Annotated in this window: 373 protein-coding genes, 5 tRNA genes, 4 pseudogenes and 1 riboswitch; of the genes and pseudogenes, 223 read left to right on the top strand and 159 right to left on the bottom strand. The window is 75.0% G+C overall.

Annotated features, from left to right (window positions below; translation table 11 throughout):
- Positions 1 to 128: 128 nt before the first annotated feature.
- Positions 129 to 722, bottom strand: a complete 594-nt coding sequence (mftR, locus tag ACI79D_RS01910; protein WP_456916596.1) for a mycofactocin system transcriptional regulator — start codon at positions 720 to 722, stop codon at positions 129 to 131.
- A gap of 171 nt (positions 723 to 893) precedes the next feature.
- On the opposite strand from mftR, the gene mftA reads away from it, so the two are divergent.
- The 6 genes and pseudogenes from mftA to ACI79D_RS01880 all read left to right on the top strand — a co-directional run bounded on the left by mftA (position 894) and on the right by ACI79D_RS01880 (position 5,091).
- Positions 894 to 1,007: a mycofactocin precursor MftA gene (mftA, locus tag ACI79D_RS01905; RefSeq protein ID WP_456916595.1), complete on the top strand. Its 114-nt coding sequence runs from the start codon at positions 894 to 896 to the stop codon at positions 1,005 to 1,007.
- A 77-nt stretch (positions 1,008 to 1,084) separates the two neighbouring features.
- Positions 1,085 to 1,372, top strand: a complete 288-nt coding sequence (gene mftB / locus ACI79D_RS01900) for a mycofactocin biosynthesis chaperone MftB (protein WP_456916594.1) — start codon at positions 1,085 to 1,087, stop codon at positions 1,370 to 1,372.
- Positions 1,369 to 2,601, top strand: a complete 1,233-nt coding sequence (gene mftC, locus ACI79D_RS01895; protein ID WP_456916593.1) for a mycofactocin radical SAM maturase — start codon at positions 1,369 to 1,371, stop codon at positions 2,599 to 2,601. The genes mftB and mftC overlap by 4 nt, the downstream gene beginning before the upstream one ends.
- Positions 2,562 to 4,475, top strand: a complete 1,914-nt coding sequence (locus tag ACI79D_RS01890; RefSeq protein ID WP_456916601.1) for a mycofactocin system FadH/OYE family oxidoreductase 1 — start codon at positions 2,562 to 2,564, stop codon at positions 4,473 to 4,475. Before mftC ends, ACI79D_RS01890 begins: the two co-directional genes overlap by 40 nt.
- Before the next feature lie 198 nt (positions 4,476 to 4,673).
- Positions 4,674 to 4,901: pseudogene (locus tag ACI79D_RS01885) on the top strand (SDR family NAD(P)-dependent oxidoreductase); the annotation flags it as partial.
- A gap of 67 nt (positions 4,902 to 4,968) precedes the next feature.
- Positions 4,969 to 5,091 (top strand): SDR family oxidoreductase, encoded by a 123-nt coding sequence (locus tag ACI79D_RS01880; protein WP_456916592.1) that lies wholly within the window; start codon positions 4,969 to 4,971, stop codon positions 5,089 to 5,091.
- Positions 5,092 to 5,315: 224 nt separating this feature from the next.
- On the opposite strand, the gene ACI79D_RS01875 is transcribed toward ACI79D_RS01880, so the two are convergent.
- The gene (locus ACI79D_RS01875) at positions 5,316 to 5,798 is read right to left on the bottom strand and encodes a pyridoxamine 5'-phosphate oxidase family protein (protein WP_456916591.1); all 483 of its coding nucleotides are present in this window, start codon (positions 5,796 to 5,798) and stop codon (positions 5,316 to 5,318) included.
- Positions 5,799 to 5,903: 105 nt separating this feature from the next.
- Here ACI79D_RS01875 and ACI79D_RS01870 point away from each other — a divergent pair, with 105 nt between their 5' ends.
- Positions 5,904 to 6,725 carry a mycofactocin-coupled SDR family oxidoreductase gene (locus tag ACI79D_RS01870; RefSeq protein WP_456916590.1) on the top strand — a complete coding sequence of 274 codons (822 nt, stop codon included), beginning with the start codon at positions 5,904 to 5,906 and terminating at the stop codon, positions 6,723 to 6,725.
- 1 nt (position 6,726) lies between these two features.
- On the opposite strand, the gene ACI79D_RS01865 is transcribed toward ACI79D_RS01870, so the two are convergent.
- Entirely contained in the window at positions 6,727 to 7,104 is a 378-nt protein-coding gene (locus tag ACI79D_RS01865) for a YchJ family protein (RefSeq protein WP_456916589.1), read from the bottom strand.
- A 41-nt stretch (positions 7,105 to 7,145) separates the two neighbouring features.
- Here ACI79D_RS01865 and ACI79D_RS01860 point away from each other — a divergent pair, with 41 nt between their 5' ends.
- Positions 7,146 to 9,089: a mycofactocin system FadH/OYE family oxidoreductase 2 gene (locus ACI79D_RS01860; RefSeq protein ID WP_456916588.1), complete on the top strand. Its 1,944-nt coding sequence runs from the start codon at positions 7,146 to 7,148 to the stop codon at positions 9,087 to 9,089.
- A 42-nt stretch (positions 9,090 to 9,131) separates the two neighbouring features.
- Here the strand turns inward: ACI79D_RS01860 and ACI79D_RS01855 are convergent, their stop codons facing one another.
- Complete coding sequence (locus ACI79D_RS01855) at positions 9,132 to 9,839, bottom strand: TetR/AcrR family transcriptional regulator C-terminal domain-containing protein (RefSeq protein WP_456916587.1); 708 nt, start codon at positions 9,837 to 9,839, stop codon at positions 9,132 to 9,134.
- A 56-nt stretch (positions 9,840 to 9,895) separates the two neighbouring features.
- Here ACI79D_RS01855 and ACI79D_RS01850 point away from each other — a divergent pair, with 56 nt between their 5' ends.
- The 6 genes from ACI79D_RS01850 (at position 9,896) to ACI79D_RS01825 (ending at position 16,040) form a co-directional block, all read left to right on the top strand.
- The gene (locus tag ACI79D_RS01850; protein ID WP_456916586.1) at positions 9,896 to 10,870 is read left to right on the top strand and encodes an ATP-binding cassette domain-containing protein; all 975 of its coding nucleotides are present in this window, start codon (positions 9,896 to 9,898) and stop codon (positions 10,868 to 10,870) included.
- 2 nt (positions 10,871 to 10,872) lie between these two features.
- Positions 10,873 to 11,745, top strand: a complete 873-nt coding sequence (locus ACI79D_RS01845; protein WP_456916585.1) for an ABC transporter permease — start codon at positions 10,873 to 10,875, stop codon at positions 11,743 to 11,745.
- 144 nt (positions 11,746 to 11,889) lie between these two features.
- Positions 11,890 to 12,585, top strand: coding sequence for a mycofactocin biosynthesis peptidyl-dipeptidase MftE (mftE, locus tag ACI79D_RS01840; RefSeq protein WP_456916584.1), 696 nt, complete (start codon positions 11,890 to 11,892; stop codon positions 12,583 to 12,585).
- 40 nt (positions 12,586 to 12,625) lie between these two features.
- The gene (locus ACI79D_RS01835) at positions 12,626 to 13,168 is read left to right on the top strand and encodes a cysteine hydrolase family protein (protein ID WP_456916583.1); all 543 of its coding nucleotides are present in this window, start codon (positions 12,626 to 12,628) and stop codon (positions 13,166 to 13,168) included.
- The gene (gene mftF, locus ACI79D_RS01830) at positions 13,165 to 14,730 is read left to right on the top strand and encodes a mycofactocin biosynthesis glycosyltransferase MftF (RefSeq protein ID WP_456916582.1); all 1,566 of its coding nucleotides are present in this window, start codon (positions 13,165 to 13,167) and stop codon (positions 14,728 to 14,730) included. Before ACI79D_RS01835 ends, mftF begins: the two co-directional genes overlap by 4 nt.
- Positions 14,727 to 16,040 carry a GAF domain-containing protein gene (locus tag ACI79D_RS01825; RefSeq protein ID WP_456916581.1) on the top strand — a complete coding sequence of 438 codons (1,314 nt, stop codon included), beginning with the start codon at positions 14,727 to 14,729 and terminating at the stop codon, positions 16,038 to 16,040. Before mftF ends, ACI79D_RS01825 begins: the two co-directional genes overlap by 4 nt.
- Before the next feature lie 86 nt (positions 16,041 to 16,126).
- Here ACI79D_RS01825 and ACI79D_RS01820 read toward each other — a convergent pair whose 3' ends face one another.
- Complete coding sequence (locus ACI79D_RS01820; protein ID WP_456916580.1) at positions 16,127 to 17,143, bottom strand: iron-siderophore ABC transporter substrate-binding protein; 1,017 nt, start codon at positions 17,141 to 17,143, stop codon at positions 16,127 to 16,129.
- 296 nt (positions 17,144 to 17,439) lie between these two features.
- Between ACI79D_RS01820 and ACI79D_RS01815 the strand changes: the two genes are divergently transcribed.
- The 4 genes from ACI79D_RS01815 (at position 17,440) to ACI79D_RS01800 (ending at position 22,378) form a co-directional block, all read left to right on the top strand.
- The gene (locus ACI79D_RS01815; protein WP_456916579.1) at positions 17,440 to 17,982 is read left to right on the top strand and encodes a (2Fe-2S)-binding protein; all 543 of its coding nucleotides are present in this window, start codon (positions 17,440 to 17,442) and stop codon (positions 17,980 to 17,982) included.
- Complete coding sequence (locus ACI79D_RS01810) at positions 17,979 to 20,471, top strand: xanthine dehydrogenase family protein molybdopterin-binding subunit (RefSeq protein WP_456916578.1); 2,493 nt, start codon at positions 17,979 to 17,981, stop codon at positions 20,469 to 20,471. Before ACI79D_RS01815 ends, ACI79D_RS01810 begins: the two co-directional genes overlap by 4 nt.
- Positions 20,468 to 21,325, top strand: coding sequence for an FAD binding domain-containing protein (locus ACI79D_RS01805; protein ID WP_456916577.1), 858 nt, complete (start codon positions 20,468 to 20,470; stop codon positions 21,323 to 21,325). Before ACI79D_RS01810 ends, ACI79D_RS01805 begins: the two co-directional genes overlap by 4 nt.
- 96 nt (positions 21,326 to 21,421) lie before the next feature.
- Positions 21,422 to 22,378 (top strand): SRPBCC family protein, encoded by a 957-nt coding sequence (locus ACI79D_RS01800; protein ID WP_456916576.1) that lies wholly within the window; start codon positions 21,422 to 21,424, stop codon positions 22,376 to 22,378.
- Here ACI79D_RS01800 and ACI79D_RS01795 read toward each other — a convergent pair.
- The 3 genes from ACI79D_RS01795 to ACI79D_RS01785 form a co-directional block, all read right to left on the bottom strand.
- On the bottom strand, positions 22,344 to 23,054 hold the full coding sequence (locus tag ACI79D_RS01795) for an alpha/beta hydrolase family protein (RefSeq protein WP_456916575.1): 711 nt from the start codon (positions 23,052 to 23,054) through the stop codon (positions 22,344 to 22,346). The two genes, ACI79D_RS01800 and ACI79D_RS01795, sit on opposite strands and share 35 nt — an antisense overlap.
- Positions 23,051 to 23,725 (bottom strand): HAD-IA family hydrolase, encoded by a 675-nt coding sequence (locus tag ACI79D_RS01790; protein WP_456916574.1) that lies wholly within the window; start codon positions 23,723 to 23,725, stop codon positions 23,051 to 23,053. Before ACI79D_RS01790 ends, ACI79D_RS01795 begins: the two co-directional genes overlap by 4 nt.
- A 227-nt stretch (positions 23,726 to 23,952) precedes the next feature.
- Entirely contained in the window at positions 23,953 to 24,642 is a 690-nt protein-coding gene (locus tag ACI79D_RS01785; RefSeq protein WP_456916573.1) for a DedA family protein, read from the bottom strand.
- Positions 24,643 to 24,706: 64 nt separating this feature from the next.
- Between ACI79D_RS01785 and ACI79D_RS01780 the strand changes: the two genes are divergently transcribed.
- Complete coding sequence (locus ACI79D_RS01780) at positions 24,707 to 26,005, top strand: amidohydrolase family protein (protein ID WP_456916572.1); 1,299 nt, start codon at positions 24,707 to 24,709, stop codon at positions 26,003 to 26,005.
- 42 nt (positions 26,006 to 26,047) lie between these two features.
- Here ACI79D_RS01780 and ACI79D_RS01775 read toward each other — a convergent pair whose 3' ends face one another.
- Positions 26,048 to 26,860, bottom strand: coding sequence for an MBL fold metallo-hydrolase (locus ACI79D_RS01775; RefSeq protein ID WP_456916571.1), 813 nt, complete (start codon positions 26,858 to 26,860; stop codon positions 26,048 to 26,050).
- 152 nt (positions 26,861 to 27,012) lie between these two features.
- Between ACI79D_RS01775 and ACI79D_RS01770 the strand changes: the two genes are divergently transcribed.
- From ACI79D_RS01770 to ACI79D_RS01750, 5 genes are all read left to right on the top strand, one after another.
- Positions 27,013 to 28,524 (top strand): TldD/PmbA family protein, encoded by a 1,512-nt coding sequence (locus ACI79D_RS01770; RefSeq protein WP_456916570.1) that lies wholly within the window; start codon positions 27,013 to 27,015, stop codon positions 28,522 to 28,524.
- Positions 28,521 to 29,912, top strand: a complete 1,392-nt coding sequence (locus ACI79D_RS01765; RefSeq protein WP_456916569.1) for a metallopeptidase TldD-related protein — start codon at positions 28,521 to 28,523, stop codon at positions 29,910 to 29,912. The genes ACI79D_RS01770 and ACI79D_RS01765 overlap by 4 nt, the downstream gene beginning before the upstream one ends.
- Positions 29,913 to 30,310: 398 nt before the next feature.
- Positions 30,311 to 30,613: a hypothetical protein gene (locus ACI79D_RS01760; protein WP_456916568.1), complete on the top strand. Its 303-nt coding sequence runs from the start codon at positions 30,311 to 30,313 to the stop codon at positions 30,611 to 30,613.
- A gap of 74 nt (positions 30,614 to 30,687) precedes the next feature.
- Entirely contained in the window at positions 30,688 to 31,176 is a 489-nt protein-coding gene (locus ACI79D_RS01755; RefSeq protein ID WP_456916567.1) for a hypothetical protein, read from the top strand.
- A 249-nt stretch (positions 31,177 to 31,425) separates the two neighbouring features.
- Positions 31,426 to 32,442, top strand: coding sequence for a C40 family peptidase (locus ACI79D_RS01750; RefSeq protein ID WP_456916566.1), 1,017 nt, complete (start codon positions 31,426 to 31,428; stop codon positions 32,440 to 32,442).
- Here the strand turns inward: ACI79D_RS01750 and ACI79D_RS01745 are convergent.
- On the bottom strand, positions 32,436 to 33,014 hold the full coding sequence (locus ACI79D_RS01745; RefSeq protein ID WP_456916565.1) for a YdeI/OmpD-associated family protein: 579 nt from the start codon (positions 33,012 to 33,014) through the stop codon (positions 32,436 to 32,438). The genes ACI79D_RS01750 and ACI79D_RS01745 overlap by 7 nt on opposite strands.
- A 133-nt stretch (positions 33,015 to 33,147) precedes the next feature.
- Between ACI79D_RS01745 and ACI79D_RS01740 the strand changes: the two genes are divergently transcribed.
- Genes ACI79D_RS01740 through ACI79D_RS01730 form a run of 3 tightly spaced genes read left to right on the top strand, consistent with a single transcriptional unit; the run spans position 33,148 to position 35,202 of the window.
- Positions 33,148 to 33,888: a histidine phosphatase family protein gene (locus ACI79D_RS01740; RefSeq protein ID WP_456916564.1), complete on the top strand. Its 741-nt coding sequence runs from the start codon at positions 33,148 to 33,150 to the stop codon at positions 33,886 to 33,888.
- A complete protein-coding gene (locus tag ACI79D_RS01735) occupies positions 33,869 to 34,759 on the top strand; it encodes an NAD(P)H-hydrate dehydratase (protein WP_456916563.1) in 891 nt (296 codons plus the stop codon). The genes ACI79D_RS01740 and ACI79D_RS01735 overlap by 20 nt, the downstream gene beginning before the upstream one ends.
- Positions 34,756 to 35,202, top strand: coding sequence for a hypothetical protein (locus ACI79D_RS01730; RefSeq protein WP_456916600.1), 447 nt, complete (start codon positions 34,756 to 34,758; stop codon positions 35,200 to 35,202). The genes ACI79D_RS01735 and ACI79D_RS01730 overlap by 4 nt, the downstream gene beginning before the upstream one ends.
- Positions 35,203 to 35,241: 39 nt before the next feature.
- On the opposite strand, the gene ACI79D_RS01725 is transcribed toward ACI79D_RS01730, so the two are convergent.
- Complete coding sequence (locus ACI79D_RS01725; protein WP_456916562.1) at positions 35,242 to 36,276, bottom strand: uroporphyrinogen decarboxylase family protein; 1,035 nt, start codon at positions 36,274 to 36,276, stop codon at positions 35,242 to 35,244.
- A 63-nt stretch (positions 36,277 to 36,339) separates the two neighbouring features.
- On the opposite strand from ACI79D_RS01725, the gene ACI79D_RS01720 reads away from it, so the two are divergent.
- A complete protein-coding gene (locus ACI79D_RS01720) occupies positions 36,340 to 36,921 on the top strand; it encodes a gamma carbonic anhydrase family protein (RefSeq protein WP_456916561.1) in 582 nt (193 codons plus the stop codon).
- A gap of 137 nt (positions 36,922 to 37,058) precedes the next feature.
- Here the strand turns inward: ACI79D_RS01720 and ACI79D_RS01715 are convergent, their stop codons facing one another.
- Positions 37,059 to 38,051 (bottom strand): iron-siderophore ABC transporter substrate-binding protein, encoded by a 993-nt coding sequence (locus ACI79D_RS01715; RefSeq protein ID WP_456916560.1) that lies wholly within the window; start codon positions 38,049 to 38,051, stop codon positions 37,059 to 37,061.
- Positions 38,052 to 38,120: 69 nt separating this feature from the next.
- Between ACI79D_RS01715 and ACI79D_RS01710 the strand changes: the two genes are divergently transcribed.
- Complete coding sequence (locus ACI79D_RS01710) at positions 38,121 to 39,149, top strand: zinc-dependent alcohol dehydrogenase family protein (protein ID WP_456916559.1); 1,029 nt, start codon at positions 38,121 to 38,123, stop codon at positions 39,147 to 39,149.
- A 51-nt stretch (positions 39,150 to 39,200) separates the two neighbouring features.
- On the opposite strand, the gene ACI79D_RS01705 is transcribed toward ACI79D_RS01710, so the two are convergent.
- The 7 genes from ACI79D_RS01705 to ACI79D_RS01675 form a co-directional block, all read right to left on the bottom strand.
- On the bottom strand, positions 39,201 to 39,974 hold the full coding sequence (locus ACI79D_RS01705) for an amino acid ABC transporter ATP-binding protein (protein WP_456916558.1): 774 nt from the start codon (positions 39,972 to 39,974) through the stop codon (positions 39,201 to 39,203).
- On the bottom strand, positions 39,971 to 40,936 hold the full coding sequence (locus ACI79D_RS01700; RefSeq protein ID WP_456916557.1) for an amino acid ABC transporter permease: 966 nt from the start codon (positions 40,934 to 40,936) through the stop codon (positions 39,971 to 39,973). The genes ACI79D_RS01705 and ACI79D_RS01700 overlap by 4 nt, the downstream gene beginning before the upstream one ends.
- A 16-nt stretch (positions 40,937 to 40,952) precedes the next feature.
- Positions 40,953 to 41,900 (bottom strand): ABC transporter substrate-binding protein, encoded by a 948-nt coding sequence (locus ACI79D_RS01695; protein ID WP_456916556.1) that lies wholly within the window; start codon positions 41,898 to 41,900, stop codon positions 40,953 to 40,955.
- Positions 41,901 to 42,015: 115 nt separating this feature from the next.
- Entirely contained in the window at positions 42,016 to 42,567 is a 552-nt protein-coding gene (locus ACI79D_RS01690; RefSeq protein ID WP_456916555.1) for a hypothetical protein, read from the bottom strand.
- Positions 42,564 to 43,460: a mechanosensitive ion channel family protein gene (locus tag ACI79D_RS01685; RefSeq protein WP_456916554.1), complete on the bottom strand. Its 897-nt coding sequence runs from the start codon at positions 43,458 to 43,460 to the stop codon at positions 42,564 to 42,566. Before ACI79D_RS01685 ends, ACI79D_RS01690 begins: the two co-directional genes overlap by 4 nt.
- Positions 43,461 to 43,509: 49 nt before the next feature.
- Positions 43,510 to 44,295, bottom strand: a complete 786-nt coding sequence (locus ACI79D_RS01680; protein WP_456916553.1) for a thioesterase family protein — start codon at positions 44,293 to 44,295, stop codon at positions 43,510 to 43,512.
- 42 nt (positions 44,296 to 44,337) lie between these two features.
- Positions 44,338 to 44,712: a hypothetical protein gene (locus ACI79D_RS01675; protein WP_456916552.1), complete on the bottom strand. Its 375-nt coding sequence runs from the start codon at positions 44,710 to 44,712 to the stop codon at positions 44,338 to 44,340.
- A 290-nt stretch (positions 44,713 to 45,002) separates the two neighbouring features.
- On the opposite strand from ACI79D_RS01675, the gene ACI79D_RS01670 reads away from it, so the two are divergent.
- The 4 genes from ACI79D_RS01670 to ACI79D_RS01655 all read left to right on the top strand — a co-directional run bounded on the left by ACI79D_RS01670 (position 45,003) and on the right by ACI79D_RS01655 (position 48,750).
- Positions 45,003 to 46,769 (top strand): BCCT family transporter, encoded by a 1,767-nt coding sequence (locus ACI79D_RS01670; protein WP_456916551.1) that lies wholly within the window; start codon positions 45,003 to 45,005, stop codon positions 46,767 to 46,769.
- Positions 46,770 to 46,846: 77 nt separating this feature from the next.
- A complete protein-coding gene (locus ACI79D_RS01665; RefSeq protein WP_456916599.1) occupies positions 46,847 to 47,239 on the top strand; it encodes a VOC family protein in 393 nt (130 codons plus the stop codon).
- Between the two features lie 10 nt (positions 47,240 to 47,249).
- Positions 47,250 to 47,762 (top strand): hypothetical protein, encoded by a 513-nt coding sequence (locus tag ACI79D_RS01660; protein WP_456916550.1) that lies wholly within the window; start codon positions 47,250 to 47,252, stop codon positions 47,760 to 47,762.
- A 37-nt stretch (positions 47,763 to 47,799) separates the two neighbouring features.
- The gene (locus ACI79D_RS01655; RefSeq protein WP_456916549.1) at positions 47,800 to 48,750 is read left to right on the top strand and encodes an EamA family transporter; all 951 of its coding nucleotides are present in this window, start codon (positions 47,800 to 47,802) and stop codon (positions 48,748 to 48,750) included.
- A 46-nt stretch (positions 48,751 to 48,796) separates the two neighbouring features.
- On the opposite strand, the gene ACI79D_RS01650 is transcribed toward ACI79D_RS01655, so the two are convergent.
- A complete protein-coding gene (locus tag ACI79D_RS01650) occupies positions 48,797 to 49,795 on the bottom strand; it encodes an ABC transporter substrate-binding protein (RefSeq protein ID WP_456916548.1) in 999 nt (332 codons plus the stop codon).
- A 115-nt stretch (positions 49,796 to 49,910) separates the two neighbouring features.
- On the opposite strand from ACI79D_RS01650, the gene ACI79D_RS01645 reads away from it, so the two are divergent.
- Positions 49,911 to 50,846, top strand: a complete 936-nt coding sequence (locus ACI79D_RS01645) for a siderophore-interacting protein (RefSeq protein WP_456916547.1) — start codon at positions 49,911 to 49,913, stop codon at positions 50,844 to 50,846.
- A gap of 90 nt (positions 50,847 to 50,936) precedes the next feature.
- Here the strand turns inward: ACI79D_RS01645 and ACI79D_RS01640 are convergent, their stop codons facing one another.
- The 6 genes from ACI79D_RS01640 to ACI79D_RS01615 all read right to left on the bottom strand — a co-directional run bounded on the left by ACI79D_RS01640 (position 50,937) and on the right by ACI79D_RS01615 (position 55,709).
- Complete coding sequence (locus ACI79D_RS01640) at positions 50,937 to 51,764, bottom strand: ABC transporter ATP-binding protein (protein ID WP_456916546.1); 828 nt, start codon at positions 51,762 to 51,764, stop codon at positions 50,937 to 50,939.
- Entirely contained in the window at positions 51,761 to 52,852 is a 1,092-nt protein-coding gene (locus tag ACI79D_RS01635; RefSeq protein WP_456916545.1) for a FecCD family ABC transporter permease, read from the bottom strand. The genes ACI79D_RS01640 and ACI79D_RS01635 overlap by 4 nt, the downstream gene beginning before the upstream one ends.
- A 73-nt stretch (positions 52,853 to 52,925) precedes the next feature.
- Complete coding sequence (locus ACI79D_RS01630; RefSeq protein ID WP_456916544.1) at positions 52,926 to 53,999, bottom strand: FecCD family ABC transporter permease; 1,074 nt, start codon at positions 53,997 to 53,999, stop codon at positions 52,926 to 52,928.
- A 68-nt stretch (positions 54,000 to 54,067) separates the two neighbouring features.
- Entirely contained in the window at positions 54,068 to 54,787 is a 720-nt protein-coding gene (locus ACI79D_RS01625; protein ID WP_456916543.1) for a mycothiol-dependent nitroreductase Rv2466c family protein, read from the bottom strand.
- Positions 54,784 to 55,278: a glutathione peroxidase gene (locus ACI79D_RS01620; RefSeq protein WP_456916542.1), complete on the bottom strand. Its 495-nt coding sequence runs from the start codon at positions 55,276 to 55,278 to the stop codon at positions 54,784 to 54,786. Before ACI79D_RS01620 ends, ACI79D_RS01625 begins: the two co-directional genes overlap by 4 nt.
- Positions 55,279 to 55,304: 26 nt before the next feature.
- Entirely contained in the window at positions 55,305 to 55,709 is a 405-nt protein-coding gene (locus ACI79D_RS01615) for a DUF2237 family protein (protein ID WP_456916541.1), read from the bottom strand.
- A gap of 109 nt (positions 55,710 to 55,818) precedes the next feature.
- Between ACI79D_RS01615 and ACI79D_RS01610 the strand changes: the two genes are divergently transcribed.
- Positions 55,819 to 57,819, top strand: coding sequence for an acetoacetate--CoA ligase (locus tag ACI79D_RS01610; RefSeq protein ID WP_456916540.1), 2,001 nt, complete (start codon positions 55,819 to 55,821; stop codon positions 57,817 to 57,819).
- 13 nt (positions 57,820 to 57,832) lie between these two features.
- Here ACI79D_RS01610 and ACI79D_RS01605 read toward each other — a convergent pair whose 3' ends face one another.
- Together ACI79D_RS01605 and ACI79D_RS01600 are read right to left on the bottom strand one after the other, a co-directional pair.
- Positions 57,833 to 58,588, bottom strand: coding sequence for an alpha/beta fold hydrolase (locus ACI79D_RS01605; RefSeq protein ID WP_456916539.1), 756 nt, complete (start codon positions 58,586 to 58,588; stop codon positions 57,833 to 57,835).
- A 97-nt stretch (positions 58,589 to 58,685) separates the two neighbouring features.
- Entirely contained in the window at positions 58,686 to 59,138 is a 453-nt protein-coding gene (locus ACI79D_RS01600) for a hypothetical protein (protein ID WP_456916538.1), read from the bottom strand.
- Between the two features lie 194 nt (positions 59,139 to 59,332).
- Between ACI79D_RS01600 and ACI79D_RS01595 the strand changes: the two genes are divergently transcribed.
- The gene (locus ACI79D_RS01595; RefSeq protein WP_456916537.1) at positions 59,333 to 60,688 is read left to right on the top strand and encodes an MFS transporter; all 1,356 of its coding nucleotides are present in this window, start codon (positions 59,333 to 59,335) and stop codon (positions 60,686 to 60,688) included.
- Here ACI79D_RS01595 and ACI79D_RS01590 read toward each other — a convergent pair.
- From ACI79D_RS01590 to ACI79D_RS01570, 5 genes are all read right to left on the bottom strand, one after another.
- Positions 60,651 to 61,598 carry a carbohydrate ABC transporter permease gene (locus ACI79D_RS01590; protein ID WP_456916536.1) on the bottom strand — a complete coding sequence of 316 codons (948 nt, stop codon included), beginning with the start codon at positions 61,596 to 61,598 and terminating at the stop codon, positions 60,651 to 60,653. The two genes, ACI79D_RS01595 and ACI79D_RS01590, sit on opposite strands and share 38 nt — an antisense overlap.
- The gene (locus ACI79D_RS01585; RefSeq protein ID WP_456916535.1) at positions 61,598 to 62,542 is read right to left on the bottom strand and encodes a carbohydrate ABC transporter permease; all 945 of its coding nucleotides are present in this window, start codon (positions 62,540 to 62,542) and stop codon (positions 61,598 to 61,600) included. Before ACI79D_RS01585 ends, ACI79D_RS01590 begins: the two co-directional genes overlap by 1 nt.
- A gap of 1 nt (position 62,543) precedes the next feature.
- Complete coding sequence (locus tag ACI79D_RS01580; protein ID WP_456916534.1) at positions 62,544 to 63,938, bottom strand: ABC transporter substrate-binding protein; 1,395 nt, start codon at positions 63,936 to 63,938, stop codon at positions 62,544 to 62,546.
- A gap of 130 nt (positions 63,939 to 64,068) precedes the next feature.
- Positions 64,069 to 65,772: a glycoside hydrolase family 13 protein gene (locus ACI79D_RS01575; protein ID WP_456916533.1), complete on the bottom strand. Its 1,704-nt coding sequence runs from the start codon at positions 65,770 to 65,772 to the stop codon at positions 64,069 to 64,071.
- A gap of 125 nt (positions 65,773 to 65,897) precedes the next feature.
- Positions 65,898 to 66,287, bottom strand: coding sequence for a VOC family protein (locus tag ACI79D_RS01570; RefSeq protein WP_456916532.1), 390 nt, complete (start codon positions 66,285 to 66,287; stop codon positions 65,898 to 65,900).
- A gap of 131 nt (positions 66,288 to 66,418) precedes the next feature.
- On the opposite strand from ACI79D_RS01570, the gene ACI79D_RS01565 reads away from it, so the two are divergent.
- The 4 genes from ACI79D_RS01565 (at position 66,419) to ACI79D_RS01550 (ending at position 70,008) form a co-directional block, all read left to right on the top strand.
- A complete protein-coding gene (locus tag ACI79D_RS01565; RefSeq protein WP_456916531.1) occupies positions 66,419 to 67,705 on the top strand; it encodes an MFS transporter in 1,287 nt (428 codons plus the stop codon).
- A 91-nt stretch (positions 67,706 to 67,796) separates the two neighbouring features.
- A complete protein-coding gene (locus ACI79D_RS01560) occupies positions 67,797 to 68,174 on the top strand; it encodes an FKBP-type peptidyl-prolyl cis-trans isomerase (protein WP_456916530.1) in 378 nt (125 codons plus the stop codon).
- An 82-nt stretch (positions 68,175 to 68,256) separates the two neighbouring features.
- Positions 68,257 to 69,285: a cation diffusion facilitator family transporter gene (locus ACI79D_RS01555; RefSeq protein WP_456916529.1), complete on the top strand. Its 1,029-nt coding sequence runs from the start codon at positions 68,257 to 68,259 to the stop codon at positions 69,283 to 69,285.
- A gap of 30 nt (positions 69,286 to 69,315) precedes the next feature.
- Positions 69,316 to 70,008 (top strand): DsbA family oxidoreductase, encoded by a 693-nt coding sequence (locus ACI79D_RS01550; protein ID WP_456916528.1) that lies wholly within the window; start codon positions 69,316 to 69,318, stop codon positions 70,006 to 70,008.
- Positions 70,009 to 70,142: 134 nt separating this feature from the next.
- Here ACI79D_RS01550 and ACI79D_RS01545 read toward each other — a convergent pair whose 3' ends face one another.
- A complete protein-coding gene (locus ACI79D_RS01545) occupies positions 70,143 to 70,385 on the bottom strand; it encodes an acyl carrier protein (RefSeq protein ID WP_456916527.1) in 243 nt (80 codons plus the stop codon).
- A 92-nt stretch (positions 70,386 to 70,477) separates the two neighbouring features.
- Positions 70,478 to 70,693 carry a hypothetical protein gene (locus ACI79D_RS01540; RefSeq protein ID WP_456916526.1) on the bottom strand — a complete coding sequence of 72 codons (216 nt, stop codon included), beginning with the start codon at positions 70,691 to 70,693 and terminating at the stop codon, positions 70,478 to 70,480.
- A 73-nt stretch (positions 70,694 to 70,766) separates the two neighbouring features.
- Between ACI79D_RS01540 and ACI79D_RS01535 the strand changes: the two genes are divergently transcribed.
- The 5 genes from ACI79D_RS01535 to ACI79D_RS01515 all read left to right on the top strand — a co-directional run bounded on the left by ACI79D_RS01535 (position 70,767) and on the right by ACI79D_RS01515 (position 75,546).
- Positions 70,767 to 71,123, top strand: coding sequence for an ArsR/SmtB family transcription factor (locus ACI79D_RS01535; protein ID WP_456916525.1), 357 nt, complete (start codon positions 70,767 to 70,769; stop codon positions 71,121 to 71,123).
- Positions 71,120 to 71,638 carry an SRPBCC family protein gene (locus tag ACI79D_RS01530; protein ID WP_456916524.1) on the top strand — a complete coding sequence of 173 codons (519 nt, stop codon included), beginning with the start codon at positions 71,120 to 71,122 and terminating at the stop codon, positions 71,636 to 71,638. The genes ACI79D_RS01535 and ACI79D_RS01530 overlap by 4 nt, the downstream gene beginning before the upstream one ends.
- Before the next feature lie 242 nt (positions 71,639 to 71,880).
- A complete protein-coding gene (locus ACI79D_RS01525) occupies positions 71,881 to 73,695 on the top strand; it encodes a phosphoenolpyruvate carboxykinase (GTP) (RefSeq protein ID WP_456916523.1) in 1,815 nt (604 codons plus the stop codon).
- A gap of 235 nt (positions 73,696 to 73,930) precedes the next feature.
- Positions 73,931 to 75,145, top strand: a complete 1,215-nt coding sequence (locus tag ACI79D_RS01520) for an MFS transporter (RefSeq protein WP_456916522.1) — start codon at positions 73,931 to 73,933, stop codon at positions 75,143 to 75,145.
- The gene (locus ACI79D_RS01515) at positions 75,142 to 75,546 is read left to right on the top strand and encodes a rhodanese-like domain-containing protein (RefSeq protein WP_456916521.1); all 405 of its coding nucleotides are present in this window, start codon (positions 75,142 to 75,144) and stop codon (positions 75,544 to 75,546) included. Before ACI79D_RS01520 ends, ACI79D_RS01515 begins: the two co-directional genes overlap by 4 nt.
- 7 nt (positions 75,547 to 75,553) lie before the next feature.
- Here ACI79D_RS01515 and ACI79D_RS01510 read toward each other — a convergent pair whose 3' ends face one another.
- A complete protein-coding gene (locus tag ACI79D_RS01510) occupies positions 75,554 to 76,603 on the bottom strand; it encodes a nitronate monooxygenase (RefSeq protein WP_456916520.1) in 1,050 nt (349 codons plus the stop codon).
- Between the two features lie 114 nt (positions 76,604 to 76,717).
- On the opposite strand from ACI79D_RS01510, the gene ACI79D_RS01505 reads away from it, so the two are divergent.
- Both ACI79D_RS01505 and ACI79D_RS01500 read left to right on the top strand, forming a co-directional pair.
- On the top strand, positions 76,718 to 77,383 hold the full coding sequence (locus ACI79D_RS01505) for an acVLRF1 family peptidyl-tRNA hydrolase (RefSeq protein ID WP_456916519.1): 666 nt from the start codon (positions 76,718 to 76,720) through the stop codon (positions 77,381 to 77,383).
- A 158-nt stretch (positions 77,384 to 77,541) separates the two neighbouring features.
- Positions 77,542 to 80,001 (top strand): transglycosylase domain-containing protein, encoded by a 2,460-nt coding sequence (locus tag ACI79D_RS01500; RefSeq protein WP_456916518.1) that lies wholly within the window; start codon positions 77,542 to 77,544, stop codon positions 79,999 to 80,001.
- Between the two features lie 23 nt (positions 80,002 to 80,024).
- Here ACI79D_RS01500 and ACI79D_RS01495 read toward each other — a convergent pair.
- A pseudogene (locus ACI79D_RS01495) lies at positions 80,025 to 80,807 on the bottom strand (YhjD/YihY/BrkB family envelope integrity protein); the annotation flags it as partial.
- A gap of 134 nt (positions 80,808 to 80,941) precedes the next feature.
- Here ACI79D_RS01495 and ACI79D_RS01490 point away from each other — a divergent pair.
- The 5 genes from ACI79D_RS01490 to ACI79D_RS01470 all read left to right on the top strand — a co-directional run bounded on the left by ACI79D_RS01490 (position 80,942) and on the right by ACI79D_RS01470 (position 86,671).
- Positions 80,942 to 81,772 carry a sugar phosphate isomerase/epimerase family protein gene (locus ACI79D_RS01490; protein WP_456916517.1) on the top strand — a complete coding sequence of 277 codons (831 nt, stop codon included), beginning with the start codon at positions 80,942 to 80,944 and terminating at the stop codon, positions 81,770 to 81,772.
- Positions 81,773 to 81,864: 92 nt separating this feature from the next.
- Positions 81,865 to 83,046: a substrate-binding domain-containing protein gene (locus ACI79D_RS01485; RefSeq protein WP_456916515.1), complete on the top strand. Its 1,182-nt coding sequence runs from the start codon at positions 81,865 to 81,867 to the stop codon at positions 83,044 to 83,046.
- A gap of 8 nt (positions 83,047 to 83,054) precedes the next feature.
- Positions 83,055 to 84,596, top strand: a complete 1,542-nt coding sequence (locus tag ACI79D_RS01480) for a sugar ABC transporter ATP-binding protein (protein ID WP_456916514.1) — start codon at positions 83,055 to 83,057, stop codon at positions 84,594 to 84,596.
- Between the two features lie 3 nt (positions 84,597 to 84,599).
- Positions 84,600 to 85,586, top strand: a complete 987-nt coding sequence (locus ACI79D_RS01475; RefSeq protein ID WP_456916513.1) for an ABC transporter permease — start codon at positions 84,600 to 84,602, stop codon at positions 85,584 to 85,586.
- Positions 85,583 to 86,671, top strand: a complete 1,089-nt coding sequence (locus ACI79D_RS01470) for a Gfo/Idh/MocA family protein (RefSeq protein WP_456916512.1) — start codon at positions 85,583 to 85,585, stop codon at positions 86,669 to 86,671. Before ACI79D_RS01475 ends, ACI79D_RS01470 begins: the two co-directional genes overlap by 4 nt.
- Positions 86,672 to 86,709: 38 nt before the next feature.
- Here the strand turns inward: ACI79D_RS01470 and ACI79D_RS01465 are convergent, their stop codons facing one another.
- On the bottom strand, positions 86,710 to 87,969 hold the full coding sequence (locus ACI79D_RS01465) for an ROK family protein (RefSeq protein WP_456916511.1): 1,260 nt from the start codon (positions 87,967 to 87,969) through the stop codon (positions 86,710 to 86,712).
- A 432-nt stretch (positions 87,970 to 88,401) separates the two neighbouring features.
- On the opposite strand from ACI79D_RS01465, the gene ACI79D_RS01460 reads away from it, so the two are divergent.
- Complete coding sequence (locus ACI79D_RS01460) at positions 88,402 to 89,214, top strand: mycofactocin-coupled SDR family oxidoreductase (RefSeq protein WP_456916510.1); 813 nt, start codon at positions 88,402 to 88,404, stop codon at positions 89,212 to 89,214.
- 53 nt (positions 89,215 to 89,267) lie between these two features.
- Here ACI79D_RS01460 and ACI79D_RS01455 read toward each other — a convergent pair whose 3' ends face one another.
- Both ACI79D_RS01455 and ACI79D_RS01450 read right to left on the bottom strand, forming a co-directional pair.
- Positions 89,268 to 90,824 carry a phytoene desaturase family protein gene (locus ACI79D_RS01455; RefSeq protein WP_456916509.1) on the bottom strand — a complete coding sequence of 519 codons (1,557 nt, stop codon included), beginning with the start codon at positions 90,822 to 90,824 and terminating at the stop codon, positions 89,268 to 89,270.
- Positions 90,825 to 90,854: 30 nt separating this feature from the next.
- Positions 90,855 to 91,034 carry a hypothetical protein gene (locus ACI79D_RS01450; RefSeq protein ID WP_456916508.1) on the bottom strand — a complete coding sequence of 60 codons (180 nt, stop codon included), beginning with the start codon at positions 91,032 to 91,034 and terminating at the stop codon, positions 90,855 to 90,857.
- A gap of 200 nt (positions 91,035 to 91,234) precedes the next feature.
- Positions 91,235 to 91,378, top strand: a riboswitch (cyclic di-AMP (ydaO/yuaA leader).
- A gap of 15 nt (positions 91,379 to 91,393) precedes the next feature.
- On the opposite strand from ACI79D_RS01450, the gene ACI79D_RS01445 reads away from it, so the two are divergent.
- Positions 91,394 to 92,437: a C40 family peptidase gene (locus ACI79D_RS01445; RefSeq protein WP_456916507.1), complete on the top strand. Its 1,044-nt coding sequence runs from the start codon at positions 91,394 to 91,396 to the stop codon at positions 92,435 to 92,437.
- A gap of 140 nt (positions 92,438 to 92,577) precedes the next feature.
- Entirely contained in the window at positions 92,578 to 92,958 is a 381-nt protein-coding gene (locus tag ACI79D_RS01440; RefSeq protein WP_456916506.1) for a YrdB family protein, read from the top strand.
- Here the strand turns inward: ACI79D_RS01440 and ACI79D_RS01435 are convergent.
- The gene (locus ACI79D_RS01435; protein ID WP_456916505.1) at positions 92,936 to 93,481 is read right to left on the bottom strand and encodes a hypothetical protein; all 546 of its coding nucleotides are present in this window, start codon (positions 93,479 to 93,481) and stop codon (positions 92,936 to 92,938) included. The two genes, ACI79D_RS01440 and ACI79D_RS01435, sit on opposite strands and share 23 nt — an antisense overlap.
- A 182-nt stretch (positions 93,482 to 93,663) precedes the next feature.
- Here ACI79D_RS01435 and ACI79D_RS01430 point away from each other — a divergent pair, with 182 nt between their 5' ends.
- Together ACI79D_RS01430 and ACI79D_RS01425 are read left to right on the top strand one after the other, a co-directional pair.
- Entirely contained in the window at positions 93,664 to 93,990 is a 327-nt protein-coding gene (locus ACI79D_RS01430; RefSeq protein WP_456916504.1) for a DUF3817 domain-containing protein, read from the top strand.
- Positions 93,991 to 94,001: 11 nt separating this feature from the next.
- On the top strand, positions 94,002 to 95,327 hold the full coding sequence (locus ACI79D_RS01425) for a serine hydrolase domain-containing protein (RefSeq protein WP_456916503.1): 1,326 nt from the start codon (positions 94,002 to 94,004) through the stop codon (positions 95,325 to 95,327).
- Positions 95,328 to 95,370: 43 nt separating this feature from the next.
- Here ACI79D_RS01425 and ACI79D_RS01420 read toward each other — a convergent pair whose 3' ends face one another.
- Genes ACI79D_RS01420 through ACI79D_RS01410 form a run of 3 tightly spaced genes read right to left on the bottom strand, consistent with a single transcriptional unit; the run spans position 95,371 to position 97,543 of the window.
- On the bottom strand, positions 95,371 to 95,889 hold the full coding sequence (locus ACI79D_RS01420) for a hypothetical protein (RefSeq protein ID WP_456916502.1): 519 nt from the start codon (positions 95,887 to 95,889) through the stop codon (positions 95,371 to 95,373).
- Between the two features lie 27 nt (positions 95,890 to 95,916).
- Positions 95,917 to 96,990 (bottom strand): hypothetical protein, encoded by a 1,074-nt coding sequence (locus tag ACI79D_RS01415; RefSeq protein WP_456916501.1) that lies wholly within the window; start codon positions 96,988 to 96,990, stop codon positions 95,917 to 95,919.
- A 37-nt stretch (positions 96,991 to 97,027) separates the two neighbouring features.
- Positions 97,028 to 97,543 carry a hypothetical protein gene (locus ACI79D_RS01410; RefSeq protein ID WP_456916500.1) on the bottom strand — a complete coding sequence of 172 codons (516 nt, stop codon included), beginning with the start codon at positions 97,541 to 97,543 and terminating at the stop codon, positions 97,028 to 97,030.
- 167 nt (positions 97,544 to 97,710) lie between these two features.
- On the opposite strand from ACI79D_RS01410, the gene ACI79D_RS01405 reads away from it, so the two are divergent.
- On the top strand, positions 97,711 to 97,962 hold the full coding sequence (locus ACI79D_RS01405; RefSeq protein ID WP_456916499.1) for a DUF3253 domain-containing protein: 252 nt from the start codon (positions 97,711 to 97,713) through the stop codon (positions 97,960 to 97,962).
- A gap of 219 nt (positions 97,963 to 98,181) precedes the next feature.
- On the opposite strand, the gene ACI79D_RS01400 is transcribed toward ACI79D_RS01405, so the two are convergent.
- From ACI79D_RS01400 to ACI79D_RS01390, 3 genes are all read right to left on the bottom strand, one after another.
- The gene (locus ACI79D_RS01400; RefSeq protein WP_456916498.1) at positions 98,182 to 99,414 is read right to left on the bottom strand and encodes a DUF222 domain-containing protein; all 1,233 of its coding nucleotides are present in this window, start codon (positions 99,412 to 99,414) and stop codon (positions 98,182 to 98,184) included.
- 174 nt (positions 99,415 to 99,588) lie between these two features.
- A complete protein-coding gene (locus ACI79D_RS01395; RefSeq protein ID WP_456916497.1) occupies positions 99,589 to 100,044 on the bottom strand; it encodes a hypothetical protein in 456 nt (151 codons plus the stop codon).
- Between the two features lie 149 nt (positions 100,045 to 100,193).
- Positions 100,194 to 100,667: an Lrp/AsnC family transcriptional regulator gene (locus ACI79D_RS01390; protein WP_456916496.1), complete on the bottom strand. Its 474-nt coding sequence runs from the start codon at positions 100,665 to 100,667 to the stop codon at positions 100,194 to 100,196.
- 215 nt (positions 100,668 to 100,882) lie between these two features.
- Here ACI79D_RS01390 and pdhA point away from each other — a divergent pair, with 215 nt between their 5' ends.
- From pdhA to ACI79D_RS01360, 6 genes are all read left to right on the top strand, one after another.
- Positions 100,883 to 102,022 (top strand): pyruvate dehydrogenase (acetyl-transferring) E1 component subunit alpha, encoded by a 1,140-nt coding sequence (pdhA, locus tag ACI79D_RS01385; protein WP_456916495.1) that lies wholly within the window; start codon positions 100,883 to 100,885, stop codon positions 102,020 to 102,022.
- The gene (locus ACI79D_RS01380; RefSeq protein ID WP_456916494.1) at positions 102,022 to 103,002 is read left to right on the top strand and encodes an alpha-ketoacid dehydrogenase subunit beta; all 981 of its coding nucleotides are present in this window, start codon (positions 102,022 to 102,024) and stop codon (positions 103,000 to 103,002) included. Before pdhA ends, ACI79D_RS01380 begins: the two co-directional genes overlap by 1 nt.
- 4 nt (positions 103,003 to 103,006) lie before the next feature.
- The gene (locus ACI79D_RS01375; protein ID WP_456916493.1) at positions 103,007 to 104,497 is read left to right on the top strand and encodes a dihydrolipoamide acetyltransferase family protein; all 1,491 of its coding nucleotides are present in this window, start codon (positions 103,007 to 103,009) and stop codon (positions 104,495 to 104,497) included.
- Positions 104,498 to 104,522: 25 nt separating this feature from the next.
- Complete coding sequence (locus tag ACI79D_RS01370; protein WP_456916492.1) at positions 104,523 to 104,897, top strand: hypothetical protein; 375 nt, start codon at positions 104,523 to 104,525, stop codon at positions 104,895 to 104,897.
- A 24-nt stretch (positions 104,898 to 104,921) separates the two neighbouring features.
- Positions 104,922 to 106,088 carry an AGE family epimerase/isomerase gene (locus tag ACI79D_RS01365; protein WP_456916491.1) on the top strand — a complete coding sequence of 389 codons (1,167 nt, stop codon included), beginning with the start codon at positions 104,922 to 104,924 and terminating at the stop codon, positions 106,086 to 106,088.
- Positions 106,089 to 106,167: 79 nt separating this feature from the next.
- Positions 106,168 to 106,635, top strand: coding sequence for an SRPBCC family protein (locus tag ACI79D_RS01360; RefSeq protein ID WP_456916490.1), 468 nt, complete (start codon positions 106,168 to 106,170; stop codon positions 106,633 to 106,635).
- An 86-nt stretch (positions 106,636 to 106,721) separates the two neighbouring features.
- Here ACI79D_RS01360 and ACI79D_RS01355 read toward each other — a convergent pair whose 3' ends face one another.
- The 4 genes from ACI79D_RS01355 to ACI79D_RS01340 are packed head-to-tail and all read right to left on the bottom strand — an operon-like array spanning position 106,722 to position 111,038.
- Positions 106,722 to 106,982 (bottom strand): HPr family phosphocarrier protein, encoded by a 261-nt coding sequence (locus tag ACI79D_RS01355; protein ID WP_456916489.1) that lies wholly within the window; start codon positions 106,980 to 106,982, stop codon positions 106,722 to 106,724.
- Positions 106,983 to 107,035: 53 nt separating this feature from the next.
- Complete coding sequence (locus ACI79D_RS01350; protein WP_456916488.1) at positions 107,036 to 109,180, bottom strand: PTS fructose transporter subunit IIABC; 2,145 nt, start codon at positions 109,178 to 109,180, stop codon at positions 107,036 to 107,038.
- Positions 109,181 to 109,200: 20 nt separating this feature from the next.
- Complete coding sequence (locus ACI79D_RS01345; RefSeq protein ID WP_456916487.1) at positions 109,201 to 110,274, bottom strand: 1-phosphofructokinase family hexose kinase; 1,074 nt, start codon at positions 110,272 to 110,274, stop codon at positions 109,201 to 109,203.
- The gene (locus tag ACI79D_RS01340) at positions 110,271 to 111,038 is read right to left on the bottom strand and encodes a DeoR/GlpR family DNA-binding transcription regulator (protein ID WP_456916486.1); all 768 of its coding nucleotides are present in this window, start codon (positions 111,036 to 111,038) and stop codon (positions 110,271 to 110,273) included. The genes ACI79D_RS01345 and ACI79D_RS01340 overlap by 4 nt, the downstream gene beginning before the upstream one ends.
- Before the next feature lie 145 nt (positions 111,039 to 111,183).
- Here ACI79D_RS01340 and ACI79D_RS01335 point away from each other — a divergent pair, with 145 nt between their 5' ends.
- Complete coding sequence (locus tag ACI79D_RS01335) at positions 111,184 to 112,896, top strand: phosphoenolpyruvate--protein phosphotransferase (RefSeq protein WP_456916485.1); 1,713 nt, start codon at positions 111,184 to 111,186, stop codon at positions 112,894 to 112,896.
- Between the two features lie 135 nt (positions 112,897 to 113,031).
- Positions 113,032 to 113,181 (top strand): hypothetical protein, encoded by a 150-nt coding sequence (locus tag ACI79D_RS01330; RefSeq protein WP_456916484.1) that lies wholly within the window; start codon positions 113,032 to 113,034, stop codon positions 113,179 to 113,181.
- Positions 113,182 to 113,287: 106 nt separating this feature from the next.
- Here the strand turns inward: ACI79D_RS01330 and ACI79D_RS01325 are convergent, their stop codons facing one another.
- A complete protein-coding gene (locus ACI79D_RS01325; protein ID WP_456916483.1) occupies positions 113,288 to 113,785 on the bottom strand; it encodes a DUF4396 domain-containing protein in 498 nt (165 codons plus the stop codon).
- A 215-nt stretch (positions 113,786 to 114,000) separates the two neighbouring features.
- Between ACI79D_RS01325 and ACI79D_RS01320 the strand changes: the two genes are divergently transcribed.
- The gene (locus tag ACI79D_RS01320) at positions 114,001 to 116,067 is read left to right on the top strand and encodes a diguanylate cyclase domain-containing protein (protein ID WP_456916482.1); all 2,067 of its coding nucleotides are present in this window, start codon (positions 114,001 to 114,003) and stop codon (positions 116,065 to 116,067) included.
- Here the strand turns inward: ACI79D_RS01320 and ACI79D_RS01315 are convergent.
- The 3 genes from ACI79D_RS01315 to ACI79D_RS01305 all read right to left on the bottom strand — a co-directional run bounded on the left by ACI79D_RS01315 (position 116,064) and on the right by ACI79D_RS01305 (position 118,694).
- Positions 116,064 to 116,894, bottom strand: coding sequence for a tyrosine-protein phosphatase (locus ACI79D_RS01315; protein WP_456916481.1), 831 nt, complete (start codon positions 116,892 to 116,894; stop codon positions 116,064 to 116,066). The two genes, ACI79D_RS01320 and ACI79D_RS01315, sit on opposite strands and share 4 nt — an antisense overlap.
- Positions 116,891 to 117,796 (bottom strand): 3-methyladenine DNA glycosylase, encoded by a 906-nt coding sequence (locus tag ACI79D_RS01310; protein WP_456916480.1) that lies wholly within the window; start codon positions 117,794 to 117,796, stop codon positions 116,891 to 116,893. The genes ACI79D_RS01315 and ACI79D_RS01310 overlap by 4 nt, the downstream gene beginning before the upstream one ends.
- A 142-nt stretch (positions 117,797 to 117,938) precedes the next feature.
- On the bottom strand, positions 117,939 to 118,694 hold the full coding sequence (locus tag ACI79D_RS01305) for a 3-hydroxybutyrate dehydrogenase (protein WP_456916479.1): 756 nt from the start codon (positions 118,692 to 118,694) through the stop codon (positions 117,939 to 117,941).
- Positions 118,695 to 119,493: 799 nt separating this feature from the next.
- Here ACI79D_RS01305 and ACI79D_RS01300 point away from each other — a divergent pair.
- Entirely contained in the window at positions 119,494 to 120,858 is a 1,365-nt protein-coding gene (locus ACI79D_RS01300) for an MFS transporter (RefSeq protein WP_456916478.1), read from the top strand.
- Positions 120,859 to 121,304: 446 nt separating this feature from the next.
- Here ACI79D_RS01300 and ACI79D_RS01295 read toward each other — a convergent pair whose 3' ends face one another.
- From ACI79D_RS01295 to ACI79D_RS01285, 3 genes are all read right to left on the bottom strand, one after another.
- Entirely contained in the window at positions 121,305 to 121,496 is a 192-nt protein-coding gene (locus ACI79D_RS01295) for a hypothetical protein (protein ID WP_456916477.1), read from the bottom strand.
- Between the two features lie 8 nt (positions 121,497 to 121,504).
- Positions 121,505 to 121,747 (bottom strand): hypothetical protein, encoded by a 243-nt coding sequence (locus ACI79D_RS01290; protein ID WP_456916476.1) that lies wholly within the window; start codon positions 121,745 to 121,747, stop codon positions 121,505 to 121,507.
- 122 nt (positions 121,748 to 121,869) lie between these two features.
- The gene (locus ACI79D_RS01285) at positions 121,870 to 123,708 is read right to left on the bottom strand and encodes an acyl-CoA dehydrogenase (RefSeq protein WP_456916475.1); all 1,839 of its coding nucleotides are present in this window, start codon (positions 123,706 to 123,708) and stop codon (positions 121,870 to 121,872) included.
- A 181-nt stretch (positions 123,709 to 123,889) separates the two neighbouring features.
- Here ACI79D_RS01285 and ACI79D_RS01280 point away from each other — a divergent pair, with 181 nt between their 5' ends.
- Entirely contained in the window at positions 123,890 to 124,492 is a 603-nt protein-coding gene (locus tag ACI79D_RS01280; protein ID WP_456916474.1) for a DUF1326 domain-containing protein, read from the top strand.
- A gap of 3 nt (positions 124,493 to 124,495) precedes the next feature.
- Complete coding sequence (locus ACI79D_RS01275; RefSeq protein WP_456916473.1) at positions 124,496 to 125,323, top strand: DUF2182 domain-containing protein; 828 nt, start codon at positions 124,496 to 124,498, stop codon at positions 125,321 to 125,323.
- A gap of 9 nt (positions 125,324 to 125,332) precedes the next feature.
- Here ACI79D_RS01275 and ACI79D_RS01270 read toward each other — a convergent pair whose 3' ends face one another.
- The 3 genes from ACI79D_RS01270 to ACI79D_RS01260 are packed head-to-tail and all read right to left on the bottom strand — an operon-like array spanning position 125,333 to position 126,521.
- Entirely contained in the window at positions 125,333 to 125,689 is a 357-nt protein-coding gene (locus tag ACI79D_RS01270; RefSeq protein ID WP_456916472.1) for a lipopolysaccharide assembly protein LapA domain-containing protein, read from the bottom strand.
- Positions 125,690 to 125,726: 37 nt separating this feature from the next.
- A complete protein-coding gene (locus ACI79D_RS01265; RefSeq protein WP_456916603.1) occupies positions 125,727 to 125,891 on the bottom strand; it encodes a hypothetical protein in 165 nt (54 codons plus the stop codon).
- Positions 125,892 to 125,930: 39 nt separating this feature from the next.
- On the bottom strand, positions 125,931 to 126,521 hold the full coding sequence (locus ACI79D_RS01260) for a TetR/AcrR family transcriptional regulator (protein ID WP_456916471.1): 591 nt from the start codon (positions 126,519 to 126,521) through the stop codon (positions 125,931 to 125,933).
- Between the two features lie 264 nt (positions 126,522 to 126,785).
- On the opposite strand from ACI79D_RS01260, the gene ACI79D_RS01255 reads away from it, so the two are divergent.
- From ACI79D_RS01255 to ACI79D_RS01230, 6 genes are read left to right on the top strand one after another with little or no spacing between them, the layout of a single operon-like run.
- Complete coding sequence (locus ACI79D_RS01255; RefSeq protein WP_456916470.1) at positions 126,786 to 127,685, top strand: branched-chain amino acid ABC transporter permease; 900 nt, start codon at positions 126,786 to 126,788, stop codon at positions 127,683 to 127,685.
- Positions 127,637 to 128,872, top strand: a complete 1,236-nt coding sequence (locus ACI79D_RS01250; protein ID WP_456916469.1) for a substrate-binding protein — start codon at positions 127,637 to 127,639, stop codon at positions 128,870 to 128,872. The genes ACI79D_RS01255 and ACI79D_RS01250 overlap by 49 nt, the downstream gene beginning before the upstream one ends.
- Positions 128,869 to 130,581: a branched-chain amino acid ABC transporter ATP-binding protein/permease gene (locus ACI79D_RS01245; protein WP_456916468.1), complete on the top strand. Its 1,713-nt coding sequence runs from the start codon at positions 128,869 to 128,871 to the stop codon at positions 130,579 to 130,581. Before ACI79D_RS01250 ends, ACI79D_RS01245 begins: the two co-directional genes overlap by 4 nt.
- Positions 130,581 to 131,270, top strand: coding sequence for an ATP-binding cassette domain-containing protein (locus tag ACI79D_RS01240; protein WP_456916467.1), 690 nt, complete (start codon positions 130,581 to 130,583; stop codon positions 131,268 to 131,270). Before ACI79D_RS01245 ends, ACI79D_RS01240 begins: the two co-directional genes overlap by 1 nt.
- A 39-nt stretch (positions 131,271 to 131,309) precedes the next feature.
- Entirely contained in the window at positions 131,310 to 131,510 is a 201-nt protein-coding gene (locus ACI79D_RS01235; RefSeq protein ID WP_456916466.1) for a hypothetical protein, read from the top strand.
- Positions 131,511 to 131,512: 2 nt separating this feature from the next.
- Complete coding sequence (locus tag ACI79D_RS01230; protein ID WP_456916465.1) at positions 131,513 to 132,907, top strand: amidase; 1,395 nt, start codon at positions 131,513 to 131,515, stop codon at positions 132,905 to 132,907.
- Positions 132,908 to 133,042: 135 nt separating this feature from the next.
- On the opposite strand, the gene ACI79D_RS01225 is transcribed toward ACI79D_RS01230, so the two are convergent.
- From ACI79D_RS01225 to ACI79D_RS01195, 7 genes are all read right to left on the bottom strand, one after another.
- Positions 133,043 to 133,468: a hypothetical protein gene (locus ACI79D_RS01225; RefSeq protein ID WP_456916464.1), complete on the bottom strand. Its 426-nt coding sequence runs from the start codon at positions 133,466 to 133,468 to the stop codon at positions 133,043 to 133,045.
- Positions 133,469 to 133,541: 73 nt separating this feature from the next.
- Positions 133,542 to 134,168: a TetR/AcrR family transcriptional regulator gene (locus tag ACI79D_RS01220; RefSeq protein WP_456916463.1), complete on the bottom strand. Its 627-nt coding sequence runs from the start codon at positions 134,166 to 134,168 to the stop codon at positions 133,542 to 133,544.
- A gap of 204 nt (positions 134,169 to 134,372) precedes the next feature.
- Complete coding sequence (locus ACI79D_RS01215) at positions 134,373 to 134,513, bottom strand: hypothetical protein (RefSeq protein ID WP_456916462.1); 141 nt, start codon at positions 134,511 to 134,513, stop codon at positions 134,373 to 134,375.
- 102 nt (positions 134,514 to 134,615) lie between these two features.
- Entirely contained in the window at positions 134,616 to 135,626 is a 1,011-nt protein-coding gene (locus ACI79D_RS01210; protein ID WP_456916461.1) for a TIGR03617 family F420-dependent LLM class oxidoreductase, read from the bottom strand.
- Between the two features lie 46 nt (positions 135,627 to 135,672).
- The gene (locus ACI79D_RS01205) at positions 135,673 to 135,825 is read right to left on the bottom strand and encodes a hypothetical protein (protein WP_456916460.1); all 153 of its coding nucleotides are present in this window, start codon (positions 135,823 to 135,825) and stop codon (positions 135,673 to 135,675) included.
- A gap of 61 nt (positions 135,826 to 135,886) precedes the next feature.
- Positions 135,887 to 136,816, bottom strand: coding sequence for a ribokinase (locus tag ACI79D_RS01200; RefSeq protein WP_456916459.1), 930 nt, complete (start codon positions 136,814 to 136,816; stop codon positions 135,887 to 135,889).
- Between the two features lie 25 nt (positions 136,817 to 136,841).
- On the bottom strand, positions 136,842 to 137,345 hold the full coding sequence (locus tag ACI79D_RS01195) for a DUF6328 family protein (protein WP_456916458.1): 504 nt from the start codon (positions 137,343 to 137,345) through the stop codon (positions 136,842 to 136,844).
- Between the two features lie 56 nt (positions 137,346 to 137,401).
- Between ACI79D_RS01195 and ACI79D_RS01190 the strand changes: the two genes are divergently transcribed.
- The 4 genes from ACI79D_RS01190 to ACI79D_RS01175 all read left to right on the top strand — a co-directional run bounded on the left by ACI79D_RS01190 (position 137,402) and on the right by ACI79D_RS01175 (position 140,294).
- The gene (locus tag ACI79D_RS01190; RefSeq protein ID WP_456916457.1) at positions 137,402 to 137,740 is read left to right on the top strand and encodes a DUF3140 domain-containing protein; all 339 of its coding nucleotides are present in this window, start codon (positions 137,402 to 137,404) and stop codon (positions 137,738 to 137,740) included.
- Between the two features lie 3 nt (positions 137,741 to 137,743).
- On the top strand, positions 137,744 to 138,445 hold the full coding sequence (locus ACI79D_RS01185; protein ID WP_456916456.1) for a methyltransferase domain-containing protein: 702 nt from the start codon (positions 137,744 to 137,746) through the stop codon (positions 138,443 to 138,445).
- A gap of 72 nt (positions 138,446 to 138,517) precedes the next feature.
- Positions 138,518 to 139,561 carry a type III polyketide synthase gene (locus tag ACI79D_RS01180; protein ID WP_456916455.1) on the top strand — a complete coding sequence of 348 codons (1,044 nt, stop codon included), beginning with the start codon at positions 138,518 to 138,520 and terminating at the stop codon, positions 139,559 to 139,561.
- A 64-nt stretch (positions 139,562 to 139,625) separates the two neighbouring features.
- The gene (locus ACI79D_RS01175; protein WP_456916454.1) at positions 139,626 to 140,294 is read left to right on the top strand and encodes a response regulator; all 669 of its coding nucleotides are present in this window, start codon (positions 139,626 to 139,628) and stop codon (positions 140,292 to 140,294) included.
- A 6-nt stretch (positions 140,295 to 140,300) separates the two neighbouring features.
- On the opposite strand, the gene ACI79D_RS01170 is transcribed toward ACI79D_RS01175, so the two are convergent.
- The 7 genes and pseudogenes from ACI79D_RS01170 to ACI79D_RS01140 form a co-directional block, all read right to left on the bottom strand.
- A complete protein-coding gene (locus tag ACI79D_RS01170; protein WP_456916453.1) occupies positions 140,301 to 141,965 on the bottom strand; it encodes a GAF domain-containing protein in 1,665 nt (554 codons plus the stop codon).
- Between the two features lie 50 nt (positions 141,966 to 142,015).
- Entirely contained in the window at positions 142,016 to 142,552 is a 537-nt protein-coding gene (locus ACI79D_RS01165; RefSeq protein ID WP_456916452.1) for a universal stress protein, read from the bottom strand.
- A 134-nt stretch (positions 142,553 to 142,686) separates the two neighbouring features.
- Positions 142,687 to 143,487: a putative protein N(5)-glutamine methyltransferase gene (locus ACI79D_RS01160; protein WP_456916451.1), complete on the bottom strand. Its 801-nt coding sequence runs from the start codon at positions 143,485 to 143,487 to the stop codon at positions 142,687 to 142,689.
- Between the two features lie 80 nt (positions 143,488 to 143,567).
- Positions 143,568 to 143,638, bottom strand: a tRNA-Gly gene (locus tag ACI79D_RS01155).
- A gap of 63 nt (positions 143,639 to 143,701) precedes the next feature.
- Positions 143,702 to 146,362 (bottom strand): ATP-binding protein, encoded by a 2,661-nt coding sequence (locus tag ACI79D_RS01150; RefSeq protein WP_456916450.1) that lies wholly within the window; start codon positions 146,360 to 146,362, stop codon positions 143,702 to 143,704.
- A 108-nt stretch (positions 146,363 to 146,470) separates the two neighbouring features.
- Positions 146,471 to 146,890, bottom strand: a pseudogene (locus tag ACI79D_RS01145) (methyl-accepting chemotaxis protein); the annotation flags it as partial.
- Positions 146,891 to 147,435: 545 nt separating this feature from the next.
- A complete protein-coding gene (locus tag ACI79D_RS01140; RefSeq protein ID WP_456916449.1) occupies positions 147,436 to 148,011 on the bottom strand; it encodes a PAS domain-containing protein in 576 nt (191 codons plus the stop codon).
- A 161-nt stretch (positions 148,012 to 148,172) separates the two neighbouring features.
- Here ACI79D_RS01140 and dcd point away from each other — a divergent pair, with 161 nt between their 5' ends.
- Positions 148,173 to 148,763, top strand: a complete 591-nt coding sequence (dcd, locus tag ACI79D_RS01135) for a dCTP deaminase (RefSeq protein ID WP_456916448.1) — start codon at positions 148,173 to 148,175, stop codon at positions 148,761 to 148,763.
- Here dcd and ACI79D_RS01130 read toward each other — a convergent pair.
- Positions 148,729 to 150,060, bottom strand: a complete 1,332-nt coding sequence (locus ACI79D_RS01130; protein WP_456916447.1) for an MFS transporter — start codon at positions 150,058 to 150,060, stop codon at positions 148,729 to 148,731. The genes dcd and ACI79D_RS01130 overlap by 35 nt on opposite strands.
- Positions 150,061 to 150,274: 214 nt before the next feature.
- Positions 150,275 to 152,563 carry a heterodisulfide reductase-related iron-sulfur binding cluster gene (locus tag ACI79D_RS01125; RefSeq protein WP_456916446.1) on the bottom strand — a complete coding sequence of 763 codons (2,289 nt, stop codon included), beginning with the start codon at positions 152,561 to 152,563 and terminating at the stop codon, positions 150,275 to 150,277.
- Positions 152,564 to 152,969: 406 nt separating this feature from the next.
- Between ACI79D_RS01125 and dnaK the strand changes: the two genes are divergently transcribed.
- The 5 genes from dnaK to ACI79D_RS01100 are packed head-to-tail and all read left to right on the top strand — an operon-like array spanning position 152,970 to position 157,731.
- A complete protein-coding gene (dnaK, locus tag ACI79D_RS01120) occupies positions 152,970 to 154,847 on the top strand; it encodes a molecular chaperone DnaK (RefSeq protein ID WP_456916445.1) in 1,878 nt (625 codons plus the stop codon).
- Positions 154,844 to 155,557, top strand: coding sequence for a nucleotide exchange factor GrpE (gene grpE, locus ACI79D_RS01115; protein WP_456916444.1), 714 nt, complete (start codon positions 154,844 to 154,846; stop codon positions 155,555 to 155,557). Before dnaK ends, grpE begins: the two co-directional genes overlap by 4 nt.
- Before the next feature lie 19 nt (positions 155,558 to 155,576).
- On the top strand, positions 155,577 to 156,788 hold the full coding sequence (gene dnaJ, locus ACI79D_RS01110; protein ID WP_456916443.1) for a molecular chaperone DnaJ: 1,212 nt from the start codon (positions 155,577 to 155,579) through the stop codon (positions 156,786 to 156,788).
- Complete coding sequence (locus tag ACI79D_RS01105; protein ID WP_456916442.1) at positions 156,785 to 157,243, top strand: heat shock protein transcriptional repressor HspR; 459 nt, start codon at positions 156,785 to 156,787, stop codon at positions 157,241 to 157,243. The genes dnaJ and ACI79D_RS01105 overlap by 4 nt, the downstream gene beginning before the upstream one ends.
- Positions 157,240 to 157,731 (top strand): MarR family winged helix-turn-helix transcriptional regulator, encoded by a 492-nt coding sequence (locus ACI79D_RS01100; RefSeq protein ID WP_456916441.1) that lies wholly within the window; start codon positions 157,240 to 157,242, stop codon positions 157,729 to 157,731. The genes ACI79D_RS01105 and ACI79D_RS01100 overlap by 4 nt, the downstream gene beginning before the upstream one ends.
- Before the next feature lie 78 nt (positions 157,732 to 157,809).
- On the opposite strand, the gene glcF is transcribed toward ACI79D_RS01100, so the two are convergent.
- From glcF to aceB, 4 genes are read right to left on the bottom strand one after another with little or no spacing between them, the layout of a single operon-like run.
- Positions 157,810 to 159,168, bottom strand: coding sequence for a glycolate oxidase subunit GlcF (gene glcF / locus ACI79D_RS01095; RefSeq protein ID WP_456916440.1), 1,359 nt, complete (start codon positions 159,166 to 159,168; stop codon positions 157,810 to 157,812).
- Positions 159,168 to 160,439, bottom strand: a complete 1,272-nt coding sequence (locus tag ACI79D_RS01090) for an FAD-binding oxidoreductase (RefSeq protein WP_456916439.1) — start codon at positions 160,437 to 160,439, stop codon at positions 159,168 to 159,170. Before ACI79D_RS01090 ends, glcF begins: the two co-directional genes overlap by 1 nt.
- On the bottom strand, positions 160,439 to 161,998 hold the full coding sequence (locus ACI79D_RS01085) for an FAD-linked oxidase C-terminal domain-containing protein (RefSeq protein ID WP_456916438.1): 1,560 nt from the start codon (positions 161,996 to 161,998) through the stop codon (positions 160,439 to 160,441). Before ACI79D_RS01085 ends, ACI79D_RS01090 begins: the two co-directional genes overlap by 1 nt.
- 30 nt (positions 161,999 to 162,028) lie before the next feature.
- The gene (gene aceB / locus ACI79D_RS01080; RefSeq protein ID WP_456916437.1) at positions 162,029 to 163,639 is read right to left on the bottom strand and encodes a malate synthase A; all 1,611 of its coding nucleotides are present in this window, start codon (positions 163,637 to 163,639) and stop codon (positions 162,029 to 162,031) included.
- A 230-nt stretch (positions 163,640 to 163,869) separates the two neighbouring features.
- On the opposite strand from aceB, the gene ACI79D_RS01075 reads away from it, so the two are divergent.
- Positions 163,870 to 164,340: a MarR family winged helix-turn-helix transcriptional regulator gene (locus tag ACI79D_RS01075; RefSeq protein ID WP_456916436.1), complete on the top strand. Its 471-nt coding sequence runs from the start codon at positions 163,870 to 163,872 to the stop codon at positions 164,338 to 164,340.
- A gap of 41 nt (positions 164,341 to 164,381) precedes the next feature.
- The gene (locus tag ACI79D_RS01070; protein ID WP_456916435.1) at positions 164,382 to 165,980 is read left to right on the top strand and encodes an MDR family MFS transporter; all 1,599 of its coding nucleotides are present in this window, start codon (positions 164,382 to 164,384) and stop codon (positions 165,978 to 165,980) included.
- Positions 165,981 to 166,064: 84 nt separating this feature from the next.
- Here ACI79D_RS01070 and ACI79D_RS01065 read toward each other — a convergent pair whose 3' ends face one another.
- Positions 166,065 to 166,505, bottom strand: coding sequence for an OsmC family protein (locus tag ACI79D_RS01065; RefSeq protein WP_456916434.1), 441 nt, complete (start codon positions 166,503 to 166,505; stop codon positions 166,065 to 166,067).
- A gap of 77 nt (positions 166,506 to 166,582) precedes the next feature.
- Positions 166,583 to 167,026 carry a MarR family winged helix-turn-helix transcriptional regulator gene (locus ACI79D_RS01060; protein WP_456916433.1) on the bottom strand — a complete coding sequence of 148 codons (444 nt, stop codon included), beginning with the start codon at positions 167,024 to 167,026 and terminating at the stop codon, positions 166,583 to 166,585.
- A gap of 200 nt (positions 167,027 to 167,226) precedes the next feature.
- Between ACI79D_RS01060 and clpB the strand changes: the two genes are divergently transcribed.
- From clpB to ACI79D_RS01045, 3 genes are all read left to right on the top strand, one after another.
- Entirely contained in the window at positions 167,227 to 169,812 is a 2,586-nt protein-coding gene (gene clpB / locus ACI79D_RS01055) for an ATP-dependent chaperone ClpB (RefSeq protein WP_456916432.1), read from the top strand.
- A 211-nt stretch (positions 169,813 to 170,023) separates the two neighbouring features.
- On the top strand, positions 170,024 to 170,653 hold the full coding sequence (locus ACI79D_RS01050) for a hypothetical protein (RefSeq protein ID WP_456916431.1): 630 nt from the start codon (positions 170,024 to 170,026) through the stop codon (positions 170,651 to 170,653).
- Positions 170,654 to 170,871: 218 nt separating this feature from the next.
- A complete protein-coding gene (locus ACI79D_RS01045) occupies positions 170,872 to 171,528 on the top strand; it encodes a fasciclin domain-containing protein (RefSeq protein WP_456916430.1) in 657 nt (218 codons plus the stop codon).
- On the opposite strand, the gene ACI79D_RS01040 is transcribed toward ACI79D_RS01045, so the two are convergent.
- Positions 171,529 to 171,993 carry a TspO/MBR family protein gene (locus ACI79D_RS01040; RefSeq protein WP_456916429.1) on the bottom strand — a complete coding sequence of 155 codons (465 nt, stop codon included), beginning with the start codon at positions 171,991 to 171,993 and terminating at the stop codon, positions 171,529 to 171,531.
- A 33-nt stretch (positions 171,994 to 172,026) separates the two neighbouring features.
- Here ACI79D_RS01040 and pyrE point away from each other — a divergent pair, with 33 nt between their 5' ends.
- From pyrE to ACI79D_RS01010, 6 genes are all read left to right on the top strand, one after another.
- The gene (gene pyrE, locus ACI79D_RS01035) at positions 172,027 to 172,629 is read left to right on the top strand and encodes an orotate phosphoribosyltransferase (RefSeq protein ID WP_456916428.1); all 603 of its coding nucleotides are present in this window, start codon (positions 172,027 to 172,029) and stop codon (positions 172,627 to 172,629) included.
- Between the two features lie 47 nt (positions 172,630 to 172,676).
- Complete coding sequence (locus ACI79D_RS01030; protein ID WP_456916427.1) at positions 172,677 to 174,068, top strand: FAD-binding oxidoreductase; 1,392 nt, start codon at positions 172,677 to 172,679, stop codon at positions 174,066 to 174,068.
- 33 nt (positions 174,069 to 174,101) lie between these two features.
- The gene (locus tag ACI79D_RS01025; RefSeq protein WP_456916426.1) at positions 174,102 to 175,454 is read left to right on the top strand and encodes an FAD-dependent oxidoreductase; all 1,353 of its coding nucleotides are present in this window, start codon (positions 174,102 to 174,104) and stop codon (positions 175,452 to 175,454) included.
- Positions 175,451 to 176,050, top strand: coding sequence for a pentapeptide repeat-containing protein (locus tag ACI79D_RS01020; RefSeq protein WP_456916425.1), 600 nt, complete (start codon positions 175,451 to 175,453; stop codon positions 176,048 to 176,050). Before ACI79D_RS01025 ends, ACI79D_RS01020 begins: the two co-directional genes overlap by 4 nt.
- Before the next feature lie 78 nt (positions 176,051 to 176,128).
- Positions 176,129 to 177,163 (top strand): class II fructose-bisphosphate aldolase, encoded by a 1,035-nt coding sequence (gene fbaA, locus ACI79D_RS01015; protein ID WP_456916424.1) that lies wholly within the window; start codon positions 176,129 to 176,131, stop codon positions 177,161 to 177,163.
- Complete coding sequence (locus tag ACI79D_RS01010; protein WP_456916423.1) at positions 177,163 to 177,585, top strand: DUF3151 domain-containing protein; 423 nt, start codon at positions 177,163 to 177,165, stop codon at positions 177,583 to 177,585. Before fbaA ends, ACI79D_RS01010 begins: the two co-directional genes overlap by 1 nt.
- 65 nt (positions 177,586 to 177,650) lie before the next feature.
- On the opposite strand, the gene ACI79D_RS01005 is transcribed toward ACI79D_RS01010, so the two are convergent.
- Positions 177,651 to 178,433, bottom strand: coding sequence for a TSUP family transporter (locus tag ACI79D_RS01005; protein ID WP_456916422.1), 783 nt, complete (start codon positions 178,431 to 178,433; stop codon positions 177,651 to 177,653).
- Positions 178,434 to 178,498: 65 nt separating this feature from the next.
- On the opposite strand from ACI79D_RS01005, the gene ACI79D_RS01000 reads away from it, so the two are divergent.
- Positions 178,499 to 179,104, top strand: coding sequence for a hypothetical protein (locus ACI79D_RS01000; protein WP_456916421.1), 606 nt, complete (start codon positions 178,499 to 178,501; stop codon positions 179,102 to 179,104).
- A gap of 111 nt (positions 179,105 to 179,215) precedes the next feature.
- Here the strand turns inward: ACI79D_RS01000 and ACI79D_RS00995 are convergent, their stop codons facing one another.
- Positions 179,216 to 179,965: a YcnI family copper-binding membrane protein gene (locus ACI79D_RS00995; protein WP_456916420.1), complete on the bottom strand. Its 750-nt coding sequence runs from the start codon at positions 179,963 to 179,965 to the stop codon at positions 179,216 to 179,218.
- A 225-nt stretch (positions 179,966 to 180,190) separates the two neighbouring features.
- Between ACI79D_RS00995 and ACI79D_RS00990 the strand changes: the two genes are divergently transcribed.
- Positions 180,191 to 180,334: a GPGG-motif small membrane protein gene (locus tag ACI79D_RS00990; RefSeq protein WP_456916419.1), complete on the top strand. Its 144-nt coding sequence runs from the start codon at positions 180,191 to 180,193 to the stop codon at positions 180,332 to 180,334.
- Positions 180,335 to 180,347: 13 nt separating this feature from the next.
- On the opposite strand, the gene ACI79D_RS00985 is transcribed toward ACI79D_RS00990, so the two are convergent.
- The 3 genes from ACI79D_RS00985 to ACI79D_RS00975 all read right to left on the bottom strand — a co-directional run bounded on the left by ACI79D_RS00985 (position 180,348) and on the right by ACI79D_RS00975 (position 182,967).
- Positions 180,348 to 181,157: an ATP-binding cassette domain-containing protein gene (locus tag ACI79D_RS00985; RefSeq protein ID WP_456916418.1), complete on the bottom strand. Its 810-nt coding sequence runs from the start codon at positions 181,155 to 181,157 to the stop codon at positions 180,348 to 180,350.
- Positions 181,154 to 182,218, bottom strand: coding sequence for an ABC transporter permease (locus tag ACI79D_RS00980; RefSeq protein WP_456916417.1), 1,065 nt, complete (start codon positions 182,216 to 182,218; stop codon positions 181,154 to 181,156). Before ACI79D_RS00980 ends, ACI79D_RS00985 begins: the two co-directional genes overlap by 4 nt.
- Before the next feature lie 131 nt (positions 182,219 to 182,349).
- Positions 182,350 to 182,967 carry a hypothetical protein gene (locus tag ACI79D_RS00975; protein WP_456916416.1) on the bottom strand — a complete coding sequence of 206 codons (618 nt, stop codon included), beginning with the start codon at positions 182,965 to 182,967 and terminating at the stop codon, positions 182,350 to 182,352.
- A 67-nt stretch (positions 182,968 to 183,034) separates the two neighbouring features.
- Here ACI79D_RS00975 and ACI79D_RS00970 point away from each other — a divergent pair, with 67 nt between their 5' ends.
- A complete protein-coding gene (locus tag ACI79D_RS00970) occupies positions 183,035 to 184,324 on the top strand; it encodes an adenylosuccinate synthase (protein ID WP_456916415.1) in 1,290 nt (429 codons plus the stop codon).
- A gap of 67 nt (positions 184,325 to 184,391) precedes the next feature.
- Here ACI79D_RS00970 and ACI79D_RS00965 read toward each other — a convergent pair whose 3' ends face one another.
- Complete coding sequence (locus ACI79D_RS00965) at positions 184,392 to 185,375, bottom strand: glycerophosphodiester phosphodiesterase family protein (protein ID WP_456916414.1); 984 nt, start codon at positions 185,373 to 185,375, stop codon at positions 184,392 to 184,394.
- A 164-nt stretch (positions 185,376 to 185,539) separates the two neighbouring features.
- Here ACI79D_RS00965 and rsgA point away from each other — a divergent pair, with 164 nt between their 5' ends.
- Together rsgA and purD are read left to right on the top strand one after the other, a co-directional pair.
- Positions 185,540 to 186,562, top strand: a complete 1,023-nt coding sequence (gene rsgA / locus ACI79D_RS00960) for a ribosome small subunit-dependent GTPase A (protein WP_456916413.1) — start codon at positions 185,540 to 185,542, stop codon at positions 186,560 to 186,562.
- Positions 186,563 to 186,706: 144 nt separating this feature from the next.
- Positions 186,707 to 187,963, top strand: coding sequence for a phosphoribosylamine--glycine ligase (gene purD, locus ACI79D_RS00955; protein ID WP_456916412.1), 1,257 nt, complete (start codon positions 186,707 to 186,709; stop codon positions 187,961 to 187,963).
- A 1-nt stretch (position 187,964) separates the two neighbouring features.
- Here the strand turns inward: purD and ACI79D_RS00950 are convergent, their stop codons facing one another.
- Complete coding sequence (locus ACI79D_RS00950) at positions 187,965 to 189,374, bottom strand: AI-2E family transporter (protein ID WP_456916411.1); 1,410 nt, start codon at positions 189,372 to 189,374, stop codon at positions 187,965 to 187,967.
- 104 nt (positions 189,375 to 189,478) lie between these two features.
- Between ACI79D_RS00950 and purB the strand changes: the two genes are divergently transcribed.
- The 7 genes from purB (at position 189,479) to ACI79D_RS00915 (ending at position 196,200) form a co-directional block, all read left to right on the top strand.
- The gene (gene purB, locus ACI79D_RS00945; RefSeq protein ID WP_456916410.1) at positions 189,479 to 190,786 is read left to right on the top strand and encodes an adenylosuccinate lyase; all 1,308 of its coding nucleotides are present in this window, start codon (positions 189,479 to 189,481) and stop codon (positions 190,784 to 190,786) included.
- A gap of 2 nt (positions 190,787 to 190,788) precedes the next feature.
- On the top strand, positions 190,789 to 191,646 hold the full coding sequence (locus ACI79D_RS00940; RefSeq protein WP_456916409.1) for a phosphoribosylaminoimidazolesuccinocarboxamide synthase: 858 nt from the start codon (positions 190,789 to 190,791) through the stop codon (positions 191,644 to 191,646).
- Positions 191,646 to 192,404 carry an alpha/beta fold hydrolase gene (locus ACI79D_RS00935; protein ID WP_456916408.1) on the top strand — a complete coding sequence of 253 codons (759 nt, stop codon included), beginning with the start codon at positions 191,646 to 191,648 and terminating at the stop codon, positions 192,402 to 192,404. Before ACI79D_RS00940 ends, ACI79D_RS00935 begins: the two co-directional genes overlap by 1 nt.
- A gap of 142 nt (positions 192,405 to 192,546) precedes the next feature.
- Positions 192,547 to 192,786, top strand: a complete 240-nt coding sequence (gene purS, locus ACI79D_RS00930; RefSeq protein ID WP_456912457.1) for a phosphoribosylformylglycinamidine synthase subunit PurS — start codon at positions 192,547 to 192,549, stop codon at positions 192,784 to 192,786.
- Positions 192,787 to 192,800: 14 nt separating this feature from the next.
- Positions 192,801 to 193,472, top strand: a complete 672-nt coding sequence (gene purQ, locus ACI79D_RS00925) for a phosphoribosylformylglycinamidine synthase subunit PurQ (protein ID WP_456916407.1) — start codon at positions 192,801 to 192,803, stop codon at positions 193,470 to 193,472.
- A complete protein-coding gene (gene purL / locus ACI79D_RS00920; RefSeq protein ID WP_456916406.1) occupies positions 193,469 to 195,817 on the top strand; it encodes a phosphoribosylformylglycinamidine synthase subunit PurL in 2,349 nt (782 codons plus the stop codon). The genes purQ and purL overlap by 4 nt, the downstream gene beginning before the upstream one ends.
- A complete protein-coding gene (locus ACI79D_RS00915; RefSeq protein ID WP_456916405.1) occupies positions 195,817 to 196,200 on the top strand; it encodes a sterol carrier family protein in 384 nt (127 codons plus the stop codon). The genes purL and ACI79D_RS00915 overlap by 1 nt, the downstream gene beginning before the upstream one ends.
- A gap of 67 nt (positions 196,201 to 196,267) precedes the next feature.
- Here ACI79D_RS00915 and ACI79D_RS00910 read toward each other — a convergent pair whose 3' ends face one another.
- Both ACI79D_RS00910 and ACI79D_RS00905 read right to left on the bottom strand, forming a co-directional pair.
- Positions 196,268 to 196,405, bottom strand: coding sequence for an MFS transporter small subunit (locus ACI79D_RS00910; RefSeq protein WP_456916404.1), 138 nt, complete (start codon positions 196,403 to 196,405; stop codon positions 196,268 to 196,270).
- Positions 196,405 to 197,820, bottom strand: a complete 1,416-nt coding sequence (locus ACI79D_RS00905; protein WP_456916403.1) for an OFA family MFS transporter — start codon at positions 197,818 to 197,820, stop codon at positions 196,405 to 196,407. The genes ACI79D_RS00910 and ACI79D_RS00905 overlap by 1 nt, the downstream gene beginning before the upstream one ends.
- A 207-nt stretch (positions 197,821 to 198,027) precedes the next feature.
- Here ACI79D_RS00905 and ACI79D_RS00900 point away from each other — a divergent pair, with 207 nt between their 5' ends.
- Together ACI79D_RS00900 and ACI79D_RS00895 are read left to right on the top strand one after the other, a co-directional pair.
- Positions 198,028 to 199,116, top strand: a complete 1,089-nt coding sequence (locus ACI79D_RS00900) for an S-(hydroxymethyl)mycothiol dehydrogenase (protein ID WP_456916402.1) — start codon at positions 198,028 to 198,030, stop codon at positions 199,114 to 199,116.
- Positions 199,113 to 199,721, top strand: coding sequence for an MBL fold metallo-hydrolase (locus tag ACI79D_RS00895; RefSeq protein WP_456916401.1), 609 nt, complete (start codon positions 199,113 to 199,115; stop codon positions 199,719 to 199,721). Before ACI79D_RS00900 ends, ACI79D_RS00895 begins: the two co-directional genes overlap by 4 nt.
- Here ACI79D_RS00895 and ACI79D_RS00890 read toward each other — a convergent pair.
- A complete protein-coding gene (locus ACI79D_RS00890) occupies positions 199,714 to 200,370 on the bottom strand; it encodes a DUF5701 family protein (protein WP_456916400.1) in 657 nt (218 codons plus the stop codon). The two genes, ACI79D_RS00895 and ACI79D_RS00890, sit on opposite strands and share 8 nt — an antisense overlap.
- 152 nt (positions 200,371 to 200,522) lie before the next feature.
- Here ACI79D_RS00890 and purF point away from each other — a divergent pair, with 152 nt between their 5' ends.
- Together purF and purM are read left to right on the top strand one after the other, a co-directional pair.
- The gene (gene purF, locus ACI79D_RS00885; RefSeq protein WP_456916399.1) at positions 200,523 to 202,076 is read left to right on the top strand and encodes an amidophosphoribosyltransferase; all 1,554 of its coding nucleotides are present in this window, start codon (positions 200,523 to 200,525) and stop codon (positions 202,074 to 202,076) included.
- Entirely contained in the window at positions 202,073 to 203,146 is a 1,074-nt protein-coding gene (gene purM, locus ACI79D_RS00880; protein ID WP_456916398.1) for a phosphoribosylformylglycinamidine cyclo-ligase, read from the top strand. The genes purF and purM overlap by 4 nt, the downstream gene beginning before the upstream one ends.
- 104 nt (positions 203,147 to 203,250) lie before the next feature.
- On the opposite strand, the gene ACI79D_RS00875 is transcribed toward purM, so the two are convergent.
- The 3 genes from ACI79D_RS00875 to ACI79D_RS00865 form a co-directional block, all read right to left on the bottom strand.
- Positions 203,251 to 203,478 carry a DUF3073 domain-containing protein gene (locus ACI79D_RS00875; RefSeq protein ID WP_456916397.1) on the bottom strand — a complete coding sequence of 76 codons (228 nt, stop codon included), beginning with the start codon at positions 203,476 to 203,478 and terminating at the stop codon, positions 203,251 to 203,253.
- A 188-nt stretch (positions 203,479 to 203,666) separates the two neighbouring features.
- Positions 203,667 to 204,134: an ester cyclase gene (locus ACI79D_RS00870; RefSeq protein ID WP_456916396.1), complete on the bottom strand. Its 468-nt coding sequence runs from the start codon at positions 204,132 to 204,134 to the stop codon at positions 203,667 to 203,669.
- Positions 204,135 to 204,300: 166 nt separating this feature from the next.
- A complete protein-coding gene (locus ACI79D_RS00865; RefSeq protein ID WP_456916395.1) occupies positions 204,301 to 205,365 on the bottom strand; it encodes a Glu/Leu/Phe/Val family dehydrogenase in 1,065 nt (354 codons plus the stop codon).
- A 111-nt stretch (positions 205,366 to 205,476) separates the two neighbouring features.
- Between ACI79D_RS00865 and ACI79D_RS00860 the strand changes: the two genes are divergently transcribed.
- A complete protein-coding gene (locus tag ACI79D_RS00860) occupies positions 205,477 to 206,439 on the top strand; it encodes a substrate-binding domain-containing protein (protein ID WP_456916394.1) in 963 nt (320 codons plus the stop codon).
- A gap of 292 nt (positions 206,440 to 206,731) precedes the next feature.
- A complete protein-coding gene (locus tag ACI79D_RS00855) occupies positions 206,732 to 208,003 on the top strand; it encodes a M23 family metallopeptidase (RefSeq protein WP_456916393.1) in 1,272 nt (423 codons plus the stop codon).
- A gap of 113 nt (positions 208,004 to 208,116) precedes the next feature.
- Here the strand turns inward: ACI79D_RS00855 and ACI79D_RS00850 are convergent, their stop codons facing one another.
- Positions 208,117 to 208,650 (bottom strand): hypothetical protein, encoded by a 534-nt coding sequence (locus ACI79D_RS00850; RefSeq protein ID WP_456916392.1) that lies wholly within the window; start codon positions 208,648 to 208,650, stop codon positions 208,117 to 208,119.
- 52 nt (positions 208,651 to 208,702) lie between these two features.
- Here ACI79D_RS00850 and ACI79D_RS00845 point away from each other — a divergent pair, with 52 nt between their 5' ends.
- The 3 genes from ACI79D_RS00845 to mftG are packed head-to-tail and all read left to right on the top strand — an operon-like array spanning position 208,703 to position 212,486.
- Positions 208,703 to 209,569: an MBL fold metallo-hydrolase gene (locus ACI79D_RS00845; RefSeq protein WP_456916391.1), complete on the top strand. Its 867-nt coding sequence runs from the start codon at positions 208,703 to 208,705 to the stop codon at positions 209,567 to 209,569.
- A complete protein-coding gene (locus ACI79D_RS00840; protein ID WP_456916390.1) occupies positions 209,566 to 210,873 on the top strand; it encodes a class I adenylate-forming enzyme family protein in 1,308 nt (435 codons plus the stop codon). Before ACI79D_RS00845 ends, ACI79D_RS00840 begins: the two co-directional genes overlap by 4 nt.
- Entirely contained in the window at positions 210,870 to 212,486 is a 1,617-nt protein-coding gene (mftG, locus tag ACI79D_RS00835) for a mycofactocin dehydrogenase MftG (protein WP_456916389.1), read from the top strand. Before ACI79D_RS00840 ends, mftG begins: the two co-directional genes overlap by 4 nt.
- 61 nt (positions 212,487 to 212,547) lie before the next feature.
- Here mftG and ACI79D_RS00830 read toward each other — a convergent pair whose 3' ends face one another.
- Positions 212,548 to 214,584: a transglycosylase domain-containing protein gene (locus ACI79D_RS00830; protein WP_456916388.1), complete on the bottom strand. Its 2,037-nt coding sequence runs from the start codon at positions 214,582 to 214,584 to the stop codon at positions 212,548 to 212,550.
- A 158-nt stretch (positions 214,585 to 214,742) separates the two neighbouring features.
- Positions 214,743 to 214,946 (bottom strand): hypothetical protein, encoded by a 204-nt coding sequence (locus tag ACI79D_RS00825; RefSeq protein WP_456916387.1) that lies wholly within the window; start codon positions 214,944 to 214,946, stop codon positions 214,743 to 214,745.
- A gap of 189 nt (positions 214,947 to 215,135) precedes the next feature.
- On the opposite strand from ACI79D_RS00825, the gene ACI79D_RS00820 reads away from it, so the two are divergent.
- From ACI79D_RS00820 to ACI79D_RS00800, 5 genes are all read left to right on the top strand, one after another.
- Entirely contained in the window at positions 215,136 to 215,825 is a 690-nt protein-coding gene (locus ACI79D_RS00820) for a phosphodiesterase (protein WP_456916386.1), read from the top strand.
- A gap of 128 nt (positions 215,826 to 215,953) precedes the next feature.
- Positions 215,954 to 216,379, top strand: coding sequence for a VOC family protein (locus ACI79D_RS00815; RefSeq protein ID WP_456916385.1), 426 nt, complete (start codon positions 215,954 to 215,956; stop codon positions 216,377 to 216,379).
- Positions 216,380 to 216,506: 127 nt separating this feature from the next.
- Positions 216,507 to 217,388, top strand: a complete 882-nt coding sequence (locus ACI79D_RS00810) for a hypothetical protein (protein WP_456916384.1) — start codon at positions 216,507 to 216,509, stop codon at positions 217,386 to 217,388.
- A complete protein-coding gene (locus tag ACI79D_RS00805; protein ID WP_456916383.1) occupies positions 217,385 to 219,088 on the top strand; it encodes an FAD-dependent oxidoreductase in 1,704 nt (567 codons plus the stop codon). Before ACI79D_RS00810 ends, ACI79D_RS00805 begins: the two co-directional genes overlap by 4 nt.
- Before the next feature lie 132 nt (positions 219,089 to 219,220).
- A complete protein-coding gene (locus ACI79D_RS00800; protein ID WP_456916382.1) occupies positions 219,221 to 220,210 on the top strand; it encodes a hypothetical protein in 990 nt (329 codons plus the stop codon).
- Between the two features lie 97 nt (positions 220,211 to 220,307).
- On the opposite strand, the gene ACI79D_RS00795 is transcribed toward ACI79D_RS00800, so the two are convergent.
- From ACI79D_RS00795 to ACI79D_RS00785, 3 genes are all read right to left on the bottom strand, one after another.
- Positions 220,308 to 220,381 (bottom strand) — tRNA-Phe (locus tag ACI79D_RS00795).
- A gap of 23 nt (positions 220,382 to 220,404) precedes the next feature.
- Positions 220,405 to 220,478: transfer RNA gene (locus tag ACI79D_RS00790), tRNA-Asp, on the bottom strand.
- Positions 220,479 to 220,502: 24 nt separating this feature from the next.
- Positions 220,503 to 220,575, bottom strand: a tRNA-Glu gene (locus ACI79D_RS00785).
- A 431-nt stretch (positions 220,576 to 221,006) separates the two neighbouring features.
- Here ACI79D_RS00785 and ACI79D_RS00780 point away from each other — a divergent pair.
- Positions 221,007 to 221,228: a hypothetical protein gene (locus tag ACI79D_RS00780; protein WP_456916381.1), complete on the top strand. Its 222-nt coding sequence runs from the start codon at positions 221,007 to 221,009 to the stop codon at positions 221,226 to 221,228.
- Positions 221,225 to 222,523, top strand: coding sequence for a DUF222 domain-containing protein (locus tag ACI79D_RS00775; RefSeq protein WP_456916598.1), 1,299 nt, complete (start codon positions 221,225 to 221,227; stop codon positions 222,521 to 222,523). Before ACI79D_RS00780 ends, ACI79D_RS00775 begins: the two co-directional genes overlap by 4 nt.
- A 118-nt stretch (positions 222,524 to 222,641) precedes the next feature.
- On the opposite strand, the gene ACI79D_RS00770 is transcribed toward ACI79D_RS00775, so the two are convergent.
- On the bottom strand, positions 222,642 to 222,962 hold the full coding sequence (locus tag ACI79D_RS00770; RefSeq protein ID WP_456916380.1) for a hypothetical protein: 321 nt from the start codon (positions 222,960 to 222,962) through the stop codon (positions 222,642 to 222,644).
- A 308-nt stretch (positions 222,963 to 223,270) separates the two neighbouring features.
- Here ACI79D_RS00770 and ACI79D_RS00765 point away from each other — a divergent pair, with 308 nt between their 5' ends.
- The gene (locus tag ACI79D_RS00765; protein ID WP_456916379.1) at positions 223,271 to 223,939 is read left to right on the top strand and encodes an AMIN-like domain-containing (lipo)protein; all 669 of its coding nucleotides are present in this window, start codon (positions 223,271 to 223,273) and stop codon (positions 223,937 to 223,939) included.
- A 34-nt stretch (positions 223,940 to 223,973) separates the two neighbouring features.
- Here the strand turns inward: ACI79D_RS00765 and ACI79D_RS00760 are convergent, their stop codons facing one another.
- From ACI79D_RS00760 to ACI79D_RS00750, 3 genes are read right to left on the bottom strand one after another with little or no spacing between them, the layout of a single operon-like run.
- Positions 223,974 to 224,312: a hypothetical protein gene (locus ACI79D_RS00760; protein WP_456916378.1), complete on the bottom strand. Its 339-nt coding sequence runs from the start codon at positions 224,310 to 224,312 to the stop codon at positions 223,974 to 223,976.
- Between the two features lie 23 nt (positions 224,313 to 224,335).
- Complete coding sequence (locus tag ACI79D_RS00755; protein WP_456916377.1) at positions 224,336 to 225,817, bottom strand: metallophosphoesterase; 1,482 nt, start codon at positions 225,815 to 225,817, stop codon at positions 224,336 to 224,338.
- Between the two features lie 40 nt (positions 225,818 to 225,857).
- A complete protein-coding gene (locus ACI79D_RS00750) occupies positions 225,858 to 226,358 on the bottom strand; it encodes a GtrA family protein (protein ID WP_456916376.1) in 501 nt (166 codons plus the stop codon).
- Between the two features lie 226 nt (positions 226,359 to 226,584).
- Between ACI79D_RS00750 and ACI79D_RS00745 the strand changes: the two genes are divergently transcribed.
- From ACI79D_RS00745 to ACI79D_RS00685, 13 genes are all read left to right on the top strand, one after another.
- On the top strand, positions 226,585 to 227,466 hold the full coding sequence (locus ACI79D_RS00745) for a Rieske 2Fe-2S domain-containing protein (protein ID WP_456916375.1): 882 nt from the start codon (positions 226,585 to 226,587) through the stop codon (positions 227,464 to 227,466).
- Positions 227,467 to 227,491: 25 nt separating this feature from the next.
- A complete protein-coding gene (locus ACI79D_RS00740) occupies positions 227,492 to 228,334 on the top strand; it encodes a hypothetical protein (protein ID WP_456916374.1) in 843 nt (280 codons plus the stop codon).
- Between the two features lie 352 nt (positions 228,335 to 228,686).
- Complete coding sequence (locus ACI79D_RS00735) at positions 228,687 to 228,821, top strand: hypothetical protein (RefSeq protein ID WP_456916373.1); 135 nt, start codon at positions 228,687 to 228,689, stop codon at positions 228,819 to 228,821.
- Positions 228,818 to 229,033 (top strand): EAL domain-containing protein, encoded by a 216-nt coding sequence (locus ACI79D_RS00730; protein WP_456916372.1) that lies wholly within the window; start codon positions 228,818 to 228,820, stop codon positions 229,031 to 229,033. Before ACI79D_RS00735 ends, ACI79D_RS00730 begins: the two co-directional genes overlap by 4 nt.
- Positions 229,003 to 229,185 carry a hypothetical protein gene (locus tag ACI79D_RS00725; protein WP_456916602.1) on the top strand — a complete coding sequence of 61 codons (183 nt, stop codon included), beginning with the start codon at positions 229,003 to 229,005 and terminating at the stop codon, positions 229,183 to 229,185. The genes ACI79D_RS00730 and ACI79D_RS00725 overlap by 31 nt, the downstream gene beginning before the upstream one ends.
- A 517-nt stretch (positions 229,186 to 229,702) precedes the next feature.
- A tRNA-Lys gene (locus ACI79D_RS00720) sits at positions 229,703 to 229,775 on the top strand.
- Positions 229,776 to 229,864: 89 nt separating this feature from the next.
- Positions 229,865 to 230,020 (top strand): hypothetical protein, encoded by a 156-nt coding sequence (locus ACI79D_RS00715; protein WP_456916371.1) that lies wholly within the window; start codon positions 229,865 to 229,867, stop codon positions 230,018 to 230,020.
- A gap of 120 nt (positions 230,021 to 230,140) precedes the next feature.
- Positions 230,141 to 230,554 carry a hypothetical protein gene (locus ACI79D_RS00710; protein WP_456916370.1) on the top strand — a complete coding sequence of 138 codons (414 nt, stop codon included), beginning with the start codon at positions 230,141 to 230,143 and terminating at the stop codon, positions 230,552 to 230,554.
- Between the two features lie 103 nt (positions 230,555 to 230,657).
- Positions 230,658 to 231,152 carry a DUF2975 domain-containing protein gene (locus ACI79D_RS00705; protein ID WP_456916369.1) on the top strand — a complete coding sequence of 165 codons (495 nt, stop codon included), beginning with the start codon at positions 230,658 to 230,660 and terminating at the stop codon, positions 231,150 to 231,152.
- Complete coding sequence (locus ACI79D_RS00700) at positions 231,152 to 231,388, top strand: helix-turn-helix domain-containing protein (protein WP_456916368.1); 237 nt, start codon at positions 231,152 to 231,154, stop codon at positions 231,386 to 231,388. Before ACI79D_RS00705 ends, ACI79D_RS00700 begins: the two co-directional genes overlap by 1 nt.
- Entirely contained in the window at positions 231,385 to 232,326 is a 942-nt protein-coding gene (locus ACI79D_RS00695) for an ABC transporter ATP-binding protein (RefSeq protein WP_456916367.1), read from the top strand. The genes ACI79D_RS00700 and ACI79D_RS00695 overlap by 4 nt, the downstream gene beginning before the upstream one ends.
- Complete coding sequence (locus ACI79D_RS00690) at positions 232,323 to 233,105, top strand: hypothetical protein (protein WP_456916366.1); 783 nt, start codon at positions 232,323 to 232,325, stop codon at positions 233,103 to 233,105. The genes ACI79D_RS00695 and ACI79D_RS00690 overlap by 4 nt, the downstream gene beginning before the upstream one ends.
- Positions 233,102 to 234,250 carry an NAD(P)/FAD-dependent oxidoreductase gene (locus ACI79D_RS00685; protein WP_456916365.1) on the top strand — a complete coding sequence of 383 codons (1,149 nt, stop codon included), beginning with the start codon at positions 233,102 to 233,104 and terminating at the stop codon, positions 234,248 to 234,250. The genes ACI79D_RS00690 and ACI79D_RS00685 overlap by 4 nt, the downstream gene beginning before the upstream one ends.
- A gap of 13 nt (positions 234,251 to 234,263) precedes the next feature.
- On the opposite strand, the gene ACI79D_RS00680 is transcribed toward ACI79D_RS00685, so the two are convergent.
- The gene (locus ACI79D_RS00680) at positions 234,264 to 234,578 is read right to left on the bottom strand and encodes a hypothetical protein (RefSeq protein WP_456916364.1); all 315 of its coding nucleotides are present in this window, start codon (positions 234,576 to 234,578) and stop codon (positions 234,264 to 234,266) included.
- 439 nt (positions 234,579 to 235,017) lie between these two features.
- On the opposite strand from ACI79D_RS00680, the gene ACI79D_RS00675 reads away from it, so the two are divergent.
- Both ACI79D_RS00675 and ACI79D_RS00670 read left to right on the top strand, forming a co-directional pair.
- A complete protein-coding gene (locus ACI79D_RS00675; RefSeq protein WP_456916363.1) occupies positions 235,018 to 235,266 on the top strand; it encodes a hypothetical protein in 249 nt (82 codons plus the stop codon).
- Complete coding sequence (locus ACI79D_RS00670; protein ID WP_456916362.1) at positions 235,256 to 236,161, top strand: hypothetical protein; 906 nt, start codon at positions 235,256 to 235,258, stop codon at positions 236,159 to 236,161. Before ACI79D_RS00675 ends, ACI79D_RS00670 begins: the two co-directional genes overlap by 11 nt.
- Positions 236,162 to 236,189: 28 nt before the next feature.
- Here ACI79D_RS00670 and phaZ read toward each other — a convergent pair whose 3' ends face one another.
- The 5 genes from phaZ to ACI79D_RS00645 form a co-directional block, all read right to left on the bottom strand.
- Positions 236,190 to 237,050: a poly(3-hydroxyalkanoate) depolymerase gene (gene phaZ, locus ACI79D_RS00665; protein ID WP_456916361.1), complete on the bottom strand. Its 861-nt coding sequence runs from the start codon at positions 237,048 to 237,050 to the stop codon at positions 236,190 to 236,192.
- Positions 237,034 to 238,758 (bottom strand): PHA/PHB synthase family protein, encoded by a 1,725-nt coding sequence (locus ACI79D_RS00660; protein WP_456916360.1) that lies wholly within the window; start codon positions 238,756 to 238,758, stop codon positions 237,034 to 237,036. The genes phaZ and ACI79D_RS00660 overlap by 17 nt, the downstream gene beginning before the upstream one ends.
- 125 nt (positions 238,759 to 238,883) lie before the next feature.
- Positions 238,884 to 239,951 (bottom strand): flippase-like domain-containing protein, encoded by a 1,068-nt coding sequence (locus tag ACI79D_RS00655; RefSeq protein ID WP_456916359.1) that lies wholly within the window; start codon positions 239,949 to 239,951, stop codon positions 238,884 to 238,886.
- A complete protein-coding gene (locus ACI79D_RS00650) occupies positions 239,948 to 240,532 on the bottom strand; it encodes a hypothetical protein (protein WP_456916358.1) in 585 nt (194 codons plus the stop codon). Before ACI79D_RS00650 ends, ACI79D_RS00655 begins: the two co-directional genes overlap by 4 nt.
- Positions 240,529 to 242,226: a phosphatase PAP2 family protein gene (locus ACI79D_RS00645; protein ID WP_456916357.1), complete on the bottom strand. Its 1,698-nt coding sequence runs from the start codon at positions 242,224 to 242,226 to the stop codon at positions 240,529 to 240,531. Before ACI79D_RS00645 ends, ACI79D_RS00650 begins: the two co-directional genes overlap by 4 nt.
- Positions 242,227 to 242,329: 103 nt before the next feature.
- Between ACI79D_RS00645 and ACI79D_RS00640 the strand changes: the two genes are divergently transcribed.
- On the top strand, positions 242,330 to 243,235 hold the full coding sequence (locus tag ACI79D_RS00640; protein ID WP_456916356.1) for an ABC transporter substrate-binding protein: 906 nt from the start codon (positions 242,330 to 242,332) through the stop codon (positions 243,233 to 243,235).
- Positions 243,236 to 243,303: 68 nt separating this feature from the next.
- Complete coding sequence (locus ACI79D_RS00635; protein WP_456916355.1) at positions 243,304 to 244,011, top strand: hemerythrin domain-containing protein; 708 nt, start codon at positions 243,304 to 243,306, stop codon at positions 244,009 to 244,011.
- A 75-nt stretch (positions 244,012 to 244,086) separates the two neighbouring features.
- Here the strand turns inward: ACI79D_RS00635 and ACI79D_RS00630 are convergent, their stop codons facing one another.
- On the bottom strand, positions 244,087 to 245,130 hold the full coding sequence (locus tag ACI79D_RS00630) for a YihY/virulence factor BrkB family protein (protein ID WP_456916354.1): 1,044 nt from the start codon (positions 245,128 to 245,130) through the stop codon (positions 244,087 to 244,089).
- Between the two features lie 311 nt (positions 245,131 to 245,441).
- Here ACI79D_RS00630 and ACI79D_RS00625 point away from each other — a divergent pair, with 311 nt between their 5' ends.
- The gene (locus tag ACI79D_RS00625) at positions 245,442 to 245,618 is read left to right on the top strand and encodes a hypothetical protein (protein ID WP_456907893.1); all 177 of its coding nucleotides are present in this window, start codon (positions 245,442 to 245,444) and stop codon (positions 245,616 to 245,618) included.
- A gap of 42 nt (positions 245,619 to 245,660) precedes the next feature.
- On the opposite strand, the gene ACI79D_RS00620 is transcribed toward ACI79D_RS00625, so the two are convergent.
- The 3 genes from ACI79D_RS00620 to ACI79D_RS00610 form a co-directional block, all read right to left on the bottom strand.
- Entirely contained in the window at positions 245,661 to 247,454 is a 1,794-nt protein-coding gene (locus ACI79D_RS00620; RefSeq protein ID WP_456916353.1) for an acyl-CoA dehydrogenase, read from the bottom strand.
- 100 nt (positions 247,455 to 247,554) lie between these two features.
- Positions 247,555 to 249,342, bottom strand: a complete 1,788-nt coding sequence (locus ACI79D_RS00615) for an MDR family MFS transporter (protein ID WP_456916352.1) — start codon at positions 249,340 to 249,342, stop codon at positions 247,555 to 247,557.
- A complete protein-coding gene (locus tag ACI79D_RS00610; protein WP_456916351.1) occupies positions 249,339 to 249,857 on the bottom strand; it encodes a MarR family winged helix-turn-helix transcriptional regulator in 519 nt (172 codons plus the stop codon). The genes ACI79D_RS00615 and ACI79D_RS00610 overlap by 4 nt, the downstream gene beginning before the upstream one ends.
- 214 nt (positions 249,858 to 250,071) lie before the next feature.
- Between ACI79D_RS00610 and hrpA the strand changes: the two genes are divergently transcribed.
- Positions 250,072 to 254,031: an ATP-dependent RNA helicase HrpA gene (gene hrpA / locus ACI79D_RS00605; RefSeq protein WP_456916350.1), complete on the top strand. Its 3,960-nt coding sequence runs from the start codon at positions 250,072 to 250,074 to the stop codon at positions 254,029 to 254,031.
- A gap of 85 nt (positions 254,032 to 254,116) precedes the next feature.
- Here the strand turns inward: hrpA and ACI79D_RS00600 are convergent, their stop codons facing one another.
- Positions 254,117 to 254,485: a hypothetical protein gene (locus ACI79D_RS00600; protein WP_456916349.1), complete on the bottom strand. Its 369-nt coding sequence runs from the start codon at positions 254,483 to 254,485 to the stop codon at positions 254,117 to 254,119.
- 193 nt (positions 254,486 to 254,678) lie between these two features.
- Between ACI79D_RS00600 and ACI79D_RS00595 the strand changes: the two genes are divergently transcribed.
- Both ACI79D_RS00595 and ACI79D_RS00590 read left to right on the top strand, forming a co-directional pair.
- Complete coding sequence (locus ACI79D_RS00595; RefSeq protein ID WP_456907905.1) at positions 254,679 to 254,843, top strand: hypothetical protein; 165 nt, start codon at positions 254,679 to 254,681, stop codon at positions 254,841 to 254,843.
- An 81-nt stretch (positions 254,844 to 254,924) separates the two neighbouring features.
- Positions 254,925 to 256,298, top strand: coding sequence for a cytochrome P450 (locus ACI79D_RS00590; RefSeq protein WP_456916348.1), 1,374 nt, complete (start codon positions 254,925 to 254,927; stop codon positions 256,296 to 256,298).
- 2 nt (positions 256,299 to 256,300) lie between these two features.
- On the opposite strand, the gene ACI79D_RS00585 is transcribed toward ACI79D_RS00590, so the two are convergent.
- A complete protein-coding gene (locus tag ACI79D_RS00585) occupies positions 256,301 to 257,527 on the bottom strand; it encodes an MFS transporter (protein WP_456916347.1) in 1,227 nt (408 codons plus the stop codon).
- 134 nt (positions 257,528 to 257,661) lie between these two features.
- Between ACI79D_RS00585 and ACI79D_RS00580 the strand changes: the two genes are divergently transcribed.
- From ACI79D_RS00580 to ACI79D_RS00570, 3 genes are read left to right on the top strand one after another with little or no spacing between them, the layout of a single operon-like run.
- Complete coding sequence (locus ACI79D_RS00580; RefSeq protein ID WP_456916346.1) at positions 257,662 to 259,947, top strand: xanthine dehydrogenase family protein molybdopterin-binding subunit; 2,286 nt, start codon at positions 257,662 to 257,664, stop codon at positions 259,945 to 259,947.
- Positions 259,944 to 260,447, top strand: a complete 504-nt coding sequence (locus tag ACI79D_RS00575) for a (2Fe-2S)-binding protein (RefSeq protein ID WP_456916345.1) — start codon at positions 259,944 to 259,946, stop codon at positions 260,445 to 260,447. The genes ACI79D_RS00580 and ACI79D_RS00575 overlap by 4 nt, the downstream gene beginning before the upstream one ends.
- Positions 260,444 to 261,274 carry an FAD binding domain-containing protein gene (locus ACI79D_RS00570; protein ID WP_456916344.1) on the top strand — a complete coding sequence of 277 codons (831 nt, stop codon included), beginning with the start codon at positions 260,444 to 260,446 and terminating at the stop codon, positions 261,272 to 261,274. The genes ACI79D_RS00575 and ACI79D_RS00570 overlap by 4 nt, the downstream gene beginning before the upstream one ends.
- A gap of 240 nt (positions 261,275 to 261,514) precedes the next feature.
- Here the strand turns inward: ACI79D_RS00570 and ACI79D_RS00565 are convergent, their stop codons facing one another.
- The 7 genes from ACI79D_RS00565 to ACI79D_RS00535 all read right to left on the bottom strand — a co-directional run bounded on the left by ACI79D_RS00565 (position 261,515) and on the right by ACI79D_RS00535 (position 268,525).
- The gene (locus ACI79D_RS00565) at positions 261,515 to 262,858 is read right to left on the bottom strand and encodes a sulfate adenylyltransferase subunit 1 (protein WP_456916343.1); all 1,344 of its coding nucleotides are present in this window, start codon (positions 262,856 to 262,858) and stop codon (positions 261,515 to 261,517) included.
- Positions 262,858 to 263,766, bottom strand: a complete 909-nt coding sequence (gene cysD / locus ACI79D_RS00560; protein ID WP_456916342.1) for a sulfate adenylyltransferase subunit CysD — start codon at positions 263,764 to 263,766, stop codon at positions 262,858 to 262,860. The genes ACI79D_RS00565 and cysD overlap by 1 nt, the downstream gene beginning before the upstream one ends.
- A gap of 96 nt (positions 263,767 to 263,862) precedes the next feature.
- Complete coding sequence (locus ACI79D_RS00555) at positions 263,863 to 264,609, bottom strand: inositol monophosphatase family protein (RefSeq protein WP_456916341.1); 747 nt, start codon at positions 264,607 to 264,609, stop codon at positions 263,863 to 263,865.
- A complete protein-coding gene (locus ACI79D_RS00550; RefSeq protein ID WP_456916340.1) occupies positions 264,606 to 265,319 on the bottom strand; it encodes a PaaI family thioesterase in 714 nt (237 codons plus the stop codon). The genes ACI79D_RS00555 and ACI79D_RS00550 overlap by 4 nt, the downstream gene beginning before the upstream one ends.
- Positions 265,320 to 265,339: 20 nt before the next feature.
- Positions 265,340 to 266,908: a sensor histidine kinase gene (locus ACI79D_RS00545; RefSeq protein WP_456916338.1), complete on the bottom strand. Its 1,569-nt coding sequence runs from the start codon at positions 266,906 to 266,908 to the stop codon at positions 265,340 to 265,342.
- Positions 266,905 to 267,627 carry a response regulator transcription factor gene (locus ACI79D_RS00540; RefSeq protein ID WP_456916337.1) on the bottom strand — a complete coding sequence of 241 codons (723 nt, stop codon included), beginning with the start codon at positions 267,625 to 267,627 and terminating at the stop codon, positions 266,905 to 266,907. Before ACI79D_RS00540 ends, ACI79D_RS00545 begins: the two co-directional genes overlap by 4 nt.
- Positions 267,628 to 267,727: 100 nt before the next feature.
- The gene (locus ACI79D_RS00535) at positions 267,728 to 268,525 is read right to left on the bottom strand and encodes a siderophore-interacting protein (protein ID WP_456916336.1); all 798 of its coding nucleotides are present in this window, start codon (positions 268,523 to 268,525) and stop codon (positions 267,728 to 267,730) included.
- Positions 268,526 to 268,803: 278 nt separating this feature from the next.
- On the opposite strand from ACI79D_RS00535, the gene ACI79D_RS00530 reads away from it, so the two are divergent.
- Both ACI79D_RS00530 and ACI79D_RS00525 read left to right on the top strand, forming a co-directional pair.
- Positions 268,804 to 269,013 carry a DUF2945 domain-containing protein gene (locus tag ACI79D_RS00530; protein ID WP_456916335.1) on the top strand — a complete coding sequence of 70 codons (210 nt, stop codon included), beginning with the start codon at positions 268,804 to 268,806 and terminating at the stop codon, positions 269,011 to 269,013.
- A gap of 25 nt (positions 269,014 to 269,038) precedes the next feature.
- Positions 269,039 to 269,470, top strand: a complete 432-nt coding sequence (locus ACI79D_RS00525) for a DUF2795 domain-containing protein (RefSeq protein ID WP_456916334.1) — start codon at positions 269,039 to 269,041, stop codon at positions 269,468 to 269,470.
- Between the two features lie 11 nt (positions 269,471 to 269,481).
- Here ACI79D_RS00525 and ACI79D_RS00520 read toward each other — a convergent pair whose 3' ends face one another.
- Positions 269,482 to 270,615 carry a hypothetical protein gene (locus ACI79D_RS00520; protein WP_456916332.1) on the bottom strand — a complete coding sequence of 378 codons (1,134 nt, stop codon included), beginning with the start codon at positions 270,613 to 270,615 and terminating at the stop codon, positions 269,482 to 269,484.
- Between the two features lie 184 nt (positions 270,616 to 270,799).
- On the opposite strand from ACI79D_RS00520, the gene ACI79D_RS00515 reads away from it, so the two are divergent.
- Positions 270,800 to 272,977, top strand: a complete 2,178-nt coding sequence (locus ACI79D_RS00515; protein WP_456916331.1) for a LytR C-terminal domain-containing protein — start codon at positions 270,800 to 270,802, stop codon at positions 272,975 to 272,977.
- Positions 272,978 to 273,036: 59 nt separating this feature from the next.
- On the opposite strand, the gene pstB is transcribed toward ACI79D_RS00515, so the two are convergent.
- The 6 genes from pstB to ACI79D_RS00485 all read right to left on the bottom strand — a co-directional run bounded on the left by pstB (position 273,037) and on the right by ACI79D_RS00485 (position 278,997).
- Positions 273,037 to 273,816 (bottom strand): phosphate ABC transporter ATP-binding protein PstB, encoded by a 780-nt coding sequence (pstB, locus tag ACI79D_RS00510; RefSeq protein ID WP_456916330.1) that lies wholly within the window; start codon positions 273,814 to 273,816, stop codon positions 273,037 to 273,039.
- A gap of 26 nt (positions 273,817 to 273,842) precedes the next feature.
- Positions 273,843 to 274,922, bottom strand: a complete 1,080-nt coding sequence (gene pstA, locus ACI79D_RS00505; RefSeq protein ID WP_456916329.1) for a phosphate ABC transporter permease PstA — start codon at positions 274,920 to 274,922, stop codon at positions 273,843 to 273,845.
- A complete protein-coding gene (gene pstC / locus ACI79D_RS00500; RefSeq protein WP_456916328.1) occupies positions 274,922 to 275,872 on the bottom strand; it encodes a phosphate ABC transporter permease subunit PstC in 951 nt (316 codons plus the stop codon). The genes pstA and pstC overlap by 1 nt, the downstream gene beginning before the upstream one ends.
- Positions 275,873 to 275,980: 108 nt before the next feature.
- Positions 275,981 to 277,099: a phosphate ABC transporter substrate-binding protein PstS gene (gene pstS, locus ACI79D_RS00495; protein ID WP_456916327.1), complete on the bottom strand. Its 1,119-nt coding sequence runs from the start codon at positions 277,097 to 277,099 to the stop codon at positions 275,981 to 275,983.
- A gap of 211 nt (positions 277,100 to 277,310) precedes the next feature.
- A complete protein-coding gene (mshD, locus tag ACI79D_RS00490) occupies positions 277,311 to 278,246 on the bottom strand; it encodes a mycothiol synthase (protein WP_456916597.1) in 936 nt (311 codons plus the stop codon).
- 7 nt (positions 278,247 to 278,253) lie between these two features.
- Complete coding sequence (locus ACI79D_RS00485; RefSeq protein ID WP_456916326.1) at positions 278,254 to 278,997, bottom strand: winged helix-turn-helix transcriptional regulator; 744 nt, start codon at positions 278,995 to 278,997, stop codon at positions 278,254 to 278,256.
- A 121-nt stretch (positions 278,998 to 279,118) separates the two neighbouring features.
- Here ACI79D_RS00485 and ACI79D_RS00480 point away from each other — a divergent pair, with 121 nt between their 5' ends.
- The 7 genes from ACI79D_RS00480 to ACI79D_RS00450 all read left to right on the top strand — a co-directional run bounded on the left by ACI79D_RS00480 (position 279,119) and on the right by ACI79D_RS00450 (position 283,047).
- Positions 279,119 to 279,277: a hypothetical protein gene (locus ACI79D_RS00480; RefSeq protein WP_456916325.1), complete on the top strand. Its 159-nt coding sequence runs from the start codon at positions 279,119 to 279,121 to the stop codon at positions 279,275 to 279,277.
- Complete coding sequence (locus ACI79D_RS00475; RefSeq protein WP_456916324.1) at positions 279,274 to 280,095, top strand: hypothetical protein; 822 nt, start codon at positions 279,274 to 279,276, stop codon at positions 280,093 to 280,095. Before ACI79D_RS00480 ends, ACI79D_RS00475 begins: the two co-directional genes overlap by 4 nt.
- Complete coding sequence (locus ACI79D_RS00470; protein ID WP_456916323.1) at positions 280,095 to 280,784, top strand: LmeA family phospholipid-binding protein; 690 nt, start codon at positions 280,095 to 280,097, stop codon at positions 280,782 to 280,784. Before ACI79D_RS00475 ends, ACI79D_RS00470 begins: the two co-directional genes overlap by 1 nt.
- Positions 280,785 to 280,824: 40 nt before the next feature.
- Positions 280,825 to 281,289: a thioredoxin family protein gene (locus ACI79D_RS00465; protein ID WP_456916322.1), complete on the top strand. Its 465-nt coding sequence runs from the start codon at positions 280,825 to 280,827 to the stop codon at positions 281,287 to 281,289.
- Positions 281,290 to 281,437: 148 nt separating this feature from the next.
- Positions 281,438 to 281,884, top strand: a complete 447-nt coding sequence (locus ACI79D_RS00460; protein WP_456916321.1) for a DUF4395 domain-containing protein — start codon at positions 281,438 to 281,440, stop codon at positions 281,882 to 281,884.
- A gap of 33 nt (positions 281,885 to 281,917) precedes the next feature.
- Positions 281,918 to 282,751, top strand: coding sequence for a sulfurtransferase (locus ACI79D_RS00455; RefSeq protein ID WP_456916320.1), 834 nt, complete (start codon positions 281,918 to 281,920; stop codon positions 282,749 to 282,751).
- A gap of 2 nt (positions 282,752 to 282,753) precedes the next feature.
- Entirely contained in the window at positions 282,754 to 283,047 is a 294-nt protein-coding gene (locus tag ACI79D_RS00450) for a DUF1416 domain-containing protein (RefSeq protein WP_456916319.1), read from the top strand.
- Between the two features lie 62 nt (positions 283,048 to 283,109).
- Here ACI79D_RS00450 and ACI79D_RS00445 read toward each other — a convergent pair whose 3' ends face one another.
- From ACI79D_RS00445 to ACI79D_RS00430, 4 genes are read right to left on the bottom strand one after another with little or no spacing between them, the layout of a single operon-like run.
- Positions 283,110 to 284,444, bottom strand: coding sequence for a PP2C family protein-serine/threonine phosphatase (locus ACI79D_RS00445; protein ID WP_456916318.1), 1,335 nt, complete (start codon positions 284,442 to 284,444; stop codon positions 283,110 to 283,112).
- Between the two features lie 11 nt (positions 284,445 to 284,455).
- Entirely contained in the window at positions 284,456 to 285,181 is a 726-nt protein-coding gene (locus tag ACI79D_RS00440) for a DUF4184 family protein (protein WP_456916317.1), read from the bottom strand.
- Between the two features lie 15 nt (positions 285,182 to 285,196).
- Positions 285,197 to 285,643, bottom strand: coding sequence for a hypothetical protein (locus ACI79D_RS00435; protein WP_456916316.1), 447 nt, complete (start codon positions 285,641 to 285,643; stop codon positions 285,197 to 285,199).
- A complete protein-coding gene (locus ACI79D_RS00430; RefSeq protein WP_456916315.1) occupies positions 285,640 to 286,332 on the bottom strand; it encodes a TetR/AcrR family transcriptional regulator in 693 nt (230 codons plus the stop codon). Before ACI79D_RS00430 ends, ACI79D_RS00435 begins: the two co-directional genes overlap by 4 nt.
- A gap of 129 nt (positions 286,333 to 286,461) precedes the next feature.
- Between ACI79D_RS00430 and ACI79D_RS00425 the strand changes: the two genes are divergently transcribed.
- The 3 genes from ACI79D_RS00425 (at position 286,462) to ACI79D_RS00415 (ending at position 289,822) form a co-directional block, all read left to right on the top strand.
- Positions 286,462 to 287,391: an NAD-dependent epimerase/dehydratase family protein gene (locus ACI79D_RS00425; protein ID WP_456916314.1), complete on the top strand. Its 930-nt coding sequence runs from the start codon at positions 286,462 to 286,464 to the stop codon at positions 287,389 to 287,391.
- A gap of 197 nt (positions 287,392 to 287,588) precedes the next feature.
- Positions 287,589 to 288,122 (top strand): FABP family protein, encoded by a 534-nt coding sequence (locus ACI79D_RS00420; protein WP_456916313.1) that lies wholly within the window; start codon positions 287,589 to 287,591, stop codon positions 288,120 to 288,122.
- On the top strand, positions 288,119 to 289,822 hold the full coding sequence (locus tag ACI79D_RS00415; RefSeq protein ID WP_456916312.1) for a DUF885 domain-containing protein: 1,704 nt from the start codon (positions 288,119 to 288,121) through the stop codon (positions 289,820 to 289,822). Before ACI79D_RS00420 ends, ACI79D_RS00415 begins: the two co-directional genes overlap by 4 nt.
- Positions 289,823 to 289,824: 2 nt before the next feature.
- Here the strand turns inward: ACI79D_RS00415 and ACI79D_RS00410 are convergent, their stop codons facing one another.
- Together ACI79D_RS00410 and nhaA are read right to left on the bottom strand one after the other, a co-directional pair.
- The gene (locus ACI79D_RS00410) at positions 289,825 to 290,553 is read right to left on the bottom strand and encodes a hypothetical protein (protein WP_456916311.1); all 729 of its coding nucleotides are present in this window, start codon (positions 290,551 to 290,553) and stop codon (positions 289,825 to 289,827) included.
- 322 nt (positions 290,554 to 290,875) lie between these two features.
- Positions 290,876 to 292,201: a Na+/H+ antiporter NhaA gene (nhaA, locus tag ACI79D_RS00405; RefSeq protein ID WP_456916310.1), complete on the bottom strand. Its 1,326-nt coding sequence runs from the start codon at positions 292,199 to 292,201 to the stop codon at positions 290,876 to 290,878.
- A 168-nt stretch (positions 292,202 to 292,369) separates the two neighbouring features.
- On the opposite strand from nhaA, the gene murD reads away from it, so the two are divergent.
- The 11 genes from murD to ACI79D_RS00350 all read left to right on the top strand — a co-directional run bounded on the left by murD (position 292,370) and on the right by ACI79D_RS00350 (position 301,688).
- Positions 292,370 to 293,704: a UDP-N-acetylmuramoyl-L-alanine--D-glutamate ligase gene (murD, locus tag ACI79D_RS00400; RefSeq protein ID WP_456916309.1), complete on the top strand. Its 1,335-nt coding sequence runs from the start codon at positions 292,370 to 292,372 to the stop codon at positions 293,702 to 293,704.
- On the top strand, positions 293,697 to 295,028 hold the full coding sequence (locus ACI79D_RS00395; RefSeq protein ID WP_456916308.1) for a hypothetical protein: 1,332 nt from the start codon (positions 293,697 to 293,699) through the stop codon (positions 295,026 to 295,028). Before murD ends, ACI79D_RS00395 begins: the two co-directional genes overlap by 8 nt.
- Entirely contained in the window at positions 295,025 to 295,933 is a 909-nt protein-coding gene (locus ACI79D_RS00390; RefSeq protein WP_456916307.1) for a glutamate cyclase domain-containing protein, read from the top strand. The genes ACI79D_RS00395 and ACI79D_RS00390 overlap by 4 nt, the downstream gene beginning before the upstream one ends.
- A gap of 10 nt (positions 295,934 to 295,943) precedes the next feature.
- Positions 295,944 to 296,411, top strand: coding sequence for a Fur family transcriptional regulator (locus ACI79D_RS00385; protein ID WP_456916306.1), 468 nt, complete (start codon positions 295,944 to 295,946; stop codon positions 296,409 to 296,411).
- Positions 296,408 to 297,517, top strand: coding sequence for a CAF17-like 4Fe-4S cluster assembly/insertion protein YgfZ (ygfZ, locus tag ACI79D_RS00380; RefSeq protein ID WP_456916305.1), 1,110 nt, complete (start codon positions 296,408 to 296,410; stop codon positions 297,515 to 297,517). Before ACI79D_RS00385 ends, ygfZ begins: the two co-directional genes overlap by 4 nt.
- The gene (locus ACI79D_RS00375) at positions 297,514 to 298,359 is read left to right on the top strand and encodes a 3-keto-5-aminohexanoate cleavage protein (protein WP_456916304.1); all 846 of its coding nucleotides are present in this window, start codon (positions 297,514 to 297,516) and stop codon (positions 298,357 to 298,359) included. Before ygfZ ends, ACI79D_RS00375 begins: the two co-directional genes overlap by 4 nt.
- A complete protein-coding gene (locus ACI79D_RS00370) occupies positions 298,356 to 298,913 on the top strand; it encodes an RsiG family protein (RefSeq protein ID WP_456916303.1) in 558 nt (185 codons plus the stop codon). Before ACI79D_RS00375 ends, ACI79D_RS00370 begins: the two co-directional genes overlap by 4 nt.
- Positions 298,910 to 299,896: an asparaginase gene (locus tag ACI79D_RS00365; protein ID WP_456916302.1), complete on the top strand. Its 987-nt coding sequence runs from the start codon at positions 298,910 to 298,912 to the stop codon at positions 299,894 to 299,896. The genes ACI79D_RS00370 and ACI79D_RS00365 overlap by 4 nt, the downstream gene beginning before the upstream one ends.
- Positions 299,897 to 299,984: 88 nt before the next feature.
- Positions 299,985 to 300,494: a helix-turn-helix domain-containing protein gene (locus ACI79D_RS00360; protein ID WP_456916301.1), complete on the top strand. Its 510-nt coding sequence runs from the start codon at positions 299,985 to 299,987 to the stop codon at positions 300,492 to 300,494.
- Complete coding sequence (locus ACI79D_RS00355; protein WP_456916300.1) at positions 300,491 to 301,267, top strand: hypothetical protein; 777 nt, start codon at positions 300,491 to 300,493, stop codon at positions 301,265 to 301,267. Before ACI79D_RS00360 ends, ACI79D_RS00355 begins: the two co-directional genes overlap by 4 nt.
- Before the next feature lie 133 nt (positions 301,268 to 301,400).
- On the top strand, positions 301,401 to 301,688 hold the full coding sequence (locus ACI79D_RS00350) for a DUF2516 family protein (RefSeq protein ID WP_456916299.1): 288 nt from the start codon (positions 301,401 to 301,403) through the stop codon (positions 301,686 to 301,688).
- A gap of 4 nt (positions 301,689 to 301,692) precedes the next feature.
- Here the strand turns inward: ACI79D_RS00350 and ACI79D_RS00345 are convergent, their stop codons facing one another.
- The gene (locus tag ACI79D_RS00345; protein WP_456916298.1) at positions 301,693 to 301,893 is read right to left on the bottom strand and encodes a PspC domain-containing protein; all 201 of its coding nucleotides are present in this window, start codon (positions 301,891 to 301,893) and stop codon (positions 301,693 to 301,695) included.
- A gap of 23 nt (positions 301,894 to 301,916) precedes the next feature.
- Here ACI79D_RS00345 and ACI79D_RS00340 point away from each other — a divergent pair, with 23 nt between their 5' ends.
- Positions 301,917 to 302,438, top strand: coding sequence for an O-acetyl-ADP-ribose deacetylase (locus ACI79D_RS00340; protein ID WP_456916297.1), 522 nt, complete (start codon positions 301,917 to 301,919; stop codon positions 302,436 to 302,438).
- Here ACI79D_RS00340 and ACI79D_RS00335 read toward each other — a convergent pair.
- Genes ACI79D_RS00335 through ACI79D_RS00325 form a run of 3 tightly spaced genes read right to left on the bottom strand, consistent with a single transcriptional unit; the run spans position 302,428 to position 304,929 of the window.
- On the bottom strand, positions 302,428 to 303,288 hold the full coding sequence (locus tag ACI79D_RS00335) for a spermidine synthase (protein WP_456916296.1): 861 nt from the start codon (positions 303,286 to 303,288) through the stop codon (positions 302,428 to 302,430). The genes ACI79D_RS00340 and ACI79D_RS00335 overlap by 11 nt on opposite strands.
- The gene (locus ACI79D_RS00330) at positions 303,285 to 304,043 is read right to left on the bottom strand and encodes a maleylpyruvate isomerase family mycothiol-dependent enzyme (protein ID WP_456916295.1); all 759 of its coding nucleotides are present in this window, start codon (positions 304,041 to 304,043) and stop codon (positions 303,285 to 303,287) included. Before ACI79D_RS00330 ends, ACI79D_RS00335 begins: the two co-directional genes overlap by 4 nt.
- Positions 304,044 to 304,071: 28 nt before the next feature.
- Positions 304,072 to 304,929 (bottom strand): class I SAM-dependent methyltransferase, encoded by an 858-nt coding sequence (locus ACI79D_RS00325; protein ID WP_456916294.1) that lies wholly within the window; start codon positions 304,927 to 304,929, stop codon positions 304,072 to 304,074.
- 34 nt (positions 304,930 to 304,963) lie between these two features.
- On the opposite strand from ACI79D_RS00325, the gene ACI79D_RS00320 reads away from it, so the two are divergent.
- Entirely contained in the window at positions 304,964 to 305,971 is a 1,008-nt protein-coding gene (locus ACI79D_RS00320) for a UDP-N-acetylmuramate dehydrogenase (RefSeq protein ID WP_456916293.1), read from the top strand.
- Positions 305,972 to 306,040: 69 nt separating this feature from the next.
- On the opposite strand, the gene ACI79D_RS00315 is transcribed toward ACI79D_RS00320, so the two are convergent.
- Entirely contained in the window at positions 306,041 to 306,823 is a 783-nt protein-coding gene (locus ACI79D_RS00315; RefSeq protein ID WP_456916292.1) for an SDR family oxidoreductase, read from the bottom strand.
- A gap of 81 nt (positions 306,824 to 306,904) precedes the next feature.
- On the opposite strand from ACI79D_RS00315, the gene mshA reads away from it, so the two are divergent.
- The 3 genes from mshA to ACI79D_RS00300 are packed head-to-tail and all read left to right on the top strand — an operon-like array spanning position 306,905 to position 310,376.
- A complete protein-coding gene (mshA, locus tag ACI79D_RS00310; protein WP_456916291.1) occupies positions 306,905 to 308,254 on the top strand; it encodes a D-inositol-3-phosphate glycosyltransferase in 1,350 nt (449 codons plus the stop codon).
- Positions 308,251 to 308,784 (top strand): YbjN domain-containing protein, encoded by a 534-nt coding sequence (locus ACI79D_RS00305; RefSeq protein ID WP_456916290.1) that lies wholly within the window; start codon positions 308,251 to 308,253, stop codon positions 308,782 to 308,784. The genes mshA and ACI79D_RS00305 overlap by 4 nt, the downstream gene beginning before the upstream one ends.
- Positions 308,781 to 310,376 carry an MFS transporter gene (locus tag ACI79D_RS00300; RefSeq protein ID WP_456916289.1) on the top strand — a complete coding sequence of 532 codons (1,596 nt, stop codon included), beginning with the start codon at positions 308,781 to 308,783 and terminating at the stop codon, positions 310,374 to 310,376. The genes ACI79D_RS00305 and ACI79D_RS00300 overlap by 4 nt, the downstream gene beginning before the upstream one ends.
- Here the strand turns inward: ACI79D_RS00300 and ACI79D_RS00295 are convergent.
- Positions 310,349 to 311,107 (bottom strand): class I SAM-dependent methyltransferase, encoded by a 759-nt coding sequence (locus ACI79D_RS00295; protein ID WP_456916288.1) that lies wholly within the window; start codon positions 311,105 to 311,107, stop codon positions 310,349 to 310,351. The two genes, ACI79D_RS00300 and ACI79D_RS00295, sit on opposite strands and share 28 nt — an antisense overlap.
- A gap of 142 nt (positions 311,108 to 311,249) precedes the next feature.
- Between ACI79D_RS00295 and ACI79D_RS00290 the strand changes: the two genes are divergently transcribed.
- Positions 311,250 to 311,549: a hypothetical protein gene (locus ACI79D_RS00290; protein ID WP_456916287.1), complete on the top strand. Its 300-nt coding sequence runs from the start codon at positions 311,250 to 311,252 to the stop codon at positions 311,547 to 311,549.
- A gap of 25 nt (positions 311,550 to 311,574) precedes the next feature.
- Positions 311,575 to 312,336 (top strand): phosphoglyceromutase, encoded by a 762-nt coding sequence (locus ACI79D_RS00285; RefSeq protein ID WP_456916286.1) that lies wholly within the window; start codon positions 311,575 to 311,577, stop codon positions 312,334 to 312,336.
- A gap of 57 nt (positions 312,337 to 312,393) precedes the next feature.
- On the opposite strand, the gene phoU is transcribed toward ACI79D_RS00285, so the two are convergent.
- Positions 312,394 to 313,053: a phosphate signaling complex protein PhoU gene (phoU, locus tag ACI79D_RS00280; RefSeq protein ID WP_456916285.1), complete on the bottom strand. Its 660-nt coding sequence runs from the start codon at positions 313,051 to 313,053 to the stop codon at positions 312,394 to 312,396.
- Between the two features lie 226 nt (positions 313,054 to 313,279).
- On the opposite strand from phoU, the gene ACI79D_RS00275 reads away from it, so the two are divergent.
- Together ACI79D_RS00275 and ACI79D_RS00270 are read left to right on the top strand one after the other, a co-directional pair.
- A complete protein-coding gene (locus tag ACI79D_RS00275; RefSeq protein ID WP_456916284.1) occupies positions 313,280 to 314,533 on the top strand; it encodes a sensor histidine kinase in 1,254 nt (417 codons plus the stop codon).
- Entirely contained in the window at positions 314,533 to 315,213 is a 681-nt protein-coding gene (locus ACI79D_RS00270; protein ID WP_456916283.1) for a winged helix-turn-helix domain-containing protein, read from the top strand. The genes ACI79D_RS00275 and ACI79D_RS00270 overlap by 1 nt, the downstream gene beginning before the upstream one ends.
- A gap of 113 nt (positions 315,214 to 315,326) precedes the next feature.
- On the opposite strand, the gene ACI79D_RS00265 is transcribed toward ACI79D_RS00270, so the two are convergent.
- Together ACI79D_RS00265 and ACI79D_RS00260 are read right to left on the bottom strand one after the other, a co-directional pair.
- Positions 315,327 to 315,536 (bottom strand): DUF3072 domain-containing protein, encoded by a 210-nt coding sequence (locus tag ACI79D_RS00265; protein WP_456916282.1) that lies wholly within the window; start codon positions 315,534 to 315,536, stop codon positions 315,327 to 315,329.
- A 43-nt stretch (positions 315,537 to 315,579) separates the two neighbouring features.
- The gene (locus ACI79D_RS00260) at positions 315,580 to 315,807 is read right to left on the bottom strand and encodes a hypothetical protein (protein WP_456916281.1); all 228 of its coding nucleotides are present in this window, start codon (positions 315,805 to 315,807) and stop codon (positions 315,580 to 315,582) included.
- 82 nt (positions 315,808 to 315,889) lie between these two features.
- Here ACI79D_RS00260 and ACI79D_RS00255 point away from each other — a divergent pair, with 82 nt between their 5' ends.
- A complete protein-coding gene (locus tag ACI79D_RS00255) occupies positions 315,890 to 316,891 on the top strand; it encodes a helix-turn-helix domain-containing protein (RefSeq protein ID WP_456916280.1) in 1,002 nt (333 codons plus the stop codon).
- On the opposite strand, the gene ACI79D_RS00250 is transcribed toward ACI79D_RS00255, so the two are convergent.
- The 3 genes from ACI79D_RS00250 to ACI79D_RS00240 all read right to left on the bottom strand — a co-directional run bounded on the left by ACI79D_RS00250 (position 316,892) and on the right by ACI79D_RS00240 (position 320,836).
- Positions 316,892 to 317,737: a class I SAM-dependent methyltransferase gene (locus tag ACI79D_RS00250; RefSeq protein WP_456916279.1), complete on the bottom strand. Its 846-nt coding sequence runs from the start codon at positions 317,735 to 317,737 to the stop codon at positions 316,892 to 316,894.
- A 5-nt stretch (positions 317,738 to 317,742) separates the two neighbouring features.
- Positions 317,743 to 319,938: a bifunctional MFS transporter/dTMP kinase gene (locus ACI79D_RS00245; RefSeq protein ID WP_456916278.1), complete on the bottom strand. Its 2,196-nt coding sequence runs from the start codon at positions 319,936 to 319,938 to the stop codon at positions 317,743 to 317,745.
- Positions 319,939 to 319,999: 61 nt separating this feature from the next.
- Positions 320,000 to 320,836 (bottom strand): hypothetical protein, encoded by an 837-nt coding sequence (locus ACI79D_RS00240; protein WP_456916276.1) that lies wholly within the window; start codon positions 320,834 to 320,836, stop codon positions 320,000 to 320,002.
- 112 nt (positions 320,837 to 320,948) lie between these two features.
- Here ACI79D_RS00240 and ACI79D_RS00235 point away from each other — a divergent pair, with 112 nt between their 5' ends.
- Both ACI79D_RS00235 and ACI79D_RS00230 read left to right on the top strand, forming a co-directional pair.
- Positions 320,949 to 321,896 carry a Ppx/GppA phosphatase family protein gene (locus ACI79D_RS00235; protein ID WP_456916275.1) on the top strand — a complete coding sequence of 316 codons (948 nt, stop codon included), beginning with the start codon at positions 320,949 to 320,951 and terminating at the stop codon, positions 321,894 to 321,896.
- Positions 321,897 to 321,919: 23 nt separating this feature from the next.
- Positions 321,920 to 322,708, top strand: coding sequence for a hypothetical protein (locus tag ACI79D_RS00230; RefSeq protein ID WP_456916274.1), 789 nt, complete (start codon positions 321,920 to 321,922; stop codon positions 322,706 to 322,708).
- Between the two features lie 84 nt (positions 322,709 to 322,792).
- Here ACI79D_RS00230 and ACI79D_RS00225 read toward each other — a convergent pair whose 3' ends face one another.
- Entirely contained in the window at positions 322,793 to 323,362 is a 570-nt protein-coding gene (locus tag ACI79D_RS00225) for a type 1 glutamine amidotransferase domain-containing protein (RefSeq protein WP_456916273.1), read from the bottom strand.
- Between the two features lie 60 nt (positions 323,363 to 323,422).
- Here ACI79D_RS00225 and ACI79D_RS00220 point away from each other — a divergent pair, with 60 nt between their 5' ends.
- The 6 genes from ACI79D_RS00220 to ACI79D_RS00195 all read left to right on the top strand — a co-directional run bounded on the left by ACI79D_RS00220 (position 323,423) and on the right by ACI79D_RS00195 (position 328,040).
- Entirely contained in the window at positions 323,423 to 324,163 is a 741-nt protein-coding gene (locus ACI79D_RS00220; RefSeq protein WP_456916272.1) for a hypothetical protein, read from the top strand.
- A complete protein-coding gene (proC, locus tag ACI79D_RS00215) occupies positions 324,160 to 324,993 on the top strand; it encodes a pyrroline-5-carboxylate reductase (protein WP_456916271.1) in 834 nt (277 codons plus the stop codon). The genes ACI79D_RS00220 and proC overlap by 4 nt, the downstream gene beginning before the upstream one ends.
- Before the next feature lie 251 nt (positions 324,994 to 325,244).
- Entirely contained in the window at positions 325,245 to 325,592 is a 348-nt protein-coding gene (locus ACI79D_RS00210; RefSeq protein WP_456916270.1) for a helix-turn-helix domain-containing protein, read from the top strand.
- A 334-nt stretch (positions 325,593 to 325,926) separates the two neighbouring features.
- Complete coding sequence (locus tag ACI79D_RS00205) at positions 325,927 to 326,025, top strand: 30S ribosomal protein bS22 (protein ID WP_012854759.1); 99 nt, start codon at positions 325,927 to 325,929, stop codon at positions 326,023 to 326,025.
- Positions 326,026 to 326,035: 10 nt separating this feature from the next.
- Positions 326,036 to 327,142 carry an NAD-dependent epimerase/dehydratase family protein gene (locus ACI79D_RS00200; RefSeq protein WP_456916269.1) on the top strand — a complete coding sequence of 369 codons (1,107 nt, stop codon included), beginning with the start codon at positions 326,036 to 326,038 and terminating at the stop codon, positions 327,140 to 327,142.
- Entirely contained in the window at positions 327,135 to 328,040 is a 906-nt protein-coding gene (locus tag ACI79D_RS00195; protein WP_456916268.1) for a lysophospholipid acyltransferase family protein, read from the top strand. The genes ACI79D_RS00200 and ACI79D_RS00195 overlap by 8 nt, the downstream gene beginning before the upstream one ends.
- Positions 328,041 to 328,151: 111 nt before the next feature.
- Here ACI79D_RS00195 and ACI79D_RS00190 read toward each other — a convergent pair whose 3' ends face one another.
- The 3 genes from ACI79D_RS00190 to ACI79D_RS00180 all read right to left on the bottom strand — a co-directional run bounded on the left by ACI79D_RS00190 (position 328,152) and on the right by ACI79D_RS00180 (position 331,202).
- A complete protein-coding gene (locus tag ACI79D_RS00190; protein WP_456916267.1) occupies positions 328,152 to 329,066 on the bottom strand; it encodes an HAD family hydrolase in 915 nt (304 codons plus the stop codon).
- A gap of 98 nt (positions 329,067 to 329,164) precedes the next feature.
- The gene (locus tag ACI79D_RS00185; RefSeq protein WP_456916266.1) at positions 329,165 to 330,340 is read right to left on the bottom strand and encodes a DUF5667 domain-containing protein; all 1,176 of its coding nucleotides are present in this window, start codon (positions 330,338 to 330,340) and stop codon (positions 329,165 to 329,167) included.
- A 121-nt stretch (positions 330,341 to 330,461) separates the two neighbouring features.
- Complete coding sequence (locus ACI79D_RS00180; RefSeq protein ID WP_456916265.1) at positions 330,462 to 331,202, bottom strand: sigma-70 family RNA polymerase sigma factor; 741 nt, start codon at positions 331,200 to 331,202, stop codon at positions 330,462 to 330,464.
- A gap of 201 nt (positions 331,203 to 331,403) precedes the next feature.
- On the opposite strand from ACI79D_RS00180, the gene ACI79D_RS00175 reads away from it, so the two are divergent.
- The 15 genes from ACI79D_RS00175 (at position 331,404) to ACI79D_RS00105 (ending at position 346,145) form a co-directional block, all read left to right on the top strand.
- Complete coding sequence (locus tag ACI79D_RS00175; protein ID WP_456916264.1) at positions 331,404 to 332,951, top strand: AMP-binding protein; 1,548 nt, start codon at positions 331,404 to 331,406, stop codon at positions 332,949 to 332,951.
- A complete protein-coding gene (locus tag ACI79D_RS00170; protein ID WP_456916263.1) occupies positions 332,948 to 333,193 on the top strand; it encodes a glutaredoxin family protein in 246 nt (81 codons plus the stop codon). Before ACI79D_RS00175 ends, ACI79D_RS00170 begins: the two co-directional genes overlap by 4 nt.
- Positions 333,194 to 333,507: 314 nt before the next feature.
- Positions 333,508 to 334,170: a redox-sensing transcriptional repressor Rex gene (locus ACI79D_RS00165; RefSeq protein ID WP_456916262.1), complete on the top strand. Its 663-nt coding sequence runs from the start codon at positions 333,508 to 333,510 to the stop codon at positions 334,168 to 334,170.
- A complete protein-coding gene (locus ACI79D_RS00160) occupies positions 334,167 to 335,543 on the top strand; it encodes a glutamyl-tRNA reductase (protein ID WP_456916261.1) in 1,377 nt (458 codons plus the stop codon). Before ACI79D_RS00165 ends, ACI79D_RS00160 begins: the two co-directional genes overlap by 4 nt.
- On the top strand, positions 335,540 to 336,478 hold the full coding sequence (gene hemC / locus ACI79D_RS00155) for a hydroxymethylbilane synthase (RefSeq protein WP_456916260.1): 939 nt from the start codon (positions 335,540 to 335,542) through the stop codon (positions 336,476 to 336,478). The genes ACI79D_RS00160 and hemC overlap by 4 nt, the downstream gene beginning before the upstream one ends.
- Positions 336,479 to 336,563: 85 nt before the next feature.
- Positions 336,564 to 338,114, top strand: a complete 1,551-nt coding sequence (locus ACI79D_RS00150) for a uroporphyrinogen-III synthase (protein ID WP_456916259.1) — start codon at positions 336,564 to 336,566, stop codon at positions 338,112 to 338,114.
- A gap of 14 nt (positions 338,115 to 338,128) precedes the next feature.
- A complete protein-coding gene (gene hemB / locus ACI79D_RS00145; protein ID WP_456916258.1) occupies positions 338,129 to 339,115 on the top strand; it encodes a porphobilinogen synthase in 987 nt (328 codons plus the stop codon).
- Positions 339,115 to 339,600, top strand: a complete 486-nt coding sequence (locus ACI79D_RS00140) for a hypothetical protein (protein WP_456916257.1) — start codon at positions 339,115 to 339,117, stop codon at positions 339,598 to 339,600. The genes hemB and ACI79D_RS00140 overlap by 1 nt, the downstream gene beginning before the upstream one ends.
- Positions 339,597 to 340,970 (top strand): glutamate-1-semialdehyde 2,1-aminomutase, encoded by a 1,374-nt coding sequence (hemL, locus tag ACI79D_RS00135; RefSeq protein WP_456916256.1) that lies wholly within the window; start codon positions 339,597 to 339,599, stop codon positions 340,968 to 340,970. Before ACI79D_RS00140 ends, hemL begins: the two co-directional genes overlap by 4 nt.
- Positions 340,970 to 341,632, top strand: a complete 663-nt coding sequence (locus tag ACI79D_RS00130) for a histidine phosphatase family protein (RefSeq protein WP_456916255.1) — start codon at positions 340,970 to 340,972, stop codon at positions 341,630 to 341,632. Before hemL ends, ACI79D_RS00130 begins: the two co-directional genes overlap by 1 nt.
- Positions 341,629 to 342,264, top strand: a complete 636-nt coding sequence (locus ACI79D_RS00125; RefSeq protein ID WP_456916254.1) for a TlpA family protein disulfide reductase — start codon at positions 341,629 to 341,631, stop codon at positions 342,262 to 342,264. The genes ACI79D_RS00130 and ACI79D_RS00125 overlap by 4 nt, the downstream gene beginning before the upstream one ends.
- Complete coding sequence (locus ACI79D_RS00120; protein ID WP_456916253.1) at positions 342,264 to 343,088, top strand: cytochrome c biogenesis CcdA family protein; 825 nt, start codon at positions 342,264 to 342,266, stop codon at positions 343,086 to 343,088. Before ACI79D_RS00125 ends, ACI79D_RS00120 begins: the two co-directional genes overlap by 1 nt.
- 79 nt (positions 343,089 to 343,167) lie before the next feature.
- Positions 343,168 to 344,817 carry a cytochrome c biogenesis protein ResB gene (gene resB, locus ACI79D_RS00115; RefSeq protein WP_456916252.1) on the top strand — a complete coding sequence of 550 codons (1,650 nt, stop codon included), beginning with the start codon at positions 343,168 to 343,170 and terminating at the stop codon, positions 344,815 to 344,817.
- Entirely contained in the window at positions 344,807 to 345,757 is a 951-nt protein-coding gene (gene ccsB / locus ACI79D_RS00110) for a c-type cytochrome biogenesis protein CcsB (protein WP_456916251.1), read from the top strand. The genes resB and ccsB overlap by 11 nt, the downstream gene beginning before the upstream one ends.
- 106 nt (positions 345,758 to 345,863) lie before the next feature.
- Positions 345,864 to 346,145 (top strand): hypothetical protein, encoded by a 282-nt coding sequence (locus ACI79D_RS00105; RefSeq protein ID WP_456916250.1) that lies wholly within the window; start codon positions 345,864 to 345,866, stop codon positions 346,143 to 346,145.
- 68 nt (positions 346,146 to 346,213) lie between these two features.
- On the opposite strand, the gene ACI79D_RS00100 is transcribed toward ACI79D_RS00105, so the two are convergent.
- A complete protein-coding gene (locus ACI79D_RS00100; RefSeq protein ID WP_456916249.1) occupies positions 346,214 to 346,438 on the bottom strand; it encodes a hypothetical protein in 225 nt (74 codons plus the stop codon).
- Between the two features lie 102 nt (positions 346,439 to 346,540).
- Between ACI79D_RS00100 and ACI79D_RS00095 the strand changes: the two are divergent.
- The 3 genes and pseudogenes from ACI79D_RS00095 to ACI79D_RS00085 all read left to right on the top strand — a co-directional run.
- Positions 346,541 to 346,621: pseudogene (locus tag ACI79D_RS00095) on the top strand (AsnC family transcriptional regulator); the annotation flags it as partial.
- Between the two features lie 18 nt (positions 346,622 to 346,639).
- Positions 346,640 to 346,987 (top strand): Lrp/AsnC family transcriptional regulator, encoded by a 348-nt coding sequence (locus tag ACI79D_RS00090; RefSeq protein ID WP_456916248.1) that lies wholly within the window; start codon positions 346,640 to 346,642, stop codon positions 346,985 to 346,987.
- Positions 346,971 to 347,288, top strand: a complete 318-nt coding sequence (locus ACI79D_RS00085) for a DUF4229 domain-containing protein (RefSeq protein ID WP_456916247.1) — start codon at positions 346,971 to 346,973, stop codon at positions 347,286 to 347,288. Before ACI79D_RS00090 ends, ACI79D_RS00085 begins: the two co-directional genes overlap by 17 nt.
- Here the strand turns inward: ACI79D_RS00085 and ACI79D_RS00080 are convergent.
- Complete coding sequence (locus ACI79D_RS00080) at positions 347,285 to 348,154, bottom strand: 1,4-dihydroxy-2-naphthoate polyprenyltransferase (RefSeq protein WP_456916246.1); 870 nt, start codon at positions 348,152 to 348,154, stop codon at positions 347,285 to 347,287. The genes ACI79D_RS00085 and ACI79D_RS00080 overlap by 4 nt on opposite strands.
- Before the next feature lie 2 nt (positions 348,155 to 348,156).
- Positions 348,157 to 349,290, bottom strand: coding sequence for an o-succinylbenzoate--CoA ligase (menE, locus tag ACI79D_RS00075; protein ID WP_456916245.1), 1,134 nt, complete (start codon positions 349,288 to 349,290; stop codon positions 348,157 to 348,159).
- A 108-nt stretch (positions 349,291 to 349,398) separates the two neighbouring features.
- Between menE and ACI79D_RS00070 the strand changes: the two genes are divergently transcribed.
- From ACI79D_RS00070 to ACI79D_RS00055, 4 genes are all read left to right on the top strand, one after another.
- Positions 349,399 to 350,343, top strand: coding sequence for an o-succinylbenzoate synthase (locus tag ACI79D_RS00070; protein ID WP_456916244.1), 945 nt, complete (start codon positions 349,399 to 349,401; stop codon positions 350,341 to 350,343).
- Positions 350,340 to 352,034, top strand: a complete 1,695-nt coding sequence (gene menD / locus ACI79D_RS00065) for a 2-succinyl-5-enolpyruvyl-6-hydroxy-3-cyclohexene-1-carboxylic-acid synthase (RefSeq protein ID WP_456916243.1) — start codon at positions 350,340 to 350,342, stop codon at positions 352,032 to 352,034. The genes ACI79D_RS00070 and menD overlap by 4 nt, the downstream gene beginning before the upstream one ends.
- A 60-nt stretch (positions 352,035 to 352,094) precedes the next feature.
- Entirely contained in the window at positions 352,095 to 352,886 is a 792-nt protein-coding gene (locus ACI79D_RS00060; RefSeq protein WP_456916242.1) for a GAF and ANTAR domain-containing protein, read from the top strand.
- Between the two features lie 174 nt (positions 352,887 to 353,060).
- Positions 353,061 to 353,603: a 2,4'-dihydroxyacetophenone dioxygenase family protein gene (locus ACI79D_RS00055; protein WP_456916241.1), complete on the top strand. Its 543-nt coding sequence runs from the start codon at positions 353,061 to 353,063 to the stop codon at positions 353,601 to 353,603.
- Here the strand turns inward: ACI79D_RS00055 and ACI79D_RS00050 are convergent.
- Entirely contained in the window at positions 353,600 to 354,865 is a 1,266-nt protein-coding gene (locus tag ACI79D_RS00050) for an isochorismate synthase (protein WP_456916240.1), read from the bottom strand. The two genes, ACI79D_RS00055 and ACI79D_RS00050, sit on opposite strands and share 4 nt — an antisense overlap.
- A 35-nt stretch (positions 354,866 to 354,900) precedes the next feature.
- Between ACI79D_RS00050 and ACI79D_RS00045 the strand changes: the two genes are divergently transcribed.
- The 9 genes from ACI79D_RS00045 to ACI79D_RS00005 all read left to right on the top strand — a co-directional run bounded on the left by ACI79D_RS00045 (position 354,901) and on the right by ACI79D_RS00005 (position 364,536).
- Positions 354,901 to 355,626 carry a demethylmenaquinone methyltransferase gene (locus tag ACI79D_RS00045; RefSeq protein ID WP_456916239.1) on the top strand — a complete coding sequence of 242 codons (726 nt, stop codon included), beginning with the start codon at positions 354,901 to 354,903 and terminating at the stop codon, positions 355,624 to 355,626.
- 255 nt (positions 355,627 to 355,881) lie between these two features.
- Positions 355,882 to 357,141 carry a geranylgeranyl reductase family protein gene (locus ACI79D_RS00040; protein ID WP_456916238.1) on the top strand — a complete coding sequence of 420 codons (1,260 nt, stop codon included), beginning with the start codon at positions 355,882 to 355,884 and terminating at the stop codon, positions 357,139 to 357,141.
- Between the two features lie 49 nt (positions 357,142 to 357,190).
- Positions 357,191 to 357,553: an NADH-quinone oxidoreductase subunit A gene (locus tag ACI79D_RS00035; RefSeq protein WP_456916237.1), complete on the top strand. Its 363-nt coding sequence runs from the start codon at positions 357,191 to 357,193 to the stop codon at positions 357,551 to 357,553.
- A 13-nt stretch (positions 357,554 to 357,566) separates the two neighbouring features.
- Positions 357,567 to 358,247, top strand: coding sequence for a NuoB/complex I 20 kDa subunit family protein (locus tag ACI79D_RS00030; protein WP_456916236.1), 681 nt, complete (start codon positions 357,567 to 357,569; stop codon positions 358,245 to 358,247).
- Positions 358,244 to 358,981: an NADH-quinone oxidoreductase subunit C gene (locus ACI79D_RS00025; protein ID WP_456916235.1), complete on the top strand. Its 738-nt coding sequence runs from the start codon at positions 358,244 to 358,246 to the stop codon at positions 358,979 to 358,981. The genes ACI79D_RS00030 and ACI79D_RS00025 overlap by 4 nt, the downstream gene beginning before the upstream one ends.
- Positions 358,978 to 360,297 (top strand): NADH-quinone oxidoreductase subunit D, encoded by a 1,320-nt coding sequence (locus ACI79D_RS00020; protein ID WP_456916234.1) that lies wholly within the window; start codon positions 358,978 to 358,980, stop codon positions 360,295 to 360,297. The genes ACI79D_RS00025 and ACI79D_RS00020 overlap by 4 nt, the downstream gene beginning before the upstream one ends.
- Positions 360,294 to 361,310 carry an NADH-quinone oxidoreductase subunit NuoE gene (nuoE, locus tag ACI79D_RS00015; RefSeq protein WP_456916233.1) on the top strand — a complete coding sequence of 339 codons (1,017 nt, stop codon included), beginning with the start codon at positions 360,294 to 360,296 and terminating at the stop codon, positions 361,308 to 361,310. Before ACI79D_RS00020 ends, nuoE begins: the two co-directional genes overlap by 4 nt.
- A 3-nt stretch (positions 361,311 to 361,313) precedes the next feature.
- Positions 361,314 to 362,642, top strand: coding sequence for an NADH-quinone oxidoreductase subunit NuoF (gene nuoF / locus ACI79D_RS00010; RefSeq protein WP_456916232.1), 1,329 nt, complete (start codon positions 361,314 to 361,316; stop codon positions 362,640 to 362,642).
- A gap of 73 nt (positions 362,643 to 362,715) precedes the next feature.
- Complete coding sequence (locus ACI79D_RS00005) at positions 362,716 to 364,536, top strand: NADH-quinone oxidoreductase subunit G (protein ID WP_456916231.1); 1,821 nt, start codon at positions 362,716 to 362,718, stop codon at positions 364,534 to 364,536.
- Positions 364,537 to 364,549: the final 13 nt, after the last annotated feature.

Below are 364,549 nucleotides of genomic sequence, written 5' to 3'. Positions count from 1 at the left end.
CCCCCCCCCCCCCCCCCCCCCCCCCCCCCCCGCCCCCCCCCGCCCCCCCCCCCCCCCCCCCCCCCCCCCCCCCCCCCCCCCCCCCCCCCCCCCCCCCCCCCCCCCCCCCGCCCGGGACGGGGTCTGCCTCAGGTGGTGCGCAGGGTGGGGAAGCCGGCGGCGAGCTGGTGGAACGCGGCGTGCAGGTCGTCGGCGAGCGTGGTCGTGCCGTCGGCGAGCCACACCTCGAACGCCGTCGTCGCAGCTGCCCGGGTGGTGGTCGCGACCAGCCGCGGGAGGAGTGCGTCCGGACCGTCCCCGGTGCGCCGCGCCACGTGCTGGGCCACCACCCGGTCCACGTCGGCGTAGCGGACCTGGGAGTGCGCCTGCAGGGCCGGCTCGCGCAGGATCAGCGCCATCCGCTGGCGCAGCATCGGCAGGTCGGCCGTGGAGTAGTCGTTGACCTCGACGTAGGCGGCGCAGATCGAGGACAGCACCGGCAGGCCCGGGTCCGCGGCGGCGAGCAGCGCGTCCAGCCGCTCGACGTGCGAGGTGAAGTCGCCCCAGACGGCGTCGGCCTTGGTCGCGAAGCAGCGGAAGAAGGTGCGCCGGCTGGTCCCGGCCGCGTCGGCGATCTCGTCGGCGGTGACCTGCTCGAAGCCCTTCCGGCTGAACAGGTCGAGGGCGGCCTGCTCGATGCGGGCACGGGTCTCCGCCCGGACGTCCCCCACCACCGCGGTCACGGGTACATCTTGCGGCACGCGACCCGCCGTCCGGCCCCGTCGGCGCTGCACAGGGGGCAGGTGGTGCCCCGTCCGGGTCGGGCGGGCAGCACCCGACCCCCGGTGTTGCCCGTGGCACTGGGTGTCACTAACGTCCTCCCCACTTCGTAACCCGGATCACAGGGAGGCCCCATGCCCGAGACCACCGACACCCAGGTCGCCGAGGCGCCCGCCGCCGAGGAGACGCTGGTCGAGGAGTCGCTCGTCGAGGAGGTCTCCATCGACGGCATGTGCGGGGTGTACTGATCGACGCCCCCGTCGCGGCGCCGGTGCCACGCTCTGGTGACGCCGGCGCCGCACTCCTGCCGGGTCCCGGACTCCCCGTGTCCACCCCTGACTTCGACCCGTCGCTGCCCTGGCGGCGGGCCCGCTCGGTGGCGCTGCGCCCCGAGCCGTTCGGCGCGCTGGTCTACCACTTCGGCAACCGGAAGCTGTCCTTCCTCAAGTCGAAGACGCTGGTCACCGTCGTGGAGACGCTCGCCGACCACCCCACCGCCGAGGCCACGCTCGTCGCGTGCGGGGTCCCCGAGGCCCAGCGCGCCGCCTATGTGAAGGCGCTGGCCGACCTGGCACGTTCGCAGATGATCGAAGTACGGGAGAGCGCCGAATGACCGCCGTCCTGCCGCCCCGCACGCCCGCCCCGGAACGCCCGACCGGCGGCCGCCTGATCGACCAGTTCGAGTACGGGCTGGACGCGCCGATCTGCCTGACCTGGGAGCTCACCTACGCCTGCAACCTGGCGTGCGCGCACTGCCTGTCCTCGTCGGGACGGCGGGACCCGCGGGAGCTGACCACCGCCGAGGCCGAGGCGGTCATCGACGAGCTGCAGCGGATGCAGGTGTTCTACGTCAACGTCGGCGGCGGCGAGCCCACCGTGCGGCCGGACTTCTGGCACCTGCTCGACTACGCCATCGGCCACGACGTCGGCGTCAAGTTCTCCACCAACGGCGTCAAGCTGGACAAGACGCGGGCCGCGCAACTGGCCCGCACCGACTACGTCGACGTCCAGATCTCCCTCGACGGTGCGACCGCCGAGGTCAACGACCGCGTCCGCGGCACCGGCTCGTACGCCACCGCCGTCCGGGCGCTGGAGAACCTGGCCGAGGCCGGGATGAAGGACTTCAAGGTCTCCGTCGTCGTCACCCGGGAGAACGTCTCCCAGCTCGACGAGTTCAAGGCGCTCACCGACCGCTACGGCGCCCAGCTGCGGATCACCCGGCTGCGCCCGTCGGGCCGCGGCGCCGACGTCTGGGACCAGCTGCACCCCACCCAGGAGCAGCAGCGCGAGCTGTACTCGTGGCTGCTGGCCAACGGCGACAACGTGCTGACCGGTGACTCGTTCTTCCACCTGAGCGCCTACGGCCAGGCCCTGCCCGGGCTGAACCTGTGCGGCGCCGGCCGGGTGGTCTGCCTGATCGACCCGGTGGGCGACGTCTACGCCTGCCCGTTCGCCATCCACGAGAACTTCCTCGCCGGCAACGTCCGCGACGAGGGCGGCTTCCAGCGCGTGTGGCAGCAGAGCGACCTGTTCGCCGAGCTGCGCAGCCCGCAGACCGGCGGCGCGTGCACCAAGTGCGCCCACTTCGACGCCTGCCGGGGCGGCTGCATGGCGGCCAAGTTCTTCACCGGCCTGCCGCTGGACGGCCCCGACCCCGAGTGCGTGCAGGGCTACGGCGAGAGCGCGCTGGCGTCCCGCGACGCGGGCACGGTCATGCCGAAGTCGCACATCGACCACTCGCACACCGGCCCGGTGCGCGGGCAGCCCACGCTGCTGGGCATCCCGTCGATCCCCGCGAAGATCTGCGACGAGTCGCCGCTGGCCGGGCTCGACCTGCGCTGAGGCTCCTCGAGCCGCTGGTCCTGGCGGGCCGGACGGCGCCCTCGCGGGTGCTGTTCGGCCCGCACGTGACCAACCTCGGTCGCGGGCGGGCGCTGTCGGAGCGGCACGTCGCCTACTACGCGCGCCGCGCCGAGGGCGGCTGCGGGATCGTCGTCACCGAGACCGCGTCGGTGCACGACAGCGACTGGCCCTACGAGCGCGCGCCGCTGGCCGCCAAGTGCGGTGCGGGGTGGGCCGCCGTCGCCGCCGCCTGCCGGCCGTCGGGCGCGCTCGTGCTGGCCGGGCTCGGGCACACCGGCGGTCAGGGCACCTCCGCGTACTCGGGGACGGCGCTGTGGGCGCCGTCGCCGGTGCCCGACGTCGTCGGCCGCGAGGTCCCGGCGGAGATGCAGCCCGACGAGATCGCCGCCCTCGTCTCCGGCTTCGCCGCGGCGGCCCGCACCGCCGTCGCGGCCGACGTCGACGGCGTGGAGGTCGACGCCGGGCCGCGGTCGCTGCTGCGCCAGTTCGCCTCGGGGCTGACCAACACCCGCGCCGACGCCCACGGCACCGACCGGCTGCGGCTGCTGCGCGAGGTGCTGGCCGCCGTCCGCGGCGAGCTGGGGACCGGCCGGGTGCTCGCGCTGCGGCTGTCCTGCGACGAGGAGGCCCCGTGGGCGGGTATCACGCCGGAGACCGCCGCCGGGCACGTCGCCGACCTCGCGCCGCTGGTCGACCTGCTCGTCGTCGTCCGGGGCAGCGGGCTGGCGCTGTCGGCCTACCGCCCCGACGGGCACGTGCGGCCCGGGTTCAACGCCGGGCTCACCCGCGGGCTGCGGGCGGCCGCCGGCGGGACGCCGGTCGTGCTGCAGGGCTCGGTCGTCGACGTCGAGGACGCCGAGGCCGCGCTCGCCGACGGCACCGCCGACGCCGTCGAGATGACCCGCGCGCAGATCGCCGACGCCGCCCTGGTCGCCAAGGCCCGCGCGGGCACCCCGGTGCGCCCCTGCACCCTGTGCAACCAGGCCTGCCGGGTGCGCAACGTCCGCAACCCGCTGGTCAGCTGCGTGGCCGACCCCCGCAGCGGGCACGAGACGGAGGACCTCGACCCCGAGGGCAGAAATGGCCATTTCTGCCCTCCGGGGCGGGAGGTCGTGGTCGCCGGCGGGGGGCCGGCGGGCCTGGAGGCGGCGCGGGTGCTGGCCGCGGCAGGGGCCGCGGTGCGGCTGGTCGAGCGCGGCGACCGGCTCGGCGGCGCGTTGCCGCTGGTGGCGGCACTGCCCGGCCGGCAGCGCTTCGCCGACCTCGCCGCCTGGCTCGCCGGCGAGGTCGAGCGGCTGGGCGTGCGCGTGGAGCTGGGCGTGGAGGCGGCGGCGGCCGACGTCGTCGCCACGGGCGCCCGGGCCCTGGTCACGGCCCCCGGCGCGGTGACCGCCGCGGACGTCCTCGCCGGCGCCGGCCTGCCCCCCGGCCCGGTCGTGGTGCACGACCCCGCCGGCGGCCCGGTGGGCGCGGGCGTGGCCGAGCTGCTCGCCGGCGCCGGGCGGGAGGTCACCGTGGTGACGCCCGACGAGGTGGTCGGCGTGCGGCTGGCCGAGGACCTCGCCCCGGCCAACACCCGGCTGCTGCGGGCCGGCGTCCACCGGCGCACCGGGGTGGTGCTCCGCGGCGTGCACGAGGGGGAGGCGGTGCTCGCCGACCGCTGGACCGGCGCGGAGAGCCGCATCCCGTGCGCGGTCCTCGTCGAGGCCGGCCCGGGCGACGCTCCCGCCCAGCACGCCGGAGGCGAGGGCATCGTCGCCGGAGACGCCGTCGCGCCGCGCACCGTGCTCGAGGCCGTCCTCGAGGGCCGGCGCGCGGCGCTGGCGTGGTTGGGCCGGTGTCCCGGGCCCTGAGCTCTGCCCAGGTCGTGGCGCACGTCGCCACGCTGCGGACCACGAGGGAGCGCACATGGGCATGCTCGACGGGAAGGTCGCCTTCATCACCGGAGCGGCGCGCGGGCAGGGCCGCTCGCACGCCGTCCGGCTGGCCCAGGAGGGCGCCGACGTCATCGCCGTCGACCTGTGTGCGCAGCTGGACACGATCGCTACCCCATGGCCACCCCCGAGGACCTGGCCGAGACGGTGCGGGCGGTGGAGGCCCTGGACCGGCGCATCGTCGCCCGCGAGGCCGACGTCCGGGACGTGGCGGCGCTCCGGTCGGCGGTCGAGGACGGCGTCGCCGAGCTCGGCCGGGTCGACATCGTGCTGGCCAACGCCGGCATCTCCGCCGCGGGCAGTCCCCAGAGCGACCCCTCCCGCACGTGGGACGACGTCATCGGGGTCAACCTGACCGGCGTCTGGAACACCGTGCACGTGGCCGCGCCCCGGATGATCGCTGGCCGACCTCATGCCCGTCGAGCTCATCGAGGCCGTCGACGTCAGCAACGCGATCGCCTGGCTGGTCAGCGACGAGGGCCGCTACGTGACCGGCGTGACGCTGCCCGTCGACGCGGGCTTCACCGTCCGGTAGCGGCCGCGCCCGGCCGGCCGGCGCTCAGCCGGCCGGCCTGAGGCCCTCCTCCGGCAGGAGGTCGGGCAGCAGGTCGGCCAGCGTGAGCGCGGCGAGGAACACGACCAGGACGGCGACGGCGAACACGGGGACCTCCAGCGGGGACGGTGCTCCACCGTCCCGCCGCGCTCTGGGGACCGGCCCGGCGCCGCCTGGGAGTCGCCTGTGGGCGGGAGGCCGACGGGCTACTGCAGGTCGACCTTCTCGCTCTCGCCGGCGTCGATGCGCTGCCCGGTCGCCTTGGCCTTGACGAAGCTGAACGCGGTGGCGAGCCGGCCGCCCGGGGTGTCCCAGTACTCGGCCGAGTCGGCGTCGACCCGCACCAGCACGGTCGAGGGGTCCTCGGGGCCCTGCGGCAGCCACGCCTCGACCCCGCTGTTCCACAGCTCCTTCTTCGTGGCGACGTCGTCGACGACCGACGCGTGCCCGGTCAGCGACACCCACGTGCCGCCGGAGCCGACGCCGACGTTCACCTGCGGCGAGGCGGCGATGTGGGCGAGCCAGTCGGTGCCCCGCTCGGCGAAGAACCACAGGTCGCCGTCGAACTCCACCTCCTGCAGGGTCATCGGGCGGCTGGTGAGCTTGCCGCCGGGCTCGGTGGTGGTGAGGAAGCCGAAGCGCTCCCCCTTGAGCAGGCCCGCGACCTTGCGGGTGTCGTCGGTGGTCATGACCGGGCAGTGCCCAACTCGATCGCCCGCAAAGCATCGCCGCCGTTGTCCCGGGCACCGGGCGCCCCTAGGTTGTGGCCCCATCCCGAGCCGGAGGGGGCGGGCATGGGCAAGCTCGACGGCAAGGTCGCGTTCATCACAGGAGCGGCGCGCGGGCAGGGTCGCTCGCACGCCGTCCGGCTGGCCCAGGAGGGCGCCGACGTCATCGCCGTCGACCTGTGCCGGCAGATCGACACCGTGCCCTACCCCATGGCCACGCCGGAGGACCTCGACCGGACGGTCGCCGAGGTGGAGGCCCTCGACCGCCGCATCGTGGCCCGTCAGGCCGACGTCCGCAGCCTCGCGGCCATGGAGGACGCCGTCCGCGCCGGGGTCGCCGAGCTCGGCCGGCTGGACATCGTGCTGGCCAACGCCGGGATCGCGCCCATGGGCGACGAGGACGAGGCCGCCCGCGCCTGGCAGGACGTGATCGACGTGAACCTCACCGGGGTCTGGAACACCCTCCGGGCCACCGCCCCGGTCCTCGTGGAGCAGGGGCAGGGCGGCGCCATCGTGCTGACCAGCTCCACGGCCGGCCTCAAGGGGATCGGCGGCGACGCCGGCGGCGCGCAGGGCTACGCCGCCGCCAAGCACGGCGTCGTCGGCCTGATGCGCGTCTTCGCGAACACGCTCGGCCCGCACGGGATCCGGGTGAACTCGGTGCACCCGACCGGCGTGAAGACCCCCATGATCATCAACGACTTCATGCAGCGGTGGCTCTCGGAGCGGCCGACGCCGGCGCAGGCCGCGGGGCTGAGCAACCTGCTCCCGGTCGACGCCATCGAGCCGGTCGACGTCAGCAACGCGATCGTCTGGCTGGTCAGTGACGACGCCCGGTACGTCACCGGCGTGACGCTGCCGGTCGACGCCGGCTTCACCGTCCGATGAGTCAGACGGCGTCCAGGTAGCGCCAGGCGCCGCCGTCCCGGACGAACCGGCTGACCTCGTGCTGGCTGCCGGTCTCGCCGGCGTGCCGGTACCAGGCCCGGAACTCCACGGTGCCCTCGTCGGCCAACATCCCGCCGCCGGTGGTGGCGAGCACGTCGAGCCCGGTCCAGCGGACCGCCGGGTCGAGCTCCAGCGACCGCGGCCGGGTCGTCGGGTGCCAGGTCGCGAGCAGGTAGGCGGGGTCGCCGACGGCGAAGGCGCTGTACCGCGAGCGCATGAGCTGCTCGGCGGTGGCCGCCGTCGCGGTGCCGGCGTGCAGCCGCCCGCAGCACTCGTCGTAGGGGAGCCCCGTTCCGCAGGGGCAGCGTCGGGGTGCCATGGGCGCAGTCTCTAGGGTCGCCCCGGCGGAGGAGGTGGGCAGTGCGGTACGAGCGGCTGGCCTCGCCCTTGCGCGTCGGCCCGGTCACCCTGCCCAACCGGGTCGTCTTCCCGGCCCACCTGACGAACTTCGCCGTCGACGGGCTGCCGACCGCCCGGCACGCGGCCTACTACGCGGCCCGCGCCGCCGGCGGTGCCGGGCTGGTCGTCACCGAGGAGTCCACGGTCGACCCGGCCGACCGGCCCTACGAGAAGCTGGTCCGGGGGCACGACGACGCGGTCGCGCCCGGCTGGCGGCTGGTCACCGACGCCGTCCACGCGCACGGCGTCCCGGTGTTCGCCCAGCTCAACCACAACGGCGGCCAGTCGGACGCCACGCACACCCGGGCGCCGGTCCTCGCGCCCTCGCCGGTGCCCGACCCGCTGTTCCGGGAGGTGCCGCGGGAGGCGTCGGCCGCCGACCTCGCCCGGCTGGTCGGCGGCTACGCCGACGTCGCGGCCCGCTGCGCCGCCGCCGGCTTCGACGGCGTGGAGGTGCAGGCGTCGCAGTCCTCGCTGGTCCGCCAGTTCCTGTCCCCGGCGACCAACCGGCGTACCGACGGCTACGGCGGCCCCCTGGAGAACCGCGTCCGCTTCCTCGTCGAGGTGCTGACCGCCGTGCGGGAGGCGGTCGGGCCGGGCCGGGCCGTGGGCGTCCGGCTGGCCGGCGGGGAGGGCGTGGACGGCGGGACGACGCTCGCCGACGCCGCGGCCACCGCGCGCCTGCTCGCCGCCGCGGGGCTGGTCGACTCCGTGAGCACCACCGTGGGCGTCGCGACGGCGACCCTCGAGCAGGTCGTCCCGCCGATGACCACCGAGCCGGGCTACGCGCGGTCCGTCTCCGCGGCGATCCGGGCGGCCGTCCGGGCGGTGTCCGACGTCCCGGTCATCGGTGTCGGCCGGTTCCTCACCCCCGCGCAGGCCGAGCAGGCCCTCGCCGACGGCGACTGCGACCTGGTCGGGGTCGCCCGCGGGCAGATCGCCGACCCCGGGTGGGCCGGCAAGGCGTGCACCGGGCGGGCGGCGGAGATCCGCCGGTGCCTGGGCTGCAACCAGGAGTGCATCGGGCGGGTCGGCACCAACCGGCCCCTGGGCTGCGTCACCAACCCCCGGGCCGGCCGAGAGGCACCGCTGCCGGCCCCGGTCCGCCGGCGTCGGGTGCTCGTCGTCGGCGGCGGTCCGGCCGGGCTGCGGGCGGCCGCCACCGCCGCGCAGCGCGGGCACGCGGTCACCCTGCTGGAGCAGGCGCCGGCGACCGGCGGAGCGGTCCTCGTCGCGGCGTCCGCCCCCGGCCGCGACGGGCTGCGACCGCTCGTCGACGACCTGGCCGCCGAGTGCGCCCGGGCCGGGGTCGACGTCCGGACCGGGTCGCGGGCCACCCCCGACGACGTCCGCGCGCACGCTCCCGACGTCGTCGTCCTCGCCACCGGGGCGCGGCCGGCCCGGCCCGCGTGGGCGGGCGACAGCGCGCGGGTGGTCGACGTCCGCGACGTGCTGACCGGCGCGGCGTCGCCGACCGGCCACGTCCTGGTCGTCGACGACCTGGGCGCCGCCGCGGGGCCGTCGGTCGCCGAACTGCTCGCCGGCCGGGGCTGCGCGGTCGAGGTCGTGACCGCGGCGATGGTGGTCGGGCAGGACCTCGGGCTCACCCTCGACCGGCCGCGGTGGCAGCGGCGGGCCGCGGAGCTGGGCATCCGGCAGAGCACCGACCTGCTGGTGCAGGCCGTCGAGGGGCGGGCCGTGCGGGCGCTGCACCACCCGACCGGCGCGGTGCAGGAGCGCGCGGTCGACTGGGTGGTGGTCGCGACGCACGCCCGGGCCGACGACGAGCTGTGGCGGGCGCTGCGCGGCAGCGGCCTGGAGGTGCACCGGGCCGGCGACTGCCTGGCCCCGCGGCGGGCGTCGGCGGCGACCCTGGACGGCGACCGGGTCGGCGCGTCGATCTGAGCGGAGTCGCAGGGGCGCGGGAACAGCGCCGGCGTACTCCGCTCAGGGCGCGTAGCGGGCCCGCAGCCCGTCGAGGATCAGGTCCAGACCGAACTCGAACGCGGCCGAGTGCGGGCGGTCGAGCAGCTCGGAGATGGCGGCGAGCAGGAGGGGCTGGTCGCTCAGCAGGTCCGCCCGCAGCGCGTCGAGGTCCTCGTCGTCCGCGTCCGGCAGCGGCTGGCTGCGCTCGCGCTCGGCCTCGGCCTGCCACTCGATGGCGCTGCCGATCACGTACGCGCCGATGGCGAACAGCGTCTGCTGGGCCTGGCCGGGCGTCATCCCGGCGTCCACCAGCGCGCCGAGCACCCGCTCGATCCCGGGGAGGCTGTCCGGGCTGGGCCGGTTGCCGGCCAGCACCCGGGGCGCGTCCCGGGTCGAGGTGAGCGCCGCGAACACGCGGCGGGCGTCCTCGCGCAGCCACTCCCACCACGGCTGGCCCTCCGCCGGCCCCGCGTAGGCCCGGCCGCTGCGCCGGACCAGCTCCTCGGCCATGAGGTCCATGAGCTGGCGCTTGTTGTCGACGTGCCAGTACAGCGTCGGGCCGGACACCCCCAGCCGGGCGGCGATCCGCCGGAAGGAGACCGCCTCCAGCCCGCCCTCGGCCAGCAGGGCCAGCGCCGCGTCGACCACCGCCTCGCGGGTCACCGGCGCCCGCTCGGTCCCCGCCTCGGCACTCCCGGCGGCCCGCTCGGTCACCGCGTCAGGATTCACGCTTGACAGCCTAACGGTGTTAGAGGACGGTGTCCGCCGTGTCTAACGCCGTTAGAGTGCCGGCCATCGAAGTGGCCGGGTTGACGAAGACCTACAAGGCCGGCGACACGGTGGTCGAGGCGGTCAAGGGCATCGACCTGCGGGTCGAGGCCGGGCAGACCTACGGCTTCCTGGGGCCCAACGGGGCGGGGAAGTCGACGACCATCGAGATGCTCTGCACCATCCGCAACCCGACGTACGGCTACGCGCGGGTGGCCGGGTTCGACGTCGTGCGCGAGCGCGACCAGGTGCGCCGCCGGATCGGGCTGGTCTTCCAGCAGCAGACCCTGGACCTGCAGCTCACCGCCGAGCAGAACCTGCGCTTCCACGCCGAGCTGTACGGGCTGTCCCGCCCCGAGGCCGACCGCCGGATCGCCGAGGTGCTGGAGATGGTGGCGCTGGCCGACCGCCGCTCGGACACCGTCGCGCGCTTCTCCGGCGGCATGAAGCGCCGGCTGGAGATCGCCCGCGGCCTGGTGCACGCCCCGCAGGTGCTCTTCCTCGACGAGCCGACGATCGGGCTGGACCCGCAGACCCGCGCCGCGATCTGGGACCACCTGCGGTGGCTGCGCGAGAACAGCGACATCACCGTCTTCGTCACCACGCACTACATGGACGAGGCCGAGCACTGCGACCGGATCGCGATCATGGACCACGGCGAGATCGTCGTGGAGGACACCCCCGAAGCGCTGAAGTCCAGCGTCGGCACCGACCGGATCGCCCTGCGCACCGACGACGACGAGCTGGCGATCGCCCGCGTCCGGGAGCGGCTGGGCATCGAGGCCGGCGTCCACGAGGGGCAGGTGACCCTGGCCGTGGCCGAGGGGGCGCAGGTGGTCCCGCGTCTGTTCACCGAGCTCGGCGTCGGCATCCGCTCGGTCACCGTCACCCGGCCCAGCCTCGACGACGTCTTCCTGACCTACACCGGCCGCACCATCCGTGACTCCGAGGGGCCCGGGCACCCGGCGTTCCCGTTCGCCGGGAGGCGATGAGCATGACCACCCGCGAGACCGCCCCCGACCTGTCCCCCGCGCCCCTGACCGAGGTCCGCAGCGACGCCGCGCACGAGCTGCGCGCCACCTGGGTGGTCATGCGCCGCGAGCTGCTGCGGCTCAAGCAGGACAAGGCCCGCATCCTCACCATGCTGCTGCAGCCGCTGCTGTTCATCTTCGTGATGGGCACCGGGCTGGCCAGCATCGTCGACACCGGCGGCAGCACGGACTTCCGCACCTTCCTCTTCCCCGGCGTCCTGGCGACGTCGGTGCTGTTCACCGCGGCGTTCGCCGGGATCAGCCTGGTGTGGGACCGGGAGTTCGGCTTCCTGCGCGAGATGATGGTCGCGCCGATCTCCCGCGGCTCGATCATCTGGGGCAAGTGCCTCGGCGGCGCCGTCGTCGCCACCGTGCAGAGCCTGGTCCTGCTGGCGTTGATGGGCACCGTCGGCATCCCCTACGCGCCGTCGCTGATCCTCGAGCTGATCGCCTGCCTGTTCCTCGGCTCGCTGCTGCTGACCGCGCTGGGCGTGCTGCTCTCCACCCGGATCAAGACCATCCAGACCGCGATGCCGGTCAGCCAGCTGCTGATCATGCCGATGATGTTCCTGTCGGGGGCGCTGTTCCCGATCTCGGGCCTGCCCGACTGGCTGGCGGTGCTCACCCGGCTCAACCCGCTGACCTACGTGGTGCAGCCGATGCGGTACTTCGTGCTCGAGCACCTGTCGCTGTCGGAGGCCGAGCAGGCACGGCTGGTGCCGGTGCTGACCTGGTTCGGCTGGCACGTGCCGGTGGCGGTGCAGCTGATCACCGTCGCGGTGATCACCCTGGGCCTGGTCACCGTGGCCGCGCGGGTCTTCAAGACCACTGAGTAGGAGGACCCCCAGGAGGACCTCGTCTCCCCCACCACTCGCAGGCTCGCGGCGGGACCCTGCGACGGGGCCGCCTGACCGCTCGCACGCTCGCGACGGGACCCTGCGACGGGGCCGCTGGGCAGGGGGTCCTTCTAGGCTGCCCCGGTGACGTCCCTCGCCGGGGCAGCCTGGCCCGACCTGCCGGAACGCCCGCTCCTCCTCGTCCCCCTCGGCGCGGTCGAGCAGCACGGCCACCACCTGCCGGTGGCCACCGACACCACCGTGGCCTGCGCGGTCGCCGAGTCCGCGGTCGACGGCCTGGACGGCGTGCTGCTGGCCCCGGCGCTGGCCTACGGCGCCAGCGGCGAGCACGAGGACTTCCCGGGCACCATCTCCATCGGCACCGAGGCGCTGACCGGGCTGCTCGTCGAGTACGGCCGCTCGGCCGGCCGGTGGGTGGGGCGGCTGGTCGTCGTCAACGGCCACGGCGGCAACCTCGACGCCCTGCGGACGGCGGTCCCGCGACTGCGGTCGGAGGGGCGGGACGTCGCCTGGTTCCCGTGCGGCGTCCCCGGCGCCGACGCGCACGCCGGCCGCACCGAGACCTCCCTGGTGTTGCACGTGGAACCAGCGCGGGTGCGCGACGACCGCGCGGTGGCGGGGGAGACGACGCCGATCGCGCAGCTGCTGCCCCGGCTGCGGGCCGAGGGCGTGCGGGCGGTCAGTCCCACCGGCGTGCTCGGCGACCCGGCCGGTGCCTCCGCGGAGGAGGGCGCGCAGCTCCTGGCGGCGATGGCGGCCCGGCTGGCCGACGCCGTCCGGACGTGGGACGTCGACGCCACCGGCCGGCTGCTCGGGTAGCCCCCGGCCGGGGTCCGGGGGCCGGGTTATGGTCCGGAGCATGGGGTCCCCGTCCGGCTGGCTCGTCGTCGTCGACTACCAGGAGGTCTTCCGCGACCCCACGTCGCCGTGGACGACGCCCCGCTTCGACGAGATCCGCCCGCGCATCCGGTCGCTGGCCGAGGCCTTCGGCGACCGGGCGGTCTTCACCCGCTTCGTCGTGCCCGAGGAGCCGGCCGGGGCGTGGGCCGACTACTACGCGAAGTACGACTACTTCCGCGCGGAGCACGCGATCCCGCTGCTCCAGCTGTCCGAGGACCCGGGCGAGCGCCGGGTCATCGAGGCACCGACGTTCGGCAAGTGGGTCCCCGAGCTCGCCGACCTCGTCGGGGACGGGCCGCTGACCGTCGCCGGCGTGGCCACCGACTGCTGCGTCCTGTCCACCGTGCTGCCCGCGGCCGACGCCGGCGTGCGGGTGCGGGTGGTCGCCGACGCCTGCGCCGGCGCCAGCGACCAGGCGCACGAGGACACTCTCGAGATCCTCGGCTGCTACGCCCCGCTGGTGGAGGTGACGACGACCGCCGAGGTGCTGGGCGCGGGATGACCACCCGGGTGGGTGCGGAAGCGCTGGTCCCGCCGGCTCCGGCGGAGCGGCTGCCCGACGGGTTCGCCGTCCGGCTGGACCCGCGCACCCGGCGCCGGGACGGCGGGACGGCGCTGCTCGGCGGCTCCCCGCTGCGGCTGCTCCGGCTGCGGCCGCGGGCCCGTGACCTGCTGGACGGCGACCGGCTCGTCGTCCGGGACGCCGCCACCGCAGCGCTGGCCGCGCGCCTGCTCGACGCGGGCCTCGCCCACCCGGACCTGGCCCACCCGGACCTGGCCCACCCGGACCTCGCCGGGCCGGTGCCGGTCGACCTCACCGTCGTCGTCCCGGTCAAGGACCGCCCGGTGGAGCTGGACCGGCTGCTGGCCGCGCTGCGCGCCGACCCCGACACCGCCGCGGTCCCGGTGCTCGTCGTGGACGACGGCTCGGCCGACCCCGCCGCGGTGACGGCCACCGCCGCCCGGCGCGGCGCCACGGTGCTCCGGCACCCCACCCCGCGCGGGCCGGCCGCCGCGCGCAACGCCGGGCTGCGGGCGGCGGCCACCGACCTGGTCGCCTTCCTCGACTCCGACTGCGTGCCGCTGCCGGGCTGGGCGGCGGGACTGGTCGGCCACGCGGCCGACCCGCGGCTGGCCCTCGTCGCCCCCCGGATCACCGCTCTGCCCTCCCCGGCCGCCGGCTGGGTGGCCCCGTACGAGGCGGCGGTCAGCGCGCTCGACATGGGGTCGCACCCCGCGCCGGTCGCGGCCGGGACGGCGGTGTCGTACGTGCCCAGCGCCGCGCTCCTGGCCCGCCGCTGCGCGCTGGGCGACGGTTTCGACGAGTCGATGCGGGTGGCCGAGGACGTCGACCTGGTCTGGCGGCTGACCGCGGCCGGCTGGCGGGTGCGGTACGAGCCGGCGGCCACGGTCGCTCACGAGCACCCGGCGCGGACCGCCGAGTGGCTGCGCCGGCGCGCCTTCTACGGCACCGGCGCCGCGCTGCTGGCCACCCGGCACGGCGCCGCGGTCGCGCCCGTGGTGGTCTCGCCGTGGTCGGCGCTGGCCTGGGGGCTGGTGCTGACCGGACGCCGCGGCGCCGCGGTCGCCGCCGCCGGTGTGCTGGCCGCCGCGACCGGGCGGCTGGCGCGGCGGCTGGCCCGTCCCGGGGAGCGCCCGCCGATCGGGCTCGCCGCGGTCCTCGTGCTCCGCGGCAGCGCCGCGGGCGGCCGCACCCTCTCCCGCAGCGCCACCCGGCACCACTGGCCGCTGGCGCTGCTCGCCGCGTCCGCGTCCCGGCGGGCCCGCCACCGGATCGCCGGGGCCGCCCTCGTCGACGCCGTCCTCGCCTGGTGGCCGCACCGCCGGCAGGTCGGCCCGCTGCGCTTCGCCGCCGCCCGCCGGCTGGAGGACCTCGCCTACGGCACCGGGCTGTGGTGGGGCGCGCTGCGGGCCCGTGACGCGCGGGCGCTGCTCCCGGCCGCTCCACCCGACGCCGGCCGGCCCCGGGGTTCCCTGGTGGAAACGCGGGTCAGGGGCCACGATGGGCGCGAGATGAGCCCGAGCCCGCGGACGACGTCGTGACCACGGTCAACCCGTGGCTCGCCCTGCCCGAGGGGCGGCCCGACCCCGCGCTCGCCCGCCGGCTGCGCGCCGCCCACGAGGCGCTGGTCACCCGCGGCGGCCCCCCGGTGCGCGACGCCGTGCGGAGCGTCGTCTGGGACTCCTGGCGGCGCTGCCTGGGCAGCGGCGTCGACCCGGACGGCAGCGCGCCCCCCGTCGACCTGCTCGACGACGACCTGGTGGCCTACCGCGCCGCGCACCCCCTGGCCCCGGTCCTCCCGGTGATCCGCCGGCTGCTGGTCGAGGACGCCGAGGCCGACCAGATGATCGTCGCGGTCACCGACGCCGCGGGGCGGATGCTCTGGGTCGAGGGCGACCGAAGGCTGCGCTCCCGCGCCGAGGGGATGAACTTCGTCGAGGGCGCCCGCTGGTCGGAGGAGGTGGCGGGCACCAACGCCCCGGGCACCGCGCTGGCCCTCGACCACGCCGTCCAGATCTACGGCAGCGAGCACTACCGGCGGCCGGTGCAGAACTGGAGCTGCTCGGCCGCGCCGGTGCACCACCCGGTCACCGGCGTCCTGCTCGGCGCGATCGACGTGACCGGCGGCGACCACGTGGCCAGCCCCCAGGTGCTCACGCTGGTCCGCGCGACGGTCGCCGCGGTGGAGGCCGAGCTGCGCTGGCTGCACCGCGACGCCGACGTCCCCCGCCGGCCCGCGCCGCCGGCCCCGCGGCTGGACGTCCTGGGCCGGGAGCGGGCGCGGCTGCGGCTGCCCGGCGGTCCCGTCGAGCTCTCGCTGCGCCACTCGGAGCTGCTGCTGCTCCTCGCCGAGGCCGGCGCCTCCGGGGGCGGCCGCACCGCCGAGCAGCTGGCCGCCGAGTGCCACGCCGGGGACGCCGCCGCGGTGACCGTCCGCGCGGAGCTGTCCCGGCTGCGCCGGCTGGTCGGCACCGACCTCGTCGGCTCCCGCCCCTACCGGCTGCTGGCCCCGCTGGAGACCGACGCCGGCCAGGTGCGCCGGCTGCTGGGCAGCGGTGCGGTCGGGGCCGCCCTGGAGCGCTACGCCGGTCCGGTGCTGCCGCGCTCGACGGCGCCCGGGGTCGTGGCCACCCGGGAGCGGCTGACCGCCCGCCTGCGCCAGGCGGTGCTGGTCAGCCGCCGCCCGGAGCTGGTGCTGCGGTACAGCCGGCTGCCCGAGGCGCACGACGACGTCGCCGTCTGGCAGAGCTGCCTGGAGTGGCTGCCCCCGGGGTCGCCGAGCCGGCCCGCGGTCGCCGCCCACCTGCACCGGCTGCGCCGCGCGCCCCGGGGACCGCTGCGCGTCCACTGAGGACGACGATCATGGGGTTCGGGAGACGACACGCCCCACGGCGTCGGCGTGTCGCTCCCCGGGCGCCATGATCGCCGGGAGGGGCCTCAGCGCCCGAGCGCGTCCGCGAACAGCGGGACGGCGTTGTCCAGCGCGTAGCCGGTGCCCAGCGCCGAGCCACTGGAGAAGGCGCTGACCAGCGTCTGGTCCTCGAGGACGACGGCGTGCCCCTGCTGCACCGACGGCAGGGTCTGCCACACCGGGTTGCCGGTGATCTCCGCGGCGTCGACGAAGATCGGGAAGACGACGGTCAGCGGGGCGTCCAGCACCTGGAGCTGCTCGTCGCTGACGGAGACGAAGAAGTTCTCGCCCGCCAGGTCCTGGATCGCCGGCTTGTTGGTGAAGCCGAGGGCCTCCATGAAGTCGACGCGGGAGTCGCCGCGGACGTAAGCCCCGAAGCCCTCCGAGGTGTACGCGCCGACCGCGACCTCGGTGCCCTGGAACTCCGGGTTGGCCTCCCGGGCGTCGGCGAACTGCTGCTCGACGTCGTCGGCCAGCGTGGCGGCCTCCTCGCTGCGGCCGAGGGCCTGGCCGACCAGCTCCAGCTGCTGCTGCCACGTCGTCTGGTAGGGGCCCACCCCGTCGGGCTGGCCGATGGTGGGCGCGATCGCGTCGAGCGAGTCGTAGCGCTCCTGCGTGCCGTCCGATCGCGTGTCGAGGATGAGGTCGGGCTCCAGCGCGGCGATCGCCTCCAGGCTGGGCTCGAGGGTGTCGATGATCTCCGGGGCCTCGTCGTAGCGGCCCTCCGCCCACGGGCCCACACCCTCGCCGCCGAAGCCGAGCCAGTCGCTGGCGCCGACCGGCTGCACGCCGAGCGCCAGCGCCGTCTCGGCGTCCGACCAGCCGAGCGCGACGACGCGCGTGGGCTCCTCCTCGACGGTGACGTCGCCGAAGGCGGTGGCCACGGTCACCGGGAACGCCCCGGACGCCTCGCCGGAGGGGGCGCCGGACGCGGTCGCGGCGCCCGAGTCGGGCTCCTCCTCCGACGAGCCGGAGGTGCACCCGGCGACGAGGACGGCGGCGGCCAGCAGGACGGTGCCGCGCAGGGCGGTGCGGACGATCATGGGCACTCCTTCGAGAGCAGGTGAGGCTCACCTAACTACCCCGAGGTCACGGCCTGGTCACGGGGGTCTGCCCACCGCCGCTGCAACCCCGCTGCAACGTTGCGGCCCCGCGCTGTTCCGGTCCACGCCAGCGGTGGGACCTCCGCAGCTGCGGACGTGAGGGGCGTACCGTCCCCGCTCGTGCGGATCCGCTACGAAGAGCCGCGCAGATAAGCGTGGCCTAAGTCACTCCCCGGTTGCCAGACTCCCGGCCCAGGTGGCGATGCCACAGACCCCTGCAACGAAGCGGAGGATCCGTGACCCAGATCAACGTACGGGTCGACGGGGTGACCTACACCGACGAGGTCGAACCCCGGACCCTGCTCGTCCACTACCTGCGCGAACACCTGGGCAAGGTGGGCACCGTCGTCGGCTGCGACACCAGCAACTGCGGCGCGTGCACCGTGCACCTCGACGGTGCGGCGGTGAAGTCCTGCACCGTGTTCGCCGTCCAGGCCGACGGCAGCGAGGTCACCACCATCGAGGGCCTCTCCGAGGGCGGCGACCTGCACCCCGTGCAGAAGGCGTTCCGCGAGATGCACGGCCTGCAGTGCGGCTTCTGCACCCCGGGGATGATCATGGCCTCGGTCGACCTGCTCAAGGAGAACCCCGACCCCAGCGACACCGAGGTCCGCGAGGGCATCGAGGGCAACCTCTGCCGCTGCACCGGCTACCAGAACATCGTCCGCGCCGTGCAGGCGGCCGCCGCGGAGATGAGCGGCCGCGCCGCCGAGGTGCCGCCCGCCCGCTCGGCCGCCGTCGACACGGCCGCCGCCGACCACGTGGTGGTGCAGGCATGACCCTCACCGAGGACGCCGCGACCCAGGCCCCGGCCAAGGAGGTCGGGAAGGCCCGCCGCCGCAAGGAGGACGCCCGGCTGATCACCGGCCGGACCACGTGGACCGACAACACGGTGCTGCCCGGGATGCTGCACATCTCTGTGGTCCGCAGCCCCGTCGCCCACGCCAAGATCGGCAACGTCGACGTCACCGCGGCCCAGCAGGCGCCGGGCGTCGTCGCCGTGTTCACCGGCCGCGACTTCGCCGAGGAACAGGGGTCCATCCCCTGCGCCTGGCCGGTGACGCCGGACATGGTCAACCCCGGCCACCCCTCGGTCGCGGTCGAGGAGGTCAACCACGTCGGCGAGGCCGTCGCGGTGATCGTCGCCCGGAGCAAGGCCGCCGCGCAGGACGCCGTCGAGCTGGTCGACGTCGACTACGACCCCCTGCCGGTGGTGCTCGACATGGAGGAGGCGATCGGGCAGCAGCCGGCCCTCTGCCACGACCACCTCGAGTCCAACCAGAGCTTCCACTTCGTGTTCGACGCCGGGGAGGCCGGCACGGGCAGCGACACCGAGCAGGCGTTCGCCGACGCCGAGGTGGTCGTGAGCCGCCGGTTCGTCCAGCAGCGGCTGATCCCGGCGTTCATGGAACCCCGGTCGGTCGTCGTCCAGCCCCAGGGCGACAACTACACGATGTGGTCGGCCACCCAGGTCCCGCACATCCTGCGGGTGATGCTGGCGATGGTCACCGGTGTGCCCGAGCACAAGCTGCGGGTCATCGCCCCCGACGTCGGCGGCGGGTTCGGCGGGAAGCTGCAGGTGACGCCGGAGGAGGTCATCAGCCTGCTGGTGGCCCGCCGGCTCGGCAAGCCGGTCAAGTGGACCGAGACCCGCAGCGAGTCGCTGATGACCGCCCACCACGGCCGCGACCAGATCCAGTACGTCGACATCGCCGCCGACCGCGAGGGCAACGTCAAGGGCCTCCGGGTCCGGCTGCTCGCCGACATGGGGGCCTACCTGCGGCTGGTCAGCCCCGGCGTGCCGGTCCTCGGCGCCTTCATGTTCAACGGCATCTACAAGTTCCCGGCCTACCGCTTCGAGTGCCAGGGGATCTTCACCAACAAGGTGCCCACCGACGCCTACCGCGGCGCCGGCCGGCCCGAGGCCACGTTCGCCGTCGAGCGGATCATGGACGAGCTCGCCGTCGAGCTCGGCATGGACCCGCTGGAGCTGCGCCGGAAGAACTGGATCCAGGCGGAGGAGTTCCCGTTCACGACCGTCGCGGGGATGACCTACGACAGCGGCGACTACGAGAGCGCGACCCGGCAGGCGCTCGACCTCATCGGCTACGACGAGCTGCGCGAGGAGCAGCGACGGCGCCGCGAGTCGAACGACCCGGTGCAGCTGGGCATCGGCTTCTCGACGTTCACCGAGATGTGCGGCCTGGCGCCCTCCCGGGTGCTCGGCTCCCTCTCCTACGGCGCCGGGGGCTGGGAGCACGCCGCGATCCGGATGCTGCCCACCGGCAAGGTCGAGGTGGTCACCGGGTCCTCCGCGCACGGCCAGGGCCACGAGACGGCGTGGAGCCAGCTGGTGGCCGACCAGCTGGGGGTGCCGTTCGAGGACGTCGAGGTGCTGCACGGCGACACCTCGGTCGCGCCGCGCGGCCTCGACACCTACGGGTCCCGGTCCCTGGTCGTCGGCGGGGCGGCGGTGGTCAAGGCCGCGGACAAGGTGGTCGCCAAGGCCCGCACGGTCGCCGCGCACCTGCTCGAGGCCAGCGAGGACGACCTGGAGTTCTCCGGCGGGAAGTTCTCCGTCCGCGGTACGCCCGGGTCGGAGATCGGCATCCAGGAGATCGCCCTGGCCACGTTCGCCGCGCACAACTTCCCCGAGGGGGTGGAGCCCTCCATCGACGCGGACGCGACGTTCGACCCCGAGAACTTCTCCTTCCCGCACGGCACGCACATCTGCGCCATGGAGGTCGACACCGAGACCGGCATGGTGAAGATCCGCAAGTACGCCTGCGTGGACGACGTCGGCACGATCGTGAACCCGCTGATCGTCGAGGGGCAGGTCCACGGCGGGCTGGCGCAGGGCATCGCCCAGGCGCTGTTCGAGGAGGCCGTCTACGACGCCGACGGCAACCTCACCACCGGCACCTTCGTCGACTACCTGGTCCCGTCGGCGGCCGACCTCCCGCACTTCGACACGGGCAACACGGTGCACGTCGCCCCGGGCAACCCGATCGGGGCCAAGGGCGTCGGCGAGGCCGGCTGCATCGCCAGCACGCCGGCGGTCGTCAACGCCGCCCTCGACGCCGTCCGGCACCTGGGGGTCGACGACATCCGCATGCCGCTGACGCCCGAACGCGTGTGGCGGGCCCTCCACCAGGGCGGGGACGGCGGCGACCGCGCCACCGCCGGCACCAACGCCTACGGCGGGGCGCAGACCGAGACCACCGCCGGCGTCTCCACCCCGCAGTCGTCCCTCGGAGGTGACCGGTGATCCCCGCCCCGTTTGCGTACGCCCGGCCGACGACGGTCGACGAGGCCGTGCAGGCCGTCGCCGAGGGCGGCGAGGACGTCAAGATCCTCGCCGGTGGGCAGTCGCTCATCCCGGTCATGCGGCTGCGGCTGGCTGCTCCGGAGACGGTCGTGGACCTGGGCCGGGTCAGCGAGATGCGCGGCGTCCGGGACGACGGCGACGCCATCGTCATCGGCGCGATGACGACCCACCACGACGTCATGACCGACCCGCTGGTGCAGCAGTACGCACCGCTCATCGCCGAGGCGACCGAGACGGTGGCCGACCGGCAGGTGCGGGCCCGCGGCACCTTCGGCGGGGCGCTGGCCCACGCCGACCCGGCCGGTGACCTGCCGGCGGTGGCGCTGGCCCTGGACGCCGAGTTCGTCATCGCCGGCCCGACCGGGCGACGCACGGTGCCCGCGACGGACTTCTTCGTCGACTACCTCACCACCGCGCTGGAGGAGGGGGAGTTGCTCGTCGAGATCCGCGTCCCCAAGCTCTCCGGCCAGTGGGGGATGCACTACGAGAAGTTCAACCGGGTGGCCCAGGCCTGGTCGATCGTCGCCGTCGCGGCGGTGGTGCGCCGGGAGGACGGGCGCATCGCGGAGGCCCGGATCGGGCTGACCAACATGGGGCCGACGCCGCTGCGTGCCCGGGCGGCGGAGGCCGCCCTGGCCGGGGCGGAGGCCAGTGCGGACGCCGTCGCGGCCGCCGCCCGGTCCGCCGCCGAGGGCACCAGCCCGAGCAGCGACCTCAACGCGCAGGCCGACTACCGGCAGCACCTGGCGCAGGTGCTGACACGGCGAGCGGTCAGCGTCGCCGCGGGGTTGTAGCGTCCATCACCAACCCCCGGAACCCGCCAGTCCCCTCGGCCGGCCCGCCCCCACGGGGGTGGACCGGCCGAGCTCCGTAGCCCAGGAGGTCGCACCGTGCAGTTGGAGAACTCGTTCACCGTCCCCGTGCCCATCGACGAGGCCTGGCGGGTGCTGCTGGACATCGAGCGCATCGCGCCGTGCATGCCCGGCGCCGCCCTCGACTCGGTGGAGGGCGACGACTTCACCGGACGGGTGAAGGTCAAGCTCGGCCCGATCAACCTCACCTACCAGGGCAAGGCGTCGTTCGTGGAGAAGGACGAGGCCGCGCACAAGGCGGTCATCGACGGCCGCGGCAAGGACCAGCGCGGCAACGGCACCGCGGCCGCGCTCATCACCGCCCAGCTGAAGGCCGAGGGCGACACCACGCGGGTGGACGTCCTCACCGACCTGAACATCACCGGCCGTCCGGCGCAGTTCGGCCGCGGCGTGATGACCGACGTCGGCAACAAGCTGCTCGGCCAGTTCGCCGACAAGCTGGCCGCGCAGCTCGGCGCGGGCGACGCGGGGGCGGCCCCGGCGCCCACCGAGGCGGCCGCGCCGCCGGCCCCGGGTGCGGCGGCCACGGTCGCCGGCGCGGCCGAGGAGGTCGCCGCGGCGGCCGAGGCCTCGACCAGCGCGGAGCCGGCGAAGAAGGCCGCGGCCGCGGCCCGCAAGACCGCTGCTGCAGCGGCGGACCGGGCGGCCGGGACGACGGCCTCGGTCGGGGACACCGTGCCGGTGAGCACCCCGGCCGGCCCCGCCGCGACGCCGGCCTCCACGCCGGCCGAGCCGGCCACCGCGGCTCCGGGCGCGGCGGCCCCGGTCACCGCCCCCACCACCACCCCGGCCGGCCCCGCGGCGACCTCCGCGAGCACGTCGGCCCGGCCGGCCGCGGCGGCCGAGCCCGAGCCGATCGACCTGCTCGAGGTGGCCGGTGGCGCGGCGCTGACCCGCTACGCCAAGCCGCTGGGCGTGGCCGCGGCGGTGCTGCTGCTGGTCAGCCTCGTCGTCCGGCGCCGCCGCCGGCGCTGACCCCGGCGCCGCCGGACCCGTGCCCGCGGGGCGCGGGTCCGGCGGCACCCAGGGGGAGGCCGGCGACGCCCTCGAGCCCGTCCATCGCCGCGGCTGCGACGACGTCCGGGTTCGCCCGGAGCGCGTGGTCGCCGGGGACGCCGTAGAGCGAGACGCCGGGCTGCCCGGTCAGGACGGCGGCGAGCTCCTCGGGGCGGCCCATGGCGTCGGTCTCGCCCTGCACCACGACCAGCGGCACCGGGACCGCGGTGAGCTCGGCGGCGCGGCTGCGCTCGGGCCGGCTCGGCGGGTGCAGCGGGAAGGCCAGGCAGAGGACCGCCGCCGCCCCCTGCTCCGCCGCGGTGCGGCAGGCCACCCGCGCGCCCGCGCTGCGCCCGCCCAGGACCAGCGGCCCCGCCAGCCGGTCGTCGTCCCGCAGGCCGTCGAGCACCGCCGCCCAGCCGACGTCCAGACGCGCCGGTGCCGGGGCGATCCGCTTGCCGGCGACCCGCCACGGCTGCTCCACGCGCAGCACCCGCCACCCGGCCGCCGAAGCGGCGGCGGTCACCGCCACCAGGTCGGCCGACTCGATCCCCCCGCCGGCGCCGTGCCCCAGGACCAGCGTGCCGCGGAGCTCGCCGGCCGGGTCCGTCGCGGTGACCCGGGCCGGGCCGAGCGGGGTCGCGTAGCGCGTCACGGCCGCGGCAGGGCCAGCAGCGCGTCGACGGCGCCGGCCAGGTTCTCGGCGACGAGCGCGGCCGGGTCGTACACGTCGGGGTAGCTGCGCTCGGTGCGCGGGAACCAGGCGCCGGTCAGGCCGGCCCGCAGGGCGCCGTGCACGTCCCAGCCGTGGGCCGCGATGAGCGCCAGGCGCCCGGGCTCGACGTCGCAGACCCCGGCCGCCCAGAGGTAGACCTCGCGGGCCGGCTTCCAGGCCCGGATCGCCTCGCTGGACAGCGACCGTTCCACCAGCGGCGCGACACCGCCGCGCTCCAGCCCGGCCTCGGCGACCCCCGGCGCGCCGTGGGTCAGCGTCACCACCCGCACCCCGGCCTCGGTGAGACGGCGCAGCGTCGGCTCGACGTCGGGGTGCGGCGCCAGCTCGAGGAAGGCGTCGGCGACCCGGGACCGGTCGGCGGCCGACAGCGGGGTCGCCTGGGCGAGGGCGGCGTCGAAGGCCTGCCGGAAGCGGATCCAGGTGCCGGCCGCGGCGGTCGCGAAGCCGGTGAGCAGGGTCCGGGCGAAGACGGTGGACAGCAGGTCGGCGGGCTGGTCGAGCTCGACGAGCGCGGCCCGCACGGGAGCGAGGTCGAGCAGCGTCTCGTTGACGTCGAACGCGACGACCTCGGGGCGGACGGGCGCGCTCACGGGGCCTCCTCGCTGGCGCTCGTCGGCCGCGTGCGCGGCGCTGCTGTGCCCATGCGTGAGCTCGCGAGCGCGCTCACGGGGCCTCCTCGCTGGCGCTCGTCGGCCGCGTGCGCGGCGCTGCTGTGCCCATGCGTGAGCTCGCGAGCGCGCTCACGGGGCCTCCTCGCTGGCGCTCGTCGGCCGCGTGCGCGGCGCTGCTGTGCCCATGCGTGAGCTCGCGAGCTCGCTCACGCCGCGGGACGGTCCACGCCGCCGGTCTCGGGGCCCCGGGCCGCACCCTCGCGCCGGTGACGGCGGACGTCCCGGTAGCGCTTCACCACCAGGTAGCCGATGCCGAGCACCACGGCGGCGACGACGGCGTAGTCGAGGTAGTGCAGGTTGGCCTGCACGAAGTCGCCCGCCGCCACGCCCAGGCCGATGAGCACGCTGTTCCAGATCAGGCTGCCGCCGGCGGAGAACAGGAGGAACTGGCCCAGCGGCATCCGCACGACGCCGGCGGGCACGGAGATGAAGCTGCGCACGATCGGCACCATGCGGCCGAAGAACACCGCCGGCCGGCCGTGCCGCTCGAACCAGGCGAAGGTCTTGTCGACGTCCTCGGTCTCCACCAGGGGCAGCCGGTCGAGGAAGGCGTGCGAGCGGCGCGGGCCCAGCGCCCGGCCGACGTAGTAGAAGAAGATCGCGCCGAGGACCGACCCCAGGGTGGCGAACAGGACCACCGGGACGACGTTCATCCGGCCGTCGTTGATCAGCACGCCGGCCAGGCCGAGCACCGCCTCGCTGGGGATCGGCGGGACGACCGTCTCCAGCAGGATGGCGCAGCCGACGCCCACGGCGCCGAGCTTCTCCACCAGGTCGAGCAGGAAGCCGGTGATGCCGCCCTGGTCGGAGGATGCAGCGGCGGCGAGGAACGACATGGCCTCCACGGTAACGGCGCGCTCCGGGAGGGACCTGGCAGCGACGGGGGTAGGTTCGCCGTCCATGCGGCAGCGCTTCACCGCCCGGGCCGTCGTCGTGGGGGACCGTGCGGGCACGGTGGTCCTCGACGGCGTGGTCGACGTCGAGGACGGCCGGATCGGCTGGGTGGGACCGGCCGCCGACGCCCCGCCGGCGGCCGACGCCGAGGTCGTCGCCGTTCCGGGGGTGCTCGTGCCGGGGCTGGTCAACGCCCACTCGCACGCGCCGATGGTGCTCTTCCGCGGGCAGGCCGAGGGGCTGCCGCTGGCGCGCTGGCTGCGCGAGGTGATCTGGCCGCGGGAGGCGCGGCTGACCCCCGACGACGTCGAGGTCGCCATGGAGGCGGCGTCGGCGGAGATGCTGCGCGGCGGGGTCACCACCAGCGTCGAGATGTACTTCGAGCCCGAGCGGATCGCCGCCGCCGTCGAGCGCACCGGGGCGCGCGCCGTCGTCGCCACCCCGCTGATCCCGCTGCCCGGGATGCCGCCGCTGGCCGACCAGCTGGAGGACGCCGTCGCCCTGGCCGGCCGCGCGCCCGGCGACGGCACCGTGGAGTTCGGCATCGGCCCGCACGCGGCGTACACGATCCCGTTGCCGGTGCTGCGGGACGCCGCGGCGGCCGCTCGCGAGCACGGCCTGCTGCTGCACCTGCACGTGGCCGAGACGATCGCCGAGGACGCCGACCTGCTGGCCACCCACGGGTTGTCGGTCCCCGCGCTGCTGGCCGCGCACGACGTGCTCGGCGGGCGGGTGCTCGCCGCGCACTGCGTCCACCTCGGCGAGGGCGACCTGGAGCTGTGGCGGGAGTACGACGTCGCGGTCGCCCACTGCCCGGCGTCCAACGCCAAGCTGGCCAGCGGCATCGCGCCGGTGCGGGCGATGCTCGACCGCGGCGTCCGGGTGGGGCTGGGCACCGACGGGCCGGCGTCCAACGACGGGCTGGACCTGCTGGGCGACGTCCGGCTGGCCGCGCAGCTGGCCCGGCTGCGGGAGCACTCCGCGACCGCGCTGACCGCCGCCGAGGCGTTCTGGCTGGCCACCGGCGGCGCCGCCGACGCGATCGGCCGGCCCGACCTCGGGCAGCTGGCGCCCGGCCGGCGCGCCGACCTGGTGCACGTCGACAGCCGGGACCTGCTGTTCGAGCCGGTGCTCAGCCCGCCCGACGTGCTCACCCACCTGGTGTGGTCCGGCGCCTCCCGGCTGGTGCGCGACACCTGGGTGGGCGGCCGGCAGGTGGTGCGCGACGGCGTCTGCACGACGGTGGACGCCGAGGCGCTGCGTGCGGACGTCGCCGCCCGCGCCGCCCGCCTCGCCGCCCGCTGAGTGGAGTGTGGGAGTGCAGGAGCCTGCGCTCCCACACTCCACTCAGGGCCGCAGGCTGATCGTCTCGCCGCGCACCACGGGGCGGAGCTCGCCGGGCACGCGGCGCGCGGCGACCTCGCGGACGAAGTCCCCCAGCGGCGAGGCGAACCGGTCGTAGTCGTCGTAGTGGACCGGCACGGTCACCGGCGGCTTGAGCAGCTCGACGAGGTCGGCGCCCTGCCGGCCGTCCATGGTGACGGTGACGCCGAGCGCCTTGGTGCCGCCGAGGTGGGGGATGAGGACGTCGAGCGGGCCGCAGCGCTGCAGCACCTCGCCCAGCCACGGGCGGTAGATCGTGTCGCCGCTGATGTAGCCGCGCCACGACACCTCGCCGTCCCGCACCAGCTCGAGCACGCTGCCCATCACCGGCGGGAGCAGCTTCCCGACCGGGCCGGGGCCGTGGACGCCGGGGACGGAGGTGATCCGCAGCGTCTCGCCGTCCCGCGTGTGCTCGTGCCGCTGCCAGGGCTGCAGGTCGACGGTCTCGCGGAAGCCGCGGCGGTCCAGGGCCTTGGCCGCCGCCTGCGTGGTCACCACCGGTGTGCCCTTGTCCAGGGTGCGGGTGGCGATGCGGTCCCAGTGGTCGGCGTGGAAGTGCGACAGGAGGATCGCGTCGAGCCGGGGGAGCAGCGTCGGCTGCAGCGCCGGCTCGGTGAGCCGCTTGGTCCACAGCCCCTTGCCGAGGTAGGCCCGCTGCCCGCGGTGCAGGAAGTTCGGGTCGGTGAGCAGGGTGAACCCGCCGATCCGCAGCAGGGTGGTGGCGTTCCCGCCGAAGGTGAGCGTGACGTCGGATGCCGGGGTCGCGGACGAGGCCATGCCCGCGACTACCCCTGCCCGGCTCGCTCGACGCCGCCGTCCCGGCGTCGAGTTCCCGTGATCTCGCACCGCGGCGGGCCCGTTCCGCGTGCGGGATCGCGCGATCTCGACGGGGACGGAGGACGGCGGCGGGTGGCTGGTAGACAGGGCGGGTGGCTGCCTCCCGCGACGTGGACGCGTCCTTCCTCGCCCTCCCGCTCTCCGCGCTGACCGACGCGGCGCTCACCCGCGCCCTCGACCTCGGCTGTGAGCACGCCGACCTGCGGGTGGAGCGCATCCGCACCCAGACGATCAGCCTGCGCGACGCCCGCCTGGAGTCCCTGGCCGACGGCGAGGACCTCGGCCTGGCCGTGCGCGTGGTCCACGAGGGCACCTGGGGTTTCGCCGCGGGCGTCGTCCTGACCGCCGCGGAGGCCGTGCGGCTGGCGGAGGAGGCCGTCGCCGTGGCGAAGGTGTCCGCCGCCGTCGCCAGCGACCGCGTCGAGCTCGCCCCCGAGCCGGTGTACACCGACGCGGTCTACGTCTCCGACTACGACGTCGACCCGTTCACCGTGCCGGACGCCGAGAAGACCGGGCTGCTCACCGAGCTGTCCGAGCTGCTGCTGGCCGCCGACGGCGTCGAGCACGTGCAGACCGGCTGCACGGCGGTCAAGGAGCAGAAGTACTACGCCGACACCGCCGGCACCCGCACCCGCCAGCAGCGGGTCCGCATCCAGGCCGACCTCACCGCGCTCACCGTCGACCGGAGCACCGGCGCCTTCGAGAGCATGCGCACCCTCGCGCCGCCGGTCGGGCGGGGCTGGGAGCACCTGACCGGCGGCCGGGACTGGCGAGGCGAGCTGGCCGAGATCCCCGAGCTGCTGCGGGAGAAGACCAAGGCGCCCTCGGTGCAGGCCGGCCGCTACGACCTCGTCGTCGACCCCTCGAACCTGTGGCTGACCATCCACGAGTCGATCGGCCACGCCACCGAGCTCGACCGCGCCCTGGGCTACGAGGCCGCCTACGCCGGGACGTCGTTCGCCACCGTCGACGGGCTGGGGAGCCTGCAGTACGGCTCGCCGCTGATGAACGTCACCGGCGACCGCACCGTCGCTCACGGGCTGTCCACGATCGGCTGGGACGACGAGGGCGTCGCCGGCCAGCAGTGGGACATCGTGCGGGACGGCGTGCTGGTCGGCTACCAGGTCGACCGCAACACGGCCCGCCTCGGCAGCATGCCCCGGTCCAACGGCTGCGCCTTCGCCGACTCGCCCCAGCACGTGCCGATCCAGCGGATGGCCAACGTCTCGCTGCAGCCGGCACCCGACGGCCCCTCCACCGAGGAGGTCATCGCCGGGGTCGAGCGCGGCATCTACGTCGTCGGCGACAAGAGCTGGTCGATCGACATGCAGCGGTACAACTTCCAGTTCACCGGCCAGCGCTTCTACCGGATCGAGAACGGGCGGCTGGCCGGGCAGCTCCGGGACGTGGCCTACCAGGCGACGACGACGGACTTCTGGGGCTCGATGGCCGTCGTCGGCGGCCCGCAGACGTTCGTGCTCGGCGGTGCGCTCAACTGCGGCAAGGGCCAGCCCGGGCAGGTCGCGCCGGTCAGCCACGGCTGCCCCGTCGCCCTGTTCGAGGACGTGAACATCCTGAACACCGTGCAGGAGGCCGGGCGATGACGAGCTGGACGCGTCCGCAGGACGTGGTCGAGAAGGCGCTGGCCGCCTCGACCGCCGACGGGCAGGTCACCTTCGTGGTGGAGAGCTCGCAGGCCAACCTGCGCTGGGCGGGCAACAGCCTGACCACCAACGGGTCGATGCGCTCCCGCCAGGTCGTCGTCGTCTCCTTCGTCGACGGCGGCACCGGCATGGCGGCCGGCACCGTGGCGCGCACCGGCAACCCGGACGTCGAGGAGCTCGTCGCGGCCAGCGAACAGGCCGCCCGCGACGCCGGCCCCGCCGAGGACGCGGTGCCGTTGGTGTCGGAGACCCCGCCCGGCGCGGGGGACTGGGACGCCGACGCCGCCGAGACCTCGATCGGGGTCTTCGCCGACTTCGCCCCCGCGCTCGGGCAGGCCTTCGGCGAGGCCCGCGGGCGGGAGGAGCTGCTGTACGGCTACGCCGAGCACGCGATGGCGACCACCTACCTGGGCACCTCGACCGGCCTGCGGCTGCGCCACGACCAGCCCACCGGCCGGGTGGAGCTCAACGGCAAGAGCGCGGACATGAGCCGCTCGGTCTGGGCCGGCGCAGGCACCCGCGACTTCGCCGACGTGTCGGTGGAGGCGCTGGCGGCGGAGGTGGAGCGCAAGCTCGGCTGGTCGCGGCGCCGCGTGGAGCTGCCCGCCGGGCGGTACGAGACGCTGCTCCCGCCGTCCGCCGTCAGCGACCTGATGATCTACGCGTACTGGACGATGGAGGCGCGCGACGCCGACGAGGGCCGCAACGTCTACGCCCGGGCCGGCGGGGGCAACCGGATCGGCGAGCGCCTCGCCGCGCTGCCGCTGACGCTGCGCAGCGACCCGTTCGAGCCGGGCCTGGAGGCCTGCCCGTTCCAGGTGGTCAGCGGCTCCTCCGGCATGGCCTCGGTGTTCGACAACGGCATGGCCACGCCCGCGGTGGACTGGATCCGGGACGGCGTCCTGACCGAGCTGATCCGTCCCCGGGCGTGGGCGCTGAGGACGACGGCGCCGGCGACCGCCGCGGTGGACAACCTGGTCCTGGAGGCACCGGAGGCCACCGCGAGCCAGGAGGAGATGGTGGCCGCCACCGACCGCGGGCTGCTGCTCACCACGCTCTGGTACATCCGCGAGGTCGACCCGCAGACGCTGCTGCTGACCGGGCTGACCCGCGACGGCGTCTTCCTGGTCGAGGGCGGCGAGGTGACCGGCGCGGTGAACAACTTCCGGTTCAACGAGTCCCCCGTCGACCTGCTGGCGCGGGTCAACGAGGTCGGCCGCACCGAGCGCACGCTGCCGCGCGAGTGGAACGACTGGTTCACCCGCGCGGCGATGCCGACGCTGCGGGTGCCGGACTTCAACATGAGCAGCGTGTCGCCCGCCAGCTGACGCCGCCGGATCGCGCCGCGGTGAGCATCGCCGGCCGGCTAGACGTCGGTGGTGTGCGTTCGTGGCGGCTCCTGCGGCCGGGACGCGCCACCGTCGCACACTGCTCCGGTCCACCGCCGCTGACGCTGTGGGCCGACGCCGACGGCCCCGTGGCCGCCCCTGCAGCCGCGACGCGCCGTCGACACACCCCCGTCGGTCGCGGTGTGCCAACCGGTTCGTCACATCGTTGTCATTTGATTCCCGTGACGCTCCGCTCTTGCCCCCCTACCGTGGGTGCAGCGAGAGGGAACGTTCACAAGTACCCCCTCGCCGTACGACCGAAACGTGGCTCGAGCGGAACTCCTCGCCCGGCCGCATCCGGAACCCGCGGACGAGCGGGGCAGGTGAGGGGGAGTTCGATGACCACGGGTCAGAAGCCGTCGGTGTTCCAGGTGGGTCAGGTCTGGGACGACGGGAGCACGGTCGTCGTCTCCGGCTGGGGTCTGGGTCTGTGCGCCGCCGCGTGCACCTGCCACCGCCACCCGACGGCCGGCCACCTCACCATCGACGAGGACCACGCCCAGGGCCTGCTCGGCCTGGTGAGCCACCGCGAGGGCGGCTGCGAGTGCTGCGAGCCGTGGACCGCCGACGAGCTCGGCGCCATCCTCCGCGACCTGGAGATGGTCTCCGGCCTCGACGCCCAGGAGCCCCTCGCCTGGTGAGGACCCGTCGCGAGCTCCCGCACCGCGGGCCTCGCCACGGTTCCCCGGGGACGCCACCCGGGTAGGGGCGTCCCATGCTGGGACGAGCTGCCCTCCGCGGCGCCCTGGCCGGGCTGGCCGGCACCGCGGCCATGACGCTCGGCGAGAAGGTCGAGCAGTCGTTCACGCGCCGGCCGGACTCCTACGTGCCCGCGCGCACCCTCACTGCGCTGACCACCCGACGCCGGCTGCCCGGGTCGGCCCGCCCGCCGGTGCGCAACCACCTCATGCACTGGGGGACCGGTGCGCTCGTCGGCGCGCTGCGCGGCGTCTGGGCGGCCAGCGGCCTGCGCGGCTGGCGCGCCTCGGCCTGGCACACCTCGGTCCGGCTGGCCACCGACCAGACCCTGGAGAACGCCACCGGCGTCGGGTCGCCGCCCTGGACCTGGTCCCGCCGGGACCAGGTCGTCGACGTCGGCGCCAAGGCCCTCTACTCGCTGGTCACCGGCGCGGTCGCCGACCGGCTCGTCCCCCTGGCGCCGGACCGCACGCCGTCCGGCTCCGCTCCGCCGCGGCGGCGCTAGCCCGCAGGTCCGAGAGCAGGAGGACCCCGTCCTCCTCACCCCTCGCACGCTCCGGGTGAGCCTCGGGACGGGGCCGGTGCCGGGACGGCGGAGCCCGCTGTGGCCGGTGTGACGACTGAGGTGTGCCGGCGTCCCTGACCTCCGCGCGCCGCCCCCTACGACCTGCGAACGCCTCCTTACGGTGCGTGCTGACGCGCATGGAACACCGCCCACTTCCCGGGCGGGGCGCGCGGCGAGAGGGGGCCGGCCATGCGGCGCGACCGGACGACGAGGCGACGCTGGCTCGGCGCCACGCTCTCCCTGCCCGCCGTGGGGCTGGTGCTCCTCGCCCCGGCCCCCGCGAGCGCCGCGCCGTCGACCGCCGCCGAGGCCGCGAAGCTGGTGGCCGAGGCCGGTCAGCAGCTGAGCGTGCTCGACGAGCAGGTGCACCAGGCCGAGGTGACGGTGGCCGAGCAGCAGCAGGCCGCGGAGGAGGCCGCGGCGCGCGCCGCGCAGGCCCAGGAGGACCTGGCCGCCTACGAGCCCCAGTTGCGGGCGATCGCGCAGAGCGCCGGGACCACCCAGTCCCGGATGGCGGCCTTCCTCACCGGCGACTCGGCCGACGACGTCGTCCAGCAGATGACCACGCTGGACGTCATCGCCACCCACACCGAGGGGCTGATCTCCGAGGTCGCTGCGGCCCAGGACGCCGCCGAGGAGGCCCAGGCCGCCGCGGACGCCGCGGCCGCCCAGGCCACCTCCGCGCTCGAGGAGCTCCAGCGCCAGCAGGGTGAGGTGCAGGCCCGGGTGGACGACTACGAGGCCGACTTCGACCGGCTCACCGCCGCCGAGCAGGCCGCCGTCACCACGCAGCTGGCCGGGCCGTCGCTGGACGCGCCGTCCACCGCGTCGGTGGTCGCCGCGGCGCCGAGCGACCAGGTCGCCGCCGTGCTCGAGAAGGCGCTGGCGCAGGTGGGCGACCCCTACGTCTGGGGCGGCACCGGCCCCGACGGGTTCGACTGCTCCGGGCTGACCAGCTACGCCTACGCCGCCGCCGGCGTCTCCCTGCCGCACTCCAGCCGCGCCCAGTCCGGCATGGGCGTCGCCGTCTCCCGCAGCCAGCTCCAGCCCGGCGACCTGGTCTTCTTCGGCTCACCCGTCTACCACGTGGGCATCTACGTCGGCGGCGGGAAGATGGTCCACGCCCGCACCTTCGGCCAGCCGGTCGCGGTCACCAGCGTGGACATGGGCGGCTACTCCGGCGCCCGCCGCATCCTGGGTCAGTAGGGCCGGCGGCCCTCGGCGAGCATCGCGACCAGGGCCGCGATCCGCCGGGCCCGCGTCGCCGGCGTCGCGGCCGTGGCGACCCGGTGCAGGACGGCGTACCGGTTGGCGCCGTCCAGCCCCGCGAACGCCTCCCGGGCGGCGGGCTCGGCGTCCAGCGCCGCGGTGAGGTCGTCGGGCACCGTGATGGTGGCCGCGCCGGCGTAGGCGCGCTCCCAGCGCCCGTCGGCCTGCGCCGCCGCCACCGCCGCCAGGCCCGCAGGGCGCATCCGGCCGGCCGCGGTGAGCGCCTCGACCGCCGCCACGTTCTTCTGCGACCAGATGCTGCGCGGCCGGCGCGGGGTGATCCGCTGCAGGTAGGAGGCCTCGTCGAGCCGCAGCGACTTCCCGTCGATCCAGCCGAAGCACAGGCAGCTCTCCACGAGCTCCGCGTAGGTCACCGACGGGACCCCGGCGCCCTTCTTGGCCAGCTGCACGTACAGGCCCGGCGCCGTGGCGTGCTCGGCCTCCAGCCACTCCTCCAGCGCCGCCTGGTCGGGGAAGCGGAGCACCGGCAGGTCGGTCGGCGGCGTCACGGCGGTGATCATCGGACCGGACGCGGCCGCCCGTCCAGCCCACCGGCGGTTTGACGGCTCCGCCGTCCGGCTACGGGCCGCGGGACGCCGGGCGGGAGCGGGACCCGCAGCACGACACGGAGGAGACGCGGGGATGGGCGATCGGGGACCGGGCCCGGCCGTGCTGTGGCTGGTGCGGCACGGCGAGAGCATGGGCAACGTCGCCGACGCGCGCGCCCACGAGGCCGGGGCGGCGCGCCTCGAGCTCGACATCCGCGACCCCGACGTCCCGCTGTCGGACGCCGGCCGGGCCCAGGCCGAGGCCCTGGGTCGCCACCTCGCCGCCCTGCCCGAGGACCAGCGACCGACCGCCGTCCTCAGCTCCCCGTTCGCCCGGGCACTCACCACGGCCCGGCTGGCGACCGCTGACCTCGGCGTCCGCGTCCGGACCGACGAACGACTCCGGGAGCGGGACTTCGGCGCCTTCGACGGCATGACCGGTGCCGGCATCCGGGAGCACTATCCCGACGAGGCCGGCCGACGCGACCTGCTGGGCAAGTTCTACTACCGGCCGCCCGGCGGCGAGAGCTGGGCCGACGTCGCGCTGCGGCTGCGCAGCCTGCTGGCCACCGAGGCGCTGCGGCACGACTGCGACCGGTTGCTCGTCGTCGCCCACCAGGCCGTGATCATGGTCTTCCGCTACGTGCTCGAGGAGCTCACCGAGCAGGAGCTGCTGGCCGTCGACCGGGACCAGCGGGTCGCCAACGCCTCGCTGACCCGGTACGAGGCCGACCCCGACGGGAACCTGCGGCTGGCGGCGTTCAACGAGGTCGGCCACCTGACCGCCGAGGACGAACCGGTCACCGAGGAGCCCGATGCCGCACCGCGACCCTGAGCCCACGCTCGTCACCCCCCAGGTGCTCCGGGGGTGGCCGCTGCCCGAGCCGACCGGCGGCAAGAACGCCCGCGGCTCCGTCCTCGTCGTCGGGGGCAGCGCCGAGACGCTGGGGGCGGTGCTGCTCGCCGCGCACGCCGCCATGCGCGCCGGGGCCGGCAAGCTGCAGGTGGCCACCGTGGCCTCGATGGCGCCCCACGCCGCGGCCGCGCTGCCCGAGGCGCTCGTCCGGGCGCTCCCGGAGACCGGTGGCGGCGCCATCCGCGCCGACGCCGCCGACGCCGTCCGCGACCTCGCCGAGGCCGCCGACGCGGTGCTCATCGGTCCCGGCATGGCCGACCAGGAGGAGGCCCGCGGCCTCGGCGAGCGGCTGCTGCCCTCCCTCCACGGGTGCCTGGCCCTCGACGCCCTCGGGCTGGCCTGCGTGACCGCCGACGACGGGTGCCTGCGCCACCTCGACGGCCGGGTGGTGCTCACCCCCAACCCGACGGAGATCGCCTACGCGTTGCACGTCGAGGAGGACCGGGTGGACGACGACCCGGGCGCGGCGGCGACGGAGCTCGCCGACCGGACGGGGGCCGTCGTCGGACTGGGCGGGGCGACCGCCTGGATCGCCGCACCCGACGGCGGGCTCTGGCAGGACGACAGCGGCCTGGCCGGGCTCGGCGTGTCCGGGGCCGGTGACGTCCGCGCCGGGATCACCGCCGGCCTGCTCGCCCGCGGAGCGCCACCCGAGCAGGCGGCCGTGTGGGCCTCCTTCGTGCACGGCCGGGCCGGCGAGCGGCTGGCCGCCTCCGTCGGCCGGCTGGGCTTCCTCGCCCGGGAGCTGCCGCCGGAGGTCCCGCGGGTGCTCGGCGAGCTCGAGCCCTGACGCCGCTGGCGCCGCGCGGGGTCCGGCCGCCCCCGGCGTCCCGTGGGTCCACACCGGTTCCGTGGCGTTCCCCGGTCGGACCTGAACCGGAGGAGGACCAGGGTGAGCGGCGAGGTGCCTGCGACGGTGCAGGGCATCTACGACGAGGTGCTGCGGCGCGGCGTCGTTCGTCGAGGGCGGCCGCGTCTGGGACGTCCCCCTGCGACATCGCCCTCCCCAGCGCGACGCAGAACGAGCTGGACGGCGACGCGGCGAAGGTCCTCGCCCGCAACGGGTGCCGCTACGTCGTCGAGGGGGCCAACATGCCCTCGACGCCCGACGCCGTGCGGATCTCCCGCGACGCCGACATCGCCTTCGCCCTGGGCAAGGCGGCCGACGCCGGTGGCGTGGCCACGGGCTTCCTGCAGGTGGCCGAGGCGGTGCACGCCCACGGCCTGGTCTGAACCGCGCCGGCCCGGGGGCGCCCCGGGCCGGCGCGGGCCTCACACCTCCGCGCGCAGCGCCTCGGCGGCCAGGGCCAGGGAGCGCATCTTGCCCGCGGCCGAGGCCCGCGGCAGGTACTTCAGCCCGCAGTCGCTGGTGAGGACCAGCCGCGAGACGTCGACGTCGTCCAGGGCGCGGCGGACCCGGTCGGCCACCACCTCCGGGGTCTCCACCTCCGGCGTGGACAGGTCCAGGACCCCGAGGGCGATGCCCTTGCCGCGCAGCGGGCGCAGCGTGGCGGGGTCCAGGTGCGACTGGGCGGTCTCCACGGAGATCGTGTCGACGGGGGTGTCGGCGAGCTCGGGGAGGAACGAGTAGCCCTCCGGCCGCTCCGAGACCATCGCGGCGTAGCCGAAGCACAGGTGCAGGTGCACCGGCCCCGGAGCGCCCTCCACGGCCCGCGTGACCGCCTCCGCGCCGTACTGGCGGGCGACGTCGGGCCGCGCCTGCAGCCACGGCTCGTCGATCTGCACGATGTCGGCGCCGGCGGCGAACAGGTCGGCGATCTCGGCCCGGACGACGTCGGCGTAGGCCAGCGCGAGGGCGCGGTCGTCGGGGTAGTGGTCGTTCTGCGCCTGCTGGGCCATGGTGAACGGCCCCGGGACGGTGATCTTGACCGTCCGGTCGGTGTGCTTCCGCAGGAAGCGGACGTCGGCGACCTGGACCGGCTCGCGGCGGGTGATGTCCCCGACCACCCGCGGCACCGGGATCTGCTTGCCCGAGCGGTTGGTCACGTGCCCCGGGGTGTCGAGGTCGAGGCCGTCGAGCGCGGTGGCGAAGTGGTTCGAGTAGGACTCCCGGCGGATCTCGCCGTCGGTGAGGATGTCCAGCCCGGCCTCCTCCTGCGAGCGGATCGCCAGCAGCGTGGCGTCGTCCTGCGCCTCCGCGAGGAGCTCGGGGGCCACCCGCCACAGCTCCTTCGCGCGCACCCGGGGCGGGAACTGGTGGGCCAGCCGGTCGCGGTCGATGAGCCAGTCGGGCTGCGGGAGGCTCCCGACGATCGAGGTGGGCAGCAGCGGAAGGGACGCGAGCATGCCGCCGAGTCTGCCGTGCGCTCGACCGGTGCGCCCGGGCCCCTCCTGTGCTGTGCTGGCGTCGTGGCCGAGAACTACATCGCGCAACTGGAGTTCGGCTCCCCGAAGATCGACGACGACGCGTTCGTCGCCCCGACGGCGGTGGTGGTCGGGGCGGTCACCATGGGGCCGCGGTCGAGCATCTGGTACGGCTCGGTCGCCCGTGCCGACCACGAGGTCATCGAGATCGGCGAGGGGTCCAACGTGCAGGACGGCAGCATCCTGCACTGCGATCCCGGCTTCCCCCTGGTCATCGGGCGCGGGGTGACCGTCGGCCACCGGGTGGTGCTGCACGGCGCCCGCGTGGACGACGACGTCCTGGTCGGGATGGGCAGCGTCGTCATGAACGGCGCGCACATCGGCGCCGGGTCGATCGTCGCCGCGGGAGCGGTCGTCACCCAGGGCACCGAGGTGCCGCCGGGCTCGCTGGTCGCGGGCATCCCGGCGAAGGTCATCCGGCAGACCGGCGACGACGACCTCGCCCACATCCGCGGCAACGCGGCCAGCTACACCGATCGGCTGCCGGCCGCGCGGAGGGTCCGGCCGGTGGTCCGCCGTCCGCTGCCGCCCGCCGGAGCCGTGCCGGGCGACGACTTCGCCGACTAGAAGGACCCCCCTGCCCCCCGCCACTCACAGGCTCGCGACGGGACCCTGCAGGGGGGCCAAGAGCCAAGGGCGACCCCCCTGCCCCCCGCCCCTCCCAGGCTCGAGGTGAGCCTGCGAGCGGGGCCGTCGGGTGTGCGTCAGGTGGCGGGGTGCTGCACGGCCGTGGCCGGGTCGCCGTCGGCGGCCTGGGCCAGGGCCGGCACGACCTCGTCCAGCAGAAAGGGCAGCGAGAGCGGGCTGCCGAAGCCGAGCGCGGCGGACACGTCGCCGGAGTAGCCGCCGAGCAGCACCGTGCGGTCCTGGGTCACCACGTCGAGCGCCGAGAACAGCGGATCGGCGTCGGCGTCCGCCTGGTCGTACCCGTTCACCGCCAGCACGTCGGCCTCCAGCAGGTCCAGCCGCTCCTGGCTGACGTCGGTGCTGGTGTCGGGCACGGTGAAGCCCAGGTCGGAGAAGAACTGGGTGCGCAGGTCGTCCGTGCCGAGCAGGTAGTGGCCCGAGCCGACGCCGGTGAGGTCCACGGCGAGCGAGCTGCCGGCGAAGGCGGGGTTCTCGTCGATCGCCTGCTCGAACCGGCCCTCGACCTCGTCGACGAGCTGCTGCGCCTCGTCCTCGCGGCCGAGCGCCCGGCCGGTGAGGAGGGTCTGCTCCTGCCACGGGGTGGCGCCGTCGGCGTAGTCGTCGGTCTGGGCCAGCGTCGGCGCGATGCCGGACAGCTGGTCGTACACCGCCTGGTCCATGAAGGAGTACACGCCCACGATGAGGTCGGGCTCCAGGGCCGCGACCGCCTCGAGGTCGATCTCCTCGCCACCGACGGTCGGGATGGCCTCCGCCGGCAGCTGGTCCTGCGCCCAGGGGCGCGTCGTGGCGTCGTAGTCGCCCAGGAGCTCGCGTTCGCCGACGGGGGTCACGCCCAGGGCCAGCACGAAGTCCTGGTCGTTGAAGCCCACGGTCACGACCCGCTGCGGCTCGGCCGGGATCTCCGTGGTGCCGAACCGGTTCTCGATCGTGACCGGGAAGGCGCTGTCCGCCGCGGTGGCCGCCTCCTGGCCGGTGTCCGGGTCGGCGCCGCAGGCGGCCAGGGCCAGGGCGGGGACGAGGGCGAGGGGCAGGAGCCGGCGTGTGAGCACGAGGCAGGTTAGCCTTGCCTAATCTTGATGCGACAGAGGGGTCGCCTGTCCGTGCGGCAGGCTGGCCCGGTGCGCGCCCTGGTGTTCGACGAGTTCGGCGGCCCGCTGACCGTGCGGGAGGTGCCTGTCCCCGACCCCGCCCCCGACGGCGTCGTCGTCCGGGTCGGCGCCAGCGGGATCTGCCGCAGCGACTGGCACGCGTGGCAGGGCCACGACCCGGACGTCGTCCTGCCGCACGTCCCCGGGCACGAGCTGGCCGGCACGGTCGCCGCGGTCGGCGCCGGCGTCCGCCGGTGGCGGGTGGGGGACCGGGTGACCGTGCCGTTCGTCAACGCCTGCGGCCGCTGCCCGCAGTGCGCGGCGGGGGACCACCAGGTCTGCCCGCACCAGACCCAGCCCGGCTTCACCCACCCCGGCTCGCTCGCGGAGTACGTCGCCCTGGAGGCCGCCGACGTCAACCTGGTCGAACTGCCCGCGGACCTGGACGACACGACCGCGGCGAGCCTCGGGTGCCGGTACGCCACCGCGTTCCGCGCGCTGGTGCAGGTCGCCGCGGTCCGGGCGGGGGAGTGGGTCGCCGTGCACGGCTGCGGCGGCGTGGGCCTGTCCGCCGTCCAGATCGCCGCCGCCGCGGGAGCCCGCGTGGTCGCCGTCGACGTCTCCCCGCCGGCGCTGGAGCTCGCCGGCCGGCTGGGCGCGGAGCACGTGGTGGACGGCACCGGGGACGTCGCGGGTGCGGTCGCGGACCTGACCGGCGGCGGGGCGCACGTCTCCGTCGACGCGCTCGGCGCCGCGGTCACCTGCGAGAACTCCGTGCGGTGCCTGCGCCCGCGCGGCCGCCACGTGCAGGTCGGGCTGCTGCCGCCGGCCCAGGGACGGCCGGCGGTGCCGATGGACCGGGTGATCGCCCTGGAGCTGCAGGTGCTGGGCAGTCACGGCATGGCCGCGCACGCCTATCCCGAGCTGCTGGGCCTCATCGCGGCCGGTCGGCTCGACCCGCGTCGGCTGGTGACCCGCGAGCTGGCCCTCGACGACGCCGGCGCGGCGCTGGCCGACGTCGGCCGCAGCCCCGGCATCGCGGTGGTCACGTCGTTCTGATCGAGGACCCTCACCGAGGGGCAGAAGTGGCCATTTCTGCCCCTGGGCGAGTCAGAGGACCTTGGAGAGGAACGCCCGGCAGCGCGGGTGCTGCGGGTCGCTGAGCACCTGCCGGGGCGGGCCGGCCTCGAGCACCACGCCCTCGTCGATGAAGACCAGGGTGTCGCCGACCTCGCGGGCGAAGCCCATCTCGTGGGTCACCACGACCATCGTCATCCCCGACTCGGCCAGGCCCCGCATGACGTCGAGGACCTCGCCGACCAGCTCCGGGTCCAGCGCGGACGTCGGCTCGTCGAAGAGCATCAGCTTGGGCTCCATCGCCAGCGCCCGCGCGATCGCCACCCGCTGCTGCTGCCCGCCGGAGAGCTGGTTCGGGTAGTTGTGCACCCGCTCGCCCAGCCCCACCCGCTCGAGCAGCTCGACCCCCCGCCGCCGCGCCTCCTCCTTGCGCACGCCCTTCACCTGGGTGGGCGCCTCGACGACGTTCTCCAGCGCCGTCATGTGCGGGAAGAGGTTGAACCGCTGGAACACCATGCCGATGTCCCGGCGCTGCGCGGCAACCTCCTTGTCGCGCAGCTCGTGCAGCTTGCCGCCCCGCTCGCGGTAGCCCACGAGGTGCCCGTCGACCCACAGCCGCCCGGCGTCGATCTTCTCCAGGTGGTTGATGCAGCGCAGGAAGGTCGACTTGCCCGAGCCGGACGGGCCGACGACGCAGACCACCTCGCCGGGGGCGACCTCGAGGTCGATGCCCCGGAGCACCTCGACGGAGCCGTAGGACTTGTGCACGCCCTCGGCCTTGACCATCGCCTGCCCGTTGCCGGTCACTTCGAGCTCCCCACGTCAGCGGCCCGGCGGGCGGCGCGCTGGGTGCGGGTCTCGCGCGCGCCGAACCCGCGGCTGAACCGCTTCTCGAGGAAGTACTGGCCGATCATCAGCAGGCTGGTCAGCGCCAGGTACCAGAGGATCGAGGCCACGGCCATCGGGATGATCTGGAAGGTCCGGCTGCCGATCGACCGCAGCTGGAAGTTCAGCTCGCTGGTCACCGGGACGGCGATCAGCAGCGAGGTGTCCTTGAGCATCGCGATCGTCTCGTTCCCGGTCGGCGGGATGATCACCCGCATCGCCTGGGGGAGCACGACCCGGCGCATCGTCTGACCGCGGGACAGGCCCAGCGCACTGGCCGCCTCCGCCTGACCGGGGTCGACCGACTGGATGCCGGCCCGCACGATCTCGGCCATGTACGCGCCCTCGGACAACGCCAGGCCCAGCAGCCCGGCGGTGAACCCGGCGAAGATCTGGTTGCCGTTCAGCCCGAGGAAGCGCCAGTCGCCCTCGAAGCCGAACAGGCCCATCAGCTGCTGGTCGAACGGGAAGCCCAGCTCGTAGGTCGCGTACAGCGCGCCCAGGTTGGCGATGAAGAACAGCAGCACGATGCGGGGGATCGCCCGGAAGAACCAGATGTAGGCCCAGGCCGCCCCAGACACGATCGGGTTGGGCGAGAGCCGCATGACCGCCAGCACGATGCCGAGCAGGACGCCCAGCACCATGGCGAGGATCGTCATGATCAGCGTCGTCCGCGCCCCGCGGAGGACCGGGGGCGCGAACACGTTGTCGAACATGAAGTCCCACTGGAACACCGGGTTGGTGGCCAGCATGTGGACGAACATCGCCACCAGCACCGCGATGACGGCGGTGGCGATCCAGCGGCCCGGGTGCCGGACCGGCACCGCCCGGATCTGCTCGGGCGGTGCCGGCCGGGCCGTGGTGTCAGGGGCCTCGGCGGCCATGACTGGGGAGCCCCGGTCAGCCGACGGTGGGGTTCACCGTCGGGTCGTCGATGGCGCCGTCCTCCACGCCCCACCGCGAGAGCACCTCGGTGTAGGTGCCGTCGTCGATGAGCGACTGGACGGCGTCGGCGACGGCCTGGGCGAAGTCGGCCTGGTCCTTCGCGACGACGTAGCCGTACGGGGCGGCGTCGTAGATGTCGCCGAGCAGCTCGAGCTGGCCGCCGGTCTGCTGCACCGCGTAGGCCATGATCGGGGAGTCGGCGAGGCCCGCGACCGCGGCGCCGGAGACGATCGCCGCGGTGGCGTCACTCTGCAGGTCGTACTGGTTGATCGTGATCGGGTCCTGGCCGGCGGCCTCGCAGGCCTCCGACCGGGCGGTGACGTCGTCGACCTGCACGGTGGCCTTCTGCACGGCGATGGTCAGCCCGCAGGCGTTGTCGGGGTCGACCCCCTCGGGGTTGCCGGCCTTCGTGGCCCACTGGGTGCCGGCCTCGTAGTAGCTGATCATGTTGGCCTGCTGCAGCCGCTCGGGGTTGATCGTGAACGACGAGACGCCCACCTCGTACCGCCCCGAGCCCACGCCGGCGATGATCGAGTCGAAAGCGGCGGTCTCGAACTGCGCCTCCAGACCCAGCTTCTGCGCCACGAGCGTGAACAGGTCGACGTCGAAGCCGACGATGGTCTCGCCGTCCTCCGCGATGAACTCGCTCGGCGCGTAGCTGGTGTCGCTGCCGACGGCGATGACGCCGTCCTCGGCGATCGCCGCGGGCACGCGGGCGGCGAGCTCCTGGTCGGCCTCGACGCTGGGCAGCGGCTCGCTGCTCGCCGCCGCGCCGCCTCCGCCTCCGCCTCCGCTCCCGGCGTCCCCGCCGGAGTCGTCCCCGCACCCGGCGAGGACGAGGGTGAGGCCGGCGGCGGCAGCGACTGCTGCCCGTCCGCGCCGGGTCAGGGGTCGGATGGCCACGGGTGTCTCCCTCCTCGGGCACCTGCGGGTTCGAGGTGCGAAGCCCTGATCCTGCCCTGCCCGGCGGAGGCGTGGCGCGCTGCGTCCCCTTGCGGGTGACCGCGCGTGGCGGCCGTCACGGCGCGGTGGTCTCCGGCGTCGCGGGGGCGGGGCTGAGCGGCGACTCCGTGGGCGCGGGCTCGTCGGAGGTCGTCGGCTCCTCCTCGGTGGTCGCCGGGGGCTCCTCCTCGTCCTCCTCCGGTGCCGCCTCCGACGTCGTGGCCGGTGCCGACGAGGTCCGCGACGGGGTCGTGGTGGGCGCGTCCGGCTCCGTGGTGGGCGCGCTGGTCTCCGTCGGCTCCGTGGCCTCCGTCGGCGCGGTGGTCTCGGCGGGCGCCGAGGGCTCCGCCGTCTGCGGTGCCGGCACGCTGCTGCCGCCGGCCGGGTCGACCGAGGTGGACGCCGTCGACTCGGGCCGGACGTACAGGTACAGCGTGCCGATCGCCAGGAAGAGGATGGCGAGGACGACGGTCGAGGTCCGCGCGCGGCCGAGGTGGTGGGGCACCGCCGACCACCAGCGCCGCCGCAGGCCGGCGGGCGGTGCGGTGCTGACCGCCGGGGCCTCCCCGGTGCGGATCGGGGGCATCGCGCGGGTGCCGTCCTGGCCGTCGCTGTGCCGGGGGCTCATCGGGCACCGTCCCCGCCGGCCCCGGAGAGCTCGGTCGACGGCGTGCCGGCGGTCGAGGCCGGCAGGTTCATGCCCTGGCGGTGGAAGGCCAGGACGATGCGGGCACGCAGGTCGCGGCCCACCTCGAACTGCTTGCCCGGCAGCGTGCGGGCGACCATGCGCACGTTGACCTGCTCGAGGTCGAGGGTCTCCACGCCCATGACGCTGGGCGGGTCGAGCAGCAGCGGGCGCATCCGCTGGTCGCGGAACGCCTCGGCGCCGACCTCGCGCAGGATCTCGTTGACCCGGTTGACGTCCATGGACGTCGGCACCGGGACGTCGATGACGGCGCGGGCCCAGTCGCGGGAGAGGTTGGTGACCTTGACGATCTGCCCGTTCGGCAGGGTGATCACCTCGCCGTTGGGCGAGCGCAGCCGGGTGACCCGCAGCGTGACGTCCTCGATGGTGCCCGTGGCCTCGTCACCGCCCCCGACCACCTGGATGGCGACGACGTCACCGAAGCCGTACTGCCGCTCGGTGATGATGAAGAACCCGGCCAGGACGTCGCCGACGATGCGCTGCGCGCCGAAGCCGAGCCCCACGCCCAGGACGGTCGCGGGCGCGACGAGCCCGCCGATGGGGATGCCGGCGCGGTCGAGGACGAAGAAGACGCCGATCGCGTAGATCAGCACGATCAGCGTCCAGGTGATGACCTGGGTCAGCGAGTGCCGGTGCTTGGCGGCCTCGGAGCGGACCAGCGCGTCGCCGCCGGTGGCCCGGGCGTCGATTCGGGAGGTGATCCGCTCCCCAGCCCAGGCGACGAGCCGGGCCAGCAGCACCGAGCCCAGCAGGATGAGGACGATCTCCAGCCCGCGGCCGGCGAGCCAGGTGAGGAGTGTGTCGAGAGGGGCCATCACCGACCAGCCTCACCGACGTCGCCCGCTCGCGCCAACGTGGGTCCTCTCACCGGGACTCGACGAACAACGACTGCGAGGAGCGGCCGATCCGGCCGGTGGAGTCGTAGAGGTCGGCGAAGCACTGCGCGGCGCCGGACGGCCCGATCGTGGTCGCCGCGTCCAGGCCCAGCCAGTCGCCGGCGGGCGGGCGGACCAGCGCGACGGTGAGGTCGACGTTGGCGAAGGTCGCGCGGGTCCAGTCCAGGACGGCGGAGATCCCGCTGGCCGCGTCGGTCATGACCAGCAGGTGCTGCAGCGGTGTCATCGGCTCGCCGTCCACCAGGGCGCACAGCGGCCGGGTCCAGGCCGCTGCGGGGCCGCGGGCGTTGAACGAGCCCGCGGCGAACCGCCAGTCCAGGGCGCGGTGGTAGGCGACGTCCGTGGTGAAGAAGTCGGCGGTCTCCGGGCGGCTCGCGTCGGGGCCGGGGATGCCGGGGGCGGCCTGCGGCGTGGCGTCGGACTCGCCGGCGCGCATCCGCCACGCGGTCAGCCGCATGAGCGGCCGGTCCGCGCCGCCGGCCGTGAGCACCGCCTCCACCAGCTCGATCCGCCGGCCGGGGCGCAGCACCCGGGCGCTCACCGCGACCGGGCCGACCGGGACGGGGCCGAGGATGTCGAAGGCCAGCCGGACGGTCTGGCCGTCGGCGATCCCGCTCGCCCGCTCGGCCTCGCGGGCCAGGAGCGCCGCGGGCGGGCCGGCGTGCTGCAGGCCCGGGTCCCAGGGCCCGATGGTCAGCGCGGTGGCGCGGTAGCCGCCGTCCGCCGGCTCGTACAGCGCGGGAGGCAGGTCCATGCGGGCAGTCTCGCCGCCGGGTCTGTCCGCGCTGCAGCCTGGTCACCCCCCGCTGCGGCGGGTCTCCCAGACGGCGAAGGCCGCCCACGCCGCGGCCACGACGGCGGCTGCGATCCACAGCCAGCGCAGCTCACCGGCGGGGTCGGACAGCGCCAGGAGGACCGCGACGACGAACACCGCGCCGGCCAGCGGGGGCATCCGCAGCAGGTGCCCCAGCGTGTCCGGGCCGGGGATGGTGAGGAACACCACGACGGCGGCCACGAGGAGGAAGCCGCACAGCCCACCGAGGAACAGCGCGGTCACGCCGAACTGCGCGGGCAGCACGAGCGACGCGACGACGCCGAGGACCGCGCCGGCCCCCAGCCAGACCAGCAGTTTCCGGCGTCGGGACGACCACGCGGGCCGGGCCTCGGTCACGCGGCTGTCCCCCTCGGGTGGATCGGTGGCACCTGCCGGGTGTGCCCGGGCGACCGAGGGGGCACACAGAGCCCGGCCGCCCTCCCGCGGTCTCGCTCAGATCACGGCGACCTTGCGCCCCGCCGTCCGCGCTCGGACGGTGGAGGGGTTGCCGTCGGCCTCCACGGGGAGTCCGGCGGCGTTCCGTCGTCGATCGAGAGGGAGGAGCGCCGGCACCGGCGCCGCACGCAACCGTGACGAGTACACGCGACACCACCGACCCCACTGCCGACTCCGGTACGCACCCGGCCGTGGCCCCGCCCCCACCCCTGCCCGCGGACCGCGGCGCCTCGCTCGACCGCGTCGTCTTCGGCGTCTCCGCCGTCGTCGCGCTGGCCTTCGTCGCCTGGGGCTTCCTGTCCCCGGCGGGCCTCGGCACGGCCAGCGGCACCGCCCTGGAGTGGGTGGAGCGCAACCTCGGCTGGCTGTTCGTGCTGCTGGCCTCGGGCTTCGTCGTCTACGTGCTGTGGCTGGCCGCGGGGAAGTACGGCCGCATCCCGCTGGGCCGCGACGACGAGGGGCCGGAGTTCCGCACCGTCTCGTGGGTCGCGATGATGTTCAGCGCCGGCATGGGCATCGGCCTGATGTTCTTCGGCGTCAGCGAGCCGCTGTCCCACTACGTCTCCCCGCCGCCGCGGACGGTGGCCGCCGAGACGCCCGAGGCCGTGCAGACGGCGATGGCCACGACGATGTTTCACTGGTCGCTGCACCCGTGGGCCATCTACGCCGTGGTCGGGCTGGCCATCGCCTACGGCACGTTCCGCCGCGGGCGCCGGCAGCTGATCAGCGCCGCGTTCGCCCCGCTGTTCGGCACCCGCCGCACCGAGGGGTGGGCCGGGAAGACCATCGACGTCCTGGCCATCTTCGCGACGCTGTTCGGCTCGGCGGCGTCCCTGGGGCTGGGTGCCCTGCAGATAGGCAGCGGCGTGGAGATCCTCGGCTGGGCGGGGGACGTCGGCAGCGGCGTCCTGGTCGTCATCATCGCCGTCCTGACCGCGGCGTTCGTCGCCTCGGCGGTCTCCGGCATCGCCAAGGGCATCCAGTGGCTGGCCAACACCAACATGGTGCTGGCCGTCGTCCTGGCCGTGTTCGTCTTCGCCGTCGGCCCGACGGTGTTCATCCTCAACCTGCTGCCGACCACGATCGGCAACTACTTCAGCGACCTGGGGCAGATGGCCGCCCGCACGGAGGCCACCGGCGGCGACGCGACGGCCGCGTGGCTGCGCGGCTGGACGGTCTTCTACTGGGCCTGGTGGATCAGCTGGACGCCGTTCGTCGGGCTGTTCATCGCCCGGATCAGCCGCGGCCGCACCATCCGGCAGTTCGTCACCGGCGTGCTGCTGGTGCCCAGCGTGGTCAGCCTGGTCTGGTTCGCCGTCTTCGGCGGGGCCGGCATCGCCGCGCAGCGCAGCGGGGCGGACGTCGCCGGCCAGGCGACGACGGAGGGCCAGCTGTTCGGCGTCCTGGACACCTTCCCGCTCGCCACGGTGATGACCGTGCTCGTCATGGTCCTGGTGGCGATCTTCTTCGTGTCCGGCGCCGACGCCGCCTCGATCGTCATGGGGTCGCTGTCGGAGCGCGGGACGCTCTCCCCCAGCCGCGGCACCGTGGTCTTCTGGGGCGTGGTCATGGGCGCGGTGGCCGCGATCATGCTGCTGGTCGGCGGGGACGAGGCGCTCACCGGCCTGCAGAACCTGACGATCATCGCGGCGCTGCCGTTCGCGCTGGTGATGGTGGGCCTGGCGGCCTCGCTGGCCAAGGACGTGCGCTCGGACCCGATGGTCCTGCGCCGCACGGTCGCGGCCGAGGCGGTGGAGCAGGCCGTCGTCGAGGGGATCACCAAGCACGGCGAGGACTTCGTGCTCGTGGTGGAGCCGGCGCCGGACGCCGACGCCGACGGCGTGCCGGACACCGCCGTGGGGTCCACGCCGGTGCGGACCGTGGAGCACCGGGAGCAGCGCGGCGGCGTGCGGGTGGCCGACGTCGGGTGGCCGGCCTCCGACGGCGACCGCCGATGAGTTCCGCCGGCCGGCCCCGTCCTACCTGGTGACGGGGCCCGCCGGGCCCCCGGACGACGGGAGCGACCACCGTGCGGATGGTCTTCGTGAACCTGCCCGTGAACGACCTGGCCGCGGCGAGGGCCTTCTACGGCGGGCTCGGCTTCACCTTCAACGAGCAGTTCTCCGACGAGCGGACCGCCTCGGTGGTGATCGACGAGAACATCGTGGTGATGCTGCTGACCCGGGACCGCTTCGCCGACTTCGTGACCGGGGAGGTCGGCGACCCCGCCGCGGGGACCACGCAGCTCGTCGCGCTGTCGGCCGGGAGCCGCGAGGAGGTCGACCAGCTCGTGGAGCGCGCCCTGGCGCACGGGGGCAAGCCGTGGCTGCCGGCCCAGGACCACGGGTTCATGTACGGCGCCAGCTTCACCGACCCCGACGGTCACGTCTGGGAGGTCGTGTGGATGGACCCCGCGCAGGTGCAGTGAGCGGCGTCCGGTGAGCGGTGTCCTGGCCGAGGTCTTCCCCGCCGCGGCGCCCCGGCCGGAGCTGGCCGAACGCCTCGGGGTGTTCGCGCCGCTCATCGGCAGCTGGGACCTCCGGGTCACCGACGTCGCGGCCGACGGCGGCGAGACCGTCCGGGACGGCGAGTGGCACTTCGGCTGGGCGCTGGACGGGCGGGCGCTGGCCGACGTCTGGATCAGCCCGTCCCGGGCGGCCCGTGCGGCCGGCGCCCCCGACGGCGAGTGGGGACTGAGCCTGCGCTTCTGGGACGAGGCGCTGGGCGCCTACCGGTCGACCTGGCACGGTCCGCACCGCGGCTGGGTGATCCCGTTCACCGCCCGCCCCACCGCCGACGGGCTGGCCCTCGAGGGCCAGCGGGAGGGCACGCGGCTGCGCTGGGTGTTCTCCGAGGTCGCTGCGGACTCCTTCCGCTGGCGCGCGGAGGAGGACCCGGACGGCGCGGGCTTCCGGGTGCGGCAGCGATTCGAGGCCACGCGGACCCGGTAGGTGGCTCGGGGGCTTTCGCGGACTACATTCGGCGCTCGTGCCCCGCCCCGCCCTCGGCTACGCCGCCACCGTCGCCGCGGCGGGGTTCTTCGCGGTCAACGGCACGGTCTCCACGCTGGCCCTGCAGGCCGGCCTGCCCTCGACCCGGCTGACCGCGCTGCGCTGCGCCGGCGCGGCCGTGGGGCTGCTCGCCGTCCTCGCGGTCACCGCACCGCAACGGCTGCGGCTGACCTGGCGCGAGGTGCCGTTCCTCGCCGTCTTCGGCGTGGTCGGCGTCGCGCTCACCCAGTACCTGTACTACGTGGCGATCGGCCGGCTGCCGGTCGGCGTGGCGCTGGTGTTCGAGATGACCGCACCGGTGCTCATCGCGCTCTACGTGTGGCTGGTCCGGCGGGAGCGGGTGCACGCCCGGCTGTGGGGTGCGCTGTTGCTGACGCTGGCGGGGCTGGTCCTCGTCGCCGAGGTCTGGCAGGGCGGCGGCTCGCTCGACCCGCTCGGCGTGGCCGCGGCCCTGGCCGCCGCGGTGTGCCTCGCGACCTACTACCTGATGGGCGAGCGGGGCACGACCACCCGCGACCCGGTGGCGCTGACCTGCTGGAGCTTCGTGGCCGCGGCGCTGTTCTGGGCGGTCGCGGCGCCGTGGACGACGTTCGACGCCGGCGTGCTGGGAGAGCGGGTGCCGGTGTCGGTCGGCTCGCTGCATGTCCCGCTGTGGGTGCTGGTCGCCTGGATCGTCGTCCTGGGGGCGATGGTGCCGTTCTGGCTGTCGATCGGGGCGCTGCGGCACCTGTCGCCGACGACGGCGGGGCTGGTGGCCACGGTCGAGCCGGTGTTCGCCTCGGGGGTGGCCTGGCTGTGGGTGGAGCAGGTCCTCTCGGGCTGGCAGGTGCTCGGCGGCCTCGTCGTCCTGGTGGGGATCGGGCTGGCGCAGACCGCGCGGGCGGCCTCCTCGCCGGCCCGGGTGCCCGAGACCGTCGTGCCCTCCTGACCGGAGGGGATCTGTGCGGGTGACCCGCACAGATCCCCTCCGGTGCTCAGGTGAGCTTGCGGGCCGCGGAGAGGTGGCCGGCCAGCTCCTGCATGTACTCGGCCTGGGCGGCGTAGTCCATCCCGAGGTACTTCCACGGGTAGAGCTGCCCGTTCTGCACCGCCGGCAGCAGCGCGGCGGTCGGCTGGGCCGCGAACTCCTCCGGCGCCATGCTCAGCCGCAGCGAGTAGAGGATCACGTCGCTCGGGTAGTTCGGGACCTCCTCCCAGCCGACGGCGTGCCAGAAGTAGTCCTCGCCGCCCGGGTCGACGAACTGCACGCCGAGGTCCTGGTAGAGGTGCAGAGAGGGGTCGTCGGCGGCCCGGCACATCCACCAGCCGTCGCTGGGCGTGGCGTAGACCGGCAGCACCGTCACGCCGCTGGCCGCGGCCTCGGTCAGGGCCGCGGACGCCGCCTCGTAGTCCTCCCGCGCCGCGCTGACCAGCTCGTCGTCGGCGCCGATGGACTCGGCCAGTTCGAGGGTGCGGTCGATGACGTCGGCCGCCGACCCGCCCCAGGTGATGGCGACGATCGGCGCGATCGCGGCGACCTGCTCCTGCTGCTCGAGCGACTCGAAGCCGTACAGGGGCTGGGTCTCGTCGATGGTGCCGGCGGAGTCGGTCGGGTAGACCGAGGTCACGATGAGGTCGGGGTCGGCGGCGGCCAGCGCCTCGAGGTCGATCTGGCCGTAGCTGGTGCCCACGATCGCCAGCTCGCCGAGGTCCTTGCCCTCGAAGGCGACGTCCTCCTCGGCGGAGGTCTGTCCCCAGGAGGCGACCGGCTCGACGCCGTAGTTCCACAGCGAGGAGATGACGTCGTTGAGCCCGGCGACGCGCGTCGGGGCCTCGTCGAGCTCGACGGTGGTGCCGAGGTCGTCGGTGAACTCCCAGCCGCCCTCCCCCGAGTCACCGGTGCCGGCCGGGTCGTCGCCGGCGCAGCCGGTGGTCGCGAGCAGCGCGGCCAAGGTGAGGGAGGCGCCGATCAGGCGGCGCGGCGTGCGGTGCACCGGTTCTCCTCGCAGGTCGGGCCAGGGGTGTTCCCCTGGAGCGGGGGCTCAGGTTAGCCTTGCCTTAGTCGGGTGCCGCAAGGGGCTGGCCCGCCGCAGATCGGAGGGCCCGGCCGTGACGGTGACCGCGCAGCAGGAGGTGGTGACCGCCCCGGGGTGGGCCTTCTTCGAGGCGTCCGTGGCCTCGGTGCGGCGGCTCGGGCCGAGCTTCCTGCGCCTGACGCTGGCCGGTCCGCAGCTCACCGGGTTCGGCGTCGCCGGGGACGACCAGCGGTTCAAGCTGGTCCTCGTGCGCGACCCGGCCGGCCTGCGCCGGCTCGTCGAGTGCGGCTCGGCCTGGTACCCGGAGTACTGCGCGATGCCGGAGGAGCAGCGGCCGCACATCCGCACCTACACGGTGCGCGCCGCCCGGCCCGACCTCGGCGAGGTCGACATCGACGTCGTCCTGCACGGCATCGAGGACGGGCACGCCGGCCCCGCCGCGCGCTGGGCCGCCTCCGCCGTGCCGGGGAACCGCGTCGTCCTGCTGGGGCCCGACCGGCCCGGGCGCGGCCGCATGTGGGGCGCGGAGTGGGCGCCCCCCGCGACGGCGCGCACGCTGCTGCTGGCCGGCGACGAGACCGCCGTCCCCGCGGTGTGCGCGATCCTCGAGGGGCTGGACGACGAAGGCGGCCCGCGGACGGTGACCGCGCTGCTGGAGGTGCCGACCGCCGGCGACGCGCTCAACGTCGCGCTACCGCCGGGGGCCACCGTGCGCTGGCTGCCGCGCGAGGGTGCGGCCCGCGGCTCGCTGCTGGTCCCGGCCGTGCACGCCGCGCTGTGCGAGCTGGGCGTGGCCTCCGGGCGGCCGGCCGACATCGAGGACTTCGACCTCGACGCCGAGCTGCTGTGGGAGGTGCCCGAGGGGGACGCCGCCGGCAGTTGCTACGCCTGGCTGGCCGGGGAGGCCGGCGTCGTCAAGCAGCTGCGCCGCCACCTGGTCGGCGACCTCGGCCTCCCGCGCAGCGCGGTGGCGTTCATGGGTTACTGGCGCCAGGGCGTCGCCGGCTGAAGAAGGACCCCCTGCCCCCCGCCACTCGCGAGCTCGCGGCGGGCCCCTGCAGGGGCCGATCGGGCCGCGGATGGCGCCGAGATCCCGCAGCTACCGCAGGCGGCGGACCGGCACCACCATCGGCGTCCCGGCCACCGGGTCCGGCACTATCCGCGCCTCGAGGTCGAAGACGTCGGCCAGCAGCTGCTCGGTGAGCACCTCCGCCGGCGTGCCCGAGGCGACGAGGACGCCGTCCTTCATCGCGACCAGCCGCTGGGCGTACCGCGCCGCCAGGTTCAGGTCGTGCAGCACGACCGCGACCGTGCGCCCGCGCTCGGTGTGCAGCCGGCTGACCAGCTCCAGGACGTCGATCTGGTGGGAGAGGTCCAGGTAGGTGGTCGGCTCGTCGAGCAGCAGCAGGTCGGTGCCCTGGGCGAGCGCCATGGAGATCCAGGCGCGCTGGCGCTGACCGCCGGAGAGGGCGTCGACCGGGCGGTCGGCCAGGTCGGACATGTCGGTCCAGGCCAGCGCCTCGGCCACGGCGGCCTCGTCGCCGCGCGACCACTGCTTGAGCCACGACTGGTGCGGGTGCCGGCCGCGGGCGACCAGGTCGGCCACGGTGAGCCCCTCGGGCGCGACCGGCGTCTGGGGCAGCAGGCCGAGCACCTTGGCGACCTCGCGGGTCGGCGTCCTGGAGATGGCGTGCCCGTCGAGCAGCACCTGCCCCTCGGTCGGCCGCAGCAGCCGGCCCAGCGCCCGCAGCAGCGTGGACTTGCCGCAGCCGTTGGGCCCGACGATCGCGGTGAACGAGCCGTCGGTGAGCTCCAGGTCCAGGCCCCGGACGACGACCCGGTCGTCGTAGGCCAGGCTGACCGACTCGGCGGCGAGACGGACCGGTCCGGCCTCGGTGGGTGGCGTCTGGGGGAGGGTGCTGGTCACAGCGTCGATCGCCGCCTTCCGCGGACGAGGAGCCAGAGCAGGTAGGGCGCGCCCACGGCGGCGGTGAGGATGCCGACGGGCAGGGCGTCGGGCAGGACGGTGCGCGTGAGCAGGTCCGCCCCGAGGACCAGGGCCGCCCCCAGCAGCGCGGAGGCGAGCAGCGGCGGGCGCGAGCCCCCGACCAGCCGGACGGCGATCTGCGGCACGACCAGCGCGACGTAGGAGATGGGCCCCGCTGCGGAGACGGCGGCCGCGGTGAGCGCCACCGCGACGAGCACCACGCCGGCCTGTGTGGGCGCCAGCCGGACCCCGAGCCCCCGCGCGGTGTCGTCGCCGAACTGCAGCACGGCCAGGGCCCGGCTGGTGGCCAGCGCGGCGGGCACCAGGACCGCGAGGGCGAGGGCGAGCGGCACGGCCTGGCCCCAGGTGCGGGCGTTGAGCGAGCCGGTGATCCAGACGTAGGCGCTCGCCGCGTCGTAGATCTCGGCGCGGGTGAGCAGCCAGTCGGTGAGCGCGGAGGCGACGGCCCACAGGGCGATCCCGACGAGCACGAGGCGGTAGCCGTCCACGCCGCGGCGCCAGGCCAGCACGAACAGCAGGGCCCCGGTCACGAGGGCGCCGAGCAGGGCGGCCAGCGGGACGCCGAGCCCGCCGAGGAGCCCCGTCGCGGAGGCGCTGCCGCCCAGCACGATCGCCGCCACCGCGCCGACGGAGGCCCCCTGGGTGATGCCGAGGATGTCCGGGGAGGCCAGCGGGTTGCGGGCGAAGGTCTGGAACAGCGCGCCGGCGATGCCGAACGCGATGCCGACGAGCGCGCCCACGACGATCCGCGGCGCCCGCAGCTGCAGGACGATGAACTCCTGCCGCGGCTCGCCCAGGCCGACCAGGGTGCGCAGCACGTCGGCGAGGCCGATCGGGAAGTCGCCGCGGCCCAGGCTCACCGCGCCCAGCAGGACGACGACGCCCGCGGTCACCGCGGGGACGGCCAGCGCCCGCCAGCGGACCCGGCCGGACAGCGGGCCCAGCCGGACGACGGCCTGCCCGGGGTGCCCGACGGCCTCCCCGGGCCGCTCCACCGTCGTCGTCACGGCGTCTCCTCGCCGGCGCTCGTCGTCCCCGTGCCGGGTCGTGCTGTGCCCGTGCGGAACCTCGCGAGCTCGGTCACGGGCCGGCCAGCCGGCGGCGGCGGATGAGCGCGATGAAGAACGGCGCGCCCAGCAGGGCGAGGACGATGCCGACCTGCACCTCGCCGGGCCGGGCCACGACCCGGCCGAGGACGTCGGCGACCAGCAGGAAGGCGGCTCCCAGCAGACCCGAGCACGGGATGAGCCAGCGGTGCGCCGGACCGGTGACGGCGCGGACCACGTGCGGCACGACCAGCCCGACGAAGGCGATCGGCCCGCAGGCGGCGGTGGCCGCGCCGCAGAGCAGCGTCACCGCGGCCAGGCCCACCAGCCGGGCCAGCCAGACCCGCTGGCCCAGCCCGCGGGCGACGTCCTCCCCGAGCCCGAGCAGGTCGAGCGCGGGTGCGTTGAGCAGCGCGAGGACCACCCCGACGGCGAGGAACGGCGCCACCTGCCAGGCGATGTCGGCGCCGCGGCCGGCCAGTGCGCCGACCACCCAGAAGCGGAAGCTGTCGAGGCTGTCGCTGTCGCTGACCAGGATCGCCCGCACCAGCGCGTACAGCAGGGCCGACAGTGCGGCACCGGCCAGGGCGAGGGTCACGGGGGTGGCGCCGCCGCGGCCGACGGAGCCGAGCGCGAACACCAGCACCGTGCCGACCAGCGCGCCGGCGAAGCCGAACCACACGTACCCGGCGGGCGTGGTGATGCCCAGCAGCCAGATGGCCAGGACGACGCCGAGCGAGGCCCCGGCGGTGACCCCGAGCAGGCCGGGGTCGCCGAGGGGGTTGCGCGTGTGGCCCTGGGTGAGCGCGCCGGCGACGCCGAGGGAGAGGCCGACCATCAGCCCGAGCACGGTGCGGGGCAGCCGCAGCTCGTGGACGATCACCGCCTCCTCGGTGCCCAGGTCGGGGTGGGTCAGGGCCTGCCAGACCGTGCCCAGGTCGATCGAGCGGGTGCCGACGGCGATGCTCAGGGCGGCGGCCAGGACGACCAGGGCGAGCAGCACGAGGACGGCGAGCAACCGGCCGCCCGACCCGTGCAGGAGCTCGGTCCGCCGCCGCGGGGCGAGGGTGCCGGCCGCCGGGGGAGCGGCGTCGGTCGTCGAGGACACGAGCGGCTCCCGGGCGGACGGGGTGGAGGTAGGCGAGGCTCACCTTACCCAGCTGGTGGCCGGTCCGGTCAGCGGTGCTGGCGGCGGCTGCCGCCGTGCCAGTCCTCCTGGCGGCCGACCTCGCCCGGGCGGACGCCGAACGACGGCAGCTGGGGCTGCTCGCGGAGGCTGCGCTTGAGCTCGGCGAACCCCGGGAAGCGGGCGAGGGCGACGACGTGGTCCCAGAGCTCGGCGGCCTCGGCGTCGCTGGGCAGGCGGCTGATCACCGGGCCGAAGAAGGCCGGGCCGTCGGGCGGGCCGAACTGGAGGATCGGCGTCCCGACGTCCTTGCCGGTCAGCGCCAGCGCGGCGTCGGTCTCGGCCTGGATCTCGGCGTCCCACGACGCGTCGTCCAGGGCGTCGGCGAGGTCGGCCGGCAGGCCGGCGGAGGCCAGGGCGGGCGCGACGAACTCCCGCCGCCCGCGGACCTCGCGGCCGGCGACCTGCTCGGACTCGAAGACGCGCTCGCCCAGCGCGGTGTAGAGCGGGTCCAGGGCCGCCGGGCCGTGCTCGGCGCGGGCCCGGGCGGCGACCCGCAGCAGGCGGAGGCCGGCGGTGTGGCCGGCCTCGTACTCGGGCGGGAACCGGGCGGCGTAGTCGACGTGCCGGTTGAGCAGCCGGAGGGAGATCAGCCGCCACTCGACGGCGACGTCGCGCTGCGCGGACACCAGGCGGACCCACTTGCTGGTCATCCAGGCGAACGGGCAGACCGGGTCGAACCAGAAGTGCAGGTCGGCGGGCGCGCTCACCGGCTCAGGACCTGCTCGATCGCCCGCCGGACCTCGGGGGCGTCGGGCTGCGTCCGGGGCCGGAACCGGGCGACGACCTCGCCGTCGGACGAGACCAGCCACTTCTCGAAGTTCCACTGCACCTCGCCGGCCTCGCCGGCGGGGTCGGGCGTCCCGGTCAGGCGCTGGAAGAGCGGGTGGGCGCCGGGGCCGTTGACCTCGAGCTTGTCGGTCATCGGGAAGGTCACGCCGTAGGTGGCCGAGCAGAACCCGGCGATCTCCTCCGCGGTGCCCGGTTCCTGGCCCATGAACTGGTTGCAGGGGGCGCCGAGCACGGTGAACCCGCGCGGCCCGTACTCCCGCTGCAGGGCCTCGAGCTGGGTGTACTGCGGAGTGAGGCCGCAGCGGCTGGCGACGTTGACCACCAGCGCCGCACGTCCGGCGGTCAGCGCGCCGACGGTGGTCTCCTCCCCCTGCAGCGTGGTCACGGGCAGGTCCAGCAGGTCGTTCACGGGTCTCCTCGTCGTGGAAGGCGGGTTCAGTCGAGGCCGCTGAGGTCGTCGGGGACGTCGACCGCGTGCTGCCGCAGCGCCTCGATCGGGACGACGTCGAGCGCGCGGACGTTGGTCGCCGCGAGGACGACGCCGGCGGCCGTGCCCGCCTGGTAGGCCTGCAGCCACCGGGCGGCGACCACGCACCAGCGGTCGCCGGGGCGCAGGCCGGGGAAGCCGTACTCCGGGCGCGGGGTGACCAGGTCGTTGCCCAGCTCCCGCTGCAGCGCGAGGAACTCCGCCGACACCACGGCGCAGACGGTGTGACTGCCGATGTCGTCGGGTCCGCTGCTGCAGGCGCCGGTGCGGTAGAAGCCGGTCATCGGGTCCGTGCTGCACGGCTCCAGGGGGCCGCCGAGGACGTTGCGCTCGACGTCGCCGGGCTCGCTCATGCGGCCACCGCCACCGGGGGGTGTGCGGAGCGGGTCACCCTGCCCATCTTGCTGCCCGCGCCCGGTCACCGCTCCTCGCAGCCGTCCTCGCAGTGGCAAGGTGCCCGGTGTGAGTGCTGACACGTCTGCCGAGCCCGCCGTCCTCTGGCGCCCCACCCCGGAGTCCGCGCGGGCCACCCAGCTCGGCCGGTTCGCCGGCTGGGTGGCCGAGCGGCGCGGCCTCGACTTCGGCGACCCGCCCGGCTACGACGCGATCTGGCGCTGGTCGGTCGAGCACCTCGACCAGTTCTGGGGCGACTTCGCCACCTGGAGCGGCGTGCTGCCCGGCGTGCCCGACGACCGGGTCCTGACCCGGCGGGAGATGCCCGGGGCCGAGTGGTTCCCCGGCACCACGCTCAACTACGCCGAGCAGGCGCTCCGGGCGGGCGCCGAGGGCACCGTGCCCGCCGACTCCCCGGCGCTGGTCGCCGTCGCCGAGGACCGCGACCCGGTCGAGGTCAGCTGGGCGCAGCTGCGCGCCCGGGTCGGCGCCTTCGCCGCCACCCTGCGCCGGCTCGGCGTCGGGCGCGGCGACCGCGTCGCGGGGTACCTGCCCAACGTCCCCGAGGCGGTCGTCGCCTTCCTCGGCACGGCCGCCATCGGTGCGGTGTGGTCCTCCTGCGCCCCCGACTTCGGCACCCGCGCGGTCCTCGACCGGTTCGCCCAGATCGAGCCCACCGTGCTGGTCGCCGTCGACGGCTATCGCTTCAACGGCAAGGAGTACGACCGCCGCGACGTCGTCCGCGAGCTCCGCGGGTCCCTGCCGAGCGTGCGGACGACGATCGCCGTCCCGCGGCTGCACCCCGACGAGCTGCCGGACGGCGCCCTCGGCTGGGCCGAGGCCGTCGCCGACGAGCAGGAGCCGCGGTTCGAGCAGGTCCCCTTCGACTCCCCGCTGTGGATCGTCTACTCCTCGGGCACGACCGGCCTGCCCAAGGGCATCGTCCACGGCCACGGGGCGATCACCCTGGAGGAGCGCAAGCAGCTCGCGCTGCACGGCGACGTCGGCCCCGGCGACCGCTTCTACTGGTACGCCTCCACCGCCTGGATCATGTGGAACATCGCCACCTCCGCGCTGCTCTGCGGAGCGACCGTGGTCGTGCACGACGGCGCCCCGGCGTACCCGTCGATCGACGCCCAGTTCGCTCTCGCCGCGCAGACCCGGCTGACCTACCTGGGGACCAGCGCCGGCTACCTCACCGCCTGCGAGAAGGCCGGCACCCGGCCGGGGGAGACCCACGACCTGTCGGCGCTGCGGTACATCGGCTCCACCGGCTCGCCGCTGCCGGCCTCGGCCTTCACCTGGGTGTACGACGCGGTGGGGCCTGACGTCTTCCTCGGCTCGCTCTCCGGCGGCACCGACGTCGCCACCGGCTTCGTCGGCAGCTCCCCGCTGCTCCCGGTCACCGCCGGCGAGCTCCAGCGGCCGATGCTCGCCGTCGCGGCCGCCGCGTGGAACGAGGAGGGCGAGCCGGTCGTCGGGGAGCTCGGCGAGCTGGTGGTCACCGAGCCGATGCCCTCGATGCCCCTGTACTTCTGGAACGACCCCGACGGCAGCCGCTACCGCGAGGCCTACTTCGAGCCCTGGCCCGGCGTCTGGCGGCACGGCGACTGGATGGAGGTCACCGAGCGCGGCACCTGCGTCATCACCGGCCGCTCGGACTCCACGCTCAACCGCGGCGGCGTCCGCATGGGCACCGCCGACATCTACGCCGCCGTCGAGGCGATCCCCGAGGTCGCCGACTGCGTCGTCCTCGGCGTCGAGCAGCGCGACGGCGGCTACTGGATGCCGCTGTTCGTGAAGCTCGCCGAGGGTCAGGAGCTCACCCCCGAGCTCGAGGCCGCGATCAAGGACGCCATCCGCCGCCAGGCCAGCCCCCGGCACGTGCCCGACGAGGTCATCGCCGTCCCCGGCGTGCCGCACACCCGCACCGGCAAGCGCCTGGAGGTCCCGCTCAAGCGGCTGTTCCAGGGTGTCGACCCGGCCAGGGCGCTCAACGTCGGCGCGGTCGACGACCCGGCCGCGGTCGAGCACTACGTGGCGCTGGCGCAGGAGCGCGGCCCCCGATGAGGCGCCGCCCCGGTCACCCGCTCCCGGCGGGGACCGCGGCCAGCTCCAACAGGACGGCGGCCACGTCGTCCGGGCAGGTGACGTACGGGATGTGCGAGCAGTCCAGCTCGCGGTACCGCCAGCCGGGCGCCTCCTGGGCCCGCTGCGCGAACCGGTCGTAGGCCGGCTGCGGGTAGCGAGCGGAGCGGACGTAGGCCCGGGGCAGGCCGTCGACCGCCGCGTTGACCAGCCGCACCGGTCGGCTGAAGTGGCCCAGCGGCGTGGCGTGCAACCGCGGCAGGGCCCAGGCCAGGTCGGCCGGGTCGGTGATCTCCCAGAGCCGGGGGAGGATCTCCTCCCACGGCGGCGGCGCGATCCGGGGCACCAGCCAGCCGTCGCCCTCCTGCTCGGCCAGCGCCTCGATGCCGGCCCGGCGCTCGGGGGGGACCAGGTCGAGCAGGCACTGGCCGTCCTCGGGCACGAAGGCGTCGAGGTAGACCACCTCGGCCACCCGCTCGGGCACCCGGTCGGCGACCCCGGTGACCACCATGCCGCCGGAGCTGTTGCCGACCAGCACCACGCGGTCGAGGTCCTCGTAGGTCAGCACGCTGACGACGTCCTCGACGTGGGTGTGCAGGTCGATGCCGTGGTCGAGCAGGTGCGCCCGGTCGCCGAGGCCGGTCAGCGTCGGCGTGACCACCTCGTGCCCGGCCGCGCGGAGCCGCGGGGTGAGCTTCCGCCAGCACCAGCCGCCGAACCAGGCGGGGTGCACCAGCACGAACGTCGCCATCGGACCAGCCCTCCGTCGCGCGGGGGTCCGGCCGCCGGACCTCCCCCGACCAGCGCGTGCGGGTCGACGGTAGGCCCGACCGGGGGGTGCGGGACAGTCAGGCGGCCAGCCGCTCCGGCGCGACCCGCACGACCTCGAAGCCGGGGAAGGGCGGCAGCTCCGGGTCGACGACGAGCGGCACGGCCGGGTGCCCGGCGCTGTCCTGCGCCGCGCGCGACCCGCGGTCGGACGGCGGGAGCTGGGCCAGGACGCGCTCGTGGACCTCGGGGCGGACGCGGATCTCCCGCGGCGGCGCGGCTCCGGGCCGCCAGGCGGTGGCCAGGATGTCGCCGAGCGGGTCGGGCGGGCCCCAGTGGGCCGGGTGGGCCGCCGCGGGGTGCGGCACCGCGGGCGGCGGCGCCGGGGTGGCGGACGCCGGGACGCCGGCGGGCGGGGGGAGTGCGGCGGGGTCGTGCGGCACGGCGGTCGGGGCCGGCGTCTGCTGGCGCCGGACGGCGTCCCGTCGGAGGTCGTCCACGGCCGGCGCCCGGGAGGGAGTGGGCCTGCGCATGACGTGTCTCCTGCTGGGGAGGTGCGTTGCGTACAACGTCGGGAACGTCTCCACCATGCCGCGGGGGTGTGACGGTTCCGCGGCTGTTCCACGTGCAACACCCGCAGGGGTGCCCGGGGCACCGGCCGCCGGGCGGCGGGCACGATGGTCTCGCCGTCCCGGCGCCGGGGCGGAACGAACGGGGGAGTTGCTCGATGGCCGGCCTGCCGCGCGCCCTGACGCCGCTGCGGTACCGGCGCTACCGCCTGCTGGCCGCCTCGCTCGGGTGCTCCCTGCTGACCAACAGCACCTTCGCCGTCGCCGTGGTGTGGCAGGTCGTCGCCCTCGGCGGCGGGCCGGCCGAGCTGTCGCTGGTGAGCGGCCTGCAGGCCGGCGGGATGCTGGCCAGCACCCTGCTCGGCGGCGCGCTCGCCGATCGCGTTCCGCAGCGGCACATCCTGCTGGCCGTCGCGCTGGTCCAGACCGGGGGGACCGCGCTGGTCGCGGCGCTGTCCCTGGCGGGGGTGCTCACCCTCTGGCAACTGGCCGCCGTCGGCCTGGTGGGCGGGCTGGCGAACGGCCTCTACTACCCGGCCTACTCCGCGCTGGTCCCGGCGCTGCTCCCGGAGAGCTCCCTGCTGGCGGCCAACGGCCTCGAGGGCACGATGCGCCCGGTGCTGTTCCAGGCCACCGGTCCGGCGCTGGCCGGCGGGGTGGTCGCCGCGGCCTCCCCCGGCGCGGCCCTCGCGGTCACCGCTGCCGCGGCCCTGGCGGCGGCGGTCTGCGTGGCGGTCCTGCCGGCCACGCCGGTCCGCCGGGAGCCGGGGACGGCGCCCGCGCACCCGGTGCGCGGCCTGTTCGCGGACATGGCCGAGGGCTTCCGGTACATGGTGCGCACGCCCTGGCTGCTGGCCACGCTGGTGTTCGCCTCGCTGATGCTGCTGGTGATGCTCGGCCCGTTCGAGGTGCTGGCCCCCTTCGCGATCAAGGACCGCGCGGGCGGCGGGCCGGTCGAGCACGCCCTGGTGCTGGCCGCCTTCGGGATCGGCGGGGCGCTCGGGTCGACGACGGTCGCCTCGCTGCGGCTGCCGCGCCGCTACCTCACCGTGATGAACCTGCTGTGGGGTCTGGGCTGCGTGCCGCTGGTGGTCTTCGGCACCTCGACGTCCCTGCTGCTGATGATCGCCGCCGGGCTGGTCACCGGTGCGACCGCGCAGGCCGGGATGGTCATCTGGGGCACGCTGCTCCAGCGGCGGGTGCCGCCGGCGCTGCTCGGCCGCGTCTCCAGCCTGGACTTCTTCGTCTCGACGGCGTTCCTCCCGCTGTCGATGGCCCTGGCCGGCCCGGTCAGCGAGGTGATCGGGCTGACCGCGACCTTCCTCGTCGCCGGGCTCGTCCCGCCCGTGCTGGCCGCCGTCGTCCTGCTGGTCGGCCGCCTGCCCGCCGACGAGCTCGCCCATCCGCTCGACCGCACGGAGGAGATCGGTGCAGCTGACGCGGACGACTCTCCTCCGGTCACCGCGCCCGGCGCGCTCACCCCTTCTCGGCGCCGGCGGTCAGGCCTCCGGTGAGGAGCCGCTCGGTGGCCAGGAAGAGCACGACGATCGGCACCGTCAGGATCACCGACCCGGCCATGAGCACGGTCGTGGGGATCTCGATGCTGCCCGCGAGCTGGGAGAGGCCCAGGGAGACCGTCCACCGCGACCGGTCCTCCACCAGGAACAGCAGGGCGAACAGGAACTCGTTCCAGGCGATCATGAAGACGAACAGGGCGTTGGAGAGGATCGCCGGCATCGCCAGCGGCAGGGTGATCCGGCGCATGATCGTGAACCGGTCGGCGCCGTCCACCGCGGCGGCCTCCTCGATGCTGGCCGGCACGGTTTGGAAGTAGTTGCGGAGCATGTAGATGGCGACCGCGACGGTCTGCGACACGTACACCAGCACGAGCGCGGGCAGGGCGCCGCGGAGCCCGACCCGCGTGAAGAAGATGAACAGCGGAACGGCCAGCAGGATGCTCGGGAACAGGTAGACGGCGAGGAACAGCACGCTGATCCGCCGGTGGCCGGGGAACCGCAGCCGGGCGAGGGCGTAGGAGCCCAGGACGGCGAAGGCCAGCGTCACCGCGACCGTGCCGAGCGCGACCACGCCGCTGACGGCCATGAAGCGCAGGAAGCCCTGGCCGCCGGACTCGGTGGGGGAGAGGACGTCGCGGTACGTGGTGAGCGTCAGCTCCGACAGCGTCGGCCACAGGCGGGCCGGCGCCTGCAGCAGCGAGCTCAGGTCCCGGAAGGAGAGCAGCACCATGTAGTAGAAGGGGAACAGGGTGAACAGCAGCAGCCCCGCGATCACCACCCACCGCAGGACGCCGAGCACCCGGGTCTCGACGGTGGTGCGCGACCAGCGGCGTCCCGCCGGGGAACCGCTGCGCTGGGTGCCGGACGCGGCGGAGGTCTCCGCCGGCACGGTCGCGATGCCCGCCATCAGGCCACCTCGTCCTTCGCCGCGAACCGGTAGTACACCGCGACCAGCACCATCAGGACGGCGGAGAGGACCAGCGCCTGCGCGGACGCGGCGCCGATGTCCCCGCGGCCGACCAGGAAGTCGAACACCCGCACGCTGATGACGTCGGTGCCGGCTCCTCCGCCGGTGAGCAGGTAGATGTCGTCGAAGTTGTTGAAGGTCCAGATGAAGCGGAGCAGCGCCAGCACCGCGATCGTCGGCAGCAGCTGGGGCCACACGATGTGGCGGAACACCTGCGTCGGGGTCGCCCCGTCGACCCGCGCCGCCTCCTCCAGCGTGGCCGGCGCGGCCTGCAGGCGCGCGGTGATGAAGAGGAAGGCGAACGGGAACGAGCGCCACATCTCGAAGAAGATGACGGTCAGCAGCGCGGTCGGGCGCTCGGACAGGAAGGGGATCGGCTCGTCCCAGCCGAGCAGGCCGGTCCCCAGCTCGTTCACGATGCCGAACTGGGGGTTGAGCATCACGCCCCAGACGAACGTCGCCGCCACCACCGGCGCGACGTAGGGCAGCAGCAGCGACGCCCGGACCAGGGTGCGGCCGCGGAAGCCCCGGCGCAGGGCCAGCGCCGCGACCAGCCCCAGCCCGATCGACGCCGTGGTGCCGCCGACGGCGTACACCAGCGTGGTCACCAGCGACTCCCAGAACCCGGGGGAGCCGAACACGTCGGCGAAGTTCTCCACCGTGAAGGGCCCGAACAACCCGTCCGTCCGCAGCCGGATGAGCTTGAGGTCCTGGAAGGCGAGCACCACCGTCCACAGGATCGGCAGCACGACGAGCACCAGGACCAGGACGACGGTCGGTGAGATCAGGGCCAGCCCGGTCCGCGACTCGCGTCCCCGCAGGGTCCCGCGACCGCGCGACTCGCGGCCGCCGTCCCGCCGGTCCTCGGACACCGCCGGGCGCACGTCAGTCCACCGACGAGGCGATCTCCTGCAGCGCCTCGGCCGCCTGCTCCGCCGCCCCGCTGGGATCCACCTCGCCCCCGGTCATCGCGGCGATCGCCTGCGGGACGGGCAGCTCGCCCAGGGAGGCGCCGATCAGGGCGCCCTGTCCCTGGGGGATCCCCCAGGGGGCGATCCGGTCGGGCGCGGTCCGGAGGGCGTCGAGGACCTCGGCCGGGTAGAAGTCCGTCAGCGGCGCCTTGGTGTCCACGCCGGCCGGCAGGGTGGCCCAGGTGTCGAGGAACCGCGTGGGCTCCTCGGCCGTGCCCCGTCGGGTGGGCACCTTGCCCTCCGGCGAGAAGCCGATCCACCGCTCGTACCCGTCGTCCATCAGGTAGCTGACGAAGTCGCCGGCGGCGGGCTGCGCGTCGGCCGTGACGGCCCACGAGACGATCTCGCCGAACTGCGCCGGCTCGTCGCCGTCGGGCCCCGAGATCGCGGTGACCACACCGCTGTTCCGGGCGAGGAAGGCCGGGTCGTCCGCGCAGTCGGGGCAGGTCGGCAGCGCGTCGGCCCGCAGGCCGGCCATCTCGTCGAGGATGAACGAGGACCACACGACCATGGCCGCCTCCCCGGCGAAGTAGGCGGCGCGCGTGGTGTCGACGTCCTGCGCGCCGCTGACCGAGTAGTCGCCGATGAGCTCGTCGTAGAACGCGAACGACCCCACGCACGCGTCGCTGTCGATCGTGACCTCCCCCGTGTCGTCCACCAGCTGGCAGCCGTTGCCGAGCGCGAGGTGCTCGAAGGTCTGCTGCGTGAAGGCGTCGTTCGGCACGGTGGACCCGACGAAGCCGGCCAGCTCGGGGCCGTCCAGCTCCCGCGCGGCGACCAGGATGTCGTCGTAGGTCTCCGGTGCGGCCAGGCCGGCGGCGTCGAAGAGGTCCTTGCGGTAGACCAGCATCTGCGCCCACCCGTCACTGGGGACGGCGACCTGCGCGTCGCCGTCCCGGGTCAGCTCCAGCGCGTGCTCGGAGAAGGTGTCGGCGCCCAGGCCCTCCACCACGGCGGCGGTCAGCTCGCGGTCGATGAGCTCGTTGGTCGCCAGCAGCTGGACGCCGGCCAGCGGCAGGGCGCCGATGACGTCGGGCAGCCGTCCCGCGGCGGCCGAGGAGATCAGCAGCTGGTTGAACTGGTTCGGGTCGACGGCGACCAGCTCGACCTCGACCCCGCTGCTCTCGGTGAAGGCGGCGGCGATCTCCTCCTGGACGGCGAGGCGGTCGGGGAGGTTCTCGAGGGTCCACACGGTCAGCGGCTCGCCCTCCTCGCTGCCTCCGAGGTCGCCCCCACCGCAGGCGGCGAGCAGGACCGTCACCCCGACCGCCGCCACCGAGACCCTGACCGGTCGCTCCACGACGCGCATCAGCTCCCCCGTCCGCCGGACCCCGGACAGTAGCGGCTGATCGTGTGGCGCGCGTCACGTCGGCGGAGTGCCGACGCCGCAGGCGGGGAGCGGCGACGACCTGCCCGGCCCGCGCCGACCGCGGGCCCGGTCAGACCCGGAGGACGCGGGCCTCCCAGGGGCGCAGGACGGCGGGGTCGCCGTCGGCCAGGTTGCCCAGCACGAGGTCGCCGTCCAGGGCCTCCGGGAGGAGCTCGGCCAGCCGGTGCTCGTGCCCGCCGAGGTTGCAGACGACCAGCAGCGTCTCGCCGTCCAGGGAGCGGGTGAACGCGTACACCTCGTCGTGGTCGGGCAGCAGCATGGTGAAGTCCCCGAGCGCGACCACCGGCAGCTCGCGCCGCAACGCGATCAGCCGCTTGTGGTGGGCGAACACCGAGCGCGGGTCGGCGCGCTGCGCCTGCGCGTTCCACTCGACGTGGTCGGGGTTGACCGCGATCCACGGCGTGCCGGTGGTGAAGCCGGCGTGCTCCGAGGCGTCCCACTGCACCGGCGTCCGGGCGTTGTCCCGGCTCATCCGGCGCATGGCGGCCAGCACGGTGTCGGGGTCCTCGCCGTGCGCGACGGCCTGGGCGAAGTGGTTGAGCGACTCGACGTCCCGGAAGTCGTCGAGCGAGGCGAACGGGGCGTTGGCCATCCCGAGCTCCTCGCCCTGGTAGACGTAGGGCGTCCCCCGGTGCAGGTGCAGCAGGGTGGCCAGGCACGTGGCCGAGTCGCGGCGGTACCGCGGCGAGTCGTCGCCGAAGCGGGAGACCGCCCGCGGCTGGTCGTGGTTGTCCCAGTAGAGGGAGTTCCAGCCGACGTCGGCCAGCCCTGCCTGCCAGCGGCCGAACGAGGCCTTGAGGTCGGCCATCCGCAGCGGGCGCGGGGCGAACTTGGCGCCGTCGAAGTCCAGCCCGACGTGCTCGAACTGGAACACCATGTCCACCTCGGCGCGGGCCGGGTCGGTGAACAGCCGCGCCTGCTCGACCGTCACGCCCGGCATCTCCCCGACCAGCAGCAGCCGCTCGCGGTGGCCGGCGTAGACCTCGCGGTGCATCTCCTGCAGGAACTCGTGGATCCGGGGCCCGCACAGGTAGGACGCCGAGCCGTCGCCGTAGGGCACCCCCGGCAGCGGCGGGCCGTCGTGCAGGGCGCCGTCCGGGTCGACGTCCTTGCTGATCATGTTGATGACGTCCATGCGGAACCCGTCGACCCCGCGGTCGAGCCACCACCGCATCATCGCGTACACGGCGTGCCGGACCTCGGGGTTCTCCCAGTTCAGGTCCGGCTGCTTGCGGTCGAACAGGTGCAGGTAGTACTCGCCGCTGGCCTCGTCGAGCTCCCAGGTGGGCCCGGAGAAGAACGAGTGCCAGTTGGTCGGTTCGGCGCCCGGCGCGCCCGCGGTCATGCCCCCCCGCGGCGGCCGCCACCAGTACCAGTCGCGCTTGGGCGAGTCCTTCGACGCCCTGCTCTCGCAGAACCACGGGTGCTCGTCGCTGGTGTGGTTGACCACGAGGTCCATGACGAGCTTGATGCCGCGGTCGTGCAGCGCGGCGACCAGCTCGTCGAACTGCTCGAGGGTGCCGAACAGCGGGTCGATGCCGGTGTAGTCGCTGATGTCGTAGCCGTTGTCGGCCTGCGGCGACGGGTAGACCGGCGAGAGCCACACGACGTCGACGCCGAGGTCGGCGAGGTGGTCCAGCCGCCGGAGGACCCCGCCGAGGTCGCCGATCCCGTCCCCGTCGGAGTCCATGAACGAGCGGGGGTAGACCTGGTAGACGACGGCACGGGTCCACCAGGGGGGCGCGTCGGGCACCGCCCCAGCCCAGCACGACGGGCCGGACGGCGCACGGTCAGTCCTGCGGCGGCTGTGACGTCGGCCTGGCTCCGCGCCCGGTCCGCTCCTCGCTCGTTCCTCGCTGCGATGCTCCCGGGCTGTCGTCAGGCGGCAGGCGGTGTGTGGTGGACGGCCTCGACGTTGTTGCCGTCGAGGTCGCGGAAGAACGCGCCGTAGTAGCCGGGGTGGTACTCCGGCCACACCCGCGGCTCGTGCAGCACCTCCACCCCCTCCGCGCGGGCGAGGGCGAACACCTCGTCCACCGCCTCCCGGGAGGGTGCGCGGATCGCCAGGTGCACCGGGCGGTCGGTGCCCTCGCTGAGCGGGCCGAGCCACAGCTGGGGGTGCCCGTCGGGACCGGACAGGCCGACGACCGGCCCGCCGGGGCTGTCGAACCGCATGGCCTCGCGGACCCCGGCCGGCGCGAAGACCCGGAGGTAGAAGGCGGTGGTCGCGGCGACGTCGGTGGCCTGCAGCGCCAGGTGGTCGATCACGCCGCCGCACCGTAGTGGCGGGGGTGGACGGCGCACACCTCCCCGGCGCCCGCCGCGGCCAAATCCGCGTGCGTTCTGTCGTACCCCTCGCCGACCATGAGCGGACCCCCACCGGACGAGGAGGTCTCGCCATGGCCGCCCTGCCGCGCGCACTGGCGCCGCTGCGGCACCGCCACTACCGGCTGCTGGCGGCGTCGATGGCGCTGTCGCTGCTCAGCGCCGGGCTGTGGGCGGTCGCCGTGGTCTGGCAGGTGGTGGCCCTGGGAGGGGGCCCGGCCGCCCTGTCCCTGGTCACCGGCCTGTCCGCCGGCGGCATGCTGGCCAGCACCCTGCTCGGCGGAGTGCTCGCCGACCGGGTGCCGCAGTGGTACCTGCTGCTCGCGGTGGCGCTGGTCCAGGCCGGGGCCGTCGCGGTGGTCGCCGTCCTGTCGCTGATGGAGCTCCTGACGCTGGGGCAGCTGGCCGCGGCCGCCCTGGCCGTGGGGCTGGCGACGGGGCTGTACTACCCGGCCTACTCGGCGCAGCTGCCGGCGCTGGTGCCGGAAGGCGACCTGCTGGCGGCCAACGGGCTGGAGGGCGCGGTGCGGCCGCTCCTGCAGAACGCGGCCGGCCCCGCCGCCGCCGGGTTCCTCGTCGCCGCGTTCTCACCGGGCGCGGCACTGGCGGCGACCGCGACGGTGTCCCTGCTCGCCGTGGCGCACGTGCTGGCCCTGCCGGTCACCCCGGTCCGGCGGGGGGACGACGACGCTCCACCGGCCGGGGTGCTGACCGACCTGCGCGAGGGCTTCGCCTACATGGTGCGCACGCCCTGGCTGCTGGCCACGCTGCTGTTCGCGGCGCTGATGGTGCTGGTGCTCCTCGGCCCGCTCGAGGTCCTGGTCCCGTTCGCCATCCGCGACGCGGGCGGCGGTCCGACGCAGCACGCCTACGTCCTGGCCGCCTTCGGCATCGGCGGGGCGGTCGGCTCCCTGGTCGTGGCGTCGCTGCGGCTGCCCCGCCGCTACCTCACGGTGATGGTCCTGCTGTGGGGCCTGGGCTGCGTGCCGATGGCCGTCTTCGGCCTCAGCGGGAGCCTGGTGCTGATGATCGTGGCCGGCGCCCTCATCGGGGCGGCCTTCGAGGCGGGGACGGTCATCTGGGGCACGCTCCTGCAGCGCCGGGTGCCGTCGTCCCTGCTCGGCCGGGTCTCCAGCCTGGACTTCTTCGTCTCCCTGAGCCTCATGCCGCTGTCCATGGCGCTGGCCGGGCCGGTGAGCGGGCTGATCGGGTCGTCGGCGACCTTCCTGGTGGCCGGGCTGGCTCCTCCGCTGCTGGCGGTGGTGGCGGTCCTCGCGGCGCGGATGCCGGCCGACGAGGTCGCGCACCCGCTCGACGTCGCGGACACCCCGCGGGCGCGCGAGGTGCTCGACCCGGTCTGACCGGCCCGGGCTCCGCGTCTGCGTCGTCCGCCGGCCGCTGATTGGATGGGGCGACGGCGCCGGGACAGCCCCGGTGCGGGGAGGGAGCACTGTGGCCGAACTGACCCGTCCGGACGTCGAGCCGCCCACCGGCCCGGCACCCGACGACCTGGTCATCGAGGACCTCGTCGTCGGCGAGGGCCCCGAGGCCAAGGCCGGCGACCTGGTGAGCGCCCACTACGTCGGGGTCACCCACGACGGCGGCGAGCAGTTCGACGCCTCCTGGGACCGCGGCGACCCGCTGGAGTTCCGCCTCGGCGTCGGCATGGTGATCCAGGGCTGGGACGAGGGGATCACCGGCATGCGCGTCGGCGGCCGCCGCCGGCTCACCATCCCCGCGCACAAGGCCTACGGCGACCGCGGCGCCGGGGGCGTCATCAAGCCCGGCGCGACGCTGGTCTTCGTCGTCGACCTCGTCGGCGTGCGGTGATCCTCCGGTCCTCCGGATCGCATCGCGCACGACTCAGCGGGGCGAAGCATGACCCCGCCCGTCGCGGGGCACCGCAGGCCGCATGACCCGGCCGGGGACCACCGATCACCAGCCCTCCACACCGCTGTCCGTCCAGGGCGAGATCGGCAGTCCCGAGCACGGCTCCGGCGGCGGGGAGAGCACCGGCACGGTGGTCCTCGCCGGGCTGGCCAACCTCGGCATCGCCGTCGCCAAGCTGGTCGGCGGCCTGATCAGCCACTCCTCGGCGATGCTGTCGGAGGCCGCGCACTCGCTGGCCGACACCATCACCGAGGTACTGCTGTTCGTCGCGCTCAAGCGCGGCAACCGCGCCCCCGACGCCCGGCACCCGGTCGGCTACGGCCGGGAGACCTACTTCTGGGCGCTCCTGGCGTGCCTGGCCACCTTCACCCTCGGCGCCGGCTTCTCCTTCTACCAGGGCGTCACCACGATCATCGAGGGCGAGGAGCAGGGCGACCCGGTCATCGCCTACGTCGTGCTGGCCGTCTCCTTCGTCCTCGAGGGCGTCTCCTGGCTCAAGGCGGTCCGCCAGGTGCGCAGCTCGGCGCGCCGGTGGCGGACGACGCCCCGCCGCTACCTCGCCGAGACCAGCGACACCACCGTCAAGGCGGTCACCTTCGAGGACAGCGCCGCGCTCGTCGGGCTCGTGCTCGCCGCGCTCGGCCTGTTCCTCGAGCAGATCACCGGCGACCCCACGTGGGACGGCGTCGCCGCGATCGCCATCGGCGTCCTCCTGCTGCTGGTCGCCGGGTCGCTCGCCCGGGCCAACGTGTCCCTGCTCATCGGCCAGTCGGTGGCCCCACGCATCCAAGAGGAGCTGCGCGCCGAGATCGCAGCCCTGCCGCAGGTCACCGCCGTCCCGTTCCTGTTCACCACGGTGATCGGCCCTGGTCAGCTGATCGTCGCCGCCAAGGTGGACTTCGCCGACGACGCGACCGTCGCCGACGTGGAGCGGGCCTCCGACGAGGCCGAGCGGCGACTGGTCGCCCGGCACGAGGGCGTGCGGTACGTCTTCCTCGACCCGACGCCCGGGAACGGGCGGGCGCGGGCGGAGGCGCACCGGCCGGGATGACCGGCGCCGCCTCGGGTGTTGGGGGCGTTCGTGCGCATCGAGGTGTGGTCCGACGTCGTCTGTCCGTGGTGCTTCATCGGCAAGCGCCGGCTGGAGGCCGCGCTCGCGCGCTTCCCCCACCGTGACCAGGTGGAGGTCGTCTGGCGGTCGTTCCAGCTCGACCCGACGGCACCCGAGGGTCAGACCTCCGCCGCCCTGCCGGCCTTGGCCGCCAAGTACGGCCGCAGCGTCGAGGAGATGCGGCAGATGCAGCGCCGGGTCGAGCAGATCGCTGCCGAGGAGGGGCTCGAGTACCACCTCGACGAGGGCCTCAGCGGGAACACCCTGCTCGCCCACGAGCTGATCCATCTGGCCGCCGAGCACGGTCTGCAGGGCGCGGTGAAGGAGCGCCTGCTGCACGCCCACTTCGAGGAGGGCCGGTCGGTGTTCGACGTCGACTCGCTCGCCGCGCTCGCCGTCGAGGCCGGCCTGGACGAGGCCGAGGTGCGCGCCGCGCTGGCCGACCACCGCTACCGGCCGGCGGTGCACCAGGACGGCCGGACCGCCCAGGCGCTGGGCGCGACCGGCGTCCCGTTCTTCGTCGTCGACCGGAAGTACGGCGCCGCCGGCGCCCAGCCGGCCGACCTGCTGCTCCAGGTCCTGGAGCGGGCCTGGGCCGACGCCCACCCCCTCGAGACGGTGCCCGCCGCCGACGGCTGCACGGACGACACCTGCGCCGTGTGAGAGAGGACCCCGTCCTCCCCGCCCTTCGCCGGCTCAGGGCGGTGCCCGGGACGGGGCCGGCGGCGAGCCTCTGGACGGGGCCGGGAACGACGACGGCCGCCTCCCGACAGTGAGAGGCGGCCGTCGTCTCGGCGTCACTGGGTGGCGGGGCCGCCCTGTTCTGTGCCGGAGATCTGGCGCAGGAACTCGTGGCAGCGCTTGGCGCGGGCGGAGTCCTGCTCCATCACCTCGCGGAAGAAGCCGGCGATGTCCTGCAGCCCGGCGTTCTCCGCGTCTCGGACGTACTGGCCGTAGTCGTGACCGGCCTTGAGCGAGTGGTACTGCACCGAGATCAGGTCGTAGGTGACGTCCTCGAACCCGGTCTCACCGGTGGCCATGGCTGACCTCCTCGTCTCGGAACGGTGGAGACCCGACAGTTCCCGCGTCGGGAGCGGCGGAAACGGACCGCTCCGTCTCAGCCGGGCGGCAGTTACGAGAACGCGCCGCCGGTCACGTCCCCGCCGTCGTCGCCGGAGTCCGCCCCGCCAGGGGTCGGCCGCTCCTCGGCCATCTCCTCCTCGCCGCTGACCGCGGGGTCGTCGGCAGCGGAGGCGAGGTCGTCCCCCTGTCCCTGGGCGCCGGGGTCGGCCTGGAGGGTGCGGGGGTCGTTGAGCGGGTCCGGGACGTCGGGGTCGGTGACGGTCATGTCCACCCCGTGCCCCGCCCCGCCGCCGGGCAACCCCTGGGCAGACGCGTAACTGATGTGTTACACATCTGTCGTGGAGGCGCTCGGTGCCCTCGCCGACCCGACCCGCCGCGAACTGGTCGCCCTGCTCGCGCAGGGTGAGCTGGCCGCCGGGGAGCTGGCGGGCCGGTTCCCGGTGAGCCGCCCGGCGATCAGCCGGCACCTGCGGGTGCTGCGCGAGGCGGGCCTGGTCACCTGCCGGGAGGAGGGGCGGCGCCGCCTCTACACGCTCGACCCGCGACCGCTGCGGGAGCTCGACGAGTGGCTGGAGCCCTACCGCGACCTGTGGGCCCAGCGGCTCGACGCACTGGACACCGAGATCGCCCGCGGCCGGCGGGCCCGAGAGGGGCGGGGGGCCTCGGCACCTCCGCAGAGCGGAGACCCGACGTGACACAGCAGGACGTGCCCGCCCGCCGCGGCGTCGTCACCACCGAGCCCGACGGACGGCGGCGGCTGGAGTTCCGCCGATCGTGGCCCGACCCGATCGAGGACGTGTGGGGTGCGCTCACCGAGCCCGAGCGGCTGGCCCGCTGGATCGGCCGCTACGACGGCGCGCGGGGCGCCGGCGCGACCGGCACGTTCACGATGACCCACGAGCAGGAGCCGGCGAGCGAGTCGGTGCGCATCCTCGAGTGCGACCCGCCCCGCCGGCTGGTCCTGGAGTGGACCCTCGGCGACGAGCCGTGGCGGGTGGAGCTCGACCTCTCCACCGACGGGACGACGACCACGCTGGTGTTCACCCAGGTCTTCCGCGCCGGGTTCCCCGTCGGGGACGTCGCCGGCGGCTGGCACTGGTACCTCGACAAGCTCGACGCCGAGATCACCGGCGGGGCGGGCCCGGGGGAGTGGGAGCCCTTCTGGGCCGAGGTCGGCCCGCACTACGGCAGCGGCGAGTCGGCCGGCTGACCCGATCGGCCCGCGAGGGTCCCCGGGGGCGCAGGTGACGACCAGGGACCTTGGTCCCATCGGGTAGACGTCTTATACGTAACATCTCTCACGGTTACAGTGGACGTCCCCGCTTGTACGCTGACCGGACCCGACCTCCAGTCGGCGCCCGTGGCGCCCGGCGGTCGGCTGTCAGCTGAGCAGGACCAGCAGCAAGGCGCCGGCGGTATGTCCGTCCGGCGTACCCAGAGGATGGAGACGCCGTGACTTCCGTGGCCACCCCCGGTCTCGACAACGCACCCACCACGCACCCCCGGCTGCTCGCCTGGGTCCGTGAGATGGCTGAGCTGACCACCCCCGAGCGGGTCGTGTGGGTCGACGGGAGCGACGAGGAGTACGAGCGCCTCACCCAGCAGCTGGTCGACGCCGGCACCTTCCGGCGCCTGGAGAAGAAGCCGAACTCCTTCTGGGCGGCGTCGGACCCCAGTGACGTGGCGCGCGTCGAGGACCGCACCTTCATCTGCTCGGTCGACGAGGCCGACGCGGGGCCGACCAACAACTGGATGGCCCCCGACGAGATGAAGTCGATCATGACGGGGCTGTACCGCGGCTCGATGCGTGGCCGGACGATGTACGTCATCCCGTTCTGCATGGGTCCGGTCGAGGCCGAGAACCCGATGTTCGGCGTGGAGCTCACCGACTCCGAGTACGTCGTCGTCTCCATGCGCGTGATGGCCCGCATCGGCGGCCGGATCCTCGAGGCGATGGGGGACGACGCCGACTTCGTCCCGGCCATGCACTCCCTCGGTGCCCCGCTCGAGCCCGGCCAGCAGGACGTGCCGTGGCCGTGCAGCACCACCAAGTACATCTCGCACTTCCCCGAGGAGCGGGCCATCTGGTCCTACGGCTCCGGGTACGGCGGCAACGCGCTGCTGGGCAAGAAGTGCTACTCGCTGCGGATCGCCTCGGTCATGGCCCGCGACGAGGGCTGGCTCGCCGAGCACATGCTGATCCTCAAGCTGACCAGCCCGCAGCAGAAGACCTACTACATCGCCGCCGCCTTCCCGTCGGCCTGCGGCAAGACCAACCTGGCGATGCTCGAGCCGACCATCCCGGGCTGGAAGGTCGAGACCCTCGGCGACGACATCGCCTGGATGCGGTTCGGCGAGGACGGCCGGCTCTACGCCCTCAACCCCGAGTACGGCCTCTTCGGCGTCGCCCCCGGCACCGGCTGGGACACCAACCCGAACGCCATGCGCACGGTCGAGAAGGGCAACTCGGTCTTCACCAACGTCGCCCTCACCGACGACGGCGACATCTGGTGGGAGGGCATGACCGACGAGCCGCCGGCCCACCTCACCGACTGGAAGGGCCGCGACTGGACGCCGGAGAGCGAGGAGCCCTCCAGCCACCCGAACAGCCGGTTCTGCACCCCGATCACCCAGTGCCCGATCCTGGCGCCGGAGTACGAGGACCCGAGGGGCGTGCCGATCTCGGCGATCCTCTTCGGCGGCCGCCGCAAGACCACCATCCCGCTGGTCACCGAGGCGCGGGACTGGAACCACGGCGTGTTCATGGGCGCGACGCTCTCGTCGGAGACGACCGCCGCCGCCACCGGTGCCGTCGGCGTCGTCCGCCGCGACCCGTTCGCCATGCTGCCGTTCATCGGCTACCACGCCGGTGACTACGTCCGGCACTGGGTCGAGACCGGCAAGGCGCACGACGCCGCCAAGCTGCCGCGGATCTTCTACGTGAACTGGTTCCGTCGCGACGAGGACGGCGGCTTCCTGTGGCCGGGCTTCGGCGAGAACAGCCGGGTCCTCAAGTGGGTCGTCGAGCGGCTCGAGGGCACCGCGGCCGCCGTCGAGACCCCGATCGGCCACGTCCCGACCGCCGACGCCCTCGACGTCGCCGGGCTGGACATGACCCCGGAGCAGGTGGAGAAGGCCCTCGCCGTCGACAAGGACGAGTGGCGCGCCGAGGTCCCGCAGATCAACGAGTGGTTCCAGAAGTTCGGCGACAAGCTCCCCAGCACGATGTGGGACGAGCTGGCGATCCTCGAGCACCGTCTCGCGTAGGAAGGGACCCCCTGCCCCCGTCGCTCGCAGGCTCGCGGCGGGGGCCCTGCAGGGGGCCACAGGGCCCCGTACCGGTCAACGGCGACCGGTGCGGGGCCCTCTCGCGTCCCGCCCGGCGTGTCGGCGGTCCCGGCACGCTCCCACGAGGCCGGGGGGACCGAGGTCGGATAGCGTCATCTGACGTCCACACCCGCCGGCTCAGCGCCGAGCCGCCCGACGACAGGCATCCCCGCCCGTGCCCAATCCGTATCTGCACGTGCTCCGCACGCCGCACGCGCTACCCATGGTGCTGGCCGCGTTCATCGGACGGCTGCCGCTGTCCATGGTCGGCCTCGGCTCGGTGCTGCTCATCGCGTCGGAGAGCGGGTCCTACGGCTACGGCGGTGCGGTCGCCGCCACGGGAGCGGTCACCACCGCGATCTCCGGGCCGCTGATCGGACGGTGGGCCGACACCCACGGCCAGCGCCGCACCCTCCTGCCGGTGCTGGCGGTCTTCGTCGCCGCCGGCTGCGTCTTCCTGCCCGCGGTCAAGGACGACTGGCCGCGCTGGGTCGTGTTCGTCTCGGCCGGGGTCGCCGGCGCCTGCATCCCGCCGGTCGCCTCGATGATCCGGGTGCGCTGGACCCACCTGCTGCGCGGCACCCACCGGCTGCCGACGGCGCTGGCCATGGAGTCGGTGGTCGACGAGTTCGTCTTCATCGTCGGCCCGGTGCTGGTCACCTTCCTCTCCACCACCGGGCACGCCACCTCCGGCGTGGTCACCGCGTTCACCCTGGCCGTCATCGGCAGCCTGCTGTTCGCCGCGCAGGGCCGCACCGAGCCCCCGCCGCACGGCCACGAGGCGCGCACCGGCCCGCGGGCCATCCGCAGCCCCGGGATCCGGGTGCTGTTCGTCGTGGGCGCCGCGGTGGGCGCCATCCTCGGCACGCTGGAGATCGCCCTGGTCGCCTTCGCCGACGAGGTGGGCGCGATGTCGCTGTCCGGCGTGCTCATCGCCGCCCTGGCGGTCGGCTCCATGGCCAGCGGCATCGGCTGGGGGACGGTGCACTGGCGCTCGCCGCTGCGGCTGCGCCTGGCGGTCGTGCTGGTCGCGCTGACCGTGCTCAGCGTCCCGCTGCTGCTCATCGGCAACATCTGGGTCATGATCCCGTTCGTGATCGTCGCCGGGATCGCCGTCTCGCCGTCCCTGATCAGCTCCTTCACCCTCGCCGAGCTGCTGGTGCCGCGGTCGGCGACCACCGAGGCGTTCACCTGGATCGGCACCGCGCTGGGCCTGGGCGTGGCCGTCGGAGCCTCGGTCGCCGGCAAGGTGGTCGACGTGTTCGGGGCCAACGCCGCGTTCGCCGTCGCGACGGTCGCTGCCCTCGTGGCCGCAGTCGTCGTCGCCGCCGCCCAGCGCGTGCTGCACGTGCCGGCCGAGCACGCCACCGAGCCGGCCATGGCCCGATGAGCACCGACCGCCCGGCGGGGGCCCGCACCATCGACGAGCTGCTCGAGGAGGCCCGCGGCCGCATCGACCGCGTGGAGCCGGCCGAGGCGGCGCAGCGGTGGGCGGCCGGTGCCCTGCTGGTCGACACCCGCCCGGCGTTCCAGCGGGACGCCGACGGCGAGGTGCCCGGCGCGCTGGTCGTCGAGCGCAACCACCTCGAATGGCGGTTCGACCCGGCCAGCGACGCCAAGCTGCCCGAGGCGACCGGCTACGACATCGAGGTCATCGTGATGTGCAACGAGGGCTACTCCTCCAGCCTGGCCGCGGACTCGCTGCGCGCCCTCGGCCTGCACCGGGCTTCCGACGTCGTCGGCGGCTACCAGGCCTGGCGGGCCGCCGGCCTGCCGACGACGCGGGACTGACCGCCGCTCAGCCGGGCCGCGGCGCGCGGTCGAGCGCGTCCCGGGCCTCGGCGGCCAGCCGGCGGACCAGCTCCCCGGCCGGCACCGCCTCGGCCAGCGCGGCCGACTGCCCCGCCCACAGGTGCAGCTCCTCGACCTCTCCGGCGGCCCGCGCCGCGGCCCGGACCGGGGCGGTGAGCAGGTGCACCTCGGGATAGGCCGCCGGGGCGGTGTCACCCAGGTCGCGGACAGCGTCGTTGACCAGCGCCCGGGCCCGGCGCCCGGTGAACGCGCGGGTGACCGCGGTGGGCCGGGCCTCGGCCAGCGCCGCGGCGTGCACCGGCGCGGTGCCGGCCTCCGGTGTCGGCAGGAACGCGGTGCCCAGCTGGGCCAGCGCCGCCCCGGCGGCGAGCACCGCGGCCACGCCCGCGCCGTCGGCGATGCCCCCGGCGGCGACCAGCGGCAGCGGGGACACCCGCCGGACCAGTGTCAGCAGCGGCAACAGGCCCAGCTGAGCCGGCTCCTCGTCGGACAGGCCGCCTCGGTGCCCGCCCGCCTCCCACCCCTGGACGACGAGCCCGTCGGCGCCGGCCGCGGTCGCGGCGGCGGCGTCCTCGGGCGAGGTGACCGTGACCCACACCGGCAGCCCGGCGTCGTGCAGGGCGTCGAAGGCGGCCGCGGGCGGCAGCCCGAACGCGAACGAGACGACGGCCGGGCGCAGCTCGCGCAGCAGGTCCACCTTGGCGGCGAACCCGTCGTCGGTGTGGGCGGGTGTGCCGGGGGAGACGCCCAGGCGGGCGGCGCGGTCGGCGATGCTCTCTGCGTAGGCCGGCACCCGCGCGGACTCCTCCGGCCGCTCGGGCACCGGCGCGAACACGTTCACGCCGAACGGCGCCCCCGTGCGGCCCCGGACCTCGGCCACCTCCGCGGCGACCTGCTCGGGCGTGCGGTAGCCGGCGGCCAGGAAGCCCAGCCCGCCGGCGTCACCCACCGCGGCGACCAGCGCCGGCGTCGACGGACCACCGGCCATGGGCGCGGCCACGATGCGGGCGGGGACCGGGGGCAGCGGGAGGGGCACGACGGCGAGCCTGCCGCGCACCGGCGCCCCGGCTCAAGGCGGGGTCGTGTCGGTCCCGCGCCCTACGATCCGCGCCGTGGGTCCCTCCCGTGCCGCCGTCCCCCGTCCGCGCCGGTGACCCGTCCGCGCCCCGCGGCCGGCGGTGGTCGCCTGCTGCGCGTCCCGCCGGAGCGGCTGGGCCGCTGGCTCGACGGCGTGGCCACCCGGCACGGGCCCTTCGCCCCGGCTGAGCTCGACGAGGAGTCGGTGCGGATCACCTGCGCGGACACGACGACGGTCACCCTGCGCGCGCCGTTCCCGTGGCGGCCCGGCCCGGCGCTGCTCACCGCGTTCTCCGCCGCGGCGCGGCAGCCGCACCGGGCTGCGGTGCTGCTGGTCCGGCGCGGGCGCTGGGCGGTCGGTGTGTTCGACGGCGCCGACCTGCTCGTCTCGAAGGTCGACGCGCGGCTGGTCCAGGGCCGGACCGCCGCGGGCGGGTGGAGCCAGCAGCGGTTCGCGCGGCGGCGGGCGAACCAGACCGACGCCGTCGTCACGGCCGCCGCCGACACCGCCGTCCGGGTGCTCCTGCCGCACGCCGGCGACGTGGCCGCGCTGTTCACCGGCGGGGACCGCGGGCTGGTCGACGCCGTGCTGGCCGATCCGCGGCTGCGGGCGCTGGCGGCCCTGCGCCGGGGCCCGGCGCTGGAGGTCGGCGACCCCACCAAGGAGGTGCTGCTCGCCACCCCCGACCAGTTCCGGGCGGTCGCCGTCCACCTGGTGGAGCCGGGGGACCGGCCGTGAGCCAGGGACGCGCGCCGACGACCGCGGGGACCTGCCCGACGTGACCGCGGGGTGAACACCCGCTCACGCTCGGACGTCGGAGGCGGGCGTGCTCGGCGCGGGTGGTTGTGGGCGGTCGAGTTCTCTGTTCCAGTGACCCCCGTCACGGAAGGGGGCCCATGGACCTGCGCGCAGAGGCACGGGTCAGGACGCTGCTCAAGCTGGCCGCCACGGTCGTCGCGGCCGGGGCCCTCCTCGCGGCGGTCCTGTTCCCGTGGGTGGGCGGCCCGTCGCTGGCCGCCCAGCAGTCCACCAGCCTCTTCGGGGACCTCCCCACCGAGCTGACCGTCGACCCCCCGGCCGGCAACACGGTGCTGCTGGCCGCCAACGGCGAACCGATCACCTACTTCTACGACGAGAACCGCGCCCCGGTGGCCGGCGACCAGATCGCCGAGGTCATGAAGCAGGCGATGGTCGCCATCGAGGACGCCCGCTTCTTCGAGCACCACGGCCTCGACGTCCAGGGCACGCTGCGGGCGCTGATGACCAACCTCGCCGCCGGCGGCGTCCAGGAGGGCGGCTCGACGCTCACCCAGCAGCTGGTCAAGCAGACCCTGCTGCAGACCGCGCAGACCCCGGAGGAGCGCAGCGCCGCCACCGAGCAGACGGTGGGCCGCAAGCTGAGGGAGGCGCGGCTGGCGCTGGCCCTGGAGGACACCTACGCCAAGGACGAGATCCTCACCCGCTACCTGAACATCGTGTACTTCGGCCAGAACGCCTACGGCGTGCAGTCGGCCGCCCGCGCCTTCTTCGGCGTCGACGCCGCCGCGCTGACCCTGCCGCAGGCGGCCCTGCTGGCCGGGCTGGCGCAGAGCCCGACCGCCGACGACCCGTTCACCAACCCCGAGAAGGCCACCGAGCGGCGCAACGAGGTCCTCTCCCGGATGGCCGAGCAGGGCCGGGTCGGCCAGGCCGAGGCGGCCGCGGCCCAGGCCGCGCCGCTCGGGCTGGCCCCGGCCCCGGCGCCGCCCCGCGGCTGCGTCCAGGCCGGCGTCGGCGCGTTCGTCTGCGACTTCGTCCAGCGGTACCTCATCCATGAGCTCGGGCTCACCCAGGAGCAACTGGACAACGAGGGCTACGTCGTCCAGACCACGCTGGACGTCGACCTCCAGCGGGCCGGTGACGCCGCCGTCCTCGAGACCCTGCCCATGGGCGACCCGCTGGCCGCCATGTTCACCGCCGTCGAGCCGGGCACCGGTCACCTGCTCGCGATGAGCGTCAACCGGGTCTTCGGCTACGACAAGGAGGACCCGGCGCAGGAGTCGTTCAACCTCAACGCCGCGCCCAGCAAGGGCTCCGGGTCGACCTACAAGGTGTTCACCGCCGCGGCCGCGCTGGCCCGCGGCTACTCCAGCTACTACACGCTCACCACGTCCGACCCCTACGTCTCCCGGGTCTACCGCGACGGCACCGGCCGGTACGACGTCGAGAACGTCGGGAACTACCGGTCGACGCTGGACATGACCACGGCGCTCTACCAGTCCTCCAACACCTACTTCCTCGGCCTGGAGGACGCGCTGGGCAGCGTCGAGGAACCGGTGCGCATGGCCGAGCGGATGGGGCTGTTCCAGTTCAGCGACCCCGCGCTGCCGCAGCAGATCATCGACGAGAACCGCGGCTCGTTCACCTTCGGCGCCGAGGCGACCAGCCCCCTGGCGCTGGCCAGCGCCTACTCCACGCTGGCGGCCAGCGGCACGCAGTGCGACGTCGTCCCGGTGACCGCCGTCCTCGACCGGGACGGCGAGCCGGCCGTCGGCCCCGACGGGCAGCCGCTCGCCCTCGGCGACCGGTGCACCCCCGAGGCGATCCCGCCGGGGGTGGCCACCACGCTCAACCAGATGCTCGTCAAGGACGTCGCACCCGGGAACCCGGGGCAGACCGGCGCCCGCGCCCACGTCCCGGGTCACCAGATCGCCGGCAAGACCGGGACGTCGCAGGACAACGACTCGATCGCCTTCGTGGGCTACACGCCCGAGATCACCGCCAGCGTCATGGTGCTCAACCCGAAGCAGAAGCAGAACGTGGGTGGCTTCGGGGGTGGCAAGGCCGCGACGGTCTGGCGCGACGCCATGGCGCCGGTCCTCCAGGCGCGCGGCAGCGGGGAGTTCCCGCCGGCCGACGAGGTCGTGCAGAACGGCAACACCCGGCCGGTCCCGGGCTGCACGTCGGTGCGGCGCTGCCAGGCAGCGCTGTCCGACGCCGGCTTCCTGTCCACGACCGTGCGGGTGGACAGCGCCCGCGAGGCCGGCACCCTGCTCGGCACCAGTCCACCGCGCGGCGGCCGCGCCGTGCCGGGGCAGCAGGTGTCGATCCTGGTGAGCAACGGCGCCGACTACGTGGAGCCGGCGCCGCCGCCGCGACGCGCGCCGGAGCCGGAGGAGCCCCCGGCGCCCGAACCCGAGGACTCTCCGGCGCCCGAGGAGCCCGCCGACCCGCCGCCGGAGGAGGAGGCGGAGCCGGCGCCGGAGGAGGCGGACTCCGAGGAGGCCGACCAGGGCGACTCCGAGGACGACGGGGACGACGAGGGCGAGTCCGACGGCGGGGAGGTCTTCGAGGGCGGCTCCGACGACGAGGGGTGACCGGCGCGCAGGCGCTCGTCGAGGGACTGGGTGAGCAGCCAGCCCCCGAGGACCACCAGGTGCAGCAGGAACAGCCACAGGCTGATCGCCACCACCGCGCCGACCACGGTCAGCCCGCCGAACGGCGCCCCGAGGGCCAGGGGCAGCGCCAGGAACAGCACGAAGCCCTGCAGGAAGCCCGACAGGCAGGCGGCGGTGAACAGCACCCCCGAGACCAGTGCCGGCCAGCGCAGCCGCCCGGCGGCGACCACGCCGAAGCCCCACAGCAGCGGCACGGTGAGCGCGAACAGGACCGAGTAGTAGCCCACGGCCAGGCTGCCCAGCCGGTTGCCCCGCTCGGTGAGCTCGGCCATCGCCGAGGCAGCCAGCAGCAGCGGGTACAGCAGCAGGGGGGTGGCGGCCACCAGCGGCAGCCCCAGCAGCCGGCCCCGCCAGCCGGTCAGCGTGTCCCGGCGCGGGGTGAAGCGCAGCAGCGCCCGCCGCAGGCCCTCGCCGTAGAACGACAGCGGCAGCAGGGCCAGGACGACCTCGAGCAGCCCCATCCCCACGCCGGCCCGGACCAGCGCGCGCAGCGCCTCGGGCGCGCCCAGCTGCGCCGGGAGCAGCCCGGCCAGCCGCCCGGCGAGGTCGCGGACGGTGCCCGCGGAGGTGACCAGTGCGGTCAGGCGGACGGCGACCAGCAGCAGCGGCACCACCGCGATGCCGGCGTAGAAGGTCAGCCCGGCCGCGATCAGCGCGAGGTCCCGGCCGTGCAGCCGCCGCGCCGCGCCGCGGATCAGTGCACGGGTCTCCCGCCGCAGGTCCACCGGCCCATGCCACCAGGTCCGGGCCGATCCCGCCGATCCAGTGGCCTGGGCCACGTGTTCGGCATGCTCCTCGTTGACTTATGTCTGCCTCGAACAATAGTGTGCGCGTCACGTTCCGAAGGGGAGGCGCGACGATGCGACTCGGGTACCACAGCATCACCTGGGGCGGGGTCATCGGCGCCCCGCAGGGGGTCACCAGCATCAAGGACCTCTACTACCTGTCCAACGGCTCGATCGAGACCGCCGTCAGGGACATCTCGGCAGCGGGGTACGAGGGCGTCGAGGTCTTCGACGGCAACCTCGTCCCCTATGCGGACCGTCCCGAGGTCCTCAGCGAGCTGCTGTCGACCGCCGGTGTGGAGTTGGTCAGCGTCTACACCGGTGCCAACTTCGTCTACGCCGACGTGCTGCCCGACGAGATGCACCGCATCCGGTCGGCCTGCGAGCTGGCCCGGACCTTCGGCGCGGCCCGACTCGTCGTCGGCGGCGGCGCCCGTCGCGCCGCGGGGACCACCGACGAGGACTACCGGCGCCTCGCAGAGGGGCTGGACGCGGTGGTGGACCTCGCCGCCGAGCACGGCCTGGAGGCCAGTTACCACCCGCACCTGGGCACCATCGTCGAGAACCCCGTCGAGCTGGACCGGCTCATGGAGCAGACCCGCATCGGCTTCTGCCCCGACACGGCCCACCTCGCGGCGGGCGGCGGAGACCCGGCGGCGCAGATCCGCCAGTACGGCGACCGGCTGCGCCACGTGCACCTCAAGGACCTCGACCGCGCGACGCTGCAGTTCCTCCCGCTGGGCCGTGGGGACCTCGACTTCCCCGACATCGTCCGCGCCGTCCGCGAGGCGGACTATGACAGCTGGCTGATGGTCGAACTCGACGCCTACGAAGGCGATCCCCGCGAGGCAGCCGAGTCCAGCCTCGCGTACCTGCAGCAGATCCTCCGCGACCTCGGCGCCTGACCGGCCCGACCGCCACAGCGCCGTGCCCACCCCGCACGGCCGGCACCCGCACCGCCGTCCGCCCCACCCCTGCTCGTTCCCTGGAGAGAGACATGAGACGACGTCGTCCCATCCGGCGCCCGGGCGCCGTGCTGTTCACCGCTCTGGCGGCGGTCGTCCTGACCGCCTGCACGTCGGCGTCCGAGGGCGCCTCGGCCCCCGCCGGGGAGGTCGACCAGGAAGCCGTGGACCGCGCCAACGCGGCCCTGGAGGAGGTCACCGGCCAGGTCCTCAGCACCGGGCCCAACGGCGAGCAGCCCGAGGCCGCCGAGAACATCGAGCTCACCGACGAGCAGGTGGCCCAGGTCCAGGCGCTGGGCGCCACCGCCGCGATCGTCATGCACTACAGCGGCGACGACTGGTCGGTGGCCCAGATCGACGGCCTGCGCTCGGAGTTCGAGCGGCTGGGCATCGAGGTCATCGCCAGCACCGACGCCGACTTCGACCCGGCCCAGCAGGTCTCCGACATCGAGACCGTCATGGCCCAGCAGCCCGACGTCCTCGTCTCGCTGCCCACCGACCCGGTGGCCACTGCGGGCGCGTATCGCGCGGCGACGCAGGCCGGCGCGAAGCTCGTCTTCATGGACAACGTGCCGGAGGGCTTCGTGGCCGGGACCGACTACGTGTCCGCGGTGTCGGCCGACAACTTCGGCAACGGCGTCATCTCCGCGCACCTCATGGCCCGCTCGCTCGGCGGCTCCGGGAAGATCGGGCTGATCTACCACGAGGCCGACTTCTTCGTGACCAAGCAGCGGTTCGACGGCTTCAAGCAGACGATCGAGGAGGAGTACCCGGACATCGAGATCGTCGCAGAGCAGGGCATCGCCGGTCCCGACTTCGCCGGTGACGGCCAGGCCGTGGCCAACGCCATGCTGAGCCAGAACGCCGACCTCGACGGAATCTGGGCCGTCTGGGACGTCCCGGCCGAGGGTGTCCTGGCCGCCGCGCGTGCCGCCGGGCGCACCGACCTCAAGGTCGCGACCGAGGACCTCGGCCTCAACGTCGGCATCGCCCTCGCCCGCGACGAGCTCGTCGTGGGCCTGGGTGCGCAGCGCCCGTTCGACCAGGGCGTCACCGAGGCCCGACTGGCCGCGCTGTCCCTGCTGGGCCAGCCGACCCCCGCGTACGTCGCCCTGCCGGCTCTCCCGGTCGACCACGACAACGTCCTCGAGGCGTGGGAGCAGGTCTACCACCAGGAGCCCCCGGCGGAGCTGGCCGACTCCTTCCAGGACTGAGCTCACTCATGACCCAGGTGGGGGAGACCGCGGCGGCCCGGCCGGAGGGCCGGGCCGCCGCGGTGCGGATGCGCGGGATCTCGAAGTCCTTCGACGGGGTCCGGGTGCTCACCGACGTCGACTTCGAGGTCCTGCGCGGTGAGGTGCACGCGCTCGCCGGTGGGAACGGAGCCGGCAAGTCGACGCTGATGAAGATCCTGCAGGGCGTCTACAGCCTCGACGCGGGCGAGATCGAGATCGACGGCCGGCCGGTGCAGCTGTCATCCATCCACGACGCCCGCGCCGCGGGCATCGGGATGGTCTTCCAGGAGTTCAGCCTCGTCCCGACCCTGACGGTCGCGCAGAACATCTCCCTCGGGGTGGAGCCGCTCGGCCGCGGGGGCCTCATCCGGGACCGGGAGGCCGTCCGCCGGGCCCGTGAGGTCTTCGCCGAGATGGAGGTCGACGTCGACCCTCGGGCCGTCGTCGGTGACCTCGGGACGGCGTACTGGCAGCTGACCGAGATCGCCAAGGCGCTGTCCCAGGACGCCCGCGTGCTGATCATGGACGAGCCGACGGCGAGCCTGGCCAAGCACGAGGCCGACGTCCTCTTCGAGTTGGTCGGCCGGCTGACCGAGCGCGGCATCTCGGTCATCTACATCTCCCACCGGATGGACGAGGTCTACCGCATCGCCGACCGGATCACGATCCTGCGCGACGGCCGGCGGTTGCTCACCGAGGCCCTGTCCGACGTCACCCCCGAGCAGATCGTCGAGGGGATCGTCGGGAAGGAGATCGAGGGGCAGCTGTCCTACCAGGCGCGCACCGCCGGTGAGGGTGGCCGCGAGCCGCTGCTGGAGCTGCGCGGCGTGAACGCAGGGCCCCGGGTCCGCGACGTCTCCTTCACCGTCGGACGCGGTGAGATCGTCGGCCTGGCCGGGCTCATGGGCAGCGGACGGACCGAGCTGGCCCGCGTGCTCTTCGGGATCGACCCGGTGCAGAGCGGAGAGATCGTGCTCCGCGGCGAGCAGCTGCGGCTGTCCGGCCCGCCGGACGCGATCGAGGCGGGCATCGCACTCATCCCCGAGGACCGGCGCGCCCAGGGGCTGGTGCTCGAGCACTCGGTGCGGGCGAACCTCACGCTGCCCCTCCTCGACCGGATGCGCCGTGGTCCGCTGGTCGACGACCGCAAGGGGCGGTCGCTGGCGCGCGGGCTGATCGAGCGGTTCGCGGTGAAGGTGGCCGATCCTGACCGGCCGGTGCGCCTGCTGTCGGGCGGCAACCAGCAGAAGGTCGTCATCGCCAAGTGGCTGGGTACCGACCCCGCCGTCCTGGTGATGGACGAGCCCACCGCCGGCGTCGACATCGGCACCAAGAACGAGATCCTGCAGACCATCCGGGACCTCGCCGACCAGGGGATGGCCGTCCTCGTCATCTCCTCGGAGTACCCCGAGCTGCTGGCCGTCAGCGACCGGGTCGTCGTGCTCCGAGAGGGCAGCGTCCACCGGGTCCTGGACCGGGCCGACATCCCGGACGAGAACAACCTCCAACTCGCAGTCCAAGGAGCCTGAGTCATGTCCACGACCACCGGCCCGGCGACCCAGACGCCGGCGGCAGCCTCGGGCTCGCGCTCACTGCTCGCGAGGCTCGACTGGCGCCGCTACATCATCTACATCGGCTTCGTCGTCGTCTTCATCGCCTTCGCCGTCACGCTCGGCGACCAGGGCTTCCTCTCGACGAACAACCTGCTCAACATCTTCCGGCAGGCGGCGACCATCTCGATCATCGCCGTCGGCATGACGTTCGTGATCGCCTGCGCGGAGATCGACCTGAGCGTCGGCTCGGTCGCGGGCCTGGCCAGCGTGGCCACCGCGATGGGCATCGCTGCGTGGGGGCTGGTCCCCGGGATCCTGGTGGGGCTCGCGGTCGGTGTCGTCATCGGCGCGATCAACGGCGGCTTGGTGGCATTCCTCAACATCCCGTCGTTCCTGGTGACCCTCGGCATGCTCGGCATCGCGGCCGGCATCGCGCAGTGGATCACCGACTCGGCACCGCAGCCCATCCTCGACCGGACCTACAACCTCGTCTTCGGCGGCGGCAACTTCGGGCCGGTCCCGGGGCTGCTCGTCTGGATGGCGGTCTTCGTGGCCATCGGCGCGGTGGTGCTGGCCAAGACCCGTTTCGGCCGCCAGGTCCTCGCCACCGGGGGCAACCGCACCGCCGCCGAGTTCAGCGGCGTGCGCACCCGGCGGATCAAGTTCCAGGTGATGCTCCTGGCCTCGGTGGTGGCCGCCATCGCAGGCATGCTCTACGCCGGGCGCCTGGAGTCCGGGCGGTTCCAGTGGGGCGCCGGCGACGAGCTCTCCGCGATCGCCGCGGTGATCCTGGGCGGCACGAGCCTCTTCGGCGGGGCCGGCTCGGTGATCGGGACGCTGTTCGGCTCGCTCATGATCAGCCTCATCAACAACGGCCTGATCCTCGCGGGGCTGGAGAGCAGCCAGCAGCAGGTGGTCCGCGGGGCGATCATCATCCTCGCCGTCGCCCTGGCGCGGCGGAAGTGAGCGCCCCCCTCCGCTTCGGGATCGTCGGCACGGGCTTCATGGCGCGGGTGCACGCCCACGCCGTCCGGGCCATGGGCGGGGTGGTGTCCGCCGTGGCCGGCAGCTCGGCCGCGCGGGCGGAAGAGGCTGCCCCGCTGCTGCACGCCGAGCGCGCCGCGGCCTCCGTCGAGGAGCTCGTCGGCTCGGGGGATGTGGACGTCGTCAGCGTCTGCACCCCCAACCACCTCCACCTGCCGATGGCGGAGCAGGCGCTCGCTGCCGGCCGGCACGTGGTCTGCGAGAAGCCCCTGGCGATGACGACGGACGACGCCGAGCGACTGGCCGAGCTGGCCGCCGGTACCGCCCGGGTGCACGCGGTGCCCTTCGTCTACCGCTACTACCCGACGGTCCGTGAGGCTCGGGAGCGGATCGCGCGGGGCGAGGCCGGGCGGCTGTGGCTGCTGCACGGCTCGTACCTGCAGGACTGGCTGGCCGCCCCCGGGGCGACCAACTGGCGGGTCGACCCTGCCCTGGGTGGCGTGTCCCGCGCCTTCGCCGACATCGGCGTGCACTGGTGCGACCTGATGGAGTTCGTCACCGGGCACCGGATCGTCGCGCTGACCGCGACCACCGCCCGGGCGTACGAGTCGCGCGGGGAGGCCGGGGAGCCGGTGACGACCGAGGACGGCGCCTGCGTGCTGTTCCGCACCGACCGCGGCGCGACCGGGTCGATGCTGGTCAGCCAGGTGTCGCCCGGGCGCAAGAACGGGCTGACCTTCGCGTTCGACGGCACCGAGGCGTCGTACTCGTTCGACCAGGAGCGGCCCGAGACGCTGACCATCGGCGGTGTCGACGCCGACCGCGTCCTGCAGCGCGACGCCGCGCTGCTGTCCCCGGCCGCCGCCCGGTACGCCGTCCTGCCCTCCGGGCACCCGCAGGGCTACCAGGACTGCTTCAACGCCTTCTACGCCGACGTCGCGGTGGCGGCGGCCGGCGGGGAGGTCGGCGGACTGCCCTCCTTCGGCGACGGGCTCCGGGCGGCCCGGCTGACCGCGGCGGTCGTGGAGTCGGCCCGGACGGGCAGCTGGGTGGAGGTCGCGGCCTGAGCGGCGATCCGCACGTGGTCCGCCCGAGCGGGCTGGCGTCAGGCGGCCGGCTCGTCGGCGAGCTCGGGGAAGCCTGCCGGGGAGCCGGCCGGCAGCCAGCGGCCGAGGCGCTGACGGCTGAACAGTTCGTCGAGGACCATGTGCGCCGCGCCGGGCAGTGCCGGGTCCGGCGCGAGCGTCGAACGGCTGATCCGCAGGTCGCGGGTGGCCAGCGGCAGCGAGCGCTGGTAGACCGCCTGCCGGACGGCGGCGAGGATCGCGTCCCCCGCGAGCGCCACCCCGCCGCCCAGCAGCACCAGGGACGGGTTGAAGAAGTTCACCAGGGTGGCCACCGTCTCGCCGACCAGCTGCCCGGAGCGGCCGAGCAGCTCGACGGCGACCGCGTCGCCGTGCTGCGCGGCGGTGGCGACGTCGGCAGCGGTGATCTGGCCGTTCGTGTCGAGCACCTGCCGCAGGCGGGGGCTGCGTCCGTTCTCGGCGGCGTGGGTCGCGTCCCGGCCGAGGGCCGCGCCGCCCGCCAGGGCTTCCAGGCAGCCGACGTTGCCGCAGCGGCACACGATCCCGCTCGCCACGTCGACGCTGGCGTGCCCGATGTCGCCGGCGGCCCCGTTCGCGCCGCGGTGCAGGTGGCCGTCGGAGATGAGGCCGGCGCCGATGCCCGTGCCGATCTTCACGTAGACCACGTTGTGGTGCTCCTGGGCCGCGCCCATGCGCAGCTCTCCCAGTGCCATGAGGTTCACGTCGTTGTCCACCCAGACGGGGACGTCGAACCGTTCCGAGAGCCGGGCCCGGACCGCGTACCCGTCCCAGCCCGGCATGATCGGCGGGTTGACCGGGGTGCCCGTGGCGAACTCGACCGGTCCGGGCAGCCCGACGCCGATCCCGTACACCGGCGCGTCAGGGACGGCGGGGTCCTCCAGCAGGCCCTCGAAGAGCGCGCCGACCCGGGCGAGGGTCGCCTCCGGCCCGGCGGCGATGGACGCCGGCTCCTGGACGGAGGCCACCACCCGGCCGGTGAGGTCGGTGACGCCGGCGGCGATGTGGGTGGCGCCCAGCGGGGCGACCAGGACCAGGCCGGCCGTGGCGCGGACGGCGAGCTCGCGGGGCGGCCGTCCACCGGTCGAGCGACCCAGCTCGGACTCCTCCAGCAGGCCGCTGTCGAGCAGTTGCGTGACGCGTTGCGTGACCGCCCCCCGGCCGAGGCCGGAGACGCGGGCCAGTTCGGGTCGCGACCGAGCGCGCCCGCAGCGGACCAGGTCGAGCACCGTGACCAGCCCGTCGAGTTGGTCGGTGCTCACGGGGGCGCGAGTGGCCACTCCGGTTCCGACGCTCACCCCCACCCCTCCCTCACCAGGCGCCCGCTTGACTTCTGCATGGGCGAAGCACAACATACCTACGACTCCGACAAAAGTGGAGTGGTGGTCGTGAGATCCACTCATCTCCGGCCCCTCGGATTCTCGCCCAGGCGACCGCGTTCGTCCCCCGTGTGGAGGGCCCTGTGATGCCCGGCTCCCCCGCCCATCGCCGTCCCGGGGACCAGGCCGTGCGCGCGGCCGCCACCCGCCGGGAGCCCGTCCGGAACCGGACCGGGCCCCGGCCTGCCAGCCCGCTGCCGGAGGCGTGAGCCCCCGGCGGCACCGGGTCCACCACGGACCTCGGGGTGTGCCGCCCGGCCACCCCGTCGAGCAGGAGCGCTGCCTCTCGCAGCGACGACAGGAGAGGAGCCCCACGTGGGCAAGCTGGATGGCAAGGTCGCCGTCATCACCGGTGGTGGGCGCGGTCAGGGCCGCTCGCACGCGGTGCGGCTGGCGAGCGAGGGTGCCGACATCGTCATCTGCGACATCACCCAGCAGGTCGGCTCGGTGCCTTTCGCGACCGGTCGCCCGGGTGACATGGAGCAGACCGTGGCGGAGGTGGAGAAGTTGGACCGCCGCTGCGTCGCCGTCGAGGCCGACGTCCGCAGCACCGCCGACATGCAGCGGCTCGCCGACACCGCGATGAGCGAGTTCGGCCGGATCGACTTCCTGCTGGCCAACGCCGGCATCCTCAGCCTGTCGGACACCACCTGGGATCTCACCGACGAGCAGTGGGACGACATGATCGACATCAACCTGACCGGCGTGTTCAAAGCCTGTCGGGCGGTCGTCCCGCACATCCGGGCCGGGGGCAACGGCGGTTCGATCATCATCACGTCGTCCATCGCGGGGCTGCGTGGCGTCGCCGGCTGCACGCACTACACCGCGGCCAAGCACGGCATCGTCGGCCTGATGCGCACGCTGGCCCGTGAGCTCGCGCCGGAGATGATCCGGGTCAACACGCTGCACCCCACGGGCGTGGACTCGCCCATGTCGAACAACGACTACTTCCCGAAGTGGCTGGAGGAGCACGAGGACCTCGGCAACGCCATGCGGTTCAACCTCATGCCGGTCGACGCGATGCCGATGGCCGACGTCTCGGCCGTGGTCGCGTTCCTCTGCTCGGACGAGGCCAAGTGGATCACCGGCACGACCGTCCAGGTCGACGCCGGCTTCATGCTCAAGTAGTCGCCCGGGCCCCGGGCCGCCGTCCTGCTCCGGGCGGACGGCGGCCCGGCAGCTCAGCGGCGGTCGAGCAGCGCGCGGGCCGCGGCGTACCCACCCAGGCCGCTCACGGCCCCGCCGCGCACCGTCCCCCCCGAGGAGGCCGCCACCACCCGCGGGTGCGCCGTCGCCGCACCCCAGGTGCCGACCTCGGCCGGCGTCGCGGCGACCGGCCAGGACAGGTCGCCGTGGAAGATGTGTCCGCCGGGCATCGCCAGCGACTCCTCGACGTCCAGCGGCGAGGCGGCCTGCAGGCACGGCTCGCCGGCGGCGTCCCGGGCGAGGCAGTCCAGCAGCGGCTCCTCCAGGTGCGCGTCGAGCTGGGCGACCACCCGCCGCACGGCCTCCCGGCGGGTGCCGACCGGGTCCTCCCGGAACAGCGCCGCCGGGGTGTGCAGGCCGAACAGCGTGAGCGTCTGGTGGCCGGCCGCCCGCTCCTCCGGCCCGAGGATCGACGGGTCGGACAGCGAGTGGCAGTAGACCTCGAACGGGATGACGTCGGGCAGCCGGCCGGCGGCGGCCTGCGCGTGGGCTGCGTCGAGCTGGCCGGCGGCCTCGTCGACGTGGAACGTGCCGGCGAACGCGACGGCCGGGTCCACCCCCGACCGCAGCCGGGGCAGCCGCGCCAGCACCATGTTCACCTTGAGCTGCGCGCCGTCCGGCGTGGTCCGCGGGGCGACGCCGAGCAGCCGGTCGAGGACGGCGGGTGCCGCGCCGGAGACCACCCGCGCGGCGTCGACCGCCCGCTCGGTGCCCTCGTCGTCGGTCCAGTGCACGGTCACGCCGTCCGGACCCGGGTCGAGCGCGGTGACCGTCGCCCGGGTCAGCAGCTCCGCTCCGGCCCCGCGGGCGGCGGCGGCCATCGCCCCGGTGACCGCGCCCATCCCGCCGACGGGCACCCGCCACCGGCCGGTGCCGTTGCCGACCAGGTGGTACAGGAAGCAGCGGCCGGCCAGGCCGTCGGCGGCGTGCACGTCGGCGAAGGTGCCGATCAGCCCGTCGGTCAGCGCCACCCCGCGGACGACGTCGTGGGAGAGCTCGTCGGCGACCACGTCGGCGAGCGGCCGCTCGGCGAGGTCGTGCCACAGCTGCGGGTCGCGCAGCCGTCCGGCCAGCTGGTCGGGGGAGAGCAAGGGCTCGGTCAGCGTGGGGGCGAGGTCCTCGGCGAGGTCGGCCAGCCGGCCGTAGAAGCGCCGCCAGCCGGCCAGCTCGGCGTCGGACCCGGTGAGGTCCCGGAAGGAGGCGGCGGTGGCGGGCCCCTCGTCCCGCTCGACCAGCAGACCGGTGTGCCCGGGGACGGCGGTGTAGGAGGCCACCGCGCGGTCGGCCAGGGTCACCTCCAGCCCCAGGTCGGCGACGATCCGGTCGGGCAGCAGGCTGACCAGGTACGAGTACGCCGACAGCCGGACGTCGACGCCCGGGAAGACCTGCCGGCTGACCGCGGCGCCGCCGACCTGCTCCAGCCGCTCGAGGACCAGCACCGACCAGCCGGCACGGGCCAGGTAGGCGGCGGCCACCAGGCCGTTGTGGCCGGCCCCGACGACGACGGCGTCGTACCTGCTGCGTGCGCTCACCCGGCGGACCGTAGCGGGTCCGGCGGGTGCTCAGCCGCCCTGCGTGGGAGCGTTCTCGCTCTCCGAGCAGTCCGCCCGGTTGCTGCCGGCCTCGGCGGCGCCGCAGTCGGTGGTGCCGCGGTCGACGTCGGTGTTGGAGTTGTTGCTGCTGCTGCACCCGGCGAGCGCCCCGGCGATGGCGAGCACGACCAGAGGTCGCTTGAGATCCATGGAGGGCACATACCCGCCATCCCGGCGGCGACCCCACGTGTCCCTTCCGCCACACCCGCCCCGGGGTCCTGCGCGGTTGAGTCGAGAGTCCACGAAATCACAAGCCGGTAATTGTCACGGCAGGGTCACGGCGCTTACGGTGTGTGCGTCCGCCGGGGCGCTCCGTCACCGCAATGGGTGACACCCCGCGGTCGCCGCCGAGCCGGTTCCCTCCTCCCCGGGGGAGCCGGGCCGGGGACCCACCGCAGCACTGGGGTGAAGCACGCACGGCCTCGGCCGGGCGCGCCGGGCGCCTTCCCGCCCGAACCCGTCAGCTAACTCGGTAGGCGGCTCGTGGAAGAACGGAGAGCCGCCACACCATGGCGTCCGCTCGCGCCGCCCGGCGCGCTGCCCTCGTCCTCGCCGCTGCCGTCGGCGTGGCCTTCGTCCCGACCTCGGCCGGTGCCGAGGAACCGGCCACCGCCCAGGAGGCCGCGGCCCTGGTCGCCGCCCGCGGGCACGACCTCGAGGTCGTCACCGAGCAGTTCAACGAGGCCCGGGAGGCGCTCGCCGCCCAGCAGGCCGCCGCGCAGGCCGCGGCGGCGAAGGTCACCGACGCGCAGGCGGTGGTCGCCGCCGCGCAGCAGCAGGTGACCGGCATCGCGCGCAGCGCCTTCACCGGCGAGAGCATGGGGTCGCTGCAGGCGCTGATGACCAGCGGCTCGGCCGATGAGTTCGTCAACCGGGTGACCCTGCTGCAGGCCGTCGCCGGCCACCAGGGCGAGGTGCTCGGCCAGGCGGTCGCGGCCGGCGAGGCCGCCACCGCGGCCCAGGCCGAGGCCGACCGGGTCGCCGCCGAGGCGCAGCAGTCCTATGACGCGGTCGCCGAGCAGCAGGCCGACCTGCAGGCCCAGATCGCCGAGTACCAGGCCGACTACGCGCGGCTGACCGCCGACGAGCGCCGCGCCGCCCTGGCCGCCGCGGCCACCGCGCACGGCGGCGAGGAGCGGGCCAGCCGCGGCGAGCGTCCGGCGTCGACCGGCGGCTCGGCGCCCGTCGTCGCGGCCAGCGGCTCGATCCAGGCGGTCATCGACACGGCCATGGCGCAGCGCGGCAAGCCCTACGTCTGGGCGGCGTCCGGCCCGGGCTCCTACGACTGCTCCGGCCTGGTGCAGTACGCCTTCCGTGCGGCCGGGATCAGCCTGCCGCACTCCAGCCGCATGCAGTCGCAGATGGGCCAGCAGGTCTCCCGCGCCGAGGCGCGCCCCGGTGACCTGGTCGCCTTCTACAGCCCGGTGAGCCACATCGGCATCTACATCGGCAACGGCCAGATGGTGCACGCGCCGACCTCCGGCGACGTCGTCAAGGTCGCCAGCGTCGACGTCATGGGCGCCACCCCGCAGTTCAACCGCATCGCCGGCTGAACCGACGCGCCAGCCCGCCGGAGCCCCCGGACGCCACGTGCGTCCGGGGGCTCCGTCGTGTCCGGGGACTTGACGGTCCGAGTGGTCAGTGCGAACACTGCTCTCGAAAGAGATCGCCGTTCACGACAGGGAGGGCCGACATGGCGCAGGCGTGGCAGTGGACCTGGGCGGGCGTCGCGTTCGCCACCGAGCTCGGCGCGCTGGCCGCCCTGGGCCTGTGGGGGTGGAGCGTCGGCGCGACGACCGCGACGCGATGGCTCCTGGCCCTCGGCGTCCCCCTGACCGCGGCGGTGCTGTGGGGACTGTTCGCCGCGCCGCAGGCCGTGGTGCAGGTCGCGGCGCTCGCCGTCCTGACGAAGGTGGTGGTCTTCGGGGCCGCCGGCGCGGCCCTGCTCGCGGTCGGGTCGCCGCGCGCGGCCGCCGTCCTCGTCGTCGCCGCGGTGCTGGGCAGCGTGCTGTCCGGGCCGCTGACCGCGCAGCCGGCACCCCAGGCCGCGGTCAGCGCGCCGCCGGCCGGCTGACCTCCTGCAGCAGCCCCCAGACGAACCGCGCCCGGATCCCGCCGGGCAGGTGCACCTCCCAGCGGGTGACCACGCCGGGGTCCACGCTCCGCGCGCCCGGCAGCCCGACGACGTCGTCCAGGACGTGCTCCCACACCCGCAGCCGGCCGGCCGTGGCGTGGGGCACCGGCGAGCCCGGCGCGCGCACCAGGTGCTCCTGGAGCACGGAGCCGCCAGGGGCGGAGAGCACCTCCCAGTACAGATGCGGCCACAGCGGCAGCGGCCAGCGGCGGACCTGCAGGTCCAGGTCGCCGAAGCGGCGGTCCTCGAGTTCCTCGGGCGGCCCGAGGACGGCGGAGCGCAGCGCCAGCCCGCGCGGCGCCCGCGGCGAGTGCTGCAGCGCCTTCCACCGGGTGTGCGCGGCGTGCGCCTCCGCCCGGGTGGCGCCGACGCGGGGCAGCGCCTCGGCGACCAGGTCGGGGCGCAGGTCGGCCATGCGGCGCAGCAGCACGAGGCAGAACTCCCGCCGCGCCAGCCCTCGCACGGTTCCCGACCCTGCCACGGGTCGGCCGACCGGTGGACGACGAGGAGCAGACCGGGACCGGAGGACGACGAGGAGCGGGGCGTCGGGTGCGGGCACCATCACACCCGCGGGCCGGGACCATCGGGGACCGGCCGGCGTTGGACCCCCTGGACCCGCACCCGACCGGAGGACCCGCGCTCCCGATGAACCCCCGCACCGCCGCCACCGCGTTCCGCGTCGTCGCCGTCGCCGAGGCGCTGTCCTGGCTGGGCCTGCTCAGCGGCATGTACGTCAAGTGGGTCCTCGGCACCTCCGAGGTGGGCGTGCAGGTGTTCGGCCCGATCCACGGCGGGGTCTTCGTCGTCTACTGCCTGCTGGCGCTGCTCTGCGCCCGGGTGCTGCGGTGGTCCCCGGTCACCCTGCTGCTGGCCCTCGCCGCCTCGGTGCCCCCGTTCGCCACCGTCTGGTTCGAGCGCTGGGCGCGGCGCACCGGCCGGCTGCCGGCCCGCGAGGTCGCGGCGGCGAACTAGCGTCTGGGGCCATGCCCGAACCGGTCCTGCCGTCCACCGCCCGCACCCTGCTCGCCCGCACCGCCCGAGTGCAGCGCGAGGGCCGGGCACCCAGCCTGGTCGCGGGCGTGGTCCGCGGGGGCGGGCTGGCCTGGTCGGCCGGGCGCGGGGACGTCCCCGAGCCGCACACCGACGTCCAGTACCGGTTGGGCTCGATCAGCAAGACCGTCACCGCGGTCGCCGTCCTGCGGCTGCGGGACGAGGGACGCGTGGACCTCGACGACCCGCTCGACCGGCACGTGCCGGGCACGCCGCTGGGGGACCGCACCGTCGGCCAGTTGCTGGCCCACCTCGGGGGCGCGGCGGCGGAGAGCCCCGGGGGCTGGTGGGAGCGGACGCCGGGCGTCTCCCTGGAGGAGCTCGACCTGGACGACGAGCACGTCGTCCTCGGGGCCGCCCGCCGGTTCCACTACTCCAACCTCGGGTTCGGCCTGCTCGGTGAGCTGGTCGCGCGGCAGCGCGGCCGGGCGTGGGAGGACGTCGTCCGCGAGGAGGTGCTGGCCCCGCTCGGCATGACCCGGACGACACCGCGCCCGGTGGTTCCGGCCGCGCAGGGGCACGCGGTGCACCCGTGGGCCGACGTCGTCCTGCCCGAACCCGAGCACGACGCCGGCGTGATGGCCGCTGCGGGCCAGCTGTGGGCGACGCTGGCCGACCTCGCCCGGTTCGCCGTCTTCCTGCTCGGCGACACCGGTGACGTGCTGGACCCGGCCACGCTGGAGGAGATGACGGTGCCGGGCGGCGTGGACTCCTCGGTGCCGGGGTGGTCGGCCTACGGGCTGGGCCTGCAGGTCATGCGGGTCGACGGGCGCACGCTGGTGGGGCACGGCGGGTCGATGCCGGGGTTCCTCGCCGGGGTCTTCGTCGACCGGGAGGAGCGGGCCGGGGCGGTGTCGCTGGCCAACGCCACCAGCGGCCCCGAGCCGGTGGTGTTCGGGCTCCTGGCCGACCTGCGGGCGGCCGAGCCGCGGATCGTCGAGCCCTGGACCCCGGCGCCGTCCCCGGTGCCGCTGGAGGACCTCGGGATCTGGTACTGGGGGCCCGCGCCGCACGTGCTGCGCGCGCTGCACGGTGGGCTGCTGCACCTGGGGCCGCTGCCGGGCCGGCCCGGGCGGGCCAGCCGCTTCGTCCGTCAGGACGACGGCGCGTGGGTCGGGCTGGACGGCTACTACGCCGGCGAGCCGCTGCGCTTCGCCCCGGACCACCTGGACCTGGGCACGTTCGTCTTCACCCGCACGCCCTACGACCCGGAGGCCCCGGTGCCCGGCGGCGTGGACGAGCGCGGCTGGCGGCACTGAGCCGCCGGCCGGTCCAGGCGCGGTCGGTCCAGGCGCGGTCGATCTAGGCGCGGTCGAAGGCGTCCATCGTCGTCTTCAGCACCGCGCCGTAGACCAGGTGCGGCACCAGGTCGCTGACCCAGTCGGTGGTCGACCACGTCCGCGGGTCGGTGATGCCGAGGGCGGTCATCGGGCCGTTGGCGGCGACCAGGATCCCGGCCGTGGTGAGCAGCGTGCCGACCAGCGGCTGGGACCGGAAGCCGGCGGCGCGCACCAGCCCGACGACGACGCCGACGCCCACGCCGGCGACCAGGCCGGTCAGCGGGCCGAGGCCCTGCACCCGGTTGTCGCGGGTCTCGCCCTCGCCGGGGATCGGCAGGTGTGCTTTCTCGGCCAGCTTCTCCACCGTCTGCTCCGGGGTGGAGCTGGTGCCGCGGCCGCGCACGGCCATGTCGACGTAGGTGACGGCGTTGAGGGCGGTGCTGGCCGCCGCGCCCGCCGCGGCCCCGCGCAGCGCCCATCCGGGCACGCTGATGCCGCGCCGTCCCTTGCCGATCGTCCCCACCGGGGTGCGCTTCGCCATCGTCGCGCCCTACCCGGCGCCCCCGGGTCACACGCGCGGGACAGGGCGGCAGAGGAACTCCGCCAGCAGCCGGGCGCACCGGCCGATGGTCTCCCGGTGCTGGACCTCGTAGCCGTGCGTGCTCAGCGTGGGCAGGGACAGCAGCGCCGCCCGGGCCGCCTGCCCCGAGCTCTTCGACTGGGAGGCGTCGGAGTCGAAGGCCTCCCAGACGGCGGCCCGGGTTTCGAGGCCGAGCTCGCGGCCGAGGACCACCAGGTGGTCGGAGAGCCGCTTGTCGTAGACGACGGCGTCGTCGGCGTAGGCGACCACCGGGCCGGAGTCGGCCGGCACCCCGTACTCCGCCTCGGCGGGACCGACGTCGAGGGCGAGCGTGATCTCGCCGGGCAGCGTGCGGCTGGCGTAGGCGGCGCCGATGCCGCCCATCTCCTCGCCGGTGGTGCAGACGAGGTAGACGTCGGCCGGCGGGCGCGCGCCGCGCTCGCGCAGCAGCCGGGCCGCGGCGACCAGGGTGGTGAGGGCGGCCCGGTCGTCGAGGAAGTAGGAGCCGACGAAGTCCGCGAACTCCACCAGCGTGCGCCGGCTGCGGTGGACGCAGACGCGGGTGCCGGGGTGCACGCCCGCGGCGGCCAGCTCGTCGGGGGTGCGGCCGGTGAACGCGGCGACGTGGCTCCACTCCATGGCCTGGTCCCCGCCGTCGGGCTTGGTCTGCCACACCCGGGTGGTCTCCGGGGTGGTGTGCTCCGAGCCGAGCAGCAGGACGGCGGTGAGCGTCTCCGCGTCGCCGAGCACGGTCAGCGGCCCGAGCCCGAAGTTGCCCGGGTACATGGTGCCGAGCTGGCTCAACCGCAGGGAGCCGTCCGGCTCGACCCGCTTGACGATCATCGACAGCTCGTCCATGTGGGCCATCACCCGCACCACCGGGGCGTCCTGCCCGCCGGTGCCGCGGACCAGGCCGACCAGGTTGCCCGCGTCGTCGACGTGCAGCTCGTCGACCAGCGGGCCCAGCTCCCGCCGGCAGACCTCGCGGACCTCGTCCTCCTGGTCGCCGGGGCCGTAGGCGTACAGCAGCTCCTGGAGCAGCGCGCGGTCGTCGGGGGACACGGTTCTCCTCGGTGCGGGGCGGACGGGCTCGCCGCACCTACCCGTCGGCGTCCCCGGGGTAGTCCTCGAAGCGCGTCGAGCCGTCCGGGTCGACCGTGATCCGGCCGGGCCCGGCGTCCAGGCCCGAGACCGCGACCACGACCGGCCGCAGCCGCGGCCGTGCCACCTCGCGGTACAGGAACCCCCGGACGTCGTCCAGGACGCCGGTGCTGCCGCGGGCGCGGAAGGCGTGCTCGGCGCCCTCGACCGCGAGGACGGCGGACCTGTTCCCGTCGAAGTGCAGCCGCGCGGCCACGGCCGGACCCCACTCGGCGCGGAGCACCGCCAGCTGCTCGGCGTGCCGGTCCCGGTGCCGGCGGGTGAGGAGGCGGAACTGCTGGTCGAGGACGACGGTGGCCGACACCGTGTCCAGCCCGAACTCGCGCCTGAGGCCGTCGAGCGCGGCCTCGTCGTCCGCGGCGTCCTGCAGGACCCGCACGAGGCGGACGGGATCGGCCAGGGCGGTGTCGATAGCGGTCAGGGCGGCGAGCCGCTGCGAGCGGGAGTCGGTCACCGGGGCGCCCGCCGGTTCCGCAGGACCCGACCGCCGACCGCGAGCGCGGCCGGCACCCACCTGGCCCCCACCAGCGAGGACGTCGTCCGGTGCACGAGCCGGAGCATCCTCCCGGTTGCTCGCCGCGGCCAGTGGCGGGTGCGTGGGGTCGGGGTCACGCTGGCCGCGTGGACGACGTCGACACGCGGCTCGAGCAGGCGATCGTCGCGCTGCTCGCCGGCAGGCGGGTCGACGCGTCGATCTGTCCCTCGGAGGCCGCCCGCGCGGTCGACCCGGCCGGCTGGCGGGACCTCATGCCGGCGGCACGGGGCGCGGCAGGCCGGCTCGCAGCGGCGGGCCGTGTCGTGGTGACGCAGGGCGGTGCGGTGGTGGACGCCGAGACGGCCCGCGGCCCGGTCCGCATCCGCAGGCCCGGCTGAGGACCCCGCTCGGCGCTCGTCCCCTCCACCGTGGACGCCGCATGGACGACCACGCCGAGCGCGTCGGTTCCTGTGGGGCGGCAACGGGCAGGAGCTGGCCCGGAGTGGGTCAGGCGGCGGCGGACAGGAGCGGGCCCGGCCGCTGCGGAGCTGATTCGCCACCCGTCGATCTCGGGCACGCGCCGACGCCCGACGCCGAACGGATCGGGTCGGGTGGGGTCAGGCGGCGGCGGGCAGCAGTGGGCCGGTGTGGATCTGGGTGCCGTCGGGGCGCCAGGTGTGCCATCGGCCGTCGGGTTGTCGTTCGACGCGGAAGCCGTGGTGGACCTTGGTGTGGTGCCGCTCGCACAGCGGCGCGGAGTTGTCCAGGCTGGTGTGGCCGCCGTGGATCCACTCCAGCACGTGGTGCACGTCGCACCACCAGGTCGGCGCGCCGCAGCCGGCGAACACGCAGCCGCCGTCGCGGACCTCCACCGCCCGCCGCAGATGGGGCGGGACGAGGCGGAGGGTGCGGCCGTAGTCCAGCGGCCGCCCGTCGGGGCCGAGCACGATCCGGGTGAGCTGCCCGTCGCAGGCCAGCCACCGGGCCCGGGCCGCGGAGATCACCGCCCCCGAGCCGAGCGTGCCGGCACCGGGGGCGGTGGCCGGGTCGACCAGGTCCTCGATGCCGATCTGCACCAGCACCTGCGGCTTGTGCCCGCGCAGCTGCGGCAGGCCACCGGTGGCCAAGGCGTTGTCGCACAGCTGCACCAGCGCGTCGGCCAGCTGCTGGCCGCGGGAGCGGTCGTCGCCCGCGCAGCGGCCGGCCTGCACGATCGCCTCCAGCGCGGCGGCCAGCTTCTCCCCGCCGACCGCGTCCAGGTCGAACCGGCCGGTGAGCGACCCGTCCGCGTGGCGGGCGATGGCCAGCCGCCGACCCGCGGTGGGATCGGGCTCGGGGCCGTCGGGATCGAGGCGGGCCAGGTAGTGGTGCACCACCTGCCGCAGCTCGTCGTGCGGCCGCTCGGCGGCGACCTGCGCCAGCACGGCGTCCACCTCGGCCAGGTCGACGCCTTGGGCGGCGGTGGCGCTGAGCCGGTCGTGCCGGGTGATCGGCTCGATGAGTGCGACCTGGCCCTCGGTCACCGCGCCGGCGGCGAACGCCGCGGCCACCGCCGGCAGAGACGCGCACGCCCGCCCGGCGCGGACCACCCGGCCCGCCTCGGCCACCGACAGGTGCCCGTGCCCGCGCAGCCACGACGCCATGCTCTTGAGCCCGTCGAAGTCCGCCGCGCCGGTGCCCTCGCACTCGGCCACCGTGCGGGCGACCTCGGCGGCCAGCCGGTTCTGCGCGCACAACAGCCCGCGCAGCCGGACCAGCAGCGCCGGCCCGAACAACGGCGCCAGATCCTGCCCGCCCAGGGTGTCGAGGGCTGCGGTCAGCGCCCGCAGCGCCTCCGGCAACTCGTCCACGACACCTCCCCAGCGGTTCGATCAAGCGTTCGAAGTCTACCGCCGGTAGGACCCCGCCGCAGATCGAATCCCCAGCTCAGAGCGCTGTCCACAGATTTCGACCTGGGCTTGACAGGGCACGGTCTCCGCCGCTGTGCGCGTTCGTCGCAGCAGGGGGCCCGACGAGGACCTCGGTCAGTGGCGACCGACCTCCACCGCGAACTGGACGGCCGGGGGGATCGTGTGCGTGGCCTGGACGGCCATCGCGTGCAGGCCGAGCGAGACGTCCCGACGGCCGTCGGACCAGGTGGTCCACACCGGGTCGGTCTCGACGTGGTGCAGCTGGCCGAGGACGACGCGCGCCTCGATCCGCTCGGTGACCTGCTGCAGCAGCAGGTGCGCCGCGGTGTCCGTCGCGACGTTCGCGATCAGGCCGATGAAGGCTCCGCTTCTTGACGCGCCGGTGTGGACCCGGCTCATGCCCTGACCGTCCTCGTGCTCCCACTGGAGGTCGAGGACGCTGCCGGCGCTGTCGACGGGGGTGCTGCGCCAGCCGCCGTCTCGAAGCGCTCGAGCGACGGAGTCCATGTCGTCGATCGACGGCTCGAGCAGGGCGAGGTCGACGACCGACAGGAGCATGCCCGGGTCCACGGGCGCAGCCTGACATCTCCGGAGAGGACGCCAACCGATCTCGCCGTGTGGTCGCTGGACCCGCGCCACACCGCGCGGTCGGCGGCTACACCGCGCGCCCCGCGCCACACCGCACGGGTCCGGCACTCCAAGGGTCCGGCGCCGGCGGTTCAGTCGGTCCCGGCGGTGCGGTCGACCAGCGGAGCCATGCGGTGGTCGACCAGCCGGCGCAGGGCCAGGGCGGTGTCGGTCCGCTGGACGCCGGGGATGGTCAACACGTGCTCGGTGATCCGCCACAGGTCGTCGGCATCGGTGGCCACGACGCGGACCAGCAGGTCGGCGACGCCGGACAGCGCGGTGACCTCGAGCACCTCGGGGATCTGCGCCAGCGCCTCGCCGACGTCGGCCAGGCTCCGCTGCACCACCTGCACGGTCACGTAGGCCCCGAGCCGGTAGCCGAGCGCCTCCGGCTGCACCCGCGCGTCGAAGGGCGCCAGCACCCCGCTGCTCTCCAGCCGGGCCAGCCGCGCCTGCACGGTGTTGCGCGCCAGGCCGAGCCGCTGCGACAGCGCCATGACCGTCGCGCGGGGGTCCTCGGTCAGGGCCCGGAGCAGGCGGGCGTCGGTGGCGTCGAGGGCCGGCACGTTGCTCAGTCTGACATGCGAGGACGTCCTACTACCGAGCATTCTGCGCACCAGGTGGGACAGGGCTTGCGCAGACCGGCGGAGCGGTGATCTTCTCGCCGGGGCCCGGGACGTGTCACGATGTGTGAGTGGCGCCACACCCCGGTGCCGCGAGACGTCCAGCTCCGCCAGCGCCGGCGACCCCGGCCGCTGCGGCCGACGGCGAGGAGATGCCCGTGAGCCTGTCGAGCGCGGCCACCGAGGTGGTCGACCCGGTACCCGGGGCCGGGGCGCCCCACCTGCCGCAGCAGCCGGACCTGGTGCAGCTGCTGACCCCGGAGGGCGAGCGGGTCGAGCACCCCGACTACTCCATCGACGTCTCCGACGAGGAGCTCCGCGGCCTCTACCGCGACCTGGTGCTGGTCCGCCGGTGGGACGTCGAGGCGACCGCCCTGCAGCGCCAGGGTGAGCTGGGCATCTGGGCCTCGCTGCTGGGCCAGGAGGCAGCCCAGATCGGCGCCGGCCGTGCGCTGCACCCGGAGGACATGGCCTTCCCGACCTACCGCGAGCACGGGGTGGCGTGGACGCGCGACGTCGACCCGCTGCACGTCATCAGCCTGTTCCGCGGCGTCGACAACGGCGGCTGGGACCCCGTCGCCACCCGCTTCAACCTCTACACCGTCGTCATCGGCGCGCAGTGCCTGCACGCCACCGGCTACGCGATGGGCCTGCAGCGCGACGGCGCGGAGGCCGCCGCGCTGGCCTTCCTCGGCGACGGCGCGACCAGCCAGGGCGAGGTCAACGAGGCGATGATCTGGGCGGCGAGCTTCTCCGCGCCGGTCGTCTTCTTCTGCCAGAACAACCAGTACGCGATCAGCGTCCCGCTGGAGCGCCAGTCGCGGGTGCCGCTCTACCAGCGGGCCGCGGGCTTCGGCTTCCCGGGCGTCCGGGTCGACGGCAACGACGTCCTCGCCGTCCTGGCGGTCACCCGCGCGGCGCTGCAGGCCGCTCGCGAGGGCCAGGGGCCGACGTTCATCGAGGCGTTCACCTACCGGATGGGCGCGCACACCACCTCCGACGACCCGACGCGCTACCGGCTGGCCAGCGAGCTGGAGGAGTGGAAGCTGCGCGACCCCATCGCCCGGCTCAAGGCGCACCTCTCCCGCAGCGGCGTCGCCGACCACGACTTCTTCGAGGCCGTCGAGGCCGAGGCCGACGAGCTGGCCAAGCGCATCCGCAGCGGGACCGTCGAGATGCCCGACCCGCCGGGGACGGCGATGTTCGACCAGGTCTACGCCGAGCAGACGCCGCACCTGGCCGCGCAGCAGGCGGAGTTCGAGGCCTACCAGGCGTCGTTCGAGGCAGGCGAGCACTGATGGCCGCGCAGACCCTCACCATCGGCAAGGCGCTCAACCTGGGCCTGCGCCGGGCCATGGAGGACGACGGCAAGGTCGTGCTCATGGGTGAGGACATCGGCCGGCTCGGCGGCGTCTTCCGGATCACCGACGGCCTGCAGAAGGACTTCGGCGAGGACCGCGTCGTCGACACCCCGCTGGCCGAGGCCGGCATCCTCGGCACGGCCGTCGGCCTGGCCATGCGCGGCTACCGGCCGGTCTGCGAGATCCAGTTCGACGGGTTCGTCTTCCCCGCCTACAACCAGATCGTCACCCAGGTCGCCAAGATCCACGCCCGCTCCCGCGGGAAGCTGGCGATGCCGATCGTCATCCGCATCCCCTTCGGCGGCGGCATCGGCGCGGTAGAGCACCACAGCGAGAGCCCCGAGGCCTACTTCGCGCACACCCCAGGCCTCAAGGTCGTGGCGGTCAGCAACCCGGTCGACGCCTACTGGGGCATCCAGCAGGCCATCGCGCACCCCGACCCGGTCGTCTTCCTCGAGCCCAAGCGCCGGTACTGGGAGAAGGCCGAGGTGGACACCGACGCGACGCCCGAGCCGCTGTTCGCCTCGCGGGTCGTCCGCGGCGGGGACGACGTCACCGTCTGCGCCTACGGCCCGATGGTGAAGACGGCGCTGCAGGCGGCCGAGGCGGCGGCGGAGGAGGGCCGCTCGCTCGAGGTGGTCGACCTGCGCACCCTGTCCCCGCTCGACCTCGACCCGGTGTTCGACTCGGTGCGGCGGACCGGCCGCTGCGTCGTCGTCCACGAGGCGCCGGTCACCCTCGGCCTGGGCGCGGAGATCGCCGCCCGGGTGACCGAGACCTGCTTCCACTCGCTGGAGGCGCCGGTGCTGCGGGTCGGCGGCTACGACACCCCGTACCCGCCGTCGAAGCTGGAGGAGGAGTACCTCCCCGACCTCGACCGGGTGCTCGACGCCGTCGACCGCGCGATGGGGTTCTGAGGCCATGGCGCTGCGTCAGTTCAAGCTCCCCGACGTCGGCGAGGGGCTCACCGAGGGCGAGATCCTGCAGTGGCTGGTCGCCGTCGGCGACACGGTCACGATCAACCAGCCGCTGTGCGAGGTGGAGACGGCCAAGGCCGCCGTCGAGCTGCCCTCGCCGTACGCCGGCACGGTGACCCAGCTGCTGCACGAGGCCGGGACGACGGTCGACGTCGGCACGCCGATCATCACCATCGACACCGGTGGGGACGCCGAGCCGGGGCCGGCACCCGCCGCGCCGGCCACCGAGCAGCCGGCCTCGGACCAGCCCGCGGCGGACCAGCCCGCCGCCGGGCTCATCGGCGGTGCGGCCCCCGGTGGGCGGACCGCCGTCCTGGTCGGCTACGGCCCGCGCACCACCGAGGCGCGCCGGCGGCCGCGTCGCGCCGTCCACCACCACGGGGCGCCGACGCCGCTGGCCGGGTCCGCCGACGACGACTCCCGGTCGACGCCGTTGCTGACCACCGCGCCCGACGCCCGCACCAAGCCCGTCCGGCACGGCGGGCTGGAGGTCGGCCGGGCCGCCGAGGCGCACGCCGCCGTCGAGGAGGCGGCGACCGCGCTGGTCGCCGCGCCGGGGCACGGGCGGCCGCGGCCGCTGGCCAAGCCGCCGGTGCGCAAGCTGGCCAAGGACCTCGGGGTCGACCTGACCACGCTGGCCGGCACCGGCGACGGCGGCGTGATCACCCGCGCCGACGTGCAGGCCGCCGCGTCGACGGGACGGGCGCCGACCCCGGCACCGGTCCCGGCGGCCACGGCCGGGGACCAGCGGATCCCGATCAAGGGGGTGCGCAAGCACACCGCCGCCGCGATGGTGGCCAGCGCGTTCACCGCGCCGCACGTCACCGAGTTCCTCACCGTCGACGTCACCCGGATGATGAAGCTGCGCACCCGGCTGGCGGCGCGGCCGGAGCTCGCCGGGGTCAAGGTCAGCCCGCTGCTGTTCGTCGCCAAGGCGCTGCTGCTGGCCGCGCGCCGGCACCCGATGGTCAACAGCTCCTGGGACGAGGCGGCGCAGGAGATCGTCGTCCACGGCCAGGTGAACCTCGGGATCGCGGCGGCCACGCCGCGGGGGCTGGTCGTCCCCAACATCAAGGACGCCGGCCGGCTCTCCCTGACCGAGCTGGCCGCCGCGCTGGGCGAGCTGACCGAGACCGCGCGGGCCGGGCGCACCGCCCCCGCGGACATGACCGGCGGCACGATCACGATCACCAACGTCGGGGTGTTCGGCGTCGACACCGGGACGCCGATCCTCAACCCCGGCGAGTCGGCGATCCTGGCCTTCGGCGCCGTCCGCGAGATGCCGTGGGTGCACAAGGGGAAGGTCCGTCCGCGGCAGGTGACCCAGTTGGCGCTGTCGTTCGACCACCGGATCATCGACGGGGAGCTGGGCAGCCGGTTCCTCGCCGACGTGGGCGCGCTGCTGTCCGACCCCGGCACGGCGCTGGCCTTCTGACCGGGGAACGGCCGAGACTGCACCCGTGGAACGCCTTCGTCTCGCGCTACCGCTGCTCGGGCTGTTCGTCGCGCTGACCGTGCTGGCCACGGTGTTCTCCGGCAGCCGCCCGGCCACCGAGCCGGGGGTCCTGCCGTGGGCCCTGCAGATCGCCGGCTACCTGGGCGCGATCGCGGGGGGCGTGCTGTTGCTCACCGTCCCGGGGCCGGGCGTCCACCGACGGGCCGGCCTCGTGGTGCTGGGCGCGGTGGTCGTGCTCGCGCTGCTCGACGCGTGGACGCAGGACGACCTCGGCGCGGACATCGGTGGCGGGCTCGTGCGGCTGGTGTGCCTGGTCGCCGTCGTCGTGGCGACGGTGCGCGTCGGCGCGGAGGCCGTCTCCCGTGGCCGCCGGTCCTGAGGCGCCGTGCCAGGCTCCTGTCCCGTGACCGATCTGCAGCGGCTCCTCGACCTCGCCGAGCGCTCCGCGGTCGACAGCGGCTTCGGCTACCTGGGCAGTGACGGCGCGGTCCTCGCCGACCGGCCGCTGGAGACGTGGATCGTCGCGCGGATGACGCACGTGTTCGGGCTGGCCTCCCTGCTGGGCCGGCCCGGGGCGGCCGACCTGCTCGCGCACGGCGTGCGGGCGCTGACCGGCGGGCCGCTGCGCGACGGCGAGCGCGGGGGCTGGTCCGCGGCGGTCGGCGACGACGCGAAGACCGCCTACGTGCACGCCTTCGTCGTCCTGGCCGGAGCGACGGCGACAGGAGCCGGGAACCCCGGCGGGCCGGCGCTGCTCGACGACGCGCTCGAGGTCTGGCAGGCCCGCTTCTGGGACGACGCCGCGGGGCTCGCGGTCGAGGAGTGGGACGCCGCCTGGACGACGCTGTCGGACTACCGCGGCGCCAACGCCAACATGCACGGCGTCGAGGCGTCGCTGGCCGCCGCCGACGCGCTGGGCGAGGACCCGCGGGCGCCCCGGCTGCGGCACCAGGCGCTGCGCGCGACGGAGCGGATCGTGCACGGGTTCGCGCGGGAGCGGGACTGGCGGCTGCCGGAGCACTTCACCCCCGGCTGGGCGCCGCTGCCGGACTACAACCGCGACCAGCCGGCGCACCCGTTCCGGCCCTACGGCGTGACGATCGGGCACCAGTTCGAGTGGGCCCGCCTGTGCCTGCACCTGCGCGCGGCGCTGCGGGACGCGCCCGCGTGGCTCCTGGACGACGCGGTCGGGCTGTTCGACGCCGCCGCGGACCGCGGGTGGGCCGCCGACGGGCACGACGGCTTCCCGTACACGCTGGACTGGGACGACCGGCCGGTCGTGAGCGCCCGCATGCACTGGGTGCTGTGCGAGGCGATCGCCGCCGCCGGCGTCCTGGGCGAGGTCACCGGCGAGGACCGCTACCGCGCGCTGGCCGACCGGTGGCGGGCGCACGGCGAGGCGCGGTTCGCCGACCCGGTCACCGGCAGCTGGCGCCACGAGCTGACGCCGTCCGGCGAGGTGGCCTCCGGGACGTGGGCGGGGCAGCCCGACGCCTACCACCTGGCCCAGATGCTGCTGTTCTCCGAGGGCCGGCCGGTGCGGGGGAGCGTGGCGGCGAGCCTGGTCTGAGCGCGGGATCCGGACGTGTTCGGTCCGATCCCGAGGGGTACGTCGTGCACGACCGAGTCCCCGAGCAGAGGAGCAGGCAGTGGCCAGCGTGCAGGAAGCCATCGACGTCGACGTCCCCATCCGGGTCGCCTACGACCAGTGGACGCAGTTCGAGTCCTTCCCGCAGTTCATGGGCGGCGTGGAGCGGATCACCCAGCTCGACGACACGCACACCCACTGGGTCACCAGCATCGACGGCGTCAAGCGCGAGTTCGACGCGGAGATCACCGAGCAGCGTCCCGAGGAGCGGGTGGCCTGGACCAGCACCAGCGGCGAGGCCAAGCACGCCGGTGTCGTCACCTTCCACCGGCTGGACGACGCCAAGACCCGCGTGATGATCCAGATCGACTGGGAGCCCGAGGGCCTGGTGGAGAAGGCCGGCGCGGCGCTGGGCTTCGACGACCGGCAGGTCAAGGCCGACGCCAAGCGGTTCAAGGAGTTCATCGAGAGCCGCGGCACCGAGACCGGTGCCTGGCGCGGTGAGGTCTCCCGGCCCGACCAGCCGTGAGCTGATCGGCGCCAGCGAGGCCGAGCACGAGACGGCGCCCGCCCCCTTCTGCAGGGGACGGGCGCCGTCGTTCTGGGGAGGGACCGCTACTCGGCGTCGAGGTCCTGGGCGACCAGGCCGGCGATCTGCTCGACCACGGCCGCGTCGTCGCTGGTGACGACGACCTCCGTGCCCTGCTTGGCCCCGAGCGTCATGATCATCAGCGGCGACCCGGCATCCACCGCGTTGCCGCCCGCGGTGGCCAGCGTGACCGGGACCCCGGCCTTGCCGACGGCCTCGGCGATCAGGGCCGCCGGGCGGGCGTGCAGCCCGACGCGGGAACCGACGGTGACGACTTGACTGGGCATGGGGAGTCTCCCTGTGTGCTCGGGGCTGGGTGTCGGGGTTACAGCCTGGCGGCTCAGGCGCGAGCCGGCTGGGTGGCGGGGGCGACGGTGTGGGCGTGCTCGAGGTCGACGGCGTCCTCCGGCGCCTCTTCGGCGTCGGACCTGCCGATGCTCTTCGCGATCGTCACCGCGGCCGCGCCGACGACCGTGCCGACGATCAGGGCGACGACGAACATCAGCACGTTGCTCATCGCGAAGAACACGAAGATGCCGCCGTGCGGGGCGCGCAGCTCCACGCCGCTGGCCGCGATGATCGCGCCCGTCGTGGCACCGCCCAGCATCATCGACGGGATCACCCGCAGCGGGTCGGCCGCGGCGAACGGGATGGCGCCCTCGGAGATGAACGAGGCGCCCAGCAGCCAGGCCGCCTTGCCGTTGTCCCGCTCGGCCGGGGTGTAGAGCTTCGGCCGGACGGCGGTGCTCAGCGCCATCGCCAGCGGCGGCACCATGCCGGCGCCCATGACCGTGGCCATGATGATCAGCGAGCCGCTGGTCTGCGAGGCCAGGCCCGCGGTGGCGAACAGGTAGGCCGCCTTGTTGACCGGACCGCCCAGGTCGAAGCACATCATCAGGCCGAGGATGATCCCGAGCAGCGCCGCGGAGGTGCCGGTCAGGCTGTTGAGCCAGTTGCCCAGGCCCTCGAGGGCGGCGGCCAGCGGTCGGCCGAGCACCGCGACCATGATCCCGCTGGAGATCAGCGTCGCGAGCAGCGGGATGATGACCACCGGCTGCAGCCCGCGGACGCCGGTCGGGAGCTTCCACCGACTGATCCACAGCGCCACCAGGCCGGCGAGGATGCCGCCCACCAGGCCGCCGATGAAGCCGGCGCCGACGGTGAGGGAGACCGCGCCGATGACGAAGCCGGGGGCGATGCCCGGGCGGTCGGCGATCGCGTAGGCGATGTACCCGGCCAGCGCCGGCACCAGGAAGCCGAACGCCGCCTGGCCGAGGACCGTGCAGATCGCGCCGAGGTAGCCGAAGAAGCCGTCGTTGAGGCCCTCGAGCGGCGGCGCCGACGGCAGGTTGAAGAACGTGTTGTTGAGGACCCAGTTCAGCGCGAAGCTGTCCCCGCTCGCCGACGCCGGGTCGGGGTTGACGATCTGGTAGCCGCCGAAGAGGAAGCCCAGCGCGATGAGCAGGCCGCCCGCGGCGACGAACGGGATCATGTAGCTCACGCCGGTGAGCAGCCAGCGGCGGATCTCCGCGCCGGTGCTCGGCTTGCCGGCCGCCGCGGTCCCGGTGTCCGCGCCGGACGCGGCGCCACCGGGCACCCGGCGGGCGTTCGGGTCGTCGGCGGCGGCCAGGGCCTCGCGGATCATCACGTCGGGCTCGTTGATCGCCCGCTTGGTGCCGGACTGCACCAGCGGCTTGCCGGCGAACCGGTCCCGGTCCTTCACGCCGACGTCGACGGCGAAGATGACCGCGTCGGCGCCGCGGATCACGTCCGAGGCGAGCGGCGTGGAGCCCGAGGAGCCCTGCGTCTCCACGTGGACGTCGACCCCGGCGGCCTGCCCCGCGGCGGTGAGCTTGTCGGCGGCCATGTAGGTGTGCGCGATGCCGGTCGGGCAGGCGCTGACCACCACGACGCTGCGCCGGGCGCCGTCGGCGGGCGCAGCCGGCGCGGACGTCCCCGTGGCGGGGGCGGCGGCCGTGGGGGGCGCACCGGGGGCCGGCACGGCCGCCGCGGGGGACGAGGCGGGCGCGGGCTCGGGGGAGACGACCTCCTCCACCAGCCGGACGATCTCGGCGTCGGAGCCCGCGGACCGCAGGGAGGCGACGAACTCCGGCCGCACCAGGGCCCGGGCCAGTGCGGTGAGCAGGGTGAGGTGGTCGGCGTCCCCGTGCGCCGGCGCGGCGATGAGGAAGGCCAGGTCGGCCGGGCCGTCGGGGGCGCCGAAGTCGACCTTCGGCGACAGCCGGGCGAAGGCCAGCGACGCCTCGGTCACCGCCTCGGACCGGCAGTGCGGGATGGCGATCCCGCCGGGCAGGCCGGTGGCGGCCTGCGCCTCGCGGGCCAGGGCGTCCTCGGCGAGCCCGTCGGCGCTGGTGGCCCGGCCGGCGCCGGCGACCAGCGCCGCGAGCCGGCGGACGACCGAGCTCTTGTCGGAACCCAGGTCGGCGTCGAGTGCGACCAGGTCGGGAGTGATCAGGGCGGGCATGGCTACCTCTCCGAGAGGCGTCAGCGGACGTCGCGGCCGGCGGCCGGGACGGTGGTGGTGCCGGGTGCGGTGGTGCCGGGTGCGGTGGTGCTGGCGGGCGGTGCGGTGGTGCCGGCGGGAACGGACTCGGTGGCGACCTCAGCCGCGAGCCGGGCGGCCTGGTCGGGCGTGGGGACGGCGGACCCCGGCAGGGACGCGCTGGCCGCGCCGTGGGCGACCGCGCTGCGCAGCCGCTCGGCCGGAGCGCCCCCGGCCAGATCGGCGAGGACCAGCCCGGCGAGGCTGCAGTCGCCGGCGCCCACCGTGCTGCGGACGGTGATCGGTGGCGGGGTCGCCGACCACACGCCGTCGGCGGCGGAGAGCAGCGCGCCGTCGGCGCCGAGCGTCAGCAGCACCTCGGCCACGCCGCGCTCGTGCAGCGTGGCGACGGCGGCCAGCAGCGCGCCGCGGTCGGCGGTCAGCTCCGCCTCCGGCACGCCGGTCAGCTGCGCGAGCTCCTCGGAGTTGGGCTTGAGCACGTCCGGGGCGGCGTCCGGCCCGGCGGCGAGCAGCGCGAGCAACGGGGCCTCGGAGGTGTCGACGGCGATCCGGGCGCCGGTGTCCCGTAGCCCGCGGACCAGCTCGGCGTACCAGTCGACCGGGGTGCCCGGCGGCAGGGAGCCGGAGAGCACGACCCAGCTCGCGCCCTCGGCGTGCCGGTGCAGCGCGGCGGCCAGGGCGGCGCGCGTGGCGTCGTCGAGCGGGGTACCGGGCTCGTTGAGCTTGGTCGTGGTGCCGTCGGGCTCGGCCAGCGTGTAGTTGGTGCGGACCGGCGCCTCGACGGGCACGGTGGCCATCGGCAGGCCGATCCGCCGCAGGGCGCCCACGATCGGGTCGTCGTCCCCGGCCGGGAGCACCGTGACGACGTCGCCGCCGGCGGCGGCGATCGCGCGGGCCACGTTGACCCCCTTGCCGCCTGGCTCGGTGGAGCTCGGCGCGAGGCGGGCCACGCTCCCACGCTGCAGCGGGCCGGGGAGGGAGAGCGTGCGGTCCAGGCTCGGGTTGGCGGTGAGGGTCACCACGCGGCCGACGGGAGCGGCCGGCCCGGCGCTCACGCGACCACGACCTCGACGCCGGCGTCCTCGAGCCGGGCCACGTCGGCGGGGTCGGCGTCGGAGTCGGTGACCAGGACGTCGACGTCGACCGGGGCGGCGAACCGGACCAGGTGCTCGCGGCCGAGCTTGCTGCTGTCGGCGAGCACGACCACCTTCTGGCCGGCCCGCGCCATGGCGCGCTTCACGGCGGCCTCCGCGTCGTCGGGGGTGGTGAACCCGTGGTCGGGGGTGACGCCGTTGGCGCCGAGGAAGGTCACGTCGACGCGGAGGTCGGCCAGCGTGGCGAGGACCGGGGAGCCGACCGCGCACTGGGTGATGCCGCGGACCCGCCCGCCCAGGACCTGCAGGTCGATGCCGGGGGCACCGGCGAGCCGGGCGGCGATCGGCACGGAGTTGGTGGCGACGAACAGCCGGCGGTCGCCCGGCAGGAGCTCGGCGAGGGCGGCGGTGGAGCTGCCGCCGTCGAGCACCAGGCTGCCGTCGGTGCCGGGCACGAGGTCGAGCGCGGTGGCGGCGACCTTGCGCTTCTGCTCGCTGCGCGTGCCGTGCCGCTCGCCCAGCGCCGTCTCCACGTAGGTGAGGGCGCCGGTGGGGACCGCGCCGCCGTGCACCCGCCGGACCGTGCCGGACCGCTCGAGGACGGCGAGGTCGCGCCGCACGGTCTCGGTGGTGACGCCGAACTGCTCGGCCAGGGCGGTCACCGACACCCGCCCCCGGTCGGCCACCAGCCCGGCGATCGCCTGCTGCCGCTCTTCGGGGTACACGGGCGCCACCCCCTTCCATGCCCGGTCGTGTGGGATTTGCGTTGTGATGGTGTTGTTCTACGTCTGATCCGTTGACAAGTCAACACTTTTTCGTGACGCTGGTCACCGACGGCGTCCCGTTCCCCCGAACCGAGGCGAGGTACCCATGTCCACCACCGCACCCGGAACCACCGCCCTGCCGCAGACCGGTGGGCCCGTGGTCCTGCCCGGCACCCCGGTCGTCCCTGGCGTGGTGCTGGGCCCGGTGGTCCGCCCGTCCGGCGCGGTGCAGCTGCCCGCCGACGAGGGGGCCGTCGTGCCGGAGGACCGCCGCGCAGGGGAGAAGGAGCGCTTCGTCGCCGCGGCGGGCGCCGTCGCCGACCGGCTCACCGAGCGGGCCGCCGGTGCGACGGGGGTCAGCGCCGAGGTGCTGGCCACCACCGCGGGGCTGGCGCGCGACCGCGGCCTGCTCTCGGCCGTGGAGCAGCGGATCGACGCCGGCACGCCGGCCGCCGTCGCCACCGTGGGCGCCGCACAGCAGTTCGTGGACCTGTTCACCTCGCTCGGCGGCCTGATGGCCGAGCGGGTCACCGACGTCCGCGACGTCCGCGACCGGATCGTCGCCGAACTCACCGGGCAGGGGGAGCCCGGCGTGCCCCGGCCCGAGGTGCCGTCGGTGCTACTGGCCGAGGACCTCGCGCCGGCGGACACCGCCGGTCTCGACCCGGCCCGCGTGATCGGCCTGGCCACCCGGCTGGGCGGGACCACCAGCCACACCGCGATCATCGCCCGCCAGCTCGGGCTGCCCTGCGTCGTCGCCGTGGGCGGCCTGGACGACGTCCCGGTGGGCGCGACGGTGCTGCTGGACGGCGAGCGGGGCAGCGTCACCGTCGACCCCGACCTCGCCGAGGCCGCCGCCCGCGTGGAGAGCTCCCGCGCCGCCGCCGCGGCGCTGGCCGGCTACCGCGGACCGGGGCGCACCAGGGACGGCGTCGAGGTGAAGGTCCTGGCCAACGTGCAGGACGGCGCGGGCGCACGGGGCGCGGCAGCGAAGCACGCCGAGGGGGTCGGCCTGCTGCGCACCGAGCTGGCCTTCCTCAGCCGGGCGGAGGAGCCCTCGGTGGAGGAGCAGGCCGCGGGCTACGCCGAGGTGTTCGAGGCGTTCCCGGGGCGCCGCGTCGTCGTCCGCACGCTGGACGCCGGCTCGGACAAGCCGCTGGCCTTCGCCACGATGCCCGATGAGGAGAACCCGGCGCTCGGCGTCCGCGGCCTCCGTGTCGCCCGCCGGGACCCCGGGCTGCTGGAGCGGCAGTTGGACGCCATCGCGGAGGCCGCCCGGCGGACCGGTGAGCAGCCGTGGGTGATGGCGCCGATGGTGGCGACCGTTCCCGAGGCGGCCGAGTTCGGCCGGCTGGTGCGCGACCGCGGCCTGGTCCCCGGCGTGATGATCGAGGTGCCGTCCGCGGCGCTGCACGCCGACCGGCTGCTCCAGCACGTCGACTTCCTGTCGATCGGCACCAACGACCTGTCGCAGTACACCCTCGCCGCCGACCGGCTCTCCGCCGACCTCGCCGACCTCACCGACCCGTGGCAGCCGGCGCTGCTGGCCCTGGTGCGGCTGACCGCCGAGGCCGGCCTCCGCGCGGACAAGCCGGTCGGCGTCTGCGGGGAGGCCGCCGCCGACCCGCTGCTCGCCTGCGTGCTCGTGGGCCTGGGGGTGACCTCACTGTCGTGTGCGGCCTCGTCCATCGCCGGGGTCGGCGCGCGGCTGGCCACGGTGGACACCGATACCTGCCGCCGGGCCGCCGAGGCCGCCCTGGCCGCCGACGACCCGCGCGACGCCCGTGCCGCGGTGCGGGCCGCGCTCGGCGTCGACTGAGGCCGAACTCACCCCGTGGGGTGAACAACCATCGCCGTGTCGCCCCGTTGACCTGTCTTCCTTCGGAATAATCAGGCTCGCACCTTCCTTGCTACGGGTGCACCCCTCGACGACACCGGAAGAAGGCATCGAACGATGAACAGCGTGACCTCCAGCTGGCGGCAGCGTCGGCAGGCGGCGCGGACGCGCCGGGCGATCGACCGCGCCCTCGCGCGGACCAGCAGCCCGGCGATGCGGGACGAGCTGCTGACGATGGCGAACGGCAGCGGCCCGCTCTTCCGCTGAGGCGCCGACGCGCCGAGAACACCGCACGACCCCGGCCTCCCTGTGGGAGACCGGGGTCGTCTGCTGTCCGCGGCCCTCGGTGCAGGCCGTGGACGACGGGGTCCTGTCAGTGCAGGCCGTGGACGACGGCGTGGCCCCGGCCGCGGCTGATCATCCAGCGGTTCACCGGCAGGGTGACCACGAAGGCGACGGCGAGCGAGCCGGCCAGCGCCAGCCAGAAGAGCGCGCTGCCGATGCCGGCCTCCATGGCGCCGGGCACCGAGAGCATCACGGCGTTGTCGACCACCTCCATGACCGCGATCGACACGGTGTCGGCCGCCAGGGCCACCGTCAGCGCCCGCCGGAACGGCAGGCCGGCGCGCAGCACCCCGCGCATGGTGAGGGCGTAGCCGAAGACGAAGGCCAGTGCGACCGCCAGGGCGACGGTGGTCCAGTCGTGCAGCCCCAGCGAGGTGCCGATGACCATGCCGAGGACCTCGCCGATGGCGCAGCCGGTCAGGCAGTGCAGCGTCGCCGAGGCGGCAGTCGCCCACGGGACCCGGCCGGTCCCGGGGGCGTGGCCCGCGTGCCCGGCGTCCTGGTGGTGGTTCACGGCTGTGTCCACGGTGGCTCCTCCGTCCGTTGTACCTATACCCCCTAGGGGTACAACGCCGTTCTACTCCGTGGCGGGCCCCGGCGCAAGGGGCGGACCGCCGGGAGGCCGACGTCCCCCCTTCGGGGCGTTTCCCTCAACCCGGTGGCCGGTACCGCCGATCGAGCAGTCGTGAGGACACCGGGCCGGACCTGCCCATCACGACGCCGCCGGACACGAGGGCACTCATGGTGACCGCGTCCGCGCCCGAGCCCCGAGAGACCTCCGGGGCCACCACCGCCCTCGTCCTCGGCTACGTGCGCCACCAGGCCGGGGACGCCGCCGTCGCGGAGGTCCTGCGCCGCGCCGGGGTGACCGCGACTGCCGAGCAGCTGACCAGCCCCTCGCACTGGACGAGCTACGACACCCGCATCCGGCTGTTCGCGGCCGCCACCGACGTGCTCGGCGACCCGGCGACGATGTTCCGCGTCGGGCGTGAAGCGTTGGCCCACGGGATGAACCCCGCGATCGTCCTCCTGGTCCGGGCGATGGGGTCGCCGGGGCAGGTGTACCGGCAGCTGCCGCGCGCGGTCGCGAAGTTCTCCACCACCTCCACGATGGAGCTCGTCGAGATCGGCGCCGGCCACGCCACCATCCGCTTCACCCTGCACCCCGGTTACCCGCACTCCCGCCTGGACTGCGACTACGCGCGGGGGCTGATCGGCATGGTGCCGGTCATCTTCGGGCTGCCCTCGGCCGAGGTCCTGCACAGCGAGTGCGAGTCCGATGGGCACCCGGCCTGCGTCTACCACCTGACCTGGGAGCGCCGCCGCCGCTGGCGCCGCTCCCGGGCCGCCGCGGACGACGCCCGGCCGGAACTGGCGGCGCTGCGGGAGCAGCTGCGGGTCCTCCAGTCCGCGGCCACCGACCTGGTGGCCAGCGACGACCTGGACACCGTGCTGCGGCGGATCGTGGCGCGGGCCGCCGAGGCGGTGCTGGCCCCGGCGTACGTCCTGGCCGTGGCCGCCCCCGACGGCGGGCGGCCGCTGGTGCACGGGGCCGGACTGCCGGCCGAGACCGTCGACGCGCTGGCGGCGACGCTGCTCGCCGGCGCCGACCCCGGCCCCCACGTCGTGGCCGTCGACGTCGCCTCGGCCCGCCGCGCGCACGGCCGGCTCGCGGCGGTCTACCGGCCCGGCGACGGCGCGCTGGGACACGAACGCGAGATGCTCGCCGCGTACGCCGGGCACGCCGCGGCGACGCTGGACCTCCTCATGGCCCTCGACAGCGCCCGCCAGGAGGCCCACCGGGCCGGTGCGCTCCTCGCGCTGGCGCACGAGCTGGCGCAGGCCGGGGACGCCGCGGCCGTCTGCTCGGTCGTGGCCGACGCCCTGCCGCGGATCGTCGGGTCCGACAGCGGGACGATGCTGCTCTGGGAGCCCGCCGACGGCTCCCTGGTCACCGCCGCCGTCGCCGGGTTCACCGGGCCCCCGCACGACCTGATGCTCAACACCTCCCTGCGCGCCGAGGACACCCCCGAGCTGGTCGGCATGCTCACCGACCGGGAGCCCCGCCTCCTCGACGCGGCGACCTGCAGCGCCGGCCTGGCGCAGCTGCTCGCCGGGCTGGGCGTCACCCACGCGGTCGCCGTCCCGCTGCTGGCCGGCCGGACGTTCCTCGGCGTCGCGACGGCGAGCTGGACGGTCGGCCGGTCGCCCGCCCGGCTGGACGGCGAGGTGCTCGAACGCCTGCGCGGCCTGAGCGACCAGGCCTCGACGGCGCTGCAGAAGGCCCGGCTGCTGGAGACCGTCCGCCACCAGGCCACCCACGACGCGCTCACCGGGCTGCCCAACCGGGTGCTGTTCCTCGAGCGGCTCGCCGGTGCGCTGGCCGCGACCGGCCCGGAGCAGCACGTGGGCGTGCTGTTCTGCGACCTCGACCGGTTCAAGGCGGTCAACGACTCCCTCGGGCACGCCGCCGGGGACGAGCTGCTCCGCCAGGTCGCGGCCCGGTTGCGGGCGGCGGTGCGTCCCGGCGACACGGTGGGCCGGCTCAGCGGCGACGAGTTCGCCGTCCTGCTCCCCGCCCTGGCCCGCGCCGACGACGCCGACCGCGTCGTCGCCCGCGTCCTCGGCTGCTTCGACGAGACCTTCCGGCTCGAGGGCACCGCGGTGGCCGTCGGGACCAGCATCGGGGTCGCCGTCCACAGCGGGGAGTGGGGCGCCGCCGACGACCTGCTGCGCGCCGCCGACTCCGCCATGTACCGGCACAAGCACGCCGGCCGGGCCGGCGCGGACGCCCCCGAGGAGGGTTAGCCGCGCAGGCGGGCGCGCAGGGCCGCCTGCTCCTCGGCGCCGAAGCCGTGCTCGGTCAGCCAGCCCACCGGGCCGCCGTGCCGCTCGTCGAGCAGGGCCAACAGGCGGTCCATCGTCTCCGCGCGCGGGGTGTGGCTGGCCACGCCGCGGGTGGTCATGTCCTCCGCGTAGGTGGGGGAGGCGGCGAGCTTGGCCACCAGCGCGTCGATCACCTCGGCGGTCAGCGCGTAGTCGGCGACGATCTCCTCGTGCGGGACGCCCGCGACCGCAAGGGAGAACATGACGACCACCCCGGTGCGGTCCTTGCCGGCCGCGCAGTGCACCACGGCCGCGCCGTCCGAGCCGGCGGCCAGGGCGCGCAGCGCACCGAGCACGTTGTCCGGGCGGTGGGCCAGGTAGCCCAGGTAGGAGCGCACCGCCGGCGGCTCCTCCTGGTCGCTCGCGGCCACCTGCCGCGGCAGGATCGACTCGGCCCAGTCGGCGGGCAGCTCCGGCAGGTCGACCTCCTCGACGGCGAAGACGTCGGTGTGGTGGCCCCGCTCGGGCAGCAGGCTGAAGTGCCGGTGGGTCACCGCGGGCACCGCCCGCAGCGGTCCGCGGCCCTCCAGCAGCACCTCCGCGGTCGTGCGCAGGTCGATCACCTCGCGCAGCCCGACCTCGTCGACCAGCCGCCGGACGTCGGTGTCGCTGAGCGTCTGCAGGTTGTCGCTGCGCAGGATCCGGCCGGGCAGCGTCGTCCCGCCGTCTGAGGTGGGCAGCCCCCCGAGGTCGCGGGTGTTCGTCGTCCCGTCGAGCAGCAGCCAGCGGTCGGTGCGGGTGGAGGTCACCCTCCGACGGTACGTCCGGCCGGCGACGGGACGGGGTCGGCCGGGGGAGTGCCGAGCAACGCGCCGGTGACGGCGAGCAGGCGGGTGCGCAGCGCGGCGCCGCGGCCGGCGAACCCGCGCTGCAGCGCGGCGTACTCGGCCCGGCCCTCGGCGGTCTCGATGCGCACCGGCTCGCGCCCGGAGCCGCGCAGGTCGTAGGGGGAGGCGCGCATGTCCAGCTCGCGCACGTCCCGGGCCAACTCGAAGCAGTCCAGCAGCAGCTCACCGGGGACGGCGGGACCGAGCTTGGTCGCCCACTTGTAGAGGTCCATGGTGGCGTGCAGGCAGCCGGGCTGCTCCAGGTCGGGCTGGCCGACGCGGGTCGGCTGCAGCCGGTTGAGCCCGACCGCCGCGGGGGTGAAGAACCGGAAGGCGTCGAAGTGGCTGCACCGGATCGGGTGCGCCTCGACGACGGCGTCCGTGCCGGCCTGCCCCAACCGCAGCGGGAGCGGGTGCCGGCGCTCGTCGGCCCGGTAGACCATCGCCCACTCGTGCAGCCCGAAGCAGCCGGTGAAGGCCGGCCGGGCGGCGGTGGCGGCCAGCAGCCGGTGCACGAAGCCGACGGTGTCGCCGCGGTCGGCGAGGAAGGCGGTGGGATCCAGCGCCACGGTGGCCCCGTCGTCCCGGTACCACCGCCACGCGGCGTGCGGCGCGGGGGACGCAAGGGCCGTGCCGGCGCCGGGGTGCCAGCGCCGCAGCACCGACGGGCGGGTCGAGTAGTACTCGTAGAGGAAGTCCTCGACCGGGTGCCGCTCCCCGGTGGCCCGGCGGGCCCGGTGCCCGGCGGTCAGCGCGTCGGCCCGCTCCGCGTGCGCCGCCGACCGCGCCGTCCACACCTTTCGGGGGAGTCGGTCGGGCTGCACCGGTCCAGGGTAGGAGGGGCGCCGGGGACCTCCGTCCCGCGCTCGGCGGACCGGTGGTGTGCGGTCGTGGCGGGTCTCGCCGCGGGAACGCGCCGGGGGCGCACACCGCCCCGGGGCCGGCCGGTCGGCGGCGCGGCGGTGCTCAGTGGGCGCTCCACCCGCCGTCCATGACCAGCGAGCTGCCGGTGATCGAGGCCGCCGCCGGCGAGCACAGGTAGGCCACCGCCTCGGCGACCTCCTCCGGCTCGATCAGCCGCTTGACCGCCGCGGGGGCCAGCATCACCTGCTCCACGACCTGGTCCTCCGACAGGCCGTGCGCCTTCGCCTGGTCGGCGATCTGCCCCTCGACCAGCGGCGTGCGCACGTAGGCGGGGTTGACGCAGTTGGAGGTGACCCCGTGCGGCGCCCCCTCCAGGGCGACCACCTTGGACAGCCCCTCGAGGCCGTGCTTGGCGGTGACGTAGGCGCTCTTGTAGGCCGAGGCGCGCAGCCCGTGGATGGAGCTGATGTTCACGATCCGCCCCCAGCCGCGCCCGTACATGTGCGGCAGCGCACCCCGGATCAGCCGGAACGGGGCCTCCAGCATCAGCCGGAGGATCAGCGAGAACCGGTCCGCGGGGAACTCGTGCACCGGTGCCACGTGCTGCAGCCCGGCGTTGTTCACCAGGACGTCGACGTCGAGGTCGAGGGCGTCGAGGCCGTCGAGGTCGGTGAGGTCGACCGCCAGCGCGGTGCCGCCCACCTCCGCGGCGACGGCCTTCGCCGCCTCGCCGTCCCGGTCGAGCACCACCACGGAGGCGCCGGCCGCCGCCAGCCGGACCGCGCAGGCCCGCCCGATCCCCGAGGCGCCGCCGGTCACCAGCGCCCGCCGTCCCGCCAGCCCGCCTGCTGCGTCCATGGCCGTCACCGTAGGCCGGGCCGCGGACGGCCTGCACCTCGTGCGGCCACACCCCGGTTTCCGCGCGGGGGAGGCCGCCGACACCGGACGGTGGGGGACCCGGGGATGGCGGGCGCACCCGCCGGAGCGCCCCCGTCCGCGTCGGCGACCATCCCGGCCACCAGTGCGGCACCTCCAGCGCGGCGTCCACCCCGGCTGCTCTCGAGGGCAGTCCCGCATGCGTCCAGCCCCCTCGACGGGGTGGGCGTCCAGGGGCCAGTCCCCTCAGCTCCACCGCGTCGAGCGTCCTCCCGCAGGGAGGGCGGCCTGAGTCGTTCCCGGGGCGGTGCCGGGTGCGCCCACGGTGCCGTTCTCTCTCCACAGCGCCCGTGTCCTGAGGTGGCGGCCTCGCTCGCTGGCGTTCCTCTTCTCCAGGCCGGCGTCGCCGGTCACCGGATCGAGATCCCCCGCAACTCGCCGATCCGCCGCAACCCGGGGATGCTGTGCCCGGAGCTCCGGCGACAAGGGGGGACCGTGGACCTGCACAGTCGTGCGTGGTACCTGCCCGTTGCCGTGCGGCGTCGAGACGCGTACCGCCGACGGCCACCCGCACACCGGCCTTCGCGGGGTCGTGCTCCGGGTCCTGTGGAGGGCCTCTGGCCTGTCGTCCGGTCGCTCCTCGCGCCGCCGCTGCACCAGTTCCCAACGCTGAGCCGGCCGTCTGTGAGCGGCCGGCCCCTCGATCCCCGGGGGGCTCCCGCCCTCCGGCCGGAGACATCCGGAACCTGACCAGATCCTGCACACGGAGAGGGGATGAGCATTGTCCAGGTCTCACCAGGAAGCCGCTGTCCCGCCGGGGTCGCGCACGCCCATCGTCAAGGTCGTCGGCGCCAGCCTCGTCGGGACGACCGTGGAGTGGTACGACTTCTTCCTCTACGGCTCCGCTGCCGCGCTGGTCTTCAACAAGCTGTTCTTCCCCGACTTCGATCCGCTCGTCGGCACGCTGCTCGCGTTCGCCACGTACGCGGTGGGCTTCGCGGCCCGGCCGATCGGTGGGGTGATCTTCGGGCACTTCGGTGACAAGGTCGGCCGCAAGAAGATGCTGGTCATCACCCTGATGCTGATGGGCGGCGCGACGTTCCTCATCGGCCTGCTGCCGACGTACGGGGCGATCGGCGTCTGGGCGCCGATCCTGCTGATCCTGCTCCGGCTGGTGCAGGGCTTCGCTCTGGGTGGGGAGTGGGGCGGGGCGGTGCTGATGGCCGCCGAGTACGGCACGCCGGAGCGACGCGGGTACTGGGCCTCCTGGCCGCAGGCCGGTGCGCCGGCGGGCAACCTCCTCGCCGTCGCCGTCCTCGCGCTGGTCTCCGCGGTGACCGACACCCAGCAGTTCGAGTCCTGGGGCTGGCGCATCCCGTTCCTGCTCAGCGCGGTGCTGGTGGCCGTGGGCCTGTGGATCCGGGTCTCGATCGAGGAGTCGCCGGTCTTCCGGGCCGCCCGGGAGCAGTCCGCCCGAGCGGAGGAAGCTCCCAAGCTGCCCGTGGTGCAGGTGCTGCGCCAGTACCCCCGGGAGATCATCCTCGCGATCGGCGCCCGCCTGGCGGAGAACATCGGCTACTACATCTTCACCGCGTTCGCACTGGCCTATGCCACCGGTGAGGCGGGCATATCGCGCGGCACGGCGCTGAACGCGGCGCTCATCGCCTCCGCGATCCACTTCGGTGCCATCCCCGTGATGGGTGCGTTGTCCGACCGGTTCGGCCGCCGGCCGGTCTACCTGGCAGGGGCCGTGGGCGTCGGGGTGTGGGGCTTCGTCTTCTTCACCCTGTACGACTCGCAGTCGTTCCTGCTGCTCGCGGTCGCCGGCACGATCGGCCTGGTCTTCCACGCAGCGATGTACGGGCCGCAGGCGTCCTTCTTCTCCGAGCTGTTCTCCACCCAGGTGCGCTACAGCGGCCTGTCGGTGGCGGGACAGGTGTCCTCGATCGTGGCCGGCAGCCTGGCGCCGATCATCGCGACCGCGCTGCTCATCGAGTACGGCAGTTCGCTCCCGATCTCGCTGTACCTCGCCGGCGCCGCGGTACTCACCGCGATCGCCGTCCTGCTCAGCCGGGAGACCGTGCGCAGCGACCTGACGCGGGACCCGGCCGCCGAGCGGGCGCCGATCGGCGCCGGCCGGCGCTGAGCCCCCCCGTCCGGCGCAGCGCGTCGAGGTCATTCGGCCGATGCCGCGGCGGGGTTCGTCCTCCACGGCGACACCGTCGCCACCGGCGGATCCGTCGGCGTCGGTTCGCCGAGGAGCTGGCGCTCGCGCGGAAGGCGGTTCGAGGCCACCGGCTCGCCGCGGGACCTCACCCGTGGTCCACGCGGCGGGCCGGTCCACGCGGCCGGCCACGGCGACGGCGGCACGCTCGGGCTGCACCACGTCGGTGCCGGCGGCGTGGTGCACCGGGTCATCGGCAGGCACCGGGCCGCCCGAGCCTCGGCGTGCTCGTCCGGGAGGCACCGGCCATCACGCGTCCGAGAGAGACCCCCTGGCCCCACCGCTCGCAGGCTCGCGGCGGGGCCCTCCAGGGGCAGGACAGGGCCGCCCACGACGCGTGTCGTGGGCGACCCCTGGCGTTCCTGGCGTCAGTCGGGCACGTTGCCCGGGCGCACGATGCCGTCGTCGGTCTGGGCGTCGTCGTCGGTGGTGAGGGTGACGTCCCGCTCGCTGCCGTCCGAGCGGTCCTCGCCGGGGACACCGTCGATCATGTTGGTGTTCGTGGGCCCGTTCGTGGTGTCGGGGGACTCGCGGTAGCCGGTGGGGTCGGACTCGCTCATCGGGTGGCTCAGCCTCCGGATCGTGGGGTGGGGTCCTGGACCTCGCCGGACGGGCCGGAGGTCCGGGCGCGGGCGACGTCGCTGTCGGCGCGGGCGGGCAGGTCGTCGTCGGAGGCGGCGTCGCGCTCGATCGCCTCGTCCCGGGTCAGCGGGACGTCCTCGAACGAGGACCCCGTGTCGCTGTTGTCACCGGTGCCGGACGCGGTGGGCACGCCCTGCTGGATGCGGTCGCTGCCCTGGGGGTCGGTCACGGGGGCCTCCTGTCGACGGCGCTGTCCTCCCGCCCATGCCCGGTGACCCGTCCCTGAAACGGCCGACGGCCGCCGTCCCCCGCAGGGACGACGGCCCGCCGTGGTCACGTGCCGGAGGGGCCTCAGAAGGCGGCCTCGTCGACCGCCATCAGCGCGTTGTCGGTGTGCTCGACGACGACCCGCTCGGCGGCCAGGCGCGGCAGCACCTGGGTGCAGAAGAAGCGGGTGGCGGCCAGCTTGCCCTCGTAGAAGTGCCGGTCCCGCTCGCCGACCTCGCCGGCCAGCGCGGCGAGCGCGACCTCGGACTGGCGGACCAGCAGCCACGCGGTGACCAGGTCGCCGACGGCCAGCAGCAGCCGCGAGGTGTTCTGGCCGACCTTGTAGAGGCTGCTCGGGTCCTGCTGGGCGGCGGTGAGGTGGCCGAACATCGCCGTCAGCATCGCCTGGACCTCGCCGAGGGCGGTCCCGAGCAGGGCCCGCTCCTCCTTGAGCCGGCCGTTGCCGGCCTCGGCCTCGACCGTGGCCCGGATCTGCGTGGCCAGCCAGGTGAGCGCGACGCCGCCGTCCTTCACGACCTTCCGGAAGAAGAGGTCCTGACCCTGGATCGCGGTGGTGCCCTCGTAGAGGGTGTCGATCTTGGAGTCGCGGATGTACTGCTCGATCGGGTAGTCCTGCAGGTAGCCCGATCCGCCGAGGGTCTGCAGCGACTCACTCGTCAGCAGCTGGGTGGCGCGCTCGGAGCCGAAGCCCTTCACGACCGGCAGCAGCAGGTCGTTGACCCGGGCGGCCAGCCGCGCGGTCTCGGGATCGCCCTCGGCCGCGGCCTGGATCGCCTGGTCGCGGGTGCTCGCGGTGTACAGGTACAGCGCGCGCATGCCCTCGACGTAGGACTTCTGCAGCATCAGCGAGCGCCGCACGTCGGGGTGGTGCGTGATGGTCACCCGCGGGGCGTCCTTCGACGTCGCGGTCAGGTCGGCGCCCTGGACCCGGTTCTTCGCGTAGTCGAGAGCCACCTGGTAGCCGGCCGAGAGGGTGGCGATGGCCTTGGTGCCGACGAACATCCGCGCGTACTCGATGATCCGGAACATCTGCGCGATGCCGTCGTGCACGTCGCCGACCAGCCAGCCCCTCGCCGGCACCGGTCCGTCGCCGAAGGTCACCTCGCAGGTCGTGGAGACCTTCAGGCCCATCTTCTTCTCGACGTTGGTGACGTGCACGCCGTTGCGCTCGCCGAGCGCGCCGGTCGTGAGGTCGACGTGGAACTTGGGGACGACGAACAGCGACAGCCCCTTGGTCCCCGGCCCGGCGCCCTCGGGGCGGGCCAGCACCAGGTGGACGATGTTGTCCGACAGGTCGTGCTCGGCCGAGGTGATGAACCGCTTCACGCCGGTGATGTGCCAGGAGCCGTCGGGCTGTTGCACGGCCCGGGTGCGCCCGGCGCCGACGTCGGAGCCGGCGTCGGGCTCGGTGAGCACCATCGTGGCGCCCCAGCCCTTCTCGACCACCAGCTCGGCCAGGCGCTTCTGGTCCGGGGTGCCCAGCTCGTACAGCGTCGCGCCGAACGTCGGGCCCGAGCCGTACATGAAGACGGCGGGGTTGGCGCCCAGGATCATCTCGTAGGCCGCCCAGCGCAGGGCGACGGGAGCGCCGAAGCCGCCGAGCTCGTCGGGCAGGTCCAGGCGGAACCACTCGCCGTCCTGCAGGGCCCGGAACGACCGCCGGAAGCTCTCCGGCAGGGTCACCGAGGAGGTGGCGGGGTCGAACACCGGCGGGTTGCGGTCGGCGTCCTCGAAGGAGGCGGCCAGCGGCCCCTCGGCCAGCCGGCGGATCTCGGCCAGCACGCCGCGCGCGGTCTCGGCGTCCATCTGCTCGAACGGGCCGGTGCCGAAGCGGTGCCTGGTGTCCAGGAACTCGAAGAGGTTGAACTCCAGGTCCCGCAGGTTCGCGGTGTAGTGGCTCATGGCGGATGGCTCCCGTGCTCCGTGCCGGCGCGTTCGTACTGGCTGGTAACAAACGCTATTACCGGCCGGTAACCGGGAGCAAGATCCTCCTCCGGTCGGGGTGTCCCGAGCCCGGTCGCGAGGTGGTTGACCCCCCTCTCCGGGCGGCAGGACACTGGCCGCCTCGTGGAGGGGGCCTGTCATGGCATGGAACCTCAGGGGCGGCTACGCCGAGACCTGCTCGTGCGAGCTGATGTGCCCGTGCAACCTCTCGTTCGACCACGGCGCCACCTACGACTACTGCCGGGCGACCCTCGCCTTCGACATCCGCGAGGGCCAGATCGACGGCACCGACGTCCGGGGCCGCCGGGTCGTGACGATCATCGACACCCCGAAGGTCATGACCGACGGCAACTGGCGGCTCGGCATGTACGTCGACGACCAGGCCACCGACGAGCAGTTCGACAAGCTGGTGAAGGTCTTCGGCGGCCAGCTCGGCGGGCCGATGGCGGCGCTCGCCCCGCTCGTGGGTGAGGTCGTCGGGGTCGAGCGGGCGGCGATCGACATGCGCGACGACGGCCTGCTGCACAGCGTGCGCGTCGGGGACGCCATCGACTTCGAGATCCAGGACATCGTCCCCTTCGGTGTCGAGACCGGTCAGCCGGTGCGCTTCGCCGGCGCGTTCCACCCGGTCGCCCCGGACCTGACGATGGCCGAGGCCCGGCGCTCGCGGATCGACGCCTTCGGCATCTCCTACGAGGGCAGGACCGGGGTCTCCCACGCCGACTTCGCCTGGTCCGCCTGACCCATGAGCGTCCGGGCGCAGGAGCGCGTACCGGACGGTGGCCTCGGGCCCGCCTTCGCCGCCGTCCGTGTCCGGCTCGGGCTCGTTGCCGCGCTGTTCGCGCTCGCCGCCGTCGGCTGGTGGTGGACGGCCCGGCAGATGCGGGGCATGGACGAGGGTCCGTGGAGCGCCCTGGGGACGCTGGGCTGGTTCCTCGGGGTCTGGGTCGTGATGATGGCCGCGATGATGTTCCCGTCGGTCGCCCCGACGGTCGCGCTGTACTCCCGCATGACCCGGCGGCGGTCGCCGGTCTCGCCCCTGCTGTTCGCAGCGGGCTACCTGGTCACCTGGACCGCCGCCGGACTGGTCGCCTTCGCTCTGGCGGCGACCGTGGACCTGCTGGCCGCGGACGTCCTCGCGTGGGACCGCGCGGGCCGGTGGGTCGCAGGGGCCACGCTCCTCGTGGCGGCGGTCTACGAGCTGACCCCGCTCAAGGACGTCTGTCTGGGCAAGTGCCGCAGCCCGCTCGGCTTCCTGCTCGGCTCCTGGCGGGAGGGCCGCCGGGGCGCGCTGCGGATGGGGGCGCGAAACGGCGCGTGGTGCGTCGGCTGCTGCTGGGCGCTGATGGCGTCGCTGTTCGCCCTGGGGGTCATGAGCGTCGTCTGGATGGCCGTGGTCGCCGGCCTGATCGCCGTGGAGAAGACCCTGCCGTGGCGCCGGGTGGCCACCTACGGGACGACGGCGCTGCTGCTCGTCCTCGGCGTCCTGGTGCTGACCGTCCCCGACGCGATCCCGGCCCTCACCGTCCCCGATGGGGACATGGCCGGCGAGATGCCGGTGATGAGCGGCTAGCTGCCCGGGTCAGCGGCTGCGCCGGCGGGCGCGCGTCACCAGGCCGGCCAGCCAGACGAGCAGCCCGCCCAGGGCGGCGGCGATGAGCAGCGCCAGGACGAGCGGGGCCTGCACGTTGCCGAACACCAGGCTGACGTCGACGGTCTGGGTGTTGAAGACGACGAACAGCACCAGGATCACCGTCACGAAGAGCAGCAGCGCCAGGGCCAGGGTGCGGCTGACCGCCCGGCCGGCGGACCGGGCCGGGGACGTCGTCCGTCCGGTCGTGGTCGGGGCCGGGCCGGCCGGACCGGGGCCGGTCGCCGGGCCGGAGGAGGTCCCGGGGGCAGCCGGGGCGCGCAGCGGGTCGGGTCCAGGCGAGGTCACGGTTCGAGTCTGCGGGTCGGGGGCGCCGGGCGCGAGGTCAGCGCTGCGCGTCCGGCTCGGTTCCCGCGGGCGGGTAGCTCGGGCCGGCGACGCCGTCGGCGGGCTCCTCGCCGCCGCCCTGTGACTCCGGGTCGGCCGGCGGGGCCACCTCCCCACCGAGGGGGCGGACGTCGCGCTCGTCGTCGGGCGTCGGCATGGTCACGCCCCGAGTCTGCGGCGGGAGGCGGAGGACCGCGACCGGTCAGAGGTAGCCCGGGTCCGGCGCCCGCAGGGTGTCGACCAGGAGCGCGGTGCCGTTCTCCGGCCGCACGCAGACGCCCTGGAGCAGCAGGCGCAGCTGCGCGGGACGGCGGCTGCGGTCCCGGATCGCGCCGGCCAGCTCCATCAGGTCGCGCGGATCGGCGTGCCGGTGCACCTGCCCCTCGCGCTGGGCGCGCACCCACAGGGCCGCCATGGCCTCGTCGAACGCGGCCTTGGGGCCCTTGATCGCCGCGGCGGGGAGCCGGCCCACCCGGATGCCGGTGGACTCGATGAAGCGGTCGTCCGCGGTGACCATGCGGGAGAAGGTGTCGGCCAGCAGGACGATGCGGGACAGCTCCCCCTCCCGCGCCACCGGCCGGCGGGCCAGCTCGTCCATGGCCACCCAGCGCTGCACCGACACCGCGTCGATCAGCGTGCCCTTGTCCGGGAAGTGCCGGTACAGCGTGCTCACGCCCACCTGTGCCCGGTCGGCGATGACCCGCACACCGACCCCGGGCCCCTCCGCGGCGACCGCGTCCCGTGCGGCACGCAGCAACCGCGTGACGTTCTCCGCCGCGTCGCTCCGCGTCATCGCTCCCGCTCCCGTCCCGAGGGCCTGTCAGGGAAGTGGGATGTTAGGCAGCTTCTGTTACCGCTTTGCTGCGTCGCATCACGTGCGTTTCCCAGACTCCGTCCCACAGGCCGGGACCGGGTGACGAGCCCGCACCGGCCGACCAGGACGCCGGAGGACGGGTGACCCGCCCTCGGCCGGGGCGAACGCGAGGTGGACCGCTTCGATGCAGCACCCAGACACCGCCGCACCGCGGCGGACCGCCGCGTGGGACCGGAGCCGCTAGTGGACTCGCTGGTCTCCTTCGTCCTGTCCACGGCCAACCTCTTCGGCTTCTACGCCCTGCTGGCGCTGGGCCTGGGGCTGGTCTTCGGTCAGCTCGGCGTCGTGAACGTCGCCCACGGCGACTTGGTGATGGTCGGCGCGTACGTCATGTACGCCCTCGCGCCGGTCCCCTTCCCGCTCCGGGTGCTGGTCGCGGTGCTCGTCGCCGTCGCCCTCGGCCTGCTGGCCGAGTGGACGGTGCTCCGCAAGCTCTACAGCCGGGGCATGCTCGCCACGCTGCTGGCGATGTGGGGGCTGGGCATCGTGCTCCGCCAGTTGGCCGAAGCCGTCTTCGGGGCCACCCCGCGCTCGGTCGAGGCCCCCATCGAGGGCAGCACGGTGGTCCTCGGGACGCCGTTCCCGACGTACCGGCTGGTCGCGACCGGGGTGTCCCTGGTCGTGGTGGTGCTCGCCCTGCTCGTCGTCTACCGGACCAGCCTGGGCCTGAAGCTGCGCGCGTCGATCGACAACCGCGACATGGCCGCCGTCCTGGGCATCCCGCCCCGCCTCATGATTGCCGGCACCTTCGCCGTCGGCACCCTGCTCGCCGTCCTGGCCGGCGCGCTGCAGAGTCCCACGCTGGGGCTCACGCCCGGGATGGGCGTCGCCTTCCTGGCCCCCGCGTTCTTCGCCGTGCTCGTCGGGCGGCCCGGCTCCCTCACCGGACCGGTGGTGGGCGCGTTCGTCGTCGCCCTCCTGTCCTCGCTCCTGCGCCGGTACCTCACCGAGACCGTCGCCGAACTGCTGTTCTTCGCCGCCCTCGTCGTCCTGATCGCCGCCCGCCCCGCGGGCCTGTCCTGGAGGTTGCCCTCGTGGTCGTCAACGAGAACGTCGTCCGCACCGGCACGGAACGTCGCGTGACCGGCTCGACGCGACGGCTGGCCGTCGCCGGCACCAGCGCCGTGCTGCTCGCCCTCACGGCCTGCGGTGGGTCGATCGGGGGAGACGAGGCGGCCGCCGACAGCCAGGAGCCGCTCAAGATCGGTTTCCTCGCGCCGGTCACCGGGCCCGCCGCTCCCGAGGGGATCGCGATGCAGCGGGGCTTCGACCTGGCGATCGAGGACATCAACGCCGACGGCGGCGTCTTCGGGCAGCCGGTCGAGGTCGTCTTCATCGACGACCAGGCCGACCCGGCGACCGCCACCCAGGCGGCGCAGCGGCTGGTGCAGCAGGAGCAGGTCGACTACATCTTCGGGACCATCACCGACGACACCACGATCGCCGCGGCGAACGTCGCCGAGCAGGCGGGCGTGCCGATGTCCCAGGCGATCGCCACCGCGCTGGACTTCTGCGGCCCGGACTTCTGGCCGTTCGGCGAGACCCCGACCCAGCTGCTGACCGCCCTCGTGCCGCAGATGATCGAGCAGTTCGGCCCGAACGTCGCCCTGGTCGGCAACGACTACGTCTTCCCGCGCACGTACCACGAGACCGCCAAGGAGCTCGTCGAGGCCGCCGGTGGCACCGTCGTCGCCGAGGAGTACTCCCCGCTCGGCACGTCGGACTGGCAGCCGGTCGTCACCAAGCTGGCCGACGCCGACCCCGACTGGGTCCTGTCCGCGGTCGTCGGTGGGGACGCGGTCTCCTTCGTCAAGCAGGCCGACCAGTTCGGCCTGCTCGCCGACCGCGGCCTGGCCGGCACATCGACCGACCAGCAGTTCTACCCGGCGCTCGCCCAGCAGCTGGACGGTCGCACGCAGGTCGTCCGCTACAGCGACCAGGTGGACACCGAGGCCAACCGTGCCTTCGTCGAGGCCTACCAGGAGGCCTACGACACCCAGGACCCCATCCCCGGGGTGGCCGGCAACGCCTACGACGGCATGCGCTTCATCGCCGAGGCCTTCGAGCAGGCCGGCGCCAAGGACGCCGACGCCGTGAGCGAGCAGATGGGGCAGCTGGAGTACGAGGGCCTGACCGGGACGATCCGGTTCGACGCGACCAACCACGTGAGCCTGGCCCCGATGTTCCTCACCGACATCGAGGGCGGCGCCTACGGGGTCACCGAGGAGCTGGGCGTGGTCGAGGACGACCAGACCAAGGACTGCTCGTGACCTCGTCGCTCCTGCGGCGGGTCCGGCCGGGGCACGCGGCGGCACTGGCCGCTGCGGCCCTGGCCCTGGCCGCGGCCCCGTTCGTCCTCCTGCCCTACCCCCTGGCCCTGCTCACCCTCGCGCTGGTCTACGGGCTGTTCGCCTTCGGCCTGGACGTGGCGTGGGGACGGGCCGGCGTGGTCAGCATCGGTCACGCGGCCTTCTTCGGCCTGGGCGCCTACGGGTCGGCGATCGCCGCCGCCCACGGCCTGCCGATGGTCCTCGGCGGCGCCGCCGGCGTCGTCGCGGCGGTGGTCGTGGCCGTGCTGGTCGGCCTCGCCGGCCTGGGCCGGCGCGCCATGCCCGCCACGATGGCCGTGCTCACGCTCGCGCTGACGCTGGTGATGAGCCAGGGCGCCCGCTCCTGGACCTCGCTCACCAACGGCACCAACGGCCTGGTGGTGGTCACCGGCGACGGCGTCGTCGGGACGTACTACCGGACCGCCGCGGTCGTGCTCGTCACCGTCGCCCTGGTGTGGTTCGTCGTGCTGCGCGGCCCGCTCGGGCGGCGCTTCCTCGCCGTCCGCGTCGACCAGCAGCGGGCCGAGCACCTGGGCATCGACCCGCGGCGGGTGAAGACGACGGCGCTGGCGGTGAGCGGCGGCGTCAGCGCGGTGGCCGGCGCGGTCGCCGCACCGGTCATGGGCCTGGTCTCCCCGTCGGCCGGGGGCATCGTCCTCTCCACCGAGGTGCTGGTCTGGCTGGCCGTGGGTGGCCTGGGCACGATCTCGGGAGCCTTCCTCGGTGCCGGCCTGGTCACCATCGGCGAGCAGACCCTCGGCGACGTGCTCGGCAGCTGGTACCTGCTGCTGATGGGCGTCCTGTTCCTCGTGGTGGTCCGCTTCGCCCCCGAGGGGCTGATCGGTCTGGTGCGCACGGCGCTGCGCCGGCCGGTGCGCGAGAAGGCCGCCGGCGGCGCGGTCCTCGGCGGCGCCCCGGGTGCGGCCCCGGCCCTGCCCCCGCTCGACCCGGCGGCCCCGGCCATCGCCGCGGACGACGTCGAGAAGGACTTCGGGCCGGTGCCGGTGATCAAGGGCATCGACCTGCGGGTCGGCAGCGGCGAGGTCGTCTGCCTGATCGGGCCCAACGGGGCGGGCAAGTCCACGTTCCTCGCCGTCCTGGCCGGCGAACACCTCCCCGAGCGCGGCCGCGTCGGCCTGGCCGGGCACGACGTCACCACCTGGGCGCCGCACGAGCGCGCCCGGCTGGGGTTGGGACGGCTGTTCCAGATCCCGAACGTCTTCCTCGACCTCACGCCGGCGCAGAACCTGGCCCTGGCGCGCGCCGAGGCGGTGCAGGTGCCCGTCTCACTGCCGCTCTACGACCGCTTCCTCGCAGCGGACGACGCGCCCGCGCGGGAGCTGTCCCTGGCCGACCGGCGGGCCCTGGAACTGGCCATGGTGCTCAGCTGGGGTCCGCGCATCCTGCTGCTCGACGAGCCCGCGGCCGGGCTCTCCCACGAGGACTCGATCGCCCTCGCGCGCACGCTGCGCGACGTCGCCGAGCGCACCGGCTGCACCCTCGTGGCCGTCGAGCACGACATGGAGATCGTCCGCGAGCTCGCCGACCGCGTCGTCGTCCTCGCCGACGGCCGGATCCTGGTGGAGGGCTCGATGGAGGAGGTCTCCGCCCACGACGAGGTGCGACGTGCCTACCTGGGGGTGGCCTGATGCTCGAGCTGCGCGCCATGACCGGCGGCTACAAGGACACCCGGATCGTCAACGACCTCTCCCTCCGGGTCGAGCCCGGTGAGGTCGTCGGCGTCCTCGGCCGCAACGGCGTCGGCAAGACGACGCTGCTCAAGAGCCTGTTCGGGCTGTGCCGGGTGTTCTCCGGGGAGGTCCGGGTCGACGGCGCCGCCGTCCCGCCCGGCCGGCCGGAACTGCTGGCCCGTGCCGGGTTCACCCTCATGCCCGACGACCGCGGCGTCTTCGCCAACCTGACCATCAGCGAGAACCTGCGGTTGGCCACCCGGCGGGGCTACCGGCCGCCGGTCGACGTCCGCGCCGTCTACCCCCTGCTCGACGAGCGGGCCGACCAGGCCGCCGGCACCCTCAGCGGCGGGCAGAAGCAGCAGGTCGGGCTGGCCCGGGCGGTGCTGTCGGGCTCCCGGCTGATCGCCGTCGACGAGTTCTCCCAGGGCCTGCAGCCCTCCGTCGTGGACGACTCGATCGCGGCCCTGCGCACCGTGGCGGCCTCCGGGGTGGCGGTCGTCGTGGTGGAGCAGGGGCCGGAGATCCCGCTGCGCTTCTGCGACCGCATCGTCGTGATGGTCAAGGGCGGCATCGTGCTCGACGCGCCGACCGAGGAGTTGCGCGCCGACCCCTCTCGCCTGACCGACCTGCTCGTGGTCGGCTGACCGACCCACCCCTGCCCTGCCGAACCCCGGGAGCTGCCCGTGACACCGCCCCCTCGTTCCTTCTCCGCCGAGGCGACCGCGCACGCCGCCCGCGCCGCCCGCCTGGACCTGGCCGCCGAGCGGCACGAGCCGGTCGGCGCCTTCCTCGGCGAGATGTACGCGCTGATCGACCGGCTCGACGACGTCCCGCTGGGGGAGACGCCGCCGGCCACCGCCTTCGACGCCCGCTGGGAGGCCTGACCGTGCAGCCGTTCGAGCTGGACCTGACCACCGCCGCCGAGGAGATCGCGGCCGGCCGGCTCTCGCCGGTGGAGCTCACCGACTCGGTGCTGGCCCGCATCGAGGCGACCGAGCCGACGATCACCGCCTTCGCCCACGTCTGCGCCGACCTCGCCCGGGACCAGGCCGTCGCGGCGGAGAAGGAGATCGCCGAGGGCCGGTACCGGGGGCCGCTGCACGGCATCCCGCTGGGCGTGAAGGACCTGTACGACACCGCCGGCATCCCGTCGACGTCCAGCTCGCAGGTGCGCGCCGGGCACGTCCCGGACGCCGACGCGGTCGCCGTGGAGCGGCTGCTCGCGGCCGGGATGGTGATGGTGGGCAAGACCCACACCCACGAGTTCGCCTACGGCGGACGGACGCACACCACCCGCAACCCGTGGGATGCCACCCGCATCCCCGGCGGGTCCAGCGGGGGCTCGGGCGCCGCCGTCGCGGCCGGGTCCTGCCTGGTCGCGCTGGGCACCGACACCGCCGGGTCGATCCGGATCCCGGCCAACCTCTGCGGCACGGTGGGGCTCAAGCCCACCTACGGGCGGACGTCGCGGCGCGGGGTGGCCTCGCTGTCGTGGTCGCTGGACCACGTCGGGCCGCTCTCCCGGAACGTGCGCGACAGCGCCCACGTGCTCGACGCCATCGCCGGGCACGACCCGCTCGACCCCGCCTCGATCGACGTCCCGGTGCCGGGCTACGCGGCCGGGATCACCGGCGACGTGCGCGGGCTGCGGGTCGGCGTCCCCACGAACTACTTCTTCGACCACGTCACCGACGACGTCGAGGCGTCGGTGCGGACGGCGGTGGGCGTGCTCGAGGGCCTCGGCGCGCAGCTGCGCGAGGTGACCATCCCCTACCCCGACCAGGTCATCGGCGCGGAGTGGGCGATCGTCATGCCCGAGGCGGCGGCCTACCACCAGGACGCGCTGCGGGGCAGCGCCGACCTCTACCGCCCGGAGACCCGCCTGCTGCTGGAGGCCGGCGAGCTGATCCTGGCCACCGACTACATCAAGGCGCTGCGGGTGCGGACGCTGATGAAGCAGGCCTGGGCGCAGCTGTTCGCCGACGTCGACGTCGTCGTCGCGCCCGTCCAGCCGTTCGTCGCCCCCGTCGTCGACCAGATGGACGTGACCTGGGCGGACGGGACGACCGAGGCGGTGGACCTGGCGATGGTGCGGCTGACCTCGCCGGCGAACCTGACCGGGCTGCCGGCCCTGGCACTGCCCACCGGCTTCGACCCGGCCGGGCTGCCGCTGGGGATGCAGCTGATCGGCCGGCCGTTCGACGAGGCCACGCTGCTCGACGTCGGCTGCGCCTACGAGGCCGCCACCGACGTCGTCGGCCGCATCGCCCCCGTGGTCTGAGGGTCCTGGCGTCCCGGCCGCGGGGCCCGGAGGGTCCCCGGCCGGGGCGCCGGTTCGGCTCAGCGCGGCAGGGGGAGGACGGCACCTGGTGGCGGTGTCGGCCGGAGGCCGACGGTGTGACCGCCCCGGGCCTCCTCAGTCGTCCAGAGCCGGGCCGGCCTCGTGGTGCGGGTGGCCCGTGGTGCGTTCCCGCTGCTTCATCCGGGCCTCGAAGACGTGCCGGTCACCGCCGGCCAGCTCGGTGCGGGCCCGCTCGTCGAAGGCGCGGAAGACCGACCAGTACGTGGCGTCGTAGTCCTCGACGATCTGGAACGTCCACCGGTCGGCGATGACGTTGCGGCCGACCAGGTCGCGGTCGAGGTCGTCGGCCAGCTCGGTGTGCCCCGCCTCGCGGAACAGCTCGACGGCGTCCTGCAGGAGCAGGTCGGCCTTCCCCGAGTGCTGGTGGAATCCGTAGAGCTGGCCGCGGGCCTGCTCGATGGTCTCCAGGGCCTCGGAGAGCTTGCCGAGGCCCTCCACGGTCGTGTCGTCGAGGTCGGGCCGGCTGCGGTCGCTGCTCACCGGTCCATCCTGCGGTGGGCACGCCGGTCGCGCTGCACGACCGCGGGGGCCTCCAGCGGCGGCCGCCGGGTGCTCAGCGGCCGGCGATGGCGGCGTCGATGAGCCGCTCGGCGAGCTCGCGGCCGTGGGCGGCCGGGCCGTCGGGGCCCAGCAGGCCACCGGAGAGGTACATGCCGTCGATGATCAGGTGCACCTGGGCGGCGAGGTCGTCACCGCCGCCGGGCACGAGCTCGTCGGCCAGGCGCTCCAGGCGGGCGTGCAGCTCGAACTTGTAGTCCGCGGCCGCGCTGCGCGCCGGGTGCTGCGGGTCGTCGTACTCGCTGCTGACGTTGGTGAACGGGCACCCGCGGAAGCCGGTGCGGGTCACGTCCCGCTCGACGGCGTCCACGACCGAGAGCAGCGCGGCCCGCGGGTCGCCCTCGAGCCGGACGAGCTCGGCGTCGATGAAGGCCAGGACGGTGGCGGCCTTGCGGGCCAGGTAGGCGCCGACGAGGTCGTCCTTGCTCTTGAAGAGCCGGTAGACCGTCATCTTCCCCAGGCCGGTCTCACGGACCAGCTCGTCCATCCCGACGCTGCGGGAGCTGCGGCCGGCGAACAACCGCTCGGCGGTGTCCAGGACGATGGCCTGCCGCTCGGCCCGGCTCCGGCGGATAGGAGCCGCGGCGTCGTCGGCGGCGAGGGGGAGGGCGGCTGCGGTCACGCGGGGGATGCTGCCCCAGCGCGTGACGGATCAGTTCGCGGCACGCCGCGCAGTGCGCACGAGTGGTTGCAGTGAGTGACGAGAGACGTCCGGGTAAGCCGGGACCCGGGGGATCGGTGGGACTGGTGTGACGATGCGTGATGGAGAACCCCCCTGCCCCACGCCACTCGAGAGCTCGCGGCGGGCCCCTGCAGGGGGGCTCCGTCAGGCTCGGCGCACCCGGCGCGGGTTGGCCAGCAGTCGGGCCACCGGGACGGCCGAGGCCCGCTGGGCCTGCGACTCGTCGGCCTGACGCTCGGTCGGGGTCTCGTCGGCTACGTGCATGTCGCGCTGCGTGTCCTCCATGCGACCCAGCGTCCCCCGAGTGCGTGGCCCGGAAACAGACCCGGAACGGTGAGTTGTAGCCGAAACGCTGAGATATCCGTCACTGCGCGTACACGCCGCGCGCTAGGAGAGGGCCGCGACGACGGGATCCCACGCGCCCGGCCGGGTCGCCTCCACGGGCACGCTGAACCGGTCGACCAGCCCCTCGAACCGGGCCCGCACCGCGCGACCGACGTCGGCGGGACCGGCCACGACGGCGAACGCGTCCAGCACCTCGTCGTCGACCAGGTCGCGCATCGCCGTCCACCGGTCCTCGCTGCGGCCGACCGACAGGGCGTGCAACTCGTCGGCGAGCGCGCCCCAGCCGTGCAGCTCCAGCACCGGCCGGTAGGCGGGCGTGCTGCCGTAGAAGGCGATCCGGGCGCGGACGTCGTCGGCCGCGGCGGCCCGCTCCGCCTCGGTGGCGCCGGTGACGACGAACCCGGGCAGGCAGACGGTGAGCTGCTCGCGGGACCGGCCGGCCGCGGCCAGCCCCTCCTCCAGCGCCGGCAGGGTCCGCTCCCGCAGGTAGCGCGCCGTGGTGAAGGAGTGCGCGAACAGCCCGTCGGCCACCTCGCCGGCCAGCCGGGTCATCCCGGGGCCGACCGCGGCCAGGTACACCGGCGGCGCACCCCACCGGTGCGGCTCCGGGCTGAACACCGGCGTCATGAGCGTGTGCCGGTAGCTCTCCCCGCGGAAGTGCAGGCGGGTGCCCTCCTGCCAGGCCGACCAGATGGCGTGCAGCGCGGCCACGTACTCCCGCATCCGCGGCACCGGTGCGCTCCACGGCATGGAGAACCGCCGCTCCACGTGGGCGCGGACCTGCGTGCCCAGGCCGAGCACGAACCGGCCGCCGGTGTAGCGCTGCAGGTCGTACGCCGTCCCGGCAACGGTCATCGGCGAGCGCGCGAAGGCGACCGCGATCGCCGTCCCGACCTGCAGCCGCGTGGTCGCGCGGCCGGCGACCAGCAGCGGCAGGAACGGGTCGTGAGCGGTCTCGGACGTCCAGACGCCGGCGAAGCCCCGCCGCTCGAGGTCCCGGGCGAGCTCGGGGACGGCGTCGAGGTCGGCGGTCAGCGTGGCGTCGAGCAGCACGGCCCCGGAGCCTCCCGCACGCCGGGGCCGGACCGCCAGCGCGGGCTCAGTCGCCGTCGGTGGAGGTGTCGGCTCCCTCGGCGGGCTCGTCGGGGTGGGGCGTGCGCCCGCTGGTGGGCTGCTCGCCCTCGGGGTCGCCCTCGGCGCGCTCGGCGCTGCGCGGCGGGCGGGCCGGGTCGGTCTGCGCGGGATCGGTCACGGGGTTCCTCCTGGCGTCGGTGTCCTCCGGGCGTGTGCCCCGGCGCCCGGGCAGGAAACCGTCAGCCCGCCGCGGCGGCCACCGGCAGCCGCGCTCGCAGCGCCGCGACCTCGGCGGGGCCGGGCAGCGCGCCCCGGGCGCCGCGCGCGGTCGTCGACAGGGCGGCGGCGGTGACCGCGGCGGCGACCGCCTCGGCCGGGGCGGCACCTTCGGCCAGGGCGACGGCGAGGGCGCCGCAGAAGCAGTCGCCGGCCCCGGTGGTGTCGACGGCGCGGACCGGCGGAGGCGGCTGCAGCAGGGCGGGGCCGTCCGCGGCCACGAGCAGGGCGCCCCTCGCACCGAGGGTCACCACGACGGTCGCCGTCCCGAGGCCGCGGGCCAGCGCGGCCAGGTCGGCCGGGGACCGCTCGCCCGGCCCGGCGCCGGCCAACTGCAGCAGCTCGTGCTCGTTGGGCACCAGGACGTCGACCCGGGACAGCAGCTCCGGCGGCAGCGGCTGCGGCGGCGCGGGGGTGAGGACGACGGTGCCGCCGGCGACCGACGCGGCGGCCGTCACCGTGGCCAGCGGGACCTCCAGCTGGAGCAGCACCACCCGCGCCCGGCGCACCGGCGCCACGTCGACGTCCGCGGGCACCAGCTCGGCGTTGGCCCCGGGGACGACGACGATCAGGTTCTCCCCGCTGCCCTCCTCGACCGGGATCGTGGCGCTCCCGGTCGGCGCCTCGGGGGTGCGCCGCACGTGCCCGACGTCCACGCCCGCGTCGGCCAGCGCGGCCAGCTGCCGGTCCCCGGCGGGGTCGGCGCCGACCCGGCCGACCATCACCACGCCCCCGTCGGCGGACAGCCGCCCCGCGGCCGCGGCCTGGTTGGCGCCCTTGCCGCCCGGCGCGAGCACGGTGCCCTGCCCCACGACGGTCTCGCCGCGGCCGGGCAGCCGGTGCACCCGCACCAGCACGTCCTCGTTGAGGCTGCCGACGACGGTCACGGACACGCGGTCAGCTCTACCAGACGCCGGCTCACTCCCGCGGCGGCCGGCGCTGGCGCAGGCGCAGGGGCAGGACGTACCAGGCCACCACCCCGACGGCCACGACGAACGCGCACCCGACGACCGCCGGCCAGCGGCCGAGGACGACGTCGAGCACGAGCAGGACCGCGCTGGTGATGCCGAGGAACAGCAGGCCCAGCCCGATGCGCAGGGCGAGGTCGGCGAAGGCGACCAGCTCGCCCTTGCGCCGCTGCCGGAACAGCGTGCGGTGGAAGGACACGGGGGCGATCAGTACCAGGGTCGCGGTCGCAGTGCTCAGCAGCGTGATCGTGTAGACGGTCGTGGCGAACGCGCCCTGCTCCTCGAACCGGCTGGTGAAGGCCAGGGTGAGCAGGAAGGCGAAGAGGATCTGCACGCCGGTGATCGCCACCCGCATCTCCTGCAGCAGCTCGGCGAGGTTGCGGTCGAGCACCTCGTCCGGCTGCTGCCCGCGGAGCAGGGCGGTCTGCTCCACGTCGGTCCGTTTCCACGCCACGCTGATGCGGTACCGCGATGGCGCCGCCCCAACCACCCGACCCGCGGAGGCCACGCATGAGCGAGGACCGGGACGCCGTCCGGCGCGAGTTCGGCGAGGCCGTGAACATGACCGCCACGGAGCTGGCCGACTGGCTGGACACCGAGGAGTCGCAGTCGGTCGGGCAGAAGGACGGCGGCTCGGAGTCCACCGGCCACGCCTCGGGACGGCGGATCGTCGAGCTGCTGCGGACCAAGAAGGACGACCTCACCGACGACGACCTCGCGCACATGCGCAAGGTGCACGGCTACGTGCAGCGGCACCTGGCCCAGGAGCCGAAGAAGGAGGACGTCGAGACCTCCAAGTGGCGGTACTCGCTGATGAACTGGGGGCACGACCCGCTGAAGAAGGGGTAGTGCATGCCTGTTCTGCGCCGGAACGACCCCGCCCAGTACGAGCAGCTCGCCGACCAGTGGTGGGAGGCCTCCGGCGGCTTCGCGATGCTGCACTGGCTGGCCGCCTCCCGCGCCGAGCACCTCCCGCCTGCGACGTCCCCCGGCGCGGTCCTGGTCGACCTGGCCTGCGGCGGCGGGCTGATGGCGCCGCACGCCGCCCGGCTGGGCTACCGGCACGTCGGGGTCGACCTGGGGCTGGCCGGGCTCGCCGTCGCCCGGGAGCACGGCACGCTGCCGGTGCGCGGGTCGGTGCTGGCCGTCCCGCTGGTCGACGGCTGCGCCGAGGTCGTCGTGGCCGGGGAGATCCTCGAGCACGTCGAGGACGACGTCGCGGTGCTCGCCGAGTGCGCCCGGCTGCTGCGCCCCGGCGGGGCGCTGGTCATCGACGCCATCGCCGACACCCGGCTGGCCGAGCTGATCGCCGTCCGGCTGGGTGAGCGGGTGCCCGGCGGGCCGCCACCGGGCATCCACGACCCGCGGCTGTTCGTCGACCGCCGCCGGCTGCTCGCGGCTGCGGACCGGCTGGGCCTGGAGCTGCGCCTGGTCGGGCTGCGCCCGTCGCTGCGGGACACCGTCGCCTGGCGGCTGGGCCGGCGGGAGGGCGTCCGGATGCGGCCGCTGCCGACCACCGCCGTCCTCTTCGCCGGCTACGGCCGGAAGCGATGATGCGGCGGGAAGTGCAGGTCGCCCGTACCGTCGGCCCATGACGCCGAGCCCGAGCGCCCCGGAGACGGCGCCGTGAGCACCGCGGTCGTCACCGGAGCGGGGGCCGCCCTGCCGACGACGATCGAGCAGGACGACGTCTGGGACGGGTTCTTCGCCGGCCACTACGCCGGCGTGCGGGCCGCCCGGCGGATCTTCGCCGCCTCGGGCGTGCGGCGCCGGCACGCGGTGGCCAACCCGATCGACGAGGACCTCAGCTCCTGGGGCACCGGCGCGCGCATGCAGCGCTACGTGCAGGAGGCGCTGCCGCTGGGCAAGCAGGCGGTCGCCGCGGCGCTGGACGCCGCCGGGCTGCCGCCGGGCGACGTCGGCCTGTTCGCCGTGGCCACGTGCACCGGGTACGCCACCCCGGGCCTGGACATCCGGCTGGCCAGCGACCTGGGCATGCCGCCGGGGCTGCAGCGGCTGCTGGTCGGGCACATGGGCTGCTACGCGGCGATCCCGGGGCTGGCCGCGGTCGGCGACTTCGTGGCGGCCCGGTCCCGCCCGGCGGTGCTGCTGTGCTGCGAGCTGACCAGCCTGCACGTGCAGCCGGCGCAGGCCGACCTGGAGCAGGTCGTCGCGCACGCGCTGTTCTCCGACGCGGCGGCCGCGGTGGTCCTGGAGCCGGGAGCCGCCCGCGGGCGCCGGCTGGCCGGGGTCGTCGCCCGCACCGACCCGTCGACGGCGGACCACATGACCTGGGACGTCACCGACCTGGGCTTCCGCATGGGCCTGTCGCCGCGGGTGCCCGACGTCCTGTCCCGCCACGTGGGCGACGTCGTCGACGAGCTGCTGACCGGCGCCGGCCTGCGCGTCGAGGACGTCGCGGGCTGGGCGGTGCACCCCGGCGGGCCGCGCATCCTCGACGTCGTCCGGGACGAGCTCGGCCTCGCGGAGCCGCAGCTGGCCGCCTCGCGCTCGGTGCTGGCCGAGCACGGGAACTGCTCCTCGGCGACGGTCCTCCTGGTGCTCGAGGCGCTGGCCGACGTCGACGGCCCGGTGGTGGCGATGGCGTTCGGGCCCGGGCTCACGCTGTACGCCGCGCTGCTGCTCCCGGCAGGCCCCATTGCGGCGTGACGCCGGTCCCGGCAGCCCCTACGCTGTGTGACTCAGGTCACCCTTTGGAGCGGGAGGCGGCCGGGTGGAGACGGAGCGGGCGGGCATCCGGGTCTTCCTGGTCGACGACCACGAGGTGGTCCGGCGGGGCGTGGCCGAGCTGCTCGAGGAGGACCCCGGGATCAACGTCGTCGGGGAGGCCGGGTCGGTCGCCGAGGCCCTGGCGCGGGTGCCGGCGGTGCGGCCCCACGTCGCCGTCGTCGACATGCGGCTGCCCGACGGTGACGGCGCGGAGGTCTGCCGCCGGCTGCGCGAGCGGGCGCCGGGGACCCGCAGCCTGGTGCTGACCAGCTACTCCGACGAGGACGCCGTGGCCGCCGCGATGGCCGCCGGCGCCGCGGGGTACCTGCTCAAGCAGGTGCGGGGCTCGGCGCTGGTCTCCGCCGTCCGGACGGTGGCGGCCGGAGGCACGCTGTTCGGCCAGGACTCCGCCTTCGCCGCGGCCGTGACCCGGAGCCGGCCGGCCGAGCGGGACCGCCGGCTGGCCGTCCTCACCGAGCAGGAGCGCACCGTGCTGCGGCTGATCGGCGAGGGGCTGACCAACCGCCAGATCGGGGCCCGGATGGGGCTGGCCGAGAAGACCGTGAAGAACTACACCAGCCACCTGCTGGCCAAGCTGGGCCTGGAGCGGCGCACGCAGGCCGCCATCCTCGCCACCGAGCTGCGCGACCGGTCCGGTCCCAACGGCGGCTGACCACGCTCAGACCGGCTTGGGCAGCGGCACCACCCAGCGGATCTCCGTCCCGCGCGGCCCGGAGGAGCTGGTCATGCGGCCGCCGTGCCGCTCGGCGCGGTCGGCCAGGTTGGTCAGCCCGCTGCGCACGGTCACCGAGGGCAGCCCGATCCCGTCGTCGGTGACCACGACCCGGATCTCCCCGTCCACGGTCACCGTCACCGTGACGCGGGTGGCCCGCGCGTGCTTGACCACGTTGGTGACCAGCTCCCGGATGACGGCGACCACGTCGGGGACCAGTGTCCGCGGCAGGTCCTCGACGTCGCCCCGCACCCGCACGTCCGGGCGCACGCCCTGCCCTCCGGTGATCGACCGGACGGTGTCCACGATGCGGGTGCGGATGGCGTCGGGGGAGTTGTCGTCGGACTCGTGCAGCTCGAAGATCGCCGATCGGATGCGGGCGATGGTGCCGTCGAGCTCGTCGACCCGCTCGGCGATGCGGGCCGCCGCGTCCGGGTGGCTGGACTCCAGCTGCCGGCTGATCCGGTCCAGCGCCAGGCCGGTGGCGAAGATCCGCTGGACGACGTGGTCGTGCAGGTCCCGGGCGATCCGGTCGCGGTCGGCCTCGACCTGCAGGCGCCGCTCGCGCTGCTGGCTGCGGGCCAGCTCGAGGGCGACCGTGGCCTGGGAGGCGAACGCCGCGGCCAGGTCGAGCGTGGACGGGTCGAACGGCTCCCGGCCGCGCAGCCGCATCGCGACCACGGTGCCCAGCGCGGGGCGGCCGCCCAGCGGGATGATCAGCGTCGGCCCGTAGTGGAGGGCCAGCTCGCCCAGCACCGGCGCCCGCTCGCCCCCGGGCGCGGAGCTGCTCGCGTCGACGAGCAGCCGCGGGATGCCGGAGCGGTGCGCGACACCGAGCTGGCTGTCGGTGAGGGGGATCCGCACCCCCTCGATGTCGTCGTCCGGGAGGCCGACCGAGACCACGACGGTCAGCACGTCGTCGTCCTCCTGGCTGGGCACCAGGACGCCGGCGGCGTCGGCCGAGCCCAGGTCGGCCACCCGCTGCGCGATCGAGCGCAGCACGCTGCCGGGGTCGGCGCCGGACAGCAGCGCCGTGGCGATCTCGCTGCCCGCCTGCGCCCACCCCCGCCGGCGCTCGGCCCACTCCACCCTCCGGGCGTTCTCGATCGCCAGCCCCGCCGTGGCGGCGAGGGCCTGCACGGCCTCCTCGTGGACGGCGGTGAACGTGCCGCCGCCGCGCTCGAGGGTCAGGAGGAGGTGACCGAACACGGTGCCGCCCACCAGCACCCGGGCGCCGAGGAAGGCCTGCATCGGCGGGTGCCTCGGCGGGAAGCCGACCGCGTCCGGGTGGGTGGTGAGGTCGTCGAGCCGCACCGGGCCGGGGCGGTCGAAGAGCAGGCCCAGCACGCCCTCGCCGCTGGGGAGCTGACCGATGCGCTCGCGGTCGGTGTCGTCCATGCCGACCACGAGGAAGCTCTCGATCCCGGTCCCGTCGGGCGTGAGCACGCCGAACGCGCCGTACGTGGCGCCGGTGCACTCCATCGCCGCCCGGACGACGGCGTGCAGCGTCGACTCGAGGCGGTCGGTGCTGGCCGCTGCGCGGACGCCGGCGGACAGGCCCGGGACGGCGGTCGAGGGGGTCTCGGAGGCCTCGGCGGCGGGCGGGGTCACGGCCCGGCCGTCGGGCGGATCGAGGTGTGCGCGGGGATGCCGGCCTCCCGTCAGGCGCCGCGCGCCACGCGCCGCAGGTGCGGTCGGGGGACCGCGGGGCGCAGCAGGGTCTTCCCGTGCGCACCGACCACGACCAGGTCGGCGCCGCGCGCGGCACCGGTGAGTGCCTCGAAGACGGGGCGCTCCAGCACCGCCGTCCGGGCGCGGCCGACCACGCCGGTCTCCGCGATGGCGCGCAGCACCTGCGCCTCCAGCCGTTCCTCGGCCGCCGTCCACTCGCGCCGGACCGGCCGGTGCAGCGGGTCCCCGTCGACGTCGTCGAGCACGCACACGGCCACGACCGTCGCCTCCCGGCGGGCGGCCTCGCGCAGCGCCCACACCAGGGCGCCGTACCCGCCGGCCGTGCCGTCGACGTCGACGACCAGCCAGGGGTTCTGGCGCCGGGGCAGGAGCGGGGTGAGCCGGACCGGCTCGACCGGCCGGCGGTCCCCGCTGCCGTCGGGCACCGCGGCCAGGCGAGGGTCCTCGCCCCGTGGCTCGGTGGCGTGCTCCTCCGGCCCGCTGCTGGACCGGCGTGGATCGGTCATGGAGGGATCGTGAACGAGCCACGGAGGGGGCGGCAGGGACCAAGGGCCCGACGACTTCGCAGGTCGTGGCGTCCCAGAGTCGTTCCGTATTGCCCCCGAGCGTGTCACTGCGGAGCGTGAGAAGAGCAACACGGTCACGCAACACCTCCCCGGAGGCCGTCGTCCGGCACCCGGCCCACCACCACGGTGGCGTCGCGGTCGTCGTCCCGCGCCGGCTCCGCGCGCAGCCCCGCAGCGGTGACGGCGGCCGCGGTGAGCGGGGCCTGGTCCCGGCTGGTCTCCACCAGCAGGACGCCCCCGGGCGCCAGCCACGGCCGGGCGCCGGCCGCCACCCGGCGGTGCAGGTCGACGCCGTCCGGGCCGCCGTCCAGGGCGGTCCGCGGCTCGTGGTCGCGCGCCTCCGGGGGCATCAGCGGGATCGCCGCGGTCGGGACGTACGGGGCGTTGGCGGTGATCACGTCGACGCGACCGCGCAGCGCCTCGGGCAGGGCGGCGTAGAGGTCGCCCTCGTGCACCCGGCCGCCGAGCGGCGCCAGGTTGCGGCGCGCGCAGCAGACCGCGACCGGGTCGACGTCGGCGGCGTGCACCTCGCCCCGGCCGAGGGCCGCCGCGACCGCGACCGCCACCGCCCCGGAGCCGCAGCACAGGTCGACGACCACCGGCGCCGGGACGCCGCGCAGCGACCGCAGCGCCAGGTCGACCAGCAGCCCGGTGCGACGGCGGGGCACGAAGACGCCCGGCTCGACGGCGATGCGGTGCCCGCAGAACTCCGCCGTGCCGAGCACCAGCTCCAGCGGCTCGCCGGCCACCCGGCGGGCGACCAACACCTCCAGCTGCGCCGGGTCCCCGGCCGCGGAGAGCAGCAGGTCGGCCTCCTCCTCGGCGAAGACGCACCCGGCGGCGCGGAGCCTGCGGACGAGGATCTCGGTCAGCACGATGCCGGCAGGCTACGGGAGGGAGGCGGCGCCGCTCGCCGGCGCGTCGCGGAGGCTGACCGGCGAGGGCCGGTCGGGAGAGCGGGTGACGAGAATCGAACTCGCACTGTCAGCTTGGGAAGCTGATGTTCTGCCATTGAACTACACCCGCGAGGTGCGTTCGGAAGTCTAACCGCAGTCGGCCGGGGGAGGGGAGCAGGGTCCCCCTCACGGGTCAGGCCGTGCGGATGACCACCGTCGTCCCGGCCGCGCTCGGCGTGGCGGTGATCTCGCCGACGGCGCTCATCAGCATCGAGCCGCGGCCGCGGTCCATGCTCGGCACGCGCTCCCGCCACCGGCCGTAGTCGCGCACGGCGATCTCCACGCGCCCGTCGGCCACCTCGACCGCGACGTCGATGAACGGCTCGGTCGGCTCCTGCGCGTGCTCGACGGCGTTCGTGGCCGCCTCGCACGTCGCCAGCACCAGGTCGTAGGCGAGGTCCTCGTCGAGGCCGGCCTCGGCGAACACCACCCGCAGGCGGCGGCGCAGCGCCGGGATCGACGAGGTGGTCGCCGGCAGCCGCCAGTGCTCCCGCACCGGGCGCCCCGATCCCGGCCGCCCCGGGGGGACGGCCGCCGGCGGCACCGTCTGCAGCGGCGGCCGCGGCCGGGGCGTGGACGGCGGCGCCGGGTCGGTCGGGGGTGTTGCGGGGACGGCCGGGACGCCGTCGCCCGCGGGCGTCGCGGCCCGCAGGAGCACCGCCCGCACCCGGCCGACGAGCTCCGCCGACCGGAACGGCTTGGGCAGGTAGTCGTCGACGCCGGCGTCGAAGCCCTCGACGGCGGCCTCCTGGCCGGCCCGCGCGGTCAGCATGACCACCGGCAGCGCGCGGGTCGCGGGGTCGGCGCGCAGCGCTCGCAGCAGGCCGAACCCGTCGAGGCCCGGCATCATCACGTCGGTCACGACGACGTCGGGCCGGGCCGCCGCCACGCTCTCCAGCGCGGCGCGCCCGTCAGTCGCCGTCCGCACCGTCCAGTGCGGGGCGAGCAGCCGGGTCAGGTAGGCCCGCATGTCGGCGTTGTCGTCGACGACCAGCACGCTCTCGCCCGACGCGGCCGGGGTCTGCGGTGCCGGCCGGGACGGGTCGTCGTCCCACGGGGCCACCACCGCCGCGCTCACGGTCGCCGACGGCGGGGCGAGGGTGTCGGGTGCGGCGTCCGGCGAGCCGAAGGGCACCGTGACGGTGAAGGTGCTCCCGATCCCGGGCTCGCTGGCCACCGTGACCTCGCCGCCGTGCAGGTCGACCAGCTCGCGCACCAGCGCCAGTCCGAGGCCGGTCCCCTCCCGGCTGCGGGCCGCGCTGCCGCTGACGCGGTGGAACCGCTCGAACAGGTGCGGGAGCTCCTCGGCCGGGATGCCGACGCCGGTGTCGGCCACGCGCAGCACGAGGCGGTCGCCGTCGGCCCGCAGGGAGACGTCGATGCCGCCGACGAAGGTGTACTTCACCGCGTTGGCGACCAGGTTGACGACGATCCGCTCCCACATCCGCGGGTCGACGTGGGCCGGTCGGCCCAGCGGCGGGCAGTCGACGGTGAGCCGCAGCCCGGCCCGCTCGGCGGCGGCGCGCAGGACGCCGGCCAGCTCGGCGGTGTACGCCGCGACGTCGGTGGCCACCCGCACCGCGGACGCCCGGCCGGCCTCGATGCTGGCGAACTCCAGCAGGTCGTTGACCAGCCGCTGCAGCCGTCGGCCGTTGCGCTCGGCGAGGGCCAGCTGCTCCCGGACGTCGGCCGGCAGCTGCGCCCCCGAGTCCTCCAGCACGTCGGCGAGCGGGCCCAGCAGCAGGGTCAGGGGGGTGCGCAGCTCGTGGCTGACGTCGGCGAAGAACGCCGTCTTGGCGCGGTCGAGCTCGGCGAGGGCCTCGGCGCGGGCCCGTTGCTCGGTGTACGCCCGCGCGTTGGCCACGGCGCCGGCGAACTGGCCGGCCAGCAGCTCGTGGAAGGTCCGGTACTCGTCGTCCAGCGCGCAGTTGGGGTTCACCCCGGCCACCAGCGCGCCGACGGGCTCCGCGCCGGCCCCCGCGACCAGCGGCAGGACGACGGCGTCGCGGACCGGGTCGCCCCACGGGCCCCCGGTCACGCCGAGCGGCCCGGCGCCGTCCGGCAGCAGGGCCTCGATCCCCGCGACCTCGGCGGGCAGCAGGTCGGCGGTGCACCCGACGGTGGCCGCCCGCCGCAGCCGTCCCTGGCCGGGGGCCTGCAGGTACACGGCGGCGAAGGGCACGTCGAGCGGGTCGCCGGCGAGGGCGGCGGTCATCTCGGTCACCGTCGCCAGGTCGTCCCCGAGTCGTCCCGCCGACGTCGCGACGTCGTGCAGCAGCCGCTGGCGGCGCTCGGCCAGGACCTGCCGGGTGACCTCGGTGCAGACCGCGTGCATGCCCGCGACCTCGCCGTCGTCGCCGTAGGCCGGGGCGTGGGAGACGGTGAAGTAGGTCTCCTCCCGGTAGCCGGCCCGCTCGAGGAGCAGCAGCAGCTGGGGGATCCAGGAGGGCCGGCGGGCGGCCATGGCCTGCTCGACCGGCTCCTGCAGCGCCGCCCAGCCCTCGGCGAGGGTGATCCGCAGGTCATCGCCGATGGCGCCGGGGTGCTTGGCGCCGATCAGCGTGGCGTAGGCGTCGTTGTAGAACTGGGTGTACCCGGGCCCCCAGGCCAGGATCATGGGGAACCGCGAGGCCAGCACCGTGCGGACCGCGTGGCGCAGGCTCGCCGGCCATCCCCGGACCGGCCCCACCGGCGTGGTGGACCAGTCGAAGGCCGCCATCAGCCGGCCGTTCTCCCCGCCGTCGCGGAAGAGGTCCGCGTCCCCGGGGCCCGGGAGGTGGTCGGCCACGGTCACGCGCCGGCACACCTCCGTCCGCCCTGGATGGTCTGTCCGCGCGGCTGCTCCCGCGCGCCGGTCACCCGGCGCGGGCCGGGGGACCGGAGAGGAACGGTACCCCCGTGGTCAGCGCCGCATCTCGGCGAGGAAGCCGATCGCCTCCGAGCGCAGCCGCTCGGCCATCTGGGACAGGCCGGTGGTGTCGCCGTCCACCGAGCCCAGGGACGCCGAGCCGTCGACGGCCGCGGCGATCCCGTCGACCAACCCGTTCATCTCGGTGACCGTCGTCCCCACCTCGTGCATGACCGCGGCGACCTGCTCGCAGGCCTGCCGGATCTGCTCGACCTGGGTGGTGACCTGCTCGGTGGCCCGGGCGGTCTGGTCGGCGAGGTCCTTGACCTCGGAGGCGACGACGGCGAAGCCCTTGCCCGCCTCGCCGGCGCGGGCCGCCTCGATGGTGGCGTTGAGCGCCAGCAGCCGGGTCTGCGCGGCGATGGCGTCGATGACCGCGACGACGTCCTTGATCTCGGCCGAGGAGCGGGTGAGCGAGCTCATCGTCCCCTGCGCGGTCCGGGTCTCCTCGCTGGCGGCCGAGGCAGCGCCGGTGAGGCCGGCGGCCGAGGCACTCATCTCGGTGGAGGCGGTGGCCACCTGCTCGGACATGGCCAGGACGACGGTCTCGAACTCGTCGGCCAGCCGCAGCCGGGCCGCCGTGGCCTCGGTGACCCGCCCCGCGGTCTCGCGCATCGCGTCCCGCGCGGTGTTGATGTCGGTGGCGCCCTTGCGGTAGGCGCCCGCCAGGCCGGTGAGCAGCACCTGCCGGTGGAACCGCCCGTGCGCCGCGGAGGTCAGCGCGGCCGAGGACTCCCGGACGAAGGCGTCGGAGACGTCCAGCACGGCGTTGACCGCGTCGTTGAGCGCCTGGAGCTCGGGCACGGACTCCACGCCGGGCGTCGGGCGGCTGCGCACCTCGAGGTCGCCGCGGGCGGCGGACTGGCAGGTGGCGGTCAGCCGGCGGACGAACTCCCGGTGGACGGCGAGCTCCTCGGCGTCGCTGCGCCGGCCCTCGGCGCGTGCACGGATGCCCATGGTCAGCTCTCCTCCTGGCTGATGACCGACCAGATGAACTCCTCGTAGGAGCCCGCCTGCGCGGTGACGAGCTCCTCCAGCAGCCGGGTCGACGCCGCGACGGCGGCCTTGGCGTTCGGGTGGCGGCGCTCCTCGGCGAGCAGCTGCTGGTACAGCGGGGCGATCCGCCGCACCGCGCCCGGGGCCGGCCGCCGTCGGTTGGAGTGGTAGCCGACCACGCGCCCGTCGGGTCCGTAGGACGGCGTCACGTGCGCCAGCACCCAGTAGTGCGCGCCGTCGGAGGCGAGGTTGTTGATGTAGGCGAACAGCTCGCGGTCCTCGGCCAGGGTGGACCAGAGCAGGGCGAACACCGCGCGCGGCATCTCGGGGTGCCGGATGAGGTTGTGCGGCTGCCCGATCACCTCGTCGAGCTCGTAGCCGCTGATCCGCAGGAAGACGTCGTTGGCGTAGGTGATCACGCCGCGCGGGTCGGTCTTCGAGACGATCAGCTCGTCGAGGCGGAAGGTGCGCTCCTCGCCGGTGGGCCGGATGCCGCGAGCGGTCCCGCGAGGGCGGGGACGCACGTGGGTGTCGAGCAACAGTTCTCCCCGGTTCCGGACGACGACGTCCCTGTTGCATCGGCAGGGGCACCCCCGGGTGAAGCCGGGCGGCCGCGGGGAGGACGAAGGTCCCGGACCGGTGCAGAGCCCTCCCCGGCCGCGCTCGGGCCGCGCGGCGGGCGGTCCCTAGACTCCGCGGCATGCTGCTGTCCGACCGCGACATCACGGCTGCCATCGCCGAGGGGCGGCTCGGCATCGAGCCCTACGACAAGGCGCTGATCCAGCCCTCGAGCATCGACGTCCGGCTGGACCGCTTCTTCCGGGTGTTCAACAACGCCCGGTACACCCACATCGACCCGGCACAGCAGCAGGACGACCTGACCACGCTGGTCGAGCCCGACGGCGACGAGCCGTTCGTGTTGCACCCCGGGGAGTTCGTCCTCGGCTCCACGCTGGAGGTCGTCAGCATCCCCGACGACCTCGCCGCGCGGCTGGAGGGCAAGAGCTCGCTGGGCCGACTCGGCCTGCTCACCCACTCCACCGCCGGGTTCGTCGACCCCGGCTTCTCCGGGCACATCACGCTGGAGCTGTCCAACGTCGCCAACCTGCCGATCACACTGTGGCCGGGCATGAAGATCGGCCAGCTGTGCCTGTTCCGGCTGACCAGCCCGGCCGAGCACCCGTACGGGTCGGCGGTCTACGGCTCCCGCTACCAGGACCAGCGCGGCCCGACGCCGTCGCGGTCGTTCCGCAACTTCACGCGTGCGGAGACCCGGCGTCCGGCTCCCTGACGTGCACGGTGACCGGCGGCTCGGTGCCGGCCACCTCGATGACGTCGCCGTGGTGGGCGTCGCAGGCCCAGCCGGGCACCTCGTCGTCCACGTAGCGCTGACGGGTGACCAGCCAGCCGGCGCCCAGCAGCACCGCGACGCCGACCAGGACGACGACGAACATGCCGGTGTAGCCGCCGGTGCTGCCGCGCAGCACACCGACCAGCAGCGGACCGGTACCGGCCAGCAGGTAGCCCCAGCCCTGGGTGACCGTGGACAGCGCCGCCGTGGTCTCCGCCGTCCGGGCGCGCAGCCCGATGAGGGTGAGCACCATGGCGAACGAGCCCATGCCGAGGGCGAGCAGGCCCATCCAGAGCCACGGCACGGTGGTCGGGGCCTGCAGCAGGCCGAGCCAGCCGGCGACGTAGCAGACCACGAAGCCCAGCAGCAGGGGCCGCTGCGCCCGCGGGCGGACGGTGAGCACCGGGACGACCGCGTTGAGCGGGATGACGACGACGGTGTTGACGCCCAGCAGCAGACCGGCGGTCGCCGCGCTCAGCCCGGAGTCCCGCAGGTACTGCGCCCCCCAGCCGATCAGCACGTACGCCTGCATCGACTGCATCCCGAAGAAGACGGCCAGCGCGATCGCCATCGGACTGCGCACCAGCGAGCGCATCCGCACCGAGGTGTGCCCGGCGCGTGAGGCTCCGGGCCGGGCCGGCACCGCCAGCCACGGCAGCGCCGCCACCACCGCGCCCACCGCCCAGACGCTCAGCGCCCACCGCCAGCCCTCGGCGCCGGCCGCGTCGGCGAGCGGGGCCGCGGCGACCGCGGCGATCGCCCCGCCGACGGCCATCGCCACGCTGTAGGCGCCGACCAGCAGCCCGGTGCGGGTCGGGAAGTGCCGCTTCACCAGGCTCGGCAGCAGGACGTTGCCGAGGGCCCCACCGACCATCGCCAGCACCGTGCCGACCAGGAACAGCCAGAACGCCCCGGACGCCGACCGCAGCACCAGCCCCGCCGCCATGGCCAGCAGCGCGCCGGCCAGCACGTGCCCGTCCCGGTAGCGGGCGGCCAGCGGCGGGCCGGCGAAGCCGATCGCGGCGAAGCAGAGCACGGGCATCGTCGTGAGCAGCCCGGCCATCCCGCTGGAGATGGCCAGCCCCCGCTCTATCTCCTCAAGCACCGGCCCGATGCTGTTGACCGCCGTGCGCAGGTTGAACCCGGTGAGCACGATCGCCGTCCCGATCAACACCAGACCGCGCCGGTGGTCGTGCGCGGGCGGGGCGGCGAGCGGGGCAGGGGCGGTGCGGGTCACCCGTTGATGGTCCCCCGCCGCCGGCGGTGACCCGCCGCCGGGTGGTTAGCCCGTGCAACGATCTTTCGACGGCGACCCCGGAGACGACGGCGGCGCGCGTCCCATGGGGGGACGCGCGCCGTCTCCGGTCCGGTCCCTCGCAGGGACCCGCCGCCGGCCCCGTCCAGAGGCTCGCCGCGAGCCTGCGAGCGGTGAGGAGGACGGGGCCCTCCTACTACTGGGCGCCGTGCTCCGTGGCCGCGGAGCCGGTGCCGGCCACGTCGTCGGCCGCCGTGCCGACGTCCGGGCCCGAGCCGGTGCCGGGTGCGCCGACCGGTGCCAGCGACCGCAGCAGGATCTGGCTGACGTCGAGCACCTCGACGTGCTCACCGGCCTCGCCGTTCTGCTTCTTCGTCGTCAGCGCGTCCGACAGCATGGTGATGCAGAACGGGCACGCGGTGGAGATGACGTCGGGATCGAGGTCGAGCGCCTCCTCGGTGCGCTCCATGTTGATCCGCTTGCCGATCTTCTCCTCCATCCACATGCGGGCCCCGCCGGCGCCGCAGCAGAAGCCGCGGTCCTTGCAGCGGTGCATCTCCTGCGTGGTCAGGCCCTTCACGGAGTCGAGGACCTCCCGCGGCGGCGTGTAGACCTTGTTGTGCCGGCCGAGGAAGCACGGGTCGTGGTAGGTGACCTTGCGGTCGATCGGCGTGACCGGGGTCAGCCGGCCCTCCTCCACCAGCCGGCCGAGCAGCTGCGTGTGGTGGACGACCTCGTAGTCGCCGCCGACCTGCGGGTACTCCCGGCCCAGCGAGTTGAAGCAGTGCGGGCAGGTGGTGACGATCTTGCGCATCCCCGGGACCCGGCCCTCGAAGACGCCGTCGAGGGTGGCGACGTTCTCCTGCGCGAGCATCTGGAAGAGGAACTCGTTGCCCATGCGGCGGGCCGGGTCGCCCGAGCAGGTCTCCCCGGAGCCCAGGACGGCGAACTCGACGCCCGCGGTGTGCAACAGCTCGGCGACGGCCTTGGTGACCTTCTTGGCGCGGTCGTCGATGGCGCCGGCGCAGCCGACCCAGAACAGGTACTCGACCTCGTAGGGCAGCGGCCCGTCGGCCATCCGCACCTCGAAGTCGACCTCCTTGATCCAGTCCTCGCGGGCGCTGGGCTGCACGCCCCACGGGTTCCCGCGGTTCTCCAGGTTCTTCATCATCACGCCGGCCTCGGAGGGGAAGCTCGACTCGATGAGGACCTGGTAACGGCGCATGTCCTGGATGTGGTCGACGTGCTCGATGTCGACCGGGCACTGCTCGACGCAGGCGCCGCAGTTGGTGCAGCTCCACAGCACGTCGGGGTCGATGACCCCGCCCTCCTCGAGGGTGCCGACCAGCGGGCGGTGCGCCTGCGCGTCGTTGGTGCCCTCGATGCGGGCGTACCCGGAGGCCCAGACCTGCTCGTCGCTGGGCTTGAGGACGTCGAAGTCCGGCGCGGTCTCGCTCGCCGTCTTCGCACCGAGCAGGTACGGGGCCTTGGCGTAGAGGTGGTCCCGCAGGTCCATGACCACCATCTTGGGACTGAGCGGCTTGCCCGTGTTCCACGCCGGGCACTGGCTCTGGCACCGCCCGCACTCGGTGCAGGTGGTGAAGTCGAGCATCCCCTTCCAGGTGAAGTCCTCGATCTTGCTGCGGCCGAAGACCGCGTCCTCGTCGGGGTCCTCGAAGTCGATCGGCACCCCGCCGGAGGTCATCGGCTGCAGCGGGCCGAGCGCGGGGGCGCCGTCGGGCTCGCGCTTGAAGTAGATGTTGAAGAAGGCGCTGAACCGGTGCCAGGCCACGCCCATGTTCAGCAGCCGCGAGACGACGACCAGCCAGACCAGCGAGACGACGATCTTGACGAAGGCGACGACGCTGAGCAGGTCGGGGCTGTCCGGGAGGACGGTGGCCACGAGGCCGGAGACCGGGTGCGACCAGGCGGGCGCGTCGGTCAGGCCGGAGGAGACCTTCAGCGCGCGGATCAGCAGGATGCACACGCCGACGACGAGGACGACGGCCTCGACGAAGTAGCCGCGGCCCTCGTTGGAGCCGGCGAACCGGCTGGCCCGGCCCTGCCGTCGCGGGTGGTCCTTCTGGCGCCGGTAGATCAGGTAGAGGATGCCCAGGATCGTGCCGGTGCCGATGACGTCGGCGAACAGGTTCCACAGGCTCCACTCGCCGATCAGCGGCAGGTGGAACGCGGGGTTCCACACCTCGCCGAAGGCCTCGACCAGGGTGAGGAACAGCCCGTAGAAGCCGACGAACACGAACCAGTGGGCCACGCCGATCGAGGACCACTTGAGCATCCGGGTGTGCCCGAGGGACTCGGTGACGAGCGTCTTCAGCCGCGGGCCGACGGGGCGGGACCGGGTGCCGTCGGGCTGGCCGGTCCGGATGATCCGCACCATCGCCCGCACCGCCCGATAGGCGAACACGACCGCGACGGCCAGGAAGATGACGCTGATCGTCCCGAGGACGATCTGCAAGGGGCCCATCGAAATCCCTCCCGGACGCCGATCGACGTCCGTTGATCCCCGCCCGCCGGCGCGGCGGGAGGGCGCTCACCGCCGTCCGCACGATAGCTGTCGGAGGGGGAGGCTACTCGCCGGTAACCCACCCGGCCGAGCGCACCGACCGCGCGGTGTCGTCGCCGTCCGCGCGGTGTGCGGCGTGGACGGCGACGACCGGACGCCGGTCGTGGCGCGTCTTCGGCGACGACACCCGCGGCTCTGGTGCCGGGCGGCGCGGGACGACGGAAGTCGACGAGGGGGCCGGGAACACGGCCGCCGTGGCTGCCGTTAGGCTGGGCAGGAAAGTTGAGTGGACCCCGCGCAAGTCGGGTACTCGACTCCCAGGCACCCAGAGAACCACCCCGGTACACACGGAAGAGAGGCCAGCTCCATGGCTCGAGCGGTCGGTATCGACCTCGGCACCACCAACTCCGTCGTCACCGTCCTGGAGGGCGGCGAGCCGACGGTCATCGCCAACTCCGAGGGTTCGCGCACCACCCCGTCCGTCGTCGCCTTCGCCAAGAACGGCGAGGTCCTCGTCGGCCAGTCGGCGAAGAACCAGGCGGTCACCAACGTCGACCGCACCATCCGCTCCGTCAAGCGGCACATGGGCACCGACTGGAAGTCGCCGGAGATCGACGGCAAGCGCTACACGCCGCAGGAGATCAGCGCCCGCATCCTGCAGAAGCTCAAGCGGGACGCCGAGACCTACCTGGGCGAGACGGTGACCGACGCGGTCATCACCGTCCCCGCCTACTTCGAGGACGCCCAGCGCCAGGCCACCAAGGAGGCCGGTGAGATCGCCGGCCTCAACGTCCTGCGCATCGTCAACGAGCCGACCGCCGCGGCGCTGGCCTACGGGCTGGACAAGGGCGAGACCGAGCAGACGATCCTCGTCTTCGACCTCGGTGGTGGCACCTTCGACGTCTCCCTGCTGGAGATCGGCGAGGGCGTCATCGAGGTGAAGGCCACCGCCGGCGACAACCACCTCGGTGGTGACGACTGGGACGAGCGGATCGTCAAGCACCTGGTGCAGACGTTCAACGCCTCCAACGGCATCGACCTGTCCAAGGACAAGCTGGCCATGCAGCGCCTCCGGGAGGCTGCGGAGAAGGCCAAGATCGAGCTGTCCGGCGCGCAGTCGACCAACGTCAACCTGCCGTACATCACCGCCGGCGCCGAGGGCCCGCTGCACCTCGACGTCACCATGACCCGGGCCGAGTTCCAGCGGCTCACCCAGGACCTGCTCGACCGCACCAAGGCGCCGTTCAACCAGGCGATCCGGGACGCCGGCATCTCGGTGAGCCAGATCGACCACGTCGTCCTGGTGGGTGGCTCGACCCGCATGCCGGCCGTCACCGACCTGGTCCGCGAGCTGACCGGCGGCAAGGAGCCCAACAAGGGCGTCAACCCCGACGAGGTCGTCGCCATCGGCGCCGCCCTGCAGGCCGGCGTCCTCAAGGGCGAGGTCAAGGACGTCCTGCTGCTCGACGTCACCCCGCTGTCCCTCGGCATCGAGACCAAGGGCGGGATCATGACCAAGCTCATCGAGCGCAACACCACGATCCCGACCAAGCGCTCGGAGATCTTCACGACGGCCGACGACAACCAGCCGTCCGTGCAGATCCAGGTCTTCCAGGGCGAGCGCGAGATGGCCGCCTACAACAAGAAGCTCGGCATGTTCGAGCTGACCGGTCTGCCGCCGGCGCCGCGCGGCGTCCCGCAGATCGAGGTGGCCTTCGACATCGACGCGAACGGCATCGTGCACGTGTCCGCCAAGGACCTCGGCACGGGCAAGGAGCAGTCGATGACCATCACCGGTGGCTCGGCCCTCCCCAAGGACGACATCGAGCGGATGATGCGCGACGCCGAGGCCCACGCAGAGGAGGACAAGCGCCGCCGCGAGGAGGCCGAGACCCGCAACCTGGCCGAGTCGCTGCAGTACCAGACCGAGAAGTTCCTGGCCGAGAACGGCGAGAAGATCCCGGCCGACAAGAAGGAGGAGCTCGGCGAGGCCCTCACCGAGCTGCGCTCCGCCCTCGGCGGCTCGGACATCGCGGCGATCAAGGCCGCCCAGGAGAAGGTCGCCCGCGTCTCGCAGGAGGTCGGCGGGGCGCTCTACGCCCAGCAGGCCGAGGCGCAGAACGCGGCCGGCGCGGCCGGCGCCGGCGCGGGAACCCCGGGTGACGCCGGTACGTCCGGTACGACGACGAGCGACGACGACGTCGTCGACGCCGAGATCGTCGACGAGGACAACGACCGCCGATGACGGGCAGGGAAGAGGAGCCGCGGGTCGTCATCCGCGACAAGCGGCGCATCGACCCGACCAGCGGTGCCGTGCGGGAGCCGGCCGGCGAGCAGCCGGCCGGCGCCCGCACGGGCGTACACGGACCGACCTCGACCGCGCCGGGCCCGGCGCAAGGGGAGCAGATGAGCGAGCAGGAGACCGTCGCCGGCCAGCCGGCGGCGGAGGACGACCTTCCCCGCCAGCTGGCGGAGCGGACGGAGGACCTCCAGCGGGTCACCGCCGAGTACGCCAACTACCGCCGCCGGGTGGACCGGGACCGCCAGCTCGTGGTCGACCAGGCCGCCGAGCGGTTCGCCGCGCAGCTGTTCCCGATCGTCGACGACATCGAGCGGGCGCGCGACCACGGCGACCTGACCGGTGCCTTCAAGGTGGTCGCCGACCGCGTCCTCGGCCTGCTTGACGGGCTGGGCGTCGAGGCGTTCGGCCGGTCGGGCGACGCGTTCGACCCCGCGCTGCACGAGGCGGTCATGCACGACACCTCGCCCGAGGTCGACGTCCCCACGGCCACCACCGTGCTGCGGCAGGGTTTCCGCCGCGGGGACCGCGTGCTGCGGACGGCGATGGTCGCGGTCACCGACCCGGAGACGCCGGCGCCGGCGGCCTCGCCGGACGGCGCGGCGGCCGAGACCGCCCCGGCGCAGCCGGGCGACGGCGCTCCGGCGTCCGACTGATGCAGAGAGGGGGCGCCCGATGAGCACCCGGGACTTCATCGAGAAGGACTACTACGCCGCTCTCGGCGTCTCCCAGGACGCCGACGCGGCCGCGATCAAGAAGGCCTACCGCCAGCTGGCGCGCGACCTCCACCCGGACAAGAACCCCGGCAACGCCGAGGCCGAGGCCCGGTTCAAGGAGGTCTCCGAGGCCTACGACGTGCTCTCCGACACCAAGCGGCGGGCCGAGTACGACGAGGCGCGCCGGCTGTTCGGTGCCGGCGGGGCCGGAGCGCGGGCCGGCTTCCCCGGGGGCTTCCCCGGCGGAGCCGGCGGCGGTCAGCCCTTCGACCTGGGCGACCTGTTCGGCGGCGCCACCGCCGGCAGCGGCGGACGCTCGGGCGCCGGCGGGCTGGGCGACCTGTTCGGCGGCCTGTTCGGCGGCGGCGGGGGAGCGGGCTCGGCGCGGGCCCGCAGCCAGGCCGCGTCCGGTCCGGCCCGCGGTCAGGACGTCGAGACCGAGGCGACGCTCTCGTTCGACGAGGCCGTCCTCGGCGTGACCGTGCCGCTGCGCATGCAGAGCCCCGGCACCTGCCCGACGTGCGCCGGCAGCGGCGCGCGCCCGGGCACCTCCCCGCGCACCTGCCCGGTGTGCCAGGGAGCCGGGGTGACCAGCCGCAGCCAGGGCGCGTTCGCCTTCTCCGAGCCGTGCCGCAACTGCCGCGGCACCGGCACGGTGATCGACGACCCGTGCCCGACCTGTGCCGGCAACGGGGTGACCACCCAGACCCGCACCATCACCGTGCGGATCCCGGCCGGGGTCAAGGACGGCCAGCGCATCCGGCTGGCCGGCAAGGGCGCACCGGGGCGGCGCGGCGGGCCGGCCGGCGACCTGTTCGTCGTCGTCCACGTCTCCGAGCACGAGCTGTTCGGCCGCAAGGGCAACGACCTCACGCTCACCGTGCCGATCACCTTCTCCGAGGCCACGCTCGGCACCACGCTGACCGTGCCCACGCTCGACGGCAACGTCTCGCTGAAGGTGCCCCCGGGCACCGCCAGCGGTCAGACGCTGCGCGTGCGCGGCCGGGGGGTGCCCGGCAAGGGCCGGGCCGGCGACCTGCTGGTCACCGTCGAGGTGGCCGTGCCCAAGCGGCTGTCCCCGGCGGCCGAGGACGCCGTCAAGGTGCTCGACGCCGAGCTCGGTGACCCGCGGCCGCGGATCACCGCCGCGGTGAAGGGAGGTACCCGGTGACCGCACCTCCCGACGGGGGGCGTGAACGGCAGCAGGCCGGCCGGTCCGTCGCCGAGGACGCCCCGGTGTTCGTCATCTCCGTGGCCGCCGAGCTCGCCGGCATGCACGCGCAGACCCTGCGCCAGTACGACCGGCTGGGGCTGGTCCGCCCGGGGCGCACGGCCGGTGGCGGCCGCCGGTACAGCCCCCGCGACGTCGCCCTCCTGCGGGAGGTCCAGCGCCTCTCGCAGGAGGACGGCGTCAACCTGGCCGGCATCAAGCGGATCATCGACCTCGAGTCGCAGGTGGAGGCGCTCCAGCAGCGGGTGCAGGAGCTGCTCACCGAGCTCGAGCTCGCCGAGGCCCGGCGGATCGCCGCCGAGGCCGCCGTCCAGGCCGGGTACGGCCGGGACCTGGTGCCGCTGCGGCCCTCGAACTCGGCGCTGGTCGTCTGGCGCCCCCGGGAGGAACGGTGACCTCGGTCGACCCGCACGAGGCGATCGTGCGCGTGGAGCGGGAGATCGGCCTGCTGCTGCGCCGCTCCCGTGCCATCTCCGCGCGGCTCTCCCGTGAGCTGCACCCCGACCTGGACGGCGCGGCCTACGGCCTGTTGGCCCTCCTCTACGACGCCGGCCCCCTGCGGGCCAGCGACCTGGTCGCCCGGCTCGGGTTGGACAAGAGCACCGTCAGCCGCCAGGTCGCCTCGCTGGTCGACCTGGGCCTGGTGACCCGGGAGGCCGACCCCGCCGACGGCCGCGCGCAGGTGCTGCGCACCTCGGAGGAGGGCACGGCGCGGCTCACCCGCATCCGGGAGGCGCGTCGGGCCCGCTGGGAGTCCGACCTGGCGCACTGGCCCAGCGAGGACGTCGCGGTGCTCGGCGACCTGCTCGCGCGCCTCAACCGGCTCGGCGAGGCGCGGGACAGCGCCGACGCCGAGAGCCGGGAGGACGTCGCCCGCCGGTGACCCCCGCCGACCGGGTCGATGACCTGCTCGGACACGGGGGCTCCTTCCCTCGCTGCTGAGGGGCGGGCGGGATCGGCGTCAGGCGGCCCCGGGGACGCCCAGCACCGAGACCGGCAGCCCCCGGATGGAGGCGTCGAGGACCTCGACGGTGTGTGCCATGCCGATGCGGACGCCGCGGCGGTCGAGCGACGCGGCGACCTGCATGAGGCAGCCGGGGTTGGCCGTCACCAGCAGGGACGCCCCGGTGGCCGCGATGTTGGCCGCCTTGCGGTCGCCGAGTTCGCGCGCCGGCTCGGGGTTGAGCACGTTCCAGATGCCGGCCGAGCCGCAGCAGAGGGCGGCCTCGGGGATCTCCCGCAGCTCCAGGCCGGGGATCTGCCGCAGCAGCGTCCGCGGCTGGGCCCGCACGCCCTGGGCGTGCCCCAGGTGGCAGGCGTCGTGGTAGGCGACGCTGACCTCCAGCGGGTGGCGCGGGGCGACCGGGCCGAGCTCGGCGAGGAACTCCGAGACGTCCCGGACCCGGCCCGCGAGCCGCTCGGCGCGCTCCGCGTAGTCCGGGTCGTCGGCCAGCAGCTCCGCGTACTCCTTCATGCTGGAGCCGCAGCCGGCGGCGTTGACCACCACGGTGTCCACCCCGGCGGCCTCGAAGGTGTCGATCGTCCGGCGGGCGAACCGCTGGGCCTCGTCCTCGCGGCCGTTGTGCACCGACAGCGCCCCGCAGCAGCCCTGTCGCCGCGGCACGATGACGTCGCAGCCCTCGGCCGCGAGCACCCGCGCCGTCGCGGCGTTGACGCCGGGGAAGAACTCGCCCTGCACGCACCCGGTGAGCAGGCCGACGACCGCCCGGCGGGTCCCGGCAGCCGGCACCCGCTCCGGCAGCCGCTCCCGCTTCTCCAGGGGCGGCGCCAGGCTCTCCATCACGGCCAGCCTGGGGGCCAGCCGCTCGAGCAGGCCGCTGCGGCGGATGGCCCGGGGCAGCCCGCTGCGCTGGTAGGCCCGCAACGGCCCGCGCAGGGCGCGCAGTCGCCGCGGGTACGGGAACAGCGCGAAGATCGCGTTCCGCACGGCGCGGTCCTGCGGGGTGCGCTCGTGGTTGCGCTCGACCTGTGCCCGGGTGGCCTCGATCAGCCGGTCGTACTGCACCCCCGAGGGGCAGGCCGTCACGCAGGCCATGCAGCCGAGGCAGGCGTCGAAGTGCTGCACCATCGAGTCGGTCATCGGCTCGCCCTCGAGCCCCGACTTCATCAGGTAGATGCGCCCGCGCGGCGAGTCCATCTCCTCGCCCCAGAGGGCGTACGTGGGACAGGTGGGCAGGCAGAAGCCGCAGTGCACGCAGTCGCTGACCAGCTCGGCCGAGGGCGGGCGGTGCTCGTCGAAGGCGCCGGGGGTCGGCATCCCCAGGGGCACGGGGCCGGGGCGCTCCGGCGTCGTCGTCATCAGATCCCTCCCACGAACCGGCCCGGCGCCAGTCGTCGCTCCGGGTCGAACTGGTCCTTCACCCGCCACATCAGGTCGAGCGCCGGGACCGGCCCCCAGGTGTCCAGGGCCTCCTTCATCCCCGGTGGGGCGTCGAGGACCACCAGCGCCCCGCCCGCCCCGGTGCACTCGGCCCGCAGCCGCGCCACCACCGTGCCGACGGCCACCGGGTCGGCGTCGGCGGGCAGGGAGCCGTACAGCACGCCGGCGCCCCCGGAGCCGCGCAGGTCGAGGGCGAGCCCGGCGTCGGCGGCGGCCGCCCGTGCGGTCGCCAGCACGCGGGCCAGGGCGGAGAGGACGAAGGTGGCCTTGAGCGCGGTCGGGCGGCCGGGGCCGCCGGTCCACGGGTACCGCGCCCAGGACGCCGGGAGGTCGGGGGTCGCGGTGGCGTCCGCGCCGAGCAGCTGCAGGGTCGTGTCCGTCCGTCCCGCGACGCCGGCCTCGATGCCCTCCAGCAGCACCGACACCGAGCCGAGGCCGCCTGCCGGCCACTCGACCTCGACGGCCGACGGGACGACCTGCGCCTGCACGACCTGCTGCACGAGGCGCTGCGCCTCCTCGGGCCGGTCGAACGGCGCGGTGACGACACTGCGGGCGGCGGGCAGCGGGTGCAGCCGGAACAGCGCCTCGGTGATCACGGCGAGGGTGCCGAACGACCCGATGAGCAGCTTGCCGAGGTCGTAGCCGGCCACGTTCTTGACGACCCGGCCGCCGGCCTTGGCGACCACGCCGTCGGCCCGGACGACGGTGATGCCGATCAGCAGGTCGCGGGCCGTGCCGAAGGCGACCCGCCCGGGGCCGCTGGTGGCGGTGGCGAGCGTCCCGCCCACGCTGGCGCCCTCCACGGTCTCGTCCAGGGCCAGGCGCTGGCCGGCCGCGGCGACGGTCCGCTGCACCGCGGACAGCGGCGTCCCCGCCTGGGCCTCCACGATCAGGTCACCGGCCGCGTGGTCCAGCACGGCGTCCATCCGGCTGACGTCGACCACGAGGTCGACCCGCTCCGGCGGCCGGCCCCAGGAGGTCTTCGTCCCCCGGCCCCGGGGGACGACGGCCAGGCGGTGCGCGGCCGCGGCCCGCAGCACCTCGGCGACCTCCGCGGTGGACGCCGGCCGGGCCACCAGGGTCGGTTGCACGCCGTCGACGGCGTCCGCGGCGGTGGCGTCGGCGACGTCCCCGCAGGCGGACGTCAGCGCGCCACGGGCCGCCTCCAGGCCGAGTCCGACGGCGGTCATCAGAACGCCTCCGCCTTGCCGGCCGCCACCAGCGGGTGCGGGGCGCCCTTCTTCCTCCCGGGGACCTCCCCGCACAGCCGGGGCGTGGGGAAGACCTTGCCCGGGTTGGCGATGCCGTCCGGGTCGAAGGCGCAGCGGACCAGCTGCATCGTGTCGAGGTCCTCGTCGCTGAACATCCGCGGCATGTAGGCGGCCTTGTCGATGCCGACGCCGTGCTCGCCGGTGATCGACCCACCGGAGGTGATGCAGAGGTCGAGGATCGCCCCGCTGACCTCCTCCGCGGCCTTCCCCGCACCCTCGACCGCGTCGTCGAAGAGCACCAGGGGGTGCAGGTTGCCGTCGCCGGCGTGGAAGACGTTGGCGACCCGGACGCCGGAGGACGCGGACAGCTCGGCGATCGCCCGCAGCACCCCGGGCAGCGCCGTCCGCGGGATGACGCCGTCCTGGACGATGTAGTCGGGGCTGATCCGGCCCACCGCGGCGAACGCGGACTTGCGGCCCTTCCAGATCAGCGCCCGTTCCTCGGCGTCGGTGGCCACCCGCATCGCGAAGGCACCGTGCTCCCGGCACATCCGCTCGACCTCGGCGAACTCGTGCTCGACCTCCACCGCGGGGCCGTCGAGTTCGACGACGAGCACCGCGCCGGCGCCGGCGGGGTAGTCGCAGTGGGTCGCGGCCTCGGCCGCCTCGATGGCCAGGGCGTCCATCATCTCGATCGCCGCCGGCACGATCCCGGCGCCGATGATCGCCGAGGTGGCCGCGCCCGCGTCGTCGGTGGTGGCGAAGCCGGCGAGGACCGTGCGCACGTCCTGGGGCAGGCGGGTCAGCCGCACGGTGACCTGCGTCGCCACGCCGAGGGTGCCCTCGGAGCCCACCACCGCGCCGAGCAGGTCGTACCCCGGGGCGTCGGGGGCCGGCCCGCCGAGCTGCACCACCTCGCCCTGGGGCGTCACGAACTCCGCGCCGCGGACGTGGTTGGTGGTGAAGCCGTACTTCAGGCAGTGCGCCCCGCCGGAGTTCTCGGCCAGGTTGCCGCCGATCGAGCAGATCTGCTGACTGCTCGGGTCCGGCGCGTAGTAGTAGCCCTGGGGGGTGGTCGCCTGCGTGAGCGAGAGGTTGACGACGCCGGGGTCGACGACCGCCAGCTGGTCGTCGGGGCGGATCTCGTGGATAGCCCGCATCCGCGAGGTGACCACGAGGACGCCGTCGGCCCGCGGGAGGGCGCCGCCGGACAGCCCGGTGCCCGACCCGCGGGCGACGAAGGGCACGCCGTGCTCGGCGCAGGCGCGGACGACGGCCGCCAGCTGCTCGGTCGTCGCGGGGATCGCGACCAGGGCGGGGGTGACGCGGTAGTGCGCCAGCCCGTCGCACTCGTAGGTGCGCAGCTCGGTGTGGTCGGTGATGAGGCCGTCCGGCGGCAGGGCGGCGCGCACCGCCCGGGTGACCGCGGCCACGGCCTCCTGATCACGTCCGGGCTCCCCGGTCGCGCCGGTCTCCTCTGGGGCGACCGGCCCGAGGACCGGTCCCGCCGTGGCCTCCGTGCCGTGCGTGCCGCCCATGGTGGCCCTCCGCTCAGCCTGCGTCGGTGGTCAGGGCATCCGCTCGTAGGCGGGCAGGGTGAGGAAGTCGGGGTACTCGTCGGCGAGCGCCATCTCTGTGAACAGCGCGCGGGCGTCGTCCCACCGGCCGGCGGCGAACGAGTCGCCCCGGGCCTGGCGCAGCGCGTCCATCTCCTCGGCGATGACCTGCTCGACGTGCTCGCGGGTGACCTGGGTCCCGTCGGACAGCCGGACGCCGTTGTGCAGCCACTGCCAGACCTGGCTGCGCGAGATCTCGGCGGTCGCGGCGTCCTCCATGAGGTTGTTGATGCCGACGGCGCCGGAGCCGCGCAGCCAGGACTCCAGGTACTGGATGCCGACGCTGACGTTGCTGCGCAGCCCGGCCTCGGTGACCTCGCCCGGGGTGGCGCGGACGTCGAGCAGCTGCGCGGGCGTGACCTGCACGTCCTCGCGCTTCCGGTCCAGCTGGTTGGGCCGGTCGCCGAGGACGGCGGTGAACACCTCCTTGCAGAGCTCGACCATCCCCGGGTGGGCCACCCAGGAGCCGTCGAAGCCGTCGTTGGCCTCGCGCTCCTTGTCCGCCCGGACCTTCGCGAACGCCTGCTCGTTGACCGCGGGGTCCTTGGACGGGATGAACGCGGCCATGCCGCCGATGGCGTGCGCCCCGCGCTTGTGGCAGGTGCGGACCAGCAGCTCGGTGTAGGCCCGCATGAACGGGACGGTCATCGTCACCGAGTTGCGGTCGGGGAGGAGGAACTCCTCGCCCCGGGTCCGGAAGGACTTGATGACGCTGAACATGTAGTCCCACCGGCCGGCGTTGAGCCCCGCGGAGTGGTCGCGCAGCTCGTAGAGGATCTCCTCCATCTCGAACGCCGCGGGATAGGTCTCGATGAGGACCGTCGCGCGGATCGTGCCGCGCGGGATGCCGAGGAAGTCCTGCGCCCGGTTGAAGGCGTCGTTCCAGAGCCGCGCCTCGAGGTGGCTCTCCATCTTCGGCAGGTAGAAGTAGGGGCCGCGGCCCTTGTCGATCTGCTTCTGCGCGCAGTTGACGAAGTAGAGGGCGAAGTCGACGAGGCTGCCGGAGGTCGGCTCGCCGTCGACGGTGATGTGCTTCTCGGGCAGGTGCCATCCCCGGGGGCGGACGACGATGGTCGGCAGCTCCTCGTCGGGGCGCAGCGTGTAGCTCTTGCCCTCGGGCGAGGTGAAGTCGATCGTCCGGTCCAGCGCGTCCTTGAGGTTGAGCTGACCGTTGACGACGTTCTCCCACAACGGGGTGTTGGCGTCCTCGTGGTCGGCCAGCCACACCTTCGCGCCCGAGTTCAGCGCGTTGATCGTCATCTTCCGGTCGGTGGGGCCGGTCATCTCGACGCGGCGGTCGACCAGGCCGGGGGCGGGGTCGGCCACCTGCCATGAGTCGTCGTCGCGGACGTGGGCGGTCTCGGGCAGGAAGTCCAGCGTCCCGCCGGCGGCGAGGGCCTCGACCCGCGCCCGGCGGGCGTCGAGCAGCTCCAGTCGCCGGCCGTTGAGCTCCCGGTGGAGGAGGGCGACCAGTTCGAGCGCCCGCGGGGTGAGGACCTCGTCGAACCGCTCTCCCCACGGGCCGGTGACCTCGAGGCCGGACACATCCGCGATGGTGCTCATGGCGCTCCCTGTGGGTCGCAGTCCTGGAGGCGGTGACCCCGCCCGGTACCGGGGGGACGGCGCCTCCCGCTGGGTGCCGGGAGCCCCGGCTCAACCGAACGTAGTGACGCGGCTCACGACCGGTCAAGGAGCGTCGACGCGGGGGTGGGGGCCGCCACATCAAGTTGCAGACAGCAATCATCTGGATGTATGGTTGCGGTCTGCAAGCACCATCGTGGCGAGGAATCCCCGTGCCCATCACCCCCGAGACCTGCGACCGGCTGACCGCCGGCGTGGCCCGCATCGTCCGCACCGGGCGCCACCTGAGCGCCCGGGCCGCCGACGCCGTCTACGGTGACCTGCCGTCCTTCGGCTGGGCGCTGCTCGTGCCCCTGGAGCAGGACGGCGAGCAGCGCTGCAGCGCCCTGGCCGCGCGCGCCGGCATCGACGTCTCCGTGGCGAGCCGGCAGCTGGCCGCCCTCGAGCGCTCCGGCTACGTCGAGCGCCGTCCCGACCCCGACGACGGGCGGGCGAGCCTGCTCCACCTCACCGAGGCCGGCGCCGCCGCCCTCGCCGGCACCCGCGCGGCGCGCTCGGAGTGGGCGACGACCGCCCTGGCCGCCTGGGGCGAGGACGACGCGCAGCAGCTGAGCGCGTTCCTCGAGCGCCTGGCGGCCGACCTCGAGCGGTCGGCCGCGTCCCCCGGGCGGGTGGCGTCGTGACCACCTGCCCGCCCCGCTCCCTCGAACCGTCCAGGAGAACCGTGACCAGCACCCTCGAGCCCCGCACCGCCGGAGCCGCTCCCGCCGTCGAGACGGCGCCCGCCGAGCAGCAGGGGCGGATGTCGCACCGGCAGATCCTCGAGGCGCTGTCGGGCATGTTGCTGGCGATGTTCGTGGCGTTCCTGTCCTCGACCGTCGTCTCCAACGCCCTGCCGACGATCATCACCGACCTGCGCGGCACCCAGGGGCAGTACACCTGGGTGGTCACCGCGACCCTGCTGGCGAGCACCGCCAGCACGCCCATCTGGGGCAAGCTCAGCGACCTGTTCAGCAAGAAGCTGCTGATCCAGATCTCGATCGTCGTCTTCATCGTCGGGTCGATGCTGGCCGGTCTCGCGCAGTCGGTGGACACGCTCATCGCCTGGCGCGTGCTGCAGGGCCTCGGGCTCGGCGGCATCCAGGCGCTCGTGCAGATCGCGATGGCGGCGATGATCAGCCCGCGGGAGCGCGGCCGGTACTCCGGCTTCATCGGCGCGGTCATGGCGGTGGCCACCGTCGGCGGCCCGCTGATCGGCGGCGTCCTGGTCGACACCGAGTGGCTCGGCTGGCGGTCGGTGTTCTACGTCGGCGTCCCCTTCGCCGTCGTCGCCCTGGTCCTGCTCCAGCGGACCCTGCACCTGCCGGTCACCAAGCGCCACGTCCGGATCGACTACCTCGGCGCGACGTTCCTGACCGCCGGCGTCTCCGCGCTGCTCATCTGGGTCACCCTCGCCGGCGGGACCTTCGCCTGGTGGTCGCTCGAGACGGCGCTGTTCGTGGCCGGCGGGCTGCTGGCCATCGCGGCCTTCGTCGTCACCGAGCTGCGGGCCGCCGAGCCGATCGTCCCGCTGCGGCTGTTCCGGGACCGGACGACGACGCTGGCGATCGTCGCCAGCATCGCGATCGGTGTGGCCATGTTCGGCTCGTCGGTCTTCCTCGGGCAGTACCTGCAGATCTCCCGCGGCTACTCGCCCACCGCGGCCGGCCTGCTCACCATCCCGATGGTGGCCGGGCTCCTGCTCTCCTCGACCGTCTCGGGCCTGCTCATCACCCGCTCCGGCCGGTGGAAGCGGTTCCTGGTCGCCGGCTCGTTCCTGGTGGTCGCCGGGTTCGGGCTGCTGGCGACGATCGACCACGAGACCGACATGGTGCTGCTCGGGGTCTTCCTGTTCGTCCTCGGCGTCGGTATCGGCATGACGATGCAGAACCTGGTGCTGGCCGTGCAGAACACCGTCGCGGCCCGCGACCTCGGTGCGGCCAGCTCGGCGGTGGCCTTCTTCCGCAGCCTGGGCGGCACGATCGGCGTCTCGGTCCTCGGCGCGGTGCTCAGCTCCCGCGTCGGCGACCTGATCGCGCACGGCCTGGCCGGTGTCCCGGGTGCCGTGCAGGCGGCCGGTTCCGGGGACGTCGGGCTGGCCGACCTCGCCGACGCCCCGCCGGCGATCCGCTCGCTGATCGCGGTCTCCTACGGCGACGCGACCGGCCGGGTCTTCCTGATCTCCGCCGTCATCTCGGTCGTGGCCGTGCTGGCCATCCTCGCCATCCGCGAGGTGGCGCTGCGGACCGAGAGCGGCGAGGAGCGCCTGCGCAGCGGCCGCTGAAACCGACGGACGGCGGCCCGCCCCCTGCGACAGGGAGCGGGCCGCCGTCGTCTGCGCCGGCCCCGTGTCGGGGGCCGGGGCCTGCTAACTCTCCAGGGTCGCGTCCAGCGTGACCTCGTCGACGCCGGCCAGGGCCTTGCTCACCGGGCAGCCGGCCTTGGCGGCCTGGGCGGCCTTCTCGAAGCCGGCGGCGTCGAGCCCCTCCACCTCACCGCGGACGGTGAGCGCGATCTTCGTGATGTGCGGTCCGCCGTCCTTCTGGCCGAGGGTGACGTCGGCGGTGATCTCCAGGGACTGCGGCGTGCCGCCGGCCTTGCCGATCTCGTTGGACAGGGCCATCGCGAAGCAGGACGAGTGGGCCGCCGCGATCAGCTCCTCGGGGCTGGTCGTGCCGCCGGCGTCGTCGGCCGCGCGCTTGGGGAACGAGACCTCGTAGGTGCCGACCTTCGAGCTGGACAGCTCGACCTGGCCGGACCCCTCCTGCAGCGTGCCGTTCCAGGCGGTGCGAGCAGTGCGGGTGGGCATGGCGTTCCTCCTCCTCGGACGGGTGTCGAGGAGCCGCTACCCGGGTCGGTTGTCGGCAACCACCCGGGTGCGCCGGGTCAGTTCTTGTTGACCCGCTCGGTGACCACGTTGAGCTTGGCCCGCAGGTCGGCGAACTCCTCGCGGTCGAGGTCGAGTGCGCAGATGATCTCCCCGGAGATCGACTCGGCCTCCTCCCGCAGCGCCCGGCCCGCGTCGGTGAGGGCGATGGACACCGAGCGCTCGTCCTCCACCCGCCGGTGACGGGTCACCAGGCCGGCGGCGGTGAGCCGCTTGAGCAGCGGCGAGAGCGTGCCGCTGTCCAGGGACAGGCGCGCGCCGAGCTGCCCGACGGTCTGGTTGTCGGTCTCCCAGAGCAGCATCATCACGAGGTACTGCGGGTAGGTCAGCCCGATCGCGTCGAGGAGCGGGCGGTAGCGCGCCGTCATCGCGCGGGACGCGGCGTAGAGCGCGAAGCACAGCTGGTCCTCGAGGACAGCGCTCGGTGCCGGCAGTCGGGTCACGCGCAGGATTCTAGGCCGCTCACCCGGGGGCTACCGGGGGTTGCCCCTGCAGTGACCTCGGAGGAGGGGGTCGTCCGGCTCTTGCGGCGAGGACGCGCAGCCAGGTTGAGTGGAACAGACTCAACTCCGCGTACGTTGGACCAGGCGACAACCCCGGCCGGGTCCCCGGCCGCTCCCGGAGAGGACCGTCCCCACCCACCATGCAGAGCAAGCTCACGACCCGTTCGCAGGAGGCGATCGCGGCCGCCCAGCGGCTGGCGGTCGACCGCGGCCAGGCGGCCCTGGAGCCGCTGCACCTGCTCGTGGCCCTCCTCGAGCAGTCCGACGGCATCGCCGCCCCGCTGCTCAAGGCCGTGGGAGCCGATGCCGCCGACGTCCGTGCCAAGGCCGAGGCCGCCATCCGGCGGATGCCCAGCGTCAGCGGCGCGACCGTGCCCGCACCCTCGCCGTCCCGCGAGCTGCTGCGCGTGCTCAACGCCGCCGGTGAGCAGGCCAGCGCCCTGGGCGACGAGTACGTCTCCACCGAGCACCTCCTGGTCGGCCTCGCCGAGGTCGAGGGGGAGGCCGCCACGGTGCTGAAGAGCGCCGGCGCCACCCGCGACGCGCTCCTGGCCGCCTTCCGCACCGTGCGCGGCAACCGCAAGGTCACCAGCCCCGACCCGGAGGGCACCTTCCAGGCGCTGGAGAAGTACGCCGTCGACCTGACCGCGCGGGCGCGCGAGGGCAAGATCGACCCGGTCGTCGGCCGCGACACCGAGATCCGCCGGGTGGTGCAGGTGCTGTCGCGGCGCACCAAGAACAACCCGGTGCTCATCGGCGAGCCCGGCGTCGGCAAGACGGCGATCGTCGAGGGGCTGGCGCAGCGGATCGTGGCCGGCGACGTCCCGGAGAGCCTCAAGGGCAAGCGGCTCATGGCGCTGGATCTGGCCTCGATGGTGGCCGGCGCGAAGTACCGCGGTGAGTTCGAGGAGCGGCTCAAGGCCGTCCTGCAGGAGATCACCGAGTCCGAGGGTCAGGTCGTCACCTTCATCGACGAGCTGCACACCATCGTCGGTGCGGGCGCGACCGGCGACTCCGCGATGGACGCCGGCAACATGATCAAGCCGATGCTCGCCCGCGGCGAGCTCCGGATGGTCGGCGCGACCACCCTCGACGAGTACCGCGAGCACATCGAGAAGGACCCCGCCCTCGAGCGGCGCTTCCAGCAGGTCTTCGTCGGCGAGCCGAGCGTCGAGGACACCATCGGCATCCTCCGCGGCCTCAAGGAGCGCTACGAGGTGCACCACGGCGTCCGGATCACCGACGCCGCGATCGTCGCCGCCGCCACCCTGTCCGACCGGTACGTCACGGCCCGCTTCCTGCCGGACAAGGCCATCGACCTGGTCGACGAGGCCGCCAGCCGGCTGCGCATGGAGATCGACAGCCGGCCGGTCGAGGTCGACGAGGTCGAGCGCGCCGTCCGCCGGCTGGAGATCGAGGAGATGGCGCTGGCCAAGGAGGACGACCCGTCGTCGGTGGAGCGGCTGGCGGCGCTGCGTGCCGACCTGGCCGACAAGCGCCAGCAGCTCGACGAGCTGACCGCGCGCTGGCAGCAGGACAAGAACGCGATCGTCCGCATCCAGCAGATCAAGGAGGAGCTGGAGCGGGCCCGCCTGGAGGCCGACCGGGCCGAGCGGGACGGTGAGCTGGCCAAGGCCGCCGAGCTGCGCTACGGCCGGCTGCCGCAGCTGGAGAAGGCGCTCGCGGACGCCGAGGCGTCGGTCGCGGGCGGCGACTCCATGCTCAAGGAGGAGGTCGGCCCCGACGACATCGCCGAGGTCGTCCAGGCCTGGACCGGCATCCCCGCGGGCCGGCTGCTCGAGGGCGAGACCCAGAAGCTGCTGCGGATGGAGGACGAGCTCGGCAAGCGGGTCGTCGGCCAGCCGGACGCCGTCCGGGCGGTCTCCGATGCCGTGCGCCGTGCGCGGTCCGGCGTGTCCGACCCCGACCGGCCCACCGGCTCGTTCCTGTTCCTCGGCCCCACCGGCGTGGGCAAGACCGAGCTGGCCAAGGCGCTGGCGGAGTTCCTGTTCGACGACGACCGGGCGATGGTCCGCATCGACATGAGCGAGTACTCCGAGAAGCACTCGGTGGCCCGGCTGGTCGGCGCCCCGCCCGGCTACGTCGGCTACGAGGCCGGCGGCCAGCTGACCGAGGCGGTGCGGCGGCGTCCGTACACGGTGGTCCTGCTCGACGAGGTGGAGAAGGCCCACCCGGACGTCTTCGACGTGCTGCTGCAGGTCCTCGACGACGGCCGGCTCACCGACGGCCAGGGCCGGACGGTGGACTTCCGCAACACCATCCTGATCCTGACGTCGAACCTCGGGTCGCAGATCATCGCCGACCAGTCGCTGCCCGAGGAGCGCCGCCGGGAGGGCGTGCTCGACGTCGTGCGCGTGCACTTCAAGCCCGAGTTCCTCAACCGGCTCGACGACGTCGTGGTCTTCCGCGCGCTGGGCAGCGAGGAGCTGGCCGGCATCGTCGACATCCAGGTGGGCGTGCTCGCCCGCCGGCTGGCGGCCCGCCGGCTGACCCTGCGGGTCACCGACGCCGCCCGGGAGTGGCTGGCCATCAACGGCTTCGACCCGGTCTACGGTGCCCGGCCGCTGCGCCGGCTGGTGCAGTCGGCCATCGGTGACCAGCTGGCCAAGGCGCTGCTCGCCGGCGACATCCGGGACGGCGACGAGGTCGTCGTCGACGCCCCGGAGGACCTCTCCGTCGACGGGCTGACCGTCTCCCGCGGCTGAAGAAGGACCCTCCTGCCCCCCGCCACTCGCGAGCTCGCGGCGGGACCCTGCAGGGGGGCCGGCGCGGAACGTGCCGGAAGGCCCGCCGTCCCTCCCCGGGACGGCGGGCCCGGCGTCGTTCCGGTATCGATGGGCGCCGGAGCCTGGCCTCCCTCCCGGCCGGTGGGTGATCATCGCCGCCGACGCACGGACCGGACAGGGAGCGCAGCAGATGACCTCAGGGCAGGGCGGTCAGGACCCGCAGGGCTGGCAGGGGCAGCCGCCACAGGGCTGGCAGACACCGCCGCAGGGCTGGCAGGCGCCGCCGCCACCCGGGCCGTACGGCTACGCCCCCGCGCCCTCGGCGCCGGGCTGGGAGCCGCCGCCGGCCCCGGAGCGGCCCACGACCGTGCGGGTCGGCGTCGGGGCGTTCATCGCCACGCTGATCCTCGGCCTCATCTCCTCGCTGGTGCAGTTCTCCGACGTCGACAGCCTGGTCGCGGAGACGGTGGCCGTCTCGAACGACCCCGCCCTGACCGAGGACGTCGTCCGGGCCGGGCTGGTCGTCGGCGCCGTGGTCGGCCTGCTGCTCGTGGCGCTCGAGGCGCTGTTCATCTGGTTCGCCTGGCAGGGGCGCAACTGGGCCCGCATCGTGCTCTGGGTGCTCGGCGGCCTGAGCGTGCTCTTCGGCCTGGTCGCCCTGGGCGGGGCCGCAGGCGGCGCCGCGGGCTCCGGGTTCCTCGACTCGCTGTCGGTGATCTCGCTGCTGCTGACCGTCGTCGGGATCGTCGCCCTGGGGATGAAGCCGTCCAACGAGTGGTACACCGCCGTGGGCCGGCGCCGGGCCGCGGGGCTGCGCTGACCGGCACCCCGTCGTCCGCCGGCTGAACCGATCGGGCGGCCCGGAGACCGGTCGCAACCAGCACCGGCCGGGCCGCCCCCATCTCCTCGGCGCCACCGGACCGCACTGCACCCGGGTGCTCGTCACCCGACCCGCGGCGCCGTGCGGGGCGTGGTGCCCGGCGGCCCCGGGCCGGGCGGGGATGATGGCGGCGTCCAGGACGAAGGAGCTCCATCCCCGTGAAGCGCACCCCCTCCCGCCGCGCCCTGCTCGCCGCCGTCGCGGCCCTGGCGGTCCCGCTGGGCGCCTGCGGCTCGGGCGACCCCGCTCCGGCCGGCGACACCGCCGCGGCGGAGCCGACCACCCCTCCGGCGGCCACCACGACGGCGCCGGCCGTGACCGGGCCGGTGGGGCCCGGCTGCGGCGCGCTGCCCGCCGAGGGGGAGGGCAGCACCGCCGGGATGGCCGACGACCCGCTGGCCACGGCGGCGGCCAACAACCCGCTGCTGACGCACTTCACGTTCTTCGTGCAGACCGCCACGCTGGTCGACTCGCTCAACACCACCGAGGACATCACCGTCCTGGCCCCGGTCAACCCGGCGTTCGAGGCGGTGCCGCGGGAGGGGCTCGACACCCTCGTCACCGACACCGCGCGGCTGACCGCCGTCCTCACCCACCACGTCATCGCCGGGCGGCTCGGTCCCGAGGAGCTGGCCGGCACCCACGCCACGCTGGCCGGGGACGAGGTGACCATCGAGGGCTCGGGGCAGGACTTCACGATCGCCGCCGACCAGACCCTGCTCGGCGCGGCGGACGCCACGGTCACCTGCGGCAACATCCCGACGGCGAACGCCACGGTCTACCTCGTCGACCAGGTGCTCGCCCCGGCCGCCTGATCACCGGTTGCGGCGGGCGATGGCGGTGGTCAGCGCGGTGGCGAACGCCGTCCAGGCCGCGTAGGGCGCGAGGGCGGCCGCCGCCGGGCCGCTGACCGCGGCCGCGCGGCGGACCAGGTCAGCGGTGGAGGCGGTGAGGACGGCGGCCTCCGCGGCGGCGGCCCACGGCCGGTGGGCCCGGAAGAACAGCGGCGTCCAGCCGGCGTTGAGGAGCAGGTTCAGCGCGTAGGCGCGGGCGAACGGGCGTCCTGCGTCCCCGGCGCGGGTGAGCACCTCGCCGGCGGCCCAGGCCATCGCGGCGTAGAGCGCGGTCCACACGATGCCGAAGGTCTGCGGCGGCGGGTACCAGGACGGCTTGTCCAGGCGGCGGAACCACCGGCTCCCCGGGTCGGTGGCCAGCCCGCCCAGCACGGCGGCCGCCAGCGGTCCGGCAGCGGCGGCGAGCCGGGTCCGGGGAAGCGCCATGGCCCATGGTGGCCCCTCAGTAGGGTCGGGCGCATGGAAAAGGACCCCGTCCCTCCCCACCCCTCGTCCCCCGGGGCGGGCCCCTGGGGCGGGGCCGCCACCCCGGACCGCGACCGGCTGCTCGAGCTCATCGTCGAGCTCGCCGTGGTGCACGGGCGGGTCACGCTCTCCTCGGGGCGCGAGGCCGACTGGTACATCGACATGCGCCGGCTGACCCTCCACCACGAGGGCGCGCCGCTGGTCGGCCGGGTGATGCGCCAGCTGACCGGCGACCTGCGCTACGACGCCGTCGGCGGGCTCACCCTCGGCGCCGACCCGGTGGCGACGGCGATGCTGCACGCGGCGGCCGCCGGGGAGGGGTTCCTCGACGCCTTCGTGGTCCGCAAGGCGGGCAAGGCGCACGGACTGCAGCGGCGGATCGAGGGCCCCGACGTCGAGGGGCGCGCCGTCCTCGTGGTGGAGGACGTCTCCACCACCGGCTCCAGCCCGCTGACCGCGGTCGAGGCGCTGCAGGAGGCGGGAGCCGAGCCGGTGGCGGTCGCGGTGATCGTCGACCGGGGCGGCCGGGCCGCGGTGGAGGCCGCCGGCCTGGAGTACCGCGCCGCCTACACCCTCGCCGACCTCGGGCTCGACTGAGCGCGCCCCTCACCGGCCGTCCGGTGGCCCGGCCGTACGGTGTGGCGGTGACCACGGTGACGACGGCCTGGGTCGCCGAGCTGGTCGACGTCCTGGGCTCCGACAGCGTCCTGACCGACCCCGACGTCACCGCGTCCTACGCGCGGGACCAGGCCATGCTCGCCGAGTCCGGGACGCCCGCGGCGGTCGTCCTCCCCCGCAGCACCGCCGAGGTGGTCGCGGTTCTGCAGGTGGCGTCGCGGCACGGCGTCCCGGTCGTCCCGCGCGGCGCCGGGTCGGGGCTGGCCGGGGCCAGCAACGCCGTCGACGGCGCGATCACCCTGGTCACCACCCGCATGGACGCCGTGCTGGAGGTGTCCCCGGCCGACCGGCTGGCCGTCGTCCAGCCCGGGGTGGTGAACAAGCAACTGCGCGACGCCGTGGCAAGCGCGGGGCTGTTCTACCCGCCGGACCCCTCCAGCTACGACTGGTGCACCATCGGCGGCAACCTCTCCACGAACTCCGGCGGGCTGTGCTGCGTCAAGTACGGCGTCACCACCGACTACGTGCTCGGCCTGGAGGTGGTGCTCGCCGACGGGCGGGTGCTGCGCACCGGGCGGCGCACCGTGAAGGGCGTCGCCGGGTACGACCTGGCCCGGCTGTTCGTCGGCTCGGAGGGCACCCTCGGCGTCATCACCGAGGCGACGCTGGCGCTGCGCCCCGCGCCGCAGCGGCCGGTCACGCTGGTCGCCACGTTCGCCACCACCGCGCAGACCGGGCAGGTCGTCGAGCGGGTGGTCACCAGCGGCCTGGTGCCCAGCCTGCTCGAGGTCATGGACAACACCTGCATCTGCGCCGTCGACGACCTGCTGCGCGCCGACCTCGACCGCGACGCCCACGCCCTGCTGGTCGCGCAGTCCGACACCGGCGGGGAGGCCGCCGTCCGGGAGATCGAGGCGCTCGCGCAGCTGTGTCGCGACGCCGGGGCCGACCTCGTGCACACCACCGACGACCCGGCGGAGGGCGACCTGCTGCTGGCCGCCCGCCGCATGGCGCTGCCGGCGCTGGAGCGGCTGGGCACACCGCTCGTCGACGACGTCGCCGTGCCGCGCTCGCGGATCGCCGCGTTCATCGACGGCTGCGAGACCATCGCCGGGCAGCGCGGGCTCACCGTCGGCGTCGTGGGGCACGCCGGTGACGGCAACATGCACCCGACGATCTGCTTCGACCCGGCCGACGCCGACCAGCGCGACCGGGCCTTCGCCGCGTTCGACGACATCCTCGAGCTCGGGCTCTCCCTCGGCGGCACGATCACCGGCGAGCACGGTGTCGGCTCGCTCAAGGTCGACTGGCTGGAGCGGGAGATCGGCCCGGTGTCGCTGGCGGTGCACCGCTCGATCAAGGACGCCCTCGACCCGGCCGGGCTGCTCAACCCCGGCACGGTGCTGCGGCGGCGCTGACCGGCGCCCGGGCCGGGGTGACACGCTGACCGCATGAGCGCAGAACGCCTGCTCGTCATCGGTGGGGACGCCGCGGGGATGTCCGCGGCCGCCCAGGCCCGGCGGCTGCGGGGTGCCGCCGACCTCGCGGTCACCGTGCTCGAGCAGGGGGACGAGGTCTCGTACTCGGCGTGCGGCATCCCCTACTGGGTGGGCGACGTCGTCCCCGACCGGGACCGGCTGATCGCGCGCACGCCGCGCGAGTTCGCCGCGCAGGACATCGACGTCCGCACCGGCACGCGGGCCGAGGCGATCGACCTCGACGCCGGCACCGTGCGGACCAGCACCGGCCAGAAGCTCGACTACGACGCGCTGGTCGTCGCCACCGGTGGCCGGCCGCTGCGGCCCTCTGTCCCGGGGCTGGACGCCGACGGCGTGCACGGCGTGCACCGGCTGGCCGACGGCGCCGCCATCCGGGCCGCGGTGGCCGCCGGGGCCCGCCGCGCGGTGGTGCTCGGCGGCGGCTACATCGGCCTGGAGATGGCCGACGTGCTGTCCGCCCGCGGCCTGGCGGTCACCGTCGTCCTCGCCGACCCGCTGCCGATGTCGCTGCTGGACGCCGACATGGGCGAGCGGGTCTGCAAGGCCATGGGGGACATGGGCATCGACGTCCAGCCGAACCAGCCGGTGCGCGAGATCGAGACCGACGCCGACGGGGTGGTCCGCGCGGTGCGCACCGACGCCGGCAGCTACCCCTGCGACCTCGTCGTCCTCGGCCTGGGCATGGGTCCGGAGGTGGAGCTGGCCCGGGACGCCGGGCTGGCCCTGGGCCCGACCGGGGCGATCGACGTCGACCGCACGCAGCGCAGCCGCTCGCACCCGGAGGTGTTCGCCGCGGGGGACTGCGCGCAGACGTTCTCGCGGCTCACCGGCGACCCGGTGCACGTCGCGCTCGGCACGCACGCCAACAAACAGGGCCGCGTGGCCGGGTCGGTGATCGCCGGCCGGCCGGCCCGGTTCGCCGGCGTCCTCGGCACCGCGCTGACCGCCGTCGGGGACCTCGAGATCGGCCGCACCGGGCTGTGCACGACCCAGGCCGAGCAGGCCGGCTACGACGTCCGGACCGAGACGATCGAGAGCACCACCCGCGCCGGCTACCACCCCGGCGCGGAGGCCATCACGGTGAAGCTGGTGAGCGACCGCGACTCCGGCCAGCTGCTCGGCGGGCAGATCGTGGGCGGAGCCGGCAGCGGCAAGCGGATCGACGTCCTGGCCACGGCGATCTGGGCCGGCCTGACGGCGGAGGAGTTCGCCGGCTCCGACCTCTCCTACGCCCCGCCGTTCTCCCCGGTCCACGACCCCGTCCTGGTCGCCGCCCGGGTGGCCAGCCGGTCGGAGCGGGGATGACGGCCGCCGAGGACGTCCGGGGCGCCGACTGGTACGGCGAGGACCTCTCCGGGCAGGAGCGCACCGGCGTCGTCCTCGGTGACGTCGACCTGTCCGAGACCACCGCCGAGGGGCTGGTCTTCACCGACTGCGAGTTCCGCGACTGCCGGTTCACCGTCGCCCGGTACACCGGCGCGGTGTTCGTGAACTGCACGTTCACCGGCTGCTCGTTCTTCGACGCCGACCTCACCGACTGCAAGCTGGTCGGTTCGCGGTTCGAGCGGTGCACGTTCGACCTGCTCACCGTGACCGGCGGCGACTGGTCGTTCGTCGCCCTGCGGGAGGCGGACCTGCGCCGGGCGGCGATCACCGGCGCCCGGATGCGGGAGGCCGACCTGACCGGTGTCCGTGCCGGCGGTGCGACGCTGACGCACCTGGACCTCTCCGCCGCCGACCTCGACGGCGCCGACCTGTCCGGCGCGGACCTGCGCGGCAGCGACTTGTCGGCGGTCGACCCGCGGCGGGTCGAGCTGGCCGGAGCGCGGGTCGACCTCGTCCAGGCCGTCACGCTGGTGACCGCGCTGGGCCTGCGCGTGGAGCCCGCCACAGGGGAGTAGCGGGTGTCGCCGCGCGGAGCGGCGGCGGGATACTGGCCGCCGAGCAAGCGCCGTCCCCGACGCAGAGGAGTGCCTCGCATGCCCATCGCGACCCCAGAGGTCTACGCCGACATGATCAGCCGGGCCAAGGAGGGGGGCTTCGCCTACCCGGCGATCAACTGCACCTCCTCGGAGACGGTCAACGCGGCCCTGCGCGGCTTCGCCGACGCCGGCAGCGACGGCATCATCCAGTTCTCCACCGGTGGCGCGGAGTTCGCCTCGGGCACCCGGGTGAAGGACATGGTGACCGGCGCCGTCGCGCTGGCCGAGTTCGCCCACGTCGTCGCTGAGAAGTACCCGGTCAACGTCGCGCTGCACACGGACCACTGCCCCAAGGACAAGCTGGACTCCTACGTGCGGCCGCTGATCGCGCTGTCGAAGGACCGGGTGGACGCCGGCCAGGCGCCGCTGTTCCAGTCGCACATGTGGGACGGCTCGGCCATCGACCTGGAGGAGAACCTCCAGATCGCCGAGGAGCTGCTCGAGAGGACCGCGGCGGCCAAGATCGTCCTCGAGCTGGAGATCGGCGTCGTCGGCGGCGAGGAGGACGGCGTCGCGCACGAGATCAACGAGAAGCTCTACACCGCCCCCGGCGACTTCGTGGCCACCGCCAAGGCGCTCGGCCTCGGGGAGCGCGGCGTCTACCTGCTGGCGGCGACCTTCGGCAACGTCCACGGCGTCTACAAGCCGGGCAACGTCAAGCTGCGCCCGGAGGTCCTCAAGCAGGGCCAGGACGTCGTGTCGCAGGACTTCGGCCTCGGCGACGGCGCCAAGCCGTTCAACTTCGTCTTCCACGGCGGGTCCGGCTCGCTGCAGTCGGAGATCCGCGAGGCGCTGTCCTACGGCGTGGTGAAGATGAACGTCGACACCGACACCCAGTACGCCTTCACCCGCCCCGTCGCCGGCCACATGTTCACCAACTACGACGGCGTCCTGAAGGTCGACGGCGAGGTCGGCAACAAGAAGACCTACGACCCGCGCACCTACATGAAGCTGGCCGAGACCAACATGGCCGCGCGCGTCGTCGAGGCGTGCGAGGACCTGCTGTCGGCCGGCCAGTCGCAGGGCGCCTGATGGGCCACCCACACGTCAACCTGCTCGGCGAGCCCCCGGCGACGCTGCTGCCGGCGAACCCCGAGGCCGACGCCGAGCTGGCCGAGGGCACCCCGGCGGCCGAGGTCGCGGCCCGGCACCCGACGGTGAGCGCGGCGTGGGCGGCGCTGGGCGAGGAGGCCCTCGACCGCCCGGAGCGCCAGCTGCGGGACACGATCGAGGCCTACGCCTACGCCCGCACCGGCTACCACCGCGGGCTGGACGCGCTGCGCCGCAACGGCTGGAAGGGGTACGGCCCGGTGCCGTGGTCGCACGAGCCCAACCGCGGCTTCCTGCGCTGCGTGACGGTGCTGGCCCGGGCCGCGGAGGCCATCGGCGAGACCGCGGAGCAGGAGCGGCTCACCGAGCTGCTGCGCGACTGCGACCCGAACCTCGCGCCCTGACGCCCGGGAGGGGCGGGGACGGCCGTCTCTGCCCCTCCCGGCCGTCTCCGCCCCTCCCTGGCGGCTCAGCCCCGCAGCAGCTGCCAGCCCAGGCGGAGGATCAGCACCCCGACGACGACGAGGAAGACCACCCGGACGAAGCGGCTGCCCCCACCGACGGCGGTCCGGGCCCCCAGGTAGCCGCCCGTGAGGTTGGCCGTCCCCATGACCAGGCCGAGCCCCCACAGCACCGATCCGTCGATCGCGAAGACCACCAGGGCGCCGATGTTGGTGGCCAGGTTGACGATCTTCGCGGTCGCGCTCGCCTCGAGGAACGCGAAGCCGAGCAGCCCCACCAGGGCGAAGACCAGGAACGCGCCGGTGCCGGGACCGGCGATGCCGTCGTAGAACCCGATCACCGCCCCCACCAGACCCGCGGCCACGGTGTGCCGGTGGCCGCTGAACCGCAGCTCGGTGACGCCGCCGACGCCGGGCCGCAGCAGGGTGTAGACGGCCACCACCACCAGGGCGACCAGCACGACGGGCTCGAGCACGCCGTCGGGCACCGCAGCGGCCGACAGCGCGCCCCCGGCGGAGCCGACCGCCGCCACCCCGGCCATGGGCAGCGCCGTCGCCAGCCCCGGCCGCACTCGCCGGTAGTAGGTGGCCGCGCTCGTCGCGGTGCCCATCGCGCTGGAGATCTTGTTGGTCGCGAGCGCCTGGACCGTCTCCATCCCGGGCACCAGCAGCAGCGCGGGCAGCTGGATCAGCCCGCCGCCGCCGACGACCGCGTCGACCCACCCGGCGGCGAACGCGGCGAGCACCAGGAGGACCACGGTGACCGCGCTCAGCGAGCCGAGGGTGGTCACCCCCGCAGCCTCTCACCGGCGGCCCACCGTCCCCTCGCGTGGGTGACGTCCGGTAGGACGACGGGGTGACCCCGGACCACTCGCCCCGCGCCGTCGTCGAGCGGCTGCGGCCGCTGCTGCTCGCCGTCCACCGGGCCCTGTCCGCCGGCGTCCGGGTCAGCGCGGCGATCCACGTCGAGCGCGGCTGGAGCCCCTCGGCCGATCGCCACCTCGACCACCAGCTGGTCCGGCGCGAGGCGATGGAGCGGCTCAAGCCCTGGGGTGCCCGGCCCGAGGACGACGAGCCCTCCGACCCGCTGCTGGCCCAGCAGCTGGAGTTCGTCGACACCAGCACCGACAACCTGGGCCTGCCGATGAGCGGGCTGATCCTGCGCACCCCGACCGACGTCGTGCGCGTCTGGCGGTCCGACGACGGCGAGCTGCCCGCCGCGGCCACCGACGGGCTGCGCGCCTTCTACCGGCAGGCGCCCAGCCGGCAGCTGCAGCTCCACCTCGACGACCGGCCCGACGAACCCCGCCCGGCGCCCGGCCACCTGGCACTGCTGTGGGCCGACGCCGGCGCCGTCCTCACCCGGTTCGACCTGGTCCGTCCCGGCGGGCACGCCGGCCGGCGGGTGCAGGTGGACTGGCACGTCGACCTGCTGCAGCGACTGGTCCACCCCGCCGCCTGACGACAGCTCCGGGAGCATCGCAGCGAGGGACGAGCGAGGAGCGGACCGGGGGGCGGAGTCGGGCCGGTGCGCACCGCCTGAGGCGGCGGGGTGGACGGCGCGGTCCCGGCGTCAGACGCCGACGGTCTCCCGGTCCCGGGCGACCGCCGGCGTGACGGCCGGACGCCGCCGGGCTCCCACGGCGAGGGCGACCCCGGCGAGGCCGGCCAGCAGCCCGGCGACGCCGGCCACGAGCGCGGTCGCGGTCAGCGCCGAGGAGCCGTCGTCGGCAGCGGTCGCCGCGGGCGAGGGCGCCGCCGGGGTGCCGGCGTCGGCGGTCGGGGCGGCCAGGCTCAGCGCGGGCGCCGGGTGCTCCGGCTCGGGCCGGCCCTCGACGGCCGGCTCGACCCAGGAGACGGTGGTCCCGTCGTCGTAGCCCTGCAGCGCCGGGAACACCAGCGACTCCGCGCCCTCGGGCAGCGGGCCGGCGCTGATCGAGAAGCTCTGGTACTCACCCGGGGCCAGGCCGCCGCCCGGGTCGGCCGTCCACGTCACCTCGGTCACCGCCTCGGTGATCGTGGTGCCCTCGGCCTCCACCGGCGTGGGCAGCTGCGAGGTCGTCGTCGCGGCCGTCCACCCGGGGACCGGCTTCACGCTGACGAAGGCGAACGGGGTGTCGGCCGGCAGCTGGACCCGCAGGGACGTCGTCCGGGCGGTGTCGCTCTCGCTCGGCATGCGGAAGGTGATCTCACCGAACCCGCCGGCGGCGGCGTCGGGCGAGCTGACGGTCACGTGCGCCGAGGCGGTGCCGACCCCGAGGGTCAGGACGGCGACGACGGCGGGAAGGACCGCCAGGAGGGCGGTGCGCAGGCGGGGGTGCATCGGGGCTCCTCGAGGTCTCGGGCGGTCCGGGGAGGGCCGGCCGTCGGGGGAGTGGTCGTCCCGCCCGCGACCCGGGTTCCGCCGGTCCGCCCCCCAGTGCTGGGGGCTGCCGCGATCGTGGAGTCCGGATCACGCAGAGTGACCGTTCGACGTGCGCGTTCCCGGTGGCGCGCTTACGCTCTGTTTCCGGCGTCCACGAGGGACGCCCGTTCCCGGAGGTGCTGCATGGCCACGCTTCTCTGGATCCTCGCCGTCGTCCTCGTCGTCGCCGGCATCGTCGCGATCCTGCGGCGGCAGTTGTTGTGGGGGATCGTGCTCATCGTCGTCGGCCTGCTCGTCGGGCCCGGTGGGGTGAGCGTCTTCACCTGACGCGCGGCGACCCTCAGCGGTCGCCGAGCTCGGGGTGCAGCTGGCGCAGTCGCGCGGTGAGCGAGTTCAGCTCGTCGCCCCCTGCCATCAGGCGCGTGAGGACGTCGGCATCGACGTCCTCACGCGTCAGATCGCCGGCCACGTGACCGTGCGCCAGCAGCAGGAAGCGGTCGCCGATGAGGTGCGCGTAGCGGGGGTTGCTGGTCACCGCCACGATGGCCAGCCCCTGCGCGCGGGCCGACAGCACGGCCTGGCCGATCAGGGTGTGCTGCCCGATCGTCATGGGGGCGGTCGGCTCGTCGATCACCAGCACCCGCGCACCGAAGTGCAGTGCCCGGGCGATCGCCAGGGTCTGCCGCTCGCCGGCGCGCAGCGCGGCCGCCGGGAGGTCCGGGTCGACCCCCGGGACGCCGACCCGGCCCATCGCCCGCACCGTGGCCTCCCGCGCGGTGGCGACGTCCAGCCGGCGCAGCGGCCACACCCCGCGCGTGGGCTCGACGCCCAGGAAGAAGTTGCGCCACACCGAGAGCAGCGGCGCGACGGCGAGGTCCTGCCAGACGGTGGCGATGCCGGCCGCGCGGGCGGCCTTGGGTGAGCGGAAGCGCACCGGCCGGCCGTCGAGCAGCAGCTGGCCCTCGTCGGGCCGCAGGAGCCCGGAGAGCACCGAGACCAGGGTGGACTTCCCCGAGCCGTTCTCCCCGAGCACGCAGGTGATCTCGCCGGGCCGGAAGGCGGCGGTCACCCGCGCCAGCGCCGCCACGCTGCCGTGGTGCACGCTCAGCGCCCGCAGCTGGAGCACCGGGGGTGCGGCGGCCTCGCTCACGACCGGGGCACCGCCCGCAGCCGCCCCCGCACGACGCTGTTGGCCAGCAGCGCCACGAGCAGCAGCACGCCGAGGAACGCCTCGAACCAGCGCGGGTCCCAGCCGGCCAGGTTGACCCCCTGCTCGGCGACGGCGTAGACCAGCGCCCCCACCGCGGCGCCGACCGCCGAGCCGTAGCCACCGGTCAGCAGGCAGCCCCCGATCACCGCGACGACGACGAAGTCGACCGCCGTCCCCAGCCCGGTGGTGGCCTGCACGCCGCCGAGCCGGACCAGGCCCAGCGTGCCGATGAGCCAGCCGGCCGCGGCGGTGCAGCAGTAGAGGGCGATCGTCGTGCGCCGGTCGGCGACCCCGAGCTCCTGGGCCGCCCGCCGGGCGCCGCCGACGGCGAACACCCCGTTGCCGAACCGCGTGCGCCAGAGCACCCACGTCGCCCACGCGGTCAGCACCAGCCACCACACCAGCGAGACGCGGAAGCGGCCGTCGCCCAGCTGCGCGGTGGAGCCGAACACCGCCGTCACCGACGACCAGCCCGGTGCGGCGCCGAGCCCCTCGATGCGCACCGACCCGGTGAGCGTCCGCGTGCCGGCCAGGGCGACGCCCTGCAGCACGAGGAACGTCGCGAGGGTCACCAGGAAGCTGGGCAGCCTCGTCGCCGTGACCAGCCCGCCGTTGACCAGGCCCACCAGCAGCGCGGCGGCCAGCGAGACGGCCAGGGCCGGCCAGGCTCCCCAGCCGGCCTGGTCGACCAGCACGCCGGTGAGCAGGGCGCCGGCGACGGCGACCATGCCGATCGACAGGTCGAAGTGCCCCGAGACCAGCAGCATCGCGACGGCGACCCCGCCGATGCCGAGCAGGGCCGCGGAGTCCAGCACGCTGGCCAGCCCGCCGGTGCTGAGCAGGCCGGGCGCCAGCGGGCCGAAGATCAGCAGCACGAGGGCCAGCCCGGCGAACGCCGCGAGGCTGGGGCGGGCCAGCGCCCGGCCCAGCAGCCGTCGTCCACGGGTCGGGACCGGCACGGCCGTCGAGGGGCCGAACGAGGGCAGGCCGGAGACGGTCACGATCGGGTGCGGGACGTCGGCAGCGCGGGCCTCCTCCGGGCGGGGTGGCCCCAGTGTCCACGATCGGCGGTCCCCGTCCCCCGTGCAGGGCCCCGCTGCGGGCCTGCGAGCGGTGGGGGACGGGGGTCCTCCTAGGGGCGCAGCCGCCAGCGGACGCGGTCGTCGGCGTACCAGGTCCACCGGCTCACCGGCCGGGGGTAGGGGACGCCGTCCCGGGTGACGCGGGCCGGGTCGCAGGCGATCTGCACCGCCCGGCCGGTGGTGCGCCGGGCCGGCCGCAGCGGCAGCGTGACCACGACCACGCCGATGGTGTCCACGGCCCGCCAGTCCGGCCGGACCTCGATCCGGGTGATCTCGCCGTCGGCGACCTTCACCGCGTCGTGGTGGGCCTGCGCCCCCAGCCGCCGGCCGAGGAACCCGCGCCGGTCGTCGCCGGCCGCCTCGACCCGGCCGTGGTGCAGCAGCACCCCGCCGTGGTCGTCGCGGACCAGGCTCAGCTCCCGCTCGTCGCCGGTGCCGACACCCAGCGCCCGGGCCAGCCCGACCGAGGCGGTGTCGTCGGCCGGCTCCCAGGACACCGGGACCACCCCGGTGCGGCCCGCCTTGTGCAGCGCCGCCAGCACCGCCGACAGCGCCGGCACCGGGCCGCGGACCAGCAGCGCCTCGGCCTCGGCGGCCGGCGCGACGGCGTCGCGGGCGGGTGCCTGGCCCGGTTCCAGGCCGCGCAGGTCGAACTCGACGAGCGACATGCGGATACCCTGCCACCTGCCAGCCGGTCATCCGCCGGTGCCGAGGCTTGAGGGGATCGACAGCGAGATGCCGGCAGTCGTGCTGATCGGGGCCCAGTGGGGCGACGAGGGCAAGGGGAAGGCCACCGACCTGCTCGGGGGCCGCGTGCCCTACGTGGTGCGCTACCAGGGCGGCAACAACGCCGGCCACACCGTGATCACCCCCGACGGGGAGCGGTACGCGCTGCACCTGATCCCCTCGGGGATCCTCACGCCCGGGTGCACGCCGGTCATCGGCAACGGCGTCGTGGTCGACCCGCAGGTGCTCATCGGGGAGCTCGCGGGCCTCGAGGAGCGCGGCGTGGACACCTCGCGCCTGGTGATCTCCGCCGACGCGCACCTGATCATGCCGCACCACCGGGCTCTGGACCGGGTCACCGAGCGGTTCCTGGGCAAGCGCCGGATCGGCACGACCGGCCGCGGCATCGGCCCCGCCTACGGCGACAAGGTCGCCCGCACCGGCATCCGGGTGGCCGACCTGCTGGACCTGTCGATCCTCCGGCAGAAGCTCGAGGGCACGCTCCAGGAGAAGAACCAGGTCCTGGTCAAGGTCTACAACCGCAAGGCGATCGACGTCGACGAGGTCGTCGAGGAGTACGCCGGGTACGCCGAGCAGCTCAAGGACCGCATCGCCGACACCCGGCTGCTGCTGGGCAACGCCCTCGACGCCGGCGAGTGGGTGCTGCTGGAGGGCTCCCAGGGCACGCTGCTCGACGTCGACCACGGCACCTATCCGTTCGTCACGTCGTCGAACCCGACCGCCGGCGGCGCGGCCACCGGCTCCGGCATCGGCCCGACGCGGATCGAGCGCGTGGTCGGGATTCTCAAGGCGTACACGACCCGCGTGGGGTCCGGCCCGTTCCCGACGGAGCTGTTCGACGCCGACGGCGAGTACCTGCGCAAGCAGGGCGGGGAGGTGGGCGTCACCACCGGCCGCGACCGTCGTTGCGGCTGGTTCGACGCCGTCGTCGCGCGCTACGCGAGCCGGGTCAACGGCATCACCGACTACTTCCTCACCAAGCTCGACGTCCTGTCCGGCCTGGAGACGGTCCCGATCTGCGTCGCGTACGACGTCGACGGCGTCCGGCACGAGGAGATGCCGATGACGCAGACCGACTTCCACCACGCCAAGCCGGTGTACGAGGAGATGCCCGGCTGGTCCGAGGACATCCGGTCCTGCCGCCGCTTCGACGAGCTCCCGGCCAACGCTCAGGCCTACGTCCGCCGGCTGGAGGAGCTCTCCGGGGCGCGGATCAGCGTCATCGGCGTCGGCCCGGGCCGCGACGAGAACGTCGTCGTCCACGACCTCATCGGCTGAAGGACCCCTCTGCCCCCAGCACTCGCAGGCTCGCGGCGGGACCCTGCAGAGGGGCCGGGGGTGGGGCCTACGGCCGGCGGACGGGGACGGCGGCGGCGGACTGCAGCTCGGCCCGGGCCCGGACGGCGATCTCGGGGGCGTCGGTGATGACGCCGTCCACGCCGAGGGCCAGCAGCAGACGGGCCTCGGTCTGCGCGTCGCCGAGGGCGGAGGGGTCCTCACCGCGGCGCAGGTGCCGGGGCAGGAACGCGTTCTCCGGGCGCAGCGTCCACGGGACGACCAGCAGGCCGGCCCGGTGCGCCTGCGCGATCAGGTCCGAGACACCGGTGAGCGCCTGCTCCTCGTCGCGCAGCAGGATCCGGTGCCGGCTCGGGGCGATGCCCTGCGCGTAGGTGCTGACCTCGCGCAGGCCCACCGGGCTGACCAGCCGGTCGTCGGCGGCGCCGTCGTCCACCAGCTGCAGCATCGTCGGCCCCTGCGACCCGAGGGCGGCGCGCAGCCGGCGCAGCGCCGCGGCGTCGAAGGACTGCACGACGACGGTCCCGTCGGGGCCCGCCGACCCGAGGCGGCGCAGCTCGGCGGCGACCAGCTCGGTCATCGGCACGGCGTGCGCCTCGAACCAGCTCGGCTTCTTCAGCTCGGCCAGGACCCGGATCTGCCGCTCGGGCGTCGAGCGCCGGCGGGCGATCTCCACGACCTCGGCGAGGGTCAGGATGCCGAAGCGCCCGTCGTAGGTGGTGTTGAGCGGCCGCAGCGCCGGCATCCGCTCGACGGCGCGCAGGGTGCGCAGCTCGGCGAGGGTGAAGTCCTCGGCGAACCAGCCGGTCCGCTCGCGGCCGTCCACCTCGCGGGTGGTCCGCCGGTCGGCGAACTCCGGCCGGGCGGCGACGTCGGTGGAGTGGGAGAGCTCGCTCTCGTGCCGGGCGATGAGCGCGCCGTCGCGGCTCACCACGACGTCGGGCTCGATGAGGTCGGCACCGAGGTCGATGGCCAGCTCGTAGCTCGCCGCGGTGTGCTCGGGACGGTAGGTCGGGGCCCCACGGTGCCCCACGACGACGGGACGGTGGAGGCCGGTCGCCGGACGGGTTGCCAGCGACTCGATCGCGTGCATGTCCTCTACAACACCGCAGCGACCTGAACAGAACGCGAACGTCACCAGGTGAGTCGCCGACAATTCGGAGGACAGGCGGCTGACCTGCGCGGGACCATCCCACCGTGACGCAACTCTCACTTCTCGGCTGGACGCCGGAGCGGGCGGCCGAGCTCCCGCCGGACGCCGTCCCCGGCCGGGTGGCCCGGGTCGACCGCGGCCGCCTCACCGTGCTCACCGGCGACGGGGAGGTGCGCGCCGCCCTCGGAGCGCGGGTGCACGGGGACACCGGGCCGACCGTGGGGGACTGGGTGGCGCTGCGCGGGGAGCTGGCGGTGGCGGTGCTGCCTCGGCGGACGGCGTTCACCCGCGTCGTGGCCGGACGCGCCTCGGCCGAGCAGGTGGTCGCCGCGAACCTGGACACGGTCCTCGTCGTCGACGCCCTGGCCGGGGCCCCGCGGCTGCGCCGGGTCGAGCGGTACCTCGCGGTGGCGTGGGGGAGCGGGGCCACGCCGGTCGTCGTCCTCACCAAGGCCGACCTCTGCGACGACGTCCCGGCCGCGGTGCGGGCCGTGGCCGAGGACGCCCTCGGGGTCGCCGTCCTCGCGGTGAGCGCGGTGACCGGGGAGGGCGTCGAGGCGGTCCGCGCGCTGGTCGGCCCGGGGCGCACCGCGGCCATGGTCGGGCCCTCGGGCGTCGGGAAGTCCAGCCTCGCCAACGCGCTGCTCGGGCGGGAGCTGATCGCCACCGGCGCGATCCGGGCGGGCGACGGGCGGGGGCGGCACACCACCACCGCCCGCGAGCTGCACCTGCTCCCCGGCGGCGGCCTGCTGGTGGACACCCCCGGCATGCGCGAGCTCGGACTGGTGGACGACGAGGGCATCGGCACCGCCTACGCCGACGTGACCGAGCTGGCCGCCGGGTGCCGGTTCCGCGACTGCGGGCACCACACCGAGCCCGGCTGCGCGGTCGCCGCCGCGATCGGCGACGGCCGGCTCGACCCCGCCCGGTACACCGCCTGGCGCAAGCTGCAGGCCGAGGCGCGGCGGCAGGAGCTGCGCGCCGACGCCCGGGCGCGGGCCGCCGAGCACGCCCGGGTCCGGGCCTTCGCCCGCGCCGTCCGGGCGCAACCCAACCGGATCCGCTGACACGGGCCCCGATGAAGGACCTCCCTGCCCCCCGCCACTCGCAGGCTCGCGGCGGGACCCTGCAGGGAGGCCGCTCGACGCTCGGCGTGAGGCCCTGAAGGGTGGCCGTTCCATCCCGTGGCGGGGTCGGTAGCGTCGCCGACCGTGCGCGTGCTCGTGATCGGCTCCGGAGCCCGGGAGCACGCCCTGTGCGTCGCTCTGCAGAACGACCCGGCGGTCACCGCCCTGGCCTGCGCGCCGGGCAACGCCGGCACGCGGGCGGTCGCCGAGGCCCTGCCGGTCGACGTCGCCGACCCGGTCGCGGTGGCGGCCGCCGCGACCGGCTGGGACGCCGACCTCGTCGTCGTCGGGCCGGAGGTGCCGCTGGTCGCGGGCGCCGCCGACGCGGTCCGTGACGCGGGGATCGCCTGCTTCGGCCCGTCGGCGCAGGCCGCGCAGATCGAGGGCAGCAAGTCCTTCGCCAAGCACGTCATGGCCGCCGCCGGTGTGCCGACCGCCCGCTCGTGGCCGGTCGGCGGCCCGGCCGAGCTGGAGACCGCACTCGACGAGGCGGGAGCGCCCTACGTCGTCAAGGACGACGGGCTGGCCGCGGGCAAGGGCGTCGTCGTCACCACCGACCGGGACGCCGCCGTCGCCCACGGCTCCCGCGTGCTCGACGCCGGCGGGGCGGTGCTGGTCGAGGAGTACCTCGACGGCCCGGAGGTGTCGCTGTTCGCCGTCACCGACGGGACGACGGTGCTGCCCCTGCTGCCGGCGCAGGACTTCAAGCGCCGCGACGACGGGGACGCCGGGCCCAACACCGGCGGCATGGGCGCGTACGCGCCGCTGCCGTGGGCGCCGCCGGACCTGGTGGACGAGGTGCTGGCCACGGTGCTGCAGCCGACGGTCGACGAGATGCGCCGCCGCGGCGAGACGTTCGCGGGGCTGCTGTACGCCGGCCTGGCGCTGACCTCGCGCGGCGTGCGGGTCGTGGAGTTCAACGCCCGCTTCGGCGACCCGGAGACCCAGGTGGTGCTGCCGCTGCTGGCGACCCCGCTGGGCGGGCTGCTGCACGCGGCCGCCACCGGCACCCTGGCCGAGCACCCACCGCTGCAGTGGCGGCCCGGCGCCGCGGTGACCGTCGTGGTCGCGGCCGAGGGCTACCCCGAGCGGCCCCGCACCGGCGACCCGATCACCGGCGCCGACGCCGAGGGCGTGCTGCACGCCGGCACCACCGTCGACGCCGACGGGACGGTCCGGTCGGCCGGCGGCCGGGTGCTGGCGGTGACCGCCGTCGGTGCGGACCTCGCGGCGGCCCGGCAGCGGGCCTACGAGCGGGTGGCCGGCGTCCGGCTGGCCGGCGCGCACTGGCGCACCGACATCGCGCTGGCCGCCGTGGAGGGCCGGGTCGCCGCCGGCTGAGCTACTCCGCGGTGACGACCGGCCGCGCCCGCTCCGGGCGCGGCTCGGGCGGCCGCGGCCCGTCGTGCCGCCGTGCCAGGTAGGTGCCGGCGACGTTGGCGCAGGCCACCAGCGGGACGGCGATGAGCGCCCCGAAGATGCCGGCGACCAGCAGGCCCGCGGCGATGGCGAGGACGACGGCCAGCGGGTGCACCCGCACCGCCCGGCCGAGCAGCAGCGGCTGCAGGACGTGCCCCTCCAGCTGCATGACCAGGATGACGACGGCCAGCGCGATCAGCGCCGTCACCGGCCCCTTGGTGACCAGCGCCACGAGCACCGCCACCGACCCGGCCAGGAACGACCCGATGATCGGGATGAACGCGCCGAGGAACACCAGCGCGGCCAGGGGGATGACGAAGTCCACGCCCAGGACCGCCAGCCCGATGCCGATGCCGATCGCGTCGACCAGGGCGACCGCGACCGTGGCCCGCACGTAGGAGATCAGCGTGCGCCACGAGCGGCGGGCGGCCTCGTCGATGTAGGCGCGGGAGTCGGCCGGGCACAGGCCCACCAGCCACAGCCAGATCGACCGGCCGTCCTTGAGGAAGAAGAACAGCGTGAACAGCGCCAGGACGATGCCGGTGAAGACCTCACCGACGGTCGCCGCCGTCGTCAGCGCCCCCGAGGTCAGCGTGTCCCGGTTGGCGACGAGCGCGTCCTGCGCGGCGGTCAGCGCCTCGTCGATCTGCCGCTCGGACACCGGGAAGGTGTCGACCACGAAGTCGCGGATCTGGGTGAGGCCCTGGCTGACCTGGTCGGCGAGGTCGGGGAAGCCGGCGATGAACTGGTTGACGACCAGCGTGATGATCCCGGCCACCACGCCCAGGCCCACGATGAGCATGGCCAGGGCGGAGAGCGACCGCGGCCACCCGTGCCGGACCAGCGCGGCCGCGCCGGGCTGCAGCAGCGCGGCCAGCAGCAGCGCCACGAACACCGGCACCACGACGACGGCGACGTAGGCGGCGGCGTAGAGCAGCGCGTAGAGGCCGGCGAGGACGACGATCAGCCGCCAGGACCAGGAGGCGGCGACGCGCAGCGCGGCGGGGACGGCGTCGTCGGCGGGACGGCGGCCGGCACCGGTGAGCCGGCGGGCGTGGGGACCGGTGCGGTGCGCCCGACCACCGGCCGGTGGGCCGCTGACCCCGCCGGGCTGGAGCGGGCCGTCCAGGTCCGGCGCACCCGGCTCCGGGCTGCCCAGCGGCGGCTCGCCGTCCTCGGCCGGTCCGAGGTCGAGTTCGGCGGGGACGTCGTCGTCGCGGACGAGGATCGCGCGGTCGTCGTCCCGCTCGGGCCAGCCGTGCGGGTCGGCCTCGGCAGCGGCCCGGATGCGCTCGCGCGCCCGGGTGACGAGGGCGCCGGCCCGTCGCAGCATCGCCCACCTCCGCTCGCGGCCTGGGGGCCGTCCATGATCACGCTAGCCCTACGGGACACTGTTCCCGTGGTGCGACGAGCTGACCGGGTGCGGGCGGTACCCGCATGATCGAGCGGTACACCCTGCCCGAGATGGGGCGGGTCTGGAGCGACCAGCACAAGTACGAGCTGTGGTGCCGGGTCGAGACCCTCGTCCTCGAGGCGCACGCGGCGGCCGGCCGGGTGCCCGCCGACGTGGTGGAGCCGGTGCGCAACGCGCCCCCACCGGCGCCCGAGCGGGTCGCGGAGATCGAGGAGACGACGCAGCACGACGTCATCGCCTTCCTGACCGCGTGGGCCGACAACACGACCCCGCGGTCGGCGGCGGCGTACGTGCACCACGGCATGACGTCGTCGGACCTGCTCGACACCGCGCTCGCCGTCCAGCTGACCGAGGCCACCGACCTGCTGCTGGCCCGCCTCGACCGGTTCGTGGCGGTGCTGCGCGACCACGCGCTGGCCCACCGGCACACCATCAAGGTCGGCCGCACCCACGGCGTGCACGCCGAGCCCGACGTCTGGGGCCACCGGGTCGCCGACATCGCCTTCGCCGCCGCCCGCTGCCGCGACCGGCTCCGCGCCGCCCGCGAGCGGGTCGGCGTGGTGGCCATCTCCGGCGCCGTCGGCACCTACTCCCTGATCGACCCGTCGGTCGAGGTCGCGGTGGCCGAGGCCCTCGACCTGCGGCCGGCCGACGCGTCCACCCAGGTCGTGCTGCGGGACTCGGTCAGCGAGTGGGTCGCCGCGCTGGCGATCATCGCGACGGTCTGCGAGACGGTCGCGCTCGAGGTGCGGCACGGGCAGCGGACCGAGGTGCGCGAGCTGTCGGAGGCCTTCGGCTCGGGTCAGAAGGGCTCGAGCGCGATGCCGCACAAGAAGAACCCGATCCGCTCCGAGCGGATCGCCGGGCTGGCCCGCGTCGTCCGCGCCGCCGTCGTCCCGGTGATGGAGGGCATCCCGCTGTGGCACGAGCGGGACATCTCGCACTCCTCGACCGAGCGGGTCTTCCTGCCCGACGCCGCGATCACCACCGACTACCTGCTGCACCTGACCACGGGCCTGGTGGAGAACCTCGTGGTGGACGCCGACCGGATGCGGGCCAACCTGGAGTCCACCGGCGGGCTGATCTACACCTCCTCGGTGCTGCTCGAGGTGGTGGAGAGCGGCCTGTCCCGCGAGGACGCCTACGCGCTGGTGCAGTCCGCCGCGATGGAGACGTGGAACACCGGGACGCCGTTCCGGGAGACGCTGCGGGCGCGTGCCGCCGCGTCCGGCGTGGAGCTGGACGAGGCGCGGCTGGACGAGATCTGCCGGCCGGAGCGCTACGTGCAGAACCTAGACCCGCTGTTCGAGCGCGTGGCTGCCCTGAAGTGACCGTGGACCTGCCCCTGGTGGCCCGCGGCAAGGTGCGGGAGATCTACGACGCCGGCGCCGACCGGCTGCTGCTCGTGGCCTCCGACCGGATCTCCGCCTACGACCACGTGCTGCCCACCCCGATCCCCGACAAGGGGCGGGTGCTCACCGCGCTGTCGGTGTGGTGGTTCGAGCAGCTGACGCCGGTGCTGGAGTCGTTCGGGGCGGCGCACCACCTGCTGTCTGCCACGGACGTGCCGGCCTCCGTGGCGGGGCGGGCGATGCTGGTGCGCCGGCTGTCGATGCTGCCGGTCGAGTGCGTGGCCCGCGGCTACCTGTCGGGGTCGGGCACCGCCGAGTACCGCCGCACCGGCTCCATCCGGGACGTCGCACTGCCGGCCGGCCTGGTCGAGGGCTCGCAGCTGCCCGAGCCGGTGTTCACGCCGTCCACCAAGGCCGAGGTGGGGGAGCACGACGAGGCGATCGACTTCGCCGCGGTCGAGGCGGCCGTGGGCGCCGAGCGCGCCGCCGAGCTGCGCGAGCTCACGCTGGCGCTGTACCGGCGCGGCGCGGAGCTGGCCCGGGAGGCCGGGATCATCCTCGCCGACACCAAGTTCGAGTTCGGGCTGGACGCCGAGGGGCGGCTGACCCTCGGCGACGAGGTGCTCACCCCCGACTCCTCGCGATTCTGGCCGGCGATGACCTGGTCGCCGGGCGCGGCGCAGCCGTCCTTCGACAAGCAGTACGTGCGCGACTGGCTGACGTCGTCCGGCTGGGACCGCACCTCCCCGCCGCCGGAGCTCCCGGCCGATGTGGTCGAGGCCACCCGCGAGCGCTACGTGACCGCCTACGAGACGCTCACCGGCACCACCTTCCACTGATGCGAACGCACTCGGGCCTCGCGCACCGCTCCGGCGGCTCCGGGGAGTCCCTGCTGCTCCTGCTGCACGGCCTCGGCGCCACCGGCGCGGTCTGGGACCGGCTGCTGCCGCTGGTCGAGCGCTCCTGGCCCGGGTCGTGGGCGGCGCCGGACCTGCGCGGCCACGGCCGGTCGCCCGCCGAGCCGCCGTACGGCTACGCCGTGCACGCCGCGGACGTCGCCGAGCTGGCCGTGGCTCTCGGCGCCGCGCGGGTGACCGTGCTCGGCCACTCGTTCGGCGGCGTGGTCGGCGCGGTGCTGGCCGGCGGCTGGTACGGGGTCGAGGTCGAGCGGGTGGTCGCAGTCGGCGTCAAGATCGACTGGGCGGACGACGAGGTGGCCCGCGCCCGGTCGCTCGCCGTCCGCCCGCCCTCGGTGTTCCCGACCCAGGCCGAGGCCGCCGAGCGGCACCTGCGGCTGGCCGGGCTCACCGGCCTGGTGGCACCGGACGACCCGGTCGCGCTGGCCGGGGTCCGGGAGGTGGCGGGCGGGTTCACCCCCGCGCTGGACCCGCGGGCGTTCGGGGCCGTCGGGCCGTCGGTGGAGGAGGTGCTGTCGCGTGCGGCGGCCCCGCTGCGGCTGGCGGCCGGCTCCGGCGACCCCATGGTCGGCCTGGCCGCGATGCGGCGCGTGGACCCGGGCGCGGTCCTCGTCGAGGGCGCCGGCCACAACGCCCACTGGGAGGCCCCCGAGGCGGTCTGGTCGCTCGTCACCGGCTGACCCCGCCGGTGATGTGCGCGGACGCCGCACTCTGCGCCCGGGTGCGCCGCACCTGCACATCGCCGGGCCGGGGAGGCCGAGCGAGACCAGCATCACCGGCACCCCGGCCGGTGGGCCGCGTCACCCCGGTACCCTCGTCCGCGTGCCCCAGGTGGTCGTCGACGTCGTCCTGAAGCCGGAGATCTCCGACCCCCAGGGTCAGGCGGTGCTGGGAGCGCTGGGCCGGCTCGGCCACGGCAGCGTGACCAGCGTCCGCCAGGGCAAGCACTTCGTCCTCGAGGTCGAGGGCACCCCTGACGAGGCCGAGCTCAAGCAGATCGCGGAGACGCTCCTGGCCAACCCGGTCATCGAGGACGTCGAGCTCCACCTGCCGACCGACTGAGAGAGAACCCTCCCGTGCGCATCGGTGTCATCACCTTCCCGGGCTCCCTGGACGACGTCGACGCCGCGCGCGCGGTGCGCCTGGCCGGCGCCGAGCCGGTCGCGCTCTGGCACGCGTCGCACGATCTCGAGGACGTCGACGCCGTCGTCCTCCCCGGTGGCTTCTCCTACGGCGACTACCTGCGGGCCGGCGCCATCGCCGCGCGGGCGCCGATGATGGCCGACGTCGTCGACCGGGCGCGCCGGGGCATGCCGGTCCTCGGCATCTGCAACGGCTTCCAGGTGCTCTGCGAGGCCGGCCTGCTGCCCGGCGCGCTGACCCGCAACAGCCACCTGCACTTCCGCAACCGCGACCAGGCACTGCGCATCGAGCGCGCCGACACCGCCTGGACGGCGTCCTACGCGCCCGGCCAGCAGATCGTCGTCCCGGTGAAGAACGGTGAGGGCCGCTACGTCGCCGCCCCTGCCGACCTCGAGCGGCTGGAGGGCGAGGGGCGGGTGGCCGTCCGCTACGTCGAGGGCAACCCCAACGGCAGCTCCAACGACATCGCGGGCGTGACCAGCGCGGACGGCCGCGTCGTCGGGCTCATGCCGCACCCGGAGCACGCGGTCGAGGACCTCACCGGGCCGTCCACCGACGGGCTGGGCTTCTTCACCTCCGTGCTGAAGGCGGTCGTCGCAGCGTGAGCCAGGACAGCGCGACGCAGGGGCTCTCCGACCTCGACACCGGGCCCGGCCCGCTGCAGCACCGGCTCGACACCGTCGAGCTCGCCGCGCGGACGCCGGACGTCGAGCAGCCCTACAGCGAGCTCGGCCTGAAGTCCGACGAGTACGCCCGGATCACCGGCATCCTCGGCCGCCGGCCCACCACCGCCGAGCTGGCGATGTACTCGGTGATGTGGAGCGAGCACTGCTCCTACAAGTCCTCCAAGGTGCACCTGCGCCGGTTCGGCGACCTGCCGCGCAGCGAGGCGCTGCTGGTCGGCATCGGCGAGAACGCCGGCGTGGTCGACGTCGGCGACGGCTACGCGGTCACCTTCAAGGTCGAGTCGCACAACCACCCCAGCTACGTCGAGCCCTACCAGGGCGCGGCCACCGGGGTGGGCGGCATCGTCCGGGACATCCTCACCATGGGTGCCCGGCCGGTCGCGGTCATGGACTCGCTGCGGTTCGGCCGGGCCGACGCCGCCGACACCGCGCGGGTGCTGCCCGGCGTCGTCGCCGGCGTCGGCGGCTACGGCAACTGCCTGGGCCTGCCCAACATCGGCGGCGAGCTCCTCTTCGACGACTGCTACGCCGGCAACCCGCTGGTCAACGCCCTGTGCGTCGGCGTCATGCGGCACGAGGACGTCCGGCTCGCCAAGGCCGAGGGCGTCGGCAACAAGGTCATCCTGTTCGGGGCGCGCACCGGCGGCGACGGCATCGGCGGCGTCAGCGTGCTGGCCAGCGAGACCTTCGACGCCGAGGGCCCGGCGAAGCGGCCCAGCGTGCAGGTCGGCGACCCGTTCACCGAGAAGCTGCTCATCGAGGCCTGCCTGGAGATCTTCGCCGCCGACCTGGTCACCGGCATCCAGGACCTCGGCGGCGCCGGCCTGTCCTGTGCCACCTCCGAGCTGGCCAGCGCCGGCACCGGCGGCATGCACGTCGACCTCGACCGGGTGCCGCTGCGCGACAGCACGCTGACCCCCGCCGAGATCCTGATGAGCGAGTCGCAGGAGCGCATGTGCGCGATCGTCGAGCCCGGCAAGGTCGACGCCTTCCTCGCCGTCTGCCGCAAGTGGGACGTGCTGGCCACCGTCATCGGTGAGGTCACCGACGGCGACCGGCTCACCGTCGACTGGCACGGCGAGCGGATCGTGGACGTCCCGCCGCGGACGGTCGCCCACGAGGGCCCCGTCTACGACCGGCCGATGCAGCGCCCCTCCGACCTCGACGACCTGCAGGCCGACGACCCGGCCGCGCTGCCCCGCCCGCGGACGCCGGAGGAGGTCGCCGCGCACTGGCTCGCCATCGTCGCCAGCCCGGACGGCGCCGACAAGACCTGGGTCACCGAGCAGTACGACCGCTACGTGCGCGGCAACACCGTGCTCGCCCAGCCCGACGACGCCGGCGTGGTCCGCATCGACGAGGACACCTCCCGCGGGATCGCGCTGGCCCTCGACGGCAACGGCCGCTACGCCCGGCTGGACCCCTACACCGGCACGCAGCTCAACCTGGCCGAGGCCTACCGCAACGTCGCCGTCTCCGGCGCCCGCCCGCTGGCGGTCACGAACTGCCTGAACTTCGGCTCTCCGGAGGAGCCCGAGGTCATGTGGCAGTTCGCCGAGGCCGTCCGCGGCCTGGCCGACGCCTGCCGCGACCTGGGGCTGCCGGTCACCGGCGGCAACGTCAGCCTCTACAACCAGACCGGCGACGTCGCGATCAACCCGACCCCGGTCATCGGCGTCCTCGGCGTGCACGAGGACGTCCGCCGGCGGGTCCCGACCGGCTGGCGGACGGCGGGGGAGACGGTGCTCCTCCTCGGTGAGACGAGGCCGGAGTTCGGCGGCTCGGCGTGGGCGTCCGTGGTGCACGGCCACCTCGGCGGCCGCCCGCCGGCGGTCGACCTGGCCGCGGAGCGGGCGCTCGGCGAGCTCATGGCCGTGCTCGGCCGCGACGGTCTGGTCAGCTCCGCGCACGACCTCGCCGACGGCGGTCTCGCCCAGGCCCTGGCCGAGTCGGCGCTGCGCTACGGCACCGGCGCCCGCCTCGCGCTCGGGGACGACCCGTTCACCGCGCTGTTCAGCGAGTCGGCCGCCCGGGCGGTGGTGACCACGGCCGACCCCGCGGCCGTGCGGCGGGCCGCCGAGGAGGCGGGGGTGGCGGTCACCGAGCTCGGGACGACGGGCGGTGAGGCGCTCACGGTGGACGGCGTCGGCGACCTGGCGCTGGCCGAGCTGCGGGCCGCCTGGAGCGCGACGCTGCCGGCGCTGTTCGGCACGCCCGAGGCCACGGTGGGCAGCGTGCCCGCGGGGACCGTCCCGACCAGCTGATGGCCGCGCCGATCTCCGCCGAGGAGCTGCGGGCGGCGGTCGAGCCGGTGCTGGCCTGGCTGGCCGGGGAGGACGAGCAGCCCGGCCGCTCGGTCGTCGGTGCCGCGGTGAAGACCAGCGCCCGGTGGCTGGCCCAGCAGGTGCCCGGGAAGTCGGTGGAGCTGCGGGTGCCGCCGCACGTCGCCGTCCAGTGCGTGCCCGGGCCGCGGCACACCCGCGGCACGCCGCCCAACGTCGTCGAGACCGACGCCGCGACCTGGCTGCGGCTCGCCACCGGGGCGCTCACCTGGGACGAGGCGACCGCGGAGGGCGCGGTCAGCGCGAGCGGCAACCGCGCCGACCTCAGCGCCTTCCTGCCGATGGCGCCGCTGCGCCGGCGCTGACCGGCACCCCGGATGCGACAGGGCCCCGGCTGCGGAAGCAGCCGGGGCCCTGCGACGCGGCGGGGGGTCAGCCGGTGAAGAGCGTGATCGCGGTCTTCACCGTCTGGTAGAGCCCGTAGACCAGCGGGATGCCGACCAGCGTCCAGGCGAACGCGATCAGGCCGGTCGGGGTGTGGGTGGACTGCTCGTTGCGCGGGGTGGTCATCAGGCGGCGCTCCGTTCGCGGTCGGCTCGTGCGGTGGCGGGGGTGGTCCGCTTCGGCTCGTGCCACTTGCTGGCCACCGGCCGGACCAGCAGGTTCGCGACGAACCCGACGGCGAGCAGCCCGACCATGATGAACAGCGCGGGCCGGTAGTTGGCCGCGACCAGCTGGCCCGGCGTGCCCTGGGTGTCCAGGACGCTGTTGACGATCAGCGGTCCGGCCACGCCCGCCGCCGACCACGCGGTCAGCAGCCGGCCGTGGATCGCACCCACCTGGTAGGTGCCGAACAGGTCGCGCAGGTAGGCCGGGACGGTCGCGAACCCGCCGCCGTAGAAGGAGATGATCACCGCCGCGAGCAGGACGAACACCCAGGTCGCGCTGCTGCCGATGGTCGCCAGCAGGACGTAGAGCACCAGCCCGACGCCCAGGTAGACCATGTAGATCGGCTTGCGGCCGATGAAGTCCGACGTGGACGACCACACGAACCGGCCGGCCATGTTGAACAGCGACAGCAGGCCGACGAAGCCGGCCGCCGCGGCCGTCGCCACGGTGGAGGTCTCCCCGGTGCGGAAGAAGTCCTGGATCATCGGGCTGGCCTGCTCGAGGATCCCGATGCCCGCGGTCACGTTGCAGAACAGCACCACCCACAGCAGCCAGAACTGCGGGGTCTTGATCGAGTTGGCGGCCGAGACGCTCTCGGTGGTGACCAGCGCCTTCTGCTTGACCGAGGAGGGGTCGAAGCCCGCCGGCTTCCAGTCGTCGGCCGGGACCCGCACGATGAACGCCCCGAACATCATGAAGACCAGGTAGACCGCGGCGAAGGTGAAGAACAGCGCCGAGACGGCGCCGCCGTTGGGCACCGAGCCGGAGACCGAGGGGTCGTAGCCCGGGTCGTACCAGCTCATCAGCTGGCGGGACAGCGGCGAGGCGATCAGCGCGCCGCCACCGAAGCCCATGATCGCCATCCCGGTCGCCAGGCCCGGACGGTCGGGGAACCACTTGATCAGCGTGGAGACCGGCGAGATGTAGCCGATGCCCAGGCCGATGCCGCCGATGACGCCGTAGCCCAGGTACAGCAGCCACAGCTGCCGGGTCTCGATGCCCACCCCACCGACGACGAAGCCGGTCACCCAGAAGCACGCCGAGGTGAACATCGCCGCCCGCGGGCCGTTGCGGTCCACCCAGGTGCCGAACAGGGCCGCGGACAGGCCCAGCATCACGATGGCGATGGAGAAGACGATGCCGATCGCCGTCTGTGTGGTGCCGAAGTCCTCGACCAGCGCGGTCTTGTACACGCTGGTGGCGTAGGCCTGGCCGATGCACAGGTGGACCGCCAGCGCCGCCGGTGGGATCAGCCACCGGTTGAAGCCGGGCCGGGCCACGATGCGCTCGCGGGCCAGGAAGCTCGGTACTGCCACGGGCGGACCTCCGGTTCGTGGGCGCCGGGTCGTCCCGGCGGGCAGGTCCGTGCCCCAGGTCACGGGCCAGCGGGAACGCTACGTCGGCCCCGGACGTCCCGCGCGGCGAACGTGACCGTTTCGTTGCACGGTCAACCACCTCCGGTGCCGCTTCCGCATGTCGGGAGCGGGCGTGGAGGTGTGGAGGGCCCGTTCTAGGCTCCCCGCATGGCCTATGAGGTGAAGGGCGTCGTCGCCCGCAGCAAGGGTGCTCCGGTCACCGTCGAGACGATCGTCGTCCCCGACCCCGGCCCGGGTGAGGCCGTCGTCGACATCCAGGCGTGCGGGGTCTGCCACACCGACCTGCACTACCGCGAGGGCGGGATCAACGACGAGTTCCCGTTCCTGCTCGGCCACGAGGCCGCCGGCGTGGTCTCCGCCGTCGGGGAGGGCGTCACGAACGTCGCGGTCGGCGACTTCGTGATCCTCAACTGGCGGGCGGTCTGCGGCCAGTGCCGCGCGTGTCTCAAGGGCGAGCTGCAGTACTGCTTCAACACCCACAACGCCACGCAGAAGATGACGCTCAAGGACGGCACCGAGCTGTCCCCGGCGCTGGGCATCGGCGCGTTCGTGGAGAAGACGCTGGTCCACTCCGGCCAGTGCACCAAGGTCAACCCCGAGGCCCCCGCCACCGCCGCCGGCCTGCTCGGCTGCGGCGTCATGGCCGGCGTCGGCGCCGCCATCAACACCGGTGGCGTCAAGCGCGGCGAGAGCGTGGCCGTGTTCGGCTGCGGCGGCGTGGGAGACGCCGCGATCGCCGGGGCCAAGCTGGCCGGCGCCACGACGATCGTCGCCGTCGACATCGACGACCGGAAGCTGGAGTGGGCCCGCAAGTTCGGCGCCACCCACACGGTCAACAGCAAGGAGACCGACGCGGTCGAGGCCATCAAGAGCCACACGAACGGCTTCGGGGTGGACGTCGCGATCGACGCCGTCGGCCACCCGGCGGTGTTCGAGCAGGCCTTCTACGCCCGCGACCTGGCCGGCCGCGTCGTGCTGGTCGGCGTCCCGACCCCGGACATGAAGATCGAGCTGCCGCTCATCGAGGTCTTCGGCCGCGGGGGCGCGACGAAGTCCTCCTGGTACGGCGACTGCCTGCCCAGCCGCGACTTCCCGATGCTGATCGACCTGTACCTGCAGGGCCGCTTCGACCTCGACGCCTTCGTCTCCGAGACGATCGGCATCGACGACGTCGAGTCCGCCTTCGAGAAGATGCACCACGGCGACGTGCTGCGGTCGGTCGTGGTGTTCAAGTGACGGCTCGGATCGACAAGACCGTCGTCAGCGGGGTCTTCAGCCTCGACGGGCAGGACTTCGACGTCGACAACAACGTCTGGCTGGTCGGGGACGACAGCGAGGTGCTCGTCATCGACGCCCCGCACGACGCCGCCCCGATCCTCGAGGCGGTCGGCGGGCGGACGGTGAAGGCGATCGTGCTCACCCACGGGCACAACGACCACATCACCGCCGCGGTGGCGCTGCGGGAGGCCACCGGCGCGCCGATCTGGTTCAACCCCGAGGACCGGATGCTGTGGGACGTCGTGCACCCGGACACCGCTCCTGACCACGAGCTCACCGAGGGCACCCGGTTCGAGATCGCCGGGACGACGCTGACCGCGCTGCACACCCCCGGCCACTCGCCGGGCAGCACGTGCCTGCACGCGCCCGACCTGAACACGGTGTTCACCGGGGACACGCTGTTCTGCGGCGGCCCCGGTGCCACCGGGCGGTCCTACAGCGACAAGCCGACGATCCTCAACTCGATCCGGTCGCGGCTGATGAGCCTGCACGGCGACACCGTGGTCAAGACCGGCCACGGTGACGACACCACCGTCGCCGCGGAGATGCAGAACATCAAGTGAACGACCGAGCAACCGGCACACGTCGCTGGGCGGACGCGAAGCCCAGCCACGTGTGCCGGTTGCCGGCCCAGCACCAGCCGACCTTGGGCGCGTCGCGCCGCTCCCGGCCGTCGCGCCCGGTCCCGTTGCTGATCCACAGCGCCGGCGTCCGGGTGTCGAGCCGCCCGTCGGGCTTGCGCCGCCGCGAGCCGATCGTCATGAAGCAGTGGTTGCGGTCGAGGACCTCCGGACACTGCAGCACCCAGTGGATGCCCTCGGTCAGGGTCAGCGGCGTCCGGCCGGCGCCGGTGACGGCCGGCAGCGCCTCGTCGGGGCTCCAGTTCGCCATCGCGTCGCCACGGTCGAGGCCCTCGACGAGGTAGACGTCCCCACCCGGCAGCTCGACCGGCTCGATCGGGGAGAAGGCGTCGACGTCGGTCATGTCGGCCACCACGAACCCCCGCTTGCCCCGCAGCTCGAGCAGCGGAGCGAGCGCGGAGGCCGGCGCCCGGTCGGGCGAGAGCACCAGCAACGCCCCCGGCTCGGACACCTGTGCGGCGCTCTCCCGCAGGTCGGCAGCGGGCAGCCCGGCGACCTCGTGCGCGCCGAGGGCGATCAGCTGCTCGGCCTGCTCGGCGGCGGACGGGAGGACGGACAGGACGGCGGTCACGGGCACCTCCGGGAGGCGGACGACGCAGCCGGGGGTCAACGCGCCGGACGCCGTCCCGGTTCCCGGCGGACGACCTGCGCAGCGGCCGGCGACGTGGGCACGGTCACCCCGCAGCTCGCAGGTGGCGGCGGCCGCCCCGGTACCGTGGACACGTGCCTCGCGGTGATGGACGGCTGACGCACGACCTCGATCCCCAGTCTCCCGGTCCCCAGGACGCCTGTGGCGTCTTCGGTGTCTGGGCGCCGGGGGAGGAGGTCGCCAAGCTCACCTACTTCGGTCTGTACGCCCTGCAGCACCGTGGCCAGGAGGCCGCGGGCATCGCGGTCTCCGACGGCGCCTCGGTCGTCGTCTACAAGGACCTCGGGCTGGTCAGCCAGGTCTTCGACGAGGCCACGCTGGGCAGCCTGCGCGGCCACCTCGCCGTCGGCCACACCCGGTACTCGACCACCGGCGCCTCCACGTGGGAGAACGCGCAGCCGACCTTCCGGACGACGGAGGCCGGCACCGGGCTGGCGCTGTGCCACAACGGCAACCTGGTGAACACCGCCGAGCTGGCCACCAAGGCCGCCGACGCCGGCGTCCCGGGCGCCTTCGCCTCCACCACCGACTCCGACCTGGTGACCGCGCTGATCGCGGCGCACCAGGACCTCTCGGTCGAGGCCGCCGCGATGCAGGTGCTGCCGCAGCTGCGCGGCGCGTTCAGCTTCGCGTTCATGGACGAGACCACCCTCTACGCCGCCCGGGACCCGCAGGGCGTCCGCCCGCTGGTGCTCGGCCGGCTCGAGCGCGGCTGGGTCGTGGCCAGCGAGACGGCGGCGCTGGACATCGTCGGCGCGTCCTTCGTGCGCGAGGTGGAGCCCGGTGAGCTCCTGGCCATCGACGAGGACGGGCTGCGCAGCCAGCACTTCGCCCCCGCCGAGCCGAAGGGCTGCATCTTCGAGTACGTCTACCTCGCCCGCCCCGACACGACGATCGCCGGGCGCGGCGTGCACGCCGCGCGGGTGGAGATCGGCCGGCGGCTGGCCAAGGAGCACCCCGCCGACGCCGACCTGGTGATCCCGGTGCCCGAGTCCGGCACCCCGGCCGCGGTCGGGTACGCCGAGGCCTCCGGCATCCCCTACGGGCTGGGCCTGGTCAAGAACTCCTACGTGGGCCGCACCTTCATCCAGCCGAGCCAGACCATCCGGCAGCTGGGCATCCGGCTCAAGCTCAACCCGCTGCGCGACGTCATCCGCGGCAAGCGGCTGGTCGTCGTCGACGACTCGATCGTGCGGGGCAACACCCAGCGGGCGCTGATCCGGATGCTGCGCGAGGCTGGTGCCGTCGAGGTGCACGTGCGGATCTCCTCGCCGCCGGTGAAGTGGCCCTGCTTCTACGGCATCGACTTCGCCAGCCGCGCCGAGCTGATCGCCAACGGCCTCGACGTGGACGGCGTGCGGGCCTCGATCAACGCCGACTCCCTCGGCTACGTCTCCGAGCAGGGCCTGATCGCCGCCACCGAGCAGCCGGTCACCCGGCTGTGCACCGCCTGCTTCACCGGCCAGTACCCGATCGCGCTGGGGGAGAGCGAGGTCCTCGGCAAGCACGTCCTCGAGGGCATCGAGCGCCGGGTCGACGAGTCCCGGGCGGTGACCGGGTGGACCGGCCAGCAGGCCGGCAGTGCCACCGTGCCCGGCGGCGCGGACGACGCCCTGACCCGACCGTGAGCACCCCAGGCTCCGCCGGCCCCCAGTTCACCTACGCCGACTCCGGCGTCGACATCGACGCCGGCGAGCGGGCCGTCACGCTCATGCGGTCGGCGGTCGAGAAGACCAACCGCCCGGAGGTCGTGGGCGGCCTGGGCGGGTTCGCGGGGCTGTTCGCGCTGGACACGACGCGCTACCGCAAGCCCCTGCTCGCCTCCTCCACCGACGGCGTGGGCACCAAGATCGCGCTGGCCCGTGCGCTGGACCGGCACGACACGGTGGGCATCGACCTGGTCGCCATGGTCGTCGACGACCTCGTCGCCTGCGGTGCCGAGCCGCTGTTCCTCCAGGACTACGTCGCCTGCGGGCGGGTCGTCCCGGAGCGGATCGCGGCGATCGTCACCGGCATCGCCACCGGCTGCACGCTGGCCGGCGCGGCCCTGGTCGGAGGTGAGACCGCCGAGCACGGCGACCTGATGGCCCCCGACGACTACGACCTGGCCGCGACCGCCGTGGGCGTCGTGGAGGCCGACGCGGTGCTGGGCCCGGAGCGGGTGCGCGACGGCGACGTCGTCGTCGCGATGGCGTCGAGCGGGTTCCACTCCAACGGCTACTCGCTGGTGCGCCGCGTGGTCGCCGCCGCCGGCCTCGACCTCACCGCCACCCCGGACGGGCTGTCCCGCCCCCTGGGCGAGGAGCTGCTGGAGCCGACGCGCATCTACGCGCTGGACTGCCTGGCGCTGGTGCAGGAGTACGGCGTCGAGGGCGTGCACGCCTACGCGCACATCACCGGCGGCGGGCTCGCCGGCAACACCGCCCGCGTCGTCCCCGACGGCCTGGCCGCCGTGCTCGACCGCGGCACGTGGGCGTTGCCGGCGGCCGTCGCGCTGCTCGAGGAGCACGGCGTGCCGCGCACCGAGTCCGAGCGCGCGTTCAACTGCGGTGTCGGCATGGTCGCCGTCGTCGCACCGGACGTCGCCGACGGCGTCGTGGGCACGCTGAGCGACCGGGGTGTCCCCGCCTGGGTCGCCGGCACCGTGGGCGCGCGCACGGACGACGACGCCGCCCGCCTGGTGGGCTCCTACCGCTGAGAGGACCCCGTCCTCCTCGAGGAGGCAGGACGGCACGCGACGACACCGCGACTCCCCGTGGGGAGGCGGTGTCGTCGCGTCAGACCCGAGGCGTCAGGCGTCGGTCAACGGCTGGCTGCCCAGTCGTCGTCCGTGTCGTCGTCCGCCGCCCATCGGTCGACGAACTCGTCGTCCTCGTCGTCGTCGTCGGTCGCCCGGTGAGGAGCGGTGTACGACGACGACGGTGAACCGGCCAGCTCGCGCTGAAGCGCGGAGAGGTCGGTGTTCGGTGAGCTGTACTTGAGCTCACGGGCCACGCGTGTCTGCTTGGCCTTCGCTCGGCCGCGCCCCATCGGCTCGACCCCCTCGTTACGGAGTACGGGAGCCCAGCTCCGGGCTGGACGGCCCGCGTGGCGACCCCGACTGAGTGACTGTGTCTGTTCCGAGCTTACGACACGGATCGACGGCGGGCACGGGTCTCCCCCCGCTGTCCCTCGACCGGGGCGCACCCGGACGGGACGGGCCGTCCCCGGACGGCCGATCAGCGCGTCCTCGTGTGGGCGGACTGCTCGGCGGAGGGCCGCGGTCCCGGCACCGCTGCCTCCTCCGCGCCGGCCCCGGTCAGCCCCAGCTGGACGGCGAACTCCAGCTGGTCGTAGTAGAAGCGGTGCGCCACGCCCTGGCCGCCGCGCACGGTCAGGACGTCGCACTCGCGCAGGCGGATCGACCGGCCTGTGGCCGGGATCTCACCGTCCGGCGAGGTCAGCGGCTGGGTGTGGGTCCCGACGAGCCAGCCCTCGTCGATGGCGGTGTCGTCGGTCTCGTACTGGTGTCGGGCCTCCCACGTCAGGTCCGGCACCGCGCGCCGCAGGGCCATGACGTACTCGACGATGGCGGGGCCGCCCTCGAGCCGCCCCGCGTCGGGGGAGTCGCCGACGGCGTCGGCCGCGTACAGCCGGTGGAGCGCGTCGGCGTCCCCGGCCGTGATCGCGTCGGTGATGCGGTCCATGACTTCACGCGCTTGTCCCATGGCGAGCTCCCGTGTCGTCGGCCGGCGAGCGACGCGTCCCGGACCGGCTCCGGGACCTGTGGGACGCCGGCACCCCACGATCGGGCCGCCCCGCAGCGCCGGACAGGGCCGAACGGCCCGGCGGCAGGACCGGGCCGTTCGGCGCTCAGCGGGGGAGCCGGATGGTGGCCAGCCGGCCCACGGCGGCCATGCGCTCCTCGGCCAGGCGGTCGGCGGCCACCGCGGGGGAGACGCCCTGCTCGTCGGCGGTGCGGAAGACCCGCAGCGCGACGTCGAAGATCCCGGCGGCCTTGGTCTCGGCCCGCGCGAAGGAGAACCCGTGCCGCTCGTCCTCCACCTGGATCACCCCGCCGGCGTTGACCAGGTAGTCGGGGGCGTAGAGGACCCCGCGGCGCACGAGTTGATCGGCGATCCCGTCGTGGGCGAGCTGGTTGTTGGCGCCACCGCAGACGATCTCGGCCTCCAGCACCGGGACCGTCTCGTCGTCGAGGGCGCCGCCCAGGGCGCAGGGGGCGTACACGTCGCACGGCGTGCGGACCAGCGTCGCGGTGTCGGGCACGGCGTCCACGGCCGGGTGGCGGGCGAGCACCCGCTCCACGGCGCCGGCGTCGACGTCGGTGACCACCACGTCGGCGCCGTCCTCGACCAGCCGGTCGACCAGCCAGCTGCCCACCTTGCCCACGCCGGCCACGGCCACGGTGCGCCCGGCCAGGGACGGCTTGCCCCACCGGTGCTGGGCCGCCGCGCGCATGCCCTGGAAGACGCCGTACGCGGTGAGCACCGAGGAGTCGCCGCAGCCGCCGTAGGCCTCCGACCGGCCGTGCGCGAACCGGGTCTCCCGGGCCACGACGTCGAGGTCGGCGTTGTAGGTCCCCACGTCGCAGGCGGTCAGGTACCGGCCGCCCAGTGACTCGACGAACCGGCCGTAGGCCCGCAGCAGGGCCTCGGTCTTGTCCCGGCGCGGGTCCCCGATGATGACCGCCTTGCCGCCGCCGAGGTCCAGGCCGGCCAGGCTGTTCTTGTAGGCCATGGCCTTGGACAGGGCCAGCGCGTCGGCGACGGCGGCCTCCTCGCTGGGATAGGGGTAGAACCGCGTGCCGCCCAGCGCCGGCCCCAGCGCCGTCGAGTAGATCGCGATGACCGCCCGCAGGCCGGAGCCTGGGTCGGAGCAGAAGACGACCTGTTCGTGACCGGAGCCGAGAACGTCCACGTCGCGAGGGTAGAACGCCCCCAGCGGTCCGACCGGCGGCCCGTGGGGCGTCGCTCCGCGGCGCGGGGCATGATCGGGAGGGTCGGACACTGCACGGAGGACGACTCGCCCTTGGCCGCACGTCAGCGACTGCTCGCACTCGCCTCGTCCCTGCTGCTGGCCGCCTGCACCACCAGCGGGTCCGGCGCAGGGGGCGCAGGCGGGCGTGCCGACGGCGACCGCACGGTCGCGCTGGTCACCCACGGTTCGGCGGGCGACGCCTTCTGGGACGTCGTCCGGAACGGCGCCGAGGCGGCGGGGCGCGACCTCGGGGTGTCGGTGGACTACCGGAGCGACGGCGACCCGCAACGCCAGGCGCAGCTCCTCGACGCCGCGGTCAACCAGCAGGTCGACGGGATCGTGGTCTCGATGGCCAACCCCGACGCGCTGCGGGACTCCGTCGAGGCGGCCGTCGCGGCGGGCGTCCCGGTGGTCACCATCAACTCCGGCGGGGACCGCTCGGCCGAGTTCGGCGCCATCGGGCACGTCGGGCAGGACGAGACGGTCGCCGGGCGGGGCGCCGGGGAGCGGCTGGCCGCCGACGGGCGGCGCAACGTGCTGTGCGTGGTCCACGAGGCCGGCAACACCGGTCTCGAGCAGCGCTGCGCCGGCGCGGCCGAGGGGCTGGGGGCGGCGCTGACCCCCCTGCAGGTGGACGTCCGCGACCTCCAGGCGGCGCAGTCGGCGATCACCGCCCAGTTGCAGAGCGACCCGACCGTCGACGGCGTCCTCACGCTGAACTCGGCGGTCGCCGCGGTGGCGGTGGCCGCCGTCTCCGACGCCGGGTCGACGGCGGAGGTGGCCACCTTCGACCTCAACGAGGACGTCCTCCGCGGCATCCAGGCCGGCGACGTCGCCTTCGCCGTCGACCAGCAGCCCTACGAGCAGGGCTACCTGCCGATCGTGATGCTCCGGCTCTACGCGGAGAACCTGAACACCGTCGGCGGTGGCCGGCCGGTCCTCACCGGTCCGGGCATCGTCGACGCGACCAACGTCGACGCGATCGCCGAGCTCGCCGCGGCCGGCACCCGCTGACGCCGACTCAGGCCGGCGTGGGGCTCATCACCACGGGCGCGCGGAAAAGACCGCGCGCAGCCCTCAAGGTCACCCCTGAGAGTGACGACAACCAGAGGGACAGGAGGGGAATCGGTGTCGTCGTGAGCACAGTGTGACGACTGTGCCGCGTGTTGCCTTTGTCGCCGCGTGCGGCACTGCGACGCTGCCCCGGTTCCTCCGCCCCCCTCTTCCCCAGGGAGCGTCAGTGCTGCACAGCCGTCCTCGCCGGTGCACGTCCGGACCGCGCCGCCCGCGGACGCGCACCGGCGTCGTGCGGGTGCTGATGGCCGGCGTGGTCACCGGTGCGGTGCTCCTGGGCGGCGCGCTGCCGGCCGGTGCCGTGCCGGAGCCGCCGCCCAACCCCTCCGACGCCGAGCTCGGGGCCGCCCAGTCCGCCCAGGACGCCGCCGCGGCGGAGGTGGGCCGCATCGCCGGCCTGGTCGCCGAGGCCGAGGCCGAGCTCGAGCGCTACGCCGTCCAGGCCGAGGCCGCCGGCGCCGCCTACCTCGCCGCGGAGGAGGCGCTGACCGAGGCCCAGGAGGAGGCCGAGCGCACGGCCGCGCAGCTGGAGGAGGCCACCGAGGCCGTCGAGGCGGCCGAGGCCCGCATCGCCGGCTTCTCCCGCGACAGCTACATGAACGGCAGCACCCTCACTGGCGCGGCCGCCCTGCTCGACGCCGACGGCCCCGCCGAGCTGGTGGAGCGGGCCGCGATGCTCGACTACGTCTCGGACAACCAGCTCGACGTCCTGGGTCAGCTCGAGGTCGCTCAGGTGCGGCAGGCCAACGCCGACTCCCAGGCCCGCGCCGCCCGCGACCGGATGGCCGAGCTGGAGGAGGCCGCCGCTGCGGCCAAGGCCACCGCCGACAGCCAGCTGGCCGCCCAGAAGAGCGCCTACGAGCAGGTCTCGGCGCAGAAGGCCGACTACGACGAGCAGCTGCAGGCCGCCCAGATCGAGCTGCTGCGGTTGCAGGGAGCCCGGGACGCCTACCAGGAGTGGCAGGACCAGAAGGCGGCCGAGGAGGCCGCCGCCGCCGAGGCCGCCCGACGTGCCGAGCGAGAGGCCGCCGCCCAGGCCGCCGAGGCGCGGCAGCAGGCCAGCAGCTCGTCGGGGAGCGCGAGCTCCTCGGGCGGCTCGGGCCCCTACGTGAAGCCGACGTCCGGCCGGACGTCCAGCTGCTTCGGCTGGCGCTGGGGCGCCCTGCACGGCGGCGTGGACCTCGCCGCGCCCATCGGCACGCCGATCTACGCGGCCCACTCCGGCATCGTCCAGCGCGCCGGCACCGCGACCGGCTTCGGCTACGCGGTCTACATCCGCGGGGACGACGGCGCGGTCACCGTCTACGGCCACGTCAACCGCTACTTCGTCCACGCCGGGGAGCGCGTGGTCGCCGGCGAGCAGATCGCCGAGGTCGGCAACCGCGGCCAGTCCACCGGCCCGCACCTGCACTTCGAGGTGCACCCCAGCGGCGCGATGTACGGCGCCCAGGTCGACCCGGTGCCGTGGATGCGCGCCCGCGGGGTCTCCATCAGCGGCTGCTGACACCACGCCCAGACGACGGCGGCCCGCCCCCTCGGTCGAGGGAGCGGGCCGCCGTGGCTCCGTCCAGAGGCTCGTCCCGAGCCTGCGAGGGGTGAGGAGGACGGGGTCCTTTCTCAGCTCGACGGCGCGGGACTGGACGAGGCCACGTCGCAGTTCTGCGTGACGTAGGTGGTCAGGTCGGCCTGGGCGGCGCTGAGCTCCTGGGTGAGCTGCTGCTCGGCCGCGTTGAACTGCGCCTGCCCCTCGGGGGTGCTCAGGTCCAGCGTGCTCGCAGTCGCCCCGAGCTGGCGCAGGCCGTCGAGCATCGCGTTCCAGGACGGCGCGATGTCGGCGGGGGCCTCGACCGCCTCCAGCCGGGAGACCACCTCGGGCAGCCGTCCGGCCACCTCGGCGGGGCCGGCGGTGCCCAGGGTCGCCTGAAGGTCGCTGAACGCCGCCTCCACCTGGCCGCAGAACTCCGCGGCGGCCGGGTCCGGCGTCGCGGTGCCGCTGGGTCCGGGCTCGGCGGAGGCGCTGGCCGAGCTCGGGGAGGCAGCGCTCGACGAGGCGGCCGGCTCGTCGTCACCCGACCCGCCGCAGGCGGTGAGCAGGACGACGGCGGCGGCCGTCGCGACGGCGGAGCGGAACAGGGTGGCGGGGGAACGCATGGGCGGCACGCTAGCCGCGCCCGGTGGGCGAGGCGCGGCTACCGTGCCGGTCGTGCCCATCCCGGTCGACCCGCGCGCGACGTGGGACCTCCCCGCGCCCGGCGCCATGCCCCGCACGGCGGAGCTCGAGCCGCTGGTGACCCGCGTGCTCGCGCCGAACCCCTCGCCGATGACCCTCGACGGCACCAACACCTACGTGGTGGGCGCCCCCGACAGCGGGCAGGCGGTGCTCGTCGACCCCGGCCCCGACGACCCGGCGCACCTGGCCGTGGTCGAGGCGGCGCTGGCCGACCGGGACGCGCGGTGCGTCGCCGTCCTCGTCACCCACCACCACGGCGACCACGCCGAGGCGGCGCTGCCCTGGGGCGCGCGGTTCGACGCCCCGGTCGCGGCCGCCGACGCCCGCGTGGCCGGGCCGGGGGGACGGGTCCTGACGCCCGGGGAGCGGCTGTCGCTGGCCGGGACGGCGATCGGCGTCGTCCCCACGCCCGGGCACACCGCCGACCACCTGGCGTTCCGGCTGGAGTCCGGGTCGGTGCTGGTCGGCGACCACGTGCTGGGCCGGGGCACGTCGGTGGTCACCCACCCGGAGGGCGACGTCCTGGCCTACCTGGAGTCCCTGCGGCGGGTGCACGACCTGGGTCCGAGCGCGCTGTACTGCGGCCACGGGCCGGAGCTCACCGAGGACCCGGGCGCGGTCCTCGACTTCTACCTCGCCCACCGGAGGTTCCGGGAGAGCCAGCTGCTGGCCGCGATGGTGCGCGGCGCCGGGACGGTCGACGAGCTGGTCGCCGACGTCTACGCCGACGTGCCGCGGGCGGTGTGGCCGGCCGCGGCGCAGTCGACCCGGGCGACCCTGGACAAGCTCGCCGCCGAGGGGCACGTGGTGGTCGACGGGGACCGGGTGGCGTTGCCGTGACCGACGTGCCGGTGGCGACCGCGGCCGGCAGCGAGCGCGACCAGCGGCGGGCCGCGGCGGCGCTGCGGACGGCGGGCCTGCGGGCGGGGGACCGGCTGCTGGTGTCGGCCGCGTCCTCACCGGCGTTGCTGGCCGTCGTCCTGGGCGCGCTGCGCACCGGCGTCGTCCCCGTCGTGCTCGACCCCGCCCTGCCCGCCGCCGAGCGGGCCGCGCTGGCCGGGGACGCCGACCCCGCCCTCGACGTCGGCGGCGACCCGGCGCGGCTGCTGGCCGGCGCGGAGGAGGACGACCTCGCCGACGTGCCGCTGGCCCGGCCCATGCACTACACGTCGGGCACCACCGGCCGGCGCAAGGGCGTGTGGTCCGGGGTGCTGGCCGAGGACGACGCCCCCGCGCTGGCCGCCGAGGAGATCGGCCTGTGGGGCTTCGACGCGGGCGACCGGCACCTGGTGCTCTCCCCGCTGCACCACTCGGCGCCGCTGCGGTTCGCCGTCCACACGCTGCTGGCCGGCGGCGAGGTGCTGCTGCCCGGCCCGTTTGACGCCGGCCGCGCCGCCCGGGTCATCAGCAGCCTGCGGCCGACGACGGCGTTCTGCGTGCCCACCCACCTGCAGCGGCTGGTGGCGCGCGACGACGTGGACTGGTCCTCGTTCCGGCGGCTGGTGCACGCCGGGGCGCCCTGCCCCGAGCCGCTCAAGCGCGCGGTGCTGGCGGCGCTGCCCGAGGGCAGCGTGTGGGAGTTCTACGGCTCCACCGAGGCCCAGTTCACGGTGTGCTCGCCGGAGGACTGGCGAGCACACCCCGGCAGCGTCGGCCGGGCCCGGCCGGGCCGGCGGCTGGAGACCGACGAGCGCGGCCAGCTGTGGTGCGCGGTGCCCCGCTGGGCCCGCTTCGAGTACTGGCGTGCCCCGGAGAAGACCGCGGCCGCCTGGCGCGGGGACCGGGTCACCGTGGGCGACCTGGGCCGGGTGGACGACGACGGCGTGGTGTGGCTCGACGGCCGCCGGGAGGACCTGGTCATCTCCGGCGGGGTCAACGTCTACCCGGCCGAGGTGGAGGCGGTCCTCGACGCCCACCCCGGCGTCGTCGAGAGCGCGGTGGTGGGCGTGCCCGACGAGGAGTGGGGCCAGCGCGTGGTGGCCGCGTACGTGGGCAGCGCCGACCCCGCCGAGCTCGGCTCCTGGGCCCGCGCGCGGCTGAGCCCGGCGAAGCGGCCCAAGACCCTGCACCCGGTCGCCGAGCTGCCCCGCACGTCGACGGGGAAGGTGCGCCGGCTGGACCTGCCGGCGCTGCTCGGCCTGTGACAGCCCCGGAGTGGGACGTCGTCGTCGTGGGCGCGGGGACGGCGGGCGCGCCGCTGGCCGCGCGGCTGGCCGACGCCGGGCGCCGCGTGCTGGTCCTCGAGGCCGGCGCCGACCACGCCCGGCCCGAGGACTTCCCGCCGGCCCTGCGCGACGCCGCGACCATGGGCGCGGCCGTGCCCGGGCACCCGGCCAACTGGGACCTCACCGGCGTCCTCACCGAGGAGGTCACCTTCCCGGTGCCCCGCGGTCGGGTGGTCGGCGGGTCCAGCGCGGTCAACGGCGGCTACTTCATCCGGGGCACCCGGGCCGACTTCGACGGCTGGGCGGCCGACGGCAACGACCTGTGGTCCGCCGACGCCGTCCTGCCGGCGTTCGTCCGGCTGGAGGACGACGCCGACTGCGGCGACCGCCCGGGGCACGGCCGGGGCGGGCCGGTGCCGGTCCGGCGGCCGACCGCCCGGCACCCGCTGGCCGACGCCTTCGCCGGCGCCGCCGCCGACCTCGGCTTCCCCGCCGAGCCGGACAAGAACGGCGACGGCCCGCCCGGCTACGGACCGGTCCCGCTCAACGTGCACCGCGGCGTGCGGACCAACACGGCCATGGCCTACCTGTCGCCGCGGCGCGGGCACCCGGGGCTCACCGTGCGCGGGGGCGTCCGTGTGCGGCGGGTGGTGGTCGAGGGCGGCCGCGCGGTCGGCGTGGCGACCGACGACGGCGTCGTCCGGGCCGGGGAGGTCGTGCTCAGCGCCGGCGCCGTCGGCTCCCCGCAGCTGCTGCTGCTCTCCGGCATCGGCCCGGCCGACGAGCTGCGGGCGCTGGGCATCGACGTGGTGGCCGACGTCCCCGGCGTGGGCGCCGAGTTCACCGACCACCCCGACGTGTACGTCACCTACCGGCCGGCGCGGCGGCTGCCGATGCCGCGCGACCTGCACCCGCTGCACGGCGTCCTGCACGCCACGGCCGACGGGTCGGCCACCCCGGGCGACCTGGAGGTGCTGCCCTGGCTCAAGCCGTTCAGCCGGGTGATGGGCAGCGGCACGTCCGCCGGGGTCGCCGGCGCGCTCCGCCACCCCGCCCGCACCGTGCGGGCCCTGCGCGACGCCTCCCTGCACCGGTTGATCGACACCGCCCGCCGCCGGGACGACCTGTTCGTCGGGGTCGCGCTGCAGGCCGAGGACAGCCGCGGCCGGCTGTCGCTGACCTCGGCCGACCCCGGCGTCCAGCCGCGGATCGAGTACCGGTACCTGACCGCGGCGTCCGACCGGCGCCGGATGCGCCAGGCGGTGCGGCTGGCGGCCGAGCTGCTTCGCACGCCGTCGCTGGCGCCGCTGGTCGCCGAGCGGACCGGTCTGCCCGACGACGTCCTGGCCGACGACGGCGAGCTGGACCGCTGGATCGGCCGGCACCTCGCTACCGCGGTGCACCTGGCCGGGACGGCGCGGATGGGGCCGGACGGCGACCCGGGGGCGGTCGTGGACCAGCACCTGCGGGTCCGCGGGGTCGAGGGGCTGCGGGTGGTGGACACCTCGGTCATGCCCCGGGTGACCTCACGCGGGCCGGCCGCGACCGCGGTGATGATCGGAGAGCGGGCCGCGGAGCTGATGACCGAGTGAGGACCCCCGTCCTCGTCACCCCTCGCGAGCTCGGGGCGGTGCCCCTGGACGGGGCCGGTGCTCACGCCGGCGGCGGCGGGGGTGGCGGCCCCAGCGGGATGCCGGGCGGCGGGAAGGGCGCGGCCGGCCCGGCGGTCAGGATCGGCAGCATCGCGTCGTGCCACACCTGGGCGCCGCGGCCGCCGCCGAAGCCGCCGACGTCCTGGTTCTGCTTCGGGTTGAGCACCATGACGCTGGCCGCGTACTTCGGCGTGTAGCCGACGAAGGCGACGGAGAAGCGGTCCTGGCTGGTGCCGGTCTTGCCGGCGACCTGGTGGCCGGGGATCGCGGCGCGGGTGCCGGTGCCGAAGGGCAGGGCGGTGTCGCCGACCAGGATCTGATTGAGCGTGGTCGCGACCGCCGGCGGCACCGCCTCGGGGGTGCAGCTGTCGCCGGTGGGCAGCGGCGCACCGTCGTCCCCGGTCAGCGGCTGCCCGTCCCGGTCCAGGATCTCGGTGACCGGCGTCGGGTCGCACTGCGTGCCGTTCGCGCCCAGCGTCGAGTAGGCGCTGGCCAGCGCCAGCGGGCTGGTGGCCTCCGCGCCGAGGGTGAACGACCCGCGGTTGTCGGAGACGATCTCGTCGGCCACGGGGTCGAGGGAGGACAACCCCATCCGCTGGGCCATCCGCACCGGCCCCTCGACGCTGCCCAGCTGGTCCTCCAGGGCCACGAAGTAGGTGTTGGAGGAGCGCACCAGCGCCTCGGCCATGGTCAGCGTCGGGGGCATGTCGCCGACGTTCTCGACGGTGTAGGGCGCGGTGCCGTTCTTGTAGACGCTCGACACGTACGGGCTCGACGTGGTGATGACGTGGGACGGCGGGAACCCGCGCTCCAGGGCCGCCGCGGCGACGAACGGCTTGTAGGTGGAGCCCGCCCCCTGGCTGGCGGCCACGTTGAGGTTGACCGACTCCTGCGCCGGGTCGGCGGCGTCGTAGCCGAACACCCGGTTGACGCTCATCGCCAGCACGTGCCCGGTCCCCGGCTCCACCGCGGTGAAGATCGCGGCGAGCGGGTCGCCCATCGGCAGGCTGGCCAGCACCGCGGCGTCCCCCGACCGCTGGAGGTCCGGCCGCAGCGTGGTGCGGATGGTCAACCCGCCGTCCTCCAGCTGCTCCTGGGAGATGCCGAGGTCGGTGAGGTGGCGCTGCAGGTAGTCGCAGAAGAAGCCGCCGACGACGGCGTCGACGCAGCCGTTGGGCGGGGCCGGCGCGGGGCGCGTCTCGACCGGCTGCGCGGAGACGTCGGCGAGCTCCTGGTCGCTGATGTGCCCGAGGTCGTGCATGCGCTGGAGCACCTGGTTGCGCCGCTCGCGGCCCTTCTCCGGGTCGGCCAGGGGGCTGTCGTTGGCCGGGTTCTGCACCAGCCCGGCGAGCATCGCCGCCTGGGGGAGGGTGAGGTCCGCGGCGTTCACCCCGAAGTAGGCCTGGGCCGCGGCCTGGATGCCGTAGGCCCCCTCGCCGAAGTACACGATGTTGAGGTAGCGGGTGAGGATCTCCTCCTTGGAGTACTTCTCCTCCAGGGCCAGCGCCAGCCGGGCCTCGCGCAGCTTGCGGCCGACCGTCTGCTCAGTGGCCCCCTGCCGCTCCTCGGGGGTGACCGCGGTCTGCAGCAGGGTCTGCTTGACCAGCTGCTGGGTGATCGTCGACCCGCCCTCCTGCACGGAGCCGGCGGTGGCGTTGCGGACCAGCGCGCGCAGCGTCCCCTCGACGTCGAGACCGTTGTGCTCGTAGAAGCGCGAGTCCTCGATGTCGACCAGCGCCTGCTCCATCACGTCGGCGATCTGGTCGGCGGTCACCGGCGTGCGGTTGTTCCGGTAGAAGTACGTGACCACCGAGCCGTCGGCGGCCAGCACGACGGTGTTGCCCGAGGGGGTGGCGTCGGTCAGCTCGACCGGCAGCGGGGCCAGCAGGTTCGCCGAGGAGCTCGCCGCCATCCCGGGGCCCACGACCCACGGCAGCAGGACGGCGGCGACCAGCGCCCCGGCCAGGGGCAGGACGAGGAACAGCAGGCCGAAGGCCCGCAGCCGCGGGTGGGGGCGTGCTCCGTCGGACCTGAGCATGAGCGACCTCGCCGTCGGCGACCCACCCGGAGTGAGCGGGTCGACGCGGTCCGATCATCGCGCACGACGGGGTTCCGAAAAAGTCGATCAGGCGCGGAGCCGGAGCGTCCCGGCGGCGCGCTGCCCGCAGCCGCCGGGACGCCGGGATCAGGGGGCGGTCAGCGGGCCGCCGGCAGCTCGGACGTCGGTGCCGACCAGGCGTCGGGGTGGCGCCGCCCGGTGTCGGCCACCCAGCCCGGCGCGCTGCTGCCGGGCGCCGGGCTCCGGCGCGCGGCCGGCCGGCCGCTCAGGCCGACGATGAGGGCCAGCAGGGCGACGAGCCCCACGAGGACACCGCCGATCACCAGGAGCGTTGTGAGCACTCACCGAGAGTAGGCACCGGACCAGTCCGGCTCACACGGCGAATGACCACGAGCATCCGGTCGGTATTGCACAGGATGTGCCCGTTGACGACGCGCACGGCCACCGTCTGCGGGGCGGGAGCCCACGGTGTGCGGCACGTCCGCGGTCTGCGGGTAGGGGCAGGCGCGACGACGTCGACTGGAGGACACGTGCCCGACCTGCCCCTTCTCGCCGGCCGCGCGGCCGCGGTCCCCCTCGGTGCCCTCGCCCGCCTGCGTGGGGGCAAGCCCATGCACCCGCGCGGCGTGGTGGCCGACGCCGTCCTGGAGCGGGCCGACGGGCCGGCCGCGTGGGGGGTGCCCTGGCTGGGGGCGCGGGCGGAGGACGCGGTGACGGTCCGGCTGTCCCGCAGCGTGGGCCTGCCCGCGCCGTTGCCCGACGTGCTGGGGCTGGCGCTGCGGCTGCCGGGGGAGGAGCACCCGGTGGACCTGCTGCTGTCCAGCTCGGGCCGGGGCCGGCTGACCCGGCGGCTGACGATCCCCTGCTGGGACGCCGCGACGGTCTACTCGTCGATCATGGGCTACCGCTCCGACGCCGGGACGCTGCTCCTGGCGGCGCTGCCGGCCCCGGGGACCGGACCGCTGCCGTCGACCCCCGGGCCGCTGGGGGTGGCCGTCGCGGCGGGGCGTGCGGTGTTCACGCTCGCCGCCGCCCGGGGCGGCGGGGAGTGGCACCCGTTCGGTCGGCTGCGGCTGCTCGCCCCGGGGGACCCCCTCGACCCGGACGTGCGCTTCGACGCCGTCCGCAACCCGCCGCCGGGCCTGGTGCCGGACGGGCCGATGGCCCGGTTCCGCGCGCCGGCGTACGCGGCGGCGCGGGCGGGACGGGACCGGTCGTAGGGTCCGGCGGTGACCGTCCCGACGACCCGCGGGTGCTAACCCGGGCTCCGGGTGCACCTGCGCCGGGCGCGCGGCCCGGGCAACCTGGGAGAAGCCCGCGGCCGGCGCCCGGCCGTACGGTCGACGCCGTGATCACCAACGTCTCGCTCGTCACCGTGTACTGCCTGGACCAGACCAGGGCCCGGGACTTCTACGTCGACGTCCTCGGCTTCGAACCGCGCACCGACATCACCATGGGCGAGGGCTTCCGCTGGGTGACCGTCGGCCACCCCAGCCAGCCCGAGCTGGAGGTCACCCTGATGACCCCCGGTCCGCCGCTGGACGACGACGCCGCGGCGTTCGTCCGCGGCCAGCTGGAGAAGGGCTCCATGGGCGGCCTCGGGTTGGCCGTCGACGACTGCCGGAAGACCTTCGAGGAGCTCTCAGCCAAGGGCGTCACCTTCCTGCAGGAGCCGGCCGAGCGGCCCTACGGCGTCGAGGCCGTCATGCGGGACGACTCGGGCAACTGGCTGGTGCTCGTCGAGCGGCGCGAGTTCACCCCCGCCGACTTCTGAGCGGACCCCCTCCGCGGTCACCGACCTGGGGCTGACCTGCGAAAGTCCGTGACAGTGGGCGCGGCCCGGTGGTTCGATGCCCCCGTCCGAGACGCTGGACGGGGGACCGAGGCGCACGGAGGTCCGGGTGGACGCCTCACCCACGCACGTCGCACCACCCGCCGCGCAGGTCCGTCGGCTGCTTCCCGGGATGCGGGTGCTGCTGGGCGCGTTCGCCGTCCTCACGGCGCTGGGCGTGGGATCGCTCTACGTGCTGGCCGACCGGACCGGGACGACGTTCGCCTGGACCATCCAGCCGCCCCTGACCGCCGCCTTCCTCGGCGCGGGCTACGCCGCCGGGTGCGTGCTGGTCCTGCTCTCGCTGCGCGACGGCGTGTGGGCCCGCACCCGGGTGCCGCTGCTGACGATCCTCGTGTTCGTCGTGGTCACCCTGGCCGCCACGCTGCTGCACCTGGACCGGTTCCACCTCGCCGCGGAGTTCGCCGGCCTCCCGCTGCTGGCGCGGGCCGCCGCCTGGTTCTGGCTGGCCGTCTACGTCGTCGTCCCGCTGGCGATGCTCGCGTTGCTGGTCCTGCAGGAGCAGGCCCCGGGCACCGACCCGCCGCCACGGCACCCCGTGCCGCGGGTGCTGCGCGCACTGCTGGCGGCGGAGTCGGCGGTGTTGACGGTCGTGGGCGCGCTGCTGTTCGTGGCGCCGGCGACGGCGGGCGCCCTGTGGCCGTGGCCGCTGGCCCCGCTCTCGGCACGGGTGGTGGCCGCCTGGCTGGTCGCCTTCGGCATCGCGACGGCGCTGGCCGCGGTCGCCGGGGACCTGGAGCGGCTGCGGACGGCGGCGGTCGCCTACACCGTCTTCGGCCTGCTCGTGGCGCTCGCGGTGGTGCGGTTCCCCGGCACCGTCCGCTGGGGCGAGCCCGCGGCCTGGGTCTTCGCCCTCGCGGTCGTCGCGGTGGTCGCGACCGGCGCCGTGGGCTGGCGGCTGGCGCCCCGACGGGGAGAGGGACCGGCGTGATCGAGGAGTACCAGGGGGCGCTGGTCGTCGTCTGCCGGGACGCGAAGCCGCGGCTGGCGACGGTCCGCGAGCTGAAGCGGCGCTACGGCGGCGACTACGTGGTCATCGCCTGTGGCGCGGCGGAGGAGGTGCCGGTCGCCCTGGCCGCGTGGGGCAACCCGCCGGTGGTCGCGCTCCTCGGTGGCCTGGGCCGGGAGGACCCCGACGGGCTCGCGGTGCTGCGGACGCTGCACGCCCGGCACCCCGGCGCGCTGGCCGTGGCGCTCATCCGCTGGGGAGCATGGGAGACCGCGCGCCCGATCTTCGAGGCGCTGACCCTCGGCCAGCTCGACCGCTGGGTCTACGCACCCGAGGAGCAGGTCGACGAGGAGTTCCACTGCTCCATCACCGAGGTGCTCGACGAGTGGGCCAACCGGCACAGCGGCGGCCGCGAGGCGGTGCGGATGATCGGCGACCGCTGGGCCCCGCGCGCCCAGCACCTGCGCGATCAGCTCAACCGCAACCGCATCCCGCTCGGCTTCTACGAGGCCGACAGCCCCGAGGGCAGGGACCTCCTCACCGGCCTGGGCCTCGACCACCCGCGGCTGCCCGTGGTCGTGCTGCGGTTCCACCCCGAGCGCACGGTGCTGCAGGACCCGACCGACCTGCAGCTGGCGGAGGCGTTCGGCCTGTTCCAGCCGCTCGACCCCGACAAGGTCTGGGACCTCGTCGTCGTCGGCGCGGGCCCCGCAGGGCTGGGGGCCAGCGTCTACGCGGCGTCGGAGGGGCTGTCCACGCTGGTGCTCGAGGCAGAGGCCGTGGGCGGACAGGCGGGGACCAGCTCGCTGATCCGCAACTACCCCGGCTTCCCGACCGGGATCAGCGGCAACCGGCTGGCGTTCAGCTCCGTCCAGCAGGCGTGGGCGTTCGGCAGCACCTTCCACTTCATGCGCTACGCGCAGGCGCTGCGCAGCGAGGGCCACCTGCACGTGCTCGACCTCAGCGACGGGACGTCGGTGCGCGCCAAGACCGTCGTCCTGGCCCTGGGGGCGAGCTGGCGGCGGATCGGCGTCCCGGACCTGGAGGCGCTGGTGGGCCGGGGCGTGTTCTACGGCACGGCGGTGAGCGAGGCGCCGGTGATGCGCGGGCGGCACGTCTTCGTCGTGGGCGGGGGCAACTCCGCCGGGCAGGCGGCGGTGTACCTCTCCCGCTTCGCCGACCGGGTGTCGGTGCTGGTCCGGCGGCCCGGGCTGGCCGAGACGATGTCGGACTACCTCATCCGCGAGCTCGAGGCGCTGCCGAACGTCGACGTCCGGCCGGGCGTGCAGGTCGTCGGCGGCACGGGCACCGACTTCCTGGAGTCCTTCGTCGTCCGGGACGTCGGGACCGGCCGGGAGACGGTCGAGACCGGCGTGCTGTTCCTGCTCATCGGCAGCGAGCCGCGCACCGACTGGCTGGCCGACACGCTCGCGCGGGACCGCTGGGGCTTCCTGCTCACCGGCCCCGCGCTGGACGAGGGTGACCTGACCCTCTACGAGTCGCTCGAGCGCCCTCCTGCGCTGCTCGAGACCAGCACGCCGGGGGTGTTCGCCGCCGGGGACGTGCGCTCGGGATCGGTGAAGCGGGTGGCCTCGGCGGTGGGGGAGGGCGCCCTGGCGATCACGCACGTGCACGCGCACCTGGCCGCGCTCCGGGTGCCCGCAGACGTGCCACGTTCCTGACCCGTTCGGGTGTAGGCGTGCACCGAGGGTGATGTCACAGGTTGGCCACGCGGATGATGGGTAACCGCGATCGAACCGTCATGAGCACCCGCCTGCCGTCGCAGCGCGCGGCCGCAGGAGGAGAAGCACGTCGTGAGCGCCGAGCAGACCACGGGGATCCGGGTGGTGACCGTTCCCCACACCGACCCCTACGTCGATGCCGTCCTCCCGTCCGGGATCGTCCGGACGGGGCCGGCCCACGACCCGAGCCCGTGGCTGGACCCGGCCTACCTCGCGGCCCACGCCGGCGAGGTGGACGTCGTCCACGTGCACGGCGGCTTCGGCCACCTGCCCGAGGACGAGATGGTGAGCTGGACCGAGACGGTGCGCCGCACCGGGGTGCCACTGGTCGCCACGGTGCACCAGTTGCGCGACCCGGCGCAGGCCTCCCCACGGCGGCACGACGCCCACCTGGCCGCGCTGCTCGCGACGGCGGAGGTGGTGTTCACGCTGACCCCCGGTGCGGCGGACGACGTCGCCGAGCGGTACGGCCGGACGGCGATCGTCGTGGCGCACCCCTCCGTGGCGGCGCCGGTGCCCGACCTGGGCGCCGAGCGCGGCCTGGTCGGGCTGCCCCTGCGCGGCTACGGGCCGGCGCTCCCCGACCCCGCCGGGATGGTGCGCGCGGCGCTGTCGGGAGCGGTGAACGGTGGCGGACGGCTGCGGGTGTTCCTCGACGACGGCGTCGAGCCCCCGCCGGTCCCCGCCGCCGGGGACTCGCTCGAGTACCTGCCGCGCAAGGAGGAGGCGTGGGTGGCGCAGCTGCAGGAGCTGCACGCCGTCGTCCTGCCCGAGTGCTGCGGCACGCACTCCACGGACCTCGAGATCTGCCGGGACGTCGGCACCCGGGTGGTCGCGCCCAGCTGCGGCTGGTTCGCCGAGCAGTGGTCCGACGTCGTCACCTACGGCAACGACGAGGAGACCGGCTTCGACCCGGTGTCGCTGGACGCCGCCGTGGCCGCGGCGCTCACCCGGCCCGCTCCGCGGCCGGCCGACCGGGCCTGGCGGGCCGAGCAGCGGGCCGCCGTCCAGGAGGTGCACGCGCAGGTCTACGCGCAGGTGGTCGCCGACCGCGGTCGCTAGGCGTGAGCTGTGGTCCCCACCCGACGATGGGGATGGGGGAGAGTTGGCGCGGCACTCTGCCCGGCCCGTCGGGCGGGGCGGTGCAGAGGAAGTGGTGTGGGCAGGGGCGGGGTCGAACCGCCGACCTCTCGCTTTTCAGGCGAGCGCTCGTACCGACTGAGCTACCTGCCCCTCCCGGTGTCTCCACCGGAGAGCGACCCTGACGGGACTCGAACCCGCGACCTCCGCCGTGACAGGGCGGCGCGCTAACCAACTGCGCTACAGGGCCTTGCTGGTACTGCTGGTCTTGCCGTGCCCCCAACGGGGTTCGAACCCGTGCTACCGCCTTGAAAGGGCGGCGTCCTGGACCGCTAGACGATGGGGGCTCGTGTTCGCCGGGGGCAGGCAGAACGATACATGCTCCTGGTGGTGGCTCTGACAGGGGGTACCCCGGCGGGTCACCGGACTGCCCGGCGGAGCCGCGCGTCCGGAGCCGTCCGGCGAACGTCGGTGCTGGTCAGCCGTGTAGACGTGCGTGCGCTGCAGGTCCGTCGCGCCGGCGGGTTCCGGTCGCGACCTCCCACGTGTGTGCCCAGCCTCACGGAGGCCGACACCCCGCCGGACGTTGGGACGTGCGTCGGTCCGAGGCCGCGGCGGCTGAGCCGAGAGGCCTCGATCCGATCCGCATCCGTGCAGCTCAGCACCCGGGAAGTGTCGTACCCCCGGCCTGGGTTGAGGCCGTGTTCGGTGGCAGCGGGTTCGGGGTGGGACTGACGGTGCCCCACTCGAGCTGCCGGCCGGCATCCCGGTGGACCCGGTGCCGGTGCAGCTGTCCGACGCGTTGCCGGTGCACGCCCGCAGCCCGGAGGAGAAGGCGGCCGAGCTGCAGCGGCTGCAGCAGCTGGAGGCGATGCTGGCCGCCTACGAGCTGGACCTGGTCGCCGGGCTGGCCACCGACCGGCCCGACACGCACGACCGGCGGCCCGGCCGGCCCGGTGCCGCTGCCGACGCCCAGCGCGGGCCGGGGCCAGCGCGCTGATCGACCAGGCCACGGCGCTGAGCGGAACGCTGCCGGGCACGCGGGCGGCGCCGGCCGAGGGGCGGCTGGACTGGCCGCGGGCCCGGGCGATCGCCGCCGAGCTGGGCTGGAAGGCGCGGGACACCGACCCGGCGATCCTGGCGGCCGTGGAGGCCGCGGTGCTGCCCCGGGCCGGGGAGCTGTCGATCCGCCGGCTCAAGGCGGTGGTGGCCGCGGAGCTGACCACGCGGGACGCCGCGGCGGCCGACCGGCGCCGGAAGGATGCCGAGCGGGGGGCGAACGTGGTGGTGCGCCCGGTCGGGGACGGCATGTCCGAGCTGGTGGCCACGATGCCGCACGAGCTGACCGCCGCCTGCCGGGCCGCGGTCGACGGCCTGGCGCGGGCGGCCAAGGCCGCCGGCGAGGACCGGCCACCGGGCATGCTGCGGACCGGTGCGCTGGCCGACCTGGTGCTGCGCCCCTGGGACGATCGGGAGCCGATCACCGCGCAGCTGACCGTCACCGCCCCCCTCGACGCGCTCACCCCCGCCCGCTTCCTCGCGCACGGCGGCCCGGCGCCGGCGGTGTGGGCGCGGCCGCAGACCGACGACGGCAACGCCGGTGCGCCGGCGTGGTCGCGCCCGGGCGCGGTGGCGGCGCCGACCGGCGAGGTCGACGGGCAGCCGATCACCGCCGCCCACCTGCGGGAGCTGCTGGCCCAGTTGGACGCGGTGTGTCCCGGCGGGCTGCAGGCCCCGGCCGGCGGCACGCTCGCCGTGGCGCTCACCGACGCCGCCGGCGGGCTGCTGGCCACCACCACCCGCGCCGAGCTGCAGCGCCTGGCCCGCCGCGGCTGCCCCACCCACCCCACCGACGGCCCCGAAGTCGGCGACTGCGGGTGCCCGCTGCTGGGCCGGCCCGCCGCGACCGACGGCTACGCGCCCACCGCGGCCCAGCGCCGCTGGCTGCAGGCCCGCGACCGCACCTGCCGCCACCCCGGCTGCGCCACCACGGCCGGCCGGGCCGACCTGGACCACGTCACCCCACACTCCTGCGGCGGGCAGACGTCGTGCGAGAACCTGTGCTGCCTGTGCCGGCGCCACCACCGGCTCGAGACCTTCGCCCGCGGCTGGACCTACGCCCTGACCCCCGACGGCGTGCTGGCCGTCACCACCCCCAGCGCCGTCACCCGCACCAGCCGACCACCGGGCACCGACCGGCCGGCACTGCCCCTCACCGGACCCCGCGTCCTGGCCCAACCCCCACCACAGCTGGCACCGGCGCCCGACCCCGCCGACGACCCCCCACCCTTCTGAGTCCTGTCCTGCGGTTGACGTGCGCAACCGACTGCTGCCGGTGTCCCTAGGCGGTCCACCGTGAGACACCCAGCCGCCGCCGGGGAGACGGCGACCGCGGCTGGAACACCGCGGACGGTCAGACGGCGATGACCGCGCTGGGGATGATCAGGCCACGCGGCTCGAACTCCTCCATCACCGGCTGGCCCGACGGCGCGTGGCCGGCCGAAACGGCGTCGATCGCCGGCAGCACGACCTGAGAGAAGAAGCGGTCGAGTTTCTCCTTGGACTCCCAGACCTCGAACACCTGGAAGCCACCAGTCGTGGCCCGGCCGACGTGCAGCAGCAGGCCGTCGGCTTCGCCGGCGCTGCGCCGCCCCACCTCGGCGTGCAAGGCGTCGTAGAACTCGATGGGTCCCGGGAAATCCACGACGAGCCCATGGGTCATGGTGAACTCCACTCTCGTCAGCGGCCCGCACGGCGGTCCCGCCGAACGGGCGACCCAAGCTAGTCCGATGCCGCGCCGCCTGGTCCACCCGCACTGCGGGGAGGGACGGCCCCGGCGTGTCCGCTTCCCTGCGTCGACGGCCCATCCGCGGAGACCCCGCTCGGGATGCACGACGGCCAGACTCCGGGTGCCCTTGACGCCGCTCCCAGGGGCGGGGCAGGGCGCACGAGATCCGCAGGACAGGCCCTGGTCCGGTGGGTGTGTGCGACACGGCCGGTGGCCTGTCGCGATCCGACCCGCGCGGCTGACACGCTCGGAGTGTGACTCGCCGTGCCGCCGCCGCCCTCTGCCCGCCGCTGTTGCTCGCGGTGACCCTGCTCGCCGGGTGTGGGGAGAGCGAGGGGAGCGGGACGGCGTCCAGCTCCCCGGCAGCCACCTCGTCGCCGGTCGCCGCGTCCACGGGTACGACGACCGCCGCCGAGGACGAGGGCGACACCGGCGCAGCGGAGACGACCGACGAGGACACCACCTCGGACGCGCCCCCGTTCCCGGCCACCACCGATCCGGACACCGAGGACCCGTCGGCCGACTCCCGGGGCACGGTGAGCGAGATCCGGACCGGCCGTCAGGACGGCTACGACCGCGTGGTCTTCGAGGTCGGCGGGACCGGCACCCCGGGCTGGGACGTGCGTTACGTCGACGAGGCCAGCTCCCAGGGCAGCGGCGCCCCCGTCGAGGTCGAGGGGGAGGCGATCCTGCAGGTCACCCTGACCGGCATGGGCTACCCCTACGACACCGGCGTCGAGGAGTGGGCCGGCCCCGACCCGCTGGCGGGCAGCGGCACCGCGAACGTCACGGAGGTCGCCTGGGACGCCACCTTCGAGGGCACCTCGGTGGCCTTCATCGGGACGTCGGGACAGGTGCCCTTCCGCGTCTACGCGCTGCAGGACCCCACCCGCGTGGTCGTCGACCTCCGCGACGCGAGCTGAGGCGTCCGGCCTCGAGGACGCGGGGCGGGACCGCTCAGCCGAGCGAGGCGGTGAGCTCCACCGAGTCGGACTCGACGGTGGTGCACTCCAGCGTCAGCGGCCCGGCGGTCACGGTCTCGCCCTGGGCGCAGGAGACGTCGCTCTCGCCCACGCTCAGCGTGGCCCGGCCGTCCTGGACGCCGCCGAAGGCCAGGTTGGTGCCGAGGATGTCCACCTCGGCGCCGCTCCCGGACAGCGTGACCGAGCACGAGGTGCCGCTGCACGAGAGGTTCTGCGAGGTGAACGAGCAGCCGCCGAGGGTCAGCAGGGCCAGCCCGCCGGCCAGGGCACCGGAGGCCAGTCGGGCGGTGCGGGTCGGGGTCGTCGCGGACATGGAGGAAGGGTAGGGCGGCGACGTCAGTCGGTCGGGGAGGCGGGTGTCGTCGGGTCGCCGTCCGGCGCCTCGGTCCCGTCCTCGGGCGCCGGCGGCACCACCACCCGCTCGATGGTCACCTCGGTCTCCCCGAGCCCGCCCAGCGTGATGTCGTCGTAGGCGGTGAGGGCGCCGGTCGCCGGGTCGAGGTAGAGGACGGTGCAGGTCAGCGGCTCGGGGAACTCGCCCTGCAGCGCGCGCAACCCCGCCCCGCCGGTGGAGCCCTGGACCATCAGCAGGGTCCCGCCGTCGAGTTCGGTGACCTCGCGCTCGTGCGTGTGCCCGGCCAGGACCAGGGGGACGACGCCGTCGAGCGGCGGAGCCTGCTCCGGGTCGTGGACCATCGCGATCGCCGGGGGCCGAGGGAGGGCCCCGGCGAACTCGGCGAGGTCCTGCCCGGTCTGTTCGAGGGACTCCGGCTCCCCCGTGGCGTCCTGGTCGGGAGTGAAGCGCGGGTCCGGCGTGCCGACGACCTCGATGCCGGCCACGACCACCGCGGCCTGGTTGAGCACGGTCGTGTTCGGCTCCGCCTCGATCAGGCTCGCCGTGACGGCGGAGTCGTGGTTGCCCCGGATGAACACGTAGGGCACGCCCAGCGTGCCGACGGCCGTGATCAGGCTGTTCTCCGGCTCGCTGCCCCAGTCGGTGACGTCCCCGGTGTCCAGGACGCCGTCCACGTCGAACTGCGCCACCACCTGCCGCACCAGGTCGAACCCGGCCGGGTTGAGGTGCAGGTCCGAGACGTGCAGCAGGGCCACCGTGTCGTCGCCGTCGCCGGGCGGGGGCAGCGCGGACAGCGTCGAGTAGAGGGTGCTGACGTTGGAGACGAGGTCCTCGAGGGACGCGCGGTAGGCGTCGAACCGGGCCACGATCTCCTCCGCGCTGCCGATGAGGCTGTTCGCGTTGACCAGCAGGCCGGTGTACGTGGGCTGCGACAGGGCGTCGGGCCGCCAGGTCGCCGCGGCCAGCCCGCCGGTGCCGGCCACCAGTGCGGTGGACAGCCCCAGGGCCAGGAGCACCTCGCGGCGCCGGCGCGACAGCAGCAGGGACGCCGCGGTTGCCCCGGCCACGGCGGCGAGCGCGGTCAGGGCGGCCACCCGCTCGACGGCGTCCCGCAGGTCGGCGCTGACCTGGTCCACGACGCCGTCCAGCCGGGCGGGGTCGGTGGCCAGCGCCGACGCGCGGATCTCGTCGACCCGGCTGAGCTGGATCTCCAGCCGGAGAGGGCCGTCGTAGGCGTCGACCTGGAGCGCGCCCAGGGGAGGGATGTCGAGGTCGGCGCCGCCCCCGAACGGGCGGAAGGCGAGCGTGGCGTCGAAGGGGCCGATCGGGGCGTCGACCCGGCCCAGCAGCAGGACGCCCAGCCACGCGCCGACGAGGACGACGACCGCCCGCCGGGCCCACCGGCCCGCGCCGCGCAGCAGCCGGGAGCGGGCGGAGGGGCCCGGAGGGCTCGGCTCGCTCACCCCCACCAGGCTAGTGAGCGGCCCGTTCGGCGCGTCGGGGTCAGACGGTCTCGGTGGTGGGTGCGCGGAAGATCCAGCGCAGCGCCATGAACCGCATGAGGCCGATCAGCGCGGTGACCGTGGCGACCAGGGCGACCTGGGTGAGCACGCTGACCTCACCGGCGGTGGAGTCGAGGACCCCGAGCGCCGCGCTGGTGGCCAGCAGGCCCAGGACGGTCACGCCGCCGGCCTCCCACTGCGCGGTGAACCAGTGCACCCGCTCGTCCGCGCGGAAGGTCGCCCGCCGGTGCAGCTCGTTGGCCAGGCCCGTGGACGCCGCCGTCGCCACCAGGTGCGCCGGCAGGTAACCGAGCCACTCGAGCGCGACGAAGAGTGCGGCGTAGACCAGCGTCGTCGCGCCGCCGACGAGCACGAACCGCGCGAACTGACCGAAGGTGTCCTCCCCGCGGAGGCGCGCGACGACGCCGTCCACCGCCTCACCCAGGGCCGGGCGGCGGAAGAGCAGGGACGGGCAGGTCACGACGGTCCTCTCGACGGGCACAGAGTCCTTTGTGCAGGTTCCACCTGGGGATCGGCTGGACACCACCCGTTATTCCCCCGAGGTGAGACGTTTCCGTTGTGCGACGCGTCACGGCGCGATCTCGAAACGGACACGCGGGTGCCTCGCTGGCGCGGCGGTCACGCTCCGTCCGCCGACGGTGACGGCGGCGCGGGGACCGGCCGCTGTGCTCGGCATCGTCCCCGGTCGGCGGGGGTAAGGGCGGCCCATGAGCCTCATGGGGATCCTCGACCGGGTCGCAGACGTGTCGACCTTCGACAAGGCCATCGAGCCCGCTCGCCGCGCCGTGCAGTCCGCGCTGCGACCGCAGGCGCTCAAGGACTTCCTGCACGGCACCTGGCTGGGCCACCCGCTGCACCCGGTGCTGGTGCAGGTCCCCGTGGGCAGCTGGACGTCGGCGGGCCTGCTCGACGCGATCCCCCCGCTGCGGCCGGCGGCGACGGTCCTCATCGGGACGGGCGTGGCCGCCGCCGTCCCCGCGGCGCTGTCCGGCGCGGCGGACTGGTCGGAGCAGGGTTCCGGCGTCCGCCGGCTCGGCGTGCTGCACGCGGCGGGCAACACGATCGCGCTGAGCCTCTACGTCGGCTCGCTCGTCGCCCGGGCGCGGGGCCGCGGCGGCCTCGGCCGGGCGCTGGCCTACGCCGGGCTCGGCATCGCGACCGGATCGGCGGCGGTGGGCGGGCACATGTCCTATGCGCAGTCCTCCGGCGCCTCGCACGCCGCGACCGCGGCCCGGGCGCTGTCGACCGACTGGATCGACCTCGGCCCGCTCGACGACCTGCCCGAGGGGCGCCCGGCACTGCGCACCGGCAAGGGCGCGAGCACGGACGTCCCGCTGGTGGCCGTCCGGCGCGGGGCGCGGGTGGACGCGTTCGTGGGCGCCTGCTCGCACCTGTCCGGACCGCTCGACGAGGGGTCGGTCGAGCAGGTGCACGGCAAGGAGTGCCTGGTCTGCCCGTGGCACGGCTCGGCGTTCGACCTGGACGACGGCCAGCCGCGACGCGGCCCCGCGGCCAACCCGCAGGAGAAGCTGGAGATCCGGATGGAGGCCGGCCACGTGATGGCCCGCCTGCCCGGCCACCAGCGGTAGCCACGCGGTCCTACGCTGCGGCGCCATGAGACGGGCGGCCGTGGCGGGGCTCGCGGTCCTCTGCACGGCCTGCACCGCGAGCCCGGCGTCCTCGCCCGTCCCCGCCGGGACGACGTCGGCGGCGCCGACCGTCCCGGCCGTGCCCGGCATCGCCGCCGAGGTGGTGCGGCTGCGCACCGACGTCGCCGTCGGCGGTCGGGTGCAGGTGCGGGTGACCGACACCGGTCCGGAGCCGTTCACGGTGACCGCCGTCGCGCTGGACTCGCCCGGGTTCGCGCCGCTGCCGCCGACCGCGCTCACCGCCGAGTTCGCGCCCGGCCGGGTGATCGACCTGCCCACGCCCTACGGCACCCCCGACTGCTCGGCCGCGCCCGCTCCGGCCGCGGCGCGGCTCACCGTCGCCCGGGCCGGTGGGGCGGCGGAGGAGGTGCGGGTGCCGCTGGCCGGTGACGACCTGGACGTCGTGCACCGCGAGGAGTGCGCCGTCGCCGCGGTGCGGGCGGTCGTCGACGTCGCCCTGACCGGGGTCGCCGGCGAGGCGGGGGAGGCCACGGGCCGCGTCGTCCTGACCCGGCACGGGGACGACGACCGGGCGGTGACGGTCACCGACGTCCGGGGCAGCGTGCTGTTCGACGTCAGGCTGGACGGGCTGCCGCTGGAGCTCGCGGCCGGCCGGCACGAGGCGTCGGCGGCGGTGACCTTCACGCCGGCCACGTGCGAGCCCCACGTGCTGGCCGAGACCAAGCAGCCGTTCCTGTTCCCGCTGCAGGTCGCGGTGGGCGAGGGCGCCGCGGTGCCGGTGCCGCTGCCGGTGGACGAGGCGCAGCAGGCCCTGCTCTGGGAGCTGGTGCGGCGGGTCTGCGGCTGACTGGAGTCCGGCCCGGCCGCCCCGGGGGGAACGGGACGACCGGGCCGGGGCCTGGGTGCCGGGGAGCTCGCGGTCTCGGCGGCTCCCGCTCGGCGGAGGTGACGCTACGTAGTGAGGACGGGCCGCACCCATCCCCTGAGCGGGTGAAACGCCGTGAGGAACCTCACCTACCGTGATGTTCCGGAACTGCGGGGGGTTGAGGGGCGGTCGCGAGGACGCACCTCTCGGGGAGGGGCTCGGCGCGGACCGGCCGGGCGTCAGCCGCCCTGGCGAAGGGGCTGCGACGGCGACTGGCCGTACACCCGGCGGTACTAGCGCGCGCAGTCTGCTCAGCCGCGCGCTGCCGGCCACCGTGCTGTCCATCGTCGCGGGCGCCGACCTGCCCACGTCGTTCCTGGAACTGGAGATCACCGAGACGGTGATCATGGCGAACCCGGAGCTGGCCGGGCAGGTGCTCGCCCAGCTGCGGCTCGAGGGGTCGGGGTGAGCATCGACGACTTCGGCGCCGGCTACACCAGCCTCGCCTTCCTGCGGGTGCTGCCGGTCACCGCGCTGAAGATCGACCGCAGCCTGGTCGGCCGCATGCTGGAGCACACCTGCGACCGGGTCGTCACCGAGGCCGTCATCGACCTCGGCCACCGGTTGGCCTGCGCGTCGTCGCCGAGGGCGTGGAGACCGACTCCCTGCGGGCCGAGCTGACCACGCTGGGGTGCGACAGTGCGCAGGGCTTCGGCATCAGCCCTGCCCTGTCCGCCGATGCCCTCGAGCGCCTGGTCACGTCCGCGGAGCTCGCCGGGACCGGTGCGCCGGGAGGACGTCGTCCCGGCGTGCTGCCCGCACCTTCGGGCTGACCGGAGCCCCCGGACGCCGATACCCCCGTTCGCGAACGGACACCCCCACCGTGCGCAGCCGCGCATCACTCGTGGTGGACGCCGGCGCAGCCGGCTCGTTTCCCTGGTCGGTGCGCCGAGCGCAGTCGGTGCTCCAACCAGTGGGTGCCCCAGCTCGGCTTCGGGAGAAGGTGCCGCGCTCGGCGCACACCGGAGGTGCGCCGGGCGGCAGGGGCGGTGCGATGGTCGACGGCAGGGCGGTCGCGGCACGGCCGGCGGCGGCGTACCGGAACAGGACGGAGACGGCTCGCGCCGCGGCCGAACGGGCACGTAGCCGCGCGGTCGAGCGGGCGGTCGAGGCCCGTGACTCCCGCGAGCGCGCCGAGGAGCTGCGCCGGCAGCTGGAAGCCCGCCGCTTGCCACCCCGCATCCGGTCCGCAGCGAAGGCCCCGCCGAGCGGAACCTGAGCGGTCCACGGGCCCGGCGGTAGCCTCGCACCGGGCGGCAGACGGCCTCTGATGGGTTCGCTGCACCCGCCGGGCCTCTAGCTCAACTGGCAGAGCAGCGGACTTTTAATCCGCGGGTTGTGGGTTCGATCCCCACGGGGCCCACCCTTGTGTGCTGTCCCCACGCGAGCGGCGGGTCCCTCGATCCGGTGAGCGAGTGGTGTCCCGGGCGCTCGGGACCGGAGGATGCCCCGGTGCTGCTCGCGAAGAAGGTCGTGTCGTCGCTCGGAGTGGTCGCGGCGACCGCCGGTCTGTGGGCCTTCGCGACCCTCGGTGCGTTCGGCGACGGCAACGACCCGTTCCCGCACTCGGTGAGCGGCGAGGTCGCCGTCGTCGTCCCGGGGGGATGACGACCGAGCGGGCGAGGACGACGAAACGGGCGAGGACGACGGAACGGGCGAGGACCGGCGACGTGCGTGTCCTCGCCTGACGCGTCGTCCCGCCCCTCTGCCCGCGGACTCCGCGGGGGTGTGGTCGCGTCCCGTCGCAGAGCTGCCGCCGTCCTCGCGGGAGTCGTCGTCGTCCTCGGGCTGGCTCTGCCGGGCTTCTGGCCCTCGTCCGTCGACGGGGGGCACCCGACCGACGACGGGGACGGCGCCGTCGCGTGCGGATCCGCCTTCACGGGGCTGCGCGGCGACGCCGGCACCGCCGAGTTCCGCGGCACGTTCCTCGATCTCCGCGCCGGCGGGGACGGCAACGACAACGGCGACCACATCCCCCGGTGCGAGGCCCGGCTCTCCGGACAGCGGCCGCCGGCCATCGCCGCGACCGCGACCGGCGGCCTCTCCCTCGGCTGGCTGTTCCTGACCGAGCAGCAGGCCTCGGCGAGAGGGCGGGAGGACGCGGACGACGACGGCTCGCCCGTCGACGTCACCGGAGCGTGAGCCCGCGTCAGCGCGGCGGCTGGTGTCCACCCGATGAGGGATGTGTATCGCGCTTCGGCGTGTATCGATTGACTTTCGATAGCTCCCGCCCGAGAGTCGATGCATGTCGCAGACGCAACGGGTGGTGGGCCCGCTCCGGGTCCTGCTCGCGATCGTGTTCGCCGCGCTGGTGGGCGCCCAGTTCTGGGCCGTGCCCGGGATGCTGCCGGACCTGGCCGAGCCGTCGCTGGAGCAGTCGTTCATGCGGTGGACGCTGCTGACGGTCTCGGTCCTCGGGCTGGTGTGCGTCCAGGTCGTCATCGTGTGCACCTGGAAGCTGCTGACCCTGGTCCGGCACGACCGGATCTTCAGCGAGAGCGCCCTGCCCTGGGTCAACGCCATCGTGGGGGCGATCGCCGTCGGCTGGGTGATGCTCCTCGGCGCGTTCGTCTGCGCGTACTACTTCATCGTCGACGAGGTCCGCGACGACGCGGCCCTGCCGGTGCTGCTGCTGGTGCTGCTGCTGATCGGCGCCGTCGTGGGGCTGCTCATGGTCGTGATGCGGGCGCTGCTCCGGCAGGCGACGTCGCTGCGGACCGACATGGAAGCGGTCATCTGATGCCCATCGTCGTGCGCATCGACGTGGAGCTGGCCCGACGCAAGATGAGCGTCGGCGAGTTCGCCGAGCGGGTCGGGCTCACGCCGGCGAACGTGGCCGTGCTCAAGAACGGCCGGGCCAAGGCCGTCCGCTTCAGCACCCTGGAAGCGATGTGCCGGGTGCTCGACTGCCAGCCCGGGGACCTGCTCGAGTGGGTCCCGGAGGACTCCGACGCCCCGCACGAGGCGCACCGGTGATCGAGGTCCGCAACCTGACCAAGCGCTACGGCGACGTCCTGGCCGTCGACGACCTCAGCTTCGCCGTCGAGCCGGGGAAGGTCACCGGCTTCCTCGGGCCGAACGGGGCAGGGAAGTCGACGACGATGCGGATGGTGCTCGGCCTGGACCGGCCGACGTCCGGAGAGGCCCTGGTGAACGGGCGGCGGTTCGCGACGCTCGCCGAACCGCTGCGCGAGGTCGGCGCGCTGCTCGACCCCGGCGCCGTGCACCCCGGCCGCACCGGCCGCAACCACCTGCGGGTGGCCGCGCGGGCCAACGGCGTCCCGGAACGCCGGGTGGACGAGGTCGTCGAGGAGGTCGGGCTCGGACGCGCGGCCCGCCGCAGGGTCAAGGGCTACTCCCTGGGCATGCGCCAACGTCTCGGGATCGCCGCGGCGCTGCTCGGTGACCCCCGCGTGCTGCTGTTCGACGAGCCGGTCAACGGCCTCGACCTCGACGGGGTCCGCTGGATCCGCGAGCTGTTGCGCCGGCTCGCCGACGAGGGGCGCACCGTGCTGGTCTCCAGCCACCTGCTCAGCGAGATGCAGCAGATCGCCGACCGGCTGGTCGTCATCGGCCGGGGCCGCCTGATCGCCGACGCGACGACCGAGGAGATCCTGCGCGGGCTGGGCTCGGTCCAGGTGCGCGTCCGCAGCTCGCGCCCTGACGCCCTGCTCGCCCGGCTGCAGGAGCGCGGGCTGGTGGTCCGGCGCGCCGACGCGCAGGAGCTGCTGGTCGAGGGCGCCACCGCCGAGGAGGTCGGCGAGCTCGCCCACGCCGAGGACGTCCCGCTGCACCACCTCTCCGAGGTCGCGCAGTCCCTCGAGGAGGCCTACACCGAGCTGACCGGCACCAGCGTGGAGCACTCCGCCCGCCGACCCGAGCACGCGGGCGCCACGGCGGAGGCCGTCCGATGACCGCCCCCGTCGACGCCCGCGCAGCGGACGACGTCCCGGCCGCCCGGGTGCTCGCCCGCGCGTGCGCCGCCGAGTGGACCCGGCTGTGGACGGTGCAGGCCACCTGGTGGTTCGTGGCCGCGGCAGCCGTGGCCATGGTGGGCATCGGTGCCCTCGCCGGCCTCGACGCGGACGCGAGCGGGGACCCGGCCTGGGCGGTGGCGGCGGTCGCGGCCATGCCGGCGCAGTTCGCCCTCCTCGCCCTCACGGTCACCGCCGTCACCTCCGACCACGCCACCGGGGGGATCGTCCCGACCCTGCAGTGGACGCCGCGCCGCGGGACGCTCTTCCTCGCCCGCACGAGCGTGGCGGTGGGCACCGCCACGCTCCTCGGTGCGCTTCTGGCGGTGGCCTCCGGCCTCGCCGCCCACGCCACGGCCCGGCCGGCACTGACCCTGCCCGTGGGCGAGGGGCTCGACGTCCTGGGCACCGTCGCCCTCGTCGTCGCGGCCGGGACGGCGCTCGCGGCAGGGCTGGCCTTCCTGCTGCGCCACACGGCCGGGGGCCTGGTCGCGGTGTTCCTGCTGGTGCTCGTGCTGCCGCTGCTGCTGCCGCAGTTCGGCTACACCTGGACGTCCGCGCTCGCCGAGGTCCTCCCCGGCTCCGGGGCGGCGTTCCTGCTGCTCGGCGGGGTGCCGGGGATGACGGAGGCGTCGTCGGTGACCGTCCTGCTGGCCTGGGCCGGTGGCGCGCTGCTGCTCGGCTGGCTGCGCCTGGCCCGGGACGACGCGAACCGGTGAGCACCGACCTCGGGGACGTCGACGTGCTCGTCGTCGGCGCCGGACTGGCCGGGCTGCACACGGCCACGCTGCTGGCCGAGCGCGGCCACGACGTGCTGCTGGTCGACCGGCGCACGACGCTGTCCGGCGCGATCCGCACCACGGGGATCTTCGTCCGGAAGACGCTGGACGACTTCCCGCTGCCGGCCGAGTGCCTCGGGCCCCCGATCCGGCGGGTGGTGCTCTACCCGCCGGGGCTGCACCGCCCGGTGACCCTGGTCAGCGCGCGCGACGAGTACCGGGTGGGCGACATGGCGCCGCTGTACGTGGCGGCGGTGCGCACCGCGGCCGACGCCGGTGTCCGCATCGCGCTGGGGACCCGCTACGCCGGGCGGTGCGGCGACGCGTCCCTCCTGGCCGGCCCCGACGGGCCGGCGCGGGTGCGGGCCCGGTTCGTCGTCGGCGCCGACGGCGCCCGCTCGCGGGTCGCCCGTGACCTCGGCCTGGACCGCAACACACACCTGCTGGTCGGTGCCGAGGAGGTCTTCGCGGTCCCCGGCAGCGCGGAACCGCCGACGTTCCACTGCGTGCTCGACCCCTCGCTGGCGCCCGGGTACCTGGCGTGGGTCGTCAACGACGGGCGGCACGCCCACGTGGGCGTCGCCGGCTACGCCGACCGCTTCCCCTACGGCCTGCGACGCGCCGTGCAGCGGTTCGGCGCCTCCGCGCCCGGACTGCCCGGCGTCGAGCGCCCGGCCGAGGTGGAGCGGCGCGGCGGCCCCATCCCGGTCGGCGGGCTGCTGCGCCGGATCGGCTGCGCGGACGGGCTGCTCGTGGGGGACGCCGCGGGCGCGGTCTCCCCGCTGACCGCCGGCGGCCTCGACCCGTGCCTGCGGCTGTCGGAGCACGCCGCCGCCGTCCTCGACGACGCCCTGCGGACCGGCCGGCCGGACGCGCTGACCCGCTACGACGGAGCCGCGCTGCGGGCGCGTTTCCGTGGGCGGCTGGCGCTGCGCCGGGGGCTGGCCCAGGTGCGCACGCCGGTAGTGGCCGCGGCGGCGTTCGGCCTGCTGCGGACGCCGGTGGGGAGGGCCGCGGCACGCCGTGTGCTGTTCGGCGACCGGTCGTTCCCCACGCCGACGCCGGACGTCGTCCCCCTGCCGTGACCCGGGAGGGTCCTCAGTCCTGCCGTGGCGCCAGGCGCCGCGCACTCCTGCTGCGCTGCGCCCGGTCCTGGGCCCACAGGACCAGGCAGCGCAGCGCGGCGTAGCCCTCCGGCGAGGCGAAGCCCTGCTCGAAGCGCGCCGCCTTGATCAGCTCGTCGCTGTCGACCGAGCCGCCGGTGGAGAAGCGGTCGAGGACCTGCCCGGTCAGTGACGCGCTGCGGAACTGCGCGGCGATGCCCAGGGCGACCGCCCCGGAGACGGTCACGCTCGCCGGTGGCCGGACCATGCCGGCACGGCGGTCGAGCACCTCCAGCACCTCTCGTGCCACGTGTGCCTCCGAGGCAGGGGTGGTCGCCGGGCCGCTGATGATCACGTCGTGCTCCTCGCTGGGTGGTGCGTCGTCCGGGGAGGATCGGCAGCCGCAACGCCGTGTTGCAGGGGTGCAGGGTCCGACGCCACCCGTTGGGGTGGGGAACCGGGACCCCGGCCGGCCGGGGACGGGCGCTGCGACATGCCGTGCCGCGGGCCGGCACGGGCGTCACCACGCCCGCCGGCCGGCCGTTCCACGCTGCGGACCAGGGCGGATGTCGACATGACGGCGGGCGCAGCGAGGGGTCACCGACCCCGCGGCGGGGCCCGGACAACGATCGGGTGACGGCGCCGTCCCGGGCCTCGGGAGAGGGGTCCGCGGGGCGGTCTCGGGCCCTACTTTTCCGGCTGTCCGCGGCACTTCCCCGGCCGCGACGAACAGTCCCGAGGAGCCCCGTGTGAACGCCGCGCCACCAGCACTGGCCACCCGACCGCCGTCCCCTGCCGGGCCCACCCCCGCCGACGACGAACTGACGCTGACGGCGTTGATGGACCTGTTCCTGCCCGAGGAGCGCGCCGCGGCGCCGGCGTCGCTGCGCCGCGAGCTGCGTTCCTCGCTCGCCCGGCTCCGGCCGTGGCTGCGCGACCTGGTGCAGCGGGCCGCCCTGTGGGGCGCCGGACCGCAGGGAGTCTGGCGTGCCTGGTGAGGTCGGCGAGGTGGTGCTGTTCTGGCCGGCCGTGACCGTGCTCGGCTTCGTGCTGCTCGCAGCGGTGGTCATCGCGCTGGGCACCAGGTCGACCGAGCGGTACCAGTTCGAGCGCAACCAGGTGCAGCGGCGGGCGGCGGTCCCCGCGATGACCGCGGCGGCCCCGGCCGGTGACGTCCCGGCTGCCCGGCCGGCCGGAGACTCCCGGCGTGCCGACACCGGGGGCGGGGACGGGGACGGGTGCCTCGAGCAGGGCGCCGCCGTCGGTGTCGCCACGCACCCCGCGGGCAAGCGGGCCGTCGGGTCCGGGAGCGCGCCGGCCTGGTGGCTGGTCGACGAGTGGGCCGACCGTCCCGGCGACCGGATCGTGGCCGGCCCCTTCGCCGACCGGGTCGACGCGGACTGGGCGGCGCTGGCCGGCGAGCTGCCGGCGTCGGTGCGGTCGGTGTACGCCGCGCAGCGCACCGACGGCGGGCTGGTCCGGCGGCAGCTGCCCCAGGAGCGGGCGTGGCTGAGCGAGCTCGGGGACCAGCTGGACCGGCTGACCGAGGAGTGGAACGGGCTGCTGTCGGACGACGACGCGCTCACCACGCTGGTCGTCGAGGTGACCGCGGCGCTGGTCGAGGCCGGTCTGCCGCTGCACGAGTGCGACGGGCGGGGCGCTGCCGGTGGGGTGTGCCTGACCCCGGTCCCGGGTGAGGGCGGCATCCTGGTCAGCTGGCACGCGCACGACCGGATGAGCCGTCAGCAGGTGCGCGGGGCGGCCGTGGACGCGGCGGTGCAGCGGACGATGAACGCCGCCGTCGCCGACCTGCTCACCCAGCTGGGCTTCCGGGTCGAGCCCACGGGGTCGGCCGGCTGCTCCCTGGTCCTCGCCGTCCGGAGCTGGGCCTAGCGCCGGGAGAGCCCGGTCGCCGGGTGGGCTAGGCGTCCTCGTCCAGGAAGCGCTCGATCACCGGGGCCAGTTCCTCGGCCTCGGTGATCAGCGCGAGGTGGCCCCCGTGGTAGAGGTGCAGCCGGGCCCCGGGGATCAGCCGGGCCAGGACGTGCGCATTGACCACCGGGATGATCGGGTCGTCGTCCCCCGCGACGATCAGCGTCGGCTGCCGGATCAGCCGCAGGAACGGCAGGCTGCTCCAGCCGGCACTGGCCGCGAGCTGGTAGTAGTAGCCGCGCCGCGGGCCCAGCCGGCTCGCGGAGTGCAGCACCCGGGCCGCCAGCGCCGGATCGTCGCGGATCGTCCCGCCGTAGATCTCCCCGGCGACCGCCCGGGTGTAGGCGGGGTCGCGGTGTCGGCGCGGGGTCAGCATCCGGGCCAGCACCCGCGGGTGCGCGGGCACCATCAGGCTGCCCGTGCCGGTGGCGGCCAGGACCAGCCGGCGGACGCGCCGGCGGTGCTGGACGGCGAAGTGCTGGGCCAGCCCGCCGCCCCAGGAGAGCCCCAGGACGTCGACCGGGTCGTCGTGGCCCAGCCGGCTGAGCACCCCGGCGACGACCGGGCTGAACGTGGCCAGGACGTAGGGGACCACCGGCCGCGGGGAGCCGCCCACCCCGGGGACGTCGAACCGGATCACCGTCCGCCGGCGGTCGACCGCGTCGACGAACGGCTGGAGCACCTCCAGGCTCGCGCCGATGCCGTTCATCAGCAGCAGTGGCGGGACCGAGTCGTCCCCGGTGCGCACCGACACCCGCAGCGTGCGGCCCGCGACGGTGACGGTGCGGACCACGTCGGCGGCCGGCGCCGACGTGGCCCGCGGCGTGCGCGGCTTACTTGTCGAACACATACGTGCCGGGGGCGTCGGTCAGCGGCGGTAGCTCGTCGTTGCCCAGGGACGTCGGCGCGTCCACCTCGTCGCCGGAGCGCTCGGCCAGCCAGGACGTGAAGTCCGGCCACCACGAGCCCTTCTGCTTCTCCGCGGCGGCCAGCCACTGCTCCGCGTCCGGCGGGGTGTCCGGGGCGACCTGGAAGGACGCCTTCGGGTTGCTCGGGGGGTTCACCAGCGAGGCGATGTGCCCGCTGGTGGAGAGGACGAAGCGGCTGCGCCCGCCGAGCAGCTGCGTCGTCCGGTAGCAGGACTGCCACGGGCAGATGTGGTCGGCGATGCCCGCGGTGACGTAGGCGTCGACGTCCACCTTCGACAGGTCGACCGGGGACCCGAGCATGGTGGCGGCGCCCGGCTTGGTCAGCTTGTTGCCGAACGCGATGTCGATGAAGTCGCGGTGCAGGGCCGCGCTCATGCGGGTGGTGTCGCCGTTCCAGTAGAGGATGTCGAAGGCCGGCGGCGGGTTGCCCTGCAGGTAGTTGTTGACCCAGTAGTTCCACACCAGGTCGTTGGGCCGCAGCCAGGCGAACACCTCGGCCAGGGTCGCGCCGTCCAGGTAACCCTTCTTCCTCGACCTCTCGGTCGCGTCCCGGACCGCCCCCTCGTCCATGAGCGCGCCGAGCGTGCCCGCCCGCGACCAGTCCAGGACGGCGACGGAGTAGCTGGAGGCGGCGACCCGGCCCAGTCCGCCGGTGGCGGCCAGGTGGGCGAGCGTCATCGCGAGGATGATCCCGCCGGAGCAGAAGCCCTGGAGGGCGACCCGGTCGCTGCCGGTGATCCGCTCCGCGGCGTCCATGGCGTCGATGACCGCCTGGCCGTAGGCGTCCATGCCCCAGTCGGCGTGCCGCTCGTCGGGGTTGCGCCACGACATCATGAAGACCTGCTGGCCCGCGGCCACGTAGTGCTCGACGATGCTGCGGCCGGGGGCGAGGTCGGTGATGTAGTACTTGTTGATCGTCGGCGGCACGATCACCAGCGGCACCGACCGCACCCGCTCGGTCGTCGGCCGGTACTGGATGAGCTCGAACACCGGCGTCCGCAGCACCACTGCGCCCGGCGTGACGGCGAGGTCCTCCCCGACGGTGAAGGCGTCGGGCTCCACCATCGAGGGCACCCGTGGCGCGGACGCGAGGTCGCCGACCATCCGCCGGAGGCCCCGGACGGCGTTGCGCCCGCCGGTGTCGATGACCGCCTTCCACAGCAGCGGGTTGAGCGGGCCGTTGCTCGGGGCGAGGGCGTCGACGACGTTGGTCAGCGTGAAGCGCAGGCGCTCGTCGTCCTGCCAGTCGAGGTCGGCGGCCTCGAGCAGCTCCAGCGCGGTGCGCGAGGCGGCGATGTGCGCCTGCATCGCCCGCCGCATGAGCCCGTTGCCCGTCCAGGCCGGGTCGGCGTACCGCTTGTCCCTGGGTGCGGGGGCGAGGTCGGAGCGGCCGGCGACGACCTTGCCGAGGTCTTTGGCGAGGGTGCCGATCTGGCCGGCGACCACCCTGGGCCGGCCGGCCAGCGCGCGGCCGAGCCGCAGGGTCGTGCGCGCCGGGGGGATCATCCGGCGCAGTGGCCCCCGGGCGCCGTCCACGAGGACCATGTCGAGGCCGAGAGCCGCCTCGCCGGGCTCCTGGGCGACCCCGTCGGTGGTGCGGTCCTCAGCTGGACGCGCTGCGTCGGTCATGCCGGTCTCCTCGGTGCGGTGGCTCGCAGTGTGACCACCGACACTGAACCACGCAGCGCCGACCGCCGCAGGACCACGACCCCCTCCCGGGTGGCTCCTCCGGGCTCGCGTGGCGCGGTCGACCCTCAGGCGGTCTCGGGGACCAGTTCCGACCGCGGCGCGGCGTTCGGCGGCCGGCGCCACGACCGGTTCCGCCGCCAGAACAGGTAGGTGCCCAGCCCGAGCGGGATGGGCAGCACGTAGGTGAGCGCGCGGTAGACCAGCACCGCGGCGGCGACGAGCGAGCGGTCGCCACCCGCGGCCGCCAGACCGGCGATCAGCGCCACCTCCATGACCCCCAGCCCGCCCGGGGTGAACGGGACGGCGGTCAGCAGCCGGGCGAAGGCGAAGACCGTCAGGGCCTCCACCACCCCGACGTCCTGGCTGGGCACGCCCACGACGCGCAGCGCCACGAGCAGCACGAGGAACAGCGACAGGTGGCTCACCAGCGTGGTCACCGTGATCCAGTGCCACCGGGCGCGCAGCAGCAGCGCCGTCCGGTCGCGGAACCGCGTCGTCGCCCGGTCCCAGCCCTGCACCGGTGGCCGGCCGAACGGCCGGACCACCGCCGAGGCGATCCGCCCGGCGGCGGTGCCGATCCGCGCCGCGCCCTCGCGGCTGCGCAGCAGCAGCCAGAGCAGGACGACGGCCCCGGCCAGGCCCGCCAGACCCGCCAGGCCGGCCGCCACCCGCCCGGCGCTCGGGGTGGACCGGAACGCCAGCAGGCTCAGCGCCAGCACCGGCAGACCGAGCTTGGCGAAGTTGTTCCACAGTCCGGCCACCAGCAGGGAGACCGACGTCCGGGAGCGGGAGAAGCCCCAGGAGCTGTTCATCGCGTAGGTGAGGCCGACCGCGATCGCCCCGCCGGCGACGACGGTGTTCGCCACCGCCGTGGTGGAGAGGGTGGCCACCGTGGCCTGGCGCAGGGTCAGCCCGGGCATGGTCGCGACCACGAGGAACTGGTAGGTCGCCAGGTTCCAGACCGTCACCACCGCGAGCAGGCCCAGCTGCGCCGCCGTCAGCGCGCGGACCGTGTCCCACACCGCCGAGAGGCTGGTGAACCGGGGGATGAACCAGGCCAGGACCGCGGCGGCCAGCAGGAGCGACAACACCGGCGTGAGCACCTTGCGCCACCGGCGCCAGAACGCGATCACGGCGGGTCCAGCCCGAGCCGGCCGCCGTTCTCGGCGCGCACCTGCTCGGCGAGGTCCTCCCGGCGGAGGGTGCCGATGCCCTGGGTCGCCAGCGCCAGCGGCTCGGCGCGGTTGTCACCGGCGAGGGCGAAGGCGATGGTCAGGCAGCCCCCGTCGAACAGGTAGATGCGTCGGCCGTGGTACTGCGGCGTCACCTGGGTGACCCGCTCGAACCGCGCCATCCCGTCCCGGTCGCTGCGGACCTCGGTCGCCTCGCCGGTGTCGCACGACCCGGTCAGCGCCACCTCGATGGCGTGCACGCCGTCCCGGTCGGAGTCCAACCAGAACCGGGCAGAGCCGCGCCCGGCCTCCAGGCCGGAGAAGTGCCAGCCCAGCGGCAGCCCCTGCACGCAGGGCACCACCGACGCCGTCGGCACGGCCTGCGCCATGAGGACGACGCCGTCGGCGGCGCGCGCGTCGTCCCCGATGGAGCAGGCCGGGGGCGTGCCCACGACCGGGGCGCCCGGCAGCGCGCACCCCGTGGCGAGCAGCGCGGCGCCGACGAGCACGACCATCCGCCGGGCCGGCCGGGCCCCGGTCACAGCGGCGAGTCCAGCAGGTCGACGGCGACCAGCGCGGCGACGAGCATGCCGAGCAGGGCGACCAGCGACTGCCCGACCCGCCGGAAGCTCCACCGCTGGATGCGCACCGGCGGCAGGCGGTAGGGGAGCAGCCGGAGGAACTGCGCGTGCAGGTCGCGGCCGTCGGCGCGCAGCAACCGGCGCAGCTGGCTCGGCATGGTGAGGCCGCGGGTGGCGGCGAAGGCCTCGGCGAGTTCCTCGTCGGAGAAGCGCAGCCGCGCCCGGGCGTACACCCGCGCCGCGTCGGTGCGCAGCGCGAGGACCAGCATCGTGTTGGCCAGGTCCACCGCCTGCCGCCACGGGCTGGGCCGGACCTCGGCGAAGGCGGAGTCGATCAGGTAGAGGGTGCCGTCGCGGACCAGGATGTTGGCCGGCTTGAGGTCGCGGTGGGCCACGCCGATGTCCCACATCCGCCGCACCGCGGCCAGCCCCTGGTCGATCACCGCGTCGTCGATCTCGGCGTCCCCGATCTCCTGGGCGCCGCGGAGGAACTCGGTGACCAGCAGGTACTCCCGCTCCGGGGTGATCTCCACGATCCCCATCGGGTGCGGCACGGGCAGCCCGGCGTCGGAGAACAGCCGCAGCACGTAGTCCTCGTACTGCACGAGCCGGCGCACGCTGGCGAAGGGCTTCTCGTCCTCCAGCCGGCCGTAGAGCAGCGTGCGGGCCAGCTTGAACCAGCGGTCGGAGCGCACGTGCGTGGCGGCGTAGAGCTTGCCGAAGACGAAGTCCTCCTCCCCGTCGGAGGCCTTCACCGTGATCCGCAGCGGCGTGGAGCCGCCGGACGCGGCCAGGTTGAACGGCGTGCAGGAGGTGGCCAGCAGACCCAGCTGGTCCTGCAGCGCCCGGACGATCGCCTGGCCGCGCGCGCCGGAGACGTCGAGGTGCGCCGGGCTGCCGCGGCGGTAGCGCACCGGGTGGACGTCGGTCGGCGTCATGAGCCGGAACGCCGCCAGCGGGGTCGCCACGCCCAGGACGACCGCCGCCACCACGTCGCTCGGGTGGTCCTGGGCCAGGTACAGCCGGGAGGCGACGGTGACCGCCAGCAGCCCCACGACGACCCACTTCGCGATCGTCCGGGGACGGCCCGCCGGCACGAGGGCGTACACGGTGCTCACCAGGAACGCGGCGAGCACGGTCACCGGCAGCGAGGGCATGGAGAAGCCGGACCACTCGCCGAGCAGCTCGACCTCGTAGGGGCGCGGCCGCTGCAGGACGACCGTGGCCAGCGCCGCGACGTTGACCACCACGAGGCCGACGCCCAGCCAGACGAACAGGTGGTGCCAGCGCCGGCACACCACCAGGACGAGCAGGTTGGCCAGCCACAGCGCGTGGATCGCGGGCCGGGTCGCCAGCACCCCGGCCACCTCGGCGACCTCGGTCAGCCCCGGGGAGTGCAGCGTGGCGATGCCCTGCAGCACGCGCGTGTCGACCAGGTCGACCAGCGGCACGCTGTCGGTGGCCAGGACGACCGACCACGCCACCACCACGCCCGCCGACAGGCCCAGCCACCACCGGCCGGACGTGTTGAGGTGCCGGGGCAGCGGCGGCGGCTCACCGGAGGGACGGCGCCGGCGGCGCACGCGCTGGATGGCCGGCGGACCGGGGCGCCGAGCCGGGCCTGCCTCCGAGGCGGCGTGCGGCAGCGACGCCATGCCGCCCGATGCTGCACCGTGGCGGGCCCGCGGTCCATTGGGTTCGCCGCCGTCCGGCGCTAGCGTGGCCGGGGCCCGTTCCCCCGCGAGGAGGGAGCCCGCGATGCGGCGTTCCCGGGCGGTCCCCGCCGCGCTGCTCCTGCTGGCCCTCCTGCTGCCCGGGTGCGCCCCGGTCAGCGGGACGGCGGCCCCGGCCGCGGAGGGCACGATCCGCATCGCCTCCTACGACTTCGCCGAGAACCAGATCCTGGCCGAGGTGTACGCCGAGGCGGTGCGCCGCGCGGGCCTGCCGGTGGCCGTCCAGCACGGCATCGGCACCCGCGAGGTGGTGCTGCCCGCGCTCGAGCAGGGCGTCGTCGACCTCGTCGTGGACTACCTGGGCACCGCCCTGGACTTCGTCGACCCGGGGCAGCCGCCGGCCCGGCGCGAGCCCGAGCACCTCCGGGCCGCCCTGGCGCGGGCGATGGCCCAGCGCGGCGCCACCGTGCTCGCCGCGGCGGCCGCCGAGGACCAGAACGGGTTCGTCGTCCGGGCCGCGTTCTCCGAGCAGAACGCCGTCCGCCGGCTGTCCGACCTCTCCCTCGTCGCCTCCGGGATGGTGTTCGGGGGGCCACCGGAGTGCCCGGAGCGGCGGTACTGCCTGCCCGGCCTGCGCGAGGTGTACGGCCTCGAGTTCGCCGAGGTGCGGGCCATGCCGTCCCGGTCGGCGACGGTGGAGGCGCTGCAGTCGGAGGAGATCGACATCGGGCTGCTGGAGACGACCGACGCGCGGCTGGCCGACGGCTCGCTGGTGCTGCTCGACGACGACCGGGGGCTGCAGCCGCACGAGAACGTGGTGCCGGTCGTGCGGACGGCGGTGCTCGACCGGGCGGGGGCGGAGCTGTCGACGGCGCTGGACGCGGTCAGCGCCCGGCTGACCAACGCCGACCTGGTGCGGCTCAACCGGCTGGTCGCCGTCGACGGCCGGACGCCGGCGGAGGCCGCGGCGCTGTGGTGGGGCGGGCGCTGAGCGTGCATGCCGGGGGCGGTCGACGGGCAGGAGGCAGGCACTGACCCGCAACCCGAGGAGTGCCTGCCGTGGGCCGATCCATCGCCGACCAGACCGACGAGGAGCTCGGAGGGCCCGGCAGCGTCCTGGTCCGCCAGCGCCGCGACCACATCGAGCTCGACCGGCTGCTGCACCAGCTGGACGGCACCACCGGCCGGGAGCAGGAGGAGGTGCTCACCCGCATCGACCGGCTGGTGTTCAGCCACGCCTTCGCCGAGGAGACCGTGCTGTGGCCGGTGCTGCGCCGGGTGCTGCCGGACGGCGACGCGCTGACCCTGCGGGTGGAGGAGGAGCACCAGGAGGTCAACGAGCTGGTCTCCGAGATCGAGACCCTCGGCCACGACGACCCCCGCCGCGCCCAGCGGCTCGCCCGGCTGGTCGAGGTGCTGCGGGAGGACGTCCGCGACGAGGAGGACGTGCTCTTCCCGCGGTTGCAGGAGAAGCTCGACCCGCACCAGCTGCGGCGGCTGGGCCGGCAGTGGGAGCTCGCCCGCCGGGTGTCGCCGACCCGACCGCACCCCACGGTCTCCCGCCGGCCGCCGGGCAACGCGCTGTCGGGCCTGCCGCTGACGCTCATCGACCGCACCCGTGACCTGGTCGACGCCGCCGTCCGCCGCGCCCCGGAGCAGCTCGCGCCGGCCGGAGAGGCGGTCAGCCGGGCGCTGGCCGGGGTGGCCGGGCTGGTGGAGCGGGTGCCGCTGTCCCGCCGCGGGGACCAGCCGCCGACGTCCCGCTGACGCGACGACGGCTCCTCCCCAGCTGGGGAGGAGCCGTCGTCGGGTGGCCCCCTGCACGGGGCAGGGGGCCCGTGCTCAGTTGGTCTGGCGGGGCTTCGGGTCGCTGCGGGCGTCGAGCTGGATCTCCTTGTGCGCCTCCGGCACGCCCTCCTTGAGCTCCTTGGTCCGCTCGATCTCGGCGTCGAGCTCGATGCCGAACAGCAGCGCGACGTTGATCAACCAGAACCAGATCAGGAAGACGACGACACCGGCCAGCGCCCCGTAGGTCTTGTTGTAGCTGCCGAAGTTCGCCACGTAGAAGGCGAACAGCGCCGACGCGACGATTGCCACGACGATGGCGAGGGCGGCGCCGGGGCTGACCCACTTGAAGCCACGCAGCTTCGCGTTCGGGGTCGTGTAGTAGAGGACGGCGATCATCAGCGCCAGGACGACGAGGATGACCGGCCACTTGACCACGTTCCAGACGGTCATCGCCGTCTCGCCCACCCCGATCGCCTGCCCGACGGCGTCGACCACGGGGCCGCTGAGCACCAGCAGGGTCACGATGACCGCGGCGAAGAGGATGCCGATCAGCGTGACGAGCAGCTGCAGCGGCTTGAGCTTCCAGATCTTGCGGCCCTCGGGGGTCTCGTAGACCACGTTGGCCGCGCGGGTGAACGCGCCCACGTACCCCGAGGCCGACCAGACGGCGCCGGCCAGACCGAGGACCAGGCCGAAGCCGGCCGCGCCCGTGTTGCCGGCGATCTGCTGGATCACCGGGTTGAGCGTGCTGGCCGCCTGCTGCGGGACGACCGCGGTCAGGGCGGTGGTGAGCTGCTCCGGGTTGGTCAGCAGCCCCACGATCGACAGCAGCGCGATCAGCGCGGGGAACAGCGCCAGGACGCCGTAGTAGGTGAGGGCGGCGGCCCAGTCGGTGAGGTTGTCCTCGCTGAACTCCTTGAGCGTGCGCTTGAACGTGCCGCCGGTGGTGGGCTTCGGGTCGGCCCCCTGCGGGGCGTTGTCGAAGCGGACCTCGTTGACCTTGTCGTCCTGGGGTGCGGGATCCCCGGCGCGGTTGCCGGAGAACCGGGTGTCCTTCGCGGCGGTGTCGGCGCCGCGGGAGCCGGTGGGGCGGTTCATGGTCGTCCTCCGGTCGGGGTGGGAACTCGTCTCCTCCCCGGTGCCCCGGACGGTCCTGTTCCATGCCCGCCCCGGGGGTGTCGTGGCGCCGCTCCCCTGGTCGGGGGGTCGCGGATGTCACCCGAGCGGGGTGTCATGGCTGCGACGTCGTCACCCTTCGGGGTGGGACCGGGCGCCCCGGTGTCCGGTACTCCGCACGGATCGACGATTGAGATCCCGGTCGGCGGGGGAAGACACCACCCGACGACGTGCTGCGGGGGGCATGCCTCCCTGCGGCGACGAACAGATCGACTCCCAGGGGGATGAAACCGATGGTGCTGTGGCCGGCCGTGACCCTGATCGGGTTCCTGGTCCTGACCGCACTGGTGATCGTGATGGGCACCTCGTCCACGGCCCGGTACGAGCGGGAGCAGCGCGCCGCGACCGCGTCCGCGGCCCGCCCGGCCGCCCGCGCCGCCGAGCCGGTGGGCATGGCCCGCGCGGCCTGAGAGACCCCTGCCCCTCGCTCGCAGGACCGCGGCGGGGTCCGGCTACAGCCAGGCCTCGTCGGTGTCGAGGACGGTGCGGTCCAGCGACTCGAGCAGGTCCAGGTGGGTGTGCACCTTGGGCAGCTCGTACCGGTGGAAGAAGCGCGCCGCCGCCCGCTTGCCCTGGTGGAAGTCGCCGGCCTGCTCGCCGGTGGCCAGCGCCTGCTCCAGCCACAGCCAGGCCACGACGACGTGGCCGGCCGCCTCCAGGTAGGCGGTGGAGTTGGCCAGCGTGACGGCCGGGTCCCCGGCACCCCACAGCGTCGTGGTGACCGCGCCGATGCGGGCCACGGCCGCGTCGAGGTCGGCGGCGAACGCGGCCCACTCCGTGCCGGCCGCCCGCGCCGTCGTCCGCCCGATGGTCTCGGCCAGCAGCGCCAGCCCGGCACCGCCCTGCATCACGACCTTGCGGCCGAGCAGGTCCAGCCCCTGGATGCCGTTGGTGCCCTCGTGGATCGGGTTGAGCCGGTTGTCCCGGTAGAACTGCTCGACCGGGTAGTCGCGGGTGTAGCCGTAGCCGCCGTGCACCTGGATGGCCAGGTCGTCGGCGACCGGCCCCCACTGCGACGGCCAGGCCTTCGCGATCGGCGTGAGCACCTCCAGCAGGAGGTGGGCGCGCTCGCGCTCCTCCTGGAGCTCCGCGGTCTGCTCCTCGTCGACCAGCCGCGCGCAGTAGAGGCCCAGCGCCAGGCCGCCCTCGGCGTAGGACTTCGCGGCCAGCAGCATCCGCCGCACGTCGGTGTGCTCGACGATCCGCACCGGCGGCCGGGTGGCGTCCCGGTCGGCCGGCGGCCGGCCCTGGGTGCGGCTGCGCGCGTACTCCAGGGCGTGCAGGTAGCCGGTGTAGCCGAGCACGGTCGCGCCCATGCCGACGCCGATCCGCGCCTCGTTCATCATCGTGAACATGTAGGTCAGGCCGCGGTGCTCCTCGCCGACGAGGTACCCCACCGCGCCGGCCCGCCCGCCGGGGGTGTGCCCGCCCTCGCCGAGGTTCAGCAGGGTGTTCGTCGTCCCCCGGTAGCCCATCTTGTGGTTGAGCCCGGCCAGGACGACGTCGTTGCGCTCACCCAGCGAGCCGTCGTCGCGCACGAGGTGCTTGGGGACGACGAACAGCGAGATGCCCTTCACGCCGGGCGGACCGCCGGGGACCTTCGCCAGCACCAGGTGGACGATGTTCTCGCTGAGCTCGTGGTCGCCGGCCGAGATCCACATCTTGTTGCCGGTCAGCCGGTAGGTGCCGTCGTCCTGCCGCTCGGCCCGCGTGGTGATGTCGGCGAGCGAGGAGCCGGCCTGCGGCTCGGACAGCGCCATCGTCCCGAACCTGCGGCCCTCGACCATCGGGCCCACGTAGGTGTCGATCTGCTCCTGGCTGCCGTGGGCGATGAGCAGCCGGGCGTTGGCCATCGTCAGGAACGGGTAGGCCGAGGTGCCGACGTTGGCCGCCTTGAACCAGGCGAACACCGCCTGCCCGACGGTGTGCGGCAGCTGCATCCCGCCGAAGCGCTCGTCGAACTCACTGGCCATCAGCCCGGCCTCGGCGAAGACCTCGAGGGCCCGGCCGACCTCCGGGATCATCTCCACCCGGCCGTCGACGAACCGCGGCTCGTGCTCGTCGGCCGTGCGGTTGTGCGGCGCGAAGTGGTCGGTGGCGATCCGCTCGGCCAGCTCCAGGACGGCGTCGAACGTCTCCCGCGAGTGCTCGGCGAACCGGGGCCGCTTGGTCAGGCTCTCGACGTCGAGCCACTCGTGCAGCAGGAAGTCCAGGTCGCGGCGGGACAGGATCAGCGACGAACGCACGGGGCTCAGGGTAGGCCCGCCGGCGCAGCCGACCGTTCCGGAACACGAGCGCCCGCCGGCCAGCCGGGTGGCTGACGGGCGGGCGCTCGAGCGGGGGGCGTCAGGCGCGGTGCCGGCCGTGCTCGCTGGTCTCGGCGTCACCGGGCCGGCCGACCGGCGGCGCGGTGGACGTCGGAGCCGCGGCGCCGACCGCCTGCACGGCGTGCTCGCCGCCGTCGGCCACCGGGCCGGGGCCGGCGGTCTGCTCGGCCGCCTGCCGGGCCTGGATGCCGGACTTGTTGCTCAGCGCCAGCTGCGGCAGGAACAGGAACACGAAGAACCCGAGCGCCACGACGCACGCGGCGATGAGGAACACCAGGTCGATCGAGTTCGAGAACCCGGTCTTGAAGGGCAGCGCGAGGAACGACGGCAGCTGCTGGATGAACGACGTGTCCGACAGGTCGCCGCCGGCCTGCAGCTGGCCGCTCTGCACCGCCTCGGCGACCCGGGGGTCGGACGCCGCGGCGGAGGCCACCGCCTCCTCGATGTCCACCGGCAGGCGGCTGAACAGCACCGACAGGAACGCGGCGGTGCCGATCGTGCCGCCCATCTGGCGGAAGAAGGTCACCGACGAGGTGGCCACGCCCATCTCCCGCGGGGAGACGGCGTTCTGCACGGCGAGGATGACCGGCTGGAAGTTGAAGCCCAGGCCCAGGCCCATGAGGACCATGAAGGGCACCAGGGTCCACACCGAGGTGTCGGCGTCCACGACGAAGGACATGCAGACCAGCGCGACGGTCATCAGCGCGATGCCGACCAGCGGGAACACCTTGTACTTGCCGGTCTTGCCGATGGCGATGCCGGAGCTCATCGCGCCGGTCATGATGCCGGCGACCAGCGGGATCATCTGCAGGCCGGCGACCGTGGCGCTGGAGCCGTGCACGATCTGCAGGTACTGCGGCAGCAGCAGCAGGCCACCGAACATGCCGGCACCCATCACGACGCTGCCGATGCTGCTGACCGCGAAGCTGCGGTTGCGGAACAGTCGCAGCGGCAGCAGCGCCTCGTCCTGGTAGGACCGCTCAGCCAGCAGGAACAGCACGAACCCGACGGCGCCGATGACGTAGCAGGCCAGCGAGCGGCCCGAGTCCCAGCCCCAGATCCGGCCCTGCTCGGCGACGATGAGCAGCGGCACCAGGAAGGTGATCAGCGCCAGCGCGCCCGGCCAGTCGATGCGGTGGTCGCGGCGCTCGTGCGGCAGGTGCAGCACGCGGAAGACGGCGACGAAGGCCACCAGGCCCAGCGGCACGTTGATCATGAAGATCCACCGCCAGCCGTCGAAGCCCAGCAGCGAGGTCTGACCCGCGAAGAACCCGCCGATGACCGGCCCGAGCACGCTGGACGTGCCGAACACGGCCATGAAGTAGCCCTGGTACCGGGACCGCTCCCGCGGCGGCACGATGTCGCCGATGATGGCCAGCGCCAGCGACATCAGGCCACCGGCGCCGATGCCCTGGACCGCCCGGAACGCGGCCAGCTCGTACATCGAGTTCGCGATGCCGCACAGCACCGAGCCGACGACGAAGATCCCGATGGCGAACAGGTAGAACGGCCGCCGCCCGTAGATGTCGGAGAGCTTCCCGTACAGCGGGGTGGCGATCGTCGAGGTGATGAGGAAGGCCGTGGTGGCCCACGCCTGCAGGTCGTAGCCCTGCAGGTCGTCGGCGATGGTGCGGATGGCGGTGGACACGACCGTCTGGTCGAGGGCCGCGAGGAACATCGCCACCATCAGCCCGACGAGGATCGTGACGATCTGCCGGTGCGTGAAGGCGCCGTCCGTGCCGGGGGCGGCGGCCGCCGCCCGGGCGTCCCTCCGCTCGGCCGAGGTGGTGCGGGTGCTTCGGGTCATGGCTTCTCTCTGGGGGACGGGACGGGCGCGGCGGTCGGCTCGGTGGGCAGGGACGAGGCCAGGTCGTCCAGCAGCCGGCCGAAGAGCGTGGTGAAGGCGGTCAGGTCGGCGGCCGGCCAGTCGGCGGTGACGCGGGCCAGGTGCGCCTCCCGCTCGCTGCGGAGCTGTTCGAGCGCTTCGCGGCCGGCGTCGGTGACGACGAGCCGGCTCGCCCGGCCGTCGGTCTCGTCGGCGACCCGCTGGACCAGGCCGTGCTCGATCAGCGTGGCCACGTGCCGGCTGACCGTCGACGGGTCGGCGTGGACGAGCTCGGCCAGCGCCCCCTGCCGCAGCGGGCCGAGCCGGACGAGCGGGAACAGCAGCACCAGCGCCGCGCGGTCGCGGCGCTCGGCCACCTGTGCGGACTTGAGGGCGTGCACCAGGCGCATGAAGCGCGGCAGCTGCTCGCCCAGGGTGCGCAGCTGGGCGAGCCGCTCGTCGTCGAGCCCGGTGGGATCGGGCGCGCCAGGGGACACGGGAACTCCGGGGGCGGGCGGGCGGGAACACGTGCACGCTACAACCGGTTGTGCGTAGCAAGCAATCAGTTGTACGGCGCATACAAGTGAGGTGGGCCACGGCCGTACGGCCGGCGGCGGTGGGATCCTGGAGCGGATACCCGCCGCCGGCCCGCTCACCCGCGCCGCGAACCGCGCGTCGCACGCCGTGCCCCCGCGAGATCTGGAGAACCCCGTGACGCCCGCGCCCGACGACCTGCGCACACGGCTGGCCGGGCTCACCCTCGAGGACGAGCACCGGCTGGGCCGTCGGCTCGACGGCACCCGCCGCACGAGGGACGCCGACGCGCGGGCCCGGCAGCGGTCCGCGATCGCCGCCGACGTCGCCCGGGCGGAGGAGCGCATCGCCCGGCGCCGGGCAGCGGTCCCGGCGGTCACCTACCCCGCCGAGCTGCCGGTCAGCGCGCGCCGGGAGGACATCGCCGCCGCACTGCGCGACTCGCAGGTGGTCGTCGTCGCCGGCGAGACCGGGTCGGGCAAGACGACGCAGCTGCCCAAGATCGCCCTGGAGATCGGGCGGGGGGTCCGCGGGCGGATCGGCCACACCCAGCCCCGGCGGATCGCCGCGCGCACCGTCGCCGAGCGGATCGCCGAGGAACTGGGCACGCCGCTGGGCGACGTCGTCGGCTGGAAGGTGCGCTTCACCGACCAGGTCAGCGACACCACGCTGGTCAAGGTCATGACCGACGGCGTGCTGCTCGCCGAGATCGCCCGCGACCGGCTGCTGCGCCAGTACGACACGCTGATCATCGACGAGGCGCACGAGCGCAGCCTCAACATCGACTTCCTGCTCGGCTACCTCGCGCAACTGCTGCCGAAGCGGCCCGACCTCAAGCTGGTCATCACCTCGGCGACCATCGACGTCGAGCGGATCGCCAAGCACTTCGGTGCGGACGGCGCCGAGGTACCGGTCGTCGAGGTCAGCGGGCGCACCTACCCGGTCGAGGTCCGCTACCGGCCGGTGGTCGACCCCGACGCCCCCGAGGGCGACCCGGCCGCCGACCCCGACCGCGACCAGGTCAGCGCGATCGCCGACGCCGTCGACGAGCTGGTCGCCGAGGGGCCCGGCGACGTGCTGGTCTTCCTCGCCGGCGAGCGGGAGATCCGCGACACCGCCGACGTCCTCGGTGAGCGGTTCCCGTCGGCCGAGGTCGTGCCGCTCTACTCCCGGCTGTCCGCGGCCGACCAGCACAAGGTCTTCGCGCCGCACACCGGGCGGCGCATCGTGCTGGCCACCAACGTCGCCGAGACCTCGCTGACCGTGCCGGGCATCCGCTACGTCGTCGACACCGGCGTCGCGCGGATCTCCCGGTACAGCGCGCGGCTGAAGGTGCAGCGGCTGCCGATCGAGCCGATCAGCCAGGCCTCGGCGCGGCAGCGCTCCGGCCGGTGCGGACGGACCTCGGAGGGCATCGCCGTCCGGCTCTACACCGAGGAGGACTTCGAGAGCCGGCCGGAGTACACCGACCCGGAGATCCTGCGCACCAGCCTGGCCTCGGTGCTGCTGCAGATGGCCGCGCTCGACCTCGGCGACGTCGAGGACTTCCCGTTCATCGACCCGCCGGACCGGCGTGCCGTCGCCGACGGACGGGCCCTGCTCGAGGAGCTCGGCGCCCTGGACGGGGACGGCCGGCTGACCCCGACCGGGCGGGCGCTGGCCACCCTGCCGCTGGATCCGCGCATGGCCCGCATGGTGGTCGAGGCCGACCGGCGCGGCGTGCTGGAGGAGGTCCTGGTCATCGCCGCGGGGCTGACCATCCAGGACCCCCGCGAGCGGCCCAGCGAGCACCAGCAGGCCGCCGACCAGATGCACGCCCGGTTCGCCGACGAGAACTCCGACTTCCTCGCGCTGCTCAACCTGTGGCGGTACCTCGGCGAGCAGCAGGAGGCGCTCTCCGGCAGCCAGTTCCGCCGGACGATCAAGCGCGAGTTCCTGCACTACCTGCGCATCCGCGAGTGGCAGGACCTCTACGGCCAGCTGCGTAGCACCGCCCGGCGCCTCGGCATGCAGACCGGCGAGCTCGCCGCCGAGCCCGACGAGCGCGGCATCCACACCGCGCTGCTGGCCGGGCTGCTGTCCCACGTCGGCGTCCAGGTGGAGGACACGAAACGCAAGGACGGCGACCGGCGGCGCGGCGGCCGGGAGTACCTCGGCGCCCGCAACGCCCGCTTCGTCCTCGCGCCCGGCACCCCGCTGGCGAAGAAGCCGCCGCGCTGGGTGGTCGCCGCCGAGCTGGTGGAGACCAGCCGGCTGTTCGCCCGCACCGTCGCCCGCATCGACCCCGAGGTCGTCGAGCGGCTGGCCGACCACCTGGTCAAGCGGCAGTACTCCGAGCCCCGCTGGGACGCCAAGCGCGGGTCGGTCGTGGCCACCGAGCGGGTCACCCTCTACGGCATCCCGCTGGTCGTCGGCCGGCGCGTGCAGTACGGCTCGATCGACCCCGTCGTCTCCCGCGAGCTGTTCATCCGGCACGCCCTCGTGCAGGGCGAGTGGACCACCCACCACCGGTTCTGGCACGACAACCAGAAGGCGATGGCCCGGGTCGCCGCGCTGGAGGAGCGGGCCCGCCGCCGCGACATCCGGGTGGACGACGAGACGCTGTTCGAGCTCTACGACGCGCGCATCCCCGCCGACGTCGTCTCCACCCGGCACTTCGACAAGTGGTGGAAGACCGCCCGCCGCGAGCACCCGGACCTGCTCACCTTCACCCCGGAGCTGCTGACCAACGCCGCAGCGGCCGGGCAGGTCCGGGTCGAGGACTTCCCGGACGAGGTGCCGCTCACCCAGGGCCTCACCCTGCCGCTGTCCTACGCGTTCGCGCCGGGGACCCCGCAGGACGGCGTCACCGTCGACGTCCCGCTGGCGGTGCTCGACACCGTCGCCGAGCGGACGTCGGGGGAGTCGCTGGCCTTCACGGTGCCCGGGCTGCGCGAGGAGCTGGTCACCGCGCTGCTGCGGACGCTGTCCAAGCAGTTCCGGCGGGCGCTGGTGCCGATCCCGGACCGCGTGCGCGAGGTCCTGCCGCACATCGCGCCGGCCGAGCCGCTGCTGCCGGCGCTGGAGCGGGAGCTGCGGCGCGCGGCCGGGGTCGTCGTCCCGCCCGACGCCTGGCAGCCCGCCCAGGTGCCCGACCACCTGCGGGCCACCTTCCGGGTCGTCGACGACCGCAAGCGCGCCCTGGCCACCGGCAAGGACCTGCAGGCCCTGCGCCGGCAGGTGGCGCCGCAGGCCCGGGCCAGCCTCGCGGCCGCGGCCGCCGACGTCGAGCGCACCGGGCAGACGGCGTGGACCTTCGGCACCCTGCCGCGCACCGTCGACGTCCGCCGCGGCGGGCACGTGGTCACCGCCTACCCGGCCCTGGTCGACGAGGGCGCCACCGTGGGCGTGCGGGTGGTCGCCACCGAGGTGGAGGCGACCCGGCTGTCGTGGCGCGGCGCCCGCCGGCTGCTGGTGCTGGTCGCCGGGTCGCCGACCCGCCAGGTGGTGAAGGGGCTCTCGCCGAAGAGCCGCCTGGCGCTGCAGTTCAACCCGGACGGGGAGATCCCCGCCCTGGTCGACGACTGCGTCGACGCCGCCGCCGACGAGTTGCTCGCCGCGGCGGGCGGACCGCCGCGGGAGGAGGCCGCCTTCGCCGCGCTGGTGCAGACCGCGCGCGCCCAGCTGCTGCCCCTGACCACCGAAACCCTGCGCCGGGTCGAGGCGGTGCTGACCCAGGCCCGCGAGGTCGCCGTCGCGATCGGGGCCGCGCCGGGACGCCGGGTGCCCGAGGCGGCGATCGCCGACCTGCGCCGCCAGATGGGCGGCCTGCTGCACCGGGGCTTCGTCGCCACGGCCGGCCGGCGCCGGCTGCCCGACCTGGTCCGCTACCTCAAGGCGATGGCCCACCGGCTGGAGAAGCTGCCGGCCAACGCCGTCCGCGACGAGCTGTGGACGGCGCAGGTCGCGGCGGTGACCGCGGAGTACGAGCAGCTGCGCCGGCAGGTGCCCTCGACCGGGACGCCCGACGACCCGGTCGCGCGGGTGCGCTGGATGATCGAGGAGCTGCGGGTCGGGCTGTTCGCCCAGACGATCGGCACGCCGCGGCCGGTCTCCGAGCAGCGGGTCTACAAGGCGATCGACCAGCTCATCGCCTGAAGGCCCCCCTGCCGAGTCCCGCCGCCGGCCCCCTCCAGAGGCTCGCCGCGAGCGTGCGAGCGGTGAGGAGGACGGGGTCCTCCACCTAGTCGGCGGCGACGCGGTCGCGCAGCAGGGCGGAGATGCGCTGGCGGGTGACGCCGAACAGCGCGGCGATCCGGTTGATGCTGACCTGCTCGGACTGGAGGGCGTGGGCCTGCTCCCGCCGCCACGTCCCGCCCGCGGTGGCCAGGGTCGCCATCACCGAGCTGATCTGCTCCACGACCAGCGGGCGGCGCTCCTCGGTGACGATGTCCAGCCACCGCCGTCCGGCGCCGCGCTCCTCCAGGAGCTGCTCGGCCCGGTCCCGGGCCGAGCTCAGCTGGTCGATGCAGGTGTCCAGCTCGGTGACCAGCGCACGCAGCGCCTCGATCGCGGTGTCCCCCGGTCGCCCGCCGTCCTGTTCGGCCGCCACGACGTCCCCCTCCTGCCCGCTCGGATCGGGCACAACTGCATAGGACACTACCTGTCTCAACCCGCGTTGCGTGCAATGGACCCTGCCCGGCAAGTCCGGTTGCGCCGGCGCGCCCGGTACGACGGGTCGGTGGTTTGCCCCCGGCGGCTCCCGGGGACGGCGCAGGGCACCGAACCAGCGAGGAGGAGTGGGCATGAGCGAGCCGACCGGCCACACCGAGCAGGCGGGCGAGGGGCTCTCCGACGAGGAGATGGTCCGCACCGTCGCCGAGCAGACCGACAGCGCGTCCGAGCACGCCGACGTGGCGGGCAAGGACTGGGACGGCGACCCGAGCGCGGCCCCCGACCCGAACAGCTGACCTGCACCGGCGCCCGCTCGTCGCCGACCGCTGCGGGCGGGCGCCACCTGCCAGACTGCGCAGGACACCGGGAGGGCGCGCGTGGACACGAGGCCGGCACCCGCCGTGGGCGGCCCTGCCCTCCCGGGGACGACGGTCGCGCGCCGCCGTCCCGCCGCGCTCGGCCCCGCCCGGACGGCGGCCCGCTGGGTGGTGAGGCACGGGCTGCCCGGCGCCTACCTGGCCCGCGCGGCGCGCCGCGGTGACCTCGTCGGCCGCCTGCTGCGGGACCCGGCCGCGCGCGCCGACCCGTACGACCTCTACGAGCAGCTGCGGGCCCGCGGACCGCTCGCGCCGAGCATCCTGGGGCCGGTCACGACGTCGCACGCGGTGACCTCGGAGGTGCTGCGGTCGGACCGCTTCGGGGTCGGCTTCGACTGGTCGGCCGCGCCCCGGGCCCTGCGCTGGGCGCTGGAGTTCGGCGACGACCCGGCCGCCACCGGCGTCGCCGAGCCGCCCTCGATGCTGGTCGTGGACCCGCCCGACCACACCCGGTACCGGCGGCTGGTCAGCCGCGCCTTCACCCCGCGGGCGACGGCGGCGGCCGAGCCTACGGTGCAGCGGACCGCCGAGGCGCTCCTCGACGCGGTGGAGCCGGCGGCCGGTGGCGTCGTCGACCTCGTGGCCGCCTACGCCGCGCCGCTGCCCGTGCTGGTCATCGCCGACCTGCTCGGCGTGCCCGCCGACCGGCAGGAGGACTTCCTGCGCTGGGGCGCCGGCGCGGCCGCCACCCTCGACCCCGGGCTGCCGCTGCGCCGCTTCGTCGCCGCCGACCGGGCGGTGCGGGCGCTGCACGGCTTCCTCGGTGAGCACTTCGCCCGCCTGCGCCGGGACCCCGGCGAGGACCTCGTCAGCCGCCTGGTCACCGCTCCCGAGGAGGAGCGGCTCTCCGACCGGGAGCTGCACGCCACCGTCATGCTGCTGCTCGGCGCCGGCTTCGAGACGACGGTCAACCTGCTGGGCAACGCCGTCGTGCTGCTCGACGCCCACCCCGATCAGCGGGCGGCGCTGCTGGCCGACCCCTCGGGCTGGCCGGCCGCCGTCGAGGAGGTCCTCCGGTACGACAGCCCGGTGCAGATCACCGGCCGCTCGGTGCGCTCCGACGCGGAGCTGGCCGGCGTCCGGCTGCCCGCCGGCTCCCGGGTGACCCTGCTGCTCGGTGCGGCCAACCGCGACCCCGCCGTCTTCCCCGAGCCCGGCCGCTTCGACGTGACCCGGCCCAACGCCCGCGACCACCTGGCCTTCTCCGCCGGCATCCACTACTGCCTCGGCGCGGGCCTGGCCCGGATGGAGGCCGCCGTGGCGCTGCGCGCCCTCTTCGAGCGCTTCCCCGGGCTGCGGGTGTCCGGCCGCCCGGTCCGGCGGGACCTGCAGACGCTGCGCGGCTTCGAGCACCTGCCGGTGACCCTCCGCTGACCTCAGGCGGTGCTGGGCTCCCGGGGGCTCTCCTCGACCAGGACGACGGCGTTGCGCGCCGCGCCCCAGCCCGCCCAGGCCATCGGCACGAGCAGCACCAGCAGCAGCGCCACCGGCCACGTCCAGCCGCCGGTGCGGTCGTGCAGCCAGCCGAGGACCAGCGGGCCGGCCGCGGCCATCAGGTACCCGAGGCACTGCGCGACGCCGCCGAGCCGGGCCGCGGTGAGCGGCGTGGGGCTGCGCAGGACGATCAGGGTGAGTGCCAGGGCGAAGCCGCTGCCCTGGGCCAGCCCGAACGCCGCCACCCAGAGCAGCGTGCCCGACCCCGGCGCCAGTAGCAGGCCACCCAGACCGACTCCGTAGGCGACGAGCACCACGAGGACCAGCGGCCGCTGGGTGGTCATCCGGCCGGCCTGGGCGGGCGCGAGCAGCGCGCCGCCGGCGCCCACGACGTTGCACAGGCCGAGCATCAGGCCGCCCTCCGACACCGGGACGCCGGCGTCGGCCAGCAGCGTGGGCAGCCACGCGGCGACCGAGTAGAACTGCACGCTCTGCAGGCCGATGTAGGCGGTCACCTGGCGGGCCAGCGACTGGCGCAGCAGCACCCAGGAGCCGCCGCCCGGCAGGGGCTCCCGGGCGGCGCGGGCCCGCCGACCGGTGCCGGCCACCGGCAGCCACAGGGCCAGCGCGGCCAGCGCCAGGAGCAGCCAGGCGGCCAGCGCCGTGCGCCACTCCCAGCCCAGGGCTGCCGCGAGCGGCACGGTGACGGCCGCGCCGACCGCCGCGCCGACGTTCAGCGACGCGGAGTACAGGCCCATGACCAGTCCCGGGCGGGTCGCCTCGCGCTTCACGTAGGCGGGCATCAGCACGTTGGCCAGCGCGATCGCCGCGCCGGCGAGCAGGCTCCCGGCGTAGAGCAGCGCCACCGGGGAGAGGAGCCGCAGCGCGATGCCGGCGGCCAGCAGCACCAGGGACGCCGCCACCGCCAGCTCCAGCCCGATGCGCCGCGCGAGCCGGGGGGCGACCGGGGCGAACGCGCCGAAGCAGAGCACGGGGAGGGTGGTCAGCAGCCCGGCCATCGCGGAGGACAGCCCGGTCTCGGCGCGCAGGTCGCCCAGCACCGGTGCCACGGAGACCACGGCCGGCCGCTGGTTGAGGGCCACGGCCACGACCGCGGCGACGAACAGCAGCGCCGCCCCGCGGGAGCGCGTCGTCCCCCCGGCGTCCATCCCGGTCAGCTCACCACACCCGGGGACGACACGCGGGCTCCGCAGGGTGATCCCGCAGGATGGGAGGGGGTTGGCGAAGGGCCGCCCGGGCGGAGATAGTGACCGCGGTCTCTCGCCCGACGGAAAGTGAGCGCATGAGCATCCTCGGTACCCGCGTGGTCCGCACGGAGGACCCGCTGTTCCTCACGCGTGGTGCGATCTACACCGACGACCTGGTCGACGACCGGCTCGCCGGTGCGCTGCACGCCACCTTCGTCCGTTCCCAGGTCGCGCACGGGCGGATCCTGTCCGTCGACGCGTCCGCCGCCCGTGAGGCGCCCGGCGTCGCCGCCGTCTACACGGCGGAGGACTGCACCGACCTCGCCCCCATCCCGACCGGCCTGCCGATGGTCCCGGAGGCCATGGAGCGGCCCTGGCTGGCGAAGGACAAGGTCCGCTTCGTCGGCGACATCATCGCCGTCGTCCTCACCGAGGACCGTTACCAGGGCGAGGACGCCGCGGAGCTCGTCTCCGTCGACATCGACCCGCTGCCTGCCGTGGTCACCACCGCCGACGCCGCCGCCGACGAGGTGCTTCTGTTCGAGGAGGCCGGGACCAACGTCGCGGCCCAGTTCGGCGGCCCGCCGCCGGAGGACTTCTTCGACGGCTGCGAGGTCGTCGTCCGGCAGGCCGTCAAGAACCAGCGGGTGGCGCCCGTGCCGCTCGAGACCCGCGCGGCCGCCGCGGCGTGGGGCGAGGACGGCCGGGTCACCATCTGGTGCACCAACCAGGGCGCGCAGCAGGCCAAGGGGCAGATCGCCGGCTGGCTCGGCGTGGACCCGGAGCGGGTGCACCTGAGCACCCCGGACGTCGGCGGTGGCTTCGGCGCTAAGATCGGTGCCGACCCCGAGTACGCCTTCGTCGCCTGGCTGGCGCAGAAGGCCGGGCGGCCGGTGCGCTGGACCGAGAACCGCTCGGAGAACATGCTCGGCATGCTGCACGGCCGCGGCCAGGACCAGCAGGTCACCATCGGGGGCCGCCGCGACGGCACCATCGAGGCCTACGCCATCCACGTCGACCAGGAGGCCGGCGCCTACCCACGGGTCGGGGTCATCCTGCCGACCCTCACCATGCTGATGGCCGCCGCCACCTACGCGTTCCCGAAGGTGCACGCCTCGGCGCGGGTGCTGGTCAACAACGCCACCTCGATCGGTGCCTACCGCGGCGCCGGCCGCCCCGAGGCGACCGCCGCCGTCGAGCGGGCCATCGACGTGTTCGCCGCCGAGATCGGGATGGACCCGGCCGAGGTCCGCCGGAAGAACCTCGTCCCGTCCTTCTCCGAGCCGCACACCACCCCGTCGGGCGCCACCTACGACTCCGGCGAGTACGTGGCGGCGCTGGAGAAGGCGCTGGAGGCGGCCGGCTACGAGGAGCTGCGCGCCGAGCAGGCCCGCCGGCGCGAGCGGGGCGAGGTCAAGCAGCTCGGCATCGGCCTGTCGACGTACGTCGAGATCACCGGGGCCGACACCGGCCTCGGTGCAGGGGAGTCCGCCGAGCTCGAGGTGCACCCGGACGGGACGGCGACGGTGCTGACCGGCACCTCCCCGCACGGCCAGGGGCACGCCACCGCGTGGGCGATGCTCGCCAGCGACCAGCTGGGCATCCCGGTCGAGAAGATCACCGTGCTGCACGGGGACACCGACCGGATCCCGCGTGGCGGCGGCACGATGGGCTCGCGCAGCCTCCAGCAGGGCGGGGCCGCGGTGCACCAGGCGGCCACCGAGCTGATCGAGCTGGCCAAGCAGCGGGCCGCCGAGCAGCTGGAGGCCGACCCGGCCGACCTCGAGGTCGACCTGTCCGCCGCGGGCCTGGCGGTGCGTGGCACCCCGGGCTCGGGCATCACCTTCGCCCAGCTCGCCGAGAACGAGCCGCTGGTCGTGCAGACCCGGTTCGAGGCGGCGGCGCCGACGTTCCCCTTCGGCGCGCACGTGGCCGTCGTCGAGGTCGACACCGAGTCGGGCAAGGCCGAGCTGCAGCGGCTGGTGGCCGTCGACGACGCCGGCATCATCGTCAACCCCCTGCTCGCCGAGGGGCAGCGGCACGGCGGGTACGCGCAGGGGGTGGCGCAGGCGCTGCTGGAGGAGGTCCTCTACGACGCCGACGGCAACCCGCAGACCGCCACGCTGGCCGACTACCCGTTCGTCTCGGCCACCGAGCTGCCGAGCTTCGAGCTGGTCGACATGGCCACGCCCACGCCCATCAACCCCCTGGGCGCCAAGGGCATCGGCGAGGCCGGGACCATCGGGTCCACGCCCGCCGTCCACAACGCCGTCATCGACGCCGTCGCGCACCTCGGCGTCCGGCACATCGACATGCCCACCACCCCGATGAAGGTGTGGCGAGCCATCCAGCAGGCCCAGCAGGGAGGCAGCAACGCATGAAGGTCTCGATGACCGTCAACGGTCAGCAGCGCACCGACGAGGTGGAGCCCCGTCTGCTGCTGGCGCACTACCTGCGTGAGGTGTGCGGGCTCAAGGCCACGAACATCGGCTGCGACACCACCTCGTGCGGTGCGTGCACCGTCATCGTCGACGGCCTCTCGGTGAAGTCGTGCACCGTGCTGGCGGCGCAGACCGACGGCGCGCAGGTGACCACGCTGGAGGGCCTGGCCGGGCCGGACGGCGAGATGCACCCGATGCAGAAGGCGTTCCGCGAGGAGCACGGTCTGCAGTGCGGCTTCTGCACCCCCGGCATGGTGATGGCCGCGATCGGCGTCCTGGCCGACAACCCCGACCCCAGCGACCGGGAGGTCCGGGAGGGGCTGGAGGGCAACCTCTGCCGCTGCACCGGCTACCACAACATCGTCCGCGCGGTGCAGGCCGCGGCCCAGGCCGGCCCCGCCGCCGGTCAGGTGCCGCAGAACCAGGAGGTGGCGCGATGATCCCTGGGCCGTTCGAGTACGTGCGCCCGGCGTCGGTCGAGGAGGCCATCGCCGCCCTCGTCGAGCACGGGGACGACGCCAAGATCATGGCCGGTGGGCACTCGCTGCTGCCGATCATGAAGCTCCGGCTGGCCATGCCCGCGGTGGTCGTCGACATCAGCCGGATCCCCGGGCTGTCCTACGTCCGCGTCGACGGCGACGAGGTGGCCATCGGCGCGGGCACCCGGCACCACGAGCTGGAGAAGGACGAGGTCGCGAAGGCCGAGGTGCCGCTCCTGCCCTACGTCGCCAGCCAGGTCGGCGACCCGCAGGTGCGCCACCGCGGCACGATCGGCGGCACGGTCGCGCACAGCGACCCGGCGTCGGACCTGCCCACGGCGCTGCTGGCGCTGGGCGGCACCGTGGTCGTGCAGGGTCCCGACGGGCGCCGGAGCATCCCGCTGACCGAGTTCTGGCTGGGCTTCTTCGAGACGGCGCTGTCCGAGGACGAGGTGATCGTCGAGATCCGCGTGCCGCGCACCGGGTCGGCCGGCTGGGCCTACGAGAAGTTCACCCGCCGGGCCAACGACTGGCCGATCGTCGCCGCCGCCGCAGTGGACGGCCGGGTGGCGCTGGCGAACATGGCCGGGACCGTCGTTCGGGCCACCGCGACGGAGGAGGCTCTCGCGCGGGGCGCCTCCATCGAGGAGGCGGCGGCCCTGGCCGACGAGGGCACCTCGCCGGGCGCGGACATGCACGCCGACCAGGAGTACCGCCGGCACCTCGCCCGGCTGCTCACCCGGCGGGCGCTGGAGAAGGCGGCCGGGGCTCCCGCAGCCGCCGCCTGAACGAGGGCCCCCACCCGGGGGCCACGACGCCGCCGGGAGCTCGGTGCTCCCGGCGGCGTCGTCGTGTCGTCGAGGCGGCGGCCGTCCCGCGTCCGCCTTGCGGGCGTTCCTCGTGCGGTGCCGGTCCTGCAGGACCCGCACCGCACGAGGAACACCGGCAATGCGCCCGAGTAGGCCGGCAGTGCGCCCGAGCCCCGCCCGCTGGGGCGCCCCGAGCCCGGCCCCGCTGCGTGCCTCCGCTCAGCCGGCGGGGGTGAGCATCCCGGCGCCGACGGTGGCGTTCGTGGCCTCGTCGACCAGGATGAACCGGCCGGTGACCCGGTTGCGGGTGTAGTCGTCGACGAACAGCGGCTGGGTGGCCCGCAGCCGCACCCGGCCGATGTCGTTGAGCCCCAGCTCGGTCGCGTCGGTGTCGCGGTGCAGCGTGTTGACGTCCAGCCGGTAGGCGAGGTCCTTGACCATCGCGCGGACCGTGCGGGTGGTGTGCTTGACCGCGATCCGCTGGCGGGGGCGCAGCGGCTCGTCGGCCATCCAGCAGACCAGCGCGTCGAGGTCCTGCGTGGCGGTCGGGGAGTTCTCCGTCCGGCAGATGAGGTCGCCGCGGGAGACGTCGAGGTCGTCGGCCAGCCGCACGGTCACCGCCATGGGCGGGAAGGCCTCGTCCACCGGGCCGCGGGGGCCGTCGATGGCCGCGATCGTCGTCGTCAGGCCGCTGGGCAGCACCTGCACCTCGTCGCCCGGGCGGAGTACGCCGCTGGCCACCGTGCCGGCGTAGCCGCGGTAGTCGTGGTGCGCGTCGGACTGCGGCCGGATCACGTACTGCACCGGGAAGCGGGCGTCGGTGAGGTTGCGGTCGCTGGCCACGTGCACGTGCTCGAGGTGGTGGATCAGCGTCGGCCCCTCGTACCACGGGGTGTTGGGGGAGTGCGTCACCACGTTGTCGCCGTGCAGGGCGGAGATCGGGATGACGGTCAGGTCGGGCACGCTCAGCTTGGCCGCGAAGGCGCTGAACTCGTCGGCGATGGCGTCGAAGGCCTCCTGCGACCAGCCGACGAGGTCCATCTTGTTGACCGCGACCACGAGGTGCGGCACCCGCAGCAGCGAGGCGAGGAACGCGTGCCGGCGGCTCTGCTCGAGCATGCCCTTGCGGGCGTCGACGAGCACGATGGCCAGGTCGGCGGTCGAGGCGCCGGTGACCATGTTCCGGGTGTACTGCACGTGGCCCGGGGTGTCGGCCAGGATGAACGTCCGCCGCGGCGTGGCGAAGTAGCGGTAGGCGACGTCGATGGTGATGCCCTGCTCGCGCTCGGCGCGCAGGCCGTCGGTGAGCAACGCGAGGTCGACGAAGTCGCCCTTGCTGGCGCGGGCGACCGCCTCGTACTGGTCCTCGAAGATCGCCTTGCTGTCGAACAGCAGCCGGCCGATCAGCGTGCTCTTGCCGTCGTCCACCGAGCCGGCGGTGGCGATGCGCAGGATGTCCTTGCGGGATGTCGCGAGTTCGACGGCGTGCTCGGCGAGGGCCGAGTGGACGTCGACGGCGCCGTCCGCGTCGAGGGGCACGGTGTTCTCGTCAACGGGAGCCATCAGAAGTAGCCCTCCTTCTTCCGGTCCTCCATGGCGGCGTCGCTGACCTTGTCGTCACCGCGGGTCGCGCCCCGCTCGGTCATCCGGGTCACCGCGATCTCGGCGATGACCTCCTCGACGGTCGTGGCCTCCGACCGCACCGCGGCGGTGAGGTTGGCGTCGCCGACCGTGCGGTAGCGGACCGTCGCCCGGAACGGCTGCTCGCCGTCCTTCGGGCGGATGAACTCGTTGACCGCGTAGAGCATCCCCTGCCGCTCGACGACCTCCCGCTCCTGCGCGAGGTACAGCGGCGGGATGGCGATCTGCTCGCGGGCGATGTACTGCCAGATGTCGAGCTCGGTCCAGTTCGACAGAGGGAAGACGCGGATCGACTCGCCGAGGTGGATCCGGCCGTTGTAGAGGTCCCACAGCTCGGGGCGCTGGTTCTTCGGGTCCCACTGGCCGAACTCGTCGCGGAAGGAGAACACCCGCTCCTTGGCGCGGGCCTTGTCCTCGTCGCGGCGGGCGCCGCCGAACAGCGCCGTGAAGCCGTGCTCCTCCACCGCGTCGAGCAGCACCGGAGTCTGGATCCGGTTGCGCGAGCCGTTGGGCTCCTCCTTGACCAGGCCCTTGGCCATCGCGTCGGGGACCGAGGCGACGATCAGCTGCACGCCGAGCTCGGCGACCCGCTTGTCGCGGAACTCCAGCACGTCGGGGAAGTTCAGGCCGGTGTCGACGTGCATCACCGGGAACGGGATGCGGGCCGGCGCGAACGCCTTGCGCGCCAGCTCGAGCATCACGATCGAGTCCTTGCCGCCGGAGAACAGCAGCACCGGCCGCTCGAGCTCGGCGGCCACCTCACGGATCACGTGGATGGACTCGGCCTCCAGCGTCTCCAGTTGGGAGAGCCGGTAGTCGGGAGTGGTCACGCGGAAGGACTCCGGGGGCGTCGGGGACAGAACTCGAACCAGCACCAACCGCACCGGTTCGGGGGAGATTCCCGCCCACCAGTGTCCGTCATGGGCTCACCGCGGCGGCTGTGACCCCGCTCGCACCGCCGTCAGGAGCCGGTCGGCGAGTTCCGGGCGGCAGACCACCAGGTCGGGGAGGTAGGGGTCGGGCCCGTTGTAGCGCAGCGGCGAGCCGTCCAGCCGGACGGCGGTCAGCCCCGCGGCGCGGGCGACGGCGACCGGCGCGGCCGAGTCCCACTGGTACATCCCGCCGGCGTGCACGTAGGCGTCCACCTCGCCGCGGACGACGGCGGTCACCTTGTACCCGGCCGACCCCATCGGCACGACCTCGGCGTCGAGGGCGGCCGCGGCGAGGTCGGCCTCCTGCGGCGGGCGGGTGCGGCTCACCGCGATGCGCAGCCGGCCGTCCCGGGCGACGGGCGGTGCCGGTGCCGGCTCGGTCACCAGGACCTCGTCGAGCCCGGGCAGGGCGACCGCGGCGGCAGCCAGGTCACCGCCGGCCCACAGGGCGACGTGCACCGCCCAGTCCGGCCGGCCCTCGCCGTACTCGCGGGTCCCGTCGAGCGGGTCGACGATCCACACCCGGTCGGCCGACAGCCGCCGGTGGTCGTCGACCGCCTCCTCGCTGAAGACGACGTCGTCCGGGCGCCGGTCGGCGAGCAGGCCGGTGATCGCGGCCTGGGCGGCGGCGTCGCCGGCGTCGCCGAGCGCGCGGCCGGTGAGCCGTCCCTCCTCGCGCAGCTCCAGCAGGACCGCCGCCGCGGCGCGGGCGGCCGCGGCCGCCACCTCGACGTCGCTCATGCCCGGTCCGCCAGCGCCGTGGCGTCCGTCGGCCGCCCGGGCGGGGCGTGCCGGCCGGAGGCGTCGGTGATCGCACCGAAGTAGTCGGCGTGCAGCTCCTCGCGGGGCATGACGAAGATCCCGGAGGCCGCCACGAGCCCCCGGTCGGGCGCCTCGGCGGTGGCGATGGTGCCGGTGACGACGCACTTGCGGCCGGCCGCCTCCGCCACCCGGGCCCGCAGGACCAGGGGAGTAGAGAGCGGCACCGGACGCCGGTAGTCGACCTCCAGCCGCACCGTCATGCCCCACATCCCCGCGGCGATGGCGGCGGAGCCGAGCAGCTGGTCCATGAGCATGCTGCTCATCCCACCGTGCACGTAGCCGGGCGGCCCCTCGTAGGCCATGCCCAGCGTCGCCTCGGCGACCACGCCGTCGTCGGTGCGGCGGATCCGCAGCGGCGGGGCCAGCGCGCTGCCCACGCCGCTCACCGGGTTGTAGACGCGCCGGAAGACCAGCGGGTCGTCGAGCGCCGGCAGCTGCGTCGGCGGGCGCTGGGCCGCCGCCAGGCGGGCGGCGGTGGCGCGGGCCTCGGCGGCCGCGGCGCGCAGGTCGGCGGCGGGCACCGTGCTGCGCACCGAGGCGTCCACCAGCTCGCGCAGCACGCTGCCGAGCTCGGTCACCGCCGCCATCAGGTCGGCGTCGTAGGGCTGGCCGCCCGCGTCGGAGTCCACGGGCGGACGGTAACGAGCCGCTACTGCGGCGCGGGCCCCCACCCCGCGGCCGGGACGTCGCCGCCGGGACCGCCGGCCGGTCCGGCCGGCCCCGAGCGCGGCAGCCGCACGGTGAAGGCGGCGCCCCGGCCCGGGGCGGTGTCCAGGTGCACGGTGCCGCCGTGGGCGGCCACGAGCGCCGAGACGATCGCCAGCCCGAGGCCGGTGCCGCCCGCCGTCCGGGCCCGCGAGGGGTCGGCGCGGTAGAACCGCTCGAACACGCGCGTGGCGTCCTCGGGGGCCATGCCCGGGCCCTCGTCCGCCACCCGGATGACGACGGTCCCGCCGTCCTCGCCGTCCGCGGACTCGTCGGAGATGCTGACGATGACCGGCGCGGTCGGCGGCGTGTGGACCAGCGCGTTGGTGACCAGGTTCCCGACCACCTGGCGCAGCCGGGCCTCGTCGCCGAGCACGACGGGCAGCTCGCTGAGCCCCTCGTCCACGTGCAGGGTGATCGACCGCTCCGGCTGGACGGCGCGCGCGTCGTGCACCGCGTCCCCGGCCACCTCGGCGAGGTCGACCGGCGCGATGGACAGCGGGCGCTGCTGGTCGAGGCGGGCCAGCTGCAGCAGGTCCTCCACGAGGACCCCCATCCGGGCGCCCTCGGACTCGATCCGCTGCATCAGCCGGGCGGTCTCCTCCGGCGTGCCCACCGCGCCCTGCCGGTACAGCTCGGCGAACCCGCGGATGGAGGTGAGCGGCGTGCGCAGCTCGTGGCTGGCGTCGGCGACGAAGCGGCGCATCCGGGTCTCCGACGCCCGGGCCTGCTCCTCGGAGGCCTGCTGGGCGCGGAAGGCCCGCTCGATCCGGCTGAGCATGCCGTTGAGCGCGGTGGTCAGCCGGCCCACCTCGGTCCGGTCGTCGCCCTCGGGGACCCGCTGGGACAGGTCCCCGGCGGCGATCGCCCGCGCCGTCCGCTCCACCTCGGCCAGCGGCCGGAGGCTGTTGCGGACCAGCAGGTAGCCGGCCGTCCCGAGCAGGACCAGCACGATGAGCCCGACGACGACCTGGATCCGGACCAGCCGGCCGATCACCCGCTCGTCGCCGGCCAGGTCCGAGCCGACGAGCGCGGTCCAGCCCTCGGGGAGGTCCACGGCGGCGATCCGCCAGGCCGTGTGGTCGTCCTGGGCGGGCACGGTGAACATCCGCGCCTCCCCGGGGCCGTCGTCCTCCTCCGGGCCGTCGTCGTCGACCTTGTGGGACAGGACGTCGAGGTCGGGCCGCCGCCCCGGGTCGTTGACCGGGCCGAGCACGAGGACGAGGTGGTCCTCGTCCGGCGGCAGGCAGCCCAGGTAGTCCGGCGACGGGTAGCCGGGACCGCCCTCGGTGCACTGGTCGAGCACCCGCCAGGGGTCGCGGGCGACGCTCTCGGCGCTCAGCCGCAGCTGGGCGTCCTGCTGCCCGGTGAGGTAGCCGCGCAGCAGTGACGTCGCGGCCAGCCCGGTGGCGGCCAGGGCCACCGTGACCAGCGCGACGAGGAGGGCGACGAGGAGGATCCGCAGCGGGATGCGGGCGCCTCCTCGCGCCGGGGCGGGCCCCTGTCCGCTCACGAACCGCGGGGGAGCCGCAGCGTGTACCCCACGCCCCGGATGGTGTGCAGCAGCCGCGGCTCGGTCGTGTCGACCTTGCGGCGCAGGTAGGAGATGTAGGACTCCACCACGTTGGCCTCGCCGTTGAAGTCGTAGTTCCAGACGTGGTCCAGGATCTGCGCCTTCGACAGCACGCGCCCGGCGTTGGCCATCAGGTAGCGCAGCAGCTTGAACTCGGTGGGCGACAGGCTGACCACCTGGCCGGCCTTGATCACCTCGTGCGACTCCTCGTCGAGCTCGATGTCGGCGAAGGACAGCCGCGGGGTCTCCGCGGCGCGCTGCTGGCCGGCGCTGCGGCGCAGCACCGCCCGGATCCGGGCCAGCACCTCGTCGAGGCTGAACGGCTTGGTCACGTAGTCGTCGCCGCCCAGGGTGAGGCCGGAGACCTTGTCCTCGTTGGCGTCGCGGGCGGTGAGGAACAGCACCGGGGTGTGCCGGCCGCTCTCCCGCAGGCGGCGCACGACGCCGAACCCGTCCAGCCCCGGCATCATGACGTCGAGCACGAGCAGGTCGGGGCGGAAGGACGCCGCCATGGCCAGCGCCTGCTGCCCGTCGGCGGCGGTGGCCACCTCGAACCCGGCGAAGCGGAGGCTGGCGGACAGCAGCTCGCGGATGTTGGGCTCGTCGTCCACCACGAGGAGGCGCGCCTCCGGTGCCGAGCTCCTGCCGGTGCTGGTCACAGCACCTCCCGTCGAACGTGCAGCCGTCGTCATGGTCCCCAGGGTGGAGCCGGGTGCTTGGTCTCCCCTGGGCGGCACCTGTGAGGAGTCTGGACGCCGGTCAGGCGGTGGGGGACATGGCGCGCCCGCGCCGCCAGTAGCCGATGGCGTGGTGCTGCGCCCGCCCCAGGCCCCAGCGGCCGCGCAGGTCGGCCCGGACGGTGCGGACGACGCCGGACTCGGCCGCCACCCAGGCGAAGACGTCGTCCCCCTCCGGCCGGTCCGTCCCCGCGAGGGCGTCGGCGATCACCGTGCTCTCCCCCGGCGGCGTGCCGCCGCGGTGCAACCAGCGCACCTCCACGCCGTCCGGCGCGGGCAGCGGCTGCTCCTCCGCGGCGTCGGCGACCTCCACCAGGGCGAGCCCGCGGGTCGACGGTGCGGCCTCGGCGAGGATCCGGGTGATCGCCGGCAGCGCGGTCTCGTCCCCGGCCACCAGCAGCCACCCGGCCGGCCGCTCGCCCAGCGGCCCGCCACCGGCGACGGCGACCGACGCGCCGGGGGCCGCGGCCGCCGCCCAGGCCGCCGCCGGGCCGTCCCCGTGCAGCACGAAGTCGATCTCCACCTCGCCGCGCTCCACGTCCTGCCGGCGGGCGGTGTAGCTGCGCAGGCTCACCCCGTGCGAGCCGGCGGGCCAGACGATCCGGCCGTCCCGGGCGACCGCGGGCCAGCGCGGGTCGGGGTCGCCCACCCGCGGCACCAGCAGGGAGATGGTCGGTCCGGCCGCGGCGACCGCCGCCGGCGTGCCCGACAGCAGCACCCGGCGCACCGAGGGGGTGACGTCGCTGACCGAGACGACGGTGAGGACGTCGACCGGGCGGGCCGGGCCGGGCGCGGTCGGAGCGGGGGTGCTGGCGGTCATCTCGGGCCCAGCCTAGAACGGGCCGACCCGGCCGACCCCGGGGGAATGGAGTCGACCGGGCCGGCGATCGAGGACGGCCCACGTGACCGTGGGTAGTCGCTGCCCCCTGCCCGAACTGCACCGATGGGGGAGCGTTCTCCGTCGACGGCAACGCTACGTGACCGCTCGTCGTTTGCCACTGCCCGCACGGGTGATGCGACGTTCCGAACGGGTGATGTGTGCCCCGGGCGCCGTGGGGGCAGGGGCAGGGGGACAGCGACGAGCGCCGGGAGCGACGGATGGCAGACGAGTTCAGCAAGGGTGACCACGTCACCTGGAACAGCCACGGCAGCACGGCGGAGGGCACCGTCAAGCGCAAGATCACCGAGGAGACCGAGGCGTCCGGGCGGAAGGTGAAGGCCAGTCCGGAGGAGCCCCAGTACGAGGTCGAGAGCGACAAGAGCGGCAGGACGGCGGTGCACAAGCCCGGCGCGCTGCACGAGAAGTGACAGGCCAACGAGGAGGAGAACGACCGTGAGCGAGACCGGGGACCAGTTCGCCGGAGTGTCGGCACGCAGCACCAAGCACAGCCCGCGGCTCGACGAGGAGCTCGAGCACGAGACCCAGGGGATGCTCCGGGCCGAGCGGGCGACCCGCGCCCACGAGTGGCGCGAGGTCGAACCGGTCGCGGAGGGCGACCCCGACCTGACCGCCGACCCGCAGGGCACGCTCGTCGGCGGCACCCCGGTCGGCATGGACGCCGACGCGGTCGTCCGCCGCGCCGAGCTCGCCCGGTGGCTCGACCGGGCCGACTTCCCGAGCGACGGCCCGGCGCTGGTGGAGGCAGCCCTGGACCACCGGGCTCCTGACGCCGTCGTCGACGAGCTCCGGCGGCTGCCCGAGGGCGAGACCTACGAGCGGATCGGTGACGTCGTCCGCGCCCTCGGCTACCCCACCGAGACCTGATCGGCCGGCGGTCAGGAGCCGGTCCGCTCCGGCTCCTGACCGTCCGAGGTGGTCCGCTCGGCCGCCTCGCGCTCCTCGTCCTCGGCGACCTCCTCGGCTCCGCGGCGCCGGAACAGCCGTGAGCCGGGGAACCCCTTCACCACGTGTCGCAGGTCCTGCATCGTGTCGAGCAGGTCGTGGACGTCGGTGCCCACGTTCCCGAGGGACTCCACGATCGGGAGGATGTCCTCGTCGAGGTGCCGCATGAGCTGCGGCAGCCGGTCGATGAACGTGACGACCGCCTCGACCTCCGCCGGGTCGACGCTCGCGGCCAGCCGCCGCACCGCCGGCGCGAGCGCCAGGAGGGGTTCCTCGTACGTGCCGACCAGCGGGTCGACCCGGCCGAGCAGGTCCTCGGTCGCGGAGACCGCGCCGTCGGCCCGGGCGATGGTGCCGTCCACCGCGCCGATGGCGTCGTCGGCCCGTCGCTGGGTGCCCTCCACCGCCGTGATCGCCGCGTCGGCGCGCTCCTGCGTCGCCCCCACTGCGGCGATGGCCTCGTCGGCCTTCTGCTGGGTTGCGCCGACGGCGGTGATGGCGTCGTCGGCTTTCTGCTGGGTGGCGCCCACTGCGGCGATGGCGTCGTCGGCCTTCTGCTGGGTGGCGCCCACTGCGGCGATGGCGTCGTCGGCCTTCTGCTGCGTGGCGCCGACGGCGCGGATGGCCTCGTCGGCCTTCTGCTGGGTGGCGCCCACGGCGGCGATGGCGTCGTCGGCCTTCTGCTGGGTGGCGCCCACGGCGGCGATGGCGTCGTCGGCCTTCTGCTGGGTGCGGCCCACGGCGGCGATGGCGTCGTCGGCCCGCTGCTGGGTGCCGCCGACGGCGCGGATGGCCTCGTCGGCGGCGCGCTGGGTCTGACCGGCCGCGCGAACGAGGTCGTCGGCCCGGCTGCGGGTGCCCTCCACCGCCGTGACCTCGCCGTCGACCCGGTCGAGGAGCCCCTCGATGCGGTCCACCACCCCGGTGACCCGGTCCAGCAGCGTCTCGACACGGCCCACGACCGTCCCGATCCTGGGGACGAGGGCCAGTGCCTCGGTGACGCCGTCGCGGAGGCCCTCCACCGCGGAGATCACGTCGGACGGTCCCGGGACCAACGGCAGCCTCACCCGGGGGACGGTACGACCGCGTCGGGAGTACCGCGCGGCGATCTCCGCGCGTCGGCGGGGAGGACGGCGATCCGCCCGTATCGTGGACAGTTGCCGCGACCGCGCGCGGGCAGTGCCGCCTGCGCCCGTGCGGAGAGACGGCACGGGCCAGGGCGACACCTCGACGAATGGGAAGTCGGCACACGTGGGGGACAAGCGGACGCGCGACGACGCGGGGGACGGTCGGACGCCCGGGCGTCTCCTCGGCAGGCGGCGTCCTCCCGAGGAACCGGCGGCGGACCCGGCCCGGCCGGCGCGCGAGCCGATCACCGTCGAGCAGCTGATCGCCCGGCAGGGCGGTGAGGTGGGCCGCCGGCGTGCCGCCCGCACCGGTGAGATCCCGCTGCCGCTCGCCGTCGGGGAGCAGCCCCCGCCGCACCGGCGCGGCCTGCCGCCGGTGCCCGCGGAGGACGCCCGGCCCGCCCGCGACGAGGACGCCCGGCCTGCCCGCGACGGAGCCGGCCCCTCGGACCAGACCCCCGCGGTTCGGCGCGGCCTCCCGCCGCTGCCCGGTGCCTCCGCGGGTGTCGTGGGGAGCGGCCAGCCCGGCCCGGAGGCCGCCCAGACCCCGCGACCCGACCGGGCTCCGGAGCCGGCGGCGGCCGCGGAGACCCCGCCGCGCAGCGGCCTGCCTCCCGTCCCGCCGTCGCCCGTGCGGGCCTCCACGCCGCTGTTCCCGCCGCTGGGAGACCAGCCGCCCGGGTACCGGCCGTCCCGGCCGATCGCCCCGCTGCCGCCCATCCCGGGCCGTGACGTGCCCCTCGCGGGCGCGACCCGGCTGGCCCCGCCGAGCCCGCGGGAGCGCCGGGCGGCCCGGCGTGCGGCCCGCAGCCCCGGCCGGCGCCGGCTGATCCGCGCGGCGCTCGGCCTGCTGGTCGTCGTGGGCGTCGTCGTCGGCTACCACCTGGGCCTGTACTTCTACGTCGACCAGAGCATCCAGCGGGTGGCGGCGCTGGCCCCCCAGGGGCCGGAGGTGCTCGCCCCGGGTCTCCAGGAGGGTGCGGCCACCTACCTGGTCACCGGCACCGGCCTGCCCGGTGCGGAGGGCCCGGCCGCCGTCGCCAGCCTGCTCGTGCACGTGACCGCCGACGAGCAGCGCGCGGTCCTGGTCAGCGTCCCGCCGACCGCCCTCGTCGACACGCCCGCCTGCGTCGGCACCGACGGTGAGCTGCGCGAGCCGACCACCGAGGCGTTCGCCTCCTCGCTGCTCGACGGGGGGCCGGCCTGCATGGTCCGCGCCGTCCAGCAGGTGACCGGACTGCGGATCGACCACTACCTCGGCGTCGACCTCACCCGCCTGCCCGGCATGGTCGACGCCCTCGGTGGGGTCGGCCTGTGCCTGCCCACGGTGACCGACGCCGTGGCCGCCTCGGCCCGTCCGCTCACGGCCGGCACCAGCGAGCTCTCCGGCGAGCAGGCCACCGGCTTCCTCACCGCCGGGGACGCCGGGTCCGACGTCACCGGGGCCGCGGTGGCCGAGCGCGCCCAGGTGCTGCTCACCTCCACCCTGCGGACGGCGATGTCGTGGGGCACCCTCGGCAACCCGGTGACCCTCACGCAGTTCCTCAGCCGCGCGTCCGACGCCCTGACCGTCGACGAGGGGACCACCCTCGGCGACCTGCGCACGCTGGCCGGCACCCTGGGCGACCTGTCCGGCGACGCGGTGCAGCGCACCGGCCTGCCGGTGTCCCAGGTCGGGTACGTCCCGGCGGGCACCGACCAGGCCCTGGTGGTGCTCGACGCCGACGGCACCCGCTCGCTGTTCGACGAGGTCATCGACGAGGGACGGCTGCCGGAGGAGGTCCTCGCGCAGCAGGCGGCCGACGACGCCCCCGAGGCCGCGCCCGCGCCCGAGGCCGTTGCGTCCGCGGCGCCGACCGCCGAGGGGGAGCAGCCCGACGCTGCGCCGGCGCCGCAGCCGCTGACGGTGGCGCCCGCCGGGATCACCGTCGACGTGCTGAACGGCACCGGTACCAGCGGGCTGGCCGCCACGGTCGCCGACCAGCTGCTGGCCCAGGGCTTCGGCGTCGGCCAGGTGGGCAACGAGCCGGGCACGGTCAACGAGACCCTCATCCGGTTCGGCCCCGGTGCCGAGGAGCGGGCGCGCACGGTCGCGGCCGCCGTCCCCGGGTCGGTGCTGCAGGCCAGCGACACCATCGGCGACGGCGTGCAGCTCGTGCTGGGGCCCGGCTTCTCGAACGTCGTCCCCGTCGAGGTCCCGGCGCCGCCGCAGCCGGAGGCCGCCGAGGCGCAGCCGAGCAACGACACCCTCGCCGCGCCCGCCACCGAACCCGCCGCGAGCGAGTCCCCGGTCACCTGCTGAGAACGCGAGAGGGGGCCGCCGCGGAGAACGCGGCGACCCCCTCTGTCAGCGCAGGCAGCTCACCCGAAGCGGCCGGAGATGTAGTCCTCGGTGGCCTTCTGGTCCGGGTTGCTGAAGATCTTCTCGGTCGGGTTGAACTCGATGAGCCGGCCCGGCTGGCCCACGCCGTTGAGGTTGAAGAACCCCGTGTAGGAGCTCACCCGCGCGGCCTGCTGCATGTTGTGCGTGACGATGACGATGGTGAAGCGCTCCTTGAGCTCCGTCATCAGGTCCTCGATCGCCAGCGTGGAGATCGGGTCCAGGGCCGAGCAGGGCTCGTCCATCAGCAGGACCTCGGGCTCGACGGCGATCGCGCGGGCGATGCACAGCCGCTGCTGCTGGCCACCGGACAGGCCCGAGCCCGGGCGGTCCAGCCGGTCCTTCACCTCGTTCCAGAGGTTGGCGCCGCGCAGCGACTTCTCGACCAGGTCGTCGGTCTCGGACTTCTTCATGCGCTTGCTGTTGAGCCGGTTGCCGGCCACGACGTTGTCGTAGATCGACATCGTCGGGAACGGGTTGGGCCGCTGGAAGACCATGCCGATCGACCGACGCACGTTCACCGGGTCGACGTCGGCGCCGTAGAGGTCCTGGCCGTCCATGACGACCTTGCCCTCGACCCGGGCGCCCGGGATGACCTCGTGCATCCGGTTGATCGACCGCAGGAAGGTCGACTTCCCGCAGCCGGAGGGACCGATCAGCGCGGTGATGTTCCGGGGTTCGATGGAGACGTTGACGTCCTGCACGGCGAGGAAGTTGCCGTAGTAGATGTTGAGGTCGGAGACCTCGATGCGCTTGGCCACGTGCGTGTCCTCCTGGACGAACCCGGTCAGCGACCGGTCTTGGGGGCGAAGAATCGGGTGATCAGGCGGGCGACGACGTTGAGCGCCATCACCAGGATGATGAGGACCAGGGCCGCTGTCCACGCGCGCTCGATGGCGAACTCCGGCGGGAAGCCGGGCTGGGTCAGCTGGTAGTAGGCGAACACCGGCAGGGTCGCCATGCGGCCGTCGAACGGGTTGAGGTTGGTGCCGTTGATGATGCCGACCGTCACCAGGAGCGGTGCGGTCTCGCCGATCACGCGGGCCACGGCGAGGGTGATGCCGGTGCCCAGGCCGGCGATGGCCGTGGGGAGCACGACCTTGACGACCGTCCGCCACTTCGGGACGCCGAGCGCGTAGCTGGCCTCGCGCAGCTCGTTGGGGACGAGCTTGAGGACCTCCTCCGAGGACCGGACGACGACCGGGATCATGAGCACCGACAGCGCAACGGCACCCATGACCCCCAGCCGGATGCCGGGACCGAAGAACAGCGCGAAGAGGGCGTAGGCGAACAGCCCGGCCACGATCGACGGGATGCCGGTCATGACGTCGACGAAGAACGTGATGGCCCGCTTGAGCCGGCCGGTGCCGTACTCGACGAGGTAGATGGCGGTCAGTAGACCGATCGGCACGGAGATCACGGCGGTCAGCAGCGTGATGATGACGGTGCCGAGGATGGCGTGGTACGCGCCGCCGCCCTCACCGACGATCCCGAGCATCGAGGAGTTGAAGAACTCGGCGTCGAATCGCTTGAGGCCGTTCTCGAGCACGGTCCACACCAGGGACACCAGCGGGATCATCGCGATGGCGAAGGCCGTGGTCACCAGGGCGGTGACCAGCCGGTCGGTCCCCTTGCGCCGTCCCTCCACCTGGCGGGAGACCAGCCAGACCAGCAGCGTGCCCAGGGCGGCGCCGTAGATGACCGTCAGGGCGATGCTGAAGCCGGTGAGCGCCGAGAGGACGGCGCCGACGGCGAGGCCCAGGACGTAGAGCCCCAGCGCCGCAAAGCGGGGCAGTTGCCGGCTGCGGCGCACGGGCCCCTCGGTGGGCGGGAGGCTCGTGGGCGCGGAGCGGGTGTCGGTGGTCATCAGTTGGCTCCGGAGAAGTCGGCGCGCCGCTCGACGATCCAGCGGGCGAACATGTTGACCGCCAGGGTGATCACGAACAGGGCCAGGCCACTGGCGATCAGCGTGTTGATGGCGATGCCGGTGGACTCGGGGAACTGCAGGGCGATGTTGGCCGCGATCGTGGACGGGTTGCTGCTGGAGATCAGGTTGAACGTGATCCCGCCGGACCCGGAGAGCACGATGGCGACGGCGAGCGTCTCGCCGAGGGCGCGCCCGAGGCCCAGCATCGAGCCGCCGATGACGCCGGACTTGCCGTAGGGCAGCACCGCCATCCGGATCATCTCCCAGCGGGTGGCGCCCAGGGCCAGGGCGGCCTCCCGGTGCAGGGCCGGCGCCTGGCTGAACACCTCGCGGGAGATCGCCGAGATGATCGGCAGGATCATGACCGCGAGCACGAGCCCGGCGGTGAGCATGGTGCGGCCGGTCGCGGAGGCGGGCCCGGCGAAGAGCGGGATGAAGCCCAGGTTGTCCGCGGCCCAGGCGTAGAAGGGCACCAGGGCCGGCGCCAGCGCGGCGATGCCCCAGAAGCCGTAGACGACGCTGGGGATGGCGGCCAGCAGGTCGACGACGTAGCCGAGGCCCTGGGCGATGCGTCGGGGCGCGTAGTACGTGATGAACAGGGCGATCGCCACGGCGAGGGGCGTGGCCACCACCAGGGCGATCACCGCGGCGATCAGCGTGCCGAAGAGGAGTGGCGCGATGTAGCTGCCCAGGCCCTCGCCGCCGGGGATGTCCTCGGCGGGGGCGGTGAACGCCGGGAGCGCCTCGGCGATCAGGAAGGCGGCGACCCCGGCGAGGACCAGCAGGATGAGGATGCCGGAACCGGTCGCGCTGGCGGCGAAGATCCGGTCACCAGGGCGGCGTACCGGCCGCTTGGTCGTGGGCTCGGACGGGGTCCTGGTGGCGGTCACCCTTGCTCCGTGGGTTCGTCTCGGTCGGTGTCGGGTCCGCCCGCTCCCGGGCGGGGGTGTGGCCCGGGGCGTCGGAGGACGCCCCGGGCCACGGTCCAGGTGGGTCGGTCAGCCCGCGGTGATCGCGTCGACAGCGGACTGGGCCTGGTCGCGCAGGGCGTCCGAGATCGGGGCGCTGCCCGCGGACTCGGCTGCGGCCTGCTGGCCCTCCTCGCTGATGACGTACCCCATGAAGGCCTTGACCGCGTCGGCCTTCGCCTGGTCGTCGTACTGGATGCAGCCGACGTGGTAGCTGACCAGCACGATCGGGTACTCGCCCGAGCCCTCGGTCTGCCGGTTGACCTCGATGGCGAAGTCGTACTGACCGCGGCCCTCGACGGCGGGGGAGTTCTCGACGACCGCAGCGGCGGCCTCCGGGGTCGGGGCGACGAACTCGCTGCCGACGGCCACGTTCGCGATGCCGAGCTCGCCGGCCTGGCTGGCGTCGGCGTAGCCGATGGCGCCGGCGCCGGCCTGGACGGCGGCCACGACGCCGGAGGTGCCGTTCGCGGCCTCACCGCCGGGCAGCGGCCACTCGCCGTCGGGCTCCGAGGTCCACACGTCCCCGGCCGTCTGGAACAGGTAGTCGGTGAAGTTGTCCGTCGTGCCCGAGTCGTCGGCGCGGTGGACGGGCGTGATCGCCTGGTCCGGCAGCGTGGCGTCGGGGTTGTCGGCGGCGATCGCCGGGTCGTTCCAGTTCGTGATGGCGCCGGTGAAGATCCCGGCGAGAGTGGCCGGCGAGAGGTTGAGCTCGTCGACGCCCTCGAGGTTGTAGATGACCGCGATCGGCGAGATGTAGTTGGGCAGCTCGAAGACCTCGCCGCCGGCGCAACGCTCCTGCGCGGAGGCGAGCTCCTCGTCGTCCAGGGCCGCGTCCGAGCCGGCGAAGTCGGTGCCGCCGGCGATGAACTGCTCACGGCCACCGCCGGAGCCCACCGGGTCGTAGCTGAAGTTGATGCCAGGCTGCTGCGAGTTGAACCCCGCCTGCCAGGCCTGCATCGCGGCCTGCTGGCTGCTGGCGCCGGCGCCGACGAGGTCGCCGCTGAGCTCCGCCGCCGCGGCGCCGCCGGTGCTGTCGCTGCCGCCTCCGGCGTTCTGCTCGTTGGAGGCGCCGCACGCGGTGAGCGCGAGGGTGCCGGCCAGCGCCGTGGAGAGAGCGACGGCGCGCGACCTGGTGCTGAGCTTCAACTCAGTGCCTTTCGACTGGTGTGCCCGGACCTCGATGCCGGGCAGCGAAGAACCAACGAAGGCGAAGCTAGGCAGCCCAAGTAGACGCATCCGGGTCACTCGGTGAACGACCGGTGAACGACGGCGAAGCGTTTCCCGACCGGGTGAGAACCAGGTCACGGCCATCAGGTGAACGAGGCCGTGGCCCCGTTGCGGACGCGATCGTCCGGTACTAGACGGCCCGCCGCCACGAGACGTCGACGGCGTGCCGGGTGAAGCCGCTGCGCTCGTAGAGGGTCACCGCGGCGGTGTTGTCCTCCTCGACGTAGAGCAGGACCTGCCCCAGGCCGAGGGCGCGCAGGTGCGCCAGCCCGATGTCGGTGAGGGCGCGGCCCAGTCCGGTGCCCTGGGCGGCGGGGTCGATGCCGAGGACGTAGACCTCGCCCACCGCCTCCGGCCCCTCGTCGCCGGGCGGGTGCACCTTGGTCCAGTGCGAGCCGAGCAGCGTGCCGCCGCCGTCCGGTTCGCCGCGCCAGGCCAGGAAGAAGCCGGCCGGGTCGAACCACGGCTCGGCCTCGCGCAGCTGCAGGTCGGCGAGGGTCCAGCTGCCCTGCTCGGGGTGGGTGGCGAAGGCGCGGGCGTTGACGGCCAGCCAGGCCTGCTCGTCCCGGCCGGGCCGGAAGGGTCGTACCGTCACGCCCTCGGGGAGGGGCCGGCGCGGCTCGGGGTCGACCCCGGCCAGGTCGCGGCGCATCTGGAGCAGCACGCGCGCCCGGGTGTAACCACGCCGCGCGGCCAGCTCGGCCGACCCGGGCAGGTCGCCGTGCGCCCACACCCGGAGGGGGCGGTCGCCGGCGAGCTCCTCGAGCCGGGTCAGCAGGGTGCGGCCGACCCCCTGCCGTCGGGCGGCCGGGGCGACGACCAGCTCGGCCTCGGCGTCCCCGGTGCCGCCGCCCTCGAACCGCGCGTAGCCGGTCAGGGTGCCGTCCGACCCCTCGACCAGCACGTCCCGGCCGCCGTCCGGACCGCCGTGCTGCAGCCGCAGCTCGGCCTCCTCGGAGAGCGGGCGGACGCCGTCGGTCGCCGTCGCGGTGCGCAGCAGCGCGAGCACCGCGGCGACGTCGGCCGGGTCGAGGCGCGCGACGTCCCGGGCGGCGGAGGAGGACAGGGGGGCCTCAGACCAGCTCGGCGTCGGAGGCGGCGTCGGCCTCGCTGCGGGCGGCCGCGGCGGTGGCGTCGGCGACCTGCTGGTCGAGCTTGTAGCCGACGTTGCGCACGGTGCCGATCAGCGCCTCGTGCTCGGTGCCGAGCTTGGCCCGCAGCCGGCGCACGTGGACGTCGACGGTGCGGGTGCCACCGAAGTAGTCGTAGCCCCAGATCTCCTGCAGCAGCTGCGCGCGGGAGAAGACCCGGCCGGGGTGCTGGGCCAGGTACTTGAGCAGCTCGAACTCCTTGTAGGTGAGGTCGAGCGGACGGCCGCGGAGCTTGGCCGAGTAGCTGTGCTCGTCGATGACCAGCTCGCCGGCGGTGGTCACGCCGCTGTCGCCGCCGTCGACCGGCGTGGCAGCGGCCATGCGCCGGGCGGTGGCCCACTTCAGCCGCGCGTCGACCTCGGCCGGGCCGGCGGTGTCGAGCAGGACGTCGTCGATGCCCCAGTCGGCGGAGAGCGCCACGAGGCCGCCCTCGGAGAGCACGGCGACCAGCGCGGAGGCGACACCCGTGGAGGACAGCAGCCCGCACAGCGTGCGGGCGCCGATCAGGTCGTGGCGGGCGTCGACGAGGACGACGTCACCGGAGTCGCCGTCGAGCAGGCTGGACAGCTCGGGCGCCACCACGCGGACCTGGTGGCCCAGCAGCCCGAGGGCGGGCAGCACCTCGGTCGTGGCCTGACGGGCCGCGGTCATGAGCACGAGTCGCATGTCGTCTCCTCAGGGGAGCCGGGGACGGGGATCCGCCCGGGGGCCCACGACGGCACTGTCGAGAGACAGCAGGATAACCGACGTGTTGCCGAAGCCCTCCGTCGTGTCCGAACTGCGATCAGTGACGGTGCACACGGACGACGGCGTCCGGCTGTCGGGGGTCGTCGTCCCGGCGGCCACCGCGTGGGTGGTGCCGGGGTTCGGACACGCCGAGAACGGCGCCGCCGGCCCGCTCGTCGAGCGGATCGGCCGCTGGGCGTCTGCGACGATCAACCCGTGACAGCGGCCGCACTCGGGACCGGGGCGTGGACCCGCGGGCGCCACCTGCCCGCGGCCGCCCTGGCGGCCCTCGCCACCGCGCTGCTCGTGGTGCCCGCCGAGGTCGCGGGTGAGCCCGGGCGGGTGGCCGCCGTCGCCGCGCTCCAGCTGGCCCTCGTGGCGGCGTGGAAGCCGGCCACCGGCATCGCCGGGCGGGTCGGCGCGCCGCTGCTCGGGGTCGCCGCGGCCGCCGGGGCGGACGTGCTGCTCGTCGTCCCGGAGCGGCCGGAGCTCGGGTCGCTGCTGGCGGTGCCCGGGCTTGGCTTCCTCGCGGCCGTGCTGCACCAGATGTTCCGCCCGGCGCCGCGCCGCGACGTCGTCGGCTCGCTGGCCGGCGTGGTCCTGCTGGTCTGCGCGGTCTCGGCGCTGGCCGTGCTGCTGCTCCTGCCCGGGAACGGCGACGAGGGCCGCGTGGCGACGACGGCCCTGCTGGTCGCCGGCACCACGCTGGTCGTCGGGCACCTCGTCGACGTGGTGCTGCCGCGGCCGCGGGTCGCCGACGGCGTGCCGCGGGGGGTGCCCGGCCTGGTGGTCTCGGTGCTCGCCGGCGCGGTGCTGGCGCTGGTCCGGCACGGCTCCACGGACCTGTTCCAGGTGCTCGCCGTCCTCACCTTCGGGCTCGGTCTCGCGGGCGTCGCCGCGCTGGTCGCGCTGGCCGCGCAGTACGTGACCGCCGAGGCGCCGCGGCGGGTGTGGGCGGCGCTGCTCCTGCAGGTGGTGCTGCCGTTCGCGGCCTGCGCACCCGTCGCGTTCTCCCTCGTCCTGCAGGACGCGTTCTGATGCGCGCCCTGCTGGTGGTGCTCCTGCTGCTGGTCGGGCTGGCCGTCGTCGCGGACCGGGTCGGCGTCGGGATCGCCGAGGACCGGGTCGGCCAGGCCATCGCCGAGCGCGGCGGCCTCGCCGGGCAGCCGGAGGTCGAGATCGGCGGGTTCCCGTTCCTCACCCAGGCGGTGAGCGGCACCTACGAGGACGTGCGCATCGCGCTGACCGCGGCCGACCTGGCGCAGCCGGAGGGCACGCGGGCCGACGTCTCGCTGCGGGGCGTGCACGTCCCGCTGTCCGACGTGCTGTCCGGGTCGGTGCAGGAGGTGCCGGTCGACCGGGTCGACGGGACGGCGACGCTGTCCTACGCGCTGCTGTCGCAGCAGCTGGGCCCGGGCACCACGCTCACCCGCGAGGGCGACGGGCTGCGCGTCGAGCGGACCGTGGAGCTGGCCGGTCTGACCGTGCCGCTGACCGCCGTCGGCACGCTGAGCCTGGACGGGAACGACCTGGTCGTCGACGTCTCGGAGGCCTCCGGCGCCGGTGTCGACCTCCCGGCCGTCCTCGTGGACCAGGCCAGCGACCTGCTGGACCTGCGCTACCCGGTGCCCGAGCTGCCGTTCGGGTTGCAGCTGACCGGCGTCGCCCCGGCCGACGACGGCGTCGACGTCGCCGTGGCGGCCACCGACACCGTGCTGCGGGGCTGACCCCGGGAATCCCCCGGGGACCGGTCGGGTTGGCCGGGGCGTGAGTGCAACCGGAGCGGTCGTGCTGGCCGTCGCGCTGGCGCTGACCGCTGCGGCCGCCTGGTGGACCCGGAGGAGGAACGGCACGGTGCGCGGAGCCGGGGACGGGGAACGGTCGCCGGTGGCGTCGGTCCTCGAGGAGCTGGGCGTGCGGCCCGGCGACGCCGACCTGACCGTCGTCCAGTTCTCCACGGCGTTCTGCGGGCCGTGCCGGGCCACCCGCGCCCGGCTGCAGCAGCTGCGGGCCACCCGGCCGGGGCTCGCGTACGTCGACGTGGACGCCGAGAGCCACCTCGACGCGGTCCGCGCGCTCGACGTCCGCCGGACGCCCACGCTGCTCTACGTCGGCCGCGACGGTGCGCTCATCGGCCGCAGCAGCGGGGCTCCCCGCCCGGCGGAGCTCACCGCGCTCGTCGACGCCCACTGCGCTGCGCCGGCCGGTGCCCGGGACGGGCGGGACGCGTGATCCGTTACCCTGCGGCCGTGGGCATCCTGCTGACCTCCCGGCGCACAGTGGACCTGTGCCGCCTCGGCAGCTGCCTGTGTCCGGGCGCCTGAGGGCGAGCCCGCCTCGTCCAGACGTGCCCTGACCGCCGTCCGGAAGCCCTTCTGCCATGCCTGCTGCTCCCGATCCGACCCAGCGACTCGTCGACGTCCGGGGTCCGCGCTTCGCCGCGTGGGTCACCAGCGCCGTCCTCGCCGTCGCCCTGCTGACCGCCGGGGGATGGCTGGTGGCCGCCCAGGCCGCCGTCTTCGCCGTCGGCGCGTTCGCCGGCCTGCGGTACGCGCCCTACGGGGTGCTGTTCCGCCTCCTCGTCGCGCCGCGGCTGGGCCCGGTCCGCGAGCGGGAGCCGGAGGCACCGCCCCGGTTCGCCCAGCTCGTCGGCCTGGTCTTCGCCGTCGTGGGCGCGGCGGGCTACCTGCTCGGGGCGCCGTTCGTCGGCGCCGTCGCGACCGGCCTCGCGCTGGTCGCGGCCCTGCTCAACGCGGCCACCGGCTTCTGCCTCGGCTGCGAGCTGTACCTGTCCGTCCGCCGGGTCCTCCCGGCGCGCACTGCCTGACCGCACACCGACCGCACAGGGAGGAACACCCCCATGAGCCGCAACGACGTGCTCGTCTCCGCCGACTGGGCGCAGGAGCACCTCGGCCAGTCCGGCACCGTCTTCGTCGAGGTCGACGAGGACACCAGCGCCTACGACAAGGGCCACATCGAGGGCGCGGTGAAGCTGGACTGGAAGACCGACCTCCAGGACCCGCTGCGCCGTGACTTCGTCAGCAAGGAGCAGTTCGAGCAGCTGCTGTCCGAGCGCGGGATCAGCAACGACGACACCGTCGTCCTCTACGGCGGCAACAACAACTGGTTCGCCGCCTACGCGTACTGGTACTTCAAGCTGTACGGGCACCAGGACGTCAAGCTGATCGACGGCGGCCGCAAGAAGTGGGAGCTCGACAGCCGCCCGCTGTCCACCGACGCCGTCTCGCGGCCGGCCACCCAGTACCGGGCCCAGGAGCCCGACACCTCCATCCGCGCGTTCCGCGACGAGGTCGTCGCCGCGATCGGCCAGAAGAACCTGGTCGACGTCCGCTCGCCCGACGAGTTCGCCGGCAAGCTGGTCGCCCCGGCCCACCTCCCGCAGGAGGGCGCGCAGCGTCCGGGCCACATCCCCAGCGCCGTGAACGTGCCGTGGAGCAAGGCGGCCAACGAGGACGGCACCTTCAAGAGCGACGAGGAGCTGGCCAAGCTCTACGCCGACGCCGGCCTCGACACCAGCAAGGACACCATCGCCTACTGCCGGATCGGCGAGCGCTCCAGCCACACCTGGTTCGTGCTGCGCGAGCTGCTCGGCCACCAGAACGTCAAGAACTACGACGGCTCCTGGACCGAGTACGGCTCCCTCGTCGGCGTCCCGATCGAGAAGGGGGCCTGAGCATGTGCGGCGCTCCCAAGCAGGGCACTGCCCTGGCGGGCGTGGACCTGGCGACCCAGACGGTCATCCAGGGCTCGGTGTGGCACGACGGCGCACCGGTCGCCGGCGCCTACGTGCGGCTGCTCGACTCCACCGACGAGTTCACCGCCGAGGTCGTCACCAGTCCCGAGGGCGAGTTCCGGTTCTTCGCCGCTCCCGGCGAGTGGAAGCTCCGCTCGCTCGCGCCGGTCGGCAAGGGTGAGCGCGTCCTCACCGCGGACGTGGGCCTGAACGAGACCACGGTCGCGATCGACTGAGAACCCGTTCCGGGTCGACAGCGCCCGCTCCGGCACCCGCCGGGGCGGGCGCTGTCGCGTTCTCAGGAGATCCCGGGCGGCAGCCGGTTCGGCCCGGCCTCGGGCGGGCGCGGCCGGTCCTCGGGGTAGGTGCGGACGGCGACGAGCGCGACGTCGTCCGCGCCGTCCACCGGCACCATCCGGGCCAGCAGCGTGTCGCACAGCTCCTCGAGCGGCACCTCGCCCAGGTCGCGCAGGGCCACGCGCAGGGCGTTCAGCCCCTCGTCGAGGTCGGTGTCCCGGCGCTCGACCAGGCCGTCGGTGAACAGCAGCAGGGTCTGCCCGTCGTCGAGCTCGACGGTGTGGTCGGTGCGCGGGGCCTCGGGGTCGACGCCGAGCATGAGGTCCGGCCGGGTCTCCAGCAGCGTCGTCGTGCCGTCAGGTGCCAGCACGAGCGGTGGTGGGTGCCCGGCGTTGCTCCATCGGAGCACGCGAGTGCCGGCCACCGGGACGTCCGGACGGCGCTCGACCCGCGCGAGCACGACGGTCGCCATGCTGCTGACCGCCAGCCCCCGGGCCGCGCGCTCGGCGCGGGTCAGGGTCGCCGACGGCGGCTCCTCGTTGTCGTAGGCCAGCGCGCGCAGCAGTCCGCGTAGCTGGCCCATCGCCGCCGCGGCGTCGCTGTCGTGGCCGACGACGTCCCCGATGACCAGCGTGGTCGCGCCGTCGGGCTGCAGGAACGCGTCGTACCAGTCGCCGCCGACCTGCGCCTCGTGCGCGGCGGGGCGGTAGCGCACGGCGATGTGCAGGTGGTCCGGCTCCGGCGGTGGCGTGAGCAGGGCCTGCTGCAGCCGGTCCGACAGCGCCCGCTGGGCCGCGGCCCGCTCACCGAGGTACTGCAGGTCGGCCGCTTGCCGCTGCGCGGCGAGGTGCTCGGTGAGGTCCCGGAAGGAGACGACGACGCCGGTGACCGTGCCGTCCTCCAGCATGGGGGCGACGATCAACCCCACTGGCACCGGCCTGCCGTCGCGGTGCCAGAAGACCTCGTGGTCGGTGGCGACGGTCCGACCGGTGCGGAGCGCCTGCCACACCGGGCACTCCTCCTTGGGGTACGGGCTGCCGTCGGGGCGGACGCCGTGCAGGAGCTCGTGCTGGTCCAGGCCCAGCTGCTCCTCGGCGGAGCGACCGGTCATCCGCACGGCGGCGGGGTTGACGAACTCGACCCGGCCGGCTGCGTCCAGGCCGTAGATGCCGTCGGCGACGTTGGCCAGCACGCGCTCGTAGCGCGCCACCGTGCGGGACAGCTGCGCCTCCACCGACAGGCGGGTCGGAACGTCGTCCGCTTCCGTCCGCTGGTTCTCGATGAGGCCGCCCTCCCCCACGCGCTCGACTCGTGCCGCGGCACTCCAGCCTGCCATGCGGAGCCGCCTCACCGCCGATGGCGGCCGTGCCACCCGAGGGCCAGGACGACGGCGACGGCGAGCACGGCTCCGCCGCCCCGGGTCGCACCCGCGAACGCCGCCGCCCCGATGCTCGGGGAGGTCAGCGCGGCGACCCCGCCCACGCCCCCGCCGACGGCTGTCAGCAGTACCCAGGGCCAGGAGGCGCCGGCCGCGGGTGGGAGGGGGCGCGCGGGGGTGCGGCGCCACCACCGCAGCGCCCAGGCCAGCAGCACGAGGGCGCCGACGAGCCCGCTGGCGTACTGCAGCCAGCGGTATCCCGGCAGCAGCCCCCACTGGGCGGACAGCGCCGGCAGGTGGTCGGTGCCCCAGCGCCGCGGGTGGGTGAACTCGTCCCAGAGCACGTGGGTACCTGCGCCGACGGCGAGCGCCAGCAGCGTCCACGCGACGGCCGGCGCCGTGGCCAGGCGCCGTCGCAGACCCGGCCGGACGCCGGTCAGCCTCGCGCGCAGCGCGGTCGGCGCGACGGCGAGCGCCGGGGCCACCAGCAGGGCGTGCCACAGCGCCCAGACCAGGCCGCCGAGCAGCACGTCGACGGTGAAGATGGCGAGCGCCGTGTGGGTGGCCCAGGGGAACGGGACCGGCAGGTAGAACGGCAGGTCCGGCGCCAGGCTGCCGACGACCAGGGCCGACGGTGGCAGGGGCGTCCGCAGGAACGGCAGCACCGCCGCGGGATGGCTGCCGGTGAACGGCATCGTCGTCCCCCCGGCCTACGGGCCCGCGAGCCAGCGGCGCAGGACCTGCTGCTGCTCGGCGGCGCGTGCCCGGCCGAGGCCGAACGGGCCGACGGCGGTGACCTGGAGGGTCTGCACGGTCCCGTCCCGGAGCAGCAGCTGCAGCGCGCCCTGGGTGGGGGAGAGCGAGCCGCTCGTGGACCGGCGCACGTCCTCGATCTGGGCGCGGTCGTAGGTCGTCGTCCGCAGCTGGTTGCGGACGACGAGCCGGCCGTCGGGGGTGCTCCGCACCACCATGCCCGCGGTCCGCGCGATGACGGCGAGCCACACGACCATGAAGGCGCCCAGCGGGAGGACCGGACCCCACTCCCCGGAGCGTGCGGCGTCGAGCAGGCCGGGCGCGAAGACCAGGACGACGCCGGCCACGGCCACGAGGCCGGCCACGACCCGCGCGACCAGGGGTGGCCGGATCTCGACGGTCACCCGCGGCCCAGCCCGACGAGCGCGGCCAGCTCGCCCATCGCCCGGTCGAAGTAGCGGTCGGCGTCCTGCACCGAGCCGACGAAGTGCCCGAACAGCTCGAAGCTGATCGTCCCGTAGAGCGCACTCCAGGCCAGCAGTGCCCGCAGTCGGACGGCGTCGTCGAGCGCCGGGTGCTCGCCGCCGAGCACCGCGATCGCATCGTCACTGACGAGCGCCGGGTCCCGGTCGCCCCCGGCCGTCTCCGGCAGCGCACCGCTGCGGGCGGCGTCCCCCAGGACGTGCCCGAGGACGACGCCGACGCGACTGGCCGCGGGCACGGTGTCCCGCGGCGCCGCGTAGCCGGGCACCGGTGAGCCGTAGAGCAGCGCGTACTCGTGCGGGTGGGCCCGAGCCCACTCCCGGACGGCGCGGCAGACGGCCAGCCACCGCTCCCGCGGTGCGGCGCCCGGGTCGTCGGCGGCCTCCGCGACGGCCCCGAGGGCGTCGTATCCGTCGATGATCAGCCGGGTCAGCAGGTCGTCCCGGCTGGGGAAGTAGCGGTACAGCGCCGACGAGGCCATGCCGAGCTCCCGGGCCACGGCCCGCAGCGACAGCGCGGCGGCCCCCACCTCGGCCAGCTGTCGCCGCGCGGCGTCGGTGATCTCGGCGGTCAACTCGGCGCGGACCCGTTCACGGGCGGTGGGCGGCACGCGCCCATCATGATCGGTTGAGATCGCTGCACGCAAGTGTGAACACTGCTCTTGACGGGCGACGGTCGCCGTGCGAGCGTCGACCGCATCCGAGAGCACTGCTCTCGATCCATCGAGGAGGAGTTCGCCATGGCACTGCACGTGATCGTCGGCAAGGGCCCGGTCGGGACGACGACCGCCGAGCTGCTCGCCGCGCGGGGCCACCGCGTCCGGGTCCTGTCGCGCAGCGGCGGGACGTCCACCGGCACGGTCGAGCACCGGCGCGTCGACGCCACCGACGCCGACGCCCTCGCCGCCGCCGCGCAGGGGGCCGACGCCCTCTACAACGCGGTGAACCCCGCCTACCACCGCTGGGCCACCGACTGGCCGCCGGTCGCGACGGCGCTGCTCACCGCCGCCGAGCGCACCGGCGCGGTGCTGGTCACGATGGCCAACCTCTACGTCTACGGCCGCCCGGCCGGCCCGATGACCCCCGACAGCCCGCTGACCGCCACGGACCTCAAGGGCGTCGTCCGGCGGCGCATGTGGGAGGAGGCGCTGGCCGCGCACGAGGCCGGCCGGGTGCGGGTCACCGAGGCCCGTGCCGCGGACTTCGTCGGCCCGCAGGTGCCGGCGGAGCACTCCCACCTGGTCCGCCAGCTGCCCGCCCTGCGCCGTGGGCGGCGCGCCTGGGTGGTCGGCGACCCCGACGCCCCGCGCAGCTGGGCCTACCTGCCCGACGTCGCCGTCACGCTGGCGACCCTCGGCACCGACGAGCGCGCGCTCGGCCGCGCCTGGCACGTCCCCAGCGCGCCGCCGCGGTCCCAGCGGCAGGCGCTGACCGACCTGGCCGCGGCCCTGGGGATGCCTGCCCCGCGCGTCTCCCGCATCCCGTGGACGGTGCTGCGCGGGATCGGACTGGTCTCCCCGGTCATGCGCGAGGTCGTCGACGTCCGCCACCAGTTCGACCAGGAGTACGTCATCGACGCCACGGCCACCACGGCGACCTTCGGGCTGACCGCGACGCCGTGGGACGAGGTCGTGGCCGCGACCGTCGGCGCTCTCCCGGCGACCGCCTGACGAAGGACCCCGTCCTCCTCGCCGCTCGCAGGCTCGAGGCGGGCCTCTGGGCGGGGCCGTTCCAGCACGTCACCAGCGGGTCCTACGGTGGAGCGCATGGTCTCTGCCTGGGTCCTCGTCACCCTGGCGTCGCTCGCCGCCCTCGGCTGCGGGTACGGCGCCGCCCGGCTCGCCCGCCGGCCCGAGGGGACGCGTCGATGACCGACGCGACCGAGCTGCCGGTCCCCGACACCGTCGACGTCCGCTCGGGGCCGGAGGTCTCCGACGAGCTGCTCGCGGTGCTGCCGCTGCTCGGTGAGTGGCACGGCGAGGGCCAGGCTGCCGGCGCCGGGGGTGACCACCGGTTCGGCCAGTGGATCCGGTTCAGCCACGACGGGCGCGGGTTCCTCGCCTACGAGTCGCGCACCTGGCGGCTCACCGACGACGGGCAGATCGTCGGTCCGGAGCACCGGGAGTCCGGCTTCTGGCGGCCGCGCGGCCGGGACGACGTCGAGCTGCTCGTGGCCAGCCCCGAAGGGCTGGTGGAGATCTACGTCGGCCGGGCCCGGACGACGACCAGCTGGGAGCTGACCAGCGACGTCGTCGCCCGGACGCCGGACGCCCCCGACGTGGCCCGCGCCGTCCGGCTCTACGGCATCGTCGAGGGCGCGCTCATGTACGCCATCGACCGCGCGGGCACCGACGCGCCGCTGGCACCGACCATGTCCGCCCGCCTGGAACGGATCCGATGACCGACGCCGGCCCCGCCACCCCGAGAGCCGTCGCCGACCGGTACGTCGACGCCGTCTGCGACCTCGACCCGATCGTCGCCACGTCGCTGGGCACCCGGCCCGGCGACGACCGCCTGCCCGACCCCAGCCCGGCCGGCCTCGAGGCCGAGGCCCGGCTGGCCCGCGACACCCTCGCCGAGCTGGACCGGGTGCTCGCCGCGGACCCGGCGCTCGCCGACGACCCGGTGGAGCGGCGCTGCGCCCGGTTGCTGCGCGAGCGGCTCGGCGCCGAGCTGGCCGCCCACGAGGCCGGGGAGGGGCTGCGGGCGCTGTCGAACCTGGCCAGCCCGGTGCACTCGATGCGGCAGGTCTTCCTGCTCATGCCCGCGGCCTCCGACGAGGACTGGGCGGTGATCGCCCGGCGCATGGCCCGGGTGCCGGAGGCCTACCGCGGCTTCCGCGCCGCCCTGGAGGAGGGCGCCCGCCGCGGGCTGTTCGTCGCCCCGCGGCAGGTGTCCACCGTGGTCGACCAGCTCGGGGAGTGGCTGGCCGGGCCGTTCTTCGGGATCTTCGCCGCCCGGGGCCCGGAGTCGCTGCGCGGCGACCTGACGGCCGCGGCGCGCGCGGCCGACGAGGCGGTGGCCGAGGTCCGGGACTTCCTCCGGGACGGCTACGGTCCGCGGGCAGAGGGGACGCCGGACGCCGTCGGCCGCGACCGCTACGCGCTGGCCGCCCGCCGCTGGACCGGGTCCGATCTCGGCGCGGGCTCCGGGCTGGAGGAGGCCTACGCCTGGGGCTGGGCCGAGCACCGGCGGATCCTCGCCGAGCAGCGGACCGAGGCCGAGCGGGTGGTGCCCGGGAGCACGCCCATGGAGGCCATGCGCTGGCTGGACGTGCACGGCCCCGCCGTCGACGGCGTCGAGGCGATCCGGCTGCGGCTGCAGCAGATGATGGACGACGCCATCGAGGCCCTGCACGGCACGCACTTCGACCTGGCCGAGCCGGTGCGCCGGGTCGAGGCGATGATCGCGCCGCCGGGCAGCGCGGCGGCCCCCTACTACACCCGGCCCGCGCAGGACTTCTCGCGGCCGGGTCGCACCTGGCTGCCGACGATGGGCCGGGAGCGCTTCCCGCTGTGGGACCTGACCTCGATCTGGTACCACGAGGGCGTCCCGGGCCACCACCTGCAGCTGGCGCAGTGGGCGCTGGTCTCCGGGGAGCTGTCGACCTACCAGACGTCGCTGGGCTCGGTGAGCTCGAACGTCGAGGGCTGGGCTCTCTACGCCGAGCGGCTCATGGACGAGCTCGGCTACTTCGCCGACCCCGGCACCCGCCTGGGCTTCCTCGACGCGCAGCAGTTGCGCGCCATGCGGGTCGTGGTCGACATCGGCATGCACCTGGGCCTGCCGGTGCCCGACGACGCCGACGGGGTGCTGGCCGACCACCGCGGCCGGCCCTGGACGCCGGAGCTGGGCCGCGCCTTCTTCGGCGAGCACAGCGGGGCCACGCCGGCCTTCCTCGACAGCGAGCTCGTCCGCTACCTGGGCCTGCCCGGCCAGGCGATCAGCTACAAGCTCGGTGAGCGGGCCTGGCTCGAGGGCCGGGACGCCGCCCGCAAGGCCCGCGGCGACGCCTTCGACCGCAAGGCCTGGCACATGGCCGCGCTCTCGCAGGGGTCGCTCGGGCTCGACGACCTCGCCGCGGAGCTCGCCGCCCTCTGAGGTCAGACGCGGTCGGGTGGCAGCGGGTTGATCGTGTCGGCGTCCCAGGTGACGCGCTGGGCGGGGGAGACCTCGGCGGCCTCCAGTCCGTCGGCGGCCAGGACGGCGTCGACGCACGCCCGGCTGCCGCCGACGTAGGTGGTGACCAGGTCGATGTCGGTGGCGACGAGCCACGCGCGGTCGGCCGGCCACCAGATGCCGGCGCTCTGCTCCCAGGGCTCGTCGGCCATGTTGGCCGCGGCCAGCTCGACCGGACCCCGCACGAGCGCGTGCAGCCGGTGACCCGGGGAGCACGGGACCGTCGGCGTGCCCTCCGGCAGGAACCCGAAGTCGGCCGAGACGCCGAGGAAGCAGTCGTCGGGCGTGGTCGTGTGCCGGCGCAGGACCGCGGCCAGGTGGCGGGCGAGGCGCTCGGGCAGGTGCCCGCGTGCCGGGGCGTCGTCCCACAGCGGGGTCTGGTTGTCCTCGCCGAAGTAGTCCATCGACCCGGTGATCGAGCCCCACTCCATCGCGGGGTGGGCCACCGTGCGGTTGGCCGCGGCGACCTCGGCCCAGGGCACGTGGACGTCGTCGTCCCCGGCGTACCGCACGGCGGGGTGGAAGACGCGGGCGTAGGCGGCGAAGACCGGCGGGACGAGCGAGGCGACCGCGTGCTCGGCGAACGGGTGGACGGCGTCGGCGATCCACGTGCCGGGGGAGACGTCCGTCTCGACCGAGCGGCCGGCGAACACGCGCGGACCTCCCCCGGAGAACGGACAACCCCCGGGCTGCTCCGCGGCGCTGACCCTGCACTGGCAGGGGAGCTGCACGCGGGCCGACTGGACAAGTGTCGGCGGCCCGGGGGTCGGGTGACTGTCCGGTTCTCGCTCGCCGCCGTACGACGGACGGGCGATCTGCCGTCGTTCAGACTGTCGTCTGAACGGGCGGCCCATCTGGACGGCGGCTAGCGGACAGCCACCTCACGAGTCCGATAAGCATGCAAAGTTCGGACCACCTCCCTTCTCGTGTACCTCGACGGTACGTCGCTCTCGAGGGGTCGGCAACGCGGTTTCCTCAGCTGTGGGCGGAATCGTCCGGGGCGGCGTCGAAGACGTCGGGGACCCCGTCGGCGTCACGGTCCACGCGTTCTGCCTCGGACATCTGCCGGTAGCGGCGGTTGCGCAGCCGCAGCACGACGGTGGCGGTGAGCGCCGCGGCCAGCGTGCCGGTGAGGATGCCGACCTTCGCGTGGTCGTACGTCGGCGAGCCCAGGCCGTAGGCGAGCTCGGTGATCAGCAGCGAGACCGTGAAGCCGATGCCGCCCAGCAGGGCGAGGCCGACCACGTCGGGCCAGCCCAGGTTCTCGTCGAGCTGCGCGCGGGTGAACCGGGCCACGAGCCAGGTCGCCGCGGTGATCCCGATCGCCTTGCCCGCGACGAGTCCCACGGTGATGCCCACGGCGACGCTGTCGGTGACCGAGGCGGCCAGCCCGGAGACCCCGCCGACCGCCACGCCGGCGGAGAAGAACGCGAACACCGGGACGGCGACGCCGGCCGACAGCGGCCGGAAACGGTGCTCGAAGTGCTCGGCCATCCCCGGACCGGCGTCTGGCCCGCCGGCCGCCTGGCTGCGCACCACCGGCACGGTGAAGGCCAGCAGCACGCCGGCCACCGTGGCGTGCACCCCGGACTCGTGCACGAGGACCCAGGTGACCGCCGCGAGCGGGAGGAGCAGCCACCACGAACGGATCCGCTTCTGGACGAGGAGGCCGAACAGGGCCAGCGGAATCAGCGCGAGCAGCAGCGGCGCGACCGAGAAGTCGTCGGTGTAGAAGATCGCGATCACCACGATCGCCAGCAGGTCGTCGACGACGGCCAGGGTGAGCAGGAACGTCCGGAGCGCGCTGGGCAGGTGGGTGCTGATCACCGCGAGGACGGCGAGGGCGAAGGCGATGTCGGTGGCCGAGGGGATCGCCCAGCCGCGGAGAGCGCCGTCGTCCCGGGTGAGGTTGAACAGCACGAAGAACAGGGCCGGTACGGCCATCCCCCCGACCGCGGCGGCGACCGGCAGCGCGGCGCGGCGCGGGTCGCGCAGGTCACCGGCCACGAACTCGCGCTTGAGTTCCAGCCCGGCGACGAAGAAGAAGACGGCGAGCAGCCCGTCGGCCGCCCAGGTGCCGAGGGTGAGGTCCAGGTGCAGCGACGCCGGGCCGACCCGGGTGTCCCGGAGGGCCTCGTAGGCCTCCGCCCAGGGGGAGTTGGCCCAGACCAGCGCGAGAGCTGCCGCACCGAGCAGCAGCGCCCCGCCCACGGTCTCCTTGCGGAGGACCGAGGCGATCCGGCTCGCCTCGGCCCAGGAGCCGCGGCCGAAGAGCCGGGGGGAGGTGGATGGCGTCGTCACGGGGTGGCTCCAGGGGAAGGGGTCGGGTCGGGACCTGCCGACCAGACTTCCCGGCGCACCTGTGCCGCAGCCTACCGGGCACCTCCCGCGGGCACCGGCGGGCGGTGGCGCGCTCCGTACAGTGGGCGCCGTGACTGCCCGCTCCACGCCCGGTCCCCGGGGCAGCCGGTGAGGCTCGCCGAGCTCGCCGGGCGCCGGGTCGGCGTCTGGGGCCACGGCCGCGAGGGACGGGCCGCCGTCCGCGCCGCGCAGGCGGCCGGCGCCGCGGGCCTCCTCGTGGTCGACGCCGTCCCCCCCGCCGCCGGCGACCTGCCGGCCGGCGTCGAGGCCGGCACCGACGTCGCGGCGCTGGGCACCTGCGACGTCGTCCTGCGGTCGCCGGGTATCAGCCCCTACCGCGAGGACGCGCAGGCCCTGGCCGCCCGGACGACGATGGCATCGGGCACCGGGATCGCGCTGGCCGAGTTCGGCGCGCGGTCGGTGCCGACCCTCTGCGTCACCGGCACCAAGGGGAAGAGCACCACCAGCGCGCTGGCCGCCGCCGTCCTCACCGCGGCCGGGCGGCCCGCGGTGCACGCGGGGAACATCGGCACGCCGCTGCTCGACGTCCTGCTGGACGGTGTCGTCACCGACGGGACGTCGCTGGTCGTCGAGGTGTCCAGCTACCAGGCGGCCGCGGTCGACGACTACTCCGGCTTCGGCGCGGTCACCTCCCTGGCGCCCGAGCACCTCGACTGGCACCGCTCCGTCGACGCCTACTACCGCGACAAGCTGCACGTGTTCGCCGGCTGCGGCCCGGCGACGGTGGTCGTGGGCGGGCAGGCCCGCGCGACCGCCGAGCGGTACCTGGACCCGGCGGTGCTCCTCGACCCGGCCGACGTCGTCGCCGCGGAGTTGCTGGCCGGCTTCCGACCGGCGCACCTGCCGGGCGTGCACAACGTGGCCAACCTGCACGTGGCGCTCGCCGCCTGCGCGCGGATGGGCGTCGACCTCGCCGTCTCCGGCGACGCCGTGCGGGCCGCGGTGGCCGACTTCCGGGCGCTGCCGCACCGGCTCTCCCCGGTCGCCACCCGGGACGGCGTCACGTTCGTCGACGACACGCTGAGCACCACCCCGGTGTCGGTGCTCGCCGCCCTGGAGGCGTTCGCCGGGCAGCGGGTGACCCTGCTCGCCGGCGGGCAGGACCGCGGCCTGGACTACGCCGACCTGGCCCGCGCAGTGGTGGCCCGCGACGGGAGCGTGCGGGTGGTCACCGTGCCCGACACCGGGGCGCGGCTGGCCGCCGACATCCGCGCGGCGGCGGCCGAGGCCCGGGTCGCCGCGCCGGTCACCGAGACGGCGTCCCTCGACGAGGCGGTCGCCGAGGCCCTGCGGACGGCGCCGCGGGGCGGGGTCGTGCTGCTCTCGCCCGGCGCCCCCAGCTACAACCGCTACCGCAACTACGAGGAGTTGGCACGGACCTATGAGCAGATCCTCCTCGACGCCGGAGCAGAGCGTGTCTGACGCCTTCGTCGTGGCCGACCGCTCCCTGGACCTCGCCACGGGTGAGGCGGCGTTCACCTATCGGCTGGGCGAGTTCGAGTTCACCGAGCGGCTCACCCTGGACCCGGCGCTGCTGACCGGCGCGGACCCCGCCCGGCTCGACGCCGCCCTCGACCTGGTCCACCTGGTCATGGGCACCAGCTACTACAAGCTGCGCGCGCCGGGCCGGGTCGTCGTGCGCCGGCCGATCACCAAGGCCCAGTTCGCCGTGGCCGAGGCCGCGTACACCCACGGGCTGGGCGAGTTCGCGGCGGTCAACCGGCTGCCCGTCCCGCACGAGGTGGCGTGGGAGGTCGAGCTGCGGTCGGCCGACCCGGTCCCGTCCGACGCCGGGGGCCGCGGCGCGCTGCTGCCCGTCGGCGGCGGCAAGGACTCCGCGCTGGCGCTGGTCGTCGTGACCCCGGCCACCGCGCTGGCGGTGAACCCGACCGACGCCCAGCGCGAGGTCACGGCCGCCGCGGGGGTGCCACTGCTCGGCGTCCGCCGGCGGCTGGACCCGCTGCTGGCCGAGCGGACGGCGGCCGGCGGGCTCAACGGCCACGTGCCGGTCACCGCGATCAACTCGGCGATCTCCACGCTGGTCGCGGTGCTCGGCGGGTTCGACCCGGTGGTGTTCGCCAACGAGCGGTCGGCCGACGAGGAGACGCTCGAGGTCGACGGCGCGCGGGTCAACCACCAGTACTCGAAGTCCTACGAGTTCGAGCGGTTCTTCGCCGCGGCCGCCGCCGAGGTGGGCGTCGGCTACTTCAGCCTCACCCGGCAGCTGTCGGAGCTGGCCACCGTCGCCGCCGTGGCCGGGCTGCCCGGCCTGCGCGGGCACATCCTCAGCTGCAACCGCTCCTACACGCAGCGGCACATGGGCTTCGGGGAGGGCGGCACGGCGACCCAGAAGTGGTGCCTGCACTGCGACAAGTGCCTGTTCACCTTCCTCTGCTTCGCGGTGTTCCTGGAGCCGGCCGAGGCCGTCGAGATGTTCGGCGGCAACCCGCTGGAGGACCTCTCCCTGGTCGAGGGCTTCCGCGTGCTGTGGGCCACCGAGAAGCCGTTCGACTGCGTGGGGGAGCGGGCGGAGAGCGCCGCGGCCATGGCGCACCTGGCCGGCAGCACGGCGTGGAGCGGGTACCCCGTCGTCCGCGCGCTGGGCGGGGAGGCGTCGGCGTTCGCCGCGGTCACCGGCGCCACGGTCGCCGGGTTCCTCGAGCCGCGGGGGGAGCACGCGGTCCCCGAGACGCACCTGGCCGCGCTGCGACGGGTGCTCGCGGAGGCCCGCCCGCCGGTGCGGTGAGCGTCGCCGACGCGCCCGGCGCCGCGCGGCTGGCGGCGATCGAGCGGGCGGCGCTGCGGCCCGGCGCGCGTGACGTCAGCGGGATCGGCGCGTCCGTCGCCGGCCAGCTCGCCCGGCTGGCCGCGGCCCTGGCCGACGCCGGCCGCGCCCGGTCCCGGGTCGGCCTGGTGACCGGCGTCCACATCGCCTGGGCGCCCCGGCCCGCGGCGGAGACCGACGGGCCCGTGGGCACCGCCGTCCTCGCCGCGGCGCTGGCCGCGCTCGGCGCCGAGCCGGTGGTCGTCACCGACGAGCCGTGCGCCGAGGTGACCGCGGCCTGCCTGTCCGTGCTGGGCCAGGGCCGGCTGACGGTCGTCCCGCCGGGGGACGACGAGGCCACGGTCACCGCCCGGGTGGCGGGGCTGGACCTCACCCACCTGGTGGCCGTGGAGCGCCTGGGGCCCAACGTCGACGGCCGGGTGCTGACGATGCGGGCGGTGGACATCACGTCGTCCACCGCCCCGCTGCACGCCGCGTTCGCCCTGCCGGGGCTGGTCACCGGCGCGGTCGGCGACGGCGGCAACGAGATCGGCATGGGCAACGTGCCGGCCGACGTGGTCGCCGCCTGCGTGGCGCACGGCGCGGGGATCGCCTGCCGGGTGCCGGTGGACGCGCTGGTGACCGCCGGCACGTCCAACTGGGGCTGCTACGCGCTGGTCGCCGCGCTCGCGGTGCTGGCCCCCCGGCACGGGCCGGCGCTGCGGGCTCTGCTGGACCCGGCGGTGGACGCCGGCGTGCTCGACGCGGCCACCGCCGCGGGCGGGATCGACGGGGTGACCGGCTCCCCGGGCGCCTCGGTCGACGGGGTGCCCGTGGCCGCCTACGCCGACCTGCTCGCCGACCTCCGCGAGCTGGCCCGGGAATAGGCTCCTCCCCGTGGCCGACTCGTCCCGCACGGAGCTCGCCGCGCCGCTGGCCGAACGCCTGCGGGCGCGCGGCCTGCGGTTGACCACCCAGCGCCAGCGGGTGCTCGCCGCCGTCGCCGCGATCGAGCACGCCACCCCCGAGGCCATCAGCGCCCGGCTCCGGGAGGACGCCGGCCCCGACGGTGCCGCCCCCGACACCTCCACCGTCTACCGCACCCTCGAGCTGCTGGAGCGGCTCGGCCTGGTCTGGCACACCCACCTGGGCAAGGGCGCGCCGGTCTACCACGCGGCCGAGCACCCGCACGTGCACGTCGTCTGCCAGGGTTGCGGGGAGATCTCCTCGGCCGACCCCGCGCTGTTGGACTCCGCGGCGGAACGTCTGGCGGCCGAACTGGGTTTCCAGCTGGACGTGGGGCACGTCGCGCTCTCCGGGACGTGCCGCGCCTGCCGCGAACGAGCCGACCAGGAGAAGTCATGAGCACCGCGCCGTCCCCCCTGCTGTCCCGCCCCGGCGCCGTCGCCGTGCAGGACGGGTCCGTCGCGGCCCACTACGGCGACCCGCTGCGGGAGCAGCGCGCGCTGGCCGAGGGCGCCGGCCTGGTCGACCGCAGCGACCGCGACGTCCTGGCCGTCCCCGGCGCCGACCGGCTGAGCTGGCTGCACAGCCTGACCAGCCAGCACCTGGACCAGGTCGCCGACGGGACCGGCGCCGAGGCGCTGGTCCTGTCGCCCAACGGGCACGTGGAGCACCACCTCGTGCTCGCCGACCTGGCCGGTACCACCTGGGCCGACGTCGAGCCGGGCACCGGCGCGGCGCTGCACACCTTCCTCGACCGGATGCGCTTCATGCTCCGCGTGGAGCCCGCCCTGGTGACCGGGGAGTGGGCGCTGCTGTCGCTGGCCGGGCCGCGCGGGGACGACGTCCTCGCCGCCGCCGGGCTGCCGGTGCCGGCCGGCCCGTACGAGGTGCGGGCCCTGGACGGCGGCGGCTGGGTGCGGCGGATGCCGCCGACCGGTGAGGGCGCACCCCTGGTGGACCTGCTGGTGCCCCGCGCCGAGGTGACCGCCCGCGCCGACGCGCTGCTCGCCGCGGGCGCCACGCCGGCCGGGCTGGACGCCTACGAGGCGCTCCGGGTCGAGGCCCGCCGTCCCCGGGCCGGCGTCGACACCGACCACCGCACGATCCCGAACGAGACCGGCTGGCTGACCAGCGCCGTCCACCTGGACAAGGGCTGCTACCGCGGCCAGGAGACCGTGGCGCGGGTGCACAACCTGGGCCGACCGCCGCGGCGGCTGGTGCTGCTGCACCTCGACGGGCTCAGCGAGGAGCTGCCGACCCCGGGCACCCCCGTGCTGGCCGGCACCCGCGAGGTCGGACGGGCCGGCACCGTCGTCCGCCACCACGAGCTCGGCGCGGTGGCGCTGGCGTTGGTGAAGCAGTCGGTGAAGGCGGACGCCGAGCTGAGCGTCGGCGGTGCGCGGGCGTCGATCGACCCCGACGACGCGCCGGCGGAGGTCGACGACACCCGGGCCGCGGCGCGGGAGCGCGTCAAGGCCGTGCGGTCTGCCACGATCGGCCGGTGAGCTCCGGCACCCTGATCACGCTCGCCCCCACCGGGGCGGAGTCGGCGAAGGCCGACGTCCCCGCGCTTCCGGTGACCGTCGACGAGGTCGTGGCCACCGCGCGCGACTGCCAGGCGCTCGGCGCCGCGGTCATCCACCTGCACATCCGCGACACCGAGACCCGGCCGACGCTGGAGCTGGGTCGGGTGCGCGAGGTGGTCACGGCCGTCCGCGAGGCCACCGACCTGGTCGTCCAGATCTCCACCGGCGGCGCGGTGACCGACCCGTTCGACGCGCGCCTGGCCGTCCTCGACGTCGAGCCCGACGCCGCGTCGCTGTCACTGGGCACCGTCAACTTCGGCCGCGACGTGTTCAGCAACCCCTGGGACCTGATCGTCGAGCTGCACACCCAGATGCAGCAGCGCGGCATCGTGCCCGAGTACGAGGTGTTCGACCTCGGCCACCTGGCCACCCTGAGCCGGCTGCTGGACAAGTACGGCCCACCGCACGGCGGGCACGTGCACGTCGACCTCGTCATGGGCGTCCCCGGCGGCATGCCGGGGAACACCCAGGCCCTGGCCGCCTGCCTGCCCCACCTCCCGCCGGGCGCGTCGTTCGCCGCGACCGGGGTCGGTCGCACCTCGCTGCCGGTCATGCTCGCGGCCCTGTCGGCCGGCGGTCACCTGCGGGTCGGCATGGAGGACACGCTCACCTACGCGCCCGGCGAACCGGTGCGCGACAACGCGCAACTGGTGGCCCGCGCGGCCGGGCTCGCCCGGATCGCCCAGCGCCCGCCGATGAGTACGGGGGACACCCGCGCGTTCCTCGGCATCACTCGCACCACCGTGGAGGCTCTCTCGTGACCCCCGTTCCCCCGCCCGCCGGCGGCGCCGCCGTCGACGCGCTCCTCGACCCCGGCTTCCTCGAGGCCGCCGTGCAGCGGCCGATGGCCGACGTCCGCCGGCTGCGCCGCCAGGCCGAGCAGGAGGAGGTCAACCTCTCCTACACCCGGCGACTGCTGCAGGGACGGCTCGACATCGTCCGCCGCGAGCTCCAGCGCCGCGCCGAGCACGACGGCCGGTCGCTGGTCGACCTGCTGCCCGAGATCCTGGCCGAGAAGGGCCGCGGCCCGGCCCACGGCCTGGGCCGGCACCAGACGGTCCAGCCGGCCGCGCCGGAGGAGTACGAGTCGTGGGTCAACGCGCTGACCCCCGGCGTCGACCTGTCCGCGGTCCCCGAGCTCAGCGACGCGGACCTGGAGACGGCGGCCCGCGCGCTGGCCGCCGCCGAGAGCTCGCTGTCGGAGCGCCGCCGCGGCGTGCAGCAGGTCATGGACGGACTGGCCGCTGAGCTCGGCCGGCGGTACCAGAACGGCGAGGCCGACGTCGCCGCGCTGCTGGCCGACGAGGGCCGGTGACGAGCCGGCACCACCCGGTGCCCTGGCCGGACAACCCGGTGCTGGCCGAGGTGTGGCGGTCCGGGTTCCTGGAGTCGGTGCACCGGGGCGCGCTGGTCGTCGTCGCCCCGGACGGGGAGGTGCTGTTCTCCGCCGGGGACGTCGACCGGCCGGTGCTGCCCCGCTCGGCGAACAAGCCGGTGCAGGCCACCGCGATGCTCGCCGCGGGCTGGACGCCCCGGTCGGCGGAGGAGCTGGCGATCGGCGCCGGCTCGCACACCGGTGAGGACGGCCACCGCGAGCTCGCCGCCGCGGTGCTGGCCGCCGCCGGCCTCGGCCCGGACGACCTCGGCTGCCCTCCGGCGCTGCCGTCGGACGAGGCGACGCGGGCCGCCTGGCTGGCCGCCGGCCGGGCGCCGGAGCGGCTGGCGATGAACTGCTCGGGCAAGCACGCGGCGATGCTCGCCGCCTGTGTCGCGGCCGGCTGGCCGACCGAGGGCTACCTGCAGCGTGACCACCCGCTGCAGCAGGCGATCGAGGCGCGGCTGGGCGAGGCCGCGGGGACGCCGGTGACGGCGGTCGTGGTCGACGGCTGCGGCGCCCCGCAGCACGCGCTGCCCCTCACCGGCCTGGCTCGCGGGGTGTCGTCGCTGGTCGAGGCGCCGCCGGAGAGCCACGGGCGGTCGGTCGCCGACGCCATGCGCGCCCACCCCTGGTTCGTCGCCGGCACCGGCCGGGACGACACCGAGCTGATGCGGGCCGTCGACGGGCTGCTGGTGAAGGTGGGCGCGGACGGCGTGCACGTGGCCGCGCTGCCCGGCCGCGGCGCGGTGGCGCTCAAGCTGGACGACGGCGGCGAGCGGGGCCGCACGCCGGCCCTGTGCGCGGGGCTGCGGCGGCTCGGTGTCCCCCAGGAGCAGCTGGCGCCGTTCGCGCTGACGCCGGTGACCGGTGGGGACGGCGTGGTCGGCGAGGTCCGCTCGGCCGCCGTCCTGCGGGGTTGAGCCGAACGCCGCAGGTGTGAGGCAGCTCACCCAGCGGTGCTAGCCCCGCCGCTTGCAGTTGCTAGCACCGCTGGTTAGCGTCGTGTTCGTGCAGACGCCCGGCGAGTTCGTGCGCGAGCAGGTGACCACCGTCCGAGAGAAGGTGGACGCCCTCGCGGGCAGCGTCGCGGAGACGGTGGCCGCCGAGCGGTCCAAGGTCACCGCGACCAGCTCGCAGGTCGGCAACTTCATCCGGGAGCAGCGCAGCGCCGCCCGGGTGTCCCTGCGCGAGCTCGCCCGCAGCGCCGGTGTGAGCAACCCGTACCTCTCCCAGGTGGAGCGGGGGCTGCGCAAGCCGTCGGCGGAGATCCTGGCCGCCATCGCCAAGGGTCTGAAGATCTCGGCCGAGACGCTCTACGAGCAGGCCGGGATCCTCGACCGCCGGTCCGGCAACCCGGACACGGTGGCGGCCATCCGGTCCGACGCGTCGCTGTCCGAGCGGCACAAGGCGGTCCTGCTCGAGCTCTACGAGACCTACGTCCGCGAGCACGCCGCCGGCCCGACCCCCGCACCCACCCCTCCCCAGACCACCCCCCCTTCCTCGAAGGAGTCGGCATGACCGCCACCGAGAGCCTCAAGAAGGCCAGCCGGACCGTCGTGGTCCAGCAGAAGACCGCCCTGCTCGCCGCCGTCGGCGCCGGTGACCTCGCCGTCGAGCGGGCCCGCGCCGCCGCCACCACCCTCCGCAGCAAGGCCGAGGCCCTGCCCGGCGAGGCCCAGGTCCAGGCCGACCTGGCCGCCAAGGAGGCCCGCACCCGCGCCACCGAGGCCGCCAACCGCGCCAAGGACGCCGTGCAGTCGGCCCGCACCTCCGCTCAGCAGGTCGCCTCCGCCGTCCGCCCCGACGCGGTCGCGAGCACCGTCTCCGGCCTGGTCAGCACCGCCCGCACCCAGGCGGTCGCCACCATCGAGACCCTCGCCCTGCGCGGCGGCAAGGTCGTCGAGGAGCTGCGCCGCCAGCCCGCCGTCCGCAAGATCGTCTTCCGCGCCGAGCGTGCCGTGGACGCCGTCGAGGACCGCCTCGAGGACGTCCTCGAGGAGACCGCCGAGGCCGTGGCCGAGGCCTCCGACGAGGTGACCTCGGTCGCGCAGAAGACCGCCGCCAAGACCGCCAAGGCCGTGGACGCCGTCGAGGAGAAGGCCGCCCAGGCTGCCGACTCGACCAAGGCCGCGCTCGAGGAGACCGCCGAGGTGCCCGCCCCGGCCAAGCCGGCCAAGAAGAGCTCGGCGGCCCGCAAGAGCACGCCGGCCAAGACCTCGGCCCGCGTGACCCGCGCCCGCACCGCCAAGCGCACCGACCCGACGGACGTCCCCGCCAAGAGCGACGCCTGAGTCGTCACACCCCTGACGGGGCCCCGGAGCAACCGCTCCGGGGCCCTGCGCCGTCTCGGGGGTCCTCGACCCTCGCGGGTGACCGGGTTGCACGCGGCTCCGGATCGTGCTCGGGGGCGGGTACCCTCCCGGCATGCTGTCCTTCGACGGGGTCATCTACCTCGGGCTGTACTACGGGGCCCTCGCGCTCACCGCGTACGCCCTCGTCGACGCCCTCGTCCGGCCCGCCGCCGGGTACGTCGCGGCGGGGAAGCTGACCAAGCCGGCCTGGGCGGCGATCACCGGGCTGGCCCTGCTCGTCGTCTTCTGGCAGGGCCCGATGAGCTTCCTCGGGCTGCCGGCGATCATCGCGGCGATCGTCTACCTGGTCGACGTCCGGCCCGCCGTCCGTGGACTGCGCCGGGGCGGCAACAGCTGGTGAGGGGTCAGCCCCGGTCCGCGGGCATGACGATCCACAGCACCAGGTAGGCGACGAACTGCGGCCCGGGCAGGATGCAGGAGAGCACGAACGCCAGGCGCAGGCCGGTGACGGACAACCCGTAGCGCCGGGCGATCCCGGAGCAGACACCCGCGATCACCTTGTGGCGGGTGTCGCGGCGCAGCGGCGGGCGGACAGGCGAGGTCATGCGCCCGACCCTACGGTCGTCGCGTGCTCCTGCGGGCGGTTGCCGGCGACATCACCGAGGCCGACGTCGACGTCGTCGTGAACGCGGCCAACCCCGGGCTGCTCGGCGGTGGCGGGGTGGACGGCGCGATCCACGCCGCCGGCGGGCCGGACATCCTGGCCGAGTGCCGCGCGGTCAAGGCTCGCCTCCCCGGCGGCCGGCTGCCGAGGGGGCAGGCCGTCGCGACGACGGCCGGCCGCCTCCTCGCCCGGTGGGTGGTGCACACCGCCGGGCCGATCTGGTCGGCCACCCGCGACTCCTCGGCGGTGCTCCGCTCCTGCTACCGCGAGAGCCTGCGGGTCGCCGACGGGCTCGGGGCGCGCTCGGTGGCCTTCCCCGCGATCTCCGCCGGGGTCTACGGGTGGCCGCTGGCGGACGCTGCCGTCCAGGCCGTCGCCGGGGTGACCGCGACCGAGGTCGAGCACGTGCAGGAGGTCCGGTTCGTGCTGCGCGGCGACGAGGCGCTGGCGGCGTTCGAGGCGGCGCTGGCCGGACTCAGCGGCTGAACACGCCCTCCGGCGGCTCGGGGGAGGCCACCGCGTCGACGTCGTGCACCGGCTGCGCCCGCCCGGCGAACCGGTCGAGCTCGGCGCCCTCGACCACCCGGCTGGGCATCGGGTCGGCGGCGCAGCGGCGCACGAGTCCGGCGATCGGCAGGTCCGCGTCGGAGGCGACCGCCACCAGGTTCCCGAACCGCCGCCCCTTGAGCGTGCCGGGCTCGGCGAGCAGGCAGACGTGCGCGAACACCGCGCGCAGCGTCGCCACCTGCGCTCGGGCGAAGCGCAGCGGCGGGCCGTCGGCGACGTTGGCGACGAACGCACCCCCGGGCCGCAGCACCCGGCGCGCCTGCTGGGCGTACTCGACGCTGGTCAGATGGGCGGGCGTGCGGGCGCCGGCGAAGACGTCACTGACGACGACGTCCGCGCTCGCCGGGGGCAGCGCCTCCAGCCCCGCGCGGGCGTCGGCGGCGCGGACCCGGATCCGGGCGCCGCGCGGCAGCGGCAGGTGGGCGCGCACCAGGTCGGTCAGCGGCTGGTCGATCTCCACGACCCGCTGCCGGGAGCCCGGCCGGGTCACCGCCACGTAGCGGGGGAGGGTCAGGGCGCCGCCGCCGAGGTGGACGACGTCGAGCGGCTGGCCCTGCTCGGCGGCCAGGTCCAGCACGTGCCCCATCCGCCGAACGTACTCGAACTCCAGGTGGGAGGGGTCGTCGAGGTCGACGTGCGACTGCGGCGTCCCGTCGACCAGGAGCACCCAGGAGCCGTCCCGGTCGGCGTCGCCGAGCAGCTCGGCGACGCCGCCGGCCACGGGGGTGGGGCCCGGGGGGATCACCTCGGGCGTGGCGCGCCGGTTCACCGGCCGCGCAGGAGGGCCTCGGCCGCCGGGTCCCCGTGCACGGTGACCTCGGCCGGCCGGCCCCACAGTCGGCGGAGCAGGGCCTCGGCGGGCGCCTCGAGCCGGGCGTCGGCGTCACCGTCCGGTCCGTCCTGCACCTCGACGGCGCCGTCGGTGACGCCGACCAGCCAGCCGCGGCCGGTGTCGGTGCACCGGACGGCGACCCTGGCCCGCGCCGTGCGCAGCGGCTCGGTGTGGGCCCAGCGCCGGACGACGACGCGCAGCAGTTCGTCGACGCCGTCCTCGGCCAGCTCCGGGTGGACCGCGGTGACCGGGACCCCGGCGGCGACCTCGAGGTCCATCCGGTGGACGGTCAGCTCGTGCGCCTGCCGGCGGACCCAGGACGCGGCGATGCGATCGGCGGCGGGGCTCATGTGCCAGGCGGGCGAGTCGGGCTGGACGGTGCGCAGCGCGGCGACCAGCTCCCCGTGACCGGCCGCGTACCAGTCGAGCAGGCCCTCGTCCGGGGGGTGCGGCGGAGGGGCCGGGCGCTCGGTCGTGCCGGCCCGCACGATCGCGGTGGCCCAGCGGTGCACGGCGCCGAGGTGGCCGACCAGGTCGCGGACGGTCCAGGCGGGCACCCACGGGACCGGGCCGTGCAGACCCGGTGCGGCGGTCAGGCCGGCGTCGACCTCCGAGGCCAGGACGCCGAAGCGCTCACCCTCCTCGACGACGACCTCGGTGCAGCGCTGCCGGAGCGCCTCGTCGATCGCCACGGGGGCCATCGTGCCCGACCGCCCGCGGTCAGACCGGCGCGACCGCCGACCAGCGCACGGTGACCTCGCCCTGCCGCCACCGGCGGGTGGAGCCGACGAACGGCCAGCCCTGGCCGGCGAGCGCCTCGACGGCGGCGGTCCAGCGCTGGCGGGGGCCGAACGTGGACATCCCCGCCGAGACCGCCCAGGCCGCGTCGAACGCCCGGAGGAACTCGTGCACCGGCTGCCCCGGGACGTTGTGGTGGATGAGCGCCTTGGGCAGCCGCTCGGCGAGGTCGGAGGGGCGCTCGAGGTCGGACACGCGCGCCGAGAGGGTCAGGGTGAGCGGCCCGTCGGCGTCCAGGGCCACCCAGACCGCCCGCCGTCCCCACTCGTCGCAGGTGCCCTCGACCAGCAGGCCGCCGGGGCCGAGCGCGGCGCACATGGTCTCCCAGGCGCGCGCCGCAGACTCCTCCTCGTACTGGCGCAGCACGTTGAACGCCCGGACCAGGACCGGCCGCAGCCCGGCCAGCTCGAAGCCGCCCAGCCGGAAGTCGATCCGCGGCGGGTCCCGGTCGGCGGCGACCGCGGCCACACGCGCCGGGTCGATCTCCAGGCCCACCACCTCGAGGCCGGGCACCTCCGGGCCCAGCCGGTCGGCCAGCTCCAGCGTGGTCACCGCCGACGCGCCGTAGCCGAGGTCCACCACGAGCGGGCGCGCCGCGTCGCGCAGCCGCGGCAGCTGGGTGGCCAGCAGCCAACGGTCAACCCGGCGCAGCCGGTTGGCGTTGGTGGTGCCGCGGGTGGGCAGGCCCAGGGCGCGCGCCCGGCCCGCAGCCAGGCGCGGGTTGGCCTTCTTGGGGAGGCTGGCCCGGCGCTTGTGGTCCCCGCCTCCTGCCTCGCTCACCGGTCCGAAGGGTAGTCGCGGTTAGCGTGGAGCCGTGCAGGTCCGACGGAACGCCCCCCTCGCGGAGCTGACGACGCTAGCGGTGGGTGGCCCGGCGGAGCGGCTGGTCGAGGTCACCGACGCCGACGAGCTGGTCGCCGCCGTGCGCGACGCCGACGAGGCCGGGCGCCCGATGCTGCTGCTCGGCGGCGGCTCCAACGTCATCGCCCCCGACGCCGGCTGGCCCGGGGACGTCGTCCTCGTGCGGTCCCGCGGCATCGAGCGGGACGGCGGGCGGCTGGTCGTGCAGGCCGGCGAGCCGTGGGACGACCTGGTCGCCGCCACGGTCGAGCAGGGGCTGGCCGGCATGGAGGCGATGTCGGGCATCCCGGGGTCGACCGGTGCCACGCCGGTCCAGAACGTCGGCGCCTACGGCCAGGAGGTCGCGCAGGTCATCACCGCCGTCCGGGTGTGGGACCGCGCGGAGAAGGCCGAGCGCACCCTGACGCCCGACGAGTGCGGGTTCGCCTACCGCGACAGCCGGCTCAAGCGCGAGCCCGGGCGGTTCGTCGTCCTCGACGTGGCGTTCGTGCTGGAGCCGGGCGAGCTGTCCCGGCCGATCGGTTACGCCGAGCTGGCCCGGCGGCTGGGCGTGCAGCTGGGCGAGACCGCGCCGCTGGCCGACGTCCGCGCCGCCGTGCTGGAGCTGCGCCGCGGCAAGGGCATGGTCTGGGACCCCGCCGACCCCGACAGCCGCAGCGCCGGCTCGTTCTTCACCAACCCGATCGTCGCCGCCGAGCAGGCCGTGGAGGGCTGCCCGAGCTGGCCCGCCGGCGACGGCCGGGTCAAGCTCAGCGCCGCCTGGCTGGTCCAGCACGCCGGCTTCGGCCGCGGCTTCCGCGAGGGCCGGGTCGGGACGTCGTCCCGCCACAGCCTGGCCCTGACCACGGCGGACGGCGCGACCGCGGGCGAGCTGCTCGCCTTCTCGGACAAGGTCATCGCCACCGTGCGGGAGCGCTTCGGCGTGACCCTGGAGCGGGAGCCCACCGCCGTCCGCCCGTGACGGCGGCCCGGCTGGCCCCGTCCAGAGGCTCGCCGCGAGCCCGCGAGCGGTGAGGGGGACGGGGTCCTTCTATTCGCGGTGCACCTTGTGCTGGGCCGCCTGGGCGCGGGGCCGGACGACGAGCAGGTCGACGTTGACGTGGTGCGGCCGGGTGAGCGCCCACGCGACGCAGTCGGCGACGTCCTCGGCCACCAGCGGCTCGCGCACCCCCCGGTAGACCGACTCCGCCTTCTCCCGGTCGCCGACCCGGTTGAGCGTGAACTCCTCGGTCTTCACCATGCCCGGCGCGATCTCCACGACCCGGACCGGCTGGTCGTAGAGCTCCAGCCGCAGCGTCTCGGCGAGGGTGTGCACCGCGTGCTTGGCGGCGGTGTACGACGCCCCGCCCTCGTAGGAGATCAGCCCGGCGGTGGAGCCCATGAACAGCAGGTCGCCGGCGCCGGACGCGATGAGCTTCGGCAGCAGCGCCTTGGTCAGCCGCACGGTGCCGAGCACGTTCACCTCGTAGGTGCGCTCCCAGGAGTCGAGGTCGGCCTCGGCGACCGGCGCGGCGTCGAAGGCCCCGCCGGCGTTGTTGACCAGCACGTCGACCCGGTCGAGGGCGGCGGCGAACTCCTCGACCGACGCCGGGTCGGTGAGGTCCAGCGGCAGCGCCCGGCCGCCGATCGCGCCGGCCAGCTCGGCCAGCCGGTCCAGGCGCCGCGCCCCCAGGACGACGTCGAAGCCCTCCGCCGCCAGTCGCGTGGCGGTGGCCGCCCCGATGCCGCTGGAGGCGCCGGTCACGACGGCGGTGCGGCCCGCGCCGGGCAGGCGCGGGGAACCGGATGCAGACTGGGCGGAGGGGTCGGGCATGTGCCCATCCTGGCGTTGTTGCAGGATGGAGAGTCGAGCGGGTGCCGTCCGGCGCCCTGAGCCGAGGCGGGGAGGTCGGACGTGGCCGCTCGCCGACGCCTCCGGTCGGCCGCGCCCCGGCGGGTGGCGACGCTCTCGGTGCACACCAGCCCGCTCGACCAGCCCGGCGCCGGTGACGCCGGCGGCATGAACGTCTACGTCGTCGAGGTCTCCCGCCGGCTGGCCGCCCGCGGCATCGAGGTCGACGTCTTCACCCGCGCCACCTCCAGCGACCTGCCGCCCGTCGTCGAGATGACCCCGGGCGTCACCGTGCGGCACGTCAGCGCCGGCCCGTTCGAGGGGCTGGGCAAGGAGGAGCTGCCCGGCCAGCTGTGCGCGTTCACCGCCGCCGTCCTCCGCGAGGAGGCGCAGCACGAGCCGGGGCACTTCGACGTCGTCCACTCCCACTACTGGCTGTCGGGCCAGGTGGGGTGGCTGGCGCGCGACCGGTGGAGCGTGCCGCTCATCCACACCGCGCACACCCTCGCCAAGGTGAAGAACGCCGCGCTCGCTGCCGGTGACCGGCCCGAGCCGCAGGGCCGGGTGATCGGTGAGGAGCAGGTGGTGGCCGAGGCCGACCGGCTGATCGCCAACACCGCCGACGAGGTCCGCGACCTGGTCGACCACTACGGCGCCGACCCGCGGCGCACCCTCGTCGTCCCGCCCGGCGTGGACCTCGACCGCTTCACCCCCGGCGACCGGACGGCGGCCCGCCGGGAGCTGGGCGTCGCTGAGGACGCCGTGGTGCTGCTCTTCGTCGGCCGCATCCAGCCGCTCAAGGCGCCCGACCTGCTGCTCGAGGCGGCGGCCCGGATGCTCGGCGACGACCCCGCGCTGCGCGACCGGCTCCAGGTGCACGTGATCGGCGCGCCCAGCGGCTCGGGCCTGGAGGCGCCCCAGCAGCTCGAGCAGCTGGCCGCCGAGCTGGGCATCGCCGACCTGGTCCGCTTCCTGCCGCCCCAGCACGCCGAGCGGCTCGCGCAGCACTACCGCGCCGCCGACGTCGCCGTCGTCCCCAGCCACAACGAGTCCTTCGGCCTGGTGGCGCTGGAGGCCCAGGCGTGCGGGACGCCGGTGGTGGCCGCCGCCGTGGGCGGGCTGCGCACCGCCGTGCGGGACGGCGTGTCCGGCGTGCTCGTCGAGGGCCGCGACCCGGCCGACTACGCCGCCGCGATCCGCGCCGTCCTCGCGCGGCGGGAGCTGCTGTCGGCCGGTGCCCGGCGGCACGCCGGCTCCTTCTCCTGGGAGCGCACCGTCGACTCGCTGGTCGCCGCCTACACCGCCGCCGCCGAGGAGATGGCCGCGGCCGCCCACGGCCGGCTGGCCGGCCCGGTGCTGCGACCGGCCCGCACCCTGGGGGCGGTGCTGCCCCTCCCCGGGGTCGCCCGGTGAGCGTCGATGCGCTCGACGCGGTCATCGAGCAGACCCTCCGCGAGGCCGAACTGGTCTTCGAGCACCCGGCCCCGGGCCGCTGGCTGGTCGACCTGCCCGGCACGAAGAAGCTCAAGACGGTCTGCGGCCTCGTCGTCGGGGAGCACGCGCTGCGGGTGGAGGCGTTCGTCTGCCGGCAGCCCGACGAGAACCGCGAGCAGCTGTGGACCTTCCTGCTGCAGCGCAACGCCCGCATGTACGGCGTGTCCTACTCGATCGACCGGGTGGGCGACGTCTACCTGACCGGCCGGCTGCCGCACGCGGTGGTGACGCCCGAGGAGCTGGACCGCCTCCTCGGCGCCGTGCTCAGCTACGCCGACGAGCCCTTCAACACGATGCTCGAGATCGGTTTCGGCACCTCGATCCGCCGGGAGTGGGAGTGGCGGGTGAAGCGGGGGGAGTCCCTGCGCAACCTGGAGGCGTTCGCCGACTTCGCCGACCCCCAGCGGCGGACCGGCGCGGCCGTCCGGGACCGGGACGGCGAGGGGTGACGGCGGCCGAGCGGACGGCGTCCGGGTCCCCCGCCGAGGACCGCCCCGGCTACGCCCGACGCTGGTGGGTGCTGGCCACGATGACGGTCTGCCTGCTCGTGGTGATCATGGGCAACACGACGCTCAACGTCGCCATCCCCACCCTCCAGCGGGACCTGGGGGCCAGCCAGGGCGAGCTGCAGTGGGCGATCGACGCCTACATCCTGGTCTTCGCCGGCCTGCTGTTCTCCTGGGGCGTGGTGGGGGACCGGATCGGCCGCCGCACCGTGCTGCTGGTCGGCCTGTCGATCTACGCCGTCGCGTCGGTGTTCGGCGCCTTCAGCGACAGCCCCGCGCAGCTGATCGTCTGGCGGGCGGTGATGGGGATCGGTGGCGCGGCGGTCCAGCCGGCCACCCTCGCGGTCATCACCAACGTCTTCCCGCCCGGGGAGCGCGGCCGCGCCATCGGCATCTGGGCCGGCGCCGCGGGGCTGGCCGTCGCCGGCGGCCCGCTGGCCAGCGGTGCGGTGCTCGAGCACTTCTGGTGGGGCGCGATCTTCCTCATCGCCGTGCCGGTCGCCGTCCTCGGGGTGGTGGCCACGCTGCTCGTCGTCCCCGAGTCCCGCGACCCCTCGCCGGGCCGGCTGGACGTCCCCGGCGTGCTGCTGTCCATCGTGGCGCTGGCCGGCCTGGTCTACGGGATCATCCACGGCGGCTCGGGGGAGGGCTGGAGCTCGCCGGGTGTGCTGGTGCCGCTGCTCGGTGGGCTGGGCCTGCTGGCGCTGTTCGTCTGGCTGCAGCGGCGCTCGACCCACCCGGCGCTGGACGTCACGCTCTTCCGCAACCCGGCCTTCTCCGCCGCCGCGGCCGCACTGGGCCTGAACTTCTTCGCGCTCATGGGCGCGACCTTCTACCTCGTCTACTACCTGCAGGGCGTCCTCGGCTACGGCCCGCTGGCCAGCGGCGCCGCGCTCATCCCCATGGCGCTGGGCATGGCGGTCATGGCGCCGGGCAGCTCCCGGCTGGCCGAGCGGTTCGGCGCCAAGGCCGTCGTCGCCACCGGCTTCACCCTCATCACGATCGCCGTGCTCGGCTTCCAGCTGCTCGACCGCGCCTCGCCGCTGTGGCTGCTGCTGGGGATCCTGTCGGTGCAGGGACTCGGCATGGGCGCGGTGATGGCGCCGACGACGGAGTCGATCATGTCCGTCGTCCCGCGGCACAAGGCCGGCGCGGGCGCCGCGGTGAACAACTCCGTCCGGCAGGTGGGCGGCGCCCTGGGCGTGGCCATCCTGGGCTCGCTGCTGGCCTCGTCCTACGGGTCATCCCTCGGGGACGCCGTCGAGGTCCTCCCGCCCGGCGCCCGCACCGAGGCGAGCACCTCGCTGGTGGCGACCCTCGAGGCGGTGGCCGGGGTCCGCGCCGCCGGGGACGCCGACGCCGCCGCCGCGGCGACGAGCCTGCTCGACCCCGCGCAGGAGGCCTTCGTCTCGGCCATGCACGTCACGGCGGTCGGGACGGCCGCGGCCACCCTGGTCGCCGCGGTCGTCGTCCTCGTCTGGCTGCCCGGACGCCGGCGGACGGCCGCTCAGGAGGCGGTCCCGGCCCACCAGTAGGTCGTCGACGTCCGCGGCCGGTCGTCGCGGAACCGGCGCATCGCCTCGGCCACCTCCGGCTCCCGCTCGGCGGGCAGGCACAGCCGGCGCCGGGTGAAGGCCAGGACGACGTCGTCCGGGGCGTCCTGCCAGGGGTCGGGCCGCGACTCGGAGACCGACTCCGCGGGGACGCCGAGCTCGGCCAGCACCTCACCGAAGAGCTCGGCGCTCGGGCCGGTGGGGCGGTCCTGCCCGTGGAATTGCCGCCACAGCTCTCGCATCGAGGTCCAGGGGTGCAAGTCGCTGAGCTCGACGACCACCCGGCGGCGGGCGTGGTCGGTCAGCGCCGCGACGAACCCGGCGATGTCGGGCACGTTGTAGACGACGTCCGCAGCGACGACGACGTCGGCGGGCGGCACCTCCCCCGCGACGTCGGGCCAGCGGCCGCACCAGGTGCGCACCGGCGTGGTCCCGGCTGCCTCCCGGTACCGCTCGAGCATCTCGGGGGAGGAGTCCACCGCCAGCAGTTCCGCGGCGCCCACGGGGAGGCTGGCCCGGCCACCGCCGCAGCCCACGTCGAGCACGCTTGCCGGAGCCGCCTCGCGCGCCACCTCGACGGTGCGGCCCGGGCGGCGGGTGCTGCCGAACAGCCCGGGCGGGAACCCGTACGGCGACTCCGGGGCGGCGGCCAGGATCTCGGGGTCGATGGCCCACGCGGCGAGTTCGTCGGCCCAACGCTGCACTGCGGTCACCCGCTGATGCTCTCCTGTCGCACCGCGAGCTCGCGGGTGGTGGGGCGCCCGGGGGTCGCCCTCGGCTCCTGGCCCCGCTGCAGGGTCCCGCCGCGAGCGTGCGAGTGGTGGGGGGCAGGGGGGTCCTTCTACCGTGGCGACGGTGCAGGACCAGACCGGGCAGCAGCGCTTCGTGCGGGTGCTCGTGGGGCTGGTCGCGGCCTCCGCGCTGGTCTACCCGATGCTGCTGTGCGCGGTGGAACTCGCCCTCGCCCAGCTGGTCGTCGTCGACGTCCCCGCGGTGCTGCTGTGGCTCGCCGTCGCCGTGACCTGCAGCGTCGCCCTGGTCGCCGCGCTGCGCTGGGGTGTCGAGCGGCCGGTCCGCAGCCCATGGCTGCTCAGCGGCCTGGTGCCGCCGGCGGCCTTCGAGCTGTGGGTGGTGTGGCCGCTGCTCACCGGCTGAGGGCGCGTCGGGCAGGATGGCCGGTGTGACGACGACTCCTCCGGGGACGCTGGTGCTGCTCCGCCACGGCGAGAGCGAGTGGAACAAGGCGAACCTGTTCACCGGCTGGGTGGACGTGCCGCTGTCGGAGAAGGGCCGCGCCGAGGCCGCGCGCGGTGGCGAGCTGCTCGCCGAGCACGGCCTGCTCCCGGAGGTGGCGCACACCTCGGTGCTCAAGCGCGCCATCAGCACCGCCGAGCTGGCGCTGGCCGCGGCCGACCGGCAGTGGATCCCGGTGAAGCGCTCGTGGCGGCTCAACGAGCGGCACTACGGCGCCCTCCAGGGCAAGGACAAGGCGCAGACCCTCGCCGAGTACGGCGAGGAGCAGTTCATGGTCTGGCGCCGCTCCTACAGCACCCCGCCCCCGCCCATCGAGGCCGGCAGCCAGTACTCCCAGGACGCCGACCCGCGCTACGCGATGCTGCCGTCGGAGGTGCGGCCGCAGACGGAGTGCCTGGCCGACGTCGTCGTCCGGATGCTGCCGTACTGGTACGACGCGATCGTCCCGGACCTGCGCGCGGGCCTCACGGTGCTCGTCGCCGCGCACGGCAACAGCCTGCGGGCGCTGGTGAAGCACCTCGACGGGATGGGTGAGGACGAGGTGGTGGGCCTCAACATCCCCACCGGCGTGCCGCTGCGCTACGACCTCGACGACGACCTGCGGCCGGTCAAGCCCGGTGGCGAGTACCTCGACCCGGAGGCCGCCGCGGCTGCCATCGAAGCGGTCAAGAACCAGGGCAAGAAGTAGGACGACGACGGGCCCCTCCCGGGATGGGAGGGGCCCGTCGTCGTGCCGCGGAGCGGGTCAGTTCGCCGTGGCGTGCATCTCCCGCTCGCCGGTGACGAGGAAGACCACCCGCCGGGCGACGCTGACCGCGTGGTCGGCGAAGCGCTCGTAATAGCGGCCGAGCAGGGTGATGTCGATGGCCGCCTCCATCCCGTGCGGCCAGTCCTTCGAGAGCAGCTCGCGGAAGAGCTGGCGGTGCAACTGGTCCATGAGGTCGTCGTCGGCCTCGAGGTGGGCGGCGGCCTCGACGTCGAGCTTGGCGATCACCGTGGCGGTCTGGCTGACCAGGCTCTCGGCGACGTGCCCGGCCTGCAGGAAGATCGGCCGCAGCTCCTGCGGGACGGCGGGCTCCGGGAAGCGCATCCGCGCCAGCTTCGCCACGTGGACGGCCAGGTCACCCATCCGCTCGAGGTCGGCGATCATCCGCATGGCCGCGGTGATCGTCCGCAGGTCGGTGGCCACCGGCGCCTGGCGGGCCAGCAGGGTGAAGCAGCGCTGCTCGATGCTCTCCCGGGTGGCGTCGATGCGGTCGTCGCCCTCGATGACCAGGTTGGCCAGCTCGACGTCGGCGTCCAGGAGCGCGGTGGTCGCCTTGCTCATCGCCGAGCCGACCGCGTTCGCCATGTCGACCAGGCAGCTGTTGATGTCGTCGAGTTCCTCGTGGTAGTGCTGGCGCACCGTCGTCCTCCTCGTCGGCCGGCCGGACCGGTCCGTGGCTGGCGCGCCCGGTGCCCGTCGGCTGGACTCCCCGGCGCATTCCTCGTCGAGGGTAGGGCCGCAGTGTTCCCGCATCCGGCCCCGTGGGTGAACGAGCGGGCACGGGAACGTGAACAGTCCCGGTACGGGAACGGCCGCCACTCGTACGGGGGATGACCGCGCCTTCCCCCCGCCTAGCATCGGTCGTGTGAGCCCCACGGTCGCCCTCGTGGTCGGCCTGGTCGTCGGTGGCGTCCTGGTCGCCACGGTCCTCCTGCGCTACGCCCGAACCGACGCCGACCACCCGGTCCCATCGCCGTCGCCGCCGCTGGCCGAGGCCGTGTTCGCCCGCCGCCTGCTCGACCTCATGGACCCGGCGGTCGTGGTGCTGGACGGTGACGACGTCGTCGTGCTGGCCAACCCGGCCGCGCGTGCCCTCGGCATCGTGCGGGACACCCGGCTGCTGGTGACGGACCTGCTCGAGCTGGCCCGCGAGGTCCGCGCCGGCGGACGGCGGCGGGCCGACGTCTCGCTGCCCGGCCCGCTGGTGGGCGGGGGCCCGCGGCTGGTCGGCGTCCACGGCGTCCGTCTCGAGGCGGGGTCCACGCCGGGTGGGCCGGTGGCGCTCGTGCTGCAGGACGTCACCGAGGCCCGCCGGGTGGAGGCCGTCCGGCGCGACTTCGTCGCCAACGTGGGCCACGAGCTGAAGACGCCGGTGGGGGCGCTGTCCCTGCTGGCCGAGGCCGTGGAGGACGCCTCGGACGACCCTGAGACGGTCCGCCGCTTCGCCGCGCGCATGACGCACGAGGCCGACCGGCTGGCGCGGCTGGTCCGCGAGCTGATCGACCTGTCCCGGCTGCAGGGCGGCGAGCCGCTGCCCGAGCTGGTGCCCGTCGACGTGGACACGATCGTGGCCGAGGCCGTCGACCGCACCAAGCTGCCTGCCGCGGCCAAGCGCATCGCGATCGCCAGCGGCGGCGAGCGCGGCCTGGTGGTGCGCGGGGTGGAGGCCCAGCTGGCGACGGCGGTGACCAACCTGCTGGCCAACGCCGTGGCCTACAGCCCCGAGGCGACGCGGATCGCCGTCGGCGCCCGCGCCCGGTCCGGCTTCGCCGAGATCACCGTGACCGACAGCGGGATCGGCATCCCGCGGCAGGACCGCGCGCGGATCTTCGAGCGCTTCTACCGGGTCGACCAGTCACGGGCCAGCAGCACCGGCGGCACCGGCCTCGGGCTGGCCATCGTCAAGCACGTGGCCAGCAACCACGGCGGCTCGGTGAGCGTGTGGAGCGAGGAGGGCCTCGGCTCCACGTTCACCCTGCGGATCCCGCTCGCCGCCCGGACGGCGGGTGGCCCCGCCCTCGGCGACGCCGCCGACCAGTCAGATCTCGCCGGCGACGCCGTCGCCGAGCACCCCATCGCCGGCGACGCGGTCGTCGGCGACGCCCCGAAGGGACGCTGATGACCCGCGTGCTGGTGGTGGAGGACGAGGAGTCCTTCTCCGATGCGCTGTCCTACATGCTGCGCCGGGAGGGCTACGACGCCGTCGTGGCCGGGACCGGCCCCGAGGCGCTGGCGGAGTACGACCGCGGCGGCGCCGACGTCGTGCTGCTCGACCTGATGCTGCCGGGCCTGCCGGGCACCGAGGTGTGCCGGGCGCTGCGTTCCCGCGGGAACGTGCCGATCATCATGCTGACCGCCAAGGACTCCGAGGTGGACAAGGTCGTCGGGCTGGAGCTGGGCGCCGACGACTACGTCACCAAGCCGTACTCCGCCCGCGAGCTGGTGGCCCGGATCCGCGCGGTGCTGCGCCGCCGTGGCGACGTCGAGGTCCCGGTGGACGCCACCCTCGAGGCCGGCCCGGTCCGGATGGACGTCGAGCGGCACGTGGTCGCGGTCGACGGTGAGCCGGTGGCGCTCCCGCTCAAGGAGTTCGACCTGCTCGAGCTGCTGCTGCGCAACTCCGGCCGGGTGCTGACCCGCGGTCAGCTCATCGACCGGGTGTGGGGGTCGGACTACGTGGGCGACACCAAGACCCTCGACGTCCACGTCAAGCGGCTGCGGGCCAAGATCGAGCCGGACCCGGCCAACCCGAAGTACCTGGTGACCGTCCGCGGCCTGGGCTACAAGTTCGAGGCGTAGCGCCTGGACCCGAGGCCCCGCAGGGGCCCGCCGCCGGCCCGTCCAGGGCCCCGCCCCGAGCGTGCGAGGAGTGGAGAGGACGGGGTCCTCCTCCGGTGGGGGCAGGGGTCCTGCTACTGCCCCCGGCCGGTCTCCTCCTGGAGTTCGTCGATCTTGCGCGAGGCGTCGGCCTTGGTGAGGTCGTCGGGGACCTCCTCGCCGGCCTCCCGGGCGAGGGTGCCCAGGTAGCTCTTCTGCGCGCCGGTGGCCGGCTCGTCCCCGGTGACCCAGTCCGAGGGGTCCTTCTCGGTGGTGCGCTCGGTGTGTGCGTCGGATTCGCTCATGTGTTCGAGCGTAGGCCCGGGCGCGGCCGCGCGCACGGCGAACTCAGGCCCGCGCCAGCTCCGGCGCCGGCCGGGCCGGGACCGCGCGCTCCTCGGTCCGCTGCCGCCGGGTCTCCTCCCAGCGGCGGCCGGTGCGGTAGACGTGCACGGCGCCGCAGGAGGGGCACTCGACGTGCATCGCGATGTGGGTCGGGTGGTTGACCACGGAGCGGATCCGCCGGTCGGCGACCAGCTCGTCGGTCCGGGTGACGGGGCAGGTGATCAGGAACATGGGAAGAGCGTGCTCCCGGTCACAGTGGCTGCACGAGTGGCAGGACTGACCGCAATCGCAAGTTCTCTGCCATGATGTCGGCATGGCAGCCAGGGGTCGTCCGCTCGTCGTCAGCTGCGTCGTCGCCGACGGGCTCGTCGGCAGTTTCGGTCTCGGTGTGGCCGCCGAGGTCTTCGGCTACGACCGGCGCGCCATGGGGCTGCCTCGCTTCGACTTCGCCCTGGTCACCGAGCAGCCCGGCGTCGTCCGCACCGACACCGGCATCCCGATCACGATCGAGCACGGCCTCGAGCGGCTGGCCGCCTCCGACATCGTGACGATCACCGCCTGGGAGCTGTTCAGCCGCGTGCCCACGCCGCAGCTGCTCGACGCGTTCCGCACCGCGCACGCCAACGGCGCGCTGATCGTCAGCCAGTGCACCGGCGCGTTCGTGCTCGCCGAGGCCGGCCTGCTCGACGGCCAGCGGGCCACGACGCACTGGAAGTACGCCGGCGAGCTGGCCGCGCGGTACCCGGCGGTGCACGTCGACCCGACCGTCCTCTACGTGGACAACGGCTCGATCATCACCGGCGCCGGCACCGCGGCCGGGGTGGACACCCTGCTGCACGTCGTCCGCCGGGAGTGGGGGGCGGCCGCGGCCAACGCGCTGGCCCGGGAGATGGTCGTGCCGCCGCACCGCGACGGCGGCCAGGCCCAGTTCATCGACGCCCCCGTCGCCACCTGCGAGGACGACCTGCTCGGCGCCGTCCTGGAGTGGGCCTCGGCGCACCTGGCCGAGGACATCAGCGTCGAGGTGCTGGCGCGGCGGGCGCTGATGAGCCCGCGCAGCTTCGCCCGCCGGTTCAAGGCCACCACGGGGACGACGCCGCACGCCTGGCTGCTCGGTCAGCGGCTGGCCGCCGCGGAGGAGCTGCTCGAGAACAGCGACGCGCCGGTCGAGGAGATCGCCCGGCTGGTCGGCTTCGGCACCGCGGCCGGGCTGCGCGAGCAGTTCACCCGCCGCCGCGGGGTCTCGCCCCGCGCCTACCGGCAGACGTTCCGCAAGGCGCTCCCGGCGGTCGCCGGCGAGGAGACCGCGGCCTGATCAGGCGTTCGGGATGGGCCGGGCGATGCCGACGAGGGAGTCCAGCCGCCCGGCGTTGGCCGGTGCCAGCGGGCTGCGGATCACCCGCGTCAGCGCCAGCCCGGCCCGGGCGAGCAGCAGCGCGTGGGTGCGCGGCGTGAAGTGCCAGATGTGCTCGGTCGGCTTGAGCGTCCACCAGCGGGTGCCCAGCAGCCGGGCCGGCAGCGACGAGTAGTAGGGGGTCGAGAAGACCACCACGCCGTCGTCGGCCACCTGGGCGCGCACGGTGCGCCAGAACGACAGCGGGTCGGGCACGTGCTCGACGGTGTCCCACGCGCAGACGACGTCGAAGCCCGGGGTCAGCGAGGCGTCCTCGAGCTGGCCGCAGAACACGTCCAGGCCCAGCGTGTCCTGCGCGTGCTTGGCGCCGGTGCGGGACAGCTCCACGCCGGACGTCGTCCAGCCCGCGTCGCGCGCGGCCGCCAGGAACAGGCCGTACCCGGCGCCGACCTCCAGCAGCCGCCCGCCCGCCGGGGCGCCGTCCCGGGCGCGGTCGACCAGCCGCAGCCGGCCCGCCGTCCACGTGCGCTGCAGCAGCATCGCGGGGGAGAGGCTCCCGGACGCCGGGGCGTCGGCGGCGGAGGAGACCGCGTTGCCGTACACGCCGCCCTCGAAGTAGCCGACGTCGTCGTAGAGCCGCTGCAGTGCCTCCGGGCGCAGCCGCGGGCTGATGAACACCAGCTCACACTGCGGGCAGCGCACCACCCCGAACGGGGCGACGTCGTGCACGAGCGTGCCGGCGACGCCGCACAGGCAGCAGACGACCTCCTCGGTGTCCTGCGCCGTCCAACGCGCGAGCTCGTCCACGGAGGTCAGCCTACGGAGCCGTCGGCGACGTCCCGGGCAGCGGGCGACCGAACCGGGACCGGCGGGTCGGCCGGCGCCCGCTCGGTCCGCGCGGCGCCCTCGGCGGCGCCCGGGTAGCGCAGCGCGAGCAGGCTCTCGATCCGGCGCCGGACGACGGGCGAGACCAGGCCGTCCTCGCCCTCGGCCGCCAGCAGCTCACCGGGGACGACGACGTAGCGGTCCGGCGCGGCGTCGGCTTGGGCCAGGAAGGCGCGCCGGACCGCCTCGGGGTCGGCGTCGGCGGGCGCGGCCGTGACGGGGGAGTCCACCACCACCGTGAGGTCGGGCAGCAGGCCGCGGGTCGCCCACAGGGACGTCCGGAAGATGCGGTCGGCGTCGAGGCCCTGCCCGGCGCCGTGGAAGGCGATCGAGGTGTCCACGTAGTGGGTGTTCACCACGACCTGGTTGCGCTCGAGCGCGGGCCGGATGACGGTCGCGACGTGCTGGGCGCGGTCCGCGGCCGCCAGCAGCGCCGCCGTGTACGCCCCGACCGGCTGCCCGTCGTCGTCCAGGGCGGGCTCGGGGGACGGGAAGCCGGTGCCCGAACCCGGCGGCGGCGGGAACAGCACGCCACGCACCTGCCGGCCCAGCTGGGTGTCGCTGGGTTCGGAGGTGACGACGACCGGGCAGCCGCAGTTGCGCAGCACCCGGGCGACGTCCTGCGTGTACCGCCGGGTGAGCTCGCGGTCAGCGCCCTCGACGACGACGAACAGGCCGACGCCCGACGACGACGCCGACAGGATGTCCGAGCTGCCCCAGATCAGGCGCAGCACGTCGCGGAAGCGGGTGCGGGAGCGCCCGGCCGCCACCTGCCGCCGGGCGTAGGCGCTCACCACCAGCGCGATCAGCCCGCCGACGAGCAGTGTCAGGCCGGGACCGGTGACGGTCAGCCGCAGGTCGCCGAACTGCAGGTCGTGGCCGCCCAGCAGGCCGGCCAGGCCGGGGCCGACGGCCACGGCCAGCAGCAGGACGATCCGCACCGAGGAGACGACGAAGGAGAAGACCCGCCCGCGCAGCCGGTCCTCCACCTCGAAGCCGATGAGCGTGTAGCCGATGATCCAGCTCACCCCGGCGAACAGGCCGACGAGGAAGGCCGCCCCGGTGGCGAGCACGAAGTCGCGCAGCACCGACATGGCCAGCAGCGCCATCCCCGCCAGGCCGATCGCGTTGGCGAACACGCTGCGGCGGGGGACCGTCGGCAGGACGCGCGGCCCCACCAGCATGCCGATCGCCAGGCCGGTGAAGACCACCCCGAAGACGACGCCGTACCCGGCGGTGCCGGCCTCCAGCGTGGCGACGTAGAGCTGGGCGACGCCGATGGTGAGCCCGCCGGCGCCGAACGCGCCGATGACGCCCACGTAGAGGGCCCGCATCAACGGCCGGCCGCGCAGGAACGACACGCCCTCCACCACGAGGGAGAAGACGTTGCGCTGCTGGCCTTCCCGGTCGGCCGGCGTCCCGGGGATGAGCCGCCGGGAGAGCAGCACGGTGAGCGCGCTGAGGCCGAAGCTGGCCGCGTTGATCACCAGGGCCACGACGATCGCCGTCCTGGCCTCGCCGCCCTCGCCGCCGCCGGGGAACACCCGGGTGATCGTCGACAGCAGCGCGAACAGCAGGGAGGCCACCGGGACCGCCCCGTAGACGGAGAACAGCGAGATCTGGTTGGCCACCGCCAGCCGCTCGCGGGGCACGATCGCCACCCACATCGCCTGCTTGGCCGGGTTGGTGAACAACCCGACGGCCTCGACGAGGAACTGGGCGACGTAGAGCCAGGTCAACTCGTAGGTGAAGGCGATGGACAGGTACAGCGACATCGCCAGCAGCTCGCCGACGACCACCGTGGTGCGGCGGTCCAGCCGGTCGGCCAACGCGCCGGCCAGCGGGCCCAGGACCAGGTCGGGCAGCAGCCGGGTGAGGATCACCCCGGAGATGGCCGCCCCCTGCACGGCCAGGGACTCCTCGCGGGTCAGCTGCTGGGCCATCGCCGTGGTGGCCAGCAGGCCCAGCCAGTCGCCGAGGCTGGAGACGGCGATCGCCGCCCACAGCCGCCGGAACACCGGGATGCGGACCAGCGCCAGGAAGGCGTTGTCGGGGCGTGCACCGTCCCCGCGGGACCGCTCCCCGGCCGAGGGAGGGCCCGCCGTCGCGCGCGCCTCGGTCACAGTCCCCGCCGTCCGCTCGTCGGTTCGTCCGAGGGCGAGGGTAGTGGCGCGAGGCCGCGGCTCAGGGCGGCTGCACCCCTGACGAGGGAGACGCCGTCGGTCGCCGGCGCTGCAGGACGAGCGGCACGGGGGCCGGGCTGGCCGGGTGCGGGGCGACCAGGCCCTGGTCGAGCCGGGCCTCGGTGAGCCGGCGCAGCTCCTCGTAGGCCGGCGCGCCGAGCAGGGCGGTCAGCTCCGCGGCGTAGGTGAGGACGAGAGGCTCGGCGGACACGTGCGCCGCGGGCGAGCCTGTGCACCACCAGTGCAGGTCGTGCCCACCCGGTCCCCACCCGCGGCGGTCGAACTCGCCGATGCTGGTGACCAGCACCTTCGTGCCGTCGGGCCGCTCGACCTCCTCCTGCTCGCGCCGGACGGGCAGCTGCCAGCAGACGTCGGGCTTGGTGAGCAGCGGGTGCAGGTCCTCGCGCAGTGCCATGCGGTGCAGCGCGCAGCCGGCGCCGCCGGGGAAGCCGGGACGGTTGAGGAACACGCACGCGCCGTCGACCAGCCGCGTGCGCAGGGCCCGCACGCCCTGCTCCTCGTCGTCGGCGTCGTCGGGCTCGGTCCACGCGCCGCGGCCGACCGGGGCCAGCTGCCAGTCCTCGTCGGTGAGGTCGGCGACCGCGGCGGTGACCCGCGCCAGGTCGTCCTCGTCGGTGAAGAAGGCGCCGTGGCTGCAGCAGCCGTCGTCCGGCCGGCCCTCGACCACCCCGGCGCAGCCGCGGCCGAACACGCAGGTCCAGGCCGACGACAGCCAGGTCAGGTCGGCGCGGACGACGTGCCGCGGGTCGGCCGGGTCGGGGAACTCCACCCACTCGCGGGCGAAGTCGAGGGGCACCTCGGGCGGGACGTCCTGCACCGGACCGAGGGTAGGCGGGCCGCGCCGTCCCGCCGTCCTCCCAGTGGCCCCGGCGGCTCACGACGACCCCCCGTGACCGGCCGGTTCCGCGGGCGACCGGCAGACTGACGGCATGCGGCTCGGGGTGCTGGACGTCGGATCGAACACCGTCCACCTGCTCGTGGTCGACGCCCACCGCGGCGCGCACCCCACCCCGATGCACGACGACCGGTCGGTGCTGCGGCTCGCCGAGCACGTCGGCCCGGACGACGTCCTCTCCAAGGAGGGCGAGAAGGCGCTGGTCAAGGCCGTGCGCCGGGCGTGCGACCAGGCCGAGAAGGAGGGCTGCGAGCAGCTGCTGGCCCTGGTGACCTCGGCGATCCGCGAGGCGGTCAACGGGCTGGAGGTCCTCGAGCGGGTGCGGGAGAGGACCGGCGTCGACCTCCAGGTGACCAGCGGCGAGGAGGAGGCGCGGCTGACCTTCCTCGCCGTCCGCCGGTGGTTCGGGTGGAGCGCCGGGCGGCTGCTGGTCCTCGACATCGGCGGCGGCTCGCTCGAGCTGGCCAGCGGCCTCGACGAGGACCCGGACGTCGCGCTCTCGCTGCCCCTGGGCGCGGGGCGGATGACCCGCCGCTACCTGCCCGAGGCCACGTCCGGCGGTCGTCCCGACCTCGCGGCGCTGGCCAAGCTGGACGGGTACGCCGCGGAGCTGCTCAAGCCCGCGGCGAAGAAGCTGCTCGCCGACGGGCCCCCCGACCTCGTCGCGGCCACGAGCAAGACCTTCCGCACGCTCGCCCGGCTCACCGGCGCCGCGCCGTACTCGGCCGGGCTGCGGGCGCCGCGGGAGCTGTCCCGCGATGGGCTCGAGCAGCTGATCGGGTTCGTGTCGCGGATCGAGTCCTCGGCCCTGGCCGAGCTGCAGGGCGTCTCCCCCGACCGCGCCCACCAGATGCCCGCCGGCGCCGTCGTGGCGCACGCGGCGCTGCGCGCGCTGGACGTACCGTCCGTCCGGATCTGCCCGTGGGCTCTGCGGGAGGGGGTCATCCTCCGGCGCCTGGACCAGTTGGGGGACGAACGATGACCGCCCCGAGGGACCGTCGCGACGTGCCCCGCAGGGACCCGGAGACGGCCGGCCGGCCGCTCGCCGACATCCTCCGGGAGGCCGGCCTCGACTCACCGCGCGGACGGCGGCGGCGCGGGGACGACGAGCCCGACACCGGCGTCCGGCAGCGGGGGACCGGTGGTGACCGCGGAACGGACACCGGTGTCCGCCGGCGGGCGGCCGACGCCCGTACCGGCGACACCGGGCGCGTCGGGCCGCGCACGCCCTCCGGGCGCCGGACGAGCGACCACACCGGTGACCCCGCGCCGCCGTCCCCGCAGCCCGACCGCCGGGCCGTGGGGGAGGCGGGCCCCTCCACAGCGGCCATCCCCGGCCTGCGGCCCTCCCGCAAGCCCGGTGTCCCGGGGACGACGACCACCCCTGCGGCCGGCCGCGGCTCGGTGGCCGCCCGCGGCGCGGGACCGGCGACTGGGCCGTCGACCGGCCCCATCCCCGTCGCCCGTGCCGACGACGACGCACCGCTGCTCGAGGACGAGGCGCTCGGCCCGAAGGAGGGTGCCCTGGCCTGGCTGCGCTTCGGCGGCGAGCTGGTCGTCGCCCTCGCCGTCGGCGTCGGCATCTACTTCCTGTTCACCGTGCTGTGGGAGCTGCTGCCCTACCTGGCCGTGGTGCTCGCGCCGCTGGCCGTCGCCGGGCTCGTCGCCGGGGTGGGCGCGTGGCGCCAGCGCCAGGACAAGGAGCACCTCGGGGTGCGGCTGGTCGGCATCCTGGTCTTCGCCGGGACCCTGCTCACCATCGCGCCGGCCGCCGGTCTGCTGTCCGGGACCTGAGCGCGGCCCCCGTGCAGGGTCCCGCCGGCCCCGTCCCGGGGCCCGCCCTGAGCCTGCGAAGGGTGGGGAGGACGGGGTCCTTGCTCAGTCCTCCTCGTCGTCCTCCGCGTCGGGGCCGGCGGCGAACTGCTCGACCATCGCCGCGGTGAAGGCGTCGAGGTCGTCGGGCTTGCGGCTGGTGACCAGGTTGCCGTCGACGACGACCTCCTCGTCGACCCACTTGGCGCCGGCGTTGCGCAGGTCGGTCTGCAGCGAGGGCCACGAGGTCATCCGCCGCCCGCGGACGACGTCGGCCTCGGCGAGCACCCAGGGGGCGTGGCAGATCGCGGCCACCGGCTTGCCCGCCTCGAAGAACGCCTTGACGAAGGCCACCGCGTCGGCGTCGGCGCGCACGAAGTCACCGTTGATGACGCCGCCGGGCAGCACCAGGGCGGCGTAGTCGTCGGGGTCGGCCGCGCTGACGGCGACGTCGACCTTCTTGGTGTCGGCCTTGTCGATGTGGTCGTAGGCGGTGATCTCCCCGTCCTCCAGGGACACCAGCTCCGGCTCGGCACCGGCCTCCTCGAGCGCCTGCCAGGGCCGGTCGAGCTCGACCTGCTCCACGCCGTCGGTCGCGAGGACGGCCACCTTCATCCCGTCGAGTTCTCCTGCCATGCGGCGGCGGCTACCCCGGCCCCGCGGGCGGCACACGCCGCGCGCACTACCGTTCGGCTCGTGCCCGCGCAGCCGCCTCCTCCGGTGTTCGCCCTGCTCGGTCGCCGCCTCGGCGCCCTGGTGGGAACCGCTTCGACGGTGGACGAGGCGGTGCGGGCGGTCGCCGAACTGACCGCCTCGGGGTCCCTCGTCGCCCTGGAGCACCTGCCCGGTCCCGGCACGGCCGACCCGGCGGCGGAGCTGCGCGCGCTGGCCGCCCGCGTGGCGGAGACCGCGCCGGCCGCGGCCTGCGAGCTCACCGTGCCGGTCGACCGGCTCGGGGCCGACGCCGGCGGGGTCGCCCGGGCCGCCGTCGCGGCGGGGCTGGGAGTGGCCCTGGCCGGCGCACCGGCCGCGGTCGACGCCCTGGCCGCGGAGCTGCCCTCGGCCACCGTCGTGGTCCCGGCGGGCAGCCCCGGGGCCGAGGAGCGCTGCCGGGACCTCGCCGACCGCCGCGTGCGGTTGCTCGACCAGCGCGGCGCGTCCGCCGACCTCGCCTTCGTGCGCTGCCTGAACGTGCTGATGGCCGGGTCCGGGCGGCCGGCCCTCGCCACCACCGACCCGCGGCTGGTCGCCATCGCCGGCGAGCGCGCCGCCTGGAACGAACGAGCACCCGACAGCTGGGAGTACGTCATGCCGTGGAGAGTCCGCACCGAGCAGCAGCGCCGGCTGGCGGCCGGCGGGTACGGGGTGCGGGTCGCCCTGTCGTCGGGTGAGGGGGCCACGGTCGCGGCCGTGCGCCGCCTGGCGGGCCGGTCGTGACCGGGCGGGAGGGCGCCGGCCGCTCGGGTCTGGCGATCATCGGCGGCGGGAAGATCGGCGAGGCGCTGCTGTCCGGGCTGGTCCGCCGCGGCGGAGCCGACGGGATCCTCGTCTGCGAGCGGCACCCGGAGCGGGCCGCGGAGCTCGCCGAGCGGTACGGGGTGCCCGCCGTGGGGCTGGCGGAGGCCGCCGCCCGCGCCCGCGTGCTGCTGCTCGCGGTCAAGCCGCAGGACATCGGCACCCTGCTGGGCCTGCTCGCCGACGTCGTCGACGCGGGGCACCTGGTCGTCTCGGTCGCCGCCGGCGTGCCGACCGCGACCATCGAGGCGGCGCTGAGCGACGGCGTCCCGGTCGTGCGGGTCATGCCGAACACCCCGGCGCTGGTGGACGAGGGGATGTCGGTGCTCTCGGCCGGCGCCCACGCCGACGAGGCGCACCTGGACGAGGCGGAGACGCTGCTGGCCGCCGTCGGTCGGGTCCGGCGGGTGCCGGAGAGTCAGCAGGACGCGGTGACGGCCCTGTCGGGCAGCGGTCCGGCCTACTTCTTCTACCTCGTCGAGGCGATGATCGACGCCGGGATCCTGCTGGGCCTGCAGCGGGAGCTGGCCGCCGACCTCATCGTCCAGACCGCTCTCGGGTCGGCGGTGATGCTGCGGGACTCCGGCGAGCACCCGGTCCAGTTGCGGGAGGCGGTGACCAGCCCGGGCGGGACGACGATCGCCGCGATCCGGGAGCTGGAGCGGCACGGTGTGCGGGCGGCGCTGATCGCGGCCATCGAGGCCGCCCACGCCCGCTCGGTCGAGCTCGGTCAGCGCGCGAGGGACCGGTGAGGCTACCTCGAACGGCGGACGACATGTCAACGATCCGTGACTGGACGACGACGTGTCGTCCGCGACGCGCCAGGACACACGTCGACGTAGCTACATAGGTGTAGTTCTGCCCAGGACGGACCGGTCCGCATGTTCGTTTCTTCCATCGCTTCTGTCACGCCAGTCCCCCTACGCTCTGTATCAGCACGTGCGTGTCCCGTAGTCGGTGGGGAAGCCGACGCCCGACGCGTGCTAGGTCCGGAGATGAAGTCATGACCATGCCCCAGCGCAACGCCACTGCTGCCGCCTACGTCCGCCCGGGCGTGCCCGGTCCGCGACCGGTCGGCCGTCCCGTCCCCGCTGCCGCCATGGCCCGCCCGATCGCGCCGGCCCACCCGGCCGCCATGCCGGTCGGCCGCCCCTCCGTGCCGGCCCCGCGCTCGGCCGTCACCTTCCTGACCGTCGCCGAGGTCGCCAGCATGATGCGGGTCTCCAAGATGACCGTGTACCGCCTCGTGCACGCCGGTGAGCTCTCCGCCGTCCGCGTCGGCCGCTCGTTCCGCGTCCCGGAGCGCGCCGTGCAGGACTACCTGCGTGAGGCCTACACCGACATCGCCTGAGAAGGGACCTCCCTGCCCCCCGCCGCCCGCACGCTCGCGGCGGGACCCTGCAGGGAGGCCGCCCGTCCTCCCCACCCTCAGCGTGGGACCCGGGACGGGACCACCGGTCGCAGGTCGACCGGGCTCCTCGCCACTCCCCTCTGGGAGTGGCACCGCACTCCGGCCCGCTCCCGCGGCAGCGTCGCCGCGGGAGCGCCGGGTACGCTCGGGCGCCGAGTGACGCCGGGCCCGGTCCGGGCGTCGCACACGAGCTGATCACCACTCGCGCGGCGCCCGACGTGACCCCACCGGTCACCGGCGGACGCCGCGCGGCGACGACGTCGGGAGCACCAACATGGGTTCGGTCATCAAGAAGCGCCGCAAGCGGATGGCGAAGAAGAAGCACCGCAAGCTGCTCAAGAAGACGCGCGTCCAGCGGCGCAACAAGAAGTGAGCTGACGCTCGTGCCGCCCGCCGTCGTCCTGGTCACCGGTGTGAGCCGGTGGTTGGGTGGTGCGCTGGCGGCCGAGCTCGCTCGTGACCGCTCCATCGAGCGGGTCATCGGGGTGGACACCGTCCCCCCGTCGCCGGAGGTCCTCCGGCGCCTCGGCCGCACCGAGTTCGTGCGGGCCGACATCCGCAACCCGTTGATCGGCAAGGTCATCGCGACGGCCTCGGTCGACACGGTCGTGCACATGAACATCAGCTCCACGCCCGCCGGCAGCGGCGGCCGCGGGCCGATGAAGGAGCTCAACGTCATCGGCACGATGCAGCTCCTCGCGGCCTGCCAGCGGGCCCCCTCGGTGCGCCGGTTCGTGCTGAAGTCCAGCAGCGCCGTCTACGGCGCCTCCTCGCGCGACCCGGCCGTCTTCACCGAGGCGATGCAGGCCCGGCGGGTCCCCTCCGGCGGGTTCGCCAAGGACAGCCTCGACATCGAGGGCTACGTCCGGTCCTTCGCGCGCCGCCGTCCCGACGTGGGTGTGGCGGCGCTGCGGTTCACCAACTTCATCGGCCCGCGGATCGACTCGCTGCTCACGCACTTCCTGCGCATGCCGCTGGTCCCCACGGCGCTGGGCTACGACGCCCGCGTGCAACTGCTACACGAGGACGACGCCCTCGCCGTGCTGACCCGGGCCACCACGGGCGAGTTCGCCGGCACGGTCAACGTCGGCGGGGAGGGCACCCTGTTGCTGTCGCAGGTCATCCGACGGCTGGGCCGGCTGCAGGTGCCGCTGCCCACGCCGACCCTCGGGTCGGTGGGCCGGCTCAGCCGGCGCTTCGGCTTCGTCGACTACTCGCCCGAGCAGATGCGCTTCCTCAACTTCGGCCGGGTGGTCGACACGACCGTGCTGCGCGAGGAGTTCGGGTACACCCCGCGCCACACCACCGAGCAGGCCCTGGCCGACTACGCCGCGACGGTGCACCCCGTCGTCTCTCCCGACCTGGTGCGGGGCGTGACCGACACCGCGCGCGCCCTGGTGCAGCGGGTGGGCGCGACCGCCGGTGTGGTGGGGCAGCGGTTGCGGCCGGCGCCGGCGGCTCCCGACCTGCGGGCGGTGCACGATGCCTGAGGCCCGCGTGATCCCGCTGCGGCCCGACGACGAGCCGCGGGTCCACCGGGCGTCGCCCCCCTCGTGGGAGGAGCAGGTCGCCGGCGGGCTGGAGTTCCTGCGCCGGCGGCTGACCGGCGACTACGGCACCGACGAGTTCGGCTTCGACCCCGACCTCACCGACCACGTGCTGCTGCCGTTGCTGCGGCCGCTGTTCAACCGCTGGTTCCGGGTGGAGACCCACGGGGCGGAGAACGTCCCGTCCACCGGCGGCGCGCTGGTCGTGGCGAACCACTCCGGCACGCTGCCGGTCGACGCGTTGATGACCACGGTGGCGCTGCACGACGACCACCCCGCCCAGCGGCGGCTGCGCCTGCTCGGCGCCGACCTGGTGTTCGACCTGCCGGTGGTCGGGTCGCTGTCGCGGAAGATGGGCTCCACGCTCGCCTGCAACGAGGACGCCGAGCGGCTGCTGACCGAGGGGGAGCTGGTCGGGGTGTTCCCCGAGGGCTTCAAGGGCATCGGCAAGCCGTTCCGCGAGCGGTACACCCTGCAGCGGTTCGGCCGGGGCGGTTTCGTCACGGCGGCACTGCGCACCGGGGTGCCGATCGTGCCGTGCGCGATCGTCGGGGCCGAGGAGATCTACCCGATGATCGGCAACGTGAAGACCCTCGCGCGGTTGTTCGGGCTGCCGTACTTCCCGATCACGCCGACCTTCCCGGCGCTGGGCCCGCTCGGGCTGCTGCCGCTGCCGTCCAAGTGGCACATCGCCTTCGGCGAGCCGATCGAGACGGCGTCCTACGGCCCGGGCGCGGCCGAGGACCCGATGCTGGTGTTCAACCTCACCGACCAGGTGCGCGAGACCATCCAGCAGTCGCTCTACCAGCTCCTGCTGCAGCGCAAGTCCGTCTTCGGCTGAGCTCCGGCAGGCGAGCGTCCGCCTGGATGCGGATGAGCGAGGTGTGTGCACTCATCGTCGTCGAACGACGCCGGAGACCGCGGTGAGTGCACACACCGCGGGGCGTCCCGCTCACCAGGGGAGCTTGTTGCGGCGGCGGAGGGCCAGCGCGCCGCCGACCAGGCCGCCGGAGACGGCGGCGGCGGCCACCGTGGGGACGCCGATCTTGGCCGCCTTGCGCCCGGTGCGGAAGTCGCGGACGTCCCACCCGCGGGAGCGGGCCACCGCCCGCAGTTCGGTGTCGGGGTTCACCGCCACCGCGGTGCCGGTGAGGGTGAGCATCGGCAGGTCGTTGGAGCTGTCGCTGTAGGCGGTGCACCGGTCGAGGTCCAGGCCCTCCCGCTCGGCCAGCGCGCGCACCGCCTCGGCCTTGGCCTCGCCGTGCATGAGCTCCCCGACCAGGCGGCCGGTGTAGTGGCCGTCGACGACCTCGGCGACGGTGCCCAGCGCGCCGGTGAGCCCCAGCCGGTGGGCGATGATGCCGGCCAGCTCCACCGGCGTGGCCGTGACCAGCCAGACCCGCTGGCCGGCGTCCAGGTGCTTCTGGGCGAGCACCCGCGTGCCAGCCCAGATGCGGTCGGCCATGAGCTCGTCGTAGATCTCCTCGCCGGCCTGCACGATGTCGGCCACCGGCCGGCCGGCGACGAAGGCCAGCGCGTTCTCGCGGATCGTGTGCATGTCGTCGGCGCTCTCGTTGCCGGCGATCCGGAACTTCGCCTGCTGCCACACGAACCGCGCCAGGTCGCGGCTGCTGAAGTACTTGCGGGCGGCCAGGCCTCGGGCGAACCAGAACAGCGAGGCGCCCATCATCATCGTGTTGTCGACGTCGAAGAACGCCGCGGCGGTGAGGTCGGGGACGACGGCCGGCGCCGGCTCGACCTCGGCCGCGGCGGCCGACGCGACGCCGGCGACGTGTGCTCGCGTGCCCTCGTCGGGCAGCTCCGCCGCCTCCCGTGCACGGCGGCTGCGGAAGGGCAGTCCCGGCACCGTCGACCTCCCCCTGTCCGGCCCCACGAGTGCTGCGGCTGGGGCGGTTGGCCTGTCCCTGGACCCTAGTGGCCGCCCGGAGTGAGGACCGACGCGCCTCAGCAGACCAGCGGCCGGATGCAGATCGGCAGCGGCGTGTCGATCAGGGGCGGCCGGGAGGGCGACGAGGACGGCGGCGACGTCTGGGGCGACCCGACGACCGGTGGCAGCGGGACCGGCAGCGACGGCGTCGAGGGCCGAGTCCGGGCCGGGGCCTGCGGCGAGGGTGACGGCGCCCGGTCGGCGCCCCTCTCCGGGGTCCCGGTGCTCCGGCCCTCGGGCGGGGTGACCGGTGCGGGGGGCGCACTCGGCGCGGGGGGCGCCGACGGTGTCGTCGCGGCGTCGCGGTCGGAGGACTCGTCGGCCGGGGCCCCGGCCGACGGCTGCGAGGGGTCCGCGGCGGGGACGGACGGGGCCGGCGCGGGGACCTCGGCCGGGCACGGGACCGGCACCGGCCCCAGGGTGTCGCTGCCACCGGTGGCCGGCCCGCCCGGGCAGGCGAGCGCCGCCTGCAGGTCAGCGGCCCGCGCGCCGACCGCGGCGAGCAGGTCCGACGACTCGTCCAGGTCGGTCGTCGCACCGGCGGGCATCCCGGCCTCCACCGCGGCCAGGCCGGCGTCCTGCCGCGCGGTCCAGGCCGCGAGCTCGTCGAGCGGCGCGGCGTCCCGGCCGTCCACGGCCCGGGTGGTGAGCAGGGCGGCGCCCTCGGCGGTCTGCGCGTCCATCGTGTCGAGCAGGCCGACGACGACGTCCGCCGCGCCGGTGCCGGACAGCTCGTCGAGTTCCTCGAGCCGGGTGGCGGCGAACTGCAGCAGTGTGAGACCGCGGTCGTCGCCGGCCAGCGCCAGCTGGGTCTGCTCGGTGCCGCGCTTGAGCCCGTACAGCGCGTCGCCGGGGCGGGCGTCGCTCGCCACCGCCACCAGGGTGCCCAGCGTCGTGACGGTGAGCGCCGCACCGGCCAGCCCCGCGGTCACCCGCGTGCGCCACGGCCGCGCCACGGCGTCCTCGGCCCGGCCGGCGACCAGCCGGCGCAGGCGCGAGCGAGGGGCCGGCTCGGGGGTGCGGACGGCGGCCATGGCCACCAGCCGGTTCCGGGTCGCGGTCCGGAAGGCGGGGTCGGGCTCGTCGTCGAGGGCGGTGGCGAGGGCCGCCAGCCGCGCGAGGACGGTGTCCTCCTGCTCCCGGACGGCGGCACGGCGCGACCCTGTGGGCGCGGGTCCGTCGTGCGGGCTCACCGAGGGCCTCCGGAGGGTCGGGCGGGTCTGTGGGGGCGCCGTCCCGTGCAGCGCACCCACTCGGGCAACGACGCGGTGCGTTCGGCCGTTACGGCCTGCCGCGGGAGGACTCCTGTGGCGTTCACCGCAGCCCCTCCGGCAACAGCGCGGCCAGCCGCCGGACGGCGCGGTGCTGGAGGGCCTTGATGGCGCCCTCCTTCTTCCCCATGACCGCCGCGGTCTCCGACACCGACAGCCCCTGCAGGAAGCGCAGCGCGATGCACTCCTGCTGCTCCCCGCCCAGCCGGCGGATGCAGGCCAGCAGTTCCTCGTTGGTCAGCTGCTGCACGACCGCGTCCTCCGGACCGTCGGTGCTGCGATCGGCGTCGCGCATGTCGGCCGTCGTGACCTCGAGCCGGAACCGGCTGCTCTTCACGTGGTCGAGGACGATGTTGCGGGCGATCGTCACCAGCCAGGCGCCGACGTCGCGGCCCTGGAAGGACAGCGAGTCGATCCGCCGCAGGGCGCGCACGAAGGTCTCGCTGGTGAAGTCCTCGGCCAGCGCCCGGTTGCCCACCCGGTGGAGGACGTAGCGGTAGACCACCGTCACGTAGTGGTCGTAGAGGCGGCCGAACGCCTCGGCGTCGCCGTCCTGGGCCTGCCGCACCAGCGCCCAGACGTCGACCGTGGGCGGCGGGACGCTCGCGCCGATCGCCGCGAGCTCCTCGGCGACGCCGGCCTCGTCCTCGACGGCGTCCGGCGGAGGGACGGCGGCCGGACGCGGTTGCGGGGTGGGGCGGGGACGCGGGGCCGGGCCGGGCCGCTCCGACCGCCCGTCGGGGACCGGTGCGGGGCGCGCGTCCACCTGGCGCGACCGGGTCATGCGGGCGTCGGACCTCCTCGTCGGCCCGCCGGAGCCGCGTCGGCTCGCTCCGGACGCGCGACGGGTCAGCCGGCCGCGCGGTGCTGCGGGACTGAGCCCATGGTGACAACATCGTCGCAGCCCGTCCACGCCACCCGGGCACAGAGCGTCGGGATGCCCCTCCTGTGCGTGGAGTGACAGAGGCTCCGACAGGAGGTGTCCGTGACCGACGGAACCGACCCGGGGATGTCGCTGGCCGCGCTCGTGCGGGCCGCCGCGCGCGCCCGGCCGGATGCGCCGGCGGTGGTCGCGGGGAACGAGCGGCTGACCTGGGCCGAGCTCGACGCGCAGGCCGACCGCGCGGCCGCGGGCTACGCCGCCCGGGGCCTGCAGCCGGGGGAGCGGGTCGCCGTCCAGCTGCCCAACGGCACCGACTGGCTGCGCGCGAGCCTCGGCGCGCTGCGGGCGGGGCTGGTCGTCGTCCCGGTGAACACCGGCTACACCGACCCGGAGCTGGAGTACCTGCTGCAGGACTCCGGCGCGGCGCTGCTCGTGGCCGCGGGCGGTCGCGACCCGGTCGCCGGTGTGCCCGTCCTCGCCGGTCCGCCGGCCGACGACGCCGACCCGCCCGAGGTCGCAGAGGACCCGGCCGCGCTGTCGTTCCTGGCCTACACCAGTGGCACCACCGGCCGCCCCCGCGGGGCGATGCTCTCCGCCGGGGCCCTGCACGCCAACCAGGTGCAGTGCCTGGCGATGGACCCCGCGCCCGTCCGGCCCGACGACCGCGTGCTCGGGGTGCTCCCGCTGTTCCACGTCTACGGGCTCAACGCCGGCTTCGGTCTCGTCGCGGCGACCGGCGCGTGCGCCGTGCTCCTGCCGGCCTTCGACCCGGCGGCCTCCCTGGAGGTGATGGCCCGCGAGGAGGTCACCGCCGTCCCGGCCGCGCCGCCGGTGTACCAGGCGTGGCTGGCGGCGGCCGACGCCGCCGGCTCCGACGCCGGCCTGCGCCGGGCCTTCGCCGCCGTCCGGGTGGCCACCTCCGGGGCCGCGCCCCTGCCGGAGCAGGTGTGGACGGCGATGCGCGAGCGGGCCGCGGTGACCGTCTGGGAGGGCTACGGCCTGACCGAGGCGTGCCCGGTGGTGGCCAGCACCCTGGCGACCGGGCGGGCGAAGCCGGCCTGCATCGGCGGGCCGATCCCCGGGGTGGAGCTGCAGCTGCGCGACACCGCCCTGCACGAGCCGGAGGAGGAGGCCGGGGACGGCCCGGGCGAGATCTGGGTCCGCGGGCCGAACCTCTTCGCCGGGTACTGGCCCGACGGCGCCGACGGCCCGGACGCCGAGGGCTGGCTGGCCACCGGCGACCTGGCCTACGCCGACGAGGACGGCGACCTGCACCTGGTCGACCGGCGCAGCGACCTGGTGCTGGTCAGCGGCTTCAACGTCTACCCCGCGGAGGTGGAACGGGTGCTCGACACGCACCCCGCGGTCGCGGAGAGCGCCGTGATCGGCGTCCCCGACCCGCGCACCGGGAACGCGGTGCGGGCGGTCGTGGCGCTGCGGCCGGGACGCGAGGTCACCTTCGAGGAGCTCCGCGCCCACGCCGCGGCGTCGCTGGCGCGGTACAAGGTGCCGACGTCGGTGCACGTGCTCGCGGCCCTGCCGCACTCGCTCACCGGGAAGGTGAGCCGGGCGCGGCTGCGCGAGCTGGGCCTGATGCAGCCGGACGAGGACGCCGGCGCCGAGCCGGCCGGGACGGGAGGGGCGACGTGACCGAGGCGCGACTGCAGCTGCTCACCCGGGAGGGCTGCCACCTCTGCGAGGACGCGGCGACCACCCTCGCCCAGATCGCCGCCGAGGCCGGCCTGCCGACGGGGTCGGTCGACGTGGACTCCGACCCGGAGTTGCAGGCCGAGTACGGCGACCGAGTGCCGGTGGTGCTGCTCGACGGCCGCGAGCACTCGTACTTCGCGGTCGACGTCCCGAGGTTGCGCCGGGACCTCGGCCTGACCTGACGACAGCCGCGGGTCACCCGGCTGGGGCGATCCGGGCGGCGCGGGGTATGGTCTCCACCACAGCAGGGCGCTTCTGCGCTGGCGTGTGGCCGATCAGGCCCCCAGCGACTTTGTTCCTGCGTTCACAAGCGGTTACCGTGGCTGTCGCCGGGCGGCAATCCGCCCGGGTCCCCGATGTCGTACGACCGCATCCGGCACCCGCCGGAGGTGCGGGCGCGACCGCTGTGGAGTAGTCACGTGACCGAGCCGGCGAGGTCATGCGGCGGAGCAGCACGCGCGGCACGGGGTCGACGAGCGCCGGCGAGGAGAGTCCCGTGACGCAGCCGCGGCCCCGGATCCCGGAGGCCACCGTCGCCCGCCTGGCCGTGTACCTGCGGGTGCTCACCGGTCTGGCCGGCGGCCGCAGCACCGTCTCCTCCGGCGAGCTGGCCTCCGCGGCCGGCGTCAACCCCGCCGGGCTGCGCAAGGACCTCTCCCACCTGGGCCCCTGTGGCGTACGCGGGGTGGGCTACGACGTGGCGACCCTGCGCGACCGCATCGCGCAGGTGCTCGGCGTCGAGCGATCCCGTGCCTGCGTCCTGGTCGGGATCGGCAACCTGGGCACCGCGCTGGCCGACTACGCCGGCTTCGGCAGCCGCGGGTTCCGGTTCGTCGGCCTGTTCGACGCCGCCCCGGCGCGGGTGGGCCAGCACATCGGCGGCCAGCCGGTCCGTCCCATGGCGGAGCTCGACGAGGTGGTCGCCACGACGGCGGCCACGATCGGGGTCATCGCGACACCGGCCGAGGTCGCCCAGTCCGTCTGCGACCGGCTCATCGCGGCCGGGGTGAGGAGCATCTTGAACTTCGCACCGGTGGCGCTGTCCGCGCCCGCGGGGGTCGACGTCCGTCAGGTCGACCTCTCCGTCGAGCTGCAGGTCCTCGCCTTCCTGGGCCAGCAGCGCGGTGCCGCCGCGCCGGCCGTGGAGGTGCTCGCATGAGCCTGCTCGCGGTCGGCGTGAGCCACCAGACGGCCCCGGTCGCGCTGCTCGAGCAGTTCGCCATGGGCCACGACGACACCGTCAAGGCCCTGCACGAGCTGCTGGGCAGCGACCACGTCAGCGAGGCGATCGTGCTGGCGACCTGCAACCGGGTCGAGGTCTTCGCCGAGGTCGAGCGCTTCCACGGCGGCGTCACCGATGTCAGCCGGGTGCTCGCCCGGCAGGCCGGGGCCACGGTCGAGGAGCTCTCGCCGTACGTGACCGTCCACTACGAGGACCAGGCGGTCACCCACCTGTTCACCGTGGCCGCCGGGCTGGACTCGATGGTCGTCGGCGAGACCCAGGTCCTCGGTCAGCTGCGCAACGCCTACGCCCTCGCCCGCGAGCAGGGTTCCGTCGGCCGGGCCCTGCACCCGGTCGCCCAGCGGGCGCTGCGCGTCGGCAAGCGGGTCCACTCCGAGACCGGCATCGACAAGGCCGGCGCCTCGCTGGTGTCGGTGTCCCTCGACCGCGCCGAGGGCCGCATCGGCTCCCTGGCCGGCCGCCCGGTGCTCGTCGTCGGCGCCGGCTCGATGGGCGCGCTGGCCGCCACCACGCTGGCCCGCCGCGGCGCCGCGGTCACCGTCAGCAGCCGCACCCCGGCGCACGCCGAGCGGCTGGCCGTGTCGGTCGAGGGCCGCGCCGCCGACCTCTCCCGGCTCCCCGAGGAGATCGCCGCCGCCGACGTGCTGGTCACCTGCACCGGCGCCCGCGGCCTGGTCATCGGCACCGACGTGGTCGCCGCCGCGATGGCCGACCGCGTGCACCGCCCGCTGGTCGTCATCGACCTCGCCCTCCCGCGGGACGTCGACCCCGGTGTCGCGGCCGTGCCCGGCGTGCACGTCGTCGACCTGGCGCTGCTGCAGGGCGAGCGGAACGGAGCTCTCCTGCACGGCGAGCGGGCCGTCGCGGGCACGGTGGCCGCCGACGACGTCGCCGCCGCTCACGCCCTGATCGAGGCCGAGACCGCCCTGCTGCGCGCCGAGCGCCAGGCCGCCGCGGTCGCCCCGACTGTGTCGGCGCTGCGCAGCCAGGCCGCCGAGGTCGTCGACGCCGAGCTGCTGCGGCTGTCGACCCGGCTGCCCGACCTCGACGCGCGCGCCCGCAACGAGGTCGCCCGCACGGTGCGCCGCGTCGTCGACAAGCTGCTGCACGAGCCGACCGTGCGGGTCAAGGAGCTGGCCAGCGCGCCGGGCGGCGTCGACTACGCCGACGCGCTGCGTGCGCTGTTCGGCCTCGGCATCGACGCGGAGCTGGCCCCGGAGCGGGCCAACCTCGCCCAGGCGGTCACCGTCGACCCCGACGAGCTGCGGCAGGGCGGTGGGCACGCATGACCACCACCACCACCGGCACCCTCCGCCTGGGCACGCGGGCCAGCCAGCTGGCCACCACCCAGTCCCGGGCGGTCGCCGACGCGATCACCGCGGCCAGCGGCGTGCCCGTCGAGCTGGTGCACATCAGCACCGAGGGCGACCGCTCCTCGGCGGCGATCGCGCAGCTCGGCGGCACCGGCGTGTTCGTCGCGGCGATCCGCCAGGCGCTGCTGGAGGGCACCGTCGACGTCGCCGTCCACAGCTACAAGGACCTGCCGACGCTGCCCGAGCCCGGCCTCGCCGTCGCCGCCGTCCCGCCCCGGGAGGACCCGCGCGACGCGCTGGTCGCCCGCGGCGGGCTGACCCTCGGGGAGCTGCCGCCCGGCTCGCGGGTGGGCACCGGCGCCCCGCGCCGCGTCGCCCAGCTGCGCGCGCTCGGCCTGGGCCTGGACATCGTGCCGATCCGCGGCAACGTGGACACCCGCATGGCGCGGGTCGTGCCGGGTGACCTCGACGCCGTCGTGCTGGCCCGCGCCGGGCTGACCCGGCTGGGCCGGCTGGACGCCGTCACCGAGACCCTCGACCCGCTCCAGGTGCTCCCCGCGCCGGCGCAGGGCGCGCTGGCCGTGGAGTGCCGGGCCGACGACGACCGCACGCGGGAGCTGCTCGCCGCCCTCGACGACCCGGCCACCCGGGCCTGCGTGGTCGCCGAGCGCACCACTCTCGCCGCCCTCGAGGCCGGCTGCAGCGCCCCGGTGGCCGCCTACGCCGAGCTGGCCGAGGGCGAGGACGGCCCCGAGCTGTTCCTCCGCGCCTCGGTGACGGCGCTGGACGGCAGCGACGGCGTCCGCGGCTCGATCACCGGGCCGCCGGCCGAGGCCGAGCAGCTCGGCCGCGACCTCGCCGCCGAACTGCTCGACCGCGGCGCGGCCGAGCTCATGGCGGCCGCCCGATGAGCCCCATCCCCCCGGCCGGGCAGATCCCCCCGGCCTCCCGAACCCCCGCACACCAGCCCTCACGGGCCAGGAACAGGAGCACGCGATGACGCGCTTCCGCAAGCAGAACGGCGGGACGGCCGGCACGGTCGTCTTCGTCGGCGCCGGCCCGGGCGACCCCGGGATGCTGACCGCCCGGGCCACCGTGGCGCTCGCCGAGGCCGACACCGTCCTCGTCGACCCCGGGGTCCCGCAGACCCTCCAGGACGCCGTCCGCGACGAGCGCCCGGGGCTGGAGCTGACCACCGTCACCGGTGAGCCGGCCGAGGTCGCCAAGACCGCGGTCGCGGCGGCGAAGAACGGCAGCACCGTCGTCCGGCTGGTCGCCGGTGACCCGTTCACCTCCGACGCCGCGGTCAAGGAGGTGCTGGCCGTGGGCCGCACCTCGGTCGGCTTCGACGTCGTGCCCGGCGTCGCGTCGGCCACCGCCGTCCCGGCGTTCGCCGGCGTGGCGCTCGGCAGCACCGCGGTCACCGCGGACCTGCGCGGCGGCGAGGCCGACCTGGCCGCGCTCGCCGCCGCGGCCAAGGGCCTCGACGCCCCGCTGGTCCTGCAGGGCAACGCCGAGGACCTCCCCGACGCCGCGGCGCGGCTGGTCGAGGGCGGGCTGTCCGGCAGCACGCCGATCGTGGTGACCACCGGCGGGTCGGGCACCGGCCAGAAGAGCGTCGTCGCCAAGCTCACCGCCGTCGCGGAGAAGACCGCCGGGCTCGACGCGGTCACCGGCCCGGTCGTGGCCACCGTCGGGTCGGCCGTCGACAAGCGCGGCAAGCTGTCCTGGTGGGAGAGCCGGCCGCTGTTCGGCTGGCGGGTCCTCGTGCCGCGCACCAAGGACCAGGCCGGCGAGATGAGCGACCGGCTGCGCGCCTACGGGGCGGTGCCGGTCGAGGTGCCGACGATCGCCGTCGAGCCGCCGCGCAGCCCCGCGCAGATGGACCGCGCGATCAAGGGCCTGGTCACCGGCCGCTACGGCTGGATCGTGTTCACCTCGGTCAACGCCGTGAAGGCCGTGCGCGAGAAGTTCGTCGACCTGGGCCTCGACGCCCGGGCCTTCGCCGGCGTCAAGGTGGCCTGCGTCGGCGAGCAGACCGCCGAGGCGGTGCGGGCCTTCGGCATCGTGCCGGAACTCGTGCCGACCGGTGAGCAGTCCAGCCAGGGCCTGCTCGCCGACTTCCCGGAGTACGACGACGTCCTCGACCCGATCGATCGCGTGCTGCTGCCGCGCGCCGACATCGCCACCGAGACCCTCGCCGCGGGCCTGAAGGAGCGCGGCTGGGAGATCGACGACGTCACCGCCTACCGGACCGTCCGGGCCGCTCCGCCGCCCGCCCCCGTCCGCGAGGCGATCAAGGGCGGCGGCTTCGACGCGGTGTGCTTCACCTCGTCGAGCACCGTGCGCAACCTGGTCGGCATCGCCGGCAAGCCGCACGCGAAGACCGTCGTCGCGGTGATCGGTCCGCAGACGGCCGCGACCGCGCAGGAGTTCGGTCTGCGGGTCGACGTCCAGCCGGAGACCGCCGCCGTCGGGCCGCTGGTCGACGCGCTGGCCGAGTTCGCCGCGGCCCGCCGCGCCGAGGAGGAGGGCGACTCCAAGTGAGCGGAGGCGCCGCCATGACCCCCCCGGCCCGACCCCTCGCGCGCGGGCGTCGGCTGCGGTCGACGCCCGCGCTGCGGCGGCTCACCGCCCAGACGCGGCTGGCCCCGGCGGACTTCGTGCTGCCGGTGTTCGTCAAGGAGGGCATCGGCGAGCCGGTGCCGATCTCCTCGATGCCCGGCGTCGTCCAGCACACGATGGACTCGCTGCGCAAGGCCGCGCACGAGGCGGCCGAGGCCGGCATCTCCGGGCTGATGCTCTTCGGCATCCCCGCGGAGAAGGACCCGGTCGGCTCGCAGGCCGACGCCGCCGACGGGATCGTCAACCTCGCCCTGCAGCAGTTGCGCGCCGACCTCGGTGACGCGCTGGTGCTCATGGCCGACCTGTGCCTGTGCGAGTACACCGACCACGGGCACTGCGGCGTCGTGACCCCGGCCGGCGTGGTCGACAACGACCCGACGCTGGACCGTTACGCGTCGGTGGCGATCGCCCAGGCCCAGGCCGGGGCGCACGTCATCGCGCCCAGCGGGATGATGGACGGCCAGGTCGCGGCGATCCGCGCGGGCCTGGACGGCGCCGGCCACACCGAGACGCCGATCCTCGCCTACGCCGCCAAGTACGCCTCGGGCTTCTACGGCCCGTTCCGCGAGGCCGCCGAGGGGGCGCCGCAGTTCGGCGACCGCTCGACCTACCAGATGGACCCGCCCAACGCCGACGAGGCGCTGCGCGAGGTCGCGCAGGACCTCGCCGAGGGCGCGGACGCCGTCATGGTCAAGCCCGCGCTGCCCTACCTGGACATCGTCGCCCGGGTCGCCGACGCCGTCGACGTCCCGGTCAGCGCCTACCAGGTCAGCGGCGAGTACGCGATGGTCGAGGCGGCCGCGGCCAACGGCTGGGTGGACCGGCAGCGGGCGATCCTCGAGACGCTCACCGCCATCCGCCGCGCCGGCGCCGGGTCGGTGCTGACCTACTGGGCGGTGGAGGCCGCCCGCTGGCTGCGCTGATGCCGTACGTCGAGCCCGGGGGCTCCTGGCGGCCGTTCTGGCTGGTCGCCGGGGCCCTCGGGCTCCTCGTCGTCCTGGACCTGGTGCTGCCGGGGCCGGGGGTGCCGACGGGTGTCTGGGCGGGTCTCGGGGTCCTGACGGCGCTGCTCGCGGCGAACGTGGTCAGCGCCCGCCGCGCGTGGACGGTGCGGGTGGACGACGAGGCGCTCGCGGTCGGCCCGGAGCGGCTGCTGCTCACCGACGTCGATCCCGCACACCTGCGCGCCGTCGCCGCCGGCACCGCGGGGGTGGACGCCGGCGCGCCGGTCCTCGGCGGCGCGGCATCGCTGCCGCGCGGGCGCACCGGGCTGCCGCTGCGGCTCACCGACGGCCGCACAGTCCTCCTGCCCACCCGCGACCCGGCCGCGCTCACCACCACCCTGCTCGCCGCCGTGCCGGACACCCCGCACGGCCTCCCAGACCGGAAGGGGACACTGGGCTCGTGACCTCGCTGGACAGCCCTCCCTACGCCTACGAGGCCCCCACCTCCGCCCGCCTGTTCGCCCGCGGACAGCAGGTCACCCCCGGCGGGGTGAACAGCCCGGTGCGCGCCTTCCGCGCGGTCGGCGGTACCCCGCGGTTCATGGTGTCCGGCCAGGGCCCCTACCTCACCGACGCCGACGGACGCCGGTACGTGGACCTGGTCGCCTCCTGGGGGCCGCTGATCCTGGGCCACGCCCACCCGGCCGTCGTCGAGGCGGTGACCGCGGCCGCCCGCCGCGGGCTGACCTTCGGCGCCCCCACCGAGGGCGAGCTGGAGCTGGCCGAGGAGATCATCGCCCGGATGCCCCCGGTCCAGCGCGTGCGGCTGGTGAACTCCGGCACCGAGGCGGTGCTCTCGGCGGTGCGGCTGGCCCGCGGCGTCACCGGCCGCCCGCTGCTCGTCAAGTTCGCCGGCTGCTACCACGGCCACGTCGACGCCCTGCTGGCCGCCGCCGGCTCCGGGGTGGCCACCCTCGGCCTGCCCGACACCCCGGGCGTCACCACCGGCGCGGCCGCCGACACCGTCGTCCTGCCCTACAACGACGTCGCCGCGGTCGAGGCCGTCTTCGCCGAGCGCGGCGGGGAGATCGCCGCGGTCATCAGCGAGGCCGCGGTCGGCAACATGGGCGTCGTCCCGCCGCTGCACGGGTTCAACGCCGAGCTGCGCCGGATCACCGCCGAGCACGGCGCGCTGCTGATCCTCGACGAGGTCATGACGGGCTTCCGCGTCTCCCGCTCCGGCTGGTACGGCCTGGACCCGGTCGACGCCGACCTGTTCACCTTCGGCAAGGTCATGGGCGGCGGCCTGCCCGCCGCCGCGTTCGGCGGCCGCGCCGACCTCATGGACCACCTCGCGCCGGCCGGGCCGGTCTACCAGGCGGGCACGCTGTCGGGGAACCCGGTGGCCGTCGCCGCCGGGCTGACCACGCTGCGGCACTGCACCGACGAGGTCTACGCCCGCTGCGACGAGGTGGCCGTCACGCTGCGCGGCGCGGCCAGCGCCGCCCTCTTCGCCGCCGGCGTCCCGCACCGCGTGCAGCAGGCCGGGTCGATGTTCTCGGTGTTCTTCGTGCCCGACGAGCGGCAGGTGCGCGACTACGACGACGCCCGCAGCCAGGACGCCGCCCGCTACACCGCCTTCTTCCACGCGATGCTCGCCCGCGGGGTGTACCTCCCGCCGTCGGCGTTCGAGGCGTGGTTCGTCAGCGCCGCCCTGGACGACGAGGCCGTCAACCGCGTCCTCGAGGCGCTGCCGGCCGCCGCCCGCGCCGCCGCGGCCGCCGACCCCGCCACCGCCCCGCCGGCCGAGGACCCCACCGAGGTGACCACCTGATGGCACCGTCGCAGGGGCAGACCACCGTCGTCCACGTCCTGCGCCACGGCGAGGTCTACAACCCGGAGAAGGTTCTCTACGGGCGGCTGCCCGGCTACCGGCTGTCGGAGACCGGTGAGGCGATGGCGCTGGCCGCCGCCGAGTGGTTCGAGGCCGGTGCCGGTGCCCACCCGCCCGTCACCCACCTGGTGTCCAGCCCGCTGGAGCGGGCGCAGCAGACCGCCGCGCCGATCGCGAAGACGCTGGACCTGCCGGTGACCGTCGACGAGCGGCTGATCGAAGCCGGCAACGCCTTCGAGGGCCTGCGCGTCGGCGTCGGCGACGGCGCCCTGCGGCAGCCGCAGCACTGGTGGAAGCTGCGCAACCCGTTCCGGCCGTCCTGGGGCGAGCCGTACGTGGAGATCGCCGCGCGGATGCTCGCCGCGGTCGAGGCCGCCCGCGACGCCGCCCGCGGCGCGGCGGCCGTGTGCGTCAGCCACCAGCTGCCGATCTGGACGCTGCGGCTGCACCTCGAGGGGCGCCGGTACGCGCACGACCCGCGCCGCCGGCAGTGCGGCCTGGCCAGCGTCACCTCGCTGACCTACGAGGGCGACCGGTTCGTCGGCCTCTCCTACGCCGAGCCGGCCGGCGCCACCGACCCCGACGCGGTCCCAGGCGCATGAGTCACTCCCCACGAGGACGCTCCGCCGGCGCTCCGCGTCCCCGCGGGGGCCCCGGTGCGACGCGGCTGCTGGGGACCCTGGCCGCGGCGCTGCTGCTCGCCGGCTGCTCCACCGGCGCCAACGCCGTCGACGTCAACAACGGCGGGGAGTTCCGGTTCGTCGCCGGCACCCCGGCCGGGGAGGTCATCCCCGAGGCCGAGCGGGCCGCCGCGCCGGAGTTCTCCGGGACGTTGCTGGGCGGCGGCGAGTTCTCCTCCACCGAACTCGACGGCGACGTCGCCGTCCTCAACTTCTGGGGCTCGTGGTGCCCGCCCTGCCGGGTGGAGACCCCGCAGTTCCAGGAGGTCTACGCCGAGGTCCGCGACCGGGGGGTGGCCTTCCTCGGGCTGAACGTCAAGGAGACCAGCGAGCAGTTCGCCCAGGCGTTCGTCGACAGCGAGGGCATCGAGTTCCCCTCGCTCTACGACCCGCGGGGCGAGGTCGCGCTGGCGTTCCGGGACTACCCGGCCAACGCGATCCCGTCCACCATCGTGCTCGACCGCGACGGCCGGGTGGCCGCCGTCTACACCGGCGAGGTGGCGCAGGACGACCTGCGCGGCGTGCTCGACCGGCTGCTGGCGGAGGAGGGCTGATGGGCGAGACCTTCAGCGGCCTGGTCACCGACGGCCCGCTGCTCGTCGCGGCCGCGGTCGCGGCGCTGGTCGGGCTGGTCAGCTTCGCCTCGCCGTGCGTCCTGCCGCTGGTGCCCGGCTACCTGTCCTACGTCACCGGCCTGGCCGGCGCGGGCGCGCGCCCGACTGCTGCGGTCACGACCCCCGCCGGGGGCGGGACGGCGACCGCGGTGCGCACCGAGGCCGACGAGCGCTCGCCGCGCGGCCGGATGGTGCTCGGCGCGGTGCTGTTCGTCCTCGGCTTCACCGTCGTCTTCGTCGCGTTCGGCGCGGCCTTCGGCGGCCTGGGCCGGCTGCTGCTGCAGCACGCCGACGTCCTCACCCGCGTGTTCGGCGTGGTCACGATCGTCATGGGGCTGGCCTTCCTCGGCTGGCTGCCGTTCCTGCAGCGCACCGCCCGGCTGTCCGCCCGCCCGGTCGCCGGGCTGGCCGGCGCTCCGCTGCTCGGCGTCGTCTTCGGCCTCGGCTGGACGCCGTGCCTGGGGCCGACGCTGGCCGCGGTGAACTCCCTGGCCTACGTCGAGGCCACCGCCGGGCGCGGCGCCCTCCTCGGCGTCGCCTACTGCCTCGGCCTCGGGGTGCCGTTCGTGCTGGTGGCGCTCGGTGCCCGCTGGGCGCTCGGCGCGACGTCGTTCCTGCGCCGGCACGCCCGCACGGTCACCCGCGTCGGCGGTGCGCTGCTGCTCGTCGTCGGCGTCCTGCTGGTCACCGGCGCGTGGACGGAGATGATGGGCTGGCTGCGCTCGTGGCTGGCGGCCACCGGTCTCGCGGAGACCTCGCTGTGAGCGTCGCGAGGACGACGGGGGAGCGAGCATCGCAGCGAGCGCCAGTGAGCGAGGAGCGGAACGAGCCCGGAGTCGAGCTGTGAGCATCGAGGCCCCGCCGCGGCCGGCTGTGGCGCCGCAGCCGCCTGCCCGCCCCTCGCTGGGCCGGCGCGCGCTGAACCTGTGGCTGCGCTGGTGGCGCCGGCTCACCGCCATGCGGACGGCGATCATCCTGCTGTTCCTGCTCGCGCTGGCCGCCATCCCCGGGTCGCTGCTGCCCCAGCGCTCGCTCAACCAGAACAACGTGCGGCAGTACTTCGCCGACCACCCGACCCTCGCCCCGTGGCTGGACCGGCTGTACGCCTTCGACGTCTTCAGCTCGCCGTGGTTCGCCGCGGTCTACCTGCTGCTGTTCGTCTCGCTCATCGGCTGCGTCGTCCCCCGGCTGGTCGAGCACGTCCGCGCGCTGCGGGCGGCGCCGCCGGCGGCACCCCGCCGGCTGCTGCGGCTGCCCGACTCCGCCGAGCTGGCCACGCCGCTGGCCGGGCCGGCCGCCCTCGACGTGGTCGAGGAGGAGCTGCGGGTGCGGCGCTTCCGCGTCGTCCGCCGCTCCTCCCCGGCCGGGGACGAGCTCTCCGCCGAGAAGGGGTTCTGGAAGGAGTCGGGGAACATCCTGTTCCACCTCTCCCTGGTGGCCCTGCTGCTCGGCCTGGCCGGCGGCAAGCTGTGGGGGTACGAGGGCAGCATCCTGGTCACCGAGGGCCAGGGGTTCTGCAACAGCTTCCAGCAGTACGACACCTACTCCGCCGGCCCGCTGGTGGAGGGCGCCGACCTGACGCCGCTGTGCGTCGACCTCGAGGACTTCCGCGCCGAGTACGAGGAGAACCTGACCGCGGCCTCCTACACCGCCGACATCGCCTACGGCGCCCCCGGCGAGGAGGGCCGGCCGACGACGATCGGCGTCAACGACCCGCTGCGGGTCGACGGCGACCGCGTCTACGTCACCGGCCACGGCTACAGCCCGCGGTTCACCGTCACGCTGCCCGACGGCCGGGTCTTCGACGGGGTGTCGGCCCCCTTCCTCCCGACCGACCAGTCGACGCTGGCCAGCGAGGGCGCGCTCAAGCTGCCCGACCTCGGCGCCGGCGTCGACGACCAGCTGGCCATCCAGGGCTTCTTCGCCCCGACCGGCGTGACCCAGGGCGGCATCCTGACCTCGGTCGACCCGCGCCCGCTCGACCCGCAGGTGGCGATCCTGGCCTACCAGGGCTACCTGGGCCTGGACTCCGGCCTCCCGCAGTCGGTCTACTCGCTCGACCAGAGCCAGATCGACCGCGGCCGGCTGACCGAGGTCGGCCGCGCCAACCTCGCGGTGGGGGAGACCCTGACCCTGCCCGACGGGACGGCGATCACCTTCGACGGCGTCTCCCAGTTCGCGGCGATGCAGTTCTCCCACGACCCCGGCCAGGTGTGGGTGCTCGGCGCCGCGGTCAGCCTGCTGGGCGGCCTGCTGGCCCTGCTGCTCCTGCGCCGCGAGCGGTTCTTCGCCCGGGTCGGCCCCGCCCCCGACGGCGGCGGTACCGTGCTGACGGTCGGCGCCCTGACCAGGGGCGGCGGCGAGAGCGCCACCCGGTTCGCCGAGCTGACCGGCCGGCTGGAGGCCGCGCTCGACGAGCGTGCCCGCACCACCCCTGCCCCGTCGTCCGGCGGGGTCCGCACCGGAACCGGAGGCTCCCCGAGTGCCCGTTGACCAGTCGCTGGCCGAGCTGTCGGACACCCTGTTCTCGATCACCGTCGCGATCTACTCGGTGGCGGTCGTCGCCTTCTCCGCCCAGCTGGCCTTCGGCCGCCGGCCGGCGCGCGAGCTGGTCACGGCCGGCGTCGGGGCGAGCGAGGCAGGTGCGGCCGGCGACGCGCCCGCCGTCCGGCCGCGCAGCGCCCGCTGGGGACTGGTCGGCGTCGGGCTCACCGTGGTCGGCGTGGTCGTGCACGCCGCCGTCCTCGTCACCCGTGGGACGGCTGCCGGGCGGCTGCCCTGGGGCAACATGTACGAGTTCGCCACCGCCGTCGTGCTCATCGGGGTGGTGGCCTTCCTGGTGCTCGCGGCGCGCGTGCCCAGCGTGCGCAGCATGGGCGCCTTCGTGCTCGCCCCGGCGGTGCTCGCGCTCGTCGGGATCGGGCTGTTCCTCTACGCCGAGGCGGGGCCGCTGGTGGCCGCGCTGCGGTCGAGCTGGCTGGCGGTGCACGTCACCACGGCGATCATCGGTTTCGGGGTCTTCTTCGTCAGCGGGATCGCCAGCGTGCTGTACCTGCTGCGCGTCCGGTACGACGCCCGCGGGGAGGACGGCGGGACCTCGGTGCTGGCCAAGCTGCCCGCCGCGGCGACGCTGGACCGGGTCGCCCACCGCACCATCGTCTTCGGGTTCCCGGTCTGGACGTTCGCGGTCATCGCCGGCGCCATCTGGGCCGAGAGCGCCTGGGGCCGGTTCTGGGGCTGGGACCCGAAGGAGACCTGGGCGTTCATCGCCTGGGTCGTCTACGCCGGCTACCTGCACGCCCGGACGACGGCGGGCTGGCGGGGCCGCCCGGCGGCGTGGGTCAACGTCGTGGGCCTGGTCGTGATGGTGTTCAACCTGCTCTACGTGAACATGGTGTCCACCGGCCTGCACAGCTACGCCGGGGTCAGCTGAGTCCCTCCGTCGGGGTGACACGCCCGGCGTTCCGGGGCCGAACGACGTGACGCGGGGCGTCGCGCGTGCTTCCATGCGCGCATGACGCGATACCGGGCGGTCCGCCGTGGGTAGGCACGCGGCCGCCGACGGCGCCGCGGTCCACCCCGTCGTCGCCGCGGCGCTGGCCCGGCGGGCGGCGGGGCTGCCCCCGGGGCGGCACGGGGACCTGCGCGCCGAGGGCACGCACAGCAACGTCGGCTGGCCGGCGCGGGTGGACGAGCAGCCGTCCACCGGTAACCCCACGGGCTGGCCGGGCGGCATGACCGAGCAGTCGCCTCAGCAGGCACCCGCCGCGCCGGCGCGGCCCCGCGGCTGGCGCCGGTTGTTCGGCTCCCGCGCGGCCTGAGGGAGGACCCCGGCCTCCCCGCCACTCGCGAGCTCGTGGCGGGACCCTGCAGGGGGCCGAGGTCGGGGCTACGCCGGGGAGCCGTCGTCCCGCCGGGTGCGGCGCTCCAGTTCGCGCAGGAACTCCGGGTCGTCGTCCGGGGCGACCGGGCGCACGTTGCGCTGCGGCCGGGGACGCGGCCGGCGCGCGGGACGCACGCCACCGCCCCCGGCGGGACCGCCCGCAGCCGCGGCGGCGCGCATGACCAGCACCACCACGGCGACCGCCACCACCAGAACCACCAGGAAGACCATGGCGCCCGTTCCCCCTCGCCCGTCGAGCCCGAGTGCACTCCACAGTACGTGCGCGGCGATACTCGACCGCGGCAGGCAGCCGAGGGGTGAGGGGAGAGGGCCATCGACGCCGTCGACCGGCAGCTGATCGACCTGCTGCGTGCGAACGGGCGGGCGACCTACGCCGAACTGGCGCGGCAGGTGGGGCTGTCCTCCCCGGCGGTGCACGAGCGCGTCGGCAAGCTCGAGGCGGCGGGCGTCGTCCTCGGCTACGAGGCGATCGTCGACCCCACCGCGCTCGGGCTCGACGTCACCGCGCTGGTGAGCGTCATCGAGAGCGACTCGGTCGACGACACCGGCATCGAGGAAGCGCTGCGCGCGATGCCCGAGGTCGAGGACTGCTGGCGGGTCGCCGGCGCCGAGGGCTACGTCCTCAAGGTGCGGGTGACCGACATCCCGGCACTGGAGGCGGCCATCAGCGCGTTGAACAGGATCAGAGGCGTCGCACGCACCCGGACGACGGTCGTGCTGAGTACCAAGTGGGAGGGCCGCCATGGCCGAGAGCGCTGAACCGACGGTGCCGCAGGCGCCGACCGGAGGGCCGGCGGCGCGGCCGCGGATCGCCCCGTGGCTGGTGATCTACACCGTGGGCCGGTTCGCCATCGCCGCCGCGCTGGTGCTGCTGCTGTGGTGGCTCGGCCTGGACTTCTGGTCGGGCGCCCTCTTCGGCCTGCTGCTGTCGATGCCCGTCTCCTACCTGCTGCTGCGGCCCTCCCGCGAGCGGCTGACCGAGGCGCTGGCCGCGCGCAGCGTCGCCCGCAAGCAGGCCAAGCAGGACATCACCGCCCGGCTGACCGGCGACGGCGCCTAGCTGAGGGCCAGCCCCGCGCCCAGCAGGACGCCGGTGGCGAGCGTGAGCAGCCCCGTTCCCTGCAGCGCGCCGATGAGCACCCGCCCGCGCCCGCCGGAGAGCACGGTCCGCACCGGCGGCACGGCCAGGGGGACGGCGAGCAGGGCCAGCAACGCCCAGGGCCGGACGACGCCGATGCCGACGACCACCGCGAAGGCGACGACCACCAGCGCGGTGAACAGCACGCGGGTGCCCCGGTCGCCCAGCAGCACCGCCAGCGTGCGCTTGCCGACGGCGGCGTCACCGTCGATGTCGCGCAGGTTGTTCACCACGAGCAGCGCCACGATGAGCAGCCCGATCGGCACGGAGGCGGCCACCGCGAGCCCCTCGATCGTGCGGGTCTGCACGAACGTCGTCCCGACGACGGCGACCAGGCCGAAGAAGACGAAGACGAACACCTCGCCCAACGCCCGGTAGCCGTAGGGCAGCGGGCCGCCGGTGTAGGTCCAGGCGGCGGCGATGCAGACCGCGCCGACGGCGACCAGCCACCAGCTCGACAGCGCCGCCAGCACCAGCCCGGCGACCCCGGCGACGGCGAAGAACAGCACCGCCGCCAGCAGCACCTGGCGGGGCGTGGCCGCGCCCGAGCCGACCAGCCGCATGGGACCGACCCGCGCCGCGTCGGTGCCGCGGGTGCCGTCGGAGTAGTCGTTGGCGTAGTTGACCGCCACCTGCAGGGCCAGCGCGACGACCATCGCCAGCAGCGCCGGGCCGAGGCGGAAGCCGTCGAGGGCGGCGGCCGCGCCGGTGCCGACGAGCACCGGCGCCACCGCGGCGGGCAGTGTGCGCGGGCGGGCGCCGGCCAGCCACTGCGCGGGGGTGGCCATGGTCAGTGCCTCCCGTCGGTCACCGCGGCGGCGAGGCCACGGCGGTCGGGCTTGCCGGTGTGCAGGGTCGGCACGGCGGCGATCCGGTGCAGTTCCCGAGGGGCGGCGGGGCCGCCCAGCCGCTCGGCCACCCACGGTCGCAGCGTGGCCAGGTCGGGCTCGGCGCCGGGGGCCGGGACGACGGCGGCGACCACCCGCTGCCCCCACTCGGGATCCGGCCGGCCGAACACCACCGCGTCGGCCACGTCCGGGTGCTCGCGCAGGGCCCCCTCGACCGCCTGCGGTGCCACGTTGACCCCGCCGGTGACCACCACGTCGTCGAGCCGGCCGTGCACGGTGAGCCGGCCGTCGGTGCCGAGCGTCCCGGCGTCGCGGGTGCGGAACCAGCCGTCGGCGAACGCGGCCGCGGTGCCCTCGGGGTCGAGCCGGTATCCGAGCGCCAGCACCGGACCGGAGAGCTCGACACCACCCTCGCCCACCCGCACGCCGACGCCGGCCAGCGGCTCGCCGTCGTACACGCAGCCGCCGGCCGTCTCGGTCATGCCGTAGGTGGTGGCGACGGCGACGCCCGCCTCCCGCGCCCGCCCGAGCAGGGCCGGGTCGGTGGCCGCCCCGCCGACCAGCACCGCGTCGAACGCCCGCAGCGCGTCGGGCTCGGCGTCGAGGTACCGGCGCAGCTGGGTGGGCACGAGGGCGGTGTAGCGCCGTCCGCCGGGCATGCGGGCGAGGGCGTCGGCGAGCCGCTCGCCCCGAGCCGGCACGGTGGGCCGGGTGCCGGCGAGGATCGACCGGGCGAGCACCTGCAGCCCCGCGATCGCCGACACCGGCAGCGCCAGCAGCCAGGCGCCGGGGCCGCCGAGGCGGGCCAGCGTGGCCTCCCCGGAGGCGCGCACCGCGGCGGCCGGCAGCAGCACGCCGCGGCCGCCGCCGGTCGAGCCGGAGGTGACGACGACGAGGTCGGCTCCGGGCTCGAGCGGCTCCTCGGGGCGGAGCACCGCGCGGGCGGCCGCCACGGCCGCCGGGGGTCCCGCGGGCAGCACGGCCAGGGGTGCGGCGCCGTCGAGGGCGGCGCGCAGCGGGGGCAGCAGGTCGAGGGGATCGGCCGGCGCGGGGAGGAGGGTCAGCTGCCGGGACACGGGTCCCGAGGGTAAGGACCCCCCTGCCCCCTCGAAGGACCCCCTCACCCCCCGCCACTCGCAGGCTCGCGGCGGGGCCCTGCAGGAGGGCCGGATTAGGCTGCTCGTGTGACGGACGCGGCGGGGATCGACGCCGTGCACGTCTGGTCGGTGCCGATGCGCACCCGGTTCCGCGGCATCGACGTCCGGGACGGCGTGCTGGTGCGCGGCCCGGCCGGGTGGGGCGAGTTCTCGCCGTTCTGGGACTACGACGTCGCGGAGAGCCGCCGCTGGTGGGCCGCGGCCGTGGAGGCGGCGTGCGAGGACTGGCCCGCGCCGGTGCGGGACGCCGTCCCGGTCAACGCCACCGTGCCGGCGGTCGACGCCGACCGGGCGCACGCGATCGTGTCGGCGTCCGGGTGCCGCACCGCCAAGGTGAAGGTGGCCGAGCCCGGGCAGACGCCGGCCGACGACCTCGCCCGCGTCGAGGCGGTCCGCGACGCGCTGGGCCCCGCCGGCGCGATCCGGGTCGACGCCAACGCCGCGTGGGACGTCGACACCGCGGCGGCCCGCATCCGGGAGCTGGACCGGGTCGGGCTCGAGTACGTCGAGCAGCCCTGCGCCACGCTCGCCGAGCTCGCCGCGCTGCGCCGCCGGATCGACGTGCGGGTGGCCGCCGACGAGGTGGTCCGCCGGTCGGCCGACCCGCTGCGGATGGACCTGCGCGAGGCCTGCGACGTCGTCGTCCTCAAGGTGCAGCCGCTGGGCGGCGTGCGGGCGGCGCTGCGCGTGGCCGAGGCGCACGGCCTGCCGTGCGTGGTCTCCTCGGCGCTGGAGTCCTCGGTGGGCATCGCCGCCGGGGTCGCCCTGGCCGCGGCGTTGCCGGAGCTGCCCTTCGCCTGCGGGCTGGCCACGGTCGCGCTGTTCACCGGCGACGTCACCGGCGACCCGCTGCTGCCGGTGGACGGCGCCCTCCCGGTGCGGGGCGTGGTGCCCGACCGCCTGGCCGAGGTCGCCGCCGACGCCGGCACGGAGCAGCGGTGGCGGGCGCGGCTGGCCGCGGTGGCCGCGTGAACCCGTCCACCGCGTTCGCCCGGGTGCTGGTCGACGAGCTGGTGCGGGGCGGCGTCACCGACGCGGTGCTCGCGCCCGGCTCCCGGTCCGCGCCGGTGGCGCTGGCGCTGTTCGAGGCGGAGCGGGCCGGCCGGCTGGCCCTGCACGTACGTATCGACGAGCGGACGGCGGCCTTCCTCGCCCTCGGCCTGGCGAAGGCCTCCGGCCGCCCGGTGCCGGTGCTCACCACCTCCGGGACGGCGACCGCGCACCTGCACGCCGCCGTCCTCGAGGCCGACGCCGCCGGCGTGCCGCTGCTGGCCCTCACCGCCGACCGCCCGCCGGAGCTGCGCGACACCGGCGCCAACCAGACCATCGCCCAGCCGGGGCTCTACGGCCGGGCGGTGCGCGCCGCGGTCGACGTGGGCGTGCCCGAGACCGGCCGGGAGGCCGCGCAGAACCGCTACTGGCGCTCGCTGGTCGCCAAGGCCCTGCTCACCGCCCGCGGCGCGCTGTCGGCCGACCCCGGCCCGGTGCACCTCAACCTGCCGTTCCGCGAGCCGCTGCTGCCCGACGACCCGGCAGCGGCCGAGCCCGACGGGCCGTGGGCCGGCCGCCCGGGCGGCGCCCCGTGGACGGACGGCGCCGTCCCGCGGGTCCCGCCGCCGGCCGACGGGGGCCCGGCGCGCACCCTCGTGGTCGTCGGCGACGCGCCCCCGGCCCTGGGCCGGTCCGCGGCCGAGCTGGCCGCGGACCGCAACTGGCCGGTCGTGGCCGAGCCCTCCAGCGGGGCGTGGGCGGGGTCGGTCCGCGGAGGCGCGCTGCTGCTGGGCGCGCCCGCCTGGCTGGCCGCGCACCGCCCCGAGCGGGTGCTGGTGGTGGGCCGGCCGACCCTGTCCCGGCCGGTGTCGGCGCTGCTCGCCGACCCCGCCGTGCGAGTGGAGACCGTCGCGGCCGCGCCGCGCTGGGCCGACGCGGGCCGGTCGACCGCGGCCGTGGGCGCGCTGCCCTTCGGGAGCCCGGCAGCCGACCCCGCCTGGCGGGACGCCTGGTGCGCGGCGGCCCACCGGGTGGGGACGGCGGTCGACGGGCTGCTCGACGCCGTCCCGGGACTGCCGGCCGGACGGCTGGCCCGCGACCTGGTGGCCGGCCTGGCCGACGGCGCCCTGCTGGTCCTCGGCTCGTCGACCCCGGTGCGCGACGTCGACCGGCTCGCCGTGCCGCGCGGCGGGCTCACCGTGCTGGCCAACCGCGGGGTCGCCGGCATCGACGGCACCGTCTCGACCGCCGTCGGCGCCGCGCTCGCCCACCAGCGGGCCCGCGGCGGCCCCGCGGTGGCGCTGCTGGGCGACCTCACGTTCCTGCACGACCTGCAGGGCCTGCTCCCGGGCGACGGCGAGGCGCTGCCCGACCTCACCCTCGTCGTCCCCGACAACGACGGCGGCGGCATCTTCGCCCAGCTCGAGCCCGGGCAGTCGCGCTACGAGGCCGGGTACCGGCGGGTGTTCGGCACCCCGCACGGCCGCGACCTGGTCGCCGTGGCCGAGGCGCTCGGGTGGCCGGCGACCGCGGTGGACGGTCCGGCGCAGCTGGCCGGGGTCCTGGCGACCGGCGGGCCGCGGGTGGTGGTCGTGCGGACCGACCAGCGGGCCGAGGCGCAGCTGGCGGCGGCGCTGAGGACCGCCGCGGCGGAGGCCCTCACAGCACCGTGACCGGGGAACGAACCGGTTCCCGGACGGGTGGGGGTGGAGGCTCAGGGCTACCGTGCTCGGGTGGCCGAGCGCGACGAGCCCCGCCGAGCGGGACGATCGGGCCAGAGCACCGACGAGCAGCGCCCCGCCCGGGCGTCCGGTGACGGGCCGGGTGCCGAGGGCGCGTCCGGCGAGCTCGGCGAGGTGATGGGCCAGGTCGCCCGGGCGCTGCAGCAGGAGCACGGCGACGTCGAGGCCACCCTGCAGACCATCACCGCCACGGCGGTCGACGCCATCCCGGGTGCCACCGACTGCACGATCACGTACGTCATCGGCCGGGAACAGGTCGAGCCGCGGGCGTCCACCGGCGACCTCTCGCGCCGCATCGACGAGATGCAGGACCGGGTCGGGCAGGGGCCCTGCCTGGACGCGGTCTGGGAGCAGAGGACCGTCCGGATCGACGACATGCGTGTCGAGCGACGGTGGCCCCGCTACGCCGCGGAGGCGGTTGAGTTGGGGGTCTTCAGCGGGCTGAGCTTCCAGCTGTTCGTGCAGGGCGACAACCTGGGCGCGCTGAACGTCTACGCGCGGGAGCCGCACGCGTTCGGCGAGGACTCCGAGGACGTCGGCCTGGTCCTCGCCGCACACGCCGCCGTCGCGCTGGCCGGCGCCCAGCACGAGGAGCAGCTCCACAGGGCGATCACCAGCCGGGACCTCATCGGGCAGGCCAAGGGCATCCTCATGGAGCGCCACAGGATCGACGCCGACCGGGCCTTCCAGGTGCTGGCCCGGGTCTCCCAGCAGACCAATCGCAAGCTCGTCGACATCGCCGACGAGCTCACCAGGACAGGAGCCGTGCCCGGCGTCGGTTGAGCCGGTGATCGTCGGGGCACGGGCAGCCCACGGTGCCCGGAGCAGCCGGCAGCTCCGGAGCACCCAGGCCCGGCAGTCCAGAACCAGGGCTGCCGGGCCGCCCCGTGTCGGATGGCAGGAGGACCGGCGGCGGAGCAGGCTGGGACCCCCAGCACACCGGTAGAGGAGCCTGCGATGGTCACTCCCGAACCCGAGGCCGGCCGCGAGTTCTGGCGGGACATCAAGCCCCTGGAGAACGTCTTCCGCAAGGACGCCGCCCCCGAGGTCTTCCTGCCCGACACCCTGGACGACGACGAGCGGTACTTCGTCCCGCTGTCGGAGACGGTGGGGTCGCGGCCGCTGTGGATCTCCCTGACGCAGAACCGCTGGGCCGACGTCCTCATGGCCAAGCAGGCCGGCCTGGTGAACCGGCACTACCACCCGCACCAGGTCTTCGGGTACACGCTGTCGGGCAAGTGGAGCTACCTCGAGCACGACTGGGTCGCCACGCGCGGCACGTTCGTCTACGAGACGCCGGGGGAGGCGCACACCCTGGTCGCGCACGAGTCGGACGAGCCGATGCGGGTGCACTTCAACGTCACCGGCCCGCTGATCTGGCTGGACGAGAACGGCGAGCCCGAGGGCACCTTCGACGCCTACGACTACCTGGAGCTCGCCCGCGACCACTACGAGAAGGTCGGGCTGGGCGCGGCCGCCGTGGAGAAGCTGCTGCGCTAGCTCTCGAGCGCGGCCTGGAACGCCGCGAACTTCGCCTGGGTCTCGGCCAGCTCGGCGGCCGGGTCGGAGCCGGCGACGATGCCGCACCCGGCGAACAGCCGCGCGGTGGCGGGGTCGTCGTCGCACAGTTGCGCGCAGCGCAGGGCCAGGCCGAACTCGCCGTCCCCGCGGGCGTCGAGCCAGCCCACCGGCCCGGCGTAGCGGCCGCGGTCCATGCCCTCCAGCTCGCCGATCACCCCCGCGGCCGCCGCCGTGGGGGTGCCGCACACGGCGGCGGTCGGGTGCACCGCGCCGACGAGCTCCAGCAGGCCGGCGGCGCCGCGCGCGCCCGTGCGCCGCTGGACGCCGGCGACGTCGGTGGCCAGGTGGCGCACGTTGGCCAGCGTGAGCAGCTCGGGCTCCTCGGGCGCGGTGAGGGTCGAGCAGTACGGCTCCAGGGCGCGCACCAGCGACTCCACGGCCAGCGCGTGCTCGGCGCGGTCCTTGGCCGAGCCGAGCAGGGCGGCGGCCAGCCGCTCGTCCTCGGCGCCCGCCCCGCGCGGCGCCGTCCCGGCCAGCACGCGGGAGGAGAGCTCCCGGCCGGTCCGGCGCAGCAGCAGCTCGGGGGTGGCGCCCAGCAGCCCGTCGACGGCGAAGGTCCAGCAGTCGGGGAAGCGGGCGGCCAGCCCGGCCAGCAGGGCCCGCGGGTCCAGCGGCGCGTCGGCGGTGACCAGCAGGTCGCGGGCGAGCACCACCTTGGCCAGCTCCCCGGCGGTGATCCGCTCCACCGCGGCGGCCACGGTCGCGCACCACGAGGCGGAGTCCATCGCGCCGTCGGCGTAGCGCAGCCGCCCTAACGGGGCCGGTGCCGCAGCGGGAGCCGGCGCGTCGAGGGCGACGTCGCCGGTGGTGGTCACCCACGCCACGCCGTCCCGCCGTCCCACGACGACCTCCGGGACGACGAAGACCGACGTCCCGGCCGCCGGGTCGAAGGCGATGCTGGCGAAGACGACCGGCCCCGACCCGGGCACGCCGAGCGGGTCGTCGACGTCGAGGCCCGCGCTGTGCTCCACCCACCACTCGGCGGCCTCGGCCAGCGCGGACGGCCCGGAGACCTCCAGCCGCGCGGCCTCGCCCCAGCCGACCAGACCCTCGCCGCGGCGCACCCAGGACAGGGCGCCGGCGCCCGGCAGGAGGTCCAGCAGCGCGGGCGGGTCGGGGAGCGGGGTGGTGGTGACGACAGGGGTGACCGCCTCGGTGCTGGTCACGGCTGCCGCGGTCACGGACCCAGCGTAGGCAGCCCGGTAGCGTCGCCGCCGTGGGAGACCGGCGAGAGAGCGCACACACCGCGGGGATGCGGGCCGGTCTGGACAAGCAACCGGCCGACGTCGCGGCCATGTTCGACCGGGTCGCGCGGCGCTACGACCTGACCAACACGGTGCTCTCCGGAGGCCGGGACGCGGCCTGGCGCCGCGCGACGCGCGAGGCCCTGGGTGCCCGCCGGGGGCAGACGGTGCTCGACGTCGCCGCGGGGACGGCGGTCTCCACGGTGGAGCTGGCCGGCGGGGGCGTGCGCGCCATCGCCTGCGACTTCTCCCAGGGCATGCTCCGCGCCGGCGCGGCGCGCGCGGTGCCCAAGGTGGCCGGCGACGCCATGGCACTGCCGCTGGCCGACGAGAGCGTGGACGGCGTCGTCATCTCCTTCGGCCTGCGCAACGTCGCCGACCCCGACGCGGCGCTGCGGGAGTTCGCCCGGGTGACCCGGCCGGGCGGGACCCTCGTGGTCTGCGAGTTCTCCAGCCCCACCTGGCGGCCGTTCCGCACGCTCTACACCGAGTACCTCATGCGCGCCCTGCCGCGGATCGCCCGCGCGGTCAGCAGCAACCCGGACGCCTACGTCTACCTGGCCGAGTCGATCCGGGCCTGGCCCGACCAGCCTGCGCTGGCCGCCCGGCTGCAGGCGGCCGGCTGGGCCGACGTCTCCTGGCGCGACCTCACCGGCGGTGTGGTGGCCCTGCACCGGGGCCGGAAGCCGCAGACCTGAGCGGGTGTGCGAACTCCGGCCCCGTCCAGCGGCTCGCCGCGAGCTCAGGTGGCCCCGTCCGGAGGCTCGCCCCGAGCGTGCGAGGGGGGAGGGGGACGGGTCCTCCTCGAGGAGGACGGGGTCCTTGATGCAACCGTGACGTGCGGTTCGCGGGAGCCCACTTGTCACCAACGTCACACCCCGGCATAAGGTAGGGACGACGGACTTTGTGAAGCATTTCACAAAGTCACACGGACTCGACGCGAGGGGGCCGAGGTGGACGACGGCGACCGGCGGGCCGACGTGCTCGTCGTCGGTGCCGGCCCCGCGGGGTCCTCGGCCGCGTGGCACCTCGCGCGGGCGGGTCTGGACGTCGTCGTGCTGGAGAAGGCCCGGTTCCCGCGGGAGAAGGTCTGCGGCGACGGGCTCACGCCGCGCGGGGTGAAGGCGCTGGCCGACATGGGCGTCGACACCACCGGCTGGGTGCGGCACAAGGGGCTGCGGGTCACCGGTGGCGGCCGGGTCGTGGAGGTGGACTGGCCGCGGCTGGCCTCGTGGCCGTCGTACAGCCTGGTCCGCAACCGCCGCGACCTCGACGCCGGGCTGGCCGCGCACGCGCAGGCCGCAGGCGCCCGGCTGGTGCAGGACGTGACGGTCACCGGCCCGCTGCTCGACGACGCCGGGCGGGTGGCGGGGGTGCACACCGAGGAGGGGCCCGACCGCACGCCCGCCCGGTGGACGGCGGCGCTGGTCGTCTCCGCCGAGGGGCTGTCCGGCAGGCTGGGCAAGGCCCTGGGCCTGGTCCGCCGCGAGGACCGGCCGCTCGGGGTCGCCGTCCGCCGGTACGTCCGCTCCCCGCGCACCCACGACGACTACCTCGACATCTCCTTCGACCTGTCCTCCTCCGGCCCCAGTGCGGACTCCATGCCCGGCTACGGCTGGGCGTTCGGCATGGGCGACGGCACCAGCAACGTCGGGTTCGGCCTGCTCGACCGGCGCCGGGGCACCGGCGCGGAGCCGCGTGCGGTGCTGCGCGAGTGGCTGGCGACCCTGCCGCCGGAGTGGCAGTTCGGCGACGAGCACGCGGTCACCCCGCTGCGCGGCGCCGGCCTGCCCATGGCGCTGCACCGCCGCCCGGCCTACACGCGGGGGCTGCTGCTGGCCGGGGACGCCGCCGGCACGGTCAACCCGTTCAACGGTGAGGGCATCAGCTACGCGCTGGAGACCGGGCGGATGGCCGCGGAGGCGGCGATCGAGGCCCTCGCCCGCCCCGAGGGGCTCGCACGGGAGGCGGCGCTGCGGTCCTACCCGGCCCGGCTGCGCGAGGACTACGGCCGCCACCACCGGCTGGGCACGGCCTTCCTCGCGCTGCTCGACCGGCCCGCGCTGGTCCGCTTCGCCACCGCGCACGGCCTCAAGCGGCCCGCGATGGTCGACGCCGCGCTCCGGCTCATGGGCAACCTCTCCGACGGCCGGGACGGCGACCGGTTCGACCGTGTCGTCTCCGTGCTCACCCGACTGGCTCCGGCGGTCTGACCGTGCGCGCCGGACCACCCCAGGACCCCCTCGCCGGAGGGCGCTGCTGATGCTGTCGACCTACGTCCCGATCGTCGGGCTGTTCGCACTGGGTGCGGCGTTCGCGCTGTTCTCCGTGACGGTCGCGCCCTACGTGGGCCCGCGCCGCTACAACCGGGCCAAGCTCGACGCCTACGAGTGCGGCATCGAGCCGGTGGACCAGCCGCTGACCGGCGGCCGCTTCCCGGTGAAGTACTACCTGGTCGCGATGCTCTTCATCGTCTTCGACATCGAGATCGTCTTCCTCTACCCGTGGGCGGTCGCCAACGACGCGCTCGGCGTCTTCGGGCTGGTCGAGATGGTCGTGTTCATCGCCACCGTGTTCATCGCGTACGCCTACGTGTGGCGTCGCGGCGGGCTGGACTGGGACTGACGGGAGCCGATCCATGGGACTCGAGGAGAAGCTGCCGAGCGGCGTGCTGCTGACGACGGTGGAGAAGCTGGTCAACTGGACCCGCAAGTCCTCGCTGTGGCCGGCCACCTTCGGCCTGGCCTGCTGCGCGATCGAGATGATGGCCACCGGCGCCGGCCGCTACGACCTGGCCCGCTTCGGCATGGAGGTCTTCCGGGCCTCGCCGCGCCAGGCCGACCTGATGATCGTGGCCGGCCGGGTGAGCCAGAAGATGGCGCCGGTCCTGCGGCAGATCTACGACCAGATGCCCGAGCCCCGCTGGGTGCTGGCGATGGGCGTCTGCGCCAGCTCCGGCGGGATGTTCAACAACTACGCGATCGTGCAGGGCGTCGACCACATCGTCCCGGTGGACATGTACCTGCCCGGCTGCCCGCCGCGGCCGGAGATGCTCACCGACGCGATCCTCAAGCTGCACCACAAGATCATGAACGAGCCGCTCGGGGCGAAGCGGGCCCGTGAGCTGGAGCAGGCGCGGGCCGAGGGGCGGGCGAAGGACCTGCACGTCGAGATGCCCTCCACGGTGCGGGTGGACAAGGCGGCGCGGGCGGCCTACGAGCGGGCCGCGGCCGAGCGGCGCACCGGCCAGTTCGCCATCGAGCAGCGCGGCGGCAACGCCGTGCTGCTGCCCGAGCCGTACGTCAGGAGCGACTCGTGACCGGCCCGGGCGACCGCAGCGGCACGGACGCCGGCCAGGGCGCGGTGGCTCCCGCGGGTGGGTTCCGCAAGGGCGCGTTCGGCGTCTCCGGGAGCGGGGACACCTCCGGGTTCGGCGGCCTGGTCCGCGTCGAGCCCGGTGGGGCGGTCGCGCTCCACTCGACGGACCGCCCCTACGGGGGCTGGTTCGACGAGGTCACCGACGCGCTCATCGAGGCCGTCGGCCAGGAGACCTACGACGCGGCGGTGCAGCGGGTGCTCGTCGACCGCGGGGAGATCACCTACTTCGTCGCCCGCGAGCACCTGCTGACGCTGGTGCAGGCGCTGCGGGACGACGAGGCCCTCCGCTTCGAGCTGTGCAGCAGCGTCTCCGGGGTCGACTACCTCGACAGCGGCGGCCCGGCGGTCGCCCCGGGACGGCCACGGCTGCACGTCGTCTACCACCTGACCTCGATGACCTACCGCCGGCGCATCCGGCTGGAGGTCGCGGTGACCGCCGAGGACCCGCACGTCCCGTCGGTCGTGCCGGTCTACCCGACGGCGGACTGGCACGAGCGGGAGACCTGGGACATGTTCGGCGTCGTATTCGACGGCCACCCGGCGCTGACCCGGATCCTCATGCCCGACGACTGGGACGGCCACCCGCAGCGCAAGGACTACCCGCTCGGCGGGGTCCCGGTCGAGTACCACGACGCGACCATCCCGCCGCCCGACACGCGCCGGAGCTACCGATGACGACGACCGATCCGTACGCCGGCTCGTACGAGACCACCGAGGGGCGCGTCTACACCGTCACCGGCGGGGACTGGGACCAGACGCTCGGCACCGAGGCCTACGGCGAGGAGCGGCTCGTCGTCAACATGGGGCCGCAGCACCCCTCCACCCACGGCGTCCTGCGCCTGGTGCTCGACCTCGAGGGCGAGACGGTCACCAAGGCGCGGGTGGTCATCGGCTACCTGCACACCGGCATCGAGAAGAACACCGAGTACCGCACCTGGACCCAGGGCACGACCTTCGTGACGCGGATGGACTACCTGTCCCCGCTGTTCAACGAGACCGGCTACTCCATGGCCGTCGAGAAGCTGCTCGGCATCGAGGTGCCGCAGCGGGCGCAGACCATCCGAGTGCTGGTGATGGAGCTCAACCGCATCGCCTCGCACCTGGTCGCGCTGGCCACCTTCGGCATGGAGATGGGCGCGCTCACCGGGATGACCAACGGCTTCCGGGAGCGGGAGCTGGTCCTCGACCTGCTCGAGGAGATCACCGGGCTGCGGATGAACCACGCCTACGTCCGCCCCGGAGGCCTGGCGCAGGACCTCCCCGAGGGCGCGGTCGAGCACATCCGGGAGTTCCTCGACGTCATGCCGGCCCGGGTGGCCGACTTCCACAAGCTGCTGACCGGCCAGCCGATCTGGCAGCGCCGGCTCAAGGACGCCGGGTACCTCGACGTCACCGGCTGCGTCGCGCTCGGCGTCACCGGCCCGGTGCTGCGGGCCACCGGCCTGCCGTGGGACCTGCGCAAGGTGGAGCCCTACCTGGGCTACGAGACCTACGACTTCGAGGTGCCGACCGCCGACACCTGTGACGCGTGGGGGCGCTACCTGGTCCGCATGGCCGAGGTGAACGAGTCGCTGAAGATCATCGAGCAGGCGCTGGACCGGCTGGAGCCGGGCCCGGTGATGGTGCAGGACAAGAAGATCGCCTGGCCCGCGCAGCTCTCCCTCGGCCCCGACGGCATGGGCAACTCCCTCGAGCACGTCCAGCACATCATGGGCCAGTCGATGGAGGCCCTGATCCACCACTTCAAGCTGGTCACCGAGGGCTTCCGGGTGCCGGCCGGGCAGGTGTACGTGCCGATCGAGTCACCCCGCGGCGAGCTCGGCTACCACGTGGTCAGCGACGGCGGGACCCGGCCGTGGCGGGTCCACGTGCGCGACCCCAGCTTCGTCAACCTGCAGGCGACGGCGGCGATGAGCGAGGGCGGCATGATCGCCGACGTCATCGCGGCGATCGCCTCCCTGGACCCGGTGATGGGGGGAGTGGATCGATGAGCGCTCTTCCTGGGAGTGCGGAGGGGACGGCGGTCACGGGGCTGGACTCCAGCCCGGTCGAGCCTGCCCCGGCCGACCTGCCGCCGCTGACCGAGCAGACGCGGCTCGAGGCGCGGGAGATCATCGCCCGCTACCCGCAGCCGCGCTCGGCCCTGCTGCCGATGCTGCACCTGGTGCAGAGCTACCAGGGCTACGTCTCGCCCGAGGGCGTGGCGCTGTGCGCCGAGGAGCTCGGGCTCACCAAGGCCGAGGTGGGCGCGGTCGCGACGTTCTACACGATGTACAAGCGCCGTCCCACCGGCCGGCACCTGGTCAGCGTGTGCACGAACACGCTGTGCGCCGTCCTCGGCGGGCAGCGGATCTTCGACGCGCTCGCCGCCGACCTCGACGTCCACCACGACGAGACCGCCCCCGACGGCTCGGTCACCCTCGAGCACGCCGAGTGCCTGGCCGCCTGCGACTACGCCCCCGTGGTCACCGTCGACTACGAGTTCTACGACCAGCAGGACGTCGAGAGCGCCCGCGCGCTCGTCGCGGCCCTGCGGCGCGGTGAGAAGCCGCACCCCACCCGGGGCGCGCCGCTCACCGACTTCCGCGGGATCTCCCGGCAGCTGGCCGGCTTCGACCAGTTCGGCAGCGAGCGGGCCCGGCGGGCCGCGATCGACGCCGAGGGGGCCATCGGCCCGACGCTGGCCGGCCTGCGGCTGGCCGCCGAGCGGGGGGAGGCGGCGCCGCCGATGCCGGGGCCGGAGCAGCCGCCGGCCGACACCGGCGAGCCGCGGGAGACCGTGCGGCCCTCCGGGCAGACCGGCGAGACCCCGGAGAGGGAGGCCGCCGACGCCCGTGTCGCCGCCGCCGACACCCCGGCCGAGCGGGCCGGTGCCGCGCAGGCCCACCCCGACGAGGGCGCCGAGTACGGGCAGCCGCGGGGCCGGCAGCGGGCCGGCACGGAGACCCCGCCCGCCACCGAACCCGCCACCGGCACCACCCCCACAGACAGCAAGGAGGCCTGACCCGTGCCTCTCGCACCCGTCCTCACCTCGCGCTGGGCCGAGCCGCAGTCCTGGCGGCTGTCGACCTACGAGCGGCTCGACGGCTACACCGCGCTGCGCACCGCCCTCGACATGGGCCCCGACGAGCTGGTCGCCCTGGTCAAGGACTCGGGCCTGCGCGGTCGCGGCGGCGCGGGCTTCCCGACCGGCATGAAGTGGAGCTTCATCCCGCAGCCCAAGCCCGGCGAGACGCCGACCGGGCCCGCGGCGATGCCCAAGTACCTCGTGGTCAACGCCGACGAGGGGGAGCCGGGCACCTGCAAGGACCTCCCGCTGATGATGGCCGACCCGCACTCGCTCATCGAGGGCGTGGTCATCGCGGCCTACGCCATCCGCTCGCACCTGGCGGTCATCTACGTCCGCGGCGAGGCCGTGCACGCCCACCGCCGGCTGGTCAACGCCGTGCAGGAGGCCTACGAGGCCGGCTACCTCGGCACCGACATCCTGGGCTCGGGCTACGACCTGGAGCTCGTCGTCCACGCGGGCGCCGGCGCCTACATCTGCGGCGAGGAGACCGCGCTGCTCGACTCGCTCGAGGGCTACCGGGGCCAGCCGCGCCTCAAGCCGCCGTTCCCCGCCGTCGCCGGCCTCTACGGCGCCCCGACGATGATCAACAACGTGGAGACGCTGGCCAGCGTGCCGTTCGTCGTCCGCGGCGGCTCGGACTGGTTCAAGGAGTTCGGCCCGGAGAAGTCGCCCGGCCCGAAGATCTACTCGCTGTCGGGCCGCGTCGTCCGGCCCGGCCAGTACGAGGCCCCCATGGGGACGACGATGCGCGAGCTGCTGGAGATGGCCGGCGGCATCCGCCCGGGGCACGAGCTGAAGTTCTGGACGCCGGGCGGCTCGTCGACGCCCTACTTCACCCCCGAGCACCTCGACGTCCCGCTCGACTTCGACTCCGTGGCCGCCGCGGGCTCGATGCTGGGCACCACCGCGCTGATGGTCTTCGACGAGACCGACTCGATCGTCGAGGCCACCCTGCGGTTCACCGAGTTCTACGCGCACGAGAGCTGCGGCAAGTGCACCCCCTGCCGGGAGGGCACGTACTGGCTGGTCCAGATCCTGCAGCGGCTGGTCGACGGGCGGGGGACGGCGGCCGACCTGGACCTGCTGACCGACACCTGCGACAACATCCTGGGCCGCTCCTTCTGCGCCCTCGGTGACGGCGCGACCAGCTGCATCGCCAGCTCCCTGAAGTACTTCCGCGACGACTACGTCGCGCTGCTGCCGCCGGAGGAACAGGCCCGTCTGGGCCGCAGCCTCCGGCTCGAGCCCGTCGGAGTGGCCTCGTGACCGAGCTCGCGAGGTCACGCACGGGCGCAGTACGACACGGCGCTGGTCCGACGAGCGCCAGCGAGGAGGACCAGTGACGACGCCCCAGCCCGCACCGGCCGCGGTGCCGGCCGTCCCCGGCCCGCACACGCCGCCGGACGCCGTCCACTGCACCATCGACGGCTTCGACGTGGCCGTGCCCAAGGGGACGCTGATCATCCGGGCCGCGGAGATGATCGGCGTCCAGATCCCCCGGTTCTGCGACCACCCGCTGCTCGAGCCGGTCGGCGCCTGCCGGCAGTGCCTGGTCGAGGTCGAGGGGCAGCGCAAGCCGGTGGCCTCCTGCACCATGCCGGTCACCGAGGGCATGGTGGTGAAGACCCAGCTCACCAGCCCGGTCGCCGACAAGGCGCAGCAGGGCACGATGGAGCTGCTGCTGATCAACCACCCGCTGGACTGCCCGGTCTGCGACAAGGGCGGCGAGTGCCCGCTGCAGAACCAGGCGATGAGCAACGGCCGCGCGGAGAGCCGGTTCGTCGACGTCAAGCGGACCTATCCCAAGCCGCTGCCGATCAGCACCGAGGTCCTGCTCGACCGCGAGCGCTGCGTGCTCTGCGCCCGGTGCACCCGGTTCTCCCAGCAGGTGGCCGGCGACCCGTTCATCGAGCTGTTCGAGCGCGGCGCGCTGGAGCAGGTGGCGATCTACGAGGACGAGCCGTTCTCCTCCTACTTCTCCGGCAACACCACCCAGATCTGCCCGGTCGGCGCCCTGACCAGCGCCCAGTACCGGTTCCGCTCCCGCCCGTTCGACCTGCGCAGCGAGCCCACCGTCTGCGAGCACTGCGCGTCGGGCTGCGCGCAGCGCACCGACTACCGCCGGGGCAAGGTGCTGCGCCGGCTGGCGGGGGAGGACCCGCAGGTCAACGAGGAGTGGAACTGCGACAAGGGGCGCTGGGCCTTCCGGTACGCCACCGCCAACGACCGGCTGACCACACCGCTCGTCCGGCGCGACGGCGTGCTGACGCCGGCCTCCTGGCCCGAGGCGTGGGCCGCGGCCGCGGAGGGGCTGCGCGTCGCACGGGACGCCGGCGGCGTCGGCGTCCTGCCCGGCGGCCGGCTCACCGTCGAGGACGCCTACGCCTACGCCAAGTTCGCCCGGGTCGCGCTGGGCACCAACGACGTCGACGCCCGCGCCCGCGCGCACTCGGCGGAGGAGCTGGCCTTCCTCGCCGCCCACGTCGCCGGCACCGGCCCGGCCAACGGGGCGGTCACCTACGCCGACCTGGCCGCGGCCCCGGCCGTGGTCCTGGCCGGGCTCGAGCCGGAGGAGGAGTCGCCGATCCTCTTCCTCCGGCTGCGCCGGGCCGTGCGCACCCGCGGGCTGGCCGTCTTCGACCTCGCCCCGTTCGTGACCCGCGCCGCGGAGAAGCTGCAGGCCACGGTGCTCGCGGCCCTGCCCGGCACCGAGGCCCGGTCCCTGGCGGCGCTCGCCGAGGGCACGTGGGGCGGCCCGGCGGTCGAGGCGGTCCGGCGGCCCGGCGCGATCGTGCTCGCCGGCGAGCGGCTGGCCGAGGTCCCCGGCGCCTTCTCCGCCCTGGCCGCCCTCGCCCGGGCCACCGGTGCCCGCGTCGCCTGGGTGCCCCGCCGCGCGGGCGAGCGCGGCGCGGTCGAGGCCGGGGCGCTGCCGACGCTGCTGCCCGGCGGCCGCCCGGTCACCGACGCCGGCGCCCGCGCGCAGGTCGCCGCCGCCTGGGGCGTGCCCGAGCTGCCGGCCACGCCGGGCCGCGACACGACCGGCATCCTCACCGCGGTCACCCACGGGCGGCTCAAGGGGCTGCTCGTCGGGGGGGGGGGGGGCGCCGCCCGGCCCGCCCCGCCGCAGGCCCCCGCGGGCCTGGGCGACCCCGACAACTAGGTCTGACACCAGA

The organism is Geodermatophilus sp. SYSU D00708, assembly GCF_054050115.1.
This window is presented reverse-complemented; position numbering and strand designations above follow the sequence as displayed.

Coding starts and splice junctions, on each gene's coding strand:
- dnaK (WP_456916445.1), top strand. CDS start 152,970: ATGGCTCGAGCGGTCGGTATCGACCTCGGCACCACCAACTCCGTCGTC.
- ACI79D_RS01615 (WP_456916541.1), bottom strand. CDS start 55,709: ATGAGCGAGCCCGGCGACGTCGAGCGCAACGTCCTCGGCGGCCCCCTG.
- ACI79D_RS00080 (WP_456916246.1), bottom strand. CDS start 348,154: ATGGCCACCCCCGCGCAGTGGCTGGCCGGCGCCCGCCCGCGCACACTG.
- ACI79D_RS01335 (WP_456916485.1), top strand. CDS start 111,184: ATGTCCACCACCGCACCCGGAACCACCGCCCTGCCGCAGACCGGTGGG.
- ACI79D_RS00615 (WP_456916352.1), bottom strand. CDS start 249,342: ATGACCCGAAGCACCCGCACCACCTCGGCCGAGCGGAGGGACGCCCGG.
- pyrE (WP_456916428.1), top strand. CDS start 172,027: ATGGAAAAGGACCCCGTCCCTCCCCACCCCTCGTCCCCCGGGGCGGGC.
- ACI79D_RS00150 (WP_456916259.1), top strand. CDS start 336,564: ATGACGCGCTTCCGCAAGCAGAACGGCGGGACGGCCGGCACGGTCGTC.
- glcF (WP_456916440.1), bottom strand. CDS start 159,168: ATGACGACGACGCCGGAGCGCCCCGGCCCCGTGCCCCTGGGGATGCCG.
- ACI79D_RS00580 (WP_456916346.1), top strand. CDS start 257,662: ATGAGCATCCTCGGTACCCGCGTGGTCCGCACGGAGGACCCGCTGTTC.
- ACI79D_RS00120 (WP_456916253.1), top strand. CDS start 342,264: ATGGGCGAGACCTTCAGCGGCCTGGTCACCGACGGCCCGCTGCTCGTC.
- ACI79D_RS01785 (WP_456916573.1), bottom strand. CDS start 24,642: ATGTCGTTCCTCGCCGCCGCTGCATCCTCCGACCAGGGCGGCATCACC.
- ACI79D_RS01165 (WP_456916452.1), bottom strand. CDS start 142,552: ATGACCGATCCACGCCGGTCCAGCAGCGGGCCGGAGGAGCACGCCACC.
- ACI79D_RS00910 (WP_456916404.1), bottom strand. CDS start 196,405: ATGACCACCCCGCGCAACGAGCAGTCCACCCACACCCCGACCGGCCTG.
- ACI79D_RS01820 (WP_456916580.1), bottom strand. CDS start 17,143: ATGATCGTCCGCACCGCCCTGCGCGGCACCGTCCTGCTGGCCGCCGCC.
- ACI79D_RS01680 (WP_456916553.1), bottom strand. CDS start 44,295: ATGGACCTGCCTCCCGCGCTGTACGAGCCGGCGGACGGCGGCTACCGC.
- ACI79D_RS00555 (WP_456916341.1), bottom strand. CDS start 264,609: ATGAGCGACGTCGAGGTGGCGGCCGCGGCCGCCCGCGCCGCGGCGGCG.
- ACI79D_RS00180 (WP_456916265.1), bottom strand. CDS start 331,202: ATGACCCGGTCGCGCCAGGTGGACGCGCGCCCCGCACCGGTCCCCGAC.
- dcd (WP_456916448.1), top strand. CDS start 148,173: ATGCTGCTGTCCGACCGCGACATCACGGCTGCCATCGCCGAGGGGCGG.
- ACI79D_RS01350 (WP_456916488.1), bottom strand. CDS start 109,180: ATGCCCGCCCTGATCACTCCCGACCTGGTCGCACTCGACGCCGACCTG.
- ACI79D_RS00225 (WP_456916273.1), bottom strand. CDS start 323,362: ATGGCAGGAGAACTCGACGGGATGAAGGTGGCCGTCCTCGCGACCGAC.
- dnaJ (WP_456916443.1), top strand. CDS start 155,577: ATGAGCACCCGGGACTTCATCGAGAAGGACTACTACGCCGCTCTCGGC.
- ACI79D_RS01865 (WP_456916589.1), bottom strand. CDS start 7,104: ATGGCACCCCGACGCTGCCCCTGCGGAACGGGGCTCCCCTACGACGAG.
- ACI79D_RS01305 (WP_456916479.1), bottom strand. CDS start 118,694: ATGGACGCAGCAGGCGGGCTGGCGGGACGGCGGGCGCTGGTGACCGGC.
- ACI79D_RS01880 (WP_456916592.1), top strand. CDS start 4,969: ATGCCCGTCGAGCTCATCGAGGCCGTCGACGTCAGCAACGCGATCGCC.
- ACI79D_RS00450 (WP_456916319.1), top strand. CDS start 282,754: ATGTGCGGCGCTCCCAAGCAGGGCACTGCCCTGGCGGGCGTGGACCTG.
- ACI79D_RS00970 (WP_456916415.1), top strand. CDS start 183,035: ATGCCGGCAGTCGTGCTGATCGGGGCCCAGTGGGGCGACGAGGGCAAG.
- ACI79D_RS00875 (WP_456916397.1), bottom strand. CDS start 203,478: ATGGGGCGCGGCCGAGCGAAGGCCAAGCAGACACGCGTGGCCCGTGAG.
- ACI79D_RS01780 (WP_456916572.1), top strand. CDS start 24,707: ATGCGGCAGCGCTTCACCGCCCGGGCCGTCGTCGTGGGGGACCGTGCG.
- ACI79D_RS00255 (WP_456916280.1), top strand. CDS start 315,890: ATGGCAGCCAGGGGTCGTCCGCTCGTCGTCAGCTGCGTCGTCGCCGAC.
- mftF (WP_456916582.1), top strand. CDS start 13,165: ATGACCACCCGGGTGGGTGCGGAAGCGCTGGTCCCGCCGGCTCCGGCG.
- ACI79D_RS01605 (WP_456916539.1), bottom strand. CDS start 58,588: ATGGCGACGTTCGTGCTGGTGCACCCCGCCTGGTTCGGCGGCTGGTGC.
- ACI79D_RS00020 (WP_456916234.1), top strand. CDS start 358,978: ATGACGACGACCGATCCGTACGCCGGCTCGTACGAGACCACCGAGGGG.
- ACI79D_RS00445 (WP_456916318.1), bottom strand. CDS start 284,444: ATGGCAGGCTGGAGTGCCGCGGCACGAGTCGAGCGCGTGGGGGAGGGC.
- ACI79D_RS00130 (WP_456916255.1), top strand. CDS start 340,970: ATGGCACCGTCGCAGGGGCAGACCACCGTCGTCCACGTCCTGCGCCAC.
- ACI79D_RS00440 (WP_456916317.1), bottom strand. CDS start 285,181: ATGCCGTTCACCGGCAGCCATCCCGCGGCGGTGCTGCCGTTCCTGCGG.
- ACI79D_RS01285 (WP_456916475.1), bottom strand. CDS start 123,708: ATGAGCCACTACACCGCGAACCTGCGGGACCTGGAGTTCAACCTCTTC.
- ACI79D_RS00260 (WP_456916281.1), bottom strand. CDS start 315,807: ATGTTCCTGATCACCTGCCCCGTCACCCGGACCGACGAGCTGGTCGCC.
- ACI79D_RS01185 (WP_456916456.1), top strand. CDS start 137,744: ATGCCTGTTCTGCGCCGGAACGACCCCGCCCAGTACGAGCAGCTCGCC.
- ACI79D_RS01025 (WP_456916426.1), top strand. CDS start 174,102: ATGAGCGCAGAACGCCTGCTCGTCATCGGTGGGGACGCCGCGGGGATG.
- ACI79D_RS00270 (WP_456916283.1), top strand. CDS start 314,533: ATGACCCGCGTGCTGGTGGTGGAGGACGAGGAGTCCTTCTCCGATGCG.
- ACI79D_RS00705 (WP_456916369.1), top strand. CDS start 230,658: ATGTCGCAGACGCAACGGGTGGTGGGCCCGCTCCGGGTCCTGCTCGCG.
- mftC (WP_456916593.1), top strand. CDS start 1,369: ATGACCGCCGTCCTGCCGCCCCGCACGCCCGCCCCGGAACGCCCGACC.
- ACI79D_RS01330 (WP_456916484.1), top strand. CDS start 113,032: ATGAACAGCGTGACCTCCAGCTGGCGGCAGCGTCGGCAGGCGGCGCGG.
- ACI79D_RS00870 (WP_456916396.1), bottom strand. CDS start 204,134: ATGGACCGCATCACCGACGCGATCACGGCCGGGGACGCCGACGCGCTC.
- ACI79D_RS01700 (WP_456916557.1), bottom strand. CDS start 40,936: ATGGCCGCCGAGGCCCCTGACACCACGGCCCGGCCGGCACCGCCCGAG.
- ACI79D_RS01430 (WP_456916504.1), top strand. CDS start 93,664: ATGAACCCCCGCACCGCCGCCACCGCGTTCCGCGTCGTCGCCGTCGCC.
- hemC (WP_456916260.1), top strand. CDS start 335,540: ATGACCACCACCACCACCGGCACCCTCCGCCTGGGCACGCGGGCCAGC.
- ACI79D_RS00210 (WP_456916270.1), top strand. CDS start 325,245: ATGACCATGCCCCAGCGCAACGCCACTGCTGCCGCCTACGTCCGCCCG.
- ACI79D_RS01845 (WP_456916585.1), top strand. CDS start 10,873: ATGACCACCCGCGAGACCGCCCCCGACCTGTCCCCCGCGCCCCTGACC.
- ACI79D_RS01870 (WP_456916590.1), top strand. CDS start 5,904: ATGGGCAAGCTCGACGGCAAGGTCGCGTTCATCACAGGAGCGGCGCGC.
- ACI79D_RS00625 (WP_456907893.1), top strand. CDS start 245,442: ATGGTGCTGTGGCCGGCCGTGACCCTGATCGGGTTCCTGGTCCTGACC.
- ACI79D_RS00585 (WP_456916347.1), bottom strand. CDS start 257,527: ATGGACGCCGGGGGGACGACGCGCTCCCGCGGGGCGGCGCTGCTGTTC.
- ACI79D_RS01040 (WP_456916429.1), bottom strand. CDS start 171,993: ATGGCGCTTCCCCGGACCCGGCTCGCCGCCGCTGCCGGACCGCTGGCG.
- ACI79D_RS00030 (WP_456916236.1), top strand. CDS start 357,567: ATGGGACTCGAGGAGAAGCTGCCGAGCGGCGTGCTGCTGACGACGGTG.
- ACI79D_RS01090 (WP_456916439.1), bottom strand. CDS start 160,439: ATGACCGCCGTCGGACTCGGCCTGGAGGCGGCCCGTGGCGCGCTGACG.
- ACI79D_RS00990 (WP_456916419.1), top strand. CDS start 180,191: ATGGCCACGCTTCTCTGGATCCTCGCCGTCGTCCTCGTCGTCGCCGGC.
- ACI79D_RS01215 (WP_456916462.1), bottom strand. CDS start 134,513: ATGGAGGACACGCAGCGCGACATGCACGTAGCCGACGAGACCCCGACC.
- ACI79D_RS00570 (WP_456916344.1), top strand. CDS start 260,444: ATGATCCCTGGGCCGTTCGAGTACGTGCGCCCGGCGTCGGTCGAGGAG.
- ACI79D_RS01085 (WP_456916438.1), bottom strand. CDS start 161,998: ATGGGCGGCACGCACGGCACGGAGGCCACGGCGGGACCGGTCCTCGGG.
- grpE (WP_456916444.1), top strand. CDS start 154,844: ATGACGGGCAGGGAAGAGGAGCCGCGGGTCGTCATCCGCGACAAGCGG.
- ACI79D_RS00850 (WP_456916392.1), bottom strand. CDS start 208,650: ATGCGTTCCCCCGCCACCCTGTTCCGCTCCGCCGTCGCGACGGCCGCC.
- pstA (WP_456916329.1), bottom strand. CDS start 274,922: ATGACCACCGACACCCGCTCCGCGCCCACGAGCCTCCCGCCCACCGAG.
- ACI79D_RS01590 (WP_456916536.1), bottom strand. CDS start 61,598: ATGGCGGGCATCGCGACCGTGCCGGCGGAGACCTCCGCCGCGTCCGGC.
- ACI79D_RS01295 (WP_456916477.1), bottom strand. CDS start 121,496: ATGAGCGAGTCCGACCCCACCGGCTACCGCGAGTCCCCCGACACCACG.
- ACI79D_RS01240 (WP_456916467.1), top strand. CDS start 130,581: ATGCTCGAGCTGCGCGCCATGACCGGCGGCTACAAGGACACCCGGATC.
- ACI79D_RS00425 (WP_456916314.1), top strand. CDS start 286,462: ATGGCACTGCACGTGATCGTCGGCAAGGGCCCGGTCGGGACGACGACC.
- ACI79D_RS01445 (WP_456916507.1), top strand. CDS start 91,394: ATGGCGTCCGCTCGCGCCGCCCGGCGCGCTGCCCTCGTCCTCGCCGCT.
- ACI79D_RS00355 (WP_456916300.1), top strand. CDS start 300,491: ATGACCGCCACCGAGAGCCTCAAGAAGGCCAGCCGGACCGTCGTGGTC.
- ACI79D_RS01260 (WP_456916471.1), bottom strand. CDS start 126,521: ATGACGCGGAGCGACGCGGCGGAGAACGTCACGCGGTTGCTGCGTGCC.
- ACI79D_RS01735 (WP_456916563.1), top strand. CDS start 33,869: ATGCCGCACCGCGACCCTGAGCCCACGCTCGTCACCCCCCAGGTGCTC.
- ACI79D_RS01580 (WP_456916534.1), bottom strand. CDS start 63,938: ATGCGCGTCGTGGAGCGACCGGTCAGGGTCTCGGTGGCGGCGGTCGGG.
- ACI79D_RS00535 (WP_456916336.1), bottom strand. CDS start 268,525: ATGACCGCCAGCACCCCCGCTCCGACCGCGCCCGGCCCGGCCCGCCCG.
- ACI79D_RS00630 (WP_456916354.1), bottom strand. CDS start 245,130: ATGAACCGCCCCACCGGCTCCCGCGGCGCCGACACCGCCGCGAAGGAC.
- purB (WP_456916410.1), top strand. CDS start 189,479: ATGATCGAGCGGTACACCCTGCCCGAGATGGGGCGGGTCTGGAGCGAC.
- ACI79D_RS00830 (WP_456916388.1), bottom strand. CDS start 214,584: ATGCTCAGGTCCGACGGAGCACGCCCCCACCCGCGGCTGCGGGCCTTC.
- ACI79D_RS01275 (WP_456916473.1), top strand. CDS start 124,496: ATGAGCGTCCGGGCGCAGGAGCGCGTACCGGACGGTGGCCTCGGGCCC.
- ACI79D_RS00235 (WP_456916275.1), top strand. CDS start 320,949: ATGCGGCTCGGGGTGCTGGACGTCGGATCGAACACCGTCCACCTGCTC.
- nuoE (WP_456916233.1), top strand. CDS start 360,294: ATGAGCGCTCTTCCTGGGAGTGCGGAGGGGACGGCGGTCACGGGGCTG.
- ACI79D_RS01875 (WP_456916591.1), bottom strand. CDS start 5,798: ATGACCACCGACGACACCCGCAAGGTCGCGGGCCTGCTCAAGGGGGAG.
- ACI79D_RS01540 (WP_456916526.1), bottom strand. CDS start 70,693: ATGACCGTCACCGACCCCGACGTCCCGGACCCGCTCAACGACCCCCGC.
- ACI79D_RS01425 (WP_456916503.1), top strand. CDS start 94,002: ATGCCCGAACCGGTCCTGCCGTCCACCGCCCGCACCCTGCTCGCCCGC.
- ACI79D_RS01020 (WP_456916425.1), top strand. CDS start 175,451: ATGACGGCCGCCGAGGACGTCCGGGGCGCCGACTGGTACGGCGAGGAC.
- ACI79D_RS01740 (WP_456916564.1), top strand. CDS start 33,148: ATGGGCGATCGGGGACCGGGCCCGGCCGTGCTGTGGCTGGTGCGGCAC.
- ACI79D_RS00420 (WP_456916313.1), top strand. CDS start 287,589: ATGACCGACGCGACCGAGCTGCCGGTCCCCGACACCGTCGACGTCCGC.
- ACI79D_RS01280 (WP_456916474.1), top strand. CDS start 123,890: ATGGCATGGAACCTCAGGGGCGGCTACGCCGAGACCTGCTCGTGCGAG.
- ACI79D_RS00660 (WP_456916360.1), bottom strand. CDS start 238,758: ATGACCGACGCAGCGCGTCCAGCTGAGGACCGCACCACCGACGGGGTC.
- ygfZ (WP_456916305.1), top strand. CDS start 296,408: ATGAGCACCGCGCCGTCCCCCCTGCTGTCCCGCCCCGGCGCCGTCGCC.
- ACI79D_RS01600 (WP_456916538.1), bottom strand. CDS start 59,138: ATGCGCAGGCCCACTCCCTCCCGGGCGCCGGCCGTGGACGACCTCCGA.
- ACI79D_RS01190 (WP_456916457.1), top strand. CDS start 137,402: ATGAGCGAGGACCGGGACGCCGTCCGGCGCGAGTTCGGCGAGGCCGTG.
- ACI79D_RS01010 (WP_456916423.1), top strand. CDS start 177,163: ATGGGCCACCCACACGTCAACCTGCTCGGCGAGCCCCCGGCGACGCTG.
- ACI79D_RS00085 (WP_456916247.1), top strand. CDS start 346,971: ATGGCCGAGAGCGCTGAACCGACGGTGCCGCAGGCGCCGACCGGAGGG.
- ACI79D_RS01555 (WP_456916529.1), top strand. CDS start 68,257: ATGACCCGGCCGGGGACCACCGATCACCAGCCCTCCACACCGCTGTCC.
- ACI79D_RS01320 (WP_456916482.1), top strand. CDS start 114,001: ATGGTGACCGCGTCCGCGCCCGAGCCCCGAGAGACCTCCGGGGCCACC.
- ACI79D_RS00760 (WP_456916378.1), bottom strand. CDS start 224,312: ATGTCCGCGACGACCCCGACCCGCACCGCCCGACTGGCCTCCGGTGCC.
- ACI79D_RS00125 (WP_456916254.1), top strand. CDS start 341,629: ATGAGTCACTCCCCACGAGGACGCTCCGCCGGCGCTCCGCGTCCCCGC.
- ACI79D_RS00530 (WP_456916335.1), top strand. CDS start 268,804: ATGGCAGACGAGTTCAGCAAGGGTGACCACGTCACCTGGAACAGCCAC.
- ACI79D_RS01485 (WP_456916515.1), top strand. CDS start 81,865: ATGAGACGACGTCGTCCCATCCGGCGCCCGGGCGCCGTGCTGTTCACC.
- ACI79D_RS01490 (WP_456916517.1), top strand. CDS start 80,942: ATGCGACTCGGGTACCACAGCATCACCTGGGGCGGGGTCATCGGCGCC.
- ACI79D_RS01725 (WP_456916562.1), bottom strand. CDS start 36,276: ATGCTCGCGTCCCTTCCGCTGCTGCCCACCTCGATCGTCGGGAGCCTC.
- ACI79D_RS01765 (WP_456916569.1), top strand. CDS start 28,521: ATGACGAGCTGGACGCGTCCGCAGGACGTGGTCGAGAAGGCGCTGGCC.
- ACI79D_RS01595 (WP_456916537.1), top strand. CDS start 59,333: ATGGCCGGCCTGCCGCGCGCCCTGACGCCGCTGCGGTACCGGCGCTAC.
- ACI79D_RS00415 (WP_456916312.1), top strand. CDS start 288,119: ATGACCGACGCCGGCCCCGCCACCCCGAGAGCCGTCGCCGACCGGTAC.
- ACI79D_RS00915 (WP_456916405.1), top strand. CDS start 195,817: ATGGCCGCGCCGATCTCCGCCGAGGAGCTGCGGGCGGCGGTCGAGCCG.
- ACI79D_RS01450 (WP_456916508.1), bottom strand. CDS start 91,034: ATGGATCTCAAGCGACCTCTGGTCGTGCTCGCCATCGCCGGGGCGCTC.
- ACI79D_RS01565 (WP_456916531.1), top strand. CDS start 66,419: ATGGCCGCCCTGCCGCGCGCACTGGCGCCGCTGCGGCACCGCCACTAC.
- mftA (WP_456916595.1), top strand. CDS start 894: ATGCCCGAGACCACCGACACCCAGGTCGCCGAGGCGCCCGCCGCCGAG.
- ACI79D_RS01835 (WP_456916583.1), top strand. CDS start 12,626: ATGGGGTCCCCGTCCGGCTGGCTCGTCGTCGTCGACTACCAGGAGGTC.
- ACI79D_RS01760 (WP_456916568.1), top strand. CDS start 30,311: ATGACCACGGGTCAGAAGCCGTCGGTGTTCCAGGTGGGTCAGGTCTGG.
- ACI79D_RS01050 (WP_456916431.1), top strand. CDS start 170,024: ATGACCTCAGGGCAGGGCGGTCAGGACCCGCAGGGCTGGCAGGGGCAG.
- ACI79D_RS01475 (WP_456916513.1), top strand. CDS start 84,600: ATGTCCACGACCACCGGCCCGGCGACCCAGACGCCGGCGGCAGCCTCG.
- ACI79D_RS00975 (WP_456916416.1), bottom strand. CDS start 182,967: ATGTCGCTCGTCGAGTTCGACCTGCGCGGCCTGGAACCGGGCCAGGCA.
- ACI79D_RS00100 (WP_456916249.1), bottom strand. CDS start 346,438: ATGGTCTTCCTGGTGGTTCTGGTGGTGGCGGTCGCCGTGGTGGTGCTG.
- ACI79D_RS00740 (WP_456916374.1), top strand. CDS start 227,492: ATGAGACGGGCGGCCGTGGCGGGGCTCGCGGTCCTCTGCACGGCCTGC.
- ACI79D_RS00350 (WP_456916299.1), top strand. CDS start 301,401: ATGCTGTCCTTCGACGGGGTCATCTACCTCGGGCTGTACTACGGGGCC.
- ACI79D_RS00345 (WP_456916298.1), bottom strand. CDS start 301,893: ATGACCTCGCCTGTCCGCCCGCCGCTGCGCCGCGACACCCGCCACAAG.
- ACI79D_RS01755 (WP_456916567.1), top strand. CDS start 30,688: ATGCTGGGACGAGCTGCCCTCCGCGGCGCCCTGGCCGGGCTGGCCGGC.
- ACI79D_RS00460 (WP_456916321.1), top strand. CDS start 281,438: ATGCCTGCTGCTCCCGATCCGACCCAGCGACTCGTCGACGTCCGGGGT.
- ACI79D_RS00745 (WP_456916375.1), top strand. CDS start 226,585: ATGAGCCTCATGGGGATCCTCGACCGGGTCGCAGACGTGTCGACCTTC.
- ACI79D_RS01545 (WP_456916527.1), bottom strand. CDS start 70,385: ATGGCCACCGGTGAGACCGGGTTCGAGGACGTCACCTACGACCTGATC.
- ACI79D_RS01775 (WP_456916571.1), bottom strand. CDS start 26,860: ATGGCCTCGTCCGCGACCCCGGCATCCGACGTCACGCTCACCTTCGGC.
- ACI79D_RS00455 (WP_456916320.1), top strand. CDS start 281,918: ATGAGCCGCAACGACGTGCTCGTCTCCGCCGACTGGGCGCAGGAGCAC.
- ACI79D_RS01355 (WP_456916489.1), bottom strand. CDS start 106,982: ATGCCCAGTCAAGTCGTCACCGTCGGTTCCCGCGTCGGGCTGCACGCC.
- ACI79D_RS01375 (WP_456916493.1), top strand. CDS start 103,007: ATGGCGCTGCGTCAGTTCAAGCTCCCCGACGTCGGCGAGGGGCTCACC.
- ACI79D_RS01065 (WP_456916434.1), bottom strand. CDS start 166,505: ATGCCCACCCGCACTGCTCGCACCGCCTGGAACGGCACGCTGCAGGAG.
- hemB (WP_456916258.1), top strand. CDS start 338,129: ATGACCCCCCCGGCCCGACCCCTCGCGCGCGGGCGTCGGCTGCGGTCG.
- ACI79D_RS00950 (WP_456916411.1), bottom strand. CDS start 189,374: ATGCTGCGACGGGCCGGCGCCCTCGTCACCCGGGCGCGCGAGCGCATC.
- ACI79D_RS00035 (WP_456916237.1), top strand. CDS start 357,191: ATGCTGTCGACCTACGTCCCGATCGTCGGGCTGTTCGCACTGGGTGCG.
- phaZ (WP_456916361.1), bottom strand. CDS start 237,050: ATGTGTTCGACAAGTAAGCCGCGCACGCCGCGGGCCACGTCGGCGCCG.
- ACI79D_RS00470 (WP_456916323.1), top strand. CDS start 280,095: ATGCGCGCCCTGCTGGTGGTGCTCCTGCTGCTGGTCGGGCTGGCCGTC.
- ACI79D_RS00140 (WP_456916257.1), top strand. CDS start 339,115: ATGCCGTACGTCGAGCCCGGGGGCTCCTGGCGGCCGTTCTGGCTGGTC.
- ACI79D_RS00690 (WP_456916366.1), top strand. CDS start 232,323: ATGACCGCCCCCGTCGACGCCCGCGCAGCGGACGACGTCCCGGCCGCC.
- ACI79D_RS01665 (WP_456916599.1), top strand. CDS start 46,847: ATGGTCTTCGTGAACCTGCCCGTGAACGACCTGGCCGCGGCGAGGGCC.
- ACI79D_RS00995 (WP_456916420.1), bottom strand. CDS start 179,965: ATGCACCCCCGCCTGCGCACCGCCCTCCTGGCGGTCCTTCCCGCCGTC.
- ACI79D_RS00900 (WP_456916402.1), top strand. CDS start 198,028: ATGGCCTATGAGGTGAAGGGCGTCGTCGCCCGCAGCAAGGGTGCTCCG.
- ACI79D_RS00575 (WP_456916345.1), top strand. CDS start 259,944: ATGAAGGTCTCGATGACCGTCAACGGTCAGCAGCGCACCGACGAGGTG.
- ACI79D_RS00700 (WP_456916368.1), top strand. CDS start 231,152: ATGCCCATCGTCGTGCGCATCGACGTGGAGCTGGCCCGACGCAAGATG.
- ACI79D_RS00315 (WP_456916292.1), bottom strand. CDS start 306,823: ATGCCCGACCCCTCCGCCCAGTCTGCATCCGGTTCCCCGCGCCTGCCC.
- clpB (WP_456916432.1), top strand. CDS start 167,227: ATGCAGAGCAAGCTCACGACCCGTTCGCAGGAGGCGATCGCGGCCGCC.
- ACI79D_RS00265 (WP_456916282.1), bottom strand. CDS start 315,536: ATGAGCGAATCCGACGCACACACCGAGCGCACCACCGAGAAGGACCCC.
- ACI79D_RS01515 (WP_456916521.1), top strand. CDS start 75,142: ATGAGCACCGACCGCCCGGCGGGGGCCCGCACCATCGACGAGCTGCTC.
- ACI79D_RS01125 (WP_456916446.1), bottom strand. CDS start 152,563: ATGGGCCCCTTGCAGATCGTCCTCGGGACGATCAGCGTCATCTTCCTG.
- ACI79D_RS00195 (WP_456916268.1), top strand. CDS start 327,135: ATGCCTGAGGCCCGCGTGATCCCGCTGCGGCCCGACGACGAGCCGCGG.
- ACI79D_RS01380 (WP_456916494.1), top strand. CDS start 102,022: ATGGCCGCGCAGACCCTCACCATCGGCAAGGCGCTCAACCTGGGCCTG.
- fbaA (WP_456916424.1), top strand. CDS start 176,129: ATGCCCATCGCGACCCCAGAGGTCTACGCCGACATGATCAGCCGGGCC.
- ACI79D_RS01690 (WP_456916555.1), bottom strand. CDS start 42,567: ATGAGCCCCCGGCACAGCGACGGCCAGGACGGCACCCGCGCGATGCCC.
- ACI79D_RS00485 (WP_456916326.1), bottom strand. CDS start 278,997: ATGCGACTCGTGCTCATGACCGCGGCCCGTCAGGCCACGACCGAGGTG.
- ACI79D_RS00565 (WP_456916343.1), bottom strand. CDS start 262,858: ATGGCTCCCGTTGACGAGAACACCGTGCCCCTCGACGCGGACGGCGCC.
- ACI79D_RS00055 (WP_456916241.1), top strand. CDS start 353,061: ATGGTCACTCCCGAACCCGAGGCCGGCCGCGAGTTCTGGCGGGACATC.
- ACI79D_RS01750 (WP_456916566.1), top strand. CDS start 31,426: ATGCGGCGCGACCGGACGACGAGGCGACGCTGGCTCGGCGCCACGCTC.
- ACI79D_RS01810 (WP_456916578.1), top strand. CDS start 17,979: ATGACCCTCACCGAGGACGCCGCGACCCAGGCCCCGGCCAAGGAGGTC.
- ACI79D_RS01440 (WP_456916506.1), top strand. CDS start 92,578: ATGGCGCAGGCGTGGCAGTGGACCTGGGCGGGCGTCGCGTTCGCCACC.
- ACI79D_RS00160 (WP_456916261.1), top strand. CDS start 334,167: ATGAGCCTGCTCGCGGTCGGCGTGAGCCACCAGACGGCCCCGGTCGCG.
- ACI79D_RS01480 (WP_456916514.1), top strand. CDS start 83,055: ATGACCCAGGTGGGGGAGACCGCGGCGGCCCGGCCGGAGGGCCGGGCC.
- ACI79D_RS01685 (WP_456916554.1), bottom strand. CDS start 43,460: ATGGCCCCTCTCGACACACTCCTCACCTGGCTCGCCGGCCGCGGGCTG.
- ACI79D_RS01500 (WP_456916518.1), top strand. CDS start 77,542: ATGGACCTGCGCGCAGAGGCACGGGTCAGGACGCTGCTCAAGCTGGCC.
- ACI79D_RS00205 (WP_012854759.1), top strand. CDS start 325,927: ATGGGTTCGGTCATCAAGAAGCGCCGCAAGCGGATGGCGAAGAAGAAG.
- ACI79D_RS00595 (WP_456907905.1), top strand. CDS start 254,679: ATGAGCGAGCCGACCGGCCACACCGAGCAGGCGGGCGAGGGGCTCTCC.
- ACI79D_RS00640 (WP_456916356.1), top strand. CDS start 242,330: ATGCGGCGTTCCCGGGCGGTCCCCGCCGCGCTGCTCCTGCTGGCCCTC.
- ACI79D_RS00935 (WP_456916408.1), top strand. CDS start 191,646: ATGCGAACGCACTCGGGCCTCGCGCACCGCTCCGGCGGCTCCGGGGAG.
- aceB (WP_456916437.1), bottom strand. CDS start 163,639: ATGAGCACCATCGCGGATGTGTCCGGCCTCGAGGTCACCGGCCCGTGG.
- ACI79D_RS01420 (WP_456916502.1), bottom strand. CDS start 95,889: ATGGCGAAGCGCACCCCGGTGGGGACGATCGGCAAGGGACGGCGCGGC.
- ACI79D_RS00645 (WP_456916357.1), bottom strand. CDS start 242,226: ATGGCGTCGCTGCCGCACGCCGCCTCGGAGGCAGGCCCGGCTCGGCGC.